The sequence below is a fragment of the Bradyrhizobium sp. LTSP849 genome (genome assembly GCF_000938255.1).
Taxonomy (GTDB): Bacteria; Pseudomonadota; Alphaproteobacteria; order Rhizobiales; family Xanthobacteraceae; genus Bradyrhizobium.
In genome coordinates this window covers 1-339149 of the sequence record NZ_JYMR01000012.1, presented here as the reverse complement: position 1 = coordinate 339149, position 339149 = coordinate 1, and the positions used below count along the sequence as shown (strand labels likewise).

The following is a 339149-nucleotide window of genomic DNA, read 5'->3' as shown; positions in this document are numbered from 1 at the left end:
TCGTCGAGCGCGCGGGCTTCGACCCATTGCTCGACGATGCCGTAGACGCGGCGGCTGACCACGATCTGGTCGGCCTTGGCCTCGCCGCAGAGGCGGGAGGCGAGGTTGGTGACGCTGCCGATCGCGGCATATTCCAGCCGCTGCTCGAAGCCGACCTGGCCGAGCGTGGCATAGCCGAGCGCGATGCCGATGCCGAAGCCGAGGCTATGGCCGCGGTTGCGCCAGCGCTCGGTCAGCGGGCCGATGGTGTCGCGCATCTCCACCGCCATCTTCACGGCACGCCGTGTGTGGTCCTCGAACTGGATCGGCGCGTTGAACAGGATCATGACGCCGTCGCCGGCATATTTGTCGAGCGTGCCCTCATATTTGAAGATCAGCGTGCCGAGGGCGGCGTGATATTCCCGCAGCACGTTCATCGCCTCCTCCGGCTCGGTCGCTTCCGTGAACGCGGTGAAGCCGCGCAAATCGCAGAACACCACGGTCACCTCGCGGCGCTGGCTGGTGAGCAGCCCCTCGGGACTGTCGGAGGAGGCGATCAGCTGCGCCACCTGCGGCGCCAGGAAACGCTCGAGCTTGCGGATCCGCTCGATCTCACTGAGCTGGGTCTCGACGCGCTCTTCGAGCGACTTGTTCCAGTCCTTGAGCTGCTCGGTCTGCTCGCGCAGCTTGTCGGCCTGGTCGCGCACGGTCTCGTGCGCGGTCTCCAGCGCGTGGCTCTTGTGGTCAACTTCGGTGAACAGCCGCGCATTGCGCATCGCCAGCACCGCCTGGTTGGCGAAGGTCCGCATCAGGCCGATGAGGCTGCCTTCGAACGCGCCGCGGGCGCGGCGCAGCACCACCAGCGAGCCGAGCGTGCCCTGCAGGTCGACCAGCGGTACCACCAGCACCGAATGGAAGCCGGCATCGACCGCGGCGTCGCGCAGCGGCTGCTCGGGCGCGTGGTCGAGATCGGCAAGCGCGATCGGCTCGCCGCTCCTGGCGGCATCGCTCAAAATATTCTCGCCTTCCTCGATCGTGATGTGGGCGCCGTCAGCCGATTTGTCGATGCCGTTGGCCTCGACCAGGTCGAAGCGGCGCGCGTCCGCATCATAGCCGTAGATCAGCACCGCATCGGCGTGGCTGATCTCGAGCGCGCGGGCGGCGATGGTCGGCAGCACGGCGTTGAGGTCGAGCGAGGCGGCGACCGCGCGGCCGACCTCTTCCAGCACCTTCAGCTCGTTGATCGACTGCGCGAGATCGCGGGTGCGCTCTTCGACTTTGGTCTCGAGGTCCGTATAGGTCTCCTGGAGCTGACCGGCCATGCGGTTGAACTGGCCGGCGAGCTCTTCCAGCTCGTCGGAGGTGTGCACGTCGATGCGGTGGCTGAAGTCGCCCTCGCCGAGCTTGTGCGCGCCGTTGCGCAGCGCCGTGATCGGGATGATCATGCGGCGCGCCAGCAGCGTGCCGGCGAGGATCGCGACCAACAGCCCCATGCCGATCAGCAACGCAATGCGCACGAGCTGGTCGCGGATCGGCGTCAGCGCCTGCGCGGTCGGCTGCTCGAACAGCACGTTCCAGCCGAGCTTCGGCACGGTGCTCGCCGCGGTCAGCACCGAATGGCCATTGAAGTCGGTGCCGAACGTATCGCCGTCGCGGCCGGGGGCGATGGCGGCTGCGACCTGCGGCAGCTTCGACAGATCCTTGCCGACATCGGGGCCCTTCGACGAGGTCGCCAGCACGCGGCCGCGTGCATCGACCACATAGGCGAAGGCGGCCTTGCCGAGCTGGGCATCGGCGAGGTAGTCGGAGAGGAAAGAGAGATCGATCTCGGCCACGGTGACGCCGGCATTGAAGCCGGAATGTGCCACCGAGATCGATATCACCGGCTTCTGATCGACGAAAGAGGCCGGCGAATAGCTCACGCCGCGCGCGACCGTGTCGGTGAAGCGCATGTCGCGGGAGAGGTCGGCATTACTGCCGGTCGTGGTCGACTGGCGCGAGACGCGCAGCACCTCACGGCCGTCGCCGTTGAGCTGGAACAGCTGGGAGACGACCGAGACCTGGTGCAGCAGCTGGGCGTAGTCGGCGCGGCGCTTCTCGAGCGTGTCCTGGCTTGCCCGTGTCACCCAGCTGATCTGGCGTTCGAGCTCGGAGACCGACTGCTCCATGCGCCTTGCGGCGGCCTGCGCCTTGTCCCCGAGGGCGTCGGTCAGCGACGTCGTGGTGGCGCGGTAGGAGATCCAGGTCTCCATCGCGCCGTTGACGGCAAGCACGAACACGACGAGGCCGACGAGGGAGACGACGTATTTGGCGAACAGGCCCTCGCGCAGAAACCGAATCTTGCCTTTCGCTCCTGCCATCCGGATCCTCTCGCGCCGCGACGGACGCCGGCGCTATGGGCCGCACGGGCCCTTACGATCTTCTATCACAATTTGGGCCAAGGAACCGGCAAGGGCGGGCAAGGAGCCGACAAGGGACGGGCGGGGATGGCCGGCGGCGGCCCAAATGCCGCAGCCGTCCTTCTCATCCGTTCGGATGAAGAAGTGGACGGGGTGCGGGTGTAAGGACCGCCTCGGAGTCTGGAAGTGTTGGTCCAAAAACTACCGATTAAAGAGTTGCCGCATCACGTCGTTCATCGGCTGGCTGTCCTGCTGGGCGACCGGCGGGTCTTGAGTCGGCTGGGCTTGGGTCGACGGGGCTTGGGTCGGCGGCGCGGGCGAGGCCTGCTGCGGTGCCGGCGTGGTCGGTGTTCCCGGCAGGCCGCGGCTGCGGATGCCGGTTCCAGGGGTGTTGGACAGAGGGCTGTTGGACAATCCTTGCTGGATCATATTGCCGATGGCCTGGCCGAGTGGGCTGTCCGGCCCCGGCAGCTTCATCTGCGGGTTGGCGCTGCCTGCTGCGTTGCCGCCGCCCGGCGCGGCGCCGCCGAGCCCGAAATTACCACCAAGATTGCTCAACATGTTGCCGAGCCCGGCGCCGTCAGGCCCGAACAGACCCTTGCCCATCTCGCGCAGCTTGGCATAGGCGGCATCCGGATTGTCCATCATGCCGCTCATGTCGGGATAGATCTGCGGCTGCGACCAGGAGCCCGAGATCATCACGGGAATGCCGAAGCCGACCGGTTCGGAGGTGCGGCCCTGGCCTTCGGTGGTCATGACGAGCTTCGGCTCGACGCGAAAGCCCAGCATCTTGGTGTCGAGTGCGATGGTGCCGGCGCCGGTGATGCGCACCAGCGGGCCGACCAGGTTGAAATCGGTCGTCACCGCCTGGCCCTTGTCGATGCGGAAGGAGGCGGAGAGTTGCGACAAATCGGTGCTCTGCTCGGTGCTCCCTGCCTCACTGTCCTGCCAGCCGGACAGCTTGCTGGTCGTCAGCGAGCGGATCATCTGTGCGACATTGATGCCGCGGATGGCGCCGTCCTGGAAAGTGACGAAGGCGGTGCCCTGCATGTTCGCCATCAGCGCGCGCTGGCTGGGGCCGGCGCTGCGCAGTGCGAGCTTGGCTTGCATCTTGCCGTCGACCCGGTCGAACTCGGCAAGGCCCTGGAGCAGCGGCAGCGCCCGCACGCCGACGATGTCGGAATGCATGGCAAAGCTCGGTGCGCCGCTGGTCGCATCGAGGATCATCTCGCCCGAGACCTGGCCGCCATAGGCGCCGAGATTGGCGGTGCCTGTCTTCAAGATGCCGCCGGCGAGTTTTGCATCGAGCGCCAGCGGCGCAAGGCGCGCCTGGCCGATGATGGCTTCGTTGGCCGAGATCCTGATTTGCGCATCGACATAATTGAGCCCGGACACATCGATCGGCGCATCGCTCCAGGGCTGCGCGGTCGCGCCTTCGGGCGATTTTGCCAGCGGAATCGTCAGCCGCTGGAAGTCGAGATCGACCTTCACCAAAGGCTTGCTCGCAATATCGACCGAGGCCCAGCCGTTGAAGGCGCCATCGCCGAGCGTGCCGTTGACGCCGTTGATCATCACCATCGGCCCGTTGAGGCGCAGCTCGGCATGGCCTGCAAGCTGCGACGACAGCACGTCCGGCATGTCGATGGCAAAATCCACCGGCGTGGTCTGCCGCTCGACCGGCGGCGCCGGCGTGGTCGCCTTGATGTCGAACCTGGTCGGGTGCTCGCTGATGCGCGCCGTGCCGATGACCTTGATCGTGCGGTCGCGGCCCATGATGGCGTCGGCGTTGATGGCCGTGATGCGGCTGTCGACGCGATCGCGCACGCGCGAGAATGCGACTTCGCCGTTGCTGATCTTGAAACGGTCGATGGTCGCACCATCCATGTCGGGCGCAAGCGCCGCTGGCGATGCATCGGCATTCGGCAGGCGATCGCGCAGCATGGGCAAATAGAGCACGGGATGGGTGACGACGATCTCGCTGATCTTCGGATGGCCCGACCATGCGCTGGACAACGACATGTCGACCTGCACGCGGTCGATGGTCAGGCGCGTGATGCCGCTGCGATCCTTGGGGTTCTGGAGCGTGAGGTCGCTCAAGGCGACGTTCAGCGTCGGCCACAGGCTGATCTTCGTCGTGCCGTCGATCGACAGGCGATAGCCGCTCGCCTGCTCGACGCGCGAGGCAATCGTCGAGGTCAGGAAGCCCGAGGGGATCCCGACCACCAGCAGGAGCGCGATCACGATGATGACGGCGACCACCGCCGCGCCGGCGAATTTAACTGCTCTCATGTCGACGTTCCAACGACGGACAAGCGGCGTCGAAACCCGCCCGGTCACCCGTCCCTCGCGCCTGAGCTTATCCCGGGATGGGAAGCCGCTCCAAGCAGACAAAAATAGTCAGGGGGAGCTGTAAAGTTATGTGACTTATGACACACTTCCGCATGCAATCAGGAAGGCGAGAGCGAAATCAATAGGCCGCACCAAGCGGCGGTTCGCTCAGCGAGGATATCAAGACAGCATGAACCTGGTCGAACTCAGAGCCGATCACTCAAAACGATAAAAACAAGGATCGAGGCACGATTGGTTCGGTCACTCAAAAAAAGAGCCCGCCCAGACACCTGAACGAGCTGCTCATCGAATCCTTCACAGGTCAAACGACGACCGTTGTGTGCGGTGCTCGCACACAACGGTCGGCAATTATCTCAATCAATATCGTCAGGGTGCACCCGGCGACGCCTGCGCAGCGGTTCGGTTCGACGAGACTCGACATTTCGCCCCTCGCGAAGCAAGTCGCCCAGCTTGCGAAGGGGTGTATCGACCATCCGGTTCGTAAAGCCGGCCATCATGCGGTCGGCGAAGCGCCGACCTTCGTCAAGATCGATGTCAAAAAGATCAATGTCCAACAAATCATCACGGTACTGGCGCTTGCGGCGTTGCCGCTCGGCATCAGCCCATGCCTGCTTTTCTTCTTCGTTCGGGCCTTCAAGCCATGCTTGCCGGCGCTTCTTCTCGCGCTCGGCCCAAGCTGCAATATCAGTCTCAGGAACCGACCACGGTTCGTGTTCGCTAAAGGTATCGGAAGCGCTGTCGGAACGCCGGGACTCCGTCGAAGCCTTGCTCATGAAACAATCTCCAATATGGATCAACAAAGGATAGCATGTCTTAAAGACTTGTCCATCCGCCCCCAGTCGAGCAGGCACGGATCGAAATTCGTGTTCGCACGTTGCTTGGGGCGTTTGTGTGGCTTTGGTCACATTCCCCGGAGTGCCCTGATCCGGCATGGAACGCTCTGTTTCTCGTGACAACGACCGCCTCATGGTTGTGGTGACTTCAGGAGAGCGCAATTCAAGCATCGACCGGAGGCTTGAGTGTGCTGACTGAAGAAACCTACCGCACTCGCCCAAGGCTGCGCCGGCTCACCTCTTGCCCGATCACGCTAGATTGCTCGATAGCAGCAAGCTTGCGTCCCTGACGGAGAGCCAACAGCATAAAAATAAAAGCGCAGAAAAGTAGCGTTCCCGGAATGAAATATTGCCCGACCCCGAGTGCAGCATTCAGGCTCGCGAAAGCATCCTCTCGGAATCCGAGAGATGCGATTGTGCCGATCAAGGCTGTCCAAATGCCATACTGCAAGAGGCGAGTCTGCAACATTCGGAGCGATACTTCGATCGAGCGGCCGGATGTCAGCAGCTTACTTAGATTAGCTACGATCTCCTTCGCTTCTCCCCAAGTCTCGGTAACGCTTCCAATCAGTTCTCGTTGCCTGAATACCTCGCCAACGTCGATGCGAGCGGCGCGTACCATAAATTGCGCTTCGTCCGCCAATGGATCGCAGTTGGGCGAGAGCTCAAATACGATTGCGTCCCGCGTCAGCAAAGTCCGCAAGTACAGTGAAACCGTAGCGGGAATAGATAAGCCGTGCTGTCGTATGACAGACATCATCCGAACCACGATATTTCTGGCGGCCAGCCAAGTTACACTTCCGACGGGACTACGAAAACCGTCCAGATAGTCTTCAAATACGACGGACATATCCCGGCGAAATCCGGCGAGATCCCTGTTCTGTGTGCCTTCGATCCACCGCAACAGCTCATCCATTGCGTCGTCAAATTGTTCACGAAGCACGTACTGCATGAAGAACCGAAATGAATCCTGATGCTCCTCGGTGAATCGTCCAACGACGGCAAAGTCGACATAGGCTATTCGATTGTCCGGCAGGACCAGGATGCCGGCAGGACTCAAATCGGAATGGAAAAGCCCGTCCCGATAGATCTGGTTGAGCGTACTCCAGTAAATACGTCGGGCGATGAGACGCAGATCATAGTGCTGATCTTTGAGCTTTTCGAGGTATTGCCGGTCGTTCTGTTGGATTGCGTTCAAGATTTGTCGCACGGGTATCCCGTCGACGAACTCCCAGGTCAAGATACGCTTAGCGGTGTATTCTTTTCTAACCGTGAAGCTGAGCTCGGCTTCATCGTCCTTGGATAACTCCGACATGACGGTCGCGTTGCGCGCAGCCTCCGCGAGATCGAGTTCCGAAAATAGAGCGCGCGCAAATTCATCGACATAGGCAGCAACTGAATTGGCCCCAAAAGCTCCTGCCCAATCCAGCGGCGCGGCAAGCCACTGCATCAAGCGAATATCCGTGATGTATTTTCTTCGTGTGACCGGATTCTGTATTTTCACCGCGAGCCGCACGCCACTGCGAGAAGTCGCCTGGTGAATCTGTCCGCTCGATGTGACGGCAAAGGGGATGCGCTCAAACGCGCTAAAAATCTCGTCGGGAGAACGACCGAGATCTTCAATGATGATTTGATGAATTGCCGAATAATCTTCCGCCGCCACTTCGTTGGTGACTTGCAAGAGTTCCAGGCAATAGTCCGCCGGCAACAGGTCAAAACGAAGAGCCAGAGCCTGACCGAGCTTCACGAAGGTGAAATCCAGTTTTTCAAACACTGCGCGCAGGGCGCGCGCCGATTTCCGTGGGCTCGACCGAAAGGTCAATGTCGCAGGCAATTGATACCGCGCCAGCAAAAGCATCAGTTGGAACAGGCGCGCTATCGTTCTGAAGAAATCGGGCATCTGCTCCACCGCGTGTTATCCGCGCTAGCGACCGTTGCGCCACTTGGAGGCGGATCATCGCCGCCGCAATCCTAGGTTCCGCTGCATGTGCGTGCAAGGTGATTGTGGGCGGCTCGCGTGAGACGTCCTCGGCTGAGCTGTGATGCTCGCTGTCCCGATCGTCACTCAACTCGCTGCCCAGATTGCCTGTCGAGGCAAAGCCCAAGACTGTACAAATCCGGTCGCATCGTGCTAAAGATTGGCATTGGCATATATTGTTTGTCGTGATCTGACTCGTGATGAGTGATTAGCAATTGATCGATAGAATTGGCCACGTGTTTTTGGGCGCGCGCCGTCTTTGCCAAATCGTCTCGGCTGCCTTCCGTTTCTATATCCGCCCCAAATTTTGGCCAGGAAAAGTAGTAGTTCCGCCCGAAGTGCGCCTGCGCCTTCTCTTGGAGGACTTAGGTGGCGCCTGGATAAAGATCGGGCAGGCACTCGCGTTGCGGTTCGATTTGCTGCCGAATGAATATTGCACCGAACTGTTGAAGCTTCTCAACCGGACCCCGACCGTTCCATACGAAGCGATCCGCCAGGTGATCTTGCGCGAGCTTGGTTCGTTTCCTGAGCAGATATTTGCGTCGTTCGATCCCGTGCCGCACGCGACCGCTTCGATCGCCCAGGTCCACATCGCGATCGCGCACGATGGCGAAAAGCTCGCAATCAAGGTGCAAAGGCCTCGCGTCGAGCAACAATTTGAAGCCGACTTTCGCATCCTCCGGATGATATCTTACCTGGTCGGCCTCATGGATTCATTAGGAGGAACCGCGCTTCGTTCCTTCTCGGAAGAATTCGAGAAGTGGAGCCGAGAGGAATTGGATTTTACGACTGAGGCGAGAAATTCCTTTCGAATACAGGCCCGATCTGAGCACGATCCAATCCAGGTCTGTGCTGAGGTTCGTTTTGAGTTTTGCTCACGGCGCGTTCTGGCTACCAAGCTGCTGAAGGGCATCTCGTTGTTGGAGGTTAGCAACGCGGCGCGATCGAAGAATCCTGAAGCTTTGCGTGATCTGAATTTGGAGCCCGACGACCTCAAGAGGATCGCGCGAAATTACTTCTGGTCGATCTACAACCAAATCTTCCGTGATGGCATCTTTCACGCAGATCCCCATCCGGCCAATGTTTTCGTGCTCCGGGGAAATAGGATCGGATTTGTAGATTTCGGTGCGACCGGTCGACTGTCCAAGGAGTTCCGATCCGCACTCTCCAAGGTCTTTATTAATCTGTATCGAAGGAATATCGAGCAGGCCGTAGTAGAAAACTTCAAACTGCTCGTTCCATCGGAGGATACCGATCTGCGTCAAGCGCGGGAAGAGTTTTTCATCGCGTACCAAATGTATCGACTTGCACTGGATATTGCGGGGGCGGATGTGCGGCAGCTGACCACCGAATTGTTGACGGGCACCATGACGATTGCGCGGCGTCACAGGATCCTCATGCCGCAGGAGCTGAGCATCTACTACAAGACCATCATGACCGTCGACGCGGTCGTCTCTGATCTGGCGCCCGATTACGATTGGCTTTCCGATTTGCCGGAATTCTTTACGCAAGGTCTTGTTTCCGATGTAAGGGAAGGGATCTATCGCTGGCCAGAAATCGTGCTGGCGTCCAAGTATCGTACGGGCCGCATGTTGACGGATGCCGCCAGCCTCACGGCATCGTTTCGGTTCTTCAATCCCGCTTTGAAGAGCATGCAAACGAGGGCTGTGCTTTACGGGATCTGGGCCATTGCCTTTTGTGTGGCGGCTTATCTGGCTGCGAAGGGTGACATGTCGCTCTTGAACGACATCGTGGGCGTGAGCAGTCGCTGGATCGTTTTCGGCTTCATGGCGGCTGCAATCGTTTCTATGCTTTTGATGCAGCGGCAAATCCGGGACATTCGGAAAGTCAAAACGTGATCTGACGCACGGAACTTTCAGTCCGCGCTGTGTTCGAGTGAGGTCCATGGTGAAGAGCATGAATACTCAAGTTCTGAACACTCCCGATCTGGACATCGACGGCAGCGCGGATGTCGCTATCCCGCGTCTTTACAACTTCGCTGAAGATGTCCTTGCGCGAAACCTGAACGCGGGGCGGGGCGGCAAGACCGCCTATATCGACCAGCGTGGGACCTGGAGCTATGGCCAGCTTGCTGAGCGGGTCGCCCGATTTGGCAATCTGCTGCGCGGTCTTGGCATTCAGCGCGAGCAGCGCATTTTGATTTGCCTCCCCGACACGATCGACTGGCCGACGTCTTTTCTTGGCGCCGTCAAGGCGGGTGTCGTTGTGATTCCAGTCAACACGCTGCTGGGTGAGGCTGAATACCGTACGATACTGGCGGATAGTCGCGCCCGCCTGCTGATCGTGTCAGAGGAGCTATACCCGCTGTTTGCGAATCTGATCGACGCGGCTCCGGACCTCGAGCACATTCTCGTGTCGGGCAGCCAGGGTTTTGGGCACGCACTCTTCGAGGATGCCCTGCAGGCGGCCGTTGCGACCGATTATACTGCGCCGACCATCAACGACGAGGTGTGCTTCTGGCTTTACACGTCGGGCTCGACCGGAACGCCGAAGGCTGCGGTGCATGTGCATGCCACCCTGGGATATACCGCCTCTTGCTACGGCGCTCACGTACTCCGCCTGACTGCGGACGACGTCGTTTATTCGGTGTCGAAACTGTCCTTCGCCTATGGTCTTGGCAATTCGATGGTTCATCCGCTTTCGGTCGGTGCGACGACGGTGTTGGCATCGGAGCGCCCGACTCCCAACTCGGTCGCGGACCTGATGCGAATGCAGGGCATTACCGTGTTCTTTGCGGTGCCGACTTTCTATACGGCGTTTCTCGCGGCGGATCCGGTGGAGCGCGAAGCACTGAGACTTCGATGTTGTCTTTCCGCCGGCGAGGCGCTTCCGGTCAGTATCGGGCAGACCTGGAGCGAACGCTTTGACGTCGATATACTTGACGGCCTTGGGTCTACCGAAATGATCAGCACATTCCTGTGCAACCGCATGGGAGAGGTGCGTTACGGCACCAGCGGCAAGCCCGTGCCGGGTTTTGAGATCCGTCTCGTTGACGAGGCTGGCGCCGTTGTCGCGCAAGGCGAGATGGGCGAGCTGCAGGTTCGGGGGCCGACCACCGCGATCATGTATTGGAACGATCGTGAGCGATCCCGCTCGACGTTTTTAGGCGAATGGCTTCGTTCGGGCGACAAATACGTCCAGGACAAGGACGGCTACTATTCGCATTGCGGGCGTCGTGACGACATGATGAAGGTCGGCGGAATTTATGTGTCGCCAATCGAGGTCGAAGGTGCGCTGCTAAGTCATCCTGACGTGCTCGAAGCGGCCGTCGCAGGGTGGCCCGATGAGGATGGCCTGATCAGGCCCAAGGCATTCGTAATTCTGAAGCCGTCCGGCAAGCCGAACGAAGCAATGGCGCTTGCGCTCCGTGAGCATTGCCGCAAGCAGCTCGCGACTTTCAAATACCCCCGCTGGATCGAGTTCCGCACAGAACTGCCGAAGACTGCGACAGGTAAGACCCGGCGCTTCAAATTGCGTGCGGAGGCGGCTCAAGACGACCGCACGGGCTCGGGCGCGGCGGAATAGAAGCAACGCTCTCGATCGTCTCTAAGCGACAAAGGCGGCGCTTCTTAAGCCAGGCTGGCGATGCGAACAGGATATGCGTGAAGCGTCGTCTGGCACAGGTCCGTTATTCCAGAGCTTTCAAGATCGTCGCACGCACGCGGTCGACTGCGTTATTGATGAAGAAGTGATTTCCTGCGACAGTTTCGGTAGCAAACGACCCACTCGTTTCTTTTTCCCAGCCAGCCATTGCAGATGGCGTGCATACAGGGTCGTGGTCTCCGGCCATTGCGTAAATGGGACAAGCAAGTGCCGGTGCAGGCAAGTACTGGTACGTTTCGTACATTTTCATGTCGGCCTTGAGTATGGGCAACAGCATCTCCATCAGGTCTGTTTCAGCAAGAACAGCCGGAGAGATACCGCCGGGATACCGACCGATTTGCTTCTTGATAAATTCGGCATCAGGAAGGGTGTGCAAGTGCGGGCGGCCCGGCTTCTCCGCCGGTGCTTCAGTTGCTGCTACTATCAAGGCTCGCGGTTGCTGCAGCCTTGGATCTTGCGCCAGGATACGCGCCGTTTCGAAAGCAATAAGCCCTCCAAGGCTATAACCGAACAGGACGTAAGGCATCGGCGACAGGCGTGTTATTTCGTCGGCCAAATTCCGGGATGCTTCACTAACCCTGGTCAACAGGGGTTCCCGTCTACGATCCCAGCGTCCCGGTAACTGGACCGCGCCAACCTCGATGTTTTCGGGCATACTGCGTGCCAGCATGTGGTAAACTTGTGCACTCCCTCCGGCATAGGGGACACATAAAACACGCGCCTGCGCGTCGTGGCGTTTCGAACGAAATTCTATCCAGGGACTAAGCATTGCAATATTGAGAGAGGAGATATGAGCCTACAATTTAGACCCCTCAGACGCACATTGGTCAACCGCAACCTGCGGGACGAGGGCCGCTTATAGTGACAGCAGATTCTTGAGCTGATGGTTACGTCGGCGAATGGCAGGATTAGTTCCCGGCATGGCTCTAAGGCCGCCGCCGAACAGTCGTAGGACAAATTTATCGCCTCGGAGAGACGCACATGGATTCTCATTCAACGGACGAAGAAGTTCGCACACTTCGGCGGCTGCTCGCAATGCGTGAGGCCCAACTTGCTGAAGCAATGAATGAAATTGAGCAGCTTAAGAGCCGCTTCGTCTCTAAAGCGAATGAACAGAATGCGTCAACCTGCTCTGGCTAGCTCCGCACCGCTTCGCGTGGTGTGATCTCGGTCGGCAAGCCACCTCGGGAACGCTGTCGGTGCTGAGTTCATTCGGGGGCGCGGTAGGACTGACGCTGGTTCCCGAACGGAGTTCTCGCTGGGGTACAAATTTCGGCTTGCGACGGCGTTTGGCTGATCGTGAGATTGCGCGCTTCGCGGGCGACGTCGATTGTGGGAAAATCATCGGCTGCTTTGAAAGAGCGGTGGGGGCCGCTATGGCCCCAACCTAGTCTGGGAGAAACGGATAACGTTCAGTTCTTCGCCGCTGCGACCGCTTTGATCTCGATGATTAGGCCCGGACGGGCCAGGCCCGCGATGCCCAGAATGGTCCATGTCGGGAACGGCGCCGGCACATACTTCTCCTTGACCTTCATGAAATCGGCCAGATGGTTATTGGTATTCAAGCCGACATGATAGGAAACGAGCTCGACCAGGTCGCTCATCTGGCCACCGGCTTCTTCGAGAACCAGCTTGAGACGTTCGAACGCGTTGACGAACTGCTGCTCGGGCTTTTCGGGCATCGAGCCGTCGGCATTGAGTCCGATTTGACCAGCGACAAAGATGAGGCCTGCGGCTTTCACCGCAGAGGAATACTGAAACTTGTCGAAAATAGTCCCACCGGCTGCAGCGGTGAAGATCGGGTTCTTGGAGGCATAGGTCGTTTTTGTCATGCGAGATCCCTTGGTTACGAATGTTAGAGCCGGGTTCCGGGAGTTAGTTCGAGGCCGAGCAGTAGACGGCCATAGGCTTCGGCGATGGGCTCGGGCTGCAGCAGAAAATGTGAGCTCATCGCGTGGATATCCCTGAAAAGACGCTCGATCCGAGTACCCTCCGGCAGCAGTGAGCCGCCCAGCGCGGTGAACAACCGTTGCGCCGAGCTCAGCGCCTGGCGGGAAGCGATCGCGACCTTTGCGCGGCTCAGTCCACGCTCCTCGTGAGTGAGGGGGCCGCCTTGAAGTATCCGGTTTTCGATCGCGGCCGTTTCAGAAATCAGGAAATCGCGGAGAAGGCTCATGGTCGCTGCGCTGCTGCCGGCGTCCACCTGCGCGATCTTGTCGTTGATCTGGGCTTGCTGATTGCCGGAACTGACGCGGCCTCGAATGATCTTGATGCATTCATCGCTGCATGCGTTGGCAACGCCAAGCGTCGGAGCAAGAACCGACATCGCGTTGGCTGTGTTCAAGGGAAACTCGTAAACCGGCTCAGTGTTTGGGCAGGTCGGATGCTTGTTGCCTGCCTGCAGTTCTGCCCAACTCAGGAAGCGATGTGACGGGATAAACGCCTTGCTGAGGGCGATGTTCTTGCTGCCGGTGCCCCGCATGCCCATCACGCGCCAGCTGGTGTGGTCGATCGCGAATTCGGATTGGGGAACGAGGACTACATGAGGGGCCGGTACCTCGCCGGAACCCGGAATGTTGACCAGGAGGCCAAGCCAATCCGAAATGTCCACACCAGACGCATAACGCCACCGGCCACCCAGGACGATGCCGCCCTCGACCGGTTCGATCTCGATGTCCTGGCCGACGCCGCCCGTCAGCATGGGGACGATCGGCGATACGCCGGGAGCGAAGATCTCCCGTTGGGCGTCGGCAGAGAACTTGCCGAGCATGATGATGTTGGCGCTTGTCAGTCCCGCGAGCCAGGCGGACGATGAGCAACCGAATGCGACGTTGAAAGTCGCTTCCCAGGCAAAGCGGGGAGAGACACCAAAGCCGCCGAAGCGCGTAGGGCGCATCAGCTTGAAAAGCCCGGTCTCGAAAAGGCGTTCCGCCACATCGTCCGGTATCCGCCGCGCCTCTTCGACCCGCGCGGCCTGCTCGCTCAGCCACGGTACGAGTTCGGCCGTTCGTTCGAGCACTTTTTCGGCCCCGGCTTCCATCGAAGTGGGGACTGTGGTCCGCTGAGCCAAGCCCATTGCGATTGCCTCCTCTCGCGCTATCATTCGAACGGAGTATCGCGGGGGCGGCATCTTTGCTGTATCGCCGGATACGTGTTGGTCGTTCCTTTCGAGGAATCAGCGGAGGGGCACGAATGGCGAAGAAGCCCGCCGCGACTTGGCGCATGACGGATGCGCTCGCGGCCAAACTGCAATCGTTCGAAGGGAAAGTGCGGCTGCGTCGATTTGCCGAAGGTGAGCAACTGTATCGGCAGGATGAGGTCAACAGGTGCTTCTACTTCGTGAAATCGGGCCTGGTTCAAGTATCGATCTTCAGACGGGATGGCACCGAATTAGTGCTGGAAAACATGGGGCCGAACGCCCTGTGCGGGGAGGGCGCTGCCTTCGACGGATTGCCCAGGTTCTCGTCGGCAGTCGCCGTCGAGGCGACCGAAGCTCTCGAATTCGATACCGCGCGCCTCGAGGGGCTGATGCGGGAAGATCCTGAATTCGCGCTGGCCTTGCTGAGGTTGACCAGTCTCAAGCAACGGATTCTTGCGCTGCGGCTGGAGCACCTCGTCTCCAACGATCCCGAAGAGCGTATACTCGAACTGCTCAGCCGGTTGAGCAGGATGTTCGCTGTCGATCACGAACGGGGCCGGAAGATTTTGACGCATCTCACTCACGAACAGATCGCGTCGATGACCGGGACCTCACGCGTGACTGTCACACGGACGCTCGGTCGGCTGCGCGACAAGGGGATGCTGTCCGTCGAGGATGGTTACACGATCCTGGCCAAGGATCTCGACGCCTGAAACGATATCAGCCGGTCCACCAGAATTCGTCGATGCGCTCGTATGGATCGATTTCGTTGTAGGGCAGGCGTGCGTACTTGCCGCCGTGGTAGAGCAGCGGCGTCGTCGCGGTAGCGGGGCCAAACATCTCGTCGATGCCGCCTACGAGGATGCGGTGATCGCCTCCGGGATGTTCCGCGAGGAGCCGGCAGCGAAACGTCGCGTTCGCTCCCTCGATCCACGGTATGCATTCGCTTTCCCGCCAGCGCCATGTCGGCTCCGGCAGAGGTCGACCGGCGTGATGCATGGAGACGTCCTGTTGGTCCGCCGATAGTACATTGACGGAGAACGCCCCGACTGCGGCGATCCTCTTTGCCGTCGCGCTGGTCAGCGATGCACAAAACAGCAGCAGTGGCGGATCGAGGCTCACCGGAGTGAGCGAGTTCACAGTCATGCCAATGGGTCCCGCTTCTCCCGCGACCGCGATCAAAGTCACACCGGTGGTCAGTCTGCGGAATAATGTCCGAAAATCCTGAGCAGTGCATCCATTCATGCCGCGGCTCTCCCTCTATTGGTCTGTTCAGTAGATCGGGATCTACCGCTCCGAAGCCGGCGCCGGCTGTATCCAGCAGCACAAAATCGCGGATGTATCCGCAGATACAGCACCCGCGGCGCGGCGGTGCCACGATCTCGTCGGCAATGGCAACAGTGAGGGATACATGAGAACGACCATGAAGCGCGGGTTCATCGCACCCGGCGTGTCGGCGTTACTGGCCGCTGTATCCATATCGAGCGCGGCGATGGCGCAGGACAAGCCCGAACTGCGCATCGCCGCGATCATCGCCGTGACGGGGCCCGCGTCGGCGCTCGGTGCACCGGAGCGCAACGCGGTCGAGCTGTTCGACAAGACCTGGTCGAGCCGGACCGATCTGCCTTTCAAGATCAAGGTCATTTCATACGACGACGGTTCCGATCCCACCAAGTCGGTCAGCCTCACGCGCAAGGCGATCGAAGAGGACAAGGCGCACGTCGTCGTCTGCTGCACGACCACGCCGGGCTCCATGGCCATCATCGACACGGTAAGCGCCGCCAAGGTCACGATGATCTCGATGGCTTCGTCGCTGTCTATCGTCGAGCCGGCGAGCGCGCGGCCGTTCACCTTTAAGACGCCGACGTCGGACAAGCTGATGCTCCAGCGCACGCTGGACTACATGAAGCGTCAAGGCATCAAGAAGATCGGATTCTTCGGTCTGGAGGATGCCTACGGCGAGGGCGGACTGAAGGAGCTTCAGAACGTTGCCAAGGATACCGGCGTCGAGCTGGTCGCGACCGAGCGCTTTGCACGTCAAGACACCAACTTCACACCCCAGGCGCTGCGCCTGAAACAGGCCGGGCTGGACGCGGCATATATCCACGCCATTCCGCCGTCGGCCGACCTCGCCCATGAAGCGTTGAAGCGGGTCGGTTACACCGGGCCGATCTATCATGGGGGCGGTTCGTCGATCAACGCGTTCGTCGACATCGGCAAGGCCAACGTCGAGGGTGCGATCGTCGGCGTCGGCGCGCTGAACGTCTACGATCAGATCAAGAAAGACAATCCACTTCGCCGGGTGCTCGCGAAGTTCGCCGAGCTGTACGACGGCGCTTACGGGAAGGGGAAGGTGGACCTCTTCGCCGGCCAGTCCTGGGACGCGATGATGCTGGCCGTCGACGCCTATCAGCGCGCGACCGCTTCCGGAGCGAAGGTCGACGATCTCGCCGCGACGCGCGTCGCGATCAAGGACGCCATGGAGCACACCAAGGAATGGCCTGGCGTGAACGGTATCTTCAACATCACGCCGACTGATCATCTGGGTCTCGACAAGCGCTCGACCTTCCTTTCGCAAATCAAGGGCGGCAAGTTCGTCCTGATCGAGGAATGACCGTTGCTTGACACGCTGCTCTTTCTGGTCGCAGACGGCATCACGAACGGCGCCGTCTACGGGCTCCTCGCACTCAGCCTCATCGTGATCTACACGGTGACGCGCGTGGTCAACATTGCGCAAGGCGAGTACGTGACGCTGGGAGCGCTCTCTTTCGCGAGTGCGCTGTCGGGTACGTTCAGCGTGCTGAGCGCACTCGTGGCCGCCGGCCTGGCCGCGTTCGCGCTGAGGGACGTCGCTGAGCAGCGTCTGACGGGCACAATGAGGATGCGCATCGTCCTTTCGCGGGCGCTGTGGATCCTCATCGTGCTCGCGACAGCGTGGCTCGCCAATCTCCTGCCGGGATCCTATTGGCTCGCAGTTCTCGCATCGCTTGTGGCGACCGCTTCGCTTGGCACGCTGATTTATCGTCTGACGGTGGAGCCGGTTTCCGACGCCTCGCCGATCGTGCTGCTGATCGTCAGCGTCGGCGTTTACATGGTGCTTCACGGGACGGCGGTGGTGATCTGGGGCGCGGAACCGAGGTCCGTTCCTCCGGCGGTCGACGGGGGCGTTGGACTCGGTCCCGTCTTCGTCACCTATCAGAGCCTATGGATTTGCGCGTCGTCGTTGGTCGCGATGATCGCGCTCTATCTCTTCTCCGAGAGGACGTTGACCGGCCAGGCCCTGCAGGCCACGGCCGTCAACCGGACCGGTGCGCAGCTTTGCGGCATCCCGGTCAGCATCGCTGGCCAGTTGAGTTTCGCCATCGGCGCCGGTTTCAGCGCGCTGTCGGGCCTCCTGTTGGCGCCACTCATCACGGCGAACTACGACATGGGTCTTCCGATCGGCCTGAAGGGCTTCGTTGCCGCGGCCCTTGGCGGAATCGTTGAATATCCGACCGCGCTGGTCGGCGTGCTGCTGGTGGGACTGACCGAGTCCTTTTCCGCGTACCAGGTCAGCGCGTACCGTGACGTCGTCGTCTACCTGATGGTGATACCGATCCTGCTCTGGCGGAACGCGGTGCGCCCTCCCGAAACGCATGGGCATTGAGCATGTCGTTCCCGTCCAAGGCGCGAGGTTCATGGCGTACGCCGAACGTCGCTTCGATCGCGGTCGCTGTCGGGTTGATCGTCATGGCCTCCGCCATCGCCATTTTCGCTCCTCAGTACAACGTCACTCTTCTGGTGACGGTGGGGCTCTCGGCCGTTGCCGCGATGGGCCTGACTCTGCTGCTGATCTCGGGACAGGTCTCGCTGGGCCAGGCGGCGTTCATGGCCGTCGGCGCCTACGTTTCCGCGATACTCGCCCGTGATCACGGCTTTCCCGCGATTTTCGCGCTGCTCGTCGGCGTTGCCGCGTCTGCAGTCTGCGGAGTGATCGTGGGTGGGATCACCTTGAGATTGAAGGGACACTTCTTGCCGCTCGCGACGCTCGCGATGGGCATGGCGTGCAGCGCCGCGATCGTGGCCGCCGGTCCCATGACGGGCGGCGCCTCTGGACTCGGGCAGATCCCCCCGTTGTCGATTGGTCGTTTCGAACTGGTGGACGATCGCGCGTTTGCGATCGTGGTCTGGTCGATCGTGGCGGTTGCCGCCGGGGGATTCTCGCGGCTGCTCAACACCCGGACCGGCCGTGCCATCGCGGCGTTGAAGACTGACATCGAGATGGCGGAAGTGTTCGGCGTGAACGCCACGCGCCTGCGGCTTCTGGTGTTCGTCGTGGCGGCCACCTTGGCGGGTTTGTCCGGAGGGCTTTACGCCTTCTACTTCAAGTTCATCAGCCCGGCGCCCTTTGGCCTGACCTCGAGCATCAATCTTCTGATCGCATGCATCTTCGGCGGGATGTCGCACCCATTCGGCGCCGTGCTCGGCGCGTCCGCCGTCGCCGGACTCGAAATGTTCCTGCAGAACACTGTCGCACGCATGCTTGGACTTTCCGGGAACGTCGAGATGATCGTGTTCGGCGTCGTGCTGATCGGAGTCCTGCTGAGATGGCCGGGCGGCATCTGGTCCGCGCTGCATCGTCTCTGGCCGGTGTTCTCGACGTCCAGACCCGCTCGCAACATCGAACTCACGCCGTCCAAGCGAGGGGCGGACGGCAACGATCTCCTGTCAATCAACGGAATAGGGAAGAAGTTCGGCGGCCTGACGGCGTTGCGCGACGTGTCGTTTTCTGTCGGCGCCGATCAGATCGTCGGTCTCATCGGCCCTAACGGTGCGGGCAAATCCACGACGTTCAACATCGCGACGGGTCTGACCGCACCGTCCGAGGGAACCGTGCTTCTCATGGGAGCGCCGCCGCCGTCACGGGTTTCCGATCTCGTCCACCGCGGCGTGTCCCGCACCTTCCAGCACGTGCGTATCGTTCCGGAACGGACGGTTCTCGAGAACGTCGCGTTCGGCGCCTATGCGCAGGGGCGGTCCGGCATGATCGCCGGCATGTTCGGCCTGGACCAGGCCGAGGAGGCTGCGACCTTCGCGAAGGCTTGGCGCGCGCTCGAGATCGTCGAACTGGACGGACTTGCCCATGAACCCGCTGCGCGGCTGGCGATGGGGCAGGCCAGGCTGGTGGAAGTCGCACGCGCGCTGATCAGCCGGCCGCGACTGCTTCTGCTGGACGAGCCCGCCGCCGGCTTGCGTACGGGCGAAAAGCTCAAGCTCGTTACCTTGCTCCATCGTCTCAAGCGGGCAGGCATGTCGGTCCTGCTCGTCGAACACGACATGGACCTGGTCATGAATTGCGTCGATAAGGTCGTCGTTCTTGACCGTGGGCAGGGTCTGATGACCGGTCATCCGGAAGAAGTCCGCCGGGACCAGCGCGTCATCGCTGCCTATCTGGGGGCGTGATCATGCCGGACCTGCGCATCAGCGGATTGAACGTGGGATATGGTCGAGCGACCGTGATCGAATCTCTCGATCTCGACGTGAAGCCCGGTGAGTTGGTGACGGTCCTCGGCGCCAATGGTGCCGGCAAGTCGACCCTTCTCAACGGCATTATGGGCCTCTGCCCGCCGCGGGCGGGATCGGTTAAGCTCGACGGCGTGGACCTTGCCGGCCTTCGTCCGGAGCAACTGGTTGCCCGCGGTGTGGTCCTCGTTCCGGAGCGGCGCGAGCTTTTCGGCAATCTCCCCGTGGAGGTCAATCTTCGGCTCGGCGGCTATCGGACCGGTGCGCCGGCGCAGTCGCTGGACAGGATTTACGGGCTGTTTCCGATCCTGGCCGAGCGCCGTCGCCAGAAAGCCGCGACGCTGTCGGGAGGCGAGCAGCAAATGCTCGCGGTCGGCAGGGCCTTGATGGCTGAGCCCCGCCTGCTGATGCTCGACGAGCCGTCGATCGGTCTGGCCCCGTTGATCGTTCAGGAAATATTGCGCGTCATCGGGCAACTCAAGTCCGAAGGGCTGACAATCATCCTGGTCGAACAGAACGCGCGCCTCGCGCTCTCGGTGGCGGACCGCGGCTACGTTCTCGAGGTTGGCCGCATCGTGCTCGAAGGCTCGAGTGCCGAGCTTTCGGCGGACCCACGCCTGAGTCAGGCTTATCTCGGAGGCGCGGGGGATTACGCTGCCGCTCGAGATCAAGTCTACGTCGATTGAGAGAGCAGTCACCCAGACCGCGTTCAATGAACTACGACTGGTATCGCGGGATACTTATTTACATAACCCAGACCTCTATTGTTTGCCCAACGTTTTTGGCTGTGCGGCATGGGGTCGAGCTATGACGACGTACGATGGAATAATCATTGGGGCCGGTCACAACGGCTTGATCACGCAAGCCTACCTGGCGAGGGCTGGTCTCAAGGTGATCTCGCTCGATGCCGGTCCGGTTGCGGGGGGCGGCCTGTCGACCGTCGAAGACGAAAAGCATCCCGGCTTCTTTCATAACCTGCATTCCTACTTTCACCGTGGCATTACCAGCATGCCATGGTTCTCCGACCTCGAGCTTGTGCGCTACGGCGTAGAGTATCTCGAAAACGATCTGTACGTATCGGTCCTACAGCGGGACGGGAATGTGCTGCAGTGGTGGAACGATTTCGAGCAGACTTATCGATCGTTTGCCGCGATCGATCGGGGCGATGCCGACCGCCTGCGCTACTGGCGCGATCGGTTCATCCCGATTACCCGCGATATCATTCGTCCCGAGGCGGCGGCACCGCCAGAACCGGCGGCGGTGCGTCGCGATCGGTTGCAGAAGTCCGAAGATGGGCGTCTTTTGTTGCAAGTCAGCGAGCTCAGTCCGTACGAATTCGTCTCGCAGGAATTCAATCACCCGGCAATCAAGGGAGCGCTGCTTTTCATTAACGGGATGCGTGAGGTTGACCTGCGTGCCAAGGGCTTCGGGCACCACCTGCCGTCGTTGTTTGCGTCATCGGCACAGGTCCAGACTTGTCGAGGTGGCGCTGCGTCGCTGGCGCGCGCCTTGGTAAGTTCGATCGAGGCTGCGGGTGGAACCGTGCGCACCAACGCGCCGGTCAGGCGCATCCTTTCCGCAGAAGGACGCGCAACCGGCGTCGAGCTTCAGAACGGCGAAGTGCTGAAAGCAAGCCAGTTCGTCGTGTCGAGTGTCAATCCGCACATCACCTTTCTCGATCTGATGGAGCGGTCGGAACTACCTGCGGGATGGGCACGGAAAGCCGAGGGCTTCGAATACAATACGCTGGGGCCGCTGTTTACGCTCCACCTCAATCTCAACGAAGCGCCGATCTACAAGGCTGCGGATCGCTATCCCGAAGTCCAGAAGTCGCTGATGGTGATCATGGGCATCGATAAAATCGACACCTTCCTCGAACTCGTTCGCAGTCACGACGAAAAGACAATCGGACCGCCGGTGCTATGGGGCGGAACGCCCACTGCGATCGATCCGTCTCAGGCGCCTGCCGGCTATCACACCGCGTTCATGTGGGAAAAGACTCCTTACGCGCTGCGAGGAAACTCCCGGAACTGGATCGACGAGAAGCCGAAGCATGCTCAGCGCATGCTCGACCTCTGGTGCGAGTACGCTCCCAATCTGCGCTCGGCGACGATCGATAGTTTCGCTCAGAGTCCTCACGAAACGGCCATTCGACATCCCAACATGCGCGAGGCGGATTTGCTGATCGGCGCATTCAGGAATGGGCAAGTCGGAGCCGGCCGACCTTTCGCCGGTGCGGAGGACTATCGGACTTTCCTGGGCGGTCTCTATCTGTGCGGATCGTCTTCGCATCCAGGCGGCAACATCACCGGCTTGCCCGGATACAATGCAGCGAAGGTCATCATGGGCGACCAGTTGGCGCGGCAAGGCAGTGAGACGAACCACGCTATGATCGGTGTGAGGTGAGATGAATCGTCTTGTTGCATTCCGCGACCGCCAGGTCGAGCCCGCCATCAACACGCCGTTCTTTGCCGAGTTGTTGTCGGGCAACCCGACGACAAGAGCGTGGAGGATCGTGACTGCTGATGATGGTCAGGTTTCTTCGGGTTTCTGGTCGGCTACCCCCGCCAAGTGGCGAATGGACTACAAGGTTTGGGAGTTCTGCCAGATCCTGGACGGGACCTGCGTGATCACGCCGGATGGCGACGCCCCCCAAGAGTTCGGCCCAGGCGACACGTTCGTATGCGAGCCTGGACTTTGTGGAACATGGGAAGTGACCTCGCCTCTGAGGAAAGCCTTCGTAATAAGAAGAATCTAGCTGCTCGCAGCACAGGGAATGCGGCGATGACGCTGCATGGGATCAAGTCTATGTCGATTGACGGAGAAGCTTTACGGCTTCACGAGCGTTATAAGCGGGGTGACGTTTCGCCGGTGGACGTCGTGCGGGCGCAGCTCGATGCGATTGGCCGTTTGAATCCCGGCGTGAACGCCTTCGTTTTGGTCGACGATTCCGTCGCTTTGGAAATGGCGCGAGCGTCGGAAGCGCGATATCGCAAAGGCGAGGCGCTCGGTCCGCTGGATGGCATCCCGATCACCATCAAGGATACGCTCAACGTCGCCGGCTGGCCGACGCGGAGGGGATCGCGTACGACGTCGAATGCGGCCGCGCCGAGGGACGCCGTTGCCATCGCGCGCCTCCGCGCTGGTGGCGCCGTCTTCATGGGCAAGACCACGACGCCCGAATTTGCCTGGAAGGGGCTGACCGAAAGTCCGCTCAACGGCGTGACCTTGAATCCGCTGGATCAAACTCGTCACGCGGGCGGCAGCAGCGGCGGTGCCGCGGCCGCGACGGCCCTGGGGCTCGGCGTCGTGGGAATCGGCACCGACGCTGCGGGATCGGTTCGTATTCCCGCGGCGTTCTGCGGCGTGGTCGGATACAAGCCGACTTTCGGCACGATACCATTGGATCCCTATCCAGCTGCGTTCTGGCAGCTTCCGCATATAGGGCCGATCACGCGGAGCGTGGCAGACGCCGCGCTCGCCGCCTCCGTGATGAGCGGCGCGGCCGGCGCAGATTGGACGTCGCTCACTCGGGCTTCGCTCAACGAACGTCTGTCAGAGCAACAGCGGCCGTCGAAGATCCAGATCGGGGTGCCGGCTGGACTGGCGGGCCACCTCGATCCCGTCGTGAAAACGGCCTGGGAGGATGCGCTTTCTGTCATCGCCGAGGTGTCATCGATCACGACGGTGGAAGTTCCGATCGAGGAGTCCAGAGACATTGTCGGCGCGCTTTATCGTCTCGGTTGCAGCCATGCGGTATCGCAAGTTCCCGCAGAGAAACGTGCCGGCCTCCACGATGCTCTGCTTGAGTTCATTGAACCGGTGCAGGGCCTGGCGGCGGCCGAATTGCTCAGACTGCAACGTTGTCGCGAGGAGATCGCGAGCCGGACGGCCGCGCTGCTGACCAGCGACATCGACGTCTTGCTGACGCCGACCACGCCGTGCCTGCCGCCACACACGGACGCGCCGTCGGCCGCAGCGGTCGACTGGCTTGAGTGGTGCCCGTTCACGCCGCTGTTCAATCTTTCGCATGGTCCCGCCATTTCGGTGCCTTGGCACGGCGAAATGGGCGCGCTCCCCATCGGGCTGCAGGTCGGGGCCGCCCCCGGACGGGATGGCGTGGCCATCGCGGTGGCAACGATGATCGAGACGCTCAACGATCGCAGGCATCCGGCGCGATCAAGGGCTTTCGTTCATGCCGGTTGATCGAGCGACGCGACATGTGCTGGACGTCGGTTGTCTGGTCGCGGGCAGATCGGCCGATGTCTCGTTCCTGAGGGCAGGACGAGGAGAGCCAGTTCTCCTGCTGCACGGCTTCGCTTCTGACGCGAACGATGATTGGCTCGAGACCGGGTGGTTCGATGCCCTCGTTGCCGCTGGATTCGATGTGGTCGCTCCTGATTTGCGAGGACACGGCCAGAGCGTGAAATCACGCGATCCCGCGGACTACCGGCTGGAGGCGTTCGCCGGCGACATTGCCGCGTTGCGCGACCACTGCTGGGGAGATCGTCGGTTCAGCCTGATCGGCTATTCGATGGGAGCGCACGTCGCGATGTCCGTGACGCTTGCGTCTGGCGATCGCGTTGCGAGCCTGGTCCTGGGCGGCATGGGCGACCGGATTGCCGCGACCGTCGGGCTCGCACCGGAATTCGCCGACGCTCTCGACGAGCAGAAGAGTTGGTCGGGGGATCGACGAGAGCTTCCGTCCTACGCGGTTCGCTTCAGACAGCATGCGGCATCACGGCCGTTCAACGACCTCACAGTTCTCGCCGCGTGCTTGCGCGGGCAGTCCGGCGTTTTCGATCTTGGACGTCTGTCGGCTGTGACTGCGCCCACATTGGTCATCGTGGGCGAGCAGGACAGATTGGCCGGTGCCCCGTATCCCGTGGCGGCGCTTTTTCCCGGAGGAGTCGGGCAGACCGTGCCAGGCGTCAATCACGCCTCTGCGCTTGCCGACCAAAACTTTCGCGAGCGAGCGGTGGCGCATCTCGCACGCGACGCTGCGGCGATCATCACATAGAGAGTTGAAATGACGGCCACGGAATCGCAGATTTACGACGCCCTGCGCAAAGTATCGCTCGCCGACAAGTTCGACCTCGCGAGCGGTACGATCTTCATCACCGGAAAGCAGGCCTTGTCGAGGGTGCCACTTCTGCAACGGGAGCTCGACATCAGGCGTGGCTTGCGCACAGCGGGCTACATCTCGGGCTATAGAGGCTCTCCACTCGGTACCATCGACAACGAGCTCCTCAAGATCGCCGACCGGTTGAAGGCTGCCGACATCGTCTTCGAGCCGGGGCTGAACGAAGATTTGGCGATGACCGCCGTGTGGGGCAGCCAGCAGCTCGACTTCGTGCCCGGGCGTCGTGTCGATGGCGTGTTCGGCATGTGGTACGGCAAGGGCCCCGGTGTCGATCGATCCGGTGATGCGATCAAGCACGCCAATATGTCGGGTACCCACCCCAACGGGGGCGTACTGCTGGTGTTCGGCGACGACCATGCCGGCAAGTCGTCGTCTCTGGCGCACCAGAGCGATCTCGCGCTTGCCGCTCACGAAGTTCCGATCCTCTACCCGTCAGATGTGCACGACATCTTCAGGTTCGGCCTTGCGGGCTTTGCGATGTCGCGGGAATGCGGACTTCTCGCAGGGCTGAAGCTCGTCAACGAGACGGCCGACTGCACCCAGGCCGTGGAGTTTTCACTCGACGAACTGGCGCCCGCTCTCGAAGAGAAGCCGGTGGCCCGCAACGACGTCAGCATTCGTGTGGAGATGTTGGCGGTGACCGCGCAGGACCAGAGGATGGTCCGGAACAAGCTCCCGCGCGTGCACACGTTCACGCGACGGAACGGGATCGATCGTGTCGCTTTCGGAGCGGAGCGGCCTTCTTATCTGGGCATCGTGACGGCCGGCAAGGCGTTTCAGGACGTCATCGATGGACTGCGGCTTGCCGGTATCGATGACGTCGTCGCGCGACGGCTGGGGATCGGGGTTCTGAAAGTGGGGCTGATCTATCCGCTTGATCCGGAGCCTTTGAATGCGTTCGCGCGGGACGCTGCGGAACTTCTCTTTGTAGAGGAGAAGCGCCCGCACATGGAGCTCCAGGCGGCCGCGCTCATGTACCATTGGACCCGGCGGCCGAATATTTCGGGGAAGCGGACCCCGGATGGCGAGGCGCTGCTCCCGGCGGACGAACCATTGGATGCTGCCACCGTCGCGTTGGCCATCGGCCGTCGTGTCCTTGCCGTCGTTCGCGCCGATCTCGTGGAAGCTGCTGTGCTGCGCGCGGCGATCGAGAGGCTTTCCGGACGCGTTGCCTCATTTAAACAGATCGACGTCGGGCCGCTTGCGCGCCGTCCTGTCTTCTGTTCGGGCTGCCCGCACAATCGGTCGACAAAGTTGCCGGACGGTTCGTTTGGCGTCGCCGGGATCGGCTGCCACGGCCTGGTGCAGTTCATGGACCGCAATCCGTTGCCTTGCACCCACATGGGGGCGGAAGGGGTGAACTGGATCGGGCTGTCGCATTTCACAGATACGAAGCACGTATTCGTGAATCTCGGTGACGGCACGTTCTCGCATTCAGGGTCGCTGGCGATCCGCGCGGCAGCCGCTTCCAACGCCAACGCGACCTTCAAGATACTTGTCAACGACGTGGTTGCGATGACAGGCGGTCAGGCCGTCGAGAGCGGTCTGTCGGTCGAAGCCATCGTGCGACAGGTCCTCCTGGAGGGAGTAAAGCGCGTCGTGGTCGTGGCCGAAGACCCGGATGCAGTGCGATCCGGGCGATCGATGCCGGCCGGGGTTGCGGTCCTTCACCGCGCGCTCATGGAGAACGTGCAGCGCGAACTGCGCGAAATTCCCGGAACGACCGTGATCGTCTATGTGCAGATCTGCGCGACCGAGAAGCGCAAGAGGCGTAAGCGAGGCGCGGTCCCCGCCGCTTCGAAGCGCGTCGTCATCAATCCTGCGGTCTGTGAGGGATGCGGTGATTGCTCCCGGGCCTCGAACTGCATGTCGGTACAGCCGCTGGAAACGGAATTCGGCCGCAAGCGTCGCATCGACCAGGCGAGCTGCAACAGCGACATGTCCTGCATCGAAGGATTCTGTCCGTCGTTCGTGACCATCGAAGGCGGCAGCCTCACGAAGCCTGAGCCCCTCGATCTCGACGCGATAGTCGCAGGTCTGCCGAGGCCGGAAGCTGTCGACCTCGGCGATGGTGCATTCGGCATGCTGCTGGCCGGCATCGGCGGGACTGGCGTGGTGACGGCCTCCGCGATCGTCGGCATGGCGGCGCATCTGGAGGGCCGGGGCGTCGGCATCTACGATATGACCGGCCTCGCTCAGAAGGGCGGGGCGGTCTACAGCCATCTACGGATTCTGCCCACGCCGCAGAGCGTGGCGCCGCTTCGCCTCGGGCTGGAGGATGCCGGCCTCCTGATCGCATCCGACGTCGTCGCGGCTACCCAACTCGAAGCGTTGAAGACGGTCGGACCTTCGACCGCGGTCCTCGTCGACGATCAGGTGACGGCGACGCAGACGTTCCATGAGAACGGCAATATCGATCTCGACGCCGAACGTCTCGTCCGTCGCCTCCAGCGGCGAGCCGGGCGGCAGCCGGCTCGGGTACCGGCGAACGAACTGGCCCGGCGCGCGTTCGGTGATCCCGTCTCTGCCAACATGATCATGCTGGGATACGCGTTGCAGATGGGTGCGCTGCCGCTGTCGCCGGAGGCGATGGAGCAGGCGATCCGGTTGAACGGCGCGGATGTCGCCGGCACGCTGCGGGCCTTCCGCCTTGGAAGATTTTACTTCGCGGATCCCGACGCGGCGGAGAGCCTGCTGGCTCCCGACGAGCCGGTGACGACAATGGCGCCCAAGCCGGTCGACACGCTGCAGCAGCGCATCGTCGTACGCGTCGACGCATTACGAGCTTACCAGGACGCCGCTTATGCCGAACGTTTTCGGCGCCTGGTCGAACGCGTGCGGAATGCGGAAGACAAGGTGGCCGCGGGCTCGACCGGGCTAACCGAGGCGGTGGCCAGGAACGCCTTCAGGCTGATGGCTTACAAGGACGAGTACGAAGTCGCGCGGCTACTGACTGATTCATCATTCTGGGACGGCGTGCGGCGCCGGTTCGACGGCGGCGCGCTCAAGCTGCACCTGGCCCCGCCGATCCTCTTTGGCCGTGATCCGGCCAACGGACGGCCGCGCAAGAGGGCGTTTTCGGCGAGGTATCTGTTGCCGATGTTGCGTTTGCTGGCGCGAGGAAGAATCCTGCGCGGCTCTGTGCTGGATCCATTCGGCTGGATGCGCGAACGCCGCGTGGAGCGGGTGTTGCGCGATCGGTACTTCGCCTTGGTAGACGAAATCGTGGACCGTCTCGACGGCGCGAACCTCGAAGCGGCCGTGGCTCTGGCTTCTTATCCGGACGAGATTCGAGGCTACGGCCCCGTGAAAGATGAATCGGTGAAACGAACGGAGGCCAGCGTCGAGACGTTGCGCGCGCAGTTCATTAAGGGCTCGTCCGATGGCCTGACCAACGCTGCCTAGAGGTAACGGCGCGTCATCGACCAGGCAACGGGTGCAACGATCGAAATCATAGCAATAGGAATGCTGGCATGCATGGTGATCTGAAGAATTCGCGGTTTCTTGTGATCGGAGGTAGCTCCGGCATTGGCCTCGCTGTGGCAATGGCCGCCACCAACGCCGGCGCCGCTGTCACCATCGCTTCTCGCTCGCGGGCCAAGCTCGACTCGGCCCTTGCAGACTCGCGGCTGACCGCGAGAGGACGGCAGCTCGATATAATCGATCACCCGGCGGTCGAATCCTTCTTCGCCGACGAAGCGGCATGGGATCACGTCGTCGTATCCGCTGCGCAGACAACGAGCGGTCCAGTGCGGAAGCTGGGCCTATCGGAGGCGCGCGACACGATGGATAGCAAGTTCTGGGGCGCCTACCATGTGGCCCGGTCAGCTAAATTTCGGGAACACGGGTCACTTTGCCTGATCTCCGGCTTCCGCGGTGTTCGTCCCTCGGCGAATACCGTCCTGCAAGGCGCCGTCAACGCCGCACTCGAGGCGCTGGCGCGGGGCCTGGCTCTTGAACTCGCTCCGATCAGAGTGAACGTGGTCTCGCCTGGATTGATCGCGACTCCATTGTGGGCCGGCATGGCAGAAACCGAACGTGAGGGAATGTTTACCAGCGCCGCTGAACGATTGCCGCTCCGGCGCATCGGACAATCCTCCGATGTTGCTAATGCAGTGTTGTTCTTGGCATCCTCCCCGTTCTCGACAGGCTCGACGGTAGTGGTGGATGGCGGCGGCATTATCGCGGCATAAGGCGGTCTTCGAGGATTCGGCGCGCGGCGTGTCGGCGAAGGCGCGGGTTCAATCAATTAAAACCGTGTGGCGATCTCCCCCAGTCGTCGATACGCCGTCTCGCGTGCGGCAAGGATCGTGTCCACCGGGCCGGTGGTCGGCCCGATCGGCACGAAGCGCACGTCGCTGACGCCGATGAAGCGGAGCGCCTCGCGCAAATAGGGCGTTGCCATGTCGATGCGGCCACGGTTCATGCCGGTGGTGAAGTCGCTGCCGGAGGCGAGGATCACGACGGTCGGGCGGTTCTTCAGCAGCGGAAGATATCCCTGCACCGGATCGAAGCGGAACGTCAGCCCGGGCTGGATGACGATGTCGAACCATTGCTTCAGCTTGTAGGGGATGCCGAAATTCCACATCGGCGTCGAGATCAGCACGCGATCAGCCAGCGAGAAGCGCAACGCCATCCGTTCGGCCTCGGCGAAGCTGTCGCGCTGCGCGTCGTTGAAAGCCTGCGCCTTCATCCGCGCATATTTGGCCTCGACGATTGGACCTGCGAAATCCGGCATGCGCTCGCGCCAGAGATCGACAACGTCGATGTCCCAATCCGGTCGCGCCTGACGAAAGCCGTCAAGGAAGACGCGCGCGCCGGCGCTTGACTCGGAGTCGGGGCGGGGCGAGCAAGACAGATGCAGGAGCTTCGCCACTGCTCATCCCAACGCTTTGATGACGGTATCCGACCGCGTGACGACGGCGACGTTCTGCATGGCAAAATTGATCGAGGCCGTGTGCCAATCGACATTCATGGTCGAGCAGCAATCCTCAGGGACGATCATGAAATAGCCCTTATCGGCGCCGGTCCGCGCAGTGTGCTCGACCGACATGTTTGTCCAGGCGCCGGTGTTGATGATCATGTTGCGCCCGGTGGCCTTGAGAATCGTCTCGAGCCGGGTACCTTCCCAGGCGCTCATCCGCATCTTCTCGACGACGAAATCGCCGGGCCGCGGCTCGAGGCCCGAAACCGGTGCCGCGCCCCAGCTGCCGCGCACCATCGCCTTGCTGTCGACAAGACCCTCGAACAGCGGCGCATTCAGCGTCACGCCGGGCGCGCCGGGCTCGACCACGAACCAGACATGGATGATGGCCACGCCGCGCGCACGCGCAGCTTCCGCCAGGCGACGGACGTTCTCGACGACATGCTGCTGCTTCGCGTGCTCCGGCGCTCCTGACTCGGCGAACGCTCCGCCATCCATGATAACATCGTTCTGAAGATCCTGGATGATCATGGCGCAGCGGCTCGGATCGAGCCGCATCTCGCCGTCGGCGAGGATGGGGGCTGCGGCCGCGGGGCCGGCGCTCGTGGCGCCGCCGCCGCTGCGCCTGCCACTCATATAGGGCTCATGGCGTGGCCCGACCCTGGTCGGGATGGCGTAGACCGAATGCGTCGAGGTCAGGTACAGCGTGCGGAAATCCGGCCCGCCCCAGGCGAGGTTGGCGACGAGTTCAGGCACGCGAACTTTTCCGAGCAACTCGGCGCGGGCGGAATAGACCCAGACTCCGCCAGGCGCGGTGACCCAGACATTGCCATGCTGGTCGCACTTCATGCCGTCCGGTACGCCCGGCTCGAGCTCGGAGCGGATGCCGCTTGCAAATACGCGCGCGTTCGACAGCGAGCCGTCGGCATTGAAGTCGAACACGCGGATCAGCGCTTGCACGGTGTCGTTGACATAGAGCAGTTTTTCGTCAGGCGAGAAGCACAGCCCGTTCGGCTGCTCGAACAGGCTGTGGTCGACCATGAGCTTCGGCTCGCTGCCGGGCACGACGCGGTAGACGCCCTGGAAGCCGAGCTGGCGCGGGCGTTCGTCGCCGTAGACGGGCATGCGGCCATACCAGGGATCCGAGAAATAGATCGCACCTGACGAGTGCACGCAGACGTCGTTCGGGCTGTTGAGCTCCTGTCCGGCGAAGTGCGAGGCCAGCACCTCGCGTCGCCCGTCGGGCCGCTCGCGGATCAGCGACGAGGTCGCATGTTCGCAGACGATCAGATTGAGCTCGGCGTCGTAGGTCATGCCGTTGCATTTGTTCGACGGGCGCTTGACCTCGGCGACGCCGCGCCTCGCGTCCCAGCGCCGGCGCACATCGCCCGGCATGTCCGAGAACAGCAGGTAGTGATCGACCGGATGCCAGATCGGTCCCTCCGTGAAATCAAAACCTGTGCCGACCTGCGCGACCGGCGCATAGGGGTCGATCAGGGTCTCGAATTCGGAGCGCAAGGTGACATGCGTCATCGGTTGGTCCTTGAGGAAACGTCAGGCCGGGAACCAGTTGCGTTCGGGCAGAGACTGCACGATCGGTCCGGGGACCTGATCGTGCAGGCGTCCGACGACCATGCCGCCCTCGATTTTGGCCGGCCTGTCGTGCACCGGCAGCAGATAACGCGAATTGCTGAGCAGCTTCTTGATGGAAGCCTTCTCCGCGCGCTTGGAGGTGCCGTGGTTGCCGGTGGTGCGCGGCTCCCAGTCGTGGATCTCGTTGAAGGGCGTGACGATCTGGTCGTTGAAATCGTAGATCACGTCGCCGCAGATGGTGGCGATGCCGTCCGCGGTCTCGACGATGACATTCATCGAGCCCTCGGTGTGGGCATTGGCGGCATCGCAATAGACGCCGGGCATCAGCTCGATCGGGCCTGTGATTTCGAGATCGAGGAATCTCAGTGCACTCTTGGTGTGCAGCCGGTCGATCAGATGCTTGATATCGGGCGCCGGATATTGCGGATGCATCAGGCCGGAGACGGAATATTCGAGCTCCTTGCGGTTGACGACGACAGTCGTGTTCATCGGGAATAGATCGTCCTTGCCGGCGTGGTCGATGTGCAGATGGGTGTGACAGACGAAGCGGACGTCGCCCATGCGCACACCGTGGCGCGCCAGCTGGTTTTCGATCATGTGTTCGTGGTACTGCAACCCGCGCATGCCCAGCGTCTCCATGATCTGGTTGGAGCGATAGCCGGTGTCGATGACGACCGGATATTTGCCGCCGAGGATCAAAAAGCCGAGCGTGAGGACGCGGCGGGTGCGGCCGCAGTCGCGGCCGAGGACCAGAAAGCTCGATTCCAGCTCAATATCGCCGTAGTCCAGGATCTTGATCTCCAGCGCCATTCGCTTCCCTCCCTATTCTGTTTCTTGTCTGTTAAAGTCGGTAGACGCGCGTTGCTGTGTCCTTGAAGATCGCATCTCGTTGCGCCGCGCTCAGCGTCGCTGTCGCCGCGTGAAACGCGTCGACGAGCTCTCGATAGCTGGTCCACAACTTCTCGATTGGGAAATTGGAGCCGAACAAGCAGCGCTCGGCGCCGAAGATCGCAACCGTGTCTGCAACCACTGCCGCGATATGCGCGGGATCGTTGCGATGGACGAAGGTGCCGAGGCCCGAGAGCTTTGAGACCACGTTCGGGCAGGCCGCGAGCCGGGCCATCCCGGCGCGCCAGGCCGCGCGTCCCGCTGGCCGGGGATCCTCGAGCATGCCGGCATGCTGGAGGATGAAGGTCACCTTGGGGCAGGATTCGACGAGCTGCGCTGCATCCGGCATCTGTGGCGTGAAGACCTGGAGATCGAAGCTCCAGCCGTAGTCGGCGAGACGGGCGACGTTGCGACGGACCATGGGATCGATGCAGAGATCGGGCGTTGCCGCGAAGCGATAGAGCGGGTTCTCGTGCCAGTGCAGTTGCATTCGTACCCCGCGCACCAGGGAATAGCGCTTCAGCCGGTCGAGTTGCGGGCGTACGTCGTCCACGGCGAAATTGGCATAACCGACGATCGCGTGCGGCCAGCCGTGTTCGTCGGCGGTCTGCTGCACCCAAGCTGCTTCGTCCTCAAAACGGTCGTTGGCCCAGTTGGTCTGGACATAGACGGAGCGGGTGACGCCGCTGCCTTTGAGGTCGTCGAGATATTCCTGGATCGGATAGTCGCGCCGGATCGGTTCGTACGGCCCAAAGATGCGTGGCTGCATCGGGCCGGTCAGCCAGGGCAAGTCGACCTGCCGCCAGATATGATGATGCCCGTCCACAATCTCGGTCACGCAACTCTCCTCCGTCCCAGTGCCAGTACATGCGCGACGATCGACGCGCTCGATCCGCCGTCGACGAGATCGTCGACGAAGCGCTCGATAGCGATGAGCGCTTCAGTCTGAGGGCGAAAGCCCGGGCCCGTCGCGAGCGGCGTCAGCCAGCTCACGCGCCAGGCGCGCCGCGACAATTTAGCGACCGCGTCGCGCAGCGCGTCGGGCTCACCGCGCTCCAGCCCGTCCGAGACGACGATCACGACCGCCCCGCGCGCATAACCACCGAAGCGGGGGACCGCGAGGAAGGCCTGCAGCGCATCTCCGATGCGGGTGCCGCCGTCCCAATCGCTCACGAGATGGGCAGCCGCATTAAGCGCCTGCTCGCGCCGCTTCAGCCGCAGCGCCCGGGTGACGCGGGTCAGCCGCGTACCGAAGGTGAAGACCTCGACATTGGGCGCGGCCTGCACCAGCGCGTGTGCGAGCTTCATGTTCTCGTCGGTGCGGCTCTTCATCGAGCCGGAGACGTCGATCAGCAGCAGGAATTTTCGCGGGCGCTGGCGCCGCTTCATGTGACCGAGGCGAAGAATCTCGCCGTCGCTGCGGACGCTGTCGCGCAAGGTGCGGCGGAAATCGGCGAAGGGACCGCGGCGGGCGCGCATCCGGCGATGGCCGCGCCGTCGCGGCAGGCGCCGCGGGGCCTCGCGCGCCAGCCGACGGAGCGCTTCGGTCGTGGAGAGCTGCGCAAAGCGGCGCTCGACCAACGCCTCGGTGCGGGTCGCCGTAAGCCCCGATTCATTCGCCTCGTCGGAAAGCAAAGGCTCGTCGTCGCCGCGGCCTTCCTCCTGAAGCCGGACGGTCTCGTCGCCTTCGCCGTCGTCGGCATGCTCGATGGCCTCGCTGCCGCGGAAATGAAGATCGAACAGTCGGTCGAAGGTCGCGCGGCGCTCAGGCGGTGGGGCGAGGGTGGCCAGCCCCGCCTGCCTGATATCCCGGAGGTCACGCGGGCCGAGCAGCTCGATCGCAGTGAGGAATGAGGTCGTCTGCTCCGGAGCGACGGCAAAGCTGTTGGCGCGCAGCAATGCGACGAAGGAGACGAAGATGCGGGCGGCCGGTGGCAGTTGGAGGTCGGCGCTCATGCGGTCGCCTCCGCGAGCAGGGCGTCGAGCCGGGGCGAGATGAAGTGTAAATCTTCCTCGTCTTTCAGCGCCAAGCCAATCGAGCGCTTGAAAGCGTCGGGCCAACGCGCGCCGCCCTTATTCAGCAGCGTTGCGGCCTCGGCCCAGTCGACAGCCTCGGCGACGCCAGGCGCCTTGCTGAGCGGTTCACGCCGGAGCTTGCCGACGGCGGCGACGACGGCGCGGGCGGTGGCTTCGGCGACGCTGGAGGCGCGCAGCATAACGATCCGAGCCTCGCGCTCTTCCGTGGGATAATCGATCCAGTGATAGACGCAGCGGCGGCGCAGGGCCTCGTGCAAGTCGCGCGTGCGGTTTGAAGTGAGTACGACGACGGGGCGCTCGGCGGCGCGTACGGTTCCCCGCTCGGGGATCGAGATCTGGAAGTCGGAGAGGAATTCGAGCAGGAAGGCCTCGAATTCCTGGTCGGCGCGGTCGATTTCGTCGATCAGGAGCACGGTCGAGTCCGGGGCGCGGAGGGCGGCGAGCATCGGCCGCTCGATTAAAAAGGTCTCGCCGTAGATGTCGATGCTTTCGTCGCCGGCCTGGCGGATCGCGAGCATCTGACGAGGATAGTTCCATTCGTAGAGCGCCGCAGAAGCGTCGATACCCTCGTAGCATTGCAGGCGGATCAGGCGGCGGCCGAGCACGGCGGCGATGGCTTTTGCGGCCTCCGTCTTGCCGACACCCGGCGCGCCCTCCAGCAGCAACGGCTTGCCGAGCGCGAGGCCGAGATAGGCGGCAGTCGCAAGGCCCTCGTCGGCGAGGTAATAGGCCGCGCGTAGCGCCTTCTCCAGCGCCTCCGGGCTGTCGATACCGACGATGTTACTGCGGACCGCCATGGACGAAACCTCTAGCGCCGCGCCTGCGGCCGTGCGCCGCCCTGGGCCTTGATCGCGCGCAGCACTTTTTCAGGCGTAATCGGCAGATCGTCGATGCGTACGCCGACCGCGTTGAAGATCGCATTGGCGACGGCCGGCAGTACCGGGTTGGCGCACATCTCGCCGGGGCCTTTGGCGCCGAAAGGACCGTCGGGGGCAGGACGCTCCAACACGGCAATATCATGCGGGCAGATGTCACCGGGGCCGGGCATCAGATATTCGACGAAGTCGCGCGGGCCGTGCACGGTCTCGGGATAGTGAGGCTCGGTCGTCTCGTAGAGTGCGTGGCTGACGCCCATCCAGGCGCCGCCGACGAGTTGCTGCTCGACGAGGCGCGGATTGAGCGCGCGGCCGAGTTCATACGCGGAATCCATCCGCACCATCGCGACCTCGCCGGTCTCGTCATCGACATCGACCTCGGCGACGAGGCAGGCGTGGGCGTAGCAGGTTGCGGGCGACATCTCGCCGGTTTCAGGATCGACGGCGGAGAGCGGCACCAGGAAGATGCCGCGGCCGGAGATCGTCTTGCCCTGCTTGAACTGTGCGGCGATCGCGACGTCCTTGGTCGAGATCGAGCGGTGCGGCGCGCCCTTGACGTGGATATTGCCGCGCCCGTCGGTTTCCAGATCGGCGGCGTTGACCTCCAGCTCCTCGGCAGCAGCCTCCATCATCACGCCGCGTGCCTCCCGGGCCGCCGCCATCACGGCATTGCCGACGCGGTGGGTGCCGCGCGAGGCGAACGAGCCCATGCAATGCGGGCCGGTGTCGGAATCGGCCGTGTCGACGTAGACGTCCTCGACCGGCACGCCCAATGTCTCGGCGCAGATCTGCCGCGTCACCGACTTCATGCCCTGGCCGAGATCGATGGACGACAGCGCCACCGTGAACTTGCCGCTCGGGTTGGAATGCACCAGTGCCTGGCTGGGGTCTCCGCCGAGATTCATGCCGATGGGATAGTTGATCGACGCGATGCCGCGTCCGCGATGCCGGGTCATCTAGCGCCTCCTGGTGCCGAAGACGGAGGAGAAACGGGTTGCGCCATGCGAGGGCGCGGCCGGCGGCGGCGGAGCAGGCGGTGGCGGCTCGCGCGGCGGTTCGCGGGTGACGGTGGGCGGGAGCCGGTCATAGCTGGTGCGCTGCTGCACTGGAGCCATGGGCCGGCTGCGCGAATCCGCCGGTGTCGGCGGGATCACGGCGCGGCTGCCGCCGCCGTCCTTGCGCGAGGAGGCCCGCTTGAATTCCTCGCGGATCGGCCACTTTGCTTTTTCGGCCGCGACCTGCACGCATTCGATCAGGGCGGTGTTCTTGGCCTCGCGCCGGTGCGCCTTCATGTCGCCGTCGCGATAGGCGTTCAGAATCCGGAATTCCATTGGATCCATGTTGACGAGGTGCGCCAGCTTGTCCATCTGGCATTCGATCGCAAAGTCCATCGCGGTGACGCCAAAGCCGCGCATGGCGGTGGCTGGTGTCCGGTTGGTGAAGACGCAATAGACGTCGCCATAGACGTTCGGGATAGTGTAGGGGCCAGGCAGATGCGCGGCGCATTTCACGGCGGCGTAGCTGGACAGGCGCGTATAGGCGCCGCTGTCGAAATAGCATCGGATCTTTCGCGCGACGACGCGGCCGTCGCGCATCACGCCGTCCTTGATGTAGATGCGTTCGGCGCCGCGTGGCGGCCCGTATTGCATCTCCTCCTCGCGCCCGAATACGTAGCGTACGGGTCGCCCGGTCAGCATCGCGCCGAGAATTGCGAGGGGCTCGGTCAGCGTATCGACCTTGCCGCCAAAACCGCCGCCGACGGTGCCGCCGATGAAGTGGAAGGTGTTGGAGGGCACGTCCAGGATCTTTGCGCAGGTGTCGACCGAGAAGAACAGCGCCTGCGTCGAGGTGTAGACGACGTAGCGGCCGTTGGTGTCGGGCGCCGCGATCGCGCCGTTGGTCTCGGTCGGCGCGTGCTCGATCGGCGACATCTGGTAGCGCTGCTCCAGCACGTGATCGGCGGTTGCGAGGGCAGCGTCGGCATCGCCAAAGCGCAGCTTCTGGTGATCGTAGACCTCGTGATAGGTAAAAGTGTTCTTCGGATAGGTCTCGTTGACGACGGGCGCGCCGGGCTTGAGCGCTTCCTCGACGTCGAACACCGCCGGCAGCGGTTCATAGTCGACCTTGACCTTTGCGATCGCCTCGAACGCCTCGCGCTCGCTGTCGGCGACGATGGCGACGATCGGCTCGCCCTTGTAGCGGACCTTGTCGACTGCCAGCGACGGCTCGTCGTCCTTGCCGAAATTGATCAGGCTGAGAAGCGTGTTGAGATTGACCGGCACGTCGGTGCCGCGAATGATCCGGCGCACCCCGGCCGAGCGTTCGGCTTCGGTGATGTCGATGCGGCGAATCCTGGCATGCGCTTGCGTCGAGCGGACGACCTTCAGATGCAGCATGCCCTGCAGCTTGTGGTCGTTGAAATAGCTCGACGTGCCCGTGACATGCCCGAGCATGTCCTGACGCTGGGTGCCCTTGCCGATTTCCTTTAAATTATCGTCGCGCTCGTCGGCGAAGATGTCCTTGCGCAGTTCCAGCATGGTGACGTCCTTCAGGCGCTGGCCCGGCCGCCGGCGACGGCCAGAATGGCGTTGATGATCGGTTCGTAGCCGGTGCAACGGCAGATATTGCCGGAAATCGCTTCAATGACCTCGTCGCGGTTGGGCGAGGGGTTGCGGTCGAGCAGAGCCTTTGCGGCCATCAGCATGCCCGGCGTGCAATAGCCGCACTGAGCGGCAAAATGGTCGGCGAAGGCGCGCTGCAGCGGATGCAGGTTCGGACCCTGCTTCATGCCGTCGAGTGTCTCGACCGAGCGACCTCCCACCGTTTCCGCCAGTGTCAAACACGAGAGATGAAGCTCACCGTCGATCAGCACGCTGCAGGTGCCGCAACCACCCTGGCCACAGCCGAATTTGGGCGTCATGTCGCCGATCAGCTCGCGCAGCGCGACCAGGAGATTGGTGCCGCCGTCGACGAAGATGGCGACGTCGCGGCCATTGTGCCGGAATTGCAGAGGTATCTTGGACATGGGGCTCTATTCCTGTCCCGACAGCAGGCGACGCAGGTGGACGCCGACGATCTCACGGCGATACCAGGCGCTGCCGAGCGCATTGTCGGATGGCGATGTTCCTTCAGTCGCGGCGGATGCAGCGGCAGCGATGGTTGCGGCATCCAGCGAGCGGCCCTCCAGTGCACGTTCGGCGGCGCGGGCCCGGATCTGCGTCGGTGCCATCGAGCCCAGCGCGATCCGGGCGCCCGCGATCCGGCCGCCGCTGATCGGCAGATGCGCGGCCAGCGTGATGACCGAGCCGCCCTTGGGCTTAATGCGGGCGATCTTGCGATAGCGGAACGCCTCGGTGCTGGCGGGTCGGGTGCAGGACACCGACAGCACCAGCGTCCCGGCCTGCCGGTCGCGCGCCTGCAGGAATTCTTCAATCGGGATATCCCGGGAGCCAAAGCCACCCTGCACGGCCACGGTAGCATCCAGCGCCAGCAGCGCGACGGTAAAGTCGCCGTACGGGGTCGGCGCAAAGAGATTGCCGCCGACTGTCCCCATATTGCGTACGGCGGGGCCGCCGATCGAGCGCGCCGGGGCATGCAGGAAGGCGAGATCGCGCTCGGCGAGGACGCGCGCGAAGGTGACGCCGGCGCCCAGCGTGATGCGCGGGCCTGAGGCATCGATCCGGGTCAGTGCCTGATCCTGCGCGCGGACGACGGTCGAGATCGAGACGTCGCCTTCATTCAGCGCCCGCATCACCAGCGTGCCGCCGCAGAGATAGCGCGCGCTACGGTCGGTGGAGAGTGCCCCGGCCGCCTCACTGGCGCTGGTGAAAGTCTTCACTGTCACGCCCATCTATGCGGCCTCCTTCAGATGGCGGCGGATTGCCTCAAACCCGGCCTGATAAATGTCTTCGGCGACCATGTGGGTGATGCGGTCGCGGTCTTCCGGTTTAGTCGTGAAACGAGATTCCCAGTGCCAGAACGTGCGGTCGCCGTCGGTGACCGGCAGCAGGCGGACATGGGCGACGTAGTTGAACATCGGGATCGGGGTATCGAGCAGGCAATAGCTGAAGCTCTGTTCGAGATCGGACAGCGCCAGCAATTGCTCGCGCAGTTCCGCGCCGTCCTTGAGCTTGAACCGCCTGACGCAGCCGATCTTGTCCGAGGCGTGCGCACGCTCGATCGAGGACGTCGCGACCGCCGGATGCCAGCGGTCGTGCCCGTTGAAATCGCGGAGCACCGACCACGCCGCATCGGTCGGCGCGTCCAGGATCGTGCTTTTGACGATATGCGGCACCGCCATCACCCTCCGAACACGCGCTTGAGGGCATCGAAGCCGCCCTGGAATACGCCGCCGCCGATGTTGCCGACGAGCTCGGTCTCTCGCTCCGGCGTGCAGTCGAACTCGGCGGTCCATTCCATAAAGGTCTGGTCGCCGTCGGTGACGGGCGTCAGGCGCAGCGTCGCGACATAGTTTTCGACGCCCATTGGAGATTCGAGGATCGAGTAGGTGCAGAACATGTCGTAGTCCGACAGGCCGAGCAGCTTCTCGCGGATGCGGTCGCCGTTGCGCAGGCGAAAATCTCGCACACAACCGATCTTGTCTGAAGGCTCGCCGCCCTCGATGCGGCTTTCCGCGATCGCGGGATGCCAGTTCGGTAGGCCGTTGAAGTCGCGCACGCGGGCCCAGACGCGGTCGTTGCGCGCATTGACGACGGTGGAGACGTAGACGCGGGGCATGATTGACCTCAGCTCTTCTTCCGCGGACCGCGCTCGGCCGGCGGTTCGCCGCCTTCCCCTGATGGCGCCAGCGAAGCGGCCGGCTTGTCGCCGCCACCGCCGCCCTTGCGCGCGGAATCCTTGATACCCTGCATGTCGCGGGCCTCGCGGATCAGGCCGGGCATCTTGGCGAGGCTGCCTCCCTCGACGCCGATATCCGCCAGCAGCGAATCGATCAGCGGCGCCTGCACGCGATAGCGCAGCGCGGAATCGATCACCTCGTCGGTGGCGCTGCGACCGCCATTGCCGCCGTGACCATTGCCGTTCAGGCCGTCGACCTGGAGGATGCGAATGCCCTCGATCTTCTCCATCGGCTTGACGCTCTCGCGCACGATGCCTTCGATCTTGTCGAGCAGCTTTCGGCGGAACAGCGAGTAGCGCGCCTGGTCCGTGAGCACGTTTTCGGCTTCGTTGAGCATCCGCTGGGCCTCAGCCTCGACGGCCGCGCGCACACGCTCGGCCTCAGCAGCGATACGCGTCTCCTCAGCCTGCTTTTCGGCGATCATTACCTCGACTGTCTTGCGGCGCTTTGCAATCTCGCTCTCACGTGCAGTGATGACACGTTCGGTCGCCTCAGTAGCCCGCATCCGCGCTTCCTCCGCCATCGCCTTGGCGGCTGACTCTTCCAGCGACTTCTGATGGATGGCGATCGCCTTCTCCATCAAGACTGTTTCAACGTCCTTCTCGCGATTGATTTCGAGCTTGCGCAGTTCGCGTTCGCGGCCGATGCGGGCCTCGTCGAGGCCGCGGTCGGAGGCGATGCGCGCGCGCTCGACTTCCTCGCGGGAGGCGATCTCGGCTTCCTGGAGCGACTGGACGCGGGCCACTTCGAGCTGCTCGATCGCGCGCCGGCGTTCCAGCCGAGCAGCTTCGAGGGCTTGCTCGCGCGAAACATCCGTGGTCTCGACCTCCCTGCGGGCGACGATTTCGGCCTGCCGCACTTGGCGGTCAGCGTCGATCCGCTCGGATTTCTTAGCGGAAAGAGCAATGACGCGATCCTCGTCGGCGATCTCGATGGCCTTCTTCTGCTCGATATTGAGGACTTCGCGTTTCTTGGACGAGTTGATCCGTTCGGCTTCGAGCGCGAGATCGACACCGATGCGTTGGCGCTCGATGGCGTCGCGCCGCTTCAACTCGGCAGCCTCCAGCGCACCGGTGCGCTCGATTTCGAGCGAGCGCGTGTCGCGCTCGGCCTGGATGCGCTCGGCTGCGACCGCCTTTTCCTGGGCGATGCGGGCCGCCTCGATCGCCTCGCGGGAGGCGATGTCGGCCTCCTCGACGGCCCGGTTGCGGGCGATCTCCAGCGAACGCACGCGCTCTTCCTGGGCGATGCGCGAGGCTTCGGTGGTCTCGCGCGCAGCGATGCCGGCAACCTCGAGCATCTGGTTACGCTCGATCTCAAGCTGCCGCGTGTTCTGCTCGGCGGCGATTCGATCGGCCGCGAGTGTCCGTTCGCGGGCGATGCGGGCGGCTTCGACCGCGCGCTGCGCCTCGATCTCCGCCTCCTGGATGGTGCGGACCTGCTGGATTTCCAGCGCGCGGGTGCGCTCGTCCGACGAGATGCGCTCGACGTTGACGATCAACGTCTGGGCAATGCGGGCCTTCTCGGTGGCTTCGCGGGCAGCGATCTCGGCCTCGTCGACTGCGCGGGTGCGCTCGATCTCACGGCGGCGCGTTTCCTCTTCGTTGGCGATGCGGGCGTCGGTGACGACGCGGTCCTGCTGGATCCGGGCCTTTTCGACCGCCTCGCGGGCGGCGATCTCGGCTTCCTCGACGGTCCGCATCCGCTCGATCTCAAGCTGGCGCACCTCGCGTTCAGAGGCAATCCGCGTCGTGTCGATCGAGCGTTGATTGGCGATCCGCGTCTTCTCGACCTCCTCGCGCGCCAGCAGCTCCTTCTCTTCGATGGTGCGGGTACGCTCGATCTCCCTCTGGCGGGTCTCTCGCTCGGAAGCGATGCGTGCCTCCGCAATGGCCTGTTCATTGGCGATTCGCGACCGCTCGATCGCCTCGCGCGCGGAAATCTGCGCCTGCTCGGCCTCCGTCTCGCGCAGCGCGCGTTCGCGGGCGACTTCGGTGCGCTGGAGCGCACGGCGCATCTCGATGTCGCGTTCCTGCTCCAATCTCGCGGTCTCGCTCTCGCGCTCGATGTCGAGGGCCTGCCGCTCGGCCTCGAGATTGCGGGTGCGGATCCTGATCATCGAGTCCTGCTCGATGTCGTTGCGCAGCTTACGCTTGGCCTCGATGTCCTCCATCAGCTTGGTCAAGCCTTCGGCGTCAAAGCGGTTCGAGGGGTTGAAGAATTCGAGGTCGGTCTGGTCGAGATCCGTGATGGCGACGGATTCGAGCTCAAGGCCGTTCTGCGCGAGAGCTTCGGCCGCATTGGTCTTGACGCGCACGACATAGTCGCCGCGCCGTTCGTGCATCTCCTCGAGGGTCATTTCGGAAGCGACGGAGCGGATCGCAGAAATAAACTTGCCGGCCAGCAGCGCGTGGAGCTGCTCCGGCTCCATGGTGCGGCGGCCGAGCGTCGCAGCCGCAATCGACACCGCTTCGCGGGTCGCCTGGACGCGGACATAGAAGTCGGCCTCGATATCGACACGCATGCGGTCGCGGGTGATGACCGCATCCTGTTTGGAACGCACGATGCCCATCGGCAGCACGTTCATGTTGACCGGCGTGTAGTCGTGAATGAACGGCAGCACGAAGGCCCCGCCGTTGATCACCACGCGCTCGCCGAGAAAACCGGTTCGGACGAACGACACCTCCTTGGAGGAGCGGTGGTAGAGCCAGTTGACGATGTAGACGCCAACCACGATCACGATGATCGCGACGATCAGCCAGAGGATTAACTCGCCGACCAGGATCCCTGACATACTTTCCTCCCTCAATCGTTCCGGCGATTATCGCGCGCCGATCGCCTTGAATTTGCGGACTTGGTCCGTCAAGGCCCGCTCCACCGGCAGCCGCTCCATCGAGGAGGCGCCATAGAAGCCGTGGCAGTGACGGGTGTTCTTCATGATGAAATCGGCATCTGCGGGATCCGCGATCGGACCGCCATGGGCGAGCACGAGGATGTCCGGATTGACGCTGAGCGCAGCGGAGGCCCAGGTGTCGATGCGTGCCGGGCAGTCCTTCAGCTTGGGCGCTGTCTGGGCGCCGATCGTGCCGCCGGTGGTAAGCCCGAGATGGCAGACGATGATGTCGGCCCCCGCTATCGCCATCGCGGCGGCTTCCTTTTCGCTGAAGACGTAGGGCGTCGTCAGGAGATCCTTCTCGCGTGCTTTCGCGATCATGTCGATCTCCAGGGCATAGGACATGCCGGTCTCTTCGAGATTGGCGCGGAAGACGCCGTCGATCAGGCCGACAGTCGGAAAGTTCTGGACGCCGGCAAAACCGAGCGCTTTGAGCTGGTCGAGGAACACGTCCATGTCCCGGAATGGGTCGGTGCCGTTGACGCCGGCGAGCACCGGCGTCTGGTGGACGACGGGCAGGACCTCGCTGGCCATTTCGAGCACGATGGCGTTGGCGTCGCCATAGGGCATGAGCCCCGCGAGCGAACCGCGGCCTGCCATGCGGTAGCGGCCGGAATTGTAGATCACGATGAGATCGACGCCGCCGGCTTCCTCGCATTTGGCAGATAGGCCTGTGCCGGCGCCGCCGCCGACGATGGGCTCGCCGCGCTTCGCCATCTCGCGGAACCGCCTCAAAAGTGTTGCACGCTCAAACCGGACCATCGGTCACCTCACCATTCTCCGGCGCGCCCCGACGCGTCCGAACAGCGTTCGGAACGCGGCTGTAATGGTCGTGGCGAACTCGGGATCGTTGATGTTCTGCTTGACGCGGATCAGTTGCCGGTTGCCGGTCGTGCGCACCGTGCGCTCCAGCGCGCGGAATAGGGCGGCGTCGGCCTCGGGATCCCAGAACGGCTGGCCGCGCACATCGAGCGTGGAGACGCCGCCCTCGGGCAGGAAGAAGCGCACCGGTCCGTCCATCCGGTTGAGCCGCTCGCCGATCCAGCGACCCATGCGCTCGTTTTCCTCCGCCGTGGTACGCATCAGCGTCACCTGCGGGTTGTGGACGTGGAATTTCCGCGTGCGGTAGCGTTCGGGGATGGTGTCGGGCGCGCCGAAATTGACCATGTCGAGTGCGCCGACCGAGCCGATATAGGGCACGCGGGTGCGGATCGTTGCGCCGAACCGGTCCTCGGTCGCTGGAAACACGCCGCCCATCAGGAAATCGCAGATTTCGGTGGTTGTGAGATCGATGACGCCGGCGAGCTGGCCGGAGTCGACGAGCTTTTCCATCGAGCGGCCGCCGACGCCGGTGGCGTGGAAGACGAGGCACTCGAAATCGTCGCGAAGATCGGCTGCGATCTTCTGTACCGCCGGCGTCGTGACGCCGAACATCGTGATGCCGACCGACGGCAGCGCGGCGCTGGCAGTTCGTTCCCGGGTCTCGCGCTGGTCCAGCCGCGCCCTGACCATGCCGGCGATGGCGTTGGCGCCGTTCGACAGCACCGCGCGCGAGATCGAGTTGAGGCCCTGCACATCGGTGACCGAATGCATCATGGTGATGTCGGCCGGACCGACATAGGGGCCGACGTCACCTGAGGCGACCGAGGAGATGATCAGTTTCGGCACACCGACGGGGAGGGCGCGCATGGCAGGCGCGACCAGCGATGCCGCTCCCGAGCCGCCCGCCGAGATCACACCGGCGATATTGCCCTGGCGCTTGATCCAATTGGCAAAGGCCTCCGCCATCGCCGTCACCGCGACGCCGCGGTCCGGGCCGAACACGGCCGAGCCACCACGGCCATGGTTCAGAGCGATCTCCTGCGCGGAGACGTCGCACGCTGCCTGCCTCCCGCTGGTGGAGACATCGACCAGTCGTACGCGAAGGCCGTTTGCCGCGATGATGTCGCGGATAAAGCGGAGCTCTGTCCCTTTGGTGTCGAGCGTGCCGGCGACCAGTACCACCGGCAGCCCCGACGCCTGCGCCGTGCCCGGCTCGCGCTTGCGTCTCACGGTATCTTCAAGGCGTGCGACGTGCGTCGAGAGCGTGCGCGCGACCGCCTCGATGCGCGCGATCGGGACCGGCTGGGACCAGCGGGTGGGTGGGGTCGGGTTGGAGACGTAGATACGGATCGGACCATTGGCGCGTATGGGCTGCGGCGTCAACTTCGCTTCACCGCCGGCCACAGGCGCGTCAATGTCAGGCGTGAGCTCGGCGTGCAATCCAACGCCGAGCAGGCGCTGTTGCAAGTCGCGGTCGGCTGCAAGCCGCGCTGAATCGATGATGCGGTTGATACGGCCGTTGACCATGATTGCGACATTGCGCGAGATCGCAGTGGCGACGCCGATGTTCTGCTCGATCAAGAGCACGGCCATGTCGCCGTCTTCGCCGAGCCTCAGCAGCATCTCTTCGACCTGGGAGACGATGACGGGTGCGAGTCCTTCGGTGGGCTCGTCCATGATCAGGAGCTGCGGATTGGTGACCAGCGCTCGCGAGATCGCGAGCATTTGCTGCTCGCCGCCGGAGAGTTGGCCGCCGCCATGGTCCTTGCGTTCGGCGAGGCGGGGAAAGGTGTCGTAGATGCGTTCGACAGTCCAGGCACCGGACCGCATGCCGCCAGCAAGCCGCAAATGCTCGTCGACGCTGAGCGAACGCCAGAGCCGTCGCCCTTGCGGCACATAACCGACACCGCGGCGCGCGATATGGGCCGGAGGCCGTCGCGTGATGTCCTCGCCGCGAACCCGGATCGAGCCGCCGCTCACCGGCACCAGGCCCATGATGGCCTTGCACAGCGTGGTCTTGCCCATGCCGTTACGGCCGACGACGGAGAAGATGCCGGCATCCAGCGAGAGGTCGACGCCCTGCAGTGCGTGCGAATGACCGTAATAGACGTCGAGGCCCCGGACCTCGAGGGCTGCGGCGGAGCGGCGGTCTTCATTCATGGCCCCCTCCGAGATAAAGCTCCTGCACCTCGGGATCGGACTGGATCTCCTGCGGCAGGCCTTCCTTGAAGATGCGGCCGTTGTGCATCATCGTGACGCTCTCGACGACGCGCAGCGCCACGTCCATATCGTGCTCGATGATGATGTAGCCGATATGCGCGGGCAGCGAGGTCAGGATCTCGACCAACTCGGCCCGCTCGGTTGGCGAGAGGCCGGCGGCAGGCTCGTCGAACAGCACGAAGCGCGGCGCGCCGGCGAGCGCCAGTGCGATCTCGAGCTGGCGCTGCTGTCCGTGCGCGAGCTCGGCGACGCGCTGGTTTTTGACCCCCGTCAAATGCACAGCCTGGACGAGATTGTCGGCGGCGTGCATCAGCGCATCATTCTGCCCGGGACGCAAAAACGAAAACCGGCCGCGCGAGACGCCGCGGCAGGCGAGGTAGACGTTGTCCTGTACCGTAAGCCCGGGAAACAGCGCGGAGATCTGATAGGTACGCCGCAGCCCACGGCGAATACGTTCATAGGGCGGGAAATGGGTCACATCCTCGCCGAAGAAGCGGATGGTGCCGGAGGAGGGCGGGAAGTCTCCCGTGATGCAATTGAATAGCGTGGTCTTGCCGGCGCCATTGGAGCCGAGCACGGCGCGCCGTTCTCCGGCGCGCACGGTGATGGTGACGTCGATCAAAGCCGCGAGCGCGCCGAACAGCCGGGTTACGCCGCGCAGCTCGAGTGCTGCACCGGCGCCGACGGCGGAGAGGCGCTGCGCAACGCTATCCATGGCTGCGCCCTCCGCCGGGGCGGTCGGCTGGCCGGCGCTGGCTCTGGCGCCAGCGCTGCCACAGGCCGATCACCCCGTCAGACGACCAGAACACGATGGCGAGGAAGCCGAGCCCGATCAGCAGGCGGAAACGATTGCCATCGAGCCCGATCTTGACCAGGAAATCGAGCGCAAAAGTACGCAACAGGACGAAGATCAGCGCGCCGATATACGGCCCGATGGGCCGTGTGATGCCGCCGACGATGGCGATGATCAGGATGTCAATACAGGCGTTGACGCTGACCGAGCCCGGGGAAATTTGGCGGTAATTCCAGACCTGAAGCACGCCGGCGAGTGCTGCGATGAAGGAGGCGACCGCATAGGCTGCGATGCGGTGAGCGTTGACGTTGAAGCCGAGCGCGGCCATGCGGCGCGGATTGTCGCGCACACCCTGGAGTGCCAGCCCGAACGGCGCACGCGAAATGTAGTCGACCGCGAAATAGCAGAGCGCACCGACGGCAAGCACGATGTAGTAGAAGGGAATATCGGCGCGCCAGTCGACGCCCCAAAAATGCGGCGTGCCGACGGTGTTGATGCCGGTGTGGCCGTTGAAGATCGCCCAGTTCTGGTTGGTGAAGTAATAGAAGGCGGCGCCGATCGCCAGGGTGATCATGATGGTGTAGATGCCCTCGGTGCGGACTGCGAGTGCGCCACCGAGCGTGCCGAAGATCGTGGCAAGCGCGAGCGCCATTGGGACGGCGAGCCACCACGGCCAACCCAGACTGATATTGGCATTGCCGCTGATGCCGAACACCGCGACCATATAGGCCGAGAAGCCGGCGATGGTGAGCTGCATCAGGCTGACCATGCCGCCATAGCCGGCAAGCAGCATCAGGCTGAGCGCGATAGTACCGAGGATCAGGGTCGTCGCGAAAATCTCGATCAGGAAGAAGCCGTTGGCGATCAGCGGCATGATCAGGAGGATGACCGCCACGATCCAGGCTGCGGGGTTGTTGACCTCCGGCCATGTCTGCGCGGGGCGCTGTGCCTCGGCAGCGGGACGAACGGCAACTCGGGCATCGTGGGCGAGCGACATCTCAGCGCCTCGCCAACAGGCCTTGCGGCCGGATCGCCAGCACCAGCACCATGATCAGGAAAGTCACGACGATGGCGTAGGTCGGGATGTAGACCGAGCCGAGCTGCTCGGCGAGGCCGATGATCAGTGCGCCGAGCGCGGCGCCGGGGATCGAGCCCATGCCGCCGACGATCACGACCACGAGCGAGGCGAGCAGGAAGCGGATGTCCTCGCCGGGAGAGAGCGACTGGAAGGTGCCGCCGACCACCCCCGCGATGCCGGCGAGCCCCGCACCGAACGCGAACACCAGCACGAAAACGAGCTGGATGCGCACGCCGGTCGCGGCGAGGATATCGCGGTCGTCGACGCCGGCGCGGATGATCATGCCGATCCGGGTGCGGTTGAGCGCGAGCCACATCGCGACGCCGATCACGACAGACGCTGCGAAGATCACGAGCCGCACCGCCGGATACCGGAGGTAGACCGGCTCGCCCGAGGACTTCACCGCGGTGATCAGCGGCAGCTCGATCGGACCGATCAGCCAGTTCGGGGTCTGGATCTGGTAGAAGTCACCGCCGCAGGCCCACAACATCAGATCGGCAAACACGATGGAGAGCCCGATCGTGACCATGGTCTGACGTAGATCCTGGCCTTCCATGCGGCGGAAGACCAGAACTTGAAGCAGGACGCCGACCAGCGCCGTCAGGATGAAGGCGATGATGAACGAGAGGATCCAGGATCCGGTCGACGCGCTGATGGCGTAGCCGACATAGCCGCCGAACAGATAGAGCGAGCCGTGCGCGAGATTGACGTTGCGCATCAGGCCGAAGATCAGCGTAAAGCCGCTGGCGACGAGAAAATAGAGACCGCCAAGCGTAATGCCGTTGAAGAGCGCGTTGAGGAAGACCCGCTTGCGGCCGATTGCTTCTTCAAGCCCTGGCGGCCACACCGCGAAGATCAGCCAAAGCGCCACCGCGATCGCGATGATGATAATCAGCGCCCAGGCTGGATGGCGCTCGACAAAGCGCGTCATGACCGCCACTCCGTCTTCACGTCACCCCAACTCACTTCCCCCAAAGGGGGCGAGGGGGCACGCAGACCGTTGCCGGCCGCAAGCCCTGCCATGAACGTGCGCTCCCTATCGACCGCGATCCTCTTCTCGGGACCGCGTTCCGTACATCCTAATGCGACTGCAGGGGAGACGCTTGATCGACAGTATCTTTTCGCGCACCTGTCAGGCGCGCAAAACCTTGGCCGCGCGGCGATAATCGGTCGGCGCCATGCCGACATTGGCGGCGAAGAAACGGGTGAAACCGCTCTGCGATGAGAAGCCAAGGTCGAAGCCGATATCCGCGATCGGTGCCTCGCTCGCCACGAGCGCCTCCAGCGCCTGTTCCATCATCAGCGTGTTGAGATAGAGATGCGGGGTGACGCCGGTCTGAGTGCGGAACAGTCGGTAAAAATGCGGCCGCGACAGGCCGGATTCGCGCGCGATAGTGTCGAGCTCGATCTCGGCGCCGGGGCTCTCCGACATCATCTTGATGCACTTGCGAACACGAAAATCGGTGACTGAGCCACTCGCGCGCGGATCGGGTGAGGTCTCCGCCTGCTGCCAGCTTTCATCGTAGCAGATGTCGATCAGACTTCTCAGTTCGCCATCGAGGCTATTCAGCGAGGGTGCACCGCATACAAGGGCAGCCGCGTGCCGAATATGCTTATCCAGTGCGGTCGACCGCGCGAACTGGGTGCGGCCGAAGCGCAGGCGGTCGGCGCCGGGCGCATCGGGCGCGAACCACTCCGCATTGACGTAGAGCACGAAGAAGACGGCGCCTCCGTCGAGATCAGACGGAAGGAAATTATGCGGCTCCCATGGATTGACTGCGACCACGGAACCTTCGGTGAGCTCGTAACGTCCATCGTTGACATCGATGCATGCAGGACGCCCGCCGACATGGAAGATCAAATGACCTTCGCGATGCGCGTGGATGTTGAAGGGGCGGTTCAACTGATAGACCGTCGCCCGGCCGAAACGACCGTGAAAGACGGCGAGCGCCCGGCTCATGCCTTCCCTCCCAGAAGCTCTTGTTTTTTTAGCGTTCAACAACCGGGGAGAGAATGCAAGGGCGCACGATGTCCACGCTTTGCAAATCTCTCCCCGATCATCACTTTGCGAACGAGACTACGTCAGTATTTCTTACATTCAGGAACTGTGCGGCTTGGCAAACCGATCTTGGCGAACACCGCGGGGTCATAGCCCAGCGTCTGGTTCACGTTTGGGATCACCTTCACGACCTTGCTGAACAGCGCCCCCTTGCCGTCGTCGACGACCTCGGTGACGAAGTTTGTACCGATCGCCTGGCGGTTGGCGTCAAGCTTGATCTTGCCGTTGGGCGCATCGAGCTCGATCTTGGCCAGCGCGGCCTTGTATTTGGACTGGTTGTCGCTGAGATCGCCATTGACCTGACGTAGCGCCAGGATCAGCGCCATGGTCGAGCCGTAATAGTTGGTGGCGAGCAGCGACGGGCTGGGGAAGCGCTTGTTGGGCGGGAAAGCATCCTGATAGTCCTTCACGAATTTCTGCCAGCCCGGATCCTCCCAGGTGTCGGCTTGGCCGCTCGCGGCCAGCGTGCCGACCAGCGCGTTCTTGGCATTACCCTTGGACGACAGGATGGTCTGATCGATCATGATCGAGCCGCCCATCAGATGTGCCTTGCCCCCGGCCTGCTGGTACTGGTTGAGGAAGTTGACGGCGTCGGCGCCGCCGAGGCCGAGATAGATCGCATCGACGTCATCCGGAAGCGCAGCGATGACTGAAGCAAAGTCCTTGGTGCCGAGCGGAACCCATTGCCGGTTGGTGACCTGTCCCCCTGCGCCGCAGAATTCGAGCACGAGGCCAAATACCTGCGTGTAGATGAAGGAATAGTCCTCGCCGACGGTCGCGATCTTGCGATACTTCTTCTCGTCGTAGGCATATTTACCGAGGCCCACCTGCCACTGCGCACCATCCATATTGTAGCGGAAGAAGTTCGGGGCGGGGTCGACATAGGTCGTTTCCTGGGCTCCGGAGGCGGCGTTGATGAAGGTCAACTCCGGATGGGTCTTTGCAAAATTCTTGACGGCAATGCCTTCGTCACCGGACAGCGGCGACAGCAGGATCTGCACCTTGTCCTGCTCGATCAGCTTGCGCACGGCGCGCACGGCGGAGTCCGGCGTTGCGTCAGTCGAGGCGATAACGAATTCGAGCTCTTTATCGCCGACCTTCTTACCCAGCACGTTGAGCGCCGTCTGGAAGCCGCGGATGCCGTCCTCACCGAGAACGGTGTAAGTGCCTTCGAGCGTTGCGGTGACGCCGACCTTGATCTTCTCCTGCGCGAAGGCGGTGCCAGAGAACAAAAGGCTGCTTAACGCAATCAATCCCACACTACCTCTCAGCATTGGTCTCCTCCCTAGTGTTTTGCCGACGTCGTATTGTTTGATGTAGCGAGCGCGAACGTCCGGTTGTTGCACGGAAGGCTAGCCGATACCGGGCGCGGCGCGGATGTTGCAACCCTCGTGTAGTTTGACGCGCAGTCTCATTTTGATTGTTGCGTCGCAATGAGTCTGGTGGCGCAATGTCGCGAAAGTAGTGGCTGTACCATCATTGCGAGGAGCTTGCGGCGAGCATGTCGGCGCTGGCCCAGTCTAGTGCGCAATTGCGGGAGGGGCCGAGACGCTTTCGCCGATACGCACCCTCGCGGACAGCAGGAGTTTAGTCTCGCTGGCAAACGTCGGCGCGACCCGAGCCCTTCGGACGGGCGTTCAAACCTGCAACCCGTGGAGTTGAGATTCGCTACTCGGCTCCTGCAAGGGTTTCGAACTACGACATTCCCATCAGGGATGAGTCTCGCGTGTTGGACGTTGCTTGATCCAACTAGCTTGAGCTTCCCCATGATGGATTGGAGCGAGAGTTCAAATTACTTCAAAGGATTAGAAGGCAGGGTGTGCACCACGTGTGCACTGGGAGGTTATCCGCGTGTAGATATTGGTCTCGCGCCCTTGGCGTTCCGATTGCGAGAGCCACTCTTGCATTAAAAACAGACAGCAGTTTCGGCCATAACCTTTGAGTCCGCTACCGATCTGCTGGTTTTTTTGCGGCAATCCGCGCCCGTTGGCCGGGCGATGCAACTAAAATAGCGCTTAATGACTATAATTTATAGCTGTACTTTATTGCAATATATCATAGCGTAGTGCGAGCTTGCTTCGAGGTGGTCGTGCAGAGCCCATTTATCCAGTCCGAAACGCCCGATGCGGCGAGAACAGTTCAGCCCAGTACTTGTTGGGAGTGCGGGACGATTTGCGGCTCGCTTTTGACGACCGAAAACGGCGTCGTCACGAAGATCAGCCCGAATCCGAGCCATCCAGCATCGAAGGGAGCCTTTTGCGTCAAAGGCATCCGCGGCGCGAAGGAATGGACATATCAGGATGGACGGCTCCGCACGCCACTTCGTCGCACTGGCACGCGCGGCGAGGGGCGTTTCGAGCCGATCGGCTGGGACGAGGCCATCGGAGAGATCGCGGATCGGTTCGCGGAAGTCCGGCACCGATACGGCCCGATGGCGATCGCCGGCGCGACAAATGGCGCGTTCTTCGGCCGTGGGCTGATGATGGCGCTACTGATGCGATCGATCGGTTCGCCCAACTGGATGATCAATCAGGATCTGTGCGGCGGCTGCCGCGCCGTCGCGGACAAGATGACTGGTCTGAACGTCGGCGGCGGCGAGGACATCGACGAAACGTCCTGTGCGCTGATCGTCGGCCGCAATCCGTCGGTGGCCGACCCGATCCAGTGGATGGCGTTGAAAAGAGCAAAGGCCAAGGGTGCTTCAATCGTCGTGATTGATCCGTTCCGGACGCCGGCGGCCGAAATCGCAGATCTGTGGCTTCGTCCGCGGCCGGGAACGGACGCTGCCATCGCGCTCGCGATGGCGCATGTCATGATCGCCGAGAAGCTTTACGACAAGCCGTTCGTCGAGAGCTGGTGTTACGGGTTCGACCGTTTCACGCAACACGTGCGCGAACTCACACCGTCCTGGGCCGAAGCCCAGAGCGGCGTGCCGGCGCACGACATCGCAGCCGCTGCCCGACATTATGCGCGAGGTCCGGCTTGCTTCATTTCCGGGCACGGGATCGACGGATCTAGCGCAGGGGTTCAGACCTTCCGCGCCTTCTTCACGCTGGTGGCCATCACCGGCAATGTCGATCGCGTCGGAGGCAACCGGCGCGGCAAGAAGCCGGAAGGCTTCCAAACGACATTCGACGTCCTGTTTGACCCGAACTACCGGCTGCCGCCGGAGATCGAGGCGCTGCGGATCGGTGCCAAGGACTTTCCGCTCTGGTCAGGTCCGCAGGGCTACCAGATGGCGTGCCATAACCCGTCAGTACTCACGGCGATGCTGACCGGTGAGCCTTATCCCGTGCGCGCACTCTATGCGAGCGGCGCCAACATCCTTCTCACCTATCCGGACTTGGAGCGCACCGTCGCGGCGCTGAATTCGCTCGACTTTGTGGCCGTCGGCTCGCAATACATGACTCCGACCGCGGCGTGGGCCGACATCATCCTGCCGAAGACCACCACGCTTGAAGAGGAAGAAGTCAGCCTCCATCAAGGAGGCCCTTGCGTGACCTACACCGCTGCGGCCTCGGTTCGACAGGGCGAGCAGAAATGCGATCAGGAGATTGCGGTCCTCCTGATCGAGGAGCTCGCCAAGCGCCAAGCGATATACCGCGACTATCTGCCCTGGAAAACCCAGAGCGAATTTGCCGAATATTGTGTTGCGAAATCGGCGATCGACCTCGCCGAACTGCGGCGTGTCGGCTATGCGACGTTTCCGTTCGAACAGGGAGACCTGTCCAGGCAGGTCATTGCGACGCCATCGGGGAAGTTCGAGCTGTATTCGCAGGTGATGGAGCAGGCCGGCGTCGAGGCGCTGCCGACCTTTCTATTGCCGTCGAACCAGCGCGAACAGAAAGCCGTCTCCGAAGACTTCCCGCTCGTCCTGCAAACCGGCTTTCGCGAGAAGAGTTATCATCATTCTCGCTTCCGCGAGCAAGCCTGGGCCCGCAAGGTTTCGCCGCATCCGCTCGTCTATGTCCATCCCCAGACCGCCGAACAGCACGGGGTTCATGAAGGCGACTGGATCAAACTGACGACACCGCGAGCCTCCGGCACCTGCAGCCTAAAGGCGAGGATCACGGATGATACTTTGCCCGGTGTGCTTACCACCGGGATGGGCTGGTGGCTTCCGGAAGCGCCCGCGCCGGAGTTCGGCGTGCGTACCGTCAATATCAATGCGGCGATGTCCTATTCCGGCCCCTGGGACTCATCGACCGGCTCGGCCGACACCGGCGGCATCGCGTGCCGCATTCTCTCCGTCTCTCCTGAATCCGAGGTCGCGTGATGGATTTCTCCTATGCGCTGATCTTCCAGACCTTCAACGGCGTCGTGTGGGGACTGATCTTTGCGCTGATCGCGCTGGGGCTGAGCTTGACGTTCGGGCTGATGAACCTGATGAACGTCGCCCACGCCTCGTTCTACATGCTGGGGGCGGTGCTGACCGCCCAATTCGTCACGCGGCTCGGCCTCGGGTTCTGGAGCGGCGCGGCGTTGGCGACAATATCCGTCGGCGGCCTCGGCATGGTCGTCAATCGATTGGTGCTGGCGAGAGTCGTCGATTCCCCGCCGGTCATCGGCCTCCTGGCTACAGCCGGCCTTCTCCTTGTCATCGAGAGTAGCACACTCGCTACCTTCGGTGCGGTTCCGGTTTCGGTTGACCCTCCGGTCGACGCGACGTTTTCGATCTTCGGTGTGGACTATCCCGGCTACCGTCTCGTTGTCGCCGGCCTTGCCGTCGCGATCCTGATCGTCACCTTCCTGCTGCTGCGGTTCACACGCTTCGGTTTGTGGATGCGAGCCGCGCCCCAGCAGCGCGAATTGGCGCTGATTTCCGGCGTCTCCTCTGGCCGCATCAACACCGCGACCGTCATCATCGGCAGCCTGCTTGCCGGTGTTGCGGGCGCACTGGTCGCGCCGATTGCGGGGGCACATTTCCAGATGGGGTCCAGCGTGCTCGCTGTCGCTTTCACGGTGATCGTGGTCGGCGGTGCCGGCAATCTATGGGGCGCGGTGGTGATCGCCATCCTGCTTGGCGTGGTGCGTGGCGTCGCGGCGGCATTCATGACGCCAAGCGAGGCCGAAATCCTGTCCCTGGTTCTCCTGCTGCCGGTTCTCCTGCTTCGGCCCGACGGGATCCTGGCCAAGGCCCGGTCCTGAAGAAAGGTTGGATATGTCTGTTCGCACTGCGTTGGGTGTAGTGGCGCTTCTGGTTCTCGCCGTGATGCCGTTCGTCACTGGACCCTACGCCGTGTTCGTCTGCGCCCAAATGATCACGCTCATCTACATCGCCGCTTCGTTGCAGATGAGCTTTGCCTATGCGCGCATCCTGAGCTTCATGCAGGGAACGTTCTTCGGATTGGGATCCTATGTCGCCTGCGTGACCCACGGCTCGGGCTTTACCCTGCCGGTCATGCTTCTGGCCGCGGTCGCCGCAAGCGGTGTGCTTGGCGTCGTGGTCGGTCTTGTCGTCACCCGCATGAAAGCGGCACACACTGCGGTGATCTGCACGCTACTCGTCGCGACCATCGTGCTGATGTGCGCCAATTCCTTCGTTGGGATTACCGGCGGGGAGGATGGCCTGTCGCTTCGCGGCGGATCGTACATGTTCGGTTTGGCCGTGGCGTTCGGCGCCAACCGTATCACCTACTGTTTCGCCTTCCTGCCGCTTGCGGCTTACTTCATCTTCGTCATGCTGGCTGAACGAACCACCTTCGGCGTCGTCATGAAAGCCGTCGGCAGCAACGAGGTACGGGCCGCTCAACTCGGTTACCAGGTTTGGCTGCGACATCTCGCGGTTTTTGCCGCGGCAGGCGGTATGGCCGGCTATGGCGGCGCGATGAACGCCGTCGTTCTCGAACATGTTTCCTCCGCGCTGTTCGATCCAAACCTGTCGCTGACTGCCGTCCTATGGACCGCGGTTGGCGGCTTGGCTCACCCGTTCGGGGCACTCTTTGGCGGGCTGCTGGTATTTCCCCTGACCGAGCTTGCAGCGCGTGCCTTCAAATATGTCGATATCGTAGTTGGCGCGCTCCTGATTGCAGCGGCGCTGCTGTTCCCACAGGGCATCGCGGGTCTCGTCGGAGAGCGACGGCTCGGACACTTCAACCGTCGAAGTTCGAAGGAAATGCTGGCGGAGGGCCCGGAAGGCCGCAGCCAGACAGCATGAGGAGATTGCGATGTCACGACGTTTGATGATCAACCGACGGAAAGCCTTGCAGGGGCTCGCCGCTGTTGCGACGGCCGGTTCGGTGCGTGTGGCTGCGGCTGCGAGTAGCGAACCGATCGTGATCGGGCTTCAGACCGAGCTCACCGGCGCGCTGGCTCACGACGGCGGTTGGGGCAAAAAGGCCGCGGAGGCGGCGGTCGCCTGGCAGAATGAGCGCGGCGGATTCGCCGGTCGCCCGTTGAAGCTCGTCGTGGTCGACACGGAAACCAAGGTCGATGTCGGCATCCGTCGCCTGCAGCAATTGCTGCAACAAGAGAATTGCGATTTCATTATCGGTTCCGGCCATGGCGGCATCGGCATGGCGAGCGTGCCGTTATGTCGGGATGCCAAGGTGACCTACCTGCCGCTCGCCCGCACCGACGGCATTACAACCGAACTCGGCAATCCCTACTCCGTCCGCATCGTCGCCAACAGCACCATGGGTGCGTCCGCCGCCTCGAAATGGATGGTGGACAGCCTGGGCAAGCGCTGGGGGATGGTGCTGGCCGACTATGCCTTCGGTTACTCGCAGCGTGAGGCCTTCACGGCCTCGCTCGCGAAGGCGGGCGGTGAGCTGGCGCAGGCCATCGCGCTGCCCGTCAACACCAACGATCCTCTTCCGTACCTTCTGAAGCTGGACCGATCGCTCTCGGGTATCGTCATGGCGATCCTTGGTCCTGACAGCGTCCGCGTCTATCCCGCGCTGCGCTCCCTCGGCTTCGGCAAGACCCCGAAGATCACAGTATCCTGCACGCAGAACCTCTTTGATATCGTCAGGCTCGGTTCTGCCGTCGAAGGCGTCTACGCGCTGGACGAGGTCCCTTGGGAGCTCGACGATTATCCCAACCCCGCATTTTCGAAGACGGCTTTCGATCGCATCGGTATCGGCAGCAATGGCCGGGCCAAAGATGGCGACGACTACGTCATGCTCCCGAACGCCATCATGGCCTGGGAATGTACGGAGTTGCTGCGCATGGCGGTCGAAGGTGCACGGTGGAAGACGAAGGCCGACAATCTTTCCCTGTCCAATTGGCTCGTGTCCAATCCTGACTTCGCGCTGAGCGAAGGTTTTCCTCAGGGAGGTTTTTCCGTCAGGGCCGCCGACCAGCAGGCCTTCATCGACCAGTATATCCTGCAAATCCAGGGCGGGCGTATGAAGCGCGTCTCCAAGGTCGCCGGCGCCACCACGGTTTATCCGAGCAAGGATCTCGTGCAGCGATGAGTGTCGCTTCCCCCCAACCGATCGCGCTCGAGACCAGGGACCTCTGCAAGCACTTTTCCGGGCTCGAGGTTCTCAAGGGCGTTTCAACCGCAATTCGGGCGGGAGAGGTGAGGGCCGTCATCGGGCCGAACGGCGCGGGCAAGACGACTTTTATCAACGTGCTGACCGGCATCCATCCCGCCTCCTCGGGACGGGTCTTTCTCGGCGACGCCGACGTCACCGGTTTGCCGGCCTATCGGATTGCGCGAAAGGGTCTGTCCAGAACATTCCAGATATCCAACCTCTTCGCCGACTTGACGGTTCTGGAGAACGCTATGGTGGCGGTTCACGCCGGCCGTTGCTTCCGGCAAAGCCGTGAGACGGTCGATGAGAGCCTCTCGCTGGTCGGACTTTCTGCGCTGGCAGACCGGCTCGTATCCGAGATATCCCACGGCGACCAGAAGCTTCTGGAGGTCGCGATCGCAACCGCATGCGGTCCGGATGTGCTGCTTCTCGACGAGCCGACAGCCGGCATGAGCCCGTCAGAGACCAACAGATTCATCGATCTTCTCAATGAGCGTCTGCGCAGCCGTTACACCATCGTCATCGTCGAGCACGACATGAACGTCGTGATGAACACGGCAGACGTGATCTCGGTTCTTACGCTGGGCCGTATACTCGCCGAGGGAAAACCGGACGAGATCAGGACGAATCCAGGCGTGCAGGAGGCTTATCTTGGCAGCGCTTACGCTTGAGGCAATCAATGCCTATTACGGCAAGGCTCACATCGTACGGAACGTGAGCTTCTCGCTCGGCAGTGGCGAGATCGTGGGAATCGTGGGCCGCAACGGCGTCGGCAAGACCACGCTGCTCCGCTCGGTGATGAAGCTCGTGCCTACCGTGCTCGGTAAGGTGACGCTGAAAGGCCGGGATATTTCCACTGAGGCCACAGACCGGCGCGTGCGCGGCGGCCTCGGCTACATGCCGCAGGGCATGCGAGTGTTCGGCGACCTGTCGGTCGAGGAAAACTATCGTGTAAGTGCCTATGCCGTGCGCATGCCAATGGCACTGGAAGAAATCCTCTCGCTGGTGCCTGAGCTCAGGGATCTGCTGAAACGGCCGGCGGGACGGCTGAGTGGCGGCCAGCAACAACTCGTTTCATTGATGCGGTGCCTCGCGTCGAATTGCTCCGTGCTGCTGATGGACGAGCCGACCGAGGGATTGATGCCGAAGATGGTCGAGCGCATCGCTGACGTCGCAAATTCGCTGCGTGGGCGTGGCATGTCGATCATTCTCGTCGAGCAGAACCTCGCGCTTGCCGAAGCCGTGTGCGACCGCGGCTACATCATGGAGAAAGGCGCAGTCGAGGCGGAAGGCGACTTCAAATCGCTTCGCGAGAGCGGAGAATTCGAGAGGCTTCTGGGCCTCGGCCACAACGCAAAAGAGAAGGAGATCAGATGACCAGAACCGTGATCACACCGCCCGAATTCGCAGGATGGTTGAACCAGGCCAAAGTGCCGCTGTCGCTCGTCGTCAAGCATGGCAATACTGTCTACGTCTCAGGCATTCCTCCGGTTATCCCGAACAGCAATGAGCTGCGGACCGATTCCATTGCCGGGCAAGTTACCCAGGTGCTGGACAATATCGCACTCTGCCTGGAGGCCGCCGGCTCCGACCTATCAAAAGTGCTGAAGTGCACGATATTCGCGGTGAACGCGGCCCATTTTGCCGCTATCAATGAGGTCTACCGGACCTATTTTCCGACGGACCCGCCGGCACGGACGTTCTGCACGGTTGCTTCCTGGCCGGCGCCGTTCGATGTCGAGATCGAATGTATCGCCGCCTGCTGAACATGGTGATTGACGCGAGGCCGCGGTCCGCAATACGGATCGTGTCCGCGAGCCGCACGATCTGACTCGCGCAAAGCTCGTCCAAGCGGCGGAAGCCGCCCGCCATGACCGATATTGGGCCTAAGAATGCCGTCTGCACACGCGCGCAAGCGATCGACCGCTCCGAAAGCTTCGGCTGATCCTCTCGACGGATTGTATACGGTCAGCCGGCCGGAACTCATGGTAAAGGGCAACGACGTGGCGTTTCGCCACTTCGTGTCGAACCTGTTCGCGGCGGCCGATATCGTCTGGCGCGCCCGCGGCAGGCTCAGCCAGAAATTCGGCATGACGGCCAATCAATTCGCAATCCTCCTTGCGGTGCGCCACTTCGGCACTGGCGCCAGCGTCCGCCAGTTGGCCGATCACCTCAAGATGGTGGCTGCAAACGTTACAAAAGAAGTGAACATCCTGGCGGCAGAACAACTGCTCGCGAAGGCGACCGATCCCAAAGACAGCCGCGCACTTTCCATCACGTTGACGCCGAAGGCGTTTCGGCTTCTTCGGGCGCTGCTGCCGATTTCGAGGGAAATCAACGATATTCAGTATCAAGGCATGACCGCAGCCGACATGTCCACGATATCGAGTGCCTGCGCACGGATCGTCGAGTCTGAAGATCAAATCCTGCGGTTGATCGCAAAGGTCGATGTGTGGAAATAGCGCGGCTCCGATCCAGCTAAATTGGTTCTCTGCGCGGAAAAATGACGGCCGGCGCGATTAATCAGTGCCCCCATCTAGGTGGGGCTCGCAACCGCCGGCAACTGGCTTGCAAAGGACGGGCATGGGCTTGGAGCGATCGAACCGCCCAGCCCCTACAAAATAGGGGTCTGCCGGAATCACCGTGTTTCCGGCTGGCTGGACAGCCTGGCATTGTCGGCTGCGAAAAAGAAGCAAAACGCGGGCAATCGCTTAGCCTCTGGTACAGATTGGGATAGCGCTGTACAGAAATTCTGTGCCGCTAGATTTTGCCGCCGCCGACCTTAAGTAATTTCAGTGGCTTAGCGGGCAGTTCCACTGTCGGAATCTATGGATGTATCCCGTAAGCGATTGTAATTACTGGAATTTTTCCGTGGCACCCATGATGGATTGGACGGACCGGCATTGCCGGGTGTTCCACCGTCACCTGACCCGGCGGGCGCTGCTCCATACGGAGATGCTGACCACCGGCGCCATCATTCATGGCGATCGGGAGCGGCTGCTCGGGTTCGATGCGATCGAGCATCCGGTGGCGCTTCAGTTGGGTGGCTCCGATCCGCGCGATCTCGCGCTGGCGGCGCGGATCGGCGAGGACTTTGGCTATGACGAGATCAATCTCAATGTCGGCTGCCCGTCCGATCGCGTGAAGGACGGCCGCTTCGGCGCCTGCCTGATGGCGGAGCCTGAGCTCGTGGCGAGATGCGTCGATGCGATGAAGGCCGCGGTCACCGTGCCCGTCACGGTGAAGTGCCGTATCGGCATTGACGACCAGGATCCGGAAGTGGCGCTCGATAAATTGGCGCGTGCCGTGGTCTCCGCGGGCAGCGATGCGCTGATCGTGCATGCCCGAAAGGCCTGGCTCAACGGATTGTCGCCGAAAGAGAACCGCGACATCCCGCCGCTCGACTATGATCGCGTCTATCGGCTCAAGCGCGTGCTGCCGGACGTGCCTGTCATCATCAATGGCGGCATCCCAGGCATTGACGAGGCGAAAGCGCATCTCGCGCATGTCGACGGCGTGATGCTCGGCCGCGCGGCCTATCAGGAGCCGTGGCGGCTGCTGTCGGTCGATGCGGACATCTTCGGCGAGGCCGCGCCGCATGCGACCATGCAGGACGCGCTTGAGGCGATGATGCCCTATATCGAGCAGCAACTCGCGCGCGGAACGCGGCTGCACGCCATCACGCGCCACTTCGTCGGTGCATTCCACGCCGTGCCCGGCGCGCGCGCCTTTCGTCGCCATCTTGCCGAGCAGGGTACGAAGCAGGGGGTTGGTCTTGAGGTGCTGCGCGACGCGATCGCCCGTGTCAGTGCGCGCGCGCCGGCAGAGGTCGCTGCCTAGAAGCAGCCGTCAAGAAGAGCCGGATCGTGCAATCCGGCTCTTCTTCGATCAGGCTCAGCGGAACAGGTCGAAACGATAGTTCATGCCGACGCGGACGCTGTGGAATTTTGCTGCGTTCCAGTCCGGCAGATTGTCGTGCTTGAACTCAGTGTAGAGATATTCGGCCTTGGCCGACCATTTCGGCAGGAACGCCCATTCGACGCCGCCGCCCGCGGTCCAGCCCATCTTCATCTTGTTGAGGCCGCCGTCCTTCAATTCGCCGGTGGCAAGACCCGCGGTTCCGAAGAACAACAGGCGTGAATCCATCGTCGCGATGCCGGCGCGGGCGCGACCGGTCATGTACCAGGGAAGGCTGACCGCGGCGCTGTTCACGGCGTCGTGGTTCTTCAGGTCGCCGCCCTCGAAATCGTTCTCGATGCCGACCACGAACATCGGCGAGAGCTGGTAGTTGTAGCCGATCTGCACGCCGCCAACCGCGCCCTTGATCTTGCCGCCGCTGGTGCCGACGAGGTTGTTGAAGGCGTCATCGGAGCTCGTGGCGTAGCCCGCGTTAAGGCCGGCATAGAGGCCTGTCCAGGAGTAGACCGGCTGTGGTGCCGTATAGGCCGGCGCAGCATAACGCGGCGACAGGTCCGCAGCGCTCGCGCTGCCCGCGGCGAGCGCTGTCGCAAACGGCAGGGCGCACATGGCGCGGTGTAAGGCGGCTCTCGCAGTCATGACTCTCGATCTCCCACTTGGCCGCCTCCGTCTGGGGGCAGCGCTTTGTCCAACCCCGATCCGGGAATGCCTGATTTATAAACCGACTAGACGGTTTGTAAATAGCGGAAATGCCACACCGGCATCCGTTCGGAGCGGGCTGCTTCCAATTGTGAGGTGTTAGCGACTGCGTTCGTCAGGGGGCTGTCTGTGGCATGGCCAGGCGATGCCCGCCATGATGGAGCAGATGGCTGGGCCCTGCATATCTCTCCCGATCTACGGCTGACGTCGGGGAAATATCCGGCCGACTGGTTCAGGATATTGCGGAAGGAGCTCGATGCGGGGCAGATAGCGCCCCTCGTCGATCTCGTGCCGTACATGCGCCGCTATCTCCTCCATGGGCGCAAACCAGACATCGCCCTGCGCGACTATCCGCTCAAGGAATCCGGCGAACACATGCCAGCGTGCGAGCCGCCCCGTCGCGAAGGGGTGCAGCGTGGGGATCCACAACCCACCATAGGTGTAGGCCGCCTGGAATTCCTCCAGGAAAGCCGCAAAGCCGTTGCTGGGGCTGCGTATGGGCATGAAGTAGTTGAGGTCGAAAGACTGGACATATTGTGGCCAGTCGTCGAGCCCCCAGTGAGTCGGCAGCTCGATCAGCTCGCCGCTGTTCGCCCTGCTCTTGATGACATAGGGCACATCATCACCCATCAGCGACGCATCATAGGTGAAGCCTCTCGCCAGCAGCAGGTCGAGCGAGCGATGTGAGAAATTGTAGAGGGGCGCCCGCCATCCACGTGGCGCCTTTCCCGTCGCCTTGCGGATGATGTCGATGCCGAGATCGAGCCAATAGGCCTCTTCTTCCTGTGTCTGGTCGAGCGGGTTCTCGTGGATATAGCTGTGATGCCCGATCTCATGGCCGCCAGCGAGCATCGCCTCGATGGCGGAGGGATATTGCTCGATACACCAGGCCGGGATGAAGAAGGTCTGCCTGATTCCAAGCCGCCGATAGGTCTCGACGATGCGCGGGACCGCGACGGTCGGCCCATAGCGCAGCATGGAGATGCCCGAGACGCGGCTGTTGCCGTCACCGGGGTGCTCGACATGGATCAGGCTGTCGGCGTCCATATCGAATGTCAGGCAGCAGGCGCACTTCGCTCCGTTGGGCCAGCGGACGGGGTTGGCGATCATTGTTGTCGTCTCCGAACTCTATGTTCCGTCCGTTCAAGCCGAGCCTCCTCCGAAGCCGACACCGGTTTTCGGGCTCATGCATTGGGCGTGCCACTACTTTCGATCGCGCGGATAGTTGAGGCCGATCGACGCGGGCAGAATTGCCATATCAATTGGAATGGAATCTGCATCCGCTTGTATCGACACTGTTGATGGATGGCTCTTCCAGGAATGGCCTTCCATCCCGCGCCAACAACTTGCTGACGGGACTAATGATGGCACATGAGTACGAGAGCGGCAGACTGGATCTGCCATTTGTGGGGCATTGCACTTTCGGCAAGCGGCCCGTCTGCCTCGAATGGGACAAGCTCGACGCCGATGTCGCCGTGCTGGGCGTGCCCTTCGACATGGGCACGCAATACCGCCCGGGCGCGAGGTTCGGGCCGCGCGCCATCCGTGAAGCCTCGACCCTTTTCTCGTTCGGCCATGGCGGCGCCTATGATCATGAGGACGACGTCACCTATCTGCCGCTCGACAAGGTGCGCATCGTCGATGTCGGGGACGTCGACATCATCCACACCGATACGTCCAGGAGCCATACCAATGCAGAAGCAGCCGTCCGAAAGATCCTCGAACGGGGCGCGCTGCCCGTGGTCCTTGGTGGCGACCATGCCGTCAACATTCCCTGCGTCAGGGCCTTCAGCGAGCATGGCCCGGTCCATGTCGTCCAGATCGATGCCCATCTCGATTTCGTGGACGTGAGGCATGGCGTGCGCGAGGGACATGGCAATCCAATGCGCCGCGCGGCCGAGCAGACTCATGTCACGGGCTTGACCCAGATCGGCATCCGCAACGTGTCTTCGACCGCCCGCGAAGGCTATGAGGATGCTCGCGCGCGCGGCTCCACCATTCTCTCGGTCCGCCAGGCGCGCAAGCTCGGCGCCGAGGGCGTCCTGGACAAAATTCCGCGCGGCGTCCGCTACTATGTGACGATCGACATCGACGGCTTCGATCCCTCGATCGCGCCGGGCACCGGAACGCCGAGCCATGGTGGCTTTCAATACTACGAGGTGATGGAGATCCTCCAGGGCCTCGCGAAGCGAGGCGATGTCGTCGGAATCGATCTCGTCGAGGTCGCCCCCGCCTACGATCCTGCGGGCGTGACGAGCATTCTCGCGGCACAGGTGTTGATGAACTTCCTTGGCTATATTTTCGAAGAGCGTTCGCAGCGATAGTGCACAAGAAGCGGCCGCGCCGCGTCAGACCGCGGCGGGGAGCATGGCGAGGAGAACGGCCGTCCCGCCGCGACGCGCCCTAATCAACCGCCATACGCGAGCGACGGTGGCTGCCTTGCAGCTCCGGGTAGCCCGTGAGCATCAGCTTGTCGGAGCGCACGCCCCAGCTTTCCAGGCGATCGAGGAAGCTCATGCCGAGCAGATTGGTCTTCATCTGTCCGCGCTGCACGACGAGGGCCGGCACCGACTTCTCGACGAGATGGCCGACGGCGAGACGGTCAATCGTCAGCCGCGCCGCCTTGGTGTGGCCGCCGGCAGTTTCGAGGTCGACGTCATATTCGAGCATCTCGAGCGGCAGCCCGATCGCCTTCGCGGTTTCCCAGGTCAGCACCACGGAAGTCGCGCCGGTGTCGATCACCATCGGCGCGGCGACACCGTTGATCTTGGCGCGCAGCGCGAATTCGCCGCCCTGGCCGCGTTGAATCTGCACGGCGGGGACGGGAGACGCGGTCTGCCCGCGGAACATGTGCGTGACCGTGTGGCTGGCGCGCGCGATCTGGTCGGGATCGCCATAGGCGACGACGGCACCCGCGGTGCCGGCGAGTGTGATGAGAACGAGCAGGAGCCTGATCATCGCGCGCCTCCACAAGCGCGCACGCTGGTCAGGTGCGCTTGGGCGATCCGGCGATCGGCCGCAACCCGGCCTCCGTCATGCGTGCCGGCAGCAGCGCCATCAGCGTGAGCCGTTCCGCGCTCTCCATCGCGTGCCAGCGCGCGATCTCTGGCAGCGTGCGGCCACAGCCGAAGCAGAGTTTGGTCTTGGGATCGATCATACAGACGGCGACGCACGGCGTTTCTTTGCTCATCTTGGCATATTGAGGGATTGGCGGTCATGTCTGCAAGCATGTGTTTAGGAGCCCGTACCTGCGCTCATGATCGGCCTGTGGCGCGGCCGGCGCTTTTCGTCGGGCACGGCGGAACTGTCTGGCTGGAGCGGCGGCGCATCCTCCGACAGCGGCGCCAGCGCGCTCATCACGCGCTCGGGCGGGAAGGTGACGATCACTTCGGTGCCGATGCGCAACTTCGATTTCAGCGTGAAGGTGCCGCCATGCAGGTCGATCAGGTTTTTCGCGATGGGCAGGCCCAGCCCCGCGCCCTGTTCGGCCGACTTGATCGAGTTGGAGCCCTGGCCGAACGAGGCAAGCACGACCGGGATCTCGTCCTCGGGGATTCCAGAGCCAGTATCTTTCACCGAGAGATATTGTCCGCCCGAGGCAGTCCAGCCGGCCTTGAGCCAGATCTCGCCGCCCTGCGGGGTGAACTTGATCGAGTTGGAGAGCAGATTGAGCACGACCTGGCGGATCGCGCGCTCGTCGGCCCAGAGCCGCGGCATGGCCTGCTCGAACACCTCGTGGATGGTGATGCCGCGACTTGAGGCCCGCAGCTTCATCAGATGATGACAGTCGGCGACGATGCCGACCAGCGACACTGCTTCCTCGTTCAGCTCGTAGCGGCCGGCCTCGATCCGCGACAGGTCGAGAATCTCGTTGATGAGGTTGAGCAGGTGCACGCCGGAATTATGGATGTCGCCGGAATATTCCTTGTAGACCGGCACCGCATGCGCGCCAAAAATCTCGCTCTTCATCACCTCGGAGAAGCCGAGGATGGCGTTCAGCGGCGTGCGCAGCTCGTGGCTCATCTGCGCCAGGAAGCGCGATTTGGCGACGTTGGCGGATTCGGCGCGGTGGCGCGCCTCGTCCGAGATCGCCTTGGCCTGTTCGAGCTCGCCGATCAGCGCGTCCTTCTCCGCGCGCGCTTCGAGCGTTGCGAAGGTCGAGGAGTGCAGCTGATGTGCCAGCAGGATGAAATAGCCTTCGGCCGCGAGCGCCAGCGCGGCCAGGATATAATTGTCGAGCGAGCCGGTCATCGCAAAGCTCAACGCCATCGCGACTGCAACTGGCGCGGTGGCGGCAAGGGCTGCGATCGGCAAATTGGCAGCGAGCATGCTCGATACTGCGATCACCAGCAGCATCAGGAACATCATCAGCGTTTCCGTGACCGTGTCGAGCACGGGATGGATCAGGATTGCCATCCAGCACAGGCCATAGAGCAGGTCGAGCACGACGAAGCGCGTGCGCCAGGCGCGTGTCGCTGTGGGCGAGGCGGGCTCGGTCAGGAAGCGCTGGCAGCTGCGGATCATCGCGCCGTGGATGCAGAGCATGCCGGCGGTCCAGGCTGCGGCCGGGATCGGCTGCATCCACAGCCCGAACAGCACGCCGGTCACGACCACCAGCAGCATCACGACATAGGAGGCTGACAGTCTTGTCTGGGCATATTGGCGCAGCAGCTCTGCGTCGAAGGCGGGCCGGGTTCCGCTGGTCGACGTTAACTTATCGCGCGCCTCGCGCACCCGCTGCGCCGCAGCCCTTCGGCTGCTCGCCGATGGAGCGCTGACGGGCTCGGCCGGAAGCTGCACAACTTCAGGCTTTTCAGCGGGGTTACTCATCAAGCAACAACAATTCCTGCCCACGTTGGACGCGGGCCTTCTGCATTGTCTATCTCTGGCAAGAAATCCTTAAGAGGTGACTTAAGGAGCTAAAGAATTACGTTAACCCGGCGTTAATTTTGTGCGCGTGCGAGCGCTCAATGCAGCGCCGCATGTTGCGCGACGTAGACCACCGCGCCAGCCAGATACCCCGCCAGCGCCGGAACCGCGATGCGGCGGGCGTACCAGAGGAACTCGATCCGCTCGAGCCCCATGGCGGCGACGCCGGCGGCCGAGCCGATGATCAGGATCGATCCGCCGGTACCGGCGCAATAGGCGATGAATTCCCAGAGGAAGCTGTCGGTCGGGTAATGCGCGAGGTCGTACATGCCCATGGTCGCGGCGACCAGCGGCACGTTGTCGATGATGGCGCTGAGCAGGCCGAGCACGACGACGATGATGTCCTGACGGCCGAGCGTGGCATCCAGCCATTTGGCCAGCATCGCGAGCAAGCCGGCATGTTCGAGGCTGGCGACCGCCAGCAAAATGCCGACGAAGAACACGATCGAGCCCATGTCGATGCGCGTCAGCGCATGTGCCAGCGAGAGCGGACGGCGCACATGCTCGTCCTTGTCACGGTGGACGATCTCGCCGACCAGCCAAACGATGCCGAGCCCGAGCAGCACGCCCATGAAGGGCGGTAAATGGGTGACCGTCTTGAACGCCGGCACCGCGATCAGCACGCCGAGCCCGAGATAGAACATCAGGTTTCGCTCGAACCGATCGACGGCGAGCAATCCGGTGTCTTTCTGCGGTGCCGCGATGGTCTTGCCCTTCAGCGAAAGGCTGATGAAGGTGAGCGGCACCAGCAAATTGACGAGTGCGGGCAGGAACACCGCGCGCATGATGTTCAATGGCGAGATCTGGCCGCCGATCCATAGCATCGTCGTGGTGACGTCGCCGATCACGGTCCACGCGCCGCCGGCATTCGCGGCGATGACGATGAGCGAGGCGAACAGCAGCCGGTCGTCGCGCCGGGCGATCAGCCGCTGGATCAGCGAGACCATGACGATGGTGGTCGTCAGATTGTCCAGGATCGCGCTGAGGAAGAACGCCACGAAGCCAACCAGCCACATCAGCTTGACCTGGCTGGTCGTGCCGATGCGGGAGGTGATAACCTCAAAACCGTCGTGAGCGTCGATCACCTCGACGATGGTCATCGCGCCGATCAGGAAAAACACGATCTGGGCGGTCGAGACGATGGACTCGTCGAGTTGACGGCCGACCAGCGTGTGGTCGCCCGTCGTAGTCGCGTAGATCGTCCAGAGCAGGCCCGCACCGAGCAGCGCGGACGCGCTCTTGTTGACCCCGATCGGATGCTCGAGCGCGATCGCCGCATAAGCGACAACGAATATGGCGGCGAGCGCGATCAGCAAAGCGGGGGCAGTTCGTCAGGTGTCAGCGATTGAGGCGTGCGAGCAGGCTCGACGTATCCCAGCGCTTGCCGCCCATCTTCTCGACCTCGGCGTAGAACTGGTCGACCAGCGCGGTCACCGGCAAATTGGCGCCGTTGCGGCGGGCTTCGGCCAGCGAGATCGAGAGGTCCTTGCGCATCCATTCGACCGCGAAGCCGAAATCATACTTGTCGTCGTTCATGGTCTTGTAGCGGTTCTCCATCTGCCACGACTGCGCCGCCCCCTTGGAGATGGTTTCGATCACGGCGGCGACGTCGAGACCACTCTTCTTGGCGAAGTGGATACCCTCGGAGAGGCCCTGCACCAACCCGGCGATGCAGATCTGGTTGACCATCTTGGTCAGCTGGCCGGAGCCGGCGGGCCCGAGCAGTTTGCACATCCGTGCATAGGCGCCTGTGATGATCGGCTCAGCGCCGGCATAGGCGCCCTCGGCGCCGCCGCACATCACCGTCAGCACGCCGTTCTCGGCGCCGGCCTGGCCGCCGGAGACCGGCGCGTCGATGAATTTGAAGCCGGCCTTGGTCGCGGCCGCATCGAGCTCGCGGGCGACTTCGGCAGAGGCGGTGGTGTGGTCGACGAAGGTCGCGCCCTTCTTCATGCCGGCAAAGGCGCCGTCGGCGCCGATCGTGACTGCGCGCAGATCGTTGTCGTTGCCGACGCAGCACATCACGAAATCGTGGCCCTCGGCTGCGGCCTTCGGGGTCGCTGCGGTATTGCCGCCGAACTTGTCCGCCCACTCCTTCGCCTTGGCCGCGGTGCGGTTGTAGACGGTGACCTCATGGCCCCCTTTTTTCACGAGGTGTCCGGCCATGGGGAAGCCCATCACGCCGAGACCGAGGAAAGCGACTTTAGCCATGTGTGGTACCTTGTCCGTAGTTTGGGTTTTACGGTTTTTTCCCGGGCGAGGGGCGCCAGGTTCCGCTGAACGGCGCGGATCGGGCCGCACCATAAACCCTTGAGGCGGGAGGGCAACGGCTTCGTTTAGCGGCCTCCTGTGCTAGGATGGTGGACCTCAAGGACTTCAAAAAAAGGGAGCGAAAAGCATGGGCGGCGTAAGCGTTGGCGTCCTCGATCATTTCAACATCCGGACCCGGAATCTGGCCGAGACGGTCCGCTTCTACGAGGACGTGCTGGGCCTTGAAAAAGGCGCCCGGCCCAATTTCGCCTTCCCGGGGGCCTGGATGTACAGCGAGGGCAAGCCGGTGGTGCACCTCGTCGATATTTCCCCGACCTCGGAGCCGCAAAAGCCGGATTCCGGCGTGGTCCACCACGTCGCCTTCATCAGCAGCGGCTTTGATGGCATGAAGCGGCGGCTGGCCTCCAAGGGCATGACATTCGACTCACGCCAGGTGCCCGGCGGTGACCTCTGGCAGATCTTCGTCCATGACCCCAATGGCGTCATGATCGAGCTCAATTACGAGGCGGCGAAGGAGCAGGGGGCGGCGCCCGCCGAGATGGCTGGCGATATCGGCAGGCAGTAGCCTTTTTCGCGTTTCCGCTCTAATGGGGCATCCTGAACTCTAGGAGATGCGCTTTGAGCGTGACGCAGCAACAGGTTCTCGACAGCCTCGGCCGGATCAAGTCGCCGCGCGGGGTCGCGCTCACCAATGCCAATGTGCTGAGCGCGATCAGCGCCTCCGACGGCAAGGTGTTCTTCTCGATCAATGTCGATGCCGCCGAGGCGCGGGCCTGGGAATCCGTCCGCTCCGAAGCTGAGGCCGCCGTGCGCGCCATTCCCGGCGTCACCACGGTGATGGTAGCGCTGACCGCCGAGCGTAAAGGCGGCGCGGCACCACCACCTCCGCCAACGCCGAGCCGCGGCACGCCGGGCGTGCAGCCGGTCCACGCCCACAAGCCGCCGCCGCAGGGCGGCGCCCAATCGCCGATGGCGCGGCAGTCCGAGATTCCGGGCGTCGCTGCCGTGATCGCGGTGGCCTCCGGCAAGGGCGGTGTCGGCAAATCGACCACCGCACTCAATCTGGCGCTCGGCCTGCGCGACCTCGGCCTCAAGGTCGGGCTGCTCGATGCCGACATCTACGGCCCCTCGGTGCCGCGGCTGACGGGCCTGCATGAGAAGCCGGAGCTCGACGGCGAGCGCAAGATGATCCCGCTCAAACGCTTTGGTCTTGCCATCATGTCGATCGGCTTCCTCGTGGAAGAAGAGACCGCGATGATCTGGCGCGGTCCGATGGTGATGTCGGCGGTGACGCAGATGCTGCGCGACGTCGCATGGGGTGCGCTCGACGTGCTCGTCGTCGACATGCCGCCGGGCACCGGCGATGCCCAACTCACGCTGGCGCAGAACGTGCCGCTGAAGGGCGCCGTCATCATCTCGACCCCGCAGGACCTGTCCCTGATCGACGCACGACGTGGGCTTGCCATGTTCAAAAAGGTCAACGTGCGCGTGCTCGGCATCGTCGAGAACATGAGCTACTTCCAGTGCCCGCATTGCGGCACGAAATCCGACATCTTTGGCCATGGCGGTGCACGCCATGAGGCTGAGAAGCTCGGCGTGCCGTTCCTGGGCGAGATCCCGCTGCACATGGCGATTCGCGCCTCATCGGATGCCGGTCGCCCCGTGGTCGACAGTGAGCCGGAGGGCCCCCATGCGGCGATCTACCGCGCCATTGCGGGACAGGTCCGGGACCAGCTCAAGGGCGTCATCGCTGCGGCCTGAGCCGGTCTTCTGGGGACATGCGACTTTCGTAGAGTCCTGTCATGCCATTGTCGCGTTCCGCGCGCGGGGCTTCCGTGTTAAAGGCCCACGGCAGTCAAGCCCCACCGGTTCGACGCGACTTAAAACGCGTCGCCGAAATGAGCGGCAGCAAATGAGGAAGTTGAGGGGAAACACCCCAACAAGGAGAGAGTAGAAGATGAAGCGTCGTGATTTCCTGAAAGTGTCGGCAGCAGGTGCGGCGGCGACCGCCGCGGTGGCCTCGCCGGCGATCGCGCAGTCCTCGCCCGAGATCAAGTGGCGCATGACTTCGAGCTTCCCGAAGTCGCTCGATACCATTTATGGCGGCGGTGAGCAGGTGGCGAAGTACGTCGCCGAGATGACCGACAACAAGTTCCAGATCCAGGTGTTCGCCGCCGGCGAAATCGTCCCCGGCCTGCAGGCGCTCGATGCGACCTCGAACGGGACCGTCGAGATGTGCCACACCGTGTCGTACTACTATGTCGGCAAGGACCCGACCTGGGCGATCTACGCCTCGGTGCCGTTCGGCCTCAATGCACGCCAGCAGAACTCCTGGTGGTATCAGGGCGGCGGCGAGCAGCTCGGCAACGAGTTCTTCAAGAAGTCGAACGTGATCGGCTTCCCCTGCGGCAACACCGGCACCCAGATGGGCGGCTGGTTCCGCAAGGAGATCAAGACCGTTGCCGATCTCTCCGGCCTCAAGATGCGCATCGGCGGCATCGCCGGCCAGGTGCTCCAGAAGGTCGGCGTGGTGCCGCAGCAGCTCGCCGGCGGCGATATCTATCCGGCGCTGGAAAAGGGCACCATCGACGCGGCCGAATGGGTCGGCCCCTACGATGACGAGAAGCTCGGCTTCGCCAAGGTCGCGAAGTACTATTACTATCCGGGCTTCTGGGAAGGCGGTCCGACCGTCCACGCCTTCACCAATCTGGACAAGTGGAATTCGCTGCCGAAGAACTACCAGGCGATCCTCACCAACGCGATGGCGAACGCCAACACCTGGATGGCCGCGCGCTACGACATGCAGAACCCGGGCGCGCTGAAGCGTCTGGTCGCCGGCGGCACCCAGCTTCGTCCCTTCACCAACGAGGTGCTCGAGGCCTGCCTCAAGGCGACCAACGAGCTGTGGGGCGAGATCTCGGCCAAGAACGCCGACTTCAAGAAGTCGATCGACGCCATGCAGGCCTACCGCTCCGACGAATATCTGTGGTGGCAGGTCGCCGAATACACCTACGACAGCTTCATGATCCGCTCGCGCACCCGCGGCTGATCGTTCGAGCATGTCGCAAGACGACAGCGCCCGGCCTCCTTCGCGAGGCCGGGCTTTTTCTTTGGCGCAGTGCGATCGGGGCCGAACAAAATATGGAAAACAACCCCATGCACAGTAGACGCGCGGTGAAGGCACGTTGCCCTGTGAATGCGGCCAACAGTTTGAGGTGGCGGAGAAAATCGACGGAAAGAGGCAATCGCTGCGCGGTTGGCGCTGGCGGGACGCTTCGCTTGATGACGAGCGGATAGAGTTGGACTCGCATCGACGAGCAAGGGCATTTTGACTCGTCGGGCAAAACAGTGTCACAAAGCGACAATCGTATAATCCGAAATTAACCTCGGTGTTGATCCCTGGAGGGACGATGAGCTTCGATCCCGATGACGTTCAAAGCGCGCTGCGCCAGGCATGGTCGTTGTCGACGGCCAGCCAATGGACCCCGGCCAATCCGGCGGCTGGGCAATGCAACGTCACGTCGCTGCTGATTCATGAACTGTTCGGCGGCGAGTTGCTGAAGACGCCTCTGCCGGTCGGCGATCATTTCTACAATCGGATCGGAGGCCGGAGGTATGACTTCACGGCGAGCCAGTTCGATCAGCCGATCGCTTATATGGACCTTCCTGCCACTCGGACCGAAGCGGAGCCGGGAGCAACACACGACGAACTGGCCGAACTCAGAGCCGCTTTTCAGGAGCACCGTACCAGGTCAGGTTAGTCAGCCGACATTTTCCAGTCGCCATGGCTAGTCGCCCTGCCGGAGAGCCTCCACAGGATCAAGTCGCGCAGCGCGCCATGATGGGTAAAGCGTTGCAGTGAACGACAGGGTCAGCGCCATGAGTCGAAAAACTGCGCCTCGGGATCGGCATGAAAAGCCGAAAGTCACGTTTCCGATCACCTCAACGCTTGATCCAGATCAAGCAGTCCGTCGCCATTGTGCAGCATGCGGTAGATAACGTCGTAGAACTGGCCCAGGGGAGCGTTTCGGGGGTACGGGAGCGACCGGCATGCCGCTGTTGGCATATCTCTGGAAGGTCGGAGCGGCGTTGCTCTTATTGCTCTTTGTCGCGGACTATTGCCTTCCGAGGGCGCCAATCTCTGAACAGGCGCCGTCCGATCGCCCAACGATACGCATTCACTCCGATCGCAAATGGCCGGAGCGAATTGTCTTCGATACCCGGTCGTCGGCAATCGTTGCCGTCGCACCCGCGGTCAAGATCCCCGATGTCGCGATGTCGTCAGACGTCACCGAACTGCCTGTTAACCGGATGGATAACCCGACAGTCGCAAATGCGCTCGCAATGCTGCCGCGTCCGGACGCACGTCCGCCTGAATCCATCGATCGCAAGCGACAACCGAAGATATCAAGCGTCGCCGCCCGGCCGAGACGACACGTCAAGCCGCAGATGCTTCTAGCGGCGCGACAAGGGCAATTCACCTGGCTCGGCTTCAGATCCTGGTGATCGGCGTCCAGACACGATCCGAACGCCGACGTCTTAGAATCGATTTTTTCGAAGGTGCGGCAGATGTGCTGTCATTCTGATGTGTATTCTGTGTCGTGAGTTGCTGCGGCAGCGACTCACGCGACCCCAAACATCCTTGATGTGGATAAAGCAGCATTTGGCGCCGGCGGGATGCTGGATGCATCGCTATCGGCTGCGCAGGAATGACCTCGCATGCCGAAGACCGGGAGCTGGAAGCCAACAGGGGCACCGTATCACGTTCCTTGGCTTGTCGGCCGCGGATGCGTTCAAAGGCATCGAGTTCGTGGATGACCGATCGCTTGCAAGCAAGGTTTTCTATTTGAGCTTCGCCACGCTGACGACGACCGGGTACGGCGACATCGTGCCCGTCCATCCATGGGCGAGGAGCCTCTGCAACATCGAAGCGGTTATCGGGCAATTGTATCCGGCGACGCCATTGGCGCGACTGGTCACGCTCGAGCTCGGGGGGCAAATTGAACACGCCCACCAGCAATCACCGTAGCGACGGTTTTGGGCTGCAGACTGATGGCAGATTTCTGCATTAATGCGGAGGCCCCGGTCTCGGGGCCTCCATTATGAGCGGAAGCACGGTTCAGTAGCGAGCGGTGACCGGCGCACCATAGCCGCCGAAACGATAGTTCACCCGAAGTGTGATCATGTCCACATCCTGGCTGACCCCGTTGCCGAGAAGGGTGACTCCCCCTGGCGTGACCACGCCTGCGAAGGACGTGTTGTCACGCCCCATCCAGAGATGGTCGTACTCGATACCGAACGACCAGTTGGGGGTGAAGCCATATTCCCAGCCGACTCCCAGGGCACCGCCCCAGCGCGTGTGACCTGCCGAGGCGAGTCCGACACCGGTGACATTGTTGAATATGTCAAAGCGATTGCGCGTTACCGCAGCGCCACCCTTCACGTAGAACAGCGACGCGTTCCATGCCCAGCCGAGTTGAGCCGTGAACAGCCCGATGCCATCTATCTTGCCTGTGGTGGAGATCAATGGATCGATCAGGCTGACGCGGGTGTTCTTGATTTCGGCCCAGTCGCCCTGCGCCTCCAATCCAAGGACAAACTGATTGGTCTGCCAGCGGTATCCGATCTGCCCGCCAACAAGGCCGCCGGAGCGATCAGCGCAACCGCCTGCGAGTGTCCCTGCGGGCGTCAGGAAATCCACGCAACCATGGCTCTGCCCCCAGCCTCCATTGCCGCCAATGTAGAATCCGCTCCAGTTGTAGATCGCCACTACCGGTGGAGGCGGCGCTGCCTTGACAGCCATATCGGCGGCCATGGCCGGAGCCGTCATGTTCAGCGCTGCGAAGCTGATCGCAGCCATCGAAAGCCTTTTCATCATCATGTCCCCTCGCTCCGATCTCTTTCTTGTTTAGAAACGCGAATGCAGGCTTGCGTGCATAAGCACGGCGAACATCCATACGTTACGTTCGATGAGACCCTACGCCCGTAACAAAATGGCAACACTCAAGAGCCGTGTATGTGCACGAAGGCGTGCTTATTCCGTGCCGGGACCGGTATGTCGTTCAGTGTCCGATAGTTCGTCGGCAAGCCAGGCCTGGATGCGGGTTGACGGAATAAGCTGCCTGGGGACGCTCGGATTGATCGTGCCTGCAAATACAGCGAGGCCTTCGTCGAGCTTTGCACGAGCGAACGCCTTGGCCTCTGCTTCCGTAGCGAAGGTCCTTGTCTCCCGAGGACTCCGCTGCTTCGGCAGCGTGCCGCGTTTACGCACTTCGAAGGTGACGTACCAAGTCGGCGTCATCGCGCACCTACCCGCGAATTGGCCCAGCCCGCTCATCCCCCCTGTTGTGGTGCGCCTGTCACATAGCCGGTTGATCTGAATCAAGACCGCGCCTGATGCTGCCAGACAACAGCGAAGCGACGGGCACCTAAACCCATATGCGGTTCTGCGGAGCTACCGCTCGGCCCAATCACACTTGATCTACGTCAATGTCGCTCAATCTTTCCCGGACACGCTATCTACAGCCGCAGGAAGGCGACTTGTGCCACCCCTGATTTCGCAAGTGCAAAGAGGAGGACCATCATGAAGGCGAAGACCCAACTCTCGATGAGATGCGCGACGATTGCAGGGATAGCTGCCAGCGCCCTTCTGGTGCTTGCAGGCGTCACGCTTAATCCATCACCGGCCCACGCAATCGTATATTGCCAGTACGTCGGCTATCCGGGGGGGTGCGTTGCCCGGGCCGGCGTCGTTCTGAGGCCGCGCCCCGTTGCGCGTGCAGCGGTCCGCCACAACGCTGGTGGCAATGCGAATGGCGGCGTCAATCGCGTTGGCGTGCGGCGGTAAGGGGATTCGCTCGCGGATCGCGAGCCAGGACAGCGAGCCAGGACAGCGAGCCAGGCTCGCGACCGCATATTTCTGTCGAAGGGGTAAGATGAAATCATCGACGAGCCGGAGCGAAGACCATGTCGCTACCGATGTCTCGGCGTGACATCGCCGAATATCTCGGCATAACTCTCGAAACCGTTTCGCGAGCAGTATCGTGACTTCAGCGCGAGGGTGCTCGCGCTACCGCGGCTGATGAAGAATTAGGCTCTACGTCTTAAGTCGCAAGATCGCAAAGCCCGGCCCGCTCTGGAGGCCGGGCTTTTTCTTTGCCGCAGTGCGATCACGATGGAATTCGGCCCGGCCTTACGCCATGCTGTCCCCCAAGCCTCGGCAAGAAGGCCCACAATCTTAAATCCATCAGGGCAGGAAATCATGAAGAGACGAGACTTCATCAAGGTCACCGGACTTGGTGCGGCCGGTGCCGCGACGCTTGCTGCGCCCGCGATTGCGCAGTCGATGCCGGAAATCAAATGGCGCATGCCGACGAGCTGGCCGAAATCGCTCGACACGCTGTTTGGCGGCGCCGAGATGATGTGCAAGATGGTTGCAGAGGCGACCGACAACAAATTCCAGATCCAGATCTTTGCGGCCGGCGAGATCGTGCCGGGCCTCCAGGTGCTCGATGCCGTGCAGAACGCCACCTGCGAGATCGGCCACACCGCGTCCTATTATTATTTCGGCAAGGACCCGACCTTCACCTTCGGCTCGTCAGTGCCGTTCGGTCCGAACATGCGGATCAATCAGGCTTGGTACATGCTGGGCGGGGGCAAGGAAGTCCTCAACGACTTCTACAAGAGCTACAACGTCATCTCGCTGCTTGCCGGCAACACCGGCTGCCAGATGGGCGGCTGGTTCAGGAAAGAGGTTAACACGCCCGATGATCTCAAGGGCATGAAATTCCGCATCGGCGGCTTTGCCGGCCGCGTGCTTCAGAAGCTCGGCACGGTGCCGCAGCAGCTTGCCGGCGGCGACATCTATCCGGCGCTGGAGAAGGGCACCATCGACGCGGCCGAATGGGTCGGTCCCTATGACGACGAGAAGCTCGGCTTCTACAAGATCGCGCCGCACTACTATTATCCCGGCTGGTGGGAGGGCGGGCCGATGCTGCTCGCCTTCGTCAACCTCGACAAATGGAATGCACTGCCGAAATATTACCAGAGCGTGCTCACACAGGCCGGCCATTACGCCAACAACTACATGATGGCGCGTTACGACCAGGCCAATCCGCTGGCGCTGAGGAAGCTGCTCGCCAACGGCACCAAGCTGCACGCCTTCTCGCCGCCGATCATGGACGCCTGCTACAAGGCGGCGAAGGAGCTGCACGACGAGGTCTCGGCGACCAACCCCAACTTCAAGAAGGTGTATGAGTCCCTGACCAAATTCTCCAACGACAGCTACGCCTGGTTCCAGGTCGGCGAAGTCGGCTACGACATCTTCATGTCGCGGCGGTCGCAGGGCTGATCGCGGCGGACGTCGCGGCGCGATCTTCCAATAAACGAAAGCCCGGTCTCGCAAAGCGCGAGGCCGGGCTTTTTGCGTGGCTGATGTCTTCGGATTTTACAAAGTCGCTTGACACGTCGGGCAAAACGGAGGCAAGAGGCGATCATCGCGCAATCCGGGAGAGGCGAGGCAGGGCGCCTGGGATGCATGACGCCTTCGCTCCGGCCTCCGTGGAGACTTGCCCAATCATGCAGATTATGTTCCGCCGAGCTCAATTGGCCGATCTTCCGGCCATCGTTGCTCTCCTGGCAGACGATACCCTGGGACAGCAACGGGAGGATGCGAGCTCGCCGACAAACCCGAAATATGGCGATGCGTTTCAGGCCATTCTTGCCGATGCCAACCAGCTGCAACTGGTCGCGACCGTGAACGACGAGGTGATTGGCACCCTTCAACTTTCCTTCATTCCCGGACTGGCACGGAAGGGCGCCTGGCGCGGACAGATCGAGGCGGTGAGAATCGCCGCGTCCCAGCGGGGATCCGGTGTTGGGCAGCAGATGTTTGAATGGGCGATAGGCCAATGCCGAGCCAGAGGTTGCGATCTCGTCCAGCTCACGACCGACAAGACGCGCTCCGATGCTCACCGCTTCTACGAGAGGCTGGGATTCGTTGGCAGTCACTTGGGCTACAAGCTGATGCTTTAGCGTTGAACCGCTTGACACGTCGGGCAAATCGGGGGTCGGCTGCGGTCGTCGACTGTAGGCAAGGTCACGATGACCTATTTGGCCTCGCTCACCTGCACGGAAGGCATGAGCCGGTGTTGGAAGACGCAACGGCGCCTGTCTTGCGTCATCCTGGCCGCTCAGGCTGCCCATTTCATCTGGGCTAAGCTCTGTCGATAGGCAGACAGCACGAAGCCCTGATGGCACCTGACGCCAGCCTCGATCCGGAAGCCGAGTTGTTCGAGCCTTCTGCGGATCTTGAGCGCGAAGCCGGCCTCGCTCGACTTGATCAGGACCGCAATCGCCGCGGTCGCGCCCAGAGACGGAGCGACCTGGGACAGCGCCGTCTCGAACTCGCCGAACACGTCCTGCACGGTGATGAGGCCGACGGAAAAAGTCGGGGTGCGCAGACGGAAGCGCGAGGGCAGCCCGATGCGGGTGAAGCCGCGGCGGCGCAGCGCCAAATACAGTTCGGTGCAGTCGCCGCCAGCGACGATCGCACGGTCGAGTTTCGACAAATGGGTGAGCGAGATCATGGTCTCGACCACCTGATCGCGGTCGCTGGTGGAGGGAGGCGTATGGAGCACGAAGATACTCCTTGTGAACCCTTGTTGTGAACTCTTGGGTACGCTGGCGTGACTGTTCGTCCCGACTGATGGCTCAAATATCTCTTGCAGCGCATATGATTTCGAGGCGATGCGGAAGCCTATCTCATAGGGATGCCATAGGCATGCCTTCAAACGAGGCGTCAATCAACGTTCATTGCGCATGTACGCGCTTCGCGCCGTCACTGATTTGAGGTCGGGTACGGCGCTGGTCGCGCCGCGGTAATCCGATAGACGGTCTACGCCGGCTTCGATCTGGTGATCCACCGCGAGAAGAATCGCATGCGCAACGGCAGCCGTCGCTACGACGAGGAGCCAAAGGCGTAGACCCATGAGACTTCTCCATCCTTGGATGGCGTACACAGATCGGACAATTGGAACGCTTGTTCAGACCGAAACTTGTTCAAAAAAAGGGCCCCGGACGAACCGGGGCTCAAGTTGGTTGGAGGTTTGGAGAGAGACGTCAGTAGATGGCGATAGACGTCAGTATTTGGCGACGACGGGGCCGTCCCAATGGAATTTGTAGTTCACGCCGACCAGCGCGGTCGAGGCCCGCTGCTGGACGCCGATGACTTCGCCGGAGCCGCCCCCGGGCAGCGTGAACGCACGCGCGTTGTCGTCCAGGAACCACATGTAGTTATACTCGGCGAAGACCGACCAGTTTGGTGCGAACATCCATTCGGCGCCGATGCCGATGGTCATGCCGGGCTGATAGAAGCTTGCGGATTCGAACACCGCACCGCCTGGCGCGAACACCTGGTTGCGATTCTTGATCCAAGCCGCGCCGCCCTTGAGATAGCCGAGGAGTTGCGGCGTCCAGAGATAGCCGATGCGGCCGGTCGCAGTGTAGATCTCCTTCAAATTATTCGCTTCGGAGAAGGTGGGAAAGTCGGTCAGGGCATGGCTGCCCTTGACGCTGCCGAAATCGAAGCTGCCGCCGACGCCGAACACGAGATTGCCGGTCTGGAAGTCGCAGCCGACCTGGCCGCCGCCGATGAAGCCGCTGTCCTTCTCGCGACCGTAAATTGCCGGCGACGCGGCGCCGAAGAAGTCAGAGACGCGCGCGGTATCCAGTCGCGTCCACCCGCCGCCGACATTGCCGCCGAGATAGCAGCCGGTCCAGTTGTAGAGCGGAGCAGCAGGCATCGGCCTCGCCTTCACCGGCAGATCGGCCGCGGTCGCGACGCTCGTCGCGCCGAGCCCGATCAGCACGCTCGCGACGACAAGAGATTTCAATCGTCCGTACATTCAAGCCCCCTGCATGGCCACGCGGCCAATTCAATTTCGGAGCTGATCTTAAGGACAGCGTGCGGATTCCGCGATGCCGAAAGGACCGCGAGAGGGTGCAGAACCTGTTTTTTGCCCGCGCGTTGCACGCTCGCGACATCGCAAGGCGTCGAAAATCATTGAGAAAAGATAGCTTTCGGTCTCACGATGCGGATTTTGGAAATGGAGATACGGCGAGGGCTGCGCGACCTATTGCATCCGGATGAGATTGCATCGCAGCGTTTTTTATCGATGTTTCCCGCGTGTGATGTGCCTAATTCCGGTCGCGGGTCCGCCAGACGAAGATGATGAAGATTGCGACAAAGGCTGCACCCGCAAGCATCCAGTACTGGGCATCGAAACCAAAAATGCTAAATTCTTGAATGAGGAAGTCCACGCGCGCGCCCCTTTGTTGGGCAAATTACGCGGTTCGCGATGAAGAATATATTATTTTTATACGATGGACGCTCTGCGCGTCATGCGCGGGCGGGCTGGCATTCCGTTGTCGTCATGGAGGCGTGCGGAGACCTTGATCAGAGCGCTGATCGCGAGGCGCGCTCGATGACGAGCCCGTTGAGGAAATCCTCGAGCGCGAGGCGTCCGGCCTCGTGTGCGGCCCGGTGCGAGCGAAACCCGACTTCACGGAGCCTGATGCCCATCGGTCTGCGCTTGCGCCGGATTTCCCACGACCATTCCTGGCCGGCATCGCCGGACCAGGACACGACGACGTAAAAGGATCGTCGGGGCGAAGGGCGCAGCATCAGCTCACCCGGGCCGTGAGCGGCTCCGCGTCCAGCCGATTCTGAAGGCGATAGCCGACGCCGGACTCGGTGACCAGGAGCCGCGGCTGGTTGGGGTCGGCCTCGATCTTCTGGCGAAGCTTGCGCACGAGGATCCGAAGATACTGGATGTTGTCGCGCTGGTTGCCGCTCCAGATCTCCTTCAGGAGCTGATCGTGGGTGACGACGAGGCCGACATGCATGGCGAGAACGTGCAGCAGCCGGTATTCCTTGCGCGTCAGGCGCACCGGGCTGCTGTGCAGCGACACCGATCGGGTCACGAGGTCGACCGACAACGGGCCTGCGGCCACGACCGGATTCTCCGTCGCCGACTTGAAATAGCGCCGCAGCGCCGCCTCGCTTCGCGCCAGCAACTCGGCCATGCCGAACGGCTTGACGACGTAGTCGTCGGCGCCGGCTTGCAGCAGGCGCACCTTCTCGTCCTCGCCAGCCACGACCGAGAGGATGATGATCGGCACGTTCGACCAGGCGCGAATCCGCTCCAGCACATCCGCGCCGTGAAGGTCGGGCAGCGACAGATCGAGAATGATGAGGTCCGGCGAACTGAAGGTTGCGATCTTCAATGCCTCGGTGGCGTTTTCGGCCTCGAGCACGGCGAAGCCGTTAAGCTCGAAGCCCGCGCGGAGAAAGCGCCTGATCTTTGGCTCGTCGTCGATCAGCAGGACGACATTTGCAGGCTTACTCATTTGCAAACGCCGTCAATTCAGAGGTGGATGTCTCGGACGCCGGCAGGGAGATCGACACTGTCGTTCCCTGTCCCGGACCACGGCTGTGGACAGCGATGGTGCCGCCGTTGGCCTGGATGAAGGTCGATGCGATCCAGAAGCCGAGGCCGGTGCCCGGGATCGAGCTCTGATGCCGCGCGCTCCGAAAGGATCGGTGCCCGAGCTGTTGCCGTTCGTCCGCCGTGATGCCGACGCCCTGATCGGACACGACGACGATCACACGGTGAGGCTCGTAACGCACATCGGCCGTGATCGTCGAACCGGACGGCGAGTATTTTGCGGCGTTCTCCAGGATCTGCCCGCAGGCCTCCTCCACCAGTCCCGAATCGACGTGGAGCAGGGGAAGATCGTCGGCGAAATGGGTCTCTATCCGATGTGCCGAAAGTCGTCGCGCACGCCGCTTGATTGCACCGTTCACGATGTCCCTCGGATCCGCCCATTCGAGGCGCGGGTTCAGTCCGCCGGCAGTGACGCGGGTCGCGCTGAGCAAATTGCTGATGTAGCCGTCGAGATGTGCCGTCTCCTCGGAGATCGCCTCGACCAGCGCGTGTATCCTCACATCTGCACGGATCGCCGGAATGGTCTCGAGCACGCTCGCCGAACCCTGGATCGCTGCGAGCGGCGTGCAAAGTTCGTGGGATAGCGTGCCGTGGAAGGCATCCCGCAGCATCTGTGCCTGCAGACGCAACCGCGCGCTCTCCATGGCCTTGCCGATGTCGAGGCGTTGCAGGGTCAGCGCGGTCTCATCGAGGATGGCCTCGATTCGGCGCGATCGCCGCTCGATCGTCAGCTCCGAGCCAAGACCGATATTGACTGCGATCACGCCGTGAATCGACGTCTCCGACGAGATCGCCCTGAGCAGCCAGAGTTCGCGGCGGCGTTCGTCGATGATCGTCCGCGACAGCGGTCCCTCGCCGGAATTCATCGCAGCCGCACTTGCCTTGACGGAAGGCGGTGCGAATTGCGGCTCGGGTGGCTCGAAATGCCCGTTGGTGGTGGTCACGAAGAAGGTCGCGGCGTGCCCGAACGCGCGCTCGAAGTGCTGCCTGATCGCGGCGATCAGGTCGGCGACCGCAAAGCAGGAAGCGAGGCTGCGCGAGAAATCATAGAGCGCGTGCATCTCGCTCTCGCGCTGACGCAGGGTCTCGGTCTCCTTCCGCAGCCGTGAGGCAAGATTGCTGCTGACCAGCGATACGATCAGGAACAGCAGGAGATCGACCGCCTCCTGCGGATCGTCGACACGAAAGCTATAAAGGGGAGCGAAGAAGAAGAAGTCCGCGGCCACCATGCCCGTGATCGAGGCGGCCATCGCCGGCCAGACTCCCCATCGGGTGGCGGCAAACATCACCGGAACCAGATAGGCGATCGGCACCAGGCTGGTTGCGAGCGTCTGGTTGAGCGCCAGCAATGCGGCGGTGACGAGCCCGATGCTGGAGATCGACAGCAGCGGAGGGACTGCTTTCTGCCACAGAACGCGCCACGGCGAGATCTCATCCAGGGCGGCGGCCCCGGACGGTCGCGATGCGAGCTTGGTCGGCCGCGCGCTCGTCATTGTAAACATGCGGTCCAGAGGCAGATGAAGAATCAACTTGTGTACTTGCCCTTGTCGACGACGACACCGAATGGCCCGCGACGGGTTCTCTCGTCAGACGAGACTCGATCGGACAATGTTCGGAAATTTGATCGCAATCGGCTTCCGCCGATCTGCGGCGCGCGCCGGAGCCCGTTCAATGTCGTGATGCAAAGTCTTCAATGTCGTGAACCACCCGGCAGACCAACGATGGTCCAGATCAGCGTAGAAAATCTATGCTGTTGGCGGCACGCAGAAATAAAAAAGAAATAGCCGAAAGGGTCAGTACTTCTACGGAAACGAGACGCAATACATTTCGAGAGGTGTATCCCTGATCTCACTCTCTCATAAGCTGTCTTGATTTACGCCCGCGCCGTGGTTCGAGCCCGCGAAGGGTCTCAGCCGCGTAGCAGGCTTGCATATTGCAACGCGCGCTTCTCGCCCTGGAGCTCCGGCTTTGAGGCGCGATAGAGCCCGGCTTCGTCGGTCGAGCGGCTGTGGGGTGGTGCAAGGGCTGCGACCGCGGCGGCGCTGATCTGCTTCGGCGGATAGAGATAGAAGTCCATCAGCGGCATATGCGGCCCATGCGCGCTCCGTTGCAGCAGGTCGCGGGCGGTCTCGCCGGCGACCGGATAGATCGCGCTCCATCCGGCAAAGCTGCTTGCGAGAATCTCGAGCGAGAGAATCGTGGTCGCGATCCGCACGAAGCCCTCATTGGCCTTCTTGGCGCTGCGGGTCGTCGAGGCGCGGCGCAGCAGCTGGCGAAGCTCGGCATGCCGCTCGATCAGCGGGCCCATGCGAAACTGCCAAAGCATGTTCGGCAGCGAGGCGAAGCCATGAACCTCGTGATACGATTCGATCAGGCTGCGGCATTGCCGCGTCAGAATCTCCGGCAGGAAGGCGAGATCGCATTGAACGCCGTCGCTGGTCGCCTTGCGGCGGCCGCGCGCTGCATGAGTCACGGCTTCCATGGTCGAACCTCGCGAAGCAGATGTGCCTATGCGAGGAGCTTAGCGAGTCCCGACATATATCTTCGATCGACAATCGGGTGCGCATGCATAGCAAAATAATAGCTGTTTGGTTCGGCCGACGCGTTGTTGCGCGCAAGTCGGGCAGGGCGCGTTGCGACCTATGACAGAAATGACACAGCTCGCAGGAAAGGTTGCGCTGCGACATCGTTTGACCGTCAAAAGCGCATTTTTTCGCTGACGATTTGAGCAAACAGGCTGGGCAGTTGATGCTTGTGAATGCAAACGACGATCGAACGCGTCGTTACGCTATTTTATTTTAACGAATGCGCGAGGGAAACCGTATCGCTTTTTATTGGCCTCATCACGAAACATTGCACCTGAAGCTTAACCAAACCGAAAGAGCGCCTGGAAGGCGTCGGTCCAACAGCTTGGGGCACTATGATGAGAAAGTATCTTTTGGCGGGCGTATCGTTGGTGGCGATGGGAGCGGGCAGCGCTGCCGTCGCGGCTGACACGCTTCCGCCGGTGGGGAAGACGTTCTGTGATCCCTACAAGAACTATGCGTGCATGGACTCCTATCTGGGTCAGGATTTCTTGACCCGCTTCATCAACTACTATCGGCTCGAGTGGGGGCATGAATCGGCGCCCTCCGATCCCAAAGCGCCGCCGTCACGCCGCGACGGCTGGCCGACGACGCCTCAGAGCACACCGCCGATGCCGTTCACCGAATGGCCGTATGGTGGTTCGACCAGCATCGGCGTGACGCGGCCAGGCTCGATCGACAGCCCGTTGATGAACGCACTCGGCAACACCAAGCTCGGCGAGGCGATGAGCGACTCGCACATCCAGGTCTATGGCTGGGTCAATGCCGGCGGCAACCTCAGCAGCAGCACGGTGCGCGGCGGCAATGCGCCGGCGGCCTATGATTACAACCCGAATACTGTGCAGCTCGATCAGGCTGTTCTCTATATCGAACGCCTGCCCGACACGGTGCAGAAGGACCACATTGATTGGGGCTTCCGGATCGCGCCGATCTACGGCGAGAACTACCGTTACACCACTGCATACGGCCTCTGGAGCAACCAGCTCCTGAACCAGAACAGGAACTACGGCTACGATGTGCCGATGGCCTATGGCGAGGTGTTCATTCCCTGGCTCGCCGATGGTCTTCTCGTCCGCTTCGGTCGCTTCATTTCGATCCCCGACATCGAAGCGCAGCTTGCGCCGAACAACTACATGTATACGCATTCGATGACGTATACATTCGACAACTACACCAACACCGGTATCCAGACCACGCTGGCGGTCAACAAGAACTGGATGGTGCAGGTGGGTCTTTCGGTCGGCAGCGACACCATGCCGTGGAATTCGGGCGCGAAAATCGCCAATCCGTCTCCGAACCCGCTCTTCCCCAACAGCACCATGCTGAAGGATCCTGGCGCGATCCCGAGTGTTACGGCAGGCGTGCGGTGGACCAGTGATTCCGGCAACGACAGCGTTTACGTCGTGGCCGATGCCATCAACGGTGGAACGTGGGGCTACAACAACCTGCAATGGTACGGCCTGACCGCCTATCACAAGTTCAACGACCAGTGGCACATCTCGTTCGAGACTTACAACCTGCACCAGAACAATGTGCTGAACGCGAATAATCCGGCTGCGATGGCCGCGTTTCTTGCGGGCGGCACGCCGTTCTCTCCGCAATACGTGCCGTTCAACGCACCCGGGCTGGCCCAGTGCAACAGTGCGGCCGTGTTCGCCTGTACGGCTTCGGTGCAAACCTATCTCGCCTATCTGAACTACAAGGCGTCGCCGCTCGACAACATTTCCTACCGGATCGAGTTCTACGACGACAAGCAGGGTCAGCGCACCGGCACCAAGACGCGCTATGTCGAAACCGGCATCGGCTGGCAGCACTGGTTCTCGCCGCAGATCGAGATCCGGCCCGAGGTCTCCTACTACAGGTCGCTGGATGCCAACGCGTTCAACGGCAATGGGAATCTCGGCATCGCTCCGAACAAGAACTTCGCCCTGATCGGCTCGGCCGACATCATCATTCACTTCTGATGCTGGGCCACCTGGCGGCTTCCGAGCCGCCGGGGTCTTTGGAACAAATTCGACAGGGGGTTACAATGAAACGGATTCTTCTCGCCACGGCCTCGCTTTGCGCGCTCGGTCTCATATCACCGGTGCTCGCGGCCGATCTTCCGATCTACGGCAAGGCACCGGCTATTGCGACGCCGCTCTATGACTGGTCGGGCTTTTACATCGGTGCGTTCGGCGGCGGCGGCTACGGCAACCACAACCTGAACAACGCAACGGGCCCGGCAGGCTTCGCCAATTTCACCGCCAACTACTCCTCCAAGGGTGGTCTCGGCGGTGGCGAGATTGGTTACAACTGGCAGAGCGGCAACATCGTCGTCGGCGTCGAGGCCGACGGCTTCGGGGCGGACATCAAAGGCAACGACAATTTCGCCCTCGGTTGGGACGACGCCACCAAATTCGGCTGGGGTGGCACGCTGCGGGCGCGTGGCGGCATCGCCGTCGATCGCCTGATGCTGTTCTTCACCGGCGGCTGGGCCTATGGCGAGCTCACTCACACCAACACCAATCCGGGCGTCGGCGTCGACACGTTCAAGGCGACCCGCAGCGGCCTGGCCGCTGGCGGCGGCATCGCCTATGCGATCACCGACAACCTGATTGGCAAGATCGAATATCGCTACCTGGATTTCGGCACGTTCCACCGCGATGCGCCCACCAACGGTGTACTCGCCTACAACGTGGCGAACACGTACTCGGTCGTGACGATCGGACTCGACTTCAAGTTCGGCGGCAACGCAGTCGTCGCGAAATACTGACGCCCTTGGAGGAGGGGGACAGCATGACCGGCAGGCAGCTAAGTCGGAAGGTTGCAATGATGATCGCTCTCGCAGGGCTCGGCGCTTGCCTTGCCGGATGCGTGAGCGATCTCGACGCCGCGACCGGCGACACGTCGACGCCGCATCAGATGCGCTATTACGGCGGACCGAAAAATCCGATGTGGCCGAGCCAATGAGCACGATCGCCAGAACGGGCTGCGCGACAGGAGCTGTCATGCGAGTCGCAGTCGGTCTGATCGTCGGCCTGACGCTGATAGCGGGCGCTGTCAGTCCTGTGCAAGCAAGACATGCTAACCACCGGCATGTCCATCACACCAAGGCGGCACCGACGCAGTTCGTCGATGCCTCGTCATCCAATCTCGGGCCGATGCGCTACTACGGGGGACCGAAATCGCCGATGTGGCGCGGTCCGGCTGAGAACTGAGCCCAGGCGGGCAAGGCCAAGTCCTCTCGGGAGGCACGGGAGTGCATGAGCCAATGCGCGTGTTTGTGTCATGACATTCGGTTCGATCTTTAGCCGTCGACGGCTCGCCATGCTGGCGGTTGTGTCGATCGTCGTCGTCGTGGGCGCCATTGGTGGCCCGCGGATGCTGGCGTCGCACGGCAAGTCGACAGAGACATCGAGCCAGGCCAGGGCAAAGCCGCCGCGTTATGTTCCCAGCGCGACGGAGCTGGCGAGCCTGTCGATCGAGCCGGTCACGGAGCGGGTGTTTCGCGCCGAGCACGTGACGGAAGGCAAGATCGCAGTCAACGAGGATTCCTCGACCCCGATCTTCTCGCCCTATGCGGGCCGCGTGGTCAAACTGCTGGTCAAGCCGAGCGACACGGTCGAGCGCGGGCAGCCGCTGTTCGTGGTCGAGGCCACCGACACGGTGCAGGGCCTGAACGATTTCGTGACGGCGCTCGGCGCGCTCAATACCGCTCGCTCCAAGCTCAACCTCGCGCAGATCGTCGAGAAGCGTGCCAACGATCTCTATGCCGGCAAGGCGGTGCCGCTCAAGGACTGGCAGCAGGCGCAATCCGATCTCATCACCGCGCAGAACGACGTGCGCTCGGCGGAGACCGCGCTCGAGGCGGCGCATAATCGGCTGCGTATCCTCGGTCGTTCCGAGGAGCAGATCACTAAATTCCAGGAGACGCGCCAGATCAGCGCCGAGACGCCGATCTCTTCGCCGATCGCCGGCACGGTCGTGCAGCGCAAGATCGGCCCCGGCCAGTTCATCAGCAGCGGCGCCAGCGATCCCGTCTTCGTGATCGGGGACCTGTCGACGGTCTGGCTCACGGCCTTCGTGCGCGAGAGCGAGGCGGCGGATATCGCCATCGGGCAGGACATCGCCTTTACGGTGTTGGCGCTTCCCGGTCGGGACTTCAAGGCACGCGTCGACTATGTCGCCGCCGCCATCGACCCGTCGACGCGGCGCCTGATGGTCCGCGCCACCGTCGACAACAAGGACGGAGCGCTCAAGCCGGAAATGTTCGCCAACGTCACCGTCTATGCCGGCGCGAACCGACCCTCGGTCGGTGTACCGAAGCAGGCGCTGATCTACGAGGGTGAACACGTGCGGGTCTGGGTTTCCCGCGACGACGGTTCCGTTGAGCTGCGCGAGATCCAGGTCGGCCTGATCAATGGCGACCTCGTCGAAGCGCGTGGCAATCTGAAGGCCGGTGAGAAGATCGTCACCCGCGGAAGCCTGTTCATCGACCGCGCCGCGTCCGGCAGCTAACGCAGGATCGCCGGATCACATGGAACGTCTTGTCGCTTTCGCAGTCAACCGCCGCTTCCTGATGGTCGGGCTGTTCGCCGCCATGATGATCGGCGGCCTGATCGCGTTCCAGCAGCTCAACATCGAAGCCTATCCCGATCCGACGCCGCCGATGGTCGACATCGTGACCCAAAGTCCGGGTCTGTCGGCCGAGGAGATCGAGCGCTACATCACGATCCCGCTCGAGACCCAGGTCGCCGGCATCAAGAACATGAAGGTGATCCGGACCATCTCGCTTTATGGTCTGTCGGACGTCAAGCTCCAGTTCTCGTTCGACTACACCTACGAGCAGGCGCTCCAGCAGGTTTTGAACCGGCTGTCGCAACTGCCGCCGCTGCCCAACAACGCACAGCCGCAGATCTCGCCGCTGAGCCCGATCGGCGAAATCTACCGCTACAGGCTGGTTGGCCCGCCCAACTATTCGGTGCTCGACCTCAAGACGTTGCAGGACTGGGTCCTGCAACGGCGTTTCCGTACCGTGCCCGGTGTCATCGACGTCACCGGTTGGGGAGGGCGGACCAAGACCTACGAGGTGCAGGTCGATTTCAACAAGCTGGTCGCGAACGGCCTGACGCTGCCGCAACTGCTCCAGACCATCAGCAATGCCAATGTCAATGTCGGCGGCAACACGGTCGATATCGGGCCGCAATCCGCCGTGGTGCGCGGCGTCGGATTGATCCGCTCGATTCATGCGCTCGAGAATACCATGGTCGTCTCGAACGGCGGGACGCCGGTGCTGGTGCGCGACGTCGCCACCGTGGCGGTTGGCGAACAGCCGCGGCTCGGCATCGCCGGCCAGGATCAGGACGACGACATCGTCCAGGGTATCGTGCTCATGCGTCGCGGTGAGCAGAGCTCGCCGACGATTTCCCGCGTCGAGGAACTCGTCTCTTCCATCAATAATTCGACGATCCTGCCGCCGGGCGTGCGAATCGAGCGCATCTACGATCGCAAGGACCTGATCCAGACCACGACCCATACCGTGCTGGAGAACATGGTGGTCGGCATCGGCCTGATCGTGCTGCTGCAGTGGATTTTCCTCGGCGATCTGCGCAGCGCCATGATCGTGGGCGCCACCATTCCCTTCGCGCTGTTCTTTGCCGTGATCATCCTGGTTCTGCGCGGTGAATCCGCCAATCTGCTGTCGGTCGGTGCGATCGATTTCGGCCTGATTGTCGATGCCACCGTGATCATGGTGGAGGCGATCTTCCGCCGCCTGTCACATACCGAACGGCTGACGGCCGGTGAACAGGCGTCGATCTCGGCCTACACCATCATGGGCATCAAGCATCATGCCATCCTGACGGCTGCCTCCGACGTCTCGCGGTCGATCTTCTTTGCCGCCGCCATCATCATCGCCGCCTTCCTGCCGCTGTTCACGCTATCGGGCGTCGAGGGCAACATCTTCGGCCCGATGGCGCGCACCTATGCTTACGCGCTCGCGGGAGGCCTGCTTGCGACCTTCACGGTGACGCCGGCGCTCAGCGCCATCATTCTGCCGGCGCATGTCGCGGAAACCGAGACGTTCCTGATGCGGTGGTTGCATCGGCTCTACATGCCGGTGCTGGGCCGCTCGCTCGCGCATGGACGGGTCGTGCTGGCCGGCGGCGCTGTGCTGATCCTGATCACGGTCGTCGCGGTGCGGCTGCTCGGCCTGGAATTTCTGCCCAAGCTGGAGGAGGGCAATCTCTGGATCCGCGCAACCCTGCCGCCGACCATCTCGCTCCAGGAGGGCAACTCCTACGTCAACCAGATGCGCAAGGTGATCGCCGCCCGACCCGAGGTCGAGTCGGTGGTCTCGCAGCATGGTCGGCCAGACGACGGTACCGACGCGGCCGGCTTCTTCAATGCGGAATTCTTCGCACCGCTCAAGCCTGCCAAGGAGTGGCCTGAGGGCGAGGACAAGGACGCGCTGACCGCGACGCTGCTGGCGCAGCTCCAGGAAAAGTTTCCGGGCGTCGAGTTCAACTTCTCGCAATATCTCCAGGACAACGTCTCGGAGGCCGTGTCGGGCGTGAAGGGCGAGAATTCGATCAAGCTGTATGGCAGTGACCTCCAGGCGTTGACCGACACCGCGAACAAGATCAAGGCGCAGCTTGCCACCGTGCAGGGGATCACCGACCTCGCGGTGTTTACGTCGCTTGGCCAACCGACCATCCAGATCGACGTCGACCGTGCCCGCGCCGCGCGTTACGGGCTGTCGCCCGGCGACATCAACACGACGATCAAGACCGCGATCGGTGGCGACAGCGCCGGTGATCTCTACGAGCCGGGAAGCGACCGCCATTTCCCGATCATCGTGCGGCTCGCGCCGCAGTACCGGCGCAGCGCTGAAGCGATCCAGAATTTACGGATCGGCGCGCAGGGGCCGAACGGCGTCACCCAGGTGCCGCTGAGCGAGGTCGCGACGGTCAAGGTCCTCTCCGGCGCCGCCTACATCTATCGCGAGCAGCAGGAACGCTATCTGCCGATCAAATTCTCGGTGCGCGAGCGTGATCTCGGCAGCGCGATCCGGGAGGCACAGGAGAAGGTCGCGGCCAACGTGCAATTGCCGCCGGGCTCGCATCTCGAATGGGTCGGCGAGTTCGGCAATCTCCAGGATGCGATCAAGCGGCTGTCGATCGTGGTGCCGATCAGTCTCGCGCTGATCGCGATGCTGATCTGGTTCAATTTCGGTTCGGTGGTCGACACCATCCTCACCATGAGCGTGATCCCGATGGCCGTGCTCGGTGGAATTCTCGGCCTGCTCTTGACAGGCATTCCCTTCAGCGTCTCGGCGGCGATCGGCTTCATCGCGCTGTTCGGCATCTCGGTGATGGACGGCATCATCATCCTGTCCCAGTACAATGCGCTGATCGACGAGGGCATGGAGCGTGGCGCCGCAATCCTGCGCACCGGCGAGCTCCAGCTTCGTCCGGTGCTGATGACCTGCGTCGTCGCAGGCATTGGGCTTCTGCCCGCGGCGTTGTCGAGCGGTATCGGCTCGCAGGTGCAGAAGCCGCTCGCGATCGTCGTTGTGGCGGGCATGATGCTGGCGCCGATCGTCATTCTGGTCACGCTGCCGGCGCTGATTGCGATGTTTTCGCGACGGACGCGGCCGGGACTTGCGGCACAGCCTCAGTTGGCGCCGGCGGAATGAGGTGCGGTGTGCGTGGGAGCGTTACAAGGCGTGTGATGGAGTCCGGGCTGACACTGACGCTCGCCGTGGTCGGCGCGATGCTCCTGGCTTGCGGACCGTTGCGTGCGGAAACTTTGTCCGAGGCGATGGTCAAGGCCTATCAATCGAGCCCGCAGCTCAACGCCGATCGGGCCCGCCAGCGCGGCACGGACGAGAACGTGCCGCAGGCGCTCGCCGGCTATCGGCCGCAGTTGGTCGCAAGCCTCAGCGCCGGCTTGCAGGCAGTCAGGAACACGCTGCCTGACAATACGATTCAGGGGGCGACGCTGCGCCCGTGGACGATCGGTGTGACCGTCAGCCAGGTTCTATTCAACGGCTTCAGGACCGCCAACAGCGTGCGCGTCGCCGAGTATCAGGTTCTGTCGGGGCGTGAAGCGCTGCGCAATACCGGGCAGGGCGTGTTGCTCGATGCGGTCACGGCCTACATGAACGTCTTGGCCAACCAGGCATTGGTCGAGGCCCAGCGCACCAACGTCGCCGTGCTGCGCGAGATCCAGGCGACGACACGGAAACGCCTCGATGCCGGCGACGTGACGCCGACGGATACGGCGCAGGCCGAAGCGCGGCTCAGTCGTGGCCTTGCCGATCTCAACGCCGCCGAGGTGGCGTTCGCCATCAGCAGGGCGACCTATGCCCAGGTGATCGGCGAGCCGCCCGGCCAGTTGGCGGCGGCAACGCCGGTTGACCGCTTTTCGCCGCAGACGATGCCGGCATCGATCGAGACCGCAGGTCATGAGCATCCGGCGGTGCTTGGTGCGGGCTACGACGTGGATGTGGCGCAAACCACGATCAAGGTGGCGGAAGGCAGCCTGCTCCCGACGGTTGCCGCGCAGGCCAGTGCCAGCCGTTCGAAGGATTCGGATTCAACGCTGAGCACGTTTGCAACCGATCAGGCATCGATCCTCGGCCAGATCAATGTGCCGATCTATGATGGCGGCACTGCGGCTTCTCAGACGCGCCAAGCCAAGGAGCTCGCCTCGCAAAGCCGCTTGGTGCTCGAGCAGGTAAGAAACCAGTCGCGGACGGCCGTCGTCGGCGCGTGGGTGTCCAATGAAGGCTCCAAGGTCGCACTGACAGCGGCCGAGTCGGAGGTGAAGGCGGCAGATGTCGCACTCCAGGGCGTTCGCCGCGAGGCGGCCGGCGGCCAGCGCACCACCATCGACGTGCTCAATGCGCAGCAGGATCTGACCAGCGCGCGGACGCGCCAGATCCAGGCGCAGCATGACCGGGTGATCGCATCCTACACGCTGCTCAGCGCCGTCGGTCGGCTGGACATCCGCACGCTCAATCTCAATACGCCGGACTATCTGCCGGAAGCCCACTATCACCAGGTGCGTGACGCCTGGCACGGCGTTCGGACGCCGTCCGGACAATAAGCGCTCGCGAGAGGAGGTCCATGCATGATCCGCAGACGACGCGCACTGTGCATTCTGGTCTCTGCCGCTGCCGCGATGTCGGCGTCTGCTTTCGCAGCCAATGCCCAGGGCTTGGGCCGCGGCAAGGGCAACTCGGGTCCGCCTCCGGTCGAAAACCGCCCGAAGATCGACGAGAAGGCGTATAAGGCAGCTCTCGACAGGATTCCGGTGCCTGACGAGAAGTACGATCCCTGGGGCGGCGCCCGCGCCAGCGATCCGGCAAAGCCGGCAAAAAAGAAGAACTAAAGCGCTGCGAGCCGAGTGGCATTCGCCAGCAATTGCGAGGAGCGTCATGGCCGAGCAAATCACCGTCACCGACGAAGGCGCCACCCGCATCATCACCATGCGCCGGCCAGAAAAGAAGAACACGCTCACGCAGGGGATGTACCTGGCGATGAGCGACGCCATCGAGTCCGCACAGTCCAACCCTGCAATCCGCTGCCTGATCCTGACGGGCCGCTCGGGCGTCTTCACCGCCGGCAACGACATCAGCGATTTCCTGAAAGCGGCGACCGAGGCCGATGACGGCGCGCGTCCCCGGAATTCGGTGGTCTTCCTCCAGTCGCTGGTCAACAACACCAAGCCGATCATCGCCGCCGTTGACGGCATCGCGATCGGCATCGGAATGACGATGGTGGTGCATTGCGACTACGTGATCGCAAGCACGACGACGACGTTCTCTTCGCCCTATATCCAGTATGGCCTCGTGCCTGACGGCGCCACCAGCCTGCTCGTTCCGCATATGGTCGGCCACCAGCGCGCGTTTTCCATGCTGGTCATGGGCCGAGAGATGAGCGTGGAGCAGGCCAGGGAAGCCGGCCTCGTCAATCAGATCGTACCGCCCGGGCATGCTGTGGTTGAGGCCCAGAAGGTCGCGCGAGAGATTTGCGCACTGCCTGCCGATGCGGTCGCGATGTCGCGTAAGCTTCTGAAGCTCCCGACCGAGGAGATCGAGCGCCGGATCGGCTTTGAGAACCGCTGCTTCGCAGAGCGCATGCGCTCGCCCGAAGCGCTCGCCGCATTCCAGAAGTTCTTTACACGCAAATCGAAGTGAGGCGCTCGCGCCATAAAGCCGGAGCATTTGCGTCGGATCGCGATGGCTACGTTATTGCTACGGATATGACGGACAACCGATATGGATTTCCTATGCCCGACCGGGCAATTGATCCGCGATGCCAGCCAAACGAAGCAACAGGAACGGAAATTTGTCGCGCGGAAAACCTGTCCTCATGATCTGCTTGACTGTCGGCTGGTTTGCAACAGCCGGACCTCTCGCTCTCGCCCAAACCACCCCACCGCCGGCGCAGGATGGCCTGCTCAGAAGCGGGCCGCCGACATGGGACGCCAATCGCGACGGCATTTTCACCTGCGACGAATGGAAGGGCTTTGCCGACCGGATATTCACCTTGGCGGACCGCAATCGAGACGGGAAACTCGACAAGACTGAATTTGTGACGGTGCAAAAAGCCGATGCGGCGTTGGCCGATGCCGATTTCGGATATTTCGACGAGAACCAGGATGGCAAGATCGCGCGCAAGGAGTTCGTCGACAAGCCGAGCGCATTCATCATGCGGTTCGACCGGAACGGCGATTGTCGCGTCACGGCCGACGAGATAAGGGCGACGACTGCCCCCAAAGGTCCGCAGGGGCCGGCGGAGCGGCCGCGGGACAGATTTCATTGAAAACAGGGGTCTGAATCGGTGGCCCCGGCCCGGGGGCAGTCCAGTCAACGCGCAAAGCTGACACGAAGCTGACGAAGGACAAAAAGCCGGGCGGCGCTCGCCTTTTTGCTGGCCGAACCCTGCCGAATGGTGGAAGAGAGCAAAGATACGGCGCGAGCCGTGTGGTTGCACCGGGGTATCCGGCGGGAATGCGATGCGTCTTTTGATCGTCGAGGACAATGCCGAATTGTCGCGGCTCGTCGCCGCCGGACTGACGGCGGCCGGCTATGAGAGCGATATCGTCGGCAGCGCCGACGAGGCACGCGAGGCGGTGCGCAATGTCAGCTATGCCGCGATGATCCTCGACCTTGGCCTGCCCGATGGCGACGGCCTGTCGGTGCTGCGCGAGCTGCGCCGCCAGATGGAACCGCTGCCGGTGATGGTGCTGACTGCGCGCGGCGGCTTGCAGGACCGCGTGACGGGCTTGCGCAGCGGGGCCGACGACTATCTCGCAAAGCCGTTTGCGATGGAGGAACTGGTGGCGCGGCTGGAGGCGATCCTGCGCCGTCCGGGCCAGCTGCTCGGCCGCTCGCTGCGTCTGGCCAATCTCGTCTACGACACCGAGAGCCGCCAGATCTTCGTCGATGACCAGCCGCGGATCATCTCGTCGCGCGAGACCTCGGTGCTGGAGATATTGCTGCGCCGACAGGGGCGGGTGGTGCCGAAGAAGAACGTCGAGGACCACATCTTCGGGCTCGAGGGCGAGGTCGCCTCCAATGCGGTCGAGGTCTACGTCTCGCGGCTGCGCAAGCAGCTTGCGGAGCACGGCGCCAAGGTCGTGATCCACACCATCCGCGGCGTCGGCTATCTGATGTCCGAGGAGAAATAGCGTGTCCGCCGCCGGCTCCTTTGGCAGGTCGCCGTCGTTCAAATCGCTGATCTCGCGCATTGTGTTCATGCACATCGTCGCGGTCGCGGTGGCCGCGATCTTCCTGCCGCTGGTGCTGTTCTGGCTGCTGAACTCGGAAGTCGACCAGCTCCATCGCGACGCCATGCGGGCCCAGGCCGAAGTGCTCGCGGAGCGCATCGTCCCGCAGGCGGACGGCACGCTGGCGTTCAATCTGCCCGACAGCCTACGCGGGCTCTATTCGGACGCTTACGGCCGTTACCAGTACGACATTCGCGATGGCGAGGGCCGGTTGCTGTTTTCCTCGCACCGGAAGACCGGCGCTGCGGTAGCTGCGCCGCGCCTGTCCGAGACCATTTCCGGTGCCGGTGTCACCCGGATTATCGAGGGCCAGCCCGTGCGCATCCAGGTCGCCGAGGATCTGGCGCATCGTGACGTCATCATCGATGACATCATCTCGAACTTCTTCCTGCGCGTGGGGTGGATCACCATCCCGATCCTCTTGATCCTGCTCGCCACCGACATCTTCATCTTCCGCCGCGCCGTCGCGCCGTTGTGGAAGGCGTCGGAAGAGGCGAGCAATATCGGCCCGTCGCGCACCGATATCCGCCTGCCGACGGAGCAGATCCCGCGCGAGATCATGCCGCTCGTCACCGCCGTCAACCAGGCGCTCGATCGCCTCGAGGATGGTTTTCGCGTGCAGCGGCAGTTTACCGCCGATGCCGCTCATCAATTGCGCACGCCGCTCGCGATCCTGCGCACGCGGATCGAGACGCTTGGCGACGGCACAGCAAAGCAGGCGTTGCATGCCGACATCGAGGGCATGAGCCGCATCGTCGCGCAACTGCTGGAGATCGCCGAGCTCGACACCCTCGTGCTCGATCCCGGCGAGACCGCTGACTTACGCGCCGTCTGCGCCGAGGTGGTCGGCGCGATCGCACCATTCGCGATCGCCCAGCACAAGGACATCGCACTCAAGGGCAGCGGCGCGCCCGTGATGATCCACGGTAATTCCGAGATGCTCCAGCGCGCAATCTTCAACCTCGCCGAGAACGCCATCAAGTTCACCGCGAAGGATAGTTCGGTTGATGTCGAAGTCGGTGACGATGGTGTGGTGCGGGTGCGCGATTGCGGTCCCGGCATTGCCGAAGCCGAGCGCGAGCTGATCTTCCAGCGCTTCTGGCGCCGCGACCGCCAGCGCAGCGACGGCGCAGGCCTGGGGCTCTCGATCGTGCGCGGCGTTGCCGACGATCACGCTGCGACAGTGGCGGTGGAAAATCTCCCCGGCGGCGGCGCGGAGTTTACGTTGCGGTTCAGGCTGGCGCAGGCAGCTATTTGAAGCGGCGAGGGGCCGCTACTTCAGCTTGCCGGTGGACAAATCCATGATCATGCGCGTGGTCAGGTAAAGCCGCGGCACGATGGTGTCGAGCTTCACGTACTCTGCATCGTTGGAGTGTGCGCCGAAGCCCGACAGGCCCATGCCTTCCACCACGGCTCCTTTGGTCTTGAGCGCGGCAAACGCGGCGTCGGTGCCACCGCCGGTGGCCTTCTCGTCGACCCTGAGGGGCAGTCCGATCTCCTGATAGATCGTCTTGCCGTAGGCCGCGACGCCGCGCGAGGCGTCGTTGGCCTCCAACGGCGGGCGACGCACCTCGAATTTCACCTCGACCTTGGAATTGGGCAGCAAACGATTTTTGATCTTGTCCTGGAGCGCCTTCTCCAGCTCGTCGAAATCTGCCACCTTGAGCGCACGCGCATCGGCCTGCGCCGTGGCCTCTGCGGGGATCACGTTGCGGTTGGTGCCGGCCTGGGAGACCGTCCAGTTCAGCTTCAGGCCTTGCTCGGGTTTGGACAGGTCCTTCATCTGAAGCACCTGGTGCGAGAGCTCGTACAGCGCGTTGATGCCGCCCTCGGGCCGTGCGCCTGCGTGCGAAGACTTGCCCTGCACCGTGAGATAGGCCGAGCCGATGCCGCTGGTGGCGAGGCGCAGCGTGCCGTCGGTGCCGCCGCCCTCGAACGAGAACACCACGTCCTGATCCCCGGCGAACTTGGTGATGGTGCTGCGCCAGCCGGGCGAGGAGATTTCCTCGTCGCCATTGGTGAGCACCGTGAGCGTGCCGTAATCGTGGAAGTTCAGCTTCTGAAGCAACGCCACGGTATGGAGAATGAGCGCAACGCCCTGCTTGTCGTCGGCAATGCCGAGGCCGTAGGCCTTGTCGCCGTCGATGCGGAACGGCTGGTCCTTCAGCATGCCCTTCAGGTACACCGTATCCATGTGGGCGATCAGCATGATCTTCTTGCTGCCGGTGCCCTTGAACACGGCGTGTACGGCCGGGCCGATCTTCTCGGGCGTGTCGTCGAGGCGATAGATGTCGGTGGTTTGCAGGATCTCCACCGTGCCGCCGAGCTGCTTGAGCTGGCCGGCGACGCGCTCGGCGATCTGGTTCAGGCCTTCGATGTCCTTGCTGCCGGATTCGATGCTGACGAGATCGCGCAGCGTATCAAGCAGCGGCTGCTGCTCCTTTTGCGCCAGCGCATGGACATCGGCCATTGGCTCGGCCTGCGCGACAGCTGTGGCACATGCCAGCCAGAGCGCCGCGATCAACGGACGAGCGAGCGACGGAGCAGATTGCGATCGGGACATAAGCGGCGGTCCATAGATTGGAGGATAGCCCGATATGCCTGTGTTTTCCTCGCTTGTCACGCGGCCGGCGCGCCCGTCATGCACCGCCGAGGCGGAACATGACGGCGAGGGGCATGGCCGCTACTTCGTCGGCGGGCCGAGATCCAGCGGCGGAAGGTCGATCTGCGGAACCTCGATCCTGACCTTGTCGAGGTCGACATTGACCGGCTTGTCGAGCAGGCCCGTCACCGTGATCGGGAAGGCGATCACGATCAGCACCATGATCAGCTGAAGGCCGATCCAGGGCATGGCGCCCCAATAGATGTCGGAGCTCTTCACTTCCTTCGGTGCGACGCCGCGCAGATAGAACAGCGCGAAGCCGAACGGCGGATGCAGGAACGAGGTCTGCATGTTGACGCAGAGCATGACGCCGAACCAGATCAGCGCCGGTCCGTCACCGACGACGGGTCCCAGAATCTTCTGCGCGATCGGCGCGATCATCGGCAGGATGATGAAGGCGATCTCGAAGAAGTCGAGGAAGAACGCCAGAAAGAAGATGAAGAGGTTAATGAAGATCAGGAAGCCCCAGACGCCGCCGGGCAGCGAGGTCAGGAGATGCTCGAGCCAGACGCCGCCGGAGACGCCGAGGAACACCACCGAGAAACAGGTCGAGCCGATCAGGATGAAGGTGACCATGCAGGTGAGGCGCATGGTGGATTCGTAACCCTGCTTGATGAGGTCGCGCAGGTCGGGGATGCGCGCGGCCTGGATGCAAATCCAGGCCACCGCCAGATACGTCACCGCGAATGCGAGCTTGAAGATCAGGTTCTGGGTGAACAGCATCGCGACGATGGTGCCGATACCGGCCGCGATCACGCCGATGATCAGCACCTTGCGGTCGGTCGAGGTGAAATCCTTGTGATGGATCGCGGCGAGCACGATGGCGCCGACCGCGCCCATCGCGCCGGCTTCGGTCGGGGTCGCAAGACCCATCATCATGGTGCCGAGCACGACGAAGATCAGCACGGCGGACGGGATGATGCCCATCAGGCACTTCTTCCACAGCGGCCAGCCGGTCAGCGTGCGCGCTTCCAGCGGCACAGGCGGCACGTGGTCCGGCTTGATCAGGCCGAGGATGAAGGTGTAGCCGGCGAACAGCATGATCTGGAACACCGACGGGCCCCAGGCGCCGAGATACATGTCGCCGACCGATTTGCCGAGCTGGTCGGCGAGCACGATCAGCACCAGCGAGGGCGGCACCAGCTGCGTGATGGTGCCGGAGGCAGCCAACACGCCGGTGATGTAGCGCATGTTGTAGCCGTAGCGGATCATCACCGGCATCGAGATCAGCGCCATGGCGATGACCTGTGCCGCCACCGTGCCGGTGATGGCGCCGAGGATGAAGCCGACGATGATCACGGAATAGCCGAGGCCGCCGCGGATCGGGCCGAACAGCTGGCCCATCGAATCCAGCATGTCCTCGGCGAGCCCGCATCTCTCCAATATCGCGCCCATGAAGGTGAAGAACGGGATCGCAAGCAGCAGCTCGTTGGAGAGCACGCTGCCGAACACGCGACCGGGGATCGCCTGGAGGAAGTTGAGGTCGAAGAAACCGAGATGGATGGCGAGGAAGCCGAAGGAGAGGCCGACTGCCGCCAGCGTAAACGCGACGGGGAAGCCGAGCAGCATCACCAGGACCAGGCCGCCGAACATCAACGGCGGCATCATCTCCAGCGTGATCATTGAGTCGGCCTCTCGTACTTGGCGTCGATCGTCACATAGCCCTGGAGAGCCGCGATACGCTTGATGACTTCGGAAACTCCCTGCAATGCCAGCAACACGAAGCCGGCGGGGATCACGAACTTGATGGGCCAGCGGATCAGGCCGCCGGCATTGCCCGACATCTCACCGACGCTGTAGGCCTGCATGAAGAACGGCCAGGACAGATAGGCGAGCAGGAGGCAGGAGGGAATCAGGAAGAACAGCGTGCCGATCATGTCGAGCCAGAGCTGGCCACGCTCGGACAGCATCAAATACATGATCTCGACGCGGACGTGCTCGTTGCGCTTGAAAGTGTAGGATGCGCCGAACATCACCAGGATCGCGAACATGTACCATTGCAGCTCCAGCCAGCCGTTGGAGGAGTTGCTGAAGGCATAGCGGATCATGGCATTGGCCGCGCTCACCAGACATGCAAGCAGCACGAGCAGGTTGCAGACGTACCCGATCTTCTCGTTGAGGAGGTCGATGGCGTTGCTCACCGCCAGCAATGGACGCATCTTACTTTCTCTCCGTCGCGGTCTAGACTTCACGGGAGGCATCAGCGCGCATCACTCGGCCCGCGTGCAATATGCATGCGACCACACGGCTCGTTGTCCGGAGCGATTGCGGCGTCAGTCCTCCCCTCGCGCCTTGCCGTCTTGACCGCGACCGCCGAAGGGGCGGGCCGGCTTATTGCTGCCGGGCAAGCAAAGGCGGGGGCACCAAACCAGCGGGTTCGCGCGCCGTCAATCGGAAAATGGACAAATTGACGGCCGCTCAAAAGCTTAGGTTAGCGGCGGCCGGCCTGGAAGGCCTTCATCCGGCCGATCAAGAACCTGAGCAGTTGGCTGGCTGCGTTCGGCAGTTCACGGCCCAATCGGGTGATGATGTGGGCTTCTGCCGAGGAGAGCAGAACGTTGTCGACCGGAATGGCAACGAGCGATCCGTCCTCGAGATCGGCCGCGACCGAAAAGGCCGGAAGCAAGGTCACGCCAAGATCGGAACGAACGAAATGTCGCAAGATACTTATCGAGGTTGTGGTCAGCTTGGGCGAGAGGCCGACCTTCTCGGATGTCTCAGCCATCGCGAGCAATTGGCGTGTGCCATAGCCCGCATGCATGGTCCCGAGCGCGTGTTTGGCGATCTCGCGTAGCTTGACCGGGCGGCGGAGCTTCGCAAGCGGATGGTCAGGGCGTGCGATCAGGCAAATCGGCTGGCGGATTGCGGCGCAGGAGCGGATCCGTGGATCCTGGGGTGGATGATAGACGAGCCCGATGTGGCAGCGATCGTCCGCTATTGCGCGTATGACCTCGCTCGTGCCCGCGAGTTCCAGCGAAATGGTCAGCTGCGGATGCCGGCGCCAGAACTCGCCGAGCGCGCCGCCCATGAGATCGGCGACAAAGCCTTCGCCCAGCACGAGGTCGATGTGACCGCGATGCAATCCCTGGAGTTCCCGCAACCTTGCCAGGGTGTCGTCCCGGTCCACCGCATGGCGGCGATAGTGCTCGATCAGGAGCTCGCCGGCTTCGGTGGGTCGCACCCCACGGCTGTGCCGGTCGAGCAGGGCTGCGTCGAGCGCTTGCTCGAGCAGGGCGATCTGGCGGCTCACCACAGACGGGCTCACGCCGAGCGCGTCGGCGGCCGCGCGCACGGCGCCGTAGCGCGCGGCCTCGAACAGATAGCGAAGCCGGTTCTCATCGATTGCATTGATCATGCCCAAGTGTTGCTCATGAGGCAACATTAGGCAACCGCGCCGCTGATGCCCAGGCCGGCCCTGGATCCCTATGGTCTTCCCGGCATTCGCAGGTGAGGGACAGAGACATGGCGGTCGTCGGCGTCGTTGGGCTCGGGAATATGGGGCGCGGCATGGCGCTCTCGCTGACGCGGGCTGGCCATGAAGTGCTTGGGACCGACGCCTCGGAAAAGGCCCGCAGCGCGCTCGCATCGGAAGGCATAGCGGTTTTCGAAGGCGTTGCGCCGCTCTGCGCCCGCGCGGATCTGCTCGTCCTGTCGCTGCCGACCGCCGAGATCGTGGACGCCGTCGTGGCCGGCAAGGACGGCATCATTGCCCATGCGCGGCCAGGCCTGCGCGTGGTCGACACCTCGACATCCAATCCCGAGACGACCCGCCGGCTCGCCGCGGCTCTTGCCGCGCAGGGTATGGCGATGATCGATGCGCCCGTCAGCGGCGGTCCGAAGGGCGCCATCACGGCCACCATGACCATGGTGATCGGCGGCGCGGATGACGATGTGGCCGCGGTCGAACCGATCCTGGCCGACATGAGCGCCAAGCGGGTCCATGTCGGATCGGTCGGCGCCGGGCATGTCTGCAAGATCATCAACAATCTGCTCTGCGCCGCACATCTGCTGACCGCCGCAGAGGCGATGCGCATCGCGCGCGACGCCGAGGTCGATCCGGCCCGGCTGCTCGAAGGTCTCAATGCCGGCTCCGGCCGGTCCGGCGTCACGCAGGTCAATCTACCGACATGGGTCCTGAACGGCGCCTTTGATTCCGGATTCACGATGGCGCTGATGCGCAAGGATGTCCGCCTTGCCGCTCAGCTCATCGCCCGGCTGGCACTCGACCTGCCGATCGCCCGGGAGACCGCGCGGATCTGGTCCGAGAGCGCCGCCTCGATCGGCGACGCCGAAGACTTCAACAGGATCGTCGAGCTCCAGCTCGGCAGGATGTGAGCGACACCATGGCCCCCTTCATCGACACGCGGCTGCGCGATTCGCTCGCACCGTTCTGGCCCGACTGCACGGCGATCGGTTCTCACGTCGCGAGCCGCATCGCTCCCGGCACGGGCGAACTCATCACGATCGATGATCCCGCAACCGGCGCGCCGCTCTACGCCTACCATGATGCCGGTGAGGCCGTGGTCGCCGAGGCGGCAGCGGCAGCTGTCGCGGCGCAAGCCAGCTGGACACGGCTGACTGGCGCGGCCCGCGGCCGCGTCATGCAGGCGATCGCGCGCGCAATTCAAGGCAAGGCGGAAGAACTGGCGCGCCTTGAGTCGTTGTCGGCCGGCAAGCCGATCCGCGACACGCGCGTCGAGGTCGCCAAGGTTGCCGAGATGTTCGAGTACTATGCCGGCTGGACCGACAAGTTCCACGGCGATGTGATCCCGGTGCCGTCGAGCCATCTCAACTATACGCGGCGCGAGCCTGTCGGTGTCGTGCTCCAGATCACGCCCTGGAATGCGCCGATCTTCACCTGCGGTTGGCAGGTCGCGCCCGCCATCGCCATGGGCAACGGCGTGCTGCTAAAACCTTCGGAGCTGACGCCGCTCACCTCCATGGTATTGGCACATCTCGCCGAGCAAGCCGGATTGCCGGTCGGTCTTGTCAACGTGCTCGCAGGCTACGGCCACACGACGGGGCAGGCAGCGCTTGGCCAGCGCGCAGTGAAGAAAGTGGTTTTCGTCGGGTCGGTGCCGACAGGCAGGCTGATCGCGGAGGCCGCGGCCAAGCGGCTGTTGCCCTGCGTTCTCGAACTCGGTGGAAAGTCTGCCAACATCGTGTTCGCCGACGCCGATCTTGCGCGCGCGGCGATCGGTGCGCAGTCGGCGATCTTCGCAGGCGCCGGACAGAGCTGCGTCGCTGGCTCGCGGTTGCTGGTCGAACGCTCCGTCTACGATCGTTTCGTCAGTATGGTCGCGGATGGCGCAGCGAGGCTGAAGGTCGGTGCACCCAGTGCGGCGGATACCGAAATTGGGCCGATCAACAACGCGCGGCAGTACGATCGCGTGCTCGCAATGGTGAAGCAGGGCCTCGCGGAGGGCGCGACGCTTGCGACCGGCACCGACGGCAGCACCGAGCAACGCGGATTCTTCATCGCGCCGACCGTCCTGCGCGACGTCAGCAACAGCATGGCGGTTGCCCGCGACGAGATATTCGGACCCGTCGTCGCCGCGATCCCGTTCGATTCCGAGGAAGAAGCGGTCGCGATCGCCAATGACAGCGATTTCGGTCTTGCGGGTGCGGTCTGGACCCGCGACGTCGGGCGCGCGCATAGGGTCGCTGCGCAAGTCAGGGCAGGGACGTTCTGGATCAATTCCTACAAGACGATCAGCGTCGCATCGCCCTTCGGTGGCTTCGGCATGAGCGGCTACGGCCGTTCGAGCGGGGTCGAGGTTCTCTCTGAATACACAGCGGTCAAGAGTGTCTGGGTTGAAACCGCGGCCGAACCGGCTGTGGGCTTCGGCTATGCACCGGGCGTCCGGGAGTGATGTCTTCTGTTATTGTTTGAACACGATCTGCCCGGAAACGCGCTGCGCGCCTAGCGCTGGGGTATTGATCATAAATCCGGGATTGTCTGCTTTCAGGGGGCAGCAAACATGACCTGATCGGCGGGAAAGGTCCGCAAATGACCCATTGCCGACCTAACGCTGCTGATTCATGATAAGGTGTGACAACGACGAAGGCCAGACAAGCTTGCCGTTTCGCGGCACATATCTGGGCGTGAGAGGGTCAGATGAGCACGCTTCCGGACAACGAAGTTATTACTATTGCAAAGACCGTCGCGACATCGAACGGCGTGAGTTTTCGCGATGTTCGGACGGCCCCTGTATTTGATTCTACAGGAGCGCCTGCAATGGAGATCAAGTTCGTTCTTACGCCCGGCTCCTCGGCGCACATTATGGGACAGCGCTCTGCAAACACCATTATTCAGATCATGCAAAAGCTTGCGGATGCTGGCGAGGATCGCTTCCCAATCGTTCAGTATGAGGAATAGGATTTTTGTCACCCGATCCTAGCCAATTGTTGCGACGGGCAGACGAAACGGCGGCAAATCCGGGCGCCACGGAAACGGATCTGAGGAGAGCCGTATCGGACACCTACTACGCTGTGTTCCACTTCACCTTGCAGGCGGCCGCGGACAAGGTCGTCGGCGCAACATCTCGCTCCGCCCCCATCTACGAGCTTGTATACCGAAGCGTGGACCACAGAGCCTTCGTCGCCCTGTGCAAGACCATCACGACCCAGCCAAACAAAGTAACCGGCGTGCCTACTAGCGGGCTCGGTGATATTGCCAGCTATTCCGGCATTGTCGCCAGTCTTTACGAACAGAGAATCCTCGCGGATTACAGCACTGCGTGCCCCTACACATCCACCCAAGTACAGTTGCACATCTCAAACGCACGTCAGGCGATCAGCTGGTTTCAGGCGGCGTATCCTGAACAGCGAGATTGCTTTCTCGTCAACTTGCTGTTCAAGGCTCGGTGAGAGCGCTTGATAAGCCTGCCCATCAGCTATCCACCAGGGGGTCGACATCGCTGGCTTCATCGAAGCGCGCCAGCGAGGCTCTGGCGCGAACTGGCGGGCATCTGAACCTGCATCGAGGTTCCAATATATCGGGACGGTGACGATGTCGGCTGTGGCCCATCTGAGATCCCAGAGAATGTCCGCTCTTCGGCCGCTGTCGGGAGATGACCGGACGTCAGTCTGCTAGACGCATAATGAGTAAATGAGCTAGCGCGGCCCTCCGGATCCGGATCCTGTTCAGCCGCCGGTGACGCTCATGTGCCTGGAGACGCTGGGGCGGTCGTGGCGGCGGTCGATGATGAAGTCGTGGCCCTTGGGCTTGAGCCCGATGGCGCGGTCGATCGCAGCCGCCAGCAGCGTATTGTCGTCAGATGCACGCAGAGGCTTGCGCAGGTCGGAGGCATCCTCGTGGCCGAGGCAGGTGTGCAGCGTGCCCGTGCAGGTGATGCGCACCCTGTTGCAGGATTCACAGAAATTATGGGTCATCGGCGTGATGAAGCCGAGCTTGCCGCCGGTCTCGGCGACGCTGACATAGCGCGCCGGCCCGCCGGTGGTCTCAGTCAGATCCGTCAGTGTGAACTGTTGGGCGAGCCGCGCGCGCAGCAGCGACAGCGGCAGATATTGATCGATACGGCCTGAGCCGATCTCGCCCATCGGCATCACCTCGATCAGCGTCAGTCCCATGCCCTGGCCATGGGCCCAGCGCATCAGATCGGGGAGCTCGTCCTCGTTGAGATTCTTCAGCGCCACCGCGTTGATCTTCACGGCGAGGCCCGCGGCACGCGCCGCCTCGATGCCTTCCAGCACCTTGTCGATCTCGCCCCAGCGGGTGATCTCGCGAAATTTCTTGGGGTCGAGCGTGTCGAGCGAGACGTTGATGCGGCGGACGCCGCAATCGGCAAGCTCCTGCGCATGCTTTGCGAGTTGCGTGCCGTTGGTGGTCAGCGTCAGCTCGCCCAGGGCGCCGCTCGTCAGATGGCGCGACAGCGAGCGCACCAGCGACATCACGTTGCGGCGAACGAGAGGCTCGCCGCCGGTGAGGCGCAGCTTCTTGACGCCCTTGGCGATAAAGGCCGAGCAAAGCCGGTCAAGCTCCTCGAGCGTCAAGAGGTCGGCCTTGGGCAGGAACGTCATGTCTTCCGACATGCAATAGAAGCAGCGCAGGTCGCACCGGTCGGTGACGGAGACGCGCAAATACGAGATGGTCCGCCCGAACGGATCGGTCATAGCGCTCGACAGCGTGGCGAGAGGGCTCGCCGGGGCGAGAGGGCTCGCGGTGGATCCGTTCATTCGAGAGGCCTTGTCACTTACGGCGACGGGCGCACCTTTGCTTCAGTGGTGCTCTGGAAGCAATCTAAGCATCAGAAGCGGCAAGGACAATCGTGCGCTGTGCGGAAGTCAGCGCTTGCCCGCATTCGGATCGGGGAACGGCGTGCCCGCGGCGGGTGCAGCATCGGCCGGCGCTGCGGCGGGAGCGGCTGCAGCCGGTTTCGGCTTCTTTGGCTTCGGCCGGTGCGGCTTCCTTACCGGCTTGGGCGGAACTGCCGCCTGGAGCTCGGCAAAGACCGGGTTCGGATCGGTGGTCACCGAAGCGGGCGTTGTGAAATCGCCGGGATTCTTGATCACGTTCACGGGCACGCTGACCGGCTGGTACTTGTTCAGAGCGTAGTTGACCGTGAAGGGGGCGTTGGGGGCGGGAACCGACACTGAGCAGGGGGTCTTGCAGCCCGGCCCGAGCGAGGTATTTGCGTCGGCGCCCGGGGGATTGGATTCGAGCCGGACCTGGACGGTCGGCGGAGCCGATTTGAACATGTCCCAAGACACTGAGGAGCAGCCACCAAGGCTCGCTCCCGCTAACGCAATCGCGATGACACGACGCATGACCATCCACTTCTACTGCGACGAACCGCCACATTCCCCGCGGCGACCTTAGGAGGGTCGTTTTCCGCAGGCAACCGGCGGGCTGCGCATAGTTAATAGATGGTTAACGCAGGGTTCCTACGAATTATAGAGTAATTTCAGTGCCTTGTAGGGAGGCTAAGCCGTCATCAGGCTGTGGGCCGCGGCCGGCAGGTCGCGCATGTGATGGATCAGCCGGTCCGGCTTCAGCTCGGCGATCGGCACGTCGGTATAGCCAAAACTGACCCCGATCACGGGCACCCCGGCGCGCCGGGCGACCCCGACGTCGGTTCCGGCGTCCCCGACCATGATGCTGGCCTTCACGTCCCCGCCGGCCCGCGCCACGGTCTCCCGGAAAATGGTCGGATCGGGCTTCTGGACCCCAAACGTATCGGCGCCGCAGATCGCCGCGAACCGGCCGCTGAGGCCGAGCTGGTCGAGCAGCCGCTTCGACAGCCATTCCAGCTTGTTGGTGCAGACTGCCAGCCGATGGCCCTGTGCCGCAAAAAGGTCGAGGGCGTCCTCGAGCCCCTCGAAGGGCCGCGATTCGACGGCGATATGGTCGGCGTAATAGGCGATGAAATCCGACGTCAGGCGATCCATGTCTGCCACGCTGACGGTGCGCCCCTCGGCCTCCAGCCCCCGTTCGATCAGCTTGCGGGCGCCGGCACCGATCATGTTGCGGGCCGAGGCCATCGGCACCGGCGGCAGCCCTTCGCGATCGAGCACGTAATTCAGCGCGGTGATCAGGTCGGGCGCCGTATCCACAAGCGTGCCGTCGAGATCGAAGACGAGGGTGTAGGGACAGGTCTTGTCTGGGGTGGTCATGCCGAGAGCGCTATCGGTCCGGCCGGCCCGGCGCAAGGGGAGCGGCCATAAGATCAGCTTATAGGCCTGTTCCCCAGACCCTGTTCTCCGAGGGAAAACGAGGCTACATAGGCCGCCGCAAGCGGCCGATATTGGCGGCAACCCCTTAACCCAGAGGCAGGCGCAATTTGGACATGGACCAGTTGAAGCGGCAGGCCGCGGCGCGCGCCCTCGAGGAGGTGCGTGACGGCATGCAGCTCGGGCTTGGCACCGGGTCGACCGCAAAACACTTCGTCGAGCTGCTCGGCGAGCGCGTGCGCGCCGGGCTCAAGGTGATCGGCGTGCCGACCTCGGAGACGACGCGCGCCGACGCGATGCGCTGCGGTGTGCCGCTAACCACGCTCGATGAGATCGATCATCTCGACATCACCATCGACGGCGCGGACGAGATCGATCCCGCGCTCAATCTGATCAAGGGCGGCGGCGGCGCGCTGCTGCGCGAGAAGATCGTGGCAGCCGCCTCGGATCGCATGATCGTGATCGCCGATGACACCAAATGGGTGCCTGCGCTCGGCCGCTTTCCGCTGCCGGTCGAGGTGATCCCGTTCGGATTAGGGGCGACACGCCGCGCGATCGAGAAGGCATTTGCGGAATGCGGCGTTTCTGGGCAAATGGCGGTCCGCAAGGGCAAGGATGGCCACGTTTTCGTCACCGATGGCGGCCACTGGATCGTCGATGCCCGGCTCGGACGAATTGAGGATCCCGCTCATCTCGCCACGGCGTTGAGCGCAATCCCCGGCGTGGTCGAACATGGACTGTTTATCGGCTTGGCCAGCTCGGCTGTTTTGGCGGGTGGCGAGGGAATCCGCGTGGTTGAACGGCGAAAGCCGAAAGGAGACTAGGAATGAAGAGCCTGTTGAAATTCTTGCCGGCCGCGACCCTCGCTGTGGGACTGGCCCTCTCGGCCGTTCCGGCCATGGCGCAGTCGACCCCGCCGAAGGCTTCGCCTGCGGCGATTGCAGCGGCCAAGGAGATCCTGACGATCAAGAACGCCGCTGCGATGTACGCCGGCGCCGTGCCCGGCCTGGTCGAGAAGACCAAGATCGCGCTGACCCAGCAGAACCTGAACTATCAGAAGGACCTCAACGAGGTCGCGCCGATCGTCGCCCAGCAGCTCGCTGGCCGTCAGAACGAGATCGGCGATGGCATGGCGCAGATCTATGCCAGCGAGTTCACCGAGCAGGAGCTGAAGGACCTCGTGACCTTCTACAAGTCGCCGCTCGGACAGAAGCTGATCAGCGCTGAACCCCGCGCCATTGGTCTCAGCATGGCCTTCATGAACTCCTGGGCCCAGAACTTCTCCGAGACCGTGATGGGCAACTTCCGCGCCGAGATGCGCAAGCGTGGCAAGGAAATCTGACAGTACCTATCTGATCTGAAAATCCTGAAAGAGGTCGGAGTGGACAATGGCTGAATTCGACGTCGACCTCTTTGTCATCGGTGGCGGTTCGGGCGGCGTGCGTGCCGCCCGCATCGCAGCCGGCCACGGCGCCCGCGTCATGATCGCGGAAGAGTACCGCATGGGCGGCACCTGCGTGATCCGCGGCTGCGTGCCCAAGAAGCTGTTTGTGATCGGCTCGCATGTCCGTCACGAGATCGAAGACGCCGCAGGCTTCGGCTGGACCATTCCGACCGCGACCTTCGACTGGCCGACGCTGATCGCCAACAAGGACAAGGAGATCGCGCGGCTGGAGGCGGCCTATACGACGAACGTCGAGAAGTCCGGTGCGCAAATCATCAAGAGCCGCGCGGTGATCGAGGACAAGCACACCGTCCGCCTGCTCGAGAACGACAGGAAGATCACGGCAAAATACATCCTGATCGCCACCGGTGGCGCGCCCAACCACGGCGCCTCCATCCCCGGCGTCGAGCACGTGATCTCCTCCAACGAGGCATTTCACCTGAAGACGCAGCCCAAGCGCATCGTGATCCAGGGCGGCGGCTACATCGCGCTGGAATTCGCCGGCATCTTTGCTGGCTACGGCTCCGGCGTCACCGTGATCTATCGCGGCGACAACATTCTTCGCGGTTTCGACGAGGACGTCCGCGCCCATGTGCGGGCCGAGATGGAGAAGCAGGGCATCACCATCCTTACGGGCTGCACCGTGACGAAGGTCGATCGCCACGGCGACGAGTTCACCACTCATCTGTCGAACGGATCGAGCGTCGCCTCCGACCAGGTGATGTTCGCGATCGGCCGCCATCCTGCGGTGGCCAATCTCGGCCTGGAGAAGGCCGGCGTCGCCATCAATCCGAAAAATGGCGGCATCGCGGTCGACGGTTTCTCGAAGAGCTCGGTCGACAGCATCTACGCGATCGGCGACGTCACCCATCGCCACAACCTGACGCCGGTCGCGATCCGCGAGGGCCATGCCTTCGCCGACACCGTGTTCGGCAAGCGCGAGGTGAAGGTGGATCATGCCACCATCCCGACCGCCGTGTTCTCGCAGCCGGAGGTCGGCACCGTCGGTCTCACCGAGACCGAGGCGCGCGCGCAATACGATCATGTCGACATCTACAAGACGACGTTCCGCCCGATCAAGGCGACGATGTCCGGCCGCGACACCCGCGTGCTGATGAAGCTCGTTGTCGATGGCGCCTCCGATCGTGTGCTCGGCTGCCACATCGTCGGTGAGGCCGCCGCCGAGATCACGCAAGCCGTCGCGATCGCAGTGAAGATGAAGGCGACCAAGGCCGACTTCGACGCCACCATCGCGCTGCATCCGACCGCGGCGGAAGAGCTCGTCACCATGCGCACGCCGACCGCGCGCCACGTGCGGCAGGCGGCGGAGTAGGGTGGCGCTCAGCGGATTGTTTTCTTGTCGCCGGCTGGTTGATCATGCGGCGCCAAAGGCGCCTTGTGCATCGACACGAACGTTCGTCCCATCGTGACGTTCTTCTGGGCGCGGATTTGCGAATTGTCGTAGGTCCAGCATTCCCCGGAATCGTCGAGAAAAACGACCCAAAGCAGATTAAACTCCGCCCCATAGTCGATAAGGATGTGTGCGTAGCCGTCGCCCTTCGGCGTGACGACTGGAATGGCCGGGTTCAGCTGCAAAATAGACAAGTATGCTCCGGGGTCTGAAGTGCAGGACCAACGTGGCGTAAGGAGCTCTGTTCCTGTTGTCCGGCGCGCACCGTTTGAAGGTTGCATGCATGCAGGCCGCTGCTAGTCCTTCCTATTTTTGGAACGTGTGCCTGAACCGTCGCTTGGCATTGACGGGAGTGCGAAGCGATGTCGCGATATTATTTCGATCTACTGGACGATCACATTCTTGCAGTAGACGAGGAGGGTCTGGAGCTTCCGAGTTTGCAAGCTGCGCAAGCGGAAGCCGCCAAATCTTTAGCCGATATGGCGCGGGACGCAGTCCATGGTTCCTCAGCGGTCGCCGGCAAACGCGACATGGCGATTGAGGTCCGGGACGCCGCCGGCCCTGTCATGCAGGTGAAGTTCACCTTCGAGATCGAGAGATCAAAGCACTGAGATCCCGTCACGCGATCTCTAAGATTTATGCGCTCTCTGAAATCTTGCCCTTGCCCTGGCAGGACACGCATCTGACTGGATAGATTTTGCGGCCTGGGCGGGTCGGCTCCACGGACTTGGGAAAGCCGGTTCCTTTGCACAGCGGGCACATATGTTCTTTGATCTTCGGGGGCATGCTAGATCCTTTCCGCCGTGACGGCGCGGCGGCCCCCGCGGGGCCGCCTTCGACTTATGGTCCATATTTCGACGCTGATCTACCCTCCGGCGGGCTCATCTTCGGCAAGGGTCTGCTCGATCGCGGCGGGCATTTTCGCAACCGACATCAATGAGCGCGCGACCTGATTGAGCAGCTGGTCCGCGTTCTCCTCCTCCGCCAGATTCTTGGACAGCAGCGCGACGACGGCGCTGTGACGCAACTGCTGCGCCAGGTTGCGGGCCGTCGTGTAGCCGGCAATCTCGTAGTGCTCGACCCGCTGTGCCGCACCGATCAACGCGAGATCCGCGGCGGCGTCGTCCTTCTTGACGCCCTCCGTGATCACTTCGTCGCCTTCTTCGATGATCCCCTGCATGCCCTTGCAGGCCTTGGCGCGAGGCTTCTTGCCGAGCAGCTCGAAGCATTCGTCGAGACGCTCGATCTGCGCTTCGGTTTCGGCGAGATGGACGGTGAAGAGTTCGCGGAGCTGGTCGTAGCGTGCGGCCTCGATCATCTGAGGCAGTGCCTTTGTCAACTGCTTCTCCGCATGCAGGAGATCCCGCAGCTGATCGATCAGCAGGGCGTCGAGGCCAACGAAAGGTTCCGCCGGCGAGCTCTCGGCAACGATCGAAGGTGCCGCGCCGGGATCACCGCCCTGGAGTGCCGGCGATTCCATGAATACCCAGTCGTCGCCCTCGTTCCAGGGGCCTCTTGTGTCGATTTCACCGTTGTCGCCGGACCCAGTCGAATCGTTGAAGAACTGGTCGACGAGGCCGGGCGTCGGAGCGATGCGGCCGATGCTGAACGCAGGCTTCTTCATGCTTTCTAGCGCGCGCGAGAACGCCTTCATATGGGTGATTTCGCGTGTCATCAGGAACTGCAAAGCGTCCTTGGTGCCGGCGTCGTCACAGAAATTGATCAGCCGTTCGTAGACGATCTTGGCGCGCGCTTCCGCAGCGATGTTGCTGCGCAGATCGACGTCCAGTTCGCCGGTGATCTTGAGATAGTCGGCCGTCCAGGCATTGCCCTGCGAGTTGAACAGGCTGACGCCCCCGCCGCCGGCGATCGCGATCAAAGGATCGGCTTCCGCCGCGTCGCGATCGAACTTCATGGGCTTCAAATGTAGCCGCGCGAGCGAGCCGACGACTTCGAGATGGCTCAATTCCTCGGTTCCGATATCCATCAGAAGATCCTTGCGGTCCGGATCTTCGCAATTGAGACCCTGAATGGAATATTGCATGGCGGCCGCAAGCTCGCCGTTGGCGCCGCCGAACTGCTCCAGCAGCATATTGCCGAACCGCGGATCGGGCTCGTCGACCCGGACGGTGAACATGAGCTTCTTGACGTGATGATACATGGAAAGACCTTTGATGGCAGGAGATACCAGGGCCAACCGGCCGCTGTGTTGGACGTTCCTAATTGGATCGCGCCGCGATCAGATTCCTCTCGACGTGATTGGGGCTCTCAATGCAGCGTTTCCGCCGCGGCCTCGTTAACCGCGGTCATCAGGTCGGCCGTATCCGACTGCTGGATCATATGACCCGCATTGGGGACGCGGCGCATCTTGCTGTGCTTGATCTCGTCATGAAGCCGGCCGGACTGCTGGTCGATGTCGATGAGGCGATCGTCCTCGCCGGCCAGGATGGTGACCGGCATGGCCAGTTCGCCGTAGGTTTTCGCAGACATCATCGCAGCAGGAACCATTAACGCTGCCTCGGCGGCGCCGGCACGAAGCTGCGACGGACGCACGGCCAACGACTTTGGAAAACCGTCGAATTTTTGCGGAACGGATTTCGGCCCGAACAGCTGTCGCAGCATCGCCGGCCACATCAGGCGGCTGAGGATCGGGGAGATCGTGTAACTGAGGATATCGCCAAATCCCGGGATGGCCGGTCCGGCCATCGCCATCATCGCGTCGGTGCGTGCGGTCGGGAAATAATAGCCCGAAGCCAGCACCAGGGCTTCGACCATTGCGGGGTGCCTGCTTGCCAGGGCGACCGCAACCGACGCTCCCCAGGAATGGCCGAGCACGATCGCTTTTTCGACGCCGAGGTGCGCAAGCGCATCCTTGAACAGGTCCGCTTGGGCTGCAGGCGTCCACACCACATTGCGGGGCCTCAGGCTGTGGCCAAATCCGGGACGGTCGAACACGATCACGCGATAGTCCTTGGCGGCGAGATCGATCAGGCCGCTCGACTCGAAATCCTGGATCATGCTGCCATTGCCATGGAGCAACACCAGGGGACGACCGGCTCCCCGCTCCACATAGTGCAGGCGCACGCCGTCGATGTCGATGAACCGGCCTTGTGGCGGGTTATCGCGCTGTGCCTTGTCGGCAAGTCGCCGATTGACGATTGCAGCCGTTGCCATCAGGCCGGCTGCGGCCACAGCGGCAGAGACCACAGGATATTCCGCGAGAGCGTGAAGGGTCATGGCCGCCAAAGATGGCGAACGTTTTTTCAAAATGCGCATGTGACACTTTCGCTGGCCGAGGCTAGCTGTTGGAGAGGAGCGGCGGGCGATCCCGGATTAACGTCCTGGTCTCATCACGACCTTGATGACTCCGGCTTCTTTGTCGCGGAACTTCTGGTACATCTCGGGCGCGTCTTCGAGACTGGCCGGATGTGTCACCACAAAGCTGGGATCAATTTCGCCCTCGATGATCTTCGCGAGCAGTGGCTTTGTGTAGGCCTGCACGTGGGTCTGACCGGTTTTGATGGTCAGTCCCTTGTTCATGGCGGCGCCGAGCGGGATCTTGTCACCCATTCCGACATAGACACCTGGTATCGAGATAGTGCCCGCCTTGCGACAGGCCATGATGGCCTGACGCAGGACGTGAACGCGATCAGTCGCCAGGAAGGTTGCGGCCTTGACCTTGTCGAGCACCGCGTCGGCCGAGCCGTGGCCGGATGCTTCACAGCCCACCGCGTCGATGCAACTGTCTGGGCCGCGCTTGTTGGTTCGCCGCATCAACTCATCATGAACGTCGGCCTTCGAGAAATCGATGATTTCCGCACCACCGGCTTCCGCCATGTCGAGACGCTCGGGCACTTCGTCGATTGCGATGACGCGCCCAGCTCCGAGCATGAGCGCGGAGCGAATGGCGAACTGACCGACTGGACCGCATCCCCAGATCGCGACCGTGTCGCCTGGTTCGATCTGCGCATTGACGGCAGCCATGTAGCCGGTCGGAAAGATGTCGGACAGGAATAGCGCCTGCTCATCCGTGATGCTGTCGGGAATCTTGATTGGCCCGATATCGGCCATCGGCACGCGCAGGTACTCGGCCTGACCACCTGAATAGCCACCCAGCATGTGGCTGAAGCCAAAGAGCCCGGCGGGCGACTGGCCCATGGCCTTGGCCGCGATCTCCGCGTTCGGATTGGTGCGGTCGCAGCAGGAAAACAAGCCTTGCTTGCAGAACCAGCAATCCCCGCAGCTGATCGTGAAGGGAACCACGACGCGATCACCGATCGCGAGATTTTTGACCTCCGATCCCAGTTCGATCACCTCGCCCATATTCTCATGGCCAAGGATGTCGCCGCTCTCCATGGTTGGTTGATAGCCGTCGAAGAGATGCAGATCCGAACCGCAGATGGCACAGGCGGTGATTTTAATGATGGCGTCCCGCGGATGCTGGATCTTGGGATCCGGAACCGTGTCGACTCGAACGTCGCCTTTGCCGTGCCAACAGAGCGCACGCATGGTCAGATCTCCATTTTTGGGGACGGCATGCGCATTCGCGGGTCATGTCGTGCAGACGCAACAGGAGGGGCAGAGATATGTTCCTAATCGCGCGGATGCGCCTCAGTGCCGAGGTGCGGTCCAAACGGCAGCCGTGAAAAGGCCGCTACAACCAAATGGCAGCCAATCTCACTCGCGTTTGAGCTCTGCTGGGCGGTCGGTTTCCGACATGGCGGACGCGCAGGTGCAGTCCCGATCTTTACGTCGTTGGCAGGCGTATAGGAACGAACCGTGCAGGGTCCGATTGAGATTCATGGACGATGTGGCATGAACAACGGAGACGACCATGCGCAAGCTTCTCATCTTGATGGCTTTGACTGCCGGACCGAGCATGTTCGCCGGCGCGGCACCTGCGGATGCCCAGGAATATCACTGGTGTCTTCAGGGACGGCAGACCGGCTATCCCGGCGACTGCAACTATCAAACGCGGGCCCAATGCATGGCATCGGCATCAGGTCGTAATGCCGGATGCGGCATCAATCCGCGCGCGGCGTTCGCGCAGCAACGCCGGCTTCGCTAGCGCAAGCAGACGGCCAAGCTGATCCCACCGAATGCGGGACCAATGTTATGGACAAAGACAAGAGCGGGCGCGTCGCTGAGACCGCAGTCGAAGCGCGCCAAGCCGAACTCGGTCCCAGCGTGTTGATGCTACTGGGTGTGAGCCTGGGACTCTCTGTTCTCATCATGGCGGTCACCTGGATGATATTTTTCAGGCCCTGATCGCGATGGCGATGTCATTGGCAGAGAGATAGGAACGAACGCTTCGATGAGGGCTTGGCTCACTCCTCACACTCTGGAGACAAGCATGAACCGACCGTCACTCTTCGTTTGCATTTCTCTGTTTACGGCTGCCGCCGCATTGGGGGCAACACCGGCGTCAGCGCAAAATCCGCCGGCGCAATCGGGACCGAACAACAACGCGGTTAATAGCGCTGGTCAAAACAACTCCGACGCACCTGTCGCCGGTCGCAACAGTTTCACCGAAGGCCAGGCCAAATCGAAGATCGAAGATGCTGGCTACGCCAACGTCACCGAGCTGAAGAAGGACGACAAGGGCGTTTGGCGCGGCCAGGCCAGCAAGGGTGGATCGGCCTCGGCGGTCAGTGTCGACTTTCAAGGCAACGTCAATTCGACCAAGTAAGAAAGATTCAAAATGACCGTTACAATTTCTCGTCTTTACGACAACTACACCAGCGCGCAGCAGGCGGTTCAGCGGCTTGAAGCTGCTGGGGTGCCGCATTCGGATATCAGCATCGTCGCCAACAATTCGGACAGCTGGTTCAGCACCGACAAGAAGGTCGATCGTGACCGCGATGGTGTTGACGATCGCGCAGAGGGTGCAGGCAAAGGCGCCGGCATCGGTGCAGGCGTCGGCGGCACCGCCGGTCTTCTGGCAGGCCTCGGCTTGCTGGCGATCCCCGGCCTCGGACCCGTCGTCGCAGCTGGTTGGCTCGCCGCGACTGCGGTGGGTGCGGCTGCAGGCGCCGCGACCGGCGGCGTCGTCGGTGCGCTCACGGAGGCTGGCATCTCGCGGGAGGATGCGGATTCTTATGCCGAGGGCGTCCGTCGCGGCGGCACGCTGGTGTCGGCCCGAGTGGCGGATACGGACCGATCCCGCTTCGACACGCTCTTGAACGAGTCCTCTGTCAATCTGCGTGACCGCAGTGCTGCCTGGCAGAAGACCGGATGGAAATCGTTCGATCCCGCCAGCAAGCCTTACGGCGCAGACGAAGTTCGCAAGGAGCGGCAGCTCTACGGCTGATCATTGCGGCAAATGAGATCTTGGCGGCCCGCTTCGGCGGGCCGTCTCTTTTGTGTCGCTACGCGTACAAATACCCGACTGGCTCGCCCTCGGTCCGCAGGGGACGGATGTCCTTCCCAGTAATGATCTGACCGGCCAGGCCGTCGATCTCGTCGCGCTGCGTCGGCGTCCAGGTGCGAAGGTCATTCATGCCTTTGAGCAGGCCCAGCCGGAGCACCTGGGTGTTCTCGCCGAGGCCAACGAGACTGATCGAATCCTTGCCCGCCGTCACCACATCGCCGGCCGCGAGCTCAAAAGTCTCGCCAGCCTTCTTCTTGAACTCAGCCGTGCCGCGAATGACACGATAGATCACGACCTCGCCCTTGGCGAAACAGGTGGCGTCCGCGGCGATGGACGTACTCTTCGGCAGGAGCGAGTGGCCGCGCGGGTCGGTCGCGATGATGTGGCCGGCGACGAGATGACCGCTGGGAATCTCGATCCCGATATCGCGCACGTAAACCGGCATGGCCGATTTCACGAGGCTGTCGACGAGCGGCTTGAACAGCGCATCCAGCGCCAAGGGATCCTGAAGCCAGAAGCCTGCATCGGCCGGCCGGTCGTGCAGCGGGTGGCTCCAGGCCACCCGCGGCGTCTCGTCTTCGTTGATCTGATCCGGACCGACAATGGTCGGGTTCGGAAAGGTCGTCGGATCGGTGATGAAGGCTTCGAGGAATTTGCCGGAGTAGCCCATGGAAATCGGATCCGGCGCGACTGTCTGCGGCGTCTTCAAATTCTCTTCGGTCGATAGACCCGACCAGGTGTAGAATAGCTGGCGGTGCACGATCGCGCTTTGCAGCATCACCGCGCCGGGGCCGACATTATAGAAGCGCCCATCGTAATCGAAGGTGAACGCGCCCGAGGTGACCAGCACGAGCTGAAAGCCGCCCGGCGGAAGATGAAGATGGAAATCGGTCGGGCCGGTGTCGGGGAGGTAGATCGGAAGATTGGTCGCGACTTCGTGCAGCAGGAAGGTCTCGTTGTTGGCGTGGAAGCCTTCGTTGGCGCGGTTGTAGAGCGCCTGCGGACGGTACGTCGCCTCGTACTTCGCATTCCGGTCGCGATCGATCGCCACGAAATCCTGAGTGTTGAGGCAGAGCGGCGCGCCATTCGGGTGGGTGAGGCCAGTGATTTTGAGATCGCCCGCAGCATGCACGTTCATGACATTCTCCGGTCTGAGCCATGGCTCGCTTGAGAACTCATTGCGAATTTTGGGCCAGTTCGGTTGCGGGGCAGCAAAGGGGCCCGGCGCCTCGATGCGGCGAGCCTGGTCAGGAAGAAATCCGGTGGTTGCACCGGAGGTTAGATCGCCCGTTCGCTTCGACAGTCCGACGCTCCTCCAGACCCTCGCGATTGCGGGGCAGCGACGTAATTTGTCTAATTTGTCGGCAAGCCTCGCCAGCGGGCGTGCAATTGCGCGGGTGGCAGATCAGCGTGGCGCCGTCAGGCCGATTGACAGAATGTTCATGATTTGTTCTTATGCTCTCATCGAGATGGAGGCAGCCATGGACAACCGTATCAACGAAATCCGCAGAACCATTCGGGCGCTCCGCGTCAGCATGCTCGAGGCGGAGGCGATCATGCATGAGCAGATCAATCGGGATGAGGACTGCAGCTTCGTGGCGCAGGAAATCCTCAAGATGCGCGCGGTCATGAGCGGGCTGGTGAAGGAGCGAACCGCGCTTGGCGATGACGAGCCGATCCTTGTGAACCACTTCTTCATTCCGCGACGCCGGCCGACACGAAAACCGGTGGCTACTCTCTCCCTCAGCTTCGGTTCTGCGCCCCGCCAAAACCTGGCGGCGAGGGTTTGACGCGGAGATCCGCTCATTTAAAGGACTGGCGCGCGGCCATATCCGGTTTGCCCACCGGGCTGTCCGCCCACTTCGCCATCTCCATCGTTCGCGCGTCGATGCCTTCGCACCAGAGGCAATTGAGCTCTGCGCGGCCCTTCTCGGACAGGATGGGGACGAGGCCATGGCCGCAGCCGGCGCAACAGGTGATGTGAGTCATACGTCCTCCACGACAAAGCAAGTTGGGGAACGATGTTTTCGTTCCCCAAGCTTGCGCGGGCGCTATGACGATGCCCGGACGTTACGTCCGACGGCGGCGCTCGCTTCGGAGATCGTCGACATTACGATCCATTTGCGACACGGCTGCGATCTTGCTGCACACCGCAACAGGGAACCGATGCGGCGGCTGGTCGCACTGCTGTCGGCTTGATTCCGGCAGAGCCGGCTTTATCTGTGAGGAGAACAAGAATCCGGGCCCCTCTGGCGAGGACGCCGACAATGTCGGTTAGACCTCGCGATGTCGGATGACCTGTCCCGCGCGAATGCGATGGATCGGCCGATCGTCGGGCCTTCTCTGTTCCCTCCGACTCAATCGTCCCCATCGCAGTTCCGCGCGGCCATTTCGCTAAGTTGAGGAGCAACGATGTCTGACGCCAAATACTCAAACCCGATCGAACTCGAGATCACCGAGCCGCGCAGCTTCAACGAGCAAGCTGCGGTGGCGCTGGTGATTGTCGGTGCGCTCGTCGCGGTGGCCGATCGACGGGTTTCGCCGGTCGAGCGCGACGAGGTGATCCGCTTCATCAGAGAGCGCGGACTGGCGCCGCACATCACCGACGAACGCCTGTTCGCGATGTTCGACGAGCTCGCCGTACGGCTCGAAGAGCCGGACTTCGCCAATGTGGTGATCGATACGCTGCGGCCGGTCGCGGACCTGCCGCTCTCGTCCCATCTCATCGAGCTGTCGGAGCGCGTCGCGGCCGCGGACGAGGACGTGCACCCCCACGAGGTGCAGGCAATCAAGCTGTTGCGCCTGCTGACGCTGGTGCTGCCGCGCGCAAAGCCGGTCGGGCCGAGCGCGGTCAGCACCACCCCTAAGGAGTGAGCATGAGCGCAGCTTCGGACGAGCGGGCGAGGGGAGCGAAGGACACCACCGGTCAGATGGCCGGCGGCGACCCGCGCCTCGACAAGCTCGTCCGTCGCTTGCCGCAGCGCATGGGCGACACCGTTTCCTATCTGCTCAAGCCGTCCAGCCGCTGGGTCCGGATTCCCGCGGGCGCGCTGCTCGTCGTCGGCGGCGTGCTGTCCATCCTGCCGGTGCTCGGCATCTGGATGCTGCCGCTTGGGCTAGCGTTGCTCGCCGAGGACGTCCCCGCGCTGCGCTCTTCCCGGTCAAAGGTGTTCGACTGGATCGAGCGCCGCAAGCCGCACTGGCTGGATCCATCCGCACCCAAAAATGATCAATCATGATTGAATTCATCACTGCCGACGCGCTGACCGCGCTGCTTCAGGTCGTCCTGATCGACCTCGTGCTCGCCGGCGACAACGCCGTCGTCATCGGCCTTGCTGCGGCGGGCCTTCCGGCCGAGCAGCGCCGGCGCGCCATCGTCGTCGGCATCGTCGCCGCCACCGCGCTTCGCATCGTCTTTGCCGGCGTTGCGACCCAGCTCCTCCAGGTGATCGGCCTCTTGCTCGCCGGTGGCGTGCTGCTGTTATGGGTGTGCTGGAAGATGTGGCGCGAGCTGCGCGAGCAAGCCGCGCAGTCGAGCGAGCTTGCGTTCAGCCATGGCGGCGGCACGGCCACATCGCCGCCGCGCAAGACGTTTGGGCAGGCTGCGGCGCAGATCGTAGCCGCCGACGTCTCCATGTCGCTGGACAACGTGCTCGCGGTCGCAGGTGCCGCGCGCGAGCATCCCTACATTCTCGCGTTCGGGCTGCTGCTGTCAGTCGCGATGATGGGCGTCGCCGCCGACCTGCTCGGCCGTGTGCTGCAGAAGCAGCGCTGGATCGCCTATGTCGGTCTCGCCATCATCGTTTACGTCGCCTTCGAGATGATCTATCGCGGTTCGCTCGAGCTCGCGCCTGTCATCGCAAGCCTCTAAGGCGACGCCCCTTGCCCGCACTCCGGAGTGATCCATGACGTCTGAACCCAAAGCACCTTCGGTGGCGCCTGTGCCGCCTCCGCCGATCGGCCTGTTTGCCCAGGTCATCTTTGGCTCGCGCTGGCTGCAGGTGCCGCTCTATGTCGGACTCATCATCGCGCAAGCCGTCTACGTGCTGCTGTTCCTGAAAGAGCTCTGGCATCTGGTCGTCCACTCGTTCGACGCCAGCGAGCAGCAGATCATGCTGGTCGTGCTCGGGCTGATCGATGTCGTGATGATCTCAAACCTTCTGATCATGGTGATCGTCGGCGGCTACGAGACCTTCGTCTCGCGCCTGAACCTGAGCGGCCATCCGGACGAGCCTGAGTGGCTCAGTCACGTCAATGCCAGCGTGCTCAAGATCAAGCTGGCGATGGCGATCATCGGCATCTCCTCGATCTCGCTGCTCAGGACCTTCATCGAGGCCGGCAATCTCGGCACCACGCGCAGCAATTTCACCGAGACCGGCGTGATGTGGCAGGTGCTGATCCACCTGACCTTCATCATCTCGGCGATCGGCATCGCCTGGGTCGACCGCCTCAGCGAGAGCGGGCACCGCAAGGTGACCGGTCACGGCTGAGCGCGCGATCTAGCCTGCGAGATTCATGTCGGCGAGAGGAGGCGAGGCCGTCTCCGCCGAGCGCAGCGATGTGGCCGCCACCGCACGGTTCCGGCCGGTGTCCTTGGCCTGGTAGAGCGCGATGTCGGCCTCTCGTAACAGTGCAATGTCGTTGGTGCAGGCCTCGTGCTTGTCGGCCACGCCGATGCTGATGGTCACATAGCCGCGCGGCGCCGCGGGATGGCGGATGTCAAGCTTTCGGATCGACTGGCGCAACTGCTCGGCGACCTCCATCGCACGTGCCTCGGTCATGCCGGGAAGCACGATGGCGAATTCCTCGCCGCCATATCTTGCAGCCTGGCCGCCAGTATTGGCAGTGACGCTCTCGATCACGCCGGCGATCTGGCGCAGGCAGGCATCGCCGGCCTGGTGGCCGAGCGTGTCGTTGAATCCCTTGAAGTGGTCGATGTCGATCATCAGCACAGAGAGGAGCTGATTGTGCGCATACGCGTCGCGCAGGAAACCGTCGAAGCTCCGGCGGTTGGCGAGCCGCGTCAGGCCGTCGGTGGTGGCAAGCTGTGCGAGGCGCCGGTTCGCCGTCGAGAGCTCCTCTTCGAGCAGCCTGCGTTGCGTCACGTCGCGCAGCACTGAGACGGTCGAGAGCCCGCCCGTGCCGAACCCCTCGGCAGGCCGGAAGTTGGATTCCAGCCACACCACCGCGCCGTCAGGCCTGTTGACGCGGAAGGTGATTGAGCGCGGACGGCCGCTGTCATCCAAGAGCTCGCCGCTGCGAGCCACCATCTCGCGGTCGTCGGGGTGGACGAGATCGAGGCAGGAGCGACCGACGACCATGTCCTCGGTCATGCCGAGCGCTGTGTGGACCGACTGCGAAACGTAGCGGCACACACCCTTCGCGTCGAGCACGAGGACGATGTCGGCGATGTTGTCGGCGAGCAGGCGATAGCGCTCCTCGCGTTCGTACAACGACTGTTCAAGGCGCGTGCGATAGTGGAATTGCCGCGCCAGCAGCGTGGCAATGCCGGCGATGGCGAGCAGGAGGAAGAACGCAACGAAAGCGTCCCGGTGCAGCGCCTGCTGCCAGCCGGCGAGAATCTGCGCCTCGGACCGCGCGACGGTGACGAGAAGAGGGTAGTGCGGGCTCTGCTCGTAGCCGAAATATTTGGCGATCCCGTCGAAGGGCGACGTGGTTCTGTAATAGCCGTCCGGGCTCTGCTTCAGGCGGCTCTGAAACAGCGGCGTGCCGGAGAGGTCGCGGCCGCTGGAGCCGGATGGCCAGCGGGCCAGCATCGTGCCTTCGCCGGTGATCAGGCTGATGGCGCCATGCTCGCCGATCCACAACGAGCGATAGAAGTCGCTGAAATAGTCGCAAGGAATCGAGGCCATGACGACGCCGGCGAACGCGCCGGTTGCGGCATCGCTGATGCGCTTCGACAGCGCGATGGTCGGCCGGCCGGTGGTGCGCGAGTCGTGCGGACCGCTGATGCGCAGGCCGCTGTCGGGGTTGTCCCGATGGAAGTTGAAATAATCCCGGTCGGCGTTGTTGTGGGACGGCAGCAGATCGGAGCTCGAATAGAGGGTGTCGCCGTTGCGGTCGAGCACCTTGATCTCGCGGAGCTGGGGCAGGGACCGCACCGTGTTCGCCAGATGGGCGTTGAAACGCTCAGCGCTGTCCGGCTGGCGGTATTTGAGCAGGTCGACGATGCCGCTCATCGCGACGCCTGGCGCCTGGAACGAATGCACGGCGTGCTGGGTGAGCGAGTGGACGAGGTTCCGAATGTCTTCCTCGTTGCGCGTCAGTGCCGTCTCGCGACCGAGCGCGGCCTTCCACGCCACCAGTCCGAGCACGCATGCGCTCATCAGCACGACGAAGGCCCAAACGGCCATGGTCGAGTGGTGTTGCATCTTGGCGTGAAGACGTGCTGACGGCATCGGGCCTGACCAATGTTGAACCCGGCGATGATCGCCATCCGTCATTTCCGACTGGCTAATTTCCGTCCCCGCGCATGCGGAGAATTCGCCGCGTTATTAACGAGGCGTGGAGGCGATTGTCGGAAAGGGGCAAGTGTCCGTATTTGACCGGGGGCTCGCTCAGGAACGAGGGGCATCATCCGTAAAATAACGGCCCCGCGTCAGCGTCTCGGAAGGTGTTTCGCCGAACGCCAATCTGTAGCCGCGCGAGAAGTCGCCGAGGTGCCAGAAGCCGTTGCCGAGTGCTGCGGCCTTGACGCTCAAGCCGGTGCGTCCGGTCATGAGCTGGACGCGGGTGGCCCACAGCCGCTTGAGACGCAGATAGTGGTGCAGGCTCACGCCGTGCACGGCATGCGTTGCGGTCTGGAGCGTGCGCACGGAGACGCCGAGCGTGGCGGCAAGGTCTTCGCTGTAGAGCGGCCGACTGCCGAACGTGGCCACAACGTCATCGAGGCGCGCGATCAGCTTGCGGTGCTTGTCGAACGATCCGCGTCGCGCGGCCAGCCCGTCGGCCGGCACCAGGGTGTCGTCGAGGCAGGCGAGCAGCGTCTCCTGGATCGGCCGGTTGAGCGCTTCGAACTGTCTGGGGTCGTTCAATTCCGAAGCCAGGCAAAACATGTTCTGGATCGTCGCACGCAGGCGCGCCATGGCTGCGTCATGCGAGCGGAAGAATCCGAGTCCGCTGTCGTAATCCGCCCAGCCGCGATGGCGCATGTCCGAGTTGAACCGCATCATCAAATAGGTGTTGGCGCGCTGCTCGACCGATTTGATCGGAACCCTGCCGCGGACGACGTTTACCGTCGAACTGTCGATCTCGCGGCCGTTGGTGATGGAGTGAAACGAGAACGGGATCGTGAGGCCGACGCCACGGTCGGTGCCGATATCGACCTCGAGGCAGCGGGCAAAGGCGCGCTGGAGCACGAAGAGCCCGTCCTGGAGCGGCAGGATGGCGCGGGACAGTGAGAAATCTCGCGGGCGAAGCGGTGTGCTGGTGCCGAGACCGAGCACTTCGTTGGCGCGAAATTCGTCGAAGTCCGAGAAGCGCTCGATACCAAGGACTCGCGAAGGTTTTAGCCGACCTAGCGGCATTGCGGGATCCTCAGGGGGTGAGCGGGCTTAATCCGCAGAAGGTATCAGATGGCCGACCCTTGGCCCTATTCCGGTAAACTACTGCGGTGCTTCATCACGCGACTTGCGGGTACGCCGCGTTCTCCCGCCGCTCGCGCTCGCCGAGTTCACGCACCAGCTCTTGAAGAAATGACTCCGTGTAGGCGGGCAGGGTGCGTTCGGCGCGGACATAGATGCCGAGATCAGACCACACCGGGCTCCCCGCATTGTCGAGCGGCAGGAACACGAGCTGGCTGTCGCGCGACAAGCGGCCGACGCCGAGCTGGGTCTGGAAGGCGACGCCGACGCCGCGCGCGGCGAGCTCGCGCATCAGGTCGATCGAGTTGGCCTGGATCGCGGGTTCCGGCGTCTCGGGCAGCTGTGCGATCAGCGGTTGGAGCAGATGATAGATCGACAGCTCCGGCAACGCGTTGATGACGGGGAAGGCGAGGCATTGCGCCAGCGTGACTGTCTTGCGGCGCGCCAACGGATGCTCGCGGGCGACGAGTGCGCCAAGGCGAAACCGTTTCAGCGCGACCTGCCGCAGGTCTGGCGGATGCCTGAGCGCGATGGCAATTCCGATATCGGCCTCGCCGCGGCTCAGGGCTTCGAGCACGCCCGACGATCCCATCACCTCGGTGGTGAAGCTGACGCGCCGGGCGCGGCCGCGGTGCGAGGCGATCAGGTCGGGCAACACCGACTCGGTGAGCGACTCGATGCAGGCGATGCTGACCGTGCCGTGCCAGGTACCGGACAGGGACGCTACGTCGGAGCGGAAGCGGTCGAGGTCCTGGAGCACGTTCATGACGTGGCGGGCCAGCATCTCGCCGACCGTTGTCAGCGTCAGGCCGCGCGCATTCCGCTCGAACAAGGGTGATCCAACCTCTTGTTCCAGCTTGAGAATCTGTCGGCTTACGGCGGACGAGGCGACATTCAGGCCGCGCGCCGCAGCCCGGATCGAGCCGGTGCGGCGGACGGCGTGGAAGTACTGGATGGCCGGTGAGTGAAATCGCATGGGACCCCCAGGCCAGACTATAGCTGTTGCCGAAACGGCAGCAACATGTACGAAATTCTCTGCCTTTTGAGAGCGCTGACTTCACCCTAGTGTCCTGTGCGGACGGGCCTGTCGGGCCCGCGCGATGGCGCGCCCGCACCGATGCGGCAGGGGATTTTTGGGGTGAACGAGAATATCGCTTGCGAGCTGGAGCACGGGCGAGATGCCCGTCTGGTCGACCGCCGCCGCGCGGCCGCCTATGTCGGCGTGACCGCCGGCCGCTTCGAGCAATTGGTGCGCGACAACGTCGTGCCGCCGCCGGTCATGGTCGACAACAAGCGGCGCTGGCCGATCGCGTTGCTCGACGTCGCCAAGGAAGCGGTCGGCAGCTGCATGCCGTCCCTGCCGGCGGCCATCGTCGATGCCGTTGCCGAGACGCGTCCCTGCGAGCGGGACGCCGCGCCATCGTCGCGCGAATTGCCTGACCTGGCCTGGTTTGAGCAACGCGCGAGCTTCGTTCAGCGCGTCCGCCGCTCGCTGCTCTCGGGCAACGAAATTCGTCTGCTGCGCGAGTTCAAGGTGCTCAAGCAGAACCAGATCAGCATGTTCGGCTACTATGGAAGTTTCGAAGCCCTGATGGTGCGCGGCTACATCGTCGAACTCGATCGCAAGCCGCCGTCGAGCCGACCGCTGGTGACCTATCGTCTGACCGCGCAGGGCGAGCAGGTGATCTCCGCACTGAAGGACGAGCCGCTCTTTTGACCGGGCGCGCGGATTATTTGAGAATCTCGCAGACCGTCTGATGCGCTCCGGTGGCGGGCTGCGGCTCGCCGGCGGAGATGCGTTGCCACCAAATGTCCAGCGCGTCGCGGTCACAACGAAGCTTGACGCTCATGCCGCCGGCGAACTTGATCCAGTCGGCGAAGTGCTCCTTGCCGACGGCGATCACTACGGGAATGTCGGCGTCGAGCGCGCGCTCGATCAGATAGGACAGGCCCTTGCCGTCGCGCTCGCGCTTGCCGAAGCGGTTGATGATGACGAGATCGGCGCCTTGCGACAGCGCATCCGCGATCCGCGCGCCGGCATTTTGCAAGCGTGCGAGATCGAGCCGGCAGCCCTGCGCGGCCGGATCGAAATCCTGTGCCAGCAAAAGCTTCTCGCCGCTGTGAAGTAGCACCGCGCAGAGGCTGGAGTCCACGCATTGTCCGGCCTGCACCATGCCCACCACACGAAAGCCGCGCGCATTCAAATCCGCGGCGAAGCTGCGCAGGACGGCGTCGGGGTCTTGATGCGCCTCGTAGACCAGGCGGCGAGGTCGCATTGCGCATCGAACATGGTCCGCCTCCGTTTCGCCGGGAGTAGATCGGGGCCGCGGCATGTCCGCCGCGACCCCGGATGTCGGGATCAGGCCGCTGGCGGCCCGTTGATGATCTGGAGCTGGGTGAATTCGGCGAGGCCTTCCTCGGCGAATTCAGTGCCGATGCCCGACTGCTTGGCGCCGCCGAACGGGATGTGCGGGGCCATGTCGAGATGCTTGTTGATCCAGACCGTGCCGGACTCGAGCTGGGTCGCCACCTCGTGGGCCCGCTTGATGTCGGACGACCAGACCGACGCGCCGAGACCGTAGGTGGTGGCATTGGCGCGGCGGATCGCGTCATCCTTGTCGGAATACTTGATCAGCGGCAACACGGGGCCGAACTGCTCTTCGTCGACCAGCTTCGAGCCTTCCTTGATGTCGCGCACGATGGTCGGCTCGATGAAGTAGCCGGGCCGGTCCATCGCCGAACCGCCGGCGACCACCTTGCCGTTCTTGCGCGCGTCTTCGAGGAACGTCTTCACCTTCTCGTACTGCATCTTGTTCTGAAGCGGTCCGAGCTTGGTGCCCTGCTTGGCGCCGTCGTCGACCACCGTGCTCTTGGCGATCGCGACCAGCTCGTCGCAGAGCTCGTCATAGACGGATTCGTGCACATAGAGCCGCTTGATGGCGAGGCAGACCTGGCCGGAGTTTTGGAAGGCGCCCTCGAAGATGCCGGGCGCGACCTTCTTCGGATCGACGTCGTCGAGCACGATGCCGGCATCGTTGCCGCCGAGCTCCAGCGTGATGCGCTTGAGCGTCTGCGCCGCGCTCGCCATCACCTTCTGGCCGGTCGCAGAGGAGCCGGTGAAGGAGATCTTGCGGATGTCGGGATGCTTGGTCATCTCGCCGCCGAGGTCGTTGGCGTCGGTGATGAAATTGAGCACGCCCTTCGGCAGGATATCCTTGATCAGCTCGGCGAAGCGCAAAGTCGCAAGCGGCGTGGTCGGTGCCGGCTTCACCACCAGCGTGTTGCCGGCAAGCAGCGCCGACGGCAGCTTGAAGCTGAGGATCAGCAGCGGATAGTTCCAGGGAATGATGGCGCCGACGACGCCGAGCGGGCGGCGATAGGATTCCACCTTGCGGTCGCCGGAGTCCTCGATCACCTTCATCGGCAGGTCGAGCGAGCTGAGGTAGCGGAAGAACGCGGCCATGCCCAGCACTTCGCCCGTGGCATCGCCAAGCGGCTTGCCTTGCTCACTGGTGAGGATGTGGGCGAGCTCGCCCGAATTGGCCTCGATCACGTCGGCCATCTTGTTCACGAGCTTGCGGCGTTCCTCGATCGGGGTCGCGGCCCAGGCCGGGAAGGCGGCCTTCGCCGCGGCGACGGCCGCATCGAGCTGCGCCTTGGAGGCACGCGGACACTGCGCCAGCACCTCTTCGGTCGCGGGATTGAGAACCGGCATGGTCTGGTCGCCGGGCACCATCTTGCCGTCGATGAGAAGATTGTAGTCGCTCATTGGCTTTGCGCTCCCTTGAAGAAACGGGCCGTTCGGGCCTCGTTATATCGCACCATATATCACGTTTCCGCCGGGCCGACCATGACATCCGAGGTATTCCAGAGAGGCGGGCTAGACGCTGGTGGGCATATCGATATATCTTTCCGAATATAGCGGAATTGAGTTCCGGAGTCTGGAATGGAAATCAAGGTGAGGTCGCTCACGAACTGCGAGGTGGCACCCGATGGCGGCGCGATCTCGCTGGGCTTCGAGGATTCGGCGGGCAATTCCGCCGCCGTCAGCGTCTCGCTCAATCAGGTCGGCGCCCTGATCATGACGCTTCCGGGGCTGCTCGAGGCCGCGCTGAAGGCCCGTTACGGCGACCAGAGCCTGCGCTACGCCTATCCGCTGGCGTCCTGGGTGCTGGAACAATCGACCGACACGACTCAGCGCATCATCACGTTAGAGACCGAGGATGGCTTCAAGGTCCGCTTCTCGATCCCGAAGGCCGAGCAGAGCCTGCTGGGCGAGGCCCTGACCCGGCCGATGCCCGAAGTGTCGGTGCGGCCGAATTGACACGAGGTCAGTCGGCGGTCTCCGCCCTGGGCGGTAGCCGCCGGACCTGGAAGCCGGTCTTGCTCTGCTCGAAGCCGGCTGACGTGTAGAAGGCCAGGGTCGATGGCTTTTTCGAACCAGTCATCAGCATGACTTTATAACAGTTGGCCTGCCACGCGGCGTCGACGGCTGCCTGCAGCACCTGCTTGCCGTAGCCGCGCCCCCTAAACGCAGCATGCGTGACGACATTCTCGATCAATCCGTAAGCCAGGCCACCGCGCGTCAGGTTGGGGATCACGACCAGTGTAGAGGACGCGACGACGGAACTGCCGGTGGTCCCGATCAAGACCGCGCTTCCGCGATAAGTCTGCAATTCGTCGAGGCGCTGCGCGGCGAGGTCGAGCGGCGGACTTTCGTCCGACGGATCGAGATGCCGGTAGAGTGCGAGAACTTGTGGAAGGTCGGCAAGCAGAGCAGGCCGAATGATCAGGGGCTCGTCCATGCGCGCCCGTCCATTCACGATTTGCGCGAGCGGCGGATGTCGGTCTGGAGCGCCTCGAGCTCCTTGCGGACGGCGCGTGCCGCGTCGCGCTCGATCTTGCGATAGCGCGTTACCAATCCCTCGCCGAACGGCGTGAGCATCGCGCCGCCGCCGTTCTTGCCGCCGGCTTGCGGCTCGACCGCCACCTGTCCGCAGATGCGGTTGATCTCGTCGACGAGATCCCAGGCGCGTTTGTAGGACATGTCCATGGCCCGTCCGGCCGCCGAGATCGAGCCGTGCTCCCGGATCTGCTCCAAAAGCTCGATCTTGCCGGGTCCGATCCGATCCTCGCTGTCGAGGTCGATCCGAACGCTGAGTTGGGGAAGCGATTTGGCGCTGGCGCGCGACATGATGGGTCTCTTCGACGAATGGCGAGAGAGATTGCCACTCTTGCCCGCCGCGGACAAGGTGAACGCGGCGCAACGCATCACCTCACCGCGTGCATCTCCAGGAACGCCTTCACGCCGGTCACATCGCCCGTGTTCGACGGGACGTAGCCGGGCAGGCTCGCGACGGCGGCGCGAAAATCGGCGCTGCGCATGATCTCGAGAATGCGCTGCATCGGTTCGGTGTCGAGGAACGCGCGCTTGCAGACGAAGAAATAATCCTCGGTGAGGATACGGATGAAGTCGAGGCCGAATTGCCGGGCGGCGGCCTCGACGCCAAAACTCGCATCCGCCATGCCGCTCGCGACATAGGCGGCGACCGCCGCGTGGGTGAACTCGATCTGCTGCGCGCCATTGATGCGGCTCTCGTCGATGTCGTGCGCCGCAAGCAACTGGTCGAACAGCAATCGCGTGCCGGAATCGTGGTCGCGATTGACGAAGCGCACTTTTGGCGTGGTGAGATCCTCGATTGATCGGATGCCGAGCGGATTGCCGCGCGCGACCATCAGCCCCATCTCGCGCGTCACGAAACTGATGACGCGGTCCTCGCGCGGATCGAGCCATTCGCGCGCGGTGTTGATGCCTTGCGCGCGCAACGCGCCGTGCGGCAGATGCAGGCCGGAGAGATCGCAGGCGCCTTGCGCCAGCGAGACCAGCGAATTCTGGTTGCTGACATAGCGCAAATCGACGCCGATGCCGGGCTCGCGGTCGAGGAATTCGCGCAGTTTGGCGACTGCAAAGCCGTGGCTCGCATGGACGCGGATCACTGACGGACGCTGCTCGAGGAACGGCTTGATCTCGCTCGCAAGCTCCTGAGCGAGGTTCTCGAGTTGCGGCCCGAGCCTCGCCTGCATGCGCTCTCCCGCCCACACCAGCCGTTCGCCGAATGCTGTGAGCTTGGTGCCCTTGCCGCGACGGGTCTCGACCAGCGGCGTGCCGAAAAACTCCGACCATTGCTCGATCAGATTCCAGACATGCCGGTAGGAGAGGTGGGCGTCGGTGGCTGCGCTGGAGATTTTTCCGGTCTTCCGGATTTCGTTGAGAATGCCAAGCATGACCACCGCCGTGCGCGGGCTGCCCTCCCGGCGAAACCGCCAAACTGCCTCGATCTCGATCTGGAGCATGAAACGACCTTATGAAGTTGAGTTCATATGGTGAGTGGGTCATAGGCACACCATATCATATTTACTGCGGCAAAAGCCGGCCTAATCTGGTATACCAGAAACGGAGGAAATATGATGTCAGTTGCATATGACTTTGCGCGGTCTCCCGCCGCCGAGTTCATGGCCCGGCCCCAGAACCTGCTGATCGATGGCCGCCGCGTACCGGCGAGCTCCGGCCGCACCTTCAAATCTCTCAACCCCGCCACCGGCCAGGTCATCGCCACCGTCGCGGAAGGCAACGAGGTCGATGTCGATCACGCCGTTGCCGCCGCCCGCCGCGCCTTCGAAGGCCCTTGGCGCACGATGCGCGCCTCGGAGCGTGGCCTGATCCTGATACGCTGGGCGGAGCTGCTGAAAGCTCACGCCGACGAGATCATCGAGATCGAATCGATCGACGCGGGCAAGCCGATCTCGGCGACGCTGCGCCAGGATTTTCCGGCTGCCGTCGACACCCTGATCTATTACGCCGGCTGGGCCGACAAGATCAGCGGCGACGTCGTGCCCGTGCGCGACGATGCCTTGACCTACACCGTGCGCGAACCGGTCGGCGTGGTCGCGGCGATCGTGCCCTGGAATTTCCCGCTGATGATCGGCATGTGGAAACTGGCGCCGGCACTGGCTTGCGGCTGCACCATCGTGATGAAGCCGGCGGAGCTGACCTCGCTGTCGGCGCTGCGCATCGCAGAGCTTGCGCTCGAAGCAGACCTGCCGGCGGGCGTCTTCAACGTCGTCACCGGCCCCGGCCGCGTGGTCGGCGACGCGCTGGTCAATCATCCCGATGTCGACAAGGTCACCTTCACCGGCTCGCCCGGCGTGGGTCGTGGAATCATGAAGGGCGCTGCCAGCAATTTCAAACGCGTCTCGCTCGAACTCGGCGGCAAATCGGCCAACGTCATTTTCGACGATGCCGATCTCGAAGCCGCGTCCAAGGCTGCTGCCTCCGGCATCTTCTTCAATGCCGGCCAGGTCTGCTCGGCCGGCTCCCGCGTGCTGGTGCAGGAGAAGGCGTATGACGAAGTCGTCGAGCGGCTGGCTGCGCGCGCCAAGTCGCTCAGAATCGGCGATCCCCTTGATCGCAAGACGGTGCTCGGCCCCGTCATCTCCGAGAAACAGATGAAGTCGATCCTCGACTATGTCGACATCGGCCAGAAGGAGGGCGCGACCCTCGTTACCGGCGGCGAGAAGGTCGGCGAACGTGGCTATTTCATCAGCCCTGCGGTGTTTGCGAATGTCGCGCATGAGATGCGAATCTCGCAGGAAGAGATCTTTGGCCCCGTCGTCAGCGTCATCAGGTTCAAGGACGAGGCCGATGCTTTACGGATCGCCAACGGCACGGCCTACAGCCTTGCCGCCGGCGTCTGGAGCCGGGACATCGGCAAGCTTCAGCGCTTCGCCAAGCGGGCCCGCGCCGGCACGGTGTGGATGAACACCTATGGCTACACCGACGTGCGCCTGCCCTGGGGCGGCGAGCGCGACTCCGGCCTTGGCCGCGAGCACGGCACCGCGGCGATCGACAATTTCACCGAGCCCAAGGCGGTGTGGATGAATTTGGCCGTCTGATACCTCCCGAGCGGCCAATCCTGGAGCCCGCCTGATCCGCCCGGTCAGGTGGGCTCTCTTTTTCGAGATCGGTAAAATTGTCTGCAATCCGCTCAGCGGCGGCAAACCCTGCGGATAAGAACCGGAGCTGTTTAAACCTCCGCTTTGGAACCGACATGCATCCTGCCTGCAAAGGGTGGGGCATCAGCATGTCTATTCTCAAGGAGATCGTTGCTGCGGGCGCGGGAGTCTACGCGCTTCTGTGCGCCTGCGACGCAGTGTTCGGCGTCGGCGAGGCGCGTTTCGACGACGCCTATTACAGCGCCAGCTTCTATGCGCCGCGACCGAAGGAATTTCGCTTTGCCGGCGACACGCCGCCGGCCGTGCGCGTCAGCGACGCTTTTGCACAGTTCTCGCGGGCTGAAGCCAAGCCCAACAAGCGTTACTCGTCCCTGACGACGATCATTCGCTAAGCGGATCACGCCGCTCGCGCCGGCGGTCCTACGGCTTCGAGCGCGGCCACTTCCTCGTCAGTGAAAACGCGGCTACGGGTGAGAAACCTCACGCCTTCGGGCGCCTCGGCCGAAAAGCCCGAGCCACGCCCAGGCACGACGTCGATGATGAGCTGGGTGTGCTGCCAATATTCGAACTGGGCGGCGCCGATGTAGAAGTCGCAATCGGCGATCTTCCCGAGAAACACGTCCTGCGGGCCGACGCGGAAATCGCCGACTGGATAGCACATCGGCGCCGAGCCGTCGCAGCAGCCGCCGGACTGGTGGAACATCAGCGCGCCGTGCTGGGTCTTGAGGCGCGCGATGACCTCGGCTGCCTTCGGTGTGATCTCGACCCGATTGACCATGATAGGTATCCTGCAAACAAAAAGCGGCGCAGGCGCGGACAAAGCCACGCCTGCGCCAGGCGGCGAACGATCAGAAGAAGCCGAGCGCCTTGGTCGAGTAGCTGACCAGGACGTTCTTGGTCTGCTGGTAGTGGTCCAGCATCATCTTGTGGTTCTCACGGCCGATGCCGGACGCCTTGTAGCCGCCGAACGCCGCATGCGCGGGATAGGCGTGGTAGCAATTGGTCCAGACCCGGCCGGCCTGGATGGCGCGGCCGAACCGGTAGGCGCGGTTGCCGTTGCGGGTCCAGACGCCGGCGCCGAGGCCGTAGAGCGTGTCGTTGGCGATTGCGAGCGCGTCTTCCTCGTTCTTGAACTTCGTGACCGATACGACCGGTCCAAAGATCTCCTCCTGGAAGATGCGCATCTTGTTGTGGCCTTCAAAGATGGTCGGCTCGACATAGTAGCCCTCGGCGAGCTCGCCCTCCATTTTCGCGCGCTTGCCGCCGGTCAGAACCTTGGCGCCTTCCTGCTTGCCGATGTCCAGATAAGACAGGATCTTCTCGAGCTGGTCGTTGGAGGCCTGCGCGCCGATCATGGTCGAGGCATCGAGCGGGTGGCCCTGCTTGATCTTCTTGGTGCGTGCGACCGCCTTCTCCATGAACTTGTCGTAGATGGATTCCTGCACCAGCACGCGGCTCGGGCAGGTGCAGACCTCGCCCTGGTTGAGCGCGAACATCGAAAAGCCTTCGAGCGCCTTGTCGAGGAAGTCATCGTCGGCATCCGCCACGTCGGCGAAGAAGATGTTCGGCGATTTGCCGCCGAGTTCCAGCGTCACCGGGATCAGATTGTCGGAAGCGTATTGCATGATCATGCGGCCGGTCGTGGTCTCGCCGGTGAAGGCGATTTTTGCGATCCGCTTGTTCTGCGCCAGCGGCTTGCCAGCCTCGATGCCGAAGCCGTTGACGACGTTGATGACGCCAGGCGGCAGGATGTCCGCGATCAGCTCCATCACTGCGAGGATGCCGAGCGGCGTCTGCTCCGCGGGCTTGAGCACCACGCAATTGCCGGCGGCAAGCGCCGGCGCGAGCTTCCAGGTCGCCATCAGGATCGGAAAATTCCAGGGGATGATCTGGCCGACGACGCCGAGCGGCTCGTGATAGTGATAGGCGACGGTGTCGTGGTCGATCTCGGAAATACCGCCTTCCTGCGCGCGCACCACGCTCGCGAAATAACGCCAGTGGTCGACCACCAGCGGCATGTCGGCGTGCGTGGTCTCGCGGATCGGCTTGCCGTTGTCGAAGGTCTCGATCAGCGCGAGCAAATCGAGATTGGATTCGATCTTGTCGGCGATCTTGTTCAGGATGCGCGAGCGCTCCTGCACCGACGTCTTGCCCCAGGCATCCTTGGCCTTGTGCGCGGCATCGAGCGCCAGTTCGATATCGGCCGCGGTGGAGCGGGGAACCGAGCAGAGCTTCTTGCCGGTGATAGGGCTCGGATTGTCAAAATACTTGCCTTCGACGGGAGCGACCCATTTGCCGCCGATGAAATTGTCATAGCGTTCGCGGATAAGAAGCGTTTTCGAGACCTGGTCGAGCGCCTGTTGGAACATGATATTTCCTCCGTGGATTGATCGGCGTTCTCTGCGCCTTGAATCATGCGGTCTCGCGCATCGTTAAACGGGCGCTCCGATTGCGGCGGAGCACCACGGCGCAAAGTGAACCGGGCCGAAGCGTTTGCCGCTCCGGCAACGAGGGGAGATTTTGGATCATCCCGGCGAAACCGCGCGAACTCTGCGCCGGGCTGAATGGTTCGTCAACGCTGTATTCGATCAAATATGGCGCGCTGTCGCCGCGGTAAGAACGCGCAGCGCGATTGCTGCGCTGCGCGTCCGGTAACGTGCTACTTCGGCAGTGCGATCGGCTTGAGCGTGAACGGGCCCGGGTCCTTGCTCTTGTTCTCGCCGATGACGTAGGACAGCTTGCCTTCCGCAACCCAGCCGGTGTCGCCGACCTGGGCGACGGAAACCGGTTCGGTGAGACCGTCCTTGATCACCTCGATGCGCGCCTCGTCGCCGCTCACGGTGATCCTGTCGAGACGGCCGGCTCCCTCGATCAGCAGAAAGCCGTTGCCGAACGCGCGGAGTGCATCGGCGTGGTCCAACGCGCTTGACGGCTTCAGCTCGGTGATTGCACCGGACTTGCCGTCCTTGACGGCGATCCGGAACAGTTTTGCCGGGATGAAGGTCGTCACATAGAGGTTGCCGTCGGAACCGACGGCGATGCCGTCGAGGCCGACGCCATCCTTGGCCGGTGCCAGCGCCGGGTCCGTCGCCCAGACCTCGAGCGCGGTCGCACCGGGCTTGAGGCTGTAGACATAGGGGGCGAAGGAGTCGCTCACGTAAGCGGTTCCGTCGCCACTCACCGCGATGTCGTTGCAAAACGACTTCTCGTCCTTGAGCGCGAAGCTGGCCTTGGGTGCACCCGTTCGAAGGTCGAACGTCTTCAGAAACGCGCCTTTGCCGCTGCCGGGACTTGGAACGCCCATGCCTGACAGATCGTTCGAGCAGGCGTAAAGCGTTCCGCTCTTCTCATCCGCCAGCACCCCAAGCGTGGAGCGGCTGCCATTGGCGCCGGGTGAGATGAAGGCATCGACCTTGCCGGTCGGCGTAATCCGCGTCACGCCGCCGTGATTGAAGCTGCCGACATAGAGCGCGCCGTCACTGGTTGCCGTCACGCTCTCGGGAAAGCTCTTGTCGGGCACGCTGACCGGAGCAGGGGTCTGGGCTTGAGCGACCCCTGTCGTGAGTGCGCAGGAGGCGAGGATAGCAGCGACCGCACCAAGGGCGCGACCGGTCGTGAGCGTTTCTCCCTGCCTGCGCGAGCGCGAGGCATTGTCGTATTTTTTCATGATTGCGATTCCTGACGAATAAGAAGGGACTATTCTTCAGAGGCGAGCTTTGTCGGCCGTTTGTCGCTGTGGCTGGCGGATCCCTTTGCTCCTCCCCGGTCCGCCTTGCCGCCTACGATATATACCAATAAATATAGCGACACGAAGGCCGATGGCCGGAATCAAAGAGGATCCCACGATGTCCCGTCACGTTGCACCTGTGCGCGAAGAGAGCGGCAGCGTGGAAGCGCCGCGCAGGTGCTTGAGTTGTAACGGGATCATCGCCGGCCTTGCCGACCAGGATCTCGGCATCGGCCTCAACATCAAGCTCGGCCTGGTCTCAGACGAATGCGCGCTGATCTGCAACGCGTGCACCGCAAAATTGATCCGGCAGCAGGTCGTGGTTTGAGGTTGAATGAAGCTGTTCATGTTCTACGTCGGCGGCGATTGCGGCAATTCCAATGTGGAGCTGCATGACGTCAGGTTCTCGATCGGGCAGACGCCGGAGGATTGTTTCGCGGATCTGCGCAAGCAATGGTGGGGTGAGCCGAAGAGCCTGCATCTGGATTGCTGGGGCGCGGTGGAGCAGGCCGATGGGTACGACCTCGAGCTGTCATCCACGCCGCCGGTTGGCGAGCAGGGCAAGCTGTTCTTCGTCAACCTGGGCGGCTACGATCCCGCGCTGTTCAGCGAGCTGCACAAGAACATCCTGATCGTCGCCACTGATGCCGGCGCCGCCAAGGACCGGGCCAAGGCGCAGATCAACCATTGGCAGAAGCCGCACAAGGACAAGCTGTTCGAGGTCGAGAAGACCGTCGACATCAGTGCGCTGATGCGGGACCACGGCTATCATCTCGTCCTGCGGCAGGCCGTGCAGGGGAAGCCGTTTCAGTTCCAGTGCGACTACCTTCCGATCGGCGAATAGCCGGACAATCATGGAATAGGGTCAGTTTATGAGAGCCTCACTCTCCATCATCTCCGCATTTTGTCTTGCGATCAGCGCCACGGCCGCGCGCGCGAGCCGGCCCGCGTCTTTGCCGCGGGCAGCCTGACCGTGCCGTTGAAGCAAGCGATCAAGGCCGCAGGGCTCGATGCATCGCAGGTCGCCGATCCCGTCTTCGGCCCGGCGGGCGGCTTGCGCGAGCGCGTCGAGAAGGGCGAGGTCGCCGACCTCTATCTGTCGGCCAACACCGAGCATCCGCGTACGCTGGCGGCGCAGCGGCCGCAGACGCTGGTGATCCCGTTCGCACGCAACAATCTCTGCCTGTTCAGCCGCGACACGGTTGGTCTCACCGAGGCCAATGCGCTCCAGACGATGCTCGATCCCAAGATCCGGCTGGCGACGTCAACGCCGATCGTCGATCCCGGCGGCGACTACGCCTTTGCCGTGTTCAAGCGCGCTGACAAAGTCCGCGCCGGGGCCGATGCCGTGCTCAGCGGGAAAGCCCTGAAGCTGATCGGCGGCCCGGCCGCCATCACACCGCTTGAGGGCCACTCGCCGGCTGCCAGCATCTTCCTCGCCGACAAGGCGGATGTGCTGCTGGTCTATTGCAGCGGCCAGCAGCAGACCTTGCGCGAGGTCTCCGGCTTGAAGGTGTCGCGCCTGCCGCCGGAGATCGACGTGGTCGCGACCTACGGGCTGGCGTTGCTCACGGACAATCCGGCCGCCGCGCGGCTTGCGCTGTTCCTGCTGTCGGACAAGGGGCAGGACATCCTCGCCGAAAACGGTCTTGTGAAGATCAGCCCAGTCGAGCGGTGATAAGAGCTGGCCGAACACCCGCGTCAACATCTCCCAAAGAAAGAGCAAGAAGATGGACTACGTCAAATTCGGCAAGACCGGTCTTGGTGTCTCCCGCCTGTGCATCGGCTGCATGACCTATGGCATCCCCGACCGCGGCTCGCATCCCTGGACGCTCGAGGAGGAGAAGAGCCGTCCGCTGATCCGCAAGGCGCTCGATCTCGGCATCAACTTCTTCGACACGGCCAATGTCTATTCCGACGGCACCTCGGAGGAGATCGTCGGCCGCGCGCTGAAGGAGTTCGTCAAGCGCGACGACATCGTGCTCGCCACCAAGGTCAACGGCCGGATGCGGCCGGGTGCGAACGGAGCAGGGCTGTCGCGCAAGGCGATTTTTGCCGAGATCGACAACAGCCTGAAGCGTCTCGGCACCGATTTCGTCGATCTCTATCAGATCCATCGCGGCGACCCGACGGTGCCGATCGAGGAGACGATGGAAGCGCTGCATGATGTCGTGAAGGCCGGCAAGGCGCGCTATATCGGCGCATCCAACATGTATGCATGGCAGTTCGCGAAAGCGATCTACACCTCGCGCATGAACGGCTGGACCGAGTTCGTCAGCATGCAGGACCACATCAACCTCATCAACCGGGAGGAGGAGCGGGAGATGCTGCCGTTCTGCCTCGACCAGGGCATCGCCGTGATGCCGTGGAGCCCGCTGGCGCGCGGACGGCTGACGCGGGCGTGGGCCGAGAGCAGCGCGCGGCTCGAGACCGACGAGTTCGGCAAGACGCTCTACAACGATTTTCCGGACTCCGATCGCGAGGTGTCCGAGGCCGTCGGCAAGATTGCGGCGGCGCGCGGCGTTCCGCGGGCGCAGGTCGCGATGGCCTGGCTGCTCCAGAAGAAAGGCGTGACCTCGTCGATCATCGGCGCGTCCAAGCCGGAGCATCTGACGGATGCGGTCGCCGCGCTGTCGCTCAAGCTCAGCGCTGAGGAGATCAAGGCGCTGGAAGCGCCTTACGTGCCGCATCGCGTCGCCGGCTTCTCCTGACAAGAGCGGGCTCATGATTCTCTATCTGCTGGCCTATCTCGGTGGCGTCCTGACCATCGTGAGCCCGTGCATCCTGCCGGTTATTCCGTTCGTGCTGGCGCGCGCCGATCGTCCGTTCTTGCGAAACGGGCTGCCGATGCTGATCGGCATGTCGCTGGCTTTTGCCGTCGTCGCGACGCTTGCGTCCGTCGCGGGTGGCTGGGTTGTTTCCGCCAACCAATATGGACGCGGTGCCGCGCTGATCCTGCTCGCATTGTTCGGCCTGACACTGGTGTTTCGGAGTTGGCCGATCGCCTGATGCGGCCGCTGGTGGCGGTCGGCGCGCGCATCTCGCAGTCGGCGGACCAGCCGGGCGAGGACAGTCTTGTCGCGCCGCTCGTGCTCGGAATTGCCACCGGCTTTCTCTGGGCGCCTTGCGCGGGGCCGGTGCTTGGCCTGATCCTGACGGGCGCCGCGCTTCAGGGCGCCAATGCCGGGACAGCGCTGCTGCTTCTGGTTTACGCCGCCGGTGCCGCAACGTCGCTGGCGTTGGCTCTGCTGGTTGGCGGCCGCGTCTTCGCCGCGATGAAGCGCTCGATCGGCGCCGGCGAGTGGATCAGGCGCGGCGTCGGCGTCGCCGTGCTCGCGGCCGTCGTCGCCATTTCGCTTGGCCTGGACACCGGCTTCCTCACCAATCTCTCGGTCGGCAGCACGACGTCGCTGGAGCAGGCACTGCTCGACAAGCTGCACCCGAATGCGAAGACCGCGATGACCGGTCCGTCGATGCAGGCCAAGCCGAGCGGCGATAATGCATCCGACCTGCTGGTCGAGGATCTCGATCCTTCGCTCGACGGCGCGCAAGCTTGGCTGAACTCGCCGCCGCTGACGCTGGAGCAGTTGAAAGGCAAGGTCGTCCTGGTCGATTTCTGGACCTATTCCTGCATCAACTGCCTGCGTTCGATTCCCTATGTGCGCGCCTGGGCGGAGAAATATCGCGACCGCGGTCTCGTCGTGATCGGCGTGCACGCCCCTGAATTTGCGTTCGAGCGTAACGTGGACAACATCAAGAACGCCATTGCGACGCTCAAGATCGGCTATCCCGTCGCGGTCGACAACGACTACAAGATCTGGCGGTCCTTTGAGAACCAGTACTGGCCTGCGCATTACTTCATCGATGCCAACGGCAAGGTCCGTCACCATCATTTTGGCGAAGGCGAGTATGCGGAATCCGAGCGCGTCATCCAGACGCTTCTCGCAGAAGCCGGCAGCAAGAATGTCCCGTCCGACATTGTCGCCGTCAAGGCGTCGGGCGCTGAGGCGGCGGCCTCCGACGGCGCCGACGTCAAATCGTCCGAGACCTATGTCGGCTACGATCGCAGCGAGAATTTCGTCTCGCCCGGTGGCGTGGTGAAGGACGAGAGCCACGTCTATGCCGCCGGCGAACCGCAGCTCAACGATTGGTCGCTCACCGGCAACTGGACGGTCGGGTCCGAGCGTGCGCAGCTGAACCAGCCTGACGGCAGCATCGTCTACCGCTTCCATGCCCGCGACCTGCATCTCGTGCTCGGCCCCGCAACCGAAGGCGCCAACATCCGCTTCCGTATCACCATCGACGGCAAGGCACCCGGCGCCGCGCACGGCATGGATACGGACGCCGACGGCAACGGCGTGGTGACGACGCAGCGCCTCTATCAGCTGATACGCACGCCGGACGCTGTCGCCGACCACACCTTCGAGATCCGCTTCCTCGATCCCGGCGTCCAAGCTTTCGCCTTCACGTTCGGCTAAGCGCGCTGCCCTCTCACTCCCCCTGGATCCATTCCGCCACGCCACGCCAGAGCGTGTCGCGGTGTTCGGGGCGGAAGAAACCGAAATGGCCGATCGCCTTGGCCTCAACGTCGGATGGTTTCACCGTCAGCACCTCCGGTTTGATCGCGGTGAATCCGCCAGTGAGCAGCTCGACCGCGGGCCGCGTCGCCCAGGGATCGTCGGAGAAGCACAGCGCGCGCAGCTCGCCCTTGAACTTGGCGAAATTCTCCAGCGCCGGCAGTTTTGAATCGAAGAGATAGCGCGGGCTCGAGACCCATTCGGCCCATTGCAGGAACACGCCCTTGGGCAAATCCTCGCCGATGCCGGCCCAGCCCGGCGCGTAGCCGAGCGCGTGGACCAGCGGCACGCCGACAAAATTCATGAAAGCGTAGACGCGGTATTTTTCCGGCGAGGTCATCAGCCGCCAGGTCGCGGCCTGCGAGGCCAGCAATATGGCGCGCGAAATTTCCGTGTTGTTTTCGATCAGCCCGAGCGCCTGGCCGCCGAAGGAATGGCCGACATAGGCGAAGGGCAGGGTGGTGTAGCGCTCGCGCATCCAGCGCACCGCGGCGGTGACGTCGAGCGCGGCCCAATCCGACATCGAGGCCTTGAACCCGACCAGCGATTTCGGCTGGTTGTAGCCGACCATCGCGGGCTGCCGGGAATCGCCGATGCCGCGATAGTCGTAGGTCATGACCGCGCAGCCGCGGTGGGCGAGGTAGGAGGCAAAGCCGCGATAGATTTTTCGCGGGACGGCGGTCGCTGAGTTGATCAGGACGGCATGGCGTTTGGTGCCGCGCGGCAGGAACAGGGTGCCGGTCAGCGCATACCCGTCGGTCGCCGGGAAGCTGATCTCGTCGATGAAAACGTCGTCGCGCGCCGCGTCCATGGGCAGCCGGTATCCTAGGCGAGTTTCCTCAATTCCCCAGCAAATGCGAATTCTGCTTTCCCCGCAAGGGTTTGCAGTACGAAATGGATTTACAACTGGCGGTGTCGTGCCAGCCTGTGTATAAGGCGGCCCTCGCAACCCACAGATCAGGTTGCACTTTTTGCTTCACGGAGAGATTGCGATGTCCGAGCGGTGGACGCCCGAGTCCTGGCGCAGCAAGCCGGTGCTACAGGTGCCCGACTATCCCGATGCCAAGGCCCTGGCCGACGTCGAGGCGCAGCTTGCGACCTTTCCGCCGCTGGTGTTTGCGGGCGAGGCGCGCAACCTGAAGAAGGCACTGGCGCGGGTCGCGGCTGGCGAGGCCTTCCTGCTCCAGGGCGGCGACTGCGCCGAGAGCTTTGCCGAGCACGGTGCCAACAACATCCGTGACTTCTTCCGCGTCCTGCTCCAGATGGCGGTGGTGCTGACCTATGCCGGCGCCGTCCCCGTCGTGAAGGTCGGTCGCGTCGCCGGCCAGTTTGCAAAGCCGCGGTCATCGCCGACCGAGAAGATCAACGGCGTCGAGCTGCCGAGCTATCGCGGCGATATCGTCAACGACATCGCTTTCACCAGGGAAGCGCGCGTGCCGGATCCGCAGCGCCAGCTGATGGCCTATCGCCAGTCGGCCGCGACGCTGAACCTGCTCCGTGCGTTTGCCACCGGCGGCTACGCCAATCTCGGCAGCGTGCATCAATGGATGCTTGGCTTCCTGAAGGACTCGCCGCAGTCCCGCCGCTACAAGGAATTGGCCGATCGCATCTCGGACGCGCTGAATTTCATGCGCGCCTGCGGCCTTGATCTCGAAGCCCATCCCGAGTTGCGCGCCACCGATTTCTACACCAGCCATGAGGCGTTGCTGCTCGGCTACGAGCAGGCCATGACCCGCGTCGATTCCACCACCGGCGACTGGTACGCGACCTCGGGCCACATGATCTGGATCGGCGACCGCACCCGCCAGCTCGATCACGGCCATGTCGAATATTTCCGCGGCATCAAGAACCCGATCGGCCTGAAGTGTGGCCCGTCGCTCAAGCCCGACGAGCTGTTGAAGCTGATCGACGTGCTCAATCCCGACAACGAGCCGGGTCGGCTGACCCTGATCAACCGCTTCGGCTCCGACAAGGTCGCCGACCACCTGCCGGGACTGATCCGCGCCGTGAAGCGCGAGGGCAAAGTGGTGGTCTGGTCGTGCGATCCCATGCACGGCAACACCATCACCTCCACGTCCGGCTACAAGACACGGCCGTTCGACCGCGTCCTGTCGGAGGTGAAGTCGTTCTTCACCATCCACGCCGCGGAAGGCACCCACGCCGGCGGCGTGCATCTGGAGATGACCGGTCAGGACGTCACCGAATGTATCGGTGGCGCTCGTGCGATCACCGACGAGGATCTCAACGACCGCTACCACACGGTCTGCGATCCTCGCCTCAATGCCGAGCAATCCATCGACATGGCTTTCCTGGTCGCGGAGCTGCTCAAGCAGGAACGCGCCGGCAAGGTCAGGCCGATGCCGGCCGCAGCGGGGCTCTAGGACCTTGCTGCGGATCTGGAAGGCCACGATCAACTCCCGCAACGGCCTGGCTTTTGCGTTCCGTTCGGAGCAGGCCGTCCGCGAAGAGATTTTCGCGCTCGTTTTGTCGCTGCCGCTTGCCTGGTTCGTCGGCTCGACTGCCACGCGCGCAGTTGAGCTGGTTTGCGCGGTCGCCTTCGTGTTGGTGGTCGAACTGCTCAACACCGCGATCGAAAAGCTCGCCGACCGCCTGACCCTGGATCACGACAAGCAGATCGGGCGGGTCAAGGATATGGGGTCGGCCGCGGTTGGTGTCGCGCTCTTGATGGCCGGGGCATTCTGGATTCTTGCCATTGTCGAGCGGTTGGGTTTCGTTTAGCCATAGAATCGGACCAGGCCGGCCATGACCGAACGTCTCAACGCATTCGCGGTCACGCTCGCCCAGCTCAATCCGACCATGGGCGACATCGAGGGCAACGCTGCGAAGGCGCGCGCGGCGCGCGCGCGGGCCGCCTCCGATCGCGCCGATCTCGTGCTGTTTCCGGAATTGTTCATCGCCGGCTATCCGCCGGAAGACCTTGTGCAGAAGCCGGCCTTCCAGGCGGCTTGTCGCGCGGCGATCGACGGCCTCGCCCGCGAGACTGCCGATGGTGGCCCGGCCATGCTGGTCGGCACGCCCTGGGTCGAGGACGGCAAGCTCTATAATGCCTGCGCGCTGCTCGATGGCGGCCGCATCGCTGGCTTGCGCTTCAAATGCAACCTGCCGAATTACGGCGTGTTCGATGAGAAGCGGCTGTTTTCGCGCGGACCCGCTTCAGGCCCTGTCACCGTGCGTGGCGTGCGGATCGGTGTTCCCATCTGCGAGGACATCTGGCTGGAGGAGTCCGAGGACTATGAGAACGTGGTCGAGACGCTGGCCGAGACCGGCGCCGAGATCATTCTGGTCCCGAACGGTTCGCCCTATGCCCGCGACAAGAACGATGTGCGCCTGTCGGTGACGGTGGCGCGGGTGACCGAGAGCGGCCTGCCGCTCGTCTACCTCAACCAGGTCTGCGGCCAGGATGAGCTCGTGTTCGACGGCGCCTCGTTCGCGCTCAACGGCGATCTCTCGCTGGCCGCCCAGCTGCCGGCGTTCGAGGAGAGCATCACGACGCTTCGTTTCACCAGGACAGGGGACGACTGGCGTTGTACGGGACCGATCGCCAAGCAGCCCGAAGGCGACCACGCCGATTACGCCGCCTGCGTGCTCGGCCTGCGCGACTACGTCACCAAGAACGGCTTTCCCGGCGTGCTGCTCGGCATCTCCGGTGGCATCGATTCCGCGCTGTGTGCGGCGATCGCCGTCGATGCGCTCGGCGCCGATCAGGTCCACGGTGTGATGCTGCCTTATCGTTACACTGCGGCGAGCTCGATTGCGGACGCCGGCGAGCTCGCCGGGCATTTGGGGATCCGCTACGAGGTGCTGCCGATCGCGGAAGCCGTGAACGGGTTCGAGACCATCCTCGGAGGCATCTTCAAGAATCTGCCGCCTGACATCACCGAGGAAAACCTCCAGGCGCGTACCCGCGGCACGCTGTTGATGGCGATCTCCAACAAGACTGGCCTGATGGTGGTGACCACCGGCAACAAGTCGGAAATGTCGGTCGGCTACGCCACGCTCTATGGCGACATGAACGGCGGCTTCAATCCGATCAAGGACATCTACAAGACGCAGGCGTTTCGGCTGGCAGCGCTGCGCAATGTCTGGAAGCCCGATGGCGCGCTGGGGCCTGTGGGTGAGGTGATTCCGCCCGATATCATCACGCGTCCGCCGACGGCGGAATTGCGTGAGAACCAGACCGATCAGGATTCGCTGCCGCCCTATGACGTGCTCGATGCCATCCTCGAGCGGCTGGTCGAACGCGAAGAGCCGCTCGATCAGATCATCGCCGCCGGCTTCGATCGCGAGACGGTCACCCGCATCGAGCATCTGCTCAACGTCGCCGAGTACAAGCGGCGCCAGGCCGCGCCCGGAGTAAAGGTCACGCGCAGGAATTTTGGCCGCGACCGCCGCTATCCCATCACCAACCGCTTTCGCGACAATGGCGAGCCGTTGCCCGCCCCGGACGAGACGCTAGTCTCGCGCGGCAACCGCGCCTCGATCGACGCGTTCGAGGGGTAGGCCGCCCATTCCGCTGTCATCATCCGCGAAGGCGGATGATCCAGTACTCCGTGGCGGAAATCGTGAAAACCAACTGCTGCCGCGGCGGATGCCCCGCCTTCGCGAGGCATGACAGAGAGCGGCGCCTTACTTCTGCTGCTGCGGCAGGAAGCTCGGCCCGACCGAACGGATCGGCTTGTTCTCGGAAGACGTCGTTGCGGCGCTGGCGTCCGCGGGCGGCGTCGCGGCCGGTGCAGTGGCCGTCGCCGGCGCAGGCGTCGCGCCCTTCTTGGCAGTGGTCGCGGGCGTGCCCTTGGTGAGCTGCCGCTGCTGCATCTTCTTGGCGCTCTCCTCGGTGACGATGATGTCACCCTGCTGCTCGACGGCGGCCTTGTCGTCGGCGGATTTCAGCGCATCGGCCCAGCTCTGGCCAGCGGCCTTGCAGGAGCAGGACGGGTTGAACTCGCTGCGGAATTTGAATGCGGTCGGCAGCGCCGTGTAGGGCTGGCCGCTGATCGAGACCGCGGAGCTCATGTCTTCGCCGGGATTGCGATGGGCGTAGAGCACGGCTTCGGCTGCCGGGCACAGTGCCTTGCAGGTCTTCTCGTCGTCGGGGAAGCGTGCCGGCACGGTTGCGAACGAGATCGGGAAATAGGCACCATCGCAGGTGCGCACACACACCGTGCGGAAGGTGCCGGATTGCGGGCCGAGATCGGACGGCGGCGCGCCCGGCGGGTTGTTGGCGTTGTTGCCGCCGAACAGATTGCTCAGGAAGTTGCCGCCCTGCGACTGCGCGGCATTGGCGTATTGCGGGCCGCAATTGTTTTGCGCGAGCGCAATCAGCACGGAGCGGCGCTGGCTGTCGCGCTCGGGGCTGGAGCCGCCGGGACCGCCGCCGCGCAAGCGCTCGAGATTGCCGGTGATCTGGTCCAGATTGGCGCGCATCTGCTGGATCTGGGTGTTGACCGGGCCGCATTGCGCCGACTGGCCGTTGAACAGTGAGAAGAAGCCGGAGGAATCGCAGCCCATGCGCTTGGCCTGCATGGTGACGCGGTCGAGCTCGGCCTGCTGGCGCGTCTGGGACTCCTGGTAGCGGCGGATCTGGTCGTCGCGGGCGGGGTCGCCGCTCGCCCCACCGTTGAGCGCGGCGAGCTGTCCTTCCAAACGCGAGCACATCGGATTTGGCCCGAGGCCGCCTTGTGCGGGCGGAGCCGGCGGCGGGCCGGCCTGCGCGAGAGCATCGCTCGCGAGCACGACGGTGCTCAGGAGCACGGCCAAGAATGTGCTGGCGGCAAGGAGGGAGCGGTGTCGGGACAGAGACAAAAATTCAGGCATATCCGCCATTCTAGCGAGGTCGCGGCCCAATGTGACTTGAGGGGCCGAAGCGCGCCCTCCAATAGCCGCTTCCTGCGGCAGCGTCACGTCGTTTCAGGGGCCGAAGATTGGTCCTAAGGTCCGCCAGTTCCGAGCGAATTCAGCGCTGGCAGGTGATTGCGACATATTCGTCGCAATGGCCATGGGAGCAGTTTGCGCCGGATTTGGGGACAGAGCCGGTAATTTCGTCGGGATCGACCCGGCGGAAAGCCGAGGCCTGCGCAAAATCCCGCGACTGGCAGTAGGTGCGCGCGACCTGCGCGCCGCATGTCTCGCCCTTGGCCAGGCACTGGTCGACGCCGTAGCCGTCGGCCTGGTTGGCGATGATGAAGACGCGGGTCTCGGCGGACGCGCTGGATGCCGCAATGATGGACGCGCAGGAAATAAGGGCGAGAAAGAATCGCATAAAAACACCGGGTGGCAAATGAGGAACCGCCAGTTCCAGAATGAGCCCAAATGGTTAAGGATCATGAACCAATGATAACGAGCTGGGCCCTTTGTGGAGATAAAGCGGCATTTTCGCGGCTCTCTTGACGCCAAGGCCCTTCGTGGCCCATATGTCGCGCATGAACGGTCTCCTCGCCATTTGTGGCATTTGCCGCGAGATTACGAGCTAGCGATTCGCTGGCTGGAGCCGTCTTTTCTCAAAAAACATTGAGAGCACTGGACGCCCGGCCAACAGCCGATGGGTATCCATATGGAATTGCGTCTTTACGATACGCTGAGCCGGGACAAGCGCACCTTCGTGCCGCTCGATGCGAATAATGTCCGCATGTATGTCTGCGGACCGACCGTCTATGACTTCGCCCATATCGGCAATGCGCGCCCGGTGATCGTGTTCGACGTGCTGTTTCGGCTGCTGCGCCATCTCTATGGCGAAGCGCACGTCAAATATGTCCGCAACATCACCGACGTCGACGACAAGATCAACGATCGCGCCGCGCGGGATTTTCCCGGCCTGCCGCTGAACGAGGCGATCCGCAAGGTCACCGAGCAGACCGGCAAGCAATTTCACGCCGACGTCGATGCGCTTGGCGCACTGCGGCCGAGCGTCGAGCCGCGCGCCACCGAGCACATCGCCGAGATGCGGGAGATCATCGAAAGGCTCGTCAAAGGCCACTTTGCCTATGTCGCCGAAGACCACGTGCTGTTCTCGCCACAGGCGATGAACGCGGCCAACTCCTCGCTGCCGCAATATGGCGCGCTGTCCAATCGCTCGCTGGATGAGATGATCGCCGGCGCCCGCGTCGATGTCGCGCCCTACAAGCGCGATGCCACCGATTTCGTGCTGTGGAAACCGTCCAAGCCTGGCGAACCTTCATGGCCGTCGCCGGCCGGCATCGCCGCGCCAGGACGCCCGGGCTGGCACATCGAGTGCTCGGCGATGGCCTGGAAGCATCTCGGCGAGCATTTCGACATCCATGGTGGCGGCATCGATCTCGTGTTTCCGCATCACGAGAACGAAGTCGCACAGACCTGCTGCGCCTTCCATCAAGAGCGCATGGCGAACTACTGGATGCACAATGGCTTCCTCCAGGTCGAGAGCGAGAAGATGTCGAAGTCGCTCGGCAACTTCGTGACCATCCATGAATTGCTCGCGGACTGGCCGGGCGAGGTGCTGCGCCTGAACATGCTGAAGACGCACTACCGCTCGCCGATCGACTGGACCATGAAGTCGCTGGAGGAGAGTTCGAAGACGCTCGACGATTGGTATCGTGTCGCAGCCGACGTCGCGCCCACCAAACCGGCCGCGTCCGTGGTCGAGCCGCTGCTCGACGACCTCAACACGTCGCTGGCGATCGCGGCGCTGCACGGTCTGCGCAACAGCGATGTCAACGCCTTGGCGGGTTCGCTGCGGCTGCTCGGCTTCCTCTCCGAAAGCGCTTCGCAGTGGGAAGCTCGCAAGCAGCAGGCGAGCGGCGTGGACGCAGGCGAGATTGACCGCCTGATCGCGGAACGCGCGGCTGCGCGGGCGCGAAAAGACTTCAAGGAGTCCGATCGCATCCGTGACGATCTCGTCGCCAAGGGCGTCGTGCTGAAGGACGGCAAGGATGCCGATGGCAAGCCGGTGACGACCTGGGAGCTCGCGTGATGGCGCAGGCGCTCCCAAAACCTGCACTGCGGCCGTTTCTGCCGGCCGACGTGCCCTTGCTTGCCGCGATCTTTACCGCTGCGATCGAGGAGCTGACGGGCGAGGATTACGGCCCGTCGCAGCAGCAGGCCTGGATGGCGGTGGCGGAAGACGAGGAGTTCGGCAAGCGGCTCGCGGCCGACCTGACGTTGATCGCGACGCTGGAAGGCTCGCCCGTGGGCTTTGCGTCGCTGCGCGGCACCGACCACATCCGCATGCTCTATGTGCACCCGGCTGTGGCCGGGCAGGGCATTGCGACCATGCTGATCGATGCGCTGGAAAGGCTCGCCGGCGGCCGTGGTGCCGAAAAGCTGACGGTTGACGCCAGCGATAATGCGCAGGGCTTTTTCGCCAAGCGCGGCTATGTCGCCATGCAGCGCAACAGCATCACCATCAACGATGAGTGGCTCGCCAACACCACCATGCAGAAGACGCTCGGAACCAATCCCGCGTCGGGAGCGCTGCAATGAGCAAGGAGCGTCTTTATCTCTTCGACACCACGCTGCGCGACGGCGCGCAGACCAATGGCGTCGATTTCACGCTGACCGACAAGCAAATCATTGCCGCGATGCTTGATGAGCTCGGCATCGACTATGTCGAGGGCGGCTATCCCGGCGCCAATCCGACCGACACCGAGTTCTTCGGCACCAAGCCGAAGTTCACCCATGCGCGCTTCACTGCCTTCGGCATGACGCGGCGGGCCGGGCGCTCGGTCTCCAACGATCCCGGCGTTGCCGGTCTTCTCGAGGCAAAAGCCGACGCGATCTGCTTCGTGGCAAAGTCCTCGGCCTACCAGGTCCGCGTGGCGCTGGAGACGACGAAGGAGGAAAATCTCGCCTCGATCCGTGACAGCGTTGCGGCTGCGAAAGCCGCTGGCCGCGAAGTCATGCTCGACTGCGAGCACTTCTTCGACGGCTACAAGGAAGACGCCAGCTTCGCACTCGCCTGCGCCAAGGCTGCCTATGAGGCTGGCGCGCGCTGGGTGGTGCTGTGTGACACCAACGGCGGCACCATGCCGAACGAGATCGAGGCCATCGTCACCGAGGTGACAAAGCACATCCCCGGCGATCATCTCGGCATCCACGCCCATAACGACACCGAGCAGGCGGTAGCCAATTCACTGGCCGCGGTGCGCGCCGGCGCACGGCAGGTCCAGGGCACGCTGAATGGCCTTGGCGAGCGTTGCGGCAACGCCAATCTCTGCTCGCTGATCCCGACCCTGAAACTGAAGCAGGAATTTGCCGACGCCTTCGAAATCAGCGTTACGCCGGAGAATCTCGCGACCCTTGTCAAAGTCTCGCGCACCCTCGACGACATGCTCAACCGCGTGCCGAACCGGCACGCCGCCTATGTCGGCGAGAGCGCCTTCGTCACCAAGACCGGCATTCACGCCTCCGCCGTGATGAAAGATCCGCACACCTATGAGCACGTGTTGCCGGAGTTGGTCGGCAATCACCGCAAGGTGCTGGTGTCCGACCAGGCCGGCCGCTCCAACGTCATCGCCGAGCTCGATCGCGCCGGCATCGCTTATGAAAAGAGCGATCCGAAGCTGACGCGGCTGGTCGAGGAGCTAAAGGAGCGCGAGGCGGCGGGCTATGCGTATGAATCGGCGAACGCGTCATTTGATCTGCTGGCGCGCCGCACGCTCGGCAAGGTGCCGCATTATTTCGAGGTCGAACAGTTCGACGTCAATGTCGAGCAGCGCTACAACGCGCTCGGCGAACGCGTCACCGTGGCACTGGCCGTGGTGAAGGTCGACGTCGCCGGCGAGCACCTGATCTCGGCGGCCGAAGGCAACGGCCCCGTCAACGCGCTCGACGTCGCCTTGCGCAAGGACCTCGGCAAGTATCAGAAATACATCGAGGGCCTGAAGCTGATCGACTACCGCGTCCGTATCCTCAACGGCGGCACCGGCGCGGTCACGCGCGTGCTGATCGAGAGTGAGGACGAGAACGGCGATGTCTGGACCACGGTCGGCGTGTCCCCCAACATCATCGACGCCTCGTTCCAGGCGCTGATGGATTCGGTAATCTACAAGCTCGTGAAGTCGGGCGCGCCGGCGTAGGATCCACGACGACTGTCATACCCCGCGAAGGCGGGGTATCCAGTACGCCGCGGCCTCTCAGTAGGTCTCGGACCTCTCGGAATACTGGATCGCCCGGTTTAGCCGGGCGATGACAGTTGGGGTGAGGGAAGGCAGGGCATGATCGACCACATCTCCGTCGGGGTCAGCAACCTCGATCGCTCCGCCGCATTCTACGAAGCAACCCTTGCCACCCTCGGCCTCACACGCCTCATAACACGGCCGCGCACGATCGGTTTCGGCAAGTCCTATCCGGAATTCTGGATCAATCTGCGCGAGGCCATGCCGCCCGTAGCCCCGGAGAGCGGCGTGCACATCTGCCTGCGGGCGAAGACGACGGCTGAGGTTGATGCGTTTCATGCGGCAGCGCTTGCGAGTGGCGGTGCCTCCGACGGTGCGCCTGGCATCCGCCCGCACGACCGCGTGCGCTACTACGCGGCCTTCATCGTCGATCCCGACGGCAACCGGATCGAAGCGGTGACGTTTCCGAGCGAGTAGTCAGAGCTTGCGCGCGACTTCGGGCGCGAGGTTCTTTTCCGCGTCGGCGATCTGTGCCGAGGCGGCCTTCAGCTTCGGCAGGATGTCCTCGATGCGATCGGCCTTGAGGATGTCGACCGAAAGGCCGGCGCGGATGAACTCGGTCTGGCGCATATGCGACAGCAGCGAGAACAGCGGCTCCCAGAAATTGTCGATATTGGCGAGCAGCACCGGCTTGGCGTGACGACCGAGCTGCTTCCAGGTCAATTGCTCGACCAGTTCCTCCAGCGTGCCAACGCCGCCCGGCAGCGCCACGAAGGCGTCGGAGCGTTCGAACATCAGCCGCTTGCGCTCGTGCATATCGGGGGTGACGATCATCTCCTGCACGCGGGTCAGCGCATTCTCGCGCTTCCGGAGGAATTCGGGGATGATGCCGGTGACGGTGCCGCCGTGATCGAGCACGGAGGTCGCGACCGAGCCCATCAGGCCGAGCGAGCCGCCGCCATAGACCAGGCGAATGTTGTTCTCGGCGAGCGCCTTGCCGAACGCCTTGGCGCCTTCGGTGAAGTGGGGATTGGTTCCGGGACCGGAGCCGCAATAGACACAGACGGTTTTGATCGTGCTCATTGGTGCCATGATGCATTGCAGCGAAGGGGCGTCAAGCCCAATCGGTGATTCGGACTACCCGGAAATCTACCGGTAAATGGCGGCAAACAATCGAATATTCGCCATCTGGCGGGGTGCGCTCGCCCCCGGAAGCTTCTATATGACGAGCGAAAACAGTTAATCGCAACGCGGCCCGCATCCGGCGGGCCCTCAGGCTTCTTGATGGACCAACCTCATTCGCCTCACGGCGCCGACGTGCCCGAGCCCGCCGGCGGACCGCTGGAGCGGGCCACCCTGATGGGCACACTCGCGCATCTGTGGCCTTATATCTGGCCGGGCGACCGTTTCGACCTGAAGATGCGCGTGGTCTGGTCGATGGTGCTGCTGCTCGCCGCCAAGCTGATCACGTTGACGGTTCCGTTCAGCTTCAAATGGGCGACGGATGCGCTGACCGGGGCCAACACCGCGCCGGTGCAGCCTGACAACTGGCATCTCTGGGTGATCGCATCGCCGCTGCTGTTGACGGCGAGCTACGGCGTGATGCGCATCGTGATGGCGGTGCTGACGCAATGGCGCGACGGCATCTTTGCGCGCGTCGCCATGCACGCGGTGCGCAAGCTCGCCACCATCACCTTCATCCATATGCACGAACTCTCGCTGCGCTTTCACCTCGAGCGCAAGACCGGCGGCCTGACGCGCGTGCTCGAGCGTGGCCGCGAGGGCATCGAGGTCATCGTGCGCATGGTGATCCTCCAGCTGATCCCGACCATCGTCGAGGTCTCGCTGCTGATGGCCGTGCTGCTGTGGCAATTCGACTGGCGCTACGTGCTTGCGACGCTCATCACCGTCGCGGTCTACATGTATTACACCTACATCGCGACCGAGTGGCGGATCGGCATCCGCCGCAAGATGAACGATTCCGACACCGAGGCGAACACCAAGGCGATCGACTCGCTGCTCAACTACGAGACTGTCAAATATTTCAGCGCCGAGGCGCGCGAGGCGCAGCGCTACGACCGTTCGGTCGCGCGCTACGAGGAGTCAAGCGTCCACGCCTATACGTCGCTCGCCGTGCTCAACACCGGACAAGCCGTGATCTTCACGCTGGGGCTGACCGCGACCATGCTGATGTGTGCGATCGGCGTGCGCAACGGCACCAACACGGTCGGCGATTTCGTGCTGGTAAACGCCATGATGATCCAGCTCTACCAGCCCTTGAATTTCATGGGCATGGTCTATCGCGAGATCAAGCAGGCGATCATCGACATCGAGAAGATGTTCAGCGTGCTGGGACGCGAGGCGGAGATCAAGGACGCACCGGATGCAAAGCCGCTGGTCGTTTCCGCAGGCGCCGTGCGCTTCGAGGATGTGCGCTTTGCCTATGAGCCGGCGCGCCCGATCCTCAAGGGCATCAGCTTCGAGGTGCCGGCCGGCAAAACGGTCGCGATCGTCGGCCCGTCGGGGGCCGGCAAATCCACCATCTCACGCCTTCTGTTCCGGCTCTACGACATCTCCGGCGGCAGAATCCTGATCGACGGACAGGACATCCGCGAGGTCACGCAGGCCAGCTTGCGCGCCTCGATCGGCATGGTGCCGCAGGACACCGTGCTGTTCAACGACACCATCCGCTACAACATCCGCTACGGTCGCTGGGACGCTGATGATGCCGAGGTCGAGGAGGCGGCGCGGCTGGCGCAGATCGACCATTTCATCCGCATGTCGCCGATGGGCTACGAGACCCAGGTCGGCGAGCGCGGTCTGAAACTGTCGGGCGGCGAGAAGCAGCGAGTCGCGATCGCGCGCACGGTGTTGAAGGCGCCGCCGATCCTGGTGCTGGACGAGGCGACCTCGGCGCTCGACACCCACACCGAGCACGAGATCCAGGGCGCGCTCGAACGCGTCGCCAAGAATCGTACCTCGCTGGTGATCGCGCACCGGCTCTCGACCATCGTCGGGGCCGATGAGATCATCGTGCTGGACCAGGGCCGCATCGCCGAGCGCGGCACCCACGCCAAGCTGCTCGCGCACGGCGGTCTCTATGCCAGCATGTGGAACAGGCAGCGCGAGGCCGAGGCCGCGCGCGAGAAACTGGCCAAGATGGCCGATAGCAGCGAGGCGCCCAACCGGGAGCCGCCGCCGGTCGAGGACGCCCTCACGGCGCAAGCGGCCGCGGAGTGACCTTGTCTCCGGTCCCAACTCTGGCTTAAACAACCCCGTGCGCGAGACGACCCGCGCCATCACCCCTTTTGCGGCAGATACCGATGTCCATTCTCGATTCGATCCAGCGTCAGATCCCGCCGATCCACAAGGAGGGCTATCCCTTCATCGGCGGCTTTGCGCTGGCAAGCCTCGTCCTGTTCTGGCTGTGGTCGCCGCTGGGTTGGATCGGCACCATTCTCACGGTGTGGTGCGCGCTGTTCTTCCGTGACCCCGTGCGGGTCACGCCGGTGCGCGATGGCCTCGTGGTGTCGCCGGCCGATGGCCGCGTCTCGATGATCACCATGGCGCTGCCGCCGGCCGAACTCGGGCTCGGCGACCGTCCGCTGCCGCGCATCTCGGTGTTCATGAGCGTGTTCAACTGCCATGTGAACCGCAGCCCGGTGGCGGGCAGGGTGGAGCGCATTGCCTACCGGCCGGGCCTGTTCATCAATGCCGAGCTCGACAAGGCGAGCGAGGACAACGAGCGCAATTCGCTGGTCATCTCGACACCGCAGGGCCGCATCGGCGTGATCCAGATCGCAGGCCTCATCGCCAAGCGCATCGTCTGCTTCGTGAAGGAAGGGCAGGCGGTCGGCGCCGGTGAGCGGTTCGGCCTGATCCGCTTCGGCTCGCGGCTCGACGTCTATCTGCCGGTCGGCACCAAGGCGCTGGTCTCGGAAGGCCAGACCGCGATTGCCGGCGAGACCATCCTGGCCGACCTGACCGGGGACGACCCGGCACGCACCTACCGAGCCAATTAACCATTGGGCCGATTTCAAGGCCTTCCGCCGCAATGGCGGAGGGGCACGCGGCTTGCTATATCTCGCCTTAAGGTGAGGACGAGCCAATGACGCCCTACGACTTCAAAGATCCAGACATACGCCGCCGGCGGTTCCGGCCGATCCCGGTGCGGATGCTGGTGCCCAACGTCATCACGCTCTTGGCGATCTGCGCCGGCCTGACGGCGATCCGGCTCTCGATCGAGGGGCGGATGACGCTCGCCGTCTACGCCATCGTGTTCGCAGCCGCGCTCGATGGCATCGACGGCCGCGTCGCCCGCATGATCAAGGGCCAGTCCAAATTCGGCGCCGAGCTCGACAGCCTCGCCGACTTCGTCAATTTCGGCGTCGCGCCCGGCCTGATGCTATATTTCTGGCAGTTGCACGAGCTCGGCAATGCCGGCTGGATCGCGGCCATGGTATTTGCGATCTCCATGTGCCTGCGGCTCGCGCGCTTCAATGCCACGCTGGACGATCCGAACAAGCCGGCCTTCGCCGCCAATTTCTTCACGGGCATGCCGGCGCCGGCAGGCGCGATCACCGTGATGTTGCCGATCTATGCAGCGTTCCTGGAGCTGGGGCGCTGGCCCGCGGCCCTGACGGCCGGCTACACGCTGCTGATTGCCTTCCTGATGGTGTCGCGCCTGCCGGTGTTCTCCGGCAAGAGCATGCGCATGCGGGTGCCCCCGGAGCTGGTGTTGCCGGCGTTCGTCGCGGTGATCTTCTTCATCGCGCTTGTGATCGCCTATCCCTGGTACGTGCTCTCGATCGGGACGGTGCTCTATCTGCTCTGCCTGCCGCTCGGCTACAAATCCTATCGCGACCAGGCGCGCGCGATGGAAGCCACCGCACCATCAGGAGGTGAGGTCTCGTCGCCGCCTTCGGCGCCGACACTGGCGAACCTGTCGGAGCCGCCGCACGACGATCGCCGGCTGCACTGAGCGGCATCTGGCGGATATCTGCCATGAGAGCTTCCTGAGTTGGGTTGAGGCCCGATCTCGGCTATATCGCGCTGAGCCGGCGGCATCGCGTCAATCAGCCGCCAATCTGGGAGAGAATGCCGTGACTGATACCGCGACCGGGCCGCTGCCCGCTTCCGTCCTTGAAGCGCTGGGCCGCTATGACACGCCGACGATCTGCAATGCCATGGAGATCGTGGCGCCCGAGCGCCGGCTGATCGGCTACACCACCAAGCAGCTGGTTTGCCCGTTCCCCGATCTGCCACCGATCGTCGGCTACGCCCGCACGGTTGCAATCCGATCGGTGCTGAAATCCTCGCTGCCCCCTGAAGAGCAATCCAGGCGCCGCATCGACTATTACGAATATGTCGGCACCGGTCACGGCCCGCGCATCTCGGTGATCCAGGACATCGACGGTCCCGACGTCGGCTACGGCGCATTCTGGGGCGAGGTGCAGAGCAACGTGCACAAGGCGCTCGGCTGCCTCGGCGTCATCACCGACGGCTCGATCCGCGACATCCCGCAATGGGCCCCAGGCTTCCAGGCGCTCGCCGGCTCGATCGGCCCGTCACATGCATGGGTGCATGCGGAGAGCTTTGGCGGCGAGGTGCGCGTTGCCGGAATGACCGTGAAGTCGGACGATCTGATCCATGCCGACCAGCACGGCGCCATCATCATCCCGCTCGACGTCGCGGCAAAGCTGCCCGAGGCCGCCGAGCTCTGCGGCCGCCGCGAGACGCCGATCCTCGAGATCGCCCGCAGCCCCGACTTCTCGCTGGAGAAGCTGAAGGCCGCGTTGAAGCGCTCGGCGGAGATCCACTGAGATCAGAGTAATCCCATGGACATGCGCGGCAAGACGGTGCTGATCACGGGCTCGACCGATGGCGTCGGGCGTTACGTCGCAGGCCGCCTTGCCGCCAAGGGCGCGCGTGTCCTGATCCATGGCCGCGACGCGGCGCGGGCGAAAACGCTGATCGACGGGATCGTGAAAGCGGGCCACGCCGCCCCGACGTTTTATCAAGCTGATCTGTCGTCGATGGCAGGTACGCGCGAGCTCGCTGCGGCCGTGAAGCGGGATCACCAGCATCTCGACGTCTTCGTCAGCAATGCCGGCATCGGCTCGCAGAACGATGGGCCGCAGCGGCAGGAGAGCCGCGACGGTCACGAGCTGCGCTTTGCCGTCAACTATCTCTCGGGCTTCCTGCTCGCCCATCTGCTGCTGCCGTTGCTGAAGGCCGCGGCGCCGTCGCGCATCGTCAATGTCGCTTCACTCGGCCAGCATCCGATCGATTTTGACGACGTCATGATCACGAAGGGCTACAGCGGCTCGCGCGCCTATGCGCAGAGCAAGCTCGCGCAGATCATGCTCACTGTCGATCTTGCAGCAGAGCTCAAGGACGCCGGCATCACGGTGAACTCGCTGCATCCGGCGACTTATATGAACACGACGATGGTGCGGGCCGGCGGCATCACGCCGATGTCGACCGTGGAACAAGGTGGTGCTGCGATCCTGCATCTGGTTGAAGGCGACGACGTCGCAGGTCGAAGCGGCCTGTTCTTCAACGGCATGAATGAGGCCCGCGCCAATCCGCAGGCCTACGATGCCGATGCACGCAAGCGCCTGCGCGCACTCAGCCTGGAGTTGACCGGGCTCTAGTCACCGCTGGTTTTCAGCAGACCAAGCAATTGTCGCATTGCGGCCGGGATCGGAGCAATGATCGGCTGATCGAACAAGGGCTGAATGGCTGTCGCCACCTGACCAAGCGGTCCTCCGCCGATGATGACGGCTTCGGCGCCATCCTGTTCAAGGCACGCCCGCACAGCGACGATCAGTTCCTGTTCCAGCCGCGCGGGGTCGCGCACCAATTCAAGCGGATCACCCGGCGTCAGTCGGATCCCGGAATAGAGGTGATGCAGATCCAGCTCGCGCGCACGATCCTCAATTGAGCCCGCCAATTCGGGCGTGACGGTCGCGACACCAAACCGGCGTCCACCCGCGGCCGCCACGATCATGGACGCCTCGCAAATCCCGACAACCGGTAGCATCACTTTGTCCCGCAAGGCCCCCAAACCAGGATCGCCGTAAGCGCTGACGATGATCCCTGCGTAATTCTTGTGATCGGCGACGCCGATTTCGACCACTTCGGCGGCGGAGGCCGCAAGCGCTGCGACCGTCGTGATCATCTGAGGACTCCGCTGCGCCGTCGCGCCAACGACACGCACGCCGCCAGCGGCGCATGACGCGGCAATACTGACCATCATCTCCGTCGTGGCGACGGAGCTGTTGGGATTGATGAGCAGGATTTGCCGCATGACCCTTCATGCACCTTCAGGCAGCGCCGCGATATTCAGGTCTTCCATGGACTTTCCAAACGTCTCGGGGCCGAACTGGATGCAGGCAGCGAAGATGCCGTACATGACGGCAATCATCGCAAATACGCCGACCAGTCCATAGCTGTCCAGCACCCGGCCAGAGATAAGGGGCATCACGGCGCCGGCCGCCGTTCCGCTGGCCAGAATGAACGCGACGCCGAACGCCCGTGACCTCGTGGGATAAAGCTCGGGTGCGTAAATCCAGATGGTGGTGTTGAGCACGAGAACGAAGAACTGGAACACCGCGCCAAAAAACAACAACAGATAGATATTCACGCCGAGAAAGCCGAAACACAGCGAAGCAACGCAGGCGCAAATCGAACCCACCGTAAGTACGAGCTTGCGCGGGAACATGTATCCGAAGGCCGAGGCCGAGACCGTTCCCAGAAAACTGCCTGTCTGAATGATCATTGTGAACAGCAGGCTGGTTGACAGCGTGTAGCCCTGCGCGACCAGCATCATGGGTAGCAAGGTCAGAACGGACAATTGCGCACCGTAGCTCATCAGGATGGCAATCGTGACCGGGATCGTTCGCGACGCATAGGGTGGCTTGAAGATCTCGCTCCAGGCTGCGTTGCCGGTCTTGAAGGGTTCGCCACCATCGCTGAGGTAGGACGTGACAGTCAGGCCCTTGGGATTGAGCTTGCCGGAGGCGAGGATCGAAAGCACCTTGTTGGCTTCGGCGATCTTGTTTTTCGACAGCAGATAGCGTGGCGTCTCCGGAATGTAGCGCCGATAAAACACGATCAAGAGCGACGGCAAGGCCAGGCTGAGGAACAGCCAGCGCCAGCCGCTCGGCCCGGGAAACAGCGTGAAGATCAGAAGACCAAAAGCGGGCGCGAGAAAATTACCGAGACCCCCCGCGCCGACGTTCACCAGGCCAACTGCGGTGCCTCGAAATTTCGTCGATGACACTTCGGCAAGCATGGTGACGGCTGTCGATATCTCGCCTCCGAGCCCGAAGCCGACGACGGCGCGCCCGACGCAGAGCAAGCCAAACGAGGGGGCGGACGCACAGATCAACGAGCCGATCGTGAACAGCAGCAGATTGATCCCGAGCATGATCCGTCGGCCGTATTTGTCGGAAATGACGCCCGACAGCAATCGGCCGGCCGCTGCCGTGCCGAAGGTGATCGTATTGAGCAAGCCAATGTCGCCGCCGGTCAGTCCCCATTGCTCGCGCAGCATCGGTCCGGTGATACCTACCGTGTTCTGCTCAAAGCTGTCGAACAGACAGCCGATCAGGATGAGAAACACGATCTTCTTGTGAGCGGCCGTCGTGCCAATCTTGTTGAGTGCCCCCTCAAGCTCTCGAATCTTCGGCGTATCACTCGAAGACGTCGCAACCGGCCCCATCGCCATTGAAAGCCCCCCGTTACGAGTCTCGTATCTCGTGCGGTTCAATCGTAAATGGAATCTGCGTTGCAGGTTTTGTGCCGTATCCGCGCACCGCCCGGATCGCTCAGAGGCCCCACCGTCTGCCGCGATTCTAATCAGGAATTGGTGTTGTCGCTCGGAAATAGCACACCGGTCACGCCGAATAAGTGCCGTAGTCCGGGCAGCGAAAATTGTCCGGCAGTTACTGATGCGTCGTGCCCGGACCGATGCCGTTGGCCGCCACGCGGTCGAAAACGCGGCGTCGCCGAGCCAGATCTCCTGGTCGATCCAGTCGAACTCCTCCCAGGCGGTGGTAGTGTCGGATGTGGGCGGCGCAATCATAGTTAGCGAAGTGTTGAGATTGCTGTCGCTGGACGGCAATCGCTGCGCGATCAGCGGCGGCGTGCCGCACAGCCTCGACTTAACCTTTACGCGTCTTTAATCGCGGCTCACTAGGGTTTCCGATGCGGTTCGGGGTTGGGCCGCGCCATCGGCCAGGACGGCCGTTGTTGCGTTCGCGTTGGAGTCTCCCATGGATATCATGACGGGCGCCGGCCTCGTGGCGGGCATGATCGTCGTCGCGACGATGGTGTTCCTGGGCGGCGATCTGCACATGTTCATCAGCGAGCATGCGATGATCATCATCTTCGGCGGATCGGGCGCAGCGACCATGATCCGCTTCCCGCTCGCAGCGCTGATGCACGGCCTGCCGCTCGGCCTCAAATTCGCCTTCACGATGAGCCGGCTGTCGGCGCACGATCTGGTCGACGAACTCGCCCGCATCGCCGAGATCGCCCGCAAGCAGGGCCCGGTGGGGTTAGAAAAGGTCGAGACCGACGAGCCGTTCCTCGCCAAGGGCATCCGCTACGTCGCCGACGGCTACGACCTCGATTTTATCAGGGACAATCTGGAACGCGATCGCGACAATTTCCTGTTGCATCTCAACGAAGGCAGCAAGATTTACCGCGCCGTCGGCGACTGCGCGCCTGCGTTCGGCATGATCGGAACCCTGATCGGCATGGTGCAGATGTTTTCGAACATGTCGGATCCCTCGAAGCTCGGCCCGTTCATGGCGACCGCCCTGCTGGCAACTCTCTACGGTGCGCTGGTCGCGAACCTGCTCTGCCTGCCGATCGCCGACAAGCTGCATGGCAAGCTGATCGACGAGGAAACCAATCGCACGCTGATCATCGACGGCATCCTGATGATCCGCGACTCCAAGAGCCCGACTTTGGTGCGCGAAATGCTGCTGGCCTATTTGCCTGAGAAGCACCGCCACGCCGAAGGCGAGCCGGTTCCGGCGTAACGCCGGACGCCGGGATCTGACCCATGGCAAAGAAAAAACGCGAAGAAGCACACGGCGGCCATGGCTGGTTCGTGACGTTTGCCGATCTGATGGCCTTGCTGCTGGCGTTTTTCGTGATGCTGGTCGCATTCTCCACCCAGGACGCCAACAAGCTGAAGATCGTCGCAGGCTCCATGCGCGAGGCCTTCGGTGTCCAGAGCGAAGCGCGCTACGCCGGCATCATCGAATCCGACGGCCTGCCGACCCGCGCGCGGCTGAAGAACGTCGACCACATCCAGCCTGAGGAGTCCTCCAACACGCCGACGCCGGATCAGGAGGATCGCGACAAGACGTCCGGCGCCAAGATCAAGGTCGACCGTAATTTTGCGCTGGCGGCCGCCTCGCTGCGGCAGGCGTTGCAGGACATGCCGGAACTGACCGAGATGTCCAAGCACATCATGTTCGAGGAGACCAAGCAGGGCCTCAACCTCGAGATCGTCGACCAGGACGGCCGCTCGATGTTTGCCGACGGCTCCAAGGTGCCCTACGACCGCACCCGACGGCTGATCGAGAAGCTCGCGATCCCGCTGAAGGCGACCCCCTTGCGCGTCTCCATCGCCGGCCACACTGCGGCCGGCTTCGTGCCGACCCGCAGCGACTACGGCGCCTTCGATCTATCGGCCGACCGCGCCAACGCGGTGCGCCAGATCCTCGAACGCGAGGGTCTGCCGGCGGCGCACATCTTCGCCGTCTCCGGCAAGGCGGACACCCAGCCGTTGTTCCCGGACGATCCTTCGCTCGCCGCCAACCGCCGCGTGACCATCACCTTGATGCGTGAAGATCCGCCGTTGCCGCCGAACTTGAAGCCATAAATCCCTTGCGCTACCATTTTACCTGAGGCCTATCGTCGCTATGGCGACGAACGTGGCCGCGCCGTCACAGCATCTGCCGCGGCGCCTGCTATGGTGGTGTGCCGATTGACAGGCGCACCGGAAGCGTCAAAAGGCGCCGGATCAATTCCAGGGACGAAGCGTTTTCCCCTTTCATGACGGCGAGCATCACATCGACCGAGACCCAGGAAGGGCCGGTCACCTCCGGTTTTTGGGCTCTTACGCTCGGGAGCATCGGCGTCGTTTTCGGCGATATCGGCACCTCGCCGCTCTACGCATTTCACGAGGCGGTTAGGGGCGCCGCCCATGGCGAGCCGGTCACGCGGATCATGGTGCTCGGCGTGCTCTCGCTGATCCTGTGGGCGCTGCTGATCGTCGTCACCGCCAAATACGTCCTGCTGCTCTTGCGCGCCGACAATAACGGGGAGGGCGGCACGCTTTCCCTGATGGCGCTCGGCCAGCGTGCGCTCGGGCGGCGCAGCTGGTTCCTGCTCGCGCTCGGCGTGGTTGGCGCCTCCATGTTCATCGGCGATTCCATGATCACGCCGGCGATCTCGGTGTTGTCGGCAGTCGAAGGCCTGAAGCTCGCGACGCCGGCCTTTGAACACTATGTCGTGCCGCTCACCGTCATCATCCTGGCGCTGCTGTTCGCGGTGCAGAGCAAGGGGACGGCGCTGGTGGCGTCCGCCTTCGGCCCGGTGATGGTGGTCTGGTTCACGGTGCTGGCGGTGCTGGGCGTCGTCCACATCGCCGACGATCCGTCGGTGCTGGCTGCGATCAATCCCTATTACGCACTGCAATTCCTGCTGTCGCACGGCACGATCGGCCTCGTGACGCTGGGCGCCGTGTTCCTGGCGGTGACCGGCGGCGAGGCGCTCTATGCCGATCTCGGCCATTTCGGCCGCAAGCCGATCCAGTCGGCCTGGATGTTCTTCGTGCTTCCCTCGCTGCTGATCAACTATTTCGGACAGGGTGCGCTGGTGCTGTCCGATCCCAGCGCGATCGAACACTCCTTCTATCGCATGGTGCCCGAGCATTGGGTGTTGCCGCTGGTCGGACTTGCGACCGCGGCGACCGTGATCGCGAGCCAGGCGGTGATCACCGGCGCGTATTCGCTAGTCTATCAGGCGGTGCAGCTCGGCCTGCTGCCGCGCTTCGAGGTGCGCTACACCTCCGAAAGCCATGCCGGCCAGATCTATCTGCCGCGTGTGAACCGGCTGCTCCTGATCGGCGTGATGCTGCTGGTGCTGTTGTTCCACACCCCCGGCAATCTGGCGTCGGCTTACGGCATCGCGGTCTCCACCACCATGGTCGCCGACGGCATCATGGGCTTCATCGTGATCTGGAAATTGTGGAACTGGCGCGCCGCGACGGCGGCGGCCGTGATCCTGCCCTTCGTCGTGGTCGACATGACCTTCTTCAGCGCCAATCTGCTCAAGCTGCTCGAGGGCGCCTGGGTGCCGCTGCTGTTTGGAGCTGCGATGGCGGGGACGATCTGGACCTGGCGGCGCGGCTCGGGAATCCTGATCCAGAAGACGCGTCGGATCGAGGTGCCGCTGGACGATCTGATCCGCAGCCTGGAGAAACGGCCGCCGCACATCGTCAAGGGCACGGCGGTGTTCCTGACCAGCGATCCCGCCTTCGTGCCGACCGCGCTGCTGCACAATCTCAAGCACAACAAGGTGCTGCACGAGCACAATGTGGTCCTGACCATCGAGACCGCGCACACGCCGCGGGTCGACCTGTCGGAGCGCTTCCGCATGGAGAAGGTCAGCGACAAGTTCTCAAAGGTCCGCCTGCGCTTCGGCTTCATGGAGCAGCCGAATGTCCCCAAGGCGCTGGCGATCGCGCGCAAGCAGGGCTGGCAGTTCGACATCATGTCGACGTCGTTCTTCGTGTCGCGGCGCTCGCTGAAGGCGTCGGCGCAGTCGGGCATGCCGCTCTGGCAGGATCATCTGTTCATCGCGCTCAGCCGGTCGGCCAACGACGCCACCGACTATTTCCAGATTCCGACTGGGCGGGTGGTTGAAGTCGGGACCCAAGTCACTATTTGAACGCAATCGGCGGACCCATGCAAATTTGCATGCCTAGGGCCCAGAATCGGGCTAGGCTATGCCACCAGCGCAGGACTATAAGCCGCGCGCTCCTCCGCCGTTGTGCAGTGAAGCATTTTTAGAGGCCACCAGGCTCTCCCATGACAAGTGACGTAGCAATTCCCGCCCCGGAAACGGCGGCGGCCAATGGGCATGGCGAGGCCCACACCACCGCCGGTTTCGGCGCGCTGACGCTTGGCAGCATCGGCGTCGTCTATGGCGATATCGGCACCAGCCCGCTCTACGCGTTCCGCGAGGCGGTGATGGCGGCCTCGGGCGTTGAGGGCACGCCTACGCCGGCGGCTGTCCTCGGTGTGGTGTCCCTGATCCTGTGGGCGCTGATCGTCGTGGTGACGCTCAAATACGTCGTGATCCTGCTGCGCGCCGACAACAATGGCGAGGGCGGCACACTCGCGTTGATGGCGCTGGCTCAGCGCGCCGTCGGCACCGGCGGGTCGACCATCGTCCTGCTCGGCATTATCTCCGGCGCGCTGTTCTACGGCGACGCCGTGATCACGCCGGCAGTCTCGGTGCTGTCGGCCCTCGAAGGCATGAAGGACATCACGCTGCGGTTCGAGCCCTACATCGTGCCGCTGACCGTGCTGATCCTGCTGTTCCTGTTCGCCGTGCAATCGCGCGGCACCGCCCGCGTCGCGGCGTTCTTCGGACCCGTGATGTGCGTCTGGTTCGCGGTCATCGCGGTGGCGGCGATCCATCCGATCATCGCGCAACCGCAGGTGCTGTTCGCGCTGAACCCGTTCTATGCTGTGTCCTTCATGCTCCATCACGGCATCATCGGCTTCGTGACGCTCGGCGCCGTGTTCCTGGCGGTCACCGGCGCTGAGGCGCTCTATGCCGATCTCGGCCATTTCGGCAAGCGGCCGATCCAGACCGCCTGGCTGTTCATCGTGCTGCCGTCGCTGGCGCTGAACTATCTGGGGCAGGGGGCGCTTGTTCTCGGCGATCCGCAGGCGATCGAGAGTCCGTTCTTCCAATTGTTCCCGCAAGGCTGGGCCCGCGGCGGCATGGTCGTGCTGGCGACCGCCGCCACCGTCATCGCGAGCCAGGCCGTCATCACCGGCGCCTATTCGCTGACGCGCCAGGCGATCCAGCTCGGGCTGCTGCCGCGCTTTGAAATTCGCCATACGTCAGAAGCCCATTCCGGCCAGATCTTCATCCCGCGCATCAACCAGCTGCTGCTGGTTGCCGTGATCATGATGGTGCTGCTGTTCCGTTCCTCCAGTGCGCTGGCCTCGGCCTATGGCATCTCCGTCACTGGTACGATGGTCGTCACCGGCATGATGGGCTTCATCGTGATCTGGAAGGCCTGGAAGTGGTCGCCGCTGTGGGCTGCAGCTCTGATTGCGCCGTTCCTGTTCCTCGACCTGACCTTCCTGGCCGCCAACCTGCTCAAGGTGTTCGAGGGTGGCTGGGTGCCACTCGCGCTCGGCTCTTTCATGATCCTTCTGATGTACACGTGGCGGCGCGGCAGCCGGCTGCTGTTCGAAAAGTCGCGCAAGCTCGAATTCCCGCTCGCCGACCTCGTGGCGATGCTGGAGAAGCGTCCGCCGCAGCGCGTGCCCGGCACAGCCGTGTTCCTGACCAGCGATCCCCTGAGCGCGCCGACTGCGCTGATGCATAGTCTGAAACACTACAAAGTGCTTCACGAGAAGAATGTCATTCTCACCATCGAGACCGCGCAGACTCCGCGTATCGATCCGGCCGAGCGGGTGAAGCTGGAGCAGATCAGCCCGACCTTCTCCAAGGTGACGCTGAAGTTCGGCTTCATGGAATCGCCTAACGTGCCGAAGGCCCTGGCGATCGCCCGCAAGCTCGGCTGGCAGTTCGACATCATGTCGACCTCGTTTTTCCTGTCGCGGAGGGCGCTCAAGCCGGCCGCCCATTCCGGCATGCCACGCTGGCAGGACCGGCTGTTCATCTCGCTCAGCCGCTCCGCCAACGACGCCACCGACTATTTCCAGATCCCGAGCGGCCGCGTCGTCGAGGTCGGGACGCAGGTCACGATCTAGGCTGCTCCCAAAGCTGCACTTCAAGTCGCTGCGATTTAGCTTTAACTTGCGCCGTAGCGCTCAAGCCTTTGTAGCGCTTGATTTTCGCCTGCCGAGAGGCGAGGTTGCCGCCGGCCGGGGCGCCCCGGCTGGCGCCCGGACGTTGGAGGATGATTTGACAAACCAGGTACAGGATCTGACCCCGGACGAGGTCGCCAAGGGTGTCACCGAAGGGCGCTATCTGCTCGTCGACGTCCGTGAGCCGAACGAGGTCGAGGCCGAGGCCTATCCCTACGGCGTCGTCGTGCCGCTCTCGACCTTCGATGCCAAGGCGATCCCCGATCCGCAAGGCAAAGAGGTCGTGTTCGCCTGCCGCTCGGGCAAGCGTTCGGTGACGGCATCGCTTGCCGCGCAGGCGGCGGGCCTGCCTTACGACAAGCATCTCGCCGGCGGCATGCTGGGCTGGAAGGCGGCGGGCCTTCCCAGCAAGGTCGGCGGCTGATCGGGCCCAATGTCTAACAGGATGTCCAAAAGCTCTTCCCTGAACAAGGTCTTCGCTGACCTTCCCGTCACCATCTTCGAGGCGATGTCGCAGGCTGCGCGCGACAACAACGCCATCAATCTCGGCCAGGGCTTCCCCGACGATCCCGGTCCGGAGGACATTCGCCGCGCCGCGGCTGATGCCTCGCTCAACGGCTACAACCAGTATCCGTCGATGATGGGGATCCCGGAGCTGCGCCAGGCGATCGCGACCCATTACGGCCACTGGCACGGGCTCAAGCTCGATCCGATGAGCGAGGTGATGGTCACCTCCGGCGGGACCGAAGCCTTGACCTCGGCCATCCTGTCGGTGGTTCAGCCCGGCGACGAAGTGGTCTGCTTCCAGCCGGTCTATGATTCCTACCTGCCGATCATCCGCCAGGCTGGCGGCATTCCGCGCCTGGTCCGGCTCGAACCACCGGGCTGGCGGCTGAATGAGGACATGCTGAAAAGCGTCTTCAATTCAAAGACCAAGGCGGTGCTCTTCAACAATCCCCTGAATCCCTCCGCGGTGGTCTATCCGCGCGAGGACCTCGAGCTGCTCGCCCGGTACTGCCAGAAGTTCGATGTCATCGCGATCACCGACGAGGTCTGGGAGCACGTCACCTTCGACGAGCACAAGCACATCCCGCTGATCACGATCCCCGGCATGCGGGAGCGGACCATCAAGGTCGGCTCGGCCGGCAAGATCTTCTCGCTGACGGGCTGGAAGATCGGCTTCGTCTGCGCCGCACCGCCGCTGCTGCGCGTCGCGGCCAAGGTGCACCAGTTCCTGACCTTTACGACTGCGCCGAACCTCCAGGCTGCCGTCGCCTACGGCCTCGGCAAGCCCGACGAGTATTTCCTGTCGATGCGCAAGGATCTGACGCGGAGCAGGGACCGTCTGACCAAGGGGCTGGAGAGCCTCGGCTTCCCCGTGCTGAAGTCGCAGGGCACTTACTTCCTCACCGTCGACCTGTCGCCGCTCGGCCTCAACGAGAGCGACGCCGAGTTCTGCTGGCGGATCGTGAAGGACTACAAGGTAGCGGCGATTCCGGTCTCGGCGTTCTACGAGCATGACCCGGTGACATCGGTGGTGCGCTTCTGCTTTGCCAAGAAGGACGAGACGCTCGACACCGCACTGGAGCGGCTGTCGGACGCGGTGCGCGGACGCAAGAGGTAGGACGAAGATGACGAACGCCAGCCGCGCTGGTTTTGGCCTTGGTCTCGCGATCGCCGCAGCGCTGATGTTCATCACGGAAGGAGCGGCCGCCGAGGAGCGCGTCGTCAACTTCTACAACTGGTCCAACTATATGGCGCCGGATGTGCTCGAGGCCTTCACCAAGGAGACCGGCATCAAGGTGGTCTACGACACTTTTGATGCCAACGAGACGCTGGAGACGCGCCTGATGGCCGGCAGATCCGGCTATGACGTCGTGGTGCCCACTGCCTATTTCCTCCAGCGCCAGATCAAGGCGAATATCTTCCAGAAACTCGACAAGTCGAAGCTGCCAAATCTCTCCAATGCCTGGTCCGTAGTGACCGATCGCCTCGGCATCTACGATCCCGGCAATGTCTATGCCGCCAACTACATGTGGGGCACGACGGGCATCGGCTACAACGTCGCCAAGGTGAAGCAGATCCTGGGACCCGACGCCAAGATCGACAGCTGGGACATCGTCTTCAAGCCGGAGAATCTGGCCAAGTTCAAAGATTGCGGCGTACACATGCTCGACTCCGCCGACGATATCTTTCCGGCGGCGCTGAGCTATCTCGGGCTCGATCCGAACTCGACCAAGCAGGCCGATCTCGAAAAGGCCGCCGACATCGTCGCCAAGGTCCGCCCGTCCGTGCGAAAATTTCACTCGTCCGAATATCTGAGCGCGCTGGCGACCGGCGAGATCTGCTTCGTGGTCGGCTGGTCCGGCGACATCATGCAGGCCCGCGCCCGGGCAGCCGAAGCCAAAGGTGGTATCGAAATCGGCTACACAATCCCGAAGGAGGGCGCGCAGATGTTCTTCGACAATCTCGCGATCCCCGCGGACGCGAAGAACCTCAAGGAAGCCTACGAGCTGATCAACTATCTCTACCGTCCGGATGTCGCCGCGAAGAACTCGGACTTTTTATCCTACGCCAACGGCAACCTCGCCAGTCAGAAGCTGGTCGATCCGAAGATTTTGAACGACAAGAACATCTATCCGGACGAGGCGACGCTCTCAAAGCTGTTCGTCATCACGGCGCGCGATCCGGCGACGCAGCGGATCATCAACCGGCTCTGGACCAAGGTGAAGACGGGGCGGTAGAGGGGCGCACCCGTCATTGCGAGCGAAGCGAAGCAATCCAGAGTCTCTCGACAGAGACGCTCTGGATTGCTTAGTCGCTTCGCTCCTCGCAATGACAGCGCTTACCGCCACCTTCGATGCAGCCACAACCACTGCTCCGGATGCTCGCGCACCCAGCTCTCCACCACGTTGGTGATCGCCTGCGTCGTGCCCTGGATGTCGATCTTGCCGTCGGCGTCACGCACCGGCGGGACCTCTTCCGTCAGCTCTGCTTCGAAGCGGCCGCCGGGCTTGCGGATGATGCGCACGCCGTGGATCGGGCATTCGACCTGGCGCAAGAGGCGCGCCAGCATCGGATTGGCGCGGGTCTTGCGGCCGAAGAAGGTGACCTCGACACCGCCGGTCAGATATTGGTCGACGAGCATGGCGACATGCTTGCCGTCTTTCAGCGCCTGCGCGAGCCGCAGCGGGGCGTCGCGGCCCGCCGGGATCAGCGTGCCCATGTTGACCTGGCGCATCTCCTGGATGATGCGGTCGGCTGAGGCGATGTTCGGCCGGCGATAGAGGATCGCGGTGTCGAGCCCATGTGCGACGGCGGCGAGCGCCGGCAGTTCCCAATTGGAAAGGTGCGCAGCGAAGATCAGCGCCGGCTTGCCGTCGTCCCGGATGTGGTCGAACAGCTCGATGCTGCGCGCTGACAATGTGATCCGGCTATTCTCCGGATGGTCGCGGTCATAATCCCAGACATGGTCCATATGGGCGAATTCGCCGCCGACGCGGCCGAGATTGTCCCACACGCCCATCAGGATCTGCTCGATCTCCTCCGGCGACTTTTCCGGAAATGCAGCCGTGAGATTGGCGCGGCCGATGCGGTGCTCGCGCAGGCGCGGGCCGATCAGCTTGGTGACGCGGGCGAAGAAATCCGCGGTCTTGACCGGATCGAAGTAGCGCGTGGTGCGCAGCATGCCGACGGTCGTGGCCCCGATCAGGCCACCACTGAGCGATTTGGCGGCCTCCCGCGCGCGGGCCTTGATGCTCGCAGGAAGCAGCGCCATGGGTCCGGTCAGGCCGGTTCGCGGGTCAGGATCAGCGAGGCGTTCTGGCCGCCGAAGCCGAACGAATTCGACATCACAGCGGTGACGCGGGCGTCACGCGCCTTGTTGCCGACGACGTCGAACAGGATCGTGGGATCCGGATTGTCGTAGTTGATCGTCGGCGGAATGCGCTGATGCTCGAGTGTGAGCAGGGAGAAGATCGCCTCCACCGCGCCGGCGGCCGAGATGGTGTGGCCGACCATCGACTTGTTGGAGGTGACCGGAATCTTCTGCGCGAGATCGCCGAACACGGCCGATGTCGTGTTGTACTCCATCTTGTCGTTTTCGGGCGTCGCGGTGCCGTGCGCGTTGATGTGGTCGATCTGGTCCGGCGTCATGCCGGCATCGGCCAGAGTCTTGTTCATGCAACCGATGATCGGCTTGCCATCGGGCGAAGAGCGGGTGCGGTGGAAGGAATCGGTGAGCTCGCCGCAGCCGGCGATGACGCCGAGAATCTTTGCGCCGCGTGCGGTCGCGGCTTCATAGCTCTCCAGCACGAGGGCGCCGGCGCCTTCGGCCATGACAAACCCATCGCGGTTCTTGGAGAAGGGGCGGGAGGCGGCCTGCGGCGGATCGTTCTGGGTCGACAGCGCCGACAGCAGCGAGAAGCGCACCAACGCTTCCGGATTCACCGTGCCGTCGGTCGCCACGCACAGCGCGGCATCGGTCTCGCCGCGGCGGATCGCCTCGACGCCGAGCTGGATCGAGGTTGCGCCCGAGGCGCAGGCCGTCGACAGCGAGATCGGCGAGCCCTTGGTGCCGAAGGTTTCAGCGAGGTAGGCCGCGACCGAGCCGAACATGAAGCGGTGATGATAGGCGCTGTATTTGCCGCCGCCGGAGATGCGTAGCAAATCGTCGTAGGTGAAGTCGGGCGAGCCGACGGCGCGGCCGAGCTCGCGGCGCTGCGGCCATTCGACCTCGACCGGTGCAACCGCAAGGAAGAGGGGACCGGGGAAGTCGCCCTTGGCGCCGATGCCGGCCTGGTCCAGCGCTTCCTCCGTTACCAGCTCTGCCATTCGCTCGGACAGTCCGGTCGAGGAGAACGGATCAACGCTGACGAAATCGACGGTGCCAGCCATCGTTGTCCTCAGACCGTCGACCGGAAAGCGCGTGATGGTGCGGATGCCGGATTCGCCGGCGACCAGCTTCGCCCAATTGTCGGCCTTGCCGGCGCCGAGCGAGGTCATGATGCCCATGCCGGTGACGACGACGACGGGACGTCCGAGTTTGTCGCGTGGTGCAGTCATGGATCCCCCAAACGAATTAGAACATGATCCGGAAAAGTGTGACGCGGTTTTCCGACAAGATCATGCTCAAACGACAACCTGCTAAAGCGCAACACGCTTTAGCTAAACCGCCTCGACCAGCGCCATGCCTTCGCCGCGCCAGTGTCCGGCTCCCACCACTACGATCTGGGTAGGCGCTCCCTGCATTTCAATCTCGGTGCCGGTCGAATCGTTCGGCGGGAACAGCGCGCCGCGCGAGATCGAGAGCGCCGCGAGCGCCATCCCGAGCGGGAATTGCGTCTCCATGGCGTGGCCGAACATGGTACCGGTCGATCGCACCGGGAAGTCGGCATGGCTCTTCAGGAAGCCGCGCTCCTCGGAGGTCGCGGGCTCGGCGCCGGTCGCGCCCGTGATGATCGCGCCCTTACCCTCGCGCTTGGGCAGCTTCGCCCACAGCTTCTCCAGCGTTGCGGCCATGTCGCCCGGCTGCTTGCGCCTGGCGAGATCGGCGACGACGCTCGAAAGCTTTGCGAACGGCTTTGCGCCGCGCGCTTCGGCGTGCGCCCGCGATTCCAGCACCAGGAACGCGCCGGCCGAGCCGAGCGCGAAGCCGGCGTGGTCCTTGCGCGCCCAGACGGGGGCGAACTTGTCCTTCAGATTGAAGTCGCCGAATTCGTAGAGGACCATAAGGTCCTTGCGCTCGCCATTATGCGAGCCGCCGATCAGCGCAATGTCGCTCTCGCCCGAGGCGATGCGCGACAGCGCGATGCGAGCTGCGTCGGCGCCCGCGACTTCCTCGCCCATGAAGGTGCGCGAGGTGCCGCCAAGGCCGTGCACGATGGCGATGTTGCCGGCGAGGAGATTGGAGAGCTGGGCCAAAAACAGCGTCGGCCGCAGATCGCTCATCAGCCGCTCATTGAGGAAGCCGGGCGCGTTCGCCCCCTTGGCCTCGGCCGTGAGCACGCCGGTGTCGACGTTGAGATCGCGCTCGCCGCCGCCGGCGGCGACCACCATGTCGATCTTCGACAGAATGTCCTTGTTGCCCTTGATCCCGGCGGAGTCGAGCGCAAGGCCCGCGGCATAGGTGCCGATACGCTGCCAGGCTTCCATCTGGCGCTGGTCGCCCTTCTTCGGGATCTGGCTGTCGAAGGAGACCGGCATCAGGGGATGCACGATGTAGGGCGCAAAGCCCTTCTCGTCCACATTGATGCGCTTCTCCTGGAGCGCGGCCCAGTTGGCGTCCAGCCCCTCGCCGAGCGAGGTGGCAAGGCCAATGCCGGTGATCCAGACTTCCGTCTGGCCGGGTTTCGAAGCAGTGTCAGTCATGGCGATACGGCCTGTTGCGGAAAGCCGACGCGCTTGGCGATCGCGTCCATGTATCCGCGAATATCCGAATTGGGGAAGGGGATCAGCGTGAAGGTGAGCGCCGAGTTCGCGCGCAGCTTGCCGCCGACCCTGATCTTGGCCTCGGTCATGGCGTAGCCCGAGCCCTCGTGGACGACGCTCGCCTCGAGGCTCATGAGATCGCCGGGGAACACCGAGCCGCGCACCTTGGCTTCCTTCACCGCGGCGAGAATCGGCATGCGCTCGAACTTCAGGACGCCGAGCAGGAGGAAGCCCGAGGCCTGCGCCATCGATTCGATCAGGAGCACGCCGGGCATCAGCGGATAGCCCGGGAAGTGCCCCTCGAAGACGGTGCTCTCCATCGGGACCTGCGCCTCGACGACGATCTTCTTCTCGTCGACGTTGAGGTCGACGATGCGATCGATCATGTGGAAGTATTCGAGTTGCATGGCCGCGCGCTTAGGCGCTCGCGCCTTTCGCCGCAACCAGTTCGTCGATGCGGGCGCACAGATTCTTCAGCACGAAATACTGCTCGGTGGTCGCCTTGCCGTCGTTGACCTCCTGGGTCCACTTTTCCAGCGGCAGCTTGATGCCGAACTGCTTGTCGATCGCGAACGCGATGTCCAGGAAATCGAGGCTGTCGATGCCGAGATCATCGATGGCATGGCTATCCGGCGTGATCGTGTCGCGCGGGATGTCGCAGGTTTCAGCGATGATCGTAGCGACCTGATCGAATGTGGAGGACATCACTAAGCCTTTGATATATTGCAGATATTTGTCATATTTTCCAGAGTGGCAGGGTGGGTGGGCATCGCGCCCCGAATGACGCCCTCAAACCCCCCTCTGGCCGGGTCGGAAGCCCGTATATCGGAGCGCCGCCCTGAGTTCAATGGAGCCGGACAGGCCTAGGGATGCCGGTCGCGGGGCCTTGCGGCCCCGGGGGCGGCCTAGATATGCGGCGTCGTGATCTTGACGCAGTCCCGACGGCCCATCATCACGCAATCCTGGGTCCGGCGCAGGTCGGCAATACTGACCGCGAGCCAGATCCCTATCGCCGTCAGCGCGATGGTGAAGGCCAGCGCCGCGATATTGGCGAGCATGCGGTGGCGGAAATCGTCGGGGTCCTCGCGGGGCTGCTCATAGCGCGACAGGTCGAGCGGCTCGGGGGCTGCGTGCAGCGGTTGCACGATGCCGCTGCCCCGGTGGACCACCGGGGACGGCGTGGTGCGCGGCCTGAACTGGAGCACCCGGTGCTCCTCGTCCGAGGTTATGGGCCGCTGGGATTTCATGGCGCGGGGATCACTCCGAAGCAGCAATTTTTAAATAGCATACGTGACAGAGGGGTTGCAGGAAATCTTCTCAACGCGCACGTGCATTGCGCGTTCGCATGATCTTTCATCAGCGCAACGAACGACCAGCGGAACTGGTTGTCATCCCGGTGTCAGGGACGCGCGGGTTGCGCTGCAACAACGATCGAGGTGATCGCGCGAACGCATTTTGCCGCCACAACGCCCATGGCATAATAGGGGAACCTTGGACAACCAGATGAGGGCACTTCGATCATGACCACCAACGCGCGCGAGCCGAGAGTGCATCCGGTGCCGATCCTGTCGCTCCGGCCGACGCAGATGACGGTCGGCATGCGCGAGGTCAAGGAGAAGCGCAAGCGCTGGCGCGAGCATGGTAAGAAGAAGCAGTCCGACCTGCTCGGTACCCACATGATCCCTGTCGTTCACGGGCCGGACGAGCGCTACTACGTGATCGACCATCATCACCTCGGCCGCGCGTTGCACGACGAAGGCATCAAGGAGGTTCTGGTGACCGTCGTCGGCGACCTCAGGATGGTCGAGCGCGAAGCGTTCTGGGGCGTGATGGACAACAAGCGCTGGGTCTACCCTTACGACGCCAAGGGCGAGCGGCGGCCGTTTCGCGATCTGCCGAAATCGGTCGTCGATCTCAAGGACGATCCGTTCCGCAGCCTCGCCGGCGAGCTCCGCCGGATGGGCGGCTTTGCCAAGGACACCACGCCGTTCTCCGAATTCCTGTGGGCCGACTTTCTGCGCCGAAAATTGTCGCGCAAGGCGATCGAGGCCAATTTCGACAAGGCACTGGAGAAAGCCTTGGCAGCGGCCAAGAGCAAGGACGCGATCTATCTGCCGGGCTGGTGCGGGCCGGCGTCGGACGATTAAGCCGAACTGGGCGTGAGGACGGCCCCAGCCTTGGAAGGGTGATGGGCTGGGGCCGCCGCGCTTTGCGTCCGGAAACGGAGGCGAATCCAAACCGGAGCATCGGCCTTCAGCGGGCGTCTCGTTCCCGATGAAGAGCGTGGGTGAGCCTAGGCCGAGCGCTCGGGCGCTTGATGTGCACTTTTGAACTTTGGGCGCCCGATCCCTCGCGACATGCTTTGCACCGGGTAAAGGAAGCCTCGTCCGGCCGTTACGGCGCGATCATTTCGGACTTTGCAGATCATGCGAGGACAGCCAGCGTTCCATCTCGGAGGCGGCTTCGCCGTCGCGGGCCTTTTGCAACAGCATGTGGCGTTCTGTGCCGGCCGGCAGCTTCTTCGCGGCGGCGCGAGCCTCCTGCGTGAACTTGTTCAAACGTTCCTGCAGCGTCAGGACAGGTCGCGTGCGGTTGCGCTTCTTGATCATGGCTTGGCCTTTCCGGCGCAAACCAACCATGCGGATGCGAGCGGCGTCCTTAACTTTTGTTGGAACCGGAGGTGCGGATCGCGGGTTTTGATTGCAGCGGCGCCACGCCGCCATGGCCTCAATTCATGCAATCGGAGCAATCTCGCGTGCCCAGCGATACGATCCGCGCTGCGCTGGTCAAGCGCTTGCGCATCTCTGCCGGTATCTCGGACGAGGATGTCAGAGAAATCGAAGCCCTTCCGATCGCGGTGCGACAGTACCCGGCGGAAACGCCGGTCGTGCGCGATGGCGAGCGGGCCACCGAATGCTGCCTGATCGTCGAGGGATTTTGCGCACGCTCCAAGACGATCGCGAGCGGCAAGCGGCAGATCCTCTCCTTGCACATTGCTGGCGAAATCCCGGACCTGATGAGCCTGTTCTTGCACGTGATGGACCATGATCTCTCCACGCTGACGCCGTGCACGCTGGGCTTCATCAACCATGAGACGCTGCGAAAATTGCACCATCGCAGGCCCGTTGTGGCTGAGATGTTCTGGCGGGACACGCTGATCGACTCCGCGATGTTCCGCGAATGGATCGTCAATGTCGGCCAGCGTCCCGCGCCGGCACGGCTCGCGCACGTCATGGTCGAGTTGCGCGAACGTCTCAGGCTGATCGGGCGCGTTGACGATACCGGCTTCGACATGCCGCTGACCCAGGAGCAGATCGGCGAAGCGCTGGGGATCACCGCGGTCCATGCCAATCGCGTGATCAGGCAGCTTCGCGAGGAAGGAATCGTTGAGCTGCAGCGCGGCCGGGTCACGGTGCTCGACGAATTCCGATTTCTGGAGCTAGCCGATTTTGACCATCGTTACCTGCATCAGTCGCCAACGCTTTGATCAGTCGCGCTGAAAGATCTTGGCGCCGGGGTAGGCGCGTCGGGCGTAAGTCACGACCAACTCGCGATCCTGGGTCGCGAGGAAAGGAGTCCGGATCTCGCATGAGCCGACGATGAGGTGCCACAGGCCGTTGAGCTTCTGAATGGCGACGGTCATTTGCGTGCTCTTCGTAGAGCCTGCATTCCCGCAAGAGCTGCCTGTCGTGGCTGTCATGCGATTCTCGATCGTGATCGCGCGCGAGAAATTCCCAACACGGCGCGCGCTCGGCGTAAAACGATGGTGACTAATGTTAGTCGCGCTGTTCGCGCGTGACGTTCGCGCTCAGCACGCGTCGCTTTGGACTAGTCCGGGAGCACAAGAGCCGCCAAAACCGTACTGCGGCACGCGGTTTCGCGAACCGGAGCAAATCACAGTCTCTTGAGCGAAATCATTTTCCGGGTGGCATGAAGGCGTCCTGAAACAAAGCCGTCCCATTCTAAGCGACTACCGAGCCTCCAAAGGAGGGAACAATGCGTCGTCTTGCTTTCGCCGCCGCCGTGCTTGCGGTCGTCTCAGTTGGGTTTCATTCGTTCATTTCGGCTTCGCTGGCCGCAGTTCGCGACGCCAGGACAATCACGTTTGCCGAACGCTTTGCCCCGGCGCTCGAGTTGATGGCGAAGCAGAAGCAGTGACGGCGTAGCGCGCTGCCGCGCCCAACGCTTACTTCTTCGGCAGGCGTCCCATCAGATAGAACTCGTCGTTGGGACGCATGCCGGTGAAATTTGCGAGCCGGTTCGACAGCGCGAAGAAGGCCGAGATCGCGGCGATGTCCCAGATGTCGTCGTCGCTGAGGCCATGCGGCGCGAGCGTCGCAAAATCCTCCTCTGAGATCCGCTGCGCGTCCGCGGAGACCTTCATCGCGAAATCGAGCATCGCTTTTTGCCGCGGAGTGATGTCGGCCTTGCGGTAGTTCACCGCGATCTGGTCGGCGATCAGTGGGTTCTTGGCGCGGATGCGCAGGATCGCGCCATGCGCGATCACGCAATACTGGCACTGATTGGCCGCCGAGGTCGCCACCACGATCATCTCGCGCTCGGCCTTGGTGAGCCCGCCGTCCTTTTCCATCAGCGCGTCGTGATAGGCAAAGAACGCGCGAAACTCGTCGGGGCGGTAGGCCAGCGTCAGGAAGACGTTCGGCACGAAGCCGCTCTTTTCCTGCACGGCCAGCAGCCGCGTGCGGATGTCGTCCGGTAATGTGTCGAGGGCGGGGACGGGGAAACGTTGCGTGGCGGGCTTTGTCATGGGCATGGATTCCGGCTTGGGGCGGCAACCATAGTCGATGCGGGCCACCGCCTCAACGTGCCACACGCTCAGTGTCATCGCCCGATTTAATCGGGCGATCCAGTATTCCAGAGACAGCGATGGGATACGGAGAAGCCGCGGCGTACAGGATGCCCGCTTTCGCGGGCATGACGGCGGAGTGTTGGGCGAGCAAGTAGCCCTTACCGCAGCGGCTTCTTCAGCAGCGAGAAGCGATCGGGATCGAGCCCCATCGACGGTTGCAGCATCGGGGCTTCGGCGGGGACGAGCGTCTTGGCGGGTGGTTGCGAGAACACCGGGTCGTTCGGCACGTCGCGCTGCGAAGTGGCGCCGCGCCAGCGCTCGAGTACGGCGCCGACGAAATGCATGTCATGCCCCGATGTCACGGAAGGAACGCTGCTGATGGTGGCTTCGCCACGTGGCAATTGATGCGGCGGCACTTCCTTGAAGCGCAGCCGCGTCGGCAGTGCGACGCCTTCGCCGAACGCCAGCACCTCGCGGGTGCCGAGCGAGGGCACGAAGGACAGCAGGTTCGCGGCCGCATCCGACACCGCGGCGCGCAGCAGCGCCTGGTCGCGCTCGTTGGCGAGACGCATCGTGAACAGCGTGTTGCACTGGGAGATGATGGTGGCGTCGAGCTCTGCGGGGCGCTGGGTGATGAGGCCGAGATAGACGCCGTACTTGCGGCCTTCCTTGGCGATGCGCGACACCGCCTTGCGGGTCGGCCCGAAGCCGACATTGCGGTCGGCCGAGGCGTAACGGTGGGCTTCTTCGCAGACGAACAGCATCGGCGACACGCCGTCGCTCCATAGGCCGAAGTCGAAGGCCATGCGGCACAGCACCGAGACGACGGAGTCGATGACCTCGGCCGGAAAGCCGGCGAGCTGCATCACGGTCATCGGCTTGCCGTTGGCGGGCAGGCGGAACAGATGGCTGATCACCTCGGCCATGGTGTCGCCGCCGACATTGGCGTTGTCGAACATGAAGGCGTAGCGCGGGTCGTTGCGGACCGCCTCGATGCGCGAGATCAGCTTGTGATAGATGATGCGCGAGGAGCGGTTTTCCAGCTTGCCCATGCGCTCGTCGATCAGCGAGATCAAATCGACCAGGCGGTACGGCACCGGCGTATCGACGGTGAAGCCGATCTGCTTGGGATCGATGCGCTTCAGGCCGAGGCGATCGGTGTTCTGATACTGCGTGTAGATGCCCTTGGCGATCGGGATCACCTCGGCGAGGACATCGAGCTCCTCGGGCACGCCGGCGCGGCCGCCGAACAGCACGTCGACGATTTCCTCGAAATTGAACAGCCAGAACGGCAGCTTCAGGTTCCGCGGGTTGAGCACCAGCGCGCGATCGCCGAAGCAGCGGCCGTATTCGTTGTGGACGTCGAGCAGGAAGATGCGCAGGTTCGGGCGCGCTTTCAGGATCTCATTGAGCAGCAGCGACACGCCGGTGGATTTGCCGACGCCAGTCGATCCCAGCACGGCGAAATGCTTGGAGAGCATTTCCTCGATATCGACGTAAGCGATGACGGAGCGGTCCTGCTGGAGGAAGCCGACATTGATCTGGTCCGATCCGGTCGGCGCGTAGATGGTGCGCAGCTCCTGGCTCGTGATCAGGTCGACGGAATCGCCGATGGTGGGATAGTTGGTGACACCGCGCTGAAACTTGGCCTTGTCGGCGGCATTGTGGATTTCGCCGAGCAGGTCGACGGACGCGACGGCAATGTAGTCGGCGCTCGAGAGGTTCTCGCAGGAGACCTCGGTGATCATGGCGACGATGACCGAGCTGGCGCAGCGGATGCTGACGAACCGGCCGACAGTGGCCCGAATCTCTGAAACCGGCAGCTGGCTTTCCGCCAGAAGCCCAACCCGGGCGAGCGACCCGCGTACCGAAATCACGCGTCCAAAGGATGTCACTAGAATGAACCTGGCAAGTCCGAGGAGTTTAACCCTGACTATGCGAGCCGCGGCTGCACAAACTGTTAAGCGGCGGGGGCAGGAGCTTTGTTAAATGTACCGAAATTCGGCAGGGTGGTTTGTACCTAATGCATACTTATGGGCAGAAGCGGCCGGAAAATGCTGCTTTTCTGGGCCAATGAGCCTGAAAACGATTAAGGAAGATTTTACCATCCGCCCAGTCGGCCGATGGGCCCGCGAGCCGGAAGCCGTCGCTGCCGCGGTGGTGCCGAGGCAGGGCAGCACTGGTTTGGTTTGTTGACGGGACCTAGTCATTTGTACATTAGTACAAATGAACCCGCGGCCTCAGCGCCGCCCGGGCGCGCCCATGATCATTGCGTCGCGCGCCCGATTGCGCAATCCGGAGAAGCGGATCGAAAGCCCATGTCTTGCTAGCCAAGTTTTGGAGGACATCATGCAGACCGAACCGATCCTCGATCTCGCCCATCTCGGCCACATGGAACTGCTGACGCCGAAGCCGGACGAGAGCCTGAAATTCTTCGTCGACGTCATGGGCATGACCGTCAGCGGACAGAAGGGCGAGTCGGTGTATCTGCGCGGCTGGGACGACTATGAGCGCTATTCGCTGAAGCTCACGGCGTCGAAAACCTCCGGCATGGAGCACATGGCGCTGCGCGCGCGCAGCCAGCAGGCGCTGGAGCGCCGCGTTGCCGCGCTGAAAGGCTCCGGCTTCGACATCGGCTGGATCGATGGCGACATGGGGCAGGGCCCGACTTTCCGCTGCAGGGATCCCGACGGTCACATCGTCGAGCTCTATTACGAGACCGAATGGTATCAGGCGCCGCCGGAGCTGAAGCCCGCGCTGAAGAACCAGGCGCAGCGCTTTCCCGCGCGCGGCGTCAATGTCCGCCGTCTCGACCATCTCAATTGCCTCGCCGTCGATATCAAGGCCAACCGGGAGTTCTTCGAGAACTATCTCGGCTGCCGCCTGACCGAGCAGATCGTGCTCAATGACGGTCGTGAAGCGGCGATGTGGCTGACGATGTCGAACAAGAGCTACGATTTTGCCTATTCGCTCGACCACTCAGGTACGCCCGGCCGCTTCCACCATGTCACCTACGCGCTCGACAGCCGCGAGGAGATTCTTCGCGCCGCTGACATCTTCCTCGAGAACGGTGTGCACATCGAGACCGGCCCGCACAAGCACGCGATCCAGCAGACCTTCTTCCTCTATGTCTACGAGCCTGGCGGCAACCGCGTCGAAGTCGCCAATGCCGGCGCGCGCCTCATCCTCGCGCCGGACTGGAAGCCGATCGTGTGGACGGAAGAGGAGCGCAAGAAGGGCCAGGCGTGGGGATTGAAGACGATCGAGTCGTTCCACACCCACGGCACGCCGCCGGTGGAAGCGAAGAAGCACGCTTAATGCGTGGATGATCTTACGCGCGCGATTGTCTCGCGCACGCTCGTCCACGCCGGCTTGTCCGGCGCGAACTGTCCGCGCAGGAAGGTGACGAGCTGCTCGACTTGCGCGGCGCTCATGCTGTTCTTGAACGCCGGCATGTAGCCGAGGTCGCTGGAGACAGGCTCGGCAATGCCGTGCAGGATGACCTGCACGAGATTGTCCGGTGACGCGCTGTGCAGATTGCTGTTGAGCGCAAGCGACGGCCGGCTGCCGAACAGCGGCAGGCCGCCGACCTCGTGGCAGACCGCGCAGGCGCCCTGATAGAGCCGCGCGCCACTGGAGGCTGCGACAGTGACTTGCGTTGCAGCTTCGAGCTTCGCGGCGAGGGCATCCTGTGTCGGCGCATCGGCGGCAGCGTCGTTGAACGAGTTGAGATAGATCGCCATCGCGCGGATGTCGTGGTCGGGCAGGGCCGTCAGATCCCTGACGATCGGGGCCATCGGGCCGGCGGCCACGCCGTGATAGCGCGACTGGCCGGTGCGCAAATACGCGAAGAGATCGTCCTCGCTCCAGGGAATCGGCGCGTGCGAGAGCGAGGTCAGGGCCGGCGCCTCCCAGCCCTCGGCAAATCCCCCGGCCAGATAGGCGTCGCGCTGCTCGGCGCCGAGCACATTGCGCGGCGAATGGCAGGCGCTGCAATGACCGAGACTCTCGACCAGATAAGCGCCGCGATTCCACTGCTCGGATTTGGCGGGATCAGGCTTGAACTCGCGCGTCTGGTGAAACAGCGCATTCCATCCCGCGAGCAGCGGACGAAGGTTGAACGGGAAGGCCAGCGTGTTCGCCGGCGCCGTGGCGCGCACCGCGGGCTGGGCCATCAGGTAAGCATAGAGTGCCTGAAGGTCGGCCTCGCTCGTCTTCGAAAAATGCGTGTAGGGGAAAGCGGGATAGAGCTGCCGCCCGTCGCGATGCAGTCCGTCGCGCATCGCACGCTCGAAGGCGGGGTAGGACCAGGCACCGATGCCGGTCTCGACATCGGGCGTGATGTTGGTCGCGAAAATCGTGCCGAACGGCGTCTCCAGTGCGCGCCCGCCGGCATTGATCGCGCCGCCGATCGTGGTGTGGCACTCCGCGCAATTGCCGAGTGCGGCGAGCAGCTCGCCGCGCGCGATCGTCGCGGCGGAATAGACCGACGTGCCGGGCCGTGCGATCGGCGCGATCGCACGTCCGGGCCACAGGGCCGCGCCAACACCGACCGCAGCGGTGCAGACCGCCGCGATCGTTGCAAAAATGCCGGCGCGCTTGGCGAATGGGTTTTGCCAGATGCGAGATGGCGGCGGCGCAGCGGGCGCGGGCAGCGCCTGCGGCGTGGCGGCCGCGTCGCCGTGCAATCCCCTGAGGATACGCTCCGGCGTGAACGGCGGCTCGCGAAAGCGCACACCGGTGGCATCGAAGATCGCGTTCGCAATCGCTGCCGCGCTCGGTACCGAGGCGGACTCGCCGACGCCGAGCGGCGGCTGGTCCGGCCGCGGCAGCAACAACACGTCGATCTTGGGCACGTCGGGGAAGGGGATGATCGGATAGGCGCCCCATTCCCGCGCCGCCACCGCGCCGCGCTCGAACGAGACCTCTTCCATCAGCGCGCGGCTGGTCGACTGGATGACGTTGCCATGGATCTGGTGGCGCACGCCGTCCGGATTGATCATCAATCCGGAGTCTTGCCCCGCGACCACGCGCGTCACGCTGACATCGCCGGTGGTCTTGTTCACGGCGACGTCGGCAACCCAGGCGGACCACGCCGCGCCATAGCCCGGAAACTTGCTATGGACATAGAGCGCATAGGCAAAGCCGCGCCCGTGCACGACATCGCCGTCTTTCTCTTCGCGGATCGGCCGCGGCGTCCAGCCCGCACGCTCGGCGACCGCATTGACGAGATCGACCGCGCGCTGGTCCTTCAGGTAGCGCAGGCGATATTCGATCGGGTCAACGCCGGCCTCGGTCGCGAGCTCGTCGATGTAGGATTCATGCGCAAAGGTGTTCGGGAGCGCCGAGACGCCGCGGAACCAGGAGGCGCGCACGATCGGTGCCATGTCATGCGCTATGACGCGCATATGGTCGTAGTCGTAGGGCGGGATCGCGGTGCGGTCGCCCATCTGGAGCACTGCGCCTTCGCACGAGATTCGTCCCGTCAGCAACAGCGCCAGCGTCGGTGCCGCGTTCGAGGGGTAGCGCGTGGCGAGATCGTAAGCAGCGATGCCGCCGTCGGCATTCAGGCCGCCATTGACGTCGATGAGCTGCGCGGTGCCCTTGGGCTCCCAGGCGTGCTCCTGCTCGCGCGTCAGCTGCACGCGCACGGGCCGGCCGACCGCGCGCGATAGCAGCAGCGCGTCGGCGGCGACGTCGTCGGCGCAGTTGCGGCCGTAGCAGCCGGCGGCCTCTAGCCGGATTACATCGATCTCGCTTTCGGGACGCTCGATCAGCAGTGCGAGGTCGCCGCGCAGCACGTGCGGGTTCTGCGTACCCGACCAGACGCGGATGTTGCCATCGCTGCAATCGGCGACCGCGCAGGATGGGCCGATCGACGCGTGCATCTGGTACGGCCAGACGTAGGTGCGTTGCATATGCGTAGTTGCACCGGCGATCGCTGTATCGACGTCGCCCTTGTCGATCAGCGTGCGCGGTGTTGACGGATTGGCGCGCAGCGCGGTCTCGACATCGGCGAGATCGGGCAGCGTGGGCGTCGGCTTCCAGCTCACCTTGAGCTGCTCCGCCGCGCGAATCGCATTCTCCTCGCGCTCCGCGACAACGCCGACAAAGTCCCCGATGCGCACGACGGCAATGATCCCGGGGATGTCGTTCACCGAGGATTCGTCGACCGCAATCAGGCTGGTGCCGACGAACGGGCCGGCGTCGACGCCAGCATAGGGCGGCCGCACGACGCGGCCATGCAGCATGCCGGGCACGCGGATGTCATGAACGAAGGTAAGTTCGCCCGTGGCCTTGGCCGGCAGATCGACGCGCGGCATCGACTGGCCAACGATGGTGTAATTGCCGACCGCCTTTACCTGCGCGTCGTCGGCAAGCTCCAGGCGAATGGTCTCGCCGCCGATCAACTCGCCATAGCTGACGCTGCGATTGTGTCCGCGGACGAGGCCGTCTTCGATCGTCAGCTCCGCGGCCGGCAACTCGAGTCGGTGGGCTGCGCGGGCAATCAGGAAGTGCCGCGCTTGCGCGGCGGCCTTGCGCAAGGGAACGGCCGTGATCTGGATGGTTTCGCTCGCAATCGTTGCGCCCTGGTTCGGGACGATTGCGGTGTCGCCGAGCACGACGACGACACGGGCAAAGGAAACGTCGAGCTCTTCGGCGACGATCTGGCCGAGCGCCGTGCGGATGCCGGTGCCGAGATCGACATGACCATTATAAGCATTGACCGAGCCATCGGCGGTGATCCGCACGAAGGTCTCGGACGTAACCTCGTCCACGGTGCGGACGACGACAAGCGAGCCGGATGGCCGCTCAGCTCCATTCGAAAGAGGGGAGGCCATCAATTCCCGGCCTCAGCGAGCCGGCCCGACGCGCGCATCACCGCACGCAGGATTTCGACATGCGTGCCGCAGCGGCAGAGATTGTAGCGCAGTGCCTCGAGTGCCTCCTGCTCAGTCGGCTGCGGGTTGATCGCGAGCAGCGCCTTGGTGGTCATGATCATGCCGTTGAGGCAGTAACCGCATTGCGCAGCCTGCTCGTCGATGAAGGCCTGTTGCACAACATCCGGCTTGTCGCGCGTGCCGAGCCCTTCGAGCGTGACGACGTCGCGTCCGGCGCAACCGCCGACGGGGATCACGCAGGAGCGCGCAGCAGTGCCGTCGATCAGGACAGTACAGGTGCCGCATTCGCCGAGACCGCAGCCGTATTTCGGGCCGTTGAGCTGAAGGTCGTTGCGCAGCACATAGAGCAGCGGCGTCTCCGGCGCGGCCGTGACGTCGTGGATCCTGCCGTTTACGGTGAGGCGGATCGGTGTCTGCGTCATCCTCATTTCCAAGCTCTGGTTCGCAAGCTCTGGCGACCGCGCGGTCGTAAAAATTCTACGTCGCGACGATACCGTTTGTACACAAACGTGCAAGCCGCCATGCCGCAGTGCAGCGCAGTTGCCCGCTTTGTGGACAGAACCGGGAGGCAAATGAGCTTTTATTCGGCAGCGGCATCTTTTCGCGCGCGGCACCGCTTGACAGCTATCGGGACCGCGCGCAACATCGTTCGTGTACGAATGATAAACCCCGTCGTGATCCGCTGGCTTTGACATGACTGAAACGACGAGCGCCACCACCGACAAGATCCGCTGCGATGCCTGTCCGGTGATGTGCTACATCAAGCCCGGCGCGGCCGGTGCCTGCGACCGCTATGCCAATGATGATGGCAAGCTCGTTCGCGTCGATCCGCACATCATCCTTGAACGCACGGTGTCGCTCGGCGGCAAGCTGGTGCCGTTCAGCCGGACCGAGGATTGGGACGGCACGATCGTCCACGGGCCCTCGACCTTCGTGACGGCGATCGGAGCGGGCACGACCTATCCCGACTACAAGCCGGCGCCGTTCATCGTCTCGTCCGAGGTCGACGGCGTCGACATGGTCACCGTCGTCACCGAGGGCATCTTCTCCTATTGCGGCATCAAGGTGAAGATCGACACCGACCGCTATCTCGGCCCCGAGACCGCGACCGTGCGCGCCCAGGGCGAAGCGGTCGGCCACGTTACCACCAGTGAATACGGCTCGCAGATGCTATCGCTCGGCGGCGTGCATCATCTCACCGGCGGCTCCAAGAAGGAGGGCCGCGTCACCTGCGACACTCTGATGGACCTTGCCAATTGCAAGGCGGTGGAGCTGACTGTCGACGGCGGCGCGAGCGTGGTGGTGCAGGCCGGCCAGCCGCCGATCGTCAACGGTGCCAAGGAAGAGCGGATGCGCGTCGGCTGCGGCTCGGCGACCATCGGCATGTTCGCAAAGCAGTGGCACGGCAAGGTCGACGAGGTCGTCGTGGTCGACGACCACATCACGGGCGTGCTGAGCGAGCACCAGGCCGGCAAGCTGCTCGATATCGCCGACACTGGCATCAAGATGAAAGGCCGGCGCTCGACGCCCGGCCGGTATTTCCAGGTCGCCGATCCCGGCACGGGCTGGGGCGGCACCAACATCTCCGATCCGCTCGCGATCCTCGGGCCGTTCGACGCCAAGGAAGCCAAGCCTGGCCTCTCTATGCTGATGGTCTCCACCACCGGCGAGCATTCGTCCTATTACGTGCTCGACGAGGCCTTGAAGCCGGTCGAGACCGAGATGCCCGCTGATCTGAAGTTCTCGGTTGAGCGCATCCAGGAGAATTGCGAGCCGGCGCTGTGCACGGTGTTGTTCATGGCCGGTGCCGGTGGCTCGCTGCGCGCGGGCGTCACCGACAATCCGGTGCGGCTGACCCGTTCGGTCAAGGATGCGCTGACGCGCGTCACCAGCGGCGGCGCGGCGGTCTATGTTTGGCCGGGCGGCGGCATTACCTACATGGTCGACGTGACGCAGATGCCCTCGGGCGCATTCGGCTACGTGCCGACGCCGGCGCTGGTCGCGCCGATCGAGTTCACGATGAAGCTGGCCGACTATGCCGCGCTCGGTGGGCACATGGATTACGTGAAGCCGCTGTCCGAGGTGAGGGGCGGTGACGATGTTCGCCAGCTGCCCTGGCAGAACCCGATTCCAGGGCGCCGGGCATGACAAGGCTCCCGCAAATCGCGTTGCTGTCTGATGGCCGGCGGCTGCATTTGCAGGATGGTCCGATCGATCTGATCGTTGAGGCGAGGGGAGAGGCAGGCGAGGTGCGCGCAGCCTATGAGGCGGCAGCGCGCCGGTTCACCGGTCTGCTCGACGAGCTCTGCGCTGACCTGACCGAGCTGCGCAAAGCGGTGGAACCCGGGGTGTGTTCGCTGAACGGAATTGTCGCCCAACGCATGCACGCCGCCGTCGCGCCTTATGCTGCCGATTGCTTCATCACGCCGATGGCCGCGGTTGCCGGCAGCGTGGCGGAGGAGATGCTTGGCGCGATGCTGGCCGTTGCATCGCTTGATCAGGCTTACGTCAACAATGGCGGCGACATTGCGCTGCATCTCGGCGAAGGCGAGCATTTCTCGGTCGGCCTGATGGATCGGCCCGATCGCGACGGCGTGATGCGGACGATGATGGTCGATGCAAACGATCCCGTGCGGGGCATCGCGACCAGTGGCCGCCATGGCCGCAGCTTTTCGCTCGGCATCGCCGATGCCGTGACGGTGCTTGCCGCGACCGCGTCGCAGGCCGATGCGGCCGCCACGGTCATCGCCAACGCTGTCGATCTGCCCGGGCATCCCGCCATCGTCCGAAGGCCTGCGAACGAGCTTCAGCCTGACAGCGATCTCGGCGGGCGTCTTGTGACCTGCGCTGTTGGTGAATTGTCGCGGGCCGAAATCGCGACCGCGCTGGAATCTGGCGCGGAATGTGCACGACAAATGTTCGATCGCGGATTGATCGAAGGTGCCGTGTTGCAGCTTTGTGGTGATATGCTTGTCATCGGAACAAAAGATATTGAGCGGCAACGATCGCGCCCGGCAGTGCTGGAGAACGCGGTTCATGCCTGAACGGGGAAACGAAGCATGAGCGCGATCATCCGCAAGATCGTCACCGTCGTCGAAGAGACGCAGATGGAGATGGGCCGCCAGGTGTCGCCGCCGACCCGGCGTGCGGCTGCGATCGCGGTGATCGAAAATCCCTTTGCCGGAAAATATGTCGAGGATCTCTCGCCGTTGATTGCGATCGGCGAGGAGCTCGGCGATCTCCTGTCCAAGCGCGCGGTGGCAGCACTCGGCATCGATGGTTCCAAGGCTCAGAGCTATGGCAAGGCGGCGGCCGTCGGCGAGAACGGCGAGCTGGAACATGCGGCTGCGATTCTTCACCCGAAGATGGGTGCGCCGGTGCGCAAGGTGCTGAGCAAGGGCGCGGCTCTGATCCCGTCGTCGAAGAAGCGCAGCGGCCCCGGCACGACGCTCGACATTCCGCTCGGACACAAGGATGCAGCCTTCGTGCGCAGCCATTTCGACGGCATGGAAGTGCAGATCAACGACGCGCCGCGCGCCAACGAGATCATGGTCGCCGTCGCCGTCACCGACAGCGGCCGTCCGCTGCCGCGCGTCGGCGGGCTGACAGTTGCCGAGGTCAAGGGCGAAGACGGTTTGAGATAGAAGACGCAAGAGAGTTCAAAACTGGAGGTTGGGATGCGAGTAAGAAACTATTTCGTCGGTGCGGCCTTCGCGCTTCTGGCGGGCGGCATGGCTCATTCGGCCATGGCGCAGGAGATCAAGATCGGCGAGATCAACAGCTACTCGCTGCTGCCGGCCTTCACCGAACCCTATCGCAAGGGATGGCAGCTCGCGGTCGAAGAGATCAACGCGTCCGGCGGTATCAACGGCAAGAAGCTCGTCGTCATCTCCAAGGACGACGGCGGCAAGCCGGCCGATGCGCAGACGGCCGCCAACGAGCTTGTCTCGAGCGAAGGCGTGGCGATGCTCACGGGCACGTTCCTGTCGAACATCGGTCTCGCCGTCAGCGACTTCGCCAACCAGAAGAAGGTGTTTTTTCTCGCAGCCGAGCCGCTGACGGACGCCGTCACCTGGTCGAAGGGCAACAAATATACCTTCCGCCTGCGCCCCTCCAACTACATGCAGGCGGCGATGCTGGTGGAAGCCGCCGCCAAATTGCCCGCTAAACGCTGGGCAACGATTGCGCCGAACTATGAATACGGCCAGTCGGCGGTCGCGGTGTTCAAGAAGCTGATGTCGGAGAAGCGTCCGGACATTCAGTGGGTCGACGAGCAGTGGCCGCCGCAGGGCAAGATCGACGCTGGCCCGGTGGTGCAGGCAGTTGCCGCCGCCAATCCGGAAGCGATCCTCAACGTCACTTTCGGCGCCGACCTCGTGAAGCTCGTGCGCGAAGGCAACACCCGCGGCCTGTTCAAGGGACGCGAGGTTGTCTCGTTCTTGACCGGCGAGCCCGAATATCTCGATCCGCTCAAGGAAGAGACGCCCGAGGGCTGGATCGTCACCGGCTATCCCTGGTACTCGATCAAGACCCCCGAGCACGATGCGTTCCTCAAGGCCTACCAGGCCAAATACAACGACTATCCGCGCCTCGGCTCGATCGTCGGCTACCAGACCATCAAGTCGGCCGCCGCGATCCTCGCGAAGGCCGGCTCGACCGATCCGGAGAAGCTGATTGCCGCGGCCGAAGGGCTGTCGATGCCGTCGCCGCTCGGCGAGATCACCTTCCGCAAGATCGACCACCAGTCGACGCTCGGCGCTTACGTCGGCAAGACCGCGCTGAAGGACGGCAAGGGCGTGATGGTGGATGCCACCTACAAGAAGGGCGCGGACTATCTGCCGAGCGACGCCGAAGTCGAGAAGCTGCGGCCGAAGGATTGATCTGGCTTCACTCTCCGCTGCCGTAGGGTGGGTTAGCGAAGCGTAACCCACCACGCCCGTCCAGCGGCAAGAAGTTGGTGGGTTACGCCTTCGGCTAACCCACCTTACGAAGACCTCTCCCCGCAAGCGGGGAGAGGTGACTTCCAAACACCAACCCGGACCGCCGATGGCCTTTTATGTCGTCCAGTTTCTGACCGGTCTCGCCAGCGCAGCGTCGCTGTTCCTGGTGGCGTCGGGCCTGTCGATCATCTTCGGCGTGACGCGGATCGTGAATTTCGCGCATGGCGCCTTCTACATGATCGGCGCCTACATCGCCTTCACGCTGACGGAACGGCTTTCCGGCGCCTTCGGTTTCTGGGGCGCGATCGTTGTCGCAGCGTTCGCGGTGGCGCTGATCGGCGTGCTGGTCGAGATGGTCCTGCTTCGGCGCATCTATCACGCCCCCGAACTGTTCCAACTGCTCGCGACCTTCGGCCTGACGCTGATGGTCGAGGACCTCGTGGTGCTGATTTGGGGGCCTGACGACCTCGTCGGACGCCGCGCGCCGGGCTTCAAGGGCGCGATTGATTTCTTCGGTCAGAACATCCCGAGCTATGATTTGTTCCTGATCGTGCTCAGCCCAGTCGTGCTAGGCATTCTCTGGCTGCTGTTCCAGCGCACGCGCTGGGGCGTGCTGGTGCGCGCCGCGACGCAGGACCGCGACATGGTCGCAGCGCTCGGCGTCAATCAGAAATGGCTGTTCACGTCAGTGTTTGCAGTCGGTGTCTTCCTCGCGGCGCTCGGCGGCGCGCTCCAGATCCCGCGCGACGCCGTTCATCACGCCATGGACCTGCGCATCATCGTCGACGTCTTTGTCGTGGTCGTGATCGGTGGCCTCGGCAGCATTGTCGGCGCCTTCGTCGCCGCGGTGCTGGTGTCCGAGCTCAACGCCTTCGGCATCCTGATTTTCCCGAAGATTTCCATCATTCTCGTCTTCCTGGTGATGGCGGTGGTGCTGATCGTGCGGCCCTGGGGCCTGTTCGGCAGGCCCGAGGCGCCCGCGCGCAGGACGCCTGGTCTCACCGTCAATCCCTGGCGCCCGCTGACATCGAACGAGCGGCTGGCTGCGCTTGCGGCGCTCGTCGTCGCGGCGTCACTGCCGTTGTTCGCCGGCAATTACGCGCTGACCGTCGGCTCCGAGATCGCGATCTTCGTGATTTTCGCGGTCAGCCTGCATTTCCTGATGTCGGTCGGCGGGCTCGCATCCTTTGGTCACGCGGCCTATTTTGGGCTCGGCGCCTACGGCGTCGCCTTCCTCGCCAAGATGGCGGGGCTGCCGATGATCGTGTGCCTGCTGCTGGGGCCGCTGCTCGGCTGCATGGGGGCCGCCGTGTTCGGCTTCTTTGCCGTGCAGCTCTCCGGCGTTTATTTCGCGATGCTGACGCTCGCCTTCGCGCAGATTGTGTGGTCGATCGCGTTCCAGTGGGTGAGTGTGACCGGCGGCGACAACGGCATTCTGAGTATCTGGCCTGAAAAATGGGCGGCGAGCCCGTCGCATTTTTATTGGCTGGCGCTCGGCGTCGCGGCGCTCGTGACGATCGCGCTGCGGGTCATGGTGTTCTCGCCGTTCGGCTACGCGCTCCGGGCCACGCGCGACTCGCTCCTGCGCAGCGAGGCGATCGGTATCAACGCCAAGCGGATGCAGTGGACCGCCTTTGTCATCGCGGGAACGACGGCCGGCATTGGCGGCGCGCTGTTCGCTTACCTCAAGGGCAGCGTCTTCCCCGACAATCTCGGCATCTCGCTCTCTGTCGATGCACTGGTCATGGTGCTGCTCGGCGGCGTCGAGACGGTGTCGGGCGGGGTGATCGGCGCCATCGTCTACAAGGCGCTCAACATCTGGCTGGTCAGCCAGACCGATCTGTCGAAACTTGTGCTCGGCGGCTTCATCGTCCTGATTGTCGTCGTCTTCCCCAAAGGCATCGTCGGCATGCTGGAAATGCTGGCGCAGCGGCGCAGGAAAACTTCGCCGCCGGGATCACCCTTGCTCGCCAAGCCGATCGAGTCCGCCGAATGAGCGTCGCACCCCCACTTCTCGCAGTCGAAGGCCTGACCAAATCCTACGGCGGCATCCATGCCGTGCGAGGCGTGTCGTTCTCGCTGCGCGCCGGCGAGATTCTGGCGCTGATAGGTCCGAACGGCGCGGGCAAGAGCACCTGCTTCGACATGCTCAACGGCCAGAACCGACCGGATTCGGGCCACGTCCGCTTGCTCGGCGAAGAGACCACCGGCAAGAAACCGCGCGACGTCTGGCGCATGGGCGTGGGACGTACCTTCCAGATCACGGCGACGTTCGCGACCATGACTGTGCGCGAGAACGTGCAGGTCGCGCTGATCTCGCACGGCAAGCAATTGTTCAATCTCTGGGGCTCGGCGCCGAATGTCGATCGCGGTGAGGCCGGGCGCCTGCTCGAACTCGTCGGCATGGGCGGCTATGCGGATCGTCCCTGCGGTGAACTCGCCTATGGCGACCTCAAGCGGCTCGAGCTTGCGGTCGCGCTGGCGAACCAGCCGAAGCTGCTTTTGATGGATGAGCCGACCGCTGGCATGGCGCCGCGCGAGCGCGTCGAGCTGATGCGGCTCACCGCGCAGATCGCACGGGAGAAGTCGATCGGCGTGCTCTTCACCGAGCACGACATGGACGTGGTGTTCGAGCATGCCGACCGCATCATCGTGCTCAACCGCGGCATGCTGATCGCCGAGGGCTCGCCGGCCGAGGTGCGCGGTAATCCGCAGGTCCAGGCGGTCTATCTCGGCGAGGGCCTGCTTTACGATGCCGAGCATCGCGAGGGAGCATCGGCATGAAGCTCACGGTGCAAGACCTCAACAGTCATTATGGCCCGGCCCATATCCTGTTCGACATCGGCTTCGAGGTCGGCGACGGCGAGGTGGTGGCGCTTCTGGGCCGCAACGGCGCCGGCAAGTCGACGACGTTCCGCTCGATCGTAGGCCTCGTCGCGCAGCGTTCGGGCCGGATCATGTTCGAAGGCAAGGATGTCTCGGCACGTCCGACCCATGAGATCGTGCGCGATGGGCTCGGCTATGTGCCGGAGGAACGGCGCATCTTCACGGATCTGACGGTGGAAGAAAATCTCGAAGTCGGCCGTCAGCCGAAGCGTCTGAACGCACCATATTGGACGCGCGAAAAACTGTTCGCGCTGTTTCCAAATCTGGGTGAAATGAAAAATCGCCCGGGGGGGCGCATGAGTGGCGGCGAGCAGCAGATGCTGACGATCGCGCGCACGCTGATGGGGAATCCGTCGCTGATGTTGCTGGACGAACCGTCGGAAGGCCTGTCGCCGAAAATCGTGGAGCAGATGGTCGACGCCATCCTGACCATGAAGAAGGAGGGCGTCAGCATCGTCGTCTCCGAGCAGAATTTGCACTTTGCGCGATTGATTTCCGATCGCGCCTATATCATCGAGCGCGGCCGCATCTGTTTCGGCGGCACCATGGCCGAGCTCGATGCGCGTCCGGATATCCGCGACGCGCATCTGTCGTTGTGAGGGGCGGGGAGCGGATGGCGAGAAGCATCGCGGCGAAGAAGAGCGTGAAGCAGGGAAAGCCGTCTTATGTGCTCGATGAGCAGGTCGGCTTCATCCTGCGCCAGGTCTGGCAGCGCCACAGCTCGATCTTCTCGCGTGACATCGGCACCAATCTCACGCCGACGCAATGGGCGGCGCTGTCAAAACTCGCCGAGACCGGACCGTGCTCGCAGAACCAGCTCGGGCGGCTGACGTCGATGGACGTGGCGACCATCAAGGGCGTGATCGATCGGCTCTCGGTGCGCGGCCTGACCGAGACGAGTCAGGATCCCGAGGACGGCCGGCGCCTGCTGGTGAGCCTGACGCGCGCCGGTCAGCAGCTAGCGGAGAAGCTCGCGCCGAACGCACTCGCAATCACCCGCGAAACGCTGGCGCCGCTCGATGCCAGGGAGCGCGAGACGCTGATGGCGCTGTTGAACAAGCTGCGGTGAACTCGGTCTTGTAGGGTGGGCAAAGGCGCGAAGCGCCGTGCCCACCATCTTTCAGCGCCTTGTAGAGGCGTTGGTGGGCACGCTCCGCTTTGCCCACCCTACGCACTTCCGCCCGATCAATGACCGCCGACGATCTCCGGCACTCTCCCCGCCGGCGGCGTATTCCGGCTGCGCTGGGTCCGCACGATGCCGTCGATGATGGTCATGCCGACGCCGGGGAGGTCGCCGAGCTGCACGCTCTCCAGGATGTTCTTGCCGGCCGAATGCTGCGCCTTGTCCATGATGACGAAATCCGCGGAACGGCCGATTTCGATCAGGCCGCAATCGAGCTCGCGCATCCGCGCGGTGTTGCCGGTGGCGAGACAAAAGGCGAGCTCGGCCGGCAGGTCGCCAAGCGAAGACAGCATCGAAACCATGCGCAGGATGCCGAGCGGCTGCACGCCGGAGCCGGCCGGCGCATCGGTGCCGAGGATGACGCGATGCAGATCGCCCATCTCGCGCGCGATGCGCAGCGTGAACAAGGCTGAACGCTCATTGCCGTTGTGAACGAGCTCGAGGCCGCGCTTGCAGCCCTCGCAGATGCAGCGGATCTGGTCGTCGGGTAGCGCCGTGTGGCCGCCATTGATGTGTCCGACCACGTCGGTATCGGCTTCCAGCACCACGTCCTTGTCGATCAGGCCGGAGCCGGGGATCGAGGGGCCGCCGGTGTGGATCGTGCTCTGGATGCCGTATTTGCGTGCCCAGCCGACCATTTTTCGCGCGGTCGGGCCGTCCTTGACGCCGCCGAGACCGACCTCGCCGAGCAGCTTGACGCCGGCCGCGGCCAATTCCTTGAAATCCTCCTCGACCATCTCGCATTCGATCACCGGCGCGCCGGCATGAACCTTCACGCCGCCGGGCCGCAAATTCCAGAATGCGCGCTGCGCGAAGATCGCCATCGCCTTGAGACCAACGACGTCGCGCGGACGGCCCGGCATATGGACCTCGCCGGCCGAGATCATGGTGGTGACGCCGCCATGCAAATTGCTGTCGATCCAGCCGATCTGGTTCTGCCGCGGCGTCCAGTCGCCCGCGACGGGGTGGACGTGGCTGTCGATCAGGCCGGGCGCGACGGTGGTGCCGTTGGCTTCGACCACGGTGGTCGCGCCTTCGGTATCGAGATCCTTGAAGCGGCCGATTGCGGTGATCTTGCCGTTCTCGGCGACGATGGTGTCGCCGTCCAGGATCGGCTTTTCCAGCGCGCCCGACAGGATCAGGCCGATATTGCGGATCACGAGCTTCGAAGGTCCGGTGGCCTGGGGTGCGTCATGCGCCATGGAATGGGTCCTTGTCCTTAATTGCAACGCTTTCGATCTTGGGCAGCCTTGACCGCGGGATCAAGCCGGATTATTCATTTGTATACGAATGATCGTATACGAACGACGCATAGCTGACCGCCTCGGAACCGCAAGGAAGCGTGAGATGAGCAATTTCAATCAGGAAAGCGTTTTGAGTGTCCACCACTGGACCGACACGCTGTTCTCTTTCAAGACCACGCGCAGCCCGACCTTCCGCTTCCGTAACGGCGAATTCACCATGATCGGGCTCAAGGTCGGCGAGAAGCCGCTGCTGCGGGCCTACAGCGTCGCCAGCGCCAATTACGAGGAGACGCTCGAGTTCTTCTCGATCAAGGTGCCGGACGGTCCGCTGACCTCGCGGCTCCAGCACCTGAAGGAAGGCGACGAGATCATCGTCAGCCGCAAGGCCACCGGCACGCTGGTGATCGACAATCTGGAAGAGGGCCGCAACCTTTACCTGATCGGCACCGGCACCGGCCTTGCGCCGTTCCTGAGCGTGATCAAGGATCCCGAGACCTACGAGCGCTTCGAGAAGGTCGTGCTGCTGCACGGCTGCCGCCACGTCAAGGAGCTCGCCTATGGCGAGATGATCACCGAGCATCTGCCGAAGGACGAGCTCCTCGGCGACTACATCCGCGCTCAGCTGATCTACTATCCGACCGTGACGCGCGATCCCTTCCGCAATCGCGGCCGCATCACGGACCTCATCACTTCTGGCAAGCTGTTCGCCGATATCGGCCTGCCGGGGCTTGAGGCCGCGCATGACCGCGTCATGATCTGCGGCAGCCCGGCGCTGGTCACGGACACCCGCGTGCTGCTGGGTGAGCGCGGCTTCATCGAGGGCAATCACGGCGAGCCGGCCCAGTTCGTGGTCGAAAAGGCCTTCGCCGAGCGGTAAGTCGGGAATTCGCGCGCAATAACACCGCATTTTCGCCGCCGCACGGGCGTTGCGGTGCCGATTCGGCGCACGATACACTGTGGGGGCGAATCAGCGGAGTTCCCACATGGTTGCGGACAGCGACAGCAACATCGCCTGGCACCGGGTCCAGTTGAAGAAGAACCGCGCCGAGTTGAAGGCGCTGGAGACCGCGCGCTTCACGATGGGCGAGATTGCGTCCTCAAAGCGGAACGGCCAGACCCAGAAGGCGATCGCGGAACTCAAGCGCAAGATCGTGCAGTCCGAGCGCTCGATCGCCGATCACGACAAGCGCACGCGCCGTCCGCTCACCACCGACCTCCAGAGCCTCAGCAATGGCAGCTGGAGCCATTGGGACGCCTATACCAGTCAGCGCAAGGCCGGGCCGCGCTCGCCCGGACGCGGATAGGCTCGTTTCGTACATCCCGTTGTCGTGCGGGTCGGGTTCCGGCCCTTGCGCGAGCGCCCGGTCGCACCATCTGGTTGAGACGCCATCAACCACGCCGGTGATTCCATGGCACCGCGTATCGACTTCACGAGCGACGCTTTCTTTCGCGATCCGCCGAAGGGGATCGCAGCGTTGCGGGCCTCCGGTCCCGTGGTCGCGACGCGTTTTCCCCTGATCGGCGATGTCTGGATCACCACGACTCATGATGCGACGGCGGAGGTGCTGAAGGACGGCACGACCTTCACCCTGCGCAAGGAAGATGGCGAAGTCGCCGGCCTGCGCTGGTGGATGCCGAAGCTCGTAGCCACTATTGCCAAGAACATGCTGACCATGGACGAGCCGGATCACACCCGGCTGCGCAGTATCGTGGACGAGGCCTTTCGCCGCCGCGCGATCGTCGCGATGGAGCCGCGCATCCGCGCCATCGCCGACGGACTTGCCGACGAACTGTTCGCCGATGGCAGTCCCGCCGATCTCGTCCAGCGCTACGCCCGCATCCTGCCGCTATCCGTGATCTGTGAACTGCTCGGCCTGCCGCCAGTGGACCGTCCCAGGTTCATTGCCTGGGCGAATGCGATGTCGTCGCTGACGAATGTGGTCAGCTTCGTCCGGCTGATGTTCGCTTTCCGCAAGATGCGCGGCTATCTCGAACAGCAATTGCGACTGGCGCGCGCACAGGGCGGCGAGGGCTTGATCGCGGAGCTGGTCCAGGTCGAGCGGGAAGGCGGCCAGATCACGCCGGACGAAATGGTCTCGATGGTCTTCCTGTTGCTGGCCGCTGGCTCCGAGACCACCACCCATCTCATCAGCGGCTCGGTCTATGAGCTCCTCAGGAATCCGGTTCTGCGCGATTGGCTGGAACAGGACCGAAGCCGCATCGCTCTCGCCGTCGAGGAATTCCTGCGCTTCGTCTCACCTGTGCAGTTCTCGAAGCCGCGCTATGTGCGGCGAGACATCGAGCTTGCGGGAGTGCGCTTGAAGAAGGGCGACCGCGTCATGGTCATGCTCGCCGCGGCGAACGTCGATCCGGCGGTGCAGGAGCAGCCTGAGCGCCTCGACCTCACGCGCAAGCCGAACCGCCATATCTCCTTCGGCACGGGCATCCATTTCTGCCTCGGCCACCAGCTTGCTCGGATCGAGGCCGCTTGCGCGCTGGAAGCGCTGTTTGTGCGCTGGCCCAAGCTCGGACTTGCCGTCGATGCGTCCCAGATTCACTGGCGCAAACGGCCAGGTATCCGCGCCATAGCGAATCTGCCGGTCGTCCCAGCGGACCGTCAGCCGGTCGATTTGTCCGATCCCACAACATCGCGTTCCCAGCCGAACACCGAGCGGCCGTCGAGTTCGGGCGAGGCCGCTCGCTCGCCGGCGATGTAGGCTTCAACGGACGGTCCGCGCGCAGTTCGCTCCAGACGGCGCGCCTGGTCGTCGAGGCGCTTGATCGCCTGCATCTCTTCTTCGCGCCCGAGCTTGGCGCTTTGGATTGCGCCCTTCAGCACGCGAATGGTCTCGTCATAGACCTTGATCGGGACGGGGTAGGGATGCCGGTCCTTGCCGCCATGGGCGAGCGAGAAACGCGCGGGATCCCCAAAGCGATAGGGCGCGCCATGCACGACCTCGGCGACCATCGCCAGCGAGCGCACGGTGCGCGCGCCGACGCCGGGCGTCAGCAATAGCTCCGGAAAGTCGACCGGGCCGCGCTCGGCCGCGGCCGCGAGCGTTCCGTGCAGGCGCCGTGCGAACACGTCCTTCGGCCGCACGTCGTGATGCGCTGGCATGATCAGGTGCGGCAGCATGGCTTGTGCGGGCTCGACGCCGGTCAGCCGTTCGAACTCGGTGACGATGCGATCGGGGCCGAGATCACTCAACAGCTCGAGTTGCGCGGTGCGTGAGATGTCGGCGCGATGGTCGGTGAGGTTGACGATCTCACCCTGCGCGGGGCCGTCGATCGCGCTGTGCGGCGTATCGACAAAACTCTTCAGCGCCTCGGAATGCCAGTGATAGCGGCGGGCCTGCCGCCTGTCGCCATTCATGCCCTGCTGCACCACCGTCCATTTCGCGTCCGCAGTGACGAAGAAGCCGTGCAGATAGAGATCGAACCCATCCTGCACCGCCGCGCTATCGACCTTCGCCACCAGGCGGCTGGCGCGCGTGAGCTTTGCGCCATCGAATCCGACGCGGTCACTGAGGTGCATCAGCTCATCCGGTGTTTTGCGCGAATGCTGGCCGCGGCCGCCGCAGACATAGATGCCGAGCTCATCTTGCAACGGGCCGAGCCCGCGCTTCAGCGCGCCAATCACGGAGGTCGTGATTCCCGAGGAGTGCCAGTCCATCCCCATCACGGCGCCGAACGACTGGAACCAGAACGGGTGCGATAGCCGCTGGAGGAATGCATCGCGCCCGTAATGATGCACGATCGCCTGCGTGACGATCGCGCCGAGGCAGGCCATGCGGCTCGCAAGCCACGGCGGAACCCGTCCGGTATGCAGGGGAAGATCGGCGCTGCCGGTTCGGCGAGTCATGATTGCCTAGGAATAGCGCAGTTCGGCGACGGTTGCACCAGAGGGATGCTGCATTGCACGGAGCGGGGGAGCGAAGCCACCGGGAACGCGTTGAGACGCGTACGCAATTGCGGGGACATGAATGAATCGCCACGCCGTCATGATCGACATCGACAGGATGTTCGGCTGGATACCCTCATGGTTCGTCGGCCTCTGCCTGGTCGCCGGCGCGATGCTGCTTGCTTTGACCCTCTACCGTGTCGCCGTGTGGCTTCTCAATCGCGCCTTCGGAACCCGTTTGTCCCTCCTCGGTGTATTCATCGAGCGGACATCCGGTCCCGCGCAGCTGGCGTTATGCCTTGCTGCTGTCGCCCTGGTCCTGCCGCTTGCGCCGCTCGACGACGCGTTCCGGACGCCGCTGACGAGCTTGTTCGTCGTCGCCTTCATCGCGCTGATCGGCTGGATCTCGATTCGGATCGTCGATATGAGCGCGGCGAGGTACTTGCAGAATTTTCGCGACGTTAGCGAGAATTTTGTCGCGCGCAAGCATGTCACCCAGGTGCGCGTGTTCAAGCGCGTGACCGACACCATCATCGTCGTCATCACGGTGTCGACCGCGCTGATGACGTTCGATTCGGTGAGGCAGTACGGCGTCAGCCTGTTCGCCTCGGCAGGCGCCGCCGGTATCATCGTCGGTCTTGCCGCGCGGCCGCTGCTCAGCAATCTGATCGCCGGCGTGCAGATCGCGATCACGCAGCCGATCCGCATCGAGGATGCCGTGATCATCGAGAACGAGTGGGGCTGGGTCGAGGACATCGCCTCGACCTATGTCGTGATCCGGCTGTGGGACTGGCGCCGCATGGTGGTGCCGCTGTCCTACTTCATCGAAAAGCCGTTCCAGAACTGGACGCGCGATACGGCATCCCTCATTGGTGTGATCCCGCTCCACGTCGACTACCGCGCCGACGTGCCGCGCATCCGGCGCTGGCTGGAGGAGGCCATCAAGGACTCCGCGCTCTGGGACGGCGCCGTGGTCAACCTCCAGGTGATCAACGCGGATTCGCGGACCATCGAGCTTCGCGCCCTGGTCAGTGCGCGGAATGCGCCGCAATCCTGGGATCTGCGCTGCGAGATGAGGGAGAAGCTGATCGCCTTCATCCGCGACGAGATGCCGGAAGCACTGCCACGCGAACGCGCCATCCTGATTCCGTCGGGAGGCGACGACACCGACTTCGTGCGCCGTCCCGCCGCGCCGGAGAAGATGCGGGCGAACGCGCGCAATTGAACGCCTTCGCCTATTCGCGCGTCGCCTTGGTCGCGCCGCGCAAGCCGGCCTGCTGCTGGATCGTGTCCAGCGCGCCGGATGAGTGCTCCTCCGCGACGAAACGGTTGAGCAGAGGGAGCGCGCTCTCGCGTCCCTTCGGGATCGCGATCGCCATATGCTCTGCGCCCCAATTGCCGTCGAGGATCTGCGCGCCTGGCATCTGGTCGGATATCTCGAACAGCGTCGGCTTGTTGGTGGCATAGAGATCGATCTCGCCGCGGCCGAACATCGCGATCGCGACCTTGACGCTTTCGGCGGGAACGATGGTCGCATTCTTGAACTTCGCGGGCAGGGTGCGCTCGGAGGTCGAGCCCTTGGTGACGCCGATCTTCACGCCCGGTCTGTCGATATCCTCGATCTTGGCGATCGGGGAGTTCGCTGGCACAAGATAGCCGAGCTCGATCGCCAGCACGGGCTGGCTGAAGCTGACGTCATTGGCGCGAGCCGGCGTGGCGTTGGTCACGGTGAAATCGATCTGGCCGTCGTGGATCGCGGTGACGATGTCAGCGACGCGCTGAAACCTGACATAGTCCATGGGAACGCCGAGCCGCTTTGCCAGCTCGGCGCCGAGATCGTAGCTGAGGCCGTGCGGCTTGCCGGCCGCATCTGTCACCATCGAGCTCGGGCTGCCCGGATAGATGCCGACGCGCAAGGTCCCGCTCGGCGCCAGGAGTTTCGCTTCGCCATCGGCGCGCGCGGATACACCGAGCGAGCCGATGATTGCGATCGCGAGCAGGGCAGTGCGCGCAAGGCGCACGGGATGAGAGAAGGTCATCATGTGAGAGTCCTTCACTGCGCGTGGATGTCTGCGGCCTTCAGCACCGGCTCCCATTTGGTTGCCTCGGCATGCATGTAGGCGTCAAAGTCCTTGGCGGACGAGCCGACGGGCGCTGCGCCGATCTTGCCGAGCGTCGACAGCACGTTCGGGTCCTGCAACGCCGCCTTCAAATCGGTTTCGAGCTTTGCCACGATCTCAGGCGGCATCTTTGCCGGGCCCAGTACGCCCCACCACACAGAGACGTCATAGCCGGGCACGCCGGCCTCGGCGACCGTCGGGACATCCGGCAGCGCCTTTGAGCGCTCGGCCGAGGTCACCGCGAGCGCGCGCACCGGACCGCCTTCGAGCTGACTGATCGCCTCCGCAAGCGGATTGATGCTGAGCGGGATATCGCCTGCGATCACGGCGGTCAGCGCCGGCGCGCCGCCCTTGTAGGGAATCGCGACGATCTTGGTGCCGGACATGTATTTCAACAGCTCGCCGGCGAGATGCGCCGAAGTGCCGTTGCCGGACATGCCGTAGGACAGCTTGTCCGGCTCCTTCTTTGCGGCGGCGAGGAGATCACTGAGCGTCTTGTATGGGCTGTCCTTCGCCACCACAATCGCAAGCGGCGAGGAGGCGACTTCGCTGATCGCGGTAAAATCCTTGAAGGTGTCATAGGGCACGCTCGCATAGATGAACTGGTTGAGCGGATGGCCGCTCGCGACCAGGATCAGCGTGTAGCCGTCAGGTGCAGCCTGCGCCAGCGCCTGCGAGGCGACGATGCCGCCGGCGCCGGGACGGTTGTCGACCACGGGCTGCTGGCCCCAGGTCTTGGCCAGCGCCTGGCTGAGCGTACGCGCGAGCACATCGACCGCGCCGCCGGCCGCATAGGGCACGAGGATGTGCACCGGCTTGCTCGGATAATTATCGGCCTGCGCGGCGCTCGCTGCCAGCAGCAGACCCGCACCGACCGCGAGCCGGCCGATTGTGTTGTTCAAACCCAGCATTTTCTTAGCACTCCTTGAGGCATTCGGGTTCCTCGGGCGGTCTCTGAGCCGCCCCGGACGTTGCCCATGGTTTTTGTTGACGAGACCTGATCTTTTGTACGATAGTACAAATCACATGGTAAGCAAGCCCACCAGCAAGGAAACGGCCCGTAAGCCGAACATGCGCGAGGCGATCCTCGCTGCGGCCGAGGAGCTGTTCGCCACCAACGGCTTCAACGCCGTCTCGGTGCGCGATATCGCGCAGGCCGCCGGCGCCAATCCCGGCAGCGTCACCTATCATTTCAAGACCAAGGACGGCCTGCTGCTGGAGATCTACCGGCGCCATTGCGGGCCGATGAATCTTCGCCGTTCGGAGCTGCTCGCCGCCGCCAGGCGCGTGCGCGATCTCCAGGACCGGCTGGAGGCCATCGTGCGGGCCTATGTGGTGCCGGCCTTCACCTCGGGCAGCGATCTCGCCGGCGGCGGCGCGCGCTTCACGCGGCTGAGGGCGGTGATGTCGGCCGAGGGCAACGAGGTCGCGCGAAAAATTATCGCGCAGACTTTTGACGATACCAGCCACGCCTTCATCGACTCGATCCACGACAGCCTGCCGCACATTCCGCGCAACGAGATCGTCTGGCGCAGCCACTTCCTGCTCGGCGCACTCTATTATTCGCTGGTGACGCCGGACCGCGTCTCGCGCCTGTCGCGCGGCGAGGCCGATGGCAGCGATGCAGCCATGGCCATCGAGCAATTGGTGCAAGCCACCGTTGCCGCCTTCCAGGCGCCTGCGCTGGATCAGGCCGCGCCGGCACGACGGCGGCCTGTTGCAAGCAAGACTTGAAAGAAACCGCCGAGGGGAGGCGCATCCAGCGTTTCCGCTCGCAAGCGGACCATGTGAGTGAGTGTTGAGGAAATGAACAGGCGAGAGTACTTGCATCTCTTGACCGGACTGGCCGGCGCGGCGCTTGCGGGCGAAGCGCGTGCGCAAGCCGCTGAGCCGAAGGCGATCCCGACGATCGAGCCACCGGATCCAAATCCCAAGGTGCCGTCTTTCAAGCTGCCGCCAAAATCCTGCGACACCCACACCCATATCTTCGGGCCGGCCGCGCGCTATCCCTTTTCACCAAACCGGCCCTACAACACAGCCGATGCGCCGCTGGAAGCATTCCGCAGCGTCCACGAGAAGATCGGCGTCGAGCGCTGCGTGATCGTCAATGCCACCGTGCACGGCACCGACAATCGCGTCGTCACCGACGCGATTGCGCAGAGCGAGGGTGCCTACAAGGGCATCGCCAACGTCAACGACGAGATGTCGGACAAGGAGCTTGCGGCGCTCGACAAGGGCGGCATCTGCGGCTGCCGCTTGGCCTTCCTGAAGCGGCTCGGCGGCGTCGGCGACATGGGCAAGTTCCAGCGCATCGTGCACCGCATCGCCAAGCTCGGCTGGCACATCGACCTTTATCTCGAGCCGGGCACGATCGCCGAATTCGCGCCCATCCTCACCACGCTGCCGACGCCCTATGTGATCGATCACATGGGTACGGTGCAGGCCGCGAAAGGGCTCGACGATCCCGGCTTTACCGCGCTGCTCGATCTCCAGAAAAAAGACGAAAAATGCTGGGTCAAGATCACGGGCCTTGAGCGCGCCTCTGCGGCCGGCAAGCCATTCCATGACGCGGTGCCGTTCGCGAAGGCGCTGATCGACAATGCGCCGGATCGCGTCATCTGGGGCACCGACTGGCCGCACCCCAACGTCAAGTTCATGCCGAACGACGGCGAGCTCGTCGACCTGATCCCCCTCTATGCGCCAGATGCGAAGGTCCAGCACAAGCTGCTGGTCGACAATCCGGCACGCCTGTTCAAGTTCACCTGATAGCCATGATGTACACACCGACCATTCCGCCACCCGATCCGAACACGCGCACGCCGAAATTCAAGCTGCCGAAACTCTCTTGCGATGCGCACTGCCACATCTTCGGCCCCGGGGCGAAATATCCCTACGCGCCGGATCGCTCGTACACGCCGCCCGATGCGCCGCTCGCGGATTTCAAGGTGTTGCACGCCAAGCTCGGCGTGGAACGCGCCGTCATCGTCAATGCCAGCGTGCACGGCATCGACAACACGGTGGCCCTCGACGCGATTGCGCAAAGCAACGGCGCCTATCGCGCGGTGGCCAATATCGACGACACCATTACCGAACGCGGGCTTCGCGTGCTGCATGAGGGCGGTTTCCGCGGCTGCCGCTTCAATTTCGTGCGACACCTTGGCGGCGTTCCCGACAAGCGCGTATTTGACCGCATCATCGCGATGGTCACGCCGCTCGGCTGGCACATCGATCTGCATTTCGATGCGATCGACCTGCCTGAATACGCCGACATGCTGACTGAGCTGCCGTTGAGCTACACCATCGACCATATGGGGCGGGTGAAGGCGTCCGAAGGGCTCGACCAACTGCCGTTCAAGATTCTGATCGATCTGATGCGGCGCGACGAGAAGTGCTGGGTCAAGATCTGCGGCTCCGAACGCGTGTCCTCGGCCGGTCCGCCGTTCACCGATGCGGTGCCGTTCGCGCGAAAAATCGTCGAGACTGCGCCCGACCGCGTCATCTGGGGCACTGACTGGCCGCATCCCAACGTCAAGGCGATGCCGAATGACGGCGACCTCGTCGACCTGATTCCGCTGTTCGCACCGGAGCCGGAGTTCCAGCAAAAGATCCTGGTCAGCAATCCGGCGCGCCTGTTCGAGTTCGACACATGACGGCGCTTGCGATCGACAAGCCGCGCGGCCGCGTCTGGTGGAAGGAGCTTTGGATCCAGGTGCTCATCGCCATGGTGGCCGGCATCGCGCTTGGGATCGTCAATCCCGAGGCAGGTGCGAAGATGCAGCCGCTCGGCGACGCCTTCATCAAGGCGATCCGGATGCTGATCGCACCGATCATCTTCTGTACGGTCGTGCACGGCATCGCTCACATGGCCGACATGGCACGCGTAGGGCGCGTCGCCGTCAAAGCCATCATCTATTTCGAGATCATGACCACGATCGCGCTGATCATCGGTCTTGTCGCGGTCAATCTGCTCAAGCCCGGCGCCGGCATGAACATCGATCCCGCGACCATCAACGCCAGCGCTGTCGAGCCTTATGTCAAGCAGACCGCCGTGATCGGCTTCGTGCCGTTCCTGATGAACATCGTGCCTGCAACCTTCATTGGCGCCTTTGCCGAGGGCAACATTCTTCAGGTGCTCTTCATCGCCGTGCTGTGCGGCTTTGCGCTGGTGCAACTTGGCGAACGCGCCGCGCCGCTGGTCAATTTGATCGACATCGCCGCCAAGATGGTCTTTGCCGTCGTCGGCTTCGTGATGTGGGCGGCGCCGATCGGCGCTTTCGGCGCCATTGCGTTCACGGTCGGCAAGTTCGGCGTCGGCTCGCTGGCCTCGCTCGGCAAGCTCCTGGGCGGTTTCTATCTCACCTGCGTGATCTTCATCGTCGTGGCGCTCGGCCCTGTCGCGCGGCTCTGCGGCTTCTCGCTGCTCAAGCTGATCCGCTACATCTGGGAAGAGCTGCTGATCTGCATCGCCACGACCTCGTCGGAGACCGTGCTGCCGCGGATGCTGACCAAGCTTGAGAAAGCCGGCTGCGAGCGCAGCGTCGTTGGGCTCGTGATCCCAACTGGCTACTCCTTCAATCTCGACGGCACCTGTCTGTACCTCGCGGCTGCTTCGGTGTTCCTGGCCCAGGCGACCAACACGCCGTTCGGGCTTGCCGAGCAGATCGAGCTGCTGCTGATCCTGCTCGTGACCTCCAAGGGCGCGGCGGGGATTGCGGGCGCCGCCTTTGTCGTGCTGGCGGCGACGCTGTCGGCCACCGGCAGCATTCCCGTGACGAGCGTCGCACTGGTGCTCGGTATCCATCGCCTGATGTCGCAGGGGCTGACGCCGACCAATCTGATCGGAAACGCGGTGGCGACCATCGCGATTTCCAAATGGGAAGGCGCGCTCGACGCCGAGCGCTTGAAGCGCGTGCTTGACGGCGAGGAACCCGCGACTGCTGCGGCGTGATGAATTGGCTTCCTGCGCGACGCAGGCAGCTTAAGATGCTTACGAATGAGAGAGGGGAGTTCGTCCCATGAAAACAGGTCTCGTGGTTACGGCACATCCGGGCGATTTCGTCTGGCGTGCTGGCGGCGCCATCGCCCTGCATGCGAAGAAGGGCTATCGCATGAAGATCGTCTGCATGTCCTTCGGCGAGCGCGGCGAGAGCCAGTTCGCCTGGAAGGAAAAGGGCGCGACGCTGGAGTCGGTCAAAGCCGGCCGCAAGGACGAGGCGGAGCGGGCAGCAAAACTGCTCGGTGCCGAGATCGAGTTCTTCGACTGCGGAGACTATCCGCTGAAGCTCACCGAGGCGCATTTCGACCGCATGGTCGATATCTACCGCGAGCTCAATCCGAGCTTCGTGCTGACGCACGCGCTGGAAGATCCCTATAATTTCGACCATCCGAACGCCGCGCATTTCGCGCAGGAGACCCGCGTGGTGGCGCAGGCGATGGGCCACAAGCCCGGCGCGCAGTACCAATATTCGGCGCCGCCTGTGTTCCTGTTCGAGCCGCACCAGCCCGAGCAGTGCAATTACAGGCCGGACCTGCTGCTCAAGATCGACGAGGTCTGGAAGGAGAAGTACGAGGCGTTCCAGATCCTCGCCGCACAAAAGCATCTCTGGGGCTATTACGAGCGCGTCGCGCTCAACCGCGGCATCCAGGGCAGCCGCAACACAGGCATTCCCATGACCTATGGCGAGGCCTATCAGCGGCTGTTCCCGACGGTTGCGGAGGTGCTGGCATGAAGCCGGTCGTCGTTCGCAACATCAAGCGTGCCGATCCCGCCGGCATGGCGGAATACGGCGTCTCCACCGTGCACGAGGCTTATGGCCGCCTTGGCCTGATGAAGCCGTATTTGCGTCCGGTCTGGGCAGGTGCGTCGATTGCGGGCCCCGCGGTCACCGTGCTGGCGCAGCCCGGCGACAACTGGATGATCCATGTCGCGGTCGAGCAGTGCAAGAAGGGCGACATCCTCGTCGTCGGCTGCACCACCGACAATACTGATGGCATGTTCGGCGAATTGCTCGCGACCTCGCTCCAGGCGCGTGGCGTGCAGGGGCTGATCATTGATGCCGGCTGCCGCGATGTCAAAGCGCTGCACGAGATGAAATTTCCGGTGTGGTCGCGCGCGGTCTCGGCCAAGGGCACGGTCAAGGCCACGCTCGGCTCGGTCAACATTCCCGTCGTCTGCGCCGGCGTCAACGTCGATCCCGGCGACATCGTCGTGGCCGATGACGACGGCGTGGTGGTGGTGCCGAAGCGTTACGCCGCCGAAGTCGCCGAAAAGGCGAAGAAGCGCAATGCGGACGAGGGCGGCAAGCGCAAACGTCTCGGTTCGGGCGAATTGGGCCTCGATATGTACAGCATGCGTGAGGCCCTGGCCAAAGCCGGGCTCGTCTATGTCGACAATCCCGAGGACGTCTAGGCGGGACAAGAGAAGCGGAGCGGGCGGATGGATCGTCTCAAACTGAAAGCCGTGCTCGGCAGTCACCCCCATGTCCAGGCGGTGAAGAGCGGCGAGCTCCGCTCCGACCGCTTCGACCTCGACTTCATCGAATACACGCCGACCAACACGGCGTTCAAGCCGATGGTGCGCGAGCAGGCGTTCGACGTCTGCGAGATGGCGATCGTGACCTATCTGATGGCGAAGGCGCATGGCAAGCCGCTGGTGCTGCTGCCGGCAGCCATGCTCGGCCGCTTCCAACATGCTCATGCGCTGTACAATCCCGCGCATGGAACGCTCGGGCCGAGTGATCTCGAAGGCAAGCGCGTCGGCATCCGCTCCTTCACGACGACCACGGGCGCCTGGATCAGGGGCATCCTCGCCAACGACTATGGCGTGAATCTCGATAAGATCCGTTGGGTGACCTTCGAGGATCCGCACGTCGCCGAATATGTCGACACCACCGAGCGCGCGCCGAAGGACAAGAAGATCTTGCAGATGCTGATCGACGGCGAGCTCGACGCCGTTCTCGGCGAGGCCCCGAACGATCCCAAGCTGAGGCCGCTGTTCCCCGATCCGGCTGCTGAAGCCGCCAAATGGTACGTGCGCCGCGGCGTTGTGCCGGTCAATCATTACGTGGTCGTGACTGAACAGCTTGCGAAGGCGCACCCCGATGTGGTCGCGGGCGTCTATGATCTCCTCAAGCGGAACAAGACCCAGGTGGGGGCGGCCAGTTCGCCCGATATGGTTCCGTTCGGAGTTGAGGCGAACAGAAAGCCGTTGGAGCTGATCGTCGACTACGCATTCCAGCAGGCGCTGATCCCGCGCCGCTATGCGGTTGAGGAGCTGTTCGACGCGACGACGCGAGGATTGAACTGATGGCGGATCCGAAACGATGGCACATCGGGCTGGTCGGCTACGGCGAGGTCGGCAGGATTTTGGCCGAGGATTTGCGCCAGCAGGACATCAAGGTCGCAGCCTTCGACATCAAGCTTGGAGGCGAGCAGGGTGCTGCGCTGAAGGAGCATGCGGCGAAATTTGGCGTGGCGCTGGCTGCTTCGCACGCTGAGCTCACCGCGAAGTCAGACTTCATCGTCTCCGCGGTCACAGCCAGCCAGGCGGTGCCGGTCGCAAAAGCCTGTGCGGGTGCACTCAACCAGGGCACCTGGTTCCTTGATTTCAACTCGGCCTCACCGGGTGCCAAGCAGCGCGCCGCGGCGCTGATCGACGGCGCCGGCGGGCGCTATGTCGAGGGCGCGGTGATGACCTCGGTGCCGCCCCATCGCATCAAGGTGCCGCTGCTGCTCGGCGGGCCCGGCGCGAAAGAGCTGGAGCCGCTCCTGAACACGATCGGCTTTGCGGCCAAGGTTGCCAGCGACAAGCTCGGCGTGTCCTCGGCCGTCAAGATGTGCCGCAGCATCATGATCAAGGGCCTCGAGGCCATGGTGATCGAGAGTTTTACCACCGCGCGCGCTTATGGCGTCGAGGATGCCGTGCTGGCATCACTCACGGAGACATTCCCCGCCATTAATTGGGAGAAGCAGGGCGCTTATTTCTTCCAGCGCGTGATCGAGCACGGCCGCCGCCGTGCCGAGGAGGTGCGCGAGGTCGCCGAGACCGTGCGCGAGGCAGGGCTGACGCCGTGGTCGGCGCAGGGCACCGCCGAACGGCAGGCCTGGGTGGCCGATCTCGCCGACGAAGGCCTGTTCGGGGAGAGGGTCACCAAGGAGTTTGCCCGCAGCGCCGATTGGCGCACCGAGGCGGATCGCATTCTGGCGAAGGTCAAGCGTTAGAGCATGATCCGGAAAAGTGTGCAGCGGTTTTCCGAAAAGATCATGCTCAGACAATAACCTGAAGCGCGCGCGTTCAGCTTAAAACCCTGCCGCCGTCGCGATAGTCCGAGATCTCGTCGCGCGCGAGCTCGATCAAGTCGATCAGGCTCTTGGCCTCGCGAACGACGTCCCTGGTCCGCTCGGTACGGAACTCGGTGAGGATCATGCGAATGCACTTGTCGGCGGTATCGAGCGTCCACAGTGCGCGGGCCATCTCGTCCTGCGTGTGAATGGACGAGATATCAAGGCCAGAGAGGACTTCACCGATGCCGTTCAGTCGCTTGACGGCTGTTTCGGCGGGTGTCTTGGCTCGAATGGACTGGTAATCGATGCTGCTGAATGCGCTGAACATATCCAAACTTCCCCATTGAACGCGGAGGGTCAGTGCAAGGTCTTAGTAAGATTACCTGACCCTTCCCGCAACGCGTTGGGCTACGGTCCGGGATTCTACCGGACTCAGCCGGCGCCCGGATCAGCGGTAATATCGGACGGACTTTAGCCTACGGGTTAGCTGCGTTTCCCGACCATCTTACCGTTCGACGCGACAAGCTTGCCCTCCTTGTACACGGAGCGCGCCTGCGGAACCGCGACGACAGCCTCGGGAACATGGGCGGCGTTCAACGTCACAAAATCGGCCTTGGCGCCGTCGCGCAGGCCGTAGCCCTCGAGTCGCAGCGCCTTGGCGCCGGCTTCGGTGACGACATCGAACGCCACGCGCAGTTCTTCATCGATGTTGAAGCCCGAGCGATAGCCGAGCGTCGTCGCCCGGCGCAGCATGTCGCCGTCGCCATAAGGCCACCAGGAATCACGAATGTTGTCATTGCCGCTGAACACGGTCACGCCGGCGTTGCGCAGCGCCAGGATCGGCGGGAAGGGCCGCGCGCCCGGCGCATTGGTCATGATCGCGACGCCGGAACGGGCAAGGATTTCGGCGATCTTCTTGAGATGATCTGCGGAGATGTCGCCAAGTCCGTAGGCGTGGCTGATGGCGACATGGCCTTCCATGCCGAGCGCGCGCGTGCGGGCCGCAATCTGCTCGATCTCGAACGCGCCAAGCGTGCCCATGTCGTGCAGGTGAATGTCGACGTCGACACCATGCTTGCCGGCCACGCCGAACACGACGTCGAGATGTTTCTCGATATCGCGATCAAAACTTGCGGGATCGAGCCCACCGACCAGATCGGCGCCGAGCCCGATGGCTTCATCCAGCAATTGTGGCGTGCCCGGGCTCATCAGGATGCCGCTCTGGGGAAAGGCGACGAGCTGGATGTCGATCAGGCCCCTGTACTCCTCACGCACGCGCAGGATCGTCTCGAGCGATTTCAGGCCGACCGAGCCGTCGACCATGACATGGCTGCGCATCTGCGTGGTGCCATGCCCGATGCAGAGATCGAGCTGGTTGCGGGCGCGCACATCCATCGGTGCGGCCTCGGCGATGTTCTGGGCCTGGAAGGCCACGCGCTCATGCACGTCGAAGCCGTCAGTGCAGGGCTTGTGCGGGCGCCAGGTATCGCCATAGAAGCTGGTGTCGAGATGGATGTGGCCTTCGACGAAGCCGGGAACGACCAGGGCATTGTCGAGGTCAATCGTTTCGGCGCCCGTGGGTGGCTGGTCAGCAGGCGTGATCGCGGCGATACGGCCGTCCTTGACCGCGATGTGATGTCGCGATCCGCCGTCGAAGCGGGCGTTGAGGAATATCTTGTCGTAAGCCATCCGGTTGTTCCGTTGGTTCAGGTCTGCGGCTTGAACAGCGTCGGCTGCGGCCGCTCAAAGGTCTGCCGGCCGCTCTTGAAGCCCATCACGATATCCGGCAGCTCGGCGATGGCAAAGCGGCTGTCCTTTGTGTCGAGCACGACGAGATCGGCGGGCTTTCCGACCGCGATGCCGTAGTCCCTCAGGTTCATCAGCCGCGCCGGTAGCTCGGTGACGAGATCGAGGCAGGTGTCGAAGTCGCCGACGGAGGCGTGCGCGACATTGGCGTAGAAGTTCGCCATCCGCATCAGCGAGGCATCGCCAAATGGCGTGAAGGGATTGAGCACGTTGTTGGTGGCGACCGAGCACACGATGCCGTCGCCCGCGAGCTTGTGCGCGAGCGTCAGCCCGCGCGGCGCATTGTGGGTGGCCTCGCGCCCCATCAGATAGAGATCCGTCGCGGGCAGCACAGTGACGGCGACGCCGGCTTTCGCCAGTTGAGCGGTGGCTGCCTTCAGCCGCTCCGGCGGCAAGGCGGAGAGCTTTGTGGCGTGGCCGATCGCGACGCGACCCTGATAGTTGCGCTGTTCGGTCTGCCGGCAGACTTCGTCCAGATGCCACCAGGACGGATCGAGATCGAAGTCGAGATGAAGATCGACGTCGACGTCGAATTCTTGCGCGAGATCGAAGATGCGCGCGAGATGCGCGTTCGGGTCGGTGTCGGTATAGGGGCAGCCACCGATCGCCTCGCCGCCGTCCCGCAGCGCCTGCACCAGCAGTTCCTCAGCTCCGGGATCGTTGGTCAGGCCTTCCTGCGGGAAGACGCAAAGCGAGAGGTCGAGCGCCCAGGCATAGTCGCGCTTCAGCGCCTTCACCGCTTCGAAGCTGCGCAAGCCGATGCGCGGATCGATCTCGACATGGGTGCGCATGCGGGTCGTGCCGTGCACGATGGCGCGCTCGATCACCTTGGCGCCACGCGCATAGACATCGTCGACGCTGAAGTCGCGCTTCATCGCCGAGACGGCGCGGATGGCATCGCCGAGCGTGCCGTGGATGTGTCCGCAACGCTCGAGCAGGCAGGCCTTGTCGAGATGGATGTGGGTATCGACGAAGCCGGGCAGGGCCAGCCGTCCCCCGACATCGATCTCGATCGCCTCGCAGGCAAGCTTTGGCTCAATCGCAGCGATCCGGCCGCCTTTCACGCCGATATCGACGGGTGCGGCGGATGATCGCAACAGGGCGTTGCGGAAGATCAGGTCGAAGGCGGTCTGGGCGGTCATGCAATGAATCTTCGGAGGCGGGTTATAGCAGTGGGCGAGGCTTCGGGTCGGCGGCAATGTAGCGGGGGATCTGATCAAAATATATGCGTGCTTTCCCCGACCCGGACGGTAGTATTTCGCGAATTTGTCCGGGAGATACCGCCATGTCCGTAGCCGTGAAAAGCGAAAAAGCGCCGTCGTCGGACGCCGAGATCGTGGAAGCCTATCTCACGGCCTCGATGATTCCCGATCCCGATGCCGCGTCAGCCTACATGAAGCCGGGCACGGTGATCACCTTTACCGGCGGCCGCGAGTTCGACCACCCGCGCGGGCCGACCGGCTTCAATGCCAAACGCTATCGCTGGGTCAAGAAGAAGATGGATCGCTTTGACGTCTGTCCGGGCGCGGACGAGACCGTGGTCTACAGCGTCGGCACGCTCTATGGCGAGTGGATGGACGGCACGCCGTTCGAAGGCAACCGCTATGTCGATCGCTTCGTCGTCAGAGGCGGGCAGATCGTCAAGATGGATGTCTGGAACGACAGCGCCGAGCGCATCCTGGTGCAGCGGGGCATCGACGCGTAAGGGCAGACTGGTTCGAGCAGCACGTCTCCGGCCAATAGAGCAGCGCTAAAGATGACGCCCGCCTTCGGACAAGGCGGACGCTGGTAAAAGTTCGAGTTTGAGCGTTGCAAGTGTGAGCGTTGAACGGCGATTACTGGAGCACCTCAAGTTTGGTGTTCTTGCCGTCGACCACCTTGAACACGACGTAACGCGGCTGCATCTGCCCGTTTGGCAAGAACTGAACGTCGCCGAACACGGTGCCCTTGACGGCCTTGCCGCGGATCGCTTCCGCCACGGTCTTGCGGTCGAGCGACTTGGTCGATTCAACGGCCTGTGCCCACACCTGCACGGCCGCGGCGCCCAGTGCTGCGCTCTTGTCGGGATTGATGCCATAGGCCTTGTTGTAGGCGGCCACGAACGAGGTGCTCTCCGGCATGATGGTGAACGGGGGCAGGTCAGGGAAGAAGATGTCGGCCGAGACCACTCCGTTATTGGCGTCGCCGGCCACCCTAAATACCGTGGTCAGCATAATGCCGACAGCTCCGACGAAGGTCGATTTGATGTCGGCTTGGCGGTATTGCTCGACCATCGCCGGCAGGCCCGACGAGTTCGACGAGTTGGTGACGATGATGGCGTCGGCATTGGCGCCTTTCAGGTTCGTGAGCTGCACGCGAAAATCGGTGTCCTTGAATGCGAACTTCTCGGTCATGACGACTTCGCCGGAAAAGTTCAGCTTCTTGAACTCGGCTTCGACCGCGGTCTGGAAGCCGTTGCCGTAGACGTCGTTCTGGGTCAGGAAGGCAACCTTCTTCGCTTTCATCGTCTCGACGACGTATTTGGCGATGATGCCGGCATCAAAGCCATTCGAGCTGTTGATACGCAGCGCGTAAGGGTTGGTTTCGCCGCTGAGGATCAGGTCCGATTTCGAGACCGCCGTGATGTCCAGGACGCCGCCGCGGGCGAGGATCGGCTGCATGGCGAGCGTGACCGGCGAGTTCCAGCCTTCGATGACGACATCCGCCTTCTCGGCGATCATCTCGTTGGCTCGGCTGACGCCGACCGCGGGTGTGCTCTCGTCGTCCTTGGAGATCAGCGTCAGCTTGCGGCCGAGCAATCCGCCCTTGTCGTTGATCTGCTGGACCATGAGCTTGACGGCATTGGTGACGGTCTGGCCATCCGGACCGGCGCCACCGCTGAGCGGAAAGATCGTTCCGACTTTGATGTCCTGTGCCATCGCCGGAACTGATGCGAGACCCAATAGCAGGGCGAGTGCCAGTTTTGTCTTGTTCATGTGCTTTACTCCCAATGTTGTCTTTAAGTCGTTTTCTTGGTGATACGGCGATACAAACCCACCAGCCCTGCGGGCCAGAAGATTAGGACCAGGGCCAGCACCGAGCCCAGCACGATTTTGTTCCAGTCACCGCCAAGCGAAAACAGGTTTTGCTGGACGATCAGAAGAGCGGTGCCGATCAACGGTCCGAGCAGGATGCGGCGGCCCACCAGCACGATGGCGGTGAGCATCATCACCAGGAAATAGGACTCGAACATATCGGGTCCGACATAGGCGCGCTGATAGGCGTATAGCCAGCCCGCAAGGCCGGTGATCGGGGCTGAAATCACGAAGACAGCGAGCCGGATCCGGCGCGGGTCGACACCAAGGCTCGCGGCGAGTGCTGGGTTCATCTGCACCATCAATGCGGTTGTGCCGAGCCGGGAGCGGCGGAAGCGCGCAATGAAGGCAAGAGTCAGCAAGAGTAGTGCGAATGCAATCGGCCACAAATCTTCCTGCAGCGCTCCGGAGAACGTGGTGACGAGCAAGGGCAGTTTCAGCGGAGGAATTCCGACGATTCCGTCGGAGCCGCCGACGGTGTCCCAATTGAAGGCGATCTCGTAGGCGACCACGGCGGCCGCATAAGTCACGAGCGAGAACACAAACTCGCGGGTTCGCAAAGTGACGGCGCCGAGGAACGCCGCGGCGGCAAGGCAGAGCACAAGCGTCGCGGCCGCTGTCGCCCAGCCGTTCAGGCCATATTTGACCGAGAGGTTCGCAGCGGTATAGCCCCCGATCGCCCAGAACACGGTGTGGCCAAGGCTGACCTCGCCGAGATAGGACAGCACGATATCAGCGCCGTAGCACATCACGGCAAAGATCGCGATCGTGGTCAGCGTCGAATAGGCGACAGATGTGCCGCCAAGGAGACGCGGAAGCATGAAGCCGATAACGACGAAGGCGGCGACCGCCGCGATGCGGAGAAGTGGGATCGAGCTCGATTGCCGGGATTCGATCACAGTCATTTGGTCGCGAGCCCCGCAGGACGGATCACCAGCAATGCCAGCAGAAGCGCAAAGGCCGCCGCCGTGGTGTAGGCTTGCGCGACGAACGCGCCGAAGAAGGCTGTGAACAGGCCGAGCCCGAGGCCAGCGACGAGCGCACCTCCGATCGAGCCGATGCCACCGAGCACGACCACGACGAAGGTCATGATGACCTCATTGAAGCCCATGCTGGTCAGGATTGGCGAGCGAGGCGCAACCAGCGCCGCGCCGAGCGCGACCACCGAGCATTCGAACACGAAGACCAGCAGATAGACGATTTTGGCGTTGATCCCGAACAGTTCTGCGAGCTTCGGGTCCTCCGCGACGGCACGAATGACTGAGCCGAAGCGCGTGCGTTGCGTGAACAGCCACACGGCGCCGTAGAGGGCGAGCGTGACGACCAGCACCAGCACGTCCTGCCAGGTAAACCAGAGCGGACCGATATCGACTTTGGCCCTCGCCAGAGTGCCAGGCAATGTCTGTGGATTGCCGCCGAAGACCAGGGCGCTGCCGCCCTGGAGGACGTAGCCGAGGCCCAGGGTCACGATCATCAAGCTGGTCAGGTTCTGCGTCATGACCAGGCGCATCATTGCGATTTGCATCAGCAGGCCGACGGCGCCCAGCACGACGATGGCTGCGATGATCGCCAGCGGATAGGGCAGGCCGACCCTGGTGATGGCGTACCAGGTGACGAATGCGCCGAGCATGTAGAGCTGACCATGTGCAAAATTCACCAGACGGGCAACCCCGAGCAGGATGGTCCAGCCGAGCGCGATGCAGGCATAGCCCGAGCCGAGCACGATCCCGTTGATGATCTGTTGCGCGATGTTCACCTCAGTGCTCCATCCGCGATGGTACCGAGATAGGCCTCGATGATGCGATGGTCTGCTGCCATGACATCGGCCGGGCCTTCGCCGATAATCCGACCGCGTTCAAGCAGGTAGAGATGATCGACCACTTTGAGCGCCGCCTTCACATTTTGCTCGACGAGCAGCACCGGCAGGCCGTGATCGACGAGCAGGCGAATTCGAGACAGGAGATCGGTGATCAGCCGGGGCGCGAGGCCGGCGGAAGGCTCGTCAAGCATCAGCACGCGAGGGCCGGAGAGCAGGGCGCGTCCGACCGCGAGCATCTGGCGTTCGCCGCCAGAGAGGGCTGCGCCCTTGTGCGAGCGACGTTCGGCGAGCCTGGGAAAGAAGTCGAAGACCTCCGGGACTTTGAAGGTATGCCGGCCCGTCGTGTCTGCCGGTGGACGCACCAGCGCCAGGTTCTCATCGACGGTCAATTCCGCGAAGATGTTCTTGCCTTCGGGCACCAGCGTGAGGCCACGAGCGACCCGTTCGTGGGCGGAGAGCTTTTCGATGTTGCGTCCCTCGAGCAGAACGGTGCCGGTGACGATGGCGCGGCCGCGCGACCAGCCTGCGAGCGCATTGACGAGGGTGGTCTTGCCGGCACCGTTGGCGCCGACGAGGCCGACCATTCGGCCAGCGGCGACGCCGATATTGACGCCCGACACCGCAACATTGCCGGCGTAGCGAACCGAGAGATTATTGCTTTGCAGCACGGCGCTCATTCGTCGCGCCCCAGATAGGCTTCGCGCACCCGGACGTCGCGTTGGATGTCTGCCGGCGTTCCCGTTGCCAGCATCGCTCCCTGGTCGATCATGACGATGCGATCGGCAATCGACATGATGAGGTCCATGTGGTGTTCGATGACGACCAAAGCGAGGGTACGCTTGCGCAGGCCGATCAGCACGTCGGCGAGCTTCTTCATGTCGCCGCCGCTCAATCCCGCGGCCGGTTCATCCAGCAGGAGCACCTTTGCACCGGTCCCATAGGCCAGCGCGACCGACAGAAGTCGCTGCACACCGTAGGGAATGTCTCCCGGGAGCTGGTCATGGTACTGCCGGGCGATCCCGAAAAAATCAAGAAGCTGTGCGGCTGCTGTCTCGGCCGCACGGCGAGAGGCGGCCTCGCGCCAGGGGGCGAACAGGGACGTTGCCAGATTGGCAGATAAGTCGCGGAAGATAGCCGAGACTGCGTTCTGCAGGACCGTCAGCTCGCCGAAGAACGAGTTCTGCTGAAAGGTGCGACGCAGGCCGCGGCTGGCCAGATCGAATGTCCTGAGGGCCGAGACATCGTGATTGTCGAGGAAGGTGCGGCCGCGATGGGTAACGGCGTTGGTGACCGCGGCGAAGCAGCTGCTCTTGCCGGCGCCATTCGGGCCAATAATGCCGAGGATCTCGTCGCTATGAACTGACCAGCTCACGTCGCGCAATGCGACGAGAGCGCCATACTGCACGGTCAGTCCTTCGACGCGCAGGACTTCGCTCGCGTCGCGACGCGTTTCCCCGGAACTTGCCACGCGGCCGTTCATCCTTTGTTGTCCCGGTCGCACTTCCAACGATCGGTACTTTTTTGGCGCGGCAGCTCACACGGCAAATGATTTTGGATCAAATCGCAAGAGACAGGCGGCCTCGCGGGTGAAGGTATTGCGCGCGGGATGTGAAAACTTGTGCTGACTGGTTGTCGGCCGGGCGTGTTCATGCCGCGACGCACTCAACCTTGGCTGCGCTGCATGATCTTTCCTCTCGCCGCGGTACATACAAAAGCGCGATAGCTGTTAGACGGAACCTCGTCTGGCGATCGGGTCGGCCGTGGGCTATGAGCTTCCGTGTTGTGCACTGGCGCAGCAGATGACCCCTTGAGGAGCCCTCCAATGCGTTTTCCGATCGTTCTCCTGGCCGTCACATGTCTTGCGGGCACAGCTTCAGCCGAAGATCTGTCGGGCACGCTCCAGAAGGTCAAGGAGACCAAGAAGATCACGCTCGGCTATCAGGAGGCCTCCGTGCCCTTCAGCTATCTGGACGGAAGCCAGAAGCCGGTCGGCTTTGCCATGGATATCTGCCTCAAGATCGTCGACGCCGTGAAGAAGCAGCTCGGCATGCCCGACATCGCCGTCGACTATCTCGCTGTGACTTCGTCGAACCGCATTCCCCTGATGGTCAACGGCACGCTCGACCTGCATTGCTCGGCGACTACCAACAATGCCGACCGCCAGAAACAGGTCGCCTTCACCAACACGCATTTCCTCAGCGCGACGCGATTTGCGGCCAAGAAGGCCGCGAAGATCAACACCATCGACGATCTCAAGGGCAAGGCCGTGACCGCGGTGGCAGGCTCGGTCAACCTGAACCAGCTCGCCAAGGTCAATACCGAGCGCAATCTCGGCATCAAAATAATGCCGGCCGTGGATCAGGCTGAAGCGTTCCTGCTGCTTGAGACCGACCGCGCGCAGGCCTACGCACTCGACGACGTTCAGCTTGCGGTCGTCATTGCGCGCTCGAAGGAGCCGGCCCTGTTCATGATCAGCGAAGAGACGTTTTCGAAGGCCGAGCCTTTCGGAATCATGTTGCGGCGGGAGGACGCGCCGTTCCAGGCGCTGGCCGATCGCGCCACGGCCGAGCTTTACGCAAGCCCGGAGATCGAGGTGCTCTACAGGAAGTGGCTGGAATCACCGACGCCGCCGAACGGGCTCAACTATAATGTCCCGATGTCGCCGGCCTTGCGCAACGCCTTCAAGAAGCCGAGCTCGAGCTTCGACCCTGATGTCTATGTCGTGAACTGAGGCGAGGGCTAGCGCGCTCGCGGCGTATCGAGCAACTGGCCGGCGAGCGCTGCGCCGACCACTGCGATCGCCGCCATCGCTAGCGCCCAGGCCACGAACAGCCGATGGCCGATCAGCGCGCCGCTGATGAGGGGAGCGCTGATGTTCGCGCCCGACATCAGCGATTGGTTGAGGCCCATGATCATGCCCTGGCGGTTGACCGCAGTTGAGCGCGACAATTCCGCCGTCAGCGTGCTGCGGGCAAACATGGTGCCGACGATGATCAGCGTCAGGTAGACCGCGAGCAGGCTGATGTTGTTGCGGGCCGATAGTCCCGCAAATCCCAACCCCATGCAGGCGAATGCCACCATCACGATACTGCGGTCGGAGGCGACGAGGTTCGCGCGCGTGATCAGGAGACCCTGGACCACCATGTTGATGAAGCCGGCATAGGCAAACATCCAGCCGAGCTCGCGCGCGCCGAAGGCGTGCCCATCCCATGAGAACCGCGCCGACAGGAACAGGCCGATCTGCGACAGGAACATCGAGTTGACGAAGAAGAACACGATGAGCAGCCCCAGCAGCCGCCAGGCGTAGCGCAGGCCGAACAGGCTGCGCGTCAGCGTCGGCTCGGGCACGCGGTGCTGGTAGAGCGGCTCGGATGCTGGATGATCCGGCGGGAGCAGGGCGATCGTCGCCAAAATGCTGATCAAGGAGAGGGCGGCCGCGGCCCACACCGGCGCGGTCTGGCCGTAATGCACGAGGAAGCTCGAGAGCGCGGGGCCGAGCAGGAGTCCGGTTCCGATCGCGCCGCTGGTCATGCCGAGTGCCTGCTTGCGCGTCGCAGGCGCGCTGTGCTCGGCGGCGTAGGCATGAGCGACCGAGATGTTGCCTGAGGTCAGGCCATCGATGATGCGCGCCAGGAACACCACTGTCAGATTACCTGCCATCGCGAGCAGGACAAATCCGATCAGGGTTCCGATCTGGCTGACCACCAGAACCTTCCGCCGGCCGTAGCGGTCCGAGAGGATGCCGACCACGGGACCGGCGATGAGCTGGCAGGCGGCATAGACCGAGATCAGCGCGCCGATCAGGAACGGCGTGGCACCGAGTCGCTGCGAATAGAACGGCAGCAGCGGCAGGATGATGCCCATCCCGGTGGCATCCACCGCCACCACGACGAAGGTCGGGACGAGCGTCAGCGCGCTGTCGCCCGCCATCTCCTCCCGTGCTTCGGTTGTGGAACCCTGGCCCATCCTGCGTTGTCCTCGTTCGCTTTTTCGTGATCAATCGAGCTATGCAAGATATATAGTTGCAGGCTAATAGTTCGCATCCTATCTAATTTGCATGGCTCCCTCGCAGGCTCATATCCACGGCGAAATCGGCCGGCTCATTGCGCGGCTCGCCCGCATCTGGCGTCGCGAGGCGGATCAGGCGCTGTCCGATCACGGCCTGTCCTATGCGGCCGCGATTCCTCTCCTGTTGCTGTCGGGCCAGGGTGAGAACGTCCGCCAGGGCGTGCTCGCCGACGAGCTTGGCATCGAAGGGCCGTCGCTGGTGCGGCTGATCGACCTGCTCCAGGTCGAGGGCCTTGCGGAGCGTCGTGAGGACCCGACCGACCGCCGTGCCAAAACGCTACACCTCACGAAAGCAGGCGAAGCCAAGGTCGAGGAGATCAACCGCGTATTGCGGCGCGTACGGGCGAACCTGCTCAAGGATATCGGGTCTGAAGAACTTGCGATAACCTTCGAGACGCTCCAGCGCATCGAGCGGCGGGCAAGTCGCCTGCATGAAGCCAAGACATCGGCCAAGACAGTTCCAGAGGCGCAATAGTCATGCGCGCGGAAGAGCCCTTCCTGGTCCGCCATGCGGACCTCATTTTCGCTTTGAAGACGTTTGCCGCGTCGATGTTGGCACTCGTCATTGCGCTCGCCATGGACCTGCCGCGGCCCTATTGGGCGATGGCAACCGTCTACATCACATCACAGCCGCTCGCTGGCGCCACCAGCTCGAAGGCGTTTTTCCGGGTGATGGGCACGCTGGTCGGTGCCACCATGACGGTGGCGCTGGTGCCGAACCTGATCGATGCACCGGAGCTGCTGTGCCTTGCCATCGCGCTCTGGGTCGGGCTCTGCCTGTATCTCTCGCTGCTCGACGGCACGCCGCGCAGCTACGTCTTCATGCTGGCGGGATACACGGTCGCGCTGATCGGCTTTCCCGCGGTGTCCGAACCGGGCGCGATCTTTGACACCGCAGTCGCGCGCGTCGAGGAGATCTCGCTCGGCATCATCTGCGCCAGCCTGGTCTCGACCATCATCTTTCCCCGCAGCGTCGCGCCCGCCGTGGCCCACCGCGTCGATACCTGGCTGTTGGATGCACGCCGTCTCAGCCAAATCGTGCTCATGCGCGAGGGCACCAACGAGACCCGCCGCGGCAAGCGCCTCAAGCTTGCGACCGACATCGTCGAGATCGACACGCTCTCGACCCATCTCGCCTATGACCGGCTGACCGATCGCAATGCGGTGATCGGCCTTGGTGAAATCCGGCTGCGCATGCTGATGCTGATGCCGGTGATCGCCTCGCTCGAAGACCGGCTGGCGGCGCTCGGCGAGGAGGCGTTGCGGCGGCAGCCCGAGCTGAAGCGACTTCTGGAGGATCTCGCGCAATGGATCGTGAGCGACGTCAGCGCGCGACAGCCGGCCGAGCGGCTCCGCGCCGCGATCGTGGAGCGGCAGGCAATCCTCGATGACAGCGCCTCCTGGGAGCGGATCATCACCACGAGCCTGTTGTCGCGGCTGCGCGAGCTCATCGACCTCTCGCGCGATTGTCGTGCGCTGACCGAGGCGATCGCCGAGAACCGCGACGTCTCGACCCTCGATCTCGCCTTTCATTCTGAGGCCGGCGCCGCGCCCGTGCGTCACCGCGACCGCGGCCTTGCCCTGTGGTCGGCGGCCGGTGCGGCCGTGGCCATCTTGATTTGCTGCGCATTCTGGATCGGGACAGGATGGCCCGACGGCGCGTCGGCGCCGATGATGGCGGCGGTCGCCTGCTCATTCTTTGCCGCGCAGGACGAGCCCGCGCGCTTCATCCGCAGCTTTGGCCTGTGGTCGCTGGTCGCCATCGTGGTCGTTGCGGTCTATCTGTTCGCGCTGGTGCCTGGGATCTCCCATATCGAGGTCTTGATCGTCGCGCTGGCGCCGACTTTCCTGCTCTACGGCTTTTTGATCGCCCGGCCGGCAACGGCGGGGACGGGCATGGCGCTGGCGGCCAATACGGCGACACTGCTTGCGTTGCAATCGACTTACATCGCGGACTTTGCGTCCTACGCCAATTCCGCCGTCGCGTTCTTCGTCGGCGTCGTGATCGCGGAGATCGTGACGCGGATCGCACGCGGGGTCGGCGCGGAGTGGATCGCCAATCGCCTGGTGCTGTCGAGCTGGATCACGATCGCGGTCGCCGCCGAACGGCGCGGCAAGCGCGACCGCGCGGAGTTCGCCGGCCTCATGTTGCACCGGCTTGGGCTCCTCGTGCAGCGCATCGCATTCCTCTCGGAGAGCGATCGCCGCGATGCCGACAGCCTCGTCCAGCTCCGTATCGGGATCAATATCATCGACCTGCGCCGCGCGCGTTATGGGCTCGCAGCATCGACCATTTCCGTCATCGACGACATGCTCGACCAGCTAGCTGCGGCCTGCCGCAGCTATGCCGGCGGCGGAATGCCGGCTGAGTTGCTGCGGAATGTCGATCTGGCTCTGGCCCAGGCGGTGAAGGATCCCAATGACAGTGCGCGCGAAGATGCCTTGATCGGCCTCGTCGGCATCCGGCGCGGCCTGTTTCCGGACGCGCCGGCCTACCGGCCGCGCGCAGGCGAGAGTGTTGCGGCATGAGGTACGTCATCGACATCTACGGCGTGCTCGTGCCTTCGCTGCTCTTGTGGATCATCGTCGCCTATGCGCTCAGCGCGCTGTTGCGCCGGCTCATGCAGCGCTTCGATCTCTACCGGCTGGTCTGGCATCGCGCGCTGTTCGATTTCGCGATTTTCATCTGCCTCCTGGGCGGCGTCGTCTATCTCTCGGAGTATCTCTCATGAAAGGAAATGTCGCCCGGCTTGGCCGCCTCGCGCTGACAATCATCGCCGTCGTTGCGGCGCTTGCCGTCGGCCGTGAGCTGTGGGTTTATTACATGGAGCAGCCCTGGACGCGTGACGGCCGCGTGCGTGCCGACGTGGTCCAGGTCGCGCCTGACGTGTCCGGATTCGTCACGGATGTATTGGTCAAGGACAACCAGAAGGTCCATCGTGGCGACGTGCTGTTCCGGATCGATCGCGAACGCTTTGCGCTGGCGCTGCGGCAGGCCGACGCTTCGGTCGCCGGCCATCAGGCAACCCTCGATCAGGCCAATGCCGATTTGAAGCGCTACAGCGCGCTGACGACCGACGCGGTGTCGCAGCAGAAGCAGGAGCAGGTGCTGGCGACCCAACTCCAGGCCAAGGCGGCCTTCGATGCGGCGGTTGCCGACCGCGCGGTCGCCCAGCTCAATCTCGACCGCAGCGAGGTCCGCGCTTCCGTGAACGGTGTGATCACCAACATGGATTTGCGTCCCGGCGCCTACGTCACGGCCGGCAAGGGCGTCATGGCGCTGGTCGATAGCGACACGCTGCATGTGGAAGGTTATTTCGAAGAGACAAAACTCGCGCGCATCCGTATCGGCGACAAGGTCCAAGTCCGTCTGATGGGCGAGAAGGGCACGCTCACCGGCCATGTCGAGAGCATCGCCGCCGGCATCGAAGACCGCGATCGCGCCGAAGGCGCGAGCCTGCTTGCGAACGTCAATCCCACCTTCAGCTGGGTGCGCCTCGCCCAGCGCGTGCCCGTGCGCATTGCGCTCGATCCGGTGCCTGACAGCACGGCGCTCGTTGCCGGCCGCTCGGCGACGGTGGAGGTGTTGAACTAGCTGACGCGAATAGCGCTGCGCATGATTGCGCCCTCGCCCCTTGCGGGAGAGGGCATCTCCGCCGGTTGACACATACTCACTTGGGTGAGGGGTCTGTCTCCGCGGATGCAGACCCCTCATCCGGCGCTTCGCGCCACCTTCTCCCACAAGGGGAGAAGGGAAGAGTGCGCCGCCGTAGCCGTGCGTTTCAGGCGTTCGAATATTTCTTCAGCTCCAGCCGCGCGATCTGGTTGCGATGGACCTCATCCGGCCCGTCCGCAAGACGCAGCAAACGTGCGGTCGCATAGGCCTGGGTCAAGCCAAAATCGTTCGACGTGCCGCCGCCGCCATGGGCCTGGATCGCCCAGTCGATGATCTGGCAGGCCATGTTGGGCACGGCGACCTTGATCATCGCGATCTCGGCTCTCGCCACCTTGTTGCCGACCGTGTCCATGGCGTAAGCCGCGTTGAGCGTCAGCAGCCGGGCCTGCTCGATCATGATGCGGGATTCCGCAATACGCTCCTGCGTTACCGTCTGCTCCGAGACCGGCTTGCCGAAGGCAACACGGCTGCGCACCCGCCGGCACATCTTTTCCAGCGTGCGTTCGGACAGGCCGATCAGGCGCATGCAGTGGTGGATGCGGCCGGGGCCGAGGCGACCCTGTGCGATCTCGAAGCCGCGGCCTTCGCCGAGCAGCATGTTCTCCTTCGGCACCCGTACATTGGTGAAGATGACTTCCGAGGCGCGATCCGGCACACCGTAGAAACCGAACACGGGGAGGGGACGTTTCACCTCGATACCCGCTGTCTCCATCGGCACCAGGATCATAGATTGTTGCTTGTGGCGATCCGCATTGTCCGGATCGGTCTTGCCCATGAAGATGCAAATTTTGCAGCGCGGGTCGGTCGCGTTGGTCGTGTACCATTTGCGGCCGTTGATGACGTAATGGTCGCCGTCGTGCACGATCGAGCTCTCGATGTTGGTCGCATCGGATGATGCGACCGCGGGCTCGGTCATGGCGAAGCAGGAACGGATCTCGCCGGCCAGCAGCGGCTTCAGCCAGCGCTCCTTGTCCTTCTCCGTGCCGTAGCGCTCCAGCACCTCCATATTGCCGGTGTCGGGCGCCGAACAGTTGAACACCTCGGGCGCCAGATGCGAGCGACCCATCACCTCGCAGAGCGGGGCATATTCGAGATTGGTGAGGCCTGCGCCGTGGCCGGACTCCGGCAGAAACAGGTTCCAGAGGCCTTCCGCGCGGGCGAGCGGCTTCAGTTCCTCGACGACGGGAAAGACCTTCCACGGCCCGAGCTCTTCCGCCTCGCGATAGAAGCGTTCCTCGTTCGGATAGATGTGCCGGTCCATGAAACTCTCGAGCTTGCGCTTGAGCTCGACGACCTTTGGCGACATCGGGTAGAGCATTTCTCGTCTCCTTGATCGATGGACGGCGGCGGCCTGCGTTTTCAGGTCAGTCGATCTCGAGATATTCGGCGTCGGGCAGCTTGGGGAAGGGCGCGGCCGGGAGCGTTTGGTACCAGAACGCCACGGAAGCGATGTCGTCCTGGAGCGGAAGATATTTTGCCTCCTTGAGGCCCGTTCGCCAGCCGAGCGCCTGGATCGTCACGCGCAGATCGTTCTGGAAGCGGATGGGGTCGGGGATGTGCCAGCGATACATGCCGAACCGCTGCTGCGATTTGTAGACGCCATCGGGGCGGATCACCTGCGGCAGGCCGGCATAGGGCGTGGTGAATTCCTGATAGTGGGATTGCTGCACGGCGCCGCGGCCGGAATGCGCGACATAGGGATCGAAATTGTAGGCACCGCAGAAGTAATCCTCGGTGCCGGTGCCGCAGATGGTCGGGAATTCGCCGTCGCCGTCGATGAAGAATTTGATCTCGCCTTCGCCCCACCAGCCATTGTTGTTGACGCCCCAGGCCATGTAGGTGCCGACATACTGGCCGCGCCCGGTGACGCCATCGAGGATGGTGTAGACGTCCTTGTAGGGCAGCGGGTTGGTGCGCCGGAACTGCGCGTGGAAATAGGCGCAGTCCTCGGGCACATCGGTCAGGGTGTAGTTGATCTGGTAATAGACGGTCAGCGCCTCCTCGCTGCGGTTCTCCAGCGTGAAGCGTGCGCGCTTGCGGAACGGCATCTCCCAGTAGCAATTGAACGCGCGCCCGGGATTAACGCAGACGGCAAGCGAGGACACTTGCGCGAACTCCTCCCATCCGCAGGCGAAGAAATCGCCGGCCGGGCACTCGACACTCGGATGCTCCTGGCCGTCCCAGTAGATGCGCAGGATCGAATGGCGCAGCCGTCCGCGCGCCAGCGTCATCCAGATCTGCTGGATTGCGCCCTGGCCCGCGATGTCGGCGAGCGTGAACGTCGCGCCGGGCTCGATGACGACATAGGGCGAGACCTTCCAGCCTTGCCCGAGATCGCGGGCCTGAGCTGCCGCGGGCCCGTCGACGGACATGCCGCCCTTGCCCTTTTCGCCGCTAAAGTTCTCGGGGCTGATCGAGCGCGTCTGCGCATTCGACAGGCGCGACAGATTGCCGAGATGCAGGCCCAATCCGGAAAACGCCATGATGTCCTCGATAAGGGGTTAGCGATGACCCGATATATCGCTCCCGAATCTACCAAATGATGAAGATGATCGCGCACCGAAGGACCGCGTGCGATCGTGCGGCGGCCTACCCAGCGCGATAACCCCTGAATTTCTCGCGCAGTGCCGACTTGAGCACCTTGCCGGTCCCGGTCATGGGGAATTCGTCCAGGAACTCGACGGCGTCCGGCATCCACCAACTCGCGATCTTCGGGTGCATGTGCTCGAGCAGCGTCTTGCCGTCGACCGTCGCGCCCTTCTTGCGGACGACGAGGAGGAGCGGGCGCTCCTGCCATTTATCGTGCACGATGGCGACGACGGCAGCTTGCAGAACGTCGGGATGGGACAGCGCGATGTCCTCGAGCTGGATCGAGGAAATCCATTCGCCGCCGGACTTGATCACGTCCTTGGAGCGGTCGGTGAGCGTGACGTGACCCTGGGCGTCGATCACGGCCATGTCGCCGGTGATCAGCCAGCCGTCGCGGTCGAGGCCTTCCTCTAACTTCATGTAGCCGGAGGCGACCCACGGACCGCGGGCACGCAAATGGCCGACGCTCTTGCCGTCGCGCGGCAGCTCGTTGCCGCCGTCGTCGACGATGCGCAACGACGTGCCGAAGCAGGCGCGGCCCGAGACCTGACGCCGGTCGAATTTCTCGGTGTCGCTGAGATGCTCCGAGCCCGGCCGCAATCCCGGCATCGAGCAGCCCAGCGCCTCCGTCATGCCCCAGGCCTGGATATAGTCGACGTTGTAGTCGCGCTTGAGTTTTTCGACCATCGCGCGCGGGGGCGCCGAGCCCGACGACAGCGTCGCGCGCAGCGTCGAGAATCTGTTGCCGGTACGGCCGAGCCAGTCGAGCAGGATCAGCCAGAAGCTCGGCACGCCCGCCGACAGCGTCACCTTCTCGCCTTCGAGCAGTTCGTAGAGCTTGTCGGGCTCGTAATTGCGGCCCGGCAGCACCAGCTTGGAGCCGGTATAGGGCGCGGTGAACGGCATGTTCCAGCCATTGCCGTGGAACAGCGGCGCCATCGGCATCATCACCTCGCGCACGCCTTCGCGATGTCCGGGGATGAAGTCGAAGCTGCTGCACGTCATGGTCTGTAGGATTGCGGCGCGGTGTGAATAGATCACGCCCTTGGGATTGCCCGTCGTGCCCGAGGTGTAGCAGATGGTGGAGGCGGATTTTTCGTCGAACTGCGGCCAGGCGAAACCTGCCTCGTTCTCCTTTTCCAAAAGCTCGTCGTAGCAGTGCACGTTCGGAAGCTTCGTCTCCGGCATTCGCTCGCGCGATGACATGATCACGTAGGCCTCGATCGTCTTCAGCTGCGGCGCGATCGCCTCGACGATCGGCAGCGTGGCGCGGTCGACGAAGAGGATACGGTCTTCGGCGTGGTTGATGATGTAGACGAGCTGCTCGGGAAACAGCCGCGGATTGACGGTGTGCAGCACATAGCCCATGCCGGGCGCGGCATAGAACATCTCGAAATGACGGTGCGTATTCCAGGCCAGTGTACCGACGCGGTCGCCTCGCTTCATGCCGAGCCGCTGCAAGGCCAGCGCCATGCGTTTGATGCGCGGATGCGCCTCCGCATAGGTGGTGCGATGGATGTCGCCTTCGATCTCGCGCGCGACGATCCCCGCTTCGCCGTGATAGTCGGCGGCATACTGGATCAGGCCGCTGGTCAGGAGCGGCATGTCCATCATCAATCCCTGCATTGTCCCCTCCGGAAATCCATGTCTTTGCAAGTCATGTCGTTAAATGTCATGTCGTTGCATGACGCATTTGGTTGCGTGCAAGGTAGCGGAACGAGCCGAGGCGTTCACGCAAAAAAGGTGGACGCGATTGCGTGCATCACTTTTTCAGGGCTAACTGCCGTGAGCTGTCGGCGAAGCAGCGCCCGCCGTGGAGGAGATCGATGTCAGCGGAAAAACACAAGACCGGTGCAGCCGGCGCGCCTACGATCGACATCGAAGCCTTGCGTGCGCGCTATCGCGACGAGCGCGACCTTCGCCTGCGCACCGAGGGCAAGGCGCAGTATGTCGAGGTGGCCGGCGGCTTTGCCCGCTATCTCGACGATCCCTGGGCCGATCCCGGATTTGCGCGCGCTGCCATCACCGAAGAGACCGAAGTGCTCATCGTCGGCGGCGGCTTCGGCGGGCTGTTGTGCGGCGCGCGTCTGCGCGAAGCTGGTATCGATGATTTCCGTATCGTGGAAAAGGCCGCCGATTTCGGCGGCACCTGGTACTGGAACCGTTATCCGGGCGCCGCCTGCGATACCGAGAGCTACATCTATCTGCCGCTGCTGGAAGAGACCGGCTACATGCCGGTGCGCAAATATGCGCGGGCTCCCGAGATCTACGAACACTCCCGCCGCATCGGCCGTCACTTCGGTCTCTACGAGCGTACGTTGTTTCAGACCATCATCTCGCAAATGACGTGGCAGGAGCGTGAGGGACGCTGGCTGGTCGAGACCGATCGCGGCGATCGCATCCGCGCGCGCTTTGTGATCCTGGCCGGTGGTCCGTTGAGCCGGCCGAAGCTACCGGGCATCCCCGGCATCGAGACGTTTAGGGGATACAGCTTCCACACCAGCCGCTGGGACTACGCTTACACCGGCGGCACAGCCGAGGGCGGTCTCACCGGCCTTGCCGACAAGCGCGTCGGCATCATCGGCACCGGTGCCACCGCCGTGCAATGCGTGCCGCATCTCGGCCGCTCGGCAAAAGAGCTTTACGTCTTCCAGCGCACGCCGTCGGCGATCGGCGTGCGCGACGACCGGCCGACGGATCACGCTTGGGCGGAGAGCCTCAAGTCCGGTTGGCAGCGCGAGCGGATGGATAATTTCACCGCCGTGATTTCGGGCGAGCCGTTCGAACAGGATCTGGTGCAGGACGGCTGGACCGGCTTGCTCGGCGAAATCCTGCTGGCGCCACGCCGTCAGCCGCAGCCGGTGACCTCGATGGAAGAGGCGCTGAAGGTGATCGAGCAGGCCGACTACCGCAAGATGGAGGAGATACGGGCCCGCGTCGACGCGGTGGTGAAGGACGAGGCCGCGGCCGCTGCGTTAAAACCCTGGTACAAGGCGTTCTGCAAGCGGCCGTGCTTTCACGACGAATATCTCGACACCTTCAATCGCCCAAACGTGCATCTCGTCGACACCAGGGGCAGGGGCGTCGAGCATGTCACCGAAAATGCGGTCATCGTCGACGGCAAATCCTACGAGCTCGACTGCCTGATCTATGCCAGCGGCTTTGAGGTCGGCACCGACTACGCGCGCCGCATGGGGTTCGAGGTCTATGGCCGCGGCGGCGAGAGCCTCTCCGAGCGCTGGCGTGACGGCGTCAAGACGCTGCACGGCTTCTACAGCCGCGGCTTTCCGAACTGCTTCCTGATCGTGACGGTGCAGGCTGGCCAGAGCGCCAATTTCCCGCACATCATCGACGAGCAATCGCAGCACATCGCCTATGTGATCGATCAGGTGCGCAAGCGCGGTGCGCAGACGCTGGAGCCGACGCTTGCCGCCGAGAACGCCTGGGTCGACGAAGTCGTCAAGGCCGCGCTCGGCCGCCAGACCTATCTCGCCGAATGCACGCCCGGATACTATAACAACGAAGGCGTGTTCGATCCGATAGCGGCCCGGAACAGTCAATATTGGCGCGGGCCGGTGGCGTTCCTGCGACTGCTCGCCAAGTGGCGCAAGGAGGGCGGGCTGGCCGGATTGGACTTGACGTATGACACCGCTGCGGAGACCGACGGCTCCCCGGTCGCGGCGTGACCTTCGTGATCCCGGCTCCCACTGGCGCAACGCGGCTCTTTGTGATCGTCGGTGATCCCATTGCGCAGGTGCGCTCGCCCGCGGGTGTGACGGCAGCCTTTGCTGCGCGCGGCCATGATGGCATCCTCGTTCCCGCGCAGGTCTCGACGGCCGACCTGCCCGATTTCCTCTCGGTTGCAACCCGGCTGAAGAACCTCGACGGCATCGTCGTGACCATCCCGCACAAATTTGCCTGCTACCAGGCCTGCGCCAGCGCCAACCATCGCGCGCACTTCCTGCGCACCGTGAACCTGATGCGCCGCCGCTCCGACGGCGGATGGCATGGCGACATGGTCGACGGACTAGGCTTCGTTGGTGCAGCGCGCGCCAAGGGCATCGATCCCAGGGGTATGCGCGCGCTGCTGGTCGGGGCGGGCGGCGCTGGCTCGGCCATTGCACTCGAACTGGTCGAGGCCGGCGTCAGCGAGATCGCCATCCACGACGCAGCGACGGAGCGCCGCGACGTGCTGATCGCGCAGTTGAACAGGCTCGGCAAGGGCCGTGCGCTGGCCGGCTCCGCCGATCCCTCGGGTTTCGATTTCGTCGCCAATGCGACTCCCGCCGGAATGAAGGACGGCGACCCGCTTCCGGTCGATGTCACGCGGCTCGCCCCGTCAGCCTATTGCGGCTGCGTGATCACCAAGCCCGAAATTTCGCCGTTCATCGCGGAAGCTCGCAAACGCGGCTGCGTCACTGCGACCGGCATCGACATGTACCAGCAGCACCAGAGCGTCATGGTGGATTTCCTGCTCGGGACCGACGGCGGGGCGATAGACGTTTGATTCATGTCAAGCGCATTGCTTGCATTGATTGCATCGGTCGGGGCTTGAGCGCGCGCGGCTGACGTAGGATCATGCCTGTGCGCGAGCCGGTCGCGCAAATCGAGGGAAGGGAACGCGTAAATGACCAAGGGCAGGACCGTTGCGGCGGTGATCGGCGCGGCCGCGCTGCTGTTGTCCCTGGCCCCCATGGCCGAGGCCGCGCAATGCGGCAACGGGCCCGCGGGGTTCGAAGGCTGGAAGCGCGAGTTCAGCGCGGAGGCGCAGGGCAAGGGCATCGGCCAGACCGCGATCTCGGCGCTGATGCAGACCAATTACGCCAGCGCCACCATTGGGGCCGACCGCAGCCAGCACAGTTTTTCGCTCTCGCTCGACCAGTTTTTGGCCAAGCGCGGCGCCACCACCATTGTCGCGCGCGGCCGGTCGCTGAAGCAGTCGCAGGCCGCGATGTTCGCCTCGATCGAGCAGCGCTACGGCGTTCCGCCGGGGCCGCTGATCGCGATCTGGGGCATGGAGACCGGTTTCGGCAGCCAGCGTGGCAACCAGAACATGCTCTCGTCGATCGCGACGCTTGCCTATGACTGCCGCCGTCCCGAATTCTTTACCGACCAGCTCTATGCGGCGCTGAAGCTGATCGACCGCGGCACGCTGTCGGGAGCAACCCGCGGCTCCATGCATGGAGAGGTCGGCCAGACCCAGTTCATGCCCAAGAACATCCTGGCCTACGGCACCGGCAATCTCGAGGTTTCCGCCAACGCGTTGAGCTCGACCGCGAATTTCCTGAAAGCCCATGGTTGGCGTGCGGGAGCCGGTTACCAGCCGGGCGAGCCGAACTTCGCTGCCATCGAGGCCTGGAACGCGGCGGGCGTCTACCAGAAGGCGATCGCGCTGATGGGTCGGCAGATCGACCAAGGCGGCGGGGCGGCCGCAGCGCGCTGACTGGCTCCGCAAGGCGTGACTGGACTGCAGGTGAGAAAGTTGTTGCTATCAGGAACTGACGGCACGAGGTTTGCTTTGATCAAGTTAAGGGCTGGGCATGAGGAGACTCAACATGGCTACCCAGATCGTGATGGACCAGACCGGCGATACGCGGCACGAGTTTGATCCTGAGAATGCCGAAGCGTTGGCGCGGGCCGAACAACGCTTTCGGGAGCTGACCGGAATAGGCTTCACTGCCGCGCTCCGAACCGGGCCCGGCGAAGTCACCCGGATCAGATCGTTCGACCCGACCGCGCATGAGACGCTGTTCTATCCCCGCCTGGTCGGCGGTTGATCTGAACTGCTCATGATCGCGGCATTCAGGCTCCGCGCGCCGGCGCGAGCGCGCCTGCACGCGCTCCGCGAACTCTACCGGCGCTTCTTTGGCGAGAACACGCCCGACGCTCGCGGCCGCCGGCTTTTGTCCGAATGGCTGTCGCCGGAGCAGCGCGCACAATTCGAGCAGCACCGGCATTTTGACGTCATCGGCTGCGACACCGGCAAGCGATACCGCATTCACTACGGCACAGCCGCCAACGTCCACGAGATCGACGATGCCGGGATGGCGACGATGGGATGGTGCTTCGTCCCCTCAGGCTTCCTCGTGCCGGGCGACGTCATGCTGGCGCAGAAGATCGCGCTCGAGACGGACGAGAAGGGGGCGTTGGCGCTCGCGAACCGGTTTCCGCCGGCAACGCATTCGGAGCATTTTTACCGGCGGCCGTTTTAGCGCTGGGGGCCGGCGAGCCGGCCCGATCAGAGGTGCGTGGTCCGATACGCGTCCAGCGCGTGCGCTGCGAAGACACCGATGCTGCAAAGCGCGAGAACGGCTGAGATCAGTTCGATCATAGCGCGTCCTCCCCAAGCGACTGGGCGACGAGATGCTGGCAGCAGGAGTAATCCCGGATGAGATCGAGGAGGAATTGCATGGTGGCCGTCCCTGTTTAATTTTGACAACAGCATAGCGGCCGCTTTGTTTCAGGCGTGTTTCGTCGATTTGGGAAAGGGGTTTCGCGGGGAACCGGGGCTGGTTTCTGAGCGGTCGACCCGCTACATCCCGCTGTCAGTTTGTCCCTTTGGCCGTGCGCGTCGCGCGGGCGGCGCATCATATTTCGAGGCAAAATAATGGCACAGGTCGAGTGGTTCGACGATCTCACCGTCGGAATGCGCTTCGAATCCCCCGAGGTTGCGGTCACCGAGGCCGACATCAAGCGCTTCGCAGCCGAGTTCGATCCGCAGCCGATGCACCTCGACCAAGAGGCCGCCCAACAGACCCTGTTCAAGGGGCTGGCTGCGTCGGGATGGCACACCGCTTCCATCGCCATGAATCTCGCGGTCCAGACCCGGCCCTTCGGCCCGCACCCGCTGATCGGGGCGGGCGTTGACGGACTGCGCTGGATGCTTCCGGTGCGGCCGAATGACCGGCTGCATCTGGTTGGCGAGGTCATGAGCCTGACGCCGTCGAAATCGAAGCCGCAAGGCATCGCACTGGTGAAATGGACGATGTTCAACCAGAACGGCGAGGAGGTTTACACCTTCACCCCGATCGCTATCGTGCCGCGGCGCGGCTAGGGCGGTTCGCGCCGGTCACCGCCATCAGCCGGCTGATGGCCTTGCGGCCCGCCGGGAGAGGTGGTCAGCTTGGCCCGGGGAAAACGCTGGAGGCTGACATGAGACGATTCCTTTTTGCTGCTGCGCTGCTTACAGGCGCCTTGAGCGCCGGGCCTGCGCTCGCGCAACAATCCAAGGTCGGCGACTGGAGCATCGAGAAGCGCGGCCAGGACACCCACTGCAATGCGAGCCGCGGCTACAAGGACAAGGACGACGAGAACCGCGACTACGTCATCGTCATCACCTATTCCGACAAGGCGATCGTGATCGTGATGATCTATGACGGCTGGGAGTGGGACAAGGTCGGCGAGATACTCAAGGCTGACGTCGGCACCGATGATTCCGACATCATGTCGAAGGCGAAGTGGGAGGTCATGGACAAGACCACCGTGCGCGGCATCTTCGAATACGATCAATCCATCATGGACCGGCTGTCGAAGGCCAAGCGTCTCACGCTCGATTTCGAGGACGATGACGACGACAGCATCGAGATGCAGATTCCGCGCGCCGGCGAAGCACTCGCCGCGCTGAAGTTCTGCGAGGAAAACCGGAAATAAAGTGCTGCCCGCGCAGCGAGCGCGATTGAGCAAGCCGGCAGCGCGCCGGGCGCGTGACCCACAGCACACAGCCCGCGCGCTGTTCGCATTTATCCTAGTCTTTGGCGCATACGTCCAAGCCGCACCCTCCGGTTGACGTTACCCAAGGACGATGTTCGAGATTCCAGCATTTTTCTCTGACGTATTTTCTTCGTCGTGGACGACAGTCGGTCCGTCTGTCTCCTTCGTTAGCCCCCGCAGCGCGAGACCGCGCAGGTATCGCCGGGGCACCACCCAGATCGCGTCGTCCGGCCGATGACGATCCTCGAAGCGCACAGGTTCTCGTCTCTCGTCGGCGACATCTACGATGCGGCGGTTGATCCGGCGCAGCGAAATGCCGCACTGGAACAGGTCGCGGGTTTCGTCGGCGGGTCGGCCGTGACCATTCTCTCGCGGGACGCAGCCAGGCTCTCGATCGAGATCCACCAGCATTTTGGAACGGAGTCCCGCTTTCGCCAGCTCTACCGCGATCGATATGTGGAGCTCGATCCGCTGCTCGATCGGCACCTCGATCTTGCCGGTGAGCAGGCCATCGGTGTGACCGATATCATGCCCTATTCGGATTTCTTGGCGACGAGCTTCTATCGCGAGTGGGTGGAACCACAGGGCGCAGTCGACCTCGCGACCGTCACGCTCGAGCGATCGAATGCGCGTACGACGGTTCTCCAGGTGATGCGCGGTCGGTCGCGAGGAACCGTCGATGACGCGATGCGCGAGCGCATGCGGCTGCTTGCGCCGCACATCCAGCGCTCGCGAGTCATGGGCCGGCAGATCAGGGCGCGCTCCCATACCGTCGAGGACCTTGCTGATGTCCTCGACGGCTTGAGCACGGCGATCTGCCTGCTCGACGCGGAGGGGCGGGTCGTCCATGCCAACGCATCCTGCCGGCAGCTGTTTGTCGACGGCGATCTGCTTGCGATCGTCGGCGATCGCATTGTGGCCCGTAACACCCAGGCAGACAAAATATTCCGCGGCCTGTTCGATGTCATCGCTGATGGCGGAGCCCGTTCGAACGGTCGCCGCCGGATCGATCTCATGACATCAGTCGACGGTCAGCACTATCTGGTCCACGCCTTTCCCCTTGCGCACCAGCGCAGCCTGCAACGAGATAGCGCAGCCACGGTGCTGTTTCTGCAAAAGGCTTCGATGCTGCCTCTGCTCGCACCGGAAGCGATCGCGGCAGCGTTCAGGCTGACACCGTCGGAACTCCGCGTGCTGATGGCGATCGTCGAATTCGGTGGGGTTCCGGACATCGCGGCAAAACTCGGCATCGCCGAGACGACGGTGAAGACGCATCTCGGTCGCCTGTTCGAAAAGACCGGTGCCGGCAGGCAGGCGGATCTCGTGAAGATCGCCGCCGGCTTTGCCGTGCCGTTCGCACAGCGGACCGGCACTGACGATATCGTGTGATCCATTTCACATCGCGCGCCGCGAATTAGCGCAATCTCAATCCATTGTGATGAACAAGGCGGGCGCGTCCTCCGAACGTATGACGCGTATCATTTGATACTTTCGTATGTAGCGTTTCTTGAAATGAGAAGAGCAATACGCGCCACCAAGACAATGCGCGATGGCACCGGATACGAGTGCGAGGAAACAACAGCGCGTGGCCGAACCTGCTCGTCTTGGGAGAGATTGCAGTGAACGGCAATGATGATTTTTCTATTCTCAATGTTTCGACAAACGACGTTCCCGAGGGCGAACGTGTCACGATGCTGCGGGAATTCTACCGCCGCGGAGTGGTGAAGGCGGAGATCAACGCAAAAGAAGGGAAGCCGTTCGAGGCGCGCTTCACCTCACATGCCCTGCCGGAAGCGCAACTGATGATTGGAACGTTGTTTGGAGCCAGGCTCATTCGCACGAAGCAACTGATTGTTGACGGCGACGACAGCCTTGCTCTGGTCGTGAATCGATCGGGAGCGATCGGGATATCTGCGCGAGGACGTGATTTGCTGCTTCAGCCGGGAGACGCGGCGTTGACGAGTGCTGAAGATGTCATGACCCTCGAGCGATTGTCGCCTGGAGATTGTCTCTCCTTGCGCGTACCGAGGCGGGTCCTGGCGCCGATGATCGTGGATGTCGATGATGCGGTGATGCAGCTCACGCCGGAGGGCGCCGCTGGAGCCCGGTTGCTCGTCGACTACGCGGCTGCCCTGGTCAGAGAAGAGGCTCTGGCGATACCTGCGCTCCGTCGGCTTGCCGTAGGACATCTGCATGACCTGCTGGCGCTCGTGCTCGACCCGACCGATGAAGCTCTCGAGATCGCAGGACGGCGAGGTGTCAAGGCGGCCCGGCTACGCAAAGCAAAATTCCTCATCGCCAACAATTGCTGGCGGCAGGACCTGTCGGTTGCGACCGTTGCACAGGAACTGGGCGTCACACCGCGCTATCTCCAGCGCCTGTTCGAGGCCGATGGCAAGACGTTCTCGTCCTTTCTGATCGTGCAGCGTCTCAAGCGCGCCCACCGCATGTTGCGCGACCCGGAATTCGTCGAGCGTCCGGTCTCTTCGATCGCCTACGACGTCGGCTTCGGCGATCTCTCTTATTTCAACCGCTGTTTCCGGCGGGCCTATGGCGCCACGCCAAGCGACGTCAGGAGCGGCACGGTGGAGTGATCGCGCTCCGGCGTTTTGACATGATCCTTGATCGTGAAGTCATGACTCAGTATTGCGTGCGGCGCCGTCCGTCGGAGTGTTGAATGCGCCGTTTCTTCTTCGACCTTTTGGTCGGCAATGTCGTGAAGATCGATCCCGGCGGCATGGTGTTCGAACATACCAAGGCGACATTTGTGGTGGCCGACGAGATGGCGAGGCATCTCTTCGTCTGGCGTGACGATTTGCGCGACCGCGACGCCTGGATCCGCGTGAGGGATGCCGGCGGGCGCGAGATCTATCGCGCCGCGGTGTGGTCGGAGAGCGCGGAGAGGGCAGGCTGGGATACTTGAATGCGACGCGTGCCGGCCGGGCCATCCGCCCGGCCGGCGCCTCATCCGATCGGAGGATGCCGCAGGCTTTGGTTGTGCTATGCTTCCCGGCATTGATCACAGAAGCTATTTGTAGCCATGCACGGACCCCGGAAACTGCCTGAACTGGTCGAGTCCATCTACGATGCCGGGCTCGATCCCTCGCGGTGGAACGACGTCGTCGCCGGCATTCGGGACTTCGTCGGAGGCCAGGCCTGCGGGCTGTTTTCCAAGGACTCGATCAGCAAATTCGGGGTCACGCATTATTATTGCGGGGCCGATCCGCACTACATCCAGCTCTACTCCGAGACCCATTCCAAGTTCGATCCGCTGACGGTGCTGCCGCCACACGGCCAGATTGTAAGCATTCCGGATCTCGTCAATTTCGACGAATATCGGCGCGGGCGCTTCTATCAAGAATGGATGCAGCCGCAGGGTTGCAGCGATGCGGCCAATGTCGTGCTCGAGAAGTCGAGCTCGAGCTGCCCCGTGATGATGACGGTGTTGACCGGGCGGCGCATGGTCGATGCCGGGATGAGGAACCGGCTGTCGCTGATCGTGCCGCACGCCAGCCGCGCGCTCCTGATCAACCGCGCCATCACATCGCAACTGTCGTTGGCAAGCGCACTGGCGGATGTTCTGAACAACCTCGCCGACGGCATCTTCCTGCTGGATGCCTCCTGCCACGTGGTGCACGCCAATGCGGCCGGCCATGCGATGATTGCGGCCGACGAGGTCGTTCGCACTGTTGCCGGCCAATTCGCCACATGCAGCACCGAGGCCAATCAGGTGCTGCGCGATGCCTTTGCGGCGCGCGGTGAAATCGCTCTTTCAACGGCGAGAGGGCAGGCGATTCCACTCCTCTCGCCGAAGGGAGAGCGCTACGTCGCGCATATCCTGCCTTTGGCGTCCGTGATGCGTAACGGCGGCGAACGAGGGCTCGATGCCGTCGGCGCGTTGCTCGTGCGCAAGGTCGGGCTCGGCAATCAATCCTACGGCGAATTGATCGCGCGGGCGTTCGATCTGACGCCGGCTGAGCTGCGCGTCTTGCAGTCGATCGTCGAGGTTGGTGGCGTGCCGGAGACGGCGGCCGCGCTTGGTATTGCCGAGACGACGGTGAAGACGCATCTTCATCGTGTGTTCGCCAAGACCGGCGCGAGCCGGCAGGCCGATCTCGTCAAGCTCGCGGCAGGATTTTCCAACCCGCTTGTCCACTGACGCATCAGTCGTGGCGCGAAGAGCGGCAGAGTAGCGCCCGCAATTTCATCATCAGAAAGTTATCGCGCGTCATTCGTTTGGGTGACGCGATTTGCTGCGTTCTCTTCTAGGACACGACACACGATTTCTTGTTCGTCGCGTTCGATCCTTGTGTGAAGCAACTCACAGCGAGTGGAAGTGAATCTGATCATTCTCTCGCGCAGGTTGAAGGGAAATCGCCATGCGAACGACGTCACGGACCCTGGCTGACACGTTCCACGACGCCGTCGGTCGCATGGTCGCAGCGCTGCACCAGCAGCGCGCGATCGAGGCGCGGCGCGTGTTGTACCGCTGCCGCCATCTGCTGGACGCGCAGTATGAAACATCGCCTTTGAATGAAATCATTTCTGTCTGCAACGGAGAGGATATTTCAGGACATGCCCACCGATCTGATGAGCGCAAGCACGCAGCCCGCTCCCCGACGCTCGAACGCGCGTAACGTCAACATCGTCGCGGTGGCGCTTACGGCGGCGCTCGTCACTCTTCAGCTGGTCGGTTTGGCAATGCTGGACCGGTCGCACGCGCATGCGATGCATGTGTCGTTTCCGCGCGAGCCCGCGATTTGCACGGAAAGCACTGAGCCTCCCGTATCGCCGATTCCCTACGACTGACCGGAGGGCGCATCGTGCCGGATTTGACAACCGACCTGCTGCTCAGCGTTGCCGTGTTCGCCGGAGCCTTCGTCTCGGGGCTTTCGGGCTTCGCATTCTCCGCCGTGGCCGGCGCGATCCTGTTGCGCGTGTTTCAGCCGCTAGAAGCCGTGCCGCTGATGATGGCGTGCAGCATCGGCGTGCAAGCGACCAATCTGTGGGCGCTTCGGCGCAGCATTCGTTGGGAGGGCAGCCTGCTCCTGATTGTCGGCGGATTGATCGGCGTTCCCATTGCGGTGTCGCTGTTGCAGTCGACCGATACGCATCTGCTCAGGCGCGGCTTTGGAATCGTCGTCGCGCTGTACGCCGCCTACATGCTGCTGCGGCCGACGCTGGTGACGGCCGGTGAGGCCGTCGGCCGGCCCTGGGTTGCGCTGATCGGATTCGGCGGAGGGCTGGTCGGCGGACTGACCGCCATGCCCGGTGCGATCCCGACCATCTGGTGCGACATGCGCGGCATGCCCAAGAGCGAGCAGCGCGGCCTGGTGCAGCCGTTCATCGCCGCCATGCAGCTGTTCGCGATCGTCCTGCTGGTCGGACACCAGGATCTGTCGTCAAAGGTCCTGGTCGACCTCGCGATCAGCCTGCCGGCGCTGTTCGCCGGCTCAGCACTCGGCGTGATAGCGTTTCACCGGGTCAACGAGACGGTCTTTCGCAAGACCGTGCTCGTTCTGCTGCTGGTGTCCGGCGCATCGCTGATCTTGACCCACTAGTGACCAAGACCCTGGACCGGGGCTGCACCGGTGTCGCTGGTGTGATGCGTCAGCGGCTTCATGCCGGTGACGGTGCGCAGCAGCACGTAGAACACCGGCGTCAGGAACAGGCCGAACACGGTGACGCCGATCATGCCGGAGAACACCGCGACGCCCATGGCCCGCCGCATCTCAGAGCCGGCGCCGGTCGAGAGCACGAGCGGCAGCACGCCCATGATGAAGGCCATCGACGTCATCAGGATCGGCCGTAGCCGCAGCCGGCTGGCCTCGATCGCCGCCCGGATCGGCGTGCGCCCGGCGAATTCGAGCTCACGTGCGAATTCGACGATCAGGATCGCGTTCTTGGCGGACAGGCCGACGAGTACGATCAAGCCGATCTGGGTGAAGACGTTGTTGTCGCCCTTCGAGAGCCAGACGCCGAACATCGCCGCCAGCAATCCCATCGGCACGATCATGATGATCGAGAGCGGCAGTGTCAGGCTCTCATAGAGCGCGGCCAGCACCAGGAACACCAAGAGGATCGCCAGCGGGAACACCCAGAGGCCGGAATTGCCGGCGATGAACTCCTGATAGGTCAGGTCGGTCCATTCGAAGGCAAAGCCGGGCGGCAACGTCTCCGCCGCGATCCGCGTCGCGACTTCCTGCGCCTGGCCGGATGAGAAGCCGGGCGCGGCGGCCGCGTTGATGTCGGAGGACAGGAAGCCGTTGTAGCGGATCGCTCGCTCAGGCCCCGCGCTCTGGCGGATCGTGAGCAGCGCCGACAGCGGCACCATGTCGCCGGATGACGAGCGCACCTTCAACTGCCTGATGTCGTCGGCGCGCGCGCGGAACGGCGCGTCGGCTTGCACATAGACGGAGTAGGTGCGGCCAAATTTGTTGAAGTCGTTGACGTAGTAGGAGCCCAGATAGATCTGGAGCGTGTTGAACACCTCCGTCACGGGCACCCCGAGCTGCAGCGCCTTGGTGCGGTCGATGTCGGCGAAGAGCTGGGGCACGTTGACCTGGAAGCTCGAGAACACGCCGGCAATCTCCGGCGCCTTCTGCATCGCCGCCGTAAATGCCTTGGTCGCCTCGTTCAGGGCCTCATAGCCGAGACCGGCCCGGTCCTCGATCTGAAGCTTGAAGCCGCCGATGGTGCCGAGGCCGTTGACCGGCGGCGGTGGGAACATGGCGATGAAGGCTTCCTGAATGCCGGCGTACTTCTTGTTGAGATCGGCTGCAATGGCATTGCCGCTCAGGGCCGGTCCCTTGCGTTCGTCGAACGGTTTGAGCGTCGAGAACACGATGCCGGCGTTGGAGGAGTTGGTGAAGCCGGCGATCGACAGGCCCGGAAACGCCACCGAGCTCTCGACACCGGGCTGGGTCAGCGCGATGTCGCTCATCTTGCGGATCACCTCTTCGGTGCGATCGAGTGCTGCGCCGTCGGGCAGCCGCGAGAAGCCGACCAGATATTGCTTGTCCTGGCCCGGCACGAACCCGCTCGGCACCTGCTGGAACAGGAAGGCGGTGAGGCCGACCAGGACCACATAGAGGCCCATCACCGCGGCCTTGCCCGAGATCACCTTGGTGACAGTGCCGCTGTAATTCTCCGATGAGCGTGTGAACGCCTTGTTGAAGCCACGGAAGAACCAGCCGAGGCTCTTTTCAAGGACGATCGTCAGCCGGTCTTTTGGTTCATTATGTCCCTTGAGCAGCAGCGCCGACAACGCCGGCGACAGCGTCAGCGAGTTGACGGCGGAAATCACGGTCGAGATCGCGATCGTCAGCGCGAACTGCTTGTAGAATTGCCCGGTGAGGCCGGAGATGAAGGCGAGCGGCACGAACACCGCGATCAGCACCATCGCAATCGCGATGATCGGACCGGACACCTCGCGCATTGCCTGATAGGTGGCGTCGCGCGGCGACAGTCCGCCCTCGATATTGCGCTCGACGTTCTCGACCACGACGATGGCGTCGTCGACGACGATGCCGATCGCGAGCACCAGCCCGAACAGGCTGAGCGCGTTGATGGAGAAGCCGAACAGGTGCATCACGGCGAAGGTGCCGACGATCGAGACCGGCACCGCCAGCAGCGGAATGATCGAGGCGCGCCAGGTCTGCAGGAACAGGATCACGACCAGCACGACCAGCGCGATCGCCTCCAGCAGCGTATGGATGACAGCCTCGATCGAGGAGCGCACGAACTGGGTGGGATCGTAGACGATCTGGTAGGACACGCCCTCCGGCATGTTCTTCTTGATTTCGGCCATGGTGGCGCGAACGTGGTCGGAAATTTCCAGCGCGTTGGAGCCGGGCGCCTGGAAGATCGGGATCGCGACCGCCTGCTTGTTGTCGAGCAGCGAGCGCAGGCCGTATTCGGACGCGCCGAGCTCGATGCGCGCAACGTCGCGTAAGCGAACCACCTCGCCACGCGTGCCTGTCTTGACCACGATGTCGCCGAACTGCTCTTCGTTGGCGAGCCGGCCTTCGGCGTTGACGGACATTTGCAGGTCGATGCCCTTGACGTTCGGGGAGGAGCCGACCACGCCGGCGGCGGCCTCGACGTTCTGCGCCTGGATCGACTTGACGATGTCGTTCGCGGTCAGCCCGTGCTCGGCGGCCTTCTGCGGATCGACCCAGACCCGCATCGAATAATCGCCGGCGCCGTAGAGCTGGACGTCGCCGACGCCGTCGATCCGGGCCAGCCGATCCTTGACGTTGAGCACCGCGTAGTTGCGCAAATACGTCATGTCGTAGCGGTTGTTCGGCGACAGCAGATGCACGACCATGGTGAGGTCGGGCGAGGACTTCTTGGTGATGATGCCGAGCTGGCGCACCACCGCCGGCAGGCGCGGCTCGGCCTGCTGGACGCGGTTCTGCACCAGCTGCGTCGCCTTGTCAGGATCGGTGCCGAGCCGGAACGTCACCGTCAGCGTCATTGCGCCGTCGGTGGTCGCCTGGCTCGACATATAGAGCATGCCTTCGACGCCGTTGATCTGCTCCTCGATTGGCGTCGCTACCGTCTCCGCGATTACCTTGGGATTGGCGCCGGGATAGGAGGCGCGCACCAGGACCGAGGGCGGCACGACATCGGGGTATTCCGAGATAGGCATTGCGAACAGCGAGATCAGACCGGCGAGAAAGATCAGGACCGACAGCACGCCGGCGAAGATTGGACGGTCGATGAAAAATTTCGAAAGATTCATGGCTTTGCCCCTGCGCGAGAGACAACTTCCCCGTTGATCCGGGACGCGGGCCAAGCCCGCGAACCCGGAATCTGGGAGTGAGGTCCTCGGAGTCTAAATTCGATATTCCGGGGCGCGTTACGCACGCCCCGGAATGACGTAACTAGCGTTGCACCACATCCTGATTGCTGTGGTTCGCTGCCTGCTGAGGTCCACGCGCGCCCATCGCCGCGACCTCGGTCTTGAGGAGGGCGCCGGGACGCACGCGCTGGAGGCCGTTGACGACGATGCGCTCGCCGGGCTTCAAGCCCGCCGTCACGATGCGAAGGCCATCGACGGAGCCGCCGAGCGTGATCGGCCGATAGACCGCGCGGCTGTCGTCAGAGACCGCCATCACGAACTTCTTGTCCTGGTCGGTGCCGATCGCGCGCTCGTCGATCATCACCAGCGCCTGCTGTTTTGGTTGGCCCATGCGCACGCGGGCAAACTGGCCGGGAATGAGACGCCCGTCCTCGTTGTCGAACACCGCGCGGACGCGGATCGTGCCGCTCTGGCCATTGACCTGGTTATCGATGAGCTGGATGTGGCCTTTCGCCGACAGACCGCCGGAGGTCGCCATCGCGACCGGGATCTGGTCGAGATTGCCGCGCTTGCCGGAGACCTCGGAAATCGAGTTCAACGCCCGCAACACGACTTCCTCATCCGCATCGAACGACGCGTAGATCGGATTGACCGAGACCAGCGACGTCAGCACCGGGGAGGCGGTGCCGGCGGCGACGAGATTGCCGACGGTGACCTCGATCTTGCCGACGCGGCCGTCCACTGGCGCACGCACCTCGGTATAGTCGAGATTGAGCTTTGCGGTCTGGAGCGTGGCCTCGGCTGCCTTCACATTAGCGATCGCCTCGCGATTGGCGTTGTCACGCTGGTCGTAATCGCGCCGGGTGACGACGGCGTTGCCAACCAGCTGCGCGCCACGCTCGAGTTCGCTCTGGGTGAACACCACGCGCGCCTTGGCGGCCTCTAACTGGGCGTTGGCCTTGTCGACCTCGGCCGCGTAAGGCGCCGGATCGATCTTGAACAAGAGGTCACCGGCCTTCACCAGCGTGCCTTCGGTGAAGTTGGCGCTGAGGATCGCACCCGCAACGCGCGGGCGGAGCTCGACGCGTTGGATGGCCTCGAGCCGTCCGGAGAAGTCATCCCACAGCACGGTCTGCCGCGGCTCGATCATCGCGACGGTGACGGAGACGGCTTGTTCGGCCGCAGCCGCCGTTGCAGTCGCTTGTGCTGCACGAAAGTAATGGCCGGTTGCAATCGAACCGGCCACGGCGAGGGCGCCCACGATGGCAACGCCGCCAAGTAGACGACGGAAGCGGCGGGGGCGAGAGGTATTTTGGGACGGGGGCATTTGCGCGCTCCAGAATTGTAGTGTTCACTACAGATGTGGAGCTGGATATCGCAGCGCAAGATACTTATGTACCGCTCACTAAGAAAATTGTCACTGCCTACCGCAAGAATTGGAAGGCGGAAGAGAAAATAAAGCTAGAACAAATAGATAGGATCAAGCGTTAGGTTAGGGGATAACGCCGATACCGAGGAGAACAGGCACATGGGCATGGGACGCCCCCGCGAATTCGACGCCGAGACGGCGTTGGACCAGGCGATGGAAGTGTTTTGGCGCCACGGTTATGAGGGCGCCACGATTGCTCAACTCACCGAGGCCATGGGCATCAACCCCCCGAGCCTCTATGCCTGCTTCGGCAACAAGGAAGGTCTGCTGAAGGCCGCGCTCGACCGTTACACCAAGCTGCGCGGCGGCTGGATGGACGAGGTGGTCGCGTCACCCACCGCCCGCGAGGTCGCCGAGCGGATGCTGATGGGCATCGCCGACAAGCAGACCGATCCCGCCAATCCCCCCGGCTGCCTGCTCGTGCAGGGCGGCATCGCCTGCGGCACCGGCTCCGAAAACGTCCCCTTCGAGCTCGCCGCCCGCCGCGCCCAGAACGAAGATCAGCTCCGCGACCGCTTCGTGCGCGCTAAGACGGAGGGCGATCTCAAGCCGACGTCGGATCCCGCTGCGCTCGCGCGCTATGTCTCGGCCGTCTCCGTCGGCATGGGGGTAATGGCGTCCTCCGGTGCCGACCGCGAGGCGCTGCGGCAAGTGGCGAGCGTGGCCGTGCAGGCGATCGAGGCGCAGTCGAAGCAGGAGTAGGGCGCGATCAATCTGCCTGGCAAAAAACGACGCCCCGATGCAGGCATCGGAGCGCCGGGCAGTGCGATCAGCGTTGAGCAAAGACCAGAGATATCCTCACGAAGCTTCACTCAAGACCGGCGAAGCGTTTTCCTCGGCCTTGAGCTCTTCGAGGCTGCGATGCCGGGGCTCGATGCCGAGCGCCCACACCGTGATGATCTGCACCACCAGCAGTCCAATCATCAGCGCCATGACGCCTGCCACGCCGCGCGATTCAAAGAGCGACACGACGAGGAACGGTGTGACGATCGTGGCGCCGCGCCCCAGCGTGTTGACGATGCCGGAGGCGCGCAGGCGCACCTCGGTCGGAAACAGCTCGGGAATGTAGATGCCGAACAGGAGTGCGACCAGGACGTAGATCGGCACGGTCAAGGCGAAGCCCACGGCCGGCAGCAGGATCGGATCGGAGATCATGGGGTAGAGGATACCCAACGCCACCGTGATCAGGGACGCGCCGATGATGGTCGGTTTCCGGCCCCAGCGGTCGGCGGTCAATGCGCCGATGCCCGAGCCGATCGGCGCGCCGAGCGCCATCAGCAGCGAATAGCCGAAGGACGTTGCGATCGAGAGGCCTTGCTTGACGAAGAACACGGGCAGCCAGGTCACAAAGCCATAGAGCAGGGTGTTGATCGTGATCAGGCAGACGGCGCCGACGATCATCCGCGACAGCAGCGGCGCGGTGAACAACGTGCCGAGATCGGGGGATACCGGCACCGGCGCCATCGCGGCAGGCGCAGGCAAGGGCTGACCCTGGGCCGCCTCCTTCTCGATGGCCTGCATGAGAGTTTCCGCCTCAGCGGTGCGTCCCACGGCTTCCAGCCAGCGCGGCGATTCCGGCAACGATTTGCGCATGTACCACACGATCAGCGCGCCGATGCCGCCGAGAATGAACATGGAGCGCCAGCCAAACTGCGGTACGAGCACGGATGCGACCAGCAGCGCCACGGGCAAGCCCGTCACGACGCAAACAGCCATGAGGCCGAGCCATTTGCCGCGCGTGCGCGCGGGCACGAATTCAGTCATGGTCGAATAGCCGACGACGTTCTCGGCACCTAACCCGACGCCCATCACGAAGCGGCAGGCGATGAGGAAGGCCATGTCCGGCGCGAACGCCGCAGCGAGCGAAGCGATGCCGAAAAGGAGCAAATTGAATTGGTAGGTAAAGCGGCGTCCGTAACGATCGCCGAGGAAGCCGGTGCCGAACGATCCCAGCATCATGCCGACGAAGGTCGCGGAGATGAAAGCCGCGTTCTGGGCGAGTGTCGAAAATCCGGTCTTCAGCGTCACGCTGAGCACGGTCCCGGCGATGTAGATGTCGAAACCGTCGAAGAACATGCCGATGCCGATCAGCAGCATGATGCGGCGATGGAATGGTCCGACCGGAAGCCGATCAAGACGGCCGCCTGCGTTCACCGATGTCGACATTGACGCTCTCCCTTGACTGTTATCCCCGTCGATGCGGCCCGCCTTCTCTAGGGGCGATCTGCCGCTTGAAATTTTTTGTCAGTTCAGCCGCTTTTGGCTGGCCGTGTCGCGATACCAGTCGAACGGCTGTTCGTGGGTCGCGACCATCACGCTCTTGGTGTTGAAGTGGTCGTCGAAGCTTTCGGTGCCGCACTCGCGGCCGATGCCGGAATCGTCGACGCCGCCCCAGGGCGATGCCGGGTCGAGCCGGTGGTGGTCGTTGACCCAGACGATGCCGGCCTTCACAGCCGCGGCGACACGATGGGCGCGCGCAACGTCGCGGGTGCGGATGGCCGCGGCGAGGCCGAAGGGCGAATTGTTGGCAAGGCGCAGCGCATCGGCCTCGTCCCTGAACGGCGTCACCGAGGTGAAGGGACCAAACACTTCCTCCTGGAAGATGCGCATGTCGGACGTGACGTCGGAAAAGACCGTCGGTTCGACGAAATAGCCGTTGTCGTGGCCGGGCACCTTCGCAGCAATGCCTCCGGTGATAAGACGCGCGCCGTCTTCGTGACCGTAGCCCGTATAGGTGAGAACGCGGTCGCGCTGCCGGGCCGAGATCACCGGCCCCAGTTGCGTGTTCGGATCGAAGGGATCGCCGATGCGGATCGTGCGGGTCTTGGCCTTCAGCTTCTCGACGAATTCGTCGTAGATCGTGGCCTGAACGATATGGCGCGAGGCGCAGACGCAGGTCTGTCCAGCGCCGATGAAAGCACCGAACGCGGCGTAGTTCACGGCGCGGTCGACGTCGAAATCGTCGAACACCATCACCGGCGTCTTGCCACCAAGCTCCATGGTCTGGTGCGCAAACACTTTTGCGGCCGCGCTGCCGGCGATGCGGCCAGCCTCGGTGCCGCCGGTCAGGACCAGCTTGTTGATATCGCCATGCTCGGCCAGCATCTTGCCGGCGCTCTGGCCTAATCCCAGCACGATATTGAAGACGCCGGGCGGAAGGCCAGCTTCGGTGAAGATCTGCGCGAGCTTCAGTGTTGTCAGCGGGGTGTATTCGGACGGCTTGACCACGATGACGCATCCGGTCGCCAGCACCACGGCGAGCGACTTGCACAGGATCATCAGCGGATGATTGAACGGCGTGCAATTGGCGACGATGCCGATGGGGGTGCGGAGCGTGTAGTTCAGATAGGCGCCTTCGACAGGGATTACGGAGTCGCGGCGCGCCAGCGCAACGCCGGCAAAGTAACGGAAGAAATCGGGTAGGCGGGAGAGCTGCGCGCGGGTCTCGTTGATCGGCCGGCCATTGTTGAGGGTCTCCAGCCGGTAGAGGCTGTCGAGATTAGCCTCGAAGGCATCGGCAAGCTTGTTGACCAGTCTGGCACGTGCGCGCGTGTCCATGCCGCCCCAGGCTTTGCCTTCGAACGCCGCACGCGCACTCTTCATGGCGCGATCGATGTCCTCAGTGGTCGAATTGGGGATGCGGGCGATCACGTCGCCGGTCGCGGGATTGCGGACGTCCAGCATCGTGCCGTTGCCGGCTTCGACTTCACGTCCATCGATGAAGTTGCCATGGATTTCTACGCCGATGGACGCAGGCTTCGACGGAATGTTCATGATGACCTCTCTTCGACGATGACGGCGTTGCGCTTGAGCGCCGGCAGCACGCGTTTCTCGGTGGCCCCGATGTGGGCCTTGATGATGCGCGCCGCGGTTCGCGCCTCGCGGCTCTGCATGGCCTCGATCAACGCAACGTGCTCGGCGACGAGCTTGGCCGGGTCGTGGCCCCTGAGATTGGAGACGCTGACGCGGACCAGCCGGTCGGCCTGGCCGATCAGGTCGCACAACGCCGTCGCCATGCGGCGGTTGCCGGACGCGTTTGCGAGCGCGGTGTGGAAGCCGCGGTTGTAGGTGATGAAGTCCTCATGGCTGCCGGAGAAGCGGCGAAATTGGTCGAGCGATTTCAAAACGCTGTCGGGGGCGCTCTCGATCGCTTCAGCGACACAGGCAGGTTCCAGCGCAAGACGGAAGCGCAGGAGGTCGCGGGCGTCGGAGAGCGAGATCGGCGTGACCCGATAGCCCTGGCGCGGCTGCACCGTGACGAGGTGCTCGCGCTGGAGCCGCAAAAGCGCATCCCGAACCGGTTGCCGGCTCACCTCATAACGCTCGGCCAAGTCCTGCTCGCGCATTTCATCGCCCGGTGCGAAGCGGCAGGCTAAAATATCAGTCCTGAGAAGATCATAGATATTCTCGCGCAAAAGCATGTTTTTTGGTCACTCCATGCCGTTAATATTCCAGTCGTGATATATCACGTCAAGTGCCAAATGCTTGAATTCCCGGCGATTTGATTTATCAATCTAACTGCCAGGGTACGCAGTTGTGCGTGATCCGACCGACGCAGTACGAGAAAGACCGGACATGGACAGGCTTCTTGCCAACGGCACCGTCAACGCAGCGCAATCGGGCGAAGGGCCGCCGCTTTTCCTGTTCCACTCGTTGTTGTCGGATCGTGCGAGTTTCGACGCGATCGTGCCTGAGCTTGAGAAATCGTTTCGGACCATCGTGCCGGAGCTGCCGGGTTTTGGCCGCTCGCACGCAGTGGAAGGCGGACTTGTCGCGGTCGCGGACCGGATGGCAGAGGCCGTGAAGGACGCTGCGGGCGGCGCGTCGGCGATCGTGCTCGGCAATGGCTATGGCGGCTTCGTCGCCTTGCAGATGGCGATCCGTCACCCCGAGATCGCCAGCAAGCTCGTTCTCGCCGATTGCGGCGCGACGTTCTCGGAGCCCGGCCGCGAGGCCTTTCGCACCATGTCGAGAGTGTCTCGGGAGAAAGGACTGGCGGCAATCACGGATGTCGCGATGCGACGTCTATTCGCTCCCGACTTTCAAGAGCAGCATCCCGAACTGATGCAGGGGCGGCGTGAAGCCTTTCTGCGGACCGATCCGACCGTGTTTTGCGCCGCCTGCGACGCGTTGGCTGGACTCGATCTCCGCGCTGAGCTTGTCGGGGTGAAAGTCCCGGTGCTCGTCCTGGTCGGCGAGCACGATGAAGCGACGCCTCCGCCGATGTCGCATGAGCTGGCGGCTGGATTACCGCACGCCGAACTCAAGATCATTCCGGGTTGCGCGCACGTGCCCCAGCTTCAATCGCCAAGACAATTTCTCGATGCGGTGAAGGACTTTCTGCTCTGAGCTCGCAGGCCGTATAAGGCGGATAAGCTCCCCGGCCTCGCAAAAGAGAAGACAATGTTCGCCCTGACATTTCTCGGGACCTCGGCCAGCGTTCCGTCCGCGGAGCGCAACCATCCGGCCCTTCTCGTGGAGGCGGCAGGCAGCCGCATCCTGATTGATTGCGGCGAGGGCACGCAGCGCCAGTTGCTGCGCAGCGGTGCCGGTTTTCGGCGGCTTGATCGCATCCTGCTGACGCACGGCCATTTCGATCACGTGCTCGGCATCCCCGGACTCTTCTCGACGCTGGGGTTGCGGCAGAACTCCGACGTGATGACCATCCACGCCGGGCCTGGCACGCTCGATATCGTGGTCCGAATGCTCGCTGGCCTGTGGGGCGCGGGCAGGGCGCCGATCCCGGTGGAGTTCGCAGCTTTGGCTGAAGGACAGGTCGTCGACGCCGGTGAATTCACCGTCGACTGCTTTCCGGTCCGCCATCGCGATACCGACAGTTTTGGTTTCGCTTTTCAAAGCCCCGCCCGCCGTCATCTTCGGTCCGATCTCCTCGCGGCGCTTGGTGTCCCGGATGGTCCCATGCGCGGAGAATTGGCCGCAGGGCGGCCGGTCGTGATTGAAGACGGCCGAACGATCGATCCGGAGGATGTTCTGGGGCCGCCAAGCGGCGGCAGGAAGCTCGTGGTGATCGGCGACACCGAAACCACCGAGGGGTTGTCAAAATACGTCGCCGACGCCGACATGTTGGTGATCGAAGCGACCTTCCTCGATCGTGACGCATCGACCGCGCGGGACTACGGCCATCTCACCGCGGCAGAGGCGGCGTCCTTTGCGGCCGCCAACAACGTCAAGCAGCTCGTGCTGACCCATCTCTCGGGGCGCTATCAGGATGAAGAAATTCTAGCCGAGGCGGCAAAGATCTTTCCGAACACCAGGATCGCCGCCGACTTCGATCGCGTTATCGTCTAGCCGCGATCTATCGCGACACTCCTGATTGGGATGCCGCCCTGATGAAGGCGACGGATGGCGAAGGCGCGAGTCACATCCTCGAGCTCGGCGGTCCCGGCACCTATGACCGATCGCTGCGATCGGTCGCTTCGGGTGGCAAGATCGTCCAGATCGGTGTTTTGACAGGGTTCGGCCCGAAGCCGGATCTCGCGCGCCTGCAGTGGGAGAACGCCGACATCATTGGGGTCACCGTCGGATTGAGCGAACATTTCTCTGCCATGAATCGTTTCCTGATCGACAACGCGATACACCCGATCGTCGATCGGGTGTACGGCTTCGACGAGGTCCCCGAAGCGTATGCCTATCTCCGGACCGGCTCACATTTCGGCAAGGTCGTTGTGAAGTTGTAGGCCTTACAAGCCGGCCGCCACACCAAGGCGGCCGATGCCTGGGAGCTTTATGGCAGGGCGCCGGAGGTCGAGGCCAAGCACGGCGCCAAAGAAGTTGATCTCAAGACCTTCCACCCAGCCGAACGTCAGCCCGAGATAACCCGAGAGCGAGGCATAGAAGCCGGTTCTCGAGGCGGTCAGCCCGAACCATCGTCCGGAATAGGGATAGTCTTTGCCGATCGCAGTCGGTGGCAGCACCGCGCGAAGTTCGGGCACGGCATCCAACGCGGCTTGAACGAAGGTGTTCGAATTCGGTCCGGGCCAGGCGCTGTAGTCACCATAGGTGCGAAATTTGTAGTTCTCGATGACGTGCCGCATCTTCGGAATAAGGGCTTCGGCACTTGGGCCATCAACGGCCACGATGGTTTCCGGCGTGGCTCCGAACCACCGGCCGTCGGGCGCAAAGCCGTTGCTCCGGATCGGTTCGCCCCATGCGGTGTAGTCGTAACGGCTGTAGCTGGCGGCATCCTTTTCCTTGACGACGATCCACGTGTGGACAGCAAATATGCTGCGCCATCGCACGGTACGCGCAGCGTAAATTCGGATCAGGGCGTCGGGATTGGACGTGGCCGGTGGCAACAGGCCCGCGCTCGACCGGTCCGCCGTCTGCCAGTTGCTGCGACCGTCTCCGACCCAGTAATACCGCGCCGCCGACACGCCGATCGGCACGAATACGAGCAGAAGGAACGTGAGCACTGCTTTTCTCAAGGGAAGATCGAACTTCGGGAGGCGAACCATGACGATATAGTTCTCAAGAGCTCTCGTGCAATGACGTCTGGGAGCGCGGATCATCCAGCTTCGATCAGGCCCGCCGCCGTCGTGATCACATTTTGGCGAAGACGTACTCAGTTCGACAATCCCGACTTGATTGCAAGCTCCTGCACCTGGCTCGTCACCTGCATCAGCCGCGGCAGCGCCTCGTCGCGAAAGGTGGGCAGGTCCATGCGCATGGCGTCCACGGTGACACTCAATCCCGCGATTACGAGGCCTTGGGCGTCGAGAATTGGCGTCGCGAGCGTGCGCAGGCCATAGGCGTTTTCGCCGTCGGAGACGGCATGGCCTTTCCGCTTCACGAGATCGAGCCGGTCGAGCAGGGCGTCGAGATCGGTCAGCGTTCGTTCTGACAATTTGACGCGGGGCCGCGCGTCCAGCCGCCGGATCTGCTCGTCGCGAGCGAGATGCGCCAGCATGGCATGGCCGAGGGCGGCACTGTAGGCGGGAATCCGCGAGCCCGGCCGGCGATCCATCTTGTGGCGATCGAGGCCCGCGCCGACGCGCGCGAGATAAATCACGTCGCCGCCGTCGAGGATGCCGAGCGACGCCGCATCGCCCACATCAGGCACGAGGTCGCGCAGCAGCGGCTCGACGATGGTCCGCAACGATCCGTGCGACAGCACGGTGTAGCCGAGGTCGAGACAGGCAACACCGAGGCGGAACCGGCGGCTTTGCGGAACGGCCTGGAGATAGCCGAGCTCGATCAGTGTCTGGATCAGCCGGAAAGCCGTGCCACGATCGAGATCGGCCTGTGCGGCAACTTCACTCAAGGTGAGCTCGAAGTGCTCGCTGGTGAAACTCTTGAGCACGGCGAAGGCTTTGCCGACAGAAGCGACATAGTTCTTTGGATTGGTCTTAGGTTCTTTCGGGGGCGTTTCCGCTGCGCGCTTTGGGGCCTTCTTTTCGACCTTGGCCATGCCTGAATGTCCTGCCATGACAGCTGTCACCCTTGACGCGGCGGCAGGCTGATCTTACCAACGTGTCAGATCATAACAAATGTTCGCATTCCGAACAATATCGATTTGACGATCGGAGGAAGTTTGTCGACATCATCGCTGCACCCTCATGGCGTGTTCTCCGCCGCGTTGACGCCGCTCGACGCCGAGCTTGTCCCCGATCATGCGCGTTTCGTCGCGCATTGCCGCTACTTGTTGGACGAAGGCTGTGACGGCATCGCGCTCCTCGGCACCACGGGAGAGGCGAACTCCTTCTCGGCTGCCGAGCGCACCGCACTGCTCGAGGCGGTGGTGGCTGCCGGCATCGCGCCGCAGCGGCTTCTCCCCGGCACCGGTGTCGCTGCGCTCACCGAGACCATCGCGCTTACGCGCCACGCGCTCTCGGTTGGCGTCGACACCGTGGTGATGCTGCCGCCGTTCTACTACAAGGGCGTCACCGATGATGGCGTCTATGCGTCCTACAGCGAAGTCGTGCAGCGCATCGGCAACGCGCGGCTCAAGATCGTGCTCTATCACATTCCGCAAATGTCGGCGCAGCCGATCTCGCACGCGCTGATCGAGCGGTTGCGCGCGGCGTATCCGGCCACCTTCGTCGGCATCAAGGACTCATCCGGCGACTTCGCCAACATGACCGCGATGGTCGAACGCTTCCCGGGCTTTGCCGTGCTGGTCGGCGCAGATCCGCTGCTGTTGCCGCTGCTGCGCAAGGGCGGGGCGGGCTGCATCACCGCGACCTCCAATCTCATCGCGCGCGACCTCGCCTATGTCTACAAGCACTTTCGCGACAGCGATGACGACGCGGCGCTCAAGGCGGCACAGGCGCGCATCGTGAGCGCGCGCGAGCTGGTCTCGCGCTTCGCGCAGATGGCCTCCCTGAAGGCGCTGGTTGCCGAACGCACCGGCCATGCCGGATGGCAGCGCCTGCGGCCGCCGCTGGAGTTCCTGCCGTCAGCTCAGGTGAAAGAACTGCTCGCGAGTGCTGCCGCATTCGCGGCCGCTGTGTAGGCTGGGTGCGGACGACGAGGCGATCAGATGTCCGATTCTTTCGAGGATGCGTTGACCGGGCTCGCCGCTGTTGTCGGCGACAAACACGTCATTGCATCCGGGCCCGATCAGGAACCCTATGTGGTGGATTGGCGCGGTCGCTATCACGGTCGTGCGGTTGCGGTGGTGAAGCCCGGCTCGACTGCCGAGGTTGCGGCGATCGTCGAATATTGCGGAGAGAGGCGGCTCGCGATCGTGCCGCAGGGCGGCAACACCGGCATGTGCGGCGCCGCGACGCCGGACGATCGCGCGGGCAATGTCGTGATCCGGCTCGACCGCATGCGGGCCGTGCGTGACGTCAGCCCGCTTGCGAACACGATCACGGTGGAGGCCGGCTGCATTCTCGCCGAGGTGCAGGATGCGGCGAAGGCCGTGGATCGCTATTTCCCCCTGAGCTTGGGTGCCGAAGGCTCCTGCCAGATCGGCGGCAACATCTCGACCAATGCCGGCGGCACCGCCGTGCTGCGCTATGGGCCGACGCGCGATCTTGTGCTCGGGCTCGAGGTCGTGCTGCCGGACGGCCGCGTCTTCAACGGCCTGCGCGCGCTGCGCAAGGACAGCACCGGCTACGCGCTCAAGCAGCTTTTCATCGGCGCGGAAGGAACGCTCGGCATCGTCACCGCGGCGGTGCTGAAACTATTTGCGCCGCCGCGCAGCTCGGCGCTGGCGCTGCTGAAATTGCAGGGCGTCGAGCAAGCGCTCGAGATCATGCAGCGTCTACGCGGCGCAGTCGGCGACCGGCTCGGCAGCCTCGAGATCATGTCGCGCTCGCAGATCGAGGCGATCGCCGCGACCGTGCCGCACGTGACCGTTCCCTTCGCGCTGACGACGCCGTGGTATCTGATCGTCGAGTTGACCGACACGCTCGCCGGCGTCGACCTCAACGAGCCACTGGCCACGGTGCTTGCGGACGCGATGGAGGCGGGGCTCGCCGAAGATGCGATACTTGCCTCTAACCTTTCGCAAGCGAAAGCGATCTGGGCGGTCCGTCACAGCGTGTCCGAAGGCAACAAGCGCAGCGGTTATGTGGTGTCGCATGACAGCGTTGTTCCGCTGGAGCGCCAGGCGGCCTTCGTCACCAATGTCGAGGCCCGGATCAAGGCGGCCGTGCCGCATGCCAACGTCGCGATGCACGGCCATATCGGCGACGGCAACATCCACGTCGTAGCCCTGATCGACCGGGCGCGTTGCCAGGACCCGGATGCGACCGCCAGGCTGGTGGCCGAGATCAACGAGATCGTCGATGACGAGACCGCAGCGCAGGGCGGGGCGATCAGCGCCGAGCATGGCATCGGGATCACTAATTGCGGCCGGCTCGCCCGCGTCGTCGATCCCCTCGATATCGAGCTGATGCGCGGCATCAAGCGATTGCTCGATCCGAACGGCCTAATGAATCCCGGCAAGATTTTTGGCAAAGGAGCAACATGACGATGACGAGCGTCCGCCTGCTTGCCGACGATCTCACCGGCGCGCTCGACACCGCGGCGGAGTTCGTCGGCCTGTGTGGGCCGTTCGACGTCACCTGGCCGGATGCATCTTCAACGCCGAGCTCCCGGAGCCTGGCGATCGACAGTGGCACACGTGAGCGCTCAAAAGCGGAGAGCGTCGAGATCGTCGGGCGGCTGGCGCCGCTGCTCCGCGGCGGGACGATCGCCTACAAGAAGGTCGATAGTCTCCTGCGTGGTGCGTGGGCCGCCGAGCTCGGCGCCTGCCTGCGCAGCGGCCACTGGGCATCTTGTGTTGTCGCGCCCGCCTTCGACTATCAGGGACGCCGCACCGCGGGTGGCCAGCAATTCGCGCGGACTCAGCGAGGCGAGTGGCATCGCGTCGGCGACAATCTGCTGGACCAATTGAAGCAGGACGGCATCGAGGCGCGACTGGATGGGGCTGACACGCTGTTGCAAGGCGGTGTTCAAGTGTTCGACGCCGAGAGCGACCTCTGTCTTGATCGCGTCGTCGAAATGGGGCGGCGAATGCCTGGGCCCGTATTGTGGTGCGGGAGTGGCGGCCTGGCCGGTGCACTCGCCCGCAATCATCGTGCTGATGCACCGCTGCAATTGAAGCGGCCAGTGCTGGGCCTATTCGGCTCCGACCAGCCCGCCACGGCCTCCCAACTCGCGGCATGTGGCGAAGCCACCGTCGCGCTGGTTGAAGGCGAGGGGGGCGCCAGGGTTCTGCGCAAACTGGCTGACAATGGCGTGGCACTGGTGCAATTCGCACTTCCGGACGGCCTGTCGCGAGCCGAAGCTGCGCGGCGGATTGCAAGCGAAATGACGGCGCTGATCGCGGCGCTCGAACCGCCCGGCACCTTGATCGTCGCTGGCGGCGAGACCCTGAAGGCCGTATGCGTTGCGCTTGGTGCGCATGCGCTCCAGGTGACAGGACGTATCGTGCCGGGATTGCCACGCTCGGTGCTGCAAGGCGGCCGCTGGGCCGGCGTTGACGTCATCTCGAAATCCGGTGCGTTCGGTCCCAGCGAGCTGTGGCGGGACTTGCTCCGGGACAATCATCTGCTCAGAATGGAGCTTCCAATATGACCTCTCGTCACCTTGCTATCACCATGGGCGATCCTGCCGGGATAGGACCGGAGATCATCGTCAAGGCCTGCGTCGGACTGAAGGACCGGATCGCGAGCGGTGATCTGCGCCTGCTGGTCATTGGCAGCGGTGCGGCGTTGGACGGCGCGAAGGCCGCGCTTGGTTCTGCCATTGTGATTCCGGAAGTGAAGGCCGATGATCGCGAATGGCCCAACCTCTGTTACCTGCAAGCCGACACAGAGGGTGACCCGATCAAGCCCGGCGTGCTGAGCGCGGATGGCGGACGCTTTGCCTACAAGGCGATCGAGCAGGGCGTGCGGCTGACGCAGGCAGGCCGGACCTCGGCCATCGTCACGGCGCCGCTCAACAAGGAGGCCCTCAACAAAGCCGGCTATCACTTCCCCGGCCACACCGAGATGCTCGCACATCTCACCGGCGTGCGCGGCTCGGTGATGCTGCTGGCCCATGGCAACATGCGCGTCAGCCATGTTTCGACCCATGTCGCACTGGAAGACGTGCCGAAACGTCTGACCCCGGAGCGGTTGCGCCTTGTGATCGACCTCACCAACGATGCGCTGCTGCGGCTCGGCATCGCCAAGCCCAAGATCGCGATTGCTGCGCTCAATCCGCATGCCGGCGAGGGCGGCCTGTTCGGCCGGCAGGATATCGACGTCTCGGCGCCGACGATCGCCAAAGCGGTCGCCGATGGTCTCGATATCGTCGGTCCGGTGCCCGGCGACACCGTCTTCGTCAAGCTGCGTGCCGGCCAGTTCGATGCCGTGGTCGCGATGTATCACGACCAGGGGCACATTCCCGTCAAACTGCTCGGCTTCCAGGTCGATCCCGCGACCGGCCGGTGGCAGGAGCTCTCCGGCGTCAACATCACGCTGGGCCTGCCGATCATCCGCACCTCCGTCGATCACGGCACCGCCTTCGATATTGCCGGCAAGGGCATTGCCAATGAGCACAGCCTGATCGAGGCCATCGACTATGCCGAACGGCTGGCCGCTGGCGCCGCCGCTTCCAAATCATGAGATCGAACGACCCATGACCAACGCCTTCACGCCCATCGAAATCCAACGTCCCACCACGCTCGAGTTCGGCTGCGGCACGATCTCTGCTGCGGCGCGCTTCGCCGAGCGGATCGGTGCCAAGCGGCCGCTGGTGATTTCCGACTCCTTCAATGCGCGCCGCGTCGACACGCTGGGGCTGCGGGGCGCGGTGAAGGTGTTCGGCGACGTCAAGCCCGAGCCCGACCTGCCCAATCTCGAGAAGGCGGTGGCGATGGCGAAAGAGGTCAAGCCTGATCTCGTCGTCGGCTTTGGCGGCGGCAGCGCGATGGATCTCGCCAAGCTGGTCGCGGTGCTCTGCACCAGCGACGTGGCCTTTGCGGACATCGTCGGGCCAGAGAAGGTCGCCGGCCGCAGCGTGGCGCTGATGCAGATTCCGACCACGTCGGGCACCGGCAGCGAAGCCGGCACCCGCGCGCTGGTCACCGATCCCGTCAGCCAGAACAAGCAGGCAGTGCAGAGCCGCTTCATGCTCGCCGATATCGCGATCGTCGATCCCGATCTCACCATGACCGTGCCGAAGGAGGTGACTGCGGCCACCGGCGTCGATGCATTGGCGCATTGCGTCGAGGCCTATACCAGCCGCAAGGCGCATCCGACGATCGATCTCTATGCGCTCGAAGGCGCGCGGCTGGTCGGGCGCTACCTCAAGCGCGCGGTCGCCGACGGCAGCGATCGTGAGGCGCGCGCCGGTCTTTCCCTGGCCTCGCTCTATGGCGGGTATTGCCTCGGTCCCGTGAACACGACCGCCGGCCATGCCGTGGCCTATCCGCTCGGCACACGCCACCACGTGGCGCATGGGCTCGCCTGCGCCGTGATCTTCCCGCACACACTGGCCTTCAACATGCCGGCGGTCGAAGCGAAGACGGTCGCGGTGCTGGGCGCGCTTGGTCTGTCTGAGCGCAACGATCCGAAACTTGCTTTCGACGCGACGTATGAGTTCTGCAAGAACCTCGGCATCGAGATGCGGCTGTCCGCGCTCGGCGTGCCCAAAGGTGATCTCGGCGTGATGGCCGACGAGGCGCACGCCATTCGCCGTCTGCTCGACAACAACCCGCGCGACCTTGGCCGGGATGCGATCCTCAACATGTACGAGGTCGCGTTCTAGCCAGTTCCGCTGCTTGCGGCAGCCAATCAAAAACACAGTGAAATAGAGGAAGCTTCGATGAGATCGATGTGGCTTGGTCTTGCGTCAGCACTGCTGCTGGCAACGTCGCCGGTGCAGGCGCAGGATGGCTATCCGTCCAAGCAGGTGACAGTGATCGTTCCCTTCGCCGCCGGCGGCACCGCGGATATCTTCGCCCGAATGGTCTCCAACCATTTGCAGATGAAGTTCGGCAAACCGTTCGTGGTCGAGAATGTCGGCGGCGCCGGCTCGATCCTCGGCGTGACGCGGCTGGCGAAGTCGGCACCCGACGGCATCACGCTGGGCCTTGCCAGCACGTCGGCGCTTGCGATCAACCCGACGCTGTACGGCCCGAAGCTCAGCTACCAGCCGGACAGGGATCTCGCGCCGGTCGCCCAGATCAGCGTCGTGCCCAACGTGCTCGTCGTCAACCCCGACAAGATCAAGGCGCGGACCGTGCCCGAGCTGATCGCCTATCTGAAGGCGAACCCGGACAAGGTCTCGTTCGGCTCGGCCGGTGTCGGCACCTCGCAGCATCTCGCCGGCGAGCTGTTCCAGCAGATGACCGGCACCAAGATGGTGCATGTGCCCTACAAGGGCTCGAGCCAGATGCTGACGGATCTGTTGAGCGGCCAGATCGATCTCGCCTTCGACAACGTGCCGCTGCTGCTGCCGCAGGTGAAGACAGGGCAGCTCGCGATCCTCGCGACTGCAACGCCGAAACGCGCCGCGTTCGATCCGGAAGTCCCCGCCGTTGCCGAGTTCCTGCCGGGCTTCGAGGCCGTCGCCTGGCACGGCTTCTTCGTCCCCGCCGCCACGCCGAAGCCGATCGTTGAAAAGCTCTCGGCCGAGATCCGCGCCTTCATGCAGCAGCCGGACACGGTGCAGAAGATGGCCGAGCTCGGCGCCGTCGCCGTCGCGCTCGATTCCGAGCCGTTCGCGGCCTACATCGCCTCCGAGACGGAGCGGTGGAAGAAGGTGATCGAGGCCGCGAATATCAAGATGGAGTAGGGGTGCTGCGGCCGCGCGTTAGTCTTACCCATCAAGGTTTACGTCATATCTTTCTCGGAGAACCGCGCTTTCGGGTTATCCTCAGCGTTCAGAGGTTAACTTCATTTTGAGAGTGCAATGTCCCGTTCCGCCGAATTGATCGTTGAAGGATATGTGAGGCTCGACGATCGCGATGCTCTTCACGACATGTTGGTGCACCGGCAGGATCTGCTGCGGCAGCTGACGTCCGTCACTGGCATCGACCCGAACCAGGCCATTGCGCAGCTCAGCGAGGAAATAGCGATCATTGAAGCCGGGCTCGCGACGCTTGCGCCGGAGTAGACGTGTTCTGAGCCCCGCGAGGCGATCAACAGCGCCGGTGACTGCAGTGCTTGCCAGCCCGGGGGCGAGCGGGTAGAAAGCTGCCACGCCTGAGCCGTGATTTGCGCCAAACGCGCTTCCGGCCGCAGCCGGACAGATCAATAAGATATTGAATTTGTTCGGCTATTCCGTTGGGGAATGGTGTAACGGTAGCCTTTCGGTTTTTCGGCTAAGCCGTTGAAATAGCTAATCAGGTTTTGCAATTCACCTCTAGTTTGGTCCGGGTATTTCCTAGGGATTCTGAACGGTTTGCAAAACCAATCAGGTCTGACTGCTTTAGCAGTCTCACCTCTCTGGTTACGGTGGTTCGCAATTGGGGAAGCCAGATCGTCATCACTATCCTCCGCGCGGGATGCGGCGCGCAGATGCGGCAGCCTATATCGGCGTTGGCGCAAGCAAGTTCGACCAACTGGTCGCCGATGGTCGAATGCCACAGCCCAAGCGGGTGGACGCCTGCGTGATTTGGGACAGGTTCGAACTCGACGCTGCTTTCGATGATCTAGGGAAACCGGTCGAAGCCTCGTCGGACTGGGATGCTGTTCGCTGACGCGATGCGGCGTCGGCACGAACGCGCCGAGCCGAATGTCAGAGTCTTACCGTAGGACCCCGAGCCAACTCGCCATAGTGAGGAGGTAGCTCGCCAAGCCGATCAATTGAGCGGCCTCTACTCGACTGATCGCAACATCGCGATGGCTAGGAGGATTTCGCGCGAGGCCAAACGCTCCCGAGAACAACTCCATCAGCGCCTGTCTTTCGCCATAAGGCGCCAACTTGTCGCGCAGCGGGCCCTTGTCCGGGTGAAATGCTTCCCGCATTAGCTTCTGCCCGACCATGTCCTCCGGCAGTCCGGCCAAATCACGCACGGCGACCTCAACCTGCTTGAAGGCTTGAACCACTGCCACGTCGTAGTCGCCACGCAGGAACATAGGTCGCACCTTCGCGGCGAGCTTCTCATTGAGCAGCCCCTCCGGGAGAAGCTTACCGTGCTGGTAGGCATCCAGGTTAGCCGGTGATTTCAGCCCGGCTCCCTTCCGGGTGAGGCAAAAATAACCGTTCGGCTGATCTGGGTCGGTCATCACCAGACCCTCATTCTCCAGCCATTGCCAAGCCTCGCCGAAGGCCCGGCCGACCGGTTGCCGCTTCTGATGCGGATACTCCGGAATATTGGCGTTCCACAGCGGCATTTCGAAATCGGAAGGAGTGAAGCGCGGGCCGCGGACAGCTTGCACCAGCTCAAGAAGTACCAAACCGAGATCCTCGGCGGTCAGCGTGAGTAGCGCGTCCGCGTTTGGCAGGTAGTCTAGAAGTCCTGGCATTTTCTGTCTCTCCGCCTGGCGCGCTTCGCAATCTTCGCAATCGGCGCCCGACTGCAACCTGTGACACTCTGGATGGCCCCCAGGACGCGCGCGAGGCGAGCGTCGATCTCGGGCACCCGCTTTTAGGCGCCGCGACTGTCCAAAATGCGGATCGTCTCTGCCTCAATATCCACGACGATGCGCTCGAATTTGTCGACCATTCGAGCGAAGACCGCCGTGGCAACGCCGTTCAGCGGAGCGCCTGTTCCGAGGCCGACGTAGAGACCGAACTCCGTATCCGCATTGATGTGACCGCCGGGCCCGGTCCTTGCGAACTCCATCTCGTTTCGAAGGTCGCTCCAGCGTACATAGGTTTCGGCTGGTCCCCTCATTCGAAAGTTGGGGCCTCCCATTCCCATTGAGTTCAGGTCGGTAGTAATTTGAAGGATGCGCTGGTGTTTGATAGGGCCGGCGAGGCTTCCGAATGCGTAGAGTTCGTCGTCGCCTCCCTGATGAGCGTTAAGGCCGCGGATATGAGCGACGAGACTAGCATCGACGCCTTTGCATCTCGCCACAACTTCTCGATCGAGATCAGCCGCCGTTCTGCCAAAAGGGAAGTATACGCCTTTTGTGTCTTTCCTGCCGAGTTCGATCGCCGCATCGCAAACAGCCTGATCCAAGCTGTGTCTCAAGTCGGTGACACAGTGTGTAGCTTCGACCCTCAGTCTGCCTGGCATTCGCGAACCGAATCGAATACTCGCGAACTCTTCTCTGGTCGCAGGGTCTTTTCGGTAGACAATCTCCTTTGGGCACGAGGCCAGGAAGTCCCTGCAATCCTGATCGAATCCAGGAATGCGCTGCCTGACACCGTTGATGAGTAGCTTTGGACTTTCGAACGGTACAAGATCGTCCATACCGGCGCTCACTCGCTGCTGATGACCCGCAGCCGCTGCTGCCCGTCTGCGCCGACCTTCATCTGATCCCTGAAGCGCATGTAGTGCTGGACGTTTTGTCTGGACATGCCGATGTCGTTGGCGATCTGGTCGACGTCATAACCGGCTTCGGCGCGCGCTAGGATGCCGGTGCCGCGCAAACCGTGAATGGTCGGGTGGTCGGCGTCTTCAGGGTCGATATCCCATTCGTATTTCTTCACTTGGCCGGCGACCCATTGCTTCCAGCGCTTGCAAAGCGCTCGACCGTGCTCGGTGTCTTCCAGCCAGCGATTCCAGCGCGCGCGCAGGCCGTCGCCGGTGTATTGCACGCCCTTCGGCGAGTAGAGGTACAGATCCGCACGGAAGCGATCTATCGGCTTCAGCCAGCGCGGGTTGGAAAAGCGCACCGGCGTCTCCGCCCAGCGATCGAGCTCGAGGGCGTCGGTGGTCGCGAGCGGAATGTGGAAGGCGCGTCGGCGCTTGCGAGTCTTCTTCGGCCGACACCAGATGCCGTTGCGCTCGCGGTGCTCCGGGCCCATGCGGATCATGTCGCTGCCGCGCTGGCAGGTCATGATGCCGAGCCGCAGCATGCGCACCAGGTCGGGCGGGGCGTGCGCCTGGACGTGCGCGATCGCGAAAGCCGGCCAGGGCACATGGCCGCGATCGGGGATGTCGAAGTCGCGGACCTTGTCGAACGGGTTCACCTCGGCCAGCGCGAGCGGAATGGCCCAGTCCCAGATCGTGCGTCCGACCGAGAGCATCTGGTTGGCCATGACCGGCGTGTCCTTCATGGCGTCGCGCGCGGTCTGAACCACCAGGGGCACGAGCTCGGGCACGGCGACCAGGCCCCATGTCTCCACGGACTCAAAGCGTCGCATGTGGACGTCGTAATTGTCGCGAGTTCCATCTGCGAGCCGCTTGAATTCGTCGCTGTCGCGGTAGCGAGAAATCAGGGCGCCGACCGATCCGGGCGGCAGCTCGGCAGGCATGGCATCGCGCCGGCGCTTCACCTCGCGCCAGAATGCGTCTGGCTGCGTGTCGGCGCTCGGCAGCTTGATGCGCTCGCCTTCGCGCGTCGTGCCGCGGCCGGGGTTCCAGTAATAGTAGGTGTAGACCTTGCCGTTGGTCTTGCGGACGATGGTCTTTTCGACGCCTTCAGGCAGCGTCACGCCGGCCACCCGGTTTCTTGCCAAAGTTCGCCGCTCCCTTGAGGGCGGCGTCGAGCCCGACGACCGTCCTGCCCGACAGCTTACGGTCAACATCTTCCCAACGCCAGCGGGGCGAGCCGGTTGGAAACGTGTCACAAGGGGCGGGAAGATGTCCGTCCTTGACCCACTGGTCCCAAGTATCGGGCGAAATTTGAAGCTCAGCTGCGCCGGTGTCGCGGCTGACATAGGCCGGTGTACGGTCGCCGCGTAGCAGGTTGTCGGCCTTACGTACGGTCATTCCTCTGACCCCTGCCATGTCCCTGGTCGAGTCACGTGGTTGCTCTCGTGTTGGCGACTGCTGACAGCCGCGGTCAATCTCGGCTTACGAAAGGAACGCGCGATTTCAAAAATGTGTTTGTCGTGGACGTAAGTCGTACGACATTCCTTGGTGCTAACTGCGAGCCGCCCGCCTGCTAAACCAGCGCGAAACTTGCTGCATTGCCCTCAAAAAGTGAGCCGATGCGGATGTATTCGAGGGTGGTCGTGAAGGATTTGTGCCGCAATTGGCGCTGAATCGCGTGGCCAGGGGCGCCGTTCTTGGCAGCCGAGGTTGCCAGTCCGGATCTGAGCGAGTGGCCGGAAAAGCCGTCCGCCAGCGCGCGGGCTTTTTCGGCCGTGAGGCCTTCGGCCAGGGCCGTCTTCCCTATGACCCGCTTCACAACCAAGGCGATTCCAGCGCCGGTGATCGCGTACGCTCCCATTTTGCCATGTCGACTGATGGGGCGGAATATTGGTCCGGCCGTGATGCCTGAGACCGCGAGCCAAGCCCTGTAGGCGCGCACAGGGCAAACGGCCTCATCCCTTCCGAATGGGATCCCGATCGCTTCTTCCTCGCCCGCCTGGTTCGTTTTTGAGCTGGCCAGTTGCACAATGAGGCCGTCGGCAGTTTCCTCGATCCATCCGGGCGCGTCTGGACCCTGCGCTGTCCAAAGGCCAGCGAGCTCAGACCGGCGGAGACCGGCAGCGAAACCTATCAAAAGCAGTGCGCGATCGCGGTGCCCCTGCAAGGTGTTGGCCGTGGCCTGCGTTGCCCTTCGCAAGTCGGGCGACATCAGCGGCGCCTTCTTCGTCTTGCGCACATGATGCTTGTTTCGCAGCCCCTGCCAGAAGATGCGGAACCGCTCGTCGGAGGTGTCGAGTTTCGCTCCGCGGGCTCGATGGATCACCCGGATGGCAGTCAAGCGTCGAAGTAAGGTCGAGACCTTAAGGGTGCCGGCGAAAGCGGTCAGGTAGGGCACGATCGTTTCAAAGAGATCCGCAGGAAAGGACACCCGACCGTGCGCCGAGCACCACGCTTCAAAGTGCTGCCAGTCCGTCTTGTAGGCTCGTTGCGTATTCTTAGAGTGGGCGTTCCTGACGTATTCGCCGGCGCGTTCACGTAGCTCTTCCATCACTGAAGGCAGACTCGTGGTCTGCACGATGAGCTCGGTGTCCATCGCGTTGTCCGTTCTGATAGTTGAGGGTTATCGAAAGTCAGATGAATGCCGCCGCCGCGCGGGCGGCGGCATTAGATTGCTATTCGAAATCGTAGCCAAGAGAGTGCACGTAACCCGCTACATCAGGCGTTGGCTTGCCGGAAAGCCTGGATAGCGCCTTGATGAGATTGCGGCAGTGCAGTGCTCCGACGGAGTCGTCGGTTTCATCGCCTTCCGTGATCATCGACAGCAGGAAGCAAGCCAGAGCGGCGCATCCTTCCATCGTGTTGGGTACCGAGTTCTCGATGCGCATCAGCGTTTCGTGTTCGGCTGCCTGGGCTGTCTCCTGCTGCTCTTTCGCCTGCTCGTAGGAGATCGAAGCCCACACCTTTTGAAAGGTCTCGATTTGTGATCGAAGCTCCTCGTGCAGCTCTTCGCGCGATTGGGCGCCTATCCAGGTCGCTGCTATGCGTTCTGCGAAATCTGGTGTGTCATCAAAAAATGCGTCGATATCCGCAGCGTTGAAGGCGTATTTCTGCGGTGACAGAGACACGCGCGGCCGGTGATGGTGTGGTGCTGGAGCATCTTTGTCGAAGCAATCCATTATAAACGTAGCCCTTCCCAGGGCCATGGTTTGCTCCCGATATAGATCGAACAAGGCAAGGAGAGGATCGGCCGAGCCTGCGCTATTATCTTGGACCGCTTTCGGTCGACGGTGTGGGAATGTTGACGGCCGAGACGGTTGGAGCGCGAGCGACTTCGGCGCGGTTTTGGCGGTTGCTGTTTTACGCATAGAACTTGTCTCCGTTTGTTTGTCCGGCTGGGTTTTGCCGGCGCGTTCATTCGGAGGTGTCTTGCGTGAGCTGGCAACCTTCTTGTCGGAAGGTGCGGTCTCTCCAGACGGAGTCGTGCTATGGTCGGAATCAGCCTTCGGCATGACTTACCTCGTGCGCGTTGGTTAGAGCCGAGGCGGAAGCAGCAACTTCCCCTCGGCTTGCTTTAATGATAACATAGCGGAATGGCAAAATCAAGCTATGATAACACAAGGCCTGTGAGAAAGCGCTCGGCGGTGACGGGGACCCTCGTCGGCGTGCGCTTGCAGGCTGAGCAGATCGCGCGTCTCGATGCGTGGATTGCGAAGCAGGAGGTTCCCATCACCCGCCCTGAAGCGATCAGGAGCATGGTCGATGCGGCATTGGCTACCTCAATGAAAGAGGAAGTTGGCCCTCCGAAACGCACCGGGCGTGGGCGCACAAAATGACAGCTCACCATTAGATTAGCGACTTCTATTCCCGCGGCGTTCTTCAGCGGGTCCGGTCGTCACTCGCGATCGTCTTTATTTCCTGCCGCGAGTTGAAGTGCTTCGCTACTTGCTTGGAACTCTCAGCCTCCTGCCGGTCTTCTTTCCAAGTCCATACAAGAGGCAAGAGACCGTCCACTGGGTTTTGGGTCTCGGTGCTATCGAGAACGACGTACCATCGATCTTTCCGATTGTCGTACTTGTGTTTTGCACCAATCGCCTCGGCCGCGCGCGCAGCATTCGCATCGCGATTTCGCGCGACGGCATAGGTGAGACCGCCCTGCGCAGTCGGGATCGAGAACGCTTTGATGGCTTTGCCAGTCGCCGCGACATCTTCGCGGAGCTGCTTAATTCGATCCGACAGATCTTCCAAAGCTGCGCTCGAGAAATCATAGAGGTCGATGACCACAGAAGCAATTCTCGGGTCGGCGTTCTTTAGTTCCGCCAGCAGATCAGAGACGATCGGTATCTGCAGGCGCTCCAAAATCCCCAGCGGGCGCTGGGCGTCGATGCCTACATCCGCGGCGATCATATAGTCATCTACGACAGTTGCGAAATCGCGATCCAACATCATCCAATCCGCATCGTCAGGCAGCGCGAGCTTGGCCCTGATGTGATAGCCGAGGAAATTGTACTCGCTGTCCGAGAGCACCTTGTCGAAGACATCCGACCGGCACTTCAGGTAGAAGATCATCTCGATTGGCGTCGGCAGAAGGCGTGCGACGCAGTCTAATGCGCCTATGTCCCAGATGACGGGTGCGGTGTTATCGCCACGCTCCAGCATCGTACCAGAGAGAAACGTTGATGCTGGGAACGGATCACTAAGGAGCACAACCGGAAATAGTCGAGGTAGCGTGGGGAGGGCGAGTGCCTTGCCATCCTTAGAGACACATTTCGCTCCCTTCTGAATCATCTCCGCGCATTCCAGCGCCTGCCGGTATGGCGCCTGAATCGCGCCCTCAAAATCCGTCCTTAGCGCCTCTGTATCGCCGGAGCGCGCCTTGAGGGTCACGCGCTTTGATTTTGCCTGAACGACCAGCACGAACTCTCCGTAGGCAATGAGCACGTCGACCTCACCCGCAATGTCCTTCGAGCCATCGCGGATCGTCACGTTTTCGTAGACATTCTTTGCGCCAAAAACGGAGCGGAAGATGTGCGCAGCGGTTTTCTCCAGGAAGCTTCCGCGATGCTCTGCCGCGGTGTCGCGGTAGGACTTATCGCCCATCATCCAGTAGAATGGGCTCTCATAAATCCCTTCGTAAAGCCGGTACTGGTTCGGCACATAGAGGTGCTCGCCCAGGTCGATGATTGGTGCGATCGCTACAACATTGATCGCGAAAGGATCGACGAACCCGATGTTAGCTGCCGTTACCGGCGTTGAAAATTTCGAGAAGAATGCATTTGCCCTTTGTCCGAATTTTTTGCGGACATCTGCTTTGGAGATCAGAAGGCTGTCTGTAAGGTCGCCGTGAGTGAAGCTATGGCCTTCCTTGCGCATGTGACCTACCGCCGTCATCTGGCTATTGATTCGATCGACGATAAATCTGGCGATATCGATCATTGGCCGGATGGATAGGCCGACATTTTGTAGGAGCCAGGTCGCATCATCGCGGTAGCGGAGCCGGCTGAAGCCCGAGAACTGGTGTAGGTAGAAACTATCAGCGCCGAAATAGATCGCCTCGCGGGCTTTGAGGCCGATCGAATCCGGAAGTTCAACAAGGTTGTCGACCTGCTTATCGAATGTAGGTGTGCAATCCTCGAGAATGCGGTCATGAAATTCCCGCAACAGCCGATCGGCGAGCACAGCAAATTTGTCGTCAGTCACCTGAATTGAAAAGGTGCGATCGCTCTGCGACTGAACCGTCAAACCCAGCAGAAGCATTAGCTCGTTCTTGTTGAGCTTAGAAGTGGACCATCTGTGCTCCGGATCGTCAGTTACACGCCCTTCCTCAGTGTCGACCGTCACAACCCAGTCACGATAGATAATTGCCGATATCTCGTGCAGGGCGCCGTCGCTCTGCGCAAGCGCGCGCAGGTCAGCAAAAATTTCAGCGGACAATCGTGGAACGGCTCGTTCAGGTGCGTATTCAGCTTCGCTCATATTTGAACCCCCGCCATCCTAGCTCTGCGAACTCGCTCAACCCACAGGTTCAACCTATGGTTTGACATGATATTTGCACAAGTAATTTGAGGGGCGCCGTGAAATAAGCTTGCCGCCCACACGTGACGCTGAGGGTTCAAAGCCCGGGGCACCATCCCCATTGAAGCAGAATCCTCCTTCCAGACACGAGGGTGCCAGCCGTCGCTGGCTTCCGGTAAGCCCCAATTATCGCGACTATGATGGTTGTCGCCGCTCAACCTGAGAGGGATTGGCGCGGCAATTCCCGCTGTTGATAGAGATGTGGCCTTTCGCACCCGCCTAGGCTATTTTGATTCTATCGATGGCTTTGGCGCTCTTGCTCGGCTTGAGCAGTGATGAAGCTCCAACGGCGGCGGCGTCCGGTCAACGCGTTGATCAGGATGAGGCGGACGCCGGGTGATGGGTGGCGCACCCAGGATGGTGCCGCGCTGGCACTGACGGAGGAGGGCGCAGCCCTCGGATCTGGGATGCTTTTCCCAATCGCGTGCAAGGCGTTTCCAATTGGAAAGAGCGTTAGTGCGAGCCAGGGCTCCAAGCATCAGCCGCGCCTTGGATCATGTTTCATCTGTGCGGGGGCTAGGCCGGCCAGCCGATAAGCCGAGCACCACACTCAGCTGCCCCCGCCGTCACCTTGTGGATTTCGCTAGTGGGAGCGGAAATGCAAACAGGATTTTTGCGGACCAATGGTTCGGCAGCTCAAGCCAAAGCGGTTGACGAGTTTGACCCTTTGGCCCCCGAGCGATGGATCGGTATCGGCTCGGCTCTGAAACAGGTAGGGGTTTTCGTAGGGATTGGCGCTTCTGTCGGCTTCGTTGAGGGATGTTTCCTAGAAGCCATGCGCTCTGGATACGTACGCTCTCGACCACTCCTTGTGTCGAATGGGGCCGTGGGGCGAAATTGCCATCCATCTTTTTGGCAGAATGCCACGCTCGAAGATGATCACGTGGTGCACTGGTTTCCGGGGCAATCAAGCAACGATGCACAAGATGGTCAACTCGAGTGGCGGCCGGCGATCAAGGTCCGAACGATCAACACCAGGATAAGTGCTGACGACCTGACTGCTTGGTTGGGACGACTCCAGCCAATTGCAAACCCACCTGCCGTTTTCGCCGCCGTGACGGCGGCAGATATTGCGGGGCTTGGCACAGGGCAGTATCTGCCGGCGGAAAAAGCTGGGAGAAACGAACAACACGAAGCCACGCTGTTTGGACAGCGCGATCTTGATGCGATCGACGAGCTCGCAGGGCGGCCAGCATCATTGGATGACGAACAACGTCGCGCGATTGCGCTTGCCAAAATGATCCTGCAGGCGGTCCACGGTGTGCGCGTCGAAAAAGGTTATGGCAAGGACGGTGTCATCAAGAAGGTTCTCGAGGATGACGCGACGGGAAAGTTGGGCGGCCAAGTCGCTCTCAGAAACTCGTACGACCGCTTCTTCGGTTCTCCTCCCAAGGGAAAGCCCACGCGGCGGTCCATTGATGAGCGCCTTGAGAGAGCTCGGTCAATTCTCGATCGCTTTGCAGCCTAGCCTGGCTGCGCGGCTGCCGTGCTCTGGGCGTGGTTAAGGACGCTTTTGCACGTAGGCAAGGCGGGCCGATATTGGCGCTTCCAGGCGGAGCCAATAACGCGTCGCCCGACGATCGCGGTTTGAAGGCCGCCGAGACCTTTAATCGTCGCCTTTTTATCGTTCGACTTTTTTGTACGATTTACGCATTTGGGCAATTCGAAAGCTCGCGCGTATTCCGGTCCCCGTGGAGCCGCGGGTTGGCGGTGCCAAGGCAGGGACTGAACAATGCATCTCGTCGACGCCATGGTCGGGGCTCTTGCGTTCGCGAGAAATGAGGGCCTGGTCGGAGTTGAGTGGGCAGAATGAAGCGCAAGGTTTCGTTCCGCCGCATTGCTGACAGCGCACTGGCGAGCGCGGAGATGATCGTGCAGCGCTGGCTGCCCGACGGTCGTCGTGAGGGGCGTGAATGGGTGGCGATCAATCCGACCCGCAGCGACGGCAAGAAGGGCAGCTTTAAAATTAACTTGCAGACCGGCTGCTGGTCTGACTTCGCAACCGGCTCGGCCGGTGGAGACATCGTAAGCCTGGCTGCATACCTCCACAATCTAAAGCAGGGTGAGGCGGCGATCCGCGTGGCGGCGATGCTCGGGATCGATCCGTATGAATGAAGATCCCTTTGCTCCGATCGGAGGAGCGCCGGCCAAGTCTCAGCGGCCGCGGTCGGATTGGCATTCACTGACGCCCGTGCCCGAAGATGCTCCGCGGGCGCCGGCGTCGCATTCGCGATACGGAAAGCCGGTCGCGACCTGGACCTATCGTGACGAAGCTGGCCGGCTGTTAGGCTACGTACGCCGCTTCAATACGCCCGACGGCAAATCCTTCCTGCCCTTGACGTTCGGGAGAACCACTGAGGGTGCGAAGCCCGAGTGGCGATGGAAAAGTTGGTCCGGCAAACGGCCGCTTTACGGGCTCGATCATTTGGCGGGGCGCCTACGGGCGCCTGTAGTGGTAACTGAAGGCGAGAAAGCCGCCGGCGCAGCCGCACAGCTCCTCCCTGATATGGTCGCCATAACCTCGCCGCACGGCTCGAAGAGTGCTGCAAAGGCCGATTGGTCGCCCTTGCGTGGGCGCGCCGTGACGATCTGGCCCGACAGCGATGCGGCGGGGCTTCAATATGCCGAGGACGTCGCTAAGCTTGCGCGCGCCGCAGAAGCGGAATCGATCACCATCATCTCGCCGCCCTCTGGCGTGCACACGGGCTGGGATGCCGACGACGCGCTGACGGGTGGGTGGACAGCTGGGCAGGCTGCCCAGCTCGTGGCCGACGCGCGGCAAGCTCCGAATGGTGGAGCGCCTTCGGAACAGGGAGAGGGCGGCCGGAGGCGGCCGGCGCAGCGCGACGTCGTGATTGATCTGACGGATTGCTGCGAGTTCTGGCACGATGCAAATCGTCAAGCGTACACCTCCTTTCCTGTCAACTCGCACCAGGAGAATTGGCCGCTTCGGTCGCGTGAATTCCGAATGTGGTTGTCGGGCAGGTACTACCAGGCCACGGGGAGAGCGATCGGTGGGCAGTCGCTCGAGGATGCGATCAGGATCTTCGAAGCGCGCGCCGTGCACGACGGCGCACAGCATAAACCGTTCACCCGGGTGGGCGAGCACGCCGGCAAGGTCTATCTCGACTTGTGCGACCCTCGATGGAGAGCGGTCGAGATCACCCGAAATGACTGGAGGACCGTAGCGGCCGCGCCGGTAAAATTCATGCGGCCAGCCTCATTGCGGCCAATGCCGGAGCCGGAAGCGGGCGGGATGATCGAAGAGCTGCGATCGTATCTGAACGTTCCTGAAGAGCAATGGATGCTCATCGTCGGCTGGTTGGTCTCAACCCTGCGTCCGAAGGGACCGTATCCCATCCTGGTGCTCAATGGCGAGCAGGGCTCGGGAAAGTCGATGGCGTCGCGCATGTTACGGGAGCTCGTCGACCCCAGCGCGGCGGCGATCCGCTCGGTGCCGAAGGACGATCACAATCTCATCGTTTCCGCCTCGAACAGTCACATTCTCGGTTTCGACAATCTTTCGACAGTCCCACCATGGTTGGCCGACGCGCTCTGCCGCTTGTCGACGGGTGGCGGCTACGCGACGCGTACGCTGCACACGGATAGAGATGAGACGATCTTCGAGGGGCAGCGGCCGATCATGCTGAACGGAATCCCGCTCCTGACAGACCGGGCCGACCTTGCCGACCGCGCGTTGACTGTGCATCTGCGGGCGATTCCGGAGAACGAACGCCAAGCCGAGGATGAGATCTGGGTGAACTTCGAACGGGCAAGGCCGCGGCTTCTCGGCGCTTTGCTCACCGCCGTGTCGGCCGCGCTGCGCAATCTGCCATCGACGCGGCTCGAACGCTCCGGGCGGATGGCGGACTTCGAGAAGCTGGTGACAGCCGCCGAACCAGGGCTCGGCTGGGAGGCCGGCAGCTTTCAAAAGGTGGTTCGTGCAAACCGGCAAGAGATCGTTGAGTCAGCTTTCGAGGCGGATTCGGTTGCTGTTGCGATCGCGAAGCTCGTGCGCATCGAATATCCGGAAGGTCTGACGGCTACGGCGACAGAGCTGCTCACGAAGCTGAACGCAACTGACTTGGTCTCAGATGGAGTCAGGAAGCAGCGAAGCTGGCCAGGGACCCCTCAGGGCCTCGGCAATAGAATTGATCGCATCTCGCCGCTTCTCAAGGCTCAGGGTTTCAAGGTAGAACGCCGACACTCCGGCGTGCGTATGATCACGATTATGCCGCCGACAACGAAGGTAGGCAGCGAGGAGTTGGGCCATGACGACGCCAGAGAATGATCTCGATGCATTGGGAGCCCTCGACTATCTCAACCACGGTACGGGAGAAGTGAAGCTGGTCCTCGCCAAGGAGTTGAACCGACCAGATCTCGCTGATTTGTCCAACGAGGCCGCCGGGCCGATTCTTGAGCAGATACTTCGAAGCGACCCGCGCGCCTTGGAGATCATGCGAGTCCATTTTTCTCGATCATCGAAATCGCAACATTGAGATGAGCCTTCGCGGGTTACCGGGCTCCAAGGATCTCTTTTTGCTCGCGGTAATTAGGAGTTATCGGCACTTTGGGTTTTCGAGGATGGAAATCGATGCCGTCGGGGTCCGCCTCCACGCCTCGCCAGGGCCTCCGGATTGTTGCGGCGGTCCGGAGCAAGCCGCTCCCCGCTGTACCCGCATGGAACAGGCGGCACGTGAGCGGACAGCGTCTTGGAAATGCCAGCCTCGGCTAGCGTCGGCCTCCGACCCCGTCTCCCGTCTGGTTTAGGCGGTTCCTCTGGGGCACCGCCTAAAACCGGTCGCCCGTTCAGGCACGCACGCTCCGTCTTGTACGGAAACTGCACGGATTCACTCCAGCGATGCTTGCCGGCGCTCATGCGCGCACCCGCCAGCGGGGACTTTGTCTGTGAACCCTCGACCCTGCGGAAGATTCCCTATTGATCGGTTGTCGCCGGATTTGATGCTCAAAGCGCAATTTTGCGCCTTGCTCCCGTGACCCCCTCCGTTGCAGCACCTGCACCGCATCGACGGTTTTTTCGATCTCCCCGCACCCCTTTACATTCGAGGTTCCAACACGCCGTCCAGAGCTGGCCTGCGCGCGCTGCTTCAAGCGCGCTCGTGATTGTGGCCATAGCAGGGATTTTCGGACCCTGTACGACTCCCCCGTCGGAATGACGCAGTCCAATCGCGCCGATGTGCATCCAGCGCATGGGTTGAGATGTCGTCTCGATCCCTAGCGGCTAGCCGCAATCGGGCGAATTGCCGAATCCGATCAGCGAAGAAGTCCGGCGGCAATGTGTTGTGATGATTCCGAATGATCTGTCCTGGCGATGGCCGAATGGTCGGCTTTGGACGACCTCGGACGGCTCGTCGGATCTTCACCATCGTGCGGCCAGCAAAGGGTTTTGGACGGCTTGGACGGCGTGGACGGCTCCATTCTTTTAAAAGAAAGGGGCGTCAGTAACAGCGTGCAGAGTTGGCAGAACGTCCCGTGAAAGCAAGCGCGCTGATCGGCGTGATGGGACGCAGTGCATAGAGGGAGCGAAAAAGCCGTCCAAGCCGTCCATCGGCGCAATCGCTTCGATCTCTCAATCGTTTACGCCCAGCAGCGCCAGTGTCCACGGTCGTCCGAGGTCTGCGCTGCCGTCCAGATCGCCGCAGGGGGAATGTCTCCGGGCTACCCACGCCGAGCTATGCAGCCCGCGCAGCCGGTCGTCTTAGGACGGCGCCCGTCAACCGTGTCGATGAATTGTGGAGGGGCGCGGGTTTGAGGCACCGTCTAACAGAACAGAAAAATCCGCTGACGGACATGCCGGGGTGGTTCAAGGGTGGAGGTGTTTCCGGAAAAACAGGCGCGGCGAGATGCGACGCACGCGGGCATGGCTCGACTCGAACTTACCGCCATGGTGACGGCGTTCTCTGGCTTTTTGTCGTACGAGTTTCCGCACGACATTGAGCAGTTCGATCAGCATGACGTGCAGTCTATCAATTCTTCGGGCCTCACCAAGCGACTGCGATGACGATCGGATCACACCCCCTCGAATACACCTCAGTTCCAACAGTCAATCCGACTGGAGGTACTGACGCGCGCGAGCGCATCTCGACGGATGCGGGGATGTTCGGTGGGGGAGTTGCCCAGGGGCTTGAGACGTTTGGCGCCGGGCTCGAAAAGGCCGCGAACACCGGTCTGCAGATCGCCTCAGAACACCAGGAAAAACAGAACGAGGTTCATGCGGCAGAGGTGGGGACGTGGCTCGCCGACCGCGTCACGGATCGCCACGCAAAATATGCGACCCTCGAAGGCAGGGCCGCGATGGAGGAGTTGCCGCAATACAAGCAGGACCTCGATGACCTGTACAAGCAGGCGATGCAGCAGGCGCCGAGCGAGTCTGAGAGAGCTATGGTCGCCAAGTCGGGGCGATATCTCACATCTCAATTCTATCGCTATGCTGCGGTCCATGCGGCGAGCCAATCGAGGGCATGGGCGGACAAGACTGCTGTCGATCGTGCAGGGAACAATGCCAATCTTGCGTCAATCGCGAACCAAAACAACGACCCGCAAGGTATGGAAGTTGCCTTGCACGGTTCGGATGACGAAGTTCGAAAGCTGTTCGAACAAAAGGGCTATGACGCCGAGGCGATCGAGGCGGAAGTCAGCAAGAACCGCGGCCGCAATCTGCAACGCATCATCAAGGAGACTGCCAGCAATGACTCTGATGCTGCCGTAAAGATGTTCGTGAAATATGCGCCCCAGATGGACGCGCAGAGCAGGGCGGACACGGGCGTATTTCTGAAGCCTATCCGCACCCAACAGATCGGTAAGCAGATTGGTGACCAAGCGCTCGGTCAGTCGCCGCTGGCTCCAACGTTAAACGATGAAGTCGACCGTGCGGCCTCGATCGCCGGCCTCGATCCGTCTGTCCTGCGCGGCGTGATCCGCATCGAAAGTTCGGGCGATCCGACCGCCGTGAAGGGTAGTTACAAAGGCCTTGGCCAGCTCTCCGACGATCAGTTCCAGAAGTACGGGGGCGGCGACATCTTCAATGCGCGCGACAATCTGCGCGCAACCGCTCGCAAGCTTGCGGACGAGGCGGGTGAGTTCGAGCAGAAATATGGCCGCCTGCCGACAGCGGCCGAGATGTACCTGGCTCATCAGCAGGGCGCCGGCGGGTTCGCTGCGCACATGGCAAATCCTGATCGGCCCGCATGGCAGAACATGCTGTCGACGAAGGAGGGGCAGCAGAAGGGAGAGGCGTGGGCCCGAGCGGCGATATGGGGAAATATCCCGGACCGGGACAAAGCGCGGTTTGGCAGCGTGGAGAACGTGACCAGCCGTCAGTTCACTCAGTTGTGGGAACAGAATGTCGATGCTGCAACGGGGAGCGCGCTTCCGGACAAGTCGGAGGCCTTTTCGCGCGCGCGCGACCTTCTTCAATCGGGCAATGCCAGTCCCGCGCTCGAGGCGGCGACGCTCACCTATCTGAGTCGGAGGTATTCCCACGAAGAGGCCGAAACAGCGCTCGAGACGCAGCGCGTGGACGGCCTGGTGAAAAGCGACCTGACATCCATGCTGGTAACGGGGCGCGGCGTCGACGACCTTAATCCGTATCGGGTGCAGCGCGCGCTCGGAGCAGCGGCGGCCCAAAAATGGTCCGAGGACCGGGATGATGCGCTCGCGACGTGGGCGGCCACTCATGACCTTTCGTCGCTGACGAATGGGCAGATTGATGAGCGCCTGAGCTCGATCGCTCCAAAGCCTGGAGATCCAGACTTCAATCGAAAGCAGGCTGTGTACGCCGCGACAAGCGAGGCGGCGACCAAGCTGCGCAAGCAGCGCGACATCGACCCGGCAGAGACCGTTAGGTCCGATCCGCTAGTAAAGGGCGCCGAGACGGCGCCGGCGGGGCCTGGCTCTACGAAAGCCGTCATCGAGGCGCGCTTGGCTGCGCAGACCCGTGCCGGTATCCCGAAGGAAAACCAGTCACCGATCACGCAGGCTGAGGCGGTCACCCTGACGCGGCCGTTGCGGACGATGTTGCCAGGACAAGAGCGCGATGTCCTGACTGCCATGGCGACCAAGTTCCAGGAGCTCTATGGCGACCATGCCGATCAGGCGTTTGCTTATGCCTTGCGTGCGCACAAGGTCGATACCGAAGTCGCCCAACTGGCTGCACGCCTGGTGAAGAAGCTCGGCCTGGGTCAACTGCCGGACGCGGGAGATACCCGTGCTGTTGATGGCGCCGCGGAAATCGACGCTGCCCAACGTGCGGTGGGTGAAATGTCCGGCGGCGAGCGAGCCGCACAAAACGTTCATGGTTATGGAATGGGTCCGAGCAGGCAGGAGATTGACGCCGGCGCCGCAGTTCGACGATTGGGCGTCAATCTTCCAGCACGGGCGATTATCGATCTGAGGCTCAATCCAAAGCTGGCCGTCGACTTTGATAAAAAGTATGGCGCCGGTACCGCTGCTAAGATCCTCGAAAATTATCCGGTGCGGTAATGGCGGACAAAACATCGGAATCCGCCGGTCCCGACGGCCAAACAGAGGGGATGATTGAACCCGGCAACATTAACCTGGCCGAGCGGACGAAAGTCGCCAATCCAGAAGGTGGTGGGGACTCAACCGTCTATTCCATGTCAGCCAATCTCGACGGCCGCGAGGTATTGATGCCGCGGGCCGCGGACGGGAAAATCCTATCTGAACCGGAAGCAATAGAGCGCTACCGCAAGACGGGCGAACATCTCGGTAAGTTTGACAGCCCGGAGCACGCGACTGCGTACGCAAAGCGCCTTCACGAAGCGCAGGAGCGTTACTACGGCGGTGGCTCGGTTGACGCAAACACGTCGGCACAGCCGAACCACTTCGATCAGTTCGATGCCGATGTCGACGCTGGCGAGCCTGGCCTTTACGAGCGCGGGCGCCTGAATGCCACCGAGGCGTTTTATCGAGGGACGCTGCGCGGATCGACCACGCTCGCCGGGATGGCAAAGGTTGCGGCATCGGGCGACGACATCACGCCCGAGGTTCGCCAATCGGCCGCCATGGCGTTGGGCAGCAATATGTCGGCACCAACCACCGCGATGCAGGACATCCCCGCGTTGACGGATGGCGAGGTGCGTAAATGGCGCGACGACCAGCGCACGCAATATGCCCAGATCGTCGCCGACCTAGCGCGTTATGATTCAATCAGACCATGGAGCGCGGCCGGCGGCTGGACCGGCGCGGCTGAGGGTGCCGCCGCGCTTGGCGGCCAGCTCGGCGGCGGGCTCCTGAGCCCCGAAAATCTTCTGGGGGGCACGACGAAGGGTGCAAGCTTGCTTGTGCGCACGGGGAAGGCGGCGCTGCAGCAAGGGCTGATCAGCGGCCTCGTCGATCCGGTGCGGCAATATTTTGATATCGTGGGCGGGGTGCAGAAAGAATACAGCGCCGAACATACCGCGTGGGCGTTCGGCACGGGGGTCATCATCGGCGGCGGCCTTCACGTCGGTGGTGAGTTGATCTCCTCGGCGCGGATCAAGGATATTCATGCCAACTTGGCATCGGAAGATCCGCAGTTTGCCAGCGCGGCGACGGATAGCCAGCCTGCGGCTGTCGACAACAAATCTGGCAACGTGGCGGCCGACGCCGCGCCGGAACAGGCTGCATCGCCCGATGTGACCGGCGAAGCAAGTGCGGGCTCGACCAGTGGCGAGTCCTTGGCTGGCGATAAACCCCCATTATCGGAAGTTTCGGAGGGCTCGTCCCGGCCTGGTGAGCTGCCGAGCGGCGGTGCAGGAACGGGCGCACCAACGGCGACGCATCGGCCGCCGCCGGAAGCGCCCGATCCTCTCGATCTCGCCATGGGCGGGAAATTGTCCGCCGAGCGAGCTCGCCAAGTTGCAGGCGATCTTGAGCAGCAGCAGCGTCATGTTGAGGACGAGATCTTCGGCGATCGGGCTGACGAGTGGCGCAAGCTTCACAGGCAGTCTGATCGCGCATGGGACAACGCCCGAGATGACGAAGCGCGGGGGTTAGACGCCCAGATCGACAAGCTGGAACGCGAGGTCGGTCTCACGGAAGCAGACGAGAATTGGCTGAACGGGCAGGGATGGTCGGAGCATTCGGTCACTGAAAACTGGAAATCTCTTGCGGAATCTCTGCATGAGATCGAGCTCGGCCGTAAGGAAGCAGTCGCAATTGGCGCCGCCGCCGTGCGGCATCTTCCGAAGACGCGCGACTGGGCCAGGATGAATTCTCAAGAGCGAGAAACCGTCCTGACGATGCTGACCGCATTGAATGAGGAGAAGCGCGCCGGACGCGATCCGCAGGAATTCCTTCGTGACGTGTTTAAGGAGCGGATCAAGCGCTACGGAGGCGGCCACGACGCTGACGAGGTTGTCGGCTACCAGATGCAGGAGCTCGCCGACCTCCTGTCTGGTCCGCTCGAACGGTCGGGCGGTCCGGGACCGCAGATCCAGGCGACGCCGACAGGCATAGCGGCGCCGGACAAAAACGCTACTTCAGAAGGTGGTGTAGCGACCTTCACGACGGCGAAGGGATCTACCTATCAGATCCATGAGGACGGCACCACGACTCGCGACAAGGCTGCTCGCTCCGATGTCGGGCATGAAGGCGATTCCGGGCCGAAAGAGCGCAGCGCAAAGACCGTCTACGTTTCGTCTGATCAGATTGGCGCATTTGGAGCGCCACAAGACACGCGATGGCGTGTCGTCGATCATGGCGATGGCACCATGTCGCTGGCGACGTGGAACGAACGTGAGGACCGTTGGGGTATCTCGCCGGGATCGCGCAACATCAAGGTTTCGGACACGCCAACAATCGGTGCGCATCCGATCGAACTCTGGAGGCCGGAGCAGTTAAACGGGGTGACCGCCTATCGCGGTATGCATCCAGGCAACAAGATCAAAGAGATCGGTACCGCGAGTTCATCGGCGGCGGCGGAAGCTCGGGCGGCTAATCTGCCCGGCGACGCCGTCCCCAAGATGGCTGCTCATCGCGTGGCGGTCGCCGACGGGAAATCCATCGATGTAGCGCCCCGCGTCATCGAGGTCTCCGACCTTAAGGCATCGTCCGACGAAGGTTTCGACCAGGCCTTGCAGCCGCGCGATCGGGATAGGGCCGCAAGCCAGGCACAGATCGCCGATATTGCCAACCGCCTTGATCCTGAGCGCTTGGGAATGTCCTCTGAGGCCGATCGCGGCGCGCCCATCGTTGGGCCCGATGCGATGGTGGAAAGCGGCAACGGCCGCGTCATGGCCGTCCGCCGCGCCTACCAGGAGGGCGGCGAGGCCGCGCAGCGGTACCGGGAATGGCTGTCGCAGCAGGGCGTGGACGTCTCGCACTTCCGCGAGCCGGTGCTGGTCCGCGTGCGATTGACCGAGCTGACGCCGCAGGAACGACAGGCGTTCACGGTCGCGGCCAATCAGTCCGCCTCGCTCGGCCTTTCGGCGCCGGAGCGCGCACTGGCCGACGCCAGGCTGCTGCCGACGGAAACGCTGGACCTGATCCGCAACCCCGAGGATCTGGCGGCGCTGGCAAATCGGGATTTCACGCGGGCGTTCGTCGCCAAGCTGCCGCAGACCGAGCAAGGCGCCATGGTCGATGCCGGCGGCGGCCTGTCGGCCGAGGGGCTCACTCGTATTCGCAACGCGGTGCTCGCGCGCGCCTATGGCAACGCGCATGTTCTGACGCGGATTGCGGAGTCGCTGACCGACGACAGCAAGAGCATTTCGAATGCCCTGGTCGCGGCGGCGCCGCACTGGGCCAAGATGCGCGCCGAGATCGAGACCGGCAGGGTCCGGGCCGACATGGACCTCACGCCCGAGCTCCTGGAGGCTGTTCAGCGGACGGCGGATCTGCGCGCCAAGGGCGCGAAGCTGCAGTCGCTCCTTGATCAACAGGATGCTTTCGATCGGCTCCGCGAACCGGTGGAAGCGTTCATGCGGATGTTCTACGATCCGTCCGGCCGACGCGCCGCGGCTGGTCAGCGGATCTCCGATGCGCTGCAGTTCTATGCCGAAGAGGCGCGCAAAGTAACGGCCGATGCCGGGCTCGATCTGGGCCTCGTGCCGGTGACCGCCCGCGACGTTCAAACGCTCGCAGCCGGGAAGGGAGCAGAGGGCTATGTCAAACGAACCGATGAGGGCGGCCTTTTCCTCACCAGCGGCTCTGGTTATGGCGCGCACGGCACGGCGCGTGGCAGACGCATACAACGACAAGACGCTGCGGTCAGCGGCCGAGGCCCTGGAGAACCGCTCTCTGGACGCAATCAAGGAACGCCAGGCCGAGCTGCCGGCGACCTAACCACGCCCGGGGGCGCGGCCAGCGAGGGTGCAGCAGCTCTGCATCTGGCTTCCGATAACAGGCAAATATCGCAAGCATCAGACGCAGGGCTCGCAGCACTTAGCAGTCGCCAAAGCGGTGGTCGGTTGCCAATGGAGAAGGCTCGACCGACCGAGGGAGTTCCTGGCGATATCGATGCGGGTACCGCGGTGGCGACGGTGCCTGAGCCGCCGCCGTCCGCGCAACGGCAACTCGCCGTGCAGAGCCTGCAGCAACAGGCGATGGATCTGGCCAAGCGTCTGGACTTCCCTCTCCGCGAGGGCAGGGTAAGGCCGCGATCGGCGCTGGGCGTCTTCATGCCTGGCACGGGCGTCGTTCGTGTGCGGGAAGTGCCGGATTTTGAGGTGGTGGCACATGAAGCGGGCCACGCCATCGAGTACAAGGTGGGCAAAGACCTGACCGATCTGACGGAGCGGTTCGCCACCGAGCTGCGGCCGATGGTGACGAACCCGGCAGCCTATGATCCGTCCGTCCATGTCAAAGAAGGTTTTGCCGAATTCGTCCGCCGTTACATCGGCAACCCGGCCTGGGCCGAACAGAATGCTCCGCAGTTCACCAATGCCTTCCGCGATTTCATGCGGAAGAGAGCCCCTGATGTTCTGGCCACGATTCATCGGGCCGGCGAAGCGTATCGCGCCTATCTCGATGCGCCTTCGGTCAATGCGATCGGCTCGGTGGTGCGCAGCGTCGACGAAGAGCCCCACGGATTGATCGCCAAAGGCATTGCTGCAGCTCGTGAGGATGGTCTGCCTGCCGTTGTCAAATCGGTGCTGCAGAGCGCGTACCGCGCCATCCTCGACGAACGAGCTCCGGTTGCGACCGCCGTCCGTGACCTGGCGCGCGCGATCCGTGAGCAGACCGGCAAACCTCTCGATCTCAAGGCGGCCGACAATCCCGAGGTTCTGATGCGTCTCGCTGGACGATCGCAGCAGGCGGCGGTCGGCGACATGATGGAAGGCGTGAGGCCCTATCACAGCACGGCGTCGGAAGGACCCTCCCTGTCGGCAGCGCTCGAAACCGCCACGGGCGGCCGCAACTCCGGCGGCTGGGGCAAGTGGGATCCGGTCAAGAAAGAGCAGTTCAGCACGTACATGGTCGCGCGCCGCGCCGAGGTGCTGTGGCGGAAGTTCAAGGATGGTCGCCTCCTGAACCCGCCCGCAGCTTTTTCAGTTGGCGATGCCGCGAGAGCAATGGCCGATCTCGATGCGGCCAATCCTACCTTCCGACAGGCCTCGGATATGGTGCACTCCTACACCCGCGAACTGCTGCGCAAGGCCTATGATGGCGGCCTGATCCCGGCCGAGCTCTACGGAAGGCTAGGGACCGAAGAGTTTTACGTTCCGTTCATGCGAGACATGTCGGACAAACCACTGGCTTCGTCGGGCTTCGAGTCCTCGCCCGAGGGGCCCGGCATGACGCAGGTCGTCAAGCAGATGACCGGCTCCTCGCGCGACATCAAGGACCCGATCGAAAGCATCATGATGCAGACGTTCCTGGTGAACCGGACGCTGCAGCACAACGACGTCATCCGCTCATTTGTGCGTTTGGCCGAGGAGGCCAAACTCGCCGGCGGCAAATACGTTGAACGGTTGCCCGCCCAGGAAGCCCGTCAGTACACGTTCGACCTTGCCGACGCCGTTGAGCGGCTCGCGAAAAAGCACGGCATCGACGGCGACGACACGGCCTTCATAACGGGTGCTTTGACTGACGTCTTCGGGGAGGACCCCATCATCGGCTCTTTCTTCAAGATGGAGCCGACTGGTAAGCGCGGCGAGCCGATCGTGTTCTACAAAGAGGGTGGCGAGCTCCGTGCGGCGCGCTTCATGTCGGAAGCCGAGGGCCTGCCGCTTTACGAGCTGGTGACGGCGTTGCCGGCGAAGATGACAGACCTTTTTTCCGAAGTGATCGCGGCTTCGTCGTCACTGGTGCGCACGGGCATCGTGACGAACCCCACATTTGCCCTGTCCAACTACATCAGGGATCAGTTTGCCACAGCGCTGCTGCGCAGCGATTACGTTCCGATCCTGAGTGGCATGAAGGGCATCCACGGTGAATTCACGCAAAGCGAGGCGGCTCGGCTCTATGGCGTTGGAGGCGGCGTTTCGCCGGGCTCCTCGATCGCGCCGGTCGAGCGCGCGATCGAGGCCGATGTCAACGCGCTGGCCAAGAAGGGCTACCTCGTCAATCGCGTGACGACGTTCAAGGGCGCGATGGAGCTTGCGTCCTTCACGGAGGCCGGCACGCGAAATTCTGTGTTCGGCAAGGTCTTCGAGGCCAAGAAGCTGCAGGGGCTCTCAGATTACGAAGCCATGATCGAGGCTGCTTTCCAAGCGACGGACCTCCTCGACTTTTCCCGGCACGGCGCGCGCACAGAGGCTGTTAGGCGCTACGTGCCCTTCATCAATGCGCACCTGCAGGGCCTGGATAAGGCTTACCGGACGATGGTCCAGCCTATGCTCGATCGCTTGCGCAGCGACCAGGTGCTTGCGACCGATGCGTCAGCGTTCCGCAATGCACTGGCCTCGTGGGGAAAGGTGTTTGGCGCCGGCGGTGTACTCGGTGCCGGGTGGGCCGCCCTCAACGCCAGCAGCGAAGCGTACCGAGATGCCAGCCCTCAGCTGAAGGGAACCCATCTGGTAATCCCAGTTGGCGGCAAGGTCCTGCTCGTGCCGAAACCCTTTGAGCTCAGTCTCGGCTTTACGGCCGGCGAATACGCCTATCAGCGGTTCGCGCAGAATGATCCGCGTGCGGCGGGACAGTTCGTGCAGGCGGCGTGGGACGTTCTGGCGCCCCCGAATCCTCTCACGGACATTCCGATCATCAGGACGCCGATCGAGCTGGCGACGGGCAAGAGCCTGTTTACGGGCCGGGATATCGTCCCGGACACGATCGCGCGCCGGACCGCGGCCGAGCAATATACGGACCGCACCAGTGCGCTCGCCAAGTACATCGGTCGCACCATCGGAGTTTCACCGATCAAGGTCGATTACGCCGTCGGGGCTGCATTCGGCACGTGGGGCCGCGATGCCATGGCCCTGTCGCAGGGCGTCGATCAGGACGCGCCGGCAGCAAACTGGGACGACGCTGTCTTCTTCCGTCGTTTCATCAAGGACCCGACCCGAACGTCGGATGTGACCACAAAGTTCTGGGACGTAATGGGTCAGAGCAACGGCAAATTCAATCAGGACGTTGCCAGCTACGACAACCTGGTGAAGACCTTCCACGACGCTGATGCGCAACAGTTCGTCGCCAAGCTGCCTTCCAGCGAAAAGGCTTTCGTGACCCTGAAATCGGCGGCAGACGAAGACGGCAAGCCCGCTTTCAATGCCGACCAAAAGCGACTGCATCCCCTCGTCCGCGCGTCCGACGCCGTGACGCTGCTGAACGGTTTGCGGAGGGACCTGGTCGGAAACACCTTCAACACGTTCGAAGGGCGCGAACCGCTGAAGATAGACCCGAGCACGCGTCGGGACCTGATCGACAACATCCGCGAGCTCGCCCAGGTCGAGATGCGCAACGCCTTCGTCATCATCAAAGAGCCGGGGTACACAGACCGGCCGCTAATCAGCCCTCAAGCGTCGATGGACAAAATCCGAGCTCTTTCGCCGTTGGTGGCTGACGAGATCGCGGCGCGGTATGCGACCGCTAAAATCTACACGACCGATGCCGTGGCCACGGCCTACCCCAAGCTGCAGCAGTCGTTGATCAGCGAGGGCTCAGCTGCCGACATCGCTGGCCTCGCGTTTGATGCCAAGGCCGATGGCTACGAATTCGGGGGTGAGCGCGTGAAGAAACCCCAAAAGCGACGTCTTCAGGTTGTCCCGACGGCGCAACAGTAGAGGATTTCAGAATGACTGCGCCAGATTTTCGAAAGAACTCCTCCGGCTACGACACCAACTTTGGGGCATCGCGCTTTTATGGCTTTGGCGCCGCGCTGACGCGCGTGACCGGCGATGTTGCCCTCGATCGGAGCTACCGTGGAGGCATCATCCTGTTCGACAGCTCCTCGGGCGGTACGATCACGCTGCCGGCGAACCTTCCGGCCGGCTTCAATGTCTCTGTGATCCAGATCAACGCCGGCCAGGCCACGATTGCCCCCGGTGCCGGCGCAGTGCTGCAGAGCCAGCAGGGCTTCACCAAGACGGCCGGCCAGTGGGCGATGCTCGGCGTCGTCGCCCACGACAGCGGCGTCTTCACTCTCGTCGGGAATGGAGCGTAGTTCGATGCCGCGGCTGCGCAATCATGGCCACGAGCTCTTCGCGCAGGCCCTGGCTGACGGGAAGTCCCGCGCCGACGCCATGGTCGCCGCCGGATATAACTGGCATCGGGGAAATCAGAACCGGCTGGCCCAATCGCCTGACGTCATCGCGCGGGTGGAGGAGTTGAGGAGGGCCAGCAATCACATCGTCGACCTGCGGAAGCTCGATCGGGGACGGATCCTGGTGGAACTGGCGCGCATCGCGTGTGCCGATCCTCCGCTGCGAGCCGCTATCGCAACGAATGGGCCGAATGCTCTTCCGGCCGATCAGCCTGTCCTCCTCGTCGACATCCGGCTCGAGGGCGCGTTGGCCAAGCACATCGAGATGAGGTTGTTGGACGACCGCGGCGCGCTCACTGCGCTGCTCCGTTACGACGGGGAGCCTAACAGCCCTTCAAATTTGGACCTGAGTCAGTCAGTCCCCGCCGATTTCGCGGCACTCGAGCGGGTCTTGCGTGCGGTGCTGCGCAGTCGTGAACGACCCGTCGAATAGGAGAACGAACAAATGCAAAGAGACGCAATCGTCCCAGATTCCCATCGCTCGGCCGAGGGTCTGAGGTCACAAGCCGGTCGTGACATCGCTCGGATCAACGAATTGAGGCCGCGATACGATGCCGCCCGCCTGAGAATCCTGCAGTTGAATCCAGCGGAAATCGTGCCGGAATTTGGTCCGATGCCGGCAGAGAACGACCTTGTGGGTCTGATGCTGCTGGCGGACAGCGAGCCGTTCATTTCAGAGCTCGAGGCCCGCGCCGAGGCCTTGGAGCAAGAGAGCCTCGACAAATTGCCGGAGACCCAAAAGCTGCGTGCAGAGGTGAACGAGCTTAAGGGCCTGATGCGTGCGGCGCTGGCGCGCATTTCGGTGCTGGAGGGGCGCTCCTCGTCCACCCATGCATATGACCAGCCGCGTCAGGCTCAATCGCGGGCGGATGCTCCGCCAATCCTGGCACCCTCAGGCGGCGCGCCTGGTTTGGGCGGTGTTTCCGCCGCGTTCGGCGAACCGTCTTCAGCAAGCGGGGGTGGCGTTCGCAGACTCGGATCAAGGGGGTAGGGGGGAGTTGCACGTGAAACGTCGGCCCCACACAGAAGCCACCAAAGCCCGCATGCGCGCGAAGGCGTTGGCGCACTGGGCGGATCCGTGTGCCCGCGCGGCCCAAGCAGCCAAGATCCGCGATCGAATGAGTGATCCTGCTATTCGAGCCAAGATCAGCCAGCGAACACGTTTGGCAATGGCTGATCCAGGGGTTCGAGCGCGTGCTGCTCATGCAAGCGCAGATCCAGTGTGGCGTCAGCGGATGAGCGAGCGTGTACGGGAAGCGCTTGCAGATCCAGAGGTGAGGAAGCGGATCAGCGAGGGCACCAAGGCCGGTATGGCGGCCCGGGCCGAAAGGCTGGAGGCGGACTTGGATGCGATTTGGGAGAGCTGCTCGAGGACAATCAAGGATCGATTTCTCGATCGCCTCCCAAAGGGCAATAAGGGCTGAGTTTCGGTAAGGCGTGATTATCGAAACTCAGCCGGGGTGTGCTTGTGTCCAGGCGGACCCCAGGGTTCGGCGGATGAAGCGGCGGCCGAGGAGCGGAAGCGCGACCGGCAGCGGCTGATGTCGCACCGCCGGCGGTTGAAGCGTTAGACACGCAAAAGGCCGCAGTGGAATCCCACTGCGGCCCGCGCTTGATGTCAAAACGAACCGGGTAAAAAGATCAACGTGAAATATGCAGCCAGCCCCGGTACGGTCGGTCTACCCCTCGACCTTATCTAAACGCAAATCGATTCTTTTCGCGGCGCGGCGAAACCGTTTCTCGTGCCTAACGTACGCGGCCAACTTGGAACGCAATGGAACCTGGTCCGGTTAACGTTGGCGGCCGCCCCGAGCAATATTGAGCAGCGGCGGCAATCCGGGTGTGCTGCACTTTCAGCCACGCAAAGCAAGGCCGACCCCGCGCTGCGCTCTGCCTCCAAGATGGCCCCAGTCCCGCGAGCCCCGGACTGGGGCCGCTCTGTATCGAACGTGTGAATTTTGGCGCTGGCCTGTTTTAATCCCTAGGGGCCTAAGCTGAATTTCGCAGTGGCCTGATTTGAGGTGAGCAGTTTTGCTCAGACATCAGCCCGTGACTGCGCAATACGCTCTCACATGAGATCGGAAGAGAGACGACCCGACCGGCCCTGCGAGGTTTGCACCCGCCCTATGACCTACTTCAGCACGATGGGAGCTATGGGATCGTACCGTAAGGCTTCGGTCTACCGTTGCGAGCATTGCTGGCGAATAGAGGTCGACAAAGAGTAAGGCTGCCTCAGTTGAAGCGGGAGTGAGCAATTTTGCTCAGACACCACGATACGCGTATGCAATTTGTATCGGCTATCACCGCCCCGCCCTCGGCAGCTATCGGTGACTGAGAGATCTTTGCTCCCGCCAGAACGCGGAGCCGTTTGATGCTCAAGCTCACCACATCGTTGACAGAACGCCTTACCCAAATGGCCACGGTCGCTCGGAGCCGCGCAGAGGCAACGCCTCCCGGGCCCAAACGGGAAGCGTTGTTAAAAGCCGCGCGACTGAGTGAGAACGCCTTGCACATTCAGCAATGGCTAAGCTCCCCCGGCCTCCGCACCCCAACCTGAACCCCACTCGATCAGCAGGCCGCCTCAGTTGGCGGCCTCTCAATCTTTCACATCGGTCTTCCGTTGATCTGTCGGCCAACGATACCGCCCGAGGGTGCGGTCGGCTCTGTGTTGGCTGCTGGTCGCTGGGCCTAGTCGATCACCGATTGGGCGCGGGCTGAGGCGCGGCAACGCCATTGGAGATGCCGGTTCTTGCGTCGGTATTGCCTGTTGTCGGGGTGCTGGTCGCTGGGCCTAGTCGATCACCGATTGGGCGCGGGCTGAGGCGCGGCAACGCCATTGGAGATGCCGGTTCTTGCGTCGGTATTGCCTGTTGTCGGGTTAGTATTTGTGCCTGCCCCCGTGGTCGGGGCACCGGCCGCCCCGGCGCCGGACGAAGATGTTCCCGAACCTGCCGTACCCGCTGATGACGCCGCGCCTGTGCCAGCGCCGGCTCCGCCCGCTCCACCTGCGCCACCTGCCTGCGCGTGCGCGAAACCGATCGACGCACCGGCGAGCAGCGCACAGATGGCTATCGAAAAAATTGTCTTTCGCATGTTCCAACTCCGTTTGACCTTGTGATTATCAAGCGAAGTCGCGTGCGGACGTTCCTAAGGGAGAAGCCGGATATGGCTCCGTCTCCGAGATGGAACCGCCCTGCGGCTTTTCCCATTGCGCCAAGCGGTAGGCTGCTTTCTCCAGCGCTGGTCTGCTTCCGAGCGCGGTGGCCGGCTTTGAAAACCGGAGTGGCCTGTTTTGCTTTTCGGGCGCATAAACGGGGATGCCAGAATCTCATCACCGATCCTGTCAGTGCGGCGCAGTTTACAGCCGCACCGAATCCATGGCTCCGGGCCGACAAATTGCCAGCTTCGAATGCGCGGTTTGTGGAAACACCCTCGAGAGCTGGAACAGTGCTTGGGTCCCAAGCTACCGCTTGATTGCTGGTCCTGTCCGGCTTCCGGCCGAGTGAAGTTCATCATCGAGATTTACGCGACCGCTTCGGACGAGTCGGAAACCCTACTTCATCGAACGACGATCAGCGCCATCAACCCGCTCGCAGCGCGCAAGCAAGCGTCGCTCCTGCTTGCCGGCAGGAAGAAGGCAACGGGCGCGCGCGTGTTGAACGGACAGGGCGAGGTAGTCTATAAAATCGATAAGTAAGGCCGCCTTAGTTCGTCACATTTCCGGTCGACTTCTGCACACAGTGCTTGTCACTCGACAGCCCGCGTCGCAGCAGCTCCCTAACCGCCGCTGCGCGGCTCGGAAACCGCTCCGCGAACCAGAAGTCATCAATGGCCTGCTTGTCTTGCTTCGACAATTCTACATGGAGACGGACAACGCGGTTTTGCTGCATTAGCACGAAACGAAAAGCCGAAATTATAGTTCCAGTCAGGAGCGAGTAGGCCGCCTCAGTGGCGGCCGGTTCATCCCGGCGGGCCTCAATTTAGCAGTGGCCTTGTTTATGAATTTTTGACGAGTGAGCAAAACGATACAGCGGGCGGGGCCTCCGCGGTTCCATCCTTACGAAATCACCGCTCGACCTTTGGCATCCATCGGTGACTGAGAGCACCACGCTCCCGCCTCCTCTAGAGGAGCAGCGCCATGCCTCGACGCGGTTTCAACCAAGCCACTTCTCTTGAAGACCGCCTTGCCGAACAGGTGAGGCGTCTCCGCGAAGAAGCCGAATTACTCCCTCACGGACCGGTGCGCGAGGCCGCTCTCCGCAGGGTAAGGCAAGCCGAAACCGGCTCGAACATAAGCGAATGGCTGAGGTCGCCAGGACTACAGCCCCCAACGTGAATGTTGAAGCGACCGGCGCTCTATACTATCCCGATGGGATGTCAGAGCAGGACGTTGCCAGATTCCGCGCTCAAGCCGATGAGTGCCGCCAACAGGCAGAACGGGCAGTGAGTGCCCTCGATAAAGAGGCTTGGCTGCGGCTGGCGGGCGAGTGGATCAAGCTCGCACAGAACGCCGCAGGTGATCGCGGCAGCGAATAAGACTGCCTCAGTTGGCGGCCTCTTTCATTCATCTTCCGATGCTGTGGTGCTGTGTGTGCAGCCTGGTCCGATCCCCGGTTAGCTGCTCGACATAGTCGTCGATCGCGGCGATCAGCCGCTGTGAGTTCGGCGCATGGAGCGCATCTGCCTTCGATAATCCCCAATTATCGAAAGCTTGGCCGCCCCTTGAGGCGCATGCTCTTCGCGCTTTACGTCTTTTGCACACGAAAAAGGTGCGAGGCTGCTTGCCTCAATGAATCGCTCGTGATTCGATTCTGACGATGACAAGGATGGTCCTTCTCACGTTCGCTGTTTGTGGTCTGGTGCTTGCTGGCGAGCTTGGCCGCATCGTGCTGGCTGCCGCGTGTGCAGGGACGCTCTACCTTTCATTCCGTATTGGCTATTCGACCGGTGCTGAAGAGCGCGAGGCCGCGATCATCGCTCTGACAGCGCCCTTGGAATAAGCCGAGGAGGCTGTCCTCCTACCATTTCCGAAACTCACGGACTGGCTTTGTTCGCGTGGAGCAAAGGGCGATGACGGGCGGCGATCCAGGCTAAAGAGCGGACGATCCAAGGATTTCTCGAGCAAAGCCTTGCGGGGCGGGCGCTGGCTGCCACGCAATGTAAACGGACTGGTGAAGAACCGGCCGCCGATATCATGGAGGGGGCTAGACCGCGAACGCCTGCGCGGCTATATCAGCGCCAGCAAGACGCTGATTTGCAAAACTTTTGCCGCGGCTTGCAAAACTTCCGAAGAAAGTCTTGTAGTATCAAGTGCTTCGGTGGGGAATGGTGTAACGGTAGCACAACAGACTCTGACTCTGTTTGTCTTGGTTCGAATCCAGGTTCCCCAGCCAATTCCTGGCGCTTTCCCGAGCTCACAATGTCCACCGCATCCTGGCTGCAAAGCTCGGCTCGCCATGGTCCGGTTCGCGACGGTTTGCCTCATCTGAAGATCGCCTTCGCGAGTCGGATTGCCGGGCATCGGATCGTCCTTGGAATACGCAACCCAAGGAGATCCGTGATGACCTATGTCGATGGTTTCGTGCTGGCGGTACGCAAGGACAAGATCGAGGCCTACAAGGCGCTGGCGAAAACGGCCTGCGCGGTGTGGATGGAGCATGGTGCGCTCGACTACGTCGAATGTATTGGCGACGACGTGCCCTATGGCGAACTCACCTCGTTTCCGCGCGCGGTGATGGCGACGGAGGACGAGGTCGTGGTGTTTTCCTGGATCATCTACCGCGATCGGGAAACCCGCGATGCCGTCAACAAGAAGGTGATGGCCGACCCGCGGCTCAAGGCCGCCGACATGCCGTTCGACGGCAAGCGCATGATCTATGGCGGCTTCACGACGCTGTTGCAGGCACGTGACGCCGTCGATTGAGTGAGCCGGACCGCGGATAGCCGTAGCCCGGATGGAGCGGAAGCGAAATCCGGGGCGGCTCTTCCCGCATTCCGCTTTGCTCGTGCGGGCTACAATTTCTTGCGACGGCAGCAGTTGTCTCGCTCACGCCGAACGACGCCAGATTGAGCGCCGCTTGCGGCCAGCGCAATCGCTGCTCCCTTATGCAGCATCGTCGCAATCCGTTTCACCTTGCCGGTTCTGGGCTGGCATGCCATCCTCTCATCGCCAAGTATAATCAAACGGAAGCGGGCGCTTAAGCCCATGGCTTCCAAAAAATCTTGGTTGGGGAAACCCTTTGGGAGGTCTGATTTCATGACATTGAAGCACGTCACCGGGCTGCTTTGCGCGGCCGCGATGTCCATTGCGCTCGCCGCCGGCGCGCGAGCGGAGGACAAGGTGGTCAAGATCGGTGTGATCCTGCCGATGTCCGGCGGCACCGCCTCGATCGGCGCGCATGCCAAGGCGGCACTCGAAGTCGCCATGGACATCATCAACAACGCCCATCCCGAGCTCGGCAATCTGCCGTTGGCGAAGAAGGCGGGCCTTGCCGGCCTCGGCGGCGCCAAGATCGAGGCCGTGTTCGCCGACAACCAGGGCAATCCCGCGACGGGCCAGAACCAGGCGCTGCGCCTGATCACGGAAGACAAGGTCGCGGCGGTGTTCGGCGCCTATCAGTCCGGCATCACGCTGACCTCGAGCGCGATCGCGGAGAAATACGGCATTCCTTATCTCAATTCGGAGTCGGTCGCCGCCAATCTCACCGAGCGCGGCTTCAAATGGTTCTTCCGCACCACGCCGATTGCGACAGATTTTGCCAAGGCCTATGTCGACTTCCTCGCCGACATGAAGGCATCCGGCGCCAAGACCGATGCGATCGCGCTGGTCCACGACAATACCGAATACGGCACCTCGGTCGCCAACACCATCAGCGCCGCCTTCAAGGAGAAGGGGCAGCCGGTCGCGCTCGATGTCGCCTATCCCGTCAACGCGACCGACGTGCAGGGCCAGGTGCTCCAGCTCAAGGACAAGAAGCCCGACGTGATCATCATGATCAGCTACACGTCGGACGCGATCCTGTTCGCCAAGACCATGCAGTCGCTCGACTACAAGCCGGCGATCCTGCTCGCGGACGATGCCGGCTATTCCGATCCGTCCTTCATCAAGGCTGTCGGCAAGATCTCGCAAGGCGCGTTCAACCGCTCGTCATGGTCGGTGGGCCCGGCTGGCTCGCCGTCGGCGATCATTGCGGACATGTACAAGAAGAAGAGCGGCGAGGAGATGGACGACACCGTCGGCCGCCAGATGCAGGGCTTCTTCGTGCTCGCCGACGCGATCGACCGCGCCGGCTCGACCGATCCTGCAAAGATCCAGGCGGCGCTGAAGGCGACGGACCTCAAGCCTGAGCAATTGATGATGGGCTACAAGGGCGTAAAGTTCGACGACAAGGGCCAGAACATCCTTGCCTCCGGCCTGATCATCCAGCTTCAGGACGGTGAGAACTACACAGCGGTGTGGCCGAAGGCCAACGCCGAAAAGGCACCGGTGCTGCCCTACAAGGGCTGGTGAGATTTTTGAAGGCGGGGCCGCGCGCCCCGCCTTTCCCAAAATGATTTGATCAGAGCAACGCAGCTCATGTCCTTTGTACTCGTGCAGGTGATCGTCGGCGGGCTTCTGCTTGGCGCCGTCTACGCCCTGTTTTCATCAGGCCTCACGCTGGTGTGGGGCATGATGAACATCGTCAATTTCGCGCATGGCGATTTCGTCATGCTCGGCATGTATGTCGCCTATGTCGTCTACACGCTGATGGGAGGAGGGCCGCTTCTCGGCGCGCCGCTGGCGACGCTGGTGCTCGCGACCGTCGGCGTCGTCGTCTATTTCGCCCTGATCCGCGACATCATGAAGGGGCCGATGCTGGCGCAGATCCTCGGCACCTTCGGGCTCGCACTTTTGCTGCGCTATTCCGTGTTCTGGTGGTTCGGCGCCAACTTCCTGTCGATGCCGCAGAACATCGTCGGCGGCACCTTTGCAGTCGCGGGCTTGCGCATCGAGGCCTCGCGACTGCTCGCGGGTGTCGTCGCGATCCTGGTGACACTCGGCCTGCATCTGTTGCTGACGCGCACATCGCTCGGCTCCAAGATGCTGGCTGTGGCGGAGGATGCGACCGCAGCGCAACTGATGGGCATCCGGCCCGACACCATGCAGGCGATCGCCTGGGGAATCGCGGCCGGGGCCACCGGCCTTGCCGGCGCGCTGATCGCGAACTTCTTCTACATCGTGCCGACGGTCGGCGAGACGCTCGGCATCGTCGCCTTCGTCACGGTGTCGCTCGGCGGTTTTGGTAGCGTGCCGGGTGCGCTGGTCGCAGGGCTTCTGATCGGCGTCATCGAGTCGCTGTCCGGCTATCTGATTGGCGCGGTCTACAAGGACATCGTCGTCTATGTGTTGTTCCTGCTCTTCCTCTGGTTCCGGCCACAGGGCCTGATGGGGAAGATGTGATGCCGCGCCTGATCTGGCTCTCGGTCGTCGCAGCGATTGCGATCGCCTATCCGCTGCTGCTGTCCTCACCCTTTCAGCAGCGCCTCGGCGCACTGGTGCTGCTCTATGCGATTGCGGCCTCGGCCTGGAACATTGTCGGCGGCTATGCCGGCCAGGTCTCGGTCGGCCATGTCGTGTTTTTCGGTTGCGGCGCCTACGCCGCGATGGGGTCCTACGCAAAGTTCGGTCTGTCGCCGCTGTTCGGCATCCCCGGCGGCATCGTTGTCGCGGTCGCGCTTGCCGCGATCATCGGCGTGCCGACGCTGCGCTTGTCCGGCCACTATTTCAGCATGGCGACGATCGCAGTCGCCGAGACGATGCGGCTGATCGTCACCAACACCGATTGGCTCGGTGCTGCCGTAGGCCTCTCCGGCCCGACCGTGCCGCGCAACATCTTCGATCTCTCATTCCTGTCGTCGCTGCCCTACTATTATCTGTTCCTGGCCGTCCTCGTTATCACACTGCTGATCACCTGGTGGATGACCAACAGCCGGATGGGATTTTATCTGCGCGCGATCAAGGACTCCGAGCGTGCCGCGCGCTCGCTCGGCGCGCCCGCCAGCCGCACCAAGCTCTATGCCTACATGCTGAGCGCGGCGCTGACGAGCGTCGCCGGCGCGCTCTATGCGATGATGTTCGGCTTCGTCGATCCCGAGTCCGGGCTCGGCATCCTGATCTCGGTGAAAATCCTGATCATGGCTGCGCTTGGTGGCGCCGGGCTGCTGTTCGGCCCACTGGTGGGCGCCGCGATCCTGGTGCCGCTGGAGGAGATCTCCAACAGCTGGCTCGGCGGCAGGGGCGCCGGGCTCACCTTCGTGCTTTACGGTGCGATCATTGTCGTGATTGCGCGCTTCCAGCCGGGCGGCCTGCTCAGCCTGTTCATGCGGCGAGCCAAGCCCAAGACCGACACGGGAGCAGGCCATGCTCCTTGAGGCACGCGGGATCACAAAGGCGTTCGGCAGCTTCAAGGCGGTAGACGACGCCTCCGTGACCTTGGAGCAGGGCGACATCCTCGGCCTGATCGGACCGAATGGCGCCGGCAAATCCACCTTCTTCAATTGCCTCACCGGCGATCTCAAGGCCTCCTCCGGCTGCGTGCTGTTCGAGGGACGCGACATCACCGACTTCACGCCGGAGCTGCGCGCCGGGCTCGGGCTCGCGCGCACCTTCCAGGTGCCGCAGACCTTTGAAGGCATGACGGTGCTCGAAAACGTCATGATCGGCGCCTTCCTGCGCACCTCGCATCGCAAGGAGGCCGAGACCAGGGCACGCGCCGTGCTCGAGCGCGTCGGCATGAGCAGGCTTGCTGATACGCCGGCGCGTTCGCTCGGCACGCCCGGCCGCAAGCGGCTCGAGATTGCGCGGGCGCTGGCGACCGAGCCAAAGGTGCTGCTGCTCGACGAGGCCATGGCCGGCCTTAACGCCCATGAGGTGAGGCTCGCGATCGATCTGGTGCGCGACATCCATCGCTCCGGCATCACGCTCGTCATCGTCGAGCACATCATGGAAGTCATCATGTCGCTCGCAAGCCGCGTGATGGTGTTCCACCAGGGCAAGGAGATCGCCCGTGGCTCTCCGCGCGAAGTTACGTCCAATCCGGCCGTGATCGAGGCCTATCTCGGCAAGCGCGCCGCGAAGGCCGCCGCCGGCCATACGCCGGTCGAGTTGATGGGCGGGCCGGACCTATGAGCGGGGCGTTGCTGCGGATCGAGCACCTCGAGGTGCGCTACGGCGACCTCATCGGCGTCTCCGACGTGTCGCTTGAGGTGCCGGAGGGCAGCGTCGTCGCACTGCTCGGCTCCAATGGCGGCGGCAAGACCACGACACTGAACGCCATCGCCGGCCTCATTCCCGTGCATTCCGGATCGATCAGCTTTCGCGGCGAGGACATCGCCGGCGAGAGGGCGTTTGCAATCGTGCGCAAGGGGCTGGCGCTGTCGCCGGAAGGCTGGCGGCTGTTCGTGCAGCAGAGCGTCGAGAACAACCTCATGCTCGGCGCCACGCCGCTGCACGACAAGTCGCGCAAGGCCGCGCTGCTCGAACGCGTCTACGAGATCTTTCCGCGGTTGAAGGAGCGGCGCAACCAGCGCGCCGGCACCATGTCCGGCGGCGAGCGGCAGATGCTTGCGGTTGGCCGCGCGCTGATGAGCGACCCGAAACTCCTGATGCTGGATGAGCCGTCGCTCGGCCTCGCGCCGGCCGTGGTCGAGTCCATGTACGAAACCTTCGGCCGCCTGCACCGTGAAGGCCTGACCATCCTGCTTGCCGAGCAGTCGATCGAGCTCGCGCTGGAAGTCTCCGATTTCGCCACCGTGCTTCAGGTCGGCAAGAGCGTGCTGTCGGGCACGGCCGCGGCGCTCGCGGAAGATCCCCAGGTGCAGAAGGCTTATCTAGGCGTCGGGTGACCGATCTTCGCCTGAAGCAGCAGCGACAGGCAAGGAGCGAGACGCCGCGCTACTTGATCTTATCGTAGGCCGCCGCAAAATCGTTGAGCGGCATCGGGATCGCGATCGTCTCCTTGGCCATGTTCTGGAAGGAGACCTTCAACTGCTTGCCTGACTTCAGGCTCGCAAGCAGGTCCGGCGCGATCGGCGTCGAGGCGTAGCAGCCGCGATTCTCGCAGGTCTGGATCTGGAGGTCGACCGCCTTGCCCTCATCGACCTGGAGCTTGGCGCCGACGGGAAGGTTGAGGCCGAGCGGCAGCTGAAGCAGCGCCACCGGCGTGCGGGTGTCGGGCGCAATGCGGATGTTGATCAGTACGATGGTCTGGCCCGTCTTGGTCAGCACCGCGTTCTGCTCGATCGCGCATTCGAGCGGGGCGTCGCGGCTGACGCTGGTGCAGCGTGCGATCCAGCCGGGCTGCTGCGCCGGAGCGCCATCAGCTTGCGGCTGTGTCGGGGCAGGCGCGGGCTGTGCTGCTGGGGCCGGCGGAGCCGCGTTCTTCTTGGCGCCCTGCTGGGCATACGCGGCACCGGTCGACAACAGGACAGCGGCGGCGAGGGCGGCAAGTCTGGATTGCATGGGCATGGCGTAACCGCATTGGCGTGAACCGAGGGCCTCGCTGTAGCGTTGCGAAGCGCGTGGTGCAAGCTTACTCGGCGGCTTCCTTGACGGTGCCGTGCTCGGACGCCTCGTGTAATTCGTCCTCGGCCGAATGGCTCTTGAACAGGTTCGAGAACTTGTCGAGATAGAGATAGACGACCGGCGTTGTGAACAGCGTCAGCGCCTGGCTGACGATCAGGCCGCCGACCATGGCGTAGCCGAGCGGCTGGCGGATCTCGGCGCCGGTGCCGTGGCCGAGCATCAGCGGCACGCCGCCGAGCAGCGCTGCCATCGTGGTCATCATGATCGGGCGGAAGCGGAGCAGCGCGGCCTGGCGGATCGATTCCTCCGGCGTCTTCCCGTCGCGTTCGGCAGCGATGGCGAAGTCGACCATCATGATGCCGTTCTTCTTCACGATGCCGATCAGCAGGATGACGCCGATCAAAGCGATGAGGCTGAACTCGAAGCCGGCCGCCATCAGGATCGCGAGCGCGCCGACGCCGGCCGAGGGCAGGGTCGACAGAATCGTGATCGGATGGATGTAGCTCTCGTAGAGAATGCCGAGGATCAGATAGACCACGACAAGCGCGGCGAGGATCAGGAGCGGCACGGTGCCGAGAGACTGCTGGAACGCCTGCGCGGTGCCCTGGAAGCTCGAATTGAGCGTCGGCGGTGCGCCGAGATCGGCCATCGCCTTCTGCACGGACTCCGTGGCCTGTCCGAGCGCGACGCCCTGAGCGAGGTTGAAGCTGATCGTGATCGCCGGGAACTGGCCCTGATGGCTGATCGAGAGCGACCGGACCGGATCAGTGGACCAGGTCGCGAAGGTCGACAGCGGCACCTGGTCGCCGGTCAGCGGCGATTTCAGGTAGAGCTTGTTCAGTGAATCGAGGTTGCCCTGCATCTCCGGCAGGATCTCCAGGATCACGTGATAGCTGTTGAGCTGCGTGAAATACTGCGCGACCTGGCGCTGACCGAAGGCGTCGTAGAGCGTGTCGTCGATCAGCTGCGGCTGGATGCCATAGCGCGAGGCGGTGTCGCGGTTGATGTTGAGCTGGACCGTGGTGCCCTGCGTCTGCTGGTCGGTCGCGACGTCGCGCAGCTCCGGCAGCGTCGCCATCTTGGCGAGAATCTTGGGCGCCCACGAATTGAGCTCGCCGAGATCGGCGTCCTGCAAGGTGAACTCGAACTGCGTGCGCGTCGGACGGCCACCGAGGCGGACGTCCTGGGCTGCCTGCATATAGAGACGGGCGCCGGCGACCTTCTCGAGCTTGGGACGCAGCCGCGCGATGATCTGCTGCGCGGACGCGTCGCGCTCGTTGCGCGGCTTCAGGGTGATGAACATGTTGCCGTTATTGCCGGCGCGGCCGCTGCCGCCGATGTTCATCGCCGACGAGGCGATATCGGGATCTTCCATCACGATCTTGCCGAGCTCGACCTGACGGCGCTGCATCTCGGCAAAGGAGATGTCCTGAGAGGCTTCCGAGGTCGCGGTGATCAGGCCGACGTCCTGCTGCGGGAAGAAGCCCTTCGGGATCAGGATGAAGAGGTAGACCGACAAAGCGAGGGTGGCGAAGAAGACCACGAGCGTGGTGCGGCGCCAGGCCATCGCATGGTCGAGCCCCCATTCGTAGCCGCGCAGCATCGCGTCGAAGCCGCGTTCGCTCCACTGGTAGAACCGGCCGTGGTTCACCTCGCCATGCGAGCGCAGGAAGCGCGAGGCCATCATCGGCGTCAGCGTCAGCGACACGCACATCGAGACGAAGATCGTCATCGCCAGCACGACGGCAAATTCGCGGAACAGGCGTCCGATGATGCCGCCCATCAGCAGCAGCGGGATCAGCACCGCGACCAGCGAGATGCTGATCGACACGATGGTGAAGCCAATTTCCTTGGAGCCTTTGAAGGCTGCGGCAAGCGGCTTTTCGCCTTCCTCGATGTAGCGCGTGATGTTCTCGAGCATCACGATGGCGTCGTCGACGACGAATCCGACCGCGATGGTGAGCGCCATCAGCGACAGATTGTCGAGCGAATAGCCGAACACCCACATCAGCGCGCAGGCGCCCAGAAGCGCCAGCGGAACCGTGATGGTGGGAATGACGGTGGCCCAGAAGCTGCGCAGGAAGACGAAGATGACCATGACCACGAGGGCGATGGTCAGGATCAGCGTGAACTGGACGTCCTCGACCGCGGCGCGGATGGTCGTGGTGCGGTCGCTGATGACCTCGATCTTGATCGCGGGCGGGATCGCCGCGACGAGGCGGGGCAGGGTCGCCTTGATCCGGTCGACGGTCTCGATGACGTTGGCGCCGGGCTGCTTGAACACCACCAGGAACACGCCGCGCTTGCCGTTGGCCCAGGCGGCCTGCTTGGCGTCCTCGGCGCCGGTGACGGCCTGGCCGATGTCGCGAATCCGTAACGGGCCGCCGTTGCGGTAGGCGATGATGACGTCGTTCCAGTCCTTGGACTGCAACAACTGGTCGTTGGCGTAGATCGTATAGGCGCGCTTGTCGCCGTCGATATTGCCCTTGGGGCTGTCGACCGTCGTGATCGCGATCGCGCTGCGCACGTCCTCCAGCGACAGGCCCTTGGCGACGAGCTTGCCCGGATCGACCTGCACGCGAACCGAGGGCTTCTGCTGGCCGCCGATGAACACCTGCGCCACGCCGGAGATCTGGCTGATCTGCTGGGCGAGCTGGGCGTCAATCGAATCGCTGACGGTGGTCAGCGGCAGCGTGTCCGACGTCGCCGACAGCAGCAGGATCGGCGAGTCCGCCGGGTTCACCTTGCGATAGGTCGGCGGCGAGGGCAGGTTCTTCGGCAACTGGCCGCTTGCGGCGTTGATGGCGCCCTGCACGTCGTTCGCGGCGCCGTCGATGCTGCGGTTGAGGTCGAACTGGATGGTGATCGACGCCGTGCCCAGATAGCTCGTCGAGGTCATCTGCGCGATGCCGGGAATCTGGGCGAACTGGCGCTCCAGCGGCTGCGCGACCGAGGAGGCCATCGTCTCCGGGCTGCCGCCCGGCAGGGTCGCGGTGATCTGGATGGTCGGAAAATCCACCTGCGGCAGCGGCGCGACCGGCAGCATGGGATACGCGACGAGACCGACAAAAAGAATGCCGGCCATCAGCAGCGATGTGCCGATGGGATAACGGATGAAAGGTGCCGAAATCCCGCCTTCGGTCATTCCTGCTGAACCTTGCTTTTCTGAACTGGATCCGAACTCGCCACGGCCGTCGAGACCAGACTTCCGGGCTGCACCTTGTATTGACCGCCGGTGATCACCTGCTGACCTGGGGTAAGCCCTTCATCGACGACCGAACGTCCGTCGATGGAGTAGTTGACCTTGATCTTGCGAACCTCGGCTTTGTTATCCTGGCTGACGGTATAAGCGTACAGGCCGCTGGTCGAATGCAGCACCCCGTCATCGGGAATGACGGTCGCATCCTTCAGGGTCCGCACCAGAAGGCGTGTCGAAACCGATTGTCCCGGCCACAGCGTGTGTTCTTTGTTGTCGAACACCGCCTTGAGCCGAATAGTCCCGCTGGTCGTGTCGACCTGATTGTTGATGACCGCAAGCTTGCCCTCGGCAAGCGTCTTCTTGCCGTCGGTCGTGAGCGCGATCACCTTGAGCGCGCCGGTCTTCTGGCCCTCGCTGATATAAGGAAGCTGGTCCTCCGGCGCCGTGAAGATCACGGTGATCGGCTCGACCTGCGCGATAGTAACGACGCCGGTCTGGGTCGAGGCGTTGACGATGTTGCCGATGTCGACCTGGCGCAGGCCGGCGACGCCGGTGATCGGCGACTTGACCTGGGTGTAGTCTAGCTGGGTCTGGGCGTTCGAGATTGCGGCATCGTCGGCGGCGATCTGGGCGGTGAGCTGGGCGACGGTGGAGCGCTGGGTGTCGGTCTGCTGCCGCGTCGCGAATTCGCCGAGCTTGGTGTAGCGCTGGAGGTCGAGATTGGCGTTGGCGATATTGGCCTCGTCCTGCGCCTTCTTGGCCTTGGCCTGATCGAGCGCTGCCTGGAACGGGCGCGGGTCGATCTCGACCAGGAGATCGCCCTGGTTGACCATCTGGCCCTCAGTGAAGGCGACCTTGTCGATCTGGCCGTCCACCCGGGTCCGGACTTGTACGGTGTTGAAGCCCGCCACAGTGCCGAGACCGGTAAGATAGACCGGGAAGTCGGCCTTCTGGACCGGCGCGATGCTCACAGGCACTGCGGGAGCCCGCGGCGGACCTTTCTGCGCGGTCTGGGCTTTCCCGGCCTCAGGCCCCGAGAATCGTTGCCAGCCGTAATAGCCGCCGCCGGCCACGGCTGCGATGATCAGAATCCACAGGATCGGCCGTGACTTTTTCATTTTTTATCGTATCGGCTTGTATGCCCAAAACAACGAATTGTGGGGCAATCAAAAGGGTTCCAGCAGCGCTTGTATAATACACGCCAAGTTCCAGTGTAAACAACACTATGGGTTGAGAATCCTAAACAATTGGAAAGCTTTGCACCCCCTAGGCAATTGTTGGCGCGACTGTGTGCAGTGCTGCATTTTCCCGCTGTGAACGAGGAGCGTGCAAAAGTTAGGCAGCGCTCGCAGGCCGCGTGGGCGGAGCAGCGCAGGGAGCGGGCGGACGCGCTTGCCGGCGGTGGCCGGATTTGCCTTGGCGAGAACGGTTCTAAACCGGCGGGCTGCGTTTCGGTTGTCAGGAAAATCAGCCGCGTTCATATCAGCGCCGCCACAAAAGGAGTGCGGGATGGACGAGTTGAACGGCAAGCTGATCGCGTGTCAGATTCTGATCACGGGGCTGATCGCGCGCGTCGCCAATGAGCAGCGCGACCCCTTGCGCTTTCTCACCGACTTTCGCGACGAGATCAAAGCCGTCGTCAGCGGCGTCAACATCGCCGGCATGGAGAACTCAGATCGCGTGCGCGTGGTGGCGCAGCACACCGTCGATGAATTGTTCTCGCTGATGAAGCCGCCGAGCAGCGACTGACGGCTGCGCAAGATGATGCACGAAGGCAAGCGCCTCTGTGTCTGTCTGCATCAATTTGCCGCGCGACATTTCAGTGATTTCAAATTTGAAATTTTAGAATCGCTTTGAACTGGATGGATTCAAGTGGCCTTGCGGGCCTCCTCGCATTGACCTGATTTTTCGCGGTCGATAGCACCGCCTCATTGTTCGTCGCGCATGTTGCGTATCGACGAATTCGAGATGGGGTGCGTTGGAATGGGGCTGGCGGTGGCTCCGCGATCGTTGCGTTCGATCGCGGGAAGAAATTCAGTTGAAGAGAAGCTCGATGGACATTCCGGCAAGGCGGTTTCGGCCGTTGCCGGCCTGATTGCGGTGGCGTCAGTGTCGAGCGGCGCGCAGGCGCAGCAGTCGAACCTGCCGCCGGTGACGGTGGATGCGCCGGTCGAACGTCCGCGTCCCGCGGCCTCGAAGCCGACGCCCGAACAGGTTCGCGCGCGCAACGCGCTTCGGCGTGCCGCACAGCGCCAGCAGGCTCAACAGCAGGCCGCCGCCGTCACGCCGGGGGCGAGCGGCGCGGTCGATCGCAATCCCTATGCCGATCCGGCCGCGCCCTACAAGGTCGACCACGTCCAGGCCTCCGGCAAGTTTCCCGAGCCGATGCTGAACACGCCCAAGACCATCACGGTGCTCAGCAAGGAAGTGCTCGAGGACAAGAATGCGACGACGCTGAAGGAGATCGGGCGCTCGACCGCCGGCGTCACGCTGGGATCGGGCGAGGGTGGCAACGCCTTCGGCGACCGCTTCTTCATTCGCGGCTTCGACGCGCGCAACGACGTCTTCATCGACGGCATCCGCGATCCCGCCGTCTCGATTCGCGAGAACTTCTTCACCGAACAGATCGAGATTCTGCGCGGGCCGGCATCCTCCTATGCCGGCCGCGGCACCGCTGGCGGCGCCATCAACATCGTCACCAAGCAAGCCGGTGACGTCAACTTCAAGCGGATGGATACCGAGTTCGGTACCGACATGACCAAGCGCGTCACGCTCGACGTCAACCAGGTCATCGATCCGACCTTCTCGGTGCGCACCGGTGGCATGTTCCAGGACGCCAATGTCGCCGGCCGCAACTACGTGACCGACGATCGCTGGGGCACCTTCCTCTCGACCAAGTACACCCCGACCAACGACATCAAGATCACGACGAATTACGTCCATACCGATCTCAGCGGCCTGCCGGATTTCGGCGTGCCCTATTACAAGCAGGGCAATGTGCCGGTGACGTCGGCCGGCATTCCGCGCGGGACCTGGTACGGCTTCCTCAACCGCGACTTCCAGACCGCGCGGCAGGATTTCGGCACCGCCACTGCCGAGTACAAGGTCAACGAGGCCATCACGCTGAGCAGCAAGGTGCGCGGCGAGCATTCGCTGCTGAACTATATCGGCACGCTGCCGCAGAACCCGAATACGACCAACGTCAATCCGCTGCTCTGGACCACGACGGCGAGCGCGCAGAGCCGCTACCAGACCGTGGACGTGTGGGCCAACCAGAACGAGGCAACGTTCAAGCTCGACACCGGCGGGGTCAAGCACACTGCGGTGTTCGGTGTCGAATACACCAACGAGAACATCTCGATCGACCGTTATGCCGGCCTCGCGTCGGAGCTGGCCGGCTCCGGCTTCACGAGCAACGGGGCCATGTCGGGGGTCAATCTCTACTCGCCTCAGTCCACTTATGTTGGTGGCTTCGGCACACCGTCGCTGACGGGCAATCCGACGCGCTACGGCGTCAATACCAACAGCGTCTACATCATGGACACCGCCAACTGGCAGGACACGATCATCCTGAACGGCGGTATCCGCTATGACGGCTACAACATGAGCTCGTCGACCAACTCGGCCTATCTGAAAATGAACTCCGATTTGGTGAACTACAATGTCGGCCTGGTCTACAAGCCGATGTCGATCGGCAGCCTCTATGCGGCCTACGCGACCTCGGCCAATCCCTTCGGGTCGGAGCTTGACGCGACCGGCACCGATTATGGTGGCGTTCCCGCCAACACGACAGTTCTGCTTGGACCCGAGCGCAACAAGGCCGCCGAGCTCGGCACCAAATGGGAACTCGCCGATCGTCATCTGCTGGTCAGCGCCGCGTTGTTCCAGACGACGAAGGACAACGCGCGCGAGACCAACGCCGCGGGCATCCTCACCTCGGGTGCGGCCTACCGGATCCAGGGCGTCGACATCGAGGCCGAGGGCAAGATCACCGATCGCTGGAGCATCTTCGGCGGCCTGGTGCTGATGCAGTCCAAGGTCACGCAGAGCAACATCGCCTCCAACCTCGGCCTCCAGCTTGCCAACGTTGCCCACCAGTCGTTCAGCATGCTGACCAAGTACAAGTTCGACGGCGATTGGGAGGTCGGCGGGCAGGCGGTGTACCGCTCGAAGGTCTATGGCGGTACGTTCGCGGCCAATACCGGCAACGAGCTGCCGAGCTATTGGCGCTTCGACGCGTTCGTCGAAAAGAAGATCGACAAGAACTGGACCATGAAGTTCTACGCGCAGAACCTCACCAACAAGCTCTACTACGACACGCTCTATCGCAGCGCCGTGCCGTTCGTGGCGGTCGCACCGGGACGAGCGTTCTATCTCATCACGACGGCCAAATTCTGATTGCACCGCTTCACATCTGGGATGTCTGCCATGGCAGGCGTCCCACCGCTTCAGCAACCGATCGCGATGCGCGAGATCGGGATCTCGAGGACCAGCATCGGCATCACTTTAGAACGCTTACAAACTCGAGTTTAGAACCGTTTCAAACTTCAGTTTAGAATCGTTTTGATCTGGATCGATTCAAGAATGCCACTGCCGTGATTGCGTTGACCCAGTTTACCCCGCTCGATACGACCAATGTGTCGCATTGTCGCAATGCGACACATTGCAGAAATCAAGTGGGGCGTAGGATGGGTATGGCACGGGCTCCGCGGTCGTTGCGTTCGACCGTGGCACGGGGATCATTGGGCAACAATTTCGACGCGGTAACAGGCAGGACTGTTTCTGCCGTGGCGAGTTTGGTTGCTGTCGCGTCGGTGTCGAGCGGGGCGCAGGCACAGCAGTCGAACCTGCCTCCGGTCACCGTCGATGCGCCGGTCGAGCGTCCGCGTCCCGCAGCCTCGAAACCGACGGCGGAACAGGTCCGCGCGCGCAACGCGCTGCGGCGTGCGGCGCAGCGGCAGCAGGCGGCAACGGCTCCTGTTGTGCCCTCGAACGCGCCGGCTGCCGATCGCAACCCGTATGCCGATCCGGCCGCGCCCTACAAGGTCGATCACGTGCAGGCCGGCGGCAAGTTTCCGGAGAAGCTGGTCGACACGCCGAAGTCGATCACGGTCCTGAGCAAGGAAGTGCTCGAGGACAAGAACGCCACGACGCTAAAGCAGGCAATCCTGAGCACCGCCGGCGTGACGCTCGGCTCGGGCGAGGGCGGCAACGCCTTCGGCGACCGCTTCTTCATCCGCGGCTTCGACGCCCGCAACGACATCTTCATCGATGGCGTGCGCGATCCCGGCGTCAGCGTCCGCGAAAACTTCTTCACCGAGCAGGTCGAGATCTTGCGCGGTCCCGGCTCGTCCTTCGCCGGCCGCGGTACCGCGGGCGGTGCGATCAACATCGTCACCAAGCAGGCAACGACGGAGAAGAGCTTCTACAACATGGACACCTCGTTTGGCACCGACAAGACCAAGCGGGTGACGCTCGACGTCAACCAGGTGATCAATTCGACCTTTGCGGTGCGCGCCGGCGGCCTGTTCCAGGACGCGGGCGTGGCGGGCCGCGACTTCGTCACGGACGACCGCAGCGGGGCGTTCGTCGCGACCACGTGGAAGCCGGTCGATGCGGTCAAGGTGACCGCATCCTACGTCCACACCTACCAGCACGGCATCCCGGATTTCGGCGTGCCGTATTACCGGCCGGGGTCTCCCGCGCCGGGCAACGTGTTCAGCTCGACCGCCGGCGGCCCGTATCCGGACTTCGGCTCCAACCGCAACAATTTCTACGGCTTCGTCAATCGCGACTTCTTCAAGGTCAAGCAGGACATCGGGACCGTCAGCTCCGAAGTCTATGTGACGCCCGATCTCATGCTCAGCGACAAGATCCGCGTGTCGCGTTCCGTCAACGACTACATCGGGACGCTGGCGGAATCGCCAACGGCGCCGATCCCGCTGACGGCTGCGACGGTCACCGCCAATCCGCAAAGCCGCTATCAGGTGACGGACGTCGTCGCCAACCAGAGCGAGGCGACCTACAAGTTCGACACTGGCGGCTTCAGGCACACGGCGCTCGGTGGCGTCGAGATCTCGCGCGAAACGTCTTTCATCGACAAGTACGCCGGGCTGAGCTCGGAAGTGACTACTGGACCGGCGTTCACCTCAGGCGGGTCCACGTCGGGCGTCAGCGTGTTCGCGCCGCAATACACCTTCCTCAACACGTTCGATGCCCCGAGGATGCTGGGCGCGCCGACCAATCTCTCGATTGACACCAAGAGCGTCTACGCGATGGACAGCGCGAATTACCGCGATCTGATCATCCTCAATGGCGGCATTCGCTACGATGACTACACCGTCAAGACTAGCGGCTATGGCACGGTCGGCGGAGTCCAGTCGTTCGGCGCGCAGAGCGCCGAGTTCGGGCTGCCGAACTTCAACCTCGGCGTGACGCTGAAGCCGCTGCCGAACGGCAGCGTCTATGCGGCCTATGCGACGTCATCGAATCCGGTGGGTGCCGAGTTTGACGGCACGAGTTCCGCCTATGGCGGCATTTCACCGGTTCTCGGTGGTGGCAACAGTCAGATCTTTGGACCCGAGAAGAACACGGCCATCGAGCTGGGCACGAAGTGGGAGCTCTTTGACCGTCATCTCCTGCTGACCGCTGCGTTGTTCCAGACCGAAAAGGAAAACGCGCGCGAAGCGCAAAACATCACGGCTGCGACGCCGGCGGCCAATATACCGGCTGGCTGTTCCTATTCGCCGCCAGCCGGAGTCACGAGCGTTTCCTGCATCACGGCCGGCGCCGCCTACCGCATCCGCGGCATCGACCTCGGCGTCGGCGGCAAGATCACGGACAAATGGAGCGTGTTCGGCGGTCTCGTGCTTATGCAGTCGGAGGTGACCAAGTCGCTGGCGCCGTCGCCGCAGCCGTCGCTCTATCCGACCAACGTCGGACTGAAGCTTGCCAACGTCGCCCACCAGTCGTTCAGCATGCTGACGAAATATCAGGTCAACGACGTCTGGGAGCTCGGCGGGCAGGCGGTGTACCGCTCGCAGATCTACGGCGGCACGCTGCTCGCGGCGAACCAGGGAACGTCGATCCCGGGCTACTGGCGCTTCGACGCCTTCGCAGAGGCGAAGGTCGACAAGCATTGGACCGTGAAGCTGTTCCTCAACAACATCTTCGACAAACGCTACTACGACGCGCTGTACCAGAGTGCGACGCCATTCGTCCTGGAAGCACCGGGACGCGCCGCGTACCTGGTTCTTTCGGCGCGCTACTGATGGAGACATAAACGAGGTGCCATGCTGACATGCATAGACGGCGTCCTGAGCAAGGATGATGTGGCGGAGTTCCGCCGCATCATGGACGCCAGTGAATGGGAAGACGGCCGTTCCACCGCGGGCGCGCAGTCAGCCATGGTCAAGCGCAACGAGCAACTGCCGCCCGATAGCGAAGTCGCGCGAAAACTCGGCAACCGCATCATCTCGGCGTTGACGTCGAACCCGCGGTTTCTGGCGGCGGCGATCCCGCTTCATATCTTTCCGCCGCTGTTCAACCGCTATGCGGCGAACAGCGGCCACCATTTCGGCCTGCACGTCGACAATGCCATCCGCGGCGACCGGCTGACCGGCCTTCGCATCCGCACGGACCTGTCGGTCACGCTGTTCCTCAGCGAGCCCGAAGAATACGACGGTGGCGAACTTGTGATCGAGGACACCTACGGTTCGCACGAAGTCAAGTTGCCAGCGGGGGACTGTGTGCTCTATCCCTCGACCAGCCTGCATCTGGTCACCCCGGTGACCCGGGGGGCGCGGGTTGCGTCTTTCTTCTGGCTCCAGAGCATGATACGGGACGATCAAGCCCGTAGCATGATCTTTGACCTCGACACCGCCATTCAGGCGCTGGTGGCACGGCTCGGGCGTGACGATCCCGAAACGGTCAAATTGACGGGTATCTATCACAACCTCATTCGCTACTGGGCCGAAGTATGAAGATCGCATCTCTCCAAGCAAGCCTCGCCGCAGCCTTGCTGCTGACGCTCACCTGGCTCGCAGTCCCTGTTTCTGCCCAGACACAAACTCAGCCGGCGGCACCCGCTGTGGCTCGGCCGGCTGCGGCTCCCGCCGCTCCGCAGCCGAGCGCGGTGACACCGGCAGCACCGTCGGCGGCCGCACTCGTGGCCTCGACGCCCGCGCCCGCCTCGGCCGATGCGCCTGCGGCGGCTCCGACGTCCGACGACGCAGGCGGCCGTGCGCTGAAATCGGCCGCGCCGATGATGAAAGAATTGTCCCCCTGGGTGATGTTCATGTCGGCGGACATCATCGTGAAGGCGGTGATGATCGGGCTCGCCTTCGCCTCGCTCGTGACCTGGACCGTCTTCATCGCGAAATCGATCGAGCTGTCGGTCGCCTCGGCCAAGCTGCGTTCGGCGCTGAAGAAGGCCGCCCAGGCGCGCTCGCTTGCGGAAGCACAGATGGCGCTCGGTGCCAAGGAGGGCGTTTTGCCTTCCTTTCTCGCAGCAGCGCTGAGCGAGGCGCGGATGTCGGCCGGCATCTCCAGCGACACCGGCATCAAGGAGCGTGCCGCCTCGAGCTTCGCCGAGATCGTGCGCGCGGAGCAGCGGCGCATCCGCATCGGCATGGGCGTGCTCGCGACCATCGGCGCCACGTCGCCCTTCGTCGGTCTGTTCGGCACGGTCTGGGGCATCATGAACAGCTTCATCGGCATCTCGAAGTCGCAGACCACGAACCTCGCCGTGGTTGCGCCCGGCATCGCCGAGGCGCTGCTCGCGACCGCAATCGGCCTCGTTGCCGCGATCCCCGCCGTGATCATCTACAATCACTTCGCGCGCAAGACGAAGAGCTATCTCGAGCTCGTCAGCCGCGCGTCCGGCACGGCGGCACGACTGCTGTCGCGCGATCTCGATCGCAGCCACGGCAGCGCGCATTCGCGCGCGGCGGAGTGAACGATGGGTGTCTCGCTCGCAGACAACGATCTCGACGACGACGATTTCGCCGAGACCCATGACATCAACGTCACGCCGTTCATCGACGTCATCCTGGTGCTGCTGATCATCTTCATGGTCGCAGCACCGCTCTCGACGGTCGATCTGCCGATCGACCTGCCGACGTCGACGTCGACGCCGCAGAAGAAGCCGGACAAGCCGACCTACGTCACCATCAAGCCGGATCTTTCGGTGGCGATCGGGGAGACCTTCGTCAAGCGTGTCGACCTGGTCAGTGCGCTCGACGCCACGCCGGATATGGCCAAGGACAAATACATCTTCCTGCGCGCCGATCGCGCGGTGCCCTATGGCGAGCTGATGGAGGTGCTGGAGTTCCTCAACAAGGGCGGCTATTCCAAGGTCAAGCTGGTGACGCTGGAGGGTGTCCCGGGGGCCGCACCGCCGCCGCAGGGCGCGCCGGCGACACCGCCGAAGCCGTGACGAAGGCCTGAGCCGATGTCCGATCTCGAATCGAAGACGCCGAAAACGCTATGGATCATTGCAGGGGTGGTCGCCGTTGGGCTCCATCTCGGCGGCGCGGCGTTGGCGCTGGCCAATTTGCGCGGCGACGAACCCGACGTCATCGCCGATCCGCAAGGCATCGAGGTCGGCCTTGAGGCGATGTCGCCCAATGGCGAGCCCAGCGAGCTGCCGCCGGGGCCGGACTCGAACGAGTCTGTCGCATCGCCCGAATTGACCGAGCAGAAGGCCGAGCTCAAGGAGAGCAGCCTTCCCAAGGACATCCCGATGGAGGCCGAAGACGCCGACCGGGCCGTCACGATGAACGAGACCAAGAAGCCGGTCGAGGAGGAGACCAAGGAATCGGTTGTTCCGACGGCCGCCTCGGTGGCGTCGCCCGCCGCCGAAGCGACGGCCATGCCGACGTCGGACGCCGAGAAGAAGAGCGATCGCTCGGTTCGCATTCGCCAGGGGTGGGAAAAGGATTTGGTCGCCCATCTCGACAGGCACAAGCGCTATCCCAAGGGCCTGCTCAAGGCGGCCGAACTCTCGGTTCGGCTGACGCTCGACCGGCTCGGACATGTGGTCTCGGTTGCCATCGAGAAGGGCTCGGGCGATGCGGCCTTCGACAGCGAAGCGATCGGTATGGTCCAGCGCTCCGATCCCGTGCCAACGCCACCGCCGCTGGTCGCCGACGAGGGGCTGACCTTCGTATTGCCGGTCATTTTCCGGAAGAACGGCAAGGCCGGGAAGGGCTGAGGCCGCAGTCGAGGCGAGCGCCTCAGCGCCAGTAGTACTGGATCGAGACGTAGACCACGACCAGGCAGGCGAAGATCAGCGCGACCGGGAGGGGGCGCTTCTGGGTTCCGCCAACCGCCGTCGCCCCGAAGAAGCCGGCCTTCTTCGGCTTGGGCGCGGGGCGCCGGAAGGCGGTAACATTGTCCGCCGCCGGCTCGGCCGCCCGCGTGCGGACGTCAGGCGGGTTCCCGCCGCCGCCCATCTCCAGATAGTAGGACTTATAGAGTTCGGCGATGGTGGCCTCGGTGGCCTCGGTCTCGTTCGTCTGCTCCAGGAGCTTCTTGTAGCCGGCGAGGAAGCCCTGCGCGTCCTCAGGCAGCGACGATAACCCGTTCAACTTGGCCATCATCTTCCAGGTGGCGAAATCGGCGCGGGCACGGGTGTCCGCGCGGCGCGCGATCAGCATATCGGCAGCTTTGACCAAGTTGGCCTCTAGCCCTTCGGCTTTGTCTTCAAAAGTACGGCGTGCACGGCATCAACTACGCATTGCCGGTCAGCAAGAGAACAGCTTGAATCACATAACCGGTCAACGTTCGCAGTATTGCTGAAATAACATCAAGATTTAGACCGAACTGGGAACCCGCCAAAGGCAGCAGGATCAAGAGCGCGATCAGGATCAGCATGCCGTACGGCTCGAGCCGCGCCAGGGGCAGGGCAAGCGGCCGGGGCAACAGCCCGACCGCGACCCGCCCACCGTCGAGCGGCGGGATCGGCATCATGTTGAAGACCGCCAGCACGGCGTTGATCAACAGCGCGTTCTTGAGGTTGTCGAAGATCCATTGTGCCGAGCCGGCCGGCGCCCAGGGCAGGGCGTGGAGGCCGAGGCCTGCCACGAGCGCCAGCAGGATGTTGGTGATGGGACCGGCCAAGGCGACCCAGACCATGTCGAGTCTGGGATTCTTGAGGTTGCGATAATTCACCGGGACCGGCTTGGCATAGCCGAACAGGAACGGCGAATGCGCAAACAGCAGCATCGCCGGCAGGATCACGGTGCCGAACGGGTCGATGTGCCGGAGCGGATTGAAGCTGACGCGGCCGAGCTGGAAGGCGGTGTTGTCGCCGAGCCGGTGCGCGACGAAGCCATGCGCGGCCTCGTGGAAGGTGATGGCGAGCAGGACCGGCAGGACCCAGACGGAGAGGTCGTAGAGGGAAATGTTCAAGTGGGATGATCCGGTTCGTGCCTGACGAGTTCGCAGTATCACGATTCAGCGCTGCGGCGAACCGTTAGTGCCGCTCGGCAGCTGTTTCCCGTCAGGACGGAATCGTCGTCTGGTGTTGCGGCAAGCCGTCGTCGAGCTTCAGCCAGTGCGGCTTTTCCTGCACCCAGATGTGCTCCGTGGGTGAAAACGCGTTGCGGTCATCGAAGGTTGCGAGCGCGACACCGGCAGCCGTGCCGTTGCGTCGCCACGAGAACAGCCGCGTGCCGCAGCGCTTGCAGAATACGCGATCGACGTTCTCCGATGATGGGTAGCGTCCAGTCTCTCCCTCAACGGCCAGTGCGGTCTGCGGAAACAGCGCGCGGGCGAAGAACGGCGAGCCCATCGCCTTCTGGCAATTGCGGCAATGGCAGATGCGCACGTTGAGCGGCTCGCCCTCGGCCTTGAACCGCACCGCGCCGCACAGGCATCCACCCTCCCGGATCATGGCATCCTCAATAGGTGGCGCGCCCGCCGGAAATATCGAACACCGCACCCGTCGAGAACGCGCAGTCTTCGGATGCAAGCCAGCTCACCATCGCGGCGAGCTCTTCCACCAGCACGAAGCGCGCTTTCGGGATCTTCGACAGCATGAAGTCGATATGCTGCTGCGTCATCTGGTCGAAAATCGCGGTCTTGGCCGCCGCCGGCGTCACCGCATTTACCAGAATGTCATGCGCGGCGAGCTCCTTGCCGAGCGACTTCGTCAGCGCGATCAGGCCGGCCTTCGACGCCGAATAGTGCGACGCGTTCGGATTGCCTTCCTTGCCGGCGATCGAGGCGATGTTCACGATGCGCCCGTATTTCTGCTTGAGCATCGCGGGCACGATTGCCTTGCAGACGATGAAGGGGCCGTCGAGGTTGATGCGCAGCACCTTGCGCCACTCCTCGAGATCTGTCTCCCAGACCGGCTTGTTGACGCCGGCGATGCCGGCATTGTTGACGAGGATGTCGATCTTGCCGAAGGCGGCCAGCGTCGCGTCGCGCGCCTGCTCGACGCCTGCGGTGTCGGTGATGTCGACCTTGAAGACCTTGGTCTCGCCGCCGATTTCCTTCGCCGTCTTTTCCGCCAGCGCGGCGTCGAAGTCCCAGATCGCGACCTTGGCGCCGGAGGCGACAAAGCGCTGGGTAATCGCGCGGCCAAAGCCTTGTGCGCCGCCGGTGACGATGGCGACGCGGCCATTGAGATCGATCTTGTTCATGCTGGAGGCCTTTAGCGTCAGAGCATGTAGCCGCCGTCGACGACGAGGTCGACGCCGGTGGTGAACGCGCTTTCGTCGCTGCCGAGATAGACGGCCATCGACGCGATTTCGTCGGCGGTGCCGAGCCGGCCCATCTTCTGGCGGGAGACGAACATCTCTTTGCCTTGCGGCCCCTGCGCAGCGGCGCGATCGAGCATCGAAGGCGTCTCGACGGTGCCGGGGCAGATGCTGTTGCAACGGATGCCCTTGGTGATGAAGTCGAGCGCAACCGCGCGGGTCAGCAGCGACACGGCAGCCTTGGACGAGCTGTAGACGTAGCGGTTCGCCGGCGGACGCAGCGCCGCGCAGGATGAGATGTTGACGATGCTGCCGCCGCCGCCCGCGAGCATGTCGGGCAGGAACGCCCTGATGGTCCGGTGCATCGACTTGACGTTGAGGTCGAACGAAAAGTCAAAATCCTCTTCCGAGCAATCCAGGATGGTGCCGTGGTGCACGAAGCCGGCCGCATTGAGCAGGATGTCGACCTTGCCGATCCGCTTGGCAAAGGCGTTGACGTCGGCGGTGTTGCGGACGTCGAGTTTTGCGACCTCGGCGATGCCTTCCTTGGTCAGGCCCGCGATGCCGGCCTCGTTGATGTCGGTGGCGATGACGGTCGCGCCTTCACGCGCAAATGCGATGGCGCATGCGCGTCCGATGCCGGCCGCTGCGGCGGTGACGATTGCGCGTTTTCCCTTGAGGCGGTCTGCCATTTTTTTGTTCTCCTCGATCTTGTTCAATGCCGTAGCCCGGATGAGCGCGTGCGCGATATCCGGGAGCGGATATCCCGGGTGTCGCTTCGCTCACCCGGGCTACGTGTGCCTAACTCAGTGATTATCCCGCGCCACGCCAAACGTGCCGGCGACGTTCTGATACCGCGTCGCGAGCTCCATGCAGGCGCCGGTCGATTGCTGGCCGACGGTGTTGCGGTAGAGCTCCTGCCACGGCGTCTGGTTCGGCGGATGCTTGAAGCCGCCATTGGCCTTCAGCTCGGCGTGGCGCTTCTTCACCTCGTCGTCCGAGATCAGGATGTTGGCGCTGCCCTTGTTGAGGTCGATGCGGACCTGGTCGCCGTTCCTGAGGATCGCAAGCCCGCCATTGGCGGCGGCTTCCGGCGAGGCATTGAGGATCGAGGGTGAGCCCGAGGTGCCGGACTGCCGACCGTCGCCGATGCAGGGCAGGGAGTGGATGCCGCGTTTGATCAGGGCCGCCGGGGGCTGCATGTTCACGACCTCGGCGCCGCCGGGATAGCCGATCGGGCCGGTGCCGCGGACGAACAGCACGCAGCGCTCGTCGATGTCCAGCGACGGATCATCGATCCGCTCGTGATAATCTTCCGGTCCCTCGAACACGATGGCGCGGCCCTCGAACGCGTTGAGGTCCTTCGGGTTGTTGAGATAGCGGTCGCGAAATTCCTTGGAGATCACGCTGGTCTTCATGATGGCGGAATCGAACAGATTGCCCTTCAGCACCAGGAAGCCGGCGTCCTTCACCAGCGGCTTGTCGTAAGCCCAGATCACGTCGTTGTCGGGCTTCGGCGCGTTGGCGCAGTTCTCGCCGATGCCGCGGCCGTTGACCGTGACCGCATCCTCATGGATGCGCTTGTGCTTCATCAATTCGCGCACCACGGCCGGCACGCCGCCGGCGCGGTGGAATTCCTCGCCGAGATAGAAGCCGGCCGGCTGCATGTTCACCAACAGCGGCACGTCGTGGCCGAATTTCTGCCAGTCGTCGATCGAGAGCTCCACTCCGATATGGCGCGCCAGCGCGTTGATGTGGATCGGCGCGTTGGTCGAGCCGCCGATCGCCGAATTGATCACGATGCAATTCTCGAACGCCTTGCGGGTCAGGATGTCCGACGGCTTGAGGTCTTCCCAGACCATCTCGACGGCGCGCTTGCCCGTCTCGTAGGCGATCTGGCCGCGCTCGCGATAGGGCGCGGGGATCGCGGCACAGCCCGGCAGCGAGAAGCCGAGCGCTTCGGCGAGCCCGTTCATGGTCGACGCCGTGCCCATGGTGTTGCAATGGCCGACCGACGGCGCCGAGGACGCGACGATCTCCATGAACTCTTCGTAGTCGATCTCGCCGGCGGCGAGCCGCTCGCGCGACTTCCAGACGATGGTGCCCGAGCCGGTGCGCTCGCCATTGTGCCAGCCGTTCAGCATCGGGCCGCCCGACAGCACGATCGCCGGCAGGTTGACGGTCGCCGCCGCCATCATGCAGGCGGGCGTGGTCTTGTCGCAGCCGGTGGTCAGCACCACACCGTCGAGCGGATAGCCGTAGAGGATCTCGACCAGGCCGAGATAGGCGAGGTTGCGGTCGAGCGCCGCGGTCGGGCGCTTGCCGGTCTCCTGGATCGGATGGGTCGGGAATTCCATCGCGATGCCGCCGGCCTCGCGGATGCCTTCGCGCACCCGGTGCGCAAGCTCGATGTGATGGCGGTTGCAGGGGGAGAGGTCATTGCCGGTTTGCGCAATGCCGATGATCGGCTTGCCGGACTGAAGCTCGGCGCGGGTGAGGCCGTAGTTCAAATAGCGCTCCAGATAGAGCGCCGTCATGCCCGGATTGTGCGGGTTGTTGAACCATTCCTGCGAGCGAAGATGGCGGCGGGTGCCGTTACCGGCGGGCGCATGCCCATTGGTTGGCTTTTTTGTCATTGGTTTCTCCTGCAATGCAAACGCGCTGGCGTCCGTCACTGGCGTCGGTCTTGGGGGCGCGGCTTGTGCGATGCCCTAATGGCTTGCGCGACAGTCTGCCTGCCCGCTGGCGGGTCGTTTCCTCACAAGTTCGATACTAATCATGGCTGCTTGGTAACGCTACCATTTTGTTCGCCGGGCCTGTGCCGGAAAGGGCTGGCCTGCTGTCCGAACGCCGCAGCGACGAACTCTGGCGCTCCATCACTTTGAAGCCGAGGTCGAGCACCGGCCGCTCCGGGCGCCGGCCCTCGATCGCATCGATCAGCATGGTGGCGGCGGTCCGGCCCATCTCGTAGCGGTTGGTGCGCACGCTGGTGAGGGTGGGGACGGCCGAGGCCATGAATTCGAGGTCGTTGAATCCGATGATCGCGATCTGCTCGGGGATCGCGATCTCGCGGCGGCGGCATTCGAAGAGCACGCCGAGCGCAAGGTCGTCATTAGCGCAGAACACCGCATCGAGATCCGGCGCCTTGGCCAGGAGATCGGTGAACAGCGCGCCGCCGAGCGTGACCGAGGTCGGTGTCGCCGTTGCGACGATCAGGCGCGGGTCGAACAGGCCCGCATCTTTCATGGCCGCCTGGTAGCCGTCGAGCCGCCGCTGCACCCTTGGGTCCATCCGCGCGCCGACGAATCCGATCTTGCGGTGGCCTTGCCCGAACAGATGGTCAAGCGCGGCACGCGCTGCATCAAAGTGCGAAAAGCCGATCATCATGTCGACCGGGTTGGGCCCGATCTCCATGATCTGCACGATCGGGCAGTCGGCCGCTTCCAGCATCGCACGCGATTCCGTGGTCTGGTCGATCCCGGTCACGATCAGCCCGGCCGGCTTCTGCGCAAGAAAGATGCGCAGCAGCTTCTCCTCCTGGAGAATGCTGTAGCGTGTGTTGGACAATTGGATCGAGTAACGACTGTCTTCGGACGCATGGTAGATGCCGCGCAGCACGTCCGAGAACACATTGTTGGTCAGTGACGGAATCAAGACACCGATCACTTCCGTGCGCTGCGAGGCCAGTGCGCGTGCCGCCAGGTTCGGCACATAGCCGAGCTCCCTGGCCGCGCTGTCGACCCGCGTCCGCTTGGCGACCGACAGCGCCTCCGGATTGCGGAAGAAGCGGGAGGCCGTAATCGGGCTGACGCCAGCGAGTTCGGCGACTTCTGCCAGCCGGATTTTGCCAGACTTAGTGCGCTTTCGACCCATTTGCTGCTCTTAACACAGTCACTCCCGCAAACAAAGGAACGTTGACAGCGCTACCAGCAACGACTAACCAAAGACAAATTGCCAAAACCGCACAAACTGCCGACAATGTCGCCTGCTAAGAGCGGGCTTCGTATCGGCGAAGTTCAGAAAAACAAGACGGTGGCGGCGCCACAGGTGCGTCGCCTGCGTCGGAGGAGGGAGCTAGATGTCGTCTGTGCAAATCCGCGACGTGCGGAAATCGTTCGGCAATTTTGAAGTCCTGCACGGCGTCTCGATTCCGATCGAGGATGGCCAGTTTGTCGTCCTGGTTGGCCCCTCCGGCTGCGGCAAGTCGACGCTTCTGCGCATGCTCGCAGGCCTCGAGAACATCACCTCCGGCACGATCTCGATCGGCGACCGCGTCGTCAACAATGTCCAGCCCAAGGAGCGGGACATTGCGATGGTGTTTCAGAACTACGCGCTCTATCCGCACATGACCGTCGGCGAGAACATGGGTTTCTCGCTGAAGCTGCGGAATGCGGGCTCGGACGAGATCAACAAGCGCGTCAAGCGCGCCGCCGAAATTCTCGCGCTGTCGCCGCTGCTCGATCGCTATCCGCGCCAGCTCTCCGGCGGCCAGCGCCAGCGCGTCGCCATGGGCCGCGCCATCGTGCGCGATCCCCAGGTGTTTCTGTTCGACGAACCCCTGTCGAACCTCGATGCCAAGCTGCGCGTCGCCATGCGCACCGAGATCAAGGAGCTGCACCAGCGGCTGAAGACCACGACCGTCTACGTCACCCACGACCAGATCGAGGCCATGACCATGGCCGACAAGATCGTCGTCATGCATGACGGCATCGTCGAGCAGATGGGCACGCCGCTCGAGCTCTACGACAAGCCGGAAAACCAGTTCGTCGCCGGCTTCATCGGCTCTCCCGCCATGAATTTCCTGAAAGGCCACGTCCGGGTCAACGGCGTTGCCACCTTCGAAGGGCCGAACGGCGTCAAGCTGCCGCTCGCGACTGCGCCGACCGCGTCCGACGGTCGGCCCGCGGTCTATGGCGTCCGTCCCGAGCATTTCACCATCGCTGACGACGGCGCCGAGGCCGAGATCGTCGTGGTCGAGCCGACCGGCTCGGAGACCCAGGTGTTCGCCAAGGTCGGCGGCGAGCAGGTTGTTGCCATCTTCCGCGAACGCCACCAGTTCAATCCTGGCGACAAGATCAGGCTGAAGCCCGACCCGTCGCTGGTGCATCTGTTTGACGAGGCGACAGGTAAACGCATGTAGCGACGTAAGACCAAACCAATACAAATATAAAAAATCAGGGAGAGAACGATGAGCGATTTCAACAGGCGTAGTGTGCTTAAAGCCAGCCTGGGCGGCGCAGCCTTGCTCGCCGGCCCCGGCATCGTTCCAGTCCGCGCGGCGGAGTGGACCAACACGCCGGAGCCGAATGCCTCCATCCGCGTGCTGCGCTGGAAGCAGTTCATTCAGGCCGAGTTCGACAAGTTCGCCGAGCAGACCAAGAAGTTCTCCGAGAAGACCGGCATCAAGGTGAAGTTGGAGGCCGAGAGCTGGGAAGACATCCGGCCGAAGGCCGCGGTCGCCGCCAATGTCGGCGCCGGTCCCGATCTCATCGTCGGCACGCTCGACGATCCCTTCAAATTCCCCGAGAAGCTGATCGACATGACTGACGTCGCCGACTATCTCGGCGCGCAGTATGGCGGCTGGTATCCGGTTGCCGAGCGTTACGGCAAGAAGGGCAACAGCTGGATCGCGATTCCGCAGGGCGCGACCGGCGGCTGCCTGAACTACCGCATCAGCCACGTGAAGGCCGCAGGCTTCGACGAATTCCCGAAGGACACCGACGGCTTCCTCAAGCTCTGCCAGGCGTTGAAGAAGAACAACACGCCGGCCGGCTTCGCGCTCGGCCATGCCACGGGCGACGCCAACGGCTGGTGCCAGTGGGCGCTGTGGGCGTTCGGCGGCAAGGTCGTCAACGACAAGAACGAGGTCGTCATCGACTCGCCGGAGACGATCGCCGCGATCGAATACGTCAAGCAGCTCTATGCGACGTTCATTCCGGGCGTGCTGTCGTGGAACGACTCGAACAACAACAAGGCGTTCCTCAACGGCGAGCTCAGTCTCACCCTGAACGGCATTTCGATCTGGACCGTCGGCAAGAACTCCCCTGATCCCAAGCAGCAGGAGATCGCCAAGGACATGAACCACGCGCCGATGCCGATCGGGCCCGTGGGCGTGTCGACCGAGCAGCAGAACGTGCTGGTCTATTACGGCTACAAGCACTCGAAGTATCCGAAGGCGGTCAAGGAATTCATCAAGTTCATGATGGACAAGGAGAACTACGACGCGTGGGAGGTTGCCTCCAACGGCTACGTCTCGCCGCCGCTCCCGGCCTATAACGACAACCCGGTCTGGACCTCCGATCCAAAGATCACACCGTATCGCGACTGCCTGAAGCGCTGCCGCGACAACGGCTACGCCGGCGATCTCGGCTATGCCTCGGCCGCCGTCATGGGCGACTTCGTCGTGGTCGATATGTTCGCGGAAGCGGCCGCCGGACAGGTCACGCCGAAGGAAGCAGCCGCCCGCGCCGCCGAGCGCGCCAAGCGCTACTATCAGGTCTGATCAGCCACAGACGGCGGCGTCCAGTTCGCTGGGCGCCGCCGTCGTCGTTCTGTGAGGGAAGTCCGACATGGCAGTTATGGCCGAGCCCATCGCCGCGCAGATCAAGCGCAGCAGCCTGTGGTCCAGAGCGTTCGAAAGCCGAAACTTTCTCGGCGCGATGTTCATGGTGCCGGCAATCGCCATCCTCATTCTGTTTCTGGCTTATCCTCTGTTGCTGGGCTTGTGGCTCGGCATGACCGATACCAAGATCGGCGGCGTCGGCCGTTACATCGGCTTCGGAAACTTCGTCTCGCTCGCGAAGGACTCCGTGTTCTGGCTATCGGTGTTCAACACCATCTTCTACACGGTGGCCGCCAGCATCATAAAATTCGCCATCGGACTTTACCTGGCGCTGCTGCTCAATGAGCGGCTGCCGTTCAAGTCGATCGTCAGGGCGATCGTGCTGCTGCCATTCGTGGTGCCGACGGTGCTCTCGGCCATCGCGTTCTGGTGGATCTACGACAGCCAGTTCTCGATCATCTCCTGGGTGCTGATCAAGGCCGGCCTGATCACGCATTACATCGACTTTCTCGGCGATCCCTGGAACGCGCGTTGGTCGGTCGTCGTCGCCAATATCTGGCGCGGCGTGCCCTTCGTCGCGATCACGCTGCTGGCCGGACTCCAGACCATCTCGCCCTCGCTCTATGAGGCCGCCAATCTCGACGGCGCCACCAATCTACAGCGCTTCCGCCACATCACGCTGCCGATGCTGTCGCCGATCATCGCGGTGGTGATGACATTCTCGGTGCTGATGACCTTCACCGACTTCCAGCTCATCTACACCATCACGCGCGGCGGGCCGATCAACTCCACGCATCTGATGGCGACGCTGTCGTTCCAGCGCGCCATCACCGGCGGCAATCTCGGCGAGGGCGCGGCGATCTCGAACGCAATGATCCCGTTTCTGGTCGCGGCGATCCTGTTGAGCTTCTTCGGACTTCAGCGCTCCCGCTGGCAGCAGGGCGGAAGGGACTGACCATGAGCACCGCGGACGACCAAACCGTCGGAATGTCCTACCTGGAAAGTTTTCCGCGGAAGTTTCTTCGCGTCTACCTTCCGCTCGGCCTGATCATGGTCTTCCTGCTGTTTCCGTTCTATTGGATGACGGTCGCGACCTTCAAGCCGGACGCGGAGATGTACGATTACGAGAAGTACAATCCGTTCTGGATCGTACATCCGACGTTCGAGCACATCACGAAGCTGTTCTTCGAGACCGACTATCCGCTGTGGATGTGGAACACCGTGATCGTCTCGGTGTGCTCGACCTTCATCTCGCTGTTTGCCAGCGTCTGCGCGGCCTATGCGATCGAGCGTCTCCGCTACAAGGGGTCACGCTACGTCGGCCTGGCGATTTTCCTCGGCTACCTGGTGCCGCCGTCGATCCTGTTCATTCCGCTGGCCGCGATTGTGTTCCAGCTCGGCCTGTTCGACGGCAATCTGGCGCTGATCCTGACCTATCCGACCTTCTTGATCCCGTTCTGCACCTGGCTCCTGATGGGCTATTTCCGCACCATTCCCTATGAGCTGGAGGAGTGCGCGCTGATCGACGGGGCCACGCGGCTCCAGATCCTCACCAAGATCACGCTGCCGCTGTCGCTTCCGGGGGTGATCTCGGCCGGCATCTTCGCCTTTACGTTGTCGTGGAATGAGTTCATTTACGCGCTGACCTTCATTTCCTCGTCCGAGAACAAGACGATCCCCGTCGGCGCGATCACCGAGCTTGTCAATGGCGACGTCTACCATTGGGGCGCGCTGATGGCGGCGGCCCTGACTGGCTCGGTCCCAGTAGTTATCCTTTATTCCTTCTTCGTGGAGTATTATGTGTCGGCGATGACCGGCGCCGTGAAGGAATGATCGCGGGGCCTGCCTTGAGAGCGCGCCAAAAGAACGCACCAGCAGCGGTGCGTTCCGGCCAATAAAAAGGAGTAGGCTCTTGCACATTCTGGTTCTGGGCGCCGCCGGCATGGTTGGCCGCAAATTGTGTGAACGGCTGTTGCGCGACGGCCGGCTCGGCAAGAGCGAGATCACCAAGCTCACCATGCATGACGTGGTCGAGCCGAAGAAGCCGGAGAAGGCGGGCTTTGCCGTCGAGACCGTGTCGGGCGATTTCGCCGTGCCCGGTGCTGCCGAAAAGCTGGTCGCCGGCCGCCCCGACGTCATCTTCCATCTCGCCGCGATCGTCTCGGGCGAGGCCGAGCTGGATTTCGACAAGGGCTACCGCATCAATCTCGACGGCACACGGATGCTGCTCGACGCTGTCAGGCTTGCCGGCGGCGGCTACAAGCCGCGCGTGGTCTTCACCTCCTCGATCGCGGTGTTCGGCGCGCCGTTCCCGGAAGCCATCGGCGACGAGTTCTTCCACACGCCGCTTTTGAGCTACGGCACCCAGAAGGCGATCGGCGAGCTGCTGCTCGCAGACTATTCCCGCCGCGGCTTCCTCGACGGCATCGGCATCCGCCTGCCGACCATCTGCATCCGGCCCGGTCTGCCCAACAAAGCGGCATCGGGCTTCTTCTCCAACATCCTGCGCGAGCCGCTGGCCGGCAAGGAGGTCGTGCTGCCGGTCTCCGAGGACGTGCGCCACTGGCACGCCACGCCGCGCTCCGCCGTCGGCTTCCTGCTCCATGCCGGCACCATGGATCTCGCGACCGTCGGCCCGCGCCGCAACCTCACCATGCCGGGCCTGTCAGCCACGGTCGGCGAGCAGATCGCGGCCTTGAAGCGTGTTGCGGGCGACAAGGTCGCCGCGCGCATCAAGCGAGAGCCCGATCCCTTCATCATCGGCATCGTCGGTGGCTGGCCGCGCAATTTCAATGCAAAGCGGTCGCTCGAGCTCGGCTTCACCACCGCCGAGAAGACCTTTGACGATATCATCCGCATTCACGTCGAAGACGAGCTCGGCGGCAACTTCGTCGCCTGATCTGTGACTGAGCGGGTAAAGTGATGGCGAGCGTTGCTTGCATCGGCGAATGCATGGTCGAGCTCCGGCAGGCCCAAGGTGGGCAGTCTTCGGGACAGTCTGCCGGGCAGGGCGGCGGGCTGTACTCGCGCGGCTTCGGCGGTGATACCCTGAACACCGCGGTCTATCTGGCGCGGCTCGAGGTCAAGGTCGATTATCTCACCGCGCTCGGCGACGACGGCTTGAGCGATGAGATGATCGCGGCCTGGACCGCCGAGGGCGTCGGCACCCGGCGCGTGCTGCGTCTGCCGGGCAAGCTGCCCGGCCTTTACATGATCCAGACGGATGCAAAGGGCGAGCGCCAGTTCTTCCACTGGCGCGACAGTGCGGCGGCACGCCGGCTGATGGATCTGCCGGAGACGGACGAGATCCTCAATTCGCTGATGAGCTACGACATCGTCTATCTCTCCGCCATCACGCTCTCGATCTACGAGGCGGCCGGGCGCGAGCGCCTGTTCGCGGCGATCAAGCGCGCGCGCCTGCTTGGTACACGCTTCGTGTTCGACACCAATTTCCGCGCGCGCGGCTGGCCCGACCGCGACGTCGCCCGCGAGGTCTTTGCCTCAGCGTTTGCGGCCGCTGACATCGCCCTGACTTCGACTGAGGATCTGCTCGCGCTCTATCCCGGTGAAAGCCATGAGCAACTGATGGCGCGCATCCCCACGCCCGAGCTCGTATTCCGGCTCGCCGAGCCGGTGAGCCTGCTGCGCTTTTCCGGGGCGACCCGCGAGGTCCGCGCCGAGCCCATGACCAAGCCGGTGGTCGACACCACGGCGGCCGGCGACAGTTTTGCTGCGGCCTATATCGCGGCCCGGCTCGGCGGTTCCGACCCGGTCGAGGCCGCCCAGGCCGGGCATCGCCTCGCCAGCCTCGTGATCTGCTATCCCGGCGCCATCATTCCGGGCTATGCCATGCCGCCGAAGAAGCGGCACCGGCCGGCGAGTTCTCGCCAGGCGACAAAGTAAAGAAGCGACAGAGATGACCACGACTGCCCAACAGAACCACCTCGTCGCGCTGTTCAAGGCCGCGACCGTTATTCCCGTCCTCACCATCGAGCGTATCCAGGATGCTGTGCCGCTGGCGCGTGCGCTGGTTGCAGGCGGCGTCCGCACCCTGGAGGTGACCCTGCGCACCCCTGTTGCGATCGAGGCGGCGAGGGCGATGATGGCCGAAGTCCCCGAGGCGATCGTCGGCATCGGTACGATTCTCAATCCGGCCGACTTCGTCCGTGTCGAGAAGCTCGGCGTCGCGTTCGGCATCAGCCCGGGCCTGACCCCCGATCTCCTGAAGGCCGCGGCCCATAGCTCCCTGCCGTTCGCGCCGGGCATCGCCACTGCGTCCGAGCTGATGATGGCGCTGTCCCACGGCTTCGACGTGGCAAAATTCTTCCCGGCCGAGCAGGCCGGTGGCATCAAGGGCCTGCGCGCGCTTGGCGGTCCGTTCCCGAACGTGCGGTTCTGCCCGACCGGCGGCGTCGGCGAGGCCAATGCGGCGACCTGGCTTGCCGAGCCCAATGTGGTGGCGGTCGGCGGTTCCTGGCTGTGCCCGACGGCGGAGATCAGGGCCGGCAACTGGGCCGGCATAACTGCCATCTGCGAGCGCACGCTGAAGGCCCTGAAAGCCACGTGAAGTCTTGCCATCCTTGGGCTAAGACTTAGGTCAGTAAGAGATCCTAGGGAGAACAACCATGACCGCCAGCATCGTCGGATGGGCGCATACGCCGTTCGGCAAGTTCGACACCGAAACCGTCGAAAGCCTCGTCACCCGCGTCGCCAATGAGGCGATGGCCGATGCCGGCATTTCCGCGTCCGACGTCGACGAAATTGTGCTCGGCCATTTCAACGCCGGCTTCTCGCCGCAGGATTTTACCGCATCGCTGGTGCTTCAGGCCGACCCGAAGCTGCGCTTCAAGCCGACCACCCGTGTCGAGAATGCCTGCGCCACCGGCTCCGCCGCCGTGCATCAGGGGGTGCGTGCGATCGCCGCGGGTGCGGCCAAGATCGTGCTGGTCGTCGGCGTCGAGCAGATGACGCGTACGCCGAGCGCCGAGATCGGCAAGAACCTGTTGAAGGCGTCGTATCTGCCTGAGGACGGCGACACTGTCGGCGGCTTCGCCGGCGTGTTCGGCAAGATCGCCAGCTCCTATTTCCAGAAATACGGCGACCAGTCCGATGCGCTGGCGCTGATCGCGGCCAAGAACCACAAGAACGGCGTCGCCAATCCCTTCGCCCAGATGCGCAAGGATTTCGGCTTCGAGTTCTGCCGCGCCGAGAGCGAGAAGAACCCTTACGTTGCCGGCCCCCTGAAGCGGACCGACTGCTCGCTGGTCTCCGACGGTGCCGCGGCGCTGATTTTGGCTGATGCCGAAACCGCCAAGGGCATGAGCAAGTCGATCGGCTTCCGCGCCACCGCGCACGCGCAGGACTTCTTGCCGATGTCCAAGCGCGACATCCTCGCGTTCGAAGGCTGCACGGTTGCCTGGCAGCGCGCGCTGGAGCAGGCGGGCGTTGCGCTCACCGATCTCTCCTTCGTCGAGACCCATGACTGCTTCACCGTCGCCGAGCTGATCGAATACGAAGCGATGGGCCTGACGCCGAAGGGGCAGGGCGCCCGCGCGATCAAGGAAGGCTGGACGCTCAAGGACGGCAAGCTGCCGGTCAATCCGTCCGGCGGGTTGAAGGCCAAGGGCCATCCGATCGGCGCCACCGGCGTCTCCATGCACGTGATGACCGCGATGCAGCTCGCCGGCCAGGCGCCCGAGGGCATGCAGATCAAAAATGCAAAACTCGGCGGCATTTTTAATATGGGTGGCGCCGCGGTCGCCAACTACGTCTCCGTGCTGGAGCCGCTGAAGTAGGTTCGCGTAGGGTGGGCAAAGGCGCGAAAGCGCCGTGCCCACCTTCTTTCTTGCGCTAGATCATGGTGGGCACGCTTCGCTTTGCCCACCCTACGGCTCCTGATTGATTTGCAGGTGCATCATGAGCAACGACGACTACCTCTCATTGGACCAACTCAACGATCGCATCGCGATCCTCGAGGACAATATCAGGCAGCTGATCGAGCAGGCGGCTGCCGCCTCCGGCGAGCAGAACGAGGCGCGCATCGCCGACCGCATCAACGCGCAGAACGACGAGCTCGACCGGCTCTTGAAGGTCCGCGAATCCCGCCAGAAGAAATAGCGGACGCATGCGGCCATACGCAGGCCGCCCTTGCGCGCTCGGCATCACTGCCGTTAGCTGGACCGAAATCGCGGGCCGATCTCGGCTTGCGCAATCGGGAGTGAACGATGGGGCCGCTGAAGGGCATCAAGGTCATCGACATGACGACTGTGCTGATGGGCCCCTATGCCACCCAGATGCTCGGCGACTACGGCGCCGACATCATCAAGGTGGAATCGCTCGACGGCGACGTCACCCGCCTGATCGGCCCGATGCGTCATGCCGGCATGGGGCCGGTGTTCCTCAACACCAACCGCAGCAAGCGCTCGATCTGCCTCGACCTGAAGAAGCCCGCCGGCCGCGAGGCCGTGCTGCGGCTTTTGAAGGACGCCGATGTGCTGGTCTACAATGTCCGCCCGCAAGCGATGGCGCGGCTTCAGCTCGGCTATGACGTCGTCTCGAAAATCAATCCGCGCCTCGTCTATGCCGGCGTGTTCGGCTTCGGCCAGGACGGTCCCTATGCAGCAAAACCTGCCTATGACGATTTGATCCAGGGCGCAACCGCGCTGCCGGCGCTGATGGCGCAGACCGGCGACGGCGTGCCGCGCTACGTGCCGAACGCCCTGGTCGACCGCATCGTCGGCCTCACTGCCGTCGGCGCGATCTGTGCCAGCCTGGTGCATCGCGATCGCACCGGGCGCGGCCAGCGCGTCGACATCCCGATGTTCGAGACCATGGCCGGTTTCGTCATGGGCGATCATATGGGCGGGCTGACCTATGAGCCGCCGCTCGACAAGGGCGGCTACGCCCGCCACCTCTCGCGCGACCGCAGGCCCTACAAGACGTCGGACGGCTATCTCAGCGTCATCGTGTACAACGACAAGCAGTGGAATAGTTTCTTTGAAGCGACCGGCCGCGACGATCTGCGCGCCGATCCAAAATTCGCGACCTTCGCCGGCCGCGCCGCCAATATCGACGTCGTCTACGCCGAGCTCGCACGCATCTTCGAGACGCGCACCACCGCGGAATGGATCGATCTGCTCACCAAGGCCGACGTGCCGGTGATGCCGATGCATGATTTGCAGGGTTTGCTCCACGACGAGCATCTGGAAGCGACCAATTTCTTTCCGATCGTGAACCATCCGACCGAAGGCCCGATCCGGAGCATGAAGGTCACGGCCACCTGGTCCGAGACCGAGGCCGAACCGGTGCGGCTGGCGCCGCAGCTCAACGAGCACGGCGCGGAGATTTTACACGAGATCGGCTACTCCCAGGACGAGATCGCCGTAATGGTCCGTGATGGCGTCACCCGTTCGCCGCCCCTGAATGACGATGCACAGGTGCGCCCATGAGCTTCATCACCGGCGTCGGCCTCACCCCTTACGGCAAGCACGAAGGCTCATCCTCGCTCGACCTGATGAGCCGCGCCGCGCAAGCCGCGCTCGACGATGCCGGGCTCAAACGTTCGGACATCGACGGCATCCTCTGTGGCTACTCCACGGTGTCGCCGCACATCATGCTGGCGACCGTGTTCGCCGAACATTTCGGCATCCGCCCGTCTTACGCCCACGCCGTGCAGGTCGGCGGCGCCACGGGCCTCGCGATGACGATGCTCGCCCATCATCTCGTCGACGCCGGCGTCGCGCGCAACGTGCTCGTCGTTGCCGGCGAGAATCGCCTCACCGGGCAGAGCCGCGATGCCTCGATCCAGGCGCTCGCACAGGTCGGCCATCCCGATTACGAGGTGCCGCTCGGTCCCACCATCCCCGCCTATTACGGCCTCGTTGCTAACAGGTACATGCATGAATACGGCGTCACCGAAGAAGACCTCGCCGAGTTCGCGGTGCTGATGCGCGCCCACGCCTGCACCCATCCCGGCGCACAATTCCACGAACCCATCACCGTCGCCGACGTCATGGCGTCGAAGCCGGTGGCGATGCCGCTCAAACTGCTCGATTGCTGTCCGGTCTCCGACGGCGGCGCGGCCTTCGTCATCAGCCGCGAGCACACCGGAGAGCTAGGGGTGCGCATCCGCGGCTGCGCCCAGGCGCATACCCATCAGCATGTCACGGCCGCGCCCGGCTTAAGCGAGCTCGGTGCCGAGATCTCGATCGCGCGCGCCAGGGAGGCCACCGGCCTTGCGATCTCGGACGTACGCTACGCCGCGATCTACGACAGCTTTACCATCACGCTCGCGATGCTGCTGGAAGACCTCGGCCTCGCCGGTCGCGGCGAGGCGGCAGCCCGTGTGCGCGCCGGCCATTTCAGCCGCGACGGCGCGATGCCGCTGAATACGCACGGCGGCCTGCTCAGCTACGGCCATTGCGGCGTCGGCGGCGCGATGGCGCATCTGGTCGAGGCGCATTTGCAGATGACGGGACGGGCCGCTCACCGTCAGGTGCGCGACGCCTCGATCGCGTTGCTTCATGGCGACGGCGGCGTGCTGTCGTCACATGTCAGCATGTTCCTGGAGCGGGTGCGATGAGCAGCAGCGAACGAATCGCCGATTGGACCAAGGGCGAAGAGGCCATCACCTATCAGACCTGTGCCGCATGCGGCCATGTGCAGTATTTTCACCGCGCCTTCTGCGCGGCCTGCGGTGCGAGCGATTCGCGCGAGGCTCGTGCCAGCGGCAAGGGTAGGGTGTACGCAACTTCGCTGGTCTGCCGCGCCGCCACGCCCGAGACGCGCGCCCACGTGCCTTACAATATCCTGCTGGTCGATTGCGCCGAGGGATTTCGCGTGATGGCCCATGGCGAGAACGGTCTCGCCATCGGCGACGAGGTCGATGCGAGCTTCACGGCGTTCGCCGGAAAGCTCGTGCCGTTTTTCACGAGAAGGAAATAGGTGGGATTTCGTCATTCGGGGGCGGTCCAAAGGACCGAGCCTGGAACGGGTATTCTGGGCCTGACCTGTGCGAGGGCCACCCCGGAATGACGAAAACTCTTACAACTCTTGTTAACGCCCGTAGAACAATATGCTGGCGATGACGAGCATCGCCGTCACCGCCAGCATATGCGCGAGCGCTCCCGAGGCCGCCCCCTTGGTGGCTTCCTTCATGCCATTTTCTCCCTAGACTTGGGCGTGACTCATCGTGTGCGCGGCTAGCACACCCGACGGCCAATTATTTTACTCGGAACACCCCACTTCGAGTATCCGCTGCAATGTGTCCCCACGCAGCGAATATCGACTGTCCCAAGGTCGATCAGCAATGCGGCGGCATTTTGACTCGATGATGTTGCTCCTGGGGTCGCGCACGAATAGAGTTTTTGGGAACTTTCTGCGGCAACGACAATAAGCATCAAAAGCTCAAGGAAAATCAGAGATCATGGCCCGCATCGGCTACAGCGACCCGTCCAAGGCATCCGACCGCACCCGCGAAATTCTCGACAAGAATCGCAATGCCAACATCTTCCGCATGATGTCGCATTCGCCGAGCTACTTTGAACAGTACTGCCGTCTCGGCGGCGCGATCCGCCACAAGGGTGAGCTCGATCCGATCGTGCGCGAGCTCGCGATCACGCGCACCGGGATTCTGTGCGAGGCGCCGTACGAGATCGTCGCACACAAGCGCATCGGCAAGAACGTCGGCGTCACCGACGCGCAGAACGAGGCGCTCACTGACTGGCAAGCAGCATCCTGTTTCGACGACACGCAACGCGCCGCGCTCGCCTTCACCGACGAGATCGTGAAATTGAACAAGCCGACGGATGCGACTTTCAAGGCGATCGAGTCAAAGCTGACCCCGGCCGCGCTGGTCGAATTGCAGCTCTCGGTCGGCTTCTACATCATGACCTCGAAATTCCTGGAAACTTTCGAGATCGATCTTCAACCGGTCACGGAAGTGGTGGGCTGATCCGATAGCAACGGCGAGGGATGCCGATGACGATCGATGAATACGCGGCCTGGGCCGCAGGCGTTGCGAAAGTCGATGAACATCCGTCCAACGAGCGGCTGTCCTATCTCGGTCTCGGCCTCGCGGGCGAGGCCGGGGAGGTCGCCGAGCACATCAAGAAGCTGCTGCGCGATGACTGGCTCGACAAGGCGGGTCTCATCGAAGAGCTCGGCGATGTCATCTATTACTGGGCCTGCCTGTGTGCTGCGACTGGCCAACAGCCATCCGAATTGCTCGAGGCCAGCGCCGCCAAGATCAAGCGGCGGATCAGCGAGGCGGCAAGCCGCTCGGCGTAGCCTTACGTCGATGTCAAAATATCGACCTTGGCGTTGGCGACGATCAGGCGATCGGCGAGCAACTGCGCTAGGTTGCGCATGATGCGCTCGGAGGCCCGCGGGTGCTGCTCGCGGAAGTTCTCAAATTCCTTGAGGGGTACTTCGAACGCAGTCGCCGCCATATCGGCGTAGACGTCGGCGGAGCGGGTGGCCTCGATCAGCGCCATCTCGCCAAAGGCCATGCCGGCGGTCAGCGTCGCCAGCCTGACGCCGTCGGGCAGCGTCACATGCACGGCGCCGCTGCGCAGGAAGAAGATGGCATCGGCGGGATCGCCGGTGGTGAGGATCTTTGCGCCGGATTGGTATGTCCTGATCGCGCAGGTCGAGGCGAGGTCTTTCAACTCTTGCGCGCCAAGTCCCTCCAGCAGCGGCTGCTCGGCAAGCTCGGTGGTTTCGTGAAAGTCGATCGAGCCGCCATGGCGGTAGACGATCTGGTCTTCGGCCCATTCGATCGCGGTGTCGAGCAGATAGAAGTCGCGAACGTTCTTGAGTTCTGCCGTCCATTCCCGCAGCGTGTTCCACTCCTTGGATGCGCGCCGGACGCCGGACAAAACCACGGTGACATTCAGGGCAGCGAGCTCCTCGAACGCCTCGGCCACGAGCCGCGCGCCGGCGCGCGTGGTGGAGGTGACACGATGAAGATCGAAGATCACGAATTGCGGCCGCGGCCGCCCGGCGAGCCGGCGCGAGACATAGTCGACCGCGGACAGCGACAACGTGCCGACCAGCTCGATGACCCGCACCTCCTGCTCGTGCGCGGCGAGGATATCGCGCTCCTGCTGACGGCGGACACGGCGGGACGGGCTCTTGCCGATGTCGTAGTCGGCGATCACGGCGTTGCGCGCGTCGTCGCTGCGGTTGAGCATGTGCAGATCGTAATGCGAGGACAGCGCTTCGCAGACCTTGATGCCGCGCACGCTGTTGCCGTGCTTGTCGAGCTTTGGCGAATAGCTGCCGAGGCCGAGCCGGGCCGGGAGCGCGGCCAGAATGCCGCCGCCGACGCCGCTCTTGGCGGGGATGCCGATGCGGTAGATCCATTCGCCGGCATAGTCGTACATGCCCGACGACGTCATCACCGAGAGCGTGCGCGAGATCGCGTAAGGCGTCATCACCTGTTCGCCGGTGACCGGATTGACGCCGCGGTTGGCGAGCGTCGCCGCCATCACCGCGATGTCGCGCGCGGTGACCAGCACCGCGCATTGCCGGAAATAGACGTCGAGAACGCCAGCGACATTGTCCGAGATCACCGCATTGGTCTTCAGGAGATAGCCGATGGCGCGGTTGCGATCGCCGGTCTGGCTTTCCGAGGTATAGACGGCCTCATCGACGGCGAGATCGCGCCCGGCGAAACGGCTGAGTGCAAGGCGAATCTGCTCGAAGGCCTCAGCGCCCTTGCTCTCATGGATCAACCCGGTACAGGCGATTGCCCCGGCATTGACCATCGGGTTGAACGGATGGTTGTCGGAGTTGAGCCGGATCGAGTTGAAGGGGTCGCCCGACGGTTCGACGCCGATCGCGCTCTCGACGCGGCCGGCGCCGAGCAGATCCAGTGCCAGCGCGAACACGAACGGTTTTGACATCGACTGGATGGTGAAGGGCACGCGGCTGTTGCCGACCTCGTAGACATGGCCGTCCAGCGTCGCAAGGCTGATGCCGAAATAGGCAGGGTCGGCCTTGCCGAGCTCGGGAATGTAGTCGGCCACGCTGCCTGAGGTCTCTGCCGAGAATTCGTTGAGGCACGTGTCCAGAAACCGCAGCAGCGGCGGCTTCGAGCGGGTCCAGGCGGAGGCGGGCGGCGATTGCGCTATCATCGCCTCCCTTGTGCATCGCAATCAGGGCACGTGCAACCCGTTGGTCACCGAAGGCCATCCGCTGTGACGCCCGAACGCAAGACGCCGGCGCCATCGCAATGTCATGTGTTTCAGATTGTCGCGGGCTGCAACCGCAACGGCGCGAGCTCAGCTCGCAACGATTGCGATCGCTTGTCCTTCGGCAACGACATCGTCGAGCTTGACGAGCAGCGATGTGATCGTGCCGGCCGCAGGCGAGGACACCGGTATCTCCATCTTCATGGCTTCGACCACCACAATTTCATCGCCATCCGCAACGGTTCCTCCAACTTGCACGGGAGTTGCGCAGATGCGTCCCGCGACCTCCGTGACGATCTTAATTTCTGGCATGCCATCGCCTTTTTGTTGTCGTCGCAAAATGCCTGAGGTAGCGTCGTCTGCAAGTGGAATTTAATTCCGCACAGCGGAACAACTGGTAGGGAACATGGGACGACGTTCGGAGCGGTTGAGTAGGCAAGGTTCGCTGGCCGGTGATGCCGGTGAAGGTGATGTCATCCAGGTAGTCTCGCGCGCGTTCGACGTGTTGCGATGCTTCGAGGGCCACGAGGCCCGGCTCGGCAATCTCGAAATTTCAAATCGCTGTGGTCTGCCGCGCTCGACGGTGTCGCGGCTCACGCACACGCTGACGCGCATGGGGCAACTGGTTTACCTGCCGCGTGACCAGAAATATCGCATCGGCCCGAGCGCCGTGGCGATGAGTGCCTCGATGATGAAGGGCGCGCAGCTGCGCAGCATGATCCGGCAGCGGCTTCAGGAAGTTGCCGAGCAATTGCCCGGCACGGTCGGCTTTGTCGTCCCTGATCGCTTCCATCTGGTCTATCTCCAGTTCGCGCGCTCGGCGACCGCACTCGGCCTGCACGAGGGCACCGGCAGCCGCATCTCGATGGCTTCCACCGCTGCGGGTGCGGCCTACACAGCGGCGCTGGCGCCGGAGATCGGCGATGCCTTCATTGCGGAGATGGAGCGGGAAGCCCCGGAGGCGGCAAAAATCCTGCGGCCTCGTATCGAAGCCAACCGGCAGTCGCTGCGCGAGCACGGCTATGTCGTGGCTTGCGGCCTGTGGAGCCCGCACATCAACGGGCTCGCGGTGCCGATCTGGTCGCCGCAGTACCAGACCTTCGTGGTCATCACCATCGGCCTTCTCTCGGCGATGTATGACGAGCAGCGTCTGCATGCCGAAGTCGCGCCGCTGATGCTCGAGCTCGGCCGCTCGCTCGGCAGCCTGCTCGAAGGCGCCGAGGGCGATGTCTTCAACGCCCGTATCTCGCGCAAACCGGTCGCAATGGCCGTGCATAACAACAATAAGCCGATCAATTCGGAGGGAGTGAATGAACTGGAAGCCGGAACTCGACGAGCTCGCCCGGCGCGAAGCCTTCGCGCGGGAGATGGGCGGCGTTGACAAGGTCAAGCGACAGCATGACCAAGGCCGGCTGACTGTTCGGGAGCGCATCGAGAAGCTGATCGACACAGGCAGCTTTCACGAAATCGGTGCCGTCTCCGGCGTCGGTGAGTACGATTCCAGCGGCGAGTTGCAGAAATTGACGCCGGCGAACTGCGTGTTCGGGCGCGCGCGCGTCGATGGCCGCACCGTCGTCGTGGTCGGTGACGACTTCACCGTGCGCGGTGGTTCGGCCGATGCCTCGGTCTCGGCAAAGCCGCTGATGGCGGAGGAGATGGCGCACGATTTTCGTCTGCCCATCGTCCGTATCATCGAAGGCTCCGGCGGTGGCGGCTCGGTCAAGACCATCGAGACCAAGGGCGCCGCGAATCTCCCGGGCGGCATCGGCGGCACCCGCTGGTATCGCTTCACCACGGAAAACCTGTCGCGCGTTCCCGTGGTCGCGCTGGGTCTCGGCTCGGTCGCTGGCCTTGGCGCTGCGCGTCTCGCTGCCAGCCACTATTCGATCATGACCAGGAAGTCCGCGATGTTCGTCGCGGGCCCGCCGGTGGTGAAGGCGCTGGGACAGGACCTATCGAAGGAGGAACTCGGCGGCGCGGATATCCAGACCCGCGCCGGCGCGGTCGATCATGCGGTCGACACCGAGGAGGAAGCCTTCGCCTGCGCGCGGCGTTTCCTGTCTTATCTGCCGTCGTCGGTTTACGAATTGCCGCCGACCGTGCCCTGCACCGACAATCCCGAGCGCAGCGAAGAAGCGCTGATGAACGCGGTGCCGCGTAATCGCAAGCAGGTCTACAAGATGCGGCCGATCGTCGAGTCCGTCGTCGACAAGGGCTCGTTCTTCGAGGTCGCAAGGAATTTCGGCAGGCCGATCATCGTCGGTCTCGCCCGGCTCGAGGGCAGGGCGGTGATGGTGCTCGCCAGCGACAGCTTTCACTATGGCGGCTCCTGGACGGCGGATGCCTGCCAGAAGGTGGTGCGCTGGGTCGACTTCGCAGAGACCTTTCATCTGCCGATCGTCTATCTCATGGACTGCCCGGGCTTCATGATCGGCCTCGACGCCGAAAAGGCGGCCACGATCCGCCACGGCGTCCGCGCCATGGCCGCGGTCAACCAGACCACGGTGCCCTGGTGCACCGTGATCCTGCGCAACGCCTTCGGCGTCGCCGGCGTGGTGCATCAGCCGGCCGACCGCTTCTCGATCCGCTACGCCTGGCCGTCGGCCTATTGGGGCTCGCTGCCGCTCGAAGGTGGCATCGAAGCTGCCTACCGTGCCGACATCGATGCAGCCGAGGACAAGGCGGCGAAGCTCAACGAGATCCAGGAGCGGCTGAACAAGCTGCGCTCGCCGTTCCGCTCGGCTGAAAAATTCTGGGTCGAGGAGATCATCGACCCGCGCAAGACGCGGGGGTTGTTGTGCGAATTCGCGCGGCTGGCCGAGCCGTTGCGCAAGGCAGGACCGCCGGAGAATTTTTCGATCAGGCCGTAATGGGCGCGATCGTCGTTGCGAGCTTAGCCGTCATTGCGAGCGCCTTGTCCGCCGTAGCTCGAAGAGCGAAGGCGGAAGCGAAGCAATCCAGAATGTGTCCGCCGAGATAGCCTGGATTGCTTCGTCGCAAGCGCTCCTCGCAATGACGCCAGCAACGTTCAGCCAACTTCCGCAACATCTCTCAACATCTTCGCCAACATCCTGCGGCTGTCCGAGCCTAAGAGGGCTCAGACATTGCGGATCAGGATTGGCAGAATGCGATTGAACTCTTCGGTGGCACGTATCGGCGTAGGCGCGGCCTGCCTTGCGCTCGTGAGCAGCGGCGGCTTGCACGCGGAGCCGGCGCTCGACAATTTGGCCGGCGCCTGGTCGGGCATCGGCACGATGAAGCCCTCGGATGGCCCGCGTGAGAAGGTTCGCTGCAAAGTGGCGTACAACATCACCAAGCCTGGACGGTCGGTTAGTCTTGACCTGCGCTGCGCGAGCGATGCGTACAAGATGGTCTTGTCGGCAAACATCGATCAGAACGGGACCGAGCTTTCCGGCAACTGGTTCGAGAGCGAATACCGACAGGGCGGCAAGGTTTACGGGACAAATACGGACGGCTTGATCGAGGCGCGGATTGAAGGAAACACCGTGGCCGCGTTGGTGACAATCCAGACCAAGGGCAATCACCAGTCCTTCCTGATGGATGCGCCGGGATCCTGGGTCTCGGAGGTCGCGATCGAATTGAACAGGGAAGCGAAGTAACCTGATCGCCCGTGGGCCACCGGCTACTTTGCACGGGTTGTTTTCGAGAGTTTTATGTTGGCAGCGGCAGCGCGAGCCTAACCGCGAGCTCCCCAATCCCGTCCTGGCCTGGGCCGGGACGGCTCCAGGGCATCCGTCTTCGCCCGACGTGCGACCTAACGGCCTCCGGATACCCCCGTCGCTTCAAACTCAACGACCCCGTTTAAGCGACGTTAATGATGCTTTCCCAATCTGACACATCTCAATCCGTGACACTCCGTGTTTATGGATTGCCCGTAAGCGTTGATTAAGAAGGCCATCTCCAGAGTTCCGCCCGCAATGAGCGAATGGTCGGCGACGAAAGTTTGATAGTCGCCTTCGATCGCACGATTCCAGGGAAGTGTCTCTGCCGCCGCAACGGCAATCAGGATGAGGGTCATGCTCCGCCGCGCAATGCTTCGTTTCGCGAGAGATCGGAAGGCCAACGTCGCCATCATCTTCGCGCTGATGCTGGTTCCCATCGTCTTTCTCCTGGGCATGACGCTCGACTACACGCTGGCCTTGCGCAAGCAGGAGCAATTGAACGCGGCTGCCGACGCGGCCGCAATTGCGGCCGTGAGGCCGGCCATGCTGACGCAGTCCGACGACAGCGTCGTCCAGGCGACCGCGGCAGCCGTCTTTGCAGCGAAGGCGAATCTTCCCGGCCTGTCGTCGACGCCGACACCGACCATCAACGTCGTTGATTCCGGGCTCGCGCGGACCATTACGGTTTCGTATGTCGCGCAGTCCGTCAACAATTTCCCCAGCGTTCTCGGTCGGCAGACCTGGCAGGTCTCGGGGTCGGCGACGGCGCGCGCGTCGAGCGCGCCCAACATGAACTTCTATCTGCTGATGGATGACTCGCCGTCCATGGGGATCGGCGCGACCACGACCGACATCAGCAATCTCATCAAGTACACCGCCTCCAAGTACCAGTCGGCAGCGTCTTCGCAGAATTGCGGCTTCGCCTGCCATGAAACCAATATCGCTCACGATGGCGGGACTCAGGATAACCTTGCGATCGCACGAGCTCGCAATATCACCTTGCGGATCGATCTGGTGACGAGTGCCGTCAATCAGTTGCTCAATTCATGGTCGAACTGCCCGCAGTCGGGCGTTTCGGGGGGCGTCATGCAGTGCATGGCGGCCCTGAACAACACCACCTACAGGGCGGCGCTCTATACGTTCGACGTAGGTTTGAACACACTGGCGACGCTGACCACCCCGACCACCGCCGGAATCCAGGTTTCCAATATCTCGCTGATGCCGGTCTACTACCAGAACTGCGTCTTTTCGGGCTGCTCTTCATCGAGCACGACCAATCCCACGACCGACTTTGGCACAGATATCGCCGGCGCGCTTTCAAGCATCAACAATATCATGCCCGCTCCCGGGCTTGGCAGCAACGCGTCAGGAGATACGCCGCAGGAAGTGGTGTTCCTCGTCACCGACGGCGTCGAAGACAAGATCTCCGCGACTTGCCCCAACGCGAGCTTCGCTTCCCACAGTCGATGTCAGCAGCCGCTCGACACGACGATGTGCACGACCATCAAGAACCGGGGCATCAAGATCGCGGTCCTCTACACCGAGTATCTGCAACTCATCGCGAGCGCCACCACCGGCATCCAGACAACGGATTCCTGGTACATGAGCTGGATCGACACGTACGACGAGCCTACGTCCTCAACCGGTACGATCGCACAGAAGCTCCAAGCGTGCGCCTCGCCTGGCTTCTATGCCAGCGTTCAAACCGGCGGCGACATTTCCGGGGCGCTGACGAACCTCTTCATCAAGGTTGCGTCAAGCACGGCCAGCCTCGTGCAGTAGAGAAGGCGCCATGACCGGATCGGACGTCACAACAAAGAGAGGGAGGCGCAGCAGCCGCTGCGCGGCCTTCGCTGGGGACAACGAAGGCGCCACGGCCGTCGAATTCGCGCTCATCGGCGCGCCGTTCCTCGCCCTTCTCATCGCACTGATCCAGACCTTTCTGGTTTTCTTTGCTCAGGAATTGCTCGAATCCGTCGTGCTTCAATCGGGGCGCCTCGTCATGACCGGACAAGTCCAGTCTCAGCAAATGACGCAGGCCCAATTCAAGCAGCAAGTCTGCAATCAGGTCGTGATTCTGTTCAACTGCAGCGGTTTGATGATCGATATGCAGGTTGCCAGTTCGTGGTCTTCCGCGAACACGGCCATGCCCACCTTGACCTTCAACAGCGATGGGACCGTCTCGAATGTCTGGCAATACAATCCAGGGAATGCCGGCGACCCCGTCGTTCTCCGGGTGATGTACGTATGGCCGGTCATGCTCGGGCCGCTCGGTTTCAACCTGTCGAATATTTCCAACGGCAACCGGCTGATCATGGCGTCGGCTGCGTTCCAGAACGAGCCAGGGAGCTAGCCAATGATTGCCGGCTTGTTGCGTCGCGCACGGCATCTGCGGACTGATGTTCGCGGCGTTGCGGCGACGGAGTTCGCCATCGTGGTCCCGTTCATGCTGGTGCTCTACGTCGGAGGCGTCGAGCTCGGGAACGGGCTGGCGATGAACGTCAAGGTCTCGGCAACTGCACACAGTGTCGCTGACATGATTTCGCAGAACACCCAGCTCACGTCGGCCCGGATGAGCGGGATCCTTTCGGCTGCGAGCGCCATCATGGCTCCCTATGCCGTCACGGATGCCGGCGGCAATTCCCTGATGACGATCACGGTGTCCGAAGTCGCGACCGACAGCAGTGGCAAGGCGACGGTTCAATGGAGCCAGTCAACCAGCACGTCGGGCGCAAGGCCCGTGGGTCAGCAGATGACCTTGTCGTCCTTCACCGCGACCAGCCCGAACAGTTCCAACAATGCCAACATCTCGCTGATCCTGAGCGAGGTGTCCTATGTCTACACGCCGAATCTCGGCTACACGATCGCCGGCAGCGTCACCCTGTCAGACAGCTACTATTTGTTTCCACGCTGCTCGACGAACGGCCCGGCCAATTCAAACTTCCCGTATTATGACGTGAAGTATCCGGCCACGGCGGTGTGCACCTGCATCCAGCATCTGCAACAGAAGTCCTGCTAGAGCGTTTCATTTTTTGATAGAAGCGTATCCGGCATTAGCAAAGTAGTTGGTGCATTCGGCTGGCATAACGCCTCTGACGAGGTGACCGATGTGGTCGCAGGCGTCGTCGATCGTGCGTTTCTGTGCGATGCGCATCCAATGTTTGATTTTGGCAAAGACCTGCTCGATCGGGTTCAGGTCGGGTGAGTACGGCGGCAGGTACCACAGCCTAGCGCCGGCTTTGCGGATCATCTGACGGACTGTCGGCGACTTGTGGCTACCGAGATTATCCATGATGACGATGTCGCCCGGTTTGAGCACTTTGACGAGTTGCTGTTCGACATAGGCGCGGAAGCTTTCGCCGTTGATCGGTCCGTCGAACACGCAAGGCGCAGTGAGCTGGTCACAGCGTAGGGCACCGAGGAAGGTCAGGGTTCGCCAGTGACCGTGCGGCGCAAAGCCGCGCAGCCGCTCGCCCTTGGCTCCCCAGCCGCGTAGCGGTGCCATGTTGGTCTTGATCCAGGTCTCGTCGATGAACACCAGGCGGTTTGGATCGAGGCGATCCTGCAAGCTGCGCCAGCGCTGCCGCCGCCACACGACATCGGCGCGGCCTTGTTCAAGGGCGAACAGAGTTTTTTTTGAAGCTGAGACCTTCGCGTCGCAGAAAGGTCCACACCGCGTGGTGCGAGACTTTTACGCCTCGCGCGGCAAGTTCGTCCTTCAGCCCGTGCAGCGTTAAATGTGGCATCTGACTGATCCGCTCCACGATGAATGCTCGATGCGGCGCCAGAACTGGCTTGCGGTGTCCCCCCATCTTGCCCGGCGCGACCGAACCTGTTGCGCGATAGCGCTGCCTCCACTTCACGACCGACGACACCGCAACATCGAACCGGGCCGCCACGGCATGGCAACTCTCGCCGGATTCCACCGCCTTCACGGCTCGTTCACGAAGATCATTCGAAAGAGGTCGGACCATCCGATGCTGGCCTCCGATCCAGCCAGCATCTTGAATCACAAACCGCCGCCCGACGGAATCCCTTTCGATTCAATTAATCAATGATCCGCTCTAG

The 339149-nt window shown here is 63.1% G+C and carries 315 protein-coding genes, 1 tRNA gene and 5 pseudogenes; 191 read left to right on the top strand and 130 right to left on the bottom strand.

From position 1 onward, the window contains the following. From UB31_RS10995 to UB31_RS10980, 4 genes are all read right to left on the bottom strand, one after another. The coding region (locus UB31_RS10995) for an adenylate/guanylate cyclase domain-containing protein (protein WP_045010871.1) at window positions 1-2339 on the bottom strand (2339 nt) is incomplete at its 3' end. Window positions 2340-2579: 240 nt separating this feature from the next. Then, on the bottom strand, window positions 2580-4667 hold the full coding sequence (locus UB31_RS10990) for an AsmA family protein (RefSeq protein ID WP_045010195.1): 2088 nt from the start codon (window positions 4665-4667) through the stop codon (window positions 2580-2582). Window positions 4668-5080: 413 nt separating this feature from the next. Then, a complete protein-coding gene (locus UB31_RS10985; protein WP_045001031.1) occupies window positions 5081-5500 on the bottom strand; it encodes a hypothetical protein in 420 nt (139 codons plus the stop codon). A gap of 265 nt (window positions 5501-5765) precedes the next feature. After that, window positions 5766-7460 (bottom strand): ABC1 kinase family protein, encoded by a 1695-nt coding sequence (locus tag UB31_RS10980; protein WP_045010870.1) that lies wholly within the window; start codon window positions 7458-7460, stop codon window positions 5766-5768. A 293-nt stretch (window positions 7461-7753) separates the two neighbouring features. Between UB31_RS10980 and UB31_RS10975 the strand changes: the two genes are divergently transcribed. Further along, entirely contained in the window at window positions 7754-9397 is a 1644-nt protein-coding gene (locus tag UB31_RS10975; protein WP_082078484.1) for an ABC1 kinase family protein, read from the top strand. A gap of 46 nt (window positions 9398-9443) precedes the next feature. Beyond that, complete coding sequence (locus tag UB31_RS10970; protein ID WP_245305975.1) at window positions 9444-11084, top strand: benzoate-CoA ligase family protein; 1641 nt, start codon at window positions 9444-9446, stop codon at window positions 11082-11084. 103 nt (window positions 11085-11187) lie between these two features. On the opposite strand, the gene UB31_RS10965 is transcribed toward UB31_RS10970, so the two are convergent. Then, entirely contained in the window at window positions 11188-11931 is a 744-nt protein-coding gene (locus tag UB31_RS10965; protein ID WP_082078483.1) for a thioesterase II family protein, read from the bottom strand. A gap of 212 nt (window positions 11932-12143) precedes the next feature. Here UB31_RS10965 and UB31_RS41340 point away from each other — a divergent pair, with 212 nt between their 5' ends. Continuing rightward, window positions 12144-12302 carry a hypothetical protein gene (locus UB31_RS41340; protein WP_156162771.1) on the top strand — a complete coding sequence of 53 codons (159 nt, stop codon included), beginning with the start codon at window positions 12144-12146 and terminating at the stop codon, window positions 12300-12302. 272 nt (window positions 12303-12574) lie between these two features. Here the strand turns inward: UB31_RS41340 and UB31_RS10960 are convergent, their stop codons facing one another. Both UB31_RS10960 and UB31_RS10955 read right to left on the bottom strand, forming a co-directional pair. Beyond that, window positions 12575-12994: a RidA family protein gene (locus UB31_RS10960; RefSeq protein ID WP_045010867.1), complete on the bottom strand. Its 420-nt coding sequence runs from the start codon at window positions 12992-12994 to the stop codon at window positions 12575-12577. A gap of 23 nt (window positions 12995-13017) precedes the next feature. Further along, window positions 13018-14238: an acyl-CoA dehydrogenase family protein gene (locus UB31_RS10955; protein WP_197090799.1), complete on the bottom strand. Its 1221-nt coding sequence runs from the start codon at window positions 14236-14238 to the stop codon at window positions 13018-13020. A gap of 116 nt (window positions 14239-14354) precedes the next feature. Between UB31_RS10955 and UB31_RS10950 the strand changes: the two genes are divergently transcribed. Further along, window positions 14355-15014 (top strand): Crp/Fnr family transcriptional regulator, encoded by a 660-nt coding sequence (locus UB31_RS10950; protein ID WP_045000968.1) that lies wholly within the window; start codon window positions 14355-14357, stop codon window positions 15012-15014. A gap of 7 nt (window positions 15015-15021) precedes the next feature. On the opposite strand, the gene UB31_RS10945 is transcribed toward UB31_RS10950, so the two are convergent. Continuing rightward, the gene (locus tag UB31_RS10945) at window positions 15022-15546 is read right to left on the bottom strand and encodes a flavin reductase family protein (RefSeq protein ID WP_045010865.1); all 525 of its coding nucleotides are present in this window, start codon (window positions 15544-15546) and stop codon (window positions 15022-15024) included. Window positions 15547-15724: 178 nt separating this feature from the next. On the opposite strand from UB31_RS10945, the gene UB31_RS10940 reads away from it, so the two are divergent. From UB31_RS10940 to UB31_RS10895, 10 genes are all read left to right on the top strand, one after another. Further along, window positions 15725-16915 carry an ABC transporter substrate-binding protein gene (locus UB31_RS10940; protein ID WP_045010864.1) on the top strand — a complete coding sequence of 397 codons (1191 nt, stop codon included), beginning with the start codon at window positions 15725-15727 and terminating at the stop codon, window positions 16913-16915. A 3-nt stretch (window positions 16916-16918) separates the two neighbouring features. Continuing rightward, on the top strand, window positions 16919-17947 hold the full coding sequence (locus tag UB31_RS10935) for a branched-chain amino acid ABC transporter permease (protein WP_045010863.1): 1029 nt from the start codon (window positions 16919-16921) through the stop codon (window positions 17945-17947). Between the two features lie 83 nt (window positions 17948-18030). Next, window positions 18031-19743, top strand: coding sequence for a branched-chain amino acid ABC transporter ATP-binding protein/permease (locus UB31_RS10930; protein ID WP_197090797.1), 1713 nt, complete (start codon window positions 18031-18033; stop codon window positions 19741-19743). A 2-nt stretch (window positions 19744-19745) separates the two neighbouring features. Then, entirely contained in the window at window positions 19746-20489 is a 744-nt protein-coding gene (locus UB31_RS10925; protein ID WP_045010861.1) for an ABC transporter ATP-binding protein, read from the top strand. Window positions 20490-20610: 121 nt separating this feature from the next. Further along, entirely contained in the window at window positions 20611-22209 is a 1599-nt protein-coding gene (locus UB31_RS10920) for a phytoene desaturase family protein (protein ID WP_082078480.1), read from the top strand. Between the two features lies 1 nt (window position 22210). Next, entirely contained in the window at window positions 22211-22561 is a 351-nt protein-coding gene (locus UB31_RS10915) for a cupin domain-containing protein (protein ID WP_045010859.1), read from the top strand. A 26-nt stretch (window positions 22562-22587) separates the two neighbouring features. Next, window positions 22588-24009, top strand: a complete 1422-nt coding sequence (locus UB31_RS10910) for an amidase (protein WP_050044758.1) — start codon at window positions 22588-22590, stop codon at window positions 24007-24009. After that, on the top strand, window positions 23999-24823 hold the full coding sequence (locus UB31_RS10905; protein WP_050044757.1) for an alpha/beta fold hydrolase: 825 nt from the start codon (window positions 23999-24001) through the stop codon (window positions 24821-24823). Before UB31_RS10910 ends, UB31_RS10905 begins: the two co-directional genes overlap by 11 nt. A 9-nt stretch (window positions 24824-24832) precedes the next feature. After that, the gene (locus tag UB31_RS10900) at window positions 24833-28351 is read left to right on the top strand and encodes an indolepyruvate ferredoxin oxidoreductase family protein (protein WP_050044756.1); all 3519 of its coding nucleotides are present in this window, start codon (window positions 24833-24835) and stop codon (window positions 28349-28351) included. A 68-nt stretch (window positions 28352-28419) separates the two neighbouring features. Next, window positions 28420-29139, top strand: coding sequence for an SDR family oxidoreductase (locus UB31_RS10895; RefSeq protein WP_045010858.1), 720 nt, complete (start codon window positions 28420-28422; stop codon window positions 29137-29139). 56 nt (window positions 29140-29195) lie between these two features. On the opposite strand, the gene UB31_RS10890 is transcribed toward UB31_RS10895, so the two are convergent. From UB31_RS10890 to UB31_RS10795, 20 genes are all read right to left on the bottom strand, one after another. After that, entirely contained in the window at window positions 29196-29822 is a 627-nt protein-coding gene (locus UB31_RS10890; RefSeq protein WP_045010857.1) for an FMN-dependent NADH-azoreductase, read from the bottom strand. A gap of 3 nt (window positions 29823-29825) precedes the next feature. Beyond that, entirely contained in the window at window positions 29826-31403 is a 1578-nt protein-coding gene (locus tag UB31_RS10885; RefSeq protein WP_045010856.1) for an isochorismatase family protein, read from the bottom strand. Window positions 31404-31424: 21 nt separating this feature from the next. Next, complete coding sequence (locus tag UB31_RS10880) at window positions 31425-32273, bottom strand: N-acyl homoserine lactonase family protein (RefSeq protein WP_045010855.1); 849 nt, start codon at window positions 32271-32273, stop codon at window positions 31425-31427. 31 nt (window positions 32274-32304) lie between these two features. Beyond that, on the bottom strand, window positions 32305-33189 hold the full coding sequence (locus UB31_RS10875; RefSeq protein ID WP_045010854.1) for an amidohydrolase family protein: 885 nt from the start codon (window positions 33187-33189) through the stop codon (window positions 32305-32307). Further along, window positions 33186-34307: a vWA domain-containing protein gene (locus UB31_RS10870; RefSeq protein WP_045010853.1), complete on the bottom strand. Its 1122-nt coding sequence runs from the start codon at window positions 34305-34307 to the stop codon at window positions 33186-33188. The genes UB31_RS10875 and UB31_RS10870 overlap by 4 nt, the downstream gene beginning before the upstream one ends. After that, window positions 34304-35185 (bottom strand): AAA family ATPase, encoded by an 882-nt coding sequence (locus UB31_RS10865; protein WP_045001015.1) that lies wholly within the window; start codon window positions 35183-35185, stop codon window positions 34304-34306. Before UB31_RS10865 ends, UB31_RS10870 begins: the two co-directional genes overlap by 4 nt. Before the next feature lie 11 nt (window positions 35186-35196). Further along, a complete protein-coding gene (locus UB31_RS10860) occupies window positions 35197-36219 on the bottom strand; it encodes a xanthine dehydrogenase family protein molybdopterin-binding subunit (RefSeq protein WP_045001013.1) in 1023 nt (340 codons plus the stop codon). Then, window positions 36220-37800: a xanthine dehydrogenase family protein molybdopterin-binding subunit gene (locus tag UB31_RS10855; RefSeq protein WP_045010852.1), complete on the bottom strand. Its 1581-nt coding sequence runs from the start codon at window positions 37798-37800 to the stop codon at window positions 36220-36222. Window positions 37801-37811: 11 nt separating this feature from the next. Further along, window positions 37812-38288 carry a (2Fe-2S)-binding protein gene (locus tag UB31_RS10850; protein ID WP_045001009.1) on the bottom strand — a complete coding sequence of 159 codons (477 nt, stop codon included), beginning with the start codon at window positions 38286-38288 and terminating at the stop codon, window positions 37812-37814. A gap of 6 nt (window positions 38289-38294) precedes the next feature. Next, window positions 38295-39113 (bottom strand): FAD binding domain-containing protein, encoded by an 819-nt coding sequence (locus UB31_RS10845; RefSeq protein WP_045010851.1) that lies wholly within the window; start codon window positions 39111-39113, stop codon window positions 38295-38297. Beyond that, window positions 39114-39557, bottom strand: a complete 444-nt coding sequence (locus tag UB31_RS10840) for an SRPBCC family protein (RefSeq protein WP_045001215.1) — start codon at window positions 39555-39557, stop codon at window positions 39114-39116. A gap of 5 nt (window positions 39558-39562) precedes the next feature. Beyond that, window positions 39563-40000: an SRPBCC family protein gene (locus UB31_RS10835; protein WP_045001005.1), complete on the bottom strand. Its 438-nt coding sequence runs from the start codon at window positions 39998-40000 to the stop codon at window positions 39563-39565. Between the two features lie 8 nt (window positions 40001-40008). Further along, window positions 40009-42915, bottom strand: coding sequence for a flotillin family protein (locus UB31_RS10830; RefSeq protein WP_045010850.1), 2907 nt, complete (start codon window positions 42913-42915; stop codon window positions 40009-40011). 27 nt (window positions 42916-42942) lie between these two features. Then, window positions 42943-43776, bottom strand: coding sequence for a phosphoenolpyruvate hydrolase family protein (locus UB31_RS10825; protein WP_045010849.1), 834 nt, complete (start codon window positions 43774-43776; stop codon window positions 42943-42945). A gap of 3 nt (window positions 43777-43779) precedes the next feature. Next, window positions 43780-45996, bottom strand: a complete 2217-nt coding sequence (locus UB31_RS10820; RefSeq protein WP_045010848.1) for an ABC transporter permease — start codon at window positions 45994-45996, stop codon at window positions 43780-43782. Beyond that, on the bottom strand, window positions 45989-46771 hold the full coding sequence (locus UB31_RS10815; protein ID WP_045010847.1) for an ABC transporter ATP-binding protein: 783 nt from the start codon (window positions 46769-46771) through the stop codon (window positions 45989-45991). Before UB31_RS10815 ends, UB31_RS10820 begins: the two co-directional genes overlap by 8 nt. Then, window positions 46764-47846 (bottom strand): branched-chain amino acid ABC transporter permease, encoded by a 1083-nt coding sequence (locus UB31_RS10810; RefSeq protein ID WP_045010846.1) that lies wholly within the window; start codon window positions 47844-47846, stop codon window positions 46764-46766. Before UB31_RS10810 ends, UB31_RS10815 begins: the two co-directional genes overlap by 8 nt. A 1-nt stretch (window position 47847) precedes the next feature. Continuing rightward, the gene (locus UB31_RS10805) at window positions 47848-48858 is read right to left on the bottom strand and encodes a branched-chain amino acid ABC transporter permease (RefSeq protein ID WP_045010845.1); all 1011 of its coding nucleotides are present in this window, start codon (window positions 48856-48858) and stop codon (window positions 47848-47850) included. 201 nt (window positions 48859-49059) lie between these two features. Further along, the gene (locus UB31_RS10800) at window positions 49060-49887 is read right to left on the bottom strand and encodes an AraC family transcriptional regulator (RefSeq protein ID WP_045000994.1); all 828 of its coding nucleotides are present in this window, start codon (window positions 49885-49887) and stop codon (window positions 49060-49062) included. Between the two features lie 122 nt (window positions 49888-50009). After that, a complete protein-coding gene (locus UB31_RS10795) occupies window positions 50010-51260 on the bottom strand; it encodes an ABC transporter substrate-binding protein (protein ID WP_045000992.1) in 1251 nt (416 codons plus the stop codon). Between the two features lie 791 nt (window positions 51261-52051). Between UB31_RS10795 and UB31_RS10785 the strand changes: the two genes are divergently transcribed. From UB31_RS10785 to dusA, 9 genes are all read left to right on the top strand, one after another. Further along, window positions 52052-54262, top strand: coding sequence for a molybdopterin-containing oxidoreductase family protein (locus UB31_RS10785; protein ID WP_082078478.1), 2211 nt, complete (start codon window positions 52052-52054; stop codon window positions 54260-54262). After that, window positions 54262-55134 (top strand): branched-chain amino acid ABC transporter permease, encoded by an 873-nt coding sequence (locus UB31_RS10780; RefSeq protein ID WP_045010842.1) that lies wholly within the window; start codon window positions 54262-54264, stop codon window positions 55132-55134. Before UB31_RS10785 ends, UB31_RS10780 begins: the two co-directional genes overlap by 1 nt. 13 nt (window positions 55135-55147) lie before the next feature. Next, window positions 55148-56143, top strand: coding sequence for a branched-chain amino acid ABC transporter permease (locus UB31_RS10775; RefSeq protein ID WP_082078477.1), 996 nt, complete (start codon window positions 55148-55150; stop codon window positions 56141-56143). Window positions 56144-56153: 10 nt separating this feature from the next. Next, complete coding sequence (locus UB31_RS10770) at window positions 56154-57404, top strand: ABC transporter substrate-binding protein (protein ID WP_082078476.1); 1251 nt, start codon at window positions 56154-56156, stop codon at window positions 57402-57404. Next, entirely contained in the window at window positions 57401-58138 is a 738-nt protein-coding gene (locus tag UB31_RS10765) for an ABC transporter ATP-binding protein (protein ID WP_045010839.1), read from the top strand. Before UB31_RS10770 ends, UB31_RS10765 begins: the two co-directional genes overlap by 4 nt. Beyond that, window positions 58119-58844, top strand: coding sequence for an ABC transporter ATP-binding protein (locus UB31_RS10760; RefSeq protein ID WP_050044754.1), 726 nt, complete (start codon window positions 58119-58121; stop codon window positions 58842-58844). The genes UB31_RS10765 and UB31_RS10760 overlap by 20 nt, the downstream gene beginning before the upstream one ends. Next, window positions 58841-59233 (top strand): RidA family protein, encoded by a 393-nt coding sequence (locus tag UB31_RS10755; RefSeq protein WP_045010838.1) that lies wholly within the window; start codon window positions 58841-58843, stop codon window positions 59231-59233. Before UB31_RS10760 ends, UB31_RS10755 begins: the two co-directional genes overlap by 4 nt. Before the next feature lie 219 nt (window positions 59234-59452). Further along, a complete protein-coding gene (locus tag UB31_RS10750) occupies window positions 59453-59929 on the top strand; it encodes a MarR family winged helix-turn-helix transcriptional regulator (RefSeq protein ID WP_045000979.1) in 477 nt (158 codons plus the stop codon). 370 nt (window positions 59930-60299) lie between these two features. Beyond that, the gene (dusA, locus tag UB31_RS10745; RefSeq protein ID WP_082078473.1) at window positions 60300-61307 is read left to right on the top strand and encodes a tRNA dihydrouridine(20/20a) synthase DusA; all 1008 of its coding nucleotides are present in this window, start codon (window positions 60300-60302) and stop codon (window positions 61305-61307) included. 54 nt (window positions 61308-61361) lie between these two features. On the opposite strand, the gene UB31_RS10740 is transcribed toward dusA, so the two are convergent. Together UB31_RS10740 and UB31_RS10735 are read right to left on the bottom strand one after the other, a co-directional pair. After that, window positions 61362-62024, bottom strand: coding sequence for an outer membrane protein (locus UB31_RS10740; protein WP_045010836.1), 663 nt, complete (start codon window positions 62022-62024; stop codon window positions 61362-61364). A 255-nt stretch (window positions 62025-62279) separates the two neighbouring features. Then, window positions 62280-63194, bottom strand: a complete 915-nt coding sequence (locus UB31_RS10735; RefSeq protein WP_045010835.1) for a polysaccharide deacetylase family protein — start codon at window positions 63192-63194, stop codon at window positions 62280-62282. Between the two features lie 251 nt (window positions 63195-63445). Here UB31_RS10735 and speB point away from each other — a divergent pair, with 251 nt between their 5' ends. Then, complete coding sequence (gene speB, locus UB31_RS10730; protein ID WP_197090796.1) at window positions 63446-64408, top strand: agmatinase; 963 nt, start codon at window positions 63446-63448, stop codon at window positions 64406-64408. 79 nt (window positions 64409-64487) lie between these two features. Here the strand turns inward: speB and UB31_RS10725 are convergent, their stop codons facing one another. From UB31_RS10725 to UB31_RS10705, 5 genes are all read right to left on the bottom strand, one after another. After that, window positions 64488-65042 carry a TIGR02281 family clan AA aspartic protease gene (locus UB31_RS10725; protein ID WP_045010903.1) on the bottom strand — a complete coding sequence of 185 codons (555 nt, stop codon included), beginning with the start codon at window positions 65040-65042 and terminating at the stop codon, window positions 64488-64490. 28 nt (window positions 65043-65070) lie between these two features. Beyond that, window positions 65071-65274 carry a DUF1289 domain-containing protein gene (locus UB31_RS10720; protein WP_045010834.1) on the bottom strand — a complete coding sequence of 68 codons (204 nt, stop codon included), beginning with the start codon at window positions 65272-65274 and terminating at the stop codon, window positions 65071-65073. A gap of 44 nt (window positions 65275-65318) precedes the next feature. After that, complete coding sequence (locus UB31_RS10715) at window positions 65319-66914, bottom strand: sensor histidine kinase (RefSeq protein ID WP_045010833.1); 1596 nt, start codon at window positions 66912-66914, stop codon at window positions 65319-65321. Window positions 66915-67051: 137 nt separating this feature from the next. Then, window positions 67052-68329: a sodium:proton antiporter NhaD gene (gene nhaD, locus UB31_RS10710; RefSeq protein WP_045010832.1), complete on the bottom strand. Its 1278-nt coding sequence runs from the start codon at window positions 68327-68329 to the stop codon at window positions 67052-67054. Between the two features lie 22 nt (window positions 68330-68351). After that, window positions 68352-69224: an NAD(P)-dependent oxidoreductase gene (locus UB31_RS10705; RefSeq protein ID WP_045010831.1), complete on the bottom strand. Its 873-nt coding sequence runs from the start codon at window positions 69222-69224 to the stop codon at window positions 68352-68354. A 187-nt stretch (window positions 69225-69411) separates the two neighbouring features. On the opposite strand from UB31_RS10705, the gene UB31_RS10700 reads away from it, so the two are divergent. From UB31_RS10700 to UB31_RS40360, 5 genes are all read left to right on the top strand, one after another. After that, entirely contained in the window at window positions 69412-69849 is a 438-nt protein-coding gene (locus UB31_RS10700; protein WP_045000941.1) for a VOC family protein, read from the top strand. A gap of 53 nt (window positions 69850-69902) precedes the next feature. Next, entirely contained in the window at window positions 69903-71045 is a 1143-nt protein-coding gene (locus tag UB31_RS10695) for an Mrp/NBP35 family ATP-binding protein (protein WP_045010830.1), read from the top strand. Between the two features lie 196 nt (window positions 71046-71241). After that, on the top strand, window positions 71242-72333 hold the full coding sequence (locus UB31_RS10690; RefSeq protein ID WP_045010829.1) for a TRAP transporter substrate-binding protein: 1092 nt from the start codon (window positions 71242-71244) through the stop codon (window positions 72331-72333). Between the two features lie 361 nt (window positions 72334-72694). Next, the gene (locus tag UB31_RS10685; RefSeq protein ID WP_045010828.1) at window positions 72695-73045 is read left to right on the top strand and encodes a YunG family protein; all 351 of its coding nucleotides are present in this window, start codon (window positions 72695-72697) and stop codon (window positions 73043-73045) included. A gap of 923 nt (window positions 73046-73968) precedes the next feature. Continuing rightward, on the top strand, window positions 73969-74313 hold the full coding sequence (locus tag UB31_RS40360) for a potassium channel family protein (RefSeq protein WP_245305973.1): 345 nt from the start codon (window positions 73969-73971) through the stop codon (window positions 74311-74313). A gap of 90 nt (window positions 74314-74403) precedes the next feature. Here UB31_RS40360 and UB31_RS10670 read toward each other — a convergent pair whose 3' ends face one another. Then, window positions 74404-75159, bottom strand: coding sequence for an outer membrane protein (locus UB31_RS10670; RefSeq protein WP_045010901.1), 756 nt, complete (start codon window positions 75157-75159; stop codon window positions 74404-74406). A gap of 159 nt (window positions 75160-75318) precedes the next feature. Further along, complete coding sequence (locus UB31_RS10665; RefSeq protein ID WP_045010900.1) at window positions 75319-75585, bottom strand: hypothetical protein; 267 nt, start codon at window positions 75583-75585, stop codon at window positions 75319-75321. Between the two features lie 282 nt (window positions 75586-75867). Here UB31_RS10665 and UB31_RS42500 point away from each other — a divergent pair, with 282 nt between their 5' ends. From UB31_RS42500 to UB31_RS10655, 4 genes and pseudogenes are all read left to right on the top strand, one after another. Further along, entirely contained in the window at window positions 75868-76131 is a 264-nt protein-coding gene (locus UB31_RS42500; protein ID WP_082078471.1) for a hypothetical protein, read from the top strand. A gap of 116 nt (window positions 76132-76247) precedes the next feature. Then, a pseudogene (locus UB31_RS40350) lies at window positions 76248-76328 on the top strand (helix-turn-helix domain-containing protein); the annotation flags it as partial. 217 nt (window positions 76329-76545) lie between these two features. Beyond that, complete coding sequence (locus UB31_RS10660) at window positions 76546-77634, top strand: TRAP transporter substrate-binding protein (RefSeq protein WP_045010827.1); 1089 nt, start codon at window positions 76546-76548, stop codon at window positions 77632-77634. A gap of 227 nt (window positions 77635-77861) precedes the next feature. Then, the gene (locus UB31_RS10655) at window positions 77862-78317 is read left to right on the top strand and encodes a GNAT family N-acetyltransferase (protein ID WP_045010899.1); all 456 of its coding nucleotides are present in this window, start codon (window positions 77862-77864) and stop codon (window positions 78315-78317) included. 158 nt (window positions 78318-78475) lie between these two features. Here the strand turns inward: UB31_RS10655 and UB31_RS10650 are convergent, their stop codons facing one another. The 7 genes from UB31_RS10650 to UB31_RS10620 all read right to left on the bottom strand — a co-directional run bounded on the left by UB31_RS10650 (window position 78476) and on the right by UB31_RS10620 (window position 84272). Then, window positions 78476-78922 carry a hypothetical protein gene (locus tag UB31_RS10650; protein ID WP_050044752.1) on the bottom strand — a complete coding sequence of 149 codons (447 nt, stop codon included), beginning with the start codon at window positions 78920-78922 and terminating at the stop codon, window positions 78476-78478. 501 nt (window positions 78923-79423) lie between these two features. Next, window positions 79424-80188, bottom strand: coding sequence for an outer membrane protein (locus UB31_RS10640; RefSeq protein ID WP_082078470.1), 765 nt, complete (start codon window positions 80186-80188; stop codon window positions 79424-79426). Window positions 80189-80480: 292 nt separating this feature from the next. Beyond that, window positions 80481-80603 carry a hypothetical protein gene (locus tag UB31_RS42810; RefSeq protein ID WP_283806076.1) on the bottom strand — a complete coding sequence of 41 codons (123 nt, stop codon included), beginning with the start codon at window positions 80601-80603 and terminating at the stop codon, window positions 80481-80483. 136 nt (window positions 80604-80739) lie between these two features. Then, complete coding sequence (locus UB31_RS10635) at window positions 80740-80967, bottom strand: hypothetical protein (RefSeq protein WP_156162765.1); 228 nt, start codon at window positions 80965-80967, stop codon at window positions 80740-80742. Next, entirely contained in the window at window positions 80967-81692 is a 726-nt protein-coding gene (locus UB31_RS10630) for a response regulator (RefSeq protein ID WP_045000923.1), read from the bottom strand. The genes UB31_RS10635 and UB31_RS10630 overlap by 1 nt, the downstream gene beginning before the upstream one ends. Continuing rightward, window positions 81685-83283, bottom strand: coding sequence for a DUF4118 domain-containing protein (locus UB31_RS10625; RefSeq protein ID WP_045010824.1), 1599 nt, complete (start codon window positions 83281-83283; stop codon window positions 81685-81687). The genes UB31_RS10630 and UB31_RS10625 overlap by 8 nt, the downstream gene beginning before the upstream one ends. A gap of 416 nt (window positions 83284-83699) precedes the next feature. After that, the gene (locus tag UB31_RS10620; RefSeq protein WP_045010823.1) at window positions 83700-84272 is read right to left on the bottom strand and encodes a hypothetical protein; all 573 of its coding nucleotides are present in this window, start codon (window positions 84270-84272) and stop codon (window positions 83700-83702) included. A 441-nt stretch (window positions 84273-84713) separates the two neighbouring features. Here UB31_RS10620 and UB31_RS10615 point away from each other — a divergent pair, with 441 nt between their 5' ends. The 12 genes from UB31_RS10615 to UB31_RS10565 all read left to right on the top strand — a co-directional run bounded on the left by UB31_RS10615 (window position 84714) and on the right by UB31_RS10565 (window position 97414). Then, window positions 84714-86339 (top strand): outer membrane beta-barrel protein, encoded by a 1626-nt coding sequence (locus UB31_RS10615; protein WP_082078486.1) that lies wholly within the window; start codon window positions 84714-84716, stop codon window positions 86337-86339. A gap of 65 nt (window positions 86340-86404) precedes the next feature. Further along, on the top strand, window positions 86405-87130 hold the full coding sequence (locus UB31_RS10610) for an outer membrane protein (protein WP_050044750.1): 726 nt from the start codon (window positions 86405-86407) through the stop codon (window positions 87128-87130). 56 nt (window positions 87131-87186) lie between these two features. Next, complete coding sequence (locus UB31_RS41330) at window positions 87187-87327, top strand: hypothetical protein (RefSeq protein WP_156175285.1); 141 nt, start codon at window positions 87187-87189, stop codon at window positions 87325-87327. Between the two features lie 38 nt (window positions 87328-87365). Continuing rightward, complete coding sequence (locus UB31_RS10605) at window positions 87366-87575, top strand: hypothetical protein (protein ID WP_045000919.1); 210 nt, start codon at window positions 87366-87368, stop codon at window positions 87573-87575. Between the two features lie 70 nt (window positions 87576-87645). Beyond that, complete coding sequence (locus tag UB31_RS10600; RefSeq protein WP_050044749.1) at window positions 87646-88875, top strand: efflux RND transporter periplasmic adaptor subunit; 1230 nt, start codon at window positions 87646-87648, stop codon at window positions 88873-88875. Window positions 88876-88894: 19 nt separating this feature from the next. Beyond that, the gene (locus tag UB31_RS10595; RefSeq protein WP_045010822.1) at window positions 88895-92053 is read left to right on the top strand and encodes an efflux RND transporter permease subunit; all 3159 of its coding nucleotides are present in this window, start codon (window positions 88895-88897) and stop codon (window positions 92051-92053) included. Between the two features lie 35 nt (window positions 92054-92088). After that, window positions 92089-93468 carry a TolC family outer membrane protein gene (locus tag UB31_RS10590; protein ID WP_045010821.1) on the top strand — a complete coding sequence of 460 codons (1380 nt, stop codon included), beginning with the start codon at window positions 92089-92091 and terminating at the stop codon, window positions 93466-93468. Window positions 93469-93492: 24 nt separating this feature from the next. Further along, window positions 93493-93753, top strand: coding sequence for a hypothetical protein (locus UB31_RS10585; RefSeq protein WP_245305972.1), 261 nt, complete (start codon window positions 93493-93495; stop codon window positions 93751-93753). A gap of 46 nt (window positions 93754-93799) precedes the next feature. Next, window positions 93800-94561: an enoyl-CoA hydratase-related protein gene (locus UB31_RS10580; protein ID WP_045010820.1), complete on the top strand. Its 762-nt coding sequence runs from the start codon at window positions 93800-93802 to the stop codon at window positions 94559-94561. A gap of 175 nt (window positions 94562-94736) precedes the next feature. Next, window positions 94737-95189 (top strand): EF-hand domain-containing protein, encoded by a 453-nt coding sequence (locus tag UB31_RS10575; protein WP_050044748.1) that lies wholly within the window; start codon window positions 94737-94739, stop codon window positions 95187-95189. Window positions 95190-95382: 193 nt separating this feature from the next. Then, window positions 95383-96057, top strand: coding sequence for a response regulator transcription factor (locus UB31_RS10570; protein ID WP_045010819.1), 675 nt, complete (start codon window positions 95383-95385; stop codon window positions 96055-96057). A gap of 1 nt (window position 96058) precedes the next feature. After that, entirely contained in the window at window positions 96059-97414 is a 1356-nt protein-coding gene (locus tag UB31_RS10565; protein ID WP_045010818.1) for a sensor histidine kinase, read from the top strand. Window positions 97415-97429: 15 nt separating this feature from the next. On the opposite strand, the gene UB31_RS10560 is transcribed toward UB31_RS10565, so the two are convergent. The 4 genes from UB31_RS10560 to UB31_RS10545 all read right to left on the bottom strand — a co-directional run bounded on the left by UB31_RS10560 (window position 97430) and on the right by UB31_RS10545 (window position 102173). Next, a complete protein-coding gene (locus UB31_RS10560; RefSeq protein WP_045010817.1) occupies window positions 97430-98719 on the bottom strand; it encodes a M20/M25/M40 family metallo-hydrolase in 1290 nt (429 codons plus the stop codon). 120 nt (window positions 98720-98839) lie between these two features. Beyond that, window positions 98840-100441 carry a TRAP transporter large permease gene (locus UB31_RS10555; protein WP_045010816.1) on the bottom strand — a complete coding sequence of 534 codons (1602 nt, stop codon included), beginning with the start codon at window positions 100439-100441 and terminating at the stop codon, window positions 98840-98842. Beyond that, window positions 100438-100977 (bottom strand): TRAP transporter small permease subunit, encoded by a 540-nt coding sequence (locus tag UB31_RS10550; protein ID WP_045000911.1) that lies wholly within the window; start codon window positions 100975-100977, stop codon window positions 100438-100440. The genes UB31_RS10555 and UB31_RS10550 overlap by 4 nt, the downstream gene beginning before the upstream one ends. A 272-nt stretch (window positions 100978-101249) precedes the next feature. Then, window positions 101250-102173 (bottom strand): LysR family transcriptional regulator, encoded by a 924-nt coding sequence (locus tag UB31_RS10545; RefSeq protein ID WP_045010815.1) that lies wholly within the window; start codon window positions 102171-102173, stop codon window positions 101250-101252. Window positions 102174-102247: 74 nt separating this feature from the next. On the opposite strand from UB31_RS10545, the pseudogene UB31_RS10540 reads away from it, so the two are divergent. The 4 genes and pseudogenes from UB31_RS10540 to UB31_RS10530 form a co-directional block, all read left to right on the top strand. Further along, a pseudogene (locus UB31_RS10540) lies at window positions 102248-103153 on the top strand (NAD(P)-dependent oxidoreductase); the annotation flags it as partial. An 8-nt stretch (window positions 103154-103161) separates the two neighbouring features. Further along, window positions 103162-104691, top strand: a complete 1530-nt coding sequence (locus UB31_RS10535; RefSeq protein ID WP_045010892.1) for an aldehyde dehydrogenase family protein — start codon at window positions 103162-103164, stop codon at window positions 104689-104691. 245 nt (window positions 104692-104936) lie between these two features. Then, window positions 104937-105197: a hypothetical protein gene (locus UB31_RS41325; RefSeq protein WP_156175283.1), complete on the top strand. Its 261-nt coding sequence runs from the start codon at window positions 104937-104939 to the stop codon at window positions 105195-105197. A 5-nt stretch (window positions 105198-105202) separates the two neighbouring features. Continuing rightward, window positions 105203-105688, top strand: coding sequence for a hypothetical protein (locus tag UB31_RS10530; RefSeq protein WP_156175282.1), 486 nt, complete (start codon window positions 105203-105205; stop codon window positions 105686-105688). Between the two features lie 276 nt (window positions 105689-105964). Here the strand turns inward: UB31_RS10530 and moaA are convergent, their stop codons facing one another. From moaA to UB31_RS10515, 3 genes are all read right to left on the bottom strand, one after another. Beyond that, window positions 105965-107017 carry a GTP 3',8-cyclase MoaA gene (gene moaA, locus UB31_RS10525; RefSeq protein ID WP_045010812.1) on the bottom strand — a complete coding sequence of 351 codons (1053 nt, stop codon included), beginning with the start codon at window positions 107015-107017 and terminating at the stop codon, window positions 105965-105967. A gap of 108 nt (window positions 107018-107125) precedes the next feature. After that, complete coding sequence (locus tag UB31_RS10520; protein WP_045001177.1) at window positions 107126-107608, bottom strand: hypothetical protein; 483 nt, start codon at window positions 107606-107608, stop codon at window positions 107126-107128. A 156-nt stretch (window positions 107609-107764) separates the two neighbouring features. Next, complete coding sequence (locus UB31_RS10515) at window positions 107765-108454, bottom strand: HAD-IA family hydrolase (RefSeq protein ID WP_045010891.1); 690 nt, start codon at window positions 108452-108454, stop codon at window positions 107765-107767. A gap of 167 nt (window positions 108455-108621) precedes the next feature. Between UB31_RS10515 and rpiA the strand changes: the two genes are divergently transcribed. From rpiA to gor, 3 genes are read left to right on the top strand one after another with little or no spacing between them, the layout of a single operon-like run. Beyond that, window positions 108622-109335, top strand: a complete 714-nt coding sequence (gene rpiA / locus UB31_RS10510) for a ribose-5-phosphate isomerase RpiA (protein WP_156175281.1) — start codon at window positions 108622-108624, stop codon at window positions 109333-109335. 2 nt (window positions 109336-109337) lie between these two features. Then, on the top strand, window positions 109338-109853 hold the full coding sequence (locus UB31_RS10505) for a DUF2059 domain-containing protein (RefSeq protein ID WP_045000905.1): 516 nt from the start codon (window positions 109338-109340) through the stop codon (window positions 109851-109853). A gap of 46 nt (window positions 109854-109899) precedes the next feature. Then, window positions 109900-111288, top strand: a complete 1389-nt coding sequence (gor, locus tag UB31_RS10500) for a glutathione-disulfide reductase (RefSeq protein WP_045010810.1) — start codon at window positions 109900-109902, stop codon at window positions 111286-111288. A gap of 8 nt (window positions 111289-111296) precedes the next feature. Here gor and UB31_RS10495 read toward each other — a convergent pair whose 3' ends face one another. Then, window positions 111297-111560 (bottom strand): hypothetical protein, encoded by a 264-nt coding sequence (locus tag UB31_RS10495; RefSeq protein ID WP_045010809.1) that lies wholly within the window; start codon window positions 111558-111560, stop codon window positions 111297-111299. A gap of 168 nt (window positions 111561-111728) precedes the next feature. Here UB31_RS10495 and UB31_RS10490 point away from each other — a divergent pair, with 168 nt between their 5' ends. Further along, entirely contained in the window at window positions 111729-111977 is a 249-nt protein-coding gene (locus UB31_RS10490) for a DUF6894 family protein (protein ID WP_045010808.1), read from the top strand. Between the two features lie 254 nt (window positions 111978-112231). Here UB31_RS10490 and UB31_RS10485 read toward each other — a convergent pair whose 3' ends face one another. The 3 genes from UB31_RS10485 to UB31_RS10475 form a co-directional block, all read right to left on the bottom strand. Then, the gene (locus UB31_RS10485) at window positions 112232-113527 is read right to left on the bottom strand and encodes a DUF892 family protein (RefSeq protein ID WP_045010807.1); all 1296 of its coding nucleotides are present in this window, start codon (window positions 113525-113527) and stop codon (window positions 112232-112234) included. A 107-nt stretch (window positions 113528-113634) separates the two neighbouring features. Continuing rightward, entirely contained in the window at window positions 113635-114642 is a 1008-nt protein-coding gene (locus tag UB31_RS10480; protein ID WP_045010806.1) for an alpha/beta fold hydrolase, read from the bottom strand. A 57-nt stretch (window positions 114643-114699) separates the two neighbouring features. Beyond that, window positions 114700-115875 carry a zinc-dependent alcohol dehydrogenase gene (locus UB31_RS10475; RefSeq protein WP_045010805.1) on the bottom strand — a complete coding sequence of 392 codons (1176 nt, stop codon included), beginning with the start codon at window positions 115873-115875 and terminating at the stop codon, window positions 114700-114702. Between the two features lie 325 nt (window positions 115876-116200). On the opposite strand from UB31_RS10475, the gene UB31_RS10470 reads away from it, so the two are divergent. The 4 genes from UB31_RS10470 (at window position 116201) to UB31_RS10460 (ending at window position 117676) form a co-directional block, all read left to right on the top strand. Further along, entirely contained in the window at window positions 116201-116434 is a 234-nt protein-coding gene (locus UB31_RS10470; RefSeq protein WP_045010804.1) for a DUF3551 domain-containing protein, read from the top strand. A gap of 47 nt (window positions 116435-116481) precedes the next feature. Further along, on the top strand, window positions 116482-116634 hold the full coding sequence (locus UB31_RS41320; protein WP_156175280.1) for a hypothetical protein: 153 nt from the start codon (window positions 116482-116484) through the stop codon (window positions 116632-116634). Between the two features lie 85 nt (window positions 116635-116719). Continuing rightward, window positions 116720-117055, top strand: coding sequence for a hypothetical protein (locus UB31_RS10465; protein WP_045010803.1), 336 nt, complete (start codon window positions 116720-116722; stop codon window positions 117053-117055). Between the two features lie 12 nt (window positions 117056-117067). Then, window positions 117068-117676: a general stress protein gene (locus tag UB31_RS10460; RefSeq protein ID WP_045010802.1), complete on the top strand. Its 609-nt coding sequence runs from the start codon at window positions 117068-117070 to the stop codon at window positions 117674-117676. Window positions 117677-117734: 58 nt separating this feature from the next. Here UB31_RS10460 and UB31_RS10455 read toward each other — a convergent pair whose 3' ends face one another. Beyond that, window positions 117735-118874: a hypothetical protein gene (locus UB31_RS10455; RefSeq protein ID WP_045010801.1), complete on the bottom strand. Its 1140-nt coding sequence runs from the start codon at window positions 118872-118874 to the stop codon at window positions 117735-117737. A gap of 343 nt (window positions 118875-119217) precedes the next feature. On the opposite strand from UB31_RS10455, the gene UB31_RS10450 reads away from it, so the two are divergent. Further along, a complete protein-coding gene (locus UB31_RS10450; RefSeq protein WP_245305971.1) occupies window positions 119218-119526 on the top strand; it encodes a hypothetical protein in 309 nt (102 codons plus the stop codon). 13 nt (window positions 119527-119539) lie between these two features. On the opposite strand, the gene UB31_RS10445 is transcribed toward UB31_RS10450, so the two are convergent. Then, a complete protein-coding gene (locus UB31_RS10445; protein WP_045010800.1) occupies window positions 119540-119725 on the bottom strand; it encodes a hypothetical protein in 186 nt (61 codons plus the stop codon). 423 nt (window positions 119726-120148) lie between these two features. Here UB31_RS10445 and UB31_RS10440 point away from each other — a divergent pair, with 423 nt between their 5' ends. The 4 genes from UB31_RS10440 to UB31_RS10425 are packed head-to-tail and all read left to right on the top strand — an operon-like array spanning window position 120149 to window position 122226. Then, entirely contained in the window at window positions 120149-120610 is a 462-nt protein-coding gene (locus tag UB31_RS10440) for a tellurite resistance TerB family protein (protein WP_045000883.1), read from the top strand. 2 nt (window positions 120611-120612) lie between these two features. After that, window positions 120613-120975: a hypothetical protein gene (locus tag UB31_RS10435; protein WP_045010799.1), complete on the top strand. Its 363-nt coding sequence runs from the start codon at window positions 120613-120615 to the stop codon at window positions 120973-120975. Next, a complete protein-coding gene (locus UB31_RS10430; protein WP_045000880.1) occupies window positions 120972-121607 on the top strand; it encodes a TerC family protein in 636 nt (211 codons plus the stop codon). The genes UB31_RS10435 and UB31_RS10430 overlap by 4 nt, the downstream gene beginning before the upstream one ends. 34 nt (window positions 121608-121641) lie before the next feature. Then, window positions 121642-122226, top strand: coding sequence for a TIGR00645 family protein (locus UB31_RS10425; RefSeq protein WP_045000879.1), 585 nt, complete (start codon window positions 121642-121644; stop codon window positions 122224-122226). Window positions 122227-122235: 9 nt separating this feature from the next. On the opposite strand, the gene UB31_RS10420 is transcribed toward UB31_RS10425, so the two are convergent. The 3 genes from UB31_RS10420 to UB31_RS10410 all read right to left on the bottom strand — a co-directional run bounded on the left by UB31_RS10420 (window position 122236) and on the right by UB31_RS10410 (window position 126316). Then, window positions 122236-124155 carry a diguanylate cyclase gene (locus UB31_RS10420; protein ID WP_045010798.1) on the bottom strand — a complete coding sequence of 640 codons (1920 nt, stop codon included), beginning with the start codon at window positions 124153-124155 and terminating at the stop codon, window positions 122236-122238. Window positions 124156-124314: 159 nt separating this feature from the next. Next, window positions 124315-125283 (bottom strand): helix-turn-helix domain-containing protein, encoded by a 969-nt coding sequence (locus UB31_RS10415; protein WP_045010797.1) that lies wholly within the window; start codon window positions 125281-125283, stop codon window positions 124315-124317. A gap of 94 nt (window positions 125284-125377) precedes the next feature. Then, window positions 125378-126316 (bottom strand): LysR family transcriptional regulator, encoded by a 939-nt coding sequence (locus UB31_RS10410; protein ID WP_045010796.1) that lies wholly within the window; start codon window positions 126314-126316, stop codon window positions 125378-125380. Between the two features lie 162 nt (window positions 126317-126478). Between UB31_RS10410 and UB31_RS10405 the strand changes: the two genes are divergently transcribed. Further along, window positions 126479-127057 carry a hypothetical protein gene (locus tag UB31_RS10405; RefSeq protein WP_045010795.1) on the top strand — a complete coding sequence of 193 codons (579 nt, stop codon included), beginning with the start codon at window positions 126479-126481 and terminating at the stop codon, window positions 127055-127057. 13 nt (window positions 127058-127070) lie between these two features. Here UB31_RS10405 and UB31_RS10400 read toward each other — a convergent pair whose 3' ends face one another. Both UB31_RS10400 and UB31_RS10395 read right to left on the bottom strand, forming a co-directional pair. Next, complete coding sequence (locus UB31_RS10400) at window positions 127071-127616, bottom strand: DUF2478 domain-containing protein (protein WP_349643865.1); 546 nt, start codon at window positions 127614-127616, stop codon at window positions 127071-127073. An 83-nt stretch (window positions 127617-127699) separates the two neighbouring features. After that, on the bottom strand, window positions 127700-129109 hold the full coding sequence (locus tag UB31_RS10395; protein ID WP_045010794.1) for an aldehyde dehydrogenase family protein: 1410 nt from the start codon (window positions 129107-129109) through the stop codon (window positions 127700-127702). A gap of 177 nt (window positions 129110-129286) precedes the next feature. On the opposite strand from UB31_RS10395, the gene UB31_RS10390 reads away from it, so the two are divergent. Further along, window positions 129287-129664, top strand: a complete 378-nt coding sequence (locus tag UB31_RS10390; protein WP_045010793.1) for a hypothetical protein — start codon at window positions 129287-129289, stop codon at window positions 129662-129664. Window positions 129665-129671: 7 nt separating this feature from the next. On the opposite strand, the gene UB31_RS10385 is transcribed toward UB31_RS10390, so the two are convergent. The 3 genes from UB31_RS10385 to UB31_RS10375 all read right to left on the bottom strand — a co-directional run bounded on the left by UB31_RS10385 (window position 129672) and on the right by UB31_RS10375 (window position 131694). After that, window positions 129672-130145 (bottom strand): GNAT family N-acetyltransferase, encoded by a 474-nt coding sequence (locus tag UB31_RS10385; RefSeq protein WP_045010792.1) that lies wholly within the window; start codon window positions 130143-130145, stop codon window positions 129672-129674. Between the two features lie 14 nt (window positions 130146-130159). Then, window positions 130160-130534 carry a winged helix-turn-helix domain-containing protein gene (locus tag UB31_RS10380; protein WP_045001169.1) on the bottom strand — a complete coding sequence of 125 codons (375 nt, stop codon included), beginning with the start codon at window positions 130532-130534 and terminating at the stop codon, window positions 130160-130162. 77 nt (window positions 130535-130611) lie between these two features. Beyond that, a complete protein-coding gene (locus UB31_RS10375; protein WP_045000866.1) occupies window positions 130612-131694 on the bottom strand; it encodes a substrate-binding domain-containing protein in 1083 nt (360 codons plus the stop codon). Window positions 131695-131808: 114 nt separating this feature from the next. Between UB31_RS10375 and UB31_RS10370 the strand changes: the two genes are divergently transcribed. Both UB31_RS10370 and UB31_RS10365 read left to right on the top strand, forming a co-directional pair. Further along, window positions 131809-133293 carry an aldehyde dehydrogenase family protein gene (locus tag UB31_RS10370; protein WP_045010889.1) on the top strand — a complete coding sequence of 495 codons (1485 nt, stop codon included), beginning with the start codon at window positions 131809-131811 and terminating at the stop codon, window positions 133291-133293. A gap of 188 nt (window positions 133294-133481) precedes the next feature. Then, window positions 133482-133745: a hypothetical protein gene (locus UB31_RS10365; RefSeq protein WP_045010888.1), complete on the top strand. Its 264-nt coding sequence runs from the start codon at window positions 133482-133484 to the stop codon at window positions 133743-133745. A gap of 5 nt (window positions 133746-133750) precedes the next feature. Here UB31_RS10365 and UB31_RS10360 read toward each other — a convergent pair whose 3' ends face one another. From UB31_RS10360 to UB31_RS10345, 3 genes are all read right to left on the bottom strand, one after another. Then, complete coding sequence (locus UB31_RS10360) at window positions 133751-134131, bottom strand: DUF779 domain-containing protein (RefSeq protein WP_045010791.1); 381 nt, start codon at window positions 134129-134131, stop codon at window positions 133751-133753. Window positions 134132-134201: 70 nt separating this feature from the next. After that, complete coding sequence (gene adh, locus UB31_RS10355; RefSeq protein ID WP_045010790.1) at window positions 134202-135722, bottom strand: aldehyde dehydrogenase; 1521 nt, start codon at window positions 135720-135722, stop codon at window positions 134202-134204. Window positions 135723-136012: 290 nt separating this feature from the next. Continuing rightward, window positions 136013-137020, bottom strand: coding sequence for an NHL repeat-containing protein (locus UB31_RS10345; RefSeq protein WP_245305970.1), 1008 nt, complete (start codon window positions 137018-137020; stop codon window positions 136013-136015). A gap of 178 nt (window positions 137021-137198) precedes the next feature. Between UB31_RS10345 and UB31_RS10340 the strand changes: the two genes are divergently transcribed. The 5 genes and pseudogenes from UB31_RS10340 to UB31_RS10320 all read left to right on the top strand — a co-directional run bounded on the left by UB31_RS10340 (window position 137199) and on the right by UB31_RS10320 (window position 141558). Continuing rightward, on the top strand, window positions 137199-137408 hold the full coding sequence (locus tag UB31_RS10340; RefSeq protein ID WP_156162757.1) for a hypothetical protein: 210 nt from the start codon (window positions 137199-137201) through the stop codon (window positions 137406-137408). A gap of 6 nt (window positions 137409-137414) precedes the next feature. Next, a complete protein-coding gene (locus UB31_RS10335; protein WP_045010788.1) occupies window positions 137415-137924 on the top strand; it encodes a DUF1543 domain-containing protein in 510 nt (169 codons plus the stop codon). Window positions 137925-137984: 60 nt separating this feature from the next. Beyond that, the gene (locus tag UB31_RS10330; protein ID WP_050044746.1) at window positions 137985-138758 is read left to right on the top strand and encodes a substrate-binding domain-containing protein; all 774 of its coding nucleotides are present in this window, start codon (window positions 137985-137987) and stop codon (window positions 138756-138758) included. A 52-nt stretch (window positions 138759-138810) separates the two neighbouring features. Continuing rightward, window positions 138811-139791, top strand: coding sequence for an aldo/keto reductase (locus UB31_RS10325; protein ID WP_045010786.1), 981 nt, complete (start codon window positions 138811-138813; stop codon window positions 139789-139791). 13 nt (window positions 139792-139804) lie between these two features. Further along, a pseudogene (locus UB31_RS10320) lies at window positions 139805-141558 on the top strand (cytochrome c biogenesis protein DipZ). Window positions 141559-141571: 13 nt separating this feature from the next. Here UB31_RS10320 and UB31_RS10315 read toward each other — a convergent pair. Beyond that, a complete protein-coding gene (locus tag UB31_RS10315) occupies window positions 141572-142468 on the bottom strand; it encodes an alpha/beta hydrolase family protein (protein ID WP_045010785.1) in 897 nt (298 codons plus the stop codon). Between the two features lie 181 nt (window positions 142469-142649). Here UB31_RS10315 and UB31_RS10310 point away from each other — a divergent pair, with 181 nt between their 5' ends. From UB31_RS10310 to UB31_RS10300, 3 genes are read left to right on the top strand one after another with little or no spacing between them, the layout of a single operon-like run. Then, entirely contained in the window at window positions 142650-144038 is a 1389-nt protein-coding gene (locus UB31_RS10310; RefSeq protein ID WP_045010784.1) for a class II 3-deoxy-7-phosphoheptulonate synthase, read from the top strand. 4 nt (window positions 144039-144042) lie between these two features. Further along, the gene (locus UB31_RS10305; protein ID WP_045010783.1) at window positions 144043-144396 is read left to right on the top strand and encodes a diacylglycerol kinase; all 354 of its coding nucleotides are present in this window, start codon (window positions 144043-144045) and stop codon (window positions 144394-144396) included. Between the two features lie 24 nt (window positions 144397-144420). Next, the gene (locus UB31_RS10300) at window positions 144421-146178 is read left to right on the top strand and encodes an NAD+ synthase (RefSeq protein WP_045010782.1); all 1758 of its coding nucleotides are present in this window, start codon (window positions 144421-144423) and stop codon (window positions 146176-146178) included. Window positions 146179-146304: 126 nt separating this feature from the next. On the opposite strand, the gene UB31_RS10295 is transcribed toward UB31_RS10300, so the two are convergent. Together UB31_RS10295 and UB31_RS10290 are read right to left on the bottom strand one after the other, a co-directional pair. Continuing rightward, window positions 146305-147501, bottom strand: coding sequence for a DUF2865 domain-containing protein (locus UB31_RS10295; protein WP_045000844.1), 1197 nt, complete (start codon window positions 147499-147501; stop codon window positions 146305-146307). A gap of 130 nt (window positions 147502-147631) precedes the next feature. Further along, window positions 147632-147937, bottom strand: a complete 306-nt coding sequence (locus UB31_RS10290; RefSeq protein ID WP_045010781.1) for a hypothetical protein — start codon at window positions 147935-147937, stop codon at window positions 147632-147634. Window positions 147938-148228: 291 nt separating this feature from the next. Here UB31_RS10290 and cysS point away from each other — a divergent pair, with 291 nt between their 5' ends. The 4 genes from cysS (at window position 148229) to UB31_RS10270 (ending at window position 152243) form a co-directional block, all read left to right on the top strand. Continuing rightward, window positions 148229-149623: a cysteine--tRNA ligase gene (gene cysS, locus UB31_RS10285; RefSeq protein WP_045010780.1), complete on the top strand. Its 1395-nt coding sequence runs from the start codon at window positions 148229-148231 to the stop codon at window positions 149621-149623. Continuing rightward, on the top strand, window positions 149623-150132 hold the full coding sequence (locus tag UB31_RS10280; protein ID WP_045010779.1) for a GNAT family N-acetyltransferase: 510 nt from the start codon (window positions 149623-149625) through the stop codon (window positions 150130-150132). Before cysS ends, UB31_RS10280 begins: the two co-directional genes overlap by 1 nt. Then, complete coding sequence (gene cimA, locus UB31_RS10275; protein WP_045010778.1) at window positions 150129-151727, top strand: citramalate synthase; 1599 nt, start codon at window positions 150129-150131, stop codon at window positions 151725-151727. The genes UB31_RS10280 and cimA overlap by 4 nt, the downstream gene beginning before the upstream one ends. A gap of 138 nt (window positions 151728-151865) precedes the next feature. Then, window positions 151866-152243 carry a VOC family protein gene (locus UB31_RS10270; RefSeq protein WP_045010777.1) on the top strand — a complete coding sequence of 126 codons (378 nt, stop codon included), beginning with the start codon at window positions 151866-151868 and terminating at the stop codon, window positions 152241-152243. Here the strand turns inward: UB31_RS10270 and UB31_RS10265 are convergent, their stop codons facing one another. Next, window positions 152244-152849 (bottom strand): LOG family protein, encoded by a 606-nt coding sequence (locus UB31_RS10265; RefSeq protein ID WP_045000837.1) that lies wholly within the window; start codon window positions 152847-152849, stop codon window positions 152244-152246. 201 nt (window positions 152850-153050) lie between these two features. Here UB31_RS10265 and UB31_RS10260 point away from each other — a divergent pair, with 201 nt between their 5' ends. From UB31_RS10260 to UB31_RS10240, 5 genes and pseudogenes are all read left to right on the top strand, one after another. Beyond that, on the top strand, window positions 153051-155006 hold the full coding sequence (locus UB31_RS10260; protein ID WP_045010776.1) for an ABCB family ABC transporter ATP-binding protein/permease: 1956 nt from the start codon (window positions 153051-153053) through the stop codon (window positions 155004-155006). A 56-nt stretch (window positions 155007-155062) separates the two neighbouring features. Continuing rightward, window positions 155063-155788 (top strand): annotated as a pseudogene (locus UB31_RS10255) (phosphatidylserine decarboxylase); the annotation flags it as partial. An 86-nt stretch (window positions 155789-155874) separates the two neighbouring features. After that, window positions 155875-156747: a CDP-alcohol phosphatidyltransferase family protein gene (locus UB31_RS10250; RefSeq protein WP_045010775.1), complete on the top strand. Its 873-nt coding sequence runs from the start codon at window positions 155875-155877 to the stop codon at window positions 156745-156747. A gap of 121 nt (window positions 156748-156868) precedes the next feature. After that, the gene (locus UB31_RS10245) at window positions 156869-157588 is read left to right on the top strand and encodes an RraA family protein (protein ID WP_045010774.1); all 720 of its coding nucleotides are present in this window, start codon (window positions 156869-156871) and stop codon (window positions 157586-157588) included. Between the two features lie 15 nt (window positions 157589-157603). Continuing rightward, window positions 157604-158422, top strand: coding sequence for an SDR family NAD(P)-dependent oxidoreductase (locus tag UB31_RS10240; protein ID WP_045010773.1), 819 nt, complete (start codon window positions 157604-157606; stop codon window positions 158420-158422). Here the strand turns inward: UB31_RS10240 and UB31_RS10235 are convergent. Together UB31_RS10235 and UB31_RS10230 are read right to left on the bottom strand one after the other, a co-directional pair. Beyond that, on the bottom strand, window positions 158419-159078 hold the full coding sequence (locus tag UB31_RS10235) for an aspartate/glutamate racemase family protein (RefSeq protein WP_045010772.1): 660 nt from the start codon (window positions 159076-159078) through the stop codon (window positions 158419-158421). The two genes, UB31_RS10240 and UB31_RS10235, sit on opposite strands and share 4 nt — an antisense overlap. Window positions 159079-159084: 6 nt before the next feature. After that, window positions 159085-160500: an MFS transporter gene (locus tag UB31_RS10230; protein ID WP_045000830.1), complete on the bottom strand. Its 1416-nt coding sequence runs from the start codon at window positions 160498-160500 to the stop codon at window positions 159085-159087. Window positions 160501-161047: 547 nt separating this feature from the next. Between UB31_RS10230 and UB31_RS10220 the strand changes: the two genes are divergently transcribed. The 7 genes from UB31_RS10220 (at window position 161048) to UB31_RS10190 (ending at window position 169614) form a co-directional block, all read left to right on the top strand. After that, a complete protein-coding gene (locus UB31_RS10220; protein ID WP_045000829.1) occupies window positions 161048-161821 on the top strand; it encodes a motility protein A in 774 nt (257 codons plus the stop codon). 23 nt (window positions 161822-161844) lie between these two features. Beyond that, window positions 161845-162672, top strand: coding sequence for an OmpA/MotB family protein (locus UB31_RS10215; protein ID WP_045010770.1), 828 nt, complete (start codon window positions 161845-161847; stop codon window positions 162670-162672). A 173-nt stretch (window positions 162673-162845) separates the two neighbouring features. Then, a complete protein-coding gene (locus tag UB31_RS10210; protein WP_045010769.1) occupies window positions 162846-164744 on the top strand; it encodes a potassium transporter Kup in 1899 nt (632 codons plus the stop codon). Window positions 164745-164884: 140 nt separating this feature from the next. Further along, window positions 164885-166813 carry a potassium transporter Kup gene (locus UB31_RS10205; RefSeq protein ID WP_045010768.1) on the top strand — a complete coding sequence of 643 codons (1929 nt, stop codon included), beginning with the start codon at window positions 164885-164887 and terminating at the stop codon, window positions 166811-166813. Between the two features lie 154 nt (window positions 166814-166967). Then, complete coding sequence (locus UB31_RS10200) at window positions 166968-167294, top strand: rhodanese-like domain-containing protein (RefSeq protein ID WP_045010767.1); 327 nt, start codon at window positions 166968-166970, stop codon at window positions 167292-167294. 21 nt (window positions 167295-167315) lie between these two features. After that, window positions 167316-168494, top strand: a complete 1179-nt coding sequence (locus UB31_RS10195) for an aminotransferase (protein ID WP_045010766.1) — start codon at window positions 167316-167318, stop codon at window positions 168492-168494. Between the two features lie 7 nt (window positions 168495-168501). Next, window positions 168502-169614 (top strand): polyamine ABC transporter substrate-binding protein, encoded by a 1113-nt coding sequence (locus tag UB31_RS10190; RefSeq protein WP_045010765.1) that lies wholly within the window; start codon window positions 168502-168504, stop codon window positions 169612-169614. A 101-nt stretch (window positions 169615-169715) separates the two neighbouring features. Here the strand turns inward: UB31_RS10190 and UB31_RS10185 are convergent, their stop codons facing one another. The 6 genes from UB31_RS10185 to UB31_RS10160 form a co-directional block, all read right to left on the bottom strand. Further along, window positions 169716-170648, bottom strand: a complete 933-nt coding sequence (locus UB31_RS10185; RefSeq protein WP_045010764.1) for a lipid A biosynthesis lauroyl acyltransferase — start codon at window positions 170646-170648, stop codon at window positions 169716-169718. A gap of 8 nt (window positions 170649-170656) precedes the next feature. Beyond that, window positions 170657-171934: a beta-ketoacyl-ACP synthase gene (locus tag UB31_RS10180; RefSeq protein WP_045000820.1), complete on the bottom strand. Its 1278-nt coding sequence runs from the start codon at window positions 171932-171934 to the stop codon at window positions 170657-170659. Window positions 171935-172036: 102 nt separating this feature from the next. Continuing rightward, window positions 172037-173239, bottom strand: coding sequence for a beta-ketoacyl-ACP synthase (locus UB31_RS10175; RefSeq protein ID WP_045000819.1), 1203 nt, complete (start codon window positions 173237-173239; stop codon window positions 172037-172039). Beyond that, window positions 173236-173706, bottom strand: a complete 471-nt coding sequence (locus UB31_RS10170) for a 3-hydroxyacyl-ACP dehydratase FabZ family protein (RefSeq protein ID WP_045010763.1) — start codon at window positions 173704-173706, stop codon at window positions 173236-173238. Before UB31_RS10170 ends, UB31_RS10175 begins: the two co-directional genes overlap by 4 nt. Before the next feature lie 10 nt (window positions 173707-173716). Further along, on the bottom strand, window positions 173717-174004 hold the full coding sequence (locus tag UB31_RS10165) for an acyl carrier protein (protein WP_007592476.1): 288 nt from the start codon (window positions 174002-174004) through the stop codon (window positions 173717-173719). 200 nt (window positions 174005-174204) lie between these two features. Further along, entirely contained in the window at window positions 174205-174546 is a 342-nt protein-coding gene (locus UB31_RS10160) for a hypothetical protein (RefSeq protein ID WP_045000817.1), read from the bottom strand. Between the two features lie 273 nt (window positions 174547-174819). Here UB31_RS10160 and UB31_RS10155 point away from each other — a divergent pair, with 273 nt between their 5' ends. Then, entirely contained in the window at window positions 174820-175446 is a 627-nt protein-coding gene (locus UB31_RS10155) for a ParB-like protein (protein WP_045010762.1), read from the top strand. Window positions 175447-175704: 258 nt separating this feature from the next. Here UB31_RS10155 and UB31_RS10150 read toward each other — a convergent pair whose 3' ends face one another. Then, a complete protein-coding gene (locus UB31_RS10150) occupies window positions 175705-175908 on the bottom strand; it encodes a hypothetical protein (RefSeq protein ID WP_045010886.1) in 204 nt (67 codons plus the stop codon). Between the two features lie 146 nt (window positions 175909-176054). On the opposite strand from UB31_RS10150, the gene UB31_RS10145 reads away from it, so the two are divergent. After that, window positions 176055-176786, top strand: coding sequence for a Crp/Fnr family transcriptional regulator (locus UB31_RS10145; protein ID WP_156175276.1), 732 nt, complete (start codon window positions 176055-176057; stop codon window positions 176784-176786). On the opposite strand, the gene UB31_RS42130 is transcribed toward UB31_RS10145, so the two are convergent. Beyond that, on the bottom strand, window positions 176787-176942 hold the full coding sequence (locus UB31_RS42130; protein WP_197087119.1) for a hypothetical protein: 156 nt from the start codon (window positions 176940-176942) through the stop codon (window positions 176787-176789). Window positions 176943-177295: 353 nt separating this feature from the next. Here UB31_RS42130 and UB31_RS42125 point away from each other — a divergent pair, with 353 nt between their 5' ends. Continuing rightward, on the top strand, window positions 177296-177457 hold the full coding sequence (locus UB31_RS42125) for a hypothetical protein (protein WP_197087118.1): 162 nt from the start codon (window positions 177296-177298) through the stop codon (window positions 177455-177457). 28 nt (window positions 177458-177485) lie between these two features. Here the strand turns inward: UB31_RS42125 and UB31_RS10140 are convergent, their stop codons facing one another. Next, entirely contained in the window at window positions 177486-178067 is a 582-nt protein-coding gene (locus UB31_RS10140) for a peroxidase-related enzyme (protein ID WP_045010884.1), read from the bottom strand. Window positions 178068-178267: 200 nt separating this feature from the next. Next, complete coding sequence (locus UB31_RS10135) at window positions 178268-180004, bottom strand: ATP-binding protein (protein ID WP_197090794.1); 1737 nt, start codon at window positions 180002-180004, stop codon at window positions 178268-178270. A gap of 454 nt (window positions 180005-180458) precedes the next feature. Here UB31_RS10135 and UB31_RS10130 point away from each other — a divergent pair, with 454 nt between their 5' ends. Beyond that, window positions 180459-181427, top strand: coding sequence for a catechol 2,3-dioxygenase (locus tag UB31_RS10130; protein WP_045010883.1), 969 nt, complete (start codon window positions 180459-180461; stop codon window positions 181425-181427). Here UB31_RS10130 and UB31_RS10125 read toward each other — a convergent pair. Together UB31_RS10125 and UB31_RS10120 are read right to left on the bottom strand one after the other, a co-directional pair. Next, entirely contained in the window at window positions 181424-184951 is a 3528-nt protein-coding gene (locus UB31_RS10125) for a molybdopterin cofactor-binding domain-containing protein (protein WP_045010760.1), read from the bottom strand. The two genes, UB31_RS10130 and UB31_RS10125, sit on opposite strands and share 4 nt — an antisense overlap. Continuing rightward, window positions 184951-185433 carry a (2Fe-2S)-binding protein gene (locus UB31_RS10120; protein WP_082078464.1) on the bottom strand — a complete coding sequence of 161 codons (483 nt, stop codon included), beginning with the start codon at window positions 185431-185433 and terminating at the stop codon, window positions 184951-184953. The genes UB31_RS10125 and UB31_RS10120 overlap by 1 nt, the downstream gene beginning before the upstream one ends. A gap of 271 nt (window positions 185434-185704) precedes the next feature. On the opposite strand from UB31_RS10120, the gene UB31_RS10115 reads away from it, so the two are divergent. The 8 genes from UB31_RS10115 (at window position 185705) to UB31_RS10080 (ending at window position 193906) form a co-directional block, all read left to right on the top strand. Then, window positions 185705-187159 (top strand): hypothetical protein, encoded by a 1455-nt coding sequence (locus UB31_RS10115; protein ID WP_045010758.1) that lies wholly within the window; start codon window positions 185705-185707, stop codon window positions 187157-187159. After that, window positions 187156-188055: a UPF0280 family protein gene (locus UB31_RS10110; protein ID WP_045010757.1), complete on the top strand. Its 900-nt coding sequence runs from the start codon at window positions 187156-187158 to the stop codon at window positions 188053-188055. Before UB31_RS10115 ends, UB31_RS10110 begins: the two co-directional genes overlap by 4 nt. 15 nt (window positions 188056-188070) lie before the next feature. Next, window positions 188071-188655 (top strand): amino acid synthesis family protein, encoded by a 585-nt coding sequence (locus tag UB31_RS10105; RefSeq protein ID WP_045000809.1) that lies wholly within the window; start codon window positions 188071-188073, stop codon window positions 188653-188655. A 33-nt stretch (window positions 188656-188688) separates the two neighbouring features. Then, the gene (locus UB31_RS10100; RefSeq protein ID WP_045010756.1) at window positions 188689-189891 is read left to right on the top strand and encodes an ABC transporter substrate-binding protein; all 1203 of its coding nucleotides are present in this window, start codon (window positions 188689-188691) and stop codon (window positions 189889-189891) included. Between the two features lie 166 nt (window positions 189892-190057). Then, window positions 190058-191947 (top strand): ABC transporter permease, encoded by a 1890-nt coding sequence (locus UB31_RS10095; protein WP_045010755.1) that lies wholly within the window; start codon window positions 190058-190060, stop codon window positions 191945-191947. After that, complete coding sequence (locus UB31_RS10090; protein ID WP_045010754.1) at window positions 191944-192735, top strand: ABC transporter ATP-binding protein; 792 nt, start codon at window positions 191944-191946, stop codon at window positions 192733-192735. Before UB31_RS10095 ends, UB31_RS10090 begins: the two co-directional genes overlap by 4 nt. Next, window positions 192732-193436 (top strand): ABC transporter ATP-binding protein, encoded by a 705-nt coding sequence (locus UB31_RS10085; protein ID WP_045010753.1) that lies wholly within the window; start codon window positions 192732-192734, stop codon window positions 193434-193436. The genes UB31_RS10090 and UB31_RS10085 overlap by 4 nt, the downstream gene beginning before the upstream one ends. Window positions 193437-193450: 14 nt before the next feature. Continuing rightward, window positions 193451-193906: a MarR family winged helix-turn-helix transcriptional regulator gene (locus tag UB31_RS10080; protein ID WP_045010752.1), complete on the top strand. Its 456-nt coding sequence runs from the start codon at window positions 193451-193453 to the stop codon at window positions 193904-193906. A gap of 116 nt (window positions 193907-194022) precedes the next feature. On the opposite strand, the gene UB31_RS10075 is transcribed toward UB31_RS10080, so the two are convergent. Further along, window positions 194023-195222 carry an amidohydrolase family protein gene (locus tag UB31_RS10075; RefSeq protein WP_045010751.1) on the bottom strand — a complete coding sequence of 400 codons (1200 nt, stop codon included), beginning with the start codon at window positions 195220-195222 and terminating at the stop codon, window positions 194023-194025. A gap of 145 nt (window positions 195223-195367) precedes the next feature. Here UB31_RS10075 and UB31_RS10070 point away from each other — a divergent pair, with 145 nt between their 5' ends. From UB31_RS10070 to UB31_RS10060, 3 genes are all read left to right on the top strand, one after another. Continuing rightward, window positions 195368-196141 (top strand): ferredoxin--NADP reductase, encoded by a 774-nt coding sequence (locus tag UB31_RS10070; RefSeq protein ID WP_045000802.1) that lies wholly within the window; start codon window positions 195368-195370, stop codon window positions 196139-196141. A 106-nt stretch (window positions 196142-196247) separates the two neighbouring features. Then, window positions 196248-196568, top strand: coding sequence for a hypothetical protein (locus UB31_RS10065; RefSeq protein WP_045010750.1), 321 nt, complete (start codon window positions 196248-196250; stop codon window positions 196566-196568). A 105-nt stretch (window positions 196569-196673) separates the two neighbouring features. After that, window positions 196674-197981, top strand: coding sequence for a cytochrome P450 family protein (locus tag UB31_RS10060; protein ID WP_045010749.1), 1308 nt, complete (start codon window positions 196674-196676; stop codon window positions 197979-197981). On the opposite strand, the gene UB31_RS10055 is transcribed toward UB31_RS10060, so the two are convergent. After that, window positions 197882-199126, bottom strand: coding sequence for a DUF763 domain-containing protein (locus UB31_RS10055; RefSeq protein ID WP_045010748.1), 1245 nt, complete (start codon window positions 199124-199126; stop codon window positions 197882-197884). The two genes, UB31_RS10060 and UB31_RS10055, sit on opposite strands and share 100 nt — an antisense overlap. Window positions 199127-199247: 121 nt before the next feature. Between UB31_RS10055 and UB31_RS10050 the strand changes: the two genes are divergently transcribed. Beyond that, window positions 199248-200390, top strand: coding sequence for a mechanosensitive ion channel family protein (locus UB31_RS10050; protein WP_045010747.1), 1143 nt, complete (start codon window positions 199248-199250; stop codon window positions 200388-200390). Between the two features lie 10 nt (window positions 200391-200400). Here UB31_RS10050 and UB31_RS10045 read toward each other — a convergent pair whose 3' ends face one another. Together UB31_RS10045 and UB31_RS10040 are read right to left on the bottom strand one after the other, a co-directional pair. Further along, window positions 200401-201207: an ABC transporter substrate-binding protein gene (locus UB31_RS10045; protein ID WP_045010746.1), complete on the bottom strand. Its 807-nt coding sequence runs from the start codon at window positions 201205-201207 to the stop codon at window positions 200401-200403. An 11-nt stretch (window positions 201208-201218) separates the two neighbouring features. Continuing rightward, window positions 201219-202196 (bottom strand): tripartite tricarboxylate transporter substrate binding protein, encoded by a 978-nt coding sequence (locus UB31_RS10040; protein ID WP_045010745.1) that lies wholly within the window; start codon window positions 202194-202196, stop codon window positions 201219-201221. Between the two features lie 115 nt (window positions 202197-202311). On the opposite strand from UB31_RS10040, the gene UB31_RS10035 reads away from it, so the two are divergent. The 8 genes from UB31_RS10035 (at window position 202312) to UB31_RS10000 (ending at window position 209505) form a co-directional block, all read left to right on the top strand. Continuing rightward, entirely contained in the window at window positions 202312-203019 is a 708-nt protein-coding gene (locus tag UB31_RS10035) for a TetR/AcrR family transcriptional regulator (RefSeq protein ID WP_045000792.1), read from the top strand. A 72-nt stretch (window positions 203020-203091) separates the two neighbouring features. Continuing rightward, on the top strand, window positions 203092-204051 hold the full coding sequence (locus tag UB31_RS10030) for an amidohydrolase family protein (RefSeq protein ID WP_045010744.1): 960 nt from the start codon (window positions 203092-203094) through the stop codon (window positions 204049-204051). Beyond that, on the top strand, window positions 204051-204935 hold the full coding sequence (locus UB31_RS10025) for an amidohydrolase family protein (protein WP_045010743.1): 885 nt from the start codon (window positions 204051-204053) through the stop codon (window positions 204933-204935). Before UB31_RS10030 ends, UB31_RS10025 begins: the two co-directional genes overlap by 1 nt. Then, a complete protein-coding gene (gene dctA / locus UB31_RS10020; protein ID WP_045010742.1) occupies window positions 204932-206233 on the top strand; it encodes a C4-dicarboxylate transporter DctA in 1302 nt (433 codons plus the stop codon). The genes UB31_RS10025 and dctA overlap by 4 nt, the downstream gene beginning before the upstream one ends. Window positions 206234-206300: 67 nt before the next feature. Next, window positions 206301-207014 (top strand): PIG-L deacetylase family protein, encoded by a 714-nt coding sequence (locus UB31_RS10015; RefSeq protein ID WP_045010741.1) that lies wholly within the window; start codon window positions 206301-206303, stop codon window positions 207012-207014. After that, a complete protein-coding gene (locus UB31_RS10010) occupies window positions 207011-207694 on the top strand; it encodes a 4-carboxy-4-hydroxy-2-oxoadipate aldolase/oxaloacetate decarboxylase (protein ID WP_045000782.1) in 684 nt (227 codons plus the stop codon). The genes UB31_RS10015 and UB31_RS10010 overlap by 4 nt, the downstream gene beginning before the upstream one ends. A 27-nt stretch (window positions 207695-207721) precedes the next feature. After that, window positions 207722-208591 carry a substrate-binding domain-containing protein gene (locus UB31_RS10005; protein ID WP_045010740.1) on the top strand — a complete coding sequence of 290 codons (870 nt, stop codon included), beginning with the start codon at window positions 207722-207724 and terminating at the stop codon, window positions 208589-208591. Next, window positions 208591-209505: a DUF1932 domain-containing protein gene (locus tag UB31_RS10000; protein ID WP_045010739.1), complete on the top strand. Its 915-nt coding sequence runs from the start codon at window positions 208591-208593 to the stop codon at window positions 209503-209505. The genes UB31_RS10005 and UB31_RS10000 overlap by 1 nt, the downstream gene beginning before the upstream one ends. A gap of 73 nt (window positions 209506-209578) precedes the next feature. Here the strand turns inward: UB31_RS10000 and UB31_RS09995 are convergent, their stop codons facing one another. The 3 genes from UB31_RS09995 to UB31_RS09985 form a co-directional block, all read right to left on the bottom strand. Further along, window positions 209579-209896: a hypothetical protein gene (locus tag UB31_RS09995; protein ID WP_045010738.1), complete on the bottom strand. Its 318-nt coding sequence runs from the start codon at window positions 209894-209896 to the stop codon at window positions 209579-209581. A gap of 155 nt (window positions 209897-210051) precedes the next feature. After that, window positions 210052-211257: an amidohydrolase family protein gene (locus UB31_RS09990; protein WP_045010737.1), complete on the bottom strand. Its 1206-nt coding sequence runs from the start codon at window positions 211255-211257 to the stop codon at window positions 210052-210054. A gap of 17 nt (window positions 211258-211274) precedes the next feature. Further along, window positions 211275-212516, bottom strand: a complete 1242-nt coding sequence (locus tag UB31_RS09985; protein WP_045010736.1) for an amidohydrolase family protein — start codon at window positions 212514-212516, stop codon at window positions 211275-211277. Window positions 212517-212659: 143 nt separating this feature from the next. Here UB31_RS09985 and UB31_RS09980 point away from each other — a divergent pair, with 143 nt between their 5' ends. Continuing rightward, window positions 212660-213079, top strand: coding sequence for a nuclear transport factor 2-like protein (locus UB31_RS09980; protein ID WP_045010735.1), 420 nt, complete (start codon window positions 212660-212662; stop codon window positions 213077-213079). A gap of 130 nt (window positions 213080-213209) precedes the next feature. On the opposite strand, the gene UB31_RS09975 is transcribed toward UB31_RS09980, so the two are convergent. From UB31_RS09975 to UB31_RS09955, 5 genes are read right to left on the bottom strand one after another with little or no spacing between them, the layout of a single operon-like run. Then, complete coding sequence (locus UB31_RS09975; protein WP_045010734.1) at window positions 213210-214349, bottom strand: ABC transporter substrate-binding protein; 1140 nt, start codon at window positions 214347-214349, stop codon at window positions 213210-213212. 23 nt (window positions 214350-214372) lie between these two features. Next, complete coding sequence (locus tag UB31_RS09970) at window positions 214373-215353, bottom strand: branched-chain amino acid ABC transporter permease (RefSeq protein ID WP_045000766.1); 981 nt, start codon at window positions 215351-215353, stop codon at window positions 214373-214375. Beyond that, window positions 215350-216204 (bottom strand): branched-chain amino acid ABC transporter permease, encoded by an 855-nt coding sequence (locus tag UB31_RS09965; RefSeq protein WP_045010733.1) that lies wholly within the window; start codon window positions 216202-216204, stop codon window positions 215350-215352. The genes UB31_RS09970 and UB31_RS09965 overlap by 4 nt, the downstream gene beginning before the upstream one ends. Then, window positions 216201-216944 carry an ABC transporter ATP-binding protein gene (locus tag UB31_RS09960; RefSeq protein WP_045010732.1) on the bottom strand — a complete coding sequence of 248 codons (744 nt, stop codon included), beginning with the start codon at window positions 216942-216944 and terminating at the stop codon, window positions 216201-216203. The genes UB31_RS09965 and UB31_RS09960 overlap by 4 nt, the downstream gene beginning before the upstream one ends. Continuing rightward, a complete protein-coding gene (locus UB31_RS09955) occupies window positions 216941-217747 on the bottom strand; it encodes an ABC transporter ATP-binding protein (RefSeq protein WP_045010731.1) in 807 nt (268 codons plus the stop codon). Before UB31_RS09955 ends, UB31_RS09960 begins: the two co-directional genes overlap by 4 nt. Before the next feature lie 342 nt (window positions 217748-218089). On the opposite strand from UB31_RS09955, the gene UB31_RS09950 reads away from it, so the two are divergent. Continuing rightward, window positions 218090-218998 carry an amino acid ABC transporter substrate-binding protein gene (locus tag UB31_RS09950; RefSeq protein ID WP_045010730.1) on the top strand — a complete coding sequence of 303 codons (909 nt, stop codon included), beginning with the start codon at window positions 218090-218092 and terminating at the stop codon, window positions 218996-218998. A gap of 8 nt (window positions 218999-219006) precedes the next feature. Here the strand turns inward: UB31_RS09950 and UB31_RS09945 are convergent, their stop codons facing one another. After that, window positions 219007-220233 carry an MFS transporter gene (locus UB31_RS09945; RefSeq protein WP_045010729.1) on the bottom strand — a complete coding sequence of 409 codons (1227 nt, stop codon included), beginning with the start codon at window positions 220231-220233 and terminating at the stop codon, window positions 219007-219009. Window positions 220234-220324: 91 nt separating this feature from the next. Between UB31_RS09945 and UB31_RS09940 the strand changes: the two genes are divergently transcribed. The 4 genes from UB31_RS09940 to UB31_RS09925 are packed head-to-tail and all read left to right on the top strand — an operon-like array spanning window position 220325 to window position 223930. After that, a complete protein-coding gene (locus tag UB31_RS09940; RefSeq protein ID WP_045010728.1) occupies window positions 220325-220810 on the top strand; it encodes a MarR family winged helix-turn-helix transcriptional regulator in 486 nt (161 codons plus the stop codon). A 2-nt stretch (window positions 220811-220812) separates the two neighbouring features. Beyond that, window positions 220813-222864 carry an FUSC family protein gene (locus UB31_RS09935; protein WP_045010727.1) on the top strand — a complete coding sequence of 684 codons (2052 nt, stop codon included), beginning with the start codon at window positions 220813-220815 and terminating at the stop codon, window positions 222862-222864. Beyond that, window positions 222861-223067, top strand: a complete 207-nt coding sequence (locus tag UB31_RS09930; protein WP_045010726.1) for a DUF1656 domain-containing protein — start codon at window positions 222861-222863, stop codon at window positions 223065-223067. Before UB31_RS09935 ends, UB31_RS09930 begins: the two co-directional genes overlap by 4 nt. Beyond that, window positions 223064-223930, top strand: coding sequence for an efflux RND transporter periplasmic adaptor subunit (locus UB31_RS09925; RefSeq protein ID WP_045010725.1), 867 nt, complete (start codon window positions 223064-223066; stop codon window positions 223928-223930). Before UB31_RS09930 ends, UB31_RS09925 begins: the two co-directional genes overlap by 4 nt. A 187-nt stretch (window positions 223931-224117) precedes the next feature. Here UB31_RS09925 and UB31_RS09920 read toward each other — a convergent pair whose 3' ends face one another. The 3 genes from UB31_RS09920 to UB31_RS09910 all read right to left on the bottom strand — a co-directional run bounded on the left by UB31_RS09920 (window position 224118) and on the right by UB31_RS09910 (window position 228226). Beyond that, complete coding sequence (locus tag UB31_RS09920; RefSeq protein WP_045010724.1) at window positions 224118-225329, bottom strand: acyl-CoA dehydrogenase family protein; 1212 nt, start codon at window positions 225327-225329, stop codon at window positions 224118-224120. Between the two features lie 46 nt (window positions 225330-225375). Further along, entirely contained in the window at window positions 225376-226494 is a 1119-nt protein-coding gene (locus UB31_RS09915) for a glycoside hydrolase family 172 protein (RefSeq protein WP_045010723.1), read from the bottom strand. 106 nt (window positions 226495-226600) lie between these two features. Then, the gene (locus UB31_RS09910) at window positions 226601-228226 is read right to left on the bottom strand and encodes a long-chain fatty acid--CoA ligase (protein WP_045010722.1); all 1626 of its coding nucleotides are present in this window, start codon (window positions 228224-228226) and stop codon (window positions 226601-226603) included. Window positions 228227-228426: 200 nt separating this feature from the next. Here UB31_RS09910 and UB31_RS09905 point away from each other — a divergent pair, with 200 nt between their 5' ends. From UB31_RS09905 to UB31_RS09845, 13 genes are all read left to right on the top strand, one after another. Then, window positions 228427-230286 carry a flavin-containing monooxygenase gene (locus tag UB31_RS09905; RefSeq protein WP_045010721.1) on the top strand — a complete coding sequence of 620 codons (1860 nt, stop codon included), beginning with the start codon at window positions 228427-228429 and terminating at the stop codon, window positions 230284-230286. 5 nt (window positions 230287-230291) lie between these two features. Next, a complete protein-coding gene (locus UB31_RS09900) occupies window positions 230292-231107 on the top strand; it encodes a shikimate dehydrogenase family protein (RefSeq protein WP_045010882.1) in 816 nt (271 codons plus the stop codon). A 120-nt stretch (window positions 231108-231227) separates the two neighbouring features. After that, window positions 231228-232043 carry a lytic murein transglycosylase gene (locus UB31_RS09895; RefSeq protein ID WP_045010720.1) on the top strand — a complete coding sequence of 272 codons (816 nt, stop codon included), beginning with the start codon at window positions 231228-231230 and terminating at the stop codon, window positions 232041-232043. Between the two features lie 112 nt (window positions 232044-232155). Further along, a complete protein-coding gene (locus UB31_RS09890) occupies window positions 232156-232377 on the top strand; it encodes a hypothetical protein (RefSeq protein ID WP_045000734.1) in 222 nt (73 codons plus the stop codon). A 12-nt stretch (window positions 232378-232389) separates the two neighbouring features. Further along, the gene (locus UB31_RS09885; protein ID WP_045000732.1) at window positions 232390-232812 is read left to right on the top strand and encodes a hypothetical protein; all 423 of its coding nucleotides are present in this window, start codon (window positions 232390-232392) and stop codon (window positions 232810-232812) included. 395 nt (window positions 232813-233207) lie between these two features. Then, window positions 233208-233654, top strand: coding sequence for a MaoC family dehydratase (locus tag UB31_RS09880; protein ID WP_045010719.1), 447 nt, complete (start codon window positions 233208-233210; stop codon window positions 233652-233654). Window positions 233655-233752: 98 nt separating this feature from the next. Beyond that, window positions 233753-234250, top strand: a complete 498-nt coding sequence (locus tag UB31_RS09875) for a hypothetical protein (protein WP_045000728.1) — start codon at window positions 233753-233755, stop codon at window positions 234248-234250. 294 nt (window positions 234251-234544) lie between these two features. Beyond that, window positions 234545-235699: a helix-turn-helix transcriptional regulator gene (locus UB31_RS09870; protein WP_045010718.1), complete on the top strand. Its 1155-nt coding sequence runs from the start codon at window positions 234545-234547 to the stop codon at window positions 235697-235699. Between the two features lie 230 nt (window positions 235700-235929). Next, window positions 235930-236904, top strand: a complete 975-nt coding sequence (locus tag UB31_RS09865) for an AraC family transcriptional regulator (RefSeq protein ID WP_045010717.1) — start codon at window positions 235930-235932, stop codon at window positions 236902-236904. Window positions 236905-236987: 83 nt separating this feature from the next. Beyond that, window positions 236988-237233 carry a DUF6894 family protein gene (locus UB31_RS09860; protein ID WP_045010716.1) on the top strand — a complete coding sequence of 82 codons (246 nt, stop codon included), beginning with the start codon at window positions 236988-236990 and terminating at the stop codon, window positions 237231-237233. Between the two features lie 117 nt (window positions 237234-237350). Next, window positions 237351-238469, top strand: coding sequence for a helix-turn-helix transcriptional regulator (locus tag UB31_RS09855; RefSeq protein ID WP_045010715.1), 1119 nt, complete (start codon window positions 237351-237353; stop codon window positions 238467-238469). 416 nt (window positions 238470-238885) lie between these two features. Next, window positions 238886-239119, top strand: coding sequence for a hypothetical protein (locus tag UB31_RS09850; protein ID WP_045010714.1), 234 nt, complete (start codon window positions 238886-238888; stop codon window positions 239117-239119). A 14-nt stretch (window positions 239120-239133) separates the two neighbouring features. Then, a complete protein-coding gene (locus UB31_RS09845) occupies window positions 239134-239871 on the top strand; it encodes a sulfite exporter TauE/SafE family protein (RefSeq protein WP_045000722.1) in 738 nt (245 codons plus the stop codon). Here the strand turns inward: UB31_RS09845 and UB31_RS09840 are convergent. After that, a complete protein-coding gene (locus UB31_RS09840; RefSeq protein WP_045010713.1) occupies window positions 239868-243056 on the bottom strand; it encodes an efflux RND transporter permease subunit in 3189 nt (1062 codons plus the stop codon). The genes UB31_RS09845 and UB31_RS09840 overlap by 4 nt on opposite strands. Before the next feature lie 142 nt (window positions 243057-243198). Next, window positions 243199-244443, bottom strand: a complete 1245-nt coding sequence (locus UB31_RS09835; RefSeq protein ID WP_045010712.1) for an efflux RND transporter periplasmic adaptor subunit — start codon at window positions 244441-244443, stop codon at window positions 243199-243201. A 201-nt stretch (window positions 244444-244644) separates the two neighbouring features. Here UB31_RS09835 and UB31_RS09830 point away from each other — a divergent pair, with 201 nt between their 5' ends. Next, window positions 244645-245247: a TetR/AcrR family transcriptional regulator gene (locus tag UB31_RS09830; protein ID WP_045000717.1), complete on the top strand. Its 603-nt coding sequence runs from the start codon at window positions 244645-244647 to the stop codon at window positions 245245-245247. 96 nt (window positions 245248-245343) lie between these two features. Here the strand turns inward: UB31_RS09830 and UB31_RS09825 are convergent, their stop codons facing one another. The 3 genes from UB31_RS09825 to UB31_RS09815 all read right to left on the bottom strand — a co-directional run bounded on the left by UB31_RS09825 (window position 245344) and on the right by UB31_RS09815 (window position 248966). Beyond that, window positions 245344-246711: an MFS transporter gene (locus UB31_RS09825; RefSeq protein ID WP_045010711.1), complete on the bottom strand. Its 1368-nt coding sequence runs from the start codon at window positions 246709-246711 to the stop codon at window positions 245344-245346. Window positions 246712-246789: 78 nt separating this feature from the next. Continuing rightward, a complete protein-coding gene (locus UB31_RS09820) occupies window positions 246790-248319 on the bottom strand; it encodes an aldehyde dehydrogenase (protein ID WP_045010710.1) in 1530 nt (509 codons plus the stop codon). Next, complete coding sequence (locus tag UB31_RS09815; protein WP_045010709.1) at window positions 248316-248966, bottom strand: GntR family transcriptional regulator; 651 nt, start codon at window positions 248964-248966, stop codon at window positions 248316-248318. The genes UB31_RS09820 and UB31_RS09815 overlap by 4 nt, the downstream gene beginning before the upstream one ends. A gap of 154 nt (window positions 248967-249120) precedes the next feature. Between UB31_RS09815 and UB31_RS09810 the strand changes: the two genes are divergently transcribed. From UB31_RS09810 to UB31_RS09800, 3 genes and pseudogenes are all read left to right on the top strand, one after another. After that, window positions 249121-249894, top strand: coding sequence for an alpha/beta fold hydrolase (locus tag UB31_RS09810; protein WP_045010708.1), 774 nt, complete (start codon window positions 249121-249123; stop codon window positions 249892-249894). 54 nt (window positions 249895-249948) lie between these two features. Continuing rightward, window positions 249949-250854 carry a ribonuclease Z gene (rnz, locus tag UB31_RS09805; RefSeq protein WP_045010707.1) on the top strand — a complete coding sequence of 302 codons (906 nt, stop codon included), beginning with the start codon at window positions 249949-249951 and terminating at the stop codon, window positions 250852-250854. Between the two features lie 8 nt (window positions 250855-250862). Then, window positions 250863-251243 (top strand): annotated as a pseudogene (locus UB31_RS09800) (zinc-binding dehydrogenase); the annotation flags it as partial. Between the two features lie 3 nt (window positions 251244-251246). Here the strand turns inward: UB31_RS09800 and UB31_RS09795 are convergent. Both UB31_RS09795 and UB31_RS09790 read right to left on the bottom strand, forming a co-directional pair. Beyond that, window positions 251247-251978 (bottom strand): DUF3750 domain-containing protein, encoded by a 732-nt coding sequence (locus UB31_RS09795; RefSeq protein WP_045010880.1) that lies wholly within the window; start codon window positions 251976-251978, stop codon window positions 251247-251249. Window positions 251979-252127: 149 nt separating this feature from the next. After that, window positions 252128-252973, bottom strand: a complete 846-nt coding sequence (locus tag UB31_RS09790; protein WP_045010706.1) for an IclR family transcriptional regulator — start codon at window positions 252971-252973, stop codon at window positions 252128-252130. Window positions 252974-253096: 123 nt separating this feature from the next. Here UB31_RS09790 and UB31_RS09785 point away from each other — a divergent pair, with 123 nt between their 5' ends. The 7 genes from UB31_RS09785 (at window position 253097) to UB31_RS09755 (ending at window position 260121) form a co-directional block, all read left to right on the top strand. After that, on the top strand, window positions 253097-254017 hold the full coding sequence (locus UB31_RS09785) for a dihydrodipicolinate synthase family protein (protein WP_045010705.1): 921 nt from the start codon (window positions 253097-253099) through the stop codon (window positions 254015-254017). Window positions 254018-254044: 27 nt separating this feature from the next. Next, on the top strand, window positions 254045-255484 hold the full coding sequence (locus UB31_RS09780; protein WP_045010704.1) for an FAD-binding oxidoreductase: 1440 nt from the start codon (window positions 254045-254047) through the stop codon (window positions 255482-255484). A gap of 2 nt (window positions 255485-255486) precedes the next feature. Then, window positions 255487-256593, top strand: coding sequence for a four-carbon acid sugar kinase family protein (locus UB31_RS09775; protein WP_045010879.1), 1107 nt, complete (start codon window positions 255487-255489; stop codon window positions 256591-256593). Then, entirely contained in the window at window positions 256590-257627 is a 1038-nt protein-coding gene (gene pdxA, locus UB31_RS09770) for a 4-hydroxythreonine-4-phosphate dehydrogenase PdxA (RefSeq protein WP_045010703.1), read from the top strand. Before UB31_RS09775 ends, pdxA begins: the two co-directional genes overlap by 4 nt. Before the next feature lie 13 nt (window positions 257628-257640). Beyond that, complete coding sequence (locus tag UB31_RS09765) at window positions 257641-258771, top strand: iron-containing alcohol dehydrogenase (RefSeq protein ID WP_197090793.1); 1131 nt, start codon at window positions 257641-257643, stop codon at window positions 258769-258771. A 57-nt stretch (window positions 258772-258828) separates the two neighbouring features. After that, the gene (locus UB31_RS09760) at window positions 258829-259800 is read left to right on the top strand and encodes a Bug family tripartite tricarboxylate transporter substrate binding protein (protein ID WP_045010701.1); all 972 of its coding nucleotides are present in this window, start codon (window positions 258829-258831) and stop codon (window positions 259798-259800) included. A gap of 117 nt (window positions 259801-259917) precedes the next feature. Further along, window positions 259918-260121: a hypothetical protein gene (locus UB31_RS09755; RefSeq protein ID WP_045010700.1), complete on the top strand. Its 204-nt coding sequence runs from the start codon at window positions 259918-259920 to the stop codon at window positions 260119-260121. A gap of 632 nt (window positions 260122-260753) precedes the next feature. Here the strand turns inward: UB31_RS09755 and UB31_RS09745 are convergent. From UB31_RS09745 to UB31_RS09715, 6 genes are all read right to left on the bottom strand, one after another. Continuing rightward, on the bottom strand, window positions 260754-261476 hold the full coding sequence (locus tag UB31_RS09745; protein ID WP_045010698.1) for a TIGR02391 family protein: 723 nt from the start codon (window positions 261474-261476) through the stop codon (window positions 260754-260756). Between the two features lie 122 nt (window positions 261477-261598). Continuing rightward, a complete protein-coding gene (locus UB31_RS41310) occupies window positions 261599-262369 on the bottom strand; it encodes a hypothetical protein (RefSeq protein ID WP_156175274.1) in 771 nt (256 codons plus the stop codon). An 8-nt stretch (window positions 262370-262377) separates the two neighbouring features. Continuing rightward, entirely contained in the window at window positions 262378-263556 is a 1179-nt protein-coding gene (locus tag UB31_RS09730) for a site-specific integrase (protein ID WP_156175273.1), read from the bottom strand. Continuing rightward, window positions 263543-263833 carry a helix-turn-helix transcriptional regulator gene (locus tag UB31_RS09725; protein WP_156175272.1) on the bottom strand — a complete coding sequence of 97 codons (291 nt, stop codon included), beginning with the start codon at window positions 263831-263833 and terminating at the stop codon, window positions 263543-263545. Before UB31_RS09725 ends, UB31_RS09730 begins: the two co-directional genes overlap by 14 nt. Window positions 263834-264008: 175 nt before the next feature. Then, window positions 264009-265031: a site-specific integrase gene (locus UB31_RS09720; protein ID WP_045010693.1), complete on the bottom strand. Its 1023-nt coding sequence runs from the start codon at window positions 265029-265031 to the stop codon at window positions 264009-264011. Window positions 265032-265110: 79 nt separating this feature from the next. Then, the gene (locus UB31_RS09715) at window positions 265111-265947 is read right to left on the bottom strand and encodes a hypothetical protein (protein WP_156175271.1); all 837 of its coding nucleotides are present in this window, start codon (window positions 265945-265947) and stop codon (window positions 265111-265113) included. 81 nt (window positions 265948-266028) lie between these two features. On the opposite strand from UB31_RS09715, the gene UB31_RS09710 reads away from it, so the two are divergent. Continuing rightward, a complete protein-coding gene (locus tag UB31_RS09710) occupies window positions 266029-266271 on the top strand; it encodes a hypothetical protein (protein ID WP_045010691.1) in 243 nt (80 codons plus the stop codon). Between the two features lie 43 nt (window positions 266272-266314). Here the strand turns inward: UB31_RS09710 and UB31_RS42120 are convergent, their stop codons facing one another. Beyond that, window positions 266315-268411: a hypothetical protein gene (locus UB31_RS42120; protein WP_197090792.1), complete on the bottom strand. Its 2097-nt coding sequence runs from the start codon at window positions 268409-268411 to the stop codon at window positions 266315-266317. Window positions 268412-269108: 697 nt separating this feature from the next. Here UB31_RS42120 and UB31_RS09700 point away from each other — a divergent pair. The 19 genes from UB31_RS09700 to UB31_RS09590 all read left to right on the top strand — a co-directional run bounded on the left by UB31_RS09700 (window position 269109) and on the right by UB31_RS09590 (window position 296057). After that, the gene (locus tag UB31_RS09700) at window positions 269109-269978 is read left to right on the top strand and encodes a hypothetical protein (protein ID WP_156175270.1); all 870 of its coding nucleotides are present in this window, start codon (window positions 269109-269111) and stop codon (window positions 269976-269978) included. 341 nt (window positions 269979-270319) lie between these two features. Further along, window positions 270320-270625 (top strand): hypothetical protein, encoded by a 306-nt coding sequence (locus UB31_RS09695; RefSeq protein ID WP_045010688.1) that lies wholly within the window; start codon window positions 270320-270322, stop codon window positions 270623-270625. Further along, window positions 270618-272801: an AICE element replication initiation protein gene (locus tag UB31_RS42490; RefSeq protein ID WP_245305968.1), complete on the top strand. Its 2184-nt coding sequence runs from the start codon at window positions 270618-270620 to the stop codon at window positions 272799-272801. The genes UB31_RS09695 and UB31_RS42490 overlap by 8 nt, the downstream gene beginning before the upstream one ends. After that, the gene (locus tag UB31_RS09685; protein WP_045010687.1) at window positions 272782-273009 is read left to right on the top strand and encodes a hypothetical protein; all 228 of its coding nucleotides are present in this window, start codon (window positions 272782-272784) and stop codon (window positions 273007-273009) included. Before UB31_RS42490 ends, UB31_RS09685 begins: the two co-directional genes overlap by 20 nt. 1331 nt (window positions 273010-274340) lie before the next feature. Then, complete coding sequence (locus tag UB31_RS09680) at window positions 274341-274532, top strand: hypothetical protein (RefSeq protein WP_045010686.1); 192 nt, start codon at window positions 274341-274343, stop codon at window positions 274530-274532. Continuing rightward, entirely contained in the window at window positions 274529-277012 is a 2484-nt protein-coding gene (locus UB31_RS39855; RefSeq protein ID WP_050044745.1) for a lysozyme family protein, read from the top strand. Before UB31_RS09680 ends, UB31_RS39855 begins: the two co-directional genes overlap by 4 nt. After that, window positions 277012-284694 carry an LPD38 domain-containing protein gene (locus UB31_RS39850; RefSeq protein WP_050044744.1) on the top strand — a complete coding sequence of 2561 codons (7683 nt, stop codon included), beginning with the start codon at window positions 277012-277014 and terminating at the stop codon, window positions 284692-284694. Before UB31_RS39855 ends, UB31_RS39850 begins: the two co-directional genes overlap by 1 nt. A gap of 11 nt (window positions 284695-284705) precedes the next feature. Continuing rightward, window positions 284706-285074, top strand: a complete 369-nt coding sequence (locus tag UB31_RS09665) for a hypothetical protein (protein WP_045010685.1) — start codon at window positions 284706-284708, stop codon at window positions 285072-285074. A gap of 4 nt (window positions 285075-285078) precedes the next feature. Further along, a complete protein-coding gene (locus UB31_RS39845; RefSeq protein ID WP_050044743.1) occupies window positions 285079-285606 on the top strand; it encodes a hypothetical protein in 528 nt (175 codons plus the stop codon). A gap of 12 nt (window positions 285607-285618) precedes the next feature. Further along, a complete protein-coding gene (locus UB31_RS09655; protein ID WP_045010684.1) occupies window positions 285619-286164 on the top strand; it encodes a hypothetical protein in 546 nt (181 codons plus the stop codon). 2511 nt (window positions 286165-288675) lie between these two features. Further along, window positions 288676-288870, top strand: coding sequence for a hypothetical protein (locus tag UB31_RS09645; RefSeq protein WP_045000682.1), 195 nt, complete (start codon window positions 288676-288678; stop codon window positions 288868-288870). Window positions 288871-289999: 1129 nt separating this feature from the next. Beyond that, complete coding sequence (locus UB31_RS09630; protein ID WP_156175269.1) at window positions 290000-290173, top strand: hypothetical protein; 174 nt, start codon at window positions 290000-290002, stop codon at window positions 290171-290173. Between the two features lie 319 nt (window positions 290174-290492). Beyond that, window positions 290493-290566: transfer RNA gene (locus UB31_RS09625), tRNA-Gln, on the top strand. A gap of 167 nt (window positions 290567-290733) precedes the next feature. Continuing rightward, on the top strand, window positions 290734-291096 hold the full coding sequence (locus UB31_RS09620; protein ID WP_045010681.1) for a DUF1428 domain-containing protein: 363 nt from the start codon (window positions 290734-290736) through the stop codon (window positions 291094-291096). A 333-nt stretch (window positions 291097-291429) separates the two neighbouring features. Then, entirely contained in the window at window positions 291430-292683 is a 1254-nt protein-coding gene (locus UB31_RS09610; RefSeq protein ID WP_045010679.1) for an ABC transporter substrate-binding protein, read from the top strand. 66 nt (window positions 292684-292749) lie between these two features. Next, window positions 292750-293613 (top strand): branched-chain amino acid ABC transporter permease, encoded by an 864-nt coding sequence (locus UB31_RS09605; protein ID WP_045000650.1) that lies wholly within the window; start codon window positions 292750-292752, stop codon window positions 293611-293613. Further along, window positions 293613-294584: a branched-chain amino acid ABC transporter permease gene (locus UB31_RS09600; protein ID WP_045010678.1), complete on the top strand. Its 972-nt coding sequence runs from the start codon at window positions 293613-293615 to the stop codon at window positions 294582-294584. The genes UB31_RS09605 and UB31_RS09600 overlap by 1 nt, the downstream gene beginning before the upstream one ends. Then, the gene (locus UB31_RS09595; protein ID WP_045010677.1) at window positions 294574-295341 is read left to right on the top strand and encodes an ABC transporter ATP-binding protein; all 768 of its coding nucleotides are present in this window, start codon (window positions 294574-294576) and stop codon (window positions 295339-295341) included. Before UB31_RS09600 ends, UB31_RS09595 begins: the two co-directional genes overlap by 11 nt. Continuing rightward, the gene (locus UB31_RS09590) at window positions 295338-296057 is read left to right on the top strand and encodes an ABC transporter ATP-binding protein (RefSeq protein ID WP_045000644.1); all 720 of its coding nucleotides are present in this window, start codon (window positions 295338-295340) and stop codon (window positions 296055-296057) included. Before UB31_RS09595 ends, UB31_RS09590 begins: the two co-directional genes overlap by 4 nt. Before the next feature lie 49 nt (window positions 296058-296106). Here the strand turns inward: UB31_RS09590 and UB31_RS09585 are convergent, their stop codons facing one another. From UB31_RS09585 to UB31_RS09575, 3 genes are all read right to left on the bottom strand, one after another. After that, window positions 296107-296679, bottom strand: a complete 573-nt coding sequence (locus UB31_RS09585) for an invasion associated locus B family protein (RefSeq protein WP_045000642.1) — start codon at window positions 296677-296679, stop codon at window positions 296107-296109. 64 nt (window positions 296680-296743) lie between these two features. Then, window positions 296744-299881 carry an efflux RND transporter permease subunit gene (locus UB31_RS09580; protein WP_045010676.1) on the bottom strand — a complete coding sequence of 1046 codons (3138 nt, stop codon included), beginning with the start codon at window positions 299879-299881 and terminating at the stop codon, window positions 296744-296746. Continuing rightward, complete coding sequence (locus UB31_RS09575) at window positions 299878-301053, bottom strand: efflux RND transporter periplasmic adaptor subunit (RefSeq protein ID WP_045000638.1); 1176 nt, start codon at window positions 301051-301053, stop codon at window positions 299878-299880. Before UB31_RS09575 ends, UB31_RS09580 begins: the two co-directional genes overlap by 4 nt. Before the next feature lie 391 nt (window positions 301054-301444). On the opposite strand from UB31_RS09575, the gene UB31_RS09570 reads away from it, so the two are divergent. The 7 genes from UB31_RS09570 (at window position 301445) to UB31_RS09540 (ending at window position 310148) form a co-directional block, all read left to right on the top strand. Beyond that, window positions 301445-301684 carry a hypothetical protein gene (locus UB31_RS09570; protein WP_045010675.1) on the top strand — a complete coding sequence of 80 codons (240 nt, stop codon included), beginning with the start codon at window positions 301445-301447 and terminating at the stop codon, window positions 301682-301684. Window positions 301685-301918: 234 nt separating this feature from the next. Beyond that, window positions 301919-304333 carry a TonB-dependent receptor gene (locus UB31_RS09565; RefSeq protein WP_045010674.1) on the top strand — a complete coding sequence of 805 codons (2415 nt, stop codon included), beginning with the start codon at window positions 301919-301921 and terminating at the stop codon, window positions 304331-304333. Window positions 304334-304623: 290 nt separating this feature from the next. After that, the gene (locus UB31_RS09560; RefSeq protein WP_045010673.1) at window positions 304624-307206 is read left to right on the top strand and encodes a TonB-dependent receptor; all 2583 of its coding nucleotides are present in this window, start codon (window positions 304624-304626) and stop codon (window positions 307204-307206) included. Window positions 307207-307227: 21 nt separating this feature from the next. Then, window positions 307228-307917, top strand: a complete 690-nt coding sequence (locus UB31_RS09555; RefSeq protein WP_045010672.1) for a Fe2+-dependent dioxygenase — start codon at window positions 307228-307230, stop codon at window positions 307915-307917. Next, window positions 307914-308891 (top strand): tonB-system energizer ExbB, encoded by a 978-nt coding sequence (gene exbB, locus UB31_RS09550; protein WP_045010671.1) that lies wholly within the window; start codon window positions 307914-307916, stop codon window positions 308889-308891. The genes UB31_RS09555 and exbB overlap by 4 nt, the downstream gene beginning before the upstream one ends. 3 nt (window positions 308892-308894) lie before the next feature. Further along, a complete protein-coding gene (exbD, locus tag UB31_RS09545; protein WP_045000626.1) occupies window positions 308895-309371 on the top strand; it encodes a TonB system transport protein ExbD in 477 nt (158 codons plus the stop codon). Window positions 309372-309386: 15 nt separating this feature from the next. Beyond that, window positions 309387-310148 (top strand): TonB family protein, encoded by a 762-nt coding sequence (locus UB31_RS09540; protein WP_045010670.1) that lies wholly within the window; start codon window positions 309387-309389, stop codon window positions 310146-310148. 22 nt (window positions 310149-310170) lie between these two features. Here UB31_RS09540 and UB31_RS09535 read toward each other — a convergent pair whose 3' ends face one another. The 7 genes from UB31_RS09535 to gntR form a co-directional block, all read right to left on the bottom strand. Continuing rightward, window positions 310171-310593, bottom strand: a complete 423-nt coding sequence (locus UB31_RS09535) for a hypothetical protein (protein ID WP_045001145.1) — start codon at window positions 310591-310593, stop codon at window positions 310171-310173. 73 nt (window positions 310594-310666) lie between these two features. Continuing rightward, on the bottom strand, window positions 310667-311347 hold the full coding sequence (locus UB31_RS09530; protein WP_045000622.1) for a site-2 protease family protein: 681 nt from the start codon (window positions 311345-311347) through the stop codon (window positions 310667-310669). Between the two features lie 91 nt (window positions 311348-311438). After that, a complete protein-coding gene (locus UB31_RS09525) occupies window positions 311439-311831 on the bottom strand; it encodes a GFA family protein (RefSeq protein WP_045010669.1) in 393 nt (130 codons plus the stop codon). A gap of 7 nt (window positions 311832-311838) precedes the next feature. Continuing rightward, a complete protein-coding gene (locus UB31_RS09520; protein WP_045010668.1) occupies window positions 311839-312585 on the bottom strand; it encodes an SDR family NAD(P)-dependent oxidoreductase in 747 nt (248 codons plus the stop codon). Between the two features lie 17 nt (window positions 312586-312602). After that, window positions 312603-313334: an SDR family oxidoreductase gene (locus UB31_RS09515; RefSeq protein WP_045010874.1), complete on the bottom strand. Its 732-nt coding sequence runs from the start codon at window positions 313332-313334 to the stop codon at window positions 312603-312605. A 114-nt stretch (window positions 313335-313448) separates the two neighbouring features. Then, a complete protein-coding gene (locus UB31_RS09510; protein ID WP_045010667.1) occupies window positions 313449-315278 on the bottom strand; it encodes an IlvD/Edd family dehydratase in 1830 nt (609 codons plus the stop codon). A 136-nt stretch (window positions 315279-315414) separates the two neighbouring features. After that, window positions 315415-316515 (bottom strand): HTH-type transcriptional regulator GntR, encoded by a 1101-nt coding sequence (gene gntR / locus UB31_RS09505; protein WP_045010666.1) that lies wholly within the window; start codon window positions 316513-316515, stop codon window positions 315415-315417. 205 nt (window positions 316516-316720) lie between these two features. Between gntR and UB31_RS09500 the strand changes: the two genes are divergently transcribed. The 14 genes from UB31_RS09500 to UB31_RS09435 all read left to right on the top strand — a co-directional run bounded on the left by UB31_RS09500 (window position 316721) and on the right by UB31_RS09435 (window position 329491). Next, the gene (locus tag UB31_RS09500) at window positions 316721-317782 is read left to right on the top strand and encodes an ABC transporter ATP-binding protein (RefSeq protein ID WP_045000610.1); all 1062 of its coding nucleotides are present in this window, start codon (window positions 316721-316723) and stop codon (window positions 317780-317782) included. A gap of 48 nt (window positions 317783-317830) precedes the next feature. Further along, on the top strand, window positions 317831-319144 hold the full coding sequence (locus tag UB31_RS09495; RefSeq protein ID WP_045000608.1) for an ABC transporter substrate-binding protein: 1314 nt from the start codon (window positions 317831-317833) through the stop codon (window positions 319142-319144). Between the two features lie 67 nt (window positions 319145-319211). Then, window positions 319212-320159, top strand: a complete 948-nt coding sequence (locus UB31_RS09490; protein WP_082078458.1) for a carbohydrate ABC transporter permease — start codon at window positions 319212-319214, stop codon at window positions 320157-320159. A gap of 2 nt (window positions 320160-320161) precedes the next feature. After that, complete coding sequence (locus tag UB31_RS09485) at window positions 320162-321037, top strand: carbohydrate ABC transporter permease (protein WP_045000604.1); 876 nt, start codon at window positions 320162-320164, stop codon at window positions 321035-321037. A 79-nt stretch (window positions 321038-321116) separates the two neighbouring features. Then, window positions 321117-322103, top strand: coding sequence for a D-erythronate dehydrogenase (gene denD / locus UB31_RS09480; protein ID WP_045010665.1), 987 nt, complete (start codon window positions 321117-321119; stop codon window positions 322101-322103). Window positions 322104-322126: 23 nt separating this feature from the next. Further along, complete coding sequence (locus UB31_RS09475; protein WP_045000600.1) at window positions 322127-323107, top strand: sugar kinase; 981 nt, start codon at window positions 322127-322129, stop codon at window positions 323105-323107. 13 nt (window positions 323108-323120) lie between these two features. Continuing rightward, window positions 323121-323771: a bifunctional 4-hydroxy-2-oxoglutarate aldolase/2-dehydro-3-deoxy-phosphogluconate aldolase gene (gene eda, locus UB31_RS09470; protein WP_045010664.1), complete on the top strand. Its 651-nt coding sequence runs from the start codon at window positions 323121-323123 to the stop codon at window positions 323769-323771. Window positions 323772-323829: 58 nt separating this feature from the next. Further along, window positions 323830-324999 carry an acetyl-CoA acetyltransferase gene (locus UB31_RS09465; protein WP_045000596.1) on the top strand — a complete coding sequence of 390 codons (1170 nt, stop codon included), beginning with the start codon at window positions 323830-323832 and terminating at the stop codon, window positions 324997-324999. Between the two features lie 121 nt (window positions 325000-325120). Beyond that, window positions 325121-325321: a hypothetical protein gene (locus UB31_RS09460; protein ID WP_045000594.1), complete on the top strand. Its 201-nt coding sequence runs from the start codon at window positions 325121-325123 to the stop codon at window positions 325319-325321. A gap of 107 nt (window positions 325322-325428) precedes the next feature. Continuing rightward, window positions 325429-326652, top strand: a complete 1224-nt coding sequence (locus tag UB31_RS09455; protein WP_045010663.1) for a CaiB/BaiF CoA transferase family protein — start codon at window positions 325429-325431, stop codon at window positions 326650-326652. After that, window positions 326649-327785 carry a thiolase family protein gene (locus tag UB31_RS09450; protein ID WP_045010662.1) on the top strand — a complete coding sequence of 379 codons (1137 nt, stop codon included), beginning with the start codon at window positions 326649-326651 and terminating at the stop codon, window positions 327783-327785. Before UB31_RS09455 ends, UB31_RS09450 begins: the two co-directional genes overlap by 4 nt. After that, a complete protein-coding gene (locus UB31_RS09445) occupies window positions 327782-328147 on the top strand; it encodes a Zn-ribbon domain-containing OB-fold protein (RefSeq protein WP_045010661.1) in 366 nt (121 codons plus the stop codon). Before UB31_RS09450 ends, UB31_RS09445 begins: the two co-directional genes overlap by 4 nt. A gap of 481 nt (window positions 328148-328628) precedes the next feature. Next, on the top strand, window positions 328629-329156 hold the full coding sequence (locus tag UB31_RS09440; RefSeq protein WP_045010660.1) for a carboxymuconolactone decarboxylase family protein: 528 nt from the start codon (window positions 328629-328631) through the stop codon (window positions 329154-329156). A 26-nt stretch (window positions 329157-329182) separates the two neighbouring features. Continuing rightward, the gene (locus UB31_RS09435; protein ID WP_045010873.1) at window positions 329183-329491 is read left to right on the top strand and encodes a nucleoside triphosphate pyrophosphohydrolase family protein; all 309 of its coding nucleotides are present in this window, start codon (window positions 329183-329185) and stop codon (window positions 329489-329491) included. A gap of 2 nt (window positions 329492-329493) precedes the next feature. Here the strand turns inward: UB31_RS09435 and glsA are convergent, their stop codons facing one another. Both glsA and UB31_RS09425 read right to left on the bottom strand, forming a co-directional pair. After that, on the bottom strand, window positions 329494-331341 hold the full coding sequence (gene glsA, locus UB31_RS09430) for a glutaminase A (RefSeq protein ID WP_045010659.1): 1848 nt from the start codon (window positions 331339-331341) through the stop codon (window positions 329494-329496). A gap of 147 nt (window positions 331342-331488) precedes the next feature. Next, a complete protein-coding gene (locus tag UB31_RS09425; protein ID WP_045000582.1) occupies window positions 331489-331710 on the bottom strand; it encodes an acyl-CoA carboxylase biotin carboxyl carrier protein subunit in 222 nt (73 codons plus the stop codon). A gap of 94 nt (window positions 331711-331804) precedes the next feature. On the opposite strand from UB31_RS09425, the gene UB31_RS09420 reads away from it, so the two are divergent. The 3 genes from UB31_RS09420 (at window position 331805) to UB31_RS09410 (ending at window position 335018) form a co-directional block, all read left to right on the top strand. After that, on the top strand, window positions 331805-332779 hold the full coding sequence (locus tag UB31_RS09420) for an IclR family transcriptional regulator (protein ID WP_045010658.1): 975 nt from the start codon (window positions 331805-331807) through the stop codon (window positions 332777-332779). Further along, window positions 332709-334268 (top strand): acyl-CoA carboxylase subunit beta, encoded by a 1560-nt coding sequence (locus tag UB31_RS09415; RefSeq protein WP_045010657.1) that lies wholly within the window; start codon window positions 332709-332711, stop codon window positions 334266-334268. Before UB31_RS09420 ends, UB31_RS09415 begins: the two co-directional genes overlap by 71 nt. Window positions 334269-334541: 273 nt before the next feature. Beyond that, window positions 334542-335018, top strand: a complete 477-nt coding sequence (locus UB31_RS09410; RefSeq protein WP_245305967.1) for a hypothetical protein — start codon at window positions 334542-334544, stop codon at window positions 335016-335018. Window positions 335019-335230: 212 nt separating this feature from the next. Here UB31_RS09410 and UB31_RS42115 read toward each other — a convergent pair whose 3' ends face one another. After that, the gene (locus tag UB31_RS42115) at window positions 335231-335518 is read right to left on the bottom strand and encodes a hypothetical protein (RefSeq protein ID WP_197090803.1); all 288 of its coding nucleotides are present in this window, start codon (window positions 335516-335518) and stop codon (window positions 335231-335233) included. Here UB31_RS42115 and UB31_RS09400 point away from each other — a divergent pair. From UB31_RS09400 to UB31_RS09390, 3 genes are read left to right on the top strand one after another with little or no spacing between them, the layout of a single operon-like run. After that, complete coding sequence (locus UB31_RS09400) at window positions 335436-336863, top strand: TadE/TadG family type IV pilus assembly protein (RefSeq protein WP_045010654.1); 1428 nt, start codon at window positions 335436-335438, stop codon at window positions 336861-336863. The genes UB31_RS42115 and UB31_RS09400 overlap by 83 nt on opposite strands. A 10-nt stretch (window positions 336864-336873) precedes the next feature. After that, window positions 336874-337434 carry a TadE/TadG family type IV pilus assembly protein gene (locus UB31_RS09395; protein WP_045010653.1) on the top strand — a complete coding sequence of 187 codons (561 nt, stop codon included), beginning with the start codon at window positions 336874-336876 and terminating at the stop codon, window positions 337432-337434. Between the two features lie 3 nt (window positions 337435-337437). Beyond that, entirely contained in the window at window positions 337438-338100 is a 663-nt protein-coding gene (locus tag UB31_RS09390) for a TadE/TadG family type IV pilus assembly protein (protein WP_082078457.1), read from the top strand. A gap of 6 nt (window positions 338101-338106) precedes the next feature. On the opposite strand, the gene UB31_RS40325 is transcribed toward UB31_RS09390, so the two are convergent. Then, window positions 338107-339055 (bottom strand): IS630 family transposase gene (locus UB31_RS40325; RefSeq protein ID WP_156163132.1). Its coding sequence is split into 2 segments (ribosomal slippage): window positions 338107-338718 and window positions 338720-339055, totalling 948 coding nucleotides; the frame shifts between segments, so codons are not numbered across the junction. Window positions 339056-339149: the final 94 nt, after the last annotated feature.

What these genes read in the sequence shown, in the direction of transcription:
- UB31_RS09490 (WP_082078458.1), top strand. Translation starts at nt 319,212, where the DNA reads ATGGCAGTTATGGCCGAGCCCATCGCCGCGCAGATCAAGCGCAGCAGC.
- UB31_RS09775 (WP_045010879.1), top strand. Translation starts at nt 255,487, where the DNA reads ATGACGAGCGTCCGCCTGCTTGCCGACGATCTCACCGGCGCGCTCGAC.
- UB31_RS10640 (WP_082078470.1), bottom strand. Translation starts at nt 80,188, where the DNA reads ATGTACGGACGATTGAAATCTCTTGTCGTCGCGAGCGTGCTGATCGGG.
- dusA (WP_082078473.1), top strand. Translation starts at nt 60,300, where the DNA reads ATGTATCCCGTAAGCGATTGTAATTACTGGAATTTTTCCGTGGCACCC.
- UB31_RS10905 (WP_050044757.1), top strand. Translation starts at nt 23,999, where the DNA reads ATGCCGGTTGATCGAGCGACGCGACATGTGCTGGACGTCGGTTGTCTG.
- UB31_RS09535 (WP_045001145.1), bottom strand. Translation starts at nt 310,593, where the DNA reads ATGCTGATCGCGCGCCGCGCGGACACCCGTGCCCGCGCCGATTTCGCC.
- UB31_RS09905 (WP_045010721.1), top strand. Translation starts at nt 228,427, where the DNA reads ATGTCAGCGGAAAAACACAAGACCGGTGCAGCCGGCGCGCCTACGATC.
- UB31_RS10855 (WP_045010852.1), bottom strand. Translation starts at nt 37,800, where the DNA reads ATGCTGGAACTGCGCAAGGACATCTTCGCCGACGAGCGCGACGATAAT.
- UB31_RS10545 (WP_045010815.1), bottom strand. Translation starts at nt 102,173, where the DNA reads ATGATCAATGCAATCGATGAGAACCGGCTTCGCTATCTGTTCGAGGCC.
- UB31_RS09610 (WP_045010679.1), top strand. Translation starts at nt 291,430, where the DNA reads ATGACATTGAAGCACGTCACCGGGCTGCTTTGCGCGGCCGCGATGTCC.
- UB31_RS10250 (WP_045010775.1), top strand. Translation starts at nt 155,875, where the DNA reads ATGACGCCCTACGACTTCAAAGATCCAGACATACGCCGCCGGCGGTTC.
- UB31_RS10895 (WP_045010858.1), top strand. Translation starts at nt 28,420, where the DNA reads ATGCATGGTGATCTGAAGAATTCGCGGTTTCTTGTGATCGGAGGTAGC.
- UB31_RS10400 (WP_349643865.1), bottom strand. Translation starts at nt 127,616, where the DNA reads ATGCGACCTCGCCGCCTGGTCTACGAGGCGCATCAAGACCCCGACGCC.
- UB31_RS10015 (WP_045010741.1), top strand. Translation starts at nt 206,301, where the DNA reads ATGAAAACAGGTCTCGTGGTTACGGCACATCCGGGCGATTTCGTCTGG.
- UB31_RS10715 (WP_045010833.1), bottom strand. Translation starts at nt 66,914, where the DNA reads ATGAGTAACCCCGCTGAAAAGCCTGAAGTTGTGCAGCTTCCGGCCGAG.
- UB31_RS10085 (WP_045010753.1), top strand. Translation starts at nt 192,732, where the DNA reads ATGAAGCTCACGGTGCAAGACCTCAACAGTCATTATGGCCCGGCCCAT.
- UB31_RS09970 (WP_045000766.1), bottom strand. Translation starts at nt 215,353, where the DNA reads ATGACTGTGATCGAATCCCGGCAATCGAGCTCGATCCCACTTCTCCGC.
- UB31_RS10575 (WP_050044748.1), top strand. Translation starts at nt 94,737, where the DNA reads ATGATCTGCTTGACTGTCGGCTGGTTTGCAACAGCCGGACCTCTCGCT.
- UB31_RS09835 (WP_045010712.1), bottom strand. Translation starts at nt 244,443, where the DNA reads ATGCCCCCGTCCCAAAATACCTCTCGCCCCCGCCGCTTCCGTCGTCTA.
- UB31_RS10180 (WP_045000820.1), bottom strand. Translation starts at nt 171,934, where the DNA reads ATGACTGCACCACGCGACAAACTCGGACGTCCCGTCGTCGTCGTCACC.
- UB31_RS10740 (WP_045010836.1), bottom strand. Translation starts at nt 62,024, where the DNA reads ATGACTGCGAGAGCCGCCTTACACCGCGCCATGTGCGCCCTGCCGTTT.
- UB31_RS10205 (WP_045010768.1), top strand. Translation starts at nt 164,885, where the DNA reads ATGACAAGTGACGTAGCAATTCCCGCCCCGGAAACGGCGGCGGCCAAT.
- UB31_RS10900 (WP_050044756.1), top strand. Translation starts at nt 24,833, where the DNA reads ATGACGGCCACGGAATCGCAGATTTACGACGCCCTGCGCAAAGTATCG.
- UB31_RS10580 (WP_045010820.1), top strand. Translation starts at nt 93,800, where the DNA reads ATGGCCGAGCAAATCACCGTCACCGACGAAGGCGCCACCCGCATCATC.
- UB31_RS10365 (WP_045010888.1), top strand. Translation starts at nt 133,482, where the DNA reads ATGTCTATTCTCAAGGAGATCGTTGCTGCGGGCGCGGGAGTCTACGCG.
- UB31_RS09685 (WP_045010687.1), top strand. Translation starts at nt 272,782, where the DNA reads ATGACGACGCCAGAGAATGATCTCGATGCATTGGGAGCCCTCGACTAT.
- UB31_RS10325 (WP_045010786.1), top strand. Translation starts at nt 138,811, where the DNA reads ATGGACTACGTCAAATTCGGCAAGACCGGTCTTGGTGTCTCCCGCCTG.
- UB31_RS09720 (WP_045010693.1), bottom strand. Translation starts at nt 265,031, where the DNA reads ATGGACACCGAGCTCATCGTGCAGACCACGAGTCTGCCTTCAGTGATG.
- UB31_RS10850 (WP_045001009.1), bottom strand. Translation starts at nt 38,288, where the DNA reads ATGTCCAAGATACCTCTGCAATTCCGGCACAATGGCCGCGACGTCGCC.
- UB31_RS09815 (WP_045010709.1), bottom strand. Translation starts at nt 248,966, where the DNA reads ATGCTTTTGCGCGAGAATATCTATGATCTTCTCAGGACTGATATTTTA.
- UB31_RS10270 (WP_045010777.1), top strand. Translation starts at nt 151,866, where the DNA reads ATGATCGACCACATCTCCGTCGGGGTCAGCAACCTCGATCGCTCCGCC.
- UB31_RS10535 (WP_045010892.1), top strand. Translation starts at nt 103,162, where the DNA reads ATGGCCCCCTTCATCGACACGCGGCTGCGCGATTCGCTCGCACCGTTC.
- UB31_RS10440 (WP_045000883.1), top strand. Translation starts at nt 120,149, where the DNA reads ATGTCTGACGCCAAATACTCAAACCCGATCGAACTCGAGATCACCGAG.
- UB31_RS09820 (WP_045010710.1), bottom strand. Translation starts at nt 248,319, where the DNA reads ATGAACATTCCGTCGAAGCCTGCGTCCATCGGCGTAGAAATCCATGGC.
- UB31_RS09485 (WP_045000604.1), top strand. Translation starts at nt 320,162, where the DNA reads ATGAGCACCGCGGACGACCAAACCGTCGGAATGTCCTACCTGGAAAGT.
- UB31_RS10755 (WP_045010838.1), top strand. Translation starts at nt 58,841, where the DNA reads ATGACCAGAACCGTGATCACACCGCCCGAATTCGCAGGATGGTTGAAC.
- UB31_RS10445 (WP_045010800.1), bottom strand. Translation starts at nt 119,725, where the DNA reads ATGACTCACATCACCTGTTGCGCCGGCTGCGGCCATGGCCTCGTCCCC.
- UB31_RS09810 (WP_045010708.1), top strand. Translation starts at nt 249,121, where the DNA reads ATGGACAGGCTTCTTGCCAACGGCACCGTCAACGCAGCGCAATCGGGC.
- UB31_RS10040 (WP_045010745.1), bottom strand. Translation starts at nt 202,196, where the DNA reads ATGCTGGGTTTGAACAACACAATCGGCCGGCTCGCGGTCGGTGCGGGT.
- UB31_RS09595 (WP_045010677.1), top strand. Translation starts at nt 294,574, where the DNA reads ATGCTCCTTGAGGCACGCGGGATCACAAAGGCGTTCGGCAGCTTCAAG.
- UB31_RS10115 (WP_045010758.1), top strand. Translation starts at nt 185,705, where the DNA reads ATGACTGAAACGACGAGCGCCACCACCGACAAGATCCGCTGCGATGCC.
- UB31_RS10560 (WP_045010817.1), bottom strand. Translation starts at nt 98,719, where the DNA reads ATGTCCCGATCGCAATCTGCTCCGTCGCTCGCTCGTCCGTTGATCGCG.
- exbD (WP_045000626.1), top strand. Translation starts at nt 308,895, where the DNA reads ATGGGTGTCTCGCTCGCAGACAACGATCTCGACGACGACGATTTCGCC.
- UB31_RS10920 (WP_082078480.1), top strand. Translation starts at nt 20,611, where the DNA reads ATGACGACGTACGATGGAATAATCATTGGGGCCGGTCACAACGGCTTG.
- UB31_RS09715 (WP_156175271.1), bottom strand. Translation starts at nt 265,947, where the DNA reads ATGCCGAAGGCTGATTCCGACCATAGCACGACTCCGTCTGGAGAGACC.
- UB31_RS10860 (WP_045001013.1), bottom strand. Translation starts at nt 36,219, where the DNA reads ATGACCCGGCATCGCGGACGCGGCATCGCGTCGATCAACTATCCCATC.
- UB31_RS10705 (WP_045010831.1), bottom strand. Translation starts at nt 69,224, where the DNA reads ATGGCTAAAGTCGCTTTCCTCGGTCTCGGCGTGATGGGCTTCCCCATG.
- UB31_RS09915 (WP_045010723.1), bottom strand. Translation starts at nt 226,494, where the DNA reads ATGGCGTTTTCCGGATTGGGCCTGCATCTCGGCAATCTGTCGCGCCTG.
- UB31_RS10480 (WP_045010806.1), bottom strand. Translation starts at nt 114,642, where the DNA reads ATGCGCATTTTGAAAAAACGTTCGCCATCTTTGGCGGCCATGACCCTT.
- UB31_RS10810 (WP_045010846.1), bottom strand. Translation starts at nt 47,846, where the DNA reads ATGTCGCTCGCCCACGATGCCCGAGTTGCCGTTCGTCCCGCTGCCGAG.
- UB31_RS42115 (WP_197090803.1), bottom strand. Translation starts at nt 335,518, where the DNA reads ATGGGAACCAGCATCAGCGCGAAGATGATGGCGACGTTGGCCTTCCGA.
- UB31_RS09990 (WP_045010737.1), bottom strand. Translation starts at nt 211,257, where the DNA reads ATGGCTTACGACAAGATATTCCTCAACGCCCGCTTCGACGGCGGATCG.
- UB31_RS10215 (WP_045010770.1), top strand. Translation starts at nt 161,845, where the DNA reads ATGGCAAAGAAAAAACGCGAAGAAGCACACGGCGGCCATGGCTGGTTC.
- gntR (WP_045010666.1), bottom strand. Translation starts at nt 316,515, where the DNA reads ATGGGTCGAAAGCGCACTAAGTCTGGCAAAATCCGGCTGGCAGAAGTC.
- UB31_RS10880 (WP_045010855.1), bottom strand. Translation starts at nt 32,273, where the DNA reads ATGGCGCTGGAGATCAAGATCCTGGACTACGGCGATATTGAGCTGGAA.
- UB31_RS09725 (WP_156175272.1), bottom strand. Translation starts at nt 263,833, where the DNA reads ATGACCGTACGTAAGGCCGACAACCTGCTACGCGGCGACCGTACACCG.
- UB31_RS10315 (WP_045010785.1), bottom strand. Translation starts at nt 142,468, where the DNA reads ATGGACGCGGCGCGCGACGACGTTTTCATCGACGAGATCAGCTTCCCG.
- rnz (WP_045010707.1), top strand. Translation starts at nt 249,949, where the DNA reads ATGTTCGCCCTGACATTTCTCGGGACCTCGGCCAGCGTTCCGTCCGCG.
- UB31_RS10435 (WP_045010799.1), top strand. Translation starts at nt 120,613, where the DNA reads ATGAGCGCAGCTTCGGACGAGCGGGCGAGGGGAGCGAAGGACACCACC.
- UB31_RS41340 (WP_156162771.1), top strand. Translation starts at nt 12,144, where the DNA reads ATGGATTCTCATTCAACGGACGAAGAAGTTCGCACACTTCGGCGGCTG.
- UB31_RS10985 (WP_045001031.1), bottom strand. Translation starts at nt 5,500, where the DNA reads ATGAGCAAGGCTTCGACGGAGTCCCGGCGTTCCGACAGCGCTTCCGAT.
- UB31_RS10600 (WP_050044749.1), top strand. Translation starts at nt 87,646, where the DNA reads ATGACATTCGGTTCGATCTTTAGCCGTCGACGGCTCGCCATGCTGGCG.
- UB31_RS10060 (WP_045010749.1), top strand. Translation starts at nt 196,674, where the DNA reads ATGGCACCGCGTATCGACTTCACGAGCGACGCTTTCTTTCGCGATCCG.
- UB31_RS10635 (WP_156162765.1), bottom strand. Translation starts at nt 80,967, where the DNA reads ATGCTGCGCCCTTCGCCCCGACGATCCTTTTACGTCGTCGTGTCCTGG.
- UB31_RS10430 (WP_045000880.1), top strand. Translation starts at nt 120,972, where the DNA reads ATGATTGAATTCATCACTGCCGACGCGCTGACCGCGCTGCTTCAGGTC.
- UB31_RS09665 (WP_045010685.1), top strand. Translation starts at nt 284,706, where the DNA reads ATGACTGCGCCAGATTTTCGAAAGAACTCCTCCGGCTACGACACCAAC.
- UB31_RS09420 (WP_045010658.1), top strand. Translation starts at nt 331,805, where the DNA reads ATGGGACGACGTTCGGAGCGGTTGAGTAGGCAAGGTTCGCTGGCCGGT.
- UB31_RS10770 (WP_082078476.1), top strand. Translation starts at nt 56,154, where the DNA reads ATGTCACGACGTTTGATGATCAACCGACGGAAAGCCTTGCAGGGGCTC.
- UB31_RS10590 (WP_045010821.1), top strand. Translation starts at nt 92,089, where the DNA reads ATGGAGTCCGGGCTGACACTGACGCTCGCCGTGGTCGGCGCGATGCTC.
- UB31_RS10490 (WP_045010808.1), top strand. Translation starts at nt 111,729, where the DNA reads ATGTCGCGATATTATTTCGATCTACTGGACGATCACATTCTTGCAGTA.
- UB31_RS10515 (WP_045010891.1), bottom strand. Translation starts at nt 108,454, where the DNA reads ATGACCACCCCAGACAAGACCTGTCCCTACACCCTCGTCTTCGATCTC.
- UB31_RS10725 (WP_045010903.1), bottom strand. Translation starts at nt 65,042, where the DNA reads ATGATCAGGCTCCTGCTCGTTCTCATCACACTCGCCGGCACCGCGGGT.
- UB31_RS10625 (WP_045010824.1), bottom strand. Translation starts at nt 83,283, where the DNA reads ATGACGAGCGCGCGGCCGACCAAGCTCGCATCGCGACCGTCCGGGGCC.
- UB31_RS10940 (WP_045010864.1), top strand. Translation starts at nt 15,725, where the DNA reads ATGAAGCGCGGGTTCATCGCACCCGGCGTGTCGGCGTTACTGGCCGCT.
- UB31_RS10035 (WP_045000792.1), top strand. Translation starts at nt 202,312, where the DNA reads ATGGTAAGCAAGCCCACCAGCAAGGAAACGGCCCGTAAGCCGAACATG.
- UB31_RS09460 (WP_045000594.1), top strand. Translation starts at nt 325,121, where the DNA reads ATGAGCAACGACGACTACCTCTCATTGGACCAACTCAACGATCGCATC.
- adh (WP_045010790.1), bottom strand. Translation starts at nt 135,722, where the DNA reads ATGTTCCAACAGGCGCTCGACCAGGTCTCGAAAACGCTTCTTATCCGC.
- UB31_RS10470 (WP_045010804.1), top strand. Translation starts at nt 116,201, where the DNA reads ATGCGCAAGCTTCTCATCTTGATGGCTTTGACTGCCGGACCGAGCATG.
- UB31_RS10915 (WP_045010859.1), top strand. Translation starts at nt 22,211, where the DNA reads ATGAATCGTCTTGTTGCATTCCGCGACCGCCAGGTCGAGCCCGCCATC.
- UB31_RS10670 (WP_045010901.1), bottom strand. Translation starts at nt 75,159, where the DNA reads ATGAAAAGGCTTTCGATGGCTGCGATCAGCTTCGCAGCGCTGAACATG.
- UB31_RS09790 (WP_045010706.1), bottom strand. Translation starts at nt 252,973, where the DNA reads ATGGCCAAGGTCGAAAAGAAGGCCCCAAAGCGCGCAGCGGAAACGCCC.
- UB31_RS09975 (WP_045010734.1), bottom strand. Translation starts at nt 214,349, where the DNA reads ATGAACAAGACAAAACTGGCACTCGCCCTGCTATTGGGTCTCGCATCA.
- UB31_RS09760 (WP_045010701.1), top strand. Translation starts at nt 258,829, where the DNA reads ATGAGATCGATGTGGCTTGGTCTTGCGTCAGCACTGCTGCTGGCAACG.
- dctA (WP_045010742.1), top strand. Translation starts at nt 204,932, where the DNA reads ATGACGGCGCTTGCGATCGACAAGCCGCGCGGCCGCGTCTGGTGGAAG.
- UB31_RS42125 (WP_197087118.1), top strand. Translation starts at nt 177,296, where the DNA reads ATGCGTCGTCTTGCTTTCGCCGCCGCCGTGCTTGCGGTCGTCTCAGTT.
- UB31_RS10465 (WP_045010803.1), top strand. Translation starts at nt 116,720, where the DNA reads ATGAACCGACCGTCACTCTTCGTTTGCATTTCTCTGTTTACGGCTGCC.
- UB31_RS10175 (WP_045000819.1), bottom strand. Translation starts at nt 173,239, where the DNA reads ATGACTGACACTGCTTCGAAACCCGGCCAGACGGAAGTCTGGATCACC.
- UB31_RS09695 (WP_045010688.1), top strand. Translation starts at nt 270,320, where the DNA reads ATGAAGCGCAAGGTTTCGTTCCGCCGCATTGCTGACAGCGCACTGGCG.
- UB31_RS39845 (WP_050044743.1), top strand. Translation starts at nt 285,079, where the DNA reads ATGCCGCGGCTGCGCAATCATGGCCACGAGCTCTTCGCGCAGGCCCTG.
- UB31_RS09585 (WP_045000642.1), bottom strand. Translation starts at nt 296,679, where the DNA reads ATGCCCATGCAATCCAGACTTGCCGCCCTCGCCGCCGCTGTCCTGTTG.
- UB31_RS10385 (WP_045010792.1), bottom strand. Translation starts at nt 130,145, where the DNA reads ATGGACGAGCCCCTGATCATTCGGCCTGCTCTGCTTGCCGACCTTCCA.
- UB31_RS10010 (WP_045000782.1), top strand. Translation starts at nt 207,011, where the DNA reads ATGAAGCCGGTCGTCGTTCGCAACATCAAGCGTGCCGATCCCGCCGGC.
- UB31_RS10845 (WP_045010851.1), bottom strand. Translation starts at nt 39,113, where the DNA reads ATGGGCGTGACAGTGAAGACTTTCACCAGCGCCAGTGAGGCGGCCGGG.
- UB31_RS10750 (WP_045000979.1), top strand. Translation starts at nt 59,453, where the DNA reads ATGGTAAAGGGCAACGACGTGGCGTTTCGCCACTTCGTGTCGAACCTG.
- UB31_RS09630 (WP_156175269.1), top strand. Translation starts at nt 290,000, where the DNA reads ATGGTCCTTCTCACGTTCGCTGTTTGTGGTCTGGTGCTTGCTGGCGAG.
- UB31_RS39850 (WP_050044744.1), top strand. Translation starts at nt 277,012, where the DNA reads ATGGCGGACAAAACATCGGAATCCGCCGGTCCCGACGGCCAAACAGAG.
- UB31_RS10485 (WP_045010807.1), bottom strand. Translation starts at nt 113,527, where the DNA reads ATGTATCATCACGTCAAGAAGCTCATGTTCACCGTCCGGGTCGACGAG.
- UB31_RS10050 (WP_045010747.1), top strand. Translation starts at nt 199,248, where the DNA reads ATGAATCGCCACGCCGTCATGATCGACATCGACAGGATGTTCGGCTGG.
- UB31_RS10775 (WP_082078477.1), top strand. Translation starts at nt 55,148, where the DNA reads ATGTCTGTTCGCACTGCGTTGGGTGTAGTGGCGCTTCTGGTTCTCGCC.
- UB31_RS10805 (WP_045010845.1), bottom strand. Translation starts at nt 48,858, where the DNA reads ATGACGCGCTTTGTCGAGCGCCATCCAGCCTGGGCGCTGATTATCATC.
- UB31_RS09780 (WP_045010704.1), top strand. Translation starts at nt 254,045, where the DNA reads ATGTCCGATTCTTTCGAGGATGCGTTGACCGGGCTCGCCGCTGTTGTC.
- UB31_RS39855 (WP_050044745.1), top strand. Translation starts at nt 274,529, where the DNA reads ATGACGATCGGATCACACCCCCTCGAATACACCTCAGTTCCAACAGTC.
- UB31_RS41320 (WP_156175280.1), top strand. Translation starts at nt 116,482, where the DNA reads ATGGACAAAGACAAGAGCGGGCGCGTCGCTGAGACCGCAGTCGAAGCG.
- UB31_RS10140 (WP_045010884.1), bottom strand. Translation starts at nt 178,067, where the DNA reads ATGACAAAGCCCGCCACGCAACGTTTCCCCGTCCCCGCCCTCGACACA.
- UB31_RS10150 (WP_045010886.1), bottom strand. Translation starts at nt 175,908, where the DNA reads ATGATCAAGAAGCGCAACCGCACGCGACCTGTCCTGACGCTGCAGGAA.
- UB31_RS10290 (WP_045010781.1), bottom strand. Translation starts at nt 147,937, where the DNA reads ATGCGATTCTTTCTCGCCCTTATTTCCTGCGCGTCCATCATTGCGGCA.
- UB31_RS10395 (WP_045010794.1), bottom strand. Translation starts at nt 129,109, where the DNA reads ATGAGCGACTACAATCTTCTCATCGACGGCAAGATGGTGCCCGGCGAC.
- UB31_RS10700 (WP_045000941.1), top strand. Translation starts at nt 69,412, where the DNA reads ATGGGCGGCGTAAGCGTTGGCGTCCTCGATCATTTCAACATCCGGACC.
- UB31_RS10295 (WP_045000844.1), bottom strand. Translation starts at nt 147,501, where the DNA reads ATGGCGGATATGCCTGAATTTTTGTCTCTGTCCCGACACCGCTCCCTC.
- UB31_RS09655 (WP_045010684.1), top strand. Translation starts at nt 285,619, where the DNA reads ATGCAAAGAGACGCAATCGTCCCAGATTCCCATCGCTCGGCCGAGGGT.
- UB31_RS10865 (WP_045001015.1), bottom strand. Translation starts at nt 35,185, where the DNA reads ATGGCGGTCCGCAGTAACATCGTCGGTATCGACAGCCCGGAGGCGCTG.
- UB31_RS10925 (WP_045010861.1), top strand. Translation starts at nt 19,746, where the DNA reads ATGCCGGACCTGCGCATCAGCGGATTGAACGTGGGATATGGTCGAGCG.
- UB31_RS09885 (WP_045000732.1), top strand. Translation starts at nt 232,390, where the DNA reads ATGATCGCGGCATTCAGGCTCCGCGCGCCGGCGCGAGCGCGCCTGCAC.
- UB31_RS09495 (WP_045000608.1), top strand. Translation starts at nt 317,831, where the DNA reads ATGAGCGATTTCAACAGGCGTAGTGTGCTTAAAGCCAGCCTGGGCGGC.
- UB31_RS09510 (WP_045010667.1), bottom strand. Translation starts at nt 315,278, where the DNA reads ATGACAAAAAAGCCAACCAATGGGCATGCGCCCGCCGGTAACGGCACC.
- UB31_RS10370 (WP_045010889.1), top strand. Translation starts at nt 131,809, where the DNA reads ATGTCAGTTGCATATGACTTTGCGCGGTCTCCCGCCGCCGAGTTCATG.
- UB31_RS09600 (WP_045010678.1), top strand. Translation starts at nt 293,613, where the DNA reads ATGCCGCGCCTGATCTGGCTCTCGGTCGTCGCAGCGATTGCGATCGCC.
- glsA (WP_045010659.1), bottom strand. Translation starts at nt 331,341, where the DNA reads ATGATAGCGCAATCGCCGCCCGCCTCCGCCTGGACCCGCTCGAAGCCG.
- UB31_RS42490 (WP_245305968.1), top strand. Translation starts at nt 270,618, where the DNA reads ATGAATGAAGATCCCTTTGCTCCGATCGGAGGAGCGCCGGCCAAGTCT.
- UB31_RS09890 (WP_045000734.1), top strand. Translation starts at nt 232,156, where the DNA reads ATGGCTACCCAGATCGTGATGGACCAGACCGGCGATACGCGGCACGAG.
- exbB (WP_045010671.1), top strand. Translation starts at nt 307,914, where the DNA reads ATGAAGATCGCATCTCTCCAAGCAAGCCTCGCCGCAGCCTTGCTGCTG.
- UB31_RS10460 (WP_045010802.1), top strand. Translation starts at nt 117,068, where the DNA reads ATGACCGTTACAATTTCTCGTCTTTACGACAACTACACCAGCGCGCAG.
- UB31_RS10910 (WP_050044758.1), top strand. Translation starts at nt 22,588, where the DNA reads ATGACGCTGCATGGGATCAAGTCTATGTCGATTGACGGAGAAGCTTTA.
- UB31_RS10475 (WP_045010805.1), bottom strand. Translation starts at nt 115,875, where the DNA reads ATGCGTGCGCTCTGTTGGCACGGCAAAGGCGACGTTCGAGTCGACACG.
- UB31_RS10030 (WP_045010744.1), top strand. Translation starts at nt 203,092, where the DNA reads ATGAACAGGCGAGAGTACTTGCATCTCTTGACCGGACTGGCCGGCGCG.
- UB31_RS10380 (WP_045001169.1), bottom strand. Translation starts at nt 130,534, where the DNA reads ATGTCGCGCGCCAGCGCCAAATCGCTTCCCCAACTCAGCGTTCGGATC.
- UB31_RS09515 (WP_045010874.1), bottom strand. Translation starts at nt 313,334, where the DNA reads ATGGCAGACCGCCTCAAGGGAAAACGCGCAATCGTCACCGCCGCAGCG.
- UB31_RS10835 (WP_045001005.1), bottom strand. Translation starts at nt 40,000, where the DNA reads ATGCCCCGCGTCTACGTCTCCACCGTCGTCAATGCGCGCAACGACCGC.
- UB31_RS09920 (WP_045010724.1), bottom strand. Translation starts at nt 225,329, where the DNA reads ATGCTCTACCCGATGTCGCCAAAGGTCGTCGAGCTCAAGCGCAAGCTC.
- UB31_RS09590 (WP_045000644.1), top strand. Translation starts at nt 295,338, where the DNA reads ATGAGCGGGGCGTTGCTGCGGATCGAGCACCTCGAGGTGCGCTACGGC.
- UB31_RS10080 (WP_045010752.1), top strand. Translation starts at nt 193,451, where the DNA reads ATGGCGAGAAGCATCGCGGCGAAGAAGAGCGTGAAGCAGGGAAAGCCG.
- UB31_RS10230 (WP_045000830.1), bottom strand. Translation starts at nt 160,500, where the DNA reads ATGGCGATGGGGCCGGTTGCGACGTCTTCGAGTGATACGCCGAAGATT.
- UB31_RS10045 (WP_045010746.1), bottom strand. Translation starts at nt 201,207, where the DNA reads ATGATGACCTTCTCTCATCCCGTGCGCCTTGCGCGCACTGCCCTGCTC.
- UB31_RS10260 (WP_045010776.1), top strand. Translation starts at nt 153,051, where the DNA reads ATGGACCAACCTCATTCGCCTCACGGCGCCGACGTGCCCGAGCCCGCC.
- UB31_RS09985 (WP_045010736.1), bottom strand. Translation starts at nt 212,516, where the DNA reads ATGACCGCCCAGACCGCCTTCGACCTGATCTTCCGCAACGCCCTGTTG.
- UB31_RS10945 (WP_045010865.1), bottom strand. Translation starts at nt 15,546, where the DNA reads ATGAATGGATGCACTGCTCAGGATTTTCGGACATTATTCCGCAGACTG.
- UB31_RS09570 (WP_045010675.1), top strand. Translation starts at nt 301,445, where the DNA reads ATGGACGAGTTGAACGGCAAGCTGATCGCGTGTCAGATTCTGATCACG.
- UB31_RS09710 (WP_045010691.1), top strand. Translation starts at nt 266,029, where the DNA reads ATGGCAAAATCAAGCTATGATAACACAAGGCCTGTGAGAAAGCGCTCG.
- UB31_RS10235 (WP_045010772.1), bottom strand. Translation starts at nt 159,078, where the DNA reads ATGCGGCAAATCCTGCTCATCAATCCCAACAGCTCCGTCGCCACGACG.
- UB31_RS10420 (WP_045010798.1), bottom strand. Translation starts at nt 124,155, where the DNA reads ATGCCGTCAGCACGTCTTCACGCCAAGATGCAACACCACTCGACCATG.
- UB31_RS09870 (WP_045010718.1), top strand. Translation starts at nt 234,545, where the DNA reads ATGACGATCCTCGAAGCGCACAGGTTCTCGTCTCTCGTCGGCGACATC.
- UB31_RS10685 (WP_045010828.1), top strand. Translation starts at nt 72,695, where the DNA reads ATGAGCTTCGATCCCGATGACGTTCAAAGCGCGCTGCGCCAGGCATGG.
- UB31_RS10070 (WP_045000802.1), top strand. Translation starts at nt 195,368, where the DNA reads ATGAGCAATTTCAATCAGGAAAGCGTTTTGAGTGTCCACCACTGGACC.
- UB31_RS10165 (WP_007592476.1), bottom strand. Translation starts at nt 174,004, where the DNA reads ATGTCCTCCACATTCGATCAGGTCGCTACGATCATCGCTGAAACCTGC.
- UB31_RS09700 (WP_156175270.1), top strand. Translation starts at nt 269,109, where the DNA reads ATGCAAACAGGATTTTTGCGGACCAATGGTTCGGCAGCTCAAGCCAAA.
- UB31_RS09560 (WP_045010673.1), top strand. Translation starts at nt 304,624, where the DNA reads ATGGGTATGGCACGGGCTCCGCGGTCGTTGCGTTCGACCGTGGCACGG.
- UB31_RS09955 (WP_045010731.1), bottom strand. Translation starts at nt 217,747, where the DNA reads ATGAACGGCCGCGTGGCAAGTTCCGGGGAAACGCGTCGCGACGCGAGC.
- UB31_RS10620 (WP_045010823.1), bottom strand. Translation starts at nt 84,272, where the DNA reads ATGGAAGCCGTGACTCATGCAGCGCGCGGCCGCCGCAAGGCGACCAGC.
- UB31_RS10610 (WP_050044750.1), top strand. Translation starts at nt 86,405, where the DNA reads ATGAAACGGATTCTTCTCGCCACGGCCTCGCTTTGCGCGCTCGGTCTC.
- UB31_RS10870 (WP_045010853.1), bottom strand. Translation starts at nt 34,307, where the DNA reads ATGAGCGCCGACCTCCAACTGCCACCGGCCGCCCGCATCTTCGTCTCC.
- UB31_RS10090 (WP_045010754.1), top strand. Translation starts at nt 191,944, where the DNA reads ATGAGCGTCGCACCCCCACTTCTCGCAGTCGAAGGCCTGACCAAATCC.
- UB31_RS10690 (WP_045010829.1), top strand. Translation starts at nt 71,242, where the DNA reads ATGAAGCGTCGTGATTTCCTGAAAGTGTCGGCAGCAGGTGCGGCGGCG.
- UB31_RS10605 (WP_045000919.1), top strand. Translation starts at nt 87,366, where the DNA reads ATGCGAGTCGCAGTCGGTCTGATCGTCGGCCTGACGCTGATAGCGGGC.
- UB31_RS09880 (WP_045010719.1), top strand. Translation starts at nt 233,208, where the DNA reads ATGGCACAGGTCGAGTGGTTCGACGATCTCACCGTCGGAATGCGCTTC.
- UB31_RS10300 (WP_045010782.1), top strand. Translation starts at nt 144,421, where the DNA reads ATGACCGAACGTCTCAACGCATTCGCGGTCACGCTCGCCCAGCTCAAT.
- UB31_RS10095 (WP_045010755.1), top strand. Translation starts at nt 190,058, where the DNA reads ATGGCCTTTTATGTCGTCCAGTTTCTGACCGGTCTCGCCAGCGCAGCG.
- UB31_RS09910 (WP_045010722.1), bottom strand. Translation starts at nt 228,226, where the DNA reads ATGCAGGGATTGATGATGGACATGCCGCTCCTGACCAGCGGCCTGATC.
- cimA (WP_045010778.1), top strand. Translation starts at nt 150,129, where the DNA reads ATGAGCAAGGAGCGTCTTTATCTCTTCGACACCACGCTGCGCGACGGC.
- UB31_RS10630 (WP_045000923.1), bottom strand. Translation starts at nt 81,692, where the DNA reads ATGAGTAAGCCTGCAAATGTCGTCCTGCTGATCGACGACGAGCCAAAG.
- UB31_RS09935 (WP_045010727.1), top strand. Translation starts at nt 220,813, where the DNA reads ATGCGCGCGGAAGAGCCCTTCCTGGTCCGCCATGCGGACCTCATTTTC.
- UB31_RS09605 (WP_045000650.1), top strand. Translation starts at nt 292,750, where the DNA reads ATGTCCTTTGTACTCGTGCAGGTGATCGTCGGCGGGCTTCTGCTTGGC.
- UB31_RS10280 (WP_045010779.1), top strand. Translation starts at nt 149,623, where the DNA reads ATGGCGCAGGCGCTCCCAAAACCTGCACTGCGGCCGTTTCTGCCGGCC.
- UB31_RS09415 (WP_045010657.1), top strand. Translation starts at nt 332,709, where the DNA reads ATGAACTGGAAGCCGGAACTCGACGAGCTCGCCCGGCGCGAAGCCTTC.
- UB31_RS09395 (WP_045010653.1), top strand. Translation starts at nt 336,874, where the DNA reads ATGACCGGATCGGACGTCACAACAAAGAGAGGGAGGCGCAGCAGCCGC.
- UB31_RS10390 (WP_045010793.1), top strand. Translation starts at nt 129,287, where the DNA reads ATGGAAATCAAGGTGAGGTCGCTCACGAACTGCGAGGTGGCACCCGAT.
- UB31_RS10110 (WP_045010757.1), top strand. Translation starts at nt 187,156, where the DNA reads ATGACAAGGCTCCCGCAAATCGCGTTGCTGTCTGATGGCCGGCGGCTG.
- UB31_RS09860 (WP_045010716.1), top strand. Translation starts at nt 236,988, where the DNA reads ATGCGCCGTTTCTTCTTCGACCTTTTGGTCGGCAATGTCGTGAAGATC.
- UB31_RS41310 (WP_156175274.1), bottom strand. Translation starts at nt 262,369, where the DNA reads ATGGACGATCTTGTACCGTTCGAAAGTCCAAAGCTACTCATCAACGGT.
- UB31_RS10990 (WP_045010195.1), bottom strand. Translation starts at nt 4,667, where the DNA reads ATGAGAGCAGTTAAATTCGCCGGCGCGGCGGTGGTCGCCGTCATCATC.
- UB31_RS09745 (WP_045010698.1), bottom strand. Translation starts at nt 261,476, where the DNA reads ATGCCAGGACTTCTAGACTACCTGCCAAACGCGGACGCGCTACTCACG.
- UB31_RS10720 (WP_045010834.1), bottom strand. Translation starts at nt 65,274, where the DNA reads ATGAGCAAAGAAACGCCGTGCGTCGCCGTCTGTATGATCGATCCCAAG.
- UB31_RS09475 (WP_045000600.1), top strand. Translation starts at nt 322,127, where the DNA reads ATGGCGAGCGTTGCTTGCATCGGCGAATGCATGGTCGAGCTCCGGCAG.
- UB31_RS10815 (WP_045010847.1), bottom strand. Translation starts at nt 46,771, where the DNA reads ATGGATAGCGTTGCGCAGCGCCTCTCCGCCGTCGGCGCCGGTGCAGCA.
- UB31_RS10185 (WP_045010764.1), bottom strand. Translation starts at nt 170,648, where the DNA reads ATGGCGCTGCTTCCTGCGAGCATCAAGGCCCGCGCGCGGGAGGCCGCC.
- UB31_RS09445 (WP_045010661.1), top strand. Translation starts at nt 327,782, where the DNA reads ATGAGCAGCAGCGAACGAATCGCCGATTGGACCAAGGGCGAAGAGGCC.
- UB31_RS09875 (WP_045000728.1), top strand. Translation starts at nt 233,753, where the DNA reads ATGAGACGATTCCTTTTTGCTGCTGCGCTGCTTACAGGCGCCTTGAGC.
- UB31_RS09450 (WP_045010662.1), top strand. Translation starts at nt 326,649, where the DNA reads ATGAGCTTCATCACCGGCGTCGGCCTCACCCCTTACGGCAAGCACGAA.
- UB31_RS09930 (WP_045010726.1), top strand. Translation starts at nt 222,861, where the DNA reads ATGAGGTACGTCATCGACATCTACGGCGTGCTCGTGCCTTCGCTGCTC.
- UB31_RS10595 (WP_045010822.1), top strand. Translation starts at nt 88,895, where the DNA reads ATGGAACGTCTTGTCGCTTTCGCAGTCAACCGCCGCTTCCTGATGGTC.
- UB31_RS10335 (WP_045010788.1), top strand. Translation starts at nt 137,415, where the DNA reads ATGAAGCTGTTCATGTTCTACGTCGGCGGCGATTGCGGCAATTCCAAT.
- UB31_RS10955 (WP_197090799.1), bottom strand. Translation starts at nt 14,238, where the DNA reads ATGGGCTTGGCTCAGCGGACCACAGTCCCCACTTCGATGGAAGCCGGG.
- UB31_RS09455 (WP_045010663.1), top strand. Translation starts at nt 325,429, where the DNA reads ATGGGGCCGCTGAAGGGCATCAAGGTCATCGACATGACGACTGTGCTG.
- UB31_RS09765 (WP_197090793.1), top strand. Translation starts at nt 257,641, where the DNA reads ATGACCAACGCCTTCACGCCCATCGAAATCCAACGTCCCACCACGCTC.
- UB31_RS09830 (WP_045000717.1), top strand. Translation starts at nt 244,645, where the DNA reads ATGGGCATGGGACGCCCCCGCGAATTCGACGCCGAGACGGCGTTGGAC.
- UB31_RS42130 (WP_197087119.1), bottom strand. Translation starts at nt 176,942, where the DNA reads ATGACCGTCGCCATTCAGAAGCTCAACGGCCTGTGGCACCTCATCGTC.
- UB31_RS09580 (WP_045010676.1), bottom strand. Translation starts at nt 299,881, where the DNA reads ATGACCGAAGGCGGGATTTCGGCACCTTTCATCCGTTATCCCATCGGC.
- UB31_RS09945 (WP_045010729.1), bottom strand. Translation starts at nt 220,233, where the DNA reads ATGGGCCAGGGTTCCACAACCGAAGCACGGGAGGAGATGGCGGGCGAC.
- UB31_RS09575 (WP_045000638.1), bottom strand. Translation starts at nt 301,053, where the DNA reads ATGAAAAAGTCACGGCCGATCCTGTGGATTCTGATCATCGCAGCCGTG.
- UB31_RS10000 (WP_045010739.1), top strand. Translation starts at nt 208,591, where the DNA reads ATGGCGGATCCGAAACGATGGCACATCGGGCTGGTCGGCTACGGCGAG.
- UB31_RS10555 (WP_045010816.1), bottom strand. Translation starts at nt 100,441, where the DNA reads ATGATCACGCTGGAGATGATGCCGCCGTTGATGTTCGGCGGCCTGGTC.
- UB31_RS41325 (WP_156175283.1), top strand. Translation starts at nt 104,937, where the DNA reads ATGAGCACGCTTCCGGACAACGAAGTTATTACTATTGCAAAGACCGTC.
- UB31_RS09995 (WP_045010738.1), bottom strand. Translation starts at nt 209,896, where the DNA reads ATGTTCAGCGCATTCAGCAGCATCGATTACCAGTCCATTCGAGCCAAG.
- UB31_RS10450 (WP_245305971.1), top strand. Translation starts at nt 119,218, where the DNA reads ATGGACAACCGTATCAACGAAATCCGCAGAACCATTCGGGCGCTCCGC.
- UB31_RS09540 (WP_045010670.1), top strand. Translation starts at nt 309,387, where the DNA reads ATGTCCGATCTCGAATCGAAGACGCCGAAAACGCTATGGATCATTGCA.
- UB31_RS10980 (WP_045010870.1), bottom strand. Translation starts at nt 7,460, where the DNA reads ATGCCCGATTTCTTCAGAACGATAGCGCGCCTGTTCCAACTGATGCTT.
- UB31_RS10240 (WP_045010773.1), top strand. Translation starts at nt 157,604, where the DNA reads ATGGACATGCGCGGCAAGACGGTGCTGATCACGGGCTCGACCGATGGC.
- UB31_RS10660 (WP_045010827.1), top strand. Translation starts at nt 76,546, where the DNA reads ATGAAGAGACGAGACTTCATCAAGGTCACCGGACTTGGTGCGGCCGGT.
- UB31_RS09390 (WP_082078457.1), top strand. Translation starts at nt 337,438, where the DNA reads ATGATTGCCGGCTTGTTGCGTCGCGCACGGCATCTGCGGACTGATGTT.
- UB31_RS10360 (WP_045010791.1), bottom strand. Translation starts at nt 134,131, where the DNA reads ATGGTCAATCGGGTCGAGATCACACCGAAGGCAGCCGAGGTCATCGCG.
- UB31_RS09435 (WP_045010873.1), top strand. Translation starts at nt 329,183, where the DNA reads ATGACGATCGATGAATACGCGGCCTGGGCCGCAGGCGTTGCGAAAGTC.
- UB31_RS10055 (WP_045010748.1), bottom strand. Translation starts at nt 199,126, where the DNA reads ATGACTCGCCGAACCGGCAGCGCCGATCTTCCCCTGCATACCGGACGG.
- UB31_RS10100 (WP_045010756.1), top strand. Translation starts at nt 188,689, where the DNA reads ATGCGAGTAAGAAACTATTTCGTCGGTGCGGCCTTCGCGCTTCTGGCG.
- UB31_RS09525 (WP_045010669.1), bottom strand. Translation starts at nt 311,831, where the DNA reads ATGATCCGGGAGGGTGGATGCCTGTGCGGCGCGGTGCGGTTCAAGGCC.
- UB31_RS10310 (WP_045010784.1), top strand. Translation starts at nt 142,650, where the DNA reads ATGTCCGAGCGGTGGACGCCCGAGTCCTGGCGCAGCAAGCCGGTGCTA.
- UB31_RS09895 (WP_045010720.1), top strand. Translation starts at nt 231,228, where the DNA reads ATGACCAAGGGCAGGACCGTTGCGGCGGTGATCGGCGCGGCCGCGCTG.
- UB31_RS10735 (WP_045010835.1), bottom strand. Translation starts at nt 63,194, where the DNA reads ATGATCGCCAACCCCGTCCGCTGGCCCAACGGAGCGAAGTGCGCCTGC.
- UB31_RS10105 (WP_045000809.1), top strand. Translation starts at nt 188,071, where the DNA reads ATGAGCGCGATCATCCGCAAGATCGTCACCGTCGTCGAAGAGACGCAG.
- UB31_RS10885 (WP_045010856.1), bottom strand. Translation starts at nt 31,403, where the DNA reads ATGACGCATGTCACCTTGCGCTCCGAATTCGAGACCCTGATCGACCCC.
- UB31_RS09440 (WP_045010660.1), top strand. Translation starts at nt 328,629, where the DNA reads ATGGCCCGCATCGGCTACAGCGACCCGTCCAAGGCATCCGACCGCACC.
- UB31_RS10155 (WP_045010762.1), top strand. Translation starts at nt 174,820, where the DNA reads ATGACCACCAACGCGCGCGAGCCGAGAGTGCATCCGGTGCCGATCCTG.
- UB31_RS10765 (WP_045010839.1), top strand. Translation starts at nt 57,401, where the DNA reads ATGAGTGTCGCTTCCCCCCAACCGATCGCGCTCGAGACCAGGGACCTC.
- UB31_RS10160 (WP_045000817.1), bottom strand. Translation starts at nt 174,546, where the DNA reads ATGAAATCCCAGCGGCCCATAACCTCGGACGAGGAGCACCGGGTGCTC.
- UB31_RS09465 (WP_045000596.1), top strand. Translation starts at nt 323,830, where the DNA reads ATGACCGCCAGCATCGTCGGATGGGCGCATACGCCGTTCGGCAAGTTC.
- UB31_RS40360 (WP_245305973.1), top strand. Translation starts at nt 73,969, where the DNA reads ATGCATCGCTATCGGCTGCGCAGGAATGACCTCGCATGCCGAAGACCG.
- UB31_RS10075 (WP_045010751.1), bottom strand. Translation starts at nt 195,222, where the DNA reads ATGGCGCATGACGCACCCCAGGCCACCGGACCTTCGAAGCTCGTGATC.
- UB31_RS10585 (WP_245305972.1), top strand. Translation starts at nt 93,493, where the DNA reads ATGATCCGCAGACGACGCGCACTGTGCATTCTGGTCTCTGCCGCTGCC.
- UB31_RS42120 (WP_197090792.1), bottom strand. Translation starts at nt 268,411, where the DNA reads ATGAGCGAAGCTGAATACGCACCTGAACGAGCCGTTCCACGATTGTCC.
- UB31_RS09425 (WP_045000582.1), bottom strand. Translation starts at nt 331,710, where the DNA reads ATGCCAGAAATTAAGATCGTCACGGAGGTCGCGGGACGCATCTGCGCA.
- UB31_RS09960 (WP_045010732.1), bottom strand. Translation starts at nt 216,944, where the DNA reads ATGAGCGCCGTGCTGCAAAGCAATAATCTCTCGGTTCGCTACGCCGGC.
- UB31_RS09755 (WP_045010700.1), top strand. Translation starts at nt 259,918, where the DNA reads ATGTCCCGTTCCGCCGAATTGATCGTTGAAGGATATGTGAGGCTCGAC.
- speB (WP_197090796.1), top strand. Translation starts at nt 63,446, where the DNA reads ATGATGGCACATGAGTACGAGAGCGGCAGACTGGATCTGCCATTTGTG.
- UB31_RS10820 (WP_045010848.1), bottom strand. Translation starts at nt 45,996, where the DNA reads ATGAATGAAGACCGCCGCTCCGCCGCAGCCCTCGAGGTCCGGGGCCTC.
- UB31_RS10520 (WP_045001177.1), bottom strand. Translation starts at nt 107,608, where the DNA reads ATGCGTCGTGTCATCGCGATTGCGTTAGCGGGAGCGAGCCTTGGTGGC.
- UB31_RS09950 (WP_045010730.1), top strand. Translation starts at nt 218,090, where the DNA reads ATGCGTTTTCCGATCGTTCTCCTGGCCGTCACATGTCTTGCGGGCACA.
- eda (WP_045010664.1), top strand. Translation starts at nt 323,121, where the DNA reads ATGACCACGACTGCCCAACAGAACCACCTCGTCGCGCTGTTCAAGGCC.
- UB31_RS10780 (WP_045010842.1), top strand. Translation starts at nt 54,262, where the DNA reads ATGGATTTCTCCTATGCGCTGATCTTCCAGACCTTCAACGGCGTCGTG.
- UB31_RS10120 (WP_082078464.1), bottom strand. Translation starts at nt 185,433, where the DNA reads ATGACGCAGACACCGATCCGCCTCACCGTAAACGGCAGGATCCACGAC.
- UB31_RS10065 (WP_045010750.1), top strand. Translation starts at nt 196,248, where the DNA reads ATGGTTGCGGACAGCGACAGCAACATCGCCTGGCACCGGGTCCAGTTG.
- UB31_RS10825 (WP_045010849.1), bottom strand. Translation starts at nt 43,776, where the DNA reads ATGGTCCGGTTTGAGCGTGCAACACTTTTGAGGCGGTTCCGCGAGATG.
- UB31_RS10130 (WP_045010883.1), top strand. Translation starts at nt 180,459, where the DNA reads ATGCAGACCGAACCGATCCTCGATCTCGCCCATCTCGGCCACATGGAA.
- UB31_RS10375 (WP_045000866.1), bottom strand. Translation starts at nt 131,694, where the DNA reads ATGCTCCAGATCGAGATCGAGGCAGTTTGGCGGTTTCGCCGGGAGGGC.
- UB31_RS10830 (WP_045010850.1), bottom strand. Translation starts at nt 42,915, where the DNA reads ATGTCAGGGATCCTGGTCGGCGAGTTAATCCTCTGGCTGATCGTCGCG.
- UB31_RS10960 (WP_045010867.1), bottom strand. Translation starts at nt 12,994, where the DNA reads ATGACAAAAACGACCTATGCCTCCAAGAACCCGATCTTCACCGCTGCA.
- UB31_RS10455 (WP_045010801.1), bottom strand. Translation starts at nt 118,874, where the DNA reads ATGAACGTGCATGCTGCGGGCGATCTCAAAATCACTGGCCTCACCCAC.
- UB31_RS10195 (WP_045010766.1), top strand. Translation starts at nt 167,316, where the DNA reads ATGTCCAAAAGCTCTTCCCTGAACAAGGTCTTCGCTGACCTTCCCGTC.
- UB31_RS10345 (WP_245305970.1), bottom strand. Translation starts at nt 137,020, where the DNA reads ATGAAAAAATACGACAATGCCTCGCGCTCGCGCAGGCAGGGAGAAACG.
- UB31_RS09620 (WP_045010681.1), top strand. Translation starts at nt 290,734, where the DNA reads ATGACCTATGTCGATGGTTTCGTGCTGGCGGTACGCAAGGACAAGATC.
- UB31_RS10220 (WP_045000829.1), top strand. Translation starts at nt 161,048, where the DNA reads ATGGATATCATGACGGGCGCCGGCCTCGTGGCGGGCATGATCGTCGTC.
- UB31_RS10425 (WP_045000879.1), top strand. Translation starts at nt 121,642, where the DNA reads ATGACGTCTGAACCCAAAGCACCTTCGGTGGCGCCTGTGCCGCCTCCG.
- UB31_RS10570 (WP_045010819.1), top strand. Translation starts at nt 95,383, where the DNA reads ATGCGTCTTTTGATCGTCGAGGACAATGCCGAATTGTCGCGGCTCGTC.
- UB31_RS41330 (WP_156175285.1), top strand. Translation starts at nt 87,187, where the DNA reads ATGATGATCGCTCTCGCAGGGCTCGGCGCTTGCCTTGCCGGATGCGTG.
- UB31_RS09400 (WP_045010654.1), top strand. Translation starts at nt 335,436, where the DNA reads ATGCTCCGCCGCGCAATGCTTCGTTTCGCGAGAGATCGGAAGGCCAAC.
- UB31_RS10655 (WP_045010899.1), top strand. Translation starts at nt 77,862, where the DNA reads ATGCAGATTATGTTCCGCCGAGCTCAATTGGCCGATCTTCCGGCCATC.
- UB31_RS10795 (WP_045000992.1), bottom strand. Translation starts at nt 51,260, where the DNA reads ATGCTGAGAGGTAGTGTGGGATTGATTGCGTTAAGCAGCCTTTTGTTC.
- UB31_RS10190 (WP_045010765.1), top strand. Translation starts at nt 168,502, where the DNA reads ATGACGAACGCCAGCCGCGCTGGTTTTGGCCTTGGTCTCGCGATCGCC.
- UB31_RS10415 (WP_045010797.1), bottom strand. Translation starts at nt 125,283, where the DNA reads ATGCCGCTAGGTCGGCTAAAACCTTCGCGAGTCCTTGGTATCGAGCGC.
- UB31_RS10930 (WP_197090797.1), top strand. Translation starts at nt 18,031, where the DNA reads ATGGCCTCCGCCATCGCCATTTTCGCTCCTCAGTACAACGTCACTCTT.
- UB31_RS10210 (WP_045010769.1), top strand. Translation starts at nt 162,846, where the DNA reads ATGACGGCGAGCATCACATCGACCGAGACCCAGGAAGGGCCGGTCACC.
- UB31_RS42500 (WP_082078471.1), top strand. Translation starts at nt 75,868, where the DNA reads ATGAAGGCGAAGACCCAACTCTCGATGAGATGCGCGACGATTGCAGGG.
- UB31_RS10970 (WP_245305975.1), top strand. Translation starts at nt 9,444, where the DNA reads ATGGTGAAGAGCATGAATACTCAAGTTCTGAACACTCCCGATCTGGAC.
- cysS (WP_045010780.1), top strand. Translation starts at nt 148,229, where the DNA reads ATGGAATTGCGTCTTTACGATACGCTGAGCCGGGACAAGCGCACCTTC.
- UB31_RS09855 (WP_045010715.1), top strand. Translation starts at nt 237,351, where the DNA reads ATGCACGGACCCCGGAAACTGCCTGAACTGGTCGAGTCCATCTACGAT.
- UB31_RS09565 (WP_045010674.1), top strand. Translation starts at nt 301,919, where the DNA reads ATGGGGCTGGCGGTGGCTCCGCGATCGTTGCGTTCGATCGCGGGAAGA.
- UB31_RS10550 (WP_045000911.1), bottom strand. Translation starts at nt 100,977, where the DNA reads ATGCGTCCATTGCTGGCGGTGAGCAACGCCATCGACCTCCTCAACGAG.
- UB31_RS10340 (WP_156162757.1), top strand. Translation starts at nt 137,199, where the DNA reads ATGTCCCGTCACGTTGCACCTGTGCGCGAAGAGAGCGGCAGCGTGGAA.
- UB31_RS09980 (WP_045010735.1), top strand. Translation starts at nt 212,660, where the DNA reads ATGTCCGTAGCCGTGAAAAGCGAAAAAGCGCCGTCGTCGGACGCCGAG.
- UB31_RS10965 (WP_082078483.1), bottom strand. Translation starts at nt 11,931, where the DNA reads ATGCTTAGTCCCTGGATAGAATTTCGTTCGAAACGCCACGACGCGCAG.
- UB31_RS10950 (WP_045000968.1), top strand. Translation starts at nt 14,355, where the DNA reads ATGGCGAAGAAGCCCGCCGCGACTTGGCGCATGACGGATGCGCTCGCG.
- UB31_RS09520 (WP_045010668.1), bottom strand. Translation starts at nt 312,585, where the DNA reads ATGAACAAGATCGATCTCAATGGCCGCGTCGCCATCGTCACCGGCGGC.
- UB31_RS10615 (WP_082078486.1), top strand. Translation starts at nt 84,714, where the DNA reads ATGAGAAAGTATCTTTTGGCGGGCGTATCGTTGGTGGCGATGGGAGCG.
- gor (WP_045010810.1), top strand. Translation starts at nt 109,900, where the DNA reads ATGGCTGAATTCGACGTCGACCTCTTTGTCATCGGTGGCGGTTCGGGC.
- UB31_RS10505 (WP_045000905.1), top strand. Translation starts at nt 109,338, where the DNA reads ATGAAGAGCCTGTTGAAATTCTTGCCGGCCGCGACCCTCGCTGTGGGA.
- UB31_RS09840 (WP_045010713.1), bottom strand. Translation starts at nt 243,056, where the DNA reads ATGAATCTTTCGAAATTTTTCATCGACCGTCCAATCTTCGCCGGCGTG.
- moaA (WP_045010812.1), bottom strand. Translation starts at nt 107,017, where the DNA reads ATGAACGGATCCACCGCGAGCCCTCTCGCCCCGGCGAGCCCTCTCGCC.
- UB31_RS09825 (WP_045010711.1), bottom strand. Translation starts at nt 246,711, where the DNA reads ATGTCGACATCGGTGAACGCAGGCGGCCGTCTTGATCGGCTTCCGGTC.
- UB31_RS09850 (WP_045010714.1), top strand. Translation starts at nt 238,886, where the DNA reads ATGCCCACCGATCTGATGAGCGCAAGCACGCAGCCCGCTCCCCGACGC.
- UB31_RS09925 (WP_045010725.1), top strand. Translation starts at nt 223,064, where the DNA reads ATGAAAGGAAATGTCGCCCGGCTTGGCCGCCTCGCGCTGACAATCATC.
- UB31_RS10800 (WP_045000994.1), bottom strand. Translation starts at nt 49,887, where the DNA reads ATGAGCCGGGCGCTCGCCGTCTTTCACGGTCGTTTCGGCCGGGCGACG.
- UB31_RS10125 (WP_045010760.1), bottom strand. Translation starts at nt 184,951, where the DNA reads ATGGCCTCCCCTCTTTCGAATGGAGCTGAGCGGCCATCCGGCTCGCTT.
- UB31_RS10005 (WP_045010740.1), top strand. Translation starts at nt 207,722, where the DNA reads ATGGATCGTCTCAAACTGAAAGCCGTGCTCGGCAGTCACCCCCATGTC.
- UB31_RS09555 (WP_045010672.1), top strand. Translation starts at nt 307,228, where the DNA reads ATGCTGACATGCATAGACGGCGTCCTGAGCAAGGATGATGTGGCGGAG.
- UB31_RS10410 (WP_045010796.1), bottom strand. Translation starts at nt 126,316, where the DNA reads ATGCGATTTCACTCACCGGCCATCCAGTACTTCCACGCCGTCCGCCGC.
- UB31_RS09940 (WP_045010728.1), top strand. Translation starts at nt 220,325, where the DNA reads ATGGCTCCCTCGCAGGCTCATATCCACGGCGAAATCGGCCGGCTCATT.
- pdxA (WP_045010703.1), top strand. Translation starts at nt 256,590, where the DNA reads ATGACCTCTCGTCACCTTGCTATCACCATGGGCGATCCTGCCGGGATA.
- UB31_RS10170 (WP_045010763.1), bottom strand. Translation starts at nt 173,706, where the DNA reads ATGCAACTCGAATACTTCCACATGATCGATCGCATCGTCGACCTCAAC.
- UB31_RS10665 (WP_045010900.1), bottom strand. Translation starts at nt 75,585, where the DNA reads ATGACGCCGACTTGGTACGTCACCTTCGAAGTGCGTAAACGCGGCACG.
- UB31_RS09500 (WP_045000610.1), top strand. Translation starts at nt 316,721, where the DNA reads ATGTCGTCTGTGCAAATCCGCGACGTGCGGAAATCGTTCGGCAATTTT.
- UB31_RS10265 (WP_045000837.1), bottom strand. Translation starts at nt 152,849, where the DNA reads ATGAGCACGATCAAAACCGTCTGTGTCTATTGCGGCTCCGGTCCCGGA.